Source organism: Salinisphaera aquimarina (assembly GCF_042643355.1).
GTDB lineage: Bacteria > Pseudomonadota > Gammaproteobacteria > Nevskiales > Salinisphaeraceae > Salinisphaera > Salinisphaera aquimarina.
The window spans coordinates 1-461,373 of the sequence record NZ_JBHRSS010000003.1 but is presented as its reverse complement, the minus strand read 5'-3'; the positions used below and the strand labels follow the sequence as shown (position 1 = coordinate 461,373).

Annotated in this window: 395 protein-coding genes, 2 tRNA genes, 3 pseudogenes, 2 CRISPR repeat arrays and 1 riboswitch (1 of these 403 only partly in view); of the genes and pseudogenes, 178 read left to right on the top strand and 222 right to left on the bottom strand. The window is 63.6% G+C overall.

Annotation, left to right across the window (positions count from 1 at the left end; translation table 11 throughout):
• The 3 genes from ACFOSU_RS05605 to ACFOSU_RS05595 all read left to right on the top strand — a co-directional run.
• Window positions 1-104 carry the 3' portion of a YifB family Mg chelatase-like AAA ATPase gene (locus tag ACFOSU_RS05605; protein WP_380687325.1) on the top strand. Its footprint begins 1,414 nt before the window's first position, so 104 of the gene's 1,518 nt are visible here — the last part of the coding sequence; the start codon falls outside the window, past its left edge; the stop codon is at window positions 102-104.
• 246 nt (window positions 105-350) lie between these two features.
• Window positions 351-1,088 carry a TorF family putative porin gene (locus ACFOSU_RS05600; RefSeq protein WP_380687323.1) on the top strand — a complete coding sequence of 246 codons (738 nt, stop codon included), beginning with the start codon at window positions 351-353 and terminating at the stop codon, window positions 1,086-1,088.
• A 303-nt stretch (window positions 1,089-1,391) separates the two neighbouring features.
• Window positions 1,392-3,401 carry a UvrD-helicase domain-containing protein gene (locus tag ACFOSU_RS05595; protein ID WP_380687321.1) on the top strand — a complete coding sequence of 670 codons (2,010 nt, stop codon included), beginning with the start codon at window positions 1,392-1,394 and terminating at the stop codon, window positions 3,399-3,401.
• A 77-nt stretch (window positions 3,402-3,478) separates the two neighbouring features.
• Here ACFOSU_RS05595 and ACFOSU_RS05590 read toward each other — a convergent pair whose 3' ends face one another.
• Window positions 3,479-3,967, bottom strand: a complete 489-nt coding sequence (locus ACFOSU_RS05590; RefSeq protein WP_380687319.1) for a c-type cytochrome — start codon at window positions 3,965-3,967, stop codon at window positions 3,479-3,481.
• 139 nt (window positions 3,968-4,106) lie between these two features.
• Between ACFOSU_RS05590 and ACFOSU_RS05585 the strand changes: the two genes are divergently transcribed.
• A tRNA-Arg gene (locus tag ACFOSU_RS05585) sits at window positions 4,107-4,183 on the top strand.
• Between the two features lie 531 nt (window positions 4,184-4,714).
• On the opposite strand, the gene ACFOSU_RS05580 is transcribed toward ACFOSU_RS05585, so the two are convergent.
• The 4 genes from ACFOSU_RS05580 to ACFOSU_RS05565 all read right to left on the bottom strand — a co-directional run bounded on the left by ACFOSU_RS05580 (window position 4,715) and on the right by ACFOSU_RS05565 (window position 7,318).
• Window positions 4,715-5,194, bottom strand: a complete 480-nt coding sequence (locus tag ACFOSU_RS05580; protein ID WP_380687317.1) for a VOC family protein — start codon at window positions 5,192-5,194, stop codon at window positions 4,715-4,717.
• Entirely contained in the window at window positions 5,191-5,358 is a 168-nt protein-coding gene (locus ACFOSU_RS05575) for a hypothetical protein (protein ID WP_380687315.1), read from the bottom strand. The genes ACFOSU_RS05580 and ACFOSU_RS05575 overlap by 4 nt, the downstream gene beginning before the upstream one ends.
• Before the next feature lie 53 nt (window positions 5,359-5,411).
• Window positions 5,412-5,855, bottom strand: coding sequence for an SRPBCC family protein (locus ACFOSU_RS05570; protein WP_380687313.1), 444 nt, complete (start codon window positions 5,853-5,855; stop codon window positions 5,412-5,414).
• Between the two features lie 311 nt (window positions 5,856-6,166).
• Complete coding sequence (locus ACFOSU_RS05565; RefSeq protein WP_380687311.1) at window positions 6,167-7,318, bottom strand: DJ-1/PfpI family protein; 1,152 nt, start codon at window positions 7,316-7,318, stop codon at window positions 6,167-6,169.
• Between the two features lie 65 nt (window positions 7,319-7,383).
• On the opposite strand from ACFOSU_RS05565, the gene ACFOSU_RS05560 reads away from it, so the two are divergent.
• A complete protein-coding gene (locus tag ACFOSU_RS05560) occupies window positions 7,384-8,457 on the top strand; it encodes a GlxA family transcriptional regulator (RefSeq protein ID WP_380687309.1) in 1,074 nt (357 codons plus the stop codon).
• A gap of 423 nt (window positions 8,458-8,880) precedes the next feature.
• Here ACFOSU_RS05560 and ACFOSU_RS05555 read toward each other — a convergent pair whose 3' ends face one another.
• Window positions 8,881-9,750, bottom strand: a complete 870-nt coding sequence (locus ACFOSU_RS05555) for a crotonase/enoyl-CoA hydratase family protein (protein WP_380687307.1) — start codon at window positions 9,748-9,750, stop codon at window positions 8,881-8,883.
• Between the two features lie 207 nt (window positions 9,751-9,957).
• Here ACFOSU_RS05555 and ACFOSU_RS05550 point away from each other — a divergent pair, with 207 nt between their 5' ends.
• From ACFOSU_RS05550 to ACFOSU_RS05520, 7 genes are all read left to right on the top strand, one after another.
• Entirely contained in the window at window positions 9,958-10,713 is a 756-nt protein-coding gene (locus ACFOSU_RS05550) for an enoyl-CoA hydratase/isomerase family protein (protein ID WP_380687305.1), read from the top strand.
• 98 nt (window positions 10,714-10,811) lie between these two features.
• On the top strand, window positions 10,812-11,708 hold the full coding sequence (locus tag ACFOSU_RS05545) for an acyl-CoA thioesterase (RefSeq protein ID WP_380687303.1): 897 nt from the start codon (window positions 10,812-10,814) through the stop codon (window positions 11,706-11,708).
• Between the two features lie 58 nt (window positions 11,709-11,766).
• On the top strand, window positions 11,767-12,900 hold the full coding sequence (locus ACFOSU_RS05540; protein WP_380689168.1) for a CaiB/BaiF CoA transferase family protein: 1,134 nt from the start codon (window positions 11,767-11,769) through the stop codon (window positions 12,898-12,900).
• Window positions 12,901-13,068: 168 nt separating this feature from the next.
• Entirely contained in the window at window positions 13,069-14,721 is a 1,653-nt protein-coding gene (locus ACFOSU_RS05535) for a long-chain-fatty-acid--CoA ligase (RefSeq protein ID WP_380687301.1), read from the top strand.
• A 66-nt stretch (window positions 14,722-14,787) separates the two neighbouring features.
• The gene (locus ACFOSU_RS05530; protein WP_380687299.1) at window positions 14,788-15,942 is read left to right on the top strand and encodes an acyl-CoA dehydrogenase family protein; all 1,155 of its coding nucleotides are present in this window, start codon (window positions 14,788-14,790) and stop codon (window positions 15,940-15,942) included.
• 61 nt (window positions 15,943-16,003) lie between these two features.
• Complete coding sequence (locus tag ACFOSU_RS05525) at window positions 16,004-17,599, top strand: fatty acyl-CoA synthetase (RefSeq protein WP_380687298.1); 1,596 nt, start codon at window positions 16,004-16,006, stop codon at window positions 17,597-17,599.
• 75 nt (window positions 17,600-17,674) lie between these two features.
• Window positions 17,675-19,228, top strand: coding sequence for a long-chain-fatty-acid--CoA ligase (locus tag ACFOSU_RS05520; protein WP_380687296.1), 1,554 nt, complete (start codon window positions 17,675-17,677; stop codon window positions 19,226-19,228).
• A 148-nt stretch (window positions 19,229-19,376) separates the two neighbouring features.
• Here the strand turns inward: ACFOSU_RS05520 and ACFOSU_RS05515 are convergent, their stop codons facing one another.
• The 10 genes from ACFOSU_RS05515 to ACFOSU_RS05470 all read right to left on the bottom strand — a co-directional run bounded on the left by ACFOSU_RS05515 (window position 19,377) and on the right by ACFOSU_RS05470 (window position 30,773).
• The gene (locus tag ACFOSU_RS05515; protein WP_380687294.1) at window positions 19,377-20,693 is read right to left on the bottom strand and encodes an MFS transporter; all 1,317 of its coding nucleotides are present in this window, start codon (window positions 20,691-20,693) and stop codon (window positions 19,377-19,379) included.
• Between the two features lie 121 nt (window positions 20,694-20,814).
• On the bottom strand, window positions 20,815-21,924 hold the full coding sequence (locus tag ACFOSU_RS05510) for a 5-methyltetrahydropteroyltriglutamate--homocysteine S-methyltransferase (protein ID WP_380687292.1): 1,110 nt from the start codon (window positions 21,922-21,924) through the stop codon (window positions 20,815-20,817).
• A 66-nt stretch (window positions 21,925-21,990) separates the two neighbouring features.
• Entirely contained in the window at window positions 21,991-23,178 is a 1,188-nt protein-coding gene (gene pobA / locus ACFOSU_RS05505; protein WP_380687290.1) for a 4-hydroxybenzoate 3-monooxygenase, read from the bottom strand.
• Between the two features lie 28 nt (window positions 23,179-23,206).
• On the bottom strand, window positions 23,207-23,848 hold the full coding sequence (pcaG, locus tag ACFOSU_RS05500; RefSeq protein ID WP_380687287.1) for a protocatechuate 3,4-dioxygenase subunit alpha: 642 nt from the start codon (window positions 23,846-23,848) through the stop codon (window positions 23,207-23,209).
• Between the two features lie 19 nt (window positions 23,849-23,867).
• Window positions 23,868-24,602, bottom strand: coding sequence for a protocatechuate 3,4-dioxygenase subunit beta (gene pcaH / locus ACFOSU_RS05495; protein ID WP_380687285.1), 735 nt, complete (start codon window positions 24,600-24,602; stop codon window positions 23,868-23,870).
• Window positions 24,603-24,760: 158 nt separating this feature from the next.
• Window positions 24,761-25,681: a LysR substrate-binding domain-containing protein gene (locus ACFOSU_RS05490; RefSeq protein ID WP_380687283.1), complete on the bottom strand. Its 921-nt coding sequence runs from the start codon at window positions 25,679-25,681 to the stop codon at window positions 24,761-24,763.
• Between the two features lie 21 nt (window positions 25,682-25,702).
• The gene (pcaDC, locus tag ACFOSU_RS05485; RefSeq protein WP_380687281.1) at window positions 25,703-26,869 is read right to left on the bottom strand and encodes a bifunctional 3-oxoadipate enol-lactonase/4-carboxymuconolactone decarboxylase PcaDC; all 1,167 of its coding nucleotides are present in this window, start codon (window positions 26,867-26,869) and stop codon (window positions 25,703-25,705) included.
• A 100-nt stretch (window positions 26,870-26,969) separates the two neighbouring features.
• Window positions 26,970-28,178 (bottom strand): 3-oxoadipyl-CoA thiolase, encoded by a 1,209-nt coding sequence (gene pcaF, locus ACFOSU_RS05480; protein ID WP_380687279.1) that lies wholly within the window; start codon window positions 28,176-28,178, stop codon window positions 26,970-26,972.
• A gap of 379 nt (window positions 28,179-28,557) precedes the next feature.
• Window positions 28,558-29,895 (bottom strand): lyase family protein, encoded by a 1,338-nt coding sequence (locus ACFOSU_RS05475; RefSeq protein WP_380687277.1) that lies wholly within the window; start codon window positions 29,893-29,895, stop codon window positions 28,558-28,560.
• Between the two features lie 80 nt (window positions 29,896-29,975).
• Entirely contained in the window at window positions 29,976-30,773 is a 798-nt protein-coding gene (locus ACFOSU_RS05470; RefSeq protein ID WP_380687275.1) for an IclR family transcriptional regulator domain-containing protein, read from the bottom strand.
• 341 nt (window positions 30,774-31,114) lie between these two features.
• Between ACFOSU_RS05470 and ACFOSU_RS05465 the strand changes: the two genes are divergently transcribed.
• From ACFOSU_RS05465 to ACFOSU_RS05435, 7 genes are all read left to right on the top strand, one after another.
• The gene (locus tag ACFOSU_RS05465; RefSeq protein WP_380687273.1) at window positions 31,115-32,566 is read left to right on the top strand and encodes an aldehyde dehydrogenase; all 1,452 of its coding nucleotides are present in this window, start codon (window positions 31,115-31,117) and stop codon (window positions 32,564-32,566) included.
• Window positions 32,567-32,643: 77 nt separating this feature from the next.
• On the top strand, window positions 32,644-33,555 hold the full coding sequence (locus tag ACFOSU_RS05460; protein ID WP_380687271.1) for a LysR family transcriptional regulator: 912 nt from the start codon (window positions 32,644-32,646) through the stop codon (window positions 33,553-33,555).
• A 144-nt stretch (window positions 33,556-33,699) separates the two neighbouring features.
• Window positions 33,700-34,098 carry a Rieske (2Fe-2S) protein gene (locus ACFOSU_RS05455; protein WP_380687269.1) on the top strand — a complete coding sequence of 133 codons (399 nt, stop codon included), beginning with the start codon at window positions 33,700-33,702 and terminating at the stop codon, window positions 34,096-34,098.
• A complete protein-coding gene (locus ACFOSU_RS05450) occupies window positions 34,091-34,411 on the top strand; it encodes a hypothetical protein (protein ID WP_380687267.1) in 321 nt (106 codons plus the stop codon). Before ACFOSU_RS05455 ends, ACFOSU_RS05450 begins: the two co-directional genes overlap by 8 nt.
• Before the next feature lie 26 nt (window positions 34,412-34,437).
• Window positions 34,438-35,697 (top strand): amidohydrolase family protein, encoded by a 1,260-nt coding sequence (locus ACFOSU_RS05445; protein ID WP_380687265.1) that lies wholly within the window; start codon window positions 34,438-34,440, stop codon window positions 35,695-35,697.
• Window positions 35,698-35,790: 93 nt separating this feature from the next.
• Complete coding sequence (locus tag ACFOSU_RS05440) at window positions 35,791-36,699, top strand: MBL fold metallo-hydrolase (RefSeq protein ID WP_380687263.1); 909 nt, start codon at window positions 35,791-35,793, stop codon at window positions 36,697-36,699.
• 204 nt (window positions 36,700-36,903) lie between these two features.
• The gene (locus ACFOSU_RS05435) at window positions 36,904-37,350 is read left to right on the top strand and encodes a MarR family winged helix-turn-helix transcriptional regulator (protein ID WP_380687261.1); all 447 of its coding nucleotides are present in this window, start codon (window positions 36,904-36,906) and stop codon (window positions 37,348-37,350) included.
• A 112-nt stretch (window positions 37,351-37,462) separates the two neighbouring features.
• On the opposite strand, the gene ACFOSU_RS05430 is transcribed toward ACFOSU_RS05435, so the two are convergent.
• Complete coding sequence (locus ACFOSU_RS05430) at window positions 37,463-39,307, bottom strand: feruloyl-CoA synthase (protein ID WP_380687260.1); 1,845 nt, start codon at window positions 39,305-39,307, stop codon at window positions 37,463-37,465.
• A 35-nt stretch (window positions 39,308-39,342) separates the two neighbouring features.
• A complete protein-coding gene (locus tag ACFOSU_RS05425) occupies window positions 39,343-40,179 on the bottom strand; it encodes a p-hydroxycinnamoyl CoA hydratase/lyase (RefSeq protein WP_380687258.1) in 837 nt (278 codons plus the stop codon).
• A 443-nt stretch (window positions 40,180-40,622) separates the two neighbouring features.
• On the opposite strand from ACFOSU_RS05425, the gene ACFOSU_RS05420 reads away from it, so the two are divergent.
• The 10 genes from ACFOSU_RS05420 to ACFOSU_RS05375 all read left to right on the top strand — a co-directional run bounded on the left by ACFOSU_RS05420 (window position 40,623) and on the right by ACFOSU_RS05375 (window position 51,201).
• The gene (locus ACFOSU_RS05420) at window positions 40,623-42,107 is read left to right on the top strand and encodes a SulP family inorganic anion transporter (protein WP_380687256.1); all 1,485 of its coding nucleotides are present in this window, start codon (window positions 40,623-40,625) and stop codon (window positions 42,105-42,107) included.
• A gap of 55 nt (window positions 42,108-42,162) precedes the next feature.
• Window positions 42,163-43,023, top strand: coding sequence for a universal stress protein (locus tag ACFOSU_RS05415; protein WP_380687254.1), 861 nt, complete (start codon window positions 42,163-42,165; stop codon window positions 43,021-43,023).
• A 111-nt stretch (window positions 43,024-43,134) separates the two neighbouring features.
• Window positions 43,135-43,662: a carboxymuconolactone decarboxylase family protein gene (locus ACFOSU_RS05410; protein WP_380687252.1), complete on the top strand. Its 528-nt coding sequence runs from the start codon at window positions 43,135-43,137 to the stop codon at window positions 43,660-43,662.
• Between the two features lie 540 nt (window positions 43,663-44,202).
• On the top strand, window positions 44,203-45,330 hold the full coding sequence (locus ACFOSU_RS05405; RefSeq protein WP_380687250.1) for a C4-dicarboxylate TRAP transporter substrate-binding protein: 1,128 nt from the start codon (window positions 44,203-44,205) through the stop codon (window positions 45,328-45,330).
• Between the two features lie 66 nt (window positions 45,331-45,396).
• A complete protein-coding gene (locus ACFOSU_RS05400; RefSeq protein ID WP_380687249.1) occupies window positions 45,397-46,590 on the top strand; it encodes a CaiB/BaiF CoA transferase family protein in 1,194 nt (397 codons plus the stop codon).
• 3 nt (window positions 46,591-46,593) lie between these two features.
• Window positions 46,594-47,619 carry an NADPH:quinone oxidoreductase family protein gene (locus tag ACFOSU_RS05395; RefSeq protein WP_380687247.1) on the top strand — a complete coding sequence of 342 codons (1,026 nt, stop codon included), beginning with the start codon at window positions 46,594-46,596 and terminating at the stop codon, window positions 47,617-47,619.
• On the top strand, window positions 47,619-48,152 hold the full coding sequence (locus ACFOSU_RS05390) for a TRAP transporter small permease (protein WP_380687245.1): 534 nt from the start codon (window positions 47,619-47,621) through the stop codon (window positions 48,150-48,152). The genes ACFOSU_RS05395 and ACFOSU_RS05390 overlap by 1 nt, the downstream gene beginning before the upstream one ends.
• On the top strand, window positions 48,149-49,456 hold the full coding sequence (locus ACFOSU_RS05385) for a TRAP transporter large permease (RefSeq protein ID WP_380687243.1): 1,308 nt from the start codon (window positions 48,149-48,151) through the stop codon (window positions 49,454-49,456). Before ACFOSU_RS05390 ends, ACFOSU_RS05385 begins: the two co-directional genes overlap by 4 nt.
• A gap of 30 nt (window positions 49,457-49,486) precedes the next feature.
• Window positions 49,487-50,839: an acyclic terpene utilization AtuA family protein gene (locus tag ACFOSU_RS05380; protein ID WP_380687241.1), complete on the top strand. Its 1,353-nt coding sequence runs from the start codon at window positions 49,487-49,489 to the stop codon at window positions 50,837-50,839.
• Window positions 50,836-51,201: an AtuA-related protein gene (locus ACFOSU_RS05375; protein ID WP_380687239.1), complete on the top strand. Its 366-nt coding sequence runs from the start codon at window positions 50,836-50,838 to the stop codon at window positions 51,199-51,201. The genes ACFOSU_RS05380 and ACFOSU_RS05375 overlap by 4 nt, the downstream gene beginning before the upstream one ends.
• An 87-nt stretch (window positions 51,202-51,288) precedes the next feature.
• On the opposite strand, the gene ACFOSU_RS05370 is transcribed toward ACFOSU_RS05375, so the two are convergent.
• Together ACFOSU_RS05370 and gfa (ACFOSU_RS05365) are read right to left on the bottom strand one after the other, a co-directional pair.
• Window positions 51,289-51,969, bottom strand: a complete 681-nt coding sequence (locus tag ACFOSU_RS05370; protein WP_380687237.1) for an OmpA family protein — start codon at window positions 51,967-51,969, stop codon at window positions 51,289-51,291.
• A 273-nt stretch (window positions 51,970-52,242) separates the two neighbouring features.
• Window positions 52,243-52,809, bottom strand: coding sequence for an S-(hydroxymethyl)glutathione synthase (gene gfa, locus ACFOSU_RS05365; protein ID WP_380687235.1), 567 nt, complete (start codon window positions 52,807-52,809; stop codon window positions 52,243-52,245).
• 183 nt (window positions 52,810-52,992) lie between these two features.
• On the opposite strand from gfa (ACFOSU_RS05365), the gene ACFOSU_RS05360 reads away from it, so the two are divergent.
• The 9 genes from ACFOSU_RS05360 (at window position 52,993) to ACFOSU_RS05320 (ending at window position 63,447) form a co-directional block, all read left to right on the top strand.
• Window positions 52,993-54,189 carry a M48 family metalloprotease gene (locus tag ACFOSU_RS05360; protein WP_380687233.1) on the top strand — a complete coding sequence of 399 codons (1,197 nt, stop codon included), beginning with the start codon at window positions 52,993-52,995 and terminating at the stop codon, window positions 54,187-54,189.
• 329 nt (window positions 54,190-54,518) lie between these two features.
• Window positions 54,519-55,838 (top strand): porin, encoded by a 1,320-nt coding sequence (locus ACFOSU_RS05355; protein ID WP_380687231.1) that lies wholly within the window; start codon window positions 54,519-54,521, stop codon window positions 55,836-55,838.
• Between the two features lie 150 nt (window positions 55,839-55,988).
• Window positions 55,989-56,984: an SHOCT domain-containing protein gene (locus tag ACFOSU_RS05350; protein WP_380687229.1), complete on the top strand. Its 996-nt coding sequence runs from the start codon at window positions 55,989-55,991 to the stop codon at window positions 56,982-56,984.
• A 282-nt stretch (window positions 56,985-57,266) separates the two neighbouring features.
• Window positions 57,267-59,039 (top strand): PQQ-dependent methanol/ethanol family dehydrogenase, encoded by a 1,773-nt coding sequence (locus tag ACFOSU_RS05345; RefSeq protein WP_380687227.1) that lies wholly within the window; start codon window positions 57,267-57,269, stop codon window positions 59,037-59,039.
• Between the two features lie 75 nt (window positions 59,040-59,114).
• Complete coding sequence (pedF, locus tag ACFOSU_RS05340) at window positions 59,115-59,594, top strand: cytochrome c-550 PedF (protein ID WP_380687225.1); 480 nt, start codon at window positions 59,115-59,117, stop codon at window positions 59,592-59,594.
• Between the two features lie 50 nt (window positions 59,595-59,644).
• On the top strand, window positions 59,645-61,120 hold the full coding sequence (gene pedF, locus ACFOSU_RS05335) for a cytochrome c-550 PedF (protein WP_380687223.1): 1,476 nt from the start codon (window positions 59,645-59,647) through the stop codon (window positions 61,118-61,120).
• 7 nt (window positions 61,121-61,127) lie between these two features.
• Complete coding sequence (locus ACFOSU_RS05330; protein WP_380687221.1) at window positions 61,128-61,697, top strand: hypothetical protein; 570 nt, start codon at window positions 61,128-61,130, stop codon at window positions 61,695-61,697.
• The gene (locus ACFOSU_RS05325; protein WP_380687219.1) at window positions 61,694-62,473 is read left to right on the top strand and encodes a quinoprotein dehydrogenase-associated SoxYZ-like carrier; all 780 of its coding nucleotides are present in this window, start codon (window positions 61,694-61,696) and stop codon (window positions 62,471-62,473) included. Before ACFOSU_RS05330 ends, ACFOSU_RS05325 begins: the two co-directional genes overlap by 4 nt.
• The gene (locus tag ACFOSU_RS05320) at window positions 62,470-63,447 is read left to right on the top strand and encodes a quinoprotein relay system zinc metallohydrolase 1 (protein ID WP_380687217.1); all 978 of its coding nucleotides are present in this window, start codon (window positions 62,470-62,472) and stop codon (window positions 63,445-63,447) included. Before ACFOSU_RS05325 ends, ACFOSU_RS05320 begins: the two co-directional genes overlap by 4 nt.
• 170 nt (window positions 63,448-63,617) lie before the next feature.
• On the opposite strand, the gene ACFOSU_RS05315 is transcribed toward ACFOSU_RS05320, so the two are convergent.
• The 6 genes from ACFOSU_RS05315 to ACFOSU_RS05290 form a co-directional block, all read right to left on the bottom strand.
• Complete coding sequence (locus ACFOSU_RS05315; RefSeq protein WP_380687215.1) at window positions 63,618-64,349, bottom strand: hypothetical protein; 732 nt, start codon at window positions 64,347-64,349, stop codon at window positions 63,618-63,620.
• A 2-nt stretch (window positions 64,350-64,351) separates the two neighbouring features.
• On the bottom strand, window positions 64,352-64,864 hold the full coding sequence (locus ACFOSU_RS05310; protein ID WP_380687213.1) for a hypothetical protein: 513 nt from the start codon (window positions 64,862-64,864) through the stop codon (window positions 64,352-64,354).
• Between the two features lie 28 nt (window positions 64,865-64,892).
• Window positions 64,893-65,489 carry a hypothetical protein gene (locus ACFOSU_RS05305; RefSeq protein WP_380687211.1) on the bottom strand — a complete coding sequence of 199 codons (597 nt, stop codon included), beginning with the start codon at window positions 65,487-65,489 and terminating at the stop codon, window positions 64,893-64,895.
• A 290-nt stretch (window positions 65,490-65,779) separates the two neighbouring features.
• Window positions 65,780-66,523: a MotA/TolQ/ExbB proton channel family protein gene (locus ACFOSU_RS05300; protein WP_380687209.1), complete on the bottom strand. Its 744-nt coding sequence runs from the start codon at window positions 66,521-66,523 to the stop codon at window positions 65,780-65,782.
• Window positions 66,524-66,620: 97 nt separating this feature from the next.
• Entirely contained in the window at window positions 66,621-67,913 is a 1,293-nt protein-coding gene (locus ACFOSU_RS05295; protein WP_380687207.1) for an FCSD flavin-binding domain-containing protein, read from the bottom strand.
• A complete protein-coding gene (locus ACFOSU_RS05290; protein ID WP_380689166.1) occupies window positions 67,894-68,151 on the bottom strand; it encodes a c-type cytochrome in 258 nt (85 codons plus the stop codon). The genes ACFOSU_RS05295 and ACFOSU_RS05290 overlap by 20 nt, the downstream gene beginning before the upstream one ends.
• Window positions 68,152-68,537: 386 nt before the next feature.
• Between ACFOSU_RS05290 and ACFOSU_RS05285 the strand changes: the two genes are divergently transcribed.
• Genes ACFOSU_RS05285 through ACFOSU_RS05255 form a run of 7 tightly spaced genes read left to right on the top strand, consistent with a single transcriptional unit; the run spans window position 68,538 to window position 75,006 of the window.
• Window positions 68,538-69,548: an ABC transporter substrate-binding protein gene (locus tag ACFOSU_RS05285; RefSeq protein WP_380687205.1), complete on the top strand. Its 1,011-nt coding sequence runs from the start codon at window positions 68,538-68,540 to the stop codon at window positions 69,546-69,548.
• Window positions 69,545-70,288, top strand: a complete 744-nt coding sequence (locus ACFOSU_RS05280; protein ID WP_380687203.1) for an ABC transporter permease — start codon at window positions 69,545-69,547, stop codon at window positions 70,286-70,288. The genes ACFOSU_RS05285 and ACFOSU_RS05280 overlap by 4 nt, the downstream gene beginning before the upstream one ends.
• Window positions 70,285-71,124: an ABC transporter ATP-binding protein gene (locus ACFOSU_RS05275; protein WP_380687201.1), complete on the top strand. Its 840-nt coding sequence runs from the start codon at window positions 70,285-70,287 to the stop codon at window positions 71,122-71,124. The genes ACFOSU_RS05280 and ACFOSU_RS05275 overlap by 4 nt, the downstream gene beginning before the upstream one ends.
• A complete protein-coding gene (locus ACFOSU_RS05270; RefSeq protein ID WP_380687199.1) occupies window positions 71,121-71,894 on the top strand; it encodes an ABC transporter ATP-binding protein in 774 nt (257 codons plus the stop codon). Before ACFOSU_RS05275 ends, ACFOSU_RS05270 begins: the two co-directional genes overlap by 4 nt.
• On the top strand, window positions 71,894-72,901 hold the full coding sequence (locus ACFOSU_RS05265; RefSeq protein WP_380687197.1) for a PQQ-dependent catabolism-associated beta-propeller protein: 1,008 nt from the start codon (window positions 71,894-71,896) through the stop codon (window positions 72,899-72,901). The genes ACFOSU_RS05270 and ACFOSU_RS05265 overlap by 1 nt, the downstream gene beginning before the upstream one ends.
• A 14-nt stretch (window positions 72,902-72,915) precedes the next feature.
• On the top strand, window positions 72,916-74,175 hold the full coding sequence (locus ACFOSU_RS05260; protein WP_380687195.1) for an amino acid ABC transporter substrate-binding protein: 1,260 nt from the start codon (window positions 72,916-72,918) through the stop codon (window positions 74,173-74,175).
• A 24-nt stretch (window positions 74,176-74,199) separates the two neighbouring features.
• Window positions 74,200-75,006 carry an ABC transporter permease gene (locus tag ACFOSU_RS05255; protein WP_380687193.1) on the top strand — a complete coding sequence of 269 codons (807 nt, stop codon included), beginning with the start codon at window positions 74,200-74,202 and terminating at the stop codon, window positions 75,004-75,006.
• 334 nt (window positions 75,007-75,340) lie between these two features.
• Here the strand turns inward: ACFOSU_RS05255 and ACFOSU_RS05250 are convergent, their stop codons facing one another.
• Window positions 75,341-75,820 carry a MarR family winged helix-turn-helix transcriptional regulator gene (locus ACFOSU_RS05250; protein WP_380687191.1) on the bottom strand — a complete coding sequence of 160 codons (480 nt, stop codon included), beginning with the start codon at window positions 75,818-75,820 and terminating at the stop codon, window positions 75,341-75,343.
• 180 nt (window positions 75,821-76,000) lie between these two features.
• Between ACFOSU_RS05250 and ACFOSU_RS05245 the strand changes: the two genes are divergently transcribed.
• From ACFOSU_RS05245 to ACFOSU_RS05225, 5 genes are all read left to right on the top strand, one after another.
• Window positions 76,001-76,741, top strand: a complete 741-nt coding sequence (locus ACFOSU_RS05245; RefSeq protein ID WP_380687188.1) for an SDR family NAD(P)-dependent oxidoreductase — start codon at window positions 76,001-76,003, stop codon at window positions 76,739-76,741.
• A 54-nt stretch (window positions 76,742-76,795) separates the two neighbouring features.
• Complete coding sequence (locus ACFOSU_RS05240) at window positions 76,796-77,932, top strand: alkene reductase (RefSeq protein WP_380687186.1); 1,137 nt, start codon at window positions 76,796-76,798, stop codon at window positions 77,930-77,932.
• A gap of 29 nt (window positions 77,933-77,961) precedes the next feature.
• The gene (locus ACFOSU_RS05235) at window positions 77,962-78,957 is read left to right on the top strand and encodes a GDSL-type esterase/lipase family protein (protein WP_380687184.1); all 996 of its coding nucleotides are present in this window, start codon (window positions 77,962-77,964) and stop codon (window positions 78,955-78,957) included.
• 256 nt (window positions 78,958-79,213) lie between these two features.
• Entirely contained in the window at window positions 79,214-79,699 is a 486-nt protein-coding gene (locus ACFOSU_RS05230) for a cupin domain-containing protein (RefSeq protein WP_380687182.1), read from the top strand.
• Window positions 79,700-79,849: 150 nt separating this feature from the next.
• Window positions 79,850-80,830 (top strand): amidohydrolase family protein, encoded by a 981-nt coding sequence (locus tag ACFOSU_RS05225; RefSeq protein WP_380687180.1) that lies wholly within the window; start codon window positions 79,850-79,852, stop codon window positions 80,828-80,830.
• Between the two features lie 148 nt (window positions 80,831-80,978).
• Here ACFOSU_RS05225 and ACFOSU_RS05220 read toward each other — a convergent pair whose 3' ends face one another.
• Window positions 80,979-81,512, bottom strand: coding sequence for a DUF1772 domain-containing protein (locus tag ACFOSU_RS05220; RefSeq protein ID WP_380687178.1), 534 nt, complete (start codon window positions 81,510-81,512; stop codon window positions 80,979-80,981).
• 8 nt (window positions 81,513-81,520) lie between these two features.
• Window positions 81,521-82,102 (bottom strand): MarR family winged helix-turn-helix transcriptional regulator, encoded by a 582-nt coding sequence (locus ACFOSU_RS05215; protein ID WP_380687176.1) that lies wholly within the window; start codon window positions 82,100-82,102, stop codon window positions 81,521-81,523.
• Between ACFOSU_RS05215 and ACFOSU_RS05210 the strand changes: the two genes are divergently transcribed.
• Entirely contained in the window at window positions 82,083-82,664 is a 582-nt protein-coding gene (locus tag ACFOSU_RS05210; RefSeq protein ID WP_380687174.1) for an NADPH-dependent FMN reductase, read from the top strand. The two genes, ACFOSU_RS05215 and ACFOSU_RS05210, sit on opposite strands and share 20 nt — an antisense overlap.
• 409 nt (window positions 82,665-83,073) lie before the next feature.
• Here ACFOSU_RS05210 and ACFOSU_RS05205 read toward each other — a convergent pair whose 3' ends face one another.
• The 8 genes from ACFOSU_RS05205 to ACFOSU_RS05170 all read right to left on the bottom strand — a co-directional run bounded on the left by ACFOSU_RS05205 (window position 83,074) and on the right by ACFOSU_RS05170 (window position 90,933).
• Entirely contained in the window at window positions 83,074-83,466 is a 393-nt protein-coding gene (locus ACFOSU_RS05205; RefSeq protein WP_380687172.1) for a hypothetical protein, read from the bottom strand.
• A 109-nt stretch (window positions 83,467-83,575) separates the two neighbouring features.
• Window positions 83,576-84,043 carry a PepSY domain-containing protein gene (locus ACFOSU_RS05200; RefSeq protein ID WP_380689164.1) on the bottom strand — a complete coding sequence of 156 codons (468 nt, stop codon included), beginning with the start codon at window positions 84,041-84,043 and terminating at the stop codon, window positions 83,576-83,578.
• On the bottom strand, window positions 83,989-84,153 hold the full coding sequence (locus ACFOSU_RS05195; RefSeq protein ID WP_380687170.1) for a hypothetical protein: 165 nt from the start codon (window positions 84,151-84,153) through the stop codon (window positions 83,989-83,991). Before ACFOSU_RS05195 ends, ACFOSU_RS05200 begins: the two co-directional genes overlap by 55 nt.
• Before the next feature lie 130 nt (window positions 84,154-84,283).
• A complete protein-coding gene (locus ACFOSU_RS05190) occupies window positions 84,284-86,638 on the bottom strand; it encodes a TonB-dependent receptor (protein ID WP_380687168.1) in 2,355 nt (784 codons plus the stop codon).
• Window positions 86,639-86,728: 90 nt separating this feature from the next.
• Window positions 86,729-88,036, bottom strand: coding sequence for an ATP-binding protein (locus tag ACFOSU_RS05185; RefSeq protein WP_380687166.1), 1,308 nt, complete (start codon window positions 88,034-88,036; stop codon window positions 86,729-86,731).
• A gap of 170 nt (window positions 88,037-88,206) precedes the next feature.
• Complete coding sequence (locus ACFOSU_RS05180; RefSeq protein ID WP_380687165.1) at window positions 88,207-88,839, bottom strand: response regulator; 633 nt, start codon at window positions 88,837-88,839, stop codon at window positions 88,207-88,209.
• Window positions 88,840-89,114: 275 nt separating this feature from the next.
• A complete protein-coding gene (locus ACFOSU_RS05175; protein WP_380687163.1) occupies window positions 89,115-90,626 on the bottom strand; it encodes an aldehyde dehydrogenase family protein in 1,512 nt (503 codons plus the stop codon).
• Window positions 90,627-90,738: 112 nt separating this feature from the next.
• Window positions 90,739-90,933 (bottom strand): hypothetical protein, encoded by a 195-nt coding sequence (locus ACFOSU_RS05170; protein WP_380687161.1) that lies wholly within the window; start codon window positions 90,931-90,933, stop codon window positions 90,739-90,741.
• A 65-nt stretch (window positions 90,934-90,998) separates the two neighbouring features.
• On the opposite strand from ACFOSU_RS05170, the gene ACFOSU_RS05165 reads away from it, so the two are divergent.
• The 4 genes from ACFOSU_RS05165 to pqqD all read left to right on the top strand — a co-directional run bounded on the left by ACFOSU_RS05165 (window position 90,999) and on the right by pqqD (window position 95,148).
• Window positions 90,999-92,969 (top strand): sigma-54-dependent Fis family transcriptional regulator, encoded by a 1,971-nt coding sequence (locus ACFOSU_RS05165; RefSeq protein ID WP_380687158.1) that lies wholly within the window; start codon window positions 90,999-91,001, stop codon window positions 92,967-92,969.
• Between the two features lie 231 nt (window positions 92,970-93,200).
• Window positions 93,201-94,112, top strand: a complete 912-nt coding sequence (pqqB, locus tag ACFOSU_RS05160) for a pyrroloquinoline quinone biosynthesis protein PqqB (protein WP_380687156.1) — start codon at window positions 93,201-93,203, stop codon at window positions 94,110-94,112.
• Window positions 94,109-94,870 (top strand): pyrroloquinoline-quinone synthase PqqC, encoded by a 762-nt coding sequence (gene pqqC, locus ACFOSU_RS05155; protein ID WP_380687154.1) that lies wholly within the window; start codon window positions 94,109-94,111, stop codon window positions 94,868-94,870. Before pqqB ends, pqqC begins: the two co-directional genes overlap by 4 nt.
• Window positions 94,867-95,148, top strand: coding sequence for a pyrroloquinoline quinone biosynthesis peptide chaperone PqqD (gene pqqD, locus ACFOSU_RS05150; RefSeq protein WP_380687152.1), 282 nt, complete (start codon window positions 94,867-94,869; stop codon window positions 95,146-95,148). The genes pqqC and pqqD overlap by 4 nt, the downstream gene beginning before the upstream one ends.
• An 865-nt stretch (window positions 95,149-96,013) precedes the next feature.
• On the opposite strand, the gene pqqE is transcribed toward pqqD, so the two are convergent.
• Window positions 96,014-97,168 (bottom strand): pyrroloquinoline quinone biosynthesis protein PqqE, encoded by a 1,155-nt coding sequence (gene pqqE / locus ACFOSU_RS05145; protein ID WP_380687150.1) that lies wholly within the window; start codon window positions 97,166-97,168, stop codon window positions 96,014-96,016.
• Window positions 97,169-97,245: 77 nt separating this feature from the next.
• A complete protein-coding gene (gene pqqA, locus ACFOSU_RS05140; RefSeq protein ID WP_380689162.1) occupies window positions 97,246-97,323 on the bottom strand; it encodes a pyrroloquinoline quinone precursor peptide PqqA in 78 nt (25 codons plus the stop codon).
• Window positions 97,324-97,614: 291 nt separating this feature from the next.
• On the opposite strand from pqqA, the gene ACFOSU_RS05135 reads away from it, so the two are divergent.
• The 8 genes from ACFOSU_RS05135 (at window position 97,615) to ACFOSU_RS05100 (ending at window position 109,528) form a co-directional block, all read left to right on the top strand.
• Window positions 97,615-99,051, top strand: coding sequence for a sensor histidine kinase (locus ACFOSU_RS05135; RefSeq protein ID WP_380687148.1), 1,437 nt, complete (start codon window positions 97,615-97,617; stop codon window positions 99,049-99,051).
• Window positions 99,051-100,433 carry a sigma-54-dependent transcriptional regulator gene (locus ACFOSU_RS05130; protein ID WP_380687146.1) on the top strand — a complete coding sequence of 461 codons (1,383 nt, stop codon included), beginning with the start codon at window positions 99,051-99,053 and terminating at the stop codon, window positions 100,431-100,433. Before ACFOSU_RS05135 ends, ACFOSU_RS05130 begins: the two co-directional genes overlap by 1 nt.
• A 376-nt stretch (window positions 100,434-100,809) precedes the next feature.
• Window positions 100,810-102,114, top strand: a complete 1,305-nt coding sequence (locus ACFOSU_RS05125) for an ABC transporter substrate-binding protein (RefSeq protein WP_380687144.1) — start codon at window positions 100,810-100,812, stop codon at window positions 102,112-102,114.
• A gap of 76 nt (window positions 102,115-102,190) precedes the next feature.
• Window positions 102,191-103,123, top strand: coding sequence for a carbohydrate ABC transporter permease (locus ACFOSU_RS05120; RefSeq protein ID WP_380687142.1), 933 nt, complete (start codon window positions 102,191-102,193; stop codon window positions 103,121-103,123).
• Complete coding sequence (locus tag ACFOSU_RS05115; protein WP_380687140.1) at window positions 103,120-103,944, top strand: carbohydrate ABC transporter permease; 825 nt, start codon at window positions 103,120-103,122, stop codon at window positions 103,942-103,944. Before ACFOSU_RS05120 ends, ACFOSU_RS05115 begins: the two co-directional genes overlap by 4 nt.
• Before the next feature lie 37 nt (window positions 103,945-103,981).
• Window positions 103,982-105,115, top strand: coding sequence for an ABC transporter ATP-binding protein (locus ACFOSU_RS05110; protein WP_380687138.1), 1,134 nt, complete (start codon window positions 103,982-103,984; stop codon window positions 105,113-105,115).
• 62 nt (window positions 105,116-105,177) lie between these two features.
• Window positions 105,178-106,656, top strand: a complete 1,479-nt coding sequence (locus ACFOSU_RS05105; protein ID WP_380687135.1) for a mannitol dehydrogenase family protein — start codon at window positions 105,178-105,180, stop codon at window positions 106,654-106,656.
• Window positions 106,657-107,353: 697 nt separating this feature from the next.
• On the top strand, window positions 107,354-109,528 hold the full coding sequence (locus ACFOSU_RS05100; protein ID WP_380687133.1) for a TonB-dependent siderophore receptor: 2,175 nt from the start codon (window positions 107,354-107,356) through the stop codon (window positions 109,526-109,528).
• Window positions 109,529-109,879: 351 nt separating this feature from the next.
• Here the strand turns inward: ACFOSU_RS05100 and ACFOSU_RS05095 are convergent, their stop codons facing one another.
• A complete protein-coding gene (locus ACFOSU_RS05095; protein WP_380687131.1) occupies window positions 109,880-110,926 on the bottom strand; it encodes a 3-oxoacyl-ACP synthase III family protein in 1,047 nt (348 codons plus the stop codon).
• A 333-nt stretch (window positions 110,927-111,259) separates the two neighbouring features.
• Window positions 111,260-111,676 (bottom strand): rhodanese-like domain-containing protein, encoded by a 417-nt coding sequence (locus ACFOSU_RS05090; RefSeq protein ID WP_380687129.1) that lies wholly within the window; start codon window positions 111,674-111,676, stop codon window positions 111,260-111,262.
• A 166-nt stretch (window positions 111,677-111,842) separates the two neighbouring features.
• On the opposite strand from ACFOSU_RS05090, the gene ACFOSU_RS05085 reads away from it, so the two are divergent.
• Complete coding sequence (locus tag ACFOSU_RS05085) at window positions 111,843-113,549, top strand: phosphoethanolamine transferase (protein WP_380687127.1); 1,707 nt, start codon at window positions 111,843-111,845, stop codon at window positions 113,547-113,549.
• A gap of 18 nt (window positions 113,550-113,567) precedes the next feature.
• Here the strand turns inward: ACFOSU_RS05085 and ACFOSU_RS05080 are convergent, their stop codons facing one another.
• Window positions 113,568-113,963, bottom strand: a complete 396-nt coding sequence (locus tag ACFOSU_RS05080; RefSeq protein WP_380687125.1) for a DoxX family protein — start codon at window positions 113,961-113,963, stop codon at window positions 113,568-113,570.
• A gap of 240 nt (window positions 113,964-114,203) precedes the next feature.
• Here ACFOSU_RS05080 and ACFOSU_RS05075 point away from each other — a divergent pair, with 240 nt between their 5' ends.
• Genes ACFOSU_RS05075 through fhuB form a run of 3 tightly spaced genes read left to right on the top strand, consistent with a single transcriptional unit; the run spans window position 114,204 to window position 117,888 of the window.
• Entirely contained in the window at window positions 114,204-114,971 is a 768-nt protein-coding gene (locus ACFOSU_RS05075; protein ID WP_380687123.1) for an ATP-binding cassette domain-containing protein, read from the top strand.
• A complete protein-coding gene (locus tag ACFOSU_RS05070) occupies window positions 114,968-115,930 on the top strand; it encodes an iron-siderophore ABC transporter substrate-binding protein (RefSeq protein WP_380687120.1) in 963 nt (320 codons plus the stop codon). Before ACFOSU_RS05075 ends, ACFOSU_RS05070 begins: the two co-directional genes overlap by 4 nt.
• Entirely contained in the window at window positions 115,927-117,888 is a 1,962-nt protein-coding gene (gene fhuB, locus ACFOSU_RS05065; RefSeq protein ID WP_380687118.1) for a Fe(3+)-hydroxamate ABC transporter permease FhuB, read from the top strand. The genes ACFOSU_RS05070 and fhuB overlap by 4 nt, the downstream gene beginning before the upstream one ends.
• 26 nt (window positions 117,889-117,914) lie before the next feature.
• Here fhuB and ACFOSU_RS05060 read toward each other — a convergent pair whose 3' ends face one another.
• Together ACFOSU_RS05060 and fhuF are read right to left on the bottom strand one after the other, a co-directional pair.
• Window positions 117,915-119,597 (bottom strand): multidrug ABC transporter permease/ATP-binding protein, encoded by a 1,683-nt coding sequence (locus ACFOSU_RS05060; RefSeq protein WP_380687116.1) that lies wholly within the window; start codon window positions 119,595-119,597, stop codon window positions 117,915-117,917.
• Between the two features lie 3 nt (window positions 119,598-119,600).
• Window positions 119,601-120,347, bottom strand: a complete 747-nt coding sequence (gene fhuF, locus ACFOSU_RS05055; RefSeq protein ID WP_380687114.1) for a siderophore-iron reductase FhuF — start codon at window positions 120,345-120,347, stop codon at window positions 119,601-119,603.
• Window positions 120,348-120,592: 245 nt separating this feature from the next.
• On the opposite strand from fhuF, the gene ACFOSU_RS05050 reads away from it, so the two are divergent.
• Window positions 120,593-122,146, top strand: coding sequence for a flavin-containing monooxygenase (locus ACFOSU_RS05050; RefSeq protein ID WP_380687111.1), 1,554 nt, complete (start codon window positions 120,593-120,595; stop codon window positions 122,144-122,146).
• 78 nt (window positions 122,147-122,224) lie between these two features.
• On the opposite strand, the gene ACFOSU_RS05045 is transcribed toward ACFOSU_RS05050, so the two are convergent.
• Window positions 122,225-124,264, bottom strand: coding sequence for a TonB-dependent receptor (locus ACFOSU_RS05045; RefSeq protein ID WP_380687109.1), 2,040 nt, complete (start codon window positions 124,262-124,264; stop codon window positions 122,225-122,227).
• An 84-nt stretch (window positions 124,265-124,348) separates the two neighbouring features.
• Window positions 124,349-124,675 (bottom strand): hypothetical protein, encoded by a 327-nt coding sequence (locus ACFOSU_RS05040; protein ID WP_380687107.1) that lies wholly within the window; start codon window positions 124,673-124,675, stop codon window positions 124,349-124,351.
• A gap of 352 nt (window positions 124,676-125,027) precedes the next feature.
• Between ACFOSU_RS05040 and ACFOSU_RS05035 the strand changes: the two genes are divergently transcribed.
• Window positions 125,028-125,909 (top strand): metal ABC transporter solute-binding protein, Zn/Mn family, encoded by an 882-nt coding sequence (locus ACFOSU_RS05035; protein ID WP_380687105.1) that lies wholly within the window; start codon window positions 125,028-125,030, stop codon window positions 125,907-125,909.
• Window positions 125,910-126,340: 431 nt separating this feature from the next.
• Here the strand turns inward: ACFOSU_RS05035 and ACFOSU_RS05030 are convergent, their stop codons facing one another.
• Window positions 126,341-127,615 (bottom strand): PQQ-dependent sugar dehydrogenase, encoded by a 1,275-nt coding sequence (locus tag ACFOSU_RS05030; RefSeq protein ID WP_380687103.1) that lies wholly within the window; start codon window positions 127,613-127,615, stop codon window positions 126,341-126,343.
• Between the two features lie 159 nt (window positions 127,616-127,774).
• Here ACFOSU_RS05030 and ACFOSU_RS05025 point away from each other — a divergent pair, with 159 nt between their 5' ends.
• On the top strand, window positions 127,775-128,215 hold the full coding sequence (locus ACFOSU_RS05025; RefSeq protein WP_380687101.1) for an Hsp20/alpha crystallin family protein: 441 nt from the start codon (window positions 127,775-127,777) through the stop codon (window positions 128,213-128,215).
• Between the two features lie 335 nt (window positions 128,216-128,550).
• On the opposite strand, the gene ACFOSU_RS05020 is transcribed toward ACFOSU_RS05025, so the two are convergent.
• Entirely contained in the window at window positions 128,551-131,076 is a 2,526-nt protein-coding gene (locus ACFOSU_RS05020) for an ABC transporter permease (RefSeq protein ID WP_380687099.1), read from the bottom strand.
• A complete protein-coding gene (locus tag ACFOSU_RS05015; protein WP_380687097.1) occupies window positions 131,066-131,746 on the bottom strand; it encodes an ABC transporter ATP-binding protein in 681 nt (226 codons plus the stop codon). The genes ACFOSU_RS05020 and ACFOSU_RS05015 overlap by 11 nt, the downstream gene beginning before the upstream one ends.
• Before the next feature lie 14 nt (window positions 131,747-131,760).
• Here ACFOSU_RS05015 and ACFOSU_RS05010 point away from each other — a divergent pair, with 14 nt between their 5' ends.
• Window positions 131,761-132,429: an arylesterase gene (locus ACFOSU_RS05010; protein ID WP_380687094.1), complete on the top strand. Its 669-nt coding sequence runs from the start codon at window positions 131,761-131,763 to the stop codon at window positions 132,427-132,429.
• Here ACFOSU_RS05010 and ACFOSU_RS05005 read toward each other — a convergent pair.
• Together ACFOSU_RS05005 and ACFOSU_RS05000 are read right to left on the bottom strand one after the other, a co-directional pair.
• Window positions 132,404-133,873, bottom strand: coding sequence for an amidase (locus tag ACFOSU_RS05005; RefSeq protein ID WP_380687092.1), 1,470 nt, complete (start codon window positions 133,871-133,873; stop codon window positions 132,404-132,406). The two genes, ACFOSU_RS05010 and ACFOSU_RS05005, sit on opposite strands and share 26 nt — an antisense overlap.
• Before the next feature lie 324 nt (window positions 133,874-134,197).
• Complete coding sequence (locus ACFOSU_RS05000) at window positions 134,198-135,265, bottom strand: alpha/beta fold hydrolase (RefSeq protein WP_380687090.1); 1,068 nt, start codon at window positions 135,263-135,265, stop codon at window positions 134,198-134,200.
• A gap of 198 nt (window positions 135,266-135,463) precedes the next feature.
• On the opposite strand from ACFOSU_RS05000, the gene ACFOSU_RS04995 reads away from it, so the two are divergent.
• The 3 genes from ACFOSU_RS04995 (at window position 135,464) to ACFOSU_RS04985 (ending at window position 138,902) form a co-directional block, all read left to right on the top strand.
• Complete coding sequence (locus ACFOSU_RS04995; protein ID WP_380687088.1) at window positions 135,464-136,531, top strand: NADH:flavin oxidoreductase/NADH oxidase; 1,068 nt, start codon at window positions 135,464-135,466, stop codon at window positions 136,529-136,531.
• Window positions 136,532-136,649: 118 nt separating this feature from the next.
• A complete protein-coding gene (locus ACFOSU_RS04990; RefSeq protein ID WP_380687086.1) occupies window positions 136,650-137,657 on the top strand; it encodes a bile acid:sodium symporter family protein in 1,008 nt (335 codons plus the stop codon).
• A 33-nt stretch (window positions 137,658-137,690) separates the two neighbouring features.
• Window positions 137,691-138,902 (top strand): MFS transporter, encoded by a 1,212-nt coding sequence (locus tag ACFOSU_RS04985; RefSeq protein ID WP_380687084.1) that lies wholly within the window; start codon window positions 137,691-137,693, stop codon window positions 138,900-138,902.
• Window positions 138,903-138,915: 13 nt separating this feature from the next.
• Here ACFOSU_RS04985 and ACFOSU_RS04980 read toward each other — a convergent pair whose 3' ends face one another.
• From ACFOSU_RS04980 to ACFOSU_RS04950, 7 genes are all read right to left on the bottom strand, one after another.
• Window positions 138,916-139,800: a metallophosphoesterase gene (locus tag ACFOSU_RS04980; protein WP_380687082.1), complete on the bottom strand. Its 885-nt coding sequence runs from the start codon at window positions 139,798-139,800 to the stop codon at window positions 138,916-138,918.
• A gap of 77 nt (window positions 139,801-139,877) precedes the next feature.
• On the bottom strand, window positions 139,878-141,650 hold the full coding sequence (locus tag ACFOSU_RS04975) for a toxin-antitoxin system YwqK family antitoxin (RefSeq protein ID WP_380687080.1): 1,773 nt from the start codon (window positions 141,648-141,650) through the stop codon (window positions 139,878-139,880).
• Complete coding sequence (locus ACFOSU_RS04970) at window positions 141,647-142,957, bottom strand: toxin-antitoxin system YwqK family antitoxin (RefSeq protein WP_380687079.1); 1,311 nt, start codon at window positions 142,955-142,957, stop codon at window positions 141,647-141,649. The genes ACFOSU_RS04975 and ACFOSU_RS04970 overlap by 4 nt, the downstream gene beginning before the upstream one ends.
• Window positions 142,954-145,341: a hypothetical protein gene (locus ACFOSU_RS04965; protein ID WP_380687077.1), complete on the bottom strand. Its 2,388-nt coding sequence runs from the start codon at window positions 145,339-145,341 to the stop codon at window positions 142,954-142,956. Before ACFOSU_RS04965 ends, ACFOSU_RS04970 begins: the two co-directional genes overlap by 4 nt.
• A gap of 92 nt (window positions 145,342-145,433) precedes the next feature.
• A complete protein-coding gene (locus tag ACFOSU_RS04960; protein WP_380687075.1) occupies window positions 145,434-147,065 on the bottom strand; it encodes a hypothetical protein in 1,632 nt (543 codons plus the stop codon).
• Between the two features lie 72 nt (window positions 147,066-147,137).
• Complete coding sequence (locus tag ACFOSU_RS04955; protein WP_380687073.1) at window positions 147,138-148,775, bottom strand: hypothetical protein; 1,638 nt, start codon at window positions 148,773-148,775, stop codon at window positions 147,138-147,140.
• Window positions 148,772-151,003, bottom strand: a complete 2,232-nt coding sequence (locus ACFOSU_RS04950; RefSeq protein ID WP_380687071.1) for a hypothetical protein — start codon at window positions 151,001-151,003, stop codon at window positions 148,772-148,774. Before ACFOSU_RS04950 ends, ACFOSU_RS04955 begins: the two co-directional genes overlap by 4 nt.
• A gap of 380 nt (window positions 151,004-151,383) precedes the next feature.
• Here ACFOSU_RS04950 and ACFOSU_RS04945 point away from each other — a divergent pair, with 380 nt between their 5' ends.
• From ACFOSU_RS04945 to ACFOSU_RS04925, 5 genes are all read left to right on the top strand, one after another.
• Complete coding sequence (locus tag ACFOSU_RS04945; protein WP_380687069.1) at window positions 151,384-151,971, top strand: GNAT family N-acetyltransferase; 588 nt, start codon at window positions 151,384-151,386, stop codon at window positions 151,969-151,971.
• 458 nt (window positions 151,972-152,429) lie between these two features.
• Entirely contained in the window at window positions 152,430-152,897 is a 468-nt protein-coding gene (locus ACFOSU_RS04940; protein ID WP_380687067.1) for a hypothetical protein, read from the top strand.
• Between the two features lie 140 nt (window positions 152,898-153,037).
• On the top strand, window positions 153,038-154,249 hold the full coding sequence (locus tag ACFOSU_RS04935; protein WP_380687065.1) for a TraB/GumN family protein: 1,212 nt from the start codon (window positions 153,038-153,040) through the stop codon (window positions 154,247-154,249).
• Window positions 154,250-154,775: 526 nt separating this feature from the next.
• On the top strand, window positions 154,776-155,543 hold the full coding sequence (locus tag ACFOSU_RS04930; protein ID WP_380687063.1) for a methyltransferase: 768 nt from the start codon (window positions 154,776-154,778) through the stop codon (window positions 155,541-155,543).
• Window positions 155,544-156,233: 690 nt separating this feature from the next.
• Window positions 156,234-157,574, top strand: coding sequence for an O-antigen ligase family protein (locus ACFOSU_RS04925; protein ID WP_380687061.1), 1,341 nt, complete (start codon window positions 156,234-156,236; stop codon window positions 157,572-157,574).
• Window positions 157,575-157,869: 295 nt separating this feature from the next.
• Here the strand turns inward: ACFOSU_RS04925 and ACFOSU_RS04920 are convergent, their stop codons facing one another.
• The 5 genes from ACFOSU_RS04920 to ACFOSU_RS04900 form a co-directional block, all read right to left on the bottom strand.
• Window positions 157,870-158,757: a GNAT family N-acetyltransferase gene (locus ACFOSU_RS04920; RefSeq protein WP_380687059.1), complete on the bottom strand. Its 888-nt coding sequence runs from the start codon at window positions 158,755-158,757 to the stop codon at window positions 157,870-157,872.
• Between the two features lie 276 nt (window positions 158,758-159,033).
• Complete coding sequence (locus ACFOSU_RS04915) at window positions 159,034-159,984, bottom strand: hypothetical protein (protein ID WP_380687057.1); 951 nt, start codon at window positions 159,982-159,984, stop codon at window positions 159,034-159,036.
• Between the two features lie 657 nt (window positions 159,985-160,641).
• A complete protein-coding gene (locus ACFOSU_RS04910) occupies window positions 160,642-161,979 on the bottom strand; it encodes an oligosaccharide flippase family protein (RefSeq protein WP_380687055.1) in 1,338 nt (445 codons plus the stop codon).
• 25 nt (window positions 161,980-162,004) lie between these two features.
• Window positions 162,005-163,024, bottom strand: coding sequence for a polysaccharide deacetylase family protein (locus ACFOSU_RS04905; protein ID WP_380687053.1), 1,020 nt, complete (start codon window positions 163,022-163,024; stop codon window positions 162,005-162,007).
• A gap of 1 nt (window position 163,025) precedes the next feature.
• Window positions 163,026-163,859, bottom strand: a complete 834-nt coding sequence (locus tag ACFOSU_RS04900; RefSeq protein ID WP_380687051.1) for a glycosyltransferase — start codon at window positions 163,857-163,859, stop codon at window positions 163,026-163,028.
• Window positions 163,860-164,147: 288 nt separating this feature from the next.
• Here ACFOSU_RS04900 and ACFOSU_RS04895 point away from each other — a divergent pair, with 288 nt between their 5' ends.
• The 3 genes from ACFOSU_RS04895 (at window position 164,148) to ACFOSU_RS04885 (ending at window position 169,845) form a co-directional block, all read left to right on the top strand.
• Window positions 164,148-164,363 (top strand): hypothetical protein, encoded by a 216-nt coding sequence (locus tag ACFOSU_RS04895; RefSeq protein WP_380687049.1) that lies wholly within the window; start codon window positions 164,148-164,150, stop codon window positions 164,361-164,363.
• Between the two features lie 825 nt (window positions 164,364-165,188).
• Complete coding sequence (locus ACFOSU_RS04890; RefSeq protein WP_380687047.1) at window positions 165,189-166,856, top strand: hypothetical protein; 1,668 nt, start codon at window positions 165,189-165,191, stop codon at window positions 166,854-166,856.
• A 703-nt stretch (window positions 166,857-167,559) separates the two neighbouring features.
• The gene (locus ACFOSU_RS04885) at window positions 167,560-169,845 is read left to right on the top strand and encodes a GumC family protein (RefSeq protein WP_380687045.1); all 2,286 of its coding nucleotides are present in this window, start codon (window positions 167,560-167,562) and stop codon (window positions 169,843-169,845) included.
• 162 nt (window positions 169,846-170,007) lie between these two features.
• Here ACFOSU_RS04885 and ACFOSU_RS04880 read toward each other — a convergent pair whose 3' ends face one another.
• Window positions 170,008-171,156 carry a glycosyltransferase gene (locus tag ACFOSU_RS04880; RefSeq protein WP_380687043.1) on the bottom strand — a complete coding sequence of 383 codons (1,149 nt, stop codon included), beginning with the start codon at window positions 171,154-171,156 and terminating at the stop codon, window positions 170,008-170,010.
• A 31-nt stretch (window positions 171,157-171,187) separates the two neighbouring features.
• Window positions 171,188-172,591 carry an undecaprenyl-phosphate glucose phosphotransferase gene (locus ACFOSU_RS04875; protein ID WP_380687041.1) on the bottom strand — a complete coding sequence of 468 codons (1,404 nt, stop codon included), beginning with the start codon at window positions 172,589-172,591 and terminating at the stop codon, window positions 171,188-171,190.
• A 979-nt stretch (window positions 172,592-173,570) separates the two neighbouring features.
• Between ACFOSU_RS04875 and ACFOSU_RS04870 the strand changes: the two genes are divergently transcribed.
• The 4 genes from ACFOSU_RS04870 to ACFOSU_RS04855 all read left to right on the top strand — a co-directional run bounded on the left by ACFOSU_RS04870 (window position 173,571) and on the right by ACFOSU_RS04855 (window position 177,908).
• Window positions 173,571-174,587: an alcohol dehydrogenase gene (locus tag ACFOSU_RS04870; protein ID WP_380687038.1), complete on the top strand. Its 1,017-nt coding sequence runs from the start codon at window positions 173,571-173,573 to the stop codon at window positions 174,585-174,587.
• 194 nt (window positions 174,588-174,781) lie between these two features.
• Window positions 174,782-176,743 (top strand): molecular chaperone HtpG, encoded by a 1,962-nt coding sequence (gene htpG, locus ACFOSU_RS04865; protein WP_380687036.1) that lies wholly within the window; start codon window positions 174,782-174,784, stop codon window positions 176,741-176,743.
• A gap of 81 nt (window positions 176,744-176,824) precedes the next feature.
• On the top strand, window positions 176,825-177,400 hold the full coding sequence (locus ACFOSU_RS04860; protein ID WP_380687034.1) for a hypothetical protein: 576 nt from the start codon (window positions 176,825-176,827) through the stop codon (window positions 177,398-177,400).
• 7 nt (window positions 177,401-177,407) lie between these two features.
• Entirely contained in the window at window positions 177,408-177,908 is a 501-nt protein-coding gene (locus tag ACFOSU_RS04855; protein WP_380687032.1) for a DUF2489 domain-containing protein, read from the top strand.
• A gap of 110 nt (window positions 177,909-178,018) precedes the next feature.
• On the opposite strand, the gene ggt is transcribed toward ACFOSU_RS04855, so the two are convergent.
• The 22 genes from ggt to rpe all read right to left on the bottom strand — a co-directional run bounded on the left by ggt (window position 178,019) and on the right by rpe (window position 203,184).
• On the bottom strand, window positions 178,019-179,764 hold the full coding sequence (gene ggt, locus ACFOSU_RS04850; RefSeq protein WP_380687030.1) for a gamma-glutamyltransferase: 1,746 nt from the start codon (window positions 179,762-179,764) through the stop codon (window positions 178,019-178,021).
• Window positions 179,765-179,870: 106 nt separating this feature from the next.
• Window positions 179,871-180,359, bottom strand: a complete 489-nt coding sequence (gene coaD, locus ACFOSU_RS04845; RefSeq protein ID WP_380687028.1) for a pantetheine-phosphate adenylyltransferase — start codon at window positions 180,357-180,359, stop codon at window positions 179,871-179,873.
• A 236-nt stretch (window positions 180,360-180,595) separates the two neighbouring features.
• Window positions 180,596-181,222, bottom strand: coding sequence for a 16S rRNA (guanine(966)-N(2))-methyltransferase RsmD (gene rsmD / locus ACFOSU_RS04840; RefSeq protein WP_380687026.1), 627 nt, complete (start codon window positions 181,220-181,222; stop codon window positions 180,596-180,598).
• A 57-nt stretch (window positions 181,223-181,279) separates the two neighbouring features.
• Window positions 181,280-182,734: a metalloprotease TldD gene (tldD, locus tag ACFOSU_RS04835; RefSeq protein WP_380687024.1), complete on the bottom strand. Its 1,455-nt coding sequence runs from the start codon at window positions 182,732-182,734 to the stop codon at window positions 181,280-181,282.
• 23 nt (window positions 182,735-182,757) lie between these two features.
• On the bottom strand, window positions 182,758-183,102 hold the full coding sequence (locus tag ACFOSU_RS04830; RefSeq protein ID WP_380687022.1) for a GNAT family N-acetyltransferase: 345 nt from the start codon (window positions 183,100-183,102) through the stop codon (window positions 182,758-182,760).
• A 227-nt stretch (window positions 183,103-183,329) separates the two neighbouring features.
• A complete protein-coding gene (locus tag ACFOSU_RS04825; RefSeq protein WP_380687020.1) occupies window positions 183,330-184,304 on the bottom strand; it encodes a quinone oxidoreductase family protein in 975 nt (324 codons plus the stop codon).
• A 33-nt stretch (window positions 184,305-184,337) separates the two neighbouring features.
• Window positions 184,338-185,189 (bottom strand): carbon-nitrogen hydrolase family protein, encoded by an 852-nt coding sequence (locus ACFOSU_RS04820; RefSeq protein ID WP_380687018.1) that lies wholly within the window; start codon window positions 185,187-185,189, stop codon window positions 184,338-184,340.
• 44 nt (window positions 185,190-185,233) lie between these two features.
• Window positions 185,234-189,046 (bottom strand): YhdP family protein, encoded by a 3,813-nt coding sequence (locus ACFOSU_RS04815; RefSeq protein ID WP_380687017.1) that lies wholly within the window; start codon window positions 189,044-189,046, stop codon window positions 185,234-185,236.
• 91 nt (window positions 189,047-189,137) lie between these two features.
• The gene (locus ACFOSU_RS04810) at window positions 189,138-190,637 is read right to left on the bottom strand and encodes an Rne/Rng family ribonuclease (protein WP_380687015.1); all 1,500 of its coding nucleotides are present in this window, start codon (window positions 190,635-190,637) and stop codon (window positions 189,138-189,140) included.
• Window positions 190,638-190,744: 107 nt separating this feature from the next.
• Complete coding sequence (gene rlmH, locus ACFOSU_RS04805; protein WP_380687013.1) at window positions 190,745-191,221, bottom strand: 23S rRNA (pseudouridine(1915)-N(3))-methyltransferase RlmH; 477 nt, start codon at window positions 191,219-191,221, stop codon at window positions 190,745-190,747.
• 27 nt (window positions 191,222-191,248) lie between these two features.
• Window positions 191,249-191,644, bottom strand: coding sequence for a ribosome silencing factor (rsfS, locus tag ACFOSU_RS04800; RefSeq protein ID WP_380687011.1), 396 nt, complete (start codon window positions 191,642-191,644; stop codon window positions 191,249-191,251).
• Window positions 191,641-192,315, bottom strand: a complete 675-nt coding sequence (nadD, locus tag ACFOSU_RS04795; RefSeq protein WP_380687009.1) for a nicotinate-nucleotide adenylyltransferase — start codon at window positions 192,313-192,315, stop codon at window positions 191,641-191,643. Before nadD ends, rsfS begins: the two co-directional genes overlap by 4 nt.
• A gap of 29 nt (window positions 192,316-192,344) precedes the next feature.
• Complete coding sequence (locus ACFOSU_RS04790; protein WP_380687007.1) at window positions 192,345-193,646, bottom strand: glutamate-5-semialdehyde dehydrogenase; 1,302 nt, start codon at window positions 193,644-193,646, stop codon at window positions 192,345-192,347.
• A gap of 11 nt (window positions 193,647-193,657) precedes the next feature.
• Window positions 193,658-194,698 (bottom strand): DNA polymerase III subunit delta, encoded by a 1,041-nt coding sequence (gene holA / locus ACFOSU_RS04785; RefSeq protein WP_380687005.1) that lies wholly within the window; start codon window positions 194,696-194,698, stop codon window positions 193,658-193,660.
• Between the two features lie 68 nt (window positions 194,699-194,766).
• Entirely contained in the window at window positions 194,767-195,537 is a 771-nt protein-coding gene (gene speD, locus ACFOSU_RS04780) for an adenosylmethionine decarboxylase (RefSeq protein ID WP_380689160.1), read from the bottom strand.
• 93 nt (window positions 195,538-195,630) lie between these two features.
• Window positions 195,631-196,041: an OsmC family protein gene (locus ACFOSU_RS04775; protein ID WP_380687003.1), complete on the bottom strand. Its 411-nt coding sequence runs from the start codon at window positions 196,039-196,041 to the stop codon at window positions 195,631-195,633.
• 176 nt (window positions 196,042-196,217) lie between these two features.
• Complete coding sequence (locus ACFOSU_RS04770; protein ID WP_380687002.1) at window positions 196,218-197,717, bottom strand: thrombospondin type 3 repeat-containing protein; 1,500 nt, start codon at window positions 197,715-197,717, stop codon at window positions 196,218-196,220.
• Between the two features lie 337 nt (window positions 197,718-198,054).
• On the bottom strand, window positions 198,055-198,858 hold the full coding sequence (gene trpC, locus ACFOSU_RS04765; protein ID WP_380687000.1) for an indole-3-glycerol phosphate synthase TrpC: 804 nt from the start codon (window positions 198,856-198,858) through the stop codon (window positions 198,055-198,057).
• Complete coding sequence (gene trpD, locus ACFOSU_RS04760) at window positions 198,855-199,910, bottom strand: anthranilate phosphoribosyltransferase (protein ID WP_380686998.1); 1,056 nt, start codon at window positions 199,908-199,910, stop codon at window positions 198,855-198,857. Before trpD ends, trpC begins: the two co-directional genes overlap by 4 nt.
• Window positions 199,907-200,512 carry an anthranilate synthase component II gene (locus ACFOSU_RS04755; RefSeq protein WP_380686995.1) on the bottom strand — a complete coding sequence of 202 codons (606 nt, stop codon included), beginning with the start codon at window positions 200,510-200,512 and terminating at the stop codon, window positions 199,907-199,909. The genes trpD and ACFOSU_RS04755 overlap by 4 nt, the downstream gene beginning before the upstream one ends.
• Window positions 200,509-202,047 carry an anthranilate synthase component I gene (gene trpE / locus ACFOSU_RS04750; RefSeq protein WP_380686993.1) on the bottom strand — a complete coding sequence of 513 codons (1,539 nt, stop codon included), beginning with the start codon at window positions 202,045-202,047 and terminating at the stop codon, window positions 200,509-200,511. The genes ACFOSU_RS04755 and trpE overlap by 4 nt, the downstream gene beginning before the upstream one ends.
• A 450-nt stretch (window positions 202,048-202,497) precedes the next feature.
• Window positions 202,498-203,184, bottom strand: a complete 687-nt coding sequence (rpe, locus tag ACFOSU_RS04745; protein ID WP_380686991.1) for a ribulose-phosphate 3-epimerase — start codon at window positions 203,182-203,184, stop codon at window positions 202,498-202,500.
• A 71-nt stretch (window positions 203,185-203,255) separates the two neighbouring features.
• Between rpe and ACFOSU_RS04740 the strand changes: the two genes are divergently transcribed.
• From ACFOSU_RS04740 to ACFOSU_RS04730, 3 genes are all read left to right on the top strand, one after another.
• Complete coding sequence (locus ACFOSU_RS04740) at window positions 203,256-203,711, top strand: CopD family protein (RefSeq protein ID WP_380686989.1); 456 nt, start codon at window positions 203,256-203,258, stop codon at window positions 203,709-203,711.
• Window positions 203,712-203,791: 80 nt separating this feature from the next.
• Complete coding sequence (locus tag ACFOSU_RS04735) at window positions 203,792-204,676, top strand: phosphoribosylaminoimidazolesuccinocarboxamide synthase (RefSeq protein ID WP_380686987.1); 885 nt, start codon at window positions 203,792-203,794, stop codon at window positions 204,674-204,676.
• A 711-nt stretch (window positions 204,677-205,387) separates the two neighbouring features.
• Complete coding sequence (locus tag ACFOSU_RS04730) at window positions 205,388-206,998, top strand: ShlB/FhaC/HecB family hemolysin secretion/activation protein (RefSeq protein WP_380686985.1); 1,611 nt, start codon at window positions 205,388-205,390, stop codon at window positions 206,996-206,998.
• Between the two features lie 322 nt (window positions 206,999-207,320).
• On the opposite strand, the gene ACFOSU_RS04725 is transcribed toward ACFOSU_RS04730, so the two are convergent.
• The 4 genes from ACFOSU_RS04725 to ACFOSU_RS04710 all read right to left on the bottom strand — a co-directional run bounded on the left by ACFOSU_RS04725 (window position 207,321) and on the right by ACFOSU_RS04710 (window position 211,566).
• Window positions 207,321-208,148 (bottom strand): hypothetical protein, encoded by an 828-nt coding sequence (locus ACFOSU_RS04725; RefSeq protein WP_380686983.1) that lies wholly within the window; start codon window positions 208,146-208,148, stop codon window positions 207,321-207,323.
• Between the two features lie 235 nt (window positions 208,149-208,383).
• Entirely contained in the window at window positions 208,384-209,055 is a 672-nt protein-coding gene (locus ACFOSU_RS04720) for a hypothetical protein (RefSeq protein WP_380686981.1), read from the bottom strand.
• A gap of 309 nt (window positions 209,056-209,364) precedes the next feature.
• The gene (locus tag ACFOSU_RS04715; RefSeq protein ID WP_380686979.1) at window positions 209,365-210,807 is read right to left on the bottom strand and encodes an aldehyde dehydrogenase family protein; all 1,443 of its coding nucleotides are present in this window, start codon (window positions 210,805-210,807) and stop codon (window positions 209,365-209,367) included.
• An 84-nt stretch (window positions 210,808-210,891) separates the two neighbouring features.
• The gene (locus ACFOSU_RS04710; RefSeq protein ID WP_380686976.1) at window positions 210,892-211,566 is read right to left on the bottom strand and encodes a TetR/AcrR family transcriptional regulator; all 675 of its coding nucleotides are present in this window, start codon (window positions 211,564-211,566) and stop codon (window positions 210,892-210,894) included.
• A gap of 173 nt (window positions 211,567-211,739) precedes the next feature.
• On the opposite strand from ACFOSU_RS04710, the gene ACFOSU_RS04705 reads away from it, so the two are divergent.
• From ACFOSU_RS04705 to ACFOSU_RS04690, 4 genes are all read left to right on the top strand, one after another.
• On the top strand, window positions 211,740-212,918 hold the full coding sequence (locus tag ACFOSU_RS04705) for an alkane 1-monooxygenase (protein ID WP_380686974.1): 1,179 nt from the start codon (window positions 211,740-211,742) through the stop codon (window positions 212,916-212,918).
• Window positions 212,919-213,052: 134 nt separating this feature from the next.
• On the top strand, window positions 213,053-213,220 hold the full coding sequence (locus ACFOSU_RS04700; RefSeq protein ID WP_380686972.1) for a rubredoxin: 168 nt from the start codon (window positions 213,053-213,055) through the stop codon (window positions 213,218-213,220).
• 335 nt (window positions 213,221-213,555) lie between these two features.
• Window positions 213,556-214,710 (top strand): NAD(P)/FAD-dependent oxidoreductase, encoded by a 1,155-nt coding sequence (locus ACFOSU_RS04695; RefSeq protein ID WP_380686971.1) that lies wholly within the window; start codon window positions 213,556-213,558, stop codon window positions 214,708-214,710.
• Between the two features lie 172 nt (window positions 214,711-214,882).
• Complete coding sequence (locus ACFOSU_RS04690; RefSeq protein WP_380686969.1) at window positions 214,883-215,236, top strand: TfoX/Sxy family protein; 354 nt, start codon at window positions 214,883-214,885, stop codon at window positions 215,234-215,236.
• 262 nt (window positions 215,237-215,498) lie between these two features.
• Here ACFOSU_RS04690 and ACFOSU_RS04685 read toward each other — a convergent pair.
• The 3 genes and pseudogenes from ACFOSU_RS04685 to sixA all read right to left on the bottom strand — a co-directional run bounded on the left by ACFOSU_RS04685 (window position 215,499) and on the right by sixA (window position 217,730).
• Window positions 215,499-215,952: pseudogene (locus ACFOSU_RS04685) on the bottom strand (GFA family protein).
• Window positions 215,953-216,056: 104 nt separating this feature from the next.
• A complete protein-coding gene (locus ACFOSU_RS04680) occupies window positions 216,057-217,202 on the bottom strand; it encodes an FAD/NAD(P)-binding protein (protein WP_380686967.1) in 1,146 nt (381 codons plus the stop codon).
• An 18-nt stretch (window positions 217,203-217,220) separates the two neighbouring features.
• Entirely contained in the window at window positions 217,221-217,730 is a 510-nt protein-coding gene (gene sixA / locus ACFOSU_RS04675; protein ID WP_380686965.1) for a phosphohistidine phosphatase SixA, read from the bottom strand.
• A 193-nt stretch (window positions 217,731-217,923) separates the two neighbouring features.
• On the opposite strand from sixA, the gene ACFOSU_RS04670 reads away from it, so the two are divergent.
• From ACFOSU_RS04670 to ACFOSU_RS04660, 3 genes are all read left to right on the top strand, one after another.
• A complete protein-coding gene (locus ACFOSU_RS04670; RefSeq protein ID WP_380686962.1) occupies window positions 217,924-218,199 on the top strand; it encodes a hypothetical protein in 276 nt (91 codons plus the stop codon).
• A 247-nt stretch (window positions 218,200-218,446) separates the two neighbouring features.
• The gene (locus ACFOSU_RS04665) at window positions 218,447-221,506 is read left to right on the top strand and encodes a ribonucleoside-diphosphate reductase subunit alpha (protein WP_380686960.1); all 3,060 of its coding nucleotides are present in this window, start codon (window positions 218,447-218,449) and stop codon (window positions 221,504-221,506) included.
• 190 nt (window positions 221,507-221,696) lie between these two features.
• Window positions 221,697-222,905: a ribonucleotide-diphosphate reductase subunit beta gene (locus ACFOSU_RS04660; RefSeq protein WP_380686958.1), complete on the top strand. Its 1,209-nt coding sequence runs from the start codon at window positions 221,697-221,699 to the stop codon at window positions 222,903-222,905.
• 209 nt (window positions 222,906-223,114) lie between these two features.
• Here ACFOSU_RS04660 and ACFOSU_RS04655 read toward each other — a convergent pair whose 3' ends face one another.
• A complete protein-coding gene (locus ACFOSU_RS04655) occupies window positions 223,115-224,473 on the bottom strand; it encodes an HNH endonuclease (RefSeq protein WP_380686956.1) in 1,359 nt (452 codons plus the stop codon).
• On the bottom strand, window positions 224,470-225,378 hold the full coding sequence (locus tag ACFOSU_RS04650; protein WP_380686953.1) for a DNA adenine methylase: 909 nt from the start codon (window positions 225,376-225,378) through the stop codon (window positions 224,470-224,472). Before ACFOSU_RS04650 ends, ACFOSU_RS04655 begins: the two co-directional genes overlap by 4 nt.
• Before the next feature lie 102 nt (window positions 225,379-225,480).
• On the opposite strand from ACFOSU_RS04650, the gene ACFOSU_RS04645 reads away from it, so the two are divergent.
• From ACFOSU_RS04645 to ACFOSU_RS04635, 3 genes are all read left to right on the top strand, one after another.
• Window positions 225,481-226,800, top strand: a complete 1,320-nt coding sequence (locus ACFOSU_RS04645; RefSeq protein WP_380686951.1) for a site-specific DNA-methyltransferase — start codon at window positions 225,481-225,483, stop codon at window positions 226,798-226,800.
• A 136-nt stretch (window positions 226,801-226,936) separates the two neighbouring features.
• On the top strand, window positions 226,937-227,785 hold the full coding sequence (locus ACFOSU_RS04640; protein ID WP_380686949.1) for an REP-associated tyrosine transposase: 849 nt from the start codon (window positions 226,937-226,939) through the stop codon (window positions 227,783-227,785).
• A 100-nt stretch (window positions 227,786-227,885) separates the two neighbouring features.
• Window positions 227,886-228,092 (top strand): hypothetical protein, encoded by a 207-nt coding sequence (locus tag ACFOSU_RS04635; RefSeq protein ID WP_380686947.1) that lies wholly within the window; start codon window positions 227,886-227,888, stop codon window positions 228,090-228,092.
• A gap of 410 nt (window positions 228,093-228,502) precedes the next feature.
• Here the strand turns inward: ACFOSU_RS04635 and ACFOSU_RS04630 are convergent, their stop codons facing one another.
• Window positions 228,503-230,188 (bottom strand): alpha-keto acid decarboxylase family protein, encoded by a 1,686-nt coding sequence (locus ACFOSU_RS04630; protein WP_380686945.1) that lies wholly within the window; start codon window positions 230,186-230,188, stop codon window positions 228,503-228,505.
• A gap of 44 nt (window positions 230,189-230,232) precedes the next feature.
• Here ACFOSU_RS04630 and ACFOSU_RS04625 point away from each other — a divergent pair, with 44 nt between their 5' ends.
• Complete coding sequence (locus ACFOSU_RS04625) at window positions 230,233-231,960, top strand: DUF2075 domain-containing protein (RefSeq protein ID WP_380686943.1); 1,728 nt, start codon at window positions 230,233-230,235, stop codon at window positions 231,958-231,960.
• A 214-nt stretch (window positions 231,961-232,174) separates the two neighbouring features.
• On the opposite strand, the gene ACFOSU_RS04620 is transcribed toward ACFOSU_RS04625, so the two are convergent.
• Entirely contained in the window at window positions 232,175-233,086 is a 912-nt protein-coding gene (locus ACFOSU_RS04620; RefSeq protein WP_380686941.1) for an SMP-30/gluconolactonase/LRE family protein, read from the bottom strand.
• A gap of 213 nt (window positions 233,087-233,299) precedes the next feature.
• On the bottom strand, window positions 233,300-233,758 hold the full coding sequence (locus ACFOSU_RS04615) for a DUF2380 domain-containing protein (protein ID WP_380686939.1): 459 nt from the start codon (window positions 233,756-233,758) through the stop codon (window positions 233,300-233,302).
• Between the two features lie 218 nt (window positions 233,759-233,976).
• On the opposite strand from ACFOSU_RS04615, the pseudogene ACFOSU_RS21030 reads away from it, so the two are divergent.
• Window positions 233,977-234,075: pseudogene (locus ACFOSU_RS21030) on the top strand (addiction module toxin RelE); the annotation flags it as partial.
• Window positions 234,076-234,340: 265 nt separating this feature from the next.
• On the opposite strand, the gene ACFOSU_RS04610 reads toward ACFOSU_RS21030, so the two are convergent.
• From ACFOSU_RS04610 to ACFOSU_RS04600, 3 genes are read right to left on the bottom strand one after another with little or no spacing between them, the layout of a single operon-like run.
• The gene (locus ACFOSU_RS04610) at window positions 234,341-235,618 is read right to left on the bottom strand and encodes a WD40/YVTN/BNR-like repeat-containing protein (RefSeq protein ID WP_380686937.1); all 1,278 of its coding nucleotides are present in this window, start codon (window positions 235,616-235,618) and stop codon (window positions 234,341-234,343) included.
• Between the two features lie 2 nt (window positions 235,619-235,620).
• Window positions 235,621-236,850 carry a hypothetical protein gene (locus tag ACFOSU_RS04605; protein ID WP_380686935.1) on the bottom strand — a complete coding sequence of 410 codons (1,230 nt, stop codon included), beginning with the start codon at window positions 236,848-236,850 and terminating at the stop codon, window positions 235,621-235,623.
• Window positions 236,837-238,438 (bottom strand): hypothetical protein, encoded by a 1,602-nt coding sequence (locus ACFOSU_RS04600; protein ID WP_380686933.1) that lies wholly within the window; start codon window positions 238,436-238,438, stop codon window positions 236,837-236,839. Before ACFOSU_RS04600 ends, ACFOSU_RS04605 begins: the two co-directional genes overlap by 14 nt.
• 472 nt (window positions 238,439-238,910) lie before the next feature.
• Here ACFOSU_RS04600 and ACFOSU_RS04595 point away from each other — a divergent pair, with 472 nt between their 5' ends.
• From ACFOSU_RS04595 to ACFOSU_RS04585, 3 genes are all read left to right on the top strand, one after another.
• A complete protein-coding gene (locus ACFOSU_RS04595) occupies window positions 238,911-239,735 on the top strand; it encodes a sulfurtransferase (RefSeq protein WP_380686931.1) in 825 nt (274 codons plus the stop codon).
• Window positions 239,736-240,217: 482 nt separating this feature from the next.
• Window positions 240,218-241,771 (top strand): MmgE/PrpD family protein, encoded by a 1,554-nt coding sequence (locus tag ACFOSU_RS04590; RefSeq protein ID WP_380686929.1) that lies wholly within the window; start codon window positions 240,218-240,220, stop codon window positions 241,769-241,771.
• A 218-nt stretch (window positions 241,772-241,989) separates the two neighbouring features.
• On the top strand, window positions 241,990-242,586 hold the full coding sequence (locus tag ACFOSU_RS04585) for a DUF2585 family protein (protein WP_380686927.1): 597 nt from the start codon (window positions 241,990-241,992) through the stop codon (window positions 242,584-242,586).
• An 839-nt stretch (window positions 242,587-243,425) separates the two neighbouring features.
• Here ACFOSU_RS04585 and ACFOSU_RS04580 read toward each other — a convergent pair.
• Both ACFOSU_RS04580 and ACFOSU_RS04575 read right to left on the bottom strand, forming a co-directional pair.
• On the bottom strand, window positions 243,426-244,319 hold the full coding sequence (locus tag ACFOSU_RS04580) for a DUF2914 domain-containing protein (protein WP_380686925.1): 894 nt from the start codon (window positions 244,317-244,319) through the stop codon (window positions 243,426-243,428).
• Between the two features lie 318 nt (window positions 244,320-244,637).
• Window positions 244,638-245,690: a GGDEF domain-containing protein gene (locus ACFOSU_RS04575; protein ID WP_380686923.1), complete on the bottom strand. Its 1,053-nt coding sequence runs from the start codon at window positions 245,688-245,690 to the stop codon at window positions 244,638-244,640.
• A gap of 628 nt (window positions 245,691-246,318) precedes the next feature.
• Here ACFOSU_RS04575 and ACFOSU_RS04570 point away from each other — a divergent pair.
• Window positions 246,319-247,530 carry a PQQ-dependent sugar dehydrogenase gene (locus ACFOSU_RS04570; protein WP_380686921.1) on the top strand — a complete coding sequence of 404 codons (1,212 nt, stop codon included), beginning with the start codon at window positions 246,319-246,321 and terminating at the stop codon, window positions 247,528-247,530.
• Here the strand turns inward: ACFOSU_RS04570 and ACFOSU_RS04565 are convergent.
• Window positions 247,482-247,880 (bottom strand): hypothetical protein, encoded by a 399-nt coding sequence (locus tag ACFOSU_RS04565; protein WP_380686919.1) that lies wholly within the window; start codon window positions 247,878-247,880, stop codon window positions 247,482-247,484. The two genes, ACFOSU_RS04570 and ACFOSU_RS04565, sit on opposite strands and share 49 nt — an antisense overlap.
• Window positions 247,881-248,231: 351 nt before the next feature.
• Here ACFOSU_RS04565 and ACFOSU_RS04560 point away from each other — a divergent pair, with 351 nt between their 5' ends.
• Window positions 248,232-250,118 (top strand): LTA synthase family protein, encoded by a 1,887-nt coding sequence (locus ACFOSU_RS04560; RefSeq protein WP_380686917.1) that lies wholly within the window; start codon window positions 248,232-248,234, stop codon window positions 250,116-250,118.
• Window positions 250,119-250,504: 386 nt separating this feature from the next.
• Here the strand turns inward: ACFOSU_RS04560 and ACFOSU_RS04555 are convergent, their stop codons facing one another.
• The 6 genes from ACFOSU_RS04555 to ACFOSU_RS04530 are packed head-to-tail and all read right to left on the bottom strand — an operon-like array spanning window position 250,505 to window position 257,837.
• Window positions 250,505-252,619, bottom strand: a complete 2,115-nt coding sequence (locus tag ACFOSU_RS04555; RefSeq protein ID WP_380686915.1) for an acetate--CoA ligase family protein — start codon at window positions 252,617-252,619, stop codon at window positions 250,505-250,507.
• On the bottom strand, window positions 252,616-252,996 hold the full coding sequence (locus tag ACFOSU_RS04550) for a Zn-ribbon domain-containing OB-fold protein (RefSeq protein ID WP_380686913.1): 381 nt from the start codon (window positions 252,994-252,996) through the stop codon (window positions 252,616-252,618). The genes ACFOSU_RS04555 and ACFOSU_RS04550 overlap by 4 nt, the downstream gene beginning before the upstream one ends.
• The gene (locus ACFOSU_RS04545; RefSeq protein ID WP_380686911.1) at window positions 252,993-254,144 is read right to left on the bottom strand and encodes a thiolase family protein; all 1,152 of its coding nucleotides are present in this window, start codon (window positions 254,142-254,144) and stop codon (window positions 252,993-252,995) included. The genes ACFOSU_RS04550 and ACFOSU_RS04545 overlap by 4 nt, the downstream gene beginning before the upstream one ends.
• On the bottom strand, window positions 254,141-256,006 hold the full coding sequence (locus ACFOSU_RS04540) for a TRAP transporter permease (protein ID WP_380686909.1): 1,866 nt from the start codon (window positions 256,004-256,006) through the stop codon (window positions 254,141-254,143). Before ACFOSU_RS04540 ends, ACFOSU_RS04545 begins: the two co-directional genes overlap by 4 nt.
• A gap of 45 nt (window positions 256,007-256,051) precedes the next feature.
• On the bottom strand, window positions 256,052-257,002 hold the full coding sequence (locus tag ACFOSU_RS04535) for a TAXI family TRAP transporter solute-binding subunit (RefSeq protein WP_380686907.1): 951 nt from the start codon (window positions 257,000-257,002) through the stop codon (window positions 256,052-256,054).
• A gap of 28 nt (window positions 257,003-257,030) precedes the next feature.
• A complete protein-coding gene (locus tag ACFOSU_RS04530; RefSeq protein WP_380686905.1) occupies window positions 257,031-257,837 on the bottom strand; it encodes an IclR family transcriptional regulator in 807 nt (268 codons plus the stop codon).
• A gap of 418 nt (window positions 257,838-258,255) precedes the next feature.
• Here ACFOSU_RS04530 and ACFOSU_RS04525 point away from each other — a divergent pair, with 418 nt between their 5' ends.
• A complete protein-coding gene (locus tag ACFOSU_RS04525; RefSeq protein ID WP_380686903.1) occupies window positions 258,256-258,471 on the top strand; it encodes a hypothetical protein in 216 nt (71 codons plus the stop codon).
• 336 nt (window positions 258,472-258,807) lie between these two features.
• A complete protein-coding gene (locus ACFOSU_RS04520; RefSeq protein ID WP_380686901.1) occupies window positions 258,808-259,500 on the top strand; it encodes a uracil-DNA glycosylase family protein in 693 nt (230 codons plus the stop codon).
• A 234-nt stretch (window positions 259,501-259,734) separates the two neighbouring features.
• Here the strand turns inward: ACFOSU_RS04520 and ACFOSU_RS04515 are convergent, their stop codons facing one another.
• The 3 genes from ACFOSU_RS04515 to ACFOSU_RS04505 are packed head-to-tail and all read right to left on the bottom strand — an operon-like array spanning window position 259,735 to window position 261,312.
• On the bottom strand, window positions 259,735-260,166 hold the full coding sequence (locus tag ACFOSU_RS04515) for a carboxymuconolactone decarboxylase family protein (RefSeq protein WP_380686899.1): 432 nt from the start codon (window positions 260,164-260,166) through the stop codon (window positions 259,735-259,737).
• Between the two features lie 40 nt (window positions 260,167-260,206).
• Window positions 260,207-260,866 (bottom strand): FMN-dependent NADH-azoreductase, encoded by a 660-nt coding sequence (locus ACFOSU_RS04510; RefSeq protein ID WP_380686897.1) that lies wholly within the window; start codon window positions 260,864-260,866, stop codon window positions 260,207-260,209.
• Window positions 260,863-261,312 (bottom strand): GNAT family N-acetyltransferase, encoded by a 450-nt coding sequence (locus tag ACFOSU_RS04505; protein ID WP_380686895.1) that lies wholly within the window; start codon window positions 261,310-261,312, stop codon window positions 260,863-260,865. The genes ACFOSU_RS04510 and ACFOSU_RS04505 overlap by 4 nt, the downstream gene beginning before the upstream one ends.
• 89 nt (window positions 261,313-261,401) lie before the next feature.
• Here ACFOSU_RS04505 and pdxR point away from each other — a divergent pair, with 89 nt between their 5' ends.
• Entirely contained in the window at window positions 261,402-262,817 is a 1,416-nt protein-coding gene (pdxR, locus tag ACFOSU_RS04500; protein WP_380686892.1) for a MocR-like pyridoxine biosynthesis transcription factor PdxR, read from the top strand.
• A 20-nt stretch (window positions 262,818-262,837) separates the two neighbouring features.
• On the opposite strand, the gene ACFOSU_RS04495 is transcribed toward pdxR, so the two are convergent.
• The 5 genes from ACFOSU_RS04495 to ACFOSU_RS04475 all read right to left on the bottom strand — a co-directional run bounded on the left by ACFOSU_RS04495 (window position 262,838) and on the right by ACFOSU_RS04475 (window position 267,608).
• Entirely contained in the window at window positions 262,838-263,146 is a 309-nt protein-coding gene (locus tag ACFOSU_RS04495; RefSeq protein ID WP_380686890.1) for an NIPSNAP family protein, read from the bottom strand.
• 231 nt (window positions 263,147-263,377) lie between these two features.
• Window positions 263,378-264,583 (bottom strand): acetylornithine deacetylase, encoded by a 1,206-nt coding sequence (gene argE, locus ACFOSU_RS04490; RefSeq protein WP_380686888.1) that lies wholly within the window; start codon window positions 264,581-264,583, stop codon window positions 263,378-263,380.
• Window positions 264,580-266,070, bottom strand: a complete 1,491-nt coding sequence (locus ACFOSU_RS04485; RefSeq protein WP_380686886.1) for a tripartite tricarboxylate transporter permease — start codon at window positions 266,068-266,070, stop codon at window positions 264,580-264,582. The genes argE and ACFOSU_RS04485 overlap by 4 nt, the downstream gene beginning before the upstream one ends.
• Window positions 266,071-266,085: 15 nt before the next feature.
• Window positions 266,086-266,562, bottom strand: a complete 477-nt coding sequence (locus ACFOSU_RS04480) for a tripartite tricarboxylate transporter TctB family protein (RefSeq protein ID WP_380686884.1) — start codon at window positions 266,560-266,562, stop codon at window positions 266,086-266,088.
• A gap of 74 nt (window positions 266,563-266,636) precedes the next feature.
• Complete coding sequence (locus ACFOSU_RS04475; RefSeq protein WP_380686882.1) at window positions 266,637-267,608, bottom strand: Bug family tripartite tricarboxylate transporter substrate binding protein; 972 nt, start codon at window positions 267,606-267,608, stop codon at window positions 266,637-266,639.
• Between the two features lie 919 nt (window positions 267,609-268,527).
• On the opposite strand from ACFOSU_RS04475, the gene ACFOSU_RS04470 reads away from it, so the two are divergent.
• The gene (locus tag ACFOSU_RS04470; RefSeq protein WP_380686880.1) at window positions 268,528-269,625 is read left to right on the top strand and encodes a GGDEF domain-containing protein; all 1,098 of its coding nucleotides are present in this window, start codon (window positions 268,528-268,530) and stop codon (window positions 269,623-269,625) included.
• A 175-nt stretch (window positions 269,626-269,800) separates the two neighbouring features.
• Here the strand turns inward: ACFOSU_RS04470 and ACFOSU_RS04465 are convergent, their stop codons facing one another.
• Window positions 269,801-270,073 carry a DUF4235 domain-containing protein gene (locus ACFOSU_RS04465; protein WP_380686878.1) on the bottom strand — a complete coding sequence of 91 codons (273 nt, stop codon included), beginning with the start codon at window positions 270,071-270,073 and terminating at the stop codon, window positions 269,801-269,803.
• A gap of 606 nt (window positions 270,074-270,679) precedes the next feature.
• Here ACFOSU_RS04465 and ACFOSU_RS04460 point away from each other — a divergent pair.
• A complete protein-coding gene (locus tag ACFOSU_RS04460; protein ID WP_380686876.1) occupies window positions 270,680-271,741 on the top strand; it encodes a 3-deoxy-7-phosphoheptulonate synthase in 1,062 nt (353 codons plus the stop codon).
• A gap of 180 nt (window positions 271,742-271,921) precedes the next feature.
• On the top strand, window positions 271,922-272,998 hold the full coding sequence (locus ACFOSU_RS04455; RefSeq protein ID WP_380686874.1) for a GGDEF domain-containing protein: 1,077 nt from the start codon (window positions 271,922-271,924) through the stop codon (window positions 272,996-272,998).
• 85 nt (window positions 272,999-273,083) lie between these two features.
• Here ACFOSU_RS04455 and ACFOSU_RS04450 read toward each other — a convergent pair whose 3' ends face one another.
• From ACFOSU_RS04450 to ACFOSU_RS04425, 6 genes are all read right to left on the bottom strand, one after another.
• Window positions 273,084-273,944, bottom strand: coding sequence for an MBL fold metallo-hydrolase (locus ACFOSU_RS04450; RefSeq protein ID WP_380686872.1), 861 nt, complete (start codon window positions 273,942-273,944; stop codon window positions 273,084-273,086).
• A gap of 181 nt (window positions 273,945-274,125) precedes the next feature.
• Window positions 274,126-274,617, bottom strand: coding sequence for a methylated-DNA--[protein]-cysteine S-methyltransferase (locus ACFOSU_RS04445; RefSeq protein WP_380689157.1), 492 nt, complete (start codon window positions 274,615-274,617; stop codon window positions 274,126-274,128).
• A 57-nt stretch (window positions 274,618-274,674) separates the two neighbouring features.
• Window positions 274,675-276,033, bottom strand: coding sequence for a sugar porter family MFS transporter (locus tag ACFOSU_RS04440; protein ID WP_380686870.1), 1,359 nt, complete (start codon window positions 276,031-276,033; stop codon window positions 274,675-274,677).
• Between the two features lie 120 nt (window positions 276,034-276,153).
• The gene (gene xylB, locus ACFOSU_RS04435; RefSeq protein ID WP_380686868.1) at window positions 276,154-277,680 is read right to left on the bottom strand and encodes a xylulokinase; all 1,527 of its coding nucleotides are present in this window, start codon (window positions 277,678-277,680) and stop codon (window positions 276,154-276,156) included.
• 282 nt (window positions 277,681-277,962) lie between these two features.
• Window positions 277,963-278,283: a glycine zipper domain-containing protein gene (locus ACFOSU_RS04430; RefSeq protein WP_380686866.1), complete on the bottom strand. Its 321-nt coding sequence runs from the start codon at window positions 278,281-278,283 to the stop codon at window positions 277,963-277,965.
• Between the two features lie 402 nt (window positions 278,284-278,685).
• Window positions 278,686-280,524: a sensor domain-containing phosphodiesterase gene (locus ACFOSU_RS04425; RefSeq protein WP_380686864.1), complete on the bottom strand. Its 1,839-nt coding sequence runs from the start codon at window positions 280,522-280,524 to the stop codon at window positions 278,686-278,688.
• A 258-nt stretch (window positions 280,525-280,782) separates the two neighbouring features.
• On the opposite strand from ACFOSU_RS04425, the gene ACFOSU_RS04420 reads away from it, so the two are divergent.
• Window positions 280,783-281,538, top strand: coding sequence for an SURF1 family protein (locus ACFOSU_RS04420; protein ID WP_380686862.1), 756 nt, complete (start codon window positions 280,783-280,785; stop codon window positions 281,536-281,538).
• A 40-nt stretch (window positions 281,539-281,578) separates the two neighbouring features.
• Here the strand turns inward: ACFOSU_RS04420 and ACFOSU_RS04415 are convergent, their stop codons facing one another.
• The 4 genes from ACFOSU_RS04415 to speB form a co-directional block, all read right to left on the bottom strand.
• Complete coding sequence (locus ACFOSU_RS04415) at window positions 281,579-282,184, bottom strand: PEP-CTERM sorting domain-containing protein (RefSeq protein ID WP_380686860.1); 606 nt, start codon at window positions 282,182-282,184, stop codon at window positions 281,579-281,581.
• A 110-nt stretch (window positions 282,185-282,294) separates the two neighbouring features.
• Window positions 282,295-283,923, bottom strand: coding sequence for a 5-guanidino-2-oxopentanoate decarboxylase (locus ACFOSU_RS04410; protein ID WP_380686858.1), 1,629 nt, complete (start codon window positions 283,921-283,923; stop codon window positions 282,295-282,297).
• Complete coding sequence (locus ACFOSU_RS04405) at window positions 283,916-285,307, bottom strand: sodium:solute symporter (RefSeq protein ID WP_380686856.1); 1,392 nt, start codon at window positions 285,305-285,307, stop codon at window positions 283,916-283,918. The genes ACFOSU_RS04410 and ACFOSU_RS04405 overlap by 8 nt, the downstream gene beginning before the upstream one ends.
• A gap of 186 nt (window positions 285,308-285,493) precedes the next feature.
• Window positions 285,494-286,450, bottom strand: coding sequence for an agmatinase (gene speB, locus ACFOSU_RS04400; RefSeq protein ID WP_380686854.1), 957 nt, complete (start codon window positions 286,448-286,450; stop codon window positions 285,494-285,496).
• A gap of 157 nt (window positions 286,451-286,607) precedes the next feature.
• Here speB and ACFOSU_RS04395 point away from each other — a divergent pair, with 157 nt between their 5' ends.
• Both ACFOSU_RS04395 and ACFOSU_RS04390 read left to right on the top strand, forming a co-directional pair.
• Entirely contained in the window at window positions 286,608-288,017 is a 1,410-nt protein-coding gene (locus tag ACFOSU_RS04395) for a sigma-54 interaction domain-containing protein (RefSeq protein ID WP_380686851.1), read from the top strand.
• A 116-nt stretch (window positions 288,018-288,133) separates the two neighbouring features.
• Window positions 288,134-288,616 carry a DUF6918 family protein gene (locus ACFOSU_RS04390; protein WP_380686849.1) on the top strand — a complete coding sequence of 161 codons (483 nt, stop codon included), beginning with the start codon at window positions 288,134-288,136 and terminating at the stop codon, window positions 288,614-288,616.
• On the opposite strand, the gene ACFOSU_RS04385 is transcribed toward ACFOSU_RS04390, so the two are convergent.
• Window positions 288,613-289,191 carry a DUF2452 domain-containing protein gene (locus ACFOSU_RS04385; protein ID WP_380686847.1) on the bottom strand — a complete coding sequence of 193 codons (579 nt, stop codon included), beginning with the start codon at window positions 289,189-289,191 and terminating at the stop codon, window positions 288,613-288,615. The genes ACFOSU_RS04390 and ACFOSU_RS04385 overlap by 4 nt on opposite strands.
• Window positions 289,192-289,361: 170 nt before the next feature.
• The gene (locus ACFOSU_RS04380) at window positions 289,362-290,120 is read right to left on the bottom strand and encodes a hypothetical protein (protein WP_380686845.1); all 759 of its coding nucleotides are present in this window, start codon (window positions 290,118-290,120) and stop codon (window positions 289,362-289,364) included.
• Window positions 290,121-290,356: 236 nt separating this feature from the next.
• On the opposite strand from ACFOSU_RS04380, the gene ACFOSU_RS04375 reads away from it, so the two are divergent.
• From ACFOSU_RS04375 to ACFOSU_RS04365, 3 genes are all read left to right on the top strand, one after another.
• Window positions 290,357-290,497: a hypothetical protein gene (locus ACFOSU_RS04375; protein ID WP_380686843.1), complete on the top strand. Its 141-nt coding sequence runs from the start codon at window positions 290,357-290,359 to the stop codon at window positions 290,495-290,497.
• Between the two features lie 341 nt (window positions 290,498-290,838).
• Window positions 290,839-291,558: an AzlC family ABC transporter permease gene (locus ACFOSU_RS04370; protein WP_380686841.1), complete on the top strand. Its 720-nt coding sequence runs from the start codon at window positions 290,839-290,841 to the stop codon at window positions 291,556-291,558.
• Window positions 291,555-291,878: an AzlD domain-containing protein gene (locus ACFOSU_RS04365; protein WP_380686839.1), complete on the top strand. Its 324-nt coding sequence runs from the start codon at window positions 291,555-291,557 to the stop codon at window positions 291,876-291,878. Before ACFOSU_RS04370 ends, ACFOSU_RS04365 begins: the two co-directional genes overlap by 4 nt.
• 119 nt (window positions 291,879-291,997) lie before the next feature.
• Here ACFOSU_RS04365 and ACFOSU_RS04360 read toward each other — a convergent pair whose 3' ends face one another.
• The 4 genes from ACFOSU_RS04360 to ACFOSU_RS04345 form a co-directional block, all read right to left on the bottom strand.
• Entirely contained in the window at window positions 291,998-292,312 is a 315-nt protein-coding gene (locus ACFOSU_RS04360; RefSeq protein WP_380686837.1) for a hypothetical protein, read from the bottom strand.
• Window positions 292,313-292,523: 211 nt separating this feature from the next.
• A complete protein-coding gene (locus ACFOSU_RS04355; protein ID WP_380686834.1) occupies window positions 292,524-292,751 on the bottom strand; it encodes a hypothetical protein in 228 nt (75 codons plus the stop codon).
• A gap of 61 nt (window positions 292,752-292,812) precedes the next feature.
• Window positions 292,813-293,616: a family 1 encapsulin nanocompartment shell protein gene (locus tag ACFOSU_RS04350; RefSeq protein ID WP_380686832.1), complete on the bottom strand. Its 804-nt coding sequence runs from the start codon at window positions 293,614-293,616 to the stop codon at window positions 292,813-292,815.
• Window positions 293,613-293,996 carry an encapsulin-associated ferritin-like protein gene (locus ACFOSU_RS04345; protein WP_380686830.1) on the bottom strand — a complete coding sequence of 128 codons (384 nt, stop codon included), beginning with the start codon at window positions 293,994-293,996 and terminating at the stop codon, window positions 293,613-293,615. Before ACFOSU_RS04345 ends, ACFOSU_RS04350 begins: the two co-directional genes overlap by 4 nt.
• Before the next feature lie 166 nt (window positions 293,997-294,162).
• Between ACFOSU_RS04345 and ACFOSU_RS04340 the strand changes: the two genes are divergently transcribed.
• The 3 genes from ACFOSU_RS04340 (at window position 294,163) to ACFOSU_RS04330 (ending at window position 297,224) form a co-directional block, all read left to right on the top strand.
• Window positions 294,163-294,645 carry a hotdog fold domain-containing protein gene (locus tag ACFOSU_RS04340; protein ID WP_380686828.1) on the top strand — a complete coding sequence of 161 codons (483 nt, stop codon included), beginning with the start codon at window positions 294,163-294,165 and terminating at the stop codon, window positions 294,643-294,645.
• A gap of 93 nt (window positions 294,646-294,738) precedes the next feature.
• On the top strand, window positions 294,739-295,428 hold the full coding sequence (locus ACFOSU_RS04335; protein WP_380686825.1) for a hypothetical protein: 690 nt from the start codon (window positions 294,739-294,741) through the stop codon (window positions 295,426-295,428).
• Between the two features lie 197 nt (window positions 295,429-295,625).
• Entirely contained in the window at window positions 295,626-297,224 is a 1,599-nt protein-coding gene (locus tag ACFOSU_RS04330; protein WP_380686823.1) for an isocitrate lyase, read from the top strand.
• A gap of 132 nt (window positions 297,225-297,356) precedes the next feature.
• Here ACFOSU_RS04330 and ACFOSU_RS04325 read toward each other — a convergent pair whose 3' ends face one another.
• Window positions 297,357-297,914, bottom strand: coding sequence for a hypothetical protein (locus ACFOSU_RS04325; protein ID WP_380686820.1), 558 nt, complete (start codon window positions 297,912-297,914; stop codon window positions 297,357-297,359).
• A 534-nt stretch (window positions 297,915-298,448) separates the two neighbouring features.
• Between ACFOSU_RS04325 and ACFOSU_RS04320 the strand changes: the two genes are divergently transcribed.
• On the top strand, window positions 298,449-301,055 hold the full coding sequence (locus ACFOSU_RS04320; RefSeq protein WP_380686819.1) for a sensor domain-containing protein: 2,607 nt from the start codon (window positions 298,449-298,451) through the stop codon (window positions 301,053-301,055).
• A 48-nt stretch (window positions 301,056-301,103) separates the two neighbouring features.
• The gene (locus ACFOSU_RS04315; protein ID WP_380686817.1) at window positions 301,104-301,835 is read left to right on the top strand and encodes a gamma-glutamylcyclotransferase; all 732 of its coding nucleotides are present in this window, start codon (window positions 301,104-301,106) and stop codon (window positions 301,833-301,835) included.
• Between the two features lie 14 nt (window positions 301,836-301,849).
• Here ACFOSU_RS04315 and ACFOSU_RS04310 read toward each other — a convergent pair whose 3' ends face one another.
• A complete protein-coding gene (locus ACFOSU_RS04310) occupies window positions 301,850-302,242 on the bottom strand; it encodes a DUF4186 family protein (RefSeq protein WP_380686815.1) in 393 nt (130 codons plus the stop codon).
• Window positions 302,243-302,371: 129 nt separating this feature from the next.
• Between ACFOSU_RS04310 and ACFOSU_RS04305 the strand changes: the two genes are divergently transcribed.
• Window positions 302,372-303,238, top strand: a complete 867-nt coding sequence (locus tag ACFOSU_RS04305; protein ID WP_380686813.1) for a glycine betaine ABC transporter substrate-binding protein — start codon at window positions 302,372-302,374, stop codon at window positions 303,236-303,238.
• A 100-nt stretch (window positions 303,239-303,338) separates the two neighbouring features.
• On the opposite strand, the gene ACFOSU_RS04300 is transcribed toward ACFOSU_RS04305, so the two are convergent.
• From ACFOSU_RS04300 to ACFOSU_RS04280, 5 genes are all read right to left on the bottom strand, one after another.
• Entirely contained in the window at window positions 303,339-304,235 is an 897-nt protein-coding gene (locus ACFOSU_RS04300; RefSeq protein WP_380686811.1) for a ketopantoate reductase family protein, read from the bottom strand.
• Window positions 304,232-304,372: a hypothetical protein gene (locus ACFOSU_RS04295; protein WP_380686809.1), complete on the bottom strand. Its 141-nt coding sequence runs from the start codon at window positions 304,370-304,372 to the stop codon at window positions 304,232-304,234. Before ACFOSU_RS04295 ends, ACFOSU_RS04300 begins: the two co-directional genes overlap by 4 nt.
• 23 nt (window positions 304,373-304,395) lie before the next feature.
• Window positions 304,396-304,818, bottom strand: coding sequence for an alternative ribosome rescue aminoacyl-tRNA hydrolase ArfB (gene arfB, locus ACFOSU_RS04290; RefSeq protein ID WP_380686807.1), 423 nt, complete (start codon window positions 304,816-304,818; stop codon window positions 304,396-304,398).
• 565 nt (window positions 304,819-305,383) lie between these two features.
• Window positions 305,384-305,566 (bottom strand): CsbD family protein, encoded by a 183-nt coding sequence (locus ACFOSU_RS04285; protein ID WP_380686805.1) that lies wholly within the window; start codon window positions 305,564-305,566, stop codon window positions 305,384-305,386.
• A gap of 216 nt (window positions 305,567-305,782) precedes the next feature.
• Window positions 305,783-307,252, bottom strand: coding sequence for a PAS domain S-box protein (locus ACFOSU_RS04280; protein ID WP_380686803.1), 1,470 nt, complete (start codon window positions 307,250-307,252; stop codon window positions 305,783-305,785).
• Window positions 307,253-307,449: 197 nt separating this feature from the next.
• On the opposite strand from ACFOSU_RS04280, the gene ACFOSU_RS04275 reads away from it, so the two are divergent.
• The 4 genes from ACFOSU_RS04275 to ACFOSU_RS04260 all read left to right on the top strand — a co-directional run bounded on the left by ACFOSU_RS04275 (window position 307,450) and on the right by ACFOSU_RS04260 (window position 310,498).
• A complete protein-coding gene (locus ACFOSU_RS04275) occupies window positions 307,450-308,034 on the top strand; it encodes a histidine phosphatase family protein (RefSeq protein WP_380686801.1) in 585 nt (194 codons plus the stop codon).
• Between the two features lie 67 nt (window positions 308,035-308,101).
• Window positions 308,102-308,884, top strand: a complete 783-nt coding sequence (locus ACFOSU_RS04270) for a class I SAM-dependent methyltransferase (protein ID WP_380686799.1) — start codon at window positions 308,102-308,104, stop codon at window positions 308,882-308,884.
• Between the two features lie 117 nt (window positions 308,885-309,001).
• Complete coding sequence (locus ACFOSU_RS04265) at window positions 309,002-309,835, top strand: alpha/beta fold hydrolase (RefSeq protein ID WP_380686797.1); 834 nt, start codon at window positions 309,002-309,004, stop codon at window positions 309,833-309,835.
• A gap of 33 nt (window positions 309,836-309,868) precedes the next feature.
• Window positions 309,869-310,498: a nitroreductase family protein gene (locus ACFOSU_RS04260; RefSeq protein WP_380686795.1), complete on the top strand. Its 630-nt coding sequence runs from the start codon at window positions 309,869-309,871 to the stop codon at window positions 310,496-310,498.
• Here ACFOSU_RS04260 and ACFOSU_RS04255 read toward each other — a convergent pair.
• From ACFOSU_RS04255 to pcaB, 6 genes are all read right to left on the bottom strand, one after another.
• Complete coding sequence (locus ACFOSU_RS04255; RefSeq protein ID WP_380686793.1) at window positions 310,495-311,412, bottom strand: mechanosensitive ion channel family protein; 918 nt, start codon at window positions 311,410-311,412, stop codon at window positions 310,495-310,497. The two genes, ACFOSU_RS04260 and ACFOSU_RS04255, sit on opposite strands and share 4 nt — an antisense overlap.
• Before the next feature lie 105 nt (window positions 311,413-311,517).
• Window positions 311,518-312,678 (bottom strand): mandelate racemase/muconate lactonizing enzyme family protein, encoded by a 1,161-nt coding sequence (locus tag ACFOSU_RS04250; RefSeq protein WP_380686791.1) that lies wholly within the window; start codon window positions 312,676-312,678, stop codon window positions 311,518-311,520.
• Between the two features lie 23 nt (window positions 312,679-312,701).
• Window positions 312,702-313,790, bottom strand: a complete 1,089-nt coding sequence (locus ACFOSU_RS04245; protein WP_380686789.1) for a TRAP transporter substrate-binding protein — start codon at window positions 313,788-313,790, stop codon at window positions 312,702-312,704.
• 4 nt (window positions 313,791-313,794) lie between these two features.
• Window positions 313,795-315,072 (bottom strand): TRAP transporter large permease, encoded by a 1,278-nt coding sequence (locus ACFOSU_RS04240; protein WP_380686787.1) that lies wholly within the window; start codon window positions 315,070-315,072, stop codon window positions 313,795-313,797.
• A gap of 45 nt (window positions 315,073-315,117) precedes the next feature.
• A complete protein-coding gene (locus ACFOSU_RS04235; protein WP_380686785.1) occupies window positions 315,118-315,591 on the bottom strand; it encodes a TRAP transporter small permease in 474 nt (157 codons plus the stop codon).
• A gap of 36 nt (window positions 315,592-315,627) precedes the next feature.
• Window positions 315,628-316,959 (bottom strand): 3-carboxy-cis,cis-muconate cycloisomerase, encoded by a 1,332-nt coding sequence (gene pcaB / locus ACFOSU_RS04230; protein WP_380686783.1) that lies wholly within the window; start codon window positions 316,957-316,959, stop codon window positions 315,628-315,630.
• A 180-nt stretch (window positions 316,960-317,139) separates the two neighbouring features.
• Here pcaB and ACFOSU_RS04225 point away from each other — a divergent pair, with 180 nt between their 5' ends.
• The 3 genes from ACFOSU_RS04225 to ACFOSU_RS04215 all read left to right on the top strand — a co-directional run bounded on the left by ACFOSU_RS04225 (window position 317,140) and on the right by ACFOSU_RS04215 (window position 320,760).
• Window positions 317,140-317,886, top strand: a complete 747-nt coding sequence (locus tag ACFOSU_RS04225; protein WP_380686781.1) for a GntR family transcriptional regulator — start codon at window positions 317,140-317,142, stop codon at window positions 317,884-317,886.
• 97 nt (window positions 317,887-317,983) lie between these two features.
• On the top strand, window positions 317,984-319,258 hold the full coding sequence (locus tag ACFOSU_RS04220) for a putative DNA modification/repair radical SAM protein (protein WP_380689155.1): 1,275 nt from the start codon (window positions 317,984-317,986) through the stop codon (window positions 319,256-319,258).
• The gene (locus ACFOSU_RS04215) at window positions 319,258-320,760 is read left to right on the top strand and encodes a UdgX family uracil-DNA binding protein (RefSeq protein ID WP_380686779.1); all 1,503 of its coding nucleotides are present in this window, start codon (window positions 319,258-319,260) and stop codon (window positions 320,758-320,760) included. The genes ACFOSU_RS04220 and ACFOSU_RS04215 overlap by 1 nt, the downstream gene beginning before the upstream one ends.
• Window positions 320,761-320,782: 22 nt before the next feature.
• Here the strand turns inward: ACFOSU_RS04215 and ACFOSU_RS04210 are convergent, their stop codons facing one another.
• Window positions 320,783-321,385, bottom strand: coding sequence for a LysE family translocator (locus tag ACFOSU_RS04210; protein WP_380686777.1), 603 nt, complete (start codon window positions 321,383-321,385; stop codon window positions 320,783-320,785).
• Window positions 321,386-321,501: 116 nt separating this feature from the next.
• On the opposite strand from ACFOSU_RS04210, the gene ACFOSU_RS04205 reads away from it, so the two are divergent.
• Window positions 321,502-322,896 carry an aminotransferase-like domain-containing protein gene (locus ACFOSU_RS04205; RefSeq protein ID WP_380686775.1) on the top strand — a complete coding sequence of 465 codons (1,395 nt, stop codon included), beginning with the start codon at window positions 321,502-321,504 and terminating at the stop codon, window positions 322,894-322,896.
• Between the two features lie 90 nt (window positions 322,897-322,986).
• Window positions 322,987-323,544 (top strand): DUF2058 domain-containing protein, encoded by a 558-nt coding sequence (locus ACFOSU_RS04200; RefSeq protein ID WP_380686773.1) that lies wholly within the window; start codon window positions 322,987-322,989, stop codon window positions 323,542-323,544.
• Between the two features lie 167 nt (window positions 323,545-323,711).
• Here ACFOSU_RS04200 and ACFOSU_RS04195 read toward each other — a convergent pair whose 3' ends face one another.
• Entirely contained in the window at window positions 323,712-323,963 is a 252-nt protein-coding gene (locus ACFOSU_RS04195; protein ID WP_380686771.1) for a hypothetical protein, read from the bottom strand.
• On the opposite strand from ACFOSU_RS04195, the gene ACFOSU_RS04190 reads away from it, so the two are divergent.
• Both ACFOSU_RS04190 and ACFOSU_RS04185 read left to right on the top strand, forming a co-directional pair.
• On the top strand, window positions 323,956-324,636 hold the full coding sequence (locus ACFOSU_RS04190) for a DsbA family oxidoreductase (RefSeq protein ID WP_380686769.1): 681 nt from the start codon (window positions 323,956-323,958) through the stop codon (window positions 324,634-324,636). The two genes, ACFOSU_RS04195 and ACFOSU_RS04190, sit on opposite strands and share 8 nt — an antisense overlap.
• Window positions 324,637-324,749: 113 nt before the next feature.
• On the top strand, window positions 324,750-325,397 hold the full coding sequence (locus ACFOSU_RS04185; protein ID WP_380686767.1) for a hypothetical protein: 648 nt from the start codon (window positions 324,750-324,752) through the stop codon (window positions 325,395-325,397).
• Between the two features lie 32 nt (window positions 325,398-325,429).
• Here ACFOSU_RS04185 and ACFOSU_RS04180 read toward each other — a convergent pair whose 3' ends face one another.
• Window positions 325,430-325,609 carry a hypothetical protein gene (locus ACFOSU_RS04180; RefSeq protein WP_380686765.1) on the bottom strand — a complete coding sequence of 60 codons (180 nt, stop codon included), beginning with the start codon at window positions 325,607-325,609 and terminating at the stop codon, window positions 325,430-325,432.
• 220 nt (window positions 325,610-325,829) lie between these two features.
• Between ACFOSU_RS04180 and ACFOSU_RS04175 the strand changes: the two genes are divergently transcribed.
• Complete coding sequence (locus ACFOSU_RS04175) at window positions 325,830-327,587, top strand: alkaline phosphatase family protein (protein WP_380686763.1); 1,758 nt, start codon at window positions 325,830-325,832, stop codon at window positions 327,585-327,587.
• A gap of 64 nt (window positions 327,588-327,651) precedes the next feature.
• Here ACFOSU_RS04175 and ACFOSU_RS04170 read toward each other — a convergent pair whose 3' ends face one another.
• The gene (locus ACFOSU_RS04170; protein ID WP_380686761.1) at window positions 327,652-328,917 is read right to left on the bottom strand and encodes a mechanosensitive ion channel family protein; all 1,266 of its coding nucleotides are present in this window, start codon (window positions 328,915-328,917) and stop codon (window positions 327,652-327,654) included.
• A 284-nt stretch (window positions 328,918-329,201) separates the two neighbouring features.
• On the opposite strand from ACFOSU_RS04170, the gene ACFOSU_RS04165 reads away from it, so the two are divergent.
• Entirely contained in the window at window positions 329,202-330,278 is a 1,077-nt protein-coding gene (locus ACFOSU_RS04165; RefSeq protein ID WP_380686759.1) for a right-handed parallel beta-helix repeat-containing protein, read from the top strand.
• A 259-nt stretch (window positions 330,279-330,537) separates the two neighbouring features.
• Here ACFOSU_RS04165 and ACFOSU_RS04160 read toward each other — a convergent pair whose 3' ends face one another.
• Window positions 330,538-331,326: an MOSC domain-containing protein gene (locus tag ACFOSU_RS04160; RefSeq protein ID WP_380686757.1), complete on the bottom strand. Its 789-nt coding sequence runs from the start codon at window positions 331,324-331,326 to the stop codon at window positions 330,538-330,540.
• 202 nt (window positions 331,327-331,528) lie between these two features.
• Entirely contained in the window at window positions 331,529-333,010 is a 1,482-nt protein-coding gene (locus ACFOSU_RS04155; RefSeq protein WP_380686755.1) for an argininosuccinate lyase, read from the bottom strand.
• Window positions 333,011-333,408: 398 nt separating this feature from the next.
• Here ACFOSU_RS04155 and ACFOSU_RS04150 point away from each other — a divergent pair, with 398 nt between their 5' ends.
• Window positions 333,409-333,663 carry a DUF4282 domain-containing protein gene (locus ACFOSU_RS04150; protein WP_380686752.1) on the top strand — a complete coding sequence of 85 codons (255 nt, stop codon included), beginning with the start codon at window positions 333,409-333,411 and terminating at the stop codon, window positions 333,661-333,663.
• 183 nt (window positions 333,664-333,846) lie between these two features.
• Here ACFOSU_RS04150 and ACFOSU_RS04145 read toward each other — a convergent pair whose 3' ends face one another.
• A complete protein-coding gene (locus ACFOSU_RS04145) occupies window positions 333,847-334,767 on the bottom strand; it encodes a LysR family transcriptional regulator (RefSeq protein WP_380686750.1) in 921 nt (306 codons plus the stop codon).
• Between the two features lie 101 nt (window positions 334,768-334,868).
• Between ACFOSU_RS04145 and ilvD the strand changes: the two genes are divergently transcribed.
• On the top strand, window positions 334,869-336,719 hold the full coding sequence (gene ilvD / locus ACFOSU_RS04140; protein ID WP_380686748.1) for a dihydroxy-acid dehydratase: 1,851 nt from the start codon (window positions 334,869-334,871) through the stop codon (window positions 336,717-336,719).
• A gap of 150 nt (window positions 336,720-336,869) precedes the next feature.
• Here ilvD and ACFOSU_RS04135 read toward each other — a convergent pair whose 3' ends face one another.
• A complete protein-coding gene (locus ACFOSU_RS04135; RefSeq protein WP_380686745.1) occupies window positions 336,870-337,028 on the bottom strand; it encodes a DUF1127 domain-containing protein in 159 nt (52 codons plus the stop codon).
• Between the two features lie 162 nt (window positions 337,029-337,190).
• Between ACFOSU_RS04135 and ACFOSU_RS04130 the strand changes: the two genes are divergently transcribed.
• Window positions 337,191-338,639: an aminotransferase-like domain-containing protein gene (locus ACFOSU_RS04130; protein ID WP_380686743.1), complete on the top strand. Its 1,449-nt coding sequence runs from the start codon at window positions 337,191-337,193 to the stop codon at window positions 338,637-338,639.
• 24 nt (window positions 338,640-338,663) lie between these two features.
• Here ACFOSU_RS04130 and ACFOSU_RS04125 read toward each other — a convergent pair whose 3' ends face one another.
• The 7 genes from ACFOSU_RS04125 to ACFOSU_RS04095 all read right to left on the bottom strand — a co-directional run bounded on the left by ACFOSU_RS04125 (window position 338,664) and on the right by ACFOSU_RS04095 (window position 345,713).
• Window positions 338,664-338,879, bottom strand: a complete 216-nt coding sequence (locus tag ACFOSU_RS04125; protein ID WP_380686741.1) for a TIGR02450 family Trp-rich protein — start codon at window positions 338,877-338,879, stop codon at window positions 338,664-338,666.
• A 93-nt stretch (window positions 338,880-338,972) separates the two neighbouring features.
• Window positions 338,973-340,472: a VWA domain-containing protein gene (locus ACFOSU_RS04120; protein WP_380686739.1), complete on the bottom strand. Its 1,500-nt coding sequence runs from the start codon at window positions 340,470-340,472 to the stop codon at window positions 338,973-338,975.
• A 13-nt stretch (window positions 340,473-340,485) separates the two neighbouring features.
• On the bottom strand, window positions 340,486-341,445 hold the full coding sequence (locus ACFOSU_RS04115; protein WP_380686737.1) for an AAA family ATPase: 960 nt from the start codon (window positions 341,443-341,445) through the stop codon (window positions 340,486-340,488).
• Between the two features lie 221 nt (window positions 341,446-341,666).
• Entirely contained in the window at window positions 341,667-342,050 is a 384-nt protein-coding gene (locus tag ACFOSU_RS04110; protein WP_380686735.1) for a YkvA family protein, read from the bottom strand.
• 39 nt (window positions 342,051-342,089) lie between these two features.
• Window positions 342,090-343,064, bottom strand: coding sequence for an NAD(P)H-dependent flavin oxidoreductase (locus ACFOSU_RS04105; protein ID WP_380686733.1), 975 nt, complete (start codon window positions 343,062-343,064; stop codon window positions 342,090-342,092).
• A 349-nt stretch (window positions 343,065-343,413) separates the two neighbouring features.
• Window positions 343,414-344,316 (bottom strand): carbon-nitrogen hydrolase family protein, encoded by a 903-nt coding sequence (locus ACFOSU_RS04100; RefSeq protein ID WP_380686731.1) that lies wholly within the window; start codon window positions 344,314-344,316, stop codon window positions 343,414-343,416.
• A gap of 56 nt (window positions 344,317-344,372) precedes the next feature.
• Window positions 344,373-345,713 carry an APC family permease gene (locus ACFOSU_RS04095; RefSeq protein WP_380686729.1) on the bottom strand — a complete coding sequence of 447 codons (1,341 nt, stop codon included), beginning with the start codon at window positions 345,711-345,713 and terminating at the stop codon, window positions 344,373-344,375.
• 289 nt (window positions 345,714-346,002) lie between these two features.
• Here ACFOSU_RS04095 and ACFOSU_RS04090 point away from each other — a divergent pair, with 289 nt between their 5' ends.
• The 5 genes from ACFOSU_RS04090 (at window position 346,003) to ACFOSU_RS04070 (ending at window position 350,443) form a co-directional block, all read left to right on the top strand.
• Window positions 346,003-346,821 (top strand): helix-turn-helix domain-containing protein, encoded by an 819-nt coding sequence (locus ACFOSU_RS04090; RefSeq protein WP_380686727.1) that lies wholly within the window; start codon window positions 346,003-346,005, stop codon window positions 346,819-346,821.
• Between the two features lie 208 nt (window positions 346,822-347,029).
• A complete protein-coding gene (locus ACFOSU_RS04085; RefSeq protein WP_380686725.1) occupies window positions 347,030-347,815 on the top strand; it encodes a transporter substrate-binding domain-containing protein in 786 nt (261 codons plus the stop codon).
• Between the two features lie 74 nt (window positions 347,816-347,889).
• A complete protein-coding gene (locus ACFOSU_RS04080; RefSeq protein ID WP_380686723.1) occupies window positions 347,890-348,561 on the top strand; it encodes an amino acid ABC transporter permease in 672 nt (223 codons plus the stop codon).
• Between the two features lie 9 nt (window positions 348,562-348,570).
• Window positions 348,571-349,350, top strand: coding sequence for an amino acid ABC transporter ATP-binding protein (locus tag ACFOSU_RS04075; protein WP_380686721.1), 780 nt, complete (start codon window positions 348,571-348,573; stop codon window positions 349,348-349,350).
• Between the two features lie 142 nt (window positions 349,351-349,492).
• On the top strand, window positions 349,493-350,443 hold the full coding sequence (locus ACFOSU_RS04070; RefSeq protein ID WP_380686719.1) for a D-2-hydroxyacid dehydrogenase family protein: 951 nt from the start codon (window positions 349,493-349,495) through the stop codon (window positions 350,441-350,443).
• Window positions 350,444-350,484: 41 nt separating this feature from the next.
• Here the strand turns inward: ACFOSU_RS04070 and ACFOSU_RS04065 are convergent, their stop codons facing one another.
• Window positions 350,485-350,928 (bottom strand): YtoQ family protein, encoded by a 444-nt coding sequence (locus ACFOSU_RS04065; RefSeq protein ID WP_380689153.1) that lies wholly within the window; start codon window positions 350,926-350,928, stop codon window positions 350,485-350,487.
• Between the two features lie 239 nt (window positions 350,929-351,167).
• On the opposite strand from ACFOSU_RS04065, the gene ACFOSU_RS04060 reads away from it, so the two are divergent.
• Complete coding sequence (locus ACFOSU_RS04060; protein WP_380686717.1) at window positions 351,168-351,572, top strand: NAD(P)-dependent oxidoreductase; 405 nt, start codon at window positions 351,168-351,170, stop codon at window positions 351,570-351,572.
• Here the strand turns inward: ACFOSU_RS04060 and ACFOSU_RS04055 are convergent.
• The 14 genes from ACFOSU_RS04055 to ACFOSU_RS03990 all read right to left on the bottom strand — a co-directional run bounded on the left by ACFOSU_RS04055 (window position 351,562) and on the right by ACFOSU_RS03990 (window position 369,778).
• Entirely contained in the window at window positions 351,562-352,569 is a 1,008-nt protein-coding gene (locus tag ACFOSU_RS04055) for a bile acid:sodium symporter family protein (protein WP_380686715.1), read from the bottom strand. The genes ACFOSU_RS04060 and ACFOSU_RS04055 overlap by 11 nt on opposite strands.
• Window positions 352,562-353,248, bottom strand: a complete 687-nt coding sequence (locus tag ACFOSU_RS04050) for a FadR/GntR family transcriptional regulator (RefSeq protein WP_380686713.1) — start codon at window positions 353,246-353,248, stop codon at window positions 352,562-352,564. Before ACFOSU_RS04050 ends, ACFOSU_RS04055 begins: the two co-directional genes overlap by 8 nt.
• A gap of 208 nt (window positions 353,249-353,456) precedes the next feature.
• Window positions 353,457-354,131: a hypothetical protein gene (locus ACFOSU_RS04045; protein ID WP_380686711.1), complete on the bottom strand. Its 675-nt coding sequence runs from the start codon at window positions 354,129-354,131 to the stop codon at window positions 353,457-353,459.
• A 2-nt stretch (window positions 354,132-354,133) separates the two neighbouring features.
• Window positions 354,134-355,183: an isopenicillin N synthase family dioxygenase gene (locus ACFOSU_RS04040; protein ID WP_380686709.1), complete on the bottom strand. Its 1,050-nt coding sequence runs from the start codon at window positions 355,181-355,183 to the stop codon at window positions 354,134-354,136.
• A gap of 907 nt (window positions 355,184-356,090) precedes the next feature.
• On the bottom strand, window positions 356,091-359,699 hold the full coding sequence (gene uca / locus ACFOSU_RS04035; RefSeq protein ID WP_380686707.1) for an urea carboxylase: 3,609 nt from the start codon (window positions 359,697-359,699) through the stop codon (window positions 356,091-356,093).
• A gap of 200 nt (window positions 359,700-359,899) precedes the next feature.
• Window positions 359,900-360,538, bottom strand: coding sequence for an urea amidolyase associated protein UAAP2 (locus tag ACFOSU_RS04030; RefSeq protein ID WP_380686705.1), 639 nt, complete (start codon window positions 360,536-360,538; stop codon window positions 359,900-359,902).
• Between the two features lie 171 nt (window positions 360,539-360,709).
• Window positions 360,710-361,438 carry an urea amidolyase associated protein UAAP1 gene (locus ACFOSU_RS04025; RefSeq protein ID WP_380686703.1) on the bottom strand — a complete coding sequence of 243 codons (729 nt, stop codon included), beginning with the start codon at window positions 361,436-361,438 and terminating at the stop codon, window positions 360,710-360,712.
• Complete coding sequence (locus ACFOSU_RS04020) at window positions 361,438-362,259, bottom strand: ABC transporter ATP-binding protein (protein WP_380686700.1); 822 nt, start codon at window positions 362,257-362,259, stop codon at window positions 361,438-361,440. The genes ACFOSU_RS04025 and ACFOSU_RS04020 overlap by 1 nt, the downstream gene beginning before the upstream one ends.
• The gene (locus ACFOSU_RS04015) at window positions 362,259-363,083 is read right to left on the bottom strand and encodes an ABC transporter permease (protein WP_380686698.1); all 825 of its coding nucleotides are present in this window, start codon (window positions 363,081-363,083) and stop codon (window positions 362,259-362,261) included. Before ACFOSU_RS04015 ends, ACFOSU_RS04020 begins: the two co-directional genes overlap by 1 nt.
• Window positions 363,084-363,150: 67 nt before the next feature.
• A complete protein-coding gene (locus ACFOSU_RS04010; protein ID WP_380686696.1) occupies window positions 363,151-364,203 on the bottom strand; it encodes a putative urea ABC transporter substrate-binding protein in 1,053 nt (350 codons plus the stop codon).
• Between the two features lie 62 nt (window positions 364,204-364,265).
• Window positions 364,266-364,391, bottom strand: a riboswitch (guanidine-I (ykkC/yxkD leader).
• 264 nt (window positions 364,392-364,655) lie between these two features.
• Window positions 364,656-365,489 carry an HAD family hydrolase gene (locus ACFOSU_RS04005; RefSeq protein ID WP_380686694.1) on the bottom strand — a complete coding sequence of 278 codons (834 nt, stop codon included), beginning with the start codon at window positions 365,487-365,489 and terminating at the stop codon, window positions 364,656-364,658.
• A 154-nt stretch (window positions 365,490-365,643) separates the two neighbouring features.
• On the bottom strand, window positions 365,644-366,345 hold the full coding sequence (gene gfa, locus ACFOSU_RS04000; protein ID WP_380686692.1) for an S-(hydroxymethyl)glutathione synthase: 702 nt from the start codon (window positions 366,343-366,345) through the stop codon (window positions 365,644-365,646).
• A 336-nt stretch (window positions 366,346-366,681) separates the two neighbouring features.
• Complete coding sequence (locus ACFOSU_RS03995) at window positions 366,682-368,802, bottom strand: carboxy terminal-processing peptidase (RefSeq protein ID WP_380686690.1); 2,121 nt, start codon at window positions 368,800-368,802, stop codon at window positions 366,682-366,684.
• Between the two features lie 247 nt (window positions 368,803-369,049).
• Window positions 369,050-369,778, bottom strand: coding sequence for a sulfite exporter TauE/SafE family protein (locus ACFOSU_RS03990; protein ID WP_380686688.1), 729 nt, complete (start codon window positions 369,776-369,778; stop codon window positions 369,050-369,052).
• Between the two features lie 231 nt (window positions 369,779-370,009).
• Between ACFOSU_RS03990 and yccS the strand changes: the two genes are divergently transcribed.
• A complete protein-coding gene (gene yccS / locus ACFOSU_RS03985; RefSeq protein WP_380689151.1) occupies window positions 370,010-372,139 on the top strand; it encodes a YccS family putative transporter in 2,130 nt (709 codons plus the stop codon).
• Window positions 372,140-372,148: 9 nt separating this feature from the next.
• Here the strand turns inward: yccS and ACFOSU_RS03980 are convergent, their stop codons facing one another.
• Complete coding sequence (locus ACFOSU_RS03980; RefSeq protein ID WP_380686686.1) at window positions 372,149-372,430, bottom strand: YrhK family protein; 282 nt, start codon at window positions 372,428-372,430, stop codon at window positions 372,149-372,151.
• 159 nt (window positions 372,431-372,589) lie between these two features.
• On the opposite strand from ACFOSU_RS03980, the gene ACFOSU_RS03975 reads away from it, so the two are divergent.
• Window positions 372,590-373,987 carry a GGDEF domain-containing protein gene (locus tag ACFOSU_RS03975; RefSeq protein WP_380686684.1) on the top strand — a complete coding sequence of 466 codons (1,398 nt, stop codon included), beginning with the start codon at window positions 372,590-372,592 and terminating at the stop codon, window positions 373,985-373,987.
• Window positions 373,988-374,036: 49 nt separating this feature from the next.
• Here the strand turns inward: ACFOSU_RS03975 and ACFOSU_RS03970 are convergent.
• Window positions 374,037-374,112: transfer RNA gene (locus ACFOSU_RS03970), tRNA-Glu, on the bottom strand.
• A 268-nt stretch (window positions 374,113-374,380) separates the two neighbouring features.
• Between ACFOSU_RS03970 and ACFOSU_RS03965 the strand changes: the two genes are divergently transcribed.
• Genes ACFOSU_RS03965 through ACFOSU_RS03955 form a run of 3 tightly spaced genes read left to right on the top strand, consistent with a single transcriptional unit; the run spans window position 374,381 to window position 380,035 of the window.
• The gene (locus tag ACFOSU_RS03965; RefSeq protein ID WP_380686682.1) at window positions 374,381-375,826 is read left to right on the top strand and encodes a TolC family protein; all 1,446 of its coding nucleotides are present in this window, start codon (window positions 374,381-374,383) and stop codon (window positions 375,824-375,826) included.
• Window positions 375,823-376,872: an efflux RND transporter periplasmic adaptor subunit gene (locus ACFOSU_RS03960; protein WP_380686680.1), complete on the top strand. Its 1,050-nt coding sequence runs from the start codon at window positions 375,823-375,825 to the stop codon at window positions 376,870-376,872. Before ACFOSU_RS03965 ends, ACFOSU_RS03960 begins: the two co-directional genes overlap by 4 nt.
• Window positions 376,873-376,930: 58 nt before the next feature.
• Entirely contained in the window at window positions 376,931-380,035 is a 3,105-nt protein-coding gene (locus ACFOSU_RS03955) for an efflux RND transporter permease subunit (RefSeq protein WP_380686678.1), read from the top strand.
• A gap of 3 nt (window positions 380,036-380,038) precedes the next feature.
• Here ACFOSU_RS03955 and ACFOSU_RS03950 read toward each other — a convergent pair whose 3' ends face one another.
• The 9 genes from ACFOSU_RS03950 to ACFOSU_RS03910 all read right to left on the bottom strand — a co-directional run bounded on the left by ACFOSU_RS03950 (window position 380,039) and on the right by ACFOSU_RS03910 (window position 390,088).
• Entirely contained in the window at window positions 380,039-381,232 is a 1,194-nt protein-coding gene (locus ACFOSU_RS03950; RefSeq protein ID WP_380686676.1) for a HupE/UreJ family protein, read from the bottom strand.
• Window positions 381,229-382,524, bottom strand: a complete 1,296-nt coding sequence (locus ACFOSU_RS03945) for a tetratricopeptide repeat protein (protein WP_380686674.1) — start codon at window positions 382,522-382,524, stop codon at window positions 381,229-381,231. The genes ACFOSU_RS03950 and ACFOSU_RS03945 overlap by 4 nt, the downstream gene beginning before the upstream one ends.
• A gap of 78 nt (window positions 382,525-382,602) precedes the next feature.
• A complete protein-coding gene (locus ACFOSU_RS03940; protein WP_380686672.1) occupies window positions 382,603-382,899 on the bottom strand; it encodes a hypothetical protein in 297 nt (98 codons plus the stop codon).
• A gap of 11 nt (window positions 382,900-382,910) precedes the next feature.
• The gene (locus ACFOSU_RS03935) at window positions 382,911-384,539 is read right to left on the bottom strand and encodes a DUF4331 domain-containing protein (protein WP_380686670.1); all 1,629 of its coding nucleotides are present in this window, start codon (window positions 384,537-384,539) and stop codon (window positions 382,911-382,913) included.
• Window positions 384,540-384,779: 240 nt separating this feature from the next.
• The gene (gene selD / locus ACFOSU_RS03930) at window positions 384,780-387,068 is read right to left on the bottom strand and encodes a selenide, water dikinase SelD (RefSeq protein ID WP_380686668.1); all 2,289 of its coding nucleotides are present in this window, start codon (window positions 387,066-387,068) and stop codon (window positions 384,780-384,782) included.
• A gap of 337 nt (window positions 387,069-387,405) precedes the next feature.
• Window positions 387,406-387,618, bottom strand: coding sequence for a hypothetical protein (locus ACFOSU_RS03925; RefSeq protein ID WP_380686665.1), 213 nt, complete (start codon window positions 387,616-387,618; stop codon window positions 387,406-387,408).
• Window positions 387,619-387,630: 12 nt separating this feature from the next.
• Window positions 387,631-388,239, bottom strand: coding sequence for a rhomboid family intramembrane serine protease (locus ACFOSU_RS03920; RefSeq protein WP_380686663.1), 609 nt, complete (start codon window positions 388,237-388,239; stop codon window positions 387,631-387,633).
• Between the two features lie 61 nt (window positions 388,240-388,300).
• Entirely contained in the window at window positions 388,301-389,629 is a 1,329-nt protein-coding gene (locus ACFOSU_RS03915; protein ID WP_380686661.1) for an MFS transporter, read from the bottom strand.
• A 99-nt stretch (window positions 389,630-389,728) separates the two neighbouring features.
• Window positions 389,729-390,088, bottom strand: coding sequence for a DUF427 domain-containing protein (locus ACFOSU_RS03910; RefSeq protein WP_380686659.1), 360 nt, complete (start codon window positions 390,086-390,088; stop codon window positions 389,729-389,731).
• A 445-nt stretch (window positions 390,089-390,533) separates the two neighbouring features.
• Between ACFOSU_RS03910 and ACFOSU_RS03905 the strand changes: the two genes are divergently transcribed.
• From ACFOSU_RS03905 to ACFOSU_RS03895, 3 genes are all read left to right on the top strand, one after another.
• Entirely contained in the window at window positions 390,534-392,165 is a 1,632-nt protein-coding gene (locus ACFOSU_RS03905) for a dihydroxyacetone kinase subunit DhaK (RefSeq protein WP_380686657.1), read from the top strand.
• Between the two features lie 395 nt (window positions 392,166-392,560).
• Window positions 392,561-394,006, top strand: coding sequence for an aldehyde dehydrogenase (gene aldA, locus ACFOSU_RS03900; RefSeq protein WP_380686655.1), 1,446 nt, complete (start codon window positions 392,561-392,563; stop codon window positions 394,004-394,006).
• Between the two features lie 23 nt (window positions 394,007-394,029).
• Window positions 394,030-396,183 (top strand): PQQ-dependent dehydrogenase, methanol/ethanol family, encoded by a 2,154-nt coding sequence (locus tag ACFOSU_RS03895; RefSeq protein ID WP_380686653.1) that lies wholly within the window; start codon window positions 394,030-394,032, stop codon window positions 396,181-396,183.
• A 70-nt stretch (window positions 396,184-396,253) separates the two neighbouring features.
• Here ACFOSU_RS03895 and ACFOSU_RS03890 read toward each other — a convergent pair whose 3' ends face one another.
• From ACFOSU_RS03890 to ACFOSU_RS03875, 4 genes are all read right to left on the bottom strand, one after another.
• Window positions 396,254-398,173, bottom strand: coding sequence for a sigma-54-dependent Fis family transcriptional regulator (locus ACFOSU_RS03890; RefSeq protein ID WP_380686651.1), 1,920 nt, complete (start codon window positions 398,171-398,173; stop codon window positions 396,254-396,256).
• 89 nt (window positions 398,174-398,262) lie between these two features.
• Window positions 398,263-398,853 carry a 2-hydroxychromene-2-carboxylate isomerase gene (locus tag ACFOSU_RS03885; protein WP_380686649.1) on the bottom strand — a complete coding sequence of 197 codons (591 nt, stop codon included), beginning with the start codon at window positions 398,851-398,853 and terminating at the stop codon, window positions 398,263-398,265.
• A 35-nt stretch (window positions 398,854-398,888) separates the two neighbouring features.
• Complete coding sequence (locus ACFOSU_RS03880; RefSeq protein ID WP_380686647.1) at window positions 398,889-399,617, bottom strand: SDR family oxidoreductase; 729 nt, start codon at window positions 399,615-399,617, stop codon at window positions 398,889-398,891.
• 119 nt (window positions 399,618-399,736) lie between these two features.
• Complete coding sequence (locus ACFOSU_RS03875; RefSeq protein ID WP_380686645.1) at window positions 399,737-400,264, bottom strand: DUF6314 family protein; 528 nt, start codon at window positions 400,262-400,264, stop codon at window positions 399,737-399,739.
• Between ACFOSU_RS03875 and ACFOSU_RS03870 the strand changes: the two genes are divergently transcribed.
• Complete coding sequence (locus tag ACFOSU_RS03870) at window positions 400,263-401,120, top strand: EamA family transporter (RefSeq protein ID WP_380686643.1); 858 nt, start codon at window positions 400,263-400,265, stop codon at window positions 401,118-401,120. The two genes, ACFOSU_RS03875 and ACFOSU_RS03870, sit on opposite strands and share 2 nt — an antisense overlap.
• Window positions 401,121-401,250: 130 nt before the next feature.
• On the opposite strand, the gene ACFOSU_RS03865 is transcribed toward ACFOSU_RS03870, so the two are convergent.
• Both ACFOSU_RS03865 and ACFOSU_RS03860 read right to left on the bottom strand, forming a co-directional pair.
• Window positions 401,251-401,694: a MarR family winged helix-turn-helix transcriptional regulator gene (locus ACFOSU_RS03865; RefSeq protein ID WP_380686641.1), complete on the bottom strand. Its 444-nt coding sequence runs from the start codon at window positions 401,692-401,694 to the stop codon at window positions 401,251-401,253.
• 247 nt (window positions 401,695-401,941) lie between these two features.
• Window positions 401,942-403,105, bottom strand: a complete 1,164-nt coding sequence (locus tag ACFOSU_RS03860) for a hypothetical protein (protein ID WP_380686639.1) — start codon at window positions 403,103-403,105, stop codon at window positions 401,942-401,944.
• Window positions 403,106-403,407: 302 nt separating this feature from the next.
• On the opposite strand from ACFOSU_RS03860, the gene ACFOSU_RS03855 reads away from it, so the two are divergent.
• From ACFOSU_RS03855 to ACFOSU_RS03835, 5 genes are all read left to right on the top strand, one after another.
• A complete protein-coding gene (locus ACFOSU_RS03855) occupies window positions 403,408-404,412 on the top strand; it encodes a zinc-dependent alcohol dehydrogenase family protein (protein WP_380686637.1) in 1,005 nt (334 codons plus the stop codon).
• Between the two features lie 10 nt (window positions 404,413-404,422).
• Entirely contained in the window at window positions 404,423-404,980 is a 558-nt protein-coding gene (locus ACFOSU_RS03850) for an asparaginase domain-containing protein (RefSeq protein WP_380686635.1), read from the top strand.
• Window positions 404,981-405,152: 172 nt separating this feature from the next.
• Entirely contained in the window at window positions 405,153-406,580 is a 1,428-nt protein-coding gene (locus tag ACFOSU_RS03845; protein ID WP_380686634.1) for an MATE family efflux transporter, read from the top strand.
• Window positions 406,581-406,584: 4 nt separating this feature from the next.
• Entirely contained in the window at window positions 406,585-407,016 is a 432-nt protein-coding gene (locus tag ACFOSU_RS03840; protein WP_380686632.1) for a DoxX family protein, read from the top strand.
• A gap of 363 nt (window positions 407,017-407,379) precedes the next feature.
• Complete coding sequence (locus ACFOSU_RS03835; RefSeq protein WP_380686630.1) at window positions 407,380-407,886, top strand: DUF488 family protein, N3 subclade; 507 nt, start codon at window positions 407,380-407,382, stop codon at window positions 407,884-407,886.
• A 24-nt stretch (window positions 407,887-407,910) separates the two neighbouring features.
• On the opposite strand, the gene ACFOSU_RS03830 is transcribed toward ACFOSU_RS03835, so the two are convergent.
• The 6 genes from ACFOSU_RS03830 to ACFOSU_RS03805 form a co-directional block, all read right to left on the bottom strand.
• Entirely contained in the window at window positions 407,911-409,212 is a 1,302-nt protein-coding gene (locus tag ACFOSU_RS03830; RefSeq protein ID WP_380686628.1) for a lipase family protein, read from the bottom strand.
• Window positions 409,213-409,288: 76 nt separating this feature from the next.
• Entirely contained in the window at window positions 409,289-410,008 is a 720-nt protein-coding gene (locus ACFOSU_RS03825; protein ID WP_380686626.1) for a GntR family transcriptional regulator, read from the bottom strand.
• Between the two features lie 7 nt (window positions 410,009-410,015).
• The gene (gene uca / locus ACFOSU_RS03820) at window positions 410,016-413,660 is read right to left on the bottom strand and encodes an urea carboxylase (protein WP_380686624.1); all 3,645 of its coding nucleotides are present in this window, start codon (window positions 413,658-413,660) and stop codon (window positions 410,016-410,018) included.
• Window positions 413,653-415,467 carry an allophanate hydrolase gene (gene atzF, locus ACFOSU_RS03815; protein ID WP_380686622.1) on the bottom strand — a complete coding sequence of 605 codons (1,815 nt, stop codon included), beginning with the start codon at window positions 415,465-415,467 and terminating at the stop codon, window positions 413,653-413,655. The genes uca (ACFOSU_RS03820) and atzF overlap by 8 nt, the downstream gene beginning before the upstream one ends.
• 252 nt (window positions 415,468-415,719) lie before the next feature.
• Window positions 415,720-416,133: a flavodoxin family protein gene (locus tag ACFOSU_RS03810; protein ID WP_380686619.1), complete on the bottom strand. Its 414-nt coding sequence runs from the start codon at window positions 416,131-416,133 to the stop codon at window positions 415,720-415,722.
• A 102-nt stretch (window positions 416,134-416,235) separates the two neighbouring features.
• Window positions 416,236-416,421 carry a CsbD family protein gene (locus ACFOSU_RS03805; protein WP_380686617.1) on the bottom strand — a complete coding sequence of 62 codons (186 nt, stop codon included), beginning with the start codon at window positions 416,419-416,421 and terminating at the stop codon, window positions 416,236-416,238.
• A 539-nt stretch (window positions 416,422-416,960) separates the two neighbouring features.
• On the opposite strand from ACFOSU_RS03805, the gene ACFOSU_RS03800 reads away from it, so the two are divergent.
• The 10 genes from ACFOSU_RS03800 to ACFOSU_RS03755 all read left to right on the top strand — a co-directional run bounded on the left by ACFOSU_RS03800 (window position 416,961) and on the right by ACFOSU_RS03755 (window position 428,550).
• Window positions 416,961-417,878: a LysR family transcriptional regulator gene (locus ACFOSU_RS03800; RefSeq protein WP_380686614.1), complete on the top strand. Its 918-nt coding sequence runs from the start codon at window positions 416,961-416,963 to the stop codon at window positions 417,876-417,878.
• A 137-nt stretch (window positions 417,879-418,015) separates the two neighbouring features.
• The gene (locus ACFOSU_RS03795; RefSeq protein ID WP_380686612.1) at window positions 418,016-418,795 is read left to right on the top strand and encodes an SDR family NAD(P)-dependent oxidoreductase; all 780 of its coding nucleotides are present in this window, start codon (window positions 418,016-418,018) and stop codon (window positions 418,793-418,795) included.
• A 63-nt stretch (window positions 418,796-418,858) separates the two neighbouring features.
• Window positions 418,859-420,055, top strand: coding sequence for an acyl-CoA dehydrogenase family protein (locus ACFOSU_RS03790; RefSeq protein WP_380686610.1), 1,197 nt, complete (start codon window positions 418,859-418,861; stop codon window positions 420,053-420,055).
• Between the two features lie 280 nt (window positions 420,056-420,335).
• Window positions 420,336-421,190, top strand: a complete 855-nt coding sequence (locus tag ACFOSU_RS03785; RefSeq protein ID WP_380686608.1) for a branched-chain amino acid ABC transporter permease — start codon at window positions 420,336-420,338, stop codon at window positions 421,188-421,190.
• Window positions 421,191-421,316: 126 nt separating this feature from the next.
• Complete coding sequence (locus tag ACFOSU_RS03780; protein WP_380686606.1) at window positions 421,317-422,261, top strand: branched-chain amino acid ABC transporter permease; 945 nt, start codon at window positions 421,317-421,319, stop codon at window positions 422,259-422,261.
• Between the two features lie 60 nt (window positions 422,262-422,321).
• Window positions 422,322-423,092 (top strand): ABC transporter ATP-binding protein, encoded by a 771-nt coding sequence (locus ACFOSU_RS03775; RefSeq protein WP_380686603.1) that lies wholly within the window; start codon window positions 422,322-422,324, stop codon window positions 423,090-423,092.
• Entirely contained in the window at window positions 423,079-423,783 is a 705-nt protein-coding gene (locus ACFOSU_RS03770; protein WP_380686601.1) for an ABC transporter ATP-binding protein, read from the top strand. The genes ACFOSU_RS03775 and ACFOSU_RS03770 overlap by 14 nt, the downstream gene beginning before the upstream one ends.
• Before the next feature lie 36 nt (window positions 423,784-423,819).
• Window positions 423,820-425,409, top strand: a complete 1,590-nt coding sequence (locus ACFOSU_RS03765) for an AMP-binding protein (protein WP_380686599.1) — start codon at window positions 423,820-423,822, stop codon at window positions 425,407-425,409.
• Between the two features lie 102 nt (window positions 425,410-425,511).
• Window positions 425,512-426,828, top strand: a complete 1,317-nt coding sequence (locus ACFOSU_RS03760) for an ABC transporter substrate-binding protein (RefSeq protein WP_380686597.1) — start codon at window positions 425,512-425,514, stop codon at window positions 426,826-426,828.
• 108 nt (window positions 426,829-426,936) lie between these two features.
• On the top strand, window positions 426,937-428,550 hold the full coding sequence (locus tag ACFOSU_RS03755; RefSeq protein ID WP_380686595.1) for a long-chain-fatty-acid--CoA ligase: 1,614 nt from the start codon (window positions 426,937-426,939) through the stop codon (window positions 428,548-428,550).
• 21 nt (window positions 428,551-428,571) lie between these two features.
• Here the strand turns inward: ACFOSU_RS03755 and ACFOSU_RS03750 are convergent, their stop codons facing one another.
• The 12 genes from ACFOSU_RS03750 to ACFOSU_RS03695 all read right to left on the bottom strand — a co-directional run bounded on the left by ACFOSU_RS03750 (window position 428,572) and on the right by ACFOSU_RS03695 (window position 445,130).
• Entirely contained in the window at window positions 428,572-429,267 is a 696-nt protein-coding gene (locus ACFOSU_RS03750; protein ID WP_380686593.1) for a TetR/AcrR family transcriptional regulator, read from the bottom strand.
• 240 nt (window positions 429,268-429,507) lie between these two features.
• Window positions 429,508-429,874: a CRISPR direct-repeat array (repeat unit 33 nt; unit sequence GTTTCGATCCACGCGACCCCTACGGGTCGCGAC).
• A 98-nt stretch (window positions 429,875-429,972) separates the two neighbouring features.
• Window positions 429,973-432,289: direct repeats of the CRISPR family, unit length 33 nt; unit sequence GTTTCGATCCACGCGACCCCTACGGGTCGCGAC.
• 197 nt (window positions 432,290-432,486) lie between these two features.
• Window positions 432,487-432,777 (bottom strand): CRISPR-associated endonuclease Cas2, encoded by a 291-nt coding sequence (gene cas2, locus ACFOSU_RS03745; RefSeq protein ID WP_380686591.1) that lies wholly within the window; start codon window positions 432,775-432,777, stop codon window positions 432,487-432,489.
• 10 nt (window positions 432,778-432,787) lie between these two features.
• Window positions 432,788-433,828: a type I-C CRISPR-associated endonuclease Cas1c gene (cas1c, locus tag ACFOSU_RS03740; RefSeq protein WP_380686587.1), complete on the bottom strand. Its 1,041-nt coding sequence runs from the start codon at window positions 433,826-433,828 to the stop codon at window positions 432,788-432,790.
• 3 nt (window positions 433,829-433,831) lie between these two features.
• Window positions 433,832-434,461 (bottom strand): CRISPR-associated protein Cas4, encoded by a 630-nt coding sequence (cas4, locus tag ACFOSU_RS03735; RefSeq protein ID WP_380686585.1) that lies wholly within the window; start codon window positions 434,459-434,461, stop codon window positions 433,832-433,834.
• A gap of 9 nt (window positions 434,462-434,470) precedes the next feature.
• Window positions 434,471-435,352, bottom strand: a complete 882-nt coding sequence (gene cas7c / locus ACFOSU_RS03730) for a type I-C CRISPR-associated protein Cas7/Csd2 (RefSeq protein WP_380686583.1) — start codon at window positions 435,350-435,352, stop codon at window positions 434,471-434,473.
• Between the two features lie 22 nt (window positions 435,353-435,374).
• Window positions 435,375-437,177 carry a type I-C CRISPR-associated protein Cas8c/Csd1 gene (gene cas8c, locus ACFOSU_RS03725; protein WP_380686581.1) on the bottom strand — a complete coding sequence of 601 codons (1,803 nt, stop codon included), beginning with the start codon at window positions 437,175-437,177 and terminating at the stop codon, window positions 435,375-435,377.
• Window positions 437,174-437,842, bottom strand: a complete 669-nt coding sequence (gene cas5c / locus ACFOSU_RS03720; protein WP_380686579.1) for a type I-C CRISPR-associated protein Cas5c — start codon at window positions 437,840-437,842, stop codon at window positions 437,174-437,176. The genes cas8c and cas5c overlap by 4 nt, the downstream gene beginning before the upstream one ends.
• A 115-nt stretch (window positions 437,843-437,957) precedes the next feature.
• On the bottom strand, window positions 437,958-440,189 hold the full coding sequence (locus ACFOSU_RS03715) for a CRISPR-associated endonuclease Cas3'' (protein ID WP_380686577.1): 2,232 nt from the start codon (window positions 440,187-440,189) through the stop codon (window positions 437,958-437,960).
• A 1,518-nt stretch (window positions 440,190-441,707) separates the two neighbouring features.
• Window positions 441,708-442,301, bottom strand: a complete 594-nt coding sequence (locus ACFOSU_RS03710; protein ID WP_380686575.1) for a class I SAM-dependent methyltransferase — start codon at window positions 442,299-442,301, stop codon at window positions 441,708-441,710.
• Window positions 442,298-442,966 carry a PIG-L deacetylase family protein gene (locus ACFOSU_RS03705; RefSeq protein WP_380686573.1) on the bottom strand — a complete coding sequence of 223 codons (669 nt, stop codon included), beginning with the start codon at window positions 442,964-442,966 and terminating at the stop codon, window positions 442,298-442,300. The genes ACFOSU_RS03710 and ACFOSU_RS03705 overlap by 4 nt, the downstream gene beginning before the upstream one ends.
• Entirely contained in the window at window positions 442,963-443,988 is a 1,026-nt protein-coding gene (locus tag ACFOSU_RS03700) for an acyl-CoA dehydrogenase (protein WP_380686571.1), read from the bottom strand. The genes ACFOSU_RS03705 and ACFOSU_RS03700 overlap by 4 nt, the downstream gene beginning before the upstream one ends.
• A complete protein-coding gene (locus ACFOSU_RS03695; protein WP_380686569.1) occupies window positions 443,985-445,130 on the bottom strand; it encodes a glycosyltransferase in 1,146 nt (381 codons plus the stop codon). The genes ACFOSU_RS03700 and ACFOSU_RS03695 overlap by 4 nt, the downstream gene beginning before the upstream one ends.
• 342 nt (window positions 445,131-445,472) lie before the next feature.
• On the opposite strand from ACFOSU_RS03695, the gene ACFOSU_RS03690 reads away from it, so the two are divergent.
• Window positions 445,473-447,587: an HAD-IIB family hydrolase gene (locus ACFOSU_RS03690; protein ID WP_380686567.1), complete on the top strand. Its 2,115-nt coding sequence runs from the start codon at window positions 445,473-445,475 to the stop codon at window positions 447,585-447,587.
• A 91-nt stretch (window positions 447,588-447,678) separates the two neighbouring features.
• Here the strand turns inward: ACFOSU_RS03690 and ACFOSU_RS03685 are convergent, their stop codons facing one another.
• Window positions 447,679-448,881, bottom strand: a complete 1,203-nt coding sequence (locus ACFOSU_RS03685) for an acetyl-CoA C-acyltransferase (RefSeq protein WP_380686565.1) — start codon at window positions 448,879-448,881, stop codon at window positions 447,679-447,681.
• A gap of 346 nt (window positions 448,882-449,227) precedes the next feature.
• Here ACFOSU_RS03685 and ACFOSU_RS03680 point away from each other — a divergent pair, with 346 nt between their 5' ends.
• Window positions 449,228-450,190, top strand: coding sequence for an NAD(P)H-dependent flavin oxidoreductase (locus tag ACFOSU_RS03680; protein WP_380686562.1), 963 nt, complete (start codon window positions 449,228-449,230; stop codon window positions 450,188-450,190).
• Window positions 450,191-450,310: 120 nt separating this feature from the next.
• Here the strand turns inward: ACFOSU_RS03680 and ACFOSU_RS03675 are convergent, their stop codons facing one another.
• The 6 genes from ACFOSU_RS03675 to ACFOSU_RS03650 all read right to left on the bottom strand — a co-directional run bounded on the left by ACFOSU_RS03675 (window position 450,311) and on the right by ACFOSU_RS03650 (window position 454,832).
• Window positions 450,311-451,096, bottom strand: coding sequence for an enoyl-CoA hydratase-related protein (locus ACFOSU_RS03675; protein ID WP_380686560.1), 786 nt, complete (start codon window positions 451,094-451,096; stop codon window positions 450,311-450,313).
• Window positions 451,097-451,158: 62 nt separating this feature from the next.
• Window positions 451,159-451,617, bottom strand: coding sequence for a MaoC family dehydratase (locus ACFOSU_RS03670; protein ID WP_380686558.1), 459 nt, complete (start codon window positions 451,615-451,617; stop codon window positions 451,159-451,161).
• Between the two features lie 81 nt (window positions 451,618-451,698).
• Window positions 451,699-452,019 carry a 2Fe-2S iron-sulfur cluster-binding protein gene (locus ACFOSU_RS03665; protein ID WP_380686556.1) on the bottom strand — a complete coding sequence of 107 codons (321 nt, stop codon included), beginning with the start codon at window positions 452,017-452,019 and terminating at the stop codon, window positions 451,699-451,701.
• Between the two features lie 44 nt (window positions 452,020-452,063).
• Window positions 452,064-453,281 carry an NAD(P)/FAD-dependent oxidoreductase gene (locus ACFOSU_RS03660; protein ID WP_380686554.1) on the bottom strand — a complete coding sequence of 406 codons (1,218 nt, stop codon included), beginning with the start codon at window positions 453,279-453,281 and terminating at the stop codon, window positions 452,064-452,066.
• A gap of 66 nt (window positions 453,282-453,347) precedes the next feature.
• Window positions 453,348-453,749: a carboxymuconolactone decarboxylase family protein gene (locus tag ACFOSU_RS03655; protein ID WP_380686552.1), complete on the bottom strand. Its 402-nt coding sequence runs from the start codon at window positions 453,747-453,749 to the stop codon at window positions 453,348-453,350.
• Window positions 453,750-453,815: 66 nt separating this feature from the next.
• Window positions 453,816-454,832, bottom strand: coding sequence for an NAD(P)-dependent oxidoreductase (locus ACFOSU_RS03650; RefSeq protein WP_380686550.1), 1,017 nt, complete (start codon window positions 454,830-454,832; stop codon window positions 453,816-453,818).
• 126 nt (window positions 454,833-454,958) lie between these two features.
• On the opposite strand from ACFOSU_RS03650, the gene ACFOSU_RS03645 reads away from it, so the two are divergent.
• The 6 genes from ACFOSU_RS03645 to ACFOSU_RS03620 all read left to right on the top strand — a co-directional run bounded on the left by ACFOSU_RS03645 (window position 454,959) and on the right by ACFOSU_RS03620 (window position 460,916).
• Window positions 454,959-456,059, top strand: coding sequence for an amidohydrolase family protein (locus ACFOSU_RS03645; RefSeq protein ID WP_380686548.1), 1,101 nt, complete (start codon window positions 454,959-454,961; stop codon window positions 456,057-456,059).
• Between the two features lies 1 nt (window position 456,060).
• Window positions 456,061-456,423: a Rieske (2Fe-2S) protein gene (locus tag ACFOSU_RS03640; RefSeq protein ID WP_380686546.1), complete on the top strand. Its 363-nt coding sequence runs from the start codon at window positions 456,061-456,063 to the stop codon at window positions 456,421-456,423.
• Window positions 456,424-456,479: 56 nt separating this feature from the next.
• Window positions 456,480-457,934: an aldehyde dehydrogenase family protein gene (locus tag ACFOSU_RS03635; RefSeq protein ID WP_380686544.1), complete on the top strand. Its 1,455-nt coding sequence runs from the start codon at window positions 456,480-456,482 to the stop codon at window positions 457,932-457,934.
• Window positions 457,935-458,031: 97 nt separating this feature from the next.
• Window positions 458,032-459,009 carry a TRAP transporter substrate-binding protein DctP gene (gene dctP / locus ACFOSU_RS03630; RefSeq protein ID WP_380686542.1) on the top strand — a complete coding sequence of 326 codons (978 nt, stop codon included), beginning with the start codon at window positions 458,032-458,034 and terminating at the stop codon, window positions 459,007-459,009.
• A gap of 71 nt (window positions 459,010-459,080) precedes the next feature.
• Window positions 459,081-459,605 carry a TRAP transporter small permease subunit gene (locus ACFOSU_RS03625; RefSeq protein ID WP_380686540.1) on the top strand — a complete coding sequence of 175 codons (525 nt, stop codon included), beginning with the start codon at window positions 459,081-459,083 and terminating at the stop codon, window positions 459,603-459,605.
• Window positions 459,606-459,608: 3 nt separating this feature from the next.
• Window positions 459,609-460,916 carry a TRAP transporter large permease gene (locus ACFOSU_RS03620; RefSeq protein ID WP_380686538.1) on the top strand — a complete coding sequence of 436 codons (1,308 nt, stop codon included), beginning with the start codon at window positions 459,609-459,611 and terminating at the stop codon, window positions 460,914-460,916.
• A gap of 331 nt (window positions 460,917-461,247) precedes the next feature.
• Here ACFOSU_RS03620 and ACFOSU_RS03615 read toward each other — a convergent pair.
• A pseudogene (locus ACFOSU_RS03615) lies at window positions 461,248-461,373 on the bottom strand (electron transfer flavoprotein subunit alpha/FixB family protein); the annotation flags it as partial.

Below are 461,373 nucleotides of genomic sequence, written 5' to 3'. Positions count from 1 at the left end.
GCGTGGCCCGCACGATTGCCGATCTGGCCGGTGCGCCACGTATCGGCCAGGCCCACGTTGCCGAAGCCATCGGCTTCAGGCAGCTGGATCGCGCAACACCATAGATTCATAGCGATCATCGCGATTTCCTGATGCGTGCGGCCGCGCCCGCGCGTCGTTCTCCATCTGTCTCTTTTGCTGGATATCAACCTCGCGCCCTGCGCCGAAATCGCGCGCACAGCACGTCGCCGATGCCTGTCCGCACTGGTTTGGCACGTCTTCTGCATAGATCTGCGCAGCCCCGGCCAACGGCCTCAATCGGTTTCGGGTTTCTCGTATCGAGATTTTTTGTAAAGGGAGCAAAGCCACAGATGAAAAAACAACTACTGATCGCGTCGGCCGCCATGGTCGTCAGCATGGGTAGCGTCAGCGCATTGGCCGCCGATGCCAGTGCGAACATCGCCTTCACCACCGACTACCGCTATCGCGGCGTATCGCAGACCGACCGGGATTTCGCGATCCAAGGCGGGTTCGATTACGCGCTGGACAGCGGCTTCTATGTCGGTACCTGGGCGTCCAATGTCGATAACTTCAATCCGAGCCCGGTCACCGGCGACAACGGCGCGCAGGCCGAAATCGACTTTTACGCGGGCTACGGCTTCGCCCTGACCGATCACTGGGCGCTCGACTTCAACGTGCTCTACTACTACTACCCGGGTGCGAGCACGGCCGGCGACAACAACGAGATCGATTTCTGGGAATACACGCCGGGCATCACCTACAGTGACGACAACATGACCGCGTCGCTGTCGGTGTCCTACAGCGACGATTTCTACAATGAGTCGGGCGACGCCTTCTACTACAACACCAGCTTCGAGTTTCCGCTCAACGATTATCTGACGCTGGGCGCGCACGCCGGCTACCAGATGGTCGACAAGGAAGATCTGTACTTTGAGGACTACGCCGACTGGTCGATCTCCCTGGGCACATCCTTCGTGGGCCTGGACTGGTCGGTCGCCTATGTCGACACCGATCTGGACAGCACCGCGTGCGGTGGCACCGATATCTGCGACTCAACTTTCGTGGGTACGCTCAGCAAGTCGTTCTAGACGTTTTCGAACGGATCCGGAACATGCAGGAGCCGGCTCATCGCGAGCCGGCTTTTTCGTGTCTGGAATCAGGGCCTGTTGCTATTTCATATGCCGCCGTCCCATCTTTATTTACTGGAGGTTGTGGCCCAAAATCGCGCCGTCCGGCGTTGCAGAGCTTGACCGCAGAATGACTGCGGCCGGCGCTCCGCGCCTTGTCTGACGTGATTTGGGGTCGCAACGCGGGGCCGTATGAAACGGCAACAGGTCCTAGACACGCCTGCCCGCCGCGCGGATCGGTGCAGCTGCTAGACTTTGCCGCCCATGGCGCAACCCAAACTCAATCCGCAGCAGGAATCGGCGGTCCGTTATCTGGACGGCCCGCTGCTCGTGCTTGCCGGCGCGGGCTCCGGCAAGACCGGTGTGATCACGCGCAAGATCGCCTACCTGATCCAGCGCGGCTATACCGGTGACCGCATCGCCGCGGTGACCTTCACCAACAAGGCCGCGCGCGAGATGAAGCAGCGTGCCTCCAAGCTGGTGTCCCGGGAGGACGCGCGCGGGCTGACGGTGAGCACATTCCACAGTCTCGGCCTGCAGATGATTCGCGCGGAGCACCAAACGCTGGGCTATAAATCGCGCTTTTCCATCTTCGACGCCGAGGATGGCGACAAGCTGCTGGCCGATCTGATCGGGCGCGACGTCGAGCAGCGCAAGATAGCGCGTTTCACCATCAGCGGCTGGAAATCCGCGCTCATCGACCCGGCCCAGGCACTGGCGAGTGCCGAGGGCGCCGATCAGCCGATCGCGCGGGCCTATGGCGAATACCAGCGGCGGCTCAAAGCCTATAACGCGGTGGACTTCGACGATCTGCTGAGCCTGCCGGTGCAACTGCTGCGCGACGATCCGGCCGCCCGCGAGCGCTGGCAGAATCGTTTTCGATATCTGCTCGTCGACGAGTATCAGGATACCAACGTGGCCCAGTATGAGCTGCTGCGCCTGCTTGCCGGCGGCCGCGCGGCCTTTACCGTGGTGGGCGACGACGACCAATCGATCTATGCCTGGCGCGGCGCGCGGCCGGGCAACATCGCCGATCTGTCGCGCGATTTCCCGCATCTGAAAGTCATCAAGCTGGAGCAGAACTATCGCTCCGTCGGCAACGTGCTCTCGGCGGCCAACCGGCTGATTCAGTCCAATCAGCGCGCCTATGAGAAGACGCTCTGGAGCGCCATGGGGCAGGGCGATCGTATTCGCATACTGGCCTGTGCCGACGAGGCCGGCGAGGCCGAACGCGTGGTCAGCGAGATTTCGGCGCATCGGCTGCGCACCGGCAACAAGCTCGGCGGCTACGCGGTGCTCTACCGTGGCAACTTTCAGTCACGCGCGTTCGAAAAAGCCATGCGTGAGCGCAACATGGCCTACCGCGTTTCCGGCGGACGGTCGTTCTTCGAGCGCAGCGAAATCCGCGATCTGGCGGCCTATCTGCGCTTGCTGACCAACACCGACGACGACGCGGCGTTCCTGCGCGTGGTCAATCTGCCGCGCCGGGAGCTCGGTCCGGCCACGCTGGAGACACTCGCCCACTATGCCGGTCAGCGTCATCGCAGCCTGTTCGATGCCGCTCGCGGTATCGGTTTGACCGGTGGCATCAACGACCGCGCCGGACGGCGCCTGGAAGAGTTCGTCGACTGGGCCGAGAATCTGGCTGCCCTGGGCGAGTCCACGCCGGTGCGCAAACTCGTCACCCAGCTGATCACCGATATCGGTTATCGCGACTGGCTGCGCGATACCGCCGCCAACCAGCGCGCCGGGCGAAAACGGCTGGAGAACGTCGATGAATTTCTGGGCTGGCTCGGTCATGTGGAGGAAAACGAGGACGGCACGCCGCGCAGCCTGGACGACGTGGTGCGCCGATTGAGCCTCATGGACTTCGCATCCCAGTCGGAAAAGGACATCGAAAACCAGGTCCATCTGCTGACCCTGCATGCGGCCAAGGGGCTGGAGTTCGACCACGTGTTTCTGGTCGGCATGGAGGAAGGCCTGCTGCCGCACCACGCCTGCCTCGACGACGAAAAGATCGAGGAGGAAAGACGCCTGCTCTATGTCGGCATTACGCGCGCTCGCAAGACCCTGGCGCTGAGCTACGCGCGCCAGCGTCGGCGCGGTGGCGAGAATTCGGACACCACGCCGAGCCGTTTTCTCGAAGAATTGCCGCGCGACGAGATCGACTGGCCACAGGCCGGCGGCAAGCGCGACATCAAGGCGGAGGCCGAACACGGCCGCGGCCAACTCGCCGCGCTCAAGGCCATGCTGGGCAGCGAGCCTACGCCCTGATTCGCGGCACGAACGCCGGACAATAAAAAGCCGCTTCGGAGAGCGGCTTTTTATTGTCTACGGGTCGGCGGTGCCGATCAGGTGGCGCCGGCCTCGCCGAGAATATAGTCGACGGCCTTGTGCATCTCGTCTTCGCTCAAATCCGGGTTGCCGCCCTTGGCAGGCATGCCCTTGTAGCCGTTGATCGCGCGTTTGTAGAGGCTGTCCTTGCCCTGATCCGACAGTCGTTTTTTCCATTCCGCGGTATCGGTAACCTTGGGCGCGCCGGCCACGCCGGCGGTATGACAGGCGGTACAGACGTTGCTGAATACCTGTTCGCCCGACATCGGCTTGGCATCGCCGCCGCCGGCCGCGACCATCTTGGTGGCGTTGGGATCGGTATTCACCGCGTAGACCGGCTGGGTGCGTTCCTTGATCTGCGCCATTTCCTCGGGACGCATCTCATCGCTGGATGCTATCGAGGTGATGATGTTTGCGCCGATGATCGCGATAATCGTGATGGCGAACAGCACGCCCAGAACGATGGTGAATGCGCGAAAAAACGTCTGGTCGTGATTAGCGGTCATAGCAAGGCTTTCGTCTGCGTGAACGTAAATGGACGCGGTGAAGGGCGAAGTATAACGGAAAATTTCTTCGACACGGATACGCCAGAGCTCATTGCGTAGACGCAGGCGTGACGTATGCGTATCCTTTCACGCGACGCGAGCGCCCGTAGCTCAGTTGGATAGAGCGCTGGCCTCCGAAGCCAGAGGTCGCAGGTTCGACTCCTGCCGGGCGCACCACATTTAAAAGCCCGCCGCAGTGCGGGTTTTTTAATGTGGCTTATCTGACAAGTTGTCTAACCTGCGACAGACAGACAAGCGGGTTCGACGAGCCCGCGCAGCGGGTGAGAACAGTGCCGTTTCGGCACTGGCCCGAAGGGTGAGCGGCGCGAGCCGCGAATATGCCTGCCGGGCACATCGATTCGACTTCAATGCGCGTACGCCGCCGGTTGCGCGCTGGCGGCGGTGCGACCTTGCGCGGACTGGGCCGGAGGCATCCCCCATCGGGCCATGCGCCTCTACGCTAGAGATTCGTGGCGGCCTATGACGCTCATCTCGCGCCGCGCTCCACGTGGTGGCATCCAGGTCGAGCGATGGGTAAATCGGGGACGAGCCCCGCCGTTATTCGCGGTGCCGAATGAACTGCGGGGTGGGACGATATCGCTCAGCCGAAGGTCGTCGCGCGTCCCTGGTAGAAACACCTCGCCCCGGATCCAGCCGCCGTGCTTTCGCGACGCTTGTTAAGCCTCTCCGATTTTGAGGGTGCTTCGGTCATTGCGCTGCGGCTGCCTCGATCGTGGCAATGTCGATCTTGTTCATGGTCATCATCGCCTCGAAGGCGCGTCGGGCCTTGTCCTTATCGGGCCCCGTAGTCAGCTCGAGCAGAATCGCCGGTGTGATTTGCCACGAATGACCCCATCGATCCTTGCACCAGCCGCAGGCGCTTTCCCGGCCGTCGTTGCCGACAATCGCATCCCAGTAGCGATCGGTCTCTTTCTGGTCGTCAGTGACCACCATGAAAGAGACGGCTTCGTTCGGCGTGAAGATCGGACCGCCATTCAGGCCGACGAACTTGCGGCCGAGCACGGTGAACTCGACGGTCAGTTCGTCGCCTTCTTCGCCACCGGGATAGTCCGCCGCGGCCGCGTTTACCCGGTCGACGTGGCTATCGGGAAAAGTCGTGGCGTAGAACTCGGCTGCCTTCTTCGCTTCGCCGTGGTCGAACCACAGGCAGGTCACCAACTCACTCATGTGCATTCTCCTGTACGTCGATCGTCGCGGGTCTCGCTGACGGCTGGATCGAAATGCGGCACCGTCCATCCGCCATGTGCGTAGTCGGCCTCTTCGTCCGGCCCGCCCGAAGCTTGGATCACGCCGTCGATCGAGATTTGCTCGATGATCCCGAGCTGTCGCATTGCGGGTTTCCTCCGTTCGCCGATGATCGCCCGCATTATCCGCGGCGACGACGTTATTGATTGTTCCCGGGCTCAACAAGTTTCGCCAGCTTCTGCAGGCATTCCTGCCAGCCGAGATAACAGGCTTCAGGGGGAAACATGTCCGGCACGCCTTCCTGCACGACGGTCAATTCCGTCCCGACGGAAACGGCTTTGAATGCCACTGTCACTTTCATTTCGCCGGGCAAGTCGGGATCGTCGAACCTGTCCGTGTAGACGAGGCGTTCGCCGGGAACGAACTCGACGTACTCGCCGCCGAATGAATTGCTGTCGCCGGTCGTGAAATTCCGGAACGACATCCTGTGTTTGCCGCCCACTTCGGGTTCCAGCTCATGGACGGTGCAAACAAAGCCGAAGGGTGGGAGCCAGCTGGCGATGGCGTCCGGTTCGACGAAGGCGCGAAAGACTTTCTCTGGCTTCGCTGCGAGCACGCGATGGAGGCGAATGGTGTTGGGCATGACACTATCCTCTCAGGCTGTGTTGATGGTTGGTCGGGCATGGAAGTGAAAAACGGTTCGACGCATCGACGCGGATGATCGACGCTGTCGGCGACAATCCTGGCTCTACTTGGGGCTTTGGCGAAGAGGAAGGCGCGCTGCATGACGACCCGGGCGTGGCGTGCGAGCGATTCGGGAGCCTGATCAACGTCCTGAAAATCGCTGTGAATGTCAGTCATCGCGACCTCCTGCGGTCGTGGTTGCCGGCCGTGGCATGCAACACGCGTCGACTACCTCGTGAAAGGCCGGGCAGGCGTTGGCGTGTCGCGCCGTTAACGCATGTCGCCCGAAGTCGGATATTCGAGTTGCATTGCGACGACATGCGCGGTCGGCGCCCCGTATCTCTCGGCGATGGTAGCCAGGGTATCGTCCAGTACCCGGGCAGGGGGCCGGTTTGCGATGGTCGAAACGAGAGGCCCCCCCGACCAGGTATCGGACTGGCGATCCGGGAGGATGCGAATGCCGCTGCGGGTTTTCGTAGGCCCGTTGGCAAACGTCACGACCCGCGAGCGATAGGTTCGTGACCAGGCATCAGCCGCGAGCGCAAGTGAGACTTCGTCAATGCCCGGCTGGAGCGCGATACCGAACGCCTCGTGGTTCCAGAAGGTCAACCGGTTGCGCAGCACGCTCGTCGCGAAAGCGCGGGTGAGCTTGAATGCGTCGCTTGCATGGCGTGCGTCCCATTCTCGAAGCCCGAGTTCCTGGGCGACCGCCTCGGCCTTCTCACGACCCGCGATCGCCTCGATCAAAGTCAGCATCATCGGCATCGACGCCGAGATGCCCGTGGTCGTGGTCGTGGCCACGCTTCCATCGATCACCATCCGGCGGTCGGCGACATACTCTGTCGTCGGGCTGATTTCGAGCAGTTCGTCTACGTAATACCAGTGTGTGGTGGCGCGCCTGTGATCGAGTAATCCGGCCTTGCCGATCACCTTGGCGCCTGCGCACACGCTGATAACGGTGGCGCCTTTCGCCGCTTGGCTCTGCAGCCACGCGATGGCGGCCGGATCGTCGTCGCGACCCATCGCCGGAACGATGACATAGTCGGCGCCTTCCGGATGAGCCGCATCGAACTCGGCGACCGTGCTATCGGGCTCGGCCGTGAGTGCCGGATAGAGTCGGACCGGGCCGGGCCCGGTTGCGAGTGCGACGACGTCGCCCACACCCGCGCGCCGAAGGACCCCGTAGGTCATCAGATAATCGGTCGTCTCGGTCGCATCGTTGATGCCGATGACCGCGATCAGCGGGCGCTCACGCTTGGGCGGCCGAAGGGCGGCGAGCGCGGCAGCAGTCTCCTCCCTGGCGATGGCCGGTGCGGCCGTAGCGGCAGGGGGCGACGGCAAAGACAGGAGCCAGCCACCGAAGCAGACAACAGACAGCGCGACGACGCCCGATCCGATCCAAACCGCAGTGCGTAAATTCATATCGACCGCTCGCTGAAAAGAAATGCTTCACGCGACACTCCAGCTGAGAGTAAGCGGCATCAGCGATGGCGCAAATGACAAAATCATCATATTTTCTGCCAATGCATCATGTCGTATTCGTCGTCTATCCGGGATTCGAGCTTCTCGACACGTCGGGGCCAGCATCGGTGTTCAACAGCGCCAACCGCGCCCTGGCGCAATTCGGGCGGCCGGCGTATTACAAGGTTGGGCTCGTATCGGCCGACGGCGGCACCATCGAAAGCAGCAGCGGCGTTGCTGTCGATACCGGATGCATCTGCGATTTTCGGCCAGGCGATGTCAGCACCATCCTGATCGCCGGCGCGGAACGAGAGCATCTCCTGCCGGCGGTGGCGGACCGGATTCTTCGAGCGGCGCTGCCTGGACTGGCGGCTAAGGCAGAGCGTTTCGGCTCGGTCTGCAGCGGTGGGTTCGTACTGGCAGCGCTCGGGCTGCTCGACGGCCATCGCGTGGCGACGCACTGGGATTCCTGCAAGCCGCTGGCCGAGACCTTTCCGGCCGTCACGGTCGATCCGGATTCTCTCTACGTGGTGGACGGGCGACTGTGGACGTCGGCCGGCGTCACCACCGGGATTGACATGGCGCTAGCGATGATTGCACGCGATCTTGATGCGGCGATCGCCGGTGAGGTCGCAAAACGGCTGATCCTCTACGTCCGGCGGCCTGGCTACCAGTCCCAGTTCAGCCCGGTCCTCAAAGCCCAGGTCAAGGCCGGCAGCCCCTTCGCCGATCTGATCGGCTGGATACAAGCCAACCTCGACGCGCCGTTGGACGTACCTTCGCTGGCCGCACATGCCGGCCAGACCGAGCGCACGTTTCATCGCAAATTCGTGGCGGCAACCGGCGTGACGCCGGCCCGGTTCGTCGAAACAGCGCGCCTGGACGCGGCTCGCATGCTGCTCTCGCGCGGGCTATCGCTGAAAGAGATCGCCTCGAAGGTCGGCCTGTATCCTGCCGCGCGGTTCTCCGAGGCTTTCGAGCGGCGGTTCGGTATAACGCCGCGGCTGTTCCGCGAGATGCACGGCGCCCTCCAAACGGTGCCCGGTCGGCCGGACGCCGACGCTGAACAGGGCGGTAGTTCTGCGCTTTCCATCATTTAATCGACTGCCGCCCGACAGACCTCGGTCCGTTCCTTGATCACCGATCGTTTCGGCGGTGTCGCACCGGGATGCAGACGCTGCAACTCCGCCATGAATGCCGCCCACGTTGCCGGCCATCGTCTTCCAGAAGCTGGGCCCGGTTCGATAATTGCGGTTGCTGACAGAAAGCGTCGGCCCCACGCGCCCATCCAGGCAGAAGCGGCACCCACTGAATCGCCGGTGCTGTCAGGTCATGGATGGTCTTCTTACGCGTCGGATTCGGCTTGGCCGACAACTAACCGCCGCAATGCGGGTTCTTTAGTCTGGTGCCTGCCAAGCGTCTAACCCGTGCAACTGCTTGCCGAGCATCTGTCGGGCGATAGCCGAAACGCCGAAGGCCGTGTCGTTGCGCCGATCTGGCCCGAGCCGTATGCCGGCGGTTCATTATTCAGATGACTGGAACGGCGGCTCGCCCTGCCATTCGAAGAAATCGGGCATATCGGCCGACACCCGGTCCGGAAACTCGGCGGGGCGTTTTTCCAAAAACGACGACACGCCCTCGCGCGCATCCCCCGACTGCCCGCGCGCCCTGATCGCCTGACTATCTATTCGGTGGGCTTCCATGGGGTGCTGTGCCGTGTGCATGCGCCAGAGCATCTGCCGCGTCATGGCCACGGAGACCGGCGCGGTCTGGTCGGCGAATTCGCGAGCCAGGGCGACAGCCGCCGGATAGAGTTCGTCGGGCGCGTGCACCGAGCGCACCAGACCGCGCTCCAGCGCTTCGGCGGCGGTGAAGATGCGGCCCGAATAACACCACTCCAGTGCCGTGGACAGTCCGACCGCGCGGGTCAGAAACCACGACGACGCGGCCTCCGGCACGATGCCGCGGCGCGAGAACACGAAGCCGAACTTCGCGTTGTCGGAGGCCATGCGTATATCCATGGGCAGCTGCATGGTTACGCCCACGCCCACGGCGGCGCCGTTCACCGCCGCGATTATCGGCTTGAGGCTGCGAAAGAGTCGCATGGACAGCTGGCCGCCGCCGTCGCGGTGGGCGTCCACGCCCGCGCGCTGATCATAGTCGAAGGTCTTGCCGCCGGCCGACAGATCCGCGCCCGCGCAGAAGGCCTTGCCGTTGCCGGTGACGATCACCGCGCGCACGGCGTCGTCGGCGTCGGTGATATCGAAGGCGGCGATCAATTCGTCCTTCATGATGGGATTGAAGGCGTTCATCCGTCCCGGTCGGTCGAGGCGGATCGTGGCCACGCCGTCATCGACGGTGAGCGCGATTGTGGTGAATTCGTGATCGGGCATTTCATCTCCTGTGCATGCGCGCCGCGGCACGCGTCTTGTCCGCGGACATCTTTTGCCACAATGATGTCGGTTGCAACGCACGGCCCCTCGGTATCGCGTTCTTGTGTCCGGACGACGCATCGCGACCTTGTCGGCGCGCGACCGATCGACGCGTATTTCAATAATCGATAAAGAGCGAGGCAACAACACATGCAGGACGAAACGCTTGTGACATACGAGGTCCGCGATTCGGTCGCGACCCTCCGGCTGAATCGGCCCGATGCGCTCAATGCCATCAATAGCGCGCTACGCGAATCGTTGCTGGGGGCACTGCAGCGGGCCGAGCGCGATCCGGCGGTCAAGGTGGTACTGCTGGGCGCCACCGGCCGCGGTTTTTGTGCCGGCGCCGATCTGATGGAAGAGCAGGGCGCGGATTTCAGCGTCGAGGAAGAATTGTTGCAGGGCTATCGTCCGATATTCGAGTGCATCGGCCGGATGCCCCAGCCCGTCATCGGCGTGGCGCCGGGCGTGGCGGCCGGCATCGGCGCGGCTCTTCTGATGGCCTGTGATCTGGTGATCATGGCCGACCAGGCGCGCCTGTACATGGCCTTCAGCCATGTCGGCCTGGTGCCCGACGGCGGCGCCACCTGGCTGCTGTACCGCCACCTCGGCTACCAGCGCGCGTTCGCGCTGATCGTGGAAGGGGGCAGCCTCGGTGCCGAGGAGTGCAGGGCGGCCGGAATCGCCAACAAGATAGTGGCCGCCGAGGCACTCGATGAAGCGGCCAACGCCTGGGCACAGGAACTGGCCACGCGTTCGCCGGTGGCCAGCGCCGAGGCGAAGCGGCTGCTGCGCACGGCGGCCACGCACAGCTACGCCGAGATATTCGAACAGGAGGCCGCGGCCCAGCATCGCTGTATCAACAGCGAGCAATCGCGAGCCGCCGTTGCCGCGTTCAAGGACCGGGCGCGCGCCAGACAATGAACGACGACAGGGCGCGTACATCCGTGGGCGTCGGATCATGCCGCCTTGCAACAATGGCCGCTTTGGCTTTTGATGCGTTTATTTGAGGGGAACTTCGGTTGAAGACACAGCCTTGGCAACTGGACGTGAATGCCTATGATTTTCGGCATACGCTGAGTCCGCAGTACGGTCATCTGGATACCCTGCGGCACGTGAACAACGTGGCCGTGCACGGTTTCCATACCGAAGCACGCATGCGTCACCTGTTGACGCTGCTCGGTCGCGAGGCGTTGTTCGCCGACGACGTGCTGCTGCGCCCGCGTCGTACCGTCACCAACTTCCTCCACGAGACGCATTATCCGGAGGACGTGATCTGCGGGGTACGGCTGGTCGCTGTCGGCAACGACCATTACCGGCTGGCCATCGGGCTGTTCCAGGACGGCCAGTGCGTGAGCGTACAGGAGTGTCTGATGGGGGCCTGGCACGGCGATCAGTGGGTGGATTTGCCCGCGCCGGTGCACGCGGCGTTCGCCGCGCAGCTGGCCGACGACGCGGCGCTGGTGGCCCTGCCGGCGCTGGATGATGGGTCGGTAGAGGTGCATCGTTATCCGAGCCGGGTCGCGGTGACCGCGCGCTATGCGGATATGGATCCGGACGCGCGTATCGGCGAACTCGCGCTCGCCCGTTTCGTGGAACAGTCGCGCACCGGATCGCTCAACATGATGCGCAAACCCGGCATGGGCCTGCTCGTCGCCCGCGTGGATATTCGCTACGACCGCTGGGTGCGCGGCCTCGGGTCGGTCGAACTCGTCAGCGCGCTCGCCGGCATTGGCAACAGCTCGTTTGCGCTGCGCTGTGGCGTGCAGGTCGACGATCGACTGGTTGCCGTGGGCGAGAGCGTGATGGTGCTCATCGATGGCGCGAGCCGCCGGCCGACCCCCTTGACCGCTCCGCTGCGACAGGCGATGACGCCGCTCATGGTCGCGCCGAGTCAGGCGAGCGCCGACGCCGGCTAGGCTGAATGTCTGCCTGCTCAATCTGGATACCCCCACTGCAATGCATAGAGAACAGGCCATGACCGGACCGCTCAAGGGAATGAAAGTGATCGAGATGGCGGGCATCGGGCCGGGCCCGTTCTGCGCCATGATGTTCGCCGATATGGGCGCCGAGGTGATCCGTATCGACCGCCCCGGACAATCAGACCCCGCTCGGGATCGTTTCGACGTGCTGGCGCGTGGACGCCGCCGGGTTGCGCTGGACATGAAAAAGCCGGGCGCAGCCGACGCGGTACTGGCCCTGGTAGAGCGTGCGGACGTACTGATCGAGGGATTTCGACCCGGTGTGATGGAAAAGCTGGGTCTGGGCCCGGACGTCTGTCTGGCCAGGCGGCCGTCGCTCGTCTATGGCCGCATGACCGGCTGGGGCCAGTTCGGCCCGCTGGCGAAAGCCGCCGGTCACGATATCAACTACATCGCCCTGAGCGGTGCCCTGCACGCCGTGGGCCGCGCGGACGGGCCGCCGCCGCCGCCGCTCAACTACGTCGGCGACTTCGGCGGCGGCGCGATGATGCTGGCCTTCGGGATTCTCGCGGCGGTCTTCGAAAGCCGCAACTCCGGCGAGGGCCAGGTCGTGGACGCGGCGATGACCGACGGCGCGGCGTTGCTCTCGGCGATGATGTACGGCATGAAGGCCGCCGGCCGATGGTCGAACGAGCGCAGCGCGAACATGCTCGACGGCGGCGCGCATTTCTACGACAGTTACGCCTGCGCCGACGGCAAGTATGTGGCGATCGGCGCGATCGAGCCGCAGTTCTATGCGCAATTGCTGCGGCTATGCGAGATCGACGATCCTGCCTTCGCGGCCCAGAACGATCCCGGGCAATGGCCGGATCTCAAGCGCCGGCTCGCCGCGGTGCTCGTAACCCGTACCCGCGATCAATGGTGCGAACTGCTGGAAGGCAGCGATGCCTGCTTTGCACCGGTGCTGGACTGGGACGAGGCTCCGGCGCATCCGCACAACAGTGCCCGCGAAGCGTTCGTAAACGTCGATGGCGTGTTGCAACCGGCGCCCGCACCGCGTTTTTCGCGCACCCCGGCGGCTACGCCGGCATCGCCATCGGCGGCCGACCGCGATGCCGATGCGGTGCTTGCGGACTGGGGACTGGATGCCGAGACCCGAGCGCGATTACGGGCCGACGGCGTGCTTTGACGTCCCGAGAGCCAACCCCGGAAAACCTTGCCGGCCGAGGTGCTGATAGTCGTTGACGACGACATATCGGGCGCGACGATCGGGACTTCGCCAAAGTGACGATTGTCGTGCGTCGCCGGTCGGGATACCGTCGACGGTACAAGAAAAAGGTTGAAACCGGAGGAGCCGATGCTGGGTCTGATGCAGGACCGGCCGCTGTTGATCTCATCGCTGATCGAGCATGCCGCGACGTTTCACGGCGATACCGAAATCGTGACCCGCAGCGTGGAGGGCCCGATCCGTCGCAGCACGTATCGCGCACTGCGTGATCGGTCCCGGCAGGCGGCCAACATGCTGGCGCACCTCGGTGTCGAATTCGGCGATCGGGTGGCGACGCTGGCCTGGAATACCGATCGTCATCTCGAGCTCTATTACGGGGTGTCCGGCAGCGGGGCGGTGTTGCATACCGTTAACCCGCGCCTGTTCGCCGAGCAGGTCGAATACATCATCAAGCACGCCGAGGACAAGGTGCTGATGTTCGACATTGGTTTCGCACCGCTGGTCGAGCAGCTGGCGCCGTCGCTGACCGCTGTGACCCATTTTGTGGCGATGACCGATCGCGACCACATGCCGGCGATCGAGGTGCCGAATCTGCTCTGCTACGAAGAGCTCATGGCCGCCGAAGGCACGGATTTCGAGTGGCCGGACTTCGACGAGCGCACCGCGTCGAGCCTGTGCTACACCTCGGGCACCACCGGCCATCCCAAGGGCGTGCTCTACAGCCATCGTTCCACAGTGCTGCATTCGCTGATCGCGATGGCGCCGGACAGCTTCGCGGTGAGCGCACGATCGGTGCTGCTGCTGGTGGTGCCGATGTTTCATGCCAATGCCTGGGGCATGCCGTATGCGGCCGCGATCGCCGGTGCCAAGATCGTGTTGCCGGGCGAACATCTCGACGGCGCGCATCTCTATCCGTTGATGCGCGACGAAAAAGTCACCTTCTCCCAGGCCGTGCCGACCGTCTGGCTGATGTTCTTCCAGTATCTGGATGCGCACCCCGACGTCGATGCGAGCGCCCTGTGTCTGGACACCATCGGGATCGGCGGCAGCGCGCCGCCGCGCGCCATGATCCGGCGCATGGAAGACGAACTGGGGGTCGAAGTCGTGCAGGGTTGGGGCATGACCGAGACCAGCCCGCTGGGCGTATCCAATCGCTGGCTGCCCAAGCACGACGACCTCGATCGCGAGCAACGCGAAGCGCTCAAGGTCAAGCAGGGGCGCGGTGTCTGGGGCGTCGATCTCAAGCTCGTCGATGACGGCGGTCGGGTCGTGCCCTGGGACGGCGTTCACGCCGGCCATCTGTTCGTGCGCGGGCCGTGGATCGCCAGCGGTTATTTCCGCGGCGACCAGGCGGTGCTGGACGAGCAGGGCTATTTCCCGACCGGCGATATCGCCAACATCGACGCTGACGGCTATCTGCAACTGGTCGACCGCGCCAAGGATGTGATCAAGTCCGGCGGCGAATGGATTTCCTCGCTCGAACTGGAGGACGCGGCGTTCTCGCATCCGGAGGTCGCCGAGGCGGCGGTGATCGGCATCGCCCATCCGAAATGGCAGGAGCGTCCGTTCATGGTGGTGACCCGGCGTCCCGGCAGCACCCTCGGCCGCGACGCGCTGATGACGCATCTGGCCGACCGGGTGGTGAAATGGTGGCTACCCGACGAGATCGTGTTCGTCGAGGAACTGCCGCATACCGCGACCGGCAAGCTCCTGAAGACAAAGCTGCGCGAACAGTATCGCGACTACGCGCCGGTCGATGTCTCCCGGGGCGCCGATGGCTGACACGAGGCCAGCGCCGGACAGCGCACCGCCGGCCATGCGTCGGCACCACAGATCAAGGAAGTGAGGATGGTTCAGAACGCCCCCTATCAATGCCCTTGGGCGACCGAAGAAATCGAGATGTTCCGCGCCATGGTCTGCCGCTTTCTCGATACCGAAATGCAGCCCGGCGATGAACAGGCCCGCAAGCAGGGCCACGTCGGCAGGGCGCTATGGCGGCGCGCCGGTGAACTGAGTCTGCTGTGTTCGGACATCCCCGAGCAGTACGGCGGCGCCGGCGGCGATTTTCGCCACGAAGCCGTGTGCTTCGAGGAGATGGCCAGACGCGGGCTGACCGGTTTCAACTCCGGCGTGCACAGCATCGTCGCCCACTACATTCTCAACCACGGCACCGACGCTCAGAAGGACATATATCTGCCGCGCATGGCCCGAGGAGAAATGGTTGGCGCTATCGCCATGACCGAGCCTGGCGCCGGCTCCGATCTGCAGGGTGTGCGTACGACGGCCAGGCTCAACGGTGAACACTACCGCGTGAACGGTGCCAAGACCTTCATCTCGAACGGTTATCTGGCGGGTCTGGTGCTGGTGGTGTGCAAGACCGATCCAGCCGCCGGCGCGAAAGGTACCTCCATCCTGATCGCCGAAACCGAGAATCTCGAGGGCTACCGGGTCGGGCGCCTGCTCGACAAGATCGGCATGAAGGCCCAGGACACCGCGGAGCTGTTCTTCGACGACGTCACCCTGCATCGCGATCAGCTGCTCGGCGGCGAGGAAGGCCAGGGCTTCTATCAGCTGATGGGGGATTTGCCCTACGAGCGGCTGATCGTGTCGGTGAACGCGGTCGGCGCGATGGAAGGCGCGTTCGCCGCCACGCTCGACTACGTGAAGGAGCGCAACGCCTTCGGCCGGCCGGTATTCGAATTTCAGAACACGCGCTTCAAGCTGGCCGAGATCGCCACCCAGGTGCGGGTCGCGCGCACCTATCTGGATCGCTGTATCCAGGATCTGGTGGCCGGCGAACTCGATACCGTGGCCGCGTCCATGGCCAAGATGTGGACTACCGACCTGCAGGGCAAGATCATCGATGAGTGCCTGCAGCTGTTCGGCGGCTACGGCTATATGAACGAATACATGATCGGGCGCATGTACGTGGACGCACGCGTACAGCGTATCTATGGCGGCACCAACGAGATCATGAAAGAGGTGGTGGCCCGGTCGTTGTAAGGGTGTCGCCAGACCGGTGGCCACGGGCACGAATAAAACAAATAGTAAAAGGAGAAGCGGCATGGGGTTCGATCCGACACAGGCCGTGCGCGGCGCGATCGGCAATACGCTCGGCGATGCCCTGCATCGCAGCGTCTGCCGCCAGCCACAGGCGCCGGCGCTGTATTTTCAGGGCCGCGACTGGTCCTATGCGCAGCTCGACGTTGGGGCCAATCGCGTGGCACGGGGTCTGCTCGATGCCGGTCTGGTGCAGGGTGACCGCGTGGCCGCCTATGGCAAGAACTCCGATGCCTATGTGCTGCTATGGCTCGGCTGTGTACGCGCCGGCCTGATCCATGTGCCGGTCAACTATGCGCTGGTGCGCGACGAACTGGCCTATATATGCAATCAGTCGGGCGCGGCGGCGCTGTTCTGTGACGACGACCTGATGGCCAACGTCGAGGCGCTGGGCGACACGGTCGACCTGCGTCTGCGCGGTTCGCTGCGGGCCGAAAAGGCCCACGCCCGGACCGAGGCGCTGGATATCCTGTCGCTGGCTCTATCGACGGCGGGCGGCACAGGCAACGACACGCCGCCGCCGGTCGATATCGGCGACGACGACCCGGTACAGATTCTGTATACCTCCGGCACCACCTCGGCGCCCAAGGGCGCGGTGCATACCTATCGTTCGCTGTTCGCCGAGTACATCGGCTGTCTGCTGCATCTGGACGTGGCCGAACACGATCGCTGCCTCGCGGCGCTGCCGCTGTATCACTCGGCACAGATGCACTGTTTTCTCATGCCGGGCCTGCTACGCGGCGCGTTCAACTATCTGATCGAAAGCCCGCAGGCGGATCGCGTGCTCGAGATCATCGAGACCGAGGGCATCACCTCGTTCTTTGCGCCACCGACGGTCTGGATCGGGCTGCTGCGACACGACGACTTCGATCGCCGTGATCTGGCCAGTCTGCGCAAGCTTTACTACGGCGCCTCGATCATGCCCGAGCCGATCGTCGCCGAACTGGCGCGGCGGCTACCCGAGGGCCGGCTGTTCAATTGCTACGGTCAGAGCGAGATCGCGCCGCTGGCGACGGTACTCGCGCCCGAGGAACACGTTGCCGATCGCCTGAGTTCCTGCGGCCGGCCGATCACCACGGTCCAGACTCGTATCGTCCGGCCCGGCACGCTCGAGGATTGCGCGCCCGGCGAGCACGGCGAGATCGTGCATCGCTCGCCGCAGCTGATGGTCGCGTACTGGGACAAACCCGAGCAGACCGCGGAAGCCTTCGAGGGCGGTTGGTTTCATTCCGGCGATCTGGCCTATCGCGACGACGAGGGCTTCATCTATATCGTCGATCGCATCAAGGATGTGGTGAACACCGGCGGGGTGATGGTGGCGTCGCGTGAGGTCGAAGAAGCGTTGTATACGCATCCGGCCATCGCCGAGATCGCGGTGATCGGCGTGCCGCACGCAAAATGGGTCGAGGCGATCGCCGCGGTGGTGGTGCTCAAGCCGGGCAGCACCGCCAGCGCCGAGGAGTTGATTGCCCATGCGCGCGAGCGGCTGGCCGCCTTCAAGCTTCCCAAGGCGGTGCATTTCGTCGACGAGCTGCCCAAGAACACCGCGGGCAAGCTGCTCAAGCGGGAACTGCGCACGCGTTTCAGTGATGAGAAATAGTCTTTTTGGACGATCCGCGGCGGCCGCGCGTCGAGCCACGATACGGGTCCCGATTTCCACCGCGAGGTGCCGCCGATGTATCTGACCCAGCCGTTGCACAAGGGCCAACGTGAGCGCCCCGACGCCGAAGCCGTGGTCTTTGCCGACCGCCGCCATTCGTTTGCCGAACTGACCGACCGCGTGGCCCGCCTGGCCGGCGTGCTGCACGAACTGGGCATGGGCACCGGTGACCGGGTCGGCATCCTGGCGTTGAATTCGGACCGCTATATCGAGTTCATCTTCGCCGCGCTCTGGGGCGGCGGCGTGTTCAATACGGTCAATATCCGCTGGAGCGCGCGCGAGGCGGTGTATTCGCTCGACGACTGCGGCACCCGCATCCTGTTCGTCGACGATGCCTTCCTGTCGATGATGGAACCGATCCGCGAGCAGTCTGACGCCGTGCAGACGATCGTCTATATCGGCGAGAACGACTGCCCGGAAGGTGCGCTGGATTATCGCGAACTGATGGCCGCGGCCACGCCGATCGAGGACGCGCTGCGCCGCGATGACGACCTCGCCGCCATTCTCTATACCGGCGGCACGACCGGCGCGCCCAAGGGCGTGATGCTCAGCCATGCCAATCTCTATAGCTGCTCGCTCGGTGCGATCCTCCCGGACTGTCGTCGCGATCGCGTCGTGGCACTGCATTCCGCACCCTTCTTTCACGTCGCCGGTATCGGCCTGATCCTGCAGGTCGCGCTGCGCCAGGGCGCCCAGATCGTGCTGCCGGGCTTCGATCCGCTGGCGGTGCTGGAAGGCATCGCCGGCGAACAGGTCGGCGAGACGTTTCTGGTGCCGACCATGCTGCGGGCGGTGCTCAATCATCCGCGCTTCGCCGAGTTCGACCTGTCCTCGCTGCATACGCTGCTCTACGGTGCCTCGCCGATCGACAACAGCCTGCTGCGGCTGGCGATCGACAAGCTGCCGAAGGCCGAATTCCTGCAGCTCTACGGTATGACCGAGTTGTCGCCCGTGGTCGCCTTCCTGCCGACCTGGTGCCATACCGATCCGGCCTATGCCGACAAGCTCTCGGCCGCGGGCATTCCCTCGCATATGGCCGAAATACGGGTGGTCGATCCGTTGGACGAGGAGGTCGATCACGGCGAGGTGGGCGAGATCACGGTACGCGGGCCAATGGTCATGCAGGGCTACTGGAACAAGCCCGAGCAGACCGCCGAGGCGCTGCGCGGCGGCTGGATGCATACCGGTGACGCCGGCTATCTGGACGCCGACGGCTATGTGTTTCTGGTCGACCGGCTCAAGGACATGGTCGTCACCGGCGGCGAGAACGTCTACTCGGTGGAAGTCGAGGACGCGCTGTTGCGCATGCCGGCGATCGCCCAGTGCGCGGTTATCGGCGTGCCCGACGAGACCTGGGGCGAGCGCGTGCATGCGGTGGTTGTGCTCAAGGAGGGCGAAAGCGCCGACGAGCAGGCGATCGTGGCCCACTGCAAGGAGTGGATCGCCAACTACAAATGCCCGCGCAGCTTCGAGTTCGTCGACGAGCTGCCGCTGTCCGGCGCCGGCAAGATCCTCAAGTACAAGCTCAAGGAGGCCTACTGGGCAGAGCACGGACGGCGGATCGGCTGAATGCGATGTCGCGGCCGTCGTATCATGCGAGCAAACTCGCACCGCAGGGTCTCGATGCGTCCTGCAGATTGCGAATCCTCGCCGTATGGGTCGATACGGCTTAGCCCGGCGCCTTGCCAGACCCGCCGCTGACCACGCTCGGCAAGTATTAGCCCGTAGGGCTCGGTTCAGCTTTACGAATTCTCAGAAACATCAATGCCGCGGCCGCCAGCAGCGAGCCGCAGGCCATGAACAGGGCCACGCCCTGCAGGCCGACGCCACTTTCGAACAGCAGGCCGGCGATGATCGGCGACAACGCCGCGCCGCTGCGGCCCACGCCGATGGCAAAACCGGTGCCGGAGGCGCGCACCCGGGTCGGAAACGCCTCGGCGAACAGGGCATACAGGCCGACCACGCCGGCATTGGTGAAAAAGCCGGCCGTGGCCGCGATCAGCGACAGCGTCATCAGGGTGGACTGGCCGCTGCCGAAGACCGTGACCATGACGAAGGCGGCGAGCATCACGGCTATGGTCACGGCTCGCACCGGGTAACGGCGCGCGACCAGGCCCAGAGTGATGCCGCCGAGCGCGCCGCCGACGTTGGCCCAGACCAGCACGCCGGCCGCCGAGGAGGCGGCGAAGCCCATGTCGACCACGATCTTGGGAATCCACTTGAGGATGAAATAGAAGGTCGCGATATGGGCGAAATAAGCGAAGGTCACCAGCAGCGTGGTGGCGATCAGGGCTGGCGTGAACAGGTCGCTGGTCGCGCCCTTGAACTGTTCCGTGCTCGGCTCCGGCAGCGCGTCGGCGGATCGATGCCCCATGCGAGCGAGCGTGTGGTTGATCCGTCGCAGTGCATCACGCGGCTGCTGCTGACACAGGAAGGCCACGGTTTCCGGCACCCGCAGCCAGACCAGCGGAATGAAGGCCGCGGACGCGCAGCCGCCGAAGATGAACACCGCCCTCCAGTCGTGGTTTCGCAGCAGCCAGGCCGCTACCGAGCCGCCCAGCACAGCGCCGACCGGATAGCCGATCGCGCTCAGCGCCACGCTCAGGCTGCGGTTCTTTTCATTGCTGTGTTCGGCCGCGGCGGCGGTGATCGCCGCGAGCATGCCCCCGATGCCCAGGCCGGTGATCACCCGCCAGATCGCCAGCGTGGCGATCGAATTGGCCTGGCTGGACAGCAGCATGCCGATCGACATGGCCACGAGACAGCCGAGGATCATCGGCCGGCGTCCGATCTTGTCGGCGACCCCGCCCAGCACGATAGAGCCGATGCCCATGCCGATCAGCTCGGCGGCGAGCACGAAGCCGAGCGCCGCACGATCGATGCCGAACTCGGTGGCGATGCCCGGCGCGGCGAAGCTGATCGCCAGCACGTCGAAGCCGTCGAGGCCGTTGAGGCCGACGGTGATGGCAATAGCCACCATCTGAAATACGCTCAGGCGCGAGCGTTCGATGATGTCGACCGGGTTCGTGGCCATCGGTTGTCTCCTGCTGCACAAGCGCGGATGCGCTTATCGTTATTTATGTGTCGACCGGTCGTATCGGCGACCGGGCGTATCTCGCCTGTAGGCGGCGATTGTTTTTCGATAAACGGGCGATCTACCGCCAGACGTCCCTGGAAATACTCACCACCTGTTCCAGCTTCGCCCATTGATCGTCCTCGGTCAGTGCGTTGCCTTCCACGGTGCTGGAAAAGCCGCACTGCGGGCTCAGGCAGAGCTGATCGAGCGGGACATATTGCGCGGCCTCGTCGATGCGCTGGGTTATCGTGTCGCGCGATTCCAGCGTCGCCTGCTTGGACGACATCAGGCCCAGAACCACGGTTTTGCTGTCGGGCACGAAACGCAGCGGCGCGAAATCGCCCGAGCGTTCGTCGTCGTATTCGAGGAAGTAGGCGTCGACGGCGAGTTCGTTGAACAACACGTTGGCGACCGGTTCGTAGCCGCCTTCGGCGAACCAGGTGCTGCGGTAGTTGCCACGGCACAGATGGATGCCGACGGTGAGATCGTCGGGCCGGCCGGCGAGGGCGGCGTTGATCAACTCGGCGTATTGATGCGGCAGCGCGTCGGGGTCTTCACCGCGGTCTTTCGCGGCGGCACGCATCTTGGGGTCGCAAAGATAGGCGAGGTTGGTGTCGTCGAGCTGGATATAGCGACAGCCGGCGGCGTGCAGGGCGCTGATCTCGTCCCGATAGCACTGCGCGAGATCTTCGAAGAACACATCCAGATCGGGATAGGCGTCGATATCGATGGCCTTGCGGCCGCCGCGAAAGTGCACCATCGTCGGCGACGGGATCGACACCTTGGGCAGCACGTCGCTGTGCGCGGCCAGAAAACGGAAATCCTCGACCTGGATATCGCCGCTGTGGCGCAGCGGCCCGGTCACGCTCAGCTGCGGCGGGGTGAAGCCGTCATCCGCGCGCTTGGCGCTGGGATTGGCGGCGATGCCGCCGGTCACGCTGACGCCGTCGAGCCGGCGCAGGAAATCCAGATGAAAATAGGCGCGACGGAACTCGCCGTCGGTGGCGCATTGCAGGCCGACGTCCTGCTGCTTGCCGATCGCGGCGGCGATGGCCTCGTCTTCGGCGGCGCGCAGCTGCGCGGCGTCGATGTCACCGGCGGCGTGTCGACGGCGCGCCTCGAGCAGGGTGGCCGGGCGCAGCAGGCTGCCGACGTGTTCGCAGCGAAAAGGGGGATTCAGGCGGTGCATGGCCACTCCTTCGGGGATTCGTTGTTAATCGCGAATTGCCGATGACATCAGCTAGCGCTTTTCTACTCAAGTCTCGAGTGTTTCGAATGGCAGCCCGACGTAGTTCTCCGCGATCGTGGTCAGGCCCGCGGTCGAACGCGTGTAGTAGTCGAGTTCGGCGCGCTGGATACGGGCGTTGAAGTCGTCGTCCTCGGAGAACTTGTGCAGGGTGCTGGTCATCCACCAGGAAAAACGCTCGGTCTTCCACACGCGCTTGAGACAGGTCTGCGAATAGCGCTCGATCAGATCGGTACGGTTCTCGTGGTAGATCTTGTCGAACAGCCGGTAGGCGGTGTGCACGTCGCTGATCGCGAGATTCAGCCCCTTGGCGCCGGTTGGCGGCACGATATGCGCGGCATCGCCCAGCAGCAGCATGCGGCCATGCTGCATGGGCTCGGCCACGAAACTGCGCAGCGGGGCGACCGACTTGTCGATCGAGTCGCCGGTCACCAGGGCGTCGGCCGCGTCCGTGGGCAGCCGGCGCTTGAGCTCGGCCCAGAACGCGTCGTCGCTCCAGTTGTCCGGTGATTCCGTATCCGGCACCTGGATGTAGTACCGGCTGCGCGTGGGCGAGCGCATGCTGCACATGGCAAAGCCGCGTTCGTGGTTGGCGTAGATCAGTTCCTCGGCCACCGGCGGGGTGTCGGCCATCACCCCCAGCCAGCCGATCGGGTACTCGCGCTCGAAGGTGCGGACGCGCTCGGCCGGGATACAGCCGCGCGATACACCGTGAAAGCCGTCGCAGCCGGCGACGTAGTCGCAGTCCAGGCGGTGCTCTTCGCCCTCGAAGGTGAAGGTGACATAGGGCGCGTCGCTTTCCAGCGCATGCGGCTGGGCGTCGGTGGCCTCATAATAGGTCGTGGCACCGATGGCCTCGCGCGCGTTCATCAGATCGCGGGTGACTTCGGTCTGGCCGTAGACGGTGACGTGCTTGCCGCCGGTCAGACCTTTCAGGTCGATGCGCACACGGCGACCGTCGAAGGCGATATCGAAACCGTCGTGCGGCAGGCCGTGGGCATCCATGTTCTCCGATACCCCGGCTTCGCGCAGCAGATCGACCGTGCCCTGTTCGAGCACGCCGGCACGGATGCGGCCGAGCACGTATTCACCCGAGCGGCGCTCGAGAATGACGTTGTCGATGCCGCTCCTGGCCAGCAGCTGGCCCAGCAGCAGGCCCGACGGGCCGGCGCCGATGATGGCGACCTGGGTTTTCATGACCTCTCCTTTTGCAGCGCGATGTCTGTCAGAAATCGAAGAACACGGTTTCCTGATTGCCGCCCTGTAGCCGGACCACGAATTCGTAGATCGGCTCGCCGGCGTCGTTATCCTGTGTGCGCCGGGCGATCAGCGTGTCGCGGCGCCAGCCGGGCACCCGGGCCAAGAACGGGCACTTCGCGTTGGCTTCGGTCTCGTCGTCGAAATACAGCCGCGTATGCAGATGGATATTGATGCCGCGGGCGAACAGCATGAGATTGACGTGCGGGGCCATGGCGGTGCCGTCGGGGTGGGGCACGCGGCCGGGCTTGATGGTGGTGAACGACCAGCGCCCGTCGTCGGCGGCGCCGGGGGCGGCGCGGCCGAAGCCGTTGAATGCGTTGTCGGCGCGGAATGCGCGCGGGTATACGCCGTCGGCGTCGGCCTGCCAGAGCTCGACCAGAATGTCGTCGACCGGCCGCTCGTCGCCGTCGAGGACCACGCCGCGGATCTCGATGCGTTGACCGGCGGCGTCTGCCCCCGCCAGCCGGTTGCCGATCTCGTAGTCGCGCGGCGGCAGGCCGGCCACGTCGAGCGCCAGACCGATATGTACATAGGGTCCGGCGGTCTGGGACGGCGTCTCGGGTAGAAAGACGCTGTCGGGATCGAGCGGTTGCTTGAAGGTATTCATGGGGTGCGTCTCCCGCGGATTACAGATTCTCGAACCATGTCTGCAGCGCGCCGCGGGTGACGATGTCGAAGCGGTACGTGAGACAGTCGAACGAGCGCGAGCGCGGCATGTCCAGGCGCGAGACCAGGGTTTCGACCGCGTCCGCATCGCGGATCGTGTTCACGATCGGACAACGTGGTATCAGGGGATCGCCCTCGAAATACAGCTGGCTGATCAGTCGGGTGGAAATCGATGGCCCCATGACCGAGACATGGATATGCGCCGGCCGCCAGGAGTTGGGGTCGTTGGGCCAGGGGTAGGGGCCGGGTCGGATGGTGCGGAAACGATAGAAGCCGTCCGCGTCCGTGATCGTGCGGCCGACACCGCCGAAGTTCGGATCCAGCGGCGCGAGATAGCTGTCCTTGCTGTGGCGATAGCGCCCCCCGGCGTTGGCCTGCCACATCTCCACCAGCGTGTCCGGCATCGGCTTGCCGAACTGATCGATCACCCGACCGTAGACGATGATGCGCTCACCGATCGGTAGACCGTCGCGGGCGGTGCCCTCGCGATAGTTGAGGGTGAGATCGTTGTCGTGCGCGCCCAGTTCTAGGTCGCCGAAGGTGGGGCCGGTCAGCTCGGAGGGCGTCGGCGTCTGGATGGCTACCAGTGCCTGGCGCGGTGAGCGCGCGACGCTGGTCTTGTAGCCGGGCGCGTACGCCGGCGGATGCCAGTTGCGGTCGCGCATGACGAAAGCGGTCGGGTGTCTGGACGCCATGAATGCATCTCCTGCGGTCGCCGGCTCAAGCGCCGGCCGACGGATTGCGCGCGGTCGGGCCGTGCGTCTTGTTCGTCTTATCCCTCGAAGATGCCTTGTGCGCGCCGTAGGCGCCAAGTGAAATTACTGCCTCCTGGTATAACCTTTTGGTTATGCGTTCAGGTCGACTCCGGGTGCGCCCCCGGATACTCGGCCGCCGCGCGGCGCAGACAATCGCAGAAGCAGGCCACGGCCGGCGCGATCGGCTGCGTGCTGTTGATGGCAAACCCCACCGAGCCGCCGCGTGCTTCGACCGGTGTCGGCAGCAGGGTCATGGTGCCGGCTTCAAGGGCCTCGCGCGCGGTGTCGGCGGGCGTGGCCCAGACTGCATCCGAGTTCAGTACATAGGCGCGGCTGAGCGGCAGCGACAACGTCTCGATCGCGTGCGACGGCGTCATCGACTGCTCGACCCAGAAGCGTTCGAGGCGTTCGCGCAACGTCGTGCCACGCGGCGGGATGACCCAGGGGTAATGCGTCAGCGCGGTCGCGTCGGTACCCGCCGCCGGATGAGCGTGCCGAACCACCAGGATCATGGGCTCGTAGTAGAGATGCTCGAAATGCAGATCCCGGATTTCGTGGGCTTCGCTCATGCGCCCCACGACCAGATCCAGCTCGCCCAGCCGCAGCCGGGCGAGCAGGCCGGCGCTGGTGCCGGTATCGACTTCGGCGCGCAGTTCCGGATAGCGCGCGTGCACTGCCATCAGCGCCTGCGGCAGCAATCCGCCTTCCACGTTCGACAGCGCGCCCATGCGCACCACCGATTCCGGCGTATCCCGGCGTACCGCCTCGATGCCTTCGGCGATGGAGCGCAGGGCCGGCGCGGTATAGCGCAACAGCGTGCGCCCGGCCGGGGTGAGGCGCACTCCACGCGGCAGCCGCTCGAACAGGGTCACGCCCAGACTGCTCTCCAGCTCGCGGATGGTCTTGGACATCCCCGGCTGCGTGATCGACAGTGCCTCGGCCGCCGCTGCCAGCCGCCCGCAGCGCGCGACTTCGGCGAAGGCCGCGAGATGACGCAGTTTGATGGGCGAATGGATCACCTTAAGGGGTTCGCCATGGGGCTACGCGACTTCGCCCCAGCCGTTGTCCTTGGCCAGCTTGAAGGCATGATTGGCCGCCGGCACGCCCGCGTAAATGGCGACATGCGTGAGCGCCTGACGCAGCTGGGCTTCGGTGACGCCAATGCGCCGCGCCGCGTTCAGATGCAGCACCAGCTCGCCGTCGCGGCCGAGCGCGGCGAGTATCGACACGGTGATCAGGCTGCGCTGAACATGGCTGAGATCGGGGTTGCCCCAGACTTCGCCCCAGGCCATACGGGTGATCATGCTCTGGAAGGGTGCGTCGAGCGTGCTGGCATTGGTTGATGCGCGCTCGACGTGCTCGGCGCCGAGCACCGATTTTCGAACCGTCAAGCCGTCTTCGTAGGCCACCGGCGGCTCGGCGCCGGCGGGTGCGAGCCATGCGGCCAGATGTTCGGCCAGTGCGTTGGCGGCCTCGACCGCCGGCACGTGGCCGACGTCGTCGAGCACCGTGACCGTGCCGGCCGGCAATTCACGGGCCAGGGCTTCCAGCGCGGCGGGCGGCGTGGCCGCGTCGGCGGCACCTGCCAGCAGCTGTACCGGGTGCTGGAAATGACCCAGGCGGCCGGTGAAGTCGGTCTCACCCAGCAGTTCGCACAGGCGCGCGTAGCTGTCGTCGTCGCCGCGCCCGAGCTGGATCTGCCAGCCGATCACGGCTTCCGGATGGGCTTGCTTGAATAGCGGCCCGAACCAGCGTTCGACCAGCTCCGGCGCCATCGCGGCCAGACCTTCGCTGCGCACGCGCGCGGCGCGCTGCTGCCAGGCCTCGGCGTTGCCGATGACGGCGCCGGTGTTGGTCAGCACCACCCGCTCGAGTCGCTCCGGTGCTTTTACCATCAGCGCCTGGCCGACGGTGCCGCCGATCGAGGTGCCCACGAAATGGGCGGTGTCGATTGCCAGCGCGTCGAGCAGGGCCAGGGCCTCAGCCGCGAGATCGTCGGCGCTCAAGGCACCGCCGGCGGGCGCGCTCGCGCCGTGGCCCGGCAGATCCCAGCTGATCAGGCGCAGCCGCGGCGACAGCGCGGCCACGACGTCGTCCCACACCGCCTGGCTCATGCCCAGCGGATGCGCCAGCAGCACGGCCGGGGCCGTGGCCGGGCCGGTATCGCGGTAGGCGACGCTGCGGTCGCCGAGTTTCAGAAAAGGCATGTTGTCTCCGTGGTTACCGGGATCGAACTGTAGGTTTTGGAACAGAACATCCCGGCTGCGGCGTGCCGCGTCAAACGCTGTGGACGCGGCTCGTGGTGAATCAGACCCGTTCGAGCACGGTGGCGATGCCCTGGCCGACGCCGATGCACATGGTCGCGAGACCGTACTGCGCGTTCGTGCGCTGCATCTCGTAGAGCGCTGCACTCACGATGCGCACGCCGGACATGCCCAGCGGATGGCCGATGGCAATGGCGCCGCCGTTGGGGTTGACCCGCGGGTCGTCGTCGGCGATGCCCAGTTCGCGCATGCAGGCCAGCGACTGACTGGCGAACGCCTCGTTGAGTTCGATCACGCCCATCTGGTCGATGCTCAGATGCAGGCGATCCAGCAGCTTGCGCGAGGCGTGCAGCGGGCCCATGCCCATGATGCGCGGCTCGACCCCGGCGGTGGCCATGCCGTGGATACGGGCCATGGGCGTGAGATCGAAGTCCTTGATCGCTTTTTCGCCGGCCACGATCAGCGCGCCGGCGCCGTCGTTGACGCCGGAGGCGTTACCCGCGGTCACGCTGCCGTTGTCGCGGAACGGGGTCGGCAGCCTGGCCAGTTGTTCCAGGGTGGATTCGGCCCGCGGATGCTCGTCGGTATCGAACACCAGCGGATCCTGCTTGCGGCGTGGAATCTCGATCGGGGTGATTTCCTCGGCCAGCCGCCCGGCGACGCGCGCGGCCTCGGCTTTCTGCTGCGAACGATAGGCGAAGGCGTCCTGGTCCTGTCGCGACACCTTGAACTGCTCGGCGACGTTCTCGCCGGTGTTGGGCATGGAATCCACGCCGTACTGTTTCTTCAGCAGCGGATTGATGAAGCGCCAGCCGATGGTCGTGTCTTCCATCACCTGACCGCGCGAGAACGCGGACGTGGCCTTGGACAGCACATAGGGCGCGCGCGACATGGACTCGACGCCGCCGGCCAGCATCAGTTCGGCCTCGCCGGCGCGGATCGCACGGGCGGCGGTGCCCACGGCGTCCATGCTGGAGCCGCACAGGCGATTGATGGTCGCCCCCGGCACGGACTGCGGCAGGCCGGCCAGCAGCAGCGACATGCGTGCCACGTTGCGGTTGTCCTCGCCGGCCTGATTGGCGCAGCCGACGAGCACGTCCTCGATGGCCGCCGGATCCATATTCGGGGCTTTCGCCAGCACCGCCTTGAAGATATGCGCGAGCATGTCGTCGGGACGCACACTCGCCAGGGTGCCGCCGAAACGGCCGACCGCGGTACGCGCCGGATGGCAGAGATAGACGTTTTCACTCATGGTTCAGGCCTCGCTGTGGTGTTTTTCGGTGCACGCCTGTAACGCGCGCAGTGCATTCAGTGGGTTGCCGTCCGGCACATCAGGGGTGGCTGTAACCACGTCGTCGTCTATGGCAGCTCCGGGCGAAGATCAGCTCCGACGTCATCCGGATCAGCGTCAAATCGCGATTCTTCGGGCGAATGATCTGGCGCTGGCGACAAACGGCGCACAGGCGTGAAGCCATCGATGACCGCCATCGGATCGCTGGTCCCGAGATGTCTTCTCGCATGACGGATTTAAGTTTGCAGGGCGAATAAACTAAGCTGGCGGATACCGAGCGTCAATCAAGCCAGTGATTGTTGGCACCGCGCTGTCGCAGGGTGAAGTGGGCCGAATACCGCTAGCTCTGTTCCAACGCCGCATGAATCCGCGCGATCTGGGCGGCGCTCGTGCCCACGTAGGCGCCCGGATCGACGGCGGCACGCAGGTGAGCACCGTCGATCGCCTCGGCGATTTCCGGTATATCCAGCAAGGCATCGGCGAAATCGAGCCCGTCGCGGCGTGCTCTGTCGCTGGCCCGGGCGGCCAGAGCCTGGGCGTGTTCTCGATCCATGACCTCGGCGAGTAGTGCTACCGCGGGAGCGGCCAGATTCGCGCCCCCGGTGCGCGCCAGATTCGTCCGCATCGCTTGCGGATCGACCTGCAGATCAGTGATCAACGGCACCAGTGTTTCCAGCGCGCCTTCGAGCAACAGCACGGCGTCGACCGTGGGCGCCCATTCGGCGTGCCACTCGCCAAAGGCGCGCTCGTGTACCTGCGCGGCGGTGGTATGCACCAGCCCGACCGCGGCATGAATCTGGCGGGCGGCGGCCCGGATACGCGTGCTGCCGACCGGGTTCTGCTTGTGCGGCATTGACGACGAACCGCCGGCGCCGGTGGCGGCCGGCTCGCTGGCCTCGCCGACCTCGGTCTGGGCCATGAAGGCGATGTCGGTGGCGATCTTTTCTGCCGCCACGGCCACTGCGCCGACTGCGTCCAGCAATGCCAGGATCGGCTGTCGGTCGGTGTGCCAGGGCAGCAGCGGGCAGGCGAGATCGAGTTCGTCAGCCAGTGCGGCCATCAAGGTCATGCCGTCGTCGGCGAGGCCGTGATGGGTGCCCACGGGCCCGCCGAACTGGACGTACAACCCGCGTGCCACGACATCGGCCAGGCGCGTCTCGGCCTGCATCAGCCCGGCCAGCCACTGCGCTACCTTGGCGCCGAAGGTGATCGGCAAGGCCTGTTGGGTGAGCGTGCGTCCGATCATCGGCGTGCGTGCGTGCGCATCCATCAAGGTCGTGCCGCCATCGATGGCGTCGCCCAGTTGTTGCAGGCAATGCGCAAGCCGTGGCTTGAGCACCAGCATGAGCGCGGTATCCACCACGTCCTGACTGGTGGCGCCCTTGTGCAGGGCCTGCTTGAGCGGCTGGGGCAGCAGCGCTTTGGCCTGTTTGACGAAGACGATGGCGACGTTGCCACCATCCGCGGTGCCGGCGGCCAGATCGGAGATATCGAAGGCATCGGCCTGGATGTGGCTGGCGATTGCGTCGGCGCTGCCCGCCGGCAGATGGCCGGCCTCCTCTTCGACCCGGGCCAGGGCCAGTTCAAAGCGGCACATGGCCGCCACGATCGCGCCGGCGTCGCAGGCCGCGACGCCGGCAGTACTCATGAAAGGCTGGCGAAGGAACAGGTCGTACATGGGAACACTCCCGGCAAGGGCTGGCGTTGTCTTGATGTGGAGGGTCGATACGCGGTGCTGGGCGGTCACGGCCGCGTGCGTCAGTCGACCTGGGACTCGATCTGGCGGCTGGCTTCCAGCAGCAGCGGCAGAAACTCGTTTTCGAGCACCGCCCGCTCCACCCGGGCCGCGTTGGTGCTGACATTGAGCGCGCCCAGCAGCCGGCCGTTGCGGCTGCGTACCGGTACTGCAAGCGAGCGCAGTCCCGATTCCAGTTCCTGGTCGACGATGCAATAACCCTGTTCGCGGGTCGCGTCGAGCAGGGCGCGCAGGCGGATCGGATCGGTCACCGTATTCTGGGTATGCGCGACCAGCGGCGTGTCGTCGAGCAGGTCATCCAGCGCGGCCTCGTCCATCGAAGCGAGCAGCATGCGTCCCATCGATGTGGCCACCGCCGGCAGGCGCGAGCCGATCGACAAGGCGATCGTCATCAGCCGGTGCGGCGCGGCCGAGCGGGCGACGTAGATGACATCCGCGCCATCGAGTACGCCCATCGACGAGGACTCGCCGGTGACTTCGGTGACGTGCTCCAGATGCTGCCGGATCACCGACTGATAACCATTGGCGGACAGATAGGCGTAGCCCAGCTGCAACGTCTTCGGCGCCAGCTCGAAATGACGATTGTGACGGCGAAGATACCCCAGCCCGTGCAGGGTAAGCAGAAAACGCCGCGCCTTGGCACGATTCATTCCGGTACGCGCGGCGACCTCGCTGAGCGTCATGCTCGAGTGGTCGGCGTCGAAGGCGCGGATGACTTCAAGACCGCTGGCCAATGCGGTGACGAAATCGCGATGGTCGGGGGCCAGGGCCGGGGCGCTGTCGTCGGGGCGGTTGCTCATGGTGTTCGCATCCGGTGGACGGACTGGTCAGTCGCTTGAGTGTAGCAACGCCTGCGCGCCGTCCATCGCCGCCGACCGGGGCGCGTTCGACGGTGATGACATGCATGAAAGCGATGTACCGTCGGGCAGGACGGCCACGCACGGGTACGGGGCATTGACGTTCGATGCAGTGTGTTGAATACGGCCATTGTACGTCTTGCGCGCCAATGGCCGCTGTGCGAACTTCTGCCGGGTTCATCTCGGGCACGCGCCGCCAAAGAGGCATGTGCGATAAAACAACAGGTCACGCCGCGGGCATTGAGGATCCGCGGGACGCCCTCAGGCACTTCGAGGAGACAGGCATGCATGAAATCAATCTGCTGATCGGCGGGAAATCGCAGCCCGCAAGCGATAACGCAACGTTCAAGCGCCGCAATCCGGCGTCGGGCGAGGTCGTTACCCGGGCGGCCGCGGCGAGCGTGGCGGACGCACAGGCGGCGGTCGAGGCCGCGGATGCCGCGTTCGAGGCATGGTCGCGCGTCGGCCCGCACGCGCGCCGGGCGCAATTGCTCGCCGCTGCCGACGAGCTGGAGGCACGCGCCGAACAGTTCACCGCCCACATGGTGGCCGAGACCGGTGCCACCCCCGGCTGGGCCGGCTTCAACGTGCATGTCGCCGCCGGCATGTTGCGCGAGGCGGCGTCGCTCACGACCCAGGTCACCGGGCAGGTGATCCCGACCGAGGTGCCCGACAACCTCGCCATGTCGGTACGCGTGCCCTGCGGCGTTGTGCTCGGCATCGCGCCCTGGAACGCGCCGGTGATCCTGGGCACGCGTGCGCTCGCCACCGCGCTGGCCTGCGGCAACACGGTGGTGCTCAAGGCCTCCGAGCAATGCCCGGCCGTGCATCACCTGATCGTCGAAGCGCTGACCGCGGCTGGCCTGGCGGATGGCGTGGTCAACGTGGTCACCAACGCGCCGGACGATGCACCGGCGGTGGTCAAGGCGCTGATCGAGCATCCGGCGGTACGGCGGGTGAATTTCACCGGCTCCACCTCGGTCGGGCGGATCATTGCCGAGACCGCGGCACGCCAGCTCAAGCCCGCGCTGCTGGAACTCGGCGGCAAGGCGCCGTTCGTGGTGCTCGACGACGCCGACCTGGATGCGGCCGTCGCCGCGGCGGCCTTCGGCGCCTTCTTTCATCAAGGCCAGATCTGCATGTCCACCGAGCGGCTGGTGGTCATGGACAGCGTGGCGGATGCGTTCGTGGAAAAACTCGCGCACAAGGCCTCCAGCCTCAAGGCAGGCGATCCGCAGCACGACGACACCCCGCTGGGTACGCTCATCGGCGAGCCGGCCCGCGTGCATCTCAACGCGCTGATTGCCGACGCCAGGGACAAGGGCGCGACCATTGCCTCGGGCGGGCCCGCCGACACCGTCATCATGCAGCCCACGGTCGTCGACGGGGTAACCCCCGAGATGCGGCTCTATCACGAGGAGTCGTTCGGCCCGGTCGTCGCGGTGATGCGTGTGCCTACCGAGGATGAGGCGGTGCGCGTGGCCAACGATACCGAATATGGCCTTTCGGGTGCGGTGTTTTCCGGCGATGGATCGCGCGGCCTGCGGGTGGCCAAGCGGATTCGTTCCGGCATCTGTCATGTCAACGGTCCGACCGTCCACGACGAGGCCCAGATGCCGTTCGGCGGAGTCAAGGCCAGCGGTTACGGGCGCTTCGGTGGCCAGGCCGGCATCGCCGAATTCACCGACCTGCGCTGGATGACGCTACAGACCGGCGAACGCCATTACCCGATCTAGGACGTTCGGTGCCGGCCTGTCGTTGTGATGCGGAGTGATGCCGGCGGCCGGCTCCGGTTCCTTCGCGGGAGTCTTGCATGGACGTGAAACTGCGCCCGCTGCGCTACTTCAAGGCCGTCGTCGAACACGGCACGATCGCGGCCGCGGCCCAGGCGCTGCACGTGGCCCAGCCGCCGTTGAGCAAGCAGATTCGCCAGCTCGAGGCCGAGTGGGGCGTGGAACTTTTCGAACGCATCAATCATCGGCTGCATCTGCGCGAGGAGGGGCGTTATCTCTATGTCCATGCCTGCGAGCTGCTGCAGCTGGCCGACGATATCGACGCCAGGATGCAGGCGCTGGCCGCTGGCACCAGCGGCCCGATACGCGTGGGCACCACTGCCGGCGGCATCGAGCCGGTGGCGCGTGCGATTGCGCGACTCAATGCCGATCACGCCGACCTGCGCTTCGTCTGCTGGCAGGGCGAGCCACACACCCTGCAGGCGATGGTGGATTCGCGCACGCTCGATGTCGCGGTGGTGCCGCGCCCGATCGAAACGCCGGGACTGCAGGCCCAGGCGCTGGCGCCGCTGCACTATGTCGCGCTCGCGCCGCGTGACAGCGGGCTGGACGGGCGTGTCGATCTGGCCACGCTCGCTCAACGGCCGCTGATCCTGCTTCATCGCAACAGCCGCTTCGGCTCTTTCGAGCGCCTGCTGGATGCGTTCTATGTGCAGGGCCTGACGCCGGAGGTGGTGGCCGAATGTTCGGACGTGCCGATTCTGCATGCGCTGGTGCGCGAGGGCCTGGGCGTGGCCCTGATCGCCGAGAACGCGGCTGAGAACACCGCGCTCGCCGATCCGCAGCTACAGCGTCATCCGATCACCGACCTCGCGCCCATCGACGCCGAGCTGGTGCTTATCCGAAAAGCCGACGTCGAGCCCGGCGCGGCCGTGCGCCGATTCTGCGAACAGCTGCTGAAAACGGCCGCTCAGGGGACGACCTGCGACTAAAGTCGACCTGAGCGATTGGGTCAGGCGCCTGTCCGAAAAAGTTCTTTACCGGCCTGGTCGGTGGGGTCATGGTGCGTAGATAAACAGGAACGGGTGCGCGTCGTGGTTCGAGCGCCGAACGTTCGCCATCGAGGAGCAGTATCCATGAGTGAAAGTGCAACGTCCGCGCCGGACAAGCAGGCCTGGCGGGTCGGCGCGAGTGCCGATATCCCCGAGCACGGCCGGCTGGTGGTCGACGCGGGTGACAAGACCGTGGGCGTGTTTCGCGTCGACGGGCGGCTCGTGGCCTACGAGAATCGCTGTGCCCATATGGGCGGGCCGATCTGTCAGGGGCTGATCGTGCCCGCGGTGCGCGAAAAGCTCAACGAAGCGGGCCAGCTCGGCGGCTCGGAGTTCGACGAATCCGACATGCATATCGCCTGTCCGTGGCACGGCTACGAATACAGCCTCAAGACCGGCCGCCACGCCGGCAAGAAAAGCATCGGCCTGCGGCCGGTGCCGGTCGAGGAGACCGCCGACGGCGACGTGTATATCCATGTCTGACGGCGCCGATCGTCAAAGCCGGGCGATCGCGGCCGATGTCGAACCGTTGATCGATCGCCTGGTGGCCGCCACCGAGGGCGTGGGTCTGGACGGCGCCGCCCATGATCTCAGCCCGGCGCGCGTCGAAGCGTTGATGAACGTGGCCGTGCATCTGTATGCCGCCACCGTGACCGAGCAGGGCGAGGCGTTCATGCCCTGCGGCGACGGCGTATCCACCACCGAAGCGGTGAGCGCGATCAGCGCGCTGATGCAGTCGCAGGATCTCAACACCTTCGATCTGGCGCTCTGGCAATCAAAACTGCGCCGCAGCTGAAGACTGCGGCCGAGAGGAGAACACCCATGGCTGATGCCCCGAACAGGAACGACCACGCGGAAAACGCACGCCAGGCGAAGCCGCTGGACGTGCAGGAAATCACCACCCGTACCGACACGCGCGATATCCTCGCCAACGCCCGTGCCGACGTGAAGCGCTACCACCTCGACGACTACTACATCGCCGATATCGATGCCCATCACGTCGAACTCGACAACTGGGACGAGATTCTCGAATACATCGAGGACCCGGTGCTGCGCTACAACGGCAAGGCGATGTCGAAGAACTGGCCCAACGCCGGCAACGTGGCGTTATCCAATCATCCGCCGGGCCTGACCCAGCAGGACGTGGCCGGGCGTATTCCGCATCAGGCGGAGCTCGCCGAGGACGTGCCCGACGACGGCGCGCCGCGCGATATCACTCTCGTGCGCCGGGTCATGGATTCGCTCGGGCTCGACGTGCAGATCGTGTTCCCCCAGCCGATGCTGGAGATCGGGCTGCATCCGTCCAAGACGATCCAGACCCAGCTGATCAAGGCCTACAACCGGTGGTTCGTCGAGCGCGTGCTGCACTTCGAGCCGCGTATCAAGACCATGCTCGCGCTGCCGTTCTCCGACGCCGATGCCTGCATGGACACGATTCGCCGCTATGCCGATCATCCCCAGGTGGTCGGCTTTCTGGTCACCAGCCAGCGCGACGAAGCGGTGTTCGAGCCGCAGTACGTGCAGGTGTACAAGGAACTGGAGCGGCTGGGCCTGCCGCTCGGTTTCCACGCCGGGCCCGACTACAACGTGGCCCAGGCAATGAACCGGTTCATCTCGGTGCACGCGCTGTCCTTCGTCACCTGCAACATGATCCATCTGACCAACTGGGTCATGAACGCAATGCCCGAGCGCTTCCCGAATCTCGACGTGATCTGGATCGAATCGGGGCTGGCCTGGATGCCGTTCATGATGCAGCGCCTGGATCATGAATACCTCATGCGCCAGTCCGATGCACCGCAGCTGACCAAGCTGCCCAGCGAATACATGCGCGAGATGTACTACACCTCGCAGCCGCTGGAAGCCACCGACATGAAGCTGCTCGAGTCGACGTTCACCGCGCTCAACGCCGAAACCCAGCTGCTGTATTCCTCGGACTGGCCGCACTGGGATTTCGACACCCCCGCGCGCATCGCGAACCTGCCGTTTCTGAGCGAAACCGCCAAGCGTAATATCCTCGGTGAGAACGCCAAGCGGCTGTTCAGCAAGCTCCGGGAGGAACAGCCGCAGGCTGCGACCGGCTAGGTCGTGCTAACCGGCGGATGCGGGCGTCCCGGATTGGATATACGGCCGACGACACGGGCGGCGGCGCGGATTCTTATTCTTGAGAGGGTATAGATGAAAGTGATCAATCTGTTCCGCGCAGCGCTGTGCCTGCTCGTGCTCGCCGGCGCCATGCCGGCCTGGGCCCAGACCCAGGTCGTGATGCTGGGCACCGGCACCCCGGTGCCGGACGCCGACCGCGCCGGCCAGAGTTTCGCTGTGGTGCACGACGGCGAGGCCTATGTCTTCGATCTCGGCGGCGGTGCGGTACAGAACGCGATCAAGGCCGACCAGGACATGGGTATCGCAGCGCTCGATCCCACCAGGATCCGCTACCTGTTCTTCACCCATCTGCACAGCGACCATATTCTCGATTATCCCGAATTTCTGGCGACCTACTGGTGGCGACGCAAGGCACGCGCGCATGTCTACGGCCCGCCGGGTACCCAGCAGATGAGCGACGGCGTGTACGAGATGCTGGCGCCCGATCTCAAGGCGCGTTTCAGCGGCAATCAGCCGATCAAGGACAAGCAGGGCTACAAGGCGCAGGTGACGGAAATCTCGTCGGGCGGCACCGTTCTCGACAAGCCGGGCATTCGTATCGATGCGTTCCCGGTCAAGCACGGCTCGTTGGCGCACGCCTTCGGCTACAAGATTGTCACTCCCGACAAAACCATCGTGATCTCGGGCGATACCACCTACGACCCGGACGTGGCGCAACAGGCCGAGGGCGCGGACATCCTGATCCACGAGGCGATCAGCGAGCAGGGATTGTCGAAACTGCCGCCGTTCTGGCAGGACTATCACCACGCCGCGCATACCACCAGCAGTGACGTCGCCCGCATCGCCAATGCGGCAAAGCCGAAACTGCTGGTGCTGGTGCACAACCTGTTCTACGGCGCCGACGAGCGCTCGACGCTGGACGAGGTGAGGGCCGATTACCACGGCCGGGTGGTACTGGCGGACGACCTGGACGTTTATTGAAGCGTGATGGACGCCGCTGAGGCGTCGGCGTTGAATCCGGTGGCTCCGACCGAGCGTGTTTCGCGGCAGGTGTAAGATGCCTACGCGAGATTCACGGGCTCCACGGCAACTGGCTGGTTACTGTCGACTCGGCGGCTTGCGTCGCAGGCACGGCGTCGCATGCGAGCCCACGATCGGTTCATGACAAGGGCGGCGTGTAGAGCGATGGCAAAAACCGGTGACGCATCCCTGAGTCAGGCCTCGCTCAAGCCTCTTGTCGGTTACCAGCTACGACGTGCCGATATCGCGATGCGACAGGCCTTTTCTCGGCACATCGGCGAACCGTTCGGGCTGCGGCCGGTGGAGTTCGCCATCCTGACGCTGCTGGCCGACAACGAGCGGGTCACCCACAAGCAACTCAGCGAAGCCCTGGACGTGGCGCCGTCGAACATGGTCGCCGTGGTCGCAAAGCTCAAGAAAAGCGGTCTGCTGGCTCGCGCCCGAAACCCGGATGACGGCCGTTCGATCGTACTGGCGCTGACCCGCGAAGGGCGCGATCTGGAAACACGCGCGCGCTCGGCGGTCACGGCCATGGAAGACCAGCTTCTGGGTGCCTGGGATGCGGGCGACCGCGAGCACCTGCTCGCTATGCTGGATCGATTCCGCGGCTGACCGACTCGCACGTCTTCGGTCAGCTGCCACGGCCCGGCGTCATGTGGCGTGCTTAATGAAGCCGTGCGAAATCCGTGGCCCTTTACGTGGATTCGTCCGGGCAGGCCTGTCCTCAGCCATCGATCGTTATGCAATGCGGCGCCTTGCCGGCATAGAGACGCTCGATCAGGGCCGCGCGTGTCGTGCGCATGCGGCGCTGGTTGATCGACCCCTTGTCGGTGATCTCGCCGGCATCGAAGTCGGGCGGTTCGGCGAGTACGCAGGCGCGGGCGATACGGCTGGCGCTGCCGGTCGCGACCGTGTTCACGTCGACGAGGATATCGGCAAACATCGGGGTCAGCCGATCGCCGGCGAGCAGCTCGGCGAGTGTCGCTGTCCGATCGGCGCCGAGGCGTTCCCGACATTCGCCGATATCCGGAATGACCAGTGCGCCGATGTCGCCGCGATCGACGCCGGTGATGACCACGTCCTGCACCCAGGGTTTGCCGCGTTCGAGGATACGGCTGCGCAAGGCCGCACTATTCACGAAGCTGCCCGATGAGAGCTTGAAGTTCTCGGCGATGCGGCCGTCGAACATGAAGCCTGCGGCCAGATTCGACGGGTCGATGAAATCGATGGCGTCGCCGCTGCAATAGAAGCCGTCGTCGTCGAAGACCGCAGCGGTCTTGTCGGAGTCGCGCCAGTAGCCGGGCATGACGTGGGGCCCGCTGAACCGCGCCTCGTAACCCTCGCCGGTCGGCACCAGCTTGAGGATGCAGCCGGGGCAGGGCAGGCCGACCGCGCCGGAACGGATGCCGGGGACGGTGGTGAACATGGACGACGGCGCGGTTTCGGTCGCGCCCAGCCCGGCCATGACGCGGATCCGTTCGCCGCATGCGGTTTCGGCGAGCGCGTCGAGCCGGTCCCACGTTGTTTGTGACAGGCCGGCGGCGGCGAAGAACTGGAGCTTGAGCCGCTTGTAGAAGCTGTGCCGCAACGCTGGGTCCTGTTCCAGCGCGTGGCTGAGTTCTTCCCAGCCGCGCGGCACGTTCAGGTACAGCGTCGGCGAGATATCCTTGAGATTGCGCACTGTCTCTGCGAACAACTCGGGGGTGGGTCGGCCGGCGTCGATATACAGACTGCCGCCGTTGTAGAGCGCGATGCCGACGTTATGACTGCCGCCGAAGGTATGATTCCACGGCAGCCAGTCGACCAGTACCGGCGGTTCCTCGGCAAGAAACGGAAACGTCTGCACCAGCATCTGCTGGTTCGCGCAGAGCATGCGCTGGGTCGTGGTGACCGCTTTGGGCAGGCTAGTGGACCCGGACGTGAACAGAAACTTCGCGATCGTGTCCGGCCCGGTGGCCGCATGCACGGCATCGATGTCGGCGCTGGCCGGCGTGCTCTGCAACTGCTCGAACGCTGTCGCTTCCCGGTTCGCGAGTGCTCCGCTGATGCCGACGATTTCGACGTCTGCAGGTACGGTGGCCTCGATGGCGGCGGCGAACGCATCCAGATCATCGGCGAACACGAGCCCGGGGGTGAGCAACGCCATCGCATGCCGGACCTTGCCGCAATCCCGCGAGCGCAGCGACGCTGCCGGTGACAGCGGGCAATGGGGAATGCCGGCCCACATCGCGCCGAAGGCGAGCGCGAGATGGGCAATGCTGTTGCCCGACAGAATCACGATCGGCCGCTCGGCCGACAGACCGCGCGCATGCAACGCCTGGGCGATGGATCGCACGCGCGCGAGCATGTCCGTATAGGAGACTTCAATCCACTGGCCATCGCGGCCACGCTCGGCGATCAGCGTCCTTTCGGGATGCTCGGCCGCGCCGTCAATCAGCCGGTCGAGCAACCGCTGCGGGTAGGCGTCCAGTTCATGCTGCGGCGTGATCAGCGCCTCGCCCGTGTCGCGCCAGGCGATCTCGCAGGGCGACTGGCCGAGTGCGACGGGGCGGTAGCGAATAGCGCGCATCGAAATCTCCTCGCTGTCGGCTGTGGTCGTCCGGCTTAGTCGCCCCGCTTGTAGGTCTGCAGCCCCGGCTTGATCGATTTGTCGTCCAGGAACTGCTTCAGGCCCTGCGCGCGGCCGTCTTCCGGGTCGCGATGGAAGGCCTGATCGATCTTGGCATACAGATAATCCTCGCTCTGTTCCCAGGTCAGCTCGCGGCAGCGCTTGAAGCCGTGCTTGGCCACGCGCAGCGTGACCGGGTTCTTCTCGAGCAGGGTCTTCGCCAGGGTCCGCACGCGGTCCTCGAGTTCGGCCAGCGGCACGCTGGCATTGACCAGCCCCATCTCGGCGGCGCGCGGGCCGTCGAAGGTCTCGCCGGTCATGATGTAGTACAGCGCTTCACGATGACCGATGGTGTCGGCCAGCGACTTGCTCACCAGGTTGCCGGGTGGAATGCCCCAGTTGATTTCCGACAGCCCGAACACCGCTTCATCCGCGCAAAGCGCCAGGTCGCAGGCCACCAGCGGCGAGAACGCGCCGCCGAAACACCAGCCGTTGACCATGGCGATGGTGGGCTTGGTGTAGAAGCGCAGCAGGCGCCACTGCCACTGCGAGCAGTCGCGGCGAATGCGCTCCTCGACGATCTCCGGCTGGGCATCGATTTCGCGGAAATATTCCTTGAGATCCATGCCCGCGGTCCACGCGGAGCCCGCACCGCGCAGCACCAGAACCTGCGCCTCGGGATCCAGCTCGAGCGTTTCCAGAACGTCGATCATCTCCTTGTTGAGCGTCGGATTCATGGCGTTGCGCTTGTCGGGCCGGTTGAGCGTCACCCAGGCGATGCCGTCCTCCAGCGTGACGATGACGGTTTCCCAGGTCTTGTTGTATTCACTCATCGGTGTCGCTCCATTTGGGTTAGGAGAGGATCGTTCCACACAAACAAGTTATAATCAATAACTAAAATCGTAATCGTTTCCAACCTGGGGTCGATAGCGTCCGCGGCCGTGATCGATCGAAGCCCGATGTCGGAAACGGGACCGAACGCTGGCGCAAGGCTTGTGCGTTTCGGGGCTCGGCGGAGGCGCGTATGCGACGCGATTATTGCGATGGCTGACGCATCGGCTGAATCGATCTGTTAGCATTCGCGGCCTTCTGCGCCGCGCTGCGGCTTGCCGAGCGCCATTTCGAATCGAACACACGCGATGCCCGGGGCCTTTGAGCCATTGCGGCAACGTCCGTCGATCCTTTCCCTTGCGCGGGCGTCACCGCCTGCCGTGTGCGCGCCGGCGTATCGCAGTCGTGGCGCGCTCTCCCTGCTTACCGACAGACCCAACGACGCATGCTTCAACAGATACGACAGACCTGGTTCTCCAATATAAGAGCCGATGTGCTCGCCGGCACGGTGGTCGCCCTGGCCCTGATTCCGGAGGCCATCGCGTTCTCGATCATCGCCGGGGTGGATCCGAAAGTCGGTCTTTATGCCTCGTTTTCCATCTGCGTGATCACCGCCTTTGCCGGTGGCCGCCCGGCCATGATCTCGGCGGCCACCGGCGCGATGGCGCTGCTTCTGACCACGCTGGTCGCCGAGCACGGGCTGCAATACCTGTTCGCCGCTACCCTGCTCACCGGTGTGCTGCAGATCCTGGCCGGCTATCTGCGCCTGGGTTCACTGATGCGCTTCGTGTCGCGTTCGGTGGTCACCGGTTTCGTCAACGCGCTGGCGATTCTGATCTTCATGGCCCAACTGCCCGAACTCACCGATGTCACCTGGCCGGTCTATGCCATGACCGCGGGCGGGCTGGCGATCATCTATCTGTTCCCCTATGTGCCGGTGATCGGCCGCATGCTGCCGTCGCCGCTGATCTGTATCGTGGTGATGACGGGCATTTACATGGCCACCGGCATGAGCATCCATACGGTCGGCGACATGGGTGCACTGCCCGATTCGCTGCCGGTGTTCCTGTGGCCGGACGTGCCGTTGAACCTGGAGACGCTGTGGATCGTGCTGCCCTACGCCATCATGCTGACCCTGGTCGGGCTGATGGAATCGATGATGACGGCGACGATCGTCGATGATCTGACCGACACGCCCAGCGACAAGAACCGCGAGTGCAAGGGCCAGGGCCTGGCCAACATCGGCACCGGCCTGCTCGGCGGCATGGCCGGTTGCGGCATGATCGGCCAGACCGTGATCAACGTGAAGTCCGGTGGGCGTACCCGCCTGTCGACCCTGTGCGCCGGCGTGGTGCTGTTGATCATGGTGGTGTTCGCCTCCGACTGGGTTGCCCGTATTCCCATGGCCGCGCTGGTGGCGGTGATGATCATGGTCTCGATCGGCACCTTCAACTGGGAATCGTTGCGCGACATGCGCAAGCACCCGCTGAGCACGAATATCGTCATGCTGGCCACGGTGGTCGTGGTGGTGGCGACTCACAATCTGGCCATCGGCGTGCTCGTGGGCGTGCTGTTGTCGGCACTGTTCTTCGCCAACAAGGTCGGACGTCTGCTGGTGATCGACAGCACGCTGGACGCCGACGGTTGTCGCGAATATGAGGTCGTCGGGCAGGTGTTCTTCACTTCGGCCGATCAGTTCGTGGCCGGCTTCGATTTCAAGGAAGCGATCGACGCCGTGCGCATCGATCTGCGCCGCGCGCATTTCTGGGATATCACCGCGGTGGGCGCCCTCGACAAGGTGGTGATCAAGTTCCGCCGCGAAGGCGCACACGTCGAGGTCATCGGTCTCAACGAAGCCAGTGCGACACTGGTCGATCAGATTGCCGTGCACGACAAGCCCGATGCAGAAAAACTGATCGGCGGACACTGAGCATTATTCGCCCCGGGTACAACAACAGCCATCGGGACCGCGAGAAGGAGAGACCATGACCGAGCGCCATATCACCGCCTGTATCGACGGGTCGCATTTTTCCACCTCCGTGTGCGACGCCGCGGCCTGGGCCAGCCGCACGCTGCAGGCGCCGCTGACCTTCGTGCACGCGATCGATCGCAACGCACGGCCCGCGGCGGCCACCGACACGACCGGCCAGATCGGTCTGGGCGCGCGCGAGCATCTGCTGGCCGAGTTGGCCGAACTCGACGAGAAACGCGCCCGCGTCGCCCGCGAGGAAGGCCGCCTGATGCTGGACGCCGCGTGCGAACGTGCCCGTGCCGACGGCGTGGATGCGCCGGAAAGTCGCCAGCGCAACGGCGAACTGGTCGAGACACTGACCGACATGCAGGACAGCATTCGCCTGCTGGTGCTCGGCAAGCGCGGCGAGAGCGGCGAGACCGCCCACGGTCATCTCGGCTCGAACCTCGAGCGCGTGATTCGCTCACTGGCCTGCCCGATTCTCATCACGCCGCAGAATTTCACCGCTCCCGAGCGGATCCTGATCTCGTTCGACGGCAGCGCCACCGGCCAGCGCATGATCGAGCGGGTGGTGGCGAGCACGCTGTTTGCCGGCGTCGAATGCCATCTGGTGTATGTCGGCGACCCGAGCGAGCAGCGGCGCAAGGACCTCGATCGCGCCGCCGAACAGTTGCAGGGCAGCTGCGCCTCGGTGCACAGCGAGATTCTCGGCGGCGAGGTCGAGGCTACTCTGCGCGACTACAAGCAGCGCAACGCGATCGATATGCTGGTCATGGGCGCCTACGGCCATTCGCGTATCCGTCAGCTGCTGGTCGGCAGCACGACCACCGACATGATCCGGCATGCCAAGCTGCCGCTGCTGATCATTCGCTAGTAGTACGGCAGCGACGGCCTCTGCGTCGGGGCTCGGCATCCGGAGGCCGGCAGCGGATAGAATGCCTGCGACGCGCGGCATGGTGCTGCGCCCTGTCGCGAGTGATCCGCCATGAAATCGAAACTGCCGTTGCCGCAGGAAGCCGACCTCACCCCTGAGCAGAAAGACGTGCTGGCGCAGGTATTGCGCAGCCGCAAGAGTGCGGACGGGCCGTTCCTGGCCTGGCTGCATAGCCCGGTGCTCGCCGACAGAGCGCAGCGCCTGGGCGAATTCTGCCGCTACCAGTCTTCGTTATCGGCGGCTGAATCGGAGCTGCTGATCCTGTGTGTGGCGGCCCATCACGACTGCGCCGCGGAACAGTATTTTCACGAGCCGATCGCGCGCGCCGCCGGGCTTGACGCGGCGGCGGTCGACGCGGTTCGCGAGCGTCGCGATCCGGGTTTCGCCGATGGAAGGCTGCTCACGCTATATCGGATGGCGGCCCAACTGCTGGCGCACAACCGCCTCGACGACGCGGTGCGCGATCAGGCCCGGCAGACGCTCGGCGAGACCGCGTTCGTCGAAGCCGTCGGCATCATGGGCTATTACGCCCTGGTGGCGTACACGCTCAACGCGTTCGAGATGTATCCGGACGTGTGAGCCATCGCGAGCGTCCTCGCAGCGCGCGGATACATCTGCGCCTCTTTAGCCAGGGGCTTTTTCTGTTAAGAAAACGAGCCCGGCGAAGCGATCTGCCGGCGCAACAGTCGCCGAAGCAGCGTCCGACCGGCTTTGCCGCCGCAAGCCAATAGTCGTATGGCATCGCGTGGCGTCGCCCGCGTACTCCTGTCCCGCCAGAACCCCAGTCGCTGCCCGTACCGTCGCCGGCTGATCAGCGACGCGCGCGTCTTGCGCCGATGGCATGCCAGCCTGATGGCGCGGAATCACCGTGCGCATGCCGTATTGGGCAGCGTATCGGGCTTTAGGATCACGCCCAAGGTTTCGTCAGACGGGTCGCACAAGCGCCGATGCCTGATGCATTCGATCGAATGGCGGCGTGTCGCCACGGCGTTGGATATCGTACGGCTGTTATTGTTGTATACAGAATACCGTTGACCGGTTTTGAGCGACGTGCTTAGATCGGTGCCCACACGAGGCGCTTACAACACGTCAGAAAAAACATAACCGGAGGGAGATTCGATGAGCTTGAAATTCCGAGTGAAGGGACCGTTGCGGGCCCTGTCTTTCGCACTGGTGGCGGCAGGGGTGACTCTGAGCACGGGCGTCGAGGCGCGCCAGCTGACCTACGCGACCTATCTGCCGCCGACGCACCCGACCAGCCAGGACGGCATCGTCAAGTTCATCGATATCGTGGAAAAAAAGACCGACGGCAAGGTCGAGTTTGCCTTCTACCCGTCCGAGGCCGCCGCCTCCGCCAAAACCATGCTGTCGGCGATCAACGATCAGCTCATCGATGCCGGTTTCATCGTGTCGGTGTATTTCCCGACCTCGCTGCCGGTGAATACGGTGCTTTCGGATCTGTCGTTCTTCAACAGCGATAACGCGGTCACCGCCGCCGCGGTCACCGATACCATCCTCAACGACTGCCCGCAGTGCATGGATGAGTACAAGAGCTATAACGTCCATTTTCTGGCGACTTATTCGACCCCGCCGTATCAGGCGATGTGCAAGCAGCCGATGACCGACGGCTTCGACCCCAAGGGTCTGCGCATGCGCGCCCCGGGCGCGGAGGTTGGCCGCTGGGTGACCCAGATCGGCGGCGTGCCGATCAATATCCCCAACAATGAATCCTACGAGGCGATGGAGCGCGGCCAGGTCGACTGCGTGATCGGCGCGGTCAGCTGGCTCAAGTCGCTGTCGCTGGGCGAAGTGGCCCATAGCGTGGCGACGTTGCCGATGGGCGGCTTCCAGGGCGGCTCGCTGTTCAACATCTCGCAGGATGTCTGGGAAGGTCTGGATGCCAAGACCCAGGCGATCATGCAGGACGCCGCCTTGCAGGCGCTCGCGTCGACGGTGTATTCCTACACCGCCGAGGAGAAGGAAGCCCGGGTCACCGCGAACAAGAACGGCATGAATTTCGTCGACGCGTCACCGGCGCTGGTCGAGCAGCGCGATGCGTTCATGAAGTCGCAGATCGCACAGGCGGCCAAGACGGCGAGTTCGCGCGGAGTCGACAACGCCGAGGCCATCGTGCAGGCGTTCCAGAAGAATCTGGCCAAGTGGAAACCGCTCATCGAGGGCAAGAACCTCAGTGAGCAGCAGTACTACGAGCTGCTCAAGACCCACCTGCTGGCCGACGCCAGCTAGCGGCTCCAGGGTCCGGCGATACGTGGCTGTCGCCGGGCCCGGTCTTTTCGTTCGGGATGAATTTCAATGACCGATAACGCATTGCAGCCGTATCGCGGCGTTCGCGTGCTCGATCTGGCCCAGGGTCTGGCCGGGCCCTATGCTGCCGGCATGCTCGCGGCCATGGGCGCCGACGTGATCAAGGTCGAGCCGCCCGAGGGCGACTGGGGCCGGCTGATGGGCGAAGCCCGTAACGGCAGCAGTTCGATGAGCCTGCCGGCGAACTGGGGCAAGCGTGCGATCTGTGTGGACGCGCGCAGCGACGAGGGCAAGGCGGTACTGCATCGGCTCGCCGAGGAGGCCGATGTCATTGTGGAAAGTTTCCGTCCCGGCGTGCTGGCCAAGCTCGGCCTCGGCTATGAACGCCTCGCCGCCGAGCGCCCCGGGATTATCGTGGTCTCGATTTCCGGTTACGGCCAGAACGGTCCGCATGCAAGACGACCCGGTTCGGATTCGATCATCCAGGCGGTGAGCGGCATGGCGTCGATGAACCGCGACGCCAGCGGCACGCCGCGGCGCGTGGGCATGCTCGCAGTGGATATGGTCACCGGCCTGTACGCGGGCTTCGCCATGGCCGGCGCGCTCTTTGAACAGCGCGCGAGCGGGCAGGGTCGGCATCTGCAGATATCCCTGATTCAGGCCGCGACCGCATTCCAGATGACCGCGCTGCTGCAGAATCTGATGCGTGACGGCCAGGCCGGAACCCCCACCACGGCGCCGTCGGGTTTCTTTGCCACCCGCAGCGGCATGATGTCGGTCACCTGTCTGCGCAATGCCATGTTCGCCAAGCTCTGCGACGTGGTCGGGCATCCCGAGTGGGCCGACGACCCGCGCTTTGCCACCAACAACGCGCGTATCGAGAATATCGATGCCCTGCATGCGGCAATGGCCGTCGAGTTCCGTGAGCGCGATCGCGACGACTGGGTCGAGCAGTTCAATGCGGTCGGCGTGCTGTGCGGGCCGGTCAACGAATACGCCGATCTGGTGGCCGACGAACAGGTTCGCGACATGGGCGTGTTCACCGAAGTCGATACGCCCGCGCTGGGCGTTCTGCCCCTCGCGGGCCTGCCGGGTATCGGCATGACGCCCGACCAGCAGCGTCCCGATCCGCCGCTGGGCGGCCACACCCGCGAGGTGCTGGCCGAAGCCGGTTACAACGAATCCGAAATCGACGCGCTGCTGGCCGCGCGCGTTTGCCTGCACGACCCCCGGGAGAACTGATCGATGCGTGCCGTTGTTTGTGAAGCGCTGGGTTCCTATCGCGATCTGGTGATCGGCGAACGGCCCATGCCCACGCCCGGGCCGGGCCAGGTGCGGATTCGCGCAGCCTACGCCAGCGTGTCGTTCGCGATCACGTTGATGGTCGGCGGCAGCTATCAGCGCAAGTCCACGCCGCCGTTCGTGCCCGGCAGCGAAGTGGCGGGCGTGATCGATGCCGTCGCCGACGATGTCGATGAGTTCGCGGTGGGTGAGCGGGTCGTCGCCATCGTGCGCGAAGGCGGTTATGCCGATCACGTGATCGCCGACACGGCCACGATCTACAAGGTGCCCGCCGCGCTGGCGCTCGATGATGCCGTCAACGTGCCGTTGTCCTACGGCACTGCCTATGCGGGTGTGATCACGCGTGCGGCCCTGCAGGTCGGCGAGACCCTGCTGGTGCACGGCGCGGCCGGTGCGATCGGCATGGCCGCGGTCCAGATCGGGGCCATGACCGGTGCGACCGTCATCGCCACCGCCAGCACCGATGCCAAATGCGATGCCGCCCGCGAAGCCGGTGCGGCTCACACGGTCAACTATGCCCAGGGCGGCTTTCGCGACGAAGTGAAACGCCTGACCGGCGGTCGCGGCGTCGATGTCGTGTTCGACCCGGTCGGCGGCGATGTACTCAATGAATCGCTGCGCGCCGCCGCGGTGGAGGCCCGGATCGTGGTCGCGGGTTTTGCCAGCGGCACGATTCCGCAGGTGCCGGCCAATATTCTTCTGGTCAAGAACATCAGTCTGCTGGGGCTGAACTTCAGCGAATATTTCGGCTGGGGCGTGCACGATCGCAGCGTCGAATTCGCGCCGCGTCTCAAGCAGAGCATGGCGACATTGTTCGAGGCCGTGGCGGCCGGCCAATTGCGGCCGACGATCGGCCATCGCCGCCCGCTCGAAGAGATCGTCGCCGCGCTCGATCATCTGGTGGCACGCCGGGCGATCGGCAAGGTGGTGCTGGCCATCGACGAGACCCTCGATGAGGTGCGGGCCTGATGTCTGCGCTATTGTCATTGCTGGCCCGCCTGGCGGGATTGATTGCCAGCATCGCGATCGTGCTGATGATGCTGCACGTCACCACGGAAGTGGTGCTGCGGGTCGGGTTTCGTGCGCCTGCCTCCGGCACGATCGAGATCGTGAGTTATTTCTATATGGTGGCCGCGGTGTTTCTGGGTATTTTCGTGGCCGCCTGGCAGAACGCGCATATCCGCGTCGATGTGATCGCGAATCTGTTTTCGCGGCCGTTGCAGCGGGTCACCGACCTGCTGGCTGAACTGATCACCGTGGTTTTCTTCGCCTTCTTTGCCTGGGGACTGGCGCGCACGGCCCTGCAGAAGACCCATCAGCACGAAGCGGTGGATGCGGTATTCGCCCATCTCACGGTCTGGCCGACGCGCTGGGTCGCGGTGGTCGGTCTGGTGCTCGCGCTGTGCGCGGCATCCTGGCGTCTGGCGCGCATGCTGGCCGGCGCCGATACCCGCGATGCGGTTTCGGACTTCGTCGTCGATGACGATGAGGCGGTTAAATGAGTCCGGTCACGATCGGGCTGTCCTGCGTCGGCCTGCTGCTGTTTTTGATTGCAATCCGTGTGCCCATCGGCGTGGCGCTGGGTGCGAGCGCGTCGGTCGGTATCTTTTTGCTGCGCGGGCTCACGGCGACGCTGTCGTCGCTGGGCGCGGCGACCTTCGATTTCGTCGCCCACTGGTCGCTGACCGCGATACCCATGTTCATTCTCATGGGCGCGATCGCGTTTCATTCCGGACTGACCGCGCAGCTGTTCCGGGCCGCCCGAGCGTGGTTGTCGTTCCTGCCGGGCGGGCTGGCGATCGCCACCAACCTGGCCAGCGCCGGCTTTGCAGCGGCCTCGGGTTCCAGCGTGGCGATGGCCGGGGCGATGTCGCGACTGGCGGTGCCGGAAATGCTGCGCGCGGGCTACGACAAGGGCCTGGCGACTGGCGTGGTCGCGGCCTCCGGCACCCTTGGCGCGCTGATTCCGCCGTCGATCCCGTTCATCCTATACGCCGTATTCATGGAAGCCTCGGTGAGCCGGCTGCTGCTGGCCGGGCTGTTGCCGGGGCTGCTGACGATGGTCGCCTATACCGGCCTGATCATCATCCGCGTCAAGCTCAATCCGGGCCTCGCACCGCGCACGAATGAACGCACCCCGCGCCGCGAAAAGTGGCTGTTGCTGTTGCGTGCCTGGCCGCTGCCGTTGATCGTGGCGGGCGTGGTCGGCGGGCTGTATTCCGGCACCATCACGGCGACCGAGGCCGGTGCGTTCGGCGCCTGCGTGGCGGTGCTGGCCTCGATTCTGGATCGCTCGTTTTCCTGGTCGATGATGCGGGTCGCGGTGGTGGAGACCGTGCGCACGACCGCGGCGATCTTCCTGATCGCGATCGGGGCGGTGCTGTTCAGCCGTTTCCTGACCCTGAGCCAGATTCCCATGCAGATCGGCATGCTGGTCAACGAATACTCGGTCAACATGCTGGTGTTCTTCCTGCTGACCTCGGCGTTCTATCTGGTGCTGGGCATGTTCCTGGACCCGATCGGGTTGATGCTGGTGACGCTGCCGATCCTGGCGCCGGTCATGCACAGCCTGGGCGTGGACGAAATCTGGTTCGGTGTGATCGTGGTCAAGTTTATCGAGATCGGGCTGCTAACGCCGCCGATCGGGCTCAATCTGTTCGTGACCTCGGCGGCGGTGGGCGATGCGGTACCGTTCGATACGGTGGTACGCGGTACGCTCTGGTTTCTGTGCGCCGAGGCCGTGGTCATGGTGCTACTGTTCAGCTTTCCGTCTATCTCGCTGTTCATCCCGAATCTGATGGGATAGACCGTATTCGTATTTCAGGATGTATCGACGATGTTGAGAATAGGAACCGGCTCCGGCTGGTGGGGTGATCGCATCTCGCCGGCGGCGCTGATCGCCGAGAAGGGCGATCTGGATTATCTGTGTTTCGAGACCATGGCCGAGGCCACCGTGTCCACGGCCCAGGTACGTGCGCGCCGCGACGCCGATTTCGGCGGCTACGACACCTATCTCGAGGATCGTTTCAACGCGGTGCTGCCGCACTGTATCCGGCGCGGCACCAAGATCATCTCCAATCAGGGCTGGGTCAACCCGCTGGCCGCGGCGCGGGCGATACGCAAACTGCTCGATGCCCACGGGGCCGGGCACTGGAAGGTGGCCGCGGTGACCGGTTCGATCATCGCCGATCGGATCGCCGAGTTGGCCGGCCCGGTGATGGAAACCGGAGGCACGTTTGCTTCCATCGACGGCGAGATCGTCTCGGCCGAGGCTTATCTGGGCGCGGAGCCTATTGTCCAGGCACTGGCCGCGGGCGCGGATATCGTGGTGACCGGCCGGGTGGCCGATCCGGCTCTGTTTCTGGCGCCGATGATCCACGAATTCGGCTGGTCGCTGGACGATGCCGACAAACTCGGTCAGGGCTCGGGCATTGGCCACCTGATGGAATGCGGCGCCCAGATCACCGGCGGTTATTTCGTCGACCCCGGCTACAAGGACGTCCCCGAGCCCTGGAATCTCGGGTTCCCGATCGCCCAGATCGAGCCCGATGGCGCCGCGGTGATCAGCAAGGTGGCCGGCACCGGCGGGGTGATCAATCGTCGTACCGTGCTCGAGCAGATGTTCTACGAGGTGCACGATCCGGCGCGCTATATCACCCCCGATGTGGTGGTGGATTTCACCGGCGCGCAGATCGAATCGCTGGGCCTGAATCGCATGCGCGTGTCCGGCATCACCGGCACGCCGCGCACCGATACGCTCAAGGTCTCGATCGGCGCCCAGGAAGGCTTCATCGGCGAGGACATGTTCTTCTACGCCGGGCCGGGTGCGGTCAACAAGGCGCGTTTGGCCGAGAAGATTCTGCGTGAACGCTTCAAGATCGTCGATCTGCAGGCGGAGGACGTGCGCTTCGATATTGTCGGCGTGAACGCGGTACACGGCACGATGTCGCCGGCGCCGGCGGTGGATCCCTACGAGGTCGCGGTGCGTGTGGCGGCGCGTTGTCGCAGCCGCGCCGAGGCCGCCAAGGTCGGCCGCGAAGTGGACGGGATGGCGGTGTCCGGGCTCGGCTCGACCGGCAAGCGCGTACCGCACCAGGATCGGGTGCGCGAGGTGATCGGTATCTGGTCCACGCTGGTCGATCGTCAGGCGGTCGTCCCCAAAGTCGAATTCGTGGAGACATCGGCATGAGTGCGGACAATCCAAAGCGCGTGACCGTGCGCGAACTGGCGCATTCGCGCTCGGGCGACAAGGGCAATACCTCCAATATCGCGGTCATCGTCTACCATCGCGCGGCCTATGCGTTGCTTGCCGAGCAGTTGACCGCCGACCGCGTACGCGCGCATTTCGAGGGCGTGATCGAGGGCGAGGTCGTCCGCTATGACGTGCCCGGCCTGGGGGTGTTCAACTTCGTCTGCGAAGGCGCGCTGGGCGGCGGCGTATCGCGCAGCCTGCGGCTGGACAACTACGGCAAGACGCTGGCGTCGGGCGTACTGCCGATCGAGATCGAGCTGCCCGAGGATTTCGACACCGGTTTGCTGCGCGGGCGTTAGCCCGATCCCGGGGTGACAGCGCAAAAAAAACCGGGCGTCGGCCTGCAAGCCGACGCCCGGTGTATTCGCGTCAAACGGATTCTGCTATCAGCCGCCGGTGACGTTGAGCTCCACGCGCCGGTTCTGCGCCCGCCCGGCAGCGGTCTCGTTGCTGGCCACCGGGTTCGATTCGCCGTGACCTTCGGTCGCGGTGATACGGCTGGAGGCAATGCCGTTGTTCATCAGATACGAACGCACGGAGTCGACCCGGCTTTGTGACAGCTGCTGGTTGTAGGCATCGCTGCCGACGCTGTCGGTATAGCCGTCGATCCGGAACGTGAGGTCGGGGCTGGCCTGCAGCGCGTTGATCACGTTGTCGAGCCGATCCTCGGCCTGCGAGGTCAGGACCGACTTGTCGAACTCGAAGGTGACGCCCTTGAGCACGATCGGCGCCTGCTCCTCGATCGGACAGCCGGTGGCATCGACCTCGGTGCCACGCGGCGTGCCCGGGCATTGGTCGCGGTCGTCCGGCACGCCGTCGCCGTCGCTGTCGAGTACGGCGACGGCGATCTGGTCGCCGCATTCCTCACGATAATCGCTGGGCGTCTTGTCGGTATCGGTGACATGCCAGCAATGGCCCTTGCCGTCGGTATAGACCTGGTTGTCCGGATTGACGACGTAGTAGCCGGAATCCTTGCCCTTGGTCGGCGGTGTGGCGGTACAGCCCGCGGCCAGCAGTGCCGCCCCGGCGACTGCCGCGATTCCCCAAATCCCTGTGAACTGACCCATCTCGCGTCTCCTTTTCTAGTTGTCTTTGTCTTTTTCCTGCAGATCATCCGACGTGGCGATGTAGCCGGCCTTCGTCATCACGATCCGCGGTGCGACCCCTTAGCCGTGGAATTGAATTAGCACGATTGTCGATCCACGGCAATGATTTTGAAGCCGCAGGCGGGCCGGGCAATCATCCCGAGATCTCCGGCGCGCGCCTCAGTCGCGCGGCCGGCGCAAAAAAATGCCCCCGTCAGGCGGGGGCATTTTCCAGTCGCCGCAAAGCGTCTGGCGTCAGAGCACGCCTTTCTGCTTCGCCGTATGCGTGGCGATCACGTCCATCAACGTGGGCGACAGGCAGTCGTAGGGCTCGAGGCCGGTATCGTGCAGATGCCGGCGCACTTCGCCCATCTTGTCCGGGTCGGCGCCCGCTTCGATGATCGAGGATACGAAGGCGGCGAACTGCGGCGGCTCCCAGCCACTTTCGTCCGAGAGTTCGGTATGCACGAAGTCCAGACCGAAGAACGGATGGTCCTTGTTCTCGATGCGCCCGTACATGTGCACGCCGCACTCACTGCAGGCATGGCGCTGGATGGCGGCCGAGGAATCGACCACTTTCAGCTTGTCTTCGTTCTTGGTGACCTTGACGCTGTCGCTGGGCACGACCGCGATCTGTGCGAACAACGCGCCGTCCGGCTTCCAGCATTTGGTGCAGCCGCAGACGTGGTTATGCGCGCACTGTGACGATACGCTGACCTCGACCGGATCGCTGCTGCACTTGCAGCGCAGGGTGCCGCCGGAAAAATTGTCGGCCGCCGGCGTCATGCCCTTGTCCACGGAGGGATGTATCGTTGTACTCATGGGTACTCCTCATCTATCGAATAATGTGATTGTTGATTCGTTGCTGCTCGTCCGGGCGAGGGCCCGGTCTGCAATCAACATTACTCTGCTTCGGCAGCAGGTCAAATCCCTCCGGCGTTATAATATTTCGTTATCCCGTTGCGTTCGGCGGTCGTCCCCACGCCCCCGTCGGGGTAATACGGGATGACCGGCCTGTCCGCTGGCTGGCTGTGGGCGGCAAGCCTCTGGCTGGGGTTGGGGCTGGTGTTGCAGGCATGGATCTGCGCGCGCCAGTGGCAGCACCTGGCCGGGCTGTCGCGGGCCTCCGACACGGCGGCCCAACCGGAGTCGATCGGCTACGGTCAGCGGCGTGCGCTGTTTCAGTGGCTGGTGTATCTGGAGCAGTGCCTGCGCGTCGCGTTCTGGTTGGGCGCGGGGGCCCTGGCTGCATCGTTTCAGCCCTTCTCGACGTCCGGTCTGGCCGGCGCGCTTCTGTTTGTCGTGGTATTCGCGCTGATCGATCAGCTGCTGCGCCTGCTGCTGCCCTGGGCGCGCTGGCGCTGGGTGGATCGTGCCTACGGCATGTCGCGCATGAGCGGTCGTGAACTGGGTGCCGATTTTCTGCGACGCATCGGGCTACAGCTGGTGATCGCGGCGATGGCCGCAGTCTGGATTGTCTGGCCGCTCGCGCTGCTGGATGCGCCCGGAGGCTGGTGGTGGAGCACCGTGGCCCTGCTTACCGGGGCGGCGGCGTTGTTCTGGGGGCGGCCGCATCTGATCGAGCCGCTGTTCAACCGGTTCACCGCGTTGCCGAACGGTGAACTGCGCGACCGTCTGCAGGCGATGATGCAGCGCTGTGGTGCCCAGCTCGAGCAGGTGTGGGTGGTGGACAGCTCGCGCCGGTCGAAGCTGGCCAACGCCTATTTTGCCGGGCTGGGGCGGCGCAAGCGCGTGGTGTTGTTCGATACGCTGATCGCGCAGCTGTCGCCGGCCGAGCTCGAGGCCGTGATGGCCCACGAACTGGGCCATTATCGTTGTGGCCATCTGCGCCGCTACTACCTGCTTCAGGGCACGCTGCTCGCGGGTAGCTTCCTGTTGTTCGGATTGCTGCAGCCGATGATCGCCCCCGGGCTGAGTTCAATTGTGTGGGCAGTCGCGGCCTATGTGCTGCTGCCGGCGCTCGCCTGGCCGTTACAACCCTGGTTCGCCGGCCTGCGGCGGCGCTATGAGTATGAGGCGGATGCCTATGCCGCGCGCCACGCCGAGCGCGATGCGTTGGTCAGTGCGCTCGAGCGACTTCTCAAGAACAACCTGGGCGCGCCGACCATGGCGACCGCTTATATGTTGTTTTTCGCGACCCATCCGCCCGCCGACAAGCGTCTGTTGCAATTGAAATTGTGAACGATTTTGTTGCGTTGCAGTGAGTTTATGCTGCACCTGCGCAATGTGTCATAAACGACACGAATGATCGATACATTCGAGACAAATCTGGCTCCGTTCAGTAACGCCTGACGCGGCCTGCACCTCCGTTCTCTCACAAAACTGCCCGTTTGACGGCCCCGAGTCGTTATTGGCACGTGCTTTGCTATATCCCTGTTAACCGGCGAATTAGGGACGTGCCGGAAACACGCGGTTAGGGCAATCGACTGGCTGGGGAGCCTGCAAATCCTGGGAGGCCTCCGCCGGCGCCGTAGCCGGTTAAAAACGATTAGAAAAATGGGGAGATGACAATGCGATTGAGGAAATTTGCCCTGTCGGCGGCGGGTTCGCTGGCACTGCTCGGCATGGTGCCGGCTGCGCAGGCTATCGACATGCAGGCCGGTGACTGGACCTTCACCGCCACCGGCGAAGTCAACGCCAATTACGTCTATACCGCCTGCGACAATCAGGCGACACCGACCAGCTTCGGCGGCGCGATCGCCGGTAACGTCGTCGGTGCCTGTAACGTCGCCGGCCCCATTGGCGATAACGATATCTCGAGTGTGCGTACCGGTCTGCTGCCGGCCCAGCTGGTATTCACCGCCGCCACCCATCAGAACGGCTGGGATATTTCCGGTACCTTCGGCCTGTATCCCGGCATTGTGACCAACGACAACCTGTCACCCAACGTCGGACCCGGCAACAACGTGGGCCTGGGCACAACCGGTCTCGATGTCCGTCAGGTGTTTTTGAAGTTCGGCAACTCCGAGTTCGGCACGATCAAGGCCGGTCGTGATTTCGGTCTGTTCGGCTTCGACGCCATCATCAACGACATGACCATCCCGGCCGTCGGTGTCAGTTCCGTCGCTCCGGCATCGCCCGGCAACACCACGCTCGGCTCGATCGGCTTCGGCTACATCTATACCGACACGCTGAGCCAGATCAACTACACCACGCCCGACATGAGCGGTTTCACCGCGACCGTCGGTATTATTCAGACGGTCGATTCGCTCACCGCCGGCAGCAGCATCGGCGTAGGTGAAAGCTCCCCGGGTTTCCATGGCCAGCTCAAGTACGCCTGGGAAGGCGGCTTCGTCTCCTTGAACGCCGTAACCTTGGAGGTTGACGGTATTCAGGATAACGAAGGCACGCCGGACGACGCCGACGACGATTCCTTCACCAAGGAACGCGTCTACGGTGTGGACCTCAACTGGAAGCAGGACTTCGGCCCGATCGGCATTCTGCTGTCCGGCTACTACACCGATGGCCTGGGCTCCGTGGCCTATCTGTTCGACAGCTTCGACGGCCGTGGCAACACGCGTAATTCCTACGGCGGTCTCGCGCAGCTGACCTACACCGCGGGCAAGAACAAGTTCGGCGTCAACTACGGCGAGTCCCGTCTGGACGACACCGGCTACGATTCGGATACGTTCCCCGGCAGTGCGGCCTGTGCCGGCTCCGGTGGCAACTGCCTGTTCGAAGTCAACCGCAAGGTCACGGCAGGCTATTACTACAGCCTGACGCCGAACCTCACGCTCACGACCGAGTACTCGCATGCGATCTCCGAGGACCATGCCAACAACAACATCGACTCCGACAACGTGAACGTCGGCGCCTTCTTCACTTTCTAGTCGCATCATCCCCTGCGACGGCCGGGCAGCGCTGCTGTCCGGCTTTTTTTATGGATCGGACTGGCGACTTCAGCCGGGCCGACATAGGCTAGAGACTTGGCTATAGCCTTGAAAATCAATAACGACGCGCGAGCGCGACGAGGAGTAACAATGCAGAGAAAACATGTGTTGGCCGGCATGGCGATTGCCGCCCTGACGGCCGGTTGCAGCGCGCTGCCACATGCGTCCGGCAGCAGTGACGCGCCGCCCGCCTACGTCAATATCACCCGCAGCACCGACCTGAGAGTGCAACTCATCCCGCAGGGTGATGCTGCGACCGTTCGCAACGAACACCCGGCGGCATTCGAGCCGGAGCAGTTGCAGGCCTTGCTGTCGTCGCTGCGGGTCACGGATGAAGACGGCAACGCCGTCACGCTGGCGTCGCCGTCGCGTCTGGAGAAACTCGGGGCCGAAATGTCCAAGGCCTTCGTTCAGGCCGGGCCGCGTCAGGACGTGGCGTTCTCGGTGTTTCGGCGATCCGGCGGTTCCATCTTCACCGCAACGCGCAGGGTCACCTCCGGGCGAGCCTTCTATCGCGACAACACGGTCAATATCATCTTCGGTGAGTTCGACAAGGAATTCAGTGAATTCCGTGACCTGAGCATTTCGCCGCTGAAGAACGGTAGCCGCGAAGGGTCGGCAGGCGTGGATACGTCGACGCTGGTCGCCAGCGGCAGCTGGCATCGCCATGGTAACCGCAGCGACTGGATCGAACTGCCCGCGACCTCGGATGCGATCGAGTCGGCGGCGGCCGCCGCGCCGACCGCCATAGAATCCAGCTCCAGCGGCGCGGCCCGGCCGTTGCGTTACGGACCGGCCGCATCCGCGGCGGCCAGTAGCGCGACTGCGCCGATGCCGGCACAGACGACGCCGTCCGTGCCCGTGCCGGTCGAATCGCCGGCGCCGGCGGCTGCCTCGTCGGCGTCGGCCAGCGGTGCGAGCGCTGCCGCGGTGGGCGCGGGTGCCATGGCCGAGCCGGCGGCGAATCGTGACTGGGGGCGAATCGAAGAGCGCCTGACCCAGCTCAAGCGTCTGCGGGACAAGAACCTGATCACCACAGAGGACTATCAGAACAAGAAGGACGCGCTGCTGCAGCAGTTGCCATGACCATTCAATGGCCTTGATGGAACACTCTGTAATGCGATTGGGACATTTTCCCTGAATTAGCCCGGCCGCGGCGACCAACGGCAGTCGTCGCGGCCGGTGGCAGCAGTGGCGCTACTGTTGTGGCTTTGGTAAGTCAAATAAAATCAGCAATTTATGCCTATAAAAAATATTGTCGCCAGTTACACGGTACGCGTCCGGATCGCTGGCACTGTTCTTGCGATGACCCGCCCTAGCCCACAGAAGAGGCTGGGGGCAGAGGCCTATCAAGAACTGGAGGAGACAATGAAAACCAATTCCGTACGCGGTTGGCGACGGGGGCTGCTGAGCGTGGGTGTGCTGGCACTTGCCAGCGCCGGCGCAGCATCGGCTGCCGGGGTCGACTGGGATCAGATCAACTCTGATCAACAAAGCACTGACAACGTCCTGACCGTGGGCATGGGAACGCAAATGCAGCGCTTCTCGCCGCTCAAGCAACTCAATACCGACAACGTCAAGAATCTGTATCCGGCGTGGTCGTTCTCGTTCGGCGGTGAAAAACAGCGCGGTCAGGAATCGCAGCCGCTGGTCTATGACGGCAAGATGTTCGTCACCGGCTCGTATTCGCGGGCCTACGCCATCGATGTAAAGACCGGCGAAGAGATCTGGCAGTACGATCAGCGTCTGCCGGAAGGTATCGTGCCGTGCTGCGACGTCGTCAACCGTGGCGGCGCGCTCTACGACAACCTGTTCATTTTCGGCACGCTCGACGCCAAGCTGGTCGCGCTCGATCAGGACACGGGTGACGTCGTCTGGAGCGAGACCATTGCCGACTACAAGGAGGGCTATTCCTACACGGCCGCACCGTTGATCGTGAACAACATGGTCGTGACCGGCGTATCCGGCGGCGAGTTCGGCGTACTCGGCCGGGTCGAGGCGCGCGACGCCAAGACCGGCAAGATGATCTGGAGCCGCCCGACCGTCGAAGGCAACATGGGCTACATCTGGAAAGATGGCAAGAAGTCGGATAACGGCATCAGCGGCACCCGCAACGCGACCTGGCCCGGCGACATGTACAAGCATGGCGGCGCGGCGACCTGGCTCGGCGGGACCTACGATCGCGATACCGATCTGATCTACTTCGGTGCCGGCAACCCGTCGCCGTGGAACTCGCATCTGCGGCCCGGCGACAATCTGTATTCGTCGTCGATCGTGGCGATCAAGCCGGACACCGGCAAGATCTCCTGGCATTACCAGAAGACCCCGCACGACGCCTGGGATTACGACGGCACCAATATGTGTGTCCCGTTCGACGCGCAGGGCAAGAAGTACTGTGCGTCGGCCGATCGCAACGGCTTCTTCTACGTGCTCGACCGCACCAATGGCAAGCTCAAGAGTGCCGACAAGTTCGTAAGCAAGGTCAACTGGGCCGACAAGATCGACACCAAGACCGGCAAGCCGGTCGAAACCGGCAACCGTCCGGGCGATCCGTCCAAGAGCGATGGCAAGAAGGGCGAGTCCGTGTTCGTGGCCCCGTCGTTCCTCGGCGCCAAGAACTGGATGCCGATGTCCTACAACCCGGGCACCGGCCTGTTCTATATCCCCACCAACGAATGGGGCATGGATATCTGGAACGAGCCGATCACCTACAAGGCCGGTGCGGCCTACCTGGGTGCGGGCTTCAACATCCAGCCGCTCTATGAAGACTACATCGGCGCCATCCGGGCGATGGATCCGATGACCGGCAAGATCGTCTGGGAAGCCAAGAACAACGCGCCGCTGTGGAGTGGCACGATGACGACCGCCGGCAACCTGGTGTTCTACGGCACGCCGGAAGGCTATCTGAAGGCGCTCGACGCCAAGACCGGCAAGGAGCTCTGGAAATTCCAGACCGGCTCCGGCGTGGTCGGCCAGCCGATCACCTGGGAGCAGGACGGCGTGCAATACGTCGCCGTGACCTCGGGCTGGGGTGGCGCGGTGCCGCTGTGGGGTGGGGAAGTCGCCAAGCGCGTCAAGTTCCTCAACCAGGGTGGCAGTGTCTGGGTGTTCCGTATTCCGGAAGGCCTGGCCAGCAAGTAGGCGTCTTCGGACGCATGGCGACGGGCCGGCCTTGGGCCGGCCCGTTTTGCCTCCAACTCTTACAAGACGAGATCCATGATCCAAACCAAACATCTGCGATGCCTGTCGGTTGTGATGGCAGGCGTTCTGGCGGTGGCAACGACCGCCGCCCTTGCACACGGCAATGTCGTGCCCCAGCCCGTGGAAACCGAGGGACTCAAACCGCTTCCCGAGGGCCAGTGGCTCACCGAAAACCCCTATCGCGGCAACAAGACAGCGATCGAGATCGGCGATTCGGGATTCAATGAGAACTGCGCCCGCTGCCACGGTCTGCAGGCCATATCGGGCGGTATCGCGCCGGATCTGCGCGAACTCGGCCCGGAATACGACGAGTATTTCATCGGCCATGTGCGCAACGGCGTTCACCGCAACGGCATGACTTACATGCCGGCGTTCGAAGGGGTGCTCAGTCAGGAAGCGATGTGGGCAATTCGTTCCTATATCGACAAGCGCTACTACGAATACAACGACAAGAATCTCGACGACCTCTACAAGCAGGCCGACGAGCAGAGCTGATTACCCGGACATCATGTCGGCGAGGGTGCCGAGACGAGAGGAGATTGAACATGACTTTATTTCGCAATACGGCAGCTACGCTGATGGCCGCCGGTTTTCTTATCTTGTCGGCGCCGGTTCTGGCCCAGCACGGCGGCGGGGGCGGTGACGTCGACAACAGCGGGCTGCCGGATATTCCCGAGGGCAAGTGGCTCAGCGAAAACCCCTATCGCGGTTCCAAGCAAGCCATGGAGATCGGCAAGAACGCCTACGACGGCAACTGCGCGCGCTGCCACGGCATCGACATGATCTCCGGCGGTATCGCCCCCGATCTGCGTGAGCTGGGCCCCGAATACGACGAGTATTTCCTCGGCCATATCCGCAACGGCGTGCAGCGCAACGGCATGACCTACATGCCGGCGTTCGAGGACGTGCTCGACCAGAAGACGATGTGGGCCATCCGCTCGTACATCGACAAGCGCCACTACGAGTACAACGACAAGAATCTCGACGACCTGTACAAGCAGTGGGACGAAAAGCAGGCCGCGGGCGGCGATCAGCCGGCGGGCGACACCGACAGCACCTCGGACGATACCGCTGCCGACAGCGCGTCCAGTGCCGCGCCGGAACAGAGCGCGACCGAGTCCGCCGCGGCGAGCGATAAAAAAAAAGACAACGCTTCGGCTGACACAGCGGTAGAAGACAGCGCGTCGGCCACCGTGGCCGACGCCGAGGATGCGGACCGATTGCAGCTGATCAAGTCGGTCGGCAGCATCGAGATCGCGATGTATCGCGCGTTTCCGCCGTGGTCCTATCAGGCCGAAGACGGCTCGTTCACCGGTATCGACGTCGAGATCGGCAGGGCGCTGGCCAAGCAACTCGGCGTGTCGCTCAAGGCGCGGCCGTTCACGCCCGACGAAGGCATGGGTGACGACATCCGCAACCAGGTATGGAAAGGCCATTACCTGGGTGGCAAGCCGGCGGACGCGATGATTCACGTCGGCATGGCGCCGGCCTTCCAGAAGGACAACGATCAGGCCACGTTCGTCGCCCCCTACTACGACGAGACCATGGGCTTTGCCTACAACGCCGAGCTGCTGGGCGGCGATGTCGACAATCCGCTCGCCCTGGCCGGCAAGAAGATCGGCGTGCAGCTCGATTCCCTGGGCGACTATTTCCTGTCGTCGGCCTATCAGGGCCAGCTGCGTGATGGCGTCGAGCATTTCAACTCGGTGCCGGAAGCGATGAAGGCGATGAACGCGGGCGAGGTCGTGGCCGTGATGGCGCCGATCGGCGAGCTCAAGGGCGCGGCGAAGATGCTGGGCGAGTCGCGCATGAAGATGCGTACCACCAAGCTGACCGGCCTCTATCAGACCAGCTGGGACGTGGGCGTGGCGGTCAAGGAGGGCAACCCGGAGCTGGCGGCGGCGATCAAGGACGCGATGCACACTCTGCGCGAGAGCGGGGAGCTCAAGAAGATCTTCGAGCAGTTCGGTGTGCCTTATCGCAAGCCGATGCAGGAAGACAAGATGACCGCCGGTTTGTAGCCGGATCATGCGCCGGCTGGTGGTACGGGTCTGTCTGCTGCTGTGCGCAGCCGGCGCCGCACACGCAGCGCCCGGCGGCACGGAGCGCAGCATGGAGGTGGTACTGGAGCCGGCGAGCGGCGACGTCGTGGTGGTCGCGGACCTGACCATCGGCACTGACGGCAGCTATCGGCTGCGGTATCGGGACGCGCCGTTCGCGCCGCATTTTCTGTCCATGCGACCGTTCCAGTGTCTGCCGGCGCCGCCGCGGCTGCAGTGTCATCTGCCGTATCCTTATGAGAACGGTCGCCGGATCACGGACGTGGATCTGGGTGATCTCGAGTATGACCTGCTGTTTCTGGTCAAACAGGCGGACGAATTCGGCGTGGATTTCTGGAACGGGCGTTACTATCGTCTGGCCTGGGAAGACGACGCGATTGTCGGTGTGGCCATGGCGACGGACATGAATATCCTCGCCTCCAGCCCGCCCGAGGGCGAGACCCGTCCCATCCGCAACAACGATCTGACCGCCATCGAGCCGTCGGACACGCCTTATCCGACGCTTCGGATACGGCACGCGAGAGGAGAACAGCAATGAAACGGTTGATGGTGGTTTGCCTGACGCTTGCCGTACTCGCGCCGACGGCCGGCACGGCCGCGGTGCCCGACGATCCGTTGCAGTCGTCGCAATGGATATATATGGCGCGCAAGTTCTTTCGCGATGCGCCGGTCGTGTTCGATGATCGCGTGAAGGTCCAGGCGCCGGACTATGCGGAGAATTCGCTCGACACGCCGGTACAGGTGAGTGCGCCGGGGCTCGACGACGTTGAGCAGGTGCTCGTGTTTGCGGATCTGAGCCCGATCACGCGCGTGCTCGATTATTATCCGGTGAAGGCCGAGCCTTCGATCGGCTTTGCCTTCAAGATTCAGCAGGCCACGCCGATTCGTGCCGCCATGCGTACATCCGACGGCACCTGGCATGTCGGCGGCAAATGGATCGACGCCCAGGGCGGCGGCTGTACCGCGCCCAGCGTGGCCAGCGCCAGCCCCATCTGGGAAACCCGGCTGGGCGAGACCACCGCACGGCTGTGGTCGCCGGACCGCGAAGACAAGCACGCGAGTGAACGCCTCAAGGTTCGTGTTATTCATCCCATGGATACGGGGCTGGCCGCCGGCATTCCGGCGTTCTATATCTCGGAGATGACCATCGCCGACGCCGACGGTCAGACACTGGCTCGGATCACGCCCTATGAGCCGGTATCGGAGAACCCGGTGTTCACGCTGGATCTGGACGCCGACGGCCCGGTCACGCTGAGTGGCCACGACAACAACGGCAACCGTTTCAATTCCCGGGTGGACGGGCCCGAGTCATGAGCATGAGGACAAGTTTCGGCGCCGTGGCGGCTCTGGTCGTGATCACCGCGGTGGCCCTGATCGGTGGTACGTCGACGGCCCGTGCGGCCGGTTACTACGACCTGAATCCGGAGCAGGTCGCCGACGACACCTATGTGTTCTACGGCGCCATGGAGAACTTCAGTTTCGACAACCACGGTGCCATTTCCAATACCTCGTTCATCGTCACGGCCGATGGAGTGGTCGTCATCGATACCGGGCCGTCGCGGTTATATGGTCAAGCCATGCGCGCGGCCATCGCCAAGGTGACCGACAAGCCGGTGGTGCAGGTCTACATCACCCATGCCCACCCCGATCATTTTCTCGGCAACAACGCCTTCGAGGACGTGCCCATCGGCGCCTTGCCGGGCACCATCGACATGGCCCGACAAATCGGCGCGGATCTGGCGAGCAATCTCTACAATCTGGTGGGCGCGGCGATGCGCGGCACCAGCGCGGTGGTGCCGACCGAGGCCGTGGAAGACGGGCAGGTGGTGAATTTCGGCAAACACGAACTGCAGTTGATCGGCACGTCCGGGCATACCGACGCCGACCTGATGGTGCTCGACAAGACCACCGGCGTGCTGTTCGCGGGTGATATCGCGTTTCATGACCGTGCCCCGACCACGCCGAACGCCGATCTCGATGTCTGGCAGGCGGCCCTTGCCGCGACCGAGAAACGCGACTTCAAACTGATCGTGCCCGGGCACGGACCGGCAAGCGCGGATGCGGCGCCGCTGCTTCAGACGTCCGCGTACCTGCACTGGCTGCGCTCGCATTTCCAGGACGCCGCCCGACAGGGCGAAAGCCAGGCCGAGGTGCTGTTCGAGCCGTTGCCGCCGCGCTGGGCCAGGCTCGCGGTGGAGCCGGGCGAATACCGCCGTTCGGTGTCGCATCTGTATCCGGCGATCGAACGCGCGACGCTGAACAAGGTCGGCGCGCCGGTCGCGCGCTAGACGCCATTCGGCCGGAGATCGCGCCCCGGCGCGGTATTCGTATCTGTCGTCCGATGGTCGCGTATGACAGGCAACCTGCACGGCGCCCGGCATAACGCCCGGCCGACAGGTTCGGCGAAGACGCGAGGTGCAGCAGGCCCTTCGCGGTTGGCCGGGTGTGCGGGGTGCCGCTATGACGGGCCGTGCAGCAGCTCCATTTTCAGGCGACCGCCGGTGATCACGCGCGCTGAGTTGGTCACCTTTTCGTCGCGTTCCAGGCGCACGAGCCCGACGCCGGGGCAATACCATTCTTTCTGCACGATCGGCACGTCCGAGGGCAGAAAACCCACGCCCGCACCGAGGTGGAACGACGTCTCGCCGATCACCGCCGCGCAGCCGGTGAAGTGGCCGGCAGGCACGTCGACGTCGACGTTTTCGGATTCGACGCGGTAATCGAGCGTGATTGTATTGCCCGGCGCGTGTTCGGTGATGAAGGTCTTGGCCCGGCCGAGCATGTAGGTATGCGCGGGCTCGATCCATGTCGCGCCAGCCTTGACGGGCAGCGGCAGGATCTTGATCGGCGGTTGATCGATGATCGGATGATGATGGATCACCGATTTCATGGCGACCCGGTAGTAACCGTCGTCGCGCTCGGCCACGTAGTAGCGCGCTCCGCCGTCATTCCTGCGAATGGTCACCTTCGGCTCGCCTGCGAAATCGTCGCGGCTGACGTTCTGCATTGTTCGCGTGCTGGTCTCCAGCTCCTTGCCGAGCGGTTTGACCTGGATGCGATAGGTCCACTCGAGGCCGGGGGTCAAAGGAAAGAGCGCGTCGGGATCGGCGCTGCCGTCACAAGCCGACAGACCGAGCGCGATGGGGCCGGTCAGCACGAGTGCCACAGCGACGTTGCGGATGCCGGCCATGCTCATTTCTCCGGCAGACTGGGTTCGGGCACGTTGTGCAGATCGATCTCCTGATGATCCTGCGCAAAATTGCTCGGATTGTTGATGCGTTGATTGCCGGTGGATACAGTGGTGTCGCCCATCTGCAACTGGCCGTTGCGCATGGCGTCCCGGGCCCGCTGCACGCGGGTATGCAGATCGCGGGAATAGGGCAGCAGGAATGCGCGCGGCATGTCGACCGGCTCGTCGTCGACGACGGGCGTCACCCACAGATAGATATGCCCGGGCGAGCCGTCGGCTTCATCCGGTTCGACGACCGACGACGCGTTGAGCAGAAAATGCGGCGGCAGATTCAGGCGTGTCGGCCAGCCGCGCAGATCCTGCAGCGACTGCCAGGTGACGAAATACAGTGCACTCACGAGCACGATACAGGCCAGGCGTATCCATACCGGCCAGCCACTGCGGATATTGAGTGCCAGTACGAGCACGCCAAGCGCGACGTACGCGCCGCCGAGCAGCCAGAGTGTCTGTGTCATCGGAAATCCTCGTCCTGTGTTCCTGTGCTCATTCGGTGATCTTGGTCTGTAATGTGTTGACGTCCGAAACCGAGCCGTCGCGGTTCACGGTGAAACGCACCGCGGTCTTTTCCTGATTAACATAGTCGAGCGTCGTGCTGCCCTTGTAGACGATCTGCAGGCGTGGGTTGACCCGCGTGACCACCACGTCCGCATCCACCGGCTGGCCGGTCTGCGAGGCGTAATACTGCAGATTGACCGTGTATTCGCCCGGCGCGCGCCCGCGGATGGTCACGATCTCCTGATTGAGCGGGTTGGTGATGCGGTTGCCGTCGACAATCATCTCGTCGTTGAGCAGGCCACGGTCGTCGCGGTCCAGATTCATCAGGCCGGCTTCCGGATGCAGATACCAGACGCGGTCACCGGTCGGCCCGCGCACCCACAGATCGATATCGTCGGGCCGGCCCGGCTCCCAGGTGGCGGTGATGATGTATTCCGCTTTCGCCGGAATATCTCCCTGCTTGGTCGGCGGGTTCAGAAAGAACACCGCGATCAGGAACATGAAAGTGAAGCCCAGCAGCGCATTGAACAACAGGTCCGTGAACGGATCGGTGTCGCTGTGCCGGCGCTTGCGTCGGAAAGCCATCACGAAACCTCTGATCTAGTCATGCGCGGTCGCGCCGGAGTCCTATGCGCGCGGCTGGCAAGAAACGAGGAGAGAAATGTGCTGATAGCACATGAACGACGAGTGACGCCGTCCAGACGGGCGCATAGGCCCGGCTTTTCTCGCGTTGCGAGAAAAGTTTGGCCCAAGCCGCCCGCCTGCGGCGTTGCCCGGCTCGACCGTGGAGCCTGCCACGGCGCTTCGCCAGGCGCCTTGCAGGCAGACGGCTTGGGCCTCAAACGCGATCCGTGCATGACTAGATCAGAGGTTCCCTAGCCCAGGCGCTGACGCTGGGCGAAGATGACGATACGCGATTGCAGCCGGTCCGCGGCGCGGTCGAGCAGCAGATAGTGCAGGCTCAGCACCATGCTGGTCGCCAGCCCCACCAGCGTCGTGTAGAGGGCCACACGCATGCCCTGACTCATGCCCACCAGCAACTGTTGAATCGCGGCGACATCGAAGGACTGGGTGCTGTCGACCGTGGCGAGCATCACGATGAAGCCGATCACCGTGCCCAGCAGGCCGAGCTTGATCAGCAGGCCACAGATGAACCATCCGAGTTCATGCGCGCCGGCCAGCTGCTCGCCCAGCACGTCCACGAGTGTGTCCGGCGGCTCGGCGCCGCGATGGGCATGGAAATGCATCAGCGACGACAGATACGCGCCGGCGGCGCTGTCCGGCTGGCCGGTGCTGCCGAGCGCGATATGGGCCTCGTCGTGCAGATCCAGGCGTTCCCCGCGATCCACACCGGCCACGATCGCATCGAACAGTGACGCCTCGCGCGACAGCCAGGCGCTGCGCACGCCGCAATAACACCAGGTGACCACGAAGATCAGCGCGATCAGCAGGCTCACCCGGGTACTGTCGCCTTCGATGAGTGTCGTCACCACGTTGTATTGCTGGGCCACCCACAGCGCGAACACGAGCACGCCGGTGATGATCAGCCACTGCTGCAGCACGTGATAGGACGCCGCGTTCGGGCGGCCCGTCTTGAAGCGCGTCAGGGATAACGCCATATCGTCCTCCGCACCGGTTCCTGCGCAGGGCGGGAGCCGTTGTTCTTTTTTATGCCGTCGCTTGTGCGCGGCATGGATTTGTTATTCGAGTGTGCCCTCAGCCGAAGCTGTCATGCACGATGTTCCGATACCACGAACGCGCGTATTCGGATTCGGCCTCGCGCGTGGTTTCATCCGCCGCCAGCGCCGAGATGCCGCCGGCATTCTGGACGGCCGCAATACTGTCACCGTTCAAGGCATACACCTCGGTCACGCTGATGCCGTAATCGGGCGCGACCAGGCTGTAGCAGGCGTTGATCATCTTGGTCTCGGCCGCCGTTCGGCCGGTCAGCTCGCGGGCGATTGCGAACGCGCAGATCTTGGCCTGCATGTTCGCCGCGTAGCCGGATTTGGGCATCGGCTCGGCGTGGGTCGCGTCGCCGATCACGTGCACGCCGGCATGGCCCGGTACGGAGAAATCGTGGGCCGCCACCGGAACCCAGCCGGCGCCGTCGGTCAGGCCCGCGTCGAGCGCGAGCCGGCCGGCGCGCTGTGGCGGAATCACGTTGAGCGCGTCCGCGGTGAACTCGTCGCCGCCGGCGGTGGTCACGGTCTTCGAGGCCACGTCGACCGCCACCGCGGCCGCGCCCTCGCGGCGGCCGTGCCAGCGCACGTGATCCGGATAGCGCGTATCCCAGCCGATGCGGAACAACGGCTCCTTGGAGAAATGGTCCTTGGCATCGAGCAGGGTGACCGTCGCCTTCGGCTTGTGCTGCTTGAGAAACCAGGCAATCAGGCTGGCGCGCTCATAGGGGCCGGGCGGGCAGCGGTAGGGATTGTCCGGCACCGTGATCACGACGCGCCCGTCGCTGGGCATGCCGTGCAACTGTTCGCGCAGCAGGGTGAGCTGCTCGGCCCCGCCGGGCCAGGCATGGGGCACGCGGGTCACCGCGTCGGGGCCGTAGCCGTCGATGGCGTGCCAGTCGAAATCAATACCGGGGGCGACCACCAGCCGGTCGCCGCCGATGCGCCGGCCGTCCGCCAGGTGCACGCTGCGGGCCGCGGGATCGACGCCATCGATCTCGGCGTGGATCATGTGCACGCCGGCCGCGATGAGCCCGTCGTGGGTCTGGGTGATCCTTGACAGCGGATTGACGCCGGAAACCACCGTGTTGCAGAACGGACCGGTGACGAATGTTGGCTGTCGGTCGACGAGCGTGACGTCGATCCCGGGCGCGAAACGACGCAGGGCGAGCGCACAGCTGGCACCGGCGAAACCGCCACCCGCGATCACCACTTTCGCCTTCGACGCAGCGGTGGCGAACGGCGGCAGTCCGGCCGCGGCAAGCACGCTCGCGCCGGCGAGCCCGCGCAGCACGCTGCGGCGCCGGTTATTTGTCGCCGGCTTCATCGGAGGTCGCTGTGGGTTGGGCCGCGAAATAGCGGGCGAGCATGTCGATTTCTCTGCTGTCGTAGCCGGGCGCGATACGATTCATGATCGTGCCATCACCGGTCTTGAACGCCTGCATGCGTTCAGAAAACCGCGCCGCTTTCATGCCGGCCAGCGAGGGTACCGCGCCCTGGCTTTGGCCGCCGGTGCCGTGGCAGGCGGTACACGCCGAGGCCAGCTCGGCACCGTTCTCGTGCACGTTGCTCAAGGCGACACACGGCAGAGCGATCAACAGCCAGCAAATATGTTGCGTACGAGGTTTCATGAATCGTCAAACTACCCCGCACGGGCGCGCCCGGCAAGCATCTGGATGCGGAATATGCGCAGCGCGGACGATGTCTTGCAAATGTTGCGCTGCAACGTTTTCAGGGTTGTGGTGGATCGCTTCGCAACGACTTGCGCGCAGTCATAGTTAGCGTGCAATTTAGTCGTATACACTGGCTGAAATCGTCCGGCAAAACATGACGAGCGCTGCTCGTCGCCACGTCCGGTTCGCGATCCATAAAAAGCCGCACGGCCACAGTGTCGGCACATAATGCGACCGCGCGAGCGCGACCCTGTCGACACGCGCGGACAGGAGAGAGAATGAAACGATCCGGCAGGTTCGAACGCCGGCTGCTGCTCGCCTGCGCGGTATTGATCGCGTTGTTGCTGGCCGGCTGTTCCGGGGCCGACGAGGGCGCGAATACCACCCTGCGCGTGGGCGTGCTCAAGTTCGGCACCGTCAGCTGGGAGATGGACACCATCGAGCGGCATGAGCTGGCCGAGAAGAACGGTATCAAGCTCGAGATCGTGCCGCTGGCCTCCGAGAATGCGCTTGCGGTCGCCCTGCAGGGCCACCGCGTGGATCTGATCGTCTCGGACTGGCTGTGGGCCGCGCACCAGCGTGCCCAGGATCGCGACTATCAGTTCGTGCCGTATTCAAAGGCCGTGGGCGCGGTGATGGTCAATCCCGGGTCGGGGGTGACCTCGCTCAAGGATCTCGATCACAAGAAGCTCGGCATCGCTGGCGGGCCGGTCGACAAGACCTGGTTGCTGCTGCGTGCCTATGCGCACAAGACCGAGAACGAGGATCTGGAAAAAGCGCTCGATCCCACCTTCGCCGCGCCGCCGATGATCAACCGCCTGCTGCTCGACGGCGAACTGCCGGCGGCGATCAATTTCTGGCATTACAACGCGCGCCTGTCGGCGCTCGGCATGAAGCCGCTGCTCACCGTCAAGCAGATGCTGTCGGGGCTGGGTATCGACACGGTTCCGCCGCTGCTGGGCTGGGTGTTCTCCGAGGAATGGGCCGCGGATCATCGCGAGGATCTGCAGGCATTCTTCAAGGCCAGCATGCAGGCCAAGCAGATTCTGGCCGACTCCGACGACGCCTGGGAACCGTTGCGCGAAATGATCAAACCGGAAAGCGACGCCGTGTTCGCCTCCATTCGTGACGGCTATCGCGCCGGCATCATCCATCACTATGGCGCGGCCGAAATCGCGGCGGCCGGACAGCTGTTCAATATTCTCGCGCAGGAAAGCGACGGCCAACTCACCGGCGGCGCCAAGCAGCTGTCGCCGGATGTCTTCTGGGATGGCTTCCGCTTGCCATGAAGCGTCGCTGGCTTATACGGGCCGCGTCGCTGTTGGCGCTGGCCCTGATCTGGCAGGTCGTGGCCTGGATCGCGCAAAGCGATGTGCTGCCCACGCCCTGGGCGGTGCTGTTGAGCCTGATCACGCATACGCTGTCGGGCGATCTGCCGTACCACTTGTCGATCACGCTCGCGCGTGTGGCCGTGGCGTTCCTGCTGGCCATGGCGATCGGCACGGCGATCGGCATCGTCATGGGGCGCTATCGCCAGCTCGATCTGGTTCTCGATGGCGCGCTGGTGCTTGGACTTAATATCCCGGCGCTGGTGACCATCATTCTCTGCTATCTGTGGTTCGGTCTGAACGACGTCGCCGCGGTGGCCGCGGTCGCGCTCAACAAGATTCCGACCGTGATCGTGATGGTGCGCGAAGGCGCGCGCGCGGTGGACCCGCGCCTGCTGCAGGTGGCCCAGGCCTATCGCGTGCCGCGCATCGTGACGCTGCGGCGTGTGTTTCTGCCGCAGCTGTATCCCTATCTCATGGCCGCCGCGCGCAGCGGCCTGGCGTTGATCTGGAAAATCGTACTGGTGGTCGAACTGCTCGGGCGCAGTAACGGCGTGGGCTTTCAACTGCACGTGTTCTACCAGTTCTTCGATATCACCAGCATCCTGGCCTACACGCTGGCGTTCGCGGGCGTGGTTCTGCTGATCGAGGCGGTGCTCATGCGGCCGCTCGAAAACCGGCTCACACGGTGGCGCGGATGAGCACGGACAACCCACGGCAGGGCCTGCATATCGCGCTGCGGGAGAAAGCCTTCGACGGCACGCCGGTAATCGGTTCGGTCGATATTCACGCCGACTCGGGCGATTTCGTGGCCCTGGTCGGGCCCTCCGGCGCCGGCAAGAGCACGCTGCTGAGTCTGGTGGCGGGTCTGGACAGCGACTATCTCGGCGAGATCACCTGGGATGGCGCGCCGCTGTCCGCGCCCGGCCACTCGCCGGCGCGCCTGGGCATGATGTTTCAGGAGCCGCGTCTGATGCCCTGGCTGTCGGCGCTGGACAACGTGCGCCTGGTCGAGGCCCAGCGCGAGGCCGACGAACCGGGGTTCGTCTCGCGTGCGGCCACGCTGCTCGAGGAGGTCGGCCTCGGCCACGCGCTGCATGTCTGGCCCAACCAGTTGTCGGGCGGCATGCAACGACGAGTGGCGCTGGCGCGCGCGTTCACGGTCGAGCCGCGGCTGCTGCTCATGGACGAGCCGTTCGTGTCGCTGGACATGCCCACCGGCAATCGCCTGCGGCGCGCGCTGCTTGCCCTGTGCGAACGCCACCGGCCGTTGGTACTGTTCGTCACCCACGACCTGCGCGAAGCGCTGGCGCTCGCCGACCGGATTCTGTTCATGGGCGACTCGCCGGCACGCGTGCTGCTCGACTACCGTGTCGATATCGAGCGCGGCCGCGATCTGGAAAGCGCCGAGGTGGCCCATGCCCAGCAAACGCTGCTGGCCCGTCATCCGGAACTGCTGTCCGGCATAATCGACGGGTCGTCGAAACGCACCGATCCGTACGACGACCCCAGGAATAACGACGAGGAAACCCCATGAGCGAGTCGCAACACGTGCCATCGGCCGTGGCGCTGTCGGTCAATGCCGTAAGCAAGTCATACGGCGCGCTCAAGGCGCTGGATACGCTGTCGCTGACCGTGCCGCGCGGCGAGTTCGTGGCGCTGCTGGGTCCTAACGGCGCGGGCAAGAGCACGTTGTTCCAACTGCTGACCGGGTTGTTCGTGCCGGATTCCGGCGAGATCGAGGTCGCCGGCCACGACATGCGTCACGATGCGCGCGCCGCGCTCGCCAAGCTCGGGGTGGTGTTCCAGCAGCCCACGCTCGATCTGGACCTGTCGGTGGTCGCCAACCTGCGTTTTCATGCCCGCCTGCACGGCATGGGCGGCGTCGCGAAAAAACGCATCGCCGAAGAACTCGATCGTATCGGCCAGGCCGAGCGGGCCAAGGACCCGGCCCGGGCGCTGTCGGGCGGTAATCGCCGCAAGATCGAACTCGCGCGTGCGCTGCTGCACGAGCCGGCGCTGCTGCTCATGGACGAGCCGACCGTGGGTCTGGATCCCGGTTCGCGCGAACTGTTGGTCGACTACGTGCATCAGCTGTGTCGCGAGCGCGGCATGGGCGTGCTCTGGGCCACCCATCTGGTCGACGAGGCCGAGCGCGCCCACCGCGTGATCGTGCTGCACAAGGGCCAGCGCATCGCCGTCGACACGCCGCGTGCCCTGTGCGAACAAACCGATACGGCGACGCTCGGCGAGGCCTTTCTGGTCCTGACCGGCGAGACGCCCCCCGAGAAAGAGGAGACCGTCTGATGCGATTGATCCCCAACAAGATTCTCAGCGGTGCCGCGCTGGCTGCGGTCGTCATGGTGGCGAGTCCGTCGATCTGGGCGGCCGGCACCGGCAACCTGTTCGTGTCCAGCGAGGACGACGATATCGTCACCGTCTTCGACGGCAAGACGCTGGAGCCGATCAAGAAGATCAAGACCGAAGAGCGCCCGCGCTGGCTGGCGTTCTCGCCCGACCACACGAAGGTCTATGTCGCCTGCGGCGACGGCGACGCGATCGACGTCATCGACGTCAAGCAGATGAAGGTCGTCGATCGGATTCCGGATATCGACGATCCGGAGATCTTCGCCATCGGCCCCAACGACAAGCGTCTGTATATCTCCAACGAGGACGATGCGCAGTTCACGATCTACGATCTCGCCTCCAAGAATGTGGTGTCCAAGGTCGACGTCGGCCAGGAACCCGAGGGCGTGCTCGTGGCCCCCGATGGCAAGACCGCCTACGTGACGTCCGAGGTGGCGAACATCGTTCACAAGATCAATCTCGACAGCAACGAGATCGAAGCCAATATCGTGGTCGGCAACCGGCCGCGGCGCTTCGCGCTGACCGGCGACGGCAAGCATCTGTGGGTGACCAACGAACTGTCGGGCTCGGTGAGCATCATCGACACCCAGACCAACAAGGTCGCGGATACGATCAAGTTCGAGCCCAAGGGCTTTCGTGCCGAGGACGTGACCCCGGTCGGCATCACCCTGTCCGAGGACGGCTCGCGCGCGTTCGTCACCTTGGGTCGCGCCAACCATGTCGCCTTCGTCAACGCCGACACGCATGAAGTCGAGGACTACGTGCTGGTGGGCGCGCGCGCCTGGGGCGTGGCGCTGTCCAACGACGGCACCCAGCTGTATGTGACGAACGGCCTGTCGGACGATATGTCGATCGTGGATATCGCCAACAAGAAACAGCTGCGATCGATTCCGGCCGGCCGGCGACCGCATAGCGTCGTCGTCGATACGCCTGCCGGTTCGTCATGAGTGGCCGGCGCCCCGTGAACACCTGGCTGCGCGTCGTCTGTGTGGCGTTGCTGTGCGCGGCGCTGCCGGTGCAGGCGCAGTCTACCGATGACGCGGGCACGAACGAGGCGCCGTCGTCGGCGGCCTCGCCGGCCACGGATGGCGGCCTCAAGGCCTTCACCTTCGGCTATATCGGCTGGAACGACGACCCGCGTTATTCCGAGGCCCGGGTGGAACAGCAGTTCCAGGGCGAGCCCTGGGGCCGCCCGCTGGCCGGCGCACAGGTCGCGCTCGACGAATCCAAGTTTCCCGGCATGGCCGCCGGGGTGAAATTCGCGCTCGACGAAAAGCTGGTCTCGAATACGGACGAAGTCTTGGCCGCCATCCGCAAGATGCAGTCGGCGGGCACGCATTTCGTATTGCTGGATCTGCCGGCCGGCACGATCGCCCGCGTCGCCTCGGAGTTCGATGCCGGCGACATGACCTTCTTCAACGTCTCCGCTCAGGACGACCGTCTGCGCGGGCAATACTGCAACGCCGACCTGCTGCACACCATTCCCAGCGACGCCATGCGCAACGACGCGCTGGCCCAATATCTGGTTTCGCGTCAGTGGAACAAGATACTGTTGCTGCGTGGCCCGCTGCGGGAGGACGCAGTGCTGGCCTCGTCTTTCGAACGCTCGGCCAAGCGCTTCGGTCTGGATATTGTCGCCACGCGCGACTTCATCCTCGGCAACAACCCGCGTGAGCGCGAGAAGAACAATCCCAAGCTGATTACCTCCGGGCTGGATTACGACGCCGTCTACATCGCGGACAGCGAGGGCGAATTCTCGCGTGCGGCGAACTACGCCGTGCAGCATCCGCGCCCGGTCGTGGGCAGCGCGGGGCTGGTGCCGCAGGCCTGGCACTGGGCATGGAACAAGCATGGCGCGCGCCAGCTCAATCACCGCCTGGAGCGCAAGGCCGACCACAAGATGACGGCCTACGACTGGGCCGCCTGGGTCGCGGTCAAGGCGATCGTGGCCGGCGTGCAGCGAACCGAGTCCACCGACTACAAGGCGCTGCGCGACTACATCCTCAGCGACGACATCGACCTCGACGGCTTCAAGGGCTTTCGCATGGCGTTCCGGCATTTCAACGGCCAACTCGGCCAGCCGATCCTGCTGGGCAGCGGCAACTGGGTGGTCGACGTGGCCCCGCTGGAAGGCTTTCTCGACCCCAAGAACTATCTGAACACGCTGGGTTTCGACGCACGCGAAAGCGCCTGCAAAGCCCAATTTGGAGAGGCGCCATGAAACCGGCCCGCAACGAGATAACGCATGCCACGCGCTAGTCATGTCTTCGAAGCGCTCCTCGCCGTCTCCTCGCGCGAGACGGTCAAGTTCCTGCACCAACGCGGGCGCCTGGCCTCCGCGGTAGTGCGCCCGAGCCTGTGGCTACTCATCTTCGCCGCCGGCTTCAAGAACGTATTCGGTATTTCCGTGCTGCCGCCCTACGACAGCTATATCGAATACCAGGTCTATGTCGTGCCCGGTCTGCTCGGCATGGTGCTGCTGTTCAACGGCATGCAATCGTCGCTGGCGATGGTCTACGACCGCGAGATGGGGCTGATGCGCCTGCTGCTCACCGCGCCCCTGCCGCGCTCCGTGCTGCTGGCCTGCAAGCTCGCCGCGGGCACTTTCCTGTCGGTGCTTCAGGCCTATGCTTTTCTCGTGGTCTGCGCCCTGTTCGGCGTCGATCTGCCCTGGTGGCCGGGCCTGCTCACCGTTCTGCCGGCGCTGATTCTCACCGGCCTCATGCTGGGCGCGCTCGGTCTCCTGCTGTCGGTGTATATCAAGCAGCTGGAAAACTTCGCCGGCACCATGAACTTCGTCATCTTCCCGATGTTCTTCCTGTCGCCGGCGCTGTACCCGCTCTGGCGGCTCAAGGAGTCCGGCGCCCAGGTCATCTACCAGCTGTCGCGCTTCAATCCGTTCACCCACGGCGTCGAACTGGTGCGCTTTGCGATGTACGGGCAGATCAACTGGATCTCGCTCGCCGTGGTCACCGGCGCGCTCGTGGTGTTCTTCGCCATCGCGGTCTGGGGTTATGACCCGCAGCGAGGGCTGGTGCGGCGGAAGGGGTAAACGTCTTGGAAGAACCGCGCTGGTCTATGGCCGTTTTCGGCCATTTAGCGGTTCTTACGCCCAAGTATTCGAATAATTATCCGCGCAAAGCGATCAATATGTGCTCAGCGCGTAAATTTAGACAGGCGCGACGTAATGAGAACGCGCGTCCGGTTTTATAGGGACGACTCCCACCGGTCACCTAGCTTTGGAAACCCACGCAGCCGAGAAGCAGGGTTGAATGCGCTTTCGGATTCAGCTGTTTCGGGATCGACACGAAACGCGAGACCTGATGCTGTTTACCTTGCGCGTTTCCGTGGCTGAGCACATGCCGTATTCCACGAGCAAGCGGTGATCACATCTTGCCTGGCTCACGCGCAGCCTCGCCTTGGGTCAGGCGGATTGCCGTGTTCTTCAACTCGTCGGCAAGCTGCTCCATGAAGCGGAGAACGACTTCGAACTCCTCCTCAGTGTATTCGTCCAGCAGTTTTTCGACCCGGCTTGCATGCGCCGCATAGATTGCCTCGACCTTCGCAATGGCCCCCGGATTCGGCCGCAGAATCCAACGGCGGCGGTCGTTCGGATCCTGTTCGCGCCCCAGTAGCTTGCGCGACACAAGCTTGTCGACGATCACGCTCAACGAGGCGCGGGTCAGCCCCGTTTCACGCGCCAGATCCGTCGCCGTCAGCGGGCCCTCGTGCTGCACCAGCCGGAAGCATTCGAGCTCCGTGGCCGTGAGATCGAGACGGCGCGCGGCCGCATCCTGAAACAGCACGGTTCGTGCGCCGAACCGTTGCGCCCGCACGACGTATCGTCCGAAGCGGTCCTTTGACATCTCGGCTCCAGTTATTAGTCTGTCTAACAGTTAGTTTAGTGAACTTATTCTGACAAGGCGACAGCAACCCGGTCCGTCGCTCGCCGCGACACTACACCGAAAAGCGAATCGGCAGGCAATTTTCCATACGGGACGCCGTCTTGCGGAAAACGCAGCCCATGACAAGCCGGAGATTAGACCATGAGCCTTGAACAAAAGACCGCACTCGTCACCGGCGCGGCAACCGGCATCGGTGCCGCCATTGCGAAAGACCTCGCCGAGAACGGCGCCCGCGTGTTCGGCGCCGATATCGCCTGGAACGCTAACGGCGGGAATACGCCCGGCATCGAACAGATCCACTGCGATGTCACCGACCCGTCCAGCGTTCAGCGCTGTGTCGCCGATATCGAGGCACGCCACGGCGGGGTCGACATTCTCATCAACAACGCGGCACTGGCCTCTGGACTTACGCCCAAGCCATTCGAAGAAATCACCGCCGAGGAATGGGCGCGTGTCATGACGACCAATACCCTGGCGCCGTTCCTGTGCAGTCAGGCCGTGGCCCCGCATATGCGCAAACAGCAATGGGGCCGGATCATCAACCTGACTTCGGCCGTCGTCTTCCAGGCCGTGCCATACAACCTGCACTACTTCTCGAGCAAGGGCGCGATTGCCGTGATGACGCGCTCACTCGCCCGGGAACTCGGCGGTGACGGGATCACGGTGAACGGCATCGCGCCCGGCATGACGGTGACCGAAGGCATTAAAAATAACAGCGGTTATCCGCACGAGATGCTCTCCCACATCGTCGATACACGATGTATCCAGCGCGAAGAGCGGGCCGAGGATCTCTCCGGCACCTGCGTTTTCCTGGCAAGCGAAGCGGCGGGGTTCATGACCGGCCAGATCGTGACCGTGGACGGCGGGATGGCGTTTCACTGAGCCGTTCCATGACCTCAACGCCACCCGCCTTCTCATCACGAGGACCCGTCAGCCATGCCACACGACAATCTCTTCATGCCGCACAACATGGGCGATCTGGTTGTTCCGAACCGGGTGTTTCTCGCCCCGCTCACCCGCAATCGCGCCCACGACGACGGTACCCCCTGGGCGCACGCGGCGATCTATTACGCCCAGCGCGCCTCGGCGGGCCTGATCATTTCCGAGGCCGTCGACATCTCGCCGCTCGCCAAGGGCTATATCAAGACACCCGGCATCTATAACGACAGCCATGTGGCGGGCTGGCAACCGATCACGGCCGCCGTTCACGCCAGCGGCGGGCGTATCTACTGTCAGCTCGGGCACGTCGGGCGAATCCGTCATACCTCGATCGAACCGGCCGGCGAGCCGCCGGTGGCGCCGAGCGCCATTCGTGCAGATGCCCGGACATTCACCCATGAGGGTTTCGAAGCCGTCTCCACCCCCAGAGCGCTCGGGGTCGACGAGATCGACGAAATCGTCGAGGACTACGCGCACGCCACGCGCTGCGCCGTGCGAGCCGGTTTCGACGGCGTGGAAATCCATTCCGCCAACGGCTATCTGCTCAATCAGTTCCTGCACCAGGGATCCAACACGCGCGCCGACGACTACGGCGGCGCAATCGAGAACCGCTGCCGGCTCACGCTGCGCGTGGTGGATCGCGTCATTCAGGAAATCGGCGCCGGCCGGGTGAGCATTCGCCTGTCGCCGAACGCCGAGGTACACGATGTCGACGAGCCCGACACGCAGCAGCTTTATGGCTATCTGGTCGACGAACTCGACAAACGCGGCCTGGCGTATCTGCATTTCATCGAGAGCTTCGACGGGATCGACAGCGATCCGGACAAGGCGGCGACGATCGAGGCGATCCGCAAGCATTGGCATGGCTTCTATGTCGCCAACGGCGACTATTCAGCCGAAACGGCAGCGAAGGCCATCGCCGACGGCTGGTGTCACGCCGTGGCGATCGGCCGCCTGTTCATCGCCAATCCGGATCTGCCGAGCCGCTGGTATCACCATGTCGCGCTCAACGAACCGAACGACGACACCTTTTACGGCGGCACCCACGAAGGCTATACGGATTATCCGTTCGCTACGCTCGGCCGTGACGACAACCACGATCGTGTGCAGCAAAGTTCGGACGAGAACCCGTAAGGACAATCATCATGAGTAAAGACGAATCCATGCACTGGGTCGGCACCTGGGCGACGACGCCGGATCCGATGGAGGGCGTAGCGCTCGCCGGTCAGACGCTTCGTATGATTACCCGCATCAGCATCGGCGGTGACTGTCTGCGCGTGCGCATCTCCAATGCCTATGGCGATCGTGATCTCGTTATCGGCGCCGCCCGTCTCGGGCTCCGGGACGCGGGCGCAAGCGTGGCGCCGGACTCGAACCGTGCCCTGACATTCAACGGGTCTGCGTCCACCACGATTCCCGCCGGCGCGCTGGCGGTGAGCGATCCGGTCACATTGGACGCACCGCCGCTCAGCGACCTGGCCGTGAGTGTCTATCTCCCGGGCGATCTGCCCGAGCGTTTTCGGTTGACTGGACACTCGAATGCACACCAGAGCAACTATATCTCGCGGCCTGGCGACTTCACCGCCGAGCCCGCGCTGCCCGTTCAGCAGGACACCGAAGCGTTCCTGTTCGTCAGCGGGGTCGACGTACTGGCGCCGCGAGAAGTCGGCGGCATCGTGGCGTTCGGCGACTCGCTGACTGAGGGCAATCTCTCGGAGCTCGACGCGAACCACCGTTGGCCCGATCAGCTGGCGCGGCGGTTCGCGGCGCGACAGGGCGCTCGCCAGCTGGGCGTGGTGAACCAGGGTATCGGCGGCAACCGGCTGCTGCACGATCGACGCGGCGACAACGGTCTGCGTCGCTTCGACCGCGATGTGCTGGCGCAGCCGGGCGTGACGCACGTCATCGTGCTGATCGGCATCAACGACCTGCGCAACAGTCACGCCGATCCAGCAGAAGAGGTCACCGCCAGCGAGATGATTGCTGGTCTGCACCAGTTGGTCGAGCGCGCGCACTCGTCCGGGCTCAAGATCTTCGGCGGCACGCTTATCCCGTGGGAGCACGAAACCTTCAGAGGCGGGTTTTACACCCCGAGCGCGAAGCAACGCGGCAGGCGATCAACACCTGGATTCGCGACAGCGGCGCCTTCGACGCGGTGATTGATTTCGAAGCCGCGTTGCGCGATCCGACGCATCCCGCCCGGATGCGGCCCGAGTGGGATTGCGGCGATCACCTCCACCCAAGCGACCCCGGTTATCTTCACATGGGCGACTGCATAGACCTCGCGCTGTTCGACTGAACCGGTTTCCAACGCAACAGGCAACGAACGCGCGACTTAATGAGGACAAGCACAGCCGGCAGGTCATCCATGAAGCGGCCACTAGCGGCGCTGCGGCTCCGACCGACGAGGTAACAATGAAAAACGATGCACATGCCACGACCGAGCTGATCGACATGGCGGGCGCACGATTCGAATTGATTGTCCGCATGGGACAGGCGGATGCCGATACCGCGCTGTTTCGAACGGCCATGGCCGCTGGTGGGAGCGTTCCTCTGCACAGCCACGCGGATCCCGAATGCCTGTATGTATTGCACGGGCAGATCGAGGCATTCGTGTTCGACGCCACGCCCGGCTGGCGAACGATCGAAACGGGCCGGAACGTGCTTCTGACGGACGGTGTCCGGCATGCGCTACGCAATACCGCGAACCAGTCCGCCGATTTGATTCTGGTCACGAACAACCGCCTCGGCCGGTTCTTCCGTGAGGCGGGCCAATTGGTACAGCCGGGCGACGAATGCCGGCCGCCTTCGCCCGCCGATCTCGAAAAGATTCAGCGGGTTTCGCAAGCTTACGGCTACTGGCAGGCCTCGCCCGACGAGAGCGTCGCGATAACGGGATAGACGGTCTTTTTACGGCACGTCGATTGTCGTTGTCGACAATATCCATTCACCGGGCAAAACAACGCGAACTTCAAACCTCGAGGAGCGCAAAGCAAGGAGGCCGTTCATATTTATATCAGGCCTTATCCGGCTTTGCCCAAGGAGAACGATATGACCCTCATCGCGATCGAAGAGCACTGGAATACGCCTGAAATCGCCGCCGCACTCAAGGCGCTCCCCGCAACGCACCGCGATGAAAGCGTGGCTTTCAATGAGATGGGCGACAATCTGCGGCGATTGGAAGCGACGGGGAGCGATCGGATTGCAGCGATGGATAGCCAGGGCATCGACATGCAGATTATGTCCCTGGTGCCCCCGGCGACGCAGGCGCTTGCCGGATCGGAGGCGCTATCGCTCAGTCGACTCGCCAACGATGCGGCTGCCGATGCCGTGCGCAGACACCCATCGCGTTTTCGGGCCATGTCCACGCTGCCGATGAGCGCGCCGGCGGCGGTGGTCGAGGAACTCGAACGCGCCGCCGGGCTCGGGTTCGTGGGCGCGATGGTCTACGGTCGGACCGGGGATGTCCCACTCGACGCCCCGTGCTATGAAGAACTCTTCGAGGCCGCAGCCGCGCTGGGGCAACCGGTATTCATTCATCCCCAGATCGCGCCGCCCGTTGTTCGACAGGCCGTGTATAGCGGTTTCGACCCGATGACCGAACTCGGGCTCGCAACTTTTGGCTGGGGCTGGCATCTGGAAGCCGCCCTGGCAGCGCTTCGTCTTATCGTTCGAGGCACATTCGACAGGTATCCCGAACTGCAGATCGTTCTGGGTCACTGGGGTGAATTGCTGCTCTTCTGGCAAGACCGGGTAGACAGTCTGTCTCGCATCGCGAGCCTGGAACGAAAGGTGTCGGACTATATCCGCTCAAATATCCACATAACGAACTCCGGAATGTTGAATTCCACGTTGCTTCGCCACGCGCTGGAAGCAACGACCATCGATCGCCTGCTGTTCTCCACCGACTACCCATTTCATCAACCGACGCGGGCGGCGGTCGACGGTTTTCTGGCCGAACTTCCCGACGATGAGGCTCGAGAGAAATTCACCCATCGAAATGCTCGAAATCTGTTCATTGAAAGCGCCTAGCGCAACGATTCCGGCAGGCACAGGCGCAAACTGGCACTGGGTCTGTCCCCGTATTCGCGTTCCCGTCGCCTGGCACTGAATCGCTGGCGAAACCGAGGTGACGTAGCGCTCCAAAAGTCACGCAGTGATCGGTTGGGCTGTTTTGCAGTCAAGAGCCTGGAAGCGAAAGCACAAAAACAAGAAACGACAACAGACCTGCGACGCTACGGACTGCATGAAGGCGCCACCATTTGACCAATAGCTGTTTCGCTTCGTCGGACCTCGCGTCCAGCGATGGATTTTTCAATCGGTCGTTGACGGGCTTCATGACGACGAGCGTGAACGGTATTGCCGAAGCTAAGCACAACGCACCCACCAACCAGCCCAGACCGCTTCCTGCCCACCATGACCCTAATCCGGCCAGAGAACCGATCATGGCCAGAGACGCCTGAAGCGGCGCCGCTCTTGCGTACATCGGGGCGAAAAATGCGACCGCCTGTGATGTACCCAGACGAACGGCCGCAGGATGCTGGACGATATTTATATAAGCAGCCGCTCCGGCAAATAATCCAGCAGCGATCACGGCTATCGTCTCCAAGACCATCGAAAACTCCTCATTGCGGCCCAACGGCCTGGCTTTTCCACTGTTCTGACGGCCCGAGGCGAAGATGGATATGCCGTGCACGCTGCAGACATAGTCCACGCATCGAATCAATCGCTGTCGTCGGCATCGGCGTCGTGACGTCCGAGATGTTTGACCATGGATTCACTCCAGGCGCGAATAGCACAAGCCTGCTCTGTTGAAAGCGTATCGAGGAAAAAACGCCGGACATTGTCTGCGTGCATGGTGATGGCGCTTTTCGCCAGGCTGCGCCCTTCCGGCGTCAGTTCAATGCCGGTGCGTCGTCCGCTCGCGCCGCCGACCCGTGCCACGAGTTCGCGCTTTTCCATCCGCGTCAGTTGGTGGGCAACCCGGCTTTTTTCCCAGCACAGTGACTGGGCGAGGTCCATGACCCGCGCGCCGCTATCGGGACTCCGCAAAAGCGTGACCAGCACGCTGAATTCGGCCTTCGAGATGCCGAACTCACGCTGCAATTGGCGATCGATTTCCCGAGTGAGAAGGCGCTGGGCGTGCATCCACGTATCCCACAGCGCCCACTGCTCGGGCTCCAGCGAACCAGATTCTGTCATGAAAGGATCATAACGACTAACAGTTGACGCATCAACTTCAGCAGCATAAAGTTGATGCATCAACTCATAAACTGGAGCGATGATGGCACTGCGTATCGGCATCATTCTCGGCAGCACCCGGCCCGGCCGCAGGGGTGATCAGATCGCCGCCTGGGTGATGAATGTCCTACACCAGCGCGGCGACGCGGATTACGAACTGGTCGATCTCGCAGACCATGACCTCGGTAATCTGGACGAACCGGGCAATCCCAACCATCAGCAGTATAAGCACGCCCACACCCGCGAATGGAGTCAGCTGATAGAGAGCTTCGACGGTTATGTGTTCGTCGTGCCGGAGTACAATCACTCGTTTCCCGGCGCGCTCAAGAACGCACTGGACTATGTCTATCGGGAATGGAACGACAAAGCGGCGGGCATCGTCAGCTACGGCGGGTGGGCCGCCGGCGTCCGGGCCGCCGAAGCTCTCCGGCTGGTGCTCGCCGAACTCCAGGTAGCCACGGTCCGCGCGCAGCCTGCAGTTCAAATGATCCCGTCTTTTGCCTCGGGTGTATTCGTTCCTGCCGACGGACTCGCAGCGACGCTTGGCGACATGCTGGATCAGTTGATTATCTGGTCTGTTTGTATGCAAACCGCACGAAAGATGAAGTCGAATTTGGCTTCCTAGTGGTGTTAACGGCCCAGCGCCGACCACATTGGGGAGGAGTGGGGGCAGATGTCCTCCTGGATTTGAAGCCCAGTCATGGGCATGTTGGCGTGCGCTCTACCCCGTGCCGCAGGGAAGTTGGGTTAACGTCATCGACTTGCTCGGAGCCCGCTTTGGGTCGTCACCTGCCGAAGCATTTGAGGTCTATCACACGTCGTACTTGGGCAAGCGGCTCTCGGTATCATTTACCACAGCGTGTCGCAGTGGACTTGAATGCCAAACCCTGAACCCGATGCTGAAGCTGTTAGGTGCCGCTGGCGGTCGAACAGGGTGGGTTATGCGGGCGAGCGACCGCTCGCCAGACTCACCTGATAGCCGCCTTCGTTGATCCGTGCGAGGTAGCCCTTCACCACTGCGGCCTTGCCTTCTTTTACCAGTTCTTCGGCGGTCCGCCCGCCAAAGGAGGGCAGCGGCTGTTCCAGTCAAAGGCCTGATTTCTCGAGCCGGCCGCAGGCTGGGCCTGGTTGATGATTTCGATCATGTCGCGCAGGCGGGTCTGAACACTTGCGGCGCGTTCGACGTCGCGGCGCCGTAGTGAATCAACGCTGACGCCGAGCACGTCGGCCAGTTGGATCTTGTCGACGTGCAGGTGCTGAGCGATTACCTGCGACTCGATGGCGCCGTTGCCGATCAACCGGAAGAACTCGTTGTCAGGCGTCTGTGTCGCGCTCATCGCATGCCACGCTAGATGACGTGTCTTGCGGCAATTTAGCATGGCTAAAGCGCGCCATCGGTGGCGAAAGATTGATGGCTGGCGCTCCATATCGCCAGCCATCGCATGGTTTTGCCCATGAGGCCGACACCGTCAGGCCGCTGGTAGCGAGGGTAGAGTCTGTTTCCTTCGCACCGCGGCTTGATCACTTGGACGGCGTTTAGGTCTGCGCCTCGTCGCCGGAGGCGGCGACTTCCTCGCTGGGCTCTTCGCCGATCTGCCATTCCTCGACGGACATCTCGATGATATCGCCGGTCACCGCGTCCACTTCGACCTTGAATTCGTTGTTCTGGCCGGGCTGGGCGAGATCGATTTCATAGGTGGGCGAGCCGTCTGCTTCGATCTCGTATTCGATTTCGACGATCTCGCCGCCGAAGCGATCGGTCGCGGTCTTGCGTGCTTCGTCCTCGCTGATCTTGGCGGTGCTGGCGAAAGTCGGGTCCTGCGGGGAGTCGACTTCGGTCTCGAGTTCGTAGATATCGCCGGTGCGCGCGTTGCACATCAGCTCCCATTCGGTGCCGGCTTCGTCGCGCAGTTCGATTTCGTAGGTCGGCACGCCCTTGGGGCTCACGCTCAGATATTCGACCTTGACGAAATCACCCTGGTGAACGTTATGTGCGGCTTCCAGGCACTCGTCGGCGGAATCAGGTCGTCCGCGTCGGCCATGGCGGGGAGCGTCGCACCCAGAGCCAGGGCCAGTGGCATGGCGATCAGGGCGGTCAGTAATGCTCTACGCATGGCTGCTCCGTTGTGGTGATCGCGGATCATGTGCTTGAAAAAACAAGCGATCCGACGACGTCCCTAAAGGGGAGGAGGGATCGTCGACAGACCGCTTGCGGAGGAGACTCCTGAATGGATTGTCTATGCGCTAGAGTTCGATTCTTACCCCGCCCCAGATACCGAACGGCGCGCCCGGGCCGATGAAGCGGCGGGCGTCTTCGTAGCGATCGCCTTCGAGGACTTCGTCGGATTCGCCGTACAGGCCGAAGCTTTCGTAGTCTGAATCGAGCAGGTTGTTGACGCGCACGAAGGTGGTGATGCGGTCGGTCCAGGCATAGGAGGCGTTGGCGTTGACGATGGCGTAGCCGCCGACTTTTTCGCTGTCGGTGTTGGACTCGTCGCCGCGATAGATCTGGTCGCCGTTGCCGACCACGTCCATGCCTAGCTTGAGCTTGTCGGTGGCCAACCAGTCGACGCCGACGTTGAACAGATGCTCCGGGATCAGCGGGATGCGATCGCCCGATTCCACCTGCTGGGTACGCGCGGCGGGCAGGTCTTCGTCGTCCGGATCGCGGACCGGATGGTTGGGCGAGTTGCTGCGGAACGCGTCGCGGAATTCGGCGTTCAGATAGGTGTAGTTCGCCGACACCAGCCAGCGCTCGGCCAGCTGCCAGTCCAGACCCAGTTCGAGGCCCTGGCGGCGGGTCTTGCCGACGTTGTCGAAATAGCCTTCGAAGCGCGATTCGGCGGCGATGAAAAGGATGTCGTCCTGGTTGTCGGAGCGAAACGCGGACGCACGCCAGTGCAGGGTGTCGGTGCCGCCGCGCAGGCCGATTTCATAGGTGGTGGTGACCACCTGCTTGAGGGGCGGATCATCCACGAAGCCGTTGGGCAGACGACAGGGTGCGTCGGGATTGGCGCAGGTCAGCTCGACCGGCGAGGGTGCACGCGAGGACTGCGAGATGCTGCCGAAGGTGGTCAGTCGATCGTTGATCGCGTAGGTCAGGCCGCCGGACAGATTGAGCCGCTTGAACTCGTGATCGCCACTCAGGCTGAGGTCGTCCTCGTCGTCGTCATTCGCGCCGGCAAATTCGACGTCGGGCGAGGTGTCGTGCAGCGAGATGGCGGTGCGGTTGTAGCGCCCGGCGAACGTGCCTTCGAGCTTGTCGGTGATCGGCACGCGCTGCTGGAAGAACAGGCTGGCGGTGCTGTTGTGTGCGCTCACGCCGGTGAGGGAATCGCCCGAGATGATGCCGCTGCCGATGGTGCCGCGATCGTCCGTGAGGCTGGCGAGTTCGGTCTGTGAAAAGAACTGGCTGCTGGCGTAATCGAGGCTGGTGCCCACGATCAGACTGCCGCCGAGCACGCCGTCCTGACGACCCTGGACGTTGAGGCCGAAGCCGTTTTCCTTGGTCTGCGATGTGTTCTGGGTGCCGCCGAGCACGTTCGAGCCGGCGGCGACCGCGTTGCCGGCGTCATCGTAGATGATCTCTTCCTCGCCGCCGCCTTCTTCCTCTTCGCAGAGCAGGCCGGCGTTGCCGGCGCCTTCACAGGCGCCAAATTCGGAGCCATCGCCATTGAAGGTGCTGATCTCGTTGCGGCGATAGTAGGTGCCCCAGGCCAGGGTGAAGTCGTCGGTGAGGTCCTGGGTGCCGCGCAGGTTGAACATCACCATGTCCGGCTTGGTTTCGTCCGGATAGGTGAATACCGAATCACGCCCTTCGGCGTCGGCGAGTTCCTGCGGGATGGCGCCGTTGCCGCGCAGGGTGTTGTCCGCCGCGGTGATCGAGAAATCCAGCGTGCCGTTGTCGGTGATGGTCGAAAACTGGGTGAACAGCTGGGTCACATCGGAGTCGGAGAAGTCGCGCCAGCCATCCTCGGACAGGCCCTGGGCGGCAAAATACCAGCCGTTGGTGCCGTCGTTGCCACCGGCCTGGAAATATCCGCCGAAGCGTCCGAAGCTGCCGCCGAACAGTTCCAGTTCTCGGCCCTGATAGGTGAAGCCGGTCTTGGTCTTGACCGACACCGCGCCGCCCAGCGTGTTCTGGCCGAACAGCGGATTGGAGCCGGGAATCAGATCGATGGAGTCGATCGCCACCTGCGGGATCAGATCCCAGTTGACGGTATCGCCGAACGGCTCGTTGATACGCACGCCGTCCTGATAGATGGACAGGCCCTGCGGCAGGCCGAGCAGCGGCGAGGCGGTATAACCGCGATAGCTCAGATCGGGCTGGAACGGATTGTTGGTGGCGTCGTTGACGTGGACGCTGCCCAGTTCGTCACGCAGGAACTGGTTGATGTTGAGCGTCTCCGAGTCGGCGATATCCTGGGAGCCCGCGTGCTGGACATTGGCCGGATAACGGTCCGCGTCGATATCGCTGCCGGAAAACGGTGTGGCGCCGATGACCTCGATGCTGCCCAGTTCCGACGACTGCGCGATCGCGGTCGTGCTACACAGCGTGCCTGCGGCCAGGCACAGGCCGACCCTTATCCTGTTGTGCATTGCTCCCCCTTTTTTATTCATGCGCGTGACACGCTTGTATTGGAGTATTCCCAATGCCCGGTGCCCGGAGCAATGGGAAAAACTCCCGATTTACGAGGCCTCGGCGGTCAGGGGGATCGAGGCGTCTATTCGGGTGCCTTTTCGGGCGCCGCTGCTGATGCGCAACCGGCCGCCGAGCAGTTCGATACGTTCGTGCATGCCCGACAAACCCAGGCCGGGCGCGCGCTGCAGGGTGTCGAAACCGTGGCCGTCGTCGACCACGCAGACATCCAGCCGATCGTCGCCGATGGCCAGCTCCACCCGTATCCGCTGCGCGTGCGCGTGGCGCAGCGCGTTGGTGAGCGCTTCCTGAATTAGCCGGAAGACATGGATCGCGACCGCCGGGGCGATGTCGTCGTCGCCGTCGCAGTCGAATACGAAGACGATATCGGGCCGGCTGCGCTGCCACCCGGCGACGTGCTCCTCCAGCGCGGCCGCCAGGCCCAGTTCATCGAGACCCGGCGGGCGCAGGCGACGCATCATCAGATGCGCCTGATCGTAGATACGCGCGGCGACATCGGCGATCGCCCGTGCCGACTCGGGCACTCCGGCGGGCAGCGTGTCGCCGCGCGCCAGAATGCCGGCGGCGTCGGCGCGAATGGCGGTGAGGCTCTGGCCGAGTTCGTCGTGCAGTTCACGCGCCAGATTGCGGCGTTCGTCTTCCTGAATCTGCAGCGAGTGATCGCGCAAGCGGTGGTTTTCGTCGCGGGTGGTGGCCAGGGTCTCGGCCATGTGATTGAAATGGGCCGCGATGCCGTCGAACTCGGGCAACGAGAAGCGGGGCAGGCGGATTGCGTAATCGCCGTGCTCGATGCGTTGCAGCGCGGCGTCGATACGGCGTACCGGCACCATGGCGCGCCCCATCAGCAGGTAGACGATCGCCAGAATGGCGGCATAGAAGACCAGCAGCAGGCCGATCAGGCCGCGGGTGTCGTGCCAGGTCTCGTCGATCTCGTCTTCGGGGTCGGCCAGAATCCGGATCTGCAGATCGGGTGCGACCCGGATCCGGCGCTCGGGCAGCGTATCCGGACGGGTGATGGCCGTGAACCATGCGGGCGCCGTGGGTACGGGTTTCGACGGGCAGGAAGGCTCCTCGCTGTGGCCTTGGATGAGCGAGACACACAGATGACGCAGGTGGCCGATCTCGTCCAGTCGATGGGCCGCGCTGACGCCGTCCTCGCCGGCAGTAAGGCTGGCCTCGATGATGTCCGAGGCCAGCGTGACGCTCGAGTGCATTTCGTCGGCGATGGCGCCATGGGCGTTGGCCACCACGATCGCGGTGGCGGCCAGCAGAATCACGGCCAGCATGGCCGTGACCGAGATCATCAGCCGTTGCCGAAGGCGTAGTCGGGTGTTCATGCGATACGCCATGCCAATCGGGTATCGGGCTGCCTGTGTCGGCCGTCTATCCGAGCCGGGGCGGCCGTGATGCAAGCCGACAGGATTCGGCTGCCGCGATGGGCCATGGCGACGCCGCCGAGGGCGTCGTGGGTCGCTGCCGATACGGGCCTATGCGCGGATCCGGGCACTCAGAGGCTGACCACGCCGGTGCGAATCGCCAGCCGGGTGAGATCGGCGGTGCCGCTGGCGCCGAGCTTGTTGCGCAGACGCGTGGTGTGGTTGGCCACGGTCTTGGGGCTGAGGAACAGTTCGTCGGCGATCCTGTTCACGTTGGCACCGGAGGCCAGCAGACGGAAGATCTCGAATTCGCGCGACGAAAGACTGGCGAGCGGGTTGGTCGCCGTGGTCTGGCCGTAGTCGCCGAGCTGCTCGTCGACATAATGCTGGCCGCTGGCCACCGCGCGTACGGCGTCCACAAGCACGTCGGAAACCGCGCGCTTGCTGATATAGCCGGTCGCACCGGCGGCGAGGGCGCGACGCACGAAAATCGCTTCCTCGTGTACCGAGAACACCAGTATCCGCACGCCGGGGTAGCGGCTCAGAATGCGTTTGGTCGCCTCGATACCGCTCATACCGGGCAGCGAGAGGTCCATGACGATGACGTCGAAATCGGTCTGGCGGCAGGCCGCATAGGCGCGTTCGCCACTGTCGGCCTCGCCGGCGACCTCAATATCGTCGGCCAGCTTGAGCAGGCGGCCATAACCCGCGCGTACGACGCTGTGGTCGTCGACGAGCAGGACCTTTATAGGCCGTGATTCCACGTTCAATCCTCTTTTCGCACGCGCCCGCTGCAACGGGCGCGATGACGTCATCCTGGCGATCGGGCGCGGGTTGTCCGCAGACATCTGCTCCGGTCGATGATGATCGCCGGTTTTTTTGCCACGATAGCGCAGGCCGTGTCAGGCAGTCAGCTTTCAGTAGATATCGACGATATGTACGGTCGTTGCGCGTCGGCGCGTGGGCGAAAAAAAGCCGGCTGTCGTCGAACGCGACAGCCGGCTTGTCTGCTAGCGGATGTTGCCGTTAGCGGGTTCGCTTACAAAGCGACCGTCACGGCCTTGCATTCCGTGTAGTTGTTGAGCACCTGCTCACCCATCTCACGGCCCCAGCCGGACTGCTTGTAACCGCCGAACGGCAGCGCCGCGTCGAAGATGTTGTAGCAGTTGACCCAGACCGTACCGGCACGGATCTGCGAGGCCAGTTTATGGGCCTTGCCGATGTCCTGGGTCCAGATGCCGGAGGCCAGACCGAACACCGTGTCGTTGGCGCGCTTGATCAGGTCCTCGTCCAGATCCGAGAACTTGGAGGCGGTCACGACCGGCCCGAAGATTTCTTCCTGGAACACCTCCATGTCGTCCTTGACGTCGACCAGCACGGTCGGCTTGACGAAATAACCCTCGCGATCCATGCGCCCACCGTCGGCTGCATCGCGTGCGCCCTGGCTCTTGCCCGAATCCAGGAAGCCGGTCACCCGGTCGAACTGGGTGCGCGATACCAGCGGACCCATCTGCGTTTCCGGGTCCAGTCCGGGGCCCATCTTCATGTTGCGGGCGAAATCGGCCACGCCTTCGACCACTTCGTCGTAGATCGACTCATGCACGAACAGGCGCGAGCCGGCCGCACAGCACTGGCCGTGGTTGAAGAAGATGGCGTTGGCCGCCCCCGGGATGGTCTTTTCCAGATCGGCGTCGGCGAGCACGATGTTCGGCGACTTGCCGCCCAGTTCCAGCGACACCTTCTTGAGGTTGCCCTTGGCGGCATCGACGATCAGACGGCCCACTTCGGTGGAACCGGTGAAGGCGATCTTGTCGACCTGCGGATGCGCCGCGATCGGGGCACCGGCCTCTTCGCCGAAGCCGGTGATGATGTTGACCACGCCGTCCGGCACGCCGGCTTCCTGCATGATCTCGGCGAGCTTGAGGCCCGACAGTGGGGTTTCCTCGGCCAGCTTCATGACCACGGTATTGCCACAGGCCAGGGCCGGGGCGAGCTTCCAGGCCGCCATCAGCAGCGGGAAGTTCCAGGGAATGATCTGGCCACAGACACCGACCGGCTCGCGACGGGTATAGGCATGCCATTCCGCGCCCGGCGCATAAGGCACGGTAATGCCGATCTGCGTGCCGTTGAGCTTGGTCGCCCAGCCGGCCATGTACTGGAACATCTCCGAGGCCAGCGGCACGTCCGCGGCTCGGGCGATGGAGATCGGCTTGCCGTTATCCAGGGATTCGAGCTGCGCCAGCTCTTCCTGGTAATCCATGATCAGGTCGCCGATCTTCCAGATGATGCGGCCGCGCTCGGCCGGCGACATCTTGGTCCACGGACCGTTGTCGAAAGCCTGGCGCGCGGCCTTGACGGCCTTGTCCACGTCCGCCTTGTCCGCGGCCTGAGCATGGGAAATGATCTGGTCGGTCGACGGGTTGTAGACCTCGAAGGTCTTGCCCGATTCGCTGGTCACCCACTGGCCGCCGATCAGCATTTTGCGCGGGGTGTCGATGAATTGCTGAACACTGGGTTCCAGTGCCACTTCAGATGCAGCTACTGCACACATACTCTTGCTCCTCCGATACTTATTTGCTCGGCATCGCCATGGGCGGCGACACATATATATGGCGTGCGCGACAGCGTTGGCCGGCAGCGCCTTGGACGGGTCAACGCAAGGATCAGGCCACGCGTCGAGGCACCTGTTCTAAGCCCGCCCGGAAACGCTTTTTCGGGCGACGGCTTTGTTCGATCAGCGTCTCACTGTCACGAATCTGGTGCAATCGTGTCGCAGGCTGCGCCGCCCCGGGCAGATACAGTTGTGCGTAGACCCCAAAGCTGATAAAAGCAATGGAAAAGGACAGTTGCGGGGTCACTCGCCCGAGTCCACAAGAATAAAAGTCAGAAGTGCGTATTTGATGCGGCTTCATGGAGGAGAGACATGGCGACGGTAATTGCGCCGCAGCGAACTGCGGGCTATATGCGTGCCCGGGGGAACACGGCCGACGTGATCGCCGGATCCTGGGATCGTTGTATTCGTGACTACGGCCTCGATCCGGCCCAGATCGATCTGGATGTCGTCTCACCCAGCACCCTGAGCGCACATCGTGACGAACTGGGCGAAGTCGTGAGCATTGCCCGTGCCGAGATGGAGAATCTGGCCGCCCAGATTTCCGGTTCCGGCTATGCGCTGCTGCTGACCGACGCCGAAGGCGTGATTCTTTATAACCGTGTCGAACAGAGCCTGCGCACCAGTTTTCGCGCGGCCGGGCTATGGGACGGCGCCGACTGGAGCGAAGGCAGCCAGGGCACCAACGGGATCGGCACCTGCATTTTCGAACAGCAACCGTTGACCGTGCATTGCACCGATCACTTCGCGTCGCGCAACACCACCCTGAGTTGTTCCGCGTCGCCGATTCGCAACTCCGACGGCGCCTTGCTCGCGGTGCTCGATGCGTCTTCCGTGCAGTGTGAAGGTTCGCGCGCCGGCCAGATGCATACCATGGCCCTGGTCAGCATGTCGGCACGGCTGATCGAGAAATGCGTGTTTCTCAATGCCAACGCCCAGCACATGATTCTGCGCTTTCACAGCCGTCCGGAATTCGTGAGTCTGATCCACGACGGCATGGTCGCCGTGGACGAAGGCGGCACGATTGTCGCCGCCGACGACAGCGCTGCCTGCCAGCTGGGCTTCGATGCGCGTACGCCGCTGATCGGCCGCGCGGTGGCGGAAGTGTTCGATATCGACGCCGACATCCTCGCCGAGCGTGCCAGCGACAACGCCCAGACCGTCTGGCCGATGCACGAGCAACAGCGCGGCCGTCGCTACTTCGCCACCGTGCGCACGCCGGCCGAACGCGGCCGTTCGGCCCGTGTGACCGTCGCCCCCAGCAGCGATTCCGCGCTACGGGTGAGCGCGGCACGCCAGCATCAGGCGCGCGGCTTTGCCGATCTGGCCGGCAGCGACACGACCATGGCCTACAACGTGCGCTGTGCGCGCCGGGTCGCCGATCGCCAGGTCCAGATCATGCTGCGCGGCGAGACCGGGACCGGCAAGGAGCTGTTTGCCCGCGCCATTCATGCGGCCAGCCGCCGCTCGGCGTCGCCGTTCGTGGCGGTCAACTGTGCGGCGATACCGGAATCGCTGATCGAATCCGAATTGTTCGGCTACAAGCCGGGTGCGTTCACCGGCGCGCGTCGCGACGGCATGCGCGGCAAGATTCTGCAGTCCTCGGGCGGCACCCTGTTTCTCGATGAAATTGGCGATATGCCGGTAGAGTTGCAGACGCGCCTGCTGCGTGTGCTCGAAGAGCGCGAAGTCGTACCGCTGGGTAGCGAGACGCCGCTGAGCGTGGACCTCAACGTGATATCGGCGACCCACGCCGATCTGACCCAGCGGGTGGACAGCGGCAGCTTCCGCGAGGATCTCTACTATCGCCTCAACGGCATCACCCTCACGCTGCCGGCCGTGCGCGAACGCACCGACCGGCAATCGTTGTTGCGCTCGGTGGTGGCGCTGGAGCACGACGGCGATATCGCGGTCCGGATCGCCGAGGATGCGCTCGAGGCGCTGGTGCGCTACAACTGGCCCGGCAATATCCGTCAGATGCGCAACGTGTTGCGTACGGCCCTCGCGTTGTGCGACGACCTGACCATCGGCATGGCCGATCTGCCGGCTGAAATCACGCGTGCCGGCAAGTGCAGCGCCGACAGCGTCGATGGCCACTGCAATACGTCGTCGCCGACCGTCAGCACAAGCCCACTCGACTGTGCCGAACGGGCCGCGCTGCTGGCCGCGCTCGACGAGAATCGCTGGAATATCAGCCATACCGCGTCGCAGCTGGGCATGAGCCGTAACACGCTCTATCGCAAGATGAAGAAACACGAGATTCCGCCCTCGCGACAGCGTTGAATCCGGGCTGGAACCCGAGGGGGCTCGAGCCAGGTCGTCGCCAGCGCGTGTTTTCTACCGGTGAAGAACCGCAGCCGCGGACCTTAGGCGAGCATCGCTTCGCGGTGTCGTCGTCACCCGACGGTTGCCGAAAAGCCGACGCGCCGCGTCTGGCTACAACGTCGCGCAGTCGTATGGCACGACTCCTGCCTTGAACCGTCTTGATCGGAGTCGAAAACAAGGACGGCACGCATGCATGTAAGGGTTCTGGGTTCTGCCGCCGGCGGCGGTTTTCCGCAGTGGAATACCAACGTCGGCCTCAACCGGCAACTGCACGAGGGCACGACCCGCGCGACGGCGCGCACCCAGTCCTCGATCGCGGTCAGCGCCGACGGCGAGCGCTGGTTGTTGGTGAATGCGTCGCCCGATGTGCGCCAGCAGATCCTGGATTTCCCAGCACTGCGGCCGGCACCGGACACCCGCGGCACCGGCATCGGCGCGATCCTGCTCATGGACAGCCAGATCGACCACACCGCCGGGCTTATGATCCTGCGCGAGGGCGATACCCTGCCGATCTGGTCGACGCGCCCGGTCTACGAGGATCTGACCACCGGCCTGCCTTTGTTCAAGGTGCTCGAGCACTTCTGCGGCGTGGACTGGCACGAGATCGATACCGCGGCCTCCGGTTTCGCCATCGACGGCGTGCCCGGGCTGTCGTTTCGCGCGGTCGAGCTGTCGTCGGCGGCGCCGCCGTATTCGCCGCACCGGGGTGATCCGCATCCCGGCGACAACATCGGCCTGATCGTCACCGACGACGCCACCGGCGGTCAGCTGTTCTATGCGCCGGGCCTGGGCGCGCCGGACGACGAGATTGCGGCCATTGCCCGTGCGGCCGACTGCGTGCTGGTCGACGGCACCTTCTTCACCGAAACCGAGATGATCGACCAGGGCGTGGGCACCAAGGCGGCCGCGACCATGGGGCATCTGCCGCAGTCGGGCGACAACGGCATGCTGACCTGGCTGGCGCAGTTTCCGGGTACTCGCCGGGTGCTGATCCATATCAACAACACCAACCCGATCCTCGATCCCGATTCGCCCGAGCGGGCGACGGTCGAGGAAGCGGGCGTGGAAGTGTCCTACGACGGTCTTGAGATCAAGCTATGAGCAGGCAACCGCAAACCACCGACACGCCCTGGTCGCGCGACGAGTTCGAGCGCCGGCTGCGCGCGCTCGGGGCGCGTTATCACATTCACCATCCCTATCACCGGATGATGCACGAGGGCCGCTGCACGCCGGAGCAGATTCGCGGCTGGGTGATCAACCGCTACTATTATCAGGTCAGCATCCCGATCAAGGATGCGAACGTGCTGGCCAACTGCCCCGATCCCGACGCACGCCGGCTGTGGGTGCAACGCATCCTCGATCACGACGGCGCCGAAGGCGAGACCGGGGGCATCGAAGCCTGGCTGGCGCTGGCCGAGGCCTGCGGGCTGGATCGGACGCGCGTGGCCTCGCTCGACGACGTGCTGCCGGGCGTACGCTTCGCCGTCGATGCCTATGTGAACTTCGCCCGCCGTTCGACCTGGCAGGAGGCGGCCTGTTCGTCGCTCACCGAACTGTTCGCGCCCGAGATTCATCAGCAGCGTCTGACCGGCTGGCCCGATCACTACCCGTGGATCGACGATTCCGGGCTGAGTTATTTCCGCAAGCGCCTGTCCGAAGCACGCCGCGACGTCGAACACGGCCTGCGCGTGACGCTGGATACCTTCACCACGCGGGCGCAGCAGGACCACGCGATGTCGATCCTGCAGTTCAAGCTGAACGTGCTCTGGAGCATGCTCGATGCCATGTGGATGGCCTATGTCGCCGACATGCCGCCGTATCACAGCTGCGAGCCGATCGATGCCGTGGTGGCGCCATGATCGATTCGGACATCGAACCGACCGATATGCCGCGTATCGCCCAGGGGCATCGCATGCAGTTCGAGCCGGCACAGGATTGCCATGTCCTGCTGTATCCGGAGGGCATGGTCACGCTCAATCCAAGTGCCGCCGAAATACTGTCACGCTGCGACGGCAAGCGCAGCGTCGCCACGATCTGTTCGGACCTGTCCGCAGAGTTCGGCGGGGCGGATCTGGAGGATGACGTGCATCAGTTTCTGTCGCTTGCGATTGCGCAGAAATGGGTGGTGTTGGCGTAGGAGCGATAGAAAGCCGGCCTCAGCCTGATGCTGTTCGCTTGAGCAGCGCATAGCCGCCGAAGCATCTTGGGAATCCGGTTTCGATTGCATGGGGCGGATTATTGTTTTTTCGCAGAAGCACTTGTGACGGGGCGGCAAGGAAAACTCGGTAGGCGGTTCAGTATCGCTGGGTCCAATCGTACTGAGGTTTCGCGCTGATGCGCGACTTCCCTTCTTTGGCTTGTCCAAAAGAAGGGAAGCGAAGAAAACGACACCCGGGCACGGCGCCGGCTACGCCGGTGCACTCCGATGCTCGCGGCGAAGGGATGCGGCAAAAACTCGCGTCGCTTTGGCGACACTCAAACACCTTGCCGCACCGGCGCAATGCGCCGGACACCCTTCGCCGCTGCGCGTCTCCGCCGCCATGCAACGGGGAGCCAATACAGGCGCCACTCTCACACTCCGTTACAGTCTGTATCCAACCCCTTGGCGCTGCGCTGAGCAGCACAGCCGGGAAGGGAAAAAAGCAGCCGGATGCTTGGGCGTAGCGAGTTTCCGGCTGCTCACTTCCTGGCGAGCAGCGCAAGGCATCGATGCGCAGCATCGGCGCAGTGCAGGGGGCCTTCGAACAACAAGGCACGCATGTGGGCAAGCAAATATTAGTGACTCGCGCATCAGCGCGAAACCCCAAGCCGAATCGCAGCAAAAGTGCTACCGGCTACCCAGCAACCGGTTTATCGCGACTAGCTACGGCCGGCATTTGCTGAGTTTGATACATGGTCAGACAACGCATTATCCCGTCAGTCGGAAGGCTGCATTGCTTAAGTGAACAGTATTTGGCCATGATCGCGCTTGCGCGGGCCCGGGACGAAAGGCTCCGAGCCGGCTACTGCTCCGACGTCGCCCGGTGCAGGCGCTTGGAGTTCTTGGGATTGCGAAACAGGATGGGCTGAGCCGCCGGCGCGTCGGCAGGCGTCGCGTTGGCGCGCTCGACCGCGCCCGTGACCAGCCCGTGTTCCGGTGATTTCGCGCAGACCGGATCGGCCGCGTACATGTCGCCGGTGAGCATATAGGCCTGACAGCGGCAGCCGCCGAAGTCCTTGGTCTTCTCCGAACAGCTGCGACAGGGCTCCTGCATCCAGTCGAAGCCGCGAAAATGATTGAACGCGGGCGATTCGCTCCAGATCCAGTCGATATCGTGTTCGCGCACGTCCGGGAAATCCAGGCCCGGCAGCTGACGTGCGGCGTGGCAGGGCAGGGCGATGCCGTCCGGCGCGATGGTCAGGAAGATATCGCCCCAGCCGCTCATGCAAGCCTTGGGTCGATCGTCGTAGTAATCGGGAACGATGAAATACAGCTTCATCGGCCCGCCGCGCTCGCGATAGGCATGGGTCACGCGTTCGGCATGGGCCAGCTGTTCGCGGGTGGGGAGCAGCATTTCGCGGTTGTGAAAGGCCCAGCCGTAATACTGGGTATTGGCCAGTTCCACGTAGTCCGCGTCCAGTGCCTCGGCCATGGCGATGATTTCTTCGATATCGTCGATGTTCTTCCGGTGCAGGACGATATTGAGCACCATCGGATAGCCGTGGGCCTTGATCGCGCGGGCCATGTCCTTCTTCTTCTCGAAGCTGTCGGTGCCGCCGAGGAAATTGTTCATCTCGGCGTTGCTGGCCTGGAAGCTGATCTGGATATGATCCAGTCCGGCCTCCCTCAGCCGCATGACGCGTTCTTCGTCCATGCCGATGCCGGAAGTGATCAGGTTGGAATAGAAGCCCAGACGCCGGCCTTCGGCGACGATCTGTTCCAGGTCCTGACGTACCAGCGGCTCCCCTCCGGACAGGCCGAGCTGGGCGGCGCCCATTTCACGTGCCTGGCGCAGCACCTTGAACCAGTCCTCGGTCGTGATCTCGCGGCCGATCTGCGACATCTCGGTGGGGTTGCTGCAATAGGGGCACTGCAGCGGGCAGGCATAGGTCAACTCGGCCAGCAACCAGAGCGGCCGCGCCGGGGTTTCGCCATCGTGTCGTTGGGGCAGCTGCATCGCGCGCCTACCGATTGTGCTTGTGTCGAATCAAAGAAGGGGGCGCGTGGCCCCCTTCGTTACATCAATACCGCGGTTTAGCGGTTGTTGACGTACATCGTGATTTCGAAACCCAGACGCAGGTCATGGGCTTTCGGGCTTGTCCACTGTTTCATTGCCGATCTCCTAAGTTTGTAATTGGATGTGGCGTTACATCTGTTGCATTGACCGTGCCAGAAGATGGGCGCGAGGCGATATCCGGCAAGCGTCTGAATATCAGTGTTTATTTATCACTTCGGTGGCTATTGCAGCGCGTGTTCGCGAGACCTGGCCAGGCGCTGGCCACTATTGGCCGGACAATTGGCCGCTTATTGGCCAATAGTGGCCAGTTCGGTTGCATTTATCGCCGCCGCTGGATAAACGAGCAGTCGCAAGACATGCGAGGTCTTTGCAAACTAGACTGCAGCATGTCCCGTCGCCGCACCGAATCGCTCAAGAGTCTGATCCGTCGTTATCAGATCGCGCTGCTGCTCATTCTCACCGCGGCAGCGGGCATGGGCGGTCTGTGGTCGATCTTCTGGCAGTCGGGATATCAGAGTTCCCTGCGTCTGAACGGGCTGCTGGTAGAGGCGCAGGCAGTGCGCGGTGATCTCTATCGCCAGATAAAGGCCCTCGACGAGGTCCGCGACAGCGCCTCCCACGACGACTACTGGCAGCGCCTGTATCGGATCGACGATCATTTCTATCGCATGCACGGCTATGCGGATACCGCCGCGGAACAGGCGACCATCGCGCGCATGGAGGCGGCTTACGGACTGCTGCTGGCGGCGATGAACCGGGTGGTCACCAACCCGACGAGCGCCGCCGCGACCGTCAGCGCCATTGACCAGTGGAGCAGCGGTGATTTCGAGCAGGCCTACAGCCAGCTGACCACCCAGGTGGCCGCGCAACGCGATGAACTGGCCGATCGGCTACGGCTGTGGAATCGCATGGCGCCGTGGCTGGCCTGGCTGCCATTGGTGCTCGGCGTGGCCGTGGTGCTGTGGCTCAACCGGCGTTTCGTGCGCGATTTCCTGCGTCCGCTCGAGCGGCTGGTGGCCGATACCGGCGAACTCGGCCGCGGCCAGCCCGCCTTTCGGCTGCAAACCCGCGGGGTGAGCGAGGTGCAGCATCTAGCCCACACCCTCAACGACATGGCCGCGGAACTCGAGGACCATCGCCGTGCCCTGGTCGAACGTGAACGCCAGGCCGCGCTTGGCGCGCTGGTGCCGGTGATCGCCCATAACATCCGCAACCCGCTGGCGGGCATCCGGGCCAACGCGCAGATGCTCGATCGCGAGGCGAGCGCGGCCGAAATAGAGGAGACTGGCGCCGATATCATTGACGCCGCCGATCGACTCGAACGCTGGCTCGACGCGTTGTTGTCGTATCTGCACCCGCTGCGCCTCACCCGGGAGTCGCGTTCGCTGGATGCCATCGTCGACGGCGCGACGGCCGCGCTCGGCGGGCGCCTGGGCGCCTGCGAGGTGAGCGTCGATCGGGAACGCTCGGACGCGGCCGTAGATGCCGACGCTTCGCTGCTCGAACAGGCCCTGCACGGGTTGCTGTCGAATGCGCTCGAAGCCTCGCCACGCGGTGCGCGTATCCGGGTGGCCACCGGCGTCGCCGACGGTCAGGCCGAGTTGATCATCGACGATCAGGGCCCCGGCATGGCACAGCTGCCGGACCCGCAGACCAGCACTCCGGTGCCGACCACGAAACGGCGCGGCACCGGGCTCGGCATTCCCTTTGCCTACAAGGTGATCCATGCCCACGATGGGCAGCTCGACTACAGCGCCGGCGACGGCGGCGGCACCCGCACCCGCGTGCGGCTGCCGCAGTCCGAGCCCTCCGGACAGATCTGATGGCCAATCCGCATATTCTGTTGCTCGAAGACGAAGGTGCGCTGGCCCGCGCCATCGACCGGCGCCTGCGCCGCGACGGCTATACGGTCGCCGTGTGTGAAACCCTGGCCAGCGCCCGACTCGCCGCCCAGCGCCGGCGCCCGGATCTGGCCGTGCTCGATCTGCGGCTGCCGGATGGCTATGGGCTGGAGTTTCTCGAGTGGCTGCGAGACGAGGTCGCCGAGTTGCCGGCGATCGTGATGACCGCGTTCGGCGAGCTCGATGACGCGGTCGCCGCCATCCGGCTGGGCGCGGTGGATTTTCTCAAGAAACCGCTGGATCTGGATGCGCTGTGTCGGGTCGTCAGTGACGCATTGCGCCGGGAAACGCCGGCCACGCGAAGCGAGCGCACGGCAACCGCCGATGACGCGCCAGCGAGCGCGGCCACCGTGATCGGCGACAGCCCGGCCATGACGAGCCTGCGCGCGCAGCTGGCACGCATTGCCGCCCTGGGCAGCGGCAGCGCGCCGCCCAATGTACTGATCACCGGTGAGACCGGCACCGGCAAGGACCTGCTCGCGCGCGCGTTGCATGCGGCCTCGCCGCGCGCGGCGGCCGACTTCGTGCAGGTCGATTGTGCGGCGCTGCCGCGGGATCTGGTCGAGGCGGAACTGTTCGGCCACGAGAAGGGCGCGTTCACCAACGCGCATCGGGCGCGCCGCGGCCTGCTCGCGGCGGCCGGCAAGGGATCGGCGTTTCTCAACGAGATCGGCGAGCTGCCGCTGGGCCTGCAGGCCAAGCTGCTCACCGCGCTCGAATCGCGCACGGTGCGCGAGATTGGCAGCGACCGTGAGCGCGCCATCGATGCCTGGTTCATTGCCGCGACCAATCGCGATCTCGCCGCGATGATGGCAGCGGGCGATTTTCGTCAGGATCTCTATTATCGGCTCAATGTGCTCACGTTGACCCTGCCGCCGTTGCGCGAGCGGGGCGAGGACGTGCTCGCACTGTCGCGCGCCTTCATCGACGAGACCGCGACCCGCTACGACCGCGCCGTGCCCCGGCTCACCGACGCCGCCTGTGCCGCGCTCATGGCGCATCGCTGGCCCGGCAACGTGCGTGAACTGCGGCATGTGCTGGAACGCGCGGTGCTCGTGCATGCCGATGACGTGCTCGACGCCGAACACCTGCGTCTTGCCCCGCCGACCGACAAACGTCACGTCGAGCCGTCGGCGTCTTCGGCGCCGGACGCGTCCGCGACGCTGGCCGACAACGAACGCGAACTGATCCAGCGCACGCTGGCCGACACCGGCGACAACATTTCCGAGGCCGCGCGCCGGCTGGGCCTCAGCCGTGGTTCGCTGCGCTACCGACTCGACAAATACGGCTTGTCGTCGGACTGAGGCTTCCGGAAGCGTGATCGCGCGGCCTGATCGGCGCGGACCGTGGACACGCGGACCTTCGATAGCACCATGCTTTCTGTCTGCCGGCTAACCGCCGCGGCCCGGTGCGCGCGGTCGCCGCGCTCGAATACCGCCTCGCAGTCTCCTGATCCTGTTCGATATCGCTCGTGTGCCGTGTCCACGGTGCGCCGCACCGGGCCGGTTTCGATCGCCGGGCGCGTATTCGATCAAAGGCGCATTGCACAGCTGTTGAATTTATTTTCATAATGAGAAAAATATTGCAAAAGGCATGTGCCGATCGCCATCCGGTGCCCGACCGTTCACCGCGCGAGGTGGCGATCGTCTGAAGTGCCGACACAAGAGGAGTGCAGCTCTCATGAGAATCAAGCTATTGCTGGCCGGTCTGCTGATCAGTTCCAGCGCCTTCGCCCAGACGACCCAGATCACCATCGCTACCGTGAACAATCCGGACATGGTGACCATGCAGAAACTCAGCCCGGCGTTCGAGCAGTCGCATCCGGACATCAAGCTCAACTGGGTGACGCTGCCCGAGAACGAGCTGCGCCAGAAGGTCACCACCGACATCGCCAGCAACGCGGGCCAGTACGACGCAGTGATGCTGAGCAACTATGAAACGCCGATCTGGGCCAAGAACGACTGGCTGGTGCCGTTCGACAATCTGCCGGCCGACTACGACGCCGACGATCTGCTCGACACCGTCAAGCAGGGCCTGTCGAGCGACGGCACGCTCTACGCGCTGCCGTTCTACGCCGAGTCGTCGATCACCTACTACCGCAAGGATCTGTTCGAGGAGGCCGGCCTCGAGATGCCCGACCGCCCGACCTGGTCGCAGATCGAGGACTTTGCCAGCAAGCTCAACAAGCCGTCCGACAACAGTTACGGCATCTGCCTGCGCGGGTTGCCCGGCTGGGGCGAGAACATGGCGCTGTTCTCCACCATGGTCAACGCCTACGGAGGCCGCTGGTTCGACATGCAATGGAATCCGGAGCTGACCTCCAGCGCCTGGAAGGAAGCCGCCAACCAGTACAAGACGCTGCTCGGCCAGTACGGCCCGCCCGGCGTGACCTCCAACGGTTTCACCGAATCCGAGACCCTGTTCGCCAACGGCCAGTGCGCCATGTGGGTGGATTCCACCGTGGCCGCGGGTTATCTGTCGGACCCCGGCACATCCAAGGTGGCCGAGCATGTCGGCTTTGCCCAGGCGCCGTACGCCAAGACCAAGCACGGTGCCAACTGGCTCTATAGCTGGGCGCTGGCGGTGCCCAAATCCTCGCACAAGCAGGAGGCCGCCAAGACATTCGTGGAATGGGCCACGTCGAAGGACTACGTGAATCTGGTGGGCGACAAGCGCGGCTGGGTGTCGGTGCCGCCCGGCACGCGGCATTCAACCTACGACAACCCGAAATACAAGAAAGTCGCGTCGTTCTCGGATCTGGTCGAGCAGGCGATCTCCAGCGCCGATCCCAAAAATCCGTCGGCCAAGGAGGTGCCCTATACCGGCGTGCAGTTCGTCGACATTCCGCCGTTCCAGGCCATCGGCACCCGCGTCGGTCAGATCATGGCGGGCATTCTCGCCGGCCAGACCGACGTGGATCAGGGGTTGTCGCAGGCGCAGCGTTTCACCGCGCGCGTGATGAAGCAGTCCGGCTACCCCAAGTAGTCAGTGACGGCCCGCGGGGTCGCGGTTCAAGCCGCGGCGCCGTGGGGATCCGGCCAACCGAGCGGGAACCGCAATCGTGACAAGCACAACAACCGTCAACGGGCACGCGGACACGGCCGTCGCCGCCCAGCGCAAGCCGAGCAAGACGTCGACGCGCTGGCTGCTGGCGCCGGCGGTTATCTTCCTGCTGGTATGGATGATCGTGCCGCTGGCGATGACGCTGTACTACTCGTTCCAGAACTACAATCTGATGATGCCGATGATGAGCGGCTTCGCCGGACTCGGCAATTATCAGATCCTGTTCGTCGATCCGATCTTCTGGAATGCCCTGGTCACCACGCTGATGCTGGTGCTGGTGTGTCTGATCATCACCGTGGTGCTGGGGCTGGCGTTCGCGCTGCTGTTCAACCGCCACTTCGCCGGCAAGGGTCTGTGCCGCACGCTGGCGGTGGCCCCGTTCTTCGTCATGCCGGTGGTCACCGGTCTGATCTGGAAGAACATGCTCTTCCATCCGGTCTACGGGCTGTTCGCCTGGGCGTTCCGGCTGGTGGGGGGCACGCCCATCGACTGGCTGGCGCATTTTCCGATGACCTCGATCATCATCATGATCAGCTGGGAATGGACGCCGTTCGCCATGCTGGTGTTGCTCACCGGTCTGCAGTCACTGCCCGAGGAACAGCTCGAAGCGGTACGTCTGGACGGCGCCAGCAAGTGGCACGAGTTCCGGCATATCGTGATCCCGCATCTGGGCCAGGTGCTCTATGTCGTGGTCATGCTGGAAAGCATCTTCTTTCTGACCTCGTTCGCCGAAATCTATACCACCACCGGCGGCGGGCCGGGCACGGCGACCACCAATCTGCCGTATTACATCTATCAGGGCGCGTTCTTCCAGTACGACATCGGGGTATCGTCGGCGGCCGCGATCGGGGCGGTGGTGCTGGCCAATATATTCGCCATCTTCCTGATCCGGTTCGTGGCCGGCAATCTCAACGCGGGGGCCGAGCGATGAAGACGACCGGTGTGTCCAGTGTATTGCTCAACGCGCTCGCCTATGCGGTTGCCTTTCTCATGTTCTTCCCGCTGCTGTGGCTGCTGCTGACCGCGTTCAAGACCGAAGCCACGGCGTTCTCGACCGTGCCGAGCTTTTTCTTTACGCCGACGCTGGAGAGTTTTCGTACCGCGCTGGCCCAGGGCGGCGGCTACTGGCACTACGCCTGGAATTCGCTGATCACCTCGGTGGTGTCGACCGTCATCGGCCTGCTGCTGACCGTGCCCGCGGCGTTCGCGATGGCCTTCTATCCGAGCAAGCGAACCGATTTCACGCTGGTGTGGATGGTCTCGACCAAGTTCATTCCCGCGGTCGGCGTGCTGATTCCGATATTTCTGGTCTACAAGAACCTGCACATGCTCGACAGCGTATGGGGGCTGATCGCGCTCTACACCGCCATGAACCTGCCGATCATGATCTGGATGGTCTATTCCTACTTCAAGGATATTCCCAAGGATCTGGTCGAGGCGGCCGACATCGACGGTGCTTCCACCTGGCAGACCATGACCCGCGTGATCCTGCCGCTGGCGATGCCGGGGCTGGCCTCGACCGCGCTGCTGGCGTTGATTCTGGCCTGGAACGAGTCGTTCTGGAGCATCACCATGACCAACCACTCGGCGGCCACGCTGGCCGTGTTCATCGCCTCGTTCAAGAGTGCCGAGGGCATGTTCTGGGCCAAGATGTCGGCGGCGTCGGTGCTGGCGATCGCCCCGATCATCGTGCTCGGCTGGTTCGCTCAGCGCCAGATGGTGCGCGGCCTGACGTTCGGCGCGGTCAAGTAGACGCCGGCGTCGCGCCCGGCTCAACGAGGAATTCGAGATGGCAGTTGTAGAGTTGAAAGGCGTCAGCAAGCAGTTCGGCAGCGATGGCGCCAAGGCGGTCGACAACTTCAACCTGGTCACCAGGGACGGCGAGTTCGTGGTGCTGGTGGGCCCGTCGGGCTGTGGCAAGACCACCACCATGCGCATGATCGCGGGCCTGGAACAGAACAGCGAAGGCGAGATCCGTATCGCCGGCAAGGACGTCTCCGGCATGGCGCCCAAGGATCGCGATATCGCCATGGTGTTCCAGAGCTATGCCCTGTACCCGCACATGACCGTGTACGGCAACATGGCCTTCAGTCTCAAGCTGAAGAAATATACCAAGGCCGAGATCGACAAGCAGGTCACCGAGGCCGCGCGGGTGCTCGATATCGAGCATCTGCTGGATCGCAAGCCGCGCGCGCTGTCCGGCGGTCAGCGTCAGCGCGTGGCGCTCGGCCGCGCGATCGTACGCCAGCCGCAGGTGTTTCTGATGGACGAGCCGCTGTCCAATCTGGATGCCAAGCTGCGCGTGGACATGCGCGCCGAGATCGTCAAGCTGCACCGCAAGCTGGGCGTGACCACCTTCTACGTCACCCACGACCAGACCGAGGCCATGACCATGGGCCAGCGCATCGCCGTGCTGCGCGACGGCCTGATCCAGCAGGTGGATACGCCCAACAATCTTTACGACCACCCGGCCAACATGTTCGTGGCCGGTTTCATCGGCACGCCGTCGATGAACTTCCTCAAGGCGTCGGTGGATGCCGGCGAAGACAGAATGGTCGGCGAGGGCTTTTCGCTGGCGCCGACGCCGGCCCACCGCTCGGCGCTGGACAAGGCGGGCGGCGAGGTGTGGGTCGGGGTGCGGCCGGAACATCTGCATCTGCAGGCCGAAACGCCGGCCGCCGATGACAACGTCGTACGCGGTCGGGTCGAAGTGGTCGAGCCGCTGGGCGCGGTCACCCTGATCCAGGTCCGTGTCGGCCAGGTCAAGCTGACCGCCCAGATCGAACCCCATCAACGGATCGCCATGGGCGACGACGTGGCCTTGCGCTGTGCGTCGGAACAACTCTATCTGTTCGATACCGTGAGCGAGGCCGCGCTGTTGCCGGGCGCACCGGATCACGAACCCGCCGCCGCCAGCGGCTGACGTGCGCGCCCGCAGGGCGCGGCCACGGTAATACCATTCAATCATTGTCAGGAGATGCCGAAATGCAGCCTCTGAACGACGCGACCCTGCCCGCGCTGGACAGCGCGGTCGCCCGCCCGTCTTACGACCGCAGCCGGATCAGCGCCGGCATCGTGCATTTCGGCGTGGGCGGTTTTCACCGCGCCCACCAGGCGATGTATGTCGACCGCCTCATGAACGCCGGCCAGGCGCTGGACTGGGGAATCTGCGGTGTCGGCGTGATGGCGGCCGACCGGCGCATGGCCGATGTCATGGCAGCGCAGGACGGTCTGTACACGCTGGTGGTCAAGCACGCCGACGGACATTACGACGCCCGCGTGATCGGCTCGATCGTGGATTATCTGTTCGCACCGAACGACCCCGAGGCGGTGATCGAGAAAATGGCGGCCGAGACCACGTGTATCGTGTCGTTGACGATCACCGAAGGCGGCTACAATTTCCATCATGTGACCGGCGAGTTCGATTTCGACACTGCCGATGTTGCCCACGATCTGGGCGAGGGCGCGACCCCGAAGACCTCCTTCGGGCTGATCACCGAAGCCCTGCGCCGACGCCGCGACCGCGGCCTGGGCCCGTTCACGCTCATGTCCTGCGACAACATCCAGGGCAACGGCGACGTGGCCAGGGCAATGTTCACCGCGTTCGCGGCCCGCAAGGATGCCGAACTCGGTGCCTGGATAGCCGAACAGGTCTGTTTCCCCAACTCCATGGTCGATCGCATCACGCCGGTGACCACCGACGACGATATCGCCGAGGTACGCCGGCGCTTCGATATCGACGACGCCTGGCCGGTGGTCTGCGAGCCGTTCGTGCAATGGGTGCTCGAGGATCGATTCAATGCCGGCAGGCCGGCGTTCGAGCAGGTCGGGGTGCAGATCGTCGACGACGTCGAGCCCTACGAGCTGATGAAGCTGCGCCTGCTCAACGCCAGTCATCAGGCGCTGACTTATTTCGGTTATCTGGCCGGCTATCGCTATGCCCACGAGGTCTGCCAGGACCGTCTGTTCGCCGATTTCCTGCTCGCCTACATGGACGAGGAGGGCACGCCCACCCTCGAGCCGGTGCCGGGCGTGGATCTGGCCGAATACAAGCACACCCTGATCGCGCGCTTCTCCAACCCGGAAATTCGCGACACCCTCGCGCGCCTGTGCGCGGAAAGCTCGGACCGGATTCCCAAATGGCTGTTGCCGGTGATCCGCGAACAGCTGGCCCGCGGCGGCGAGATCAAGCGTTCGGCGGCCGTGGTGGCCAGCTGGGCCCGGTATGCCGAAGGCGTCGACGAAGCCGGCGAGCCGATCCGGATCGTCGATCGTCTGGCTGACGAGTTGAAGACGATTGCTGCCCATAATCGCGACAACCCGACCGCGTTCATCGAAAATCGCGACCTGTTCGGGGATCTGGTCGACGACGCGCGCTTCGTGGCGGCCTATGTCGATACGCTCGCGTGTCTTCACGAACAGGGTGCAAGAGCTGCTCTCGAAGCGCTGGGTCAGCGGCCTTAGGCCCGCGTCATCTGAGCTGGCCTGTTGGCGGCGGCACTCGGTTGCATGGGCTCGCTTGCTGTCAACGCCTATCCGCAAGGAAACCCTCGCCAAGTGGGGGTGCCGTGGCGCCGATCGTATTCGCGCGGATCGGCCGGCCCGACACATGGGAAGACGCCGGTGTCAGGCGGCCAGTCGCGAATACGCGTAGACGCCGAGCTGGACGAATGCATGGCCGAACTATTCAGCGCGTTTCGCTGACGACCGACAGGCAGAAGACACGGGCTCGCGTCGATGGCCGTCCCGTTATTGCCCCGGCGGTGATGACAATCCAGCGCCGTCGCGGCACTTGAGCCGGCAACAAGCCTTCCGTATCAGCCGTCGGCATATCCGGAATATGCCGGCCGTCGTTTTCGACCATTGGCGTCGTCATCATCAACTCTTACAAGACGTTGCGTCACGCTGCTCCATCTCCGTAGGGAAGGGTTCTCGGAGGGTCGCGGCGAGAACGCTTTGCCGTAAGCGCGGATGTCGGGGCGTCGAAGCATGGCGCCTGAACGCAGCAGAATCATCTACGCGCTGCAAATACGAATGATTCCTATAGACAACTGTATTTGGGCTGTTCACACTAAGAGCTTCTGAGCGGGGCATGGTCATCGTTCGGGGGTGGGGTGGGCTCCGCACAGAGCCTGCCTCGGGGTGTTAGCAGGGAGGGGTCATGAAGCAATCAGGCAAGCGATGCGCGTTTACAGGCGTCGATCATGGATATGTGTTTCGCGTCTTGCTGTGCGCGGCCGCAAGCACGTTCGTATTTCCCGTTGGCGTAGCGCTTGCCGACGCTACGGTGCCGGGATCGACGGCGGTCGCTTACGACGAGAGTACGGCGGGCGCCGACCGGGCTGCGAACGAAGAGTCCGCGGAGGCCGAATCGCTGACCTCGTTGGCACCGCTGGTGGTGGCCGGAACGGCGTTGAAGGTCGAGGTGCCGGTCGTGGATACGCCGCGTTCTGTCTCGGTTGTCGATCAGGAAGAATTGCAGGGGCGCAATGTCCAGAGTCTGGACGAGACATTGCGTTATCGGGCCGGCGTGCTTTCGGGCCAGTACGGTGCCGACAACAACACCGACTGGTTCAAGGTTCGCGGCTTTGACCAGACGACCTATCAGGACGGCCTGCGAATCTATCAGGAAGGCTTCTACGGCTGGCAGATCGAGCCCTACGGCCTGTCGCGCGTCGAGGTGTTCAAGGGGCCCTCGTCCATCCTGTACGGCGAGGCGCCGCCCGGTGGCCTGATCAACGCAGTCAGCAAGCGCCCGACCGACGAGCCGCAGGGCCGCGTTGATTTCGGTTTCGGTACGCGCAACTTCCATCAGGTCGGTTTCGATACGTCGGGTCCGGTCAACGACTCCGACAAGGTCCAGTACCGACTGGTCGGAACGTACAAGGAACGCGACGGCGAACTGGCCTATACCGATAACACGCGCTACTACATTGCTCCGAGCCTGAATATCGATTTCTCGTCGGATACCTCGCTGACGCTGCTCAGCAGTTTCCAGCACGATGACGGTGTGCCGACCAATCCCTTCAAGCTGGCTTATGGCACCGTCGACGACACGCCGTTCGGCAAGGTGGATCCGCGCACCAATTACAGCGAGCCCGCCTACGATCGCAATCGCGTCAAGCAGACCGAACTCGGGTATCAGTTCGAGCATGCGTTCAACGACACCTGGACGTTCAAGCAGAACGTGCGCTACAGCCATCAGGAGCTGTTTCTGCGCAGCAGTTACATACTTGCCCGCTCGGGCGCACGGAAAGGCACGCGCGGGCTGGTCTATCGCGATGGCGACATCGATGCATGGGCGCTCGACAACCAGGTGATTGGAAACTGGGAATGGGGTCACGTCGCGAACACGCTGCTGGCCGGCGTCGACTACCAGCACATCAAGCTGCGTGCCCAGGAGGCGGATCTGTTCTCGTTCGGCGAGCCGATCGATCTGTTCGATCCGCAATACGGCAACTTCGATCCGGTGGGTGGCGGTGATCTGAACGATCGACGCATCAACGGCGAACAGACCGGCCTGTATCTCCAGGATCAACTCACGCTCTACGATCGTCTGATCCTGCTGGGCGGCATGCGCTACGACATGGCCGATCAGGACAATATCAATAGAACGACCGATGTCACCCAGAGCTACGACGTCGACCACTACTCGTTCACCGGCGGCATCCTGTATCACGCGGGCTATGGCCTCTCGCCGTATTTCAGCTACACCGAATCCTTCCAGCCGCTGGGGCGGACCACGACGGCGGCCAGTCAGTACAAACCGCGCGAGGGTACGCAGTACGAAGTCGGCCTGAAGTTCGCGCCCGACGGCTGGGACGGCTACGCCTCGCTGGCGGCTTACGATCTCGAGGAGACCAATACGCTCATCACGTCGGCGGGTGGTTTCCAGGTACAGGCTGGCGAACGTCAATCCAAGGGGATCGAGTTCGAAACCGTCGGTTATGTGACGGATGAGCTGCAGGTCATCGGTGCCTACAACTATACCCACGCCCGGGTCGATCTCTCGGAAAGTCAGCGCGGCGTGCGCGCCCCGCTCATACCTCGGCATCAGGCATCGCTGCGGGCCGAGTACACCTTCGCCGAAGGTCCACTCAGGGATTTCGGCGTCGGCGGCGGTGCGCGTTATGTCGGCGAGAGCGTTGACGGCGACATTACCGTGCCAGACCACACGGTGTTCGACGCACTGGCCCGCTACGATCTGACCGATCAGTGGCGAATCCAGGTCAATGCGACCAATATCCTCGACAAGGAATACGTGTCGAGCTGTGACTACTGGTGTTATTACGGTGAATCACGCAGCGTGATCGGAAACCTGAGCTATCGCTGGTGAGCGCGCCACGGCCGGGGCCTGCTTGCGTGGGAATATCCGGAACTCACTGATCACCGGCACGACGCCGGCCAGCCGGTCGGCGTCCTTGGCAAAGCGGTCGAATCAGGTGCCGGAACTCGCCGGTCGCGGTCGGGCCGGGTTGCGACAACGCGGCCGATTGCCTGTTTGATCGGCAACGGCCGCCGGTCGATCAGCGGCTGATCGTGTCGTGACTCGCGCTCTCGGCTTTATCCCTGGCGCGATCGGACGCGGTGATCCGACAGCGGAGCCGGCAAACGCAGTGTCAGACCCGCGGCATCCACCGATGCGCGGGTCCATGTCGGTTTTGTGAGGATAAGATCGACTTGCCGATTAATCCTGCGTGGTGAGCACGAAATTCGCGGGCAGGCGCACCAGCGTCGCGCCCCAGGACAGCCCCACGCCGAAGCCGACCAGCAGCAACAGGCCGCCCGGCTTGATCTGACCGCTGATCAGCGCGCGCTTCATGGCGATCGGCACGCTGCAGGACACGGTGTTGCCGATGTCTTCCATGCACACCACGAAGCGTTCGCGCGGCAGATCGAGTTTCTTGCGGATGCCTTCGAGCACGGTGGCGCTGGCCTGGTGCGGAATCACCGCGTCGATCTCGTCGAGGGTCACGCCAGCCTTTTCGCACAGCTGGGCGACCGCGCGCGGCACTTCACGCAGGGTGAACTCGATCACCCCGCGTCCGTTCATGTAGATGTTGTGGTCCGAGCGGGTATTGCCGTGGCGGTCGGTGTATTCCTCCGACTGCGTATGGGCCGCGCGATTGCGCATGCCGCTGTTGGGCACGATCAGATCCTGCGCGCCACTGCCGTCGGTGCCGTAGATGAACGGGCCGATCGCGTTGGCGGCGTCGGCCGGGCCATCGCTCATCAGCGTGGCGGCGGCGGCGTCGCCGAACAGGGCGCGCACGCTCTTGTCGCCCGGATTCACGAACTTGCTGTAGGTGTCGGCCGTGATCAGAAGCAGTTTTTTTGCCTGGCCGGTTTCGATCAGCGCCTTGGCTACGCCCAAAGCATAGATATAGCCCGAACAGCCCAGGTTGATGTCCAGCGCACCGACATGGGTGGGCAGGCCGAGGCGTTCCTGCACCAGACAGGCGGTCGTAGGAGCCAGATAGTCGGGCGTCTGGGTACAGAAGATCAGGTAGTCGATATCGGCGACGTGGGTGCCGGTGCGCTCGAGCAGCTGCTGCGCGGCAATGACGCCGAAATCCGATGCGCATTCGTCATCGCCGGCGACATGGCGCGCACGAATACCGGTCTTCTCGGCGATCTTTTCCAGCGGCCAGTTCGGAAAGCGCGCCGCGATCTCGTCGATCGATTCGGTGCGCGCGGGGAGCATGTATTCGATGGCATCAATGACGGCAGGCATCAGCTACGTGTCCCACGATACGGTTCTATAAGGCGGTACAAGACTTCTCTCCCGATTGGTGCGTCGCACCGGCAACGGACAATATCGACATCCCGGCGGGTCGCGTCAATATCGACGCGGCGGCTCATGCTGCACCTCGTTACACATAACCTCATTTGTGGGTCGTGGTATGCGGCCCAGCCTCGAAGGATACAGGACTACAGGCGCGGCGGCCGCCCCGCCTGTGTTTCCCGGAGGCGCCAGCGCGGCTATCCCGTGATCGACAGAGCATCGGTGTACGTGCATGCAGGATTCGCGACCGCCTGCGTGCTGTCGCGTTGAAAACCGGGCGTGCTAGGTCTCGGGTTCGTCGGCCGGTCGCTCGATCGGGTAGCCGGCCTGTGCCCAGTCGCCGTAGCCGACTGCCAGTGCTTTGACGTTGAGATACCCGTGCGCGTTGAGTACGGCCGCGGCGCGCGCGGCCCGCGCACCGGCGGCGCAATACGTTACCACCGGTGTATCGGGGGAGACCGACAGCCGCGCGTCGGCTTCTATATCACCCACGGGACGGTGCACGGCCCCGGCGATGTGCCCCTGCGCCCATTCATGCGGCTCGCGCACGTCGATGAAGCGGGCGCCATCCCGATAGGCGTCCAGGCCCTGGGTCAGATCGATACGGTCGGGGGTGGGGGCTTGGCTGGCCGGTGACTCGACCGGCGTCTCGTCGCTGGCAACGACGAGCTTTTGACGAATACGGGAAAAGATCGACATGCGGTATCCATGGGAATCGGCGGTGCGCTCAGCTTACGGCCCGCGCCGCGCGAGCGCGAATCCATGGCATGGCGCGCGCGCCGGTGTCTAACGACTGTATAACGGCCTGCTGTCGATAATCGTTGGTTATTCTGGACTGAAACCTCGGGGACGGGGCAGCACACCTATGACAGATCGCGATCAGCGGGCAGGCATGCGGGAACGCACGCGTCGGACATCCAGGCGCTCATGGCGTCCGACGCTGGGCGTGCCGACGTTCACCCTGCTGGTGGCTGCATTCATCGTGGCGTTCGACAACGTGGAGTTCTGGCACCACCTGAGCGAGGCCGCGCACGTCACCCAACTGTCGAATCTGAGCTTCGGTGTGGCGGTCGCGGTCTTTCTGGTCGCGGCGCTCTCGGCGCTGATGTCGTTGTTTGCCTGGCGATACTTGTACAAGCCCTTCGTGGTCGTGCTGTTGCTGGTCGCGTCGCTGGTGGGTTATTTCATGGTCACCTACGGCATCGTGGTGGATGACACCATGCTCGCCAACACGATGGAGACCGATCAGGCCGAAGCGGCCGGTCTGTTCAGCACGGCGCTGGTATGGCATCTGCTGCTTACCGGTGTGCTGCCGGTGATCGCCGTGGGCTGGGTACGGCTGGTCCATCGTCCGTTCTGGCGGGCGCTGCTGGTCCGATCCGTCTTCGTGGTGGCCATGCTGGCGGTGGCGGTTGCCGCCATCGGCGTTCACTACAAGGACTTTTCCCTGGTGCTGCGTCAGAACCGCGATCTGCGCATGTTCATCAATCCCACCTATGCGATCTATTCGGCCAGCCAGTTCCTGACCCAGTCGGCCGAAGCCAAGAATATTCCGTTGCAGACGATCGGCGAAGACGCGAGCCGCACGGCGACGCCCGCATCGCGTGGCAAGCGCAAGGTCATGATCGTGGTCGTGGGCGAAACCACGCGCGCGGCCAACTGGGGCCTCGACGGCTACGAGCGCGACACCACGCCGGAACTGGCCCAGCGGGACGTGCTCAATTTCAGCGATGCCCATTCCTGCGGCACGTCGACATCGGTGTCGGTGCCGTGCATGTTCTCTGCGGTGGGTCGTGACGACTATGACGAATACGACGCACGCCACTCGGAAAATCTGCTCGATGTCGCCCGGCGCGCCGGCATCGACGTGCGCTGGGAGGACAATCAGGCCGGCGGCTGCAAGGGCGTGTGCGAGCGCGTACCGACCGAGAACATGCGCAGCCATCGCATCGACGGTGTCTGTGACGCGGACCGTTGCCTGGACGGCGTGTTCTTGCAGGGCCTGGCCGAGCGCATCGATAAAACCCAGGGCGACGTGCTGCTGGTCATGCATACGATGGGCAGCCACGGCCCGGCCTATTATCGGCGCTATCCGAAGCAGTTCGCGGTCTACACGCCCGAATGCCGTAGCAATCGGCCACAGGACTGCAGCCGCGAGCAACTGGTCAACAGCTACGACAATACCGTGCGCTACGTCGACCACATCGTGGCGTCATTGATCGACGTGCTCAAGAGCGCCGACGACAGCGCGGATACGGCGTTGATCTATCTGTCCGACCACGGTGAATCACTGGGCGAGAAGGGGCTCTATCTCCATGGTTTCCCCTATATGGTCGCCCCGGAAGGCCAGACACATATCCCGATGATCGCGTGGCTGTCGCCGGGCTTCATCGACGACAGCCGGCTCGACGACGCCTGTCTGAAGAAAACCGGCGACGAACGCGTCAGTCAGGACAATCTGTTTGCCACGGTGCTCGGCTTGATGGACGTCAAGACGTCTGTCTATGATCCGGATACGGATATCTTCGCCGGCTGTCGCCGCGCCGCGAGCGCGCAAAAACCCGCCGGCTGACACCGGCGGTGCGAGGCATCAGTCGGCCCGTAGCGCGTAGTTGCCGCTGCCCATCAAGGCAATGGCGGCGGCGGTGAACAGGAAAAACGCTTGCAGTTCGACGGCCCAGCCGCCCTGCGGCGTGAGCGACAGCAACTGGCCGGTATGGGCCAGCCACAGTGCGACCAGCATGTTGATGACCACCACGCCCGCGGCGAAACGACTGTATAGCCCGGCGATGAGCAGCGCGGGGGCGACGATCTCGCCGATGAACACGGCGTAGCCGAGTTCCGGCGGCAAGCCGTGGCCGACCAGCATGGCCTGAACACCGTCGATACCGCCGGTGATCTTGGCGAAGCCGTGGGCGAGCAGGAGCAGGGCAAGCACAAGACGCAGGACGAGCTTGCCGAGGTCGTCGGCTTGATATCGATTCATGGCAGGCGATCAAGTGAAGGTCGGGATGATCCAATTCTAAACGGCGGTGCAGCGGGCGGCGAGTATTTGTGGTGGCGTCGATGCCGATATCGCGTCGCGGTCCGTGCCGGGCCGGCTTCGAAGGTGGCTGCGCGGCACGTGTTCTTTTTGATACGCATTCGTATTTAGCTTATTCTCTGGGCCATTATCCAAGTCAGCGCGCGATGCACGACGATTCCCGGCCGCATTGCGGAGTAGCCCATGTTCGAACTGAATGCCGCCCGCTTCGAGGTCAACGGCCGTTGCCTGCTCGAGGCCACCGACCTGTGTTTCCGGCAGGGGCTGGTTTATGGGCTCATCGGGCACAACGGTTCGGGCAAGTCCACCTTGCTCAAGCTCATGGCGCGCCAGCAATGCGCCAGCTGCGGTGAGGTCTGTCTCAACGGACGCGCGGTCGACAACTGGGGCCACCGGGAATTCGCGCGCGAAGTCGCCTATCTGCCCCAGAATCTGCCCAGTGCCACCAGCCTGACGGTGCGCGAACTGGTGGCTTTCGGCCGTTATCCCTGGCATGGCCTGCTGGGTCGGCTCGGCGCAGAGGACAAGACCCAGATCGAACGCGCTCTGGCGCTCACTCATACGGAGAGCATGGCCGAGCGCATGGTCGACACGCTCTCCGGTGGCGAGCGCCAGCGCGTCTGGCTGGCCATGCTGCTGGCCCAGGGCAGTCGCTTCCTTCTGCTCGACGAGCCGTTATCGGCGCTGGATATCGCGCACCAGGTCGACACGCTTGCGCTTATTCGCGAGCTGGCGAGCTCGCTGGGTCTGGGCGTGATCATCGTGCTGCACGACGTCAACATGGTGTCGCGTTATTGCGATCATCTGGTGGCGTTGCGCGGCGGCCGTCTGCTCGCCCAGGGCGCGCCGAGCGAAATGATGAAGGGCGCCACGCTCGAGGCCATCTACGGTATTCCCATGAGCGTGATGGCGCATCCGGCCGACAACCACCCGATCGCTGTCGTTCAGTGAGATCACGCCGTGGCGCACGGCGGGCCGCGCGGCCCGGCGGGTCCCGGCTCGGCTGTCATCTGCTGCGCGCCTGCTCGTGGGTTCTGGCGATGGCCTTCGTGACCGCGAACCCGCAGGTCTTTGCTGAGTCACCGGTGACGCCGCGCGTGGCCACGGTCGACTGGGCCCAGGCGGAAACGCTGACGGCGCTGGGCGTGCCGCCGGTGGGCATCGGCCAACTGGATGCCTATCGGTCGTGGGTGGACGACGGCGATCTGCCGGATATGACCCGCAATATCGGTCTGCGCGTGCAGCCGAACATGGAACTGCTCGCGCAGATGAAGCTGGATCTGGTCACGCTTTCGCCCATGTTCGAGGCCAACAAGGCCCGGCTGTCGAAGATCGCCCCGGTTCGGGAGATATCGATCTATTATCGGGACGGCCCGCTGTGGCCCAATCTGGAAGCCGGCACCCGTGAATTGGGCGCGGCGGTCGGTCGCGCCGACGCCGCCGAGCGGTTGATTGCGCGCAGCAACGCGCATCTGGCCGAACTGGCCGGCCGTGTGCCCGCCGATACGCCGCCGCTGCTGCTGGTGCAGTTCCTGGACGCGCGCCACCTGCGTGTCTTCGGTGGGCGTGGCCTGTATCAGTCGGTGCTGGACAAGCTCGGGCTGAAAAACGCCTGGACCGGGACGACGTCGTTCTGGGGCTATGCCCAGGTCTCGCTGGAACGCCTGGGCGAGCTGTCGACGCCGGGTGAGGCGCCGCAGATCGTGATCATCAACCCGATGCCGGTGGGCGTGGCCGGATCGCTCGAACACAATGTGCTGTGGGCTCGTATCCCGGCGGTGAAGACACACCCGGTACTCACGCTGCCGCCGGCCTGGAGCTTTGGCGGGCTGCCGTCGGCGATCCGGTTTGCCGATAATCTCCTGGAGGTGCTCGCCCACGGCGATGCCAGCGCGGGTGCTGGTTCATGACGCCGGCGCGGCTGTGTGGCGGTTTTTCGATCGTATTGCTGGTGCTCGCGACGGCGGGGCTGCAGCAGGTCGCGCCCGGCGGCTGGGCGGCCGCGCTTCTCACCCTCGACGGCGATAGTTTCCGCCAGATCGCGGTGCTCTACAGCTGGCTGCCGCGTCTGGTCATCGCCCTGCTCAGCGGCGCCGGCCTGGCCCTGGCCGGCGTGTTGCTACAGCAGACGCTGCGCAATCCACTGGCCTCGCCGACCACGCTCGGGATCGCCACCGGCGGCCAGCTGGGGCTGCTGCTGGCGACGCTGTTCGCACCCGCGCTGCTGCTGGTGGGGCGCGGCACGATCGCATTTCTCGGCGGCGCGGTGGCCATGGGCCTGGTGTTCGCGCTGTCCTGGCGGCGGGCGCTGGCGCCCGCCGTGGTGGTGCTGGCCGGCCTCGTGGTCAATCTCTATCTGGGCGCGCTGACCGTGGTCTTCATTCTGTTCAATCAGGAGCAGCTCAAGGGGTTGATGATCTGGGGCGCGGGGTCGCTGGCGCAGAACAACTGGGCCGGGGTGATCGGCTTGGCGCCCAGACTCGTGATCGGCATGGTCGCGGCGGCCGCGCTCGCGCGTACGCTGTCGGTGCTCGAGCTCGACGACGTCAATGCCCGCAGCCTCGGCGTATCGCTCAAATATCTGCGCGCGGCGGCGATCGGGCTGGGCGTGTTCCTGACCGCCATCGTGGTCTCCGGCGTCGGCGTGATCAGTTTCGTGGGCCTGGCCGCGCCGGCGGTGGTGCGTCTGGCCGGTGCCCGGACTCTCGCCGCGCGTCTGCTCTGGGCGCCGCTGTTCGGGGCGTTGCTGCTGGCGATCACCGATCTGGGTATTCAGCTGCTGGTACAGGATTCGGCGACGCTGATCCCCACCGGCGCGGCCACCGCGATTCTGGGCGCACCACTGCTGATCTGGCTGCTGCCGCGGGTCACCCTCACGCGCTCGGCGCCGTCGGCCAGCAGTATCGGCCTGGTGGCGCGCCATGCCGCTCCCGGCCGGCTGATCGGCCTGCTGCTAGGGCTCACCGCAGCCATGGTCGTCGTGGCCCTGTTCGTGGGCCGCGGCGCGGACGGCTGGACCTGGCCGCTGCTCGATGCCTGGCAAGCCACCGGCGCCTGGCGGGTGCCGCGGGTGCTGGCTTCCGGTGCGGCCGGGGTCATGCTCGCGCTCGCCGGCACCATCATCCAGCGGGTGTCGGGTAATCCGATGGGCAGCCCGGAATTTCTCGGCATCAGCTCGGGCACGGGGCTGGGGCTGATCGCCCTGGCACTACTCTGGCCGGCCGCCGGTACCCTGGCACTGCTGGGCGCGGGTACGCTCGGTGCGCTGGCCGCGCTCGCGGTGCTCATCGTCGTCAACATGCGCAACGATTTCGAACCCGAGCGCGTGCTGCTTACCGGCATCGCGATGATGTTTCTATTCGACGCCGTCCAGCGCATCGTGCTCGCCGGCGGCGATCCGCGCACCCAGAAACTGCTGGCCTGGATTTCCGGCTCGACCTACTACGTGAGCATGAACATGGCGATCGGCGTCGCGGTGCTGGCGCTGGTTCTTGCCGCGCTCACCCGGCCGCTTGCCGCCTGGCTCGATGTGCTGCCGCTGGGCATGCCCACCGCGCGCGCGCTCGGCCTGGACGTGATGCGCAGCCGGTTGTTGCTGTTGCTGCTGGTGTCTTTTCTCACTGCCGGCGCCACGCTGGTGGTCGGGCCGCTGAGTTTCGTCGGCCTGATCGCCCCGCATATGGCTCGCCTGCTGGGGCTGTCGCGGGCGCGTGACCACATGGCCGGATCGATGGCGCTCGGCGCGCTGCTGATGATCGGCGCCGACTGGGCCGGGCGCCAGCTGTTGTTCCCCAGCGAGATTCCGGCCGGACTGGCGGCGTCGCTGCTCGGCGGCGCTTATTTCATGTGGCGACTGCGACGCATCTGAACAAGGCGAGCCGGATGGCCGCGCCGCTAGCGGCTGATTTGCGCGACCGCGTCGTGACTGGCGGCATCACGATTCGCGCCGGTGAGCTCGACCAAGCGGCCGTGACGCATCTCCAGCAGCCGGTCGGCGTGCTCGAAGTAGTGGTCGTCGTGGCTGATCGCGAACACGGTATGTCCACGCTCGGCGAATAGCGGCAACAGCTCGCGATAGAACACGCGCCGAAAGACCGGGTCCTGGTCGGCGGCCCATTCGTCGAGCAGCAGGCTGTCGCGCGATTCGGCCAGGGCCAGCATCAACGCCAGGCGCTTGCGCTGGCCCTGCGAGAGCTGGGTATCGAGGATGCGCTCGCCGTCGAGCGCGAGCTTGTCGGTCAGGCCCAGGCGTGCGCGCCAATCGTCGATGAAGGCCGGGCTGGCTGGCTGGCCGTCGCTGTCGATCAACTGGTCGAACAGATGAAAATCGGTGAACACGGCGGCGAACAGCGCGCGGAGGGACGCACGCCTCGAGGCATCGATAACCACGCCATCGACGAGGATCTCACCGGATTTGGGCGCATAGAGGCCGGTGAGCAGGCGCGCCAGCGTGGTCTTGCCGCTGCCGTTGCCACCGATCAGGAACACCAGCTCGCCGCGGCGCAGGGTCAGATTGATCGGCCCGATGGCGAAACCGCCGGGGTGGGCGCTGCCATCGGAACCGGCGTCGAGTCCGTCATAGGCGAAGCACACATCGCGCAGTTCGATCGTCTGCCAGTCGGCGCCGATCGGCTCGGGCGTGTCGAAGCCGGCGGTATGCGCGGCCAGTTCCAGAGAGCGCAGCTTGTCGAAGGCGACCTGGGCGGCGATCAGTGTCGGCAGCGCGCCGACCGCGCCGATCAGCGGCGTACGCAGGAACAGGATCGTGAGCGCATAGGTGGCAGCCACCGTGGGCGTGGCCCAGCCCAGGCCGTTGGCCAGGAAGAACACCACGCCGATCGCGCCGAGCATCATGATGTTGGCCCAGTTGTTGGCCGACAGATGGAAGGTGTCCGCCCGGATGATGTGGCGCTGATAGCTACGGGCGTTGTGGGTATAGGTCTCGTCGAACAGGCGCCGGGCGCGCGCGCGGTTGAGCGCGAGCTCCTTGCGCCCGCGAATGACGTTCTCGTAGTCGCGATACAGCGCGTCTTCGGCCTCGCGTACGAGCTTGATGTGGTGATACACACGCCGTACCAGCCAGGAGCCGAAGGCCATGGTGGCGGCGATCCAGGCGGCCGTGACGATCAGGATCGAGGGCGACAACCAGCCCAGGTAGAACACGCAGGCCAGGGTCAGGATCGTGCCCTGGACGAGTTCGGGCAGGCGCACGAAGGCGATGGTCACGTTGCGCACATCCGCCGACAGGCTGGCCAGCAGCCGCGCGTCGCCCAGGTGTTCGATGCGCTCGATATCGGTATCGAGAATGCGTTTGACCAGCCGCGAGCGCAGGTCGAAGACAAAGCGGTGGCCGAGCGTGGTCAGCCCGAGCTGGGAGGCCAGCGACACGGCCAGCAGCAGACAGATCAGACCGAAGAACAGCGGAAGGGCGGCCAGCGCGTCGGGTCCGGTTTCGATCAGGCGCGCGTTGATGAAGGCGATCACGCCAATGCCCAGGCCCGCACTGGCCAGGCTGCCGACAAGCACGGCGATGAACGCGGCGCGGTAGTCGCGCATGATTAGGCGGAGCAGTTCCATCAACTATCCGGTGGCGCGATCGGGCGTGGCCGTGTGCATGGCGCGCGGGCAGTTTGCACACAGCCCCCATTGTGCGTCGAGATCGCGCATGCAGCACAGGCGGCGGCAGTGATCGACGACGTCGTCGTTACCGTCCAGCGTTCCCGGAGAGCAGTCCTTGTAGACACGGTAGAAGGGGTTGAAGCCGCCGTCCTGGCGCTGCCGGCGAGTCAGCAAGGCCCGGGCGCTCGCCAGCCGTGACGCCGGTATGCGTTGTTGTGTCTCCAGCTCGTCCAATGCCCAGGCAAAGTAGACGCCCGCGTTGCTCCAGAATACGCGCGCGGACAGTCGGCAATACAACGACAGCGCTGCGACGATCGGTGTGAGCGCATGGTCGATCAGGTGGCTGAAATCGCTCCCGCTGCTCGATGCCTGTCCTTGAGCGCCAGATGCCAGCAGAAAACACGCCGGCGTGCCGTCCTCGTGGCAGGTCATGCGCAAGTTATCCAGCCGCAGGTCGAGGGCGCGGTCCGTGGCCATCTGAACGACAAGCGTCGTAATCCCCAATCGGCTGAAGAAATACTTCGACCACTGTGACGCCGTGGCGCGCGGCTCGCTGCAGCCATGGTGCCGACCAAACCGTGCAAGCAAGGGGGTGAGATGGATGGGATCGGCCAGGCGCGCGCCGTCCAGCGCGTCGCGCCTGTCGTCGCTCGTCTGGAACACTTCGGCAAAGCCGGCGAGATTGTCGTGGAAATGACCAGCGAACATGGCGACACGCGCAACGAAGGCCGGCGCGGGCCGCAAGGTCCACCACCGGCTGGATAGGAATCATTATCAATACGGTAACCCGCCTGTACCGCAGTGGCCAGCCGTGCGCCGGCACGAGTGGCGAGCAGGTCGACAGATATCAAAGACAAAATCTGACATCGTGCCTTGTCAGAATGTATGAAAATTGATATTTTCCCGTTGCCGGAATGTTGCCGGTGTATTCATTCGATGCGACGGAGTTCGCCATGGCCGTGTCCGACATGCTCACCCGACTCAATCCGCTGAAGACGGATATCCGGGTCGATACCGACATGCATATCGCCATCGTCGGCGCCGGTTTCTCCGGCCTGGGTATGGCGATCCGCCTGAAAGAGGCCGGCATCGAGAATTTCACCCTCATCGAGCGCGGCAGCGACGTCGGCGGCACCTGGCGCGACAATCACTACCCGGGCGCGGCCTGTGACGTGGCCTCGCATCTGTACTCGTTCTCCTTCGAGCAGAACCCGGACTGGTCGCGCGCGTTCGGTCAGCAGCCGGAGATCTTCGACTACATCAAGCGCTGTGCGGCGAAGTACGATCTCTATCGACATATTCGTTTCAATACCACCATCGTGTCGGCCGTTTTCGATGAAGACAGCGGCATCTGGACGTCGACAACCGCCGACGGCGAGACGCTGACCGCGAATGTCGTCGTGTCCGCGGTGGGCGCCCTGGCCGATCCGGCTTATCCGAAGATCGACGGGCTGGACAGCTTCACCGGCAAGCTCATGCACACCGCCCGCTGGGACGACGACTACGATCTCGCCGGCAAACGCGTGGCCGTGATCGGTTCCGGTGCCAGCGCGATACAGGTGGTGCCGGAAGTGGCCAAGGCGGCCGCGCAGCTGACCGTGTTTCAGCGCACGCCGAGCTGGATCATGCCCAAGCCCGACCGGCCGATTTCGGCAAAAGAACAGGCCGAGTACCGTGAATCACCCGCAAAGCTGACCAAGCGCCGGCTGCGTATCTACTGGGTCAGTGAATTCTTCGCCCCGTTCGTCATCTCGGATCTCGGCTTTTTCAAGAAACAGGCCGAAGGCATGGCGCTCAAGCATATGAAGAAACAGGTCAAGGACCCGGCGATGCGCGCGAAAGTGACGCCCGACTACCGGATCGGCTGCAAGCGCGTGCTCATCTCCAACGACTGGTATCCGGCACTGCAGCAGGACAACGTCGAGCTGATCGCCGACGGGCCGCTGCGGATCACCGAAAACTCGATCATCACGCCCGACGGGCGCGAAATCGAAGTCGACGCGATTGTCTGCGCCACCGGTTTCAAGGTGCCCAGCAAGGCGGCGCCGTTCCCGGTCACCGGCCGCGGTGGACTGGAACTCAACGCCGCCTGGGGCGAGGGCGCCGAGGCCTACAAGGGCGTGACCGTATCGGGCTTTCCCAATCTGTTTTTCCTGATGGGGCCGAACACCGGCCCGAGTCATACCTCGGTGCTCGAGTTCACCGAACAGCAGATGGAGTACACCCTGCATGCGATAGCCCATATCGCGCGTCGCAAGCTCAAGTTCATCGACGTCAAGAAGAAGGTGCAGGACAAGTTCAACCGCGGCATCCAGTGGCGCATGAAACACACCTCGTGGACCTCGGGCTGCAACAGCTGGTATCTCACCGACAGCGGCAAGAACACCACCCTCTATCCGGGCTTCAACTGGGAATACCGGCTGCGGCTGATGCGCTACAAGCCCTCCGAATATGACGAGGTCAAGCAGGAGGCGCCGGCGGTCAGCGCGTCCCGGAAAGCGGCGTAGCCGAGCGGCTGTGGGGCTCGACAGGCCGACGAGCGCGCCCCGGTTCTCTCCCGGGGCGCGCGTCGGACGACAGCGTTATCAGAACTTCACGTTGATTCCGGCGGTGAGGCTGCGGCCGGGTTGCGGCACACGCAGGAACGAGGTGCTGCGTACGATTTCCTCGTCCAGCAGGTTGTCGCCGCGCAGGTAGACCAGCGCCTCGCTGGCGTCGAACCCGGACAGCCGATAGCCGACGAACGCAGTCAGATCGGTGAAGCCGGAAGTCTCATCCTCCAGCGGCCCTTCATGGTTCTGGCGTGTCGAGCGTATCGCCTCCACGGTGCCGAGCCAGGTCTCGCTGTCGTAGTCGAGCCCCGCGCCATAGCGACCCGGCGTGATGCGCGGCAGGTTGCTGTGGTCGTCCAGTTCGGCGCGCACGTAGTCGCCGAGCAGGCGCGCCGTGACCCGATGCGCGCCCTGAATCAGGTCGTAGCCGACTTCGCCTTCGCCGCCGTAGAAGGTGGCGTCACCGGCGGCAAAGTCCACGAGCTGAAACTCGCCGTTGGGGTCGAACGTGCCGTCTTCATCGACGCGATCGGCGCCGCCGTCGGCGCCGCCCGCACCCGAGCCGTCCGCATTCAGCCCCGCATCGACCGATTGCTGGAAGATATAGCGGTCGTATTTCGTATAGAACAGGCTCGTGTCGAAGCGCAGCCGGCCCTTGATACGCCGCAAACCCAGATCGAAACTGTTGGCGGTCTCCTCGTCGAAGCGGTTGTCGCCGCGCTCGTAGGTGAGCGTGGCCTCGTGCGGGCCGAAGCTGTAGAGCTCTTCGGTGGCTGGCGCGCGCTCGTAGCGACCGGCGGTGGCGGTGACCAGGTAATGCTCGCCGATCTCGCGTTTGGCGCCGAGCGATACGCTGATCGGGGTATGGTCGACGTCGCGCCGGTCCTCGCTGGTGTCCTGGTTCTGGAACTCGACTCGGAGCCCGCTCTGGATCGTCCATTGTTCGCCGATCGGCCGCTGTTCGACGATGAACGCGGCCAGCGACTGGGTCTCGGTGGCCGGTACGAACGACTCCTCGCTGCCGAAGGCCCGGAAGTCCCGGTCGAAGCCCTGCAGACCGAAGACGCCGGTGAAGCCGGCCAACGGATTGTGCTCGGCGGCGATCCGCAGTTCCGTTTCGGTGTTGTCGAAGAAGGCCTGCGGATCATTCGGCGGACCTTCGGTGTGCAGGTAGTCGGTATAGGCGCCGGAGAACTCCACGCGACTCAGACCGGGCGCGGGATCGTAGACCTCGCCCTTGAGGTCGTAGCGATCCTGGGTCAGGCGGATCTGCGAGTCCTCGCCGGGGATGCCGTATTCGCGTCCGAAATGACTGGCCGCACCGCCGACATAACCCCAATCACCGGAATAGGAGCTGCCGACGCTGTAGGTGTCGGTATCGGTAGCGCTGTTGTCGATATGGCGGTTGTCGTTGGCCTGATAGTCGTCGGTAAGGCGCTTCATGCCCTGCACGTTCAGCGCGAAATCGCCGATCCCGCCGGTCACGTCCAGTCGCTGCAGACGCTCACCGAGGGTACTGTCGCCGCGGACCAGATCGGCTTCGCCGGTGATGCCGTCGGGCGCGCTTTTCGGGATCCGATCGGTGACGACATTGACCACGCCGCCGATTGCGCCCGAGCCGTAGAGCAGGGTGGACGGGCCCTTGAGCACCTCGACCTGACGCGCCGAGTACGGGTCTATGCTGACCGCGTGATCCTGACTGAGCGTGGAGACGTCCGCCGAAGACAGGCCATTTTCCTGTACCCGCACGCGCGCACCCGACAGGCCGCGGATGACCGGGCGGCCCACGCCCTGGCCGAAATCGGCCGAACTGATGCCGGGGGTATCGGCGAGCGTATTGCCCAGGGTCTGGCCGCGCTTGCGGATGAGTTCCGGGCCGGTGACCACGGTCGCGGGCTCGATCGCCTGTTCCGGGCTCTGGTCGTCGAAGGCGAGCGCTTCGACCGAGATGGGCGCGAGTGGGTCGGCCGTACCGGCCGGCGGGTCGTCCAGGCTGTTCTGAGCAATGACCGGCTGGCCGAAGCCGATCAGGCAGGCGCTGCCTGCGGACACGAAGAATCGTGAGTAACGCATGGGGATGTTCTCGTCTGGGGCGCCGCGACGCGTCGCGTGGTGCGATCGCTACGGCGAGGCAATAGGTAACTGTCGGCTTGCAGGTCAGACGCGAGAAACGGGCGGGGCGCGGCCGTGGTAGACGCGCAGCGGCCGCGACCACCAGACCGTGGTGATGACGGCAGCAGGAGCGGTGATGCCCGGTTGTGTGAGCAGCCGTATCGAGATGCCAGACGGCGGCGCATTGCCCGGGTGGCCGTGGGCACAGGTCAGGCAGGCAGGATCGGCATGGGCGAGGTGGATCGGATGATCGAAGGCGTGCGCAACCCACAGGCCCTGCATGCACAGCCATATGACGAGCAACAACGCGCTGCGCGGTAGGTGATGCCCGGCGCGTCGGCGGGCGAACGCAGCAGCGGTGCAAGTCAACATATGGCTATGACTCCCCAGACGTCATGTAGCGACCGATTTGCCACCCGGCGCCGCTGCAGCTACGCCTTCATGGTTGAAGGCCAGAATCAGTGATGGCGTCGTGCTGACTGCTCGCGCCCGGTGTTGAGCGCACCGCGATGGCTGTTTGGCGCTCGATTTCGGCCCTGAATCGCGTCGCCCTCAACCCCCGAACGACGGTGAACACGCGGCCAGCGCAGCATCGGGGGCGCCTGGCGGCGTCGAACGACGCGTTCTGCAGCATGAACGATTTCCCTTGTTTAAATTATGTAATAACATTACATAAGAAATCAAATCGAACGAGCGTGCTGCCGTGAATCCTGGGAAACGTTGGATGTTCCTGACGCGAATCGTGTGCGGGCTACTGTTGATTGTCGGCACCGGCGCACAGGCTGAAAACGCGACGCCCGTAAATATCGTGACGGCGCAGGGAAGTTACGCCGCGATGGCCCGAACGATCGGCGCCGGCCACGTAAAGGTGGTCACACTGGCGCGGCGGGCGGGCGCCGACGTGCGCGTTCTCGAAGCCGATTCCCGAGCAAGTCGCGCAATCGCCGAAGCGGATATTGTCGTCGTCAACGGATTGGGGCTGGACGCCGCACTCGCTTTGGCAGTGCAGAAGAATCCCGGCGCGCGGCCACGCACGGTACTCGACGCCAGTGTGCTGGGCCGGCACATCATCCTGCCCGACGACAACAGCTATCTGTTCTACTCGCCGCGCATCATGCTGCTGATGGCGAGTCGGCTGAGCGACACGCTCGCCGAACGCGACCCGGCGCATGGCGCAGCCTATCGCCAGGGATTGGAGCGATTTCGTTCGCAGTTACAGCCCGTCTACGCGCAGGTCCTGGCCCTGATCTCGGACTATCCCGATATCGCGGTTTTGACTGCGACCCCGCTCTACGCCTACATGCTGGACCTGCTGGGCTATCGTGATGATCATGCCATCACGCGTGATCGCCACTACGCCAGTCCGCTGCGCATCAACAAGGCCGCCGACGATATGCGGCGCCACCGTATCCGTCTGTTTCTATACGAGCGCGACGCCCGGGATGGTTGGACGCGTCAGCAGATTCGGATATCGCGCAAAGCGCAGATACCGGTGGCCGCGATCGACGATATGCTCGCCGTGGGTGAAAGCTATGCCGATTGGCAGGCAAGGCAGCTCCGTGCAATCAAGACGGCGCTGGACGAGCATACGACGGTCGGCGCGTAATCGCGCTCAAAATCATCATGCTGTTTACTGGCGCATTGCATAGTCGCCACGGTGTTTTGAGAACGCGGTTTTCGTGTGTTTGGATTTCGCACTGCTGTGAGACTGACTTTCGCTTGCCTGGCCGAACGAAAGTCAGTAACGGAAAAGACACCCGGCACGGCCCCGGCTATGCCACTGGCTTCCGATGCTCGCGGAGAAGGGATGCGGCCCCTTGAAAATCCGACTAGGTCGGCCCGCTCTGGTGGTCTTCAAACTGCGCTGGACGCCTTTAGCCACTTTGCGTTTGCGTCACCGTGCAAGGTAACCCGAATACAGACACTCCGCCGAATGGATCAAAGTCGGTTGAACTAAAGTGCTGGTATCGCAGCGCGCGGATGCTCGCTTCCCGGGTTATGCCTTCGGCCAATCCGACATATCGTTGGCGCGGTCGATCAACCGTCGCTGTCGTGGATCACGCGAAAGATCGTGCCGCCGGCATCGTCGCTGATATACAGCGCGCCGTCCGGGCCTTCCGCCAGACCGGCCGGGCGATGCTCTGCGCTGCCGGGTGACTTGATCTCGGCCTTGCCGGTAAAGCCCTCGGCACCGGCGAAGTCTTCATAGTTGCCCGTGGGCTTGCCGTCTTTGAACGGCTGGAAGATCACCCTATAGCCGGCCTGGGGGCTGGGCGCGCGGTTCCAGGAGCCGTGGAACGCGATGAACGCGCCGTTGTTGTATTTGTCGCCGAATGCATCGCCTTCATGGAACAGAATCGCCATCGGCGCCCAGTGCGCGGGATAGGCGGCAATCGGTTTTTCGAACTGGTCACAGCGGCCGATCTTGCTGCCGTCGCCGCCGTATTCGGGCCCGAGTACTTTCTCCTTCTTGTTCGGGTCGTAGTAGCAGAACGGCCAGCCGAAATTGTCGCCCTTGTCGATGGCGAACAGTTCCTCGGCGGGCAGGTGCGCGCTCTGCTTCTGGGTGAACCGGTCCGACCAGTTCGAATACAGCTGATCGCGGCCGTGCTGGGCACCGTAGAGCTGGCCATCGTGATAGGTCAGCGCAAACATGTTGCGGATGCCGGTGGCGAAGCGCTTGTCGGCGCTGAACGTCTGCCCGGTCTCGGTGGCCGAGAACTGCCAGATACCGGCGTGTTCCTCGAGCAGAGGGCAGGGATCCTGACCTTTGGAACCGGGGCTGCGGTCGCTTTCCTGGCAGGCGTTCGAGGGCGCGCCGTTGTTGACATAGAGCATGCCGTCGTTGCCGACCGCCAGGCCGCGAGCCGAATGCGTGGTTTGCCGGGGCAGGTCGCTGACCAGATGTTCCGGCTTGCCCTCGGGCACCAGCGAATCGCCGAGCTTGTAGCGATAGATATCGGTGACGGTGGCCGCATACAGCCAGCCGTCGTGAATCGCCAGGCCGGTACCACCGCCCTCGCCAAAGCTCTTGCGGGTATCGGCGATGCCGTCACCGTCGCTGTCCCTGAGCGCCATCAGGCCGTGGCCGTCCACCGCATTGGCCAGATTCACATACACCGCGCCGTTGTCGGCGACCGCCAGGTGCCGGGGTTGACCGGCGTCGGTGGCGAACTCGGTGGCACAGAAGCCGGCAGGCAGATCGAGCCCGGCCGTGGCGCAGGATCCCGCCGCGGACACCGCTGGTGCGAAAAACGCGCCGGCGGCCAGCAAGACGGCGCTGGATGAAAGAGTGGGAACAGAGAAGCGCATAGGTTGTGCACGGTTAAATAGTTACGTCCGGTTATATCAGCTGTTCCGGATGTCAGCAAAAATTTCGAGACAAACAATTGAGCGACTATTGAAACGTATGTGGGCGGCCTCATTTAATTGGGCATAGCAGATCGGTCCATTTTCTTGAGGAGTTTTCAAATGGCTATTCAGTTCTATCAACCGACCCGTCCTTTCGACGCTTTCAACGATGCCTTCAACCGTACATTCCGGGGCGCCTCCGGTGAGCCGCGTGCCGCCGACGCCGCTGCTTTTCGCCCGGCGGTCGATATTCGTGAAACCGAGGCCGCCTATCTGATCGAGGTCGAGGTGGCCGGTGTCGATCCCAACAGTATCGATGTAACCCTCGACAAGGGTGTTCTCAAGCTCAACGGCGAGCGGGTGCAGGCCAGCGACGAGGACGCCGGCGAGATTCGCCGTAGCGAGCGCAGTTACGGCACGTTCGAGCGCCGTTTCTCGCTGCCCGATACCGCCGACGTCGATACCATCGAGGCGCGTGCCGCACACGGCATTCTGTATCTGACCATTGCCAAGAAGGCTCAGAGCCAGCCGCGCCGGATTACGGTGCAACAGGCCGACTGAACCGCGTCGGCGCTTGCCTTGGCCGAACCGCCAGTGGTCGGCCCGTGCCCAGTGCGCGGGTCGCCGCTGGCTTTTTTGTGTCCGGCGATCTGTACGTCCTGATCTGTAATCTGATCCTGTTGCTCGCCGTGTGGGTGCGCAGGTGAACGCGGAGGGGCGTGGATCGAAAATACAGACAGGACTATTCGCGGATTACGCAGAGAGACGCCGATTCAATACAGGCAGCCACGCGGGTTCGTCGCATTGGCGTTTATCTTCTAAGCACGCGTAGCGCTTGGAACTCAGCGCTCTCGAATGTGGTTGCCGGCCTCGCCTGCGGACAAAGGATTCGCCGATCAATCGCTGGCCCGCAGGCTCGCCCATGCCGGCTGGCGCAGGATATCGCGCAGCGAGAGCATGCCCGAAAGGGTGATCACCAGCGTTGCGGTCACGATCGCGATGAGCCACAGATGCGGCCGCCACGCGTAATCGAGATCGAGCACCTGGGTAGCCAGAATCACGGCCGCGATCTGGGCGACCAGGGCGGCGAGAATCGATGCGCACAGCCCGATCAGCAGGCATTCCACGAACGTTGCCTGTCGGAGCCAGCGTGAGCGCGCGCCGAGCGCGCGCAGCAGGACAGCTTCGCGTCGGCGTTCGCCGCGGCTGCTCTGCATGGCCGCCAGCAGCACCACGAGCCCGGCGGCGAGGGTGAAGCCGAACACCAGTTCCACCGCCAGACTCACGCGATCGATGAGGGTGGTCAGTTGCTCGAGAATCGCCGCAATATCGATGACGCTGATATTGGAGAATTCGCGGACCAGACCGGCGAGCACCGCGTGGGCATCGTCCGGCAGATAGAAGCTGGTGATATAGGTCGCCGGGAAATCCGCCAGCGTGGCCGGCGCGAACAGCACATAGAAGTTCGCCTGCAGGCTCGACCAGTCGATCGAGCGGATGCTCGCCACGCTCGAGGTGATCGATTCACCGGCGATATCGAAGGTCAGCGTATCGCCGATCGATGCGTCCAGACGCTTGGCCACCGATTCGTCTATCGACAGCTTCTTCGCGCCGCGATCGGCCGGCTTGAACCACTGCCCGGCGGTGATCCGGTTGTCGGGCTTGAGCGTGTCGATCCATGACAGGTTCAGCTCGCGCCTGGCCAGCTCGCCGGCCGAATCCTTGCTGTCGTCGTCTTCGTCGATGGCCTGGCCGTTGACCGCGGTCAGCCGGCCGCGCACCAGCGGATAGAAGGCGGCGTCGATGCCGTGTTCGTGCAGATAAGCGGCGACCCGCGGCTGCTGTTCCGGGGTGATGTTGATCAGAAAACGGTTGGGCGCGTCGGCGGCGATATCGGCTTGCCAGCCGGACAGCAGGTCACCGCGCACGATGACGAGCATGAACAGCATGATCAGGCCGATGCCGAAGGCCACGACCTGCAGCACGCTGGCGCCTCGTCGCCGCGACAGCGCGGCCAGCCCGAGCCGCAGTCCGGGACTCACCCGATCGCCGACGCGGCGGCGCATTATCTCGATCAGGCGCAGAAGCCCGAGCGCGGCGACGCCCAGAACCAGCGTGCCTGCGGCGGCCGCGCCGACCACCCAGAGCGTGAGCACGAGGTCGCGCGTAGCGATCGCAGCCAACACGACGGTGCTCAGGATCGCCGCGGCGTAGATCAGCCCGGGCCGGCGGTTGTCGTCGGCCAGTGCACGCGCGAGCACCCGCGTCGGCGGTGCACGGCGTGCCGTCGACAGGGCAGGCCAGGCAAAGCCGCCCAGCAACAGGGCGCCGGTGACGGGGGCGGCCCACAGCGAAGACAGCGACGCGGCGGGCAGTTCGATCTCGAACGCACGCGCGATCAGTACCGCAATACCGATCTGCGCCACGCTGCCGATGGCCACGCCCAGTCCGATGCCGATCACGCCGACGATGGCCAACTGCCAGGCCAGAATACGGGCGATGAGACCGCGCGCGGCGCCCAGCGTCTTGAGCAGGGCGATCTCGTCCAGGCGCGCCGCGGCGTGCTGGCGCGCGGTCAGCGCGATGGCCACCCCGGCGAGCACCACCGCCACGAGCGCGGCCAGATCCAGAAACACGTCGGCGCGCTCCAGCGCACGCGACAAGGCGCGGTTGGATTCGGTCGGCGTGCGCAGCTGTTCGCCCGCGGTCAGCTTGGGTGTGAGGGTGTCGCGCAGGGTATCGATCACCGCCGGCGGACCGGCCAGCAGTTCGGCATAGCGCGCGCGGCTGCCGGGGCCGAACAGGCCGGTGGCGGCCACATCGGCGGCGGCCATCATCACGCGCGGGGCGATACTGGCGAAGCCCGGCCCGCGATCCGGCTCCAGCACCAGCGCGGCGGCGATACGCAATCTCGCATCGCCCAGTTCGAGGGTATCGCCCACGCTCAGTTTCTGTTCGTCGAGCACGCGCTGTTCGACCCAGACGCTGCCGCGTGCCGGTGCCCGGGTGACCGTGACATCCGGCGTGCCGGGCCGCCCGCGCCGCAATGTCACTTCACCGCGCAACGGATAGCCGGGGCCGACCGCCTTCACCGACACCAGCGTGATCTTGTCGTCGCCAGCAATCACGCTGGGAAATATCGTGGTAGCGGCACGGCGCGCGCCGGTCGCGTCGATGCGGGCCGCGCGTGCGTCCGACAACGGTGCGCGCAGATCCAGTTTGAGATCGGCGGCCAGGGTCGCCGCGCCCTGACGGGTCATGCCCGACCGTACGCGATCGGTCATCTGGTTGACGGCGGCCACCGCGGCCACCGCCACGATCAACGCGACCAGCAGAATCCACCAGGCGCCGTCGCCGCGCGCGCGGGCGCCATGCCGCCAGGCCAGGCGTAGCGCCGAGGGTTGGCCGGCGTTATTCGACATCGAGGCGACCGTCGCTCAGGCGTGCGATGCGGCTGCAGCGCGCGGCCAGTTTTTCGTCATGTGTGACCAGCACCAGCGTGGTGCCCTGTTCGGTGTTCAGCGCGAACAGCTGGTCGATGATCGCTGCTCCGGTGGTGCCGTCGAGATTGCCCGTGGGCTCGTCGGCGAACAGGATCTGCGGCCGGCAGGCAAAGGCGCGTGCCAGGGCGACGCGCTGCTGTTCGCCGCCCGAGAGCTGGCGCGGCGTATGCGACAGGCGATGCCCGAGACCGACCTGCCGGAGCAGAGCGTCGGCGCGATCGCGCGCTTCGGCGAGGGTGACGCCGGCCAGCTCGAGCGGCAGGATGACGTTGTCGAGCGCGGACAGCCCGGCCAGCAGCTGAAAGGACTGGAATACGAACCCTACGCGGGCGGCGCGCCAGGCCGCCCGTTCGTCCTCGTCAAGCGTGCCCAGGTTGCGGCCCAGCAGTTCCACGTGGCCGCGCGTGGGCAGATCCAGCCCGGCGAGCAGCGCCAGCAGCGTCGATTTGCCGGAGCCGGACGTACCCACGATCGACAGGCTGTCGCCGGCATTCAGTTGCAGTTCGACCGAATCGAGGATACTCAGTCGGTCGTCGCCGCTGGCTACGGTCTTGGCCAGATCGACGGTCTTTAATGCAGGAGATGACATTGACGGAATTTTCCATGGGTCGGCCGAGTCGCCGGCAATGGCGCGGAGCGCGCCGATGGGTCGGTGCGATGGCCGTGGTGTTCGCGACCATGCTGGTATCGATACCGGCATACGCTGCCGGCGGGATTCTGGTTTTCGGCGACAGTCTCAGCGCCGGCTACGGGCTGGCTCGCCATGACGGCTGGGTGGCGCTGCTCGAGGAGCGGCTCGTGGCCAAGGATGCGGACATCGACGTGGTCAACGCCAGTGTATCCGGTGAAACCACGGCTGGCGGCCGGTCCCGTCTGGCCGCGGCGCTCGCGGACCATCAACCGGCGATCGTCGTGCTCGAATTGGGCGGCAACGACGGCTTGCGGGCGCTGCCGGTGGCCGACATGAAAGACAATCTCACCGCCATGATCGAGGCCAGCCGCAACGCGCAGGCGAAAGTGCTGCTGCTGGGCATGCGTATTCCCGCCAACTACGGCAAGACCTACAGCGATCGCTTCCACGGCGCGTTCAACGATATTGCGAAGCAGAGCGATGTCGCCTACGTGCCGTTCTTTCTGGAGTCGATCGCCACCGATCGCCGCAATTTCCAGGCCGATGGCATCCATCCCAATGCCGCCGCCCAGCCCGAAATGCTGGACGCGGTATGGCCGACATTGTCGACTCTGATTAGCCAAATTCCGGCGGTACCCTGAAGCCTTCGGTCGCCGCGGCCAGATGCTGGGCGAAGGCGATAGTGGTGAGATCCTGGCCGTAGTCGGCCACGATCTGCAGGCCCACCGGCAGATTGTCGTCGGTGAGTCCGACCGGGGCGCTGGTCGCCGGCAGGCCGGCCACCGTGGCCGGGGCGATCCAGCGGAACAGATGGGTATAGCCATGCGACGTGCCATCGATGTCGATCGTGCGTGACAGCACGTTGCCTTTGTGGTCGTGGGGGATCGCCGGTACGCACACTCCCGGCAGCAGTACGACGTCGTACTTTTCGAACAGCGCATGCCACTGGGCGCGCAGTTTGTGGCGGGCCTCGCTGGAGCGCGCCCAGTCGCGGTGACTGGCAGTGGCGCGCTCGGTGAAACCGCCGAGCGTGCCGACCTCGTTCTTGCCGATCAGCCCCATGAATGCGGCGCCGCGTCGGGCCTTGTTGTAGAGCTTGTCCGGGATCGACGAGCCGACCAGGCCGTTGAGCAGGCGGTCGTAGACGTCGTAACTCTGTTCGAAACCGCCCGGCAGATCGTCGAGCTTGTCGACCTGGGCTCCGGCCTGGCGCGTGGCTTCGATGGTGTCTTCGAGACGTTTACGGGTGCCGTCGGCGATCGGGCAGAAAGCGTGATCGAAGCAGTAGCCGATACGAAAATCGCCGAATGTCGTGGGTTTCGGCGCTGGTAGCCGGGCATGCCAGAGCGCGCCGTCGATACTGTCGGCGCCGGCGAGGATGTCCAGTGCCAGCGCCAAATCGCCGGCGTTGCGAGCCAGGGGGCCGGCGACGCAGAGATCCGGTTCCGAAAGCGTGCCGGGCGGGCCAGGAATATGGCCGCGCATCGGAATCAGGCCGTAGGACGACTTGTGGCCGTAGACGCCGCACCAGCTCGCCGGGGTGCGGATCGAGCCGGCCAGATCGGAGCCCAGCTCCAGCGGCGTGAAGCCGGAAGCGAGACCGGCGGCCGCACCACCGGAGGAGCCGCCCGAAGTGCGCTTGTCGTTCCACGGGTTGTTGGTGGTGCCGTAGACCTCGTTGTAGCTCTGTACGTCCTGCGCCAGGCGCGGCGTGTTGGTCTTGCCGAAGATCACCGCGCCGGCTGCACGCAGGCGCGCGACCGCGACCGAGTCGCTGGTGCTGACGTAGTCCTTCATCCGCGGTTCGCCGACCACGGTGGACAGGCCGGCGGCCTCGAAGGTGTCCTTCACCGTCATCGGCACGCCGTGCAGCGGGCCCCAGTTCTCACCGCGTGCGATCGCCGCATCGGCGGCGTCGGCGCGTGCACGGGCCGTCTCGATATCCATCGACACCACCGCGTTGACCGGTGTGCCCAGACGCTCGATGCGCTCGAGATAGTGGTCCAGGGCGGCGCGGCTGCTGATCTCGCCGGCGGCAATCGCGGTGGCGAGTTCGCGGGCGGACAGACGATGGATTTCGGTCATGCGGCGGGTCTCTTTTCGTTGTGATCGGTCGTTTTTTGCACGCGTTTCGGATATGAAGGAGTGGTCCGCTGAACGCGAATAGCGTTAACAAGAGGAAGGCAGTTTATCCGCAGATGACGCAGATGACGCAGATGGGAAGAAGGGCGACCGGCCGGGTGATGCCGTGCCGAGGCTTTGCCTATCTGCGTTCATTTGCAGACGATTTCAGGCCTTCTCGCATCCGGCAATTTCTCTTGCGCATTTGTTGGTTCTAGTTTGCAGGCCAACGCGCACTTCTTTGTTCATCTGTCTTCAAATCTGCGTCCTCTGCGGACAAATCTGTCCTCATTCCTGCCCGGCTGGTTTGAGTGCCTTGAACAACGCGGTCTTGAAGCGTTCGGGCGCCTCGATCGGCGGCAGATGGCCGATGCCGTCGAAGGTGACGAGTTCGGCGTCGGGCATGCGTGCCACCGCGTCGCGGGCAAGCGCGGGATAGTCGCCGAGCTTGGCGCGGACGTCGTCGCTGACCAGGTCCTTGCCGAGCGCGGTCTTGTCGCGGGTGCCGACCATGAGGGTTGTCGGCACGTCGATCTGCTCGAACTCGTAGAACACCGGCTGGGTATAGACCATGTCGTAGGTCGCGGCCTGGGCCCACGCGACCGTGGCCTTGTCGGGGCCGGCGTACATGCCGGCGAGCATCTTCGCCCAGCGTGCGTAGTCGTCGTTCCAGTCGCCGTCGTAATAGCTCTTCAGCTGGTAGGCCTTGATTGCGGCATAGTCTTTCTTCATCTCGCGCGCGTACCAGGCATTGATGCCGCGATAGGGCACGCCCTTGGCCTTCCAGTCTTCCAGGCCGATGGGGTCGACCAGCACCAGCTGATCGATATGCTGCGGATACATCAGTGCATAGCGCATGGCGAGCATGCCGCCCATGGAGTGGCCGATGATGGTCGCGCGCTCGATATCCAGCGCCTCCAGCAACTCCTGGGTATTGGCGGCCAGGTGATGGAAGGTATAGCTGTAGGCGGCCGGCTTGTCCGACTTGCAGAAACCCACCTGGTCCGGAACGATCACGCGATAACCGTTATCGGACAGTGCCTTGGCGGTGTCCTGCCAGTAGGCGCCGCAGAAGTTCTTGCCGTGCAGCAGCACCGCCACCGGCGGGTCCACGATGTCGTCATCGGGAGCGACGTCCATATAGGCCATCGACACCGGGCCGTGCGGCGTGTCCATCAGGAAGCGCGATACCGGCCAGGGGTAGTCGTAATTTTCCAGGTTGGCGCCCAAGGCTGGCTCATCCGCCGCGCCGGCCTCGGTCTGCGTCGACGTGGCGGCGACGACAGCACAGGGGGCGAGCAATATGAGCAGCAATGCCGCGATCAATGTCGGAGGCAGGGTCGAGCGTTGGGTCATGGCCGGTTCGGATTCGGGTGTCGACAGGCAGGATACCCAGTTGTGTGACGTGGCCGCGAATTGCCACGGCCACCGCCGGCTCGTCGGCTCATGTTGAAAAGCGTTCAAAGCGTACCGATGTAGTTTGCACGCAATCGAAACACAGGCGGCCTATCATTCAGTCGTCTGTTTTGCCCCCGTGACAATCTGGAGACCTCTGTGAGCGATCTTTTCAAGCCCTGGACCATCGGCGATGTCACCTTTCGCAATCGCATCTTCGTATCCCCGATGTGCCAGTACTCCAGTGAGGACGGCCATCCCACCGACTGGCATTTCGTGCATCTGGGCAGCCGCGCGGTCGGCGGCGCCGGCATGGTGATGATCGAAGCCACGGCGGTCACGCCGGATGGGCGTATCACCCCGGACGACTCGGGCATCTGGAGCGATGACCATATCGCCGGCTTCAAGCGCATCAACGATTTCGTGCGCGCGCAGGGCGCGGTTGCCGGCATGCAGATCGCCCACGCCGGGCGCAAGGCGTCCACCGACGCGCCCTGGCGCGGCGGCCAGCCGCTGGGCAGCGACGCACGCGGCTGGGCGCCGTGGGCGCCGAGCGCGCTCGCCTTCAAGGAGGGCCATTCCGTGCCCAAGGCCATGAGCGCGCAGGATATCGACGAGACCGTGGCGGCTTTTGCCAAGGCCGCCGAGCGCGCCCTCGAAGCCGGCGTGCAACTGGTCGAAATCCACATGGCGCACGGCTATCTGCTGCATGAGTTTCTGTCGCCGCTGTCGAACAAGCGCGACGACGACTACGGCGGCTGTCTGGAAAACCGCGCGCGTTTCCCGCTCGCGGTGGTACGCGCGGTGCGCAAGGTCTGGCCCAAGAATCTACCCCTGTTCGTGCGTATTTCCGGCAGCGACTGGGAAGACGGCGGCTGGGATCTGGAGCAGTCGGTGCGCCTGTGCCACTGGCTCAAGGACGAAGGCGTCGACGTGATCGACTGTTCCGGCGGCGGCAACACGCCCACCGCCCGGATCCCGGTCGGCCCCGGCTACCAGACCGACTTCGCGGCTACGATCAAGCGCGAGGTGGGCATCGCCACCGGTGCGGTCGGCATGATCACCGAGCCGGTGCAGGCCGAACATATCGTGCATTCGGGGCAGGCGGACTGCGTGCTGCTGGCCCGCGAATTGTTGCGCGATCCGTACTTCCCGCTGCGCGCGGCGGCAGAATTGCACGGCGACCAGGGCGACTGGCCGCCTCAATACGAGCGTGCCGCGCGCTGATTATCAAAACATTCTGAAAAAGCGTTGGCAGTGACCGGCTCCGCAGTGTTAAAGGCCTGCGGCGCTTTTTTCATGCTGCAGCGCGGCAGGCGACTGGCCGGGCAGTTATAATTGCAGCATGAAGCGACCTGCCTTCCTCCCCGACAACTTCATCCTGGCGCTGATTGGCGCGATCGTTCTGGCCACGCTGCTGCCGATTTCGGGCATGGCGGCCGATGTCTACGACCATTTCACGACTTTTGCTATCGCGCTGCTGTTCTTTCTGCACGGTGCCAAGCTCTCGCGTGAAGCGGTGTACGCCGGGGCGACCAACTGGCGCCTGCATCTGTGCGTGTTGATCGCCACGTTCGTACTGTTTCCGCTGATCGGTCTGGCGTCGCGGCCGCTGTTGTCGCACTGGCTGACGCCGGAGCTGTTCGCGGGTCTGTTGTTTCTGTGCGTGCTGCCCTCGACCGTACAGTCGTCGATCGCCTTCACCTCGGTGGCTCGTGGCAACGTGCCGGCGGCGGTCTGCAGTGCCAGCCTGTCCAATCTGCTCGGCGTGTTCATGACGCCGCTGCTGGCGGGCCTGCTGATCACGACCCAGGGCAGTGCCGGCGTATCGCTGGACGCGGTCACCAGTATCTTTCTGGAAATACTGCTGCCGTTCGTGGCCGGTCAGATTGCGCGCCGATGGATCGGCACCTGGGTCGGCAATCACCCGAAGCTGGTCAAGTTCGTGGACCAGAGTTCGATCGTGCTGGTGGTCTACGGCGCCTTCAGTGCGTCGGTCATCGAAGGGCTCTGGCAGCAGCTGCCATTGACCTCGCTGGCGGTGCTGGTCGGCGTGGCGGTCGCGCTGCTGGCTCTGATGCTGTTGCTCACGTTCGCGGTCGGGCGCCGGTTCTTCGCCCGCGAGGATGAAATCGTGCTGTTGTTCTGTGGCTCCAAGAAGAGTCTGGCCAGCGGTATTCCGATCGCCAAGGTGCTGTTTGCCGGCGGCGCGCTGGGCAGCGTGGTACTGCCGCTGATGATCTTCCACCAGCTTCAGCTTCTGGCCTGCGCGCTGATCGCGCGGCGCTACGCGGTGGCCGCGGATCGAGCCGATGTGGTCACCCAGCCGGCGGGCGCGAACCCGCGCGCCTGATCGATCATTCCGGTCAATCTGGATAATCAGAGCATGGCCCGGCGCAGCTGGGGCATAGCCGCCATTGCATTCCTGGGCGGGGTCGGCGGCGGCGCGGTGTTTCCGATTCTGCCGGTCATCGGGGTCGACCTGGGCATCTCCGGCTTCATGATCGGGCTGATTCTGTCGGCCAACCGCATCACGCGGCTGGGCTTCAATCCGATCACCGGCAGCCTGCTGGACCGCTTCGGGGCGCGCTGGCCGGTGGCGATCGGTCTGGTGATCGAATCGCTGGGTACGCTCGCGTTCTCGGTGGCGCTGACCGCCGAGCACCCGGCGGCCTGGTTTCTGGCCGGGCGCATTATCTGGGGTGTCGGCTCGTCGCTGCTGCTGGTGGGCGCGCTGGCCGCGGTGATGGCAATCGCGCCGGCCAGATCCCGCGCCAGCATGACCGCCGGGGTGCGCACGGCCGTGAGCCTGGGGCTGCCCGCGGGCCTGGTTATCGGTGGGCTGGTCGCCGATCAGATCTCCAACAATGCGGCGTTTCTGGCGGCCACCGGCCTGAGTGTCGCGGCGGCGATCGCGGCGGTGTTTCTGCTGCCGGATCGCGCTGGTTCGGCCGAGCCTCCCCCGACGCGTTCGGGATTGCGCGCGTCGCGGACCCAGGCCTGGCGCGAGCTGCTGGCCATGCCCACGCTGCGGATCATCTTTGCCGCCAACGCGCTGCTGTTCTTCGCCGTGTCCGGGGTGTTGCTGGCCACCGTGGCGGTGCTGGTCGATACGCGTCAGCTGTATGTGTTCGGCATGAACGCGCAGGGCAGCGCCGGCCTGCTGATGGCGGTGCTCATGGGCGCGCGCGCGAGTGCTGCGCTCGCAAGCGGGCGCTATCTGGATCGCAGCAACAGCCGTACGAGCTTGTTGCTGCCCGCGATGGCGCTGGTGGCGATCGGCTTCATCGGCCTCGGCCAGGCGCTTACGGTGCCCGGCGCCGCGCTTGCCCTGCTGGTGATCGGCGCGGGCTCCGGCGGTCTGACCATTCCCATGATCACGCTGCTCGGCGATATCGCGCCGCGTCACCTGCACGGGCGCGCGCTGTCGATCTATCAGTGGTCGAGCGACTTCGGCGGGGCGCTGGGACCGGCAGCGGGGCTCGAACTGGGGCGCTATGTCGGCTATGGCTGGAGCTACGCGGTCGTGGGGCTGGCGGTGCTCGGCATGACGGTGCCGCTGCGCTGGCTCGGACGCGACGAACGTCGCACCGGCTGATCGTCGTCCGTGCTCAGTCGAGCGCGGCGATCGCCTCACGCGACACGATCTGACCGTCGTTGTCGACGAACAGCGTCTCGGCGCGCACGCCGTCGGCCGTGACGTCGAGCGCAATATGGTGGCGTTTCGCGCCGTCGGCCTCGATACGCGGCACGCGCGCGCAGTTGAGATAGAGCGTATCGGCGTCGTTGTGCGAAGTCTCGCGCCATTCGCCGCTGTGCTTGCTGCGGTGGTGCATATGCCCGGCGAGCACGGCGCGCACGCGATGGCCCGTGACGCGCGCGTGCGCAATGGCGGCACGCAGATCGGGATCGCCGAAGTCGCCGTGTTCGGGAGCGAAATCGCAGCCAAAAGGCGAGGCCGGCGTATCGCCGAGGCCCGCCGGGCCATTGTGGGCGAGAAAGATCAGGTCGCGCGGCGAGCGATCCACCAGTTCGCACAGTTGCCGCGTACTGGCTTCGAAATCTCCGATACCGAACGTCTTTTCCAGATACGAGCGATAGTAGAACCGGTCCGGGCCCATGGCATGCGGTCGCGCCACGATCAGGCCCAGGTCGTCGTCCAGCGGCGCGGTGCTATAGCCTCCCAGGCACACTGGCGTCATGGCGCGTTGCATGGCCCGTACGCGCCGGGTCATACCGATCGCGCCCAGCCGGCGCACGAGCGGCCGGTTCTTGATCTCGGCGAGTAACTGGGGAATGGTCACACCGTCGTGGTTGCCGGGGATGGCCCAGGCCGGCGTGGTCAGATGCGCGAGCCGGCGCGCGACCGGCGTCGCGGACGTGATGCGCGCGAAATCGCCCACGAACAGAAGCATGTCGTAGTCGGCGTCGTTGAAGAACGCGGTATCGCGCTCGTCCCAGAAGCCGTGTATGTCGCCGATGACGCCGAATCGCATCCGGCGTTTTTACGGGCCGCGTGCGTCAGCGTCAAGGCGCGCGTTGCAAGACACCATGGCAGGATCGGCTGCCGGGCTTAGTCGACTTCGGTTTCGAGCTTGTGCCGGCAAGACTCGACCGCAGTCTGGCTCGAGTCGCCATCGGAGGCGTCGAACTCGACGCGCTTGCCGTCGTGAAAGAACGGGCAGTCGCTGAGCTTTCCGTTGTCCTCGAATACGGCCCAGAGGCCGGTACGTTGACCGTTGTGGTCGTATTCGCCTTCCTCCGCCGGATAGCCCCATTTGTTGATCGCCCGCCACGTGCCTACGCGCTCGCCGTTGTCGTAGGTGCCCTGCCAGCGTTTGACATAGCCGGTGCTTTCGACCCACGCGCCCTGTTTGGCGCCGTCGACATAGCGGCCCTTATCGAGCACCTCGCCGTCGTCGGCGTAGAGGATGTGTTCGCCGTCCTTGGTGCCGTGATCGTAATGGGTCGACTCGATCAGCTGATCATCCCGAATCACGCGGAACACGCCGTCGCGCCGCCCGTCGACATAGGTGCCGATGCTTTGCTGACCGTTGTAGGCGAACTCGATGAACGGACCCTGGCGTTTGCCGTGTACCCAGGTCAACGCGCGCAGTGGTTTGCCGTTTAGCGTTTCGTATTCGCCGCCGTGACGCCGGCCCTGGTCGTCGTACTGGATCGTCGTGGTTCGGTGGTTTTCGTCGGCTTCGTAAAACCGGCCCACACGGTGATGGTTGCGCAGCTCGCGGCGATAGACGAGCTTGCCCTCGCCGTCGAAGCGGACCTCGATCTCCCGCGCCTGGCCGGGAAAGCCCGTGATGTATGCGTAGACATAGCCGTGATCGTCGAAGTATTCGCGCACCTCGCGCGGCGGGTCGGCGTCGCGCAGATGACGTACCCGGATCTTCGGCCGGCCGTTGTCGTATTCGGTCCTGGCCAGGAGGTTGTTGTCGCTATCGAACACGGTCTTCACGGTCACCCGGCTGTCAACGTCGTAGCGGTTGACGATCTGTTCGCCCACGCGCTTGCCGTTGCGGTAATGGGCGATTTCGCGTAGCTGGCCGGCCGCCTGGTCGTGCCAGTAGCGCTCGGGGCCGTCTTTCTTGCCGTCGACATAACGGATTTCGCTGATCGTGGCGCCGGCTTCGTATTGGCGGAACCAGCCCTGCGGTTCCCCGTGGCGATAATGTCCGCGGCTGGACAGCGCCGGCTGCATGCCGATGGTGTATTGCTCGGTGAGGCCGTCGAGCACATCGTCGCGGTATTCCTCGATGCGCCGCAGCTGGCCCTGGACATACTCGGCGTGGACGCCGTCGCGCTGGCCGTGGGTGTAATGGGTGAGGGTCGACAGTTCGCCGTCGTGGTATCGACGCGCTTCGCCATGACGCTTGCCGTCGCGATACAGGGTTTCGCTTTCAAGCCGGCCTTGTTCGTCGAAGGTCGTGACCAGACCCTGCTGACGGGCCTGGGCATCGGTGGTGCCGACTTCGGCCAGCCGATGTTCGCCGGTCATGCGATAAAGCTGATAACCGCCGATCCAGGTGACGTCCGTATCGCCGGGCTCGGGGCGGGCGACATAGCCGCTCATGCGCAGTGCATCGTCTTCGATCCGGCGCAGTTCGGCCGGCCAGCCGATGCCGTCGCGTTCGTCGGCCACGCGTAGGCGATAGCTGGCGAGCGCGGCGTTGTCGACCGGATACAGCCCGTCGTCAAACCAGAACAGGGTCTCGGCCTGGGCCGTGAGCGCGTAGCCCAGCAGGACGGTAGCCAGTAGCAGCGTCCGGGCGAGAGCGGTCAGCCGGAGGGCGTGTCCTGGCCGGGTCGCACCCGGGGCGACGCCGATCATGCCGGGCGCGTCCGATCGCGGCGCGCGCGTGCGGCCTGTTCGTCTTCCATCGCCCGGGCGGCGGCCTCGTCGGCCGGCTTGCCGTGGTTCATCTGCCAGCGGTTGATCGTGCCGTCGCGTCGGTGGTCGGCCTGTTCGCCGTGCAGCCGGCCTTCGTCGTCGTAGCGACGCCATTCATAGCCGCCCTCGTAGGTCTCATCGATCTGCAGGCCGGTCTTCTTGCCGGCCACGACTTCCTCGCGATATATGATCCCGCCGTCGCCGGCAAAGCGCGTGACGATCCGGTGCGGCGTGTCGGCGAAGATGATCCGGCGGGTCACGAGATGGCCGGTGTTGGAAAAGTTCTCGGTGACGCGCTGCTCGCGGCCCTGCTTGTCGGTGTCGATTCGCTCTTCGACCTTGCGCGGGCTGCCCTTGATCGGCCAGAACTGGGTTCGGCGCAGCCGGCGCTTGTCATCACCCAGCACGCGTTCTTCGTCGAGACGCCCGCCGCTATACTCTTGCAGTAGGCCGTATAGCTTGCCGTTGCGATAGTGGTATACCGCGTCGAGATGGCCAGCCGCCTGGTCTTCCCACCGCCGCTCGACGCCGTTCTTCTTATCGTCGACGTACTGGGTTTCCTTCATCAGGGCGCCGTCGAGCGACCAGATACGTTCCCAGCCGTTGAGCTTGCCGGCGCGATAGTGGGCGCGCCGTGTGAGCACCTGCGGCGAGCGGCCGTAGCCGTATTCTTCGACCATGCCGTCGATCTTGTCGTCGTGAAGTTCGGTGATCTTGCGAATACGCCCGTCGTAGTAGGTGGTCTGGATGCCTTCGCGCTGGCCGTTGACCAGCGGGGTGAGATGGCGCAGTTCGCCGCGCACATAAATGCGCCCCATGCCCTGCATCACGCCGTCGACATACGGGGTTTCGTAGGCGAGATCGCCGTCCCGGGTGAAGCCCACGGCCAGGCCGTTGCGCTCGCCGGCCATGTTGCGGGTACCCACTTCCTCCAGCCTGTGTTCGCCGGCGAATCGGTAGAGCTGGTAGGCGCCCACCCATTTCTGATCGGCATCGCGCAGATCCGGCGTCGAGCTGTAGCCGCGAAAATGCAGTTGGTCGTAGCGGATGCGGCGGATCTCGACCGGCCAGCCGGGACCGTCGCGCTCATCGGCCACAATGGCCTTGCGGGTGGCGTGTGCCTTGGCCACGGCTTCGAATTCGTCGTCGAGCCAATAGGTTTGATCCGCGAGCGCGCCGGCGGCCTGTAGTATCAGCCCGGCAGCGAGCGCGGTCTGGAACGCGCAGCGATAAATCGAGCGATTCATTGCACGCCCTGCAGATGGGTGTGCCACTGTTTTTCGATCGGGTCGCCGGTGAACGTCACCGACTTCACCCGGGCGATTTGGCCCCAAAATCGAATACGCCCGGCATCGTCCAGATAATCGGCCACGGTGTGGCTGGCGCCTTCGACGCGCCAATCGTCGAGCCGTATGTCCGGTGCCATGTCCTTGAGCATGGGCCGTACGAGCTTGCCGCGAGCATCGAGAAAACGATGGCTGTCGAAAAAGCGCTTGGCCTTCTGGCCCCGATCGATCTGGCCGTCGATCTCGCCATCGACCTGGCCATCGATCACGGCATCGACATCGACCAGCCAGGGTTTGTCGCTTTTGGCGTTGACCTCGCGCGTCTGCCAGGCCGGCTGGCCGGGGCAGCGCAGGGTGGTGGTGACATCGATCCCGTAGAAATAGATGCGCACGCCGTCGTCGGTCATCAGCTGCCAAGGCGCGGTGTCGGGATGTTCGCCGGTGCGACGGCTGCCGATGCCAAAACCGGACGCCCGCTCGTCGTCGGGCCGCCAGACCAGGGCATGGCCGGACTCGGACGGGGCGTCGGCGCTCAGTGCACAGGCCGAGCCCACGCCGATGGGCAAACGCATGTTCAGCTGATTTTCGCCGGCGCCTTCGGGGGCGACATCGTCCAGGCTCACCGAGGGGGCGTCGGGGAGCTCGTCGATATACAGCTCGCGTGTCTCCGGCGGCGGCAGTTCGCGGTTGGAGTAACGCTGCTGCCGGCTGGTGAACACGACATCGTGGCGGCTCGGCTGGGGCATGTTCTTATATGACTTCAGCCCGAAGGCGTGGCCGCTGCCTTCGACTTGAATCTGCTGCACCCAGGCATCCGGCGTGTCGACGCGCGCGAGCAGGGTGCGATCCGCGGGCGTCAAGCCGTCGTGGGCCTTCTGGCTGATGCGCGCCGACAGCTCGGGCGCAAAGACCGCGCTGCTGTCGAAGATATAGAACGCCTGCTCGGTGCCCGACAGGATCAGCTGCCAGCCGTCGTCGGTGGGAATCGCGCGGGCTTGCGCGGCGCCGTCGTGCAGTTCGGTGGGCGTATCGGCCAGGGGCAGTTCGACGTGGTCGGGCTCGGCGGGTGCGGCGTAGTCGAGTTGGGCTTCGACTTCGGTGATGCGATCCAGCCCGGCATCCTGCCAGCCCATCGGCAGCAGGCGCACGGTGGTGTTCATGGTGCCCTGGGCATAGTCCGGGCCGATCGATTGCAGCACCAGCGGGATATCCAGCGTCTTGCCGTCGGCGTCGCGCAGCGTGAGGCTTTTCAGCGTCGACATGCCCAGGTTCTCGTCGATGCCGATGTCATGCGCGAGCGTGAGCACCAGCGCGTTGTCGGCCTCGTCGATCGAGAAACTCGCGTCGGCGCTGGCATACGGCGTCTTGGCCGGGTTGAACCCGCGCCCTCGGTCGGCTTCACTCGGTCGGTGTGCGAGGGGCAGCTCGAGCTCGTTCGATCGTTGGCTCATCTGTGCCGTGGCGCGTAGTTGGTCCAGACCGTTCGCCAGCGAACCGAGCGCGGGATCGTCGACTGCGTGCATGGTCATGATGGTGTGCATGTGGCCCGTCCGGCCGTCGGTCTTGACGTCCTGATCGCTGATCAGAGTCAGCGCGTCGATCCAGCCGCCGTCGCGATCCACGCGCATGCGCCCGTGCACCGCGGTGACGCGCATACGGGCGTTGTTGTCCGAACCGCCGATCGCGGTATACGCGCTGTCGGCATCTGCAGCGCGCTCGAGTGTGACGGTCACGCTGTCGTCGCTGACCGTATCGACGGTCAGGGTGAGCGCGGGCATGCCCTGAAACGAGTCGACCGTGATCTGTGCGCCCTCACGGGCCGTCAGTTCCCGGGTGAGCGAAGGCGCGGCCATCTGCTGTTTGAACTGGTCGGTCTGTGTGTTGCCCAGGCGTTCGGTGAACTCGTTCCAGGCGTTTTGGTTGATGGCATTCAGGCGCGTGTCGCCGCTCTTGCGATCCATGATCAGATCGAAGCCGTCGCTCATGAGATCGACGACCGGCGTGCCGCGCAGCTTGTCCCGGTTGGCGCTGGAGAACATCGAAAAGCCATCGCCGTCTTCGACATCGATGAAGCGCGGCTGGACGTGCATTTTGAGCGTCGGCCCGGCCGCGTCGACGCGATAGCGCATCACGCTCTGCATTACCAGCGATTGGCTGTTGGAGGCGTTCGCCGCGTCGTCGCCTTCGCGGACATGTGCGACCACGCCCACGCGATAGTCGCGCTGATCGCCCTTGGCGGGGTCGAAGCGCACGCCCGTGGGCATCAACACCAGCACCGCCGCGATGCCGGCGGCGACAAGCGCCAACACCGCGACCAGGGCCACAACCAATTTTTTACTCGACACGTGCCACTCCAAATATCAAAAACCAAAGCGTTGTCGTTTCAAGCGATGCCGCGCGCGCTCTATCGGCGCGTGGCATCGGTGGGCCGCAGCGGCTAGCGCTCCGGCGCGTCTCGGGTGAAGGTCAATGCGTGCGTGCTCGGCTCGGCCGGGCTATAGAACATCAGATCGAATGCGTCGATATCGCCGGTGAGTTCGAACTGCAGGCCCCAGATATCAGGGTCGTCGACCCGCTCGAGCAATATCCGATCCGCGAAATTGATGCCGTCGCGGGCGCGGTTGGTCGTCGTGGCCGAGCGGCCCTTGAAGACCGTGTTGAGGCCGTAGGTGTAATAGGTGTTGTAGCCACCGGTCAGGGACACGAGCCAGCCGTCGTCCGTGGGTACGGCCTCGGCATGCGCGACCCCGTTATCGAGCCGAGTCGGCGTATCGCGCAGCGGCAGGCTCACGTAACGCGGGGCGTTGATCGGCTGATAGGTGACGCTCGCCTCGACCTCGGCGATATCGCCCGGATCGGGCGCCTGCCAGCCCAGGGGCAGCAGACGGATGCGAGTGGCGTCGTCCTGTTCGTGGTCGGGCGCGATCGAGTCGAGTACGAACCCCTGATCCAGGGTCTTGCCGTCGGCGTCGCGCAGCGTCAGCGCGTCCAGCGCCAGCTGGTCGAGCGACACGTTTTCGTCGTCGCGATGGGTGATGTTGAGCACCAGCGCGCCGTCCTCGTCGATATGGAAACCGGTCTCGGCATGGGCAAGCGGTTGTGTCGGAGGCTCGATGACCGGCCTGTCCAATGTGTCTTCGGCGGTCTCGGGCAGGTACATGTCGTAATCCGGCATGGCGGCCGACATGGCATTGGTCCTGAATTCCCGGAGACCGTCGCCCATGGTGCCAGTGGCCGGATCGTCGACGGCTTCCATGGTGACCACGCTATGCAGCCGCGTCGTGCCGCCTGTGCGTTCGATCTGGCGATCGCTGATCAGCGTCATCGCCTGGATCCAGCCGCTGTCGCGATCGATACGCAGGCGCCCGTCGACATGGGTGACGCGCGTGCTCGTGCTGTCGCGCGTATCGCTCATGGGTTGGGGCGGCCGGGGCACGTCGTCGGTGCGCGTGAGCGTCGCGATCAGGCTGTCGCTGTCGACCTCGGTCACGGTCAGTCGCAGGGTGGGCATGCCCTGAAAACCATCGATGGCCAGCTGTGCGCCCTGGCGTGCCGGTATCGTCTGTGCCAGCGCCGGCGCGACCAATTGTTGCTCGAGCTGGCTGACTGGCACGCCGCTCTTGTCAGCGACGGCCTGCCAGGCCTCGCGATTGCTGTTGCCCGGCCGCGTGCTTTTGCCGTCCCGATCCATGGCCAGATCGAAACCGTCGCGCATCAGACGTGGGATTGACGTGTCTTCCAGGTCGTCGCCCCGGGCGCTCGAGAACAGTGGGCCCGACTCGTTTTCGGCCTGCATGAAGCGGGGTTCGATATGCGTTGTCGACATCAGCCCGCCGGCGCTGACGCGATAGCGCATCACGCTTTGCAGCGCCAGCCACTCGCCGCGCGAGTTCGACCCATCGCCGCCGTCCTCGGGCTGCACCCGCACGCCGACGCGATAATCGCGTGGCTCGCCTTGCGTGGGATTGAATACCACCTGCGCGGGTGCGGCGAACGCCACTGTGGCCGCGCTTTGGGCGGCCAAAAGGATCAGCGCGATCAGGGCCAGGATCGGTTTTTTATTGGACATGGAACATTCCCGAAAAAATCAGAGATAGTCAGTGAGCGGCGTGGCATTTCCACGCGTTGGCCCGCGATGCACTCAGGGCGATTCACGGCGTTTGAATTCGACGCTGTATTCGCGCGGCTCGCCCGGCGCAAGGCGCTCCAGCGGAAACGCCGCCGGCGCGTGGTCGGCCTGCACGCGCAGGGTCTCGACGCCGGCGCTGGGGCTGTCGACCTGGGCCAGAAGCTCGGCTTCTGCGGCGCTGACCCAACTGTCGTGGGGCGCGACCCCGGCCATCGCGTGCACGCCCGGCGCGGCCTGGGCCCACGTCGTGCGATACCGATAGCCGTCGCGGTTTTCGAAGCGCAGCCACCAGACGTTGTCCGCCTCGGCGTCGGGCTCGACGCTGACCCGCGCCGGGCCATTGTCGAGTGCATGGCGCCGGTCGTCGAGCGCGATCGTGACGATCTCGGACTGCGGCTTGCGATAGGTCAGCGTCGCCTCGGCGCGGGCCACCGAGTCGAAGATCGCCGGGTCGCCGTCGAGCGGTGTGTAGAGGAACAGGCGCCCGTCGCCGCCGAAGGTCAGATAATCCCAGGCCGGTAATATTTCAGCCAGCTGGATCGGCAGCCCGACGGGCCGGTCGTCGCGGTCGTAGAGCGTGAGATCGTTCAGTGCCACGGACCACATCGGCAGGTGCGTGTCTTCTTCGCAAAAGCGCACGCCCAGATGGAGTTGTCCCAGCGCGACACGCAGCGCGGTTTCACGCCTATCGAGCGCCGGATCGTCTGCCGCGGGATCGGAGTGCCCGGTGTCCGCGGGGCTTTGTCGCACCTCGACGTCGCGGGGTTGTTCGTCGGTGATACCCCAGAACGGGTCCGACGTCGTATGCATGTCGCCCGTGGTCAATTCGCGTCGGCGCACCGCGCGGGTGACGCGGTCTATCGCCACGACGTGCCCGTCGTACTCGGCCTGGTCGCGGCGCACGAGGGTCATGGATTCGATCCAGCCGTCCCGGCGATTCACGCGCAGGCGCCCGAGCAGGCGGGGCGCGTCCGCGTCGTTTGGTTCGCCGTCGACGGCGCGGGTCTGATCGGTGGATGCCAGGCGAATCGTCAGGGCGTCGTCGTCCACCTGCTCGACGGTAGCCCTGATCGCCGTCAGCCCGCGATAGTCGGCCAGGCGATGCTCGGCACCCACGCGCGCGTCCAGTTGCGTCGCCAGTTCCCGCGGCAGGGCGGGCACGACGAGTTGACCGAGGATCGGGTTGCCGGCGGGCGCATCCACGATCTGGGCTACTGCCGTGAGTGCGGCGCTGGATATCGGCGCCAGCGCCGGATCGCCGTCGCTATCGAACGGCATATCGAAACCCTGGCTTTTGAGGCGATCGAGGTCGTTGCTGGGATACGCGGTGGCCAGCCGGGGCGTATAGGTGTATCCGTCCTGGTCGCGGGCGGAGAGTGTAAGCGGCGTGATATGCAGCTGGCGGGCGTCGCCGAAATCCTCGGCGCGGTAGCGCATCAGGCCATAGGTCTGGGCCCAGCGCTGGGTCGGTCCGGCGTCGTCGCCGGGCTCGCGAACAGCGATGCGTTGGCCGACCTGATAGATCGACGTCGTGCCGGCGGTCGGCGAAAAGACCAAGCCTTGCGCACGTTGTGTCGTCAGCGTCCAGGCCGCGATGCCGGCCACGGCCACCACGCACAGGCCGCCGGCCAGCACGATCGATTGCTTCATTGTGTTGATTCCTTGTCCGCGTCGGCCCTGCGTTTGGCGGCGTTCGGCCAACGCCGTTTTATCGCGGGCGGCTCGAAGGCGAGCATCACCACGTGCGCGACATCGCCCCAGATGCGAATCTGGCCGCTGTCGTCTACGTAATCGCGTATGCCGTGCTGTTGCGACTCTCCGGCCCAGTCGCCGGGGGTGTCGTCGGCTTCGGCGGTCTGCAGCATGGGCCGCAGCGGGCGGTCGTCGGCGTCCAGAAACTGGACGTGCGCGAAGTAGTCGGCGGCCGCGCCGGTGGACTGGGGCCAGCGGCCGGTCAACGTATACAGATCGAGATGCCAGGGCGTGTTGGCGGTCACGGGCACGCTGCGCCAGTTCGGCGTGCCGGGGCAGTTCAGTACCGTTTCCAGCGGCAGGTCGTGCACGTCGGCATGCGCGCCGTCGGCGAGTGTGAGCTGCCAGTGCTGCATGCCGGCCTGGGGCGCGTTGTCCGGCGGCGGTGTCTTGCGCCAGAGCCGGACAGGCATATCAGGACGATCGACCCAGGCGCTGAGGCCGCACTGCGAATCCAGTCCGACCGGCAGGTCCATCTGCAGGCCGCCGCGGCCGTCCGGTTCGGGCGCAAGCGTGTCCAGCGACAGATTACGGTCGCTGTGCAGCGGCTCATCCAGATGCCGGGCTTGTCCCGGCGCGACGCGGCGTATCATCGTCGGGTCGACGAAACGCAGCGTTTCGGTCTGTTCCACGGTGCCGTTGTCGGCCGCGAACAACGAGAGCTGGAGCGCGGGCCGGTCGGCGTCGATGCGCAGCGTCTGGGTCCAGGCACGCGGGTTATCGGTACGCGCGAGCATGATCTGATCGGCCGGCGTCTGCCAGCTGTCTGAATCCTGTACCCAGCCCTGGCCGTCGACACCATCCAGGGTGGTGGCATCGAGCCAGTAGAGCTGCTGACCGCCGCTGGATAGCGTGACCCGCCAGGCGTTGTCGGTGTCGGCGATCGGTTCGGCCACCGCGCGCGCATCCCCGTGGGTAAGCTCGCGGCGTTGATCGTCGAGGGTGAGCGTGACCGGCGTGCCGGGGCTGCGGCGGCGATAGCCGAACTCGGCACGTACCTCCGCGACCTCACGCAGGTCGATGTCTTGCCAGCCCAGCGGCACGACATCGAACAGCCAGCCGTTGTCGTCGTCGGTGATGTACTGGGCGTCGTTGAAAGCCAGCGGAATGTCCAGAGCCTGGCCGTCGGCATCGAACGCGGTGGCGTTTTTCAACCCCAGGCTGCCATAGGGCAGCCGGGCCGCATTGCCGTGTTCCAGGCGCAGGGCGAGATGACGACGGCTGACCCACAGCGTCTGGGGTTCGTCGCCCGGTTCAAGGCGTTGCGGCGGTTCATGCATCGGCGGCGGCGTGAACACCCCGCTGTACTGGCCGAGCGCAAGATCGCCGCCCCAGATCAATGTATTCGGCAATCGGCTAAAGCCGTTCAGCGGTGTCGACACGTCCCCGGCGAGTGGGTTGTCGGTCTGGTGTGCATAGGTGATCGAGCGTATCGTCGCGGCCTTGTCGCCCACGGCCATACGCAAATGCACGACCAGCGTCATGTCCGTGATCCAGCCGTGTTCGCGGTCCACGATCATGCGGGCCGCCACTTTTACATCCGAGACTTCGACATCTTTGGTTGGCGGGGCCATGCGCTGGATCAGCGGCGAATCGGGCGGCAGTTCATCGAAGTCGCCGGACACGCTCAGCCAGGCACGCTTGTCGTTCAGGCGATCGACCGTGAAGGTCAGCCCGTCGAGACCCTGGAAATCGTCGAGTGTGACCCGCGCGCCTTCGCGGGCCGGAATGCCTACGGGCACGGCCGGACCTGGCACCGCCTGCGGGAACGAGTTGTCGCCGAGTTTCCGGAATTGCTCCGCCAGGTCTTTCATCGCGGTTTGATTGACGGGCTGCACGTCGACGGCGCCGTTGTCGGCCAGCATCATGTCGAAGCCGTCACGCATCAGCTCGGCGACATCGGCGGCGCGCGGCGCGAGATCGACGCTGGATAGGCCGGGGAAGTCGTCGACCGAGATGTTCAGCAGATCGATTCCGGCATGCAGGCGCAGCGGGTCGCCGGTATCCGTGACCCGATAGGTGGCGATGCCGTGGCTGGCGACGGTATGGTCGAGATGACGGCCGTCGACGGCGACCACGACGTGGTTGCCGACGCGATAGCGATGTTGCTCGCCGCTCGACGGCATAAACTCGAGCGTCGGTTCGCTGGGACGGGTCGTCCATAACGCGGTCGCGGCTATCGCAACAACACAGACAATTACGGCGCCGATCCAGATGCTGCGATTCATGAGACGAGAAAACAGTTCAAACCAAATCCGAAGGCGGCGCCGGGTCGCCCCGATGGTCGTCTTGGAGATTATTCGCAGATACGCTAAAAGGGCTACGCTCGCCGTATCAGCATGGGTTGCTCATGCGGGCAAGACAGCGCTACGCCGCGTACATCATTGCGTGAATGAGACGGCCGCTGCGTAAAGCTTTGATCTAATATCGGAAATACTAACAAAAAACGCATAAGAAGTTGTATGGGAATGTTAATAATCAACAACAAAATCATCTTGGAAGCGATATGAGCGCATGGATCGAACCAACCGTATTGACCGGTCGTCATGTTTCGCTCGAGCCGCTCGTGGCCGAGCACGCGTCGGCACTGGCGGCCGCCGCCACCGACGGCGAACTCTGGCGACTCTGGTATACCTCCGTGCCGGCGCCGGATGGCGTGGATGCCTATATACAGGGCGCACTCGACGAGCAGGCAGCGGGTGGCCTGGCGTTCGCGGTACGCGACCGGGCCAGCGATACGGTGGTGGGGTCGACGCGCTTCTGCCACGTCGACGAAGTCAATCATCGACTCGAAATCGGCTTTACTTGGTACGCCGCGCGCTGCCAGCGTTCGGCGATCAACACCGAGTGCAAGCGCTTGCTGCTCGGGCATGCGTTCGAGCAGCTCGGGGCCATCGCGGTGGAGTTTCGTACCCACTGGCACAACCGGGCCTCGCGCGCCGCGATTGCGCGCCTGGGCGCCAAGCAGGACGGCGTGCTGCGCAACCACACTAAAAGCGTCGACGGCGTATACCGCGATACGGTGGTGTTCTCGATCATCGACCTGGAATGGCCGGCGGTGCGACAGAATCTGGATTTCCAGTTGGCTCGATAGCGGGCAAAAAAAACGCGGCCCGCAGGCCGCGCAAGTCCACCGAGTCAGGGAGCGGGCGACGATGACGGGAGGTTCGCCGGTACGGCCGATGTCCGCGGCCGTGATATCGCCCGTTGTCGTCGCTGAACGTTTGACGGCGACGAGTGCCGATCAATATAAGCGAATGAGAATCATTTTCAAATAAAAGGATACGATAAAGCCTGGCTGGGCGTTGGCCGGAGGCGCTCAGTTCCGGTGAGCCGGTAACGCTGGCGCCTGCTGGGACGCGTTTTCGGGGGCGTCGCAGCAATTTTTTCGATGCCGATATCTGGCGATGCGATAACGCTTGAAATCAAATGCGTAAATGCGTGCCGTACACGGCGCCAGCGAAGCCATGGCGGAAAGCGAATCCCCTGACGATGCCGTCGCGGGCGGAATAAACCCGATACCATCGCTGCTTATCAACCGGGAGTTCCCAGATGACTGCATATCCGATCGATACCCACGCCCCGAGCGCGCGCCGAGCGGGCGGTGCCATCGCGCTGGCCGCGTTGATGCTGGCGTTGGCCGGCTGCGGTAACAGCGACGACAGCGGCCAGGCGAACAAGACCGACAGTGAACCGAGCGCGGCAGCGGCGGGCCAGACCGAAAACGGCATGGCCACCGGCGCGACCATCCGCAAGCGCATCGCCGGCAATACGGTCGCTGGAACCATGGCGCCCGACAGCGCTTACACGGAGTTTTACGCCGCCGACGGCACCATCCGGGGCGCCAGCTACGAGGCAAAATGGACGATCGAGGGGGATCGCATGTGCTTCGACTATGACGAAGCCCCGGAGGCCGACTGCTATGCGGTCAAGATCGACGGCAACAGCGTCGAGTGGCATCTCGACGGCGAGACACAGGGCAAGGGGACCATCGTCGAAGGCAATCCGAACAACTTCTGAACTGGCTCTTGCCGGGCCGTTGCCGAGTGCCGTGGTGGCATGTCGCAGGGGCCCGTGTGTGCCACGCGCATGGCAAACCCGGGCGACTGTGGGACAATTCCGCGCGCTTGCCACGACACCTCTATTTTTGAAGGCTTCTCATGTCTGAACCCGATCGTCTCGATAACGAGCCCTCGGCCGGCCCACGCCGTGAAGTCATTCGCGGCGAGCAGCGCTATCTGCTGTTGGGTACGGCGCATGTCTCGCGCGCGAGCGCCGAGGAGGTACGCACCGAGATCGAGTCGGGCGCCTATGACGCGGTCGCCATCGAACTGTGCGATGCCCGCCACGCCGCGCTCACCAACGCCGGCGAACTCGAGCAGATGGATCTGTTCCAGGTGCTGCGTCAGGGCAAGGCGGGCATGGTTGCCGCCAATCTGGCGCTCGGGGCTTATCAGCAGCGCCTGGCGGAGCAGTTCGGTATCGAACCGGGCGCCGAGATGCGCGCGGCGATAAACGCCTGCGCAGCGGCGGATCTGCCGATTCAGCTGATCGACCGCAATATCGGCATCACGCTGAAGCGGGTCTATCGTCGTATTCCCTGGTGGCAGCGCATCAGCACGATGGGAGCGCTGTTCGCGAGTTTGCTCTCGCGCGAGAAGATCGAGGAAGAGGATATCGAGAAACTCAAGCAGGGCGACATGCTCGAGTCCACCTTCAACGAATTCGCGCAGGAATCCGCGGCCATGCACGAGGCGCTCATTGATGAGCGCGACCGCTACATGGCCGCAAAGCTGCTGATGCAGGCACCCGGTCGCAACACGCTTGCCGTTGTCGGCGCCGGCCATCTCAAGGGTCTGACCCGCTATCTCGAGGATGGCATGGACGACCCGCGTGGCGTGGTCGAATCCCTCGATCATGTGCCGCCCGGCTCACGCTGGATCAAATGGCTGCCCTGGGCGATCGTGGTACTGATCTTTGCCGGTTTTGCGCTGGGGTTTTCGCGCAGTACCGGTCTGGGCCAGCAACTGGTGCTGGAATGGATCGTGATCAACGGCGCACTGTCGGCGATCGGTGCCGCCATCGCCCTGGCGCATCCTCTGACGATCGTCACCGCGTTCGTCGCCGCCCCCATCACCTCGCTCAATCCCACGATCGGTGCGGGCATGGTCACCGCCGCCGCCGAACTATGGTTGCGCAAGCCGCGCGTGGGCGACTTCTCGACGCTCAAGTCGGATGTAACCAAGGTCAGTGGTTGGTGGAAGAACCGCGTGTCGCGCACGCTGCTGGTGTTCGTGCTCTCGACCATCGGCTCCGCTGCCGGCACCTATATCGCCGGTTTTCGGATCTTCGGGCAGCTGTTCGGCGGCTGAACGCCCAGGCACACGCCGCTCGGCTGTATAGCGTTTTGCGTGATCCGGAGCAGATGACGCTCAAGGTAGTCAGGCGCGTCCTGTTGTGCTTTAACGTCAGCCGGAGTGGGATTGGGTATCCGGAAGCACCGCGCATCAACGCAGCGCGTACCGCGTAGCGGGAGAATTGCCGGCTTGACGTCGACGTCGCGCACGACCAGCGGTGTATTCATAACAATCACGCGACCATGGCCGTCAGAGTGACGAGTCCCGCGCCTTCCATGCCGAGCACGGGCGCGACGAGCGGCATTGGCGCCAGCGTGATGAAGCAGGCGGCTGGCGTTTACATGCAGGCCGTGGCCAGGAGCGCCCGGTGACGCTGAGAGGTCGGCTTGCCCACGCTGACCAGAGCAAAACGCAAATTTAAGTCAGCTAGGAATTTCCTATCTATCCGGGCTTGACACGCTCCCTGCTCAGCGCCATCTTTTGTGATTATGGGTCGCTGAAGCTATCACTGGTCAGAAGTCTAAAGATACGGGGATCCGCTGTGCAAAATACAAACGACGAAATAACGCAGCTTGATTCACTTTTAATAAGAGCGCCGACATTAAAAAAAATCAAAGACAGCAAAGATGACGTAGATGGATGGAAGTACTATAAGACGATCGTGGCTGAATTGAGTACGAAGCACAGTTTGCTTGAGGTGGGCGCCGGGCGCTCCCCACTGTTTTCCAGTGCGGAGTTGAATGATTACGAAATTGACTATTTCGCCAACGATATTTCCGAAAGTGAACTCGAGCGTGCGGGGTCGGAGTTCAGGAAGGAATGTTTCGATGTATGTGGCGAAATACCGGAAAACAACCTTAATAAATACGACGTGATTTGTGCGAATATGGTGCAGGAACACGTTCCGGATGGTGGGCGGTTTTATCGTAATCTGTTGAGGATGCTGAAGCCCTCCGGCATCTCGATTTCTTTTCATCCCGTCTTGTTCGCGCCCCCGTTTGTGGTGAACAAGATATGGCCAGAACGCTTGAGTGCAATTATTCTTTCGAGCGTTGTGGATGCGAATCGACAAGACGAGGGTGTGCCAAAATTTCCTGCTATATACAGTCATTGCTATGCAATGAAGTTCCAGGAAAAAAGGCTGAAAGAAATCGGCGCGTCAGACGCGCGGGTATTTCCAATGTATGGTCACAACTATTACAGGAATATACCGTTCGCTAGAAGCATGAGTCGAAAAATCACAAAAATTTTGAATTCTTATAATATGGCGGCTTTTGCGACGTACTCTTACACTATAGTTGTAAAATAACTTTTCTTGATTTCTGTATGAGAATTGACGTAAGAGGCTTGATCAGCCGGCCTCCGTCGGCGCTTGCTCTATGAATCCGATCTAGTTCTAAGAACTAATATTTCTCCGTCCTTGGGTTCCGGTTCGCGACATTTTTGATTATCGATCATGCCTGGACGATCCGCATTAACGGGTGAGAACCCGACCAAATTATGGAAACGACGGTGTACTGAATCCTGGCTCTTGCTACAACTGTAAGCAGCAAAGCACGAGGAAGCGTTGAAAGCAGCGCATGGAAGGCTGAAAGGGTACATTGAGCCGAGGCCAAGGGCAGTGTCGAGCCCGAAAACGAGATCCCACCCGACATGAGTTTGCCGTGTGAGTAGTGAGAGGGGTAGAGATCAGGCACGTGATAGCCGCCAGCAACTGATTTCGATGCGCGATGTTCTCACAATGGGAGCGGTCAACAACGCATATACTGTCAGCTGAGCCAGCTATGGCGCGATTCAGGCGTACCGTGAAAAGCGTGACGTCTGGACGTTACCGTCTCGAAATCGATTTCGGGCAATTTAATTTATAAGCGGGAAAAACCGTTGACGTTTTCAGGTCGGGCCACGGGAAATCCGTAATGCGGACTTCAATATTGTCCATACTTCAACTTTATTCTGATTGAAAACTGCCTGCTACCAAATACAGTGAAAAGGCAAGTCAGTGATCCAACCGTACGATTCACAGACTAAGCGTATAGCCAGCGGTTCTTTGGGCTTAACCCTGGTCTGGCTCTTGCTTGCGATTAGTTCTGTCGTGCAGATTCAGCCCGCCCCTTATGACGGTATGGCGATTGCACTCGGGTTGTGCTTTTTCGCCATGGGGTTGCGCGTTCCCAAACGCATCGTGGCCCCGGCACTGTTGCTCGGGCTCTTTTTGTTGGCCAATGTCATTTCGGCGTTACGCATTCCCGATCCGAACCTCGACTTTGCCAATCCCGGACAGTCCATTCTGTCTTTGCCTACCAAGTTTTTTCTTGTCTTCACCTGGTTGTTCTTCGTATGCATAGTCTACGAGGATTCGCTGCGGGCGTTTGACGCCATCTGGAAAGGTTACATTGTGGCCACAGTCATCGCCGTGACCTTCGGCGTACTGTTGCACTACGGATTTATTCACGTGTCTGGAAAATGGGCCGAAAATGCCGGAGATCCCAGTCTTCTAGTCACCAGGGTCCGGGGCACATTCGAGGATCCCAACGTCTATGGACCCTTCGTAGCCGTGGCCGCCGTCTATATGGTTTCCACTCTGGAGACCACAACCAGAGCCTGGGCGTTGGCCAAGTTTGCTTTGCTAGGCTTTTTTGCCTGGGGGCTCATGCTTTCGTATTCGAGGGGAGCCTGGGCCAATTTCATTGTCTCTCTCGGCATTTTTATTGGTCTTCGTATAATAACGGCCCGCACTGAAACCCATCAGCTGAGGGTCATAATACTCAGCGTGGTTTTGATATTGGGCGCTACGGGCGGATTCGCCGCGCTGGTATTCAGTGGCAAAGTAGATCCACTGTTCTATCAGAGGCTGAGCGTGCAACGATACGACGTGCAGGCGGGTGGCCGTTTCGATACGCAACGCAAGGCGATAGAACATATTCCGGGCGATCCGATCGGGGCTGGCCCTGGCAAGGCCCCAGATGTACTCGGCCGCGAACCACATAATTTATATCTTTCAGTGCCGGTGGAGAGCGGGTGGCTCGGTGGCATCGCTTTATACGGTTTTATCCTTCTCACACTCTGGCGAAGTTTTCGATTCTGTCTCTTGCCGACACCAATTCAACGCGCCTACACGGTAGTTTTTGCTTGTGCTGTTGGCACCGCTTTGGAGAGCATGATCGTGGACACTACGCATTGGCGCCATATGTATTTGTTGTGGGCGATGCTTTGGGGGGCTATGTTGGCTTGGGAGTCGGCACATGATGGATTGACCGAGTTGCTGTCAGCCCGAGCCGCTCGACCACATCGGGCACCGACTGGCCTAGTTCCAGGGCCTGCAAAATCGCTTCGTCCTTGAATTCCGGGGCCTATATCTATCTGCTTATTACACTGCCTCCCGTGCTCAAATCATGGCTCAGAAGTGTCCAGGGGGGACGCCGCGGCTATAGCACAGTGTTGCAGTGCTCGAATCGGCAGCCTTTTAGAAAACCTCATAACTCGACATCAATTTTTTGAGCTTAGGCCATCGTCTCCGGTGTGCGAGTATTTCTTGGATTGCCGATCGGAAAACGCTTGCCGCGGATCACAACAACGGTTGCAGCGTTCTCGCATCTACATTGTGGCCGGCAGGCTACGGCGCGAGGTTCGGCCAGCTATCCCCACAAGTGACCTGAACGAATCCGGGTTCTGAGGGAGGGCGGTAGCGAGTGGTACATTTTCTTCAGCCGAGGCCTCAGTTTGCGCATATATATGTCGCGATATAATTTTCCGCGTGCCGACCGAGCGACGATGTAGTGTCGAATAACAGCGGCGTCTTCGGTCCAGACTTTCTTGAAAGCGGTATCCGGGGTCAGCATGCTGTAAGTGGCGATGCCTCGCTTGAAGCAATCGCGCATCCCGTATTCCATGCGCAAACGGCCCGGGCCGAAATGTTCCAGGCGGTAGTCGAAACTGCCCAGATATTCATAGTGGCAGCCGTTGTGGCGAAAGCCGATGCCCACCGACACCGGCTTGCTGTCGAGATATACGCTGGAAATAGACAGGCAGGCATTGGCAGAGGGCCGTGTGTAATGGCGGCAGACCTGCTTCAGGAATGTGCGCGCTTCGTTCGTAAGCATCGTCTTGCCCGACAAACCACGAGCCTCCAGCCACCGGGATTTGAAATCCAGGCTGATATCGATCGCTGTCTCGGCCGACATTTGCTGATCGTCACCGTATCCGAGCAGTTCGCCTTCCTTGCCCAGATACTTGGCGCTACGGCGCTGGTTCTGTCGCATCTTCTTGCTTCGGCTTGCAAGATAAGCGTCGAAGTTCGGATAGGTCTGCATGTTAATGAACGGCGCGAGATCCGCGTTGATCGGCGTGCCGCCGACACTGTCCAGCAGCGAAGCAATGTTGGCCTGTTCGTGAACGGCTCTCAGCTCGATCGCGTCAACCGCGGCGTGAGCGAGCAGGAATTCCCATGCCGGGAGCAACGCCTGACGGTTCTCCGGCGAATCGACGGTCACGGCGTCGTCGAAGCAGGACATCAATCCGCCCATGGGCACGAGTATCCGTAGCCCGTGGTGCCGGTTCACGACCCACGGCCAGATAAGGACAATACTGTCGTTGCGGGTTCCCACCAGAACCTTGAGTTCGTGGCGGCCCAGCGGCGCAAGCGTTTGCCACCAGGCGCTGACCCAGTGCCTGTCCTGGAAGAACTGATAGGGCGTGGTCGACTGCGTGCACAGACGCTCCCATTCGGGCGCCAGGCTCTCCAGTTGCTGTTGACTGGTGACGAAGTGGAATTGCATCGCATGTCCGCGGACAGCGAGGGCTCAGTTGATATCCCGATAGCCCAGATCGGCGTTCGGATCAACCCGGAATGTCGGTGTGAGCTTGAAACTGATGGGTGCTTTTCGGCGCACTTTCTTCATCGCACTCTGATAGACACCCAGCGCCTGTTTCGTTCGGCCTGCCAGCGAATCCGGCGGATTGATTCTGGGTTGCATGCCCATCTTGCGCAGTAGCCGGTTGCCTCGGTAAAGATTCACCTTGCGCCTGGCTTGCGGCGTGATGTGTTCTGTCGATAGCGACACATTCAGGCCCTGAGTGTTAATCACCCGATGCGGACTGTGCTGCGGCCAGGTGACCGCTTGCCCCGGCTTGAGCAGAAAACACTGTGCGGCGGCCTCGAAATCGGCCTTGTATTTCAATTGTTCTTCGACTTCACCGCTGCAGATCATTTCGATCTGTTCGGGTGGCGCGAAATGGGGATCATCGTAGGGATAGACGAATACTTTCTTTTCGCCGCGAATATGCCAGAGTACGTTCGGAATAGAGTCTGCGTGATAATACACGGACGCACGGGGGGAGGAGATAAGCAGCGTGGCACGCTGCCATTTCGGCGGCTCGCATTTGAGATTGTCGGCAAGCTGTCGGTAGAGATCGAGCAGCAGGATCTGGTAGGTCGGTGCGTTTTCAGCCAGCCTTTTGATATTGACCCAGAGCTGCCCCCTGCCGACTGCTGCCATGATTTCACGGCCGCTCAGTCCGGCCGTGGTGCCCACGCGCCAACTGCTGATCGGCTCATCGGGACCAGCGCCAGCGGTCATCGTGGTGACGTGAATATCGGCTGCCGGGTAATCATCCAGCAAACGCGCCAAGGCGTCGTCGTCGAATAGTCCCGTGCCGGAAAGAGCGTGGCGAAAGTGCAGCGCCTGCTGTGATGTCAGCGGGTGGGGCCCCACGGCGGCGGGGTTAACGCACTCAACTTCCAAGTTTGGCATCTGATCTCTCCCCGTTTTCCCGGACTGGTATATCAACAGTAGTCAGAATTTCTCGTGCAAACAATAGGGAGATTACCGATCAAAGTTGCCTCGCCATACCTTCATCGAACGCCGCGTCGCAAGAGCTTGGCCGTCTCGGATTAGGCAGCAGGCCTTTATTGTTCGAAAGAAGCAATGTGGATCAAGGGGGGAGTTAGTCTTGGTTATGTCTCGCCGGCATGGAGATTCTTTTTTCCCTCGGCTGAGTCGTTTCGGTAGACCGCGACCACCGACAGACCTCTGCCCAAGGCTGCTCGCCCGATTCTTATGTCGGGGCATTGCCAGATGGAGGCAAAAATGCGCGCGACCGTGGCGTTTATTGCACCGGGGTGCCTGACATCCTTGGATATGCAGCGCGACCACGGCGTACTGCTGAAACCGTGATGGCGATTGAGCGGTTTATCGAGGCAGCGGCCGTTTGGCGCTACGGCGGGTGACCATGACGAGGCGCTTGCGCTACGACGGTGCACGCAGGCATGGAAGACGATGTGTCACGCCTACCTGACAGCGTGGCCTGTTTTTCTTTCGACCAAGCTTGTTAAGGCGTCGTCACTTCGCGCCCCGTCCCGTCTCGTGTATCGGCGCCTATGGATCAGGTGCTTGCAGCGTTCGATTTCGTTATTGATCGAAATTTCCCGCGCGGGGGCTCAGCAGCCAAGGCCGGAAGCCAATATGACGGCCGGCCAGGGCCGATACCCAGGCAAGCTCTATGATCATGCTGGCCGTCGTTGCCAGTGCCGCGCCTGTCGCGCCGTAGAGCGGAATCAGGACACTGTTCGCGGTGAAGTTGATCAGGGCGACCACGCCGAGAACCTTGGCCAGCTTGTTCTGCTGACCGGTCATGGTCATGATGCTGTCCACTGGGCCGGCCAAGGCTCGCGCGCCCACGCCCATGCACAGAATGATCATCGGATAGTAGGCCACCGCGAATTCGGGGCCGAACATGCTTAACAATGGCGTGCCGATGATCATCAGCACGAGCAGGCCGGCGATGGTGGGCAGCGCGACTGCCAGGCGTACCCGGTTCGCAAATCGAAGCAGTTCGTCCAGCTGATTCTGGCTGTAAAGGTGGGCTATTCTGGGCGCGGAGAAAGCAGAGACGGCGAAGAAGATGAACAGGGTAATACCGGCGATGCGTGCCGCGATGTTGTAGATGCCCGTGGCCGCAGGGCTTTCCAATATGCCTAGCATCACGATGTCGGTATTGGCGAGCAGTTGCTCGAACGACACGACGAGCACCATCGGCAGGGCAATGAGCAACCACTGTCGCGTGTCGCTGCTGCCGGTCACTCTATGGATTTCGGCGTTCAACGAGCGGCGATAGCGCCAGTATTGGTAGAACCAGGTCAAAAGACAGGCACAGCTCATCGCTCCGATGACCGAGCTGCCGCGAATCGGATAGCCGCTGGCCGCGATCCCCAGAACCAGTACTAGAAACAGCGTTGGGCGCAGCGCAAAGCAGGGAAAGCTCACCTGGTAGATCCAGTTGAAGCCGCGGGCTACGCTTTCCTGGAAAATCACCAGTGCCAATATAGGTATGCTGGCCACCGCGACACTGAGCGCTAGCGTATAAGGCTGGGTCAACTCACCCGTCAATCGGATGAAGACCAATCCGAGAACGGCGACTGTGACCGAGGCTGTCAACGTGGCCATATAGCCGAGCCTGATGACGCCCTTGGCACGATCCCACTGGCTATTGCCTGCGAAACTAGCCAGCAGACGCACCAGCGCTGTGTCAAAACCAAGCGGCATAAGAAAGGCGGTCAGACTTAGCCAGGTCCAGGCGAAAACAAAGATGCCCAGTTGTTCGGCCCCCATGGCACGAGCCAGGTAGAGCTGGATGAAATATGCCAGTGCTGCGCCGTAAACACGGGTGGCGAGAGCGAAAGACGCACCTTTGGCCACATTGCTGCCGATATAGCGCGCTTTAACAAATTGATAACCGGCAACGATCACCTTGTCGCCCGTCGATTGGTGGCTGTCACTGCTTACGCCATCGCGCCAGAAGCGTAGTCAGTCCGGATAGTTTGCATTGCAATGAGTTCTCCGTATCCGCCGGAAACAAGGGGATACGTGGAAGCGCCATCAGTCTGTTTTCATTTCTCGACAGGCAGCCATGTCGTGTTGTGACGCCGGTTATGAAGCCTTGCTTGTAGGCGAGGTCAAAAGAATGTTCGGTAACAGCGGCAGAATTGCCGTAGGGGTACGCCAGATGGCGAGGCGTGGTTCCCGTCAGCGCGGTGAGATAGGTGATGCTTTCATCGGACTCACGATAGAACTCATCCATGGAAAGGCTCGCGAATGCACAATGACTCGCCCCATGCACCCCCACGCACGCATAGTCGCTGCGATTGAATTCCTGCAATTCCGACTCTGTAAGAAACAGACTGTCGGCATATTCCCTGGATGCCGAACCGTAGCGCGAGCGGACCTCCTCGAGGAACTCGGCGCGCTCGGATTTGGAGGCGAGGGTAAGCCACTCTGCAATCCGATCGAATGTTGCATGCTTATCTAGCAAGGTGGTGCATTCGAACGTTGTGTCGCGCCCTTGCACACTCAATCGTATCGTCTCGTGCCCAGAGATCAGGTGTTCGAGCAAATGCCACCAGGCGACGTGTTTGCGCTGGACGAAACCCGAGGTCACATAGGTCGTCATGGGTACGCGGTTACGTTGGCAGACCGGAAGCGCCGCATGAAGGTTGTCCGCGTATCCATCATCGAACGTGAGTGCGAAGAACGGATGATCGCTGCCGTCACCGCGCAACCTGTCCGCCGCGGTCTCCATTGTCACCGCTTCAAATCCCATGTCCTGAGCGCAGGTTATGGCCCTCTCCAGAAGCTCTGGGGTGATGCGCCATTTGCTGTTGGGGTTGAATTCGCGAACTCGGGGCTGACCGATGCTGTGGCACATCAGCACCGCACCCAAAGGTGGGCAGGTCCGGTGATAGACAGCTGGAGCGCCGACCGCTTTCAGTAAATTGTATGAGATATCGCGCAACATGCTAGCTCCGATTACGGGCGAGCGGCTTCGCCTTGAGCATGCAGACCAGCCGATAGGGCGTGAGCCACAAACCCAGGGTCTGGAGAATACCCAGATAGCTGTGTGCAAATAGAGGATCGAAGTATTTCAACTGCAATTTCAACCGACTCATCAGCGAAATGCGTCGGTTGGACATCGAGACGCTGCCCGGATTGTAGGCCGCAGTTACCAGGGTCTCCGGCAGGTTCCGAATTTCCCGATTGTCTTTCAGGAGCCTGAAGAAGAGATCGTAATCTTCGGCGTGGGGATATTTCCCGCTGTACAAGCCGCTTTGTCGGAAAGCTTCAGTACGGAACATGCAGCTCGAATGCACAATCGCCGCCGAGTAATGCATCTTTTTTTTGATCTGCGCCTTGGTTTCGGGAGCCACAAAAGTGTACTGCATGCCGTGATTGGGGGTGTCGAATCTGACCGAAGATCCGACCAGCACGACATCGGGGTTTTCCCGTAGATAGGCCAACTGAAGGCTGAGCCGATCCACGTGATCGATATCGCTGCAGTCGTTGCGCGCCACGAATTCGAAGGACTGGGCCAGAATTGTCCGAAGCCCCGTATTCAGTGCCGCGGAGATGCCCCGATTGGGATCCTGACGGATCACTCGAATCGGCATCCGCCCCATTCTTGCGGGTAGTTCGATCGGCGGCTCGCTGCCATCGTCGACGACGAAGATCACGCATTCCACCGGTTGCGCAGAGATTGAGCGCAAGGTTTCCATGAGTCCTTCGCGCGGATTCCAGGCCGGTATCAAAGCCGCGAGACAGGGCTGCCGTACTGTATTGGTGTCGTTACCACTCATTATGATTATTCTATTAATCGCCGCGTCGTGGCTGGCTGCGGCGTTGAGTTAATTCTCGTGCCGCCTATTTACTCCCGTTCCCCGAGTGATCCCAACAGCACCAACTATCCGGTTTTCATCACAACGTTCCTGCTTTCCAGAAGTAAAGCCTAAGGTGCGGGGAAGTTCAAGCCTGCGTGGGCGGGGATAACCCTTTGCGATAGCGCGCTGAGACGGGTGAGAACCCAGTTCGGCTGTTAGCGTATTTAAGTCCCCAGGCCTAACGCTTGGAAGTGCAGATAAAAAGCCATGCCCGCTTTCAATCAGCACGGCACGCGCCTTGCCAGTAGTCCATCGGGATCGGTGCTGACTTATTTCCCGCTTGCACTCGGTTCCATCGCGAACCCAGGCAGCCCTTATGATGTCTTGGTAACCATGCTAGGTTTCGACAGTCTGTCGATGGAATTGCCCGTCTATTCCGGGCTTCCGGCTCCATCATTGTTGCCGGGGCATTTTTCTGGCTAATTTCAGTTCAGCCTGAGCCCGTCCCGTGACGCGTAATCAATCGCATAGGTGATGTCATCGGTAGACAGGGTGCGAACGCGCGGTTCGGTCGACCATCTTGTACATCCGATTGTCGCGCTTCGAGCGACATGACGTGCGTCCTGTGGACGAGGGGGCTGCGTCTGCAACGGCTATTGCCCGAACCACAGGCGCCACCGGATATCGATTCATCAGGTGCTGACTTGGGTAGCAATACTCGATACGGCGGCGTCTGATCCTCTCGATACGGCGTGGTCATGGCTGCGCGCATCCTTGGCCACGCATCGTATTTTTGCGTGCTCATTCTTATAGGGAAATCGCTAGGTTACCTATGGCGATCAAGGGGCGCTTGCGTGTACGCAAATCTCGAGTTCTTGTTACTGCCCCGCCGCTGATCCACAGCCGTCCGAGATGACAGACGGGCGCCTGTGCCCGGCTTGAATGTCGGGAACCATCTTCAAACAGGTACCTACAGAGATCGGCAAAAGTAGGTGTGGGCGAACGCTTGCGAGCAGGCGGCTACGATAGGTGGTTGTTTGGAAGGTCGGTCTTCAGGAGCCAATATACCGTGGCCCGACGCCAACTGCGCTGGTTCCTCGAAACCTGTTTTCGGGTGATCGACGCGCTACCCGAGAAGCGATAACGTCGGTCGGAGCGCCCAGACGATTGCGCATGTACCGCTGCTATACCCGCGTTTTCGGACATCTGGCCGGAACGCCACCGACACGAATGAAGTTCAGATCCGCTCGGGCGAGCCGCTGCTGCATCCCTGCCGGGCGCGCCCGTTACTCTAGAGGAGGAGCTGCCATGCTCGCCATCGACAATGAGATATCGGACCAAGGCAACCTATCGAGTCACCACTCAATGCGAATTTCGCAATGCAGGTGGATGGTCTTGTCGTTTTTGCTGCTGTGCTGGGCCGAGGGTGCGACCGCAGCCGAGGCCAGCATCCAGATCAAGGACGACAACCCGTATCATGTGCACGCGCCTGGAGAACCTTTCTCCGTCCAGGTGAGTGTGACCAATGCCAGTGGCGGCGGCGTTCGCTATTACTGGCGGAACGCACAGGGCGAACGTTTGAGCGATCCCGCGCCGGTCAACGCCGGGTCGACGCAGACCATCACGTCGCCGGCCCGGGAGGTGGGCTATTACGGGCTGGTCTTCGAGACAAGCACGCTTGGACTTTCGCTGCCCGGCCGCCGCGTTGGTGAGGCCCGCGAATATGGGTTCGTTGTTCTGCCGCGGCTCTCGACATCACAGCGCCGTCTGAATCCGGCATCGTCGTTTGGCATCGTGCACGCCGATCCAAATGATCCCTACTTAGGCGGATGGGTCAAGACAACGACGTGGTTAAGCGGCCGATCCAGTCGCAACCGGAATGCTGCCGATGCCGCCGGCTGGCGCGGACATATGGATTATGTAAGAGAACGTGGTCTCGTGGAACTGCCGCTCATCGCGGATGACCCATGGGTTTCCGATGACTCGAAGCCCGTTCCCGGGGCACAGCTTTCTCTGATAAAAAATCTTAGCAAGCAATATTTTAAATCGGACCCCGAGGTGCTTTTCTGGGAGGTGGGCATCGAGGAAAATATTACGTCCGAGTACCCAAAGGCGTACTACTGGTCCAACCTCGAAGCCAAGATCAAAGCGGTTCGCGAAGCGGCCAACGAGGCCAATTCCGGTATAAAACTGATCTACCAGGTCGCCGGGATCGATACCGAATCAGTCGACAGGTTTTTAAGCAGCGAAGCGGCGAAGGTTTACGACATTCTGTCGCTACACCCCTATGCGTGGCCCGACTTTCCGAGCCCGGAGACTTGGCTTGAAGACTATGTGAATACGATTCGCCAGCACATGGCGGAGAACGGCGTTGCGAACATGCCGATCTGGTTCACCGAGGTGGGAGCGCCCCATCAAGGCAACTACCCGGGCGGCTTCTTCGGTTATCCAAGCGATGGCAATCAGGTCGGGGGGTTGAGCCGACTTGGTGAAGCTGTGTACATGAGCAAGATTTATGCGCTGGCGTTGCCTATCGGGATCAACAAGATCTTCTGGTACAACTATCAGGACTGGGGTGATCGGCGTGAATATGCCGAAGATCACTTCGGTATACGCGATTATTGGGGCTTCCCCAAGCCGGCCTATGCAGCCTTTTACAACCTGCGAATGTGGCTTGATAACAAGTCGCCCGGCGAGACCAGGCAATTGCCCGGGAATGTCTGGGTGTCGGAATTCAAAGGCGCGCAGGAAGACGTGCTGGTCGTGTGGGTCTACACCGAGAATCGTAACAAGGTGCGTTCCGAGGTCGCCTGGTCGGCGCTGCGCCCGGGTTTGTCCAAGGCTGGAATCACGCAGATCGCGAATGTGGTCGGCACACCGGTATCCGCCGAGTCGGAGGGGCTGTTCGTCACCGATGAACCGGTATTCGTCGTCGTCAGCCACGCTGGCCAGCAGACGATAGCGTTTCCTGAATAGGCCGTTGTCCGCTGCGTCGGTGGCTGTGATGACATGCTTGCAGCCGTGGTCGCCGCCCTACGGTAGGCGACAAGTGCCTGCGCTGATTCGGCAAGGCAGAGGCGCCCGCCGGTAATGGATGCGTGGAACTGGGACACGCTGCTCGAACTTCAATCGTCCTGTATAGAGGTCGCGGAGGATCCCGTGTGAGCGATGCCCGTGTTTTTCATTAGCGACGCAGGCACCGCCACTCGATCACCGACCCGGGACCAGCAGATCCTTCGGGTCGAGCCGGAGCTGTCGCAGTGTCTCAACATATGCACGCACAGCATTGTGATGAACTTTTCTGTTGGGCGAAACTAAACGGGCGCCGGTGACTCGGGCGCGTTGAAAGGTTGCATGTAGCGCTGGCAGGTTCGCCAAGGGAGCATCAATCGTCGATGCAGATGTGGTGATAACTCCGTGCGTTAAAAATGAAATCAAAGCGCCTGGCACAATTCCCATCTGGACGGTCGCCGATGGTCCATATCGGTAGCTCGGGGAGTTCTACTCAAAGGACCAGGTGTTTTCATTATATAGGGCTACAAATAGCGCTCGCATCGGATTAATATCGAAATTAGACGAGCATGCGAGTCGGAATGACAACAGCACGCCGCCGATAGAGATGGCGGGTTTTATCTCGACGCCATCGACTTGACGGAACTTTGGTTTCGGGGGGATCCCAATGGGCATGGCGCACTCGTTAGTCGAACAGGAGAACGATAATCGCAAGCGGCTGGCTCTGCCGGCCGAACTTGAATATATCGCCACGGCTTCACGCATGCAGGATACGGTCGGGCTCTGGGATATATTCAACACGCTCTGGCGGCGGAAAGGGCTAATCCTCGCCGTGGTAGCGTCGATAATGATTGCAGTGTCGATTGTACTCTTGCAGATCAGCCCGACGTTCCGTGCACAATCGCTTCTGATCATTGGAAGCCGCTCCCCTGACGTGGCTTCGCTGGTGAATGTAGCGGTCGGGCTGCCTGCCGATCCCGAAAGTATCGAGAGCGAAATGGTTATCCTGCGCTCTCCCAGTCTGGCTAAAAAGGTAATTGACCGGCTGGGGCTGCAGGACGATCCCGAGTTCAACCCTGCGCTGCGCGCGCCGAGCTGGTTGGCTGCGAAGGTGACGCGATACAAGCGCGCCATTGCGGTGTGGTCGAGTAATGTATTCGAGCTTGGCGGCCCCGCCGTCGATGAGCAATCCGTTGTCGACGCAGTGTCGGCGCCGGAGTCCGGTAGCCAGCGCTCCGGCGCTGAGCTCGCCGACGTCATTGAGGCCTTTCTCGAAAAGCTGGAGGTTTCCGTACAGGGTAACTCTCGTGTCCTCTCTGTCGCGTTTTCTTCGCATAGCGCAGAGACGGCTGCGCAAGTACCCAATACGCTGGCAAAAATTTATCTTCAAGGGCAACGCGATGCCAAGCAAGAAATGGCCAGACTGGATACCGAACTGCTTAACAAACGCGTGGACTCGCTACGCACGAAGGTGGAGGCCGAGGATCAGGCCGTAGAGTCATATCGTCAGAAATCGGGGCTACTCCAAAGCGATCAGGGTAGCACCCTGATAACACAACAACTCACGGATACCAGCACGCAAGTGACCCAGGCAAAAATCGAGCGGGCGCAGGCGGAGGCGCGGCTCGAACAAATCCAGAAGCTTGCGCAGACGCCGGCGGGTATCGAGGCCTCGAGCGAAGTCATGAACTCGGCGCTCATCCCGTATCTGAGGGAGCAAGAGGTGCAGTTGCTGCATCGAAAGGGAGAAATGTCGGCGCAATACGCACCCCGACACCCTGCCATGGTGAATATTCAGCGCGATATCGGTGCACTCAGGTCGCGCATAAAGAACGAGGAAAAACGTATCGTCGACGGCTACCGCAACGATGTTGCCGCGGCCAGGGTGCGCGAGAGGACAATCCAGAACCGCTTTGATCAACTCAAGGCTGAGGTGGGCCAGGCCAACGAGAAAGAGATCAAGCTACGTTCACTTGAGCGCGAGGCGGAAGCGGATCGCAGCCTGCTCGCGACTTTGTTGTCACGCCTGAAGGAAACACGCCAGCAGCAGGGTATGGACGTTCAGCAGGCGGATGCCCGCATCGTGTCGCTGGCCGACGTGCCCAGCAGCGCCTCGTTTCCCAAGACGGGCGCGATGCTCGCACTTGCGCTGGTCGGCTCGTCTCTGCTGGGCATGCTGATCGTGTTGATCTCCGAGCAGCGTGATCGTGGCTTTCGCAGCAGCAGGCAAGTCGAGGAGACGATGCGGATGCCTGTACTCGGTTCGGTACCGAAGCTGGGCGTCTTCAGCAAGGTTCGCAATCGCTCCATCGCGTACAGGCTGCTCGATCAGTCCAATGTCGCGGTCAGGGAGGCGATGCGTAGTATTTACGAAAGTCTGCTCCTATCCAATCGCGACGGAGCACCAAAGAGCATTCTGATCACGTCGTCGGTCGCGAATGAGGGAAAGACGGCGATCGCGGTCAGTCTGGCGCGCATGGAGGCCTTCACGGGGGCCAATGTATTGGTCGTCGATACCGATCTGCGCAGCCCGGATATCCATCGTGCCTTCAATGCGACCGAGTCGCCGGGCCTGGTCGAGTTGGTGACCGGTGAGGCCGAGCTCGACGAGACATTGCGCAAAGACCCCGAGTCCGGTGCCTGGTACGTGACCGCAGGTCGGCGGACCGCTGATCCCCTGACAATACTGACCTCGGAACGGTTCGGCGACCTGCTGGGCGTGCTCAGCGGGCGCTTCGATCTGGTGATCTTCGATTCGCCGCCCAGCAACATGTTCCTGGATGCGCGCATCCTTTCCGCCAAGGTGGAAAAAACGCTTTTCGTGGTGCGCTGGGGCGAGACCCCTCAAGAACTGGTGCTCGAGGTGTTCAAGCGCCATGCTCAGTCCGGCGCACAGCTGAGCGGCGTGGTGCTGTCGATGACCGACGGCAAGAGACGCTCGCAATATGGTTAGTAGTAGAACAGGCACTTTGCTTCGAGGCGTGGCTCGGCGGAGTCGTGTAGCGATTCGGCTTGACGATTGCGCCCCGCGCTTAGAGCGCGCATGTCGTGCGGACCACTGGGGGGTGCCGGCTGAGCGTCCCGTCAGTCATCGATTGCGCGGCGCCATCGCAAGCTAGCGCCGCGCGCGACCCGTTGCCAATTCCCCATAGACGGCGAGAGTAGTCCGCGTCATGGTCTCCACCGTGAATGCGGCGGCCAGCTGGCGCGACGCGTCGCCCATACGGCGACACAGATCGGGTTGCTCCAACAACGTGGCGAGCGCGGCGGTCAGCTCGTCAGCTGCATCGTGGGACACGATCAGCCCGTTCTGTCCTTCTGCAACGAGCGCTCGTGTCCCGCCCACGGGTGTTGCCACGATGGGCAGGCCGGCCGCTGTCGCCTCGATCAGTACGTAGGGAAATGCCTCGTACAGGCTGGGCATGGCGAACACGTCGAAGGCCGGCATGTGCTTGAAGCCATTGCCGCGCGGCAACCAGACGATCGCCTGCAGGATGCCCAGGCGATCGGCGAGCGAACGCATCTGCGGGGCCAGGGGCCCGTCACCCAACAGCACCAGACGTGCAATCGGATAACGTTGGTGGAGCGCGGCGAACGCCTCGATGATTCGCTCGGGTGCCTTTTGCGCCACGAGGCGACCGACGAATCCTATGCAGAATTCGTCCTGTGCCAGACCCAGGCGGGCCCGCAGCTGTGCCCGTGTCTCGGTCTGCCGTGGCAGCGAGAGCCCGTTGGCGACCACGAATAGCTTGCGCCTCGGCAGCCCCAGCTCGAGTGCATGCCTGTACTCCTCCTCGGACACGTGGATGATGCCGTGCGCAAGAGGGCACAGGGCGTATTCCAAGGTGGCGTAGAGGCGGCGTGCCAGCGGGCTGAGCAAGGGGTCGAGGGTACGAAGGGCGTGCGGGGTATACAGCCGCAGACCGCCGCAGCCGAGCGCGGCCAGGCGCGCGAGCGCGCCGCCCTTGGAACTGTGTCCATGGATAACGTCGAAGGGGCCCGCCCGGCGCAGGTATTGGCGAAGACGCCAGGTGGCCGGGATATCGCTCGGGTGGGGCGCGCGCCGCATATCGACGCAAAGACGCGAGACGGATTCGAGCGCGCACAGTTGCTCGTAGAACCAGGGTTCCATGCGCCGTGGCGAGAAGGCGACATGGACGTCATGTCCCAACCGGCTGCATTCACGCGCGAGATCCAGCACATGCCGGCCCGAGCCGCCGCCGCTGGTTTCAAGCACCAGCAGAATTCGACTGCCATCTTTCATCCCCTGTCGACCTCTCCGGCTTCAGTCAGCGTCAATAGGCATTGTCGTTTTTCACAACCGCCACGATCGTCCAGAGAATGATGTACAGATCCAGCATCGGCGACCAGTTCTCGATGTAGTACAAGTCATGCTCCACGCGTTTTTCGATCTTTTCCGCGGTGTCGGTCTCGCCACGCCAGCCGTTGACCTGTGCCCAGCCGGTGATGCCCGGTTTGACCTTGTGGCGAACGGCATACTCGCTGACCAGATCCTGATAGAGCATATCGGCGGCCTTGGCCTGCAGCGCATGCGGCCTGGGACCGACCAGCGACATCTCGCCCTTGAGTACATTGAACAGCTGCGGCAGTTCGTCGAGACTCGTACGACGCAGAAAAACGCCCAGGCGCGTCAGACGCGGGTCGCCGCGGGAGACCAGCCGGGCCGCATTGTCGTCCTGCTGATCCACGCGCATGCTGCGAAACTTGTACACCTTGATCAGACGCTGGTTGAAACCGTAGCGCTGTTGCTGAAAGAACACAGGGCCCGGGCTGTCGAGCTTGATCAGAATCGCGATCAGCGCAATCAAGGGCGTGGCGATCAACAAGATCGACAACGTCACGACGCGGTCCATGAGGCCCTTGATCATCGCGCCCCACCCGGCAATGGGTATGTCGAGTACGTTGAGTGCGATGACGCCACCGTAATGGCTTGAGCCCTGATTGAGAAAATTGTATGCCACCGCGTCCGGGCAAAGCCGGACGCGCACGGGCAGCATGCTCAAGGTATGGACGATATCCACCACCCGGGCATCGGCCGACCAGGGCAGGGCCACCAGTACATCGTCGACCCGGTTCACCTGCGCATAGAGGATCAGTTCATTGAGACTGCCCAGCACGGCATATTGGCCAACACGCGGCGGAATCCGACTCCGACGATCATCGAAAACCCCGACGATCTGCATCCAGGGGTCCTTGCGGCTGTCCAGGTGCTTGATCAGCCGTTCTCCGTGCGCCTCGCCGCCGACGATGGCGACATTCTGGGTCATCCAGCCTTTGCGTACGCACGACTCGAAAGCGAGATAAGCCGCGGCCCTGGCCAGATAGATCGACAGGGTAAGACTGGCCAGCCAGGTGCCCCACCAGAAGCGGGAGAAATGCTCCGATATTTTGAAGGCGAAGGCCAGCCCAACCAGAACCAGTGACAGAAGCATGCAAATCAGCATGATTCGGTAGAGCTGGTTGATCGGGCGGTAAATAGCGCTGACGGTGTACAGCCCCTGTTCATAAAACACGATCAACGTGAGCAGGGTATTGATGACCAGTGCGGCGAGATAGAAGCTGTAGTTGTCAGAACTCCAGCCCGGATAGATCAGGTATGAGATATACCCTGAGAAAAACACGGCAGCAGCGTCGCCGAGCGCCACGATATTGCCGATGACGCAGTGCGAAAAAATCATGCTGCCGGGCGGGATCATGCCTAGCGCGACGCTTGATGCGTGAGAACGCGATCGATTTAAATCCCTTATTTTCATGCCCGTCCCCTCGTCCAGATGCTAATGCCGGCCGCTCTTTGTTCGCCAACGACATAAAAAACGAGTTCTGTTCAAATGGTTTCTTTCTCCTGCGGTATTTTCGTTGGGCCAAATTAGTCCGTGCCTTAACTAACAGGGCTGATGCGACTTGTCGTTAGCAGACTGCGTCCAAGTCCGAGATCAACGTGTATCCCTGAACCCGCAGTCGTCGGATTCGATCATGTGGCTGAGGTGAAAGTGAAAGGCAAGACTTTTCAAAACCATGACTTCTTTCTCGAATTCTCAGTTTGCCCGGCCCGTGCCGTTCGCCTCGGACAAGAAGAAGGCACCAGAGCCGAGCACCGAGGCGCTCCCTGTTGCAATCGGGACTCTACCCTTGATCTAACCGATATACCTGTTCAATCAGGCTGTCAATTCAATGGTTAGGGGGTATCTCCTAGTCGCCAGGCGTTCGCTCGCAACCGCCCGACGAAGCGCATGAGCTGGGCCACAAGCTGCTCGACGGCGGCTAGGGGCAAGCGGTAATCGCTGCGGTTTTCGATACCGGCGTGAAGCGCGGCAAAGCTGGCGTGAGTTTCAACCTGGTGTTTAATACTGCTCAAGGCTTGAGAGAGTGTTTCGCTGCGGGAACACTGCTGGATTGATATTCACGCTGACTTCGGGCGGGTAGCCGTTTATTGCGGTTGCTACTCAAATTTAGGGGCTGGCCAAGAACTCCTCGCCGCGCCACTCTTGGCAAGTCGCTGATGAGCACGGCGCAGAGTCGGGCATTCAACGGCTTTGGCATCGATTCGGCCACGTTACAAGTCTGTTCAGGCCGAATTTCGGGACGAACATGCGCGGGCGCATGAGGATTGGAGAATGCTAGTCTCGGGAACATGAATCACAACGACAGAGGATCGTCATGTCCCAGATGAAAGTCGCGCAGATCAGTGCGGCGGGCCGCGATTTCGAGCTCGTCGACCGGCATATTCCCGACCCCGGTCCCGATCAGGTTCGCGTGAAAATCGAAGCCTGTGGTATCTGTCATTCCGACGCCTTCGTCAAGGAGGGCGGGTTCCCCGGCCTGGAGTACCCGCGCGTGCCCGGACATGAGGTCGCCGGCACCATCGACGCGCTCGGCGACAACGTCGATTTCTGGCAGAACGGGCAGCGCGTTGGCGTCGGCTGGCACGGTGGCCACTGCTTTTCCTGCGCATCCTGCCGTCGCGGCGATTTCGTCACCTGCGAGAACCAGCAGGTCTGCGGCATCAGCTACGACGGCGGCTATGCCGAATACATGCTGGCGCCGGCCGAAGCCCTGGTCGCCATTCCCGACGAGATGTCCTCGGTGGCCGCGGCCCCGCTGCTCTGCGCCGGCGTGACCACCTACAACGGGCTGCGCAACAGCCCGGCCGTGCCCGGCGATGTCGTCGCCGTGCTCGGCGTCGGCGGACTGGGCCATCTGGGCGTTCAATACGCCCATGCCATGGGCTTTCATACCGTGGCGCTGTCGCGCGGAACCGACAAGAAAGAACTGGCCATGCAACTCGGTGCGGATACTTATATCGACACCGCAGCCGAAAATCCCGCCGAGGCATTACAGAAGCTGGGCGGCGCAAAGGTCATTCTCGCCACTGCGCCCAATCCGAAACTCATGAGTTCCGTGATCGACGGGCTCGCCGTCAACGGTCAGCTGCTGGTGGTGGGCGCCTCGCCCGAACCGATCGAGGTCTCGCCTTTCCAGCTGCTCATGGCCCGCCGCAGCGTGGCCGGCCATCCCAGCGGTACCCCGCACGACTCGGAGGACACGCTCGGCTTCTCGGCGCTACGGGATATCGAGACCCAGATCGAGACCTACCCGCTGGCCGAGGTGAATGCGGCGTACGCACGCATGATCAGCAACGAAGCGCGCTTTCGTGTGGTGCTGACGATGACCTGATCTTCGCGCGCCCCGTCGCGGCAGATCAACAAGCCCGCCTTCACGGCGGGCTTTTTCGTGTGTCGCGAACGTCTCGCGCCGTGGCTATCAGCGGAGGGCGGAACTTGAAAAGCGTCACGCCGAGCCGCATTTCGTCGGTCAGGGGTGGCGAGGGCGCCACGGTCATCCAATCACAACTCAGCCAGAAGAACGCCATGAGCGAAAACCAAGCTAATCAGACAGAACAGGGGCAGGCCGAAAGCAACGCGGGCCAGAACACGGAAACCCGCGGCTTCCAGGCCGAGGTCAAGCAGCTGCTGCAGCTGATGATCCACTCCATGTATTCCAACAAGGAAGTGTTCGCGCGCGAGCTGATCTCGAATGCATCCGACGCGCTGGACACGCTGCGCTTCGAGGGCGTCAAGAACGACGCGCTGTTCGAAGGCGATCCGGAACTGTCGATCTGGATCGATTTCGACACCGACGCGCGTACCGTCACCATTGGCGACAACGGCATCGGCATGACCCGCGAACAGGTCATCGACCGTATCGGCACCATCGCCAAGTCGGGCACGCGCACCTTCCTGGATTCGCTGTCCGGCGACGAGAAGAAGGACGCCCATCTGATCGGCCAGTTCGGCGTGGGCTTCTATTCGGCCTTCATCGTGGCCGACAAGGTGACCGTCGACACGCGCCGCGGCGGTGAGTCCACGGGCACGCGCTGGATCTCGGACGGCGGCGGTGAATACACCCTTGAAGATATCGACAAGCCCGGCCACGGCACCACCGTCACGCTGCATCTGCGTGAGGACGAGGATGAATTCCTCGACGGCTATCGTCTGCGTCATCTCGTGCGTACCTATTCGGACCATATCGCCTTCCCGATCAAGATGCGGGAAGAGCTCTCCGAAGAGGACGAGAAGGAAGGCAAGGAAGCCGCCTGGGCGCAGGTCAACCGCGGTGCGCCGCTATGGACCCAGGCCAAGGCGGAGATTTCCGATGACGACTACGCCGAGTTCTACAAGCATTCCTGCCACGACTACGAAGATCCGCTGACCTGGACCCACAACAAGGTCGAGGGCTCGCAGGAATACACGTCGCTGCTGTATATCCCCAAGCGCGCGCCGTTCGATCTGTTCGATCCCAATGGCAAGCAGCACGGCGTGAAGCTCTATGTGCAGCGCGTGTTCATCATGGACGACGCCGACAAGCTCATGCCGCGCTATCTGCGCTTCGTGAAGGGCGTGATCGATTCCAACGATCTGCCGCTGAACGTCTCGCGCGAGATTCTGCAAAGCAACCGCGTGCTCGACAAGATCCGCGCCGGCTCGGTGAAGAAGGTGCTGGGCCTGATCGAATCGATGGCCAGGGACGACGACGAGCCCGAGAAGTTCAAGACCTTCTGGAAGGAATTCGGTCAGGTCTTCAAGGAAGGCGTGGTCGAAGACGCCGAGAACAAGGACAAGATCGCCAAGCTGCTGCGCTTCAAGACCACGACCGACGAATCGGCCGATCCGGGCGTGGGCCTGGACGACTACATCGCTCGCATGCAGCCCGGTCAGGAAAAGATCTACTACATCACCGCCGACACGCTGGCCGAGGCCAAGCACAGCCCGCATCTCGAGATCTTCAAGAAGAAGGACATCGAAGTGCTGCTGTTGACCGACCGCGTCGATGAGTGGGTGATGGCGCACCTGACCGAATACGAAGGCAAGGAATTGTCGTCGGTGGCCAAGGGCGCGCTCGATCTGGGCGAAGCCGAGACCGAAGAAGAGAAGAAGGAGCAGGAAAAGCTGGCCGAGGAATCCAAGGGTCTCGTCGAGCGCATCAAGACCGCGCTGGGCGAGCGGGTCAACGAGGTCCGCGTGACCCATCGTCTGACCGATTCGCCGGCCTGTCTCGTGGCCGACGAGCACGGCATGTCCGCGCATCTGGAGCGCATCCTCAAGGAGGCGGGACAGGCCATGCCGAACTCGGCTCCGCATCTGGAGATCAATGTCACCCATCCGCTGGTCGAACGCCTGGCTGAAGAGCAGGGCGACGATGAGTTCGAGGCTTTTTCGCAGTTGCTCTTCGAGCAGGCGATCCTGGCCGAGGGCGGCGAACTGGATGACCCGGCGACGTTCGTGCGTCGCATGAATCAGATGCTGCTGTCGGTATCGCGCGGCGCGGCCTGACGGGTCACGCCGACCGCTGCTGCAGGGCAGCAGCGGTCGGCGCATGTTAGCGTTTAGTAATCGAAAAAAGGAGAACGACGCATGAATCTGGATCGACTCAAGAAGACCGCGCCATGGGCGTTGGCGCTCATGATTGCGATGGCCACCCAGTCGGCTTTCGCGCAGACCGTGGATATTGGCGGTACCAATCTGGAACTCGGCGCCTCGCGTGCCGACACGCTGGCGGTCGCCAATGCGCAGTTCGACGTGGCGCCGACCTCGGTGCGCAACCAGTACACGATCTACCCCAAGCGCGAGCCAGGCATGGCCAACGACGGCCGCTATCCGAAGGCCATCGGTACGCTCACGATCCAGAACGATCGGCTCGTTCGCGTCACCCGCAATCTGGGTTCGTTTCGCAGCACCGATGGTGAAGCGGCGATGGAAAACCTGATCGCGGCGTTCGCCAATGCCCCCAATGCCGGCGATACGCCAGCGGTGCATACCGACTCGGGGCTGGCCGGCGGCGCCAGTACCTCACGGGTGTACTTCAGCTATCCGGACCGCGCGATCCAGATCGTGATCTATCGCCCGGCCGACAGCCGTGACATGGCGACCGTCGATATCACCGAGCAGTATGCCCTGCGTGGCAGCGCTGACCCGATGACGGCGCGCTAGCATCGCCTTGGGCCTGACACTGCTCCTCGTTGCCGCTGGCGCGGTCCTGGTTGCGCTGGCGGCCTATGCCGCCTGGTTGTGGTGGCGTGTCGCCAGCCAGAAACGCGAGCGCGACACCCACAACGCCGGGGTGCTGGCAGAGACCGAGGCCGATCTGGCTACCAGTCTCGCCATTATCGCCGACAGTCTGCTCACCCGCGAACTCAATCTGTCCGAAGGCGCGATTCGCCTGAAGGTATTGCTGGACCACTGGTATTCGCCGGCCAGCGGGCAGAGCGACTATCCCGCCATCTACCGCCTGTTCCTGTTGACCTCGACCATGCCGCGCGGCGAACAGCGTGATACCTATCCGACGCGCGAAATCCGGCGGCTGGATCGAGAGCGCGAGATGCTGGAAGTCTCGGCGCGCGACGATATCCTGCGCGAAGCCGCCGCACTTCAGGAACGCTTTGGCGTGCCTGATGGTCGCGCCGGGCTGGCACAGGTTCGGCCGGCCGGATCTGCCTAGAACCCAGTCCAGTCCAGTCAGGCCAGGCCAGAGCCAAGGCGACAACGCAAGCAGTCGATAGTCGCTGAACACCCGCTTTTCAGATGGCGCGGGTGTGGCTTGTTCGATGCTTAATACCTGACGCCCGAGCCTGACGGCACGGCGGTCTCGCAATGCTTGTCGTCCAGACCGACTTCGGCACAGCCGATGCCGCGCGGATCGGACGCCGCGTCCATCGTGCCGTCGGTCCGATCCCAGATCACCGCATGCAGATCGCCGTAGTGACGGCCGACGTTCTTGAGCTCGTGGCCGAGTTTCTGCAGCCCGGCCATGGTGGCGTCGGACAAGGCGCCCGGCTCGTATTCGACCACGTCCGGCAGGTACTGGTGGTGATAGCGCTGGTGCGAGACCACGCTCTCGGCATCGCCGCCGTGGGTGAAGTCGAGCACCCCCAGCAGCACCATCGAGATGATGCGAGAACCGCCCGGCGTGCCGAGCGCGATCTCGCGATCGTCGCCGACCACGAACGTCGGCGTCATGCTCGACAATGGGCGCTTGCCGGGGGCGATGGCATTGGCCTCGGTGCCGACCAGGCCGTAGCCGTTGGGGGTCAATGGCTTGGCGGCGAAATCGTCCATCTCGTCGTTGAGAAATACACCGGTACCGGCCGCCACCATGCCCGAGCCGAACGGGAAATTGACCGACAGGGTTGCCGCTACGCGATTGCCGTTGCCGTCGATGATCGAGAAGTGGGTGGTGTCGGTGCCCGCGCTGGTATACGAGGCTGTGACCGGCGCCAGCTCGTCGCTATGGGTGGCACGGTCCATACGCATGCCGGCACGCAGGCCGGCCGCGTAGTCCTTGTCCGCGAGTCGAGCCAGCGGCATGTCGACATAGTCCGGGTCGCCCAGATACTGGGCCCGGTCGCGATACGCCCGGCGCATGGCCTCGATCGTAACGTGCTTGCGTTGGATATCGTCGAGTTCGGCCCAGTCGAAGCCTTCGAGGATATTGAGCGCTTCGACCAGCACGATACCGCCCGAGGAGGGCGGGGCCGCCGATACGATGCGGTAATCGCCTTCGGGCGTGTGATAGCTGCCGGTGATCGGCTTGCGCTCGACCGCGCGATAGTCGGTGAGATCCTGGCGCGTCCAGATGCCACCGGCCGCGCGCACGCTGTCGACCAGATGCCGGGCGACGTCGCCTGCGTAGAAGCCGGCGCGGCCGTCGCGGGCGATCGCCTCGAGGGTCGCCGCCAGGTCGGGCTGCTTGAGCAGCGTGCCCTCGGCGAGCGGTTCGCCGTCGGCGTCCAGGATCAACGCCGCGCTGGCCGGAAAGCGGGCGAGCACGTCCTTGCGATAAGCGGCGAGCTTGCGCATATGCGCGTTGACGGCAAATCCCTTGCGCGCGAGACGGATCGCCGGCGCCAGATCGGTGGCCAGATCGAGCGCGCCGTAGGTTTTGGCGATATGCACCAGGGCGGCGGGCTCGCCGGGAATGCCCGCGGCCAGGGCGCCGTCGCGCGACGCGTTTTCGATGAAGTCGCCGTTGTCATCCAGATACATGTCGCGGGTGGCCGCACCCGGCGCCTTCTCGCGGCCGTCGACCATCACGTCGCGGTCGTTGGCGGCGTCGTGCAGAAGCCAGAAGCCGCCGCCGCCCAGGCCTGAACTCTGGGGCTCGACCACCGCGAGCGCGGCGGACACGGCGACCGCCGCATCGAAGGCGTTGCCGCCCTGAGCCAGTACCGCCATGCCGGCCGCGGTGGCGGCCGGATGCGCGCTCGCCACCGCCGGCTTGGACGGCGTCGCCGCGACCGACAGCGGGCTCGTGGTCAGGAGGATGGTCAGCAACAGGCAGGTGAAGCGAACGCGCATGACAGTCTGGAGATGAAGATCAATGATGCGGGAACGATACCGGTTTGCCTGGCTGCGCTCTACAGCTTTCGTACCGCAAACCCCCGTGCACGCTAACTGTTTGCCATCAGCCGCCGGTTTTTTCGTGCAGCTTGTCGGCGACCAGGCTCGGCACCAGGCCGCTGATGCGCCCGTCCAGGAATGCGATTTCGCGCACCAGGGTCGAGGAGATATGCGCATATTCCGGGGAGGGGGCAAGGAAGATGGTATCGACCTGCGGAGCCAGATGCCGGTTCATGACCGCCATCTGTTTTTCGTATTCGTAGTCGCCGACCCCGCGCACGCCGCGCACCAGCACGCGCACGTCGTGCTTGCGGGCGAAGTCCACGATCAAGCCGGTGACGGGCATCACGATAACGTTGTCGACGTCGGCCAGCACCAGCTTGGCCAGTTCGACGCGTTCCTCGTGATCGAAGATCGATTTCTTGCTGGCATTGCTTGCGACCGCCACGATCAGTTCGTTGAACATCCCGGCGGCACGGCGGATCACATCGGCATGGCCATTGGTGATCGGATCGAACGTGCCGGTATAGGCCGCCCGGATATCTTTGCTCATATCAACCTCTGATCAGTTCGTAAACGGATTGTGTAGGGGCCCCGGCGCATGGACTCGCCTCGGCGCGCCGACCCATAGGCTCGCGCCTCTGGCCGAGCGCTGCGCACGGCCGCACTCGCATGTGCACCGCCGTCAGGCGATCTGTCGTGGTTCGCGCCGAAATATCGGCCCCCTTTTCTATCGGCAGCCGCGGCTGAATCAGGCGACTGCTGCGAGCCGGCGAGGCGGCTCATTGTTCATGACGGGCCATCTTCGCCATCCACGGCGGCGCGTGCAAGGCAATAGCCCACGCCGGCGGCACGCTTGCTGCGCAGTATCGTGAAGCGGTCGGCCAGAAGCGACTCGATCAGTGCCTGCTCGGCAAGCGGATATTCCAGGTAGATACGCGTTTCCGGCGTCACGATCGATTGGATGGCAGCCAGCGCCCGGGCGTGCAGACTGGCGGCGAACGGCGGGTCGATGAATATGATGTCCGGCGTGCCGGCCGCGCCTTGCGCCTGCGTTCGCGGCGTGGTCAGGGCATCGGATTCCCGCACCGCGGCGCGATCGGCGGCACCAAGCGTGGTCAGGGCGTCACGAATACCCTGTGCGGCCGCGCGATCGGTTTCTATGAACTCGACCCAGGCGGCGCCGCGCGACAGCGCTTCCAGTCCCAGGGCGCCGGTGCCGGCGAACAGATCCAGACAGCGGGCGCCGGGCAGGCGCGGTGCGAGCCAGTTGAAGAGGGTCTCGCGTACGCGATCGGCGGTCGGGCGCAGGCCGGGCGCTTCGGTGATGGTGAGCCGACGCCCGCGCCATTCGCCGCCGATGATGCGCACGCTGGAGGCCGGGCCGCGCCCGGCGGGTTTCCTTCGTGACGGCATCGCCCTCAGCGCCGGATGCGCGCGTTACGCACGGGTGTGGTGTGCAGACACGCCCGTTCAGCCCTGCTGGGTGCCGCCGACCGTGATCGCATCGACCTTGAGCGTGGGCTGGCCCACACCGACCGGCACGCTCTGGCCGTTCTTGCCGCAGACGCCGATGCCGCTGTCCAGCGCCCAGTCGTTGCCGACCATGGAGATGCGCTCGAGCACGTCGGGGCCGTTGCCGATGAGCGTGGCGCCCTTGATCGGCGCGCCCACCTTGCCGTTTTCGATGCGGTAGGCCTCGTCCGCGGAGAACACGAAGTTGCCGGAGGTGATATCCACCGAGCCGCCGGAGAAGTTCACCGCATAAATGCCGTTGTCGACCGAGCCGATGATGTCGGCCGGGGCGGCGTCACCCGGGCGCATGTAGGTGTTGGTCATGCGCGGCATGACGGTGTGCGCATAGGATTCACGGCGGGCGTTGCCGGTGGCGGCCATGCCCATCAGGCGCGCGTTCTGCTTGTCCTGCATATAGCCGACCAGGCGCCCGTTCTCGATCAGCGTGTTGCAGGCCGCGGGGGTGCCTTCGTCGTCGATGGCCAATGAGCCGCGCAACCCGTCCAGGGTGCCGTCGTCGACGATCGTGCACAGATCGGAGGCGACTTTCTCGCCGATGCGTCCGGCGTAGTTGGACGAACCGCGGCGATTGAAATCGCCTTCCAGGCCGTGGCCGACGGCCTCGTGCAGCAGCACGCCCGGCCAGCCGTTGCCCAACACTACCGGCAGGCTGCCGGCCGGCGCGGCTTCCGCATGCAGGCGCACCAGCGCACGGCGCACGGCTTCTTTGGCATAGCCGGCCACGCGATCGCCGTCGGCAGAGAAATAATCGTAACCCATGCGCGCGCCGCCGCCGGCCGAGGCCGACTCGCGCACGCCGTTTTCTTCCACCTGCACGGATACGTTCACGCGCACCAGCGGGCGTACGTCGCCGGCCAGGGTGCCGTCGCTGGCGGCCACCAGCATGGTGTCGGAAGAGCCGGCCAGCGACACTGTCACCCGCACGACGCGGGGATCGGCGTCGCGCGCGATCTTGTCGGCGTGATGCAGCAGCGCCACCTTGGCGTCGGCGCCGAGGGTGGCGGCCGGGTCGATCGGCGCATAGCGGCTGAGCGCGCCGCCCTGGCCACGGGTCAGCGCGTTGGCGGTTGCGCTTTGACCGCTGCGGGCAATGGCCGCCGCCGCCCGGGATGCCTGCGTGAGCGCCGGAAAGGCGAGTTCATCGGCATAGGCAAAGCCGGTCTGCTCGCCGGCCAGGGCACGTACGCCCACGCCCTGGGACGTGCTTGCGCCGGCGCTGCGGACCACGCCGTCCTCCAGCATCCAGGATTCGTTCTTGAGAATCTGGAAATACAGATCGGCGTAGTCCACGCCGGGGACCATCAGCGCGCCGAGGGTGGCCTCGAGCTGGTGGGCGTCGATGCCGGCTGTGCCCAGCAGGGTGTCGCTTGCGATATCGATTGCGTTGTTCATGCCGTCAGGTTAACACCGCGGGCTCATGCGCGGAGCGGCTTCTGCATATAGATACGGCGATATCCCTGTTCGTGGCGGCGCGCGATTTCGATGTAGCCGAGGCGCCGGTACAGCGCTAGGTTCTCGGTCATCTTCTCGTTCGTATAGAGCAGAATACGGTCGTGTCCGTGGACGCGCGCCTGATTTTCGGCGAAGTCGATCAGGGCCCGGCCGATGCCATGTCCCTGCCAGTCCGGCGCGACCGCGAGGTTATTGAGCATGAAGCCGGCATCGCGCGCCGAGAGTACGACCATACCCAGGATAGCCGCATCGCGTACGGCCACATACACGTCACTATCGGCAATGGCCTGCCGGTAGTCGACGAGCATGGGCGCCGGAGCGCGGCCCAGCCGCTCGACGTAGTGTCGATAGGCAGACTGAACGATATCGGTGATGGCTGGGGCATCGGCCGCGACCGCGTTCCGGATCGCGATGTCGGGTGAATGCGTTATGGCGGGCTCCTGATATCCTGTTCCGACGGTTGCTGAACCGGAGAGCGATCGGGCAGCCGCTGGCTGCCCTGATCCGGCCCGCGGCTGTGCCGACGCGCTATGACTCAGAGCGTCAGGATGGTCGAGCCGGTGGTTTCCCGGTTGGCCAGGGCCTGATGTGCCTTCCCGGCGTCTTCAAGGGCGAAGCGTTGGCCGATGTTGATCTTTACGTCGCCCGCCTCGAGGACGCCAAAGAAGTCGTCGCACATCATCTCGAAGCGCTCGCGGGTATCGGCGTAGCCGCCGAGGCTGGGACGGGTGACGAACAGCGAGCCCCCCTTGTTGAGCTCGACCAGGTTCACGCCTTCGACCGGCCCCGAGGCATTGCCGAAGGACACCATCAACCCGCGCTTTGACAGACAGGACAGCGAATCGGTCCAGGTATCCTTGCCGACCGAGTCATAGACCACCGGTACCATGGCGCCGTCGGTGAGCTCGCGTACCCGCTCGGGCACCGACTCGCGCGTATAGTCTATGGTCATCCAGGCACCGTTGTTCTTGGCGATATCGGATTTTTCGCCCGACGATACGGTGCCGATCACATGCGCGCCCAGGGCATGCGCCCACTGGCAGGCGATCGAGCCCACGCCGCCGGCCGCGGCATGAAACAGAATCGTGTCGTCTTCGCCGACGCTGTAGGTCTGGCGCAGCAGATACTGCACGGTCAGGCCCTTGAGCATGCCGGCTGCCGCGGTCTCGAAATCGATGGAACGTGGCAGGGTGATGACCTTGTCCGCCGGGATCACGATGAAGTCCGAGTAGGCGCCCAGCGGGCCCTGCGCATAGGCCACGTGATCGCCCTCGGCGAAATCGTCCACGCCTTCGCCGACCGCCTCGATCACGCCCGCGCCTTCGGTACCCAGCAGGCTGGGCAGGGGCGCCGGATACAGGCCGCTGCGGACATAGATATCGATGAAGTTCAGGCCGATGGCGCGGTTGGCGATGCGCACTTCACCCTTGCCGGGGCGGGGCGGCTTGATTTCGGCGACTTCGAGGACGTCGGGGCCACCGGTCTGCTTGAACTGGATCTGTCGTGCCATGAGGCGTTCCTTGCTCTGGATCTTGGAAAGAAATCAGCCGAGTCGGCGATGCGACAGGCAGGGGAAACCGCTGCGCAGCTCGGCGAGCCGGTTGCGGTCGATATCGGCCACGACGACCTCGTTGGCCGTGGTCTTGGCCTCAGCCTGGACCTGGCCCCAGGCGTCGACGATAAGGCTGTGGCCGTAGGTCTGACGGCCGCTGGCATGGCTGCCCGTCTGATTGGGCGCCACCAGCGTTGCCAGGTTCTCGATCGCGCGGGCGCGGGCGAGCACGTGCCAGTGAGCGTGGCCGGTGGTCTGTGTGAACGCCGAGGGGGCGACGATGATCTCGGCGCCCGCCGCCGACAGGGCGCGGTAGAGTTCCGGGAAACGCAGGTCGTAGCAGACGCTCAGCCCGAGCTTGCCGAACGGTGTGTCGAGCACGACCGGCGTGGTCTCGCCGGCGACGAAGGTGGCCGATTCCCGGTAGGCCTCGCGCGAATCCGGCAGGCCGACGTCGAACAGATGAATCTTGTCGTAGCGGCCCACGCGCTCGCCCTGGTCGTTGTAGACCAGGCAGGCGGCATAGACCCGATCGGGCTCGGGGCTGGCGATGGGTATCGTGCCGGCCACGATCCACAGCCCGTTGTCACGGGCGGCACGGCTGAGAAAATCCTGAATCGGCGTATCGCCGTCGTCACCGTGGGCTGCGTCCGGCTCGGCGACGCCGAGCTTGTCGGTTTCGTGGGCGCCCATCAGGGCGAAGTTTTCCGGCAGGACCGCGAGCCGGGCGCCGCGCTTGGCCGCGTCGGCGAGCAGATCGCCGGCGCGTGCGAGATTGGGCGCGACTTCGCCGCGGGAGCTCATCTGGATAGCGGCAATACGGGGCGTGTCGGTTTCGAGCATGCTCTTTCTCGTGGCGGGCGCGGGACAATACCAGCGCTTCGACGTCATTCCTCGGTGCTGGGTTCCGCAATCGTCGGATCGTCCCAGCTGCCTTTAAGGGTATACGCGATGCTGGAGAATTTCTGTATTGGCTTTTTGAACAATTCCTGGAACGCGAACACCGCGGCGCCTACCAGCGGCCCGCCCAGCACGCCGCTGGCGATGGCGACACTGCTGCCGACCTTGGGGGAGATGGTGACGCGTTCGTCGTAATCGCGCGCCGCGAGGCCGATACGGCCGCTCATGCGGATTTTCGAGGACGGCGTGTTGATGCGCACATTGTCGCTGTGGGCGTCACCGTCGCGGATATCGAAGTTGGCCCGCACGCTGTCGAAGGCGAGGCCTTCGTCGACGACATCACGAAAATCCATGCGCAGGCGTCGCGGCAATACATACAGATTCACCAGTCCGAGCACCCGGGCCGCGCCCGGTTCCACCGACACCAGGGTGCCGTCGTCTAGCGCGAGCCCGACCTCGCCGTTGAGCTTGCGCAGGTCGAGGCCGTCCGGATTGGGCGCGATACGCAGGCGCGCATCCACGCGTGCAGCCTTGGCCTGCACCGTGGGGGCATAGCCGAGCGTGCGCAGCAATCCGGCCAGGCCACGCCCGTCGAGTCGGGTCTGGGCACTGGCCTGAGTGGTGCCGTCGTCCCGGGTCCAGTGGCCGTTGGCCCAGCCGACCAGGGCGCCGTCGACCAGCTGAAAACGATCCAGCTGCCAGCCGTTGAACAGTGCATGGGCCTGCACGCTGGCGTGGCCGAAATCGGTGTCGTCGACGTACAGCCGCGCCACATCCACATCCAGGCGCGGCAGGTCGCGCGGTGACACGTCCTTCCAGATCACCGGCGATTTGTCGATCACCTGCGGTGTTTTCGGCGGCGGGCGGGTCTTGAGCGCCAGGCGCGCGAGGCTGCCGGCGATGTTCACGGCGCCGCCTTCGGGCTGGGTCCACGTGACCTGCCCCTGGGTATTGGGGCCTTCGAAATCGATACGCCAGCCCGGGCGCGCGCTCATCGGCTGGGCGCGCAGCTGCGCGTCCTGGAAAAACCGGTTGTCGAGATCGAGTTCGGCGACGGTCAGATCGCCGCCGTGAAACACGAGCGCATCGCCGCCGCCGGCCTGTGCCTTTTCCGCGGCCGCCAGCTGTTCACGTACGACATGAAACCAGCCGATGCCGTCGAGCGTCGCGGTATGTCCGCCAATCCAGATGCCGTCGGCGTCCGGTGCCTGCAGGTTCGGGTCGTTGAAGCGGGCCTGCAGGCGCGTGGGTTTCCCGTCGCGCAGGCGCACGCCCACATTCAGGCGCTGGTCGTAGTCGATATCGACGCGGCTGGCGTCGCCGGCGATATCGACCTTCAGGGGCGTGGCGCTGGCCGCGGTCTTGCTCAGCGGTGCGGGCAGGTCCAGGCCCATGCCGACGAGGTCGCTGTCGAGCGCGATATCCGATACCTGGCCATCGCGTGCGATCTCGAACGCCACGTGCGTGGCGGCGCTGCCGTGGCCGTACATCAGCCAGGACGGCGGCAGGTAATGCGCGACGAGTTCTTTATCGCGGGGCAGGGCGAGCGTGGCGTCGGTGACGATGCGCTGGCGATTGTCCGGCCGTGGCATCAGATCGGTGGTGATGGCGACGCCCAGCAGATTGCCGTGCAGGTCGCGCGCACTCAGCCCCTTGTCGTCGAAATCGACGTTGCCGGTGATATCGGTGATCGGTCCGGGCAGCACCTTCTGGCGCAGGGTGTTGCCGCGGGCACTGACCGTGCCCTTGAAGTCGAGATCGCCCAGCCCTGGCTTGAGCGGGATACGCAGGTCGAGTGCGAGATCCGCCGGGCCGGTGATCGAGATGGCCGCGACCAGCTTGGCGAATTTCTCGCGCAGCGGTGATTTCGACAGGAACGCGAGCATCTTGTCGGCCGGCTGGCGTGTGGCGGTGCCGTCGATCTGCAGGACCGGTTCGCGCACGTTCGGCACATGGCCGCGCGATTTGCCCAGCGCTACGCCGAGCATGCGTGCCGACGCCACATCCACGCGCAGATCGTCGCCGTCGAGGGTCAGCGTGCCGCGGGCGTTCTCCAGCGGCGGCCAGTCGGGCTTGTAGGCGACGTTCACACCGTTGCCGCGCAGGTTCAAAAGAAAACGTTCCCCGGCTCGGGGTTGATCAAAGGGAAAACGGTCCAGCGGGCCCGAGAGTTCGAGTTGAGCCGATTCCAGATGCCCGCTCTTGATGGCCTTGGGCAGCCAGTCGCGCAGGCGTTCGTTGGGCAGGTCGGCCGCCTGCGGGATATGGGCCAGCAAGCGCGCCGCCTCGGGCGCGGCCGCCTTTGCGGTGATATCCACCACCGGTGCGCCTTCGGCCGGTAGATGCACCTTTCCATCGACATCGACGCTAGCGGTGCCGCTCTTGAGCGTCAGCTGGTGGGCGTCGATATCCCAGCCGCCGTCGGTAGAACGCCAGGCGAGCACGCCGTCGAGATCGTCGATCGGCAGTTCTCCGCGCAGATAGCGATCGACGGCCAGGGTGCCGCCGGCGTGGCTGAACGTGAGGCGGTGATCGCTGCCGTGCTGGTCATAGCGGCCGGCCAGCGGGCCAAGGCTGACGCGCGGGTCGTCGATGCTGAAATCGGTGAAGTCGAAGCCGAGTTGCATCGGTCGGTCGACGCCAGCGGCGAACGCCACGTGATCGATGGCGGCGTTGACATCGGTACTGGCCAGGCGCGGATAGAACAGGCGTGCCAGCCGCAGCACGACGGTCATCGGTGGATGCCGGGCATCGATGCGCACCGTCGGCGTGTCGGTGTCCACCGCGCCGGTGAGGGAAAAATCCGCCAGCTTCGGAATATCGCCGTTCAGGCGCGATACCACGAAGCTCAGATCGTTGCCGTCGGCGCGGGCGCTGTCCGCGCCGAGGCCGGCGGCGTCGATCGTGGTGGCGAGCGCCGGCAGCATGGGTTTGTCATGCGCGCTGTCGTCGATCGCAGCGAGGTCGATTTCGGCGCGGCCGCTCTGCAGACGGCTGTTGGCGATGGTCGCGGTGACGTTCGTGGACAGCGCGCCGCCGCTCAGGCGTGCCGCCAGCGCGGGGTCGAGTCGGTCGCTGGCTTTGGCGAATGCGAGTGTATCGGCCGCGTCGACATCGATATTGATATGAGCGTTGTCGACACGCGGCAACGTGCCACGCAAATCGCCGCTGCCCTCGATATGCTGCAACCAGTCGGGGCCGTCGGCGCTGGCCTGCCAGCTCAGTTGACCCGCCTCGTCCTGCCATTGAATCGATACCGGATCGAGCGTGGCCTGACCGCCGGGCAGCAGCGACGACTGCAGCTGTATCCGGGCGTCGTCGATTTGCGCGCTGCGCAGCATCTGGCGCACGCCGCGAATCGTGTCCCAACCCAGCGGTGGGTCGCCCGCGCGGGACCAGTGCACGAGCTTGGGCCGATTGTCGTCGCCCAGGCGCAGGACCAGACGCGGCGCGGTGACCTGAATACCGTCGGGTTTGCGTTCGCCGTGGAGCAGATCGCTGAACGCGAAATGCAGGCCGAGACGATCCATCGTCACCGCCGGCTTGTCGGCGCCGTGACGCTGCAGCGATACATTGCTCAGTTCGAGCACCGGCCCGCGCCACTGCCAGCTCAGTTCGATTGCCTCGATGCCCACGTCCGCGCCCAGGCGTTCACCGATGCGGTCGGCGAGGGCCTGTCGATAGCCCGGCATCAGATGATCGATCAGGCGCACGCCGCCCACCAGCAGGCCGGCGAGAATCACCACGCTGGCCAGCGCGATCACCAGAACACGCTTGATCAATAAGGGCTTAACGGGCATTGCGAGGCGTTGCTGCGGATCGGACAGACCAAGGCACCCGCCGGTGCGCCGTCAGGGCCCGGCTCAGACACGGCGGAGCGTGCCGCACAGCCTACATTACCACCAGGTCGAACTGTTCCGGGGTATAGAGGGATTCAGCCTGCAGACGCACGCTCAGACCGGTTTCGGTGCACACGGCGGCGAACGCGCCCGACTGCTCGTCGAGCAGCAGACCGATGATGTCGGGCGCGGCGAGAATCAGCAGTTCGCGTACTTCGCGGGTACGTGCCAAACGGCTCATCTCGCGGAACATGGAGAAACAGACCGTGTCTCCGGTCTTGATGAAACCGCGCCCACCGCAGGCCTCGCAGTCGGTGCACATCAGGTGCTGCAGGGAGTCGCGGGTGCGTTTGCGCGTGACCTCGACCAGCCCCAGCGGCGAGATTTCCCCAACCGTGGTCTTGGCCGGATCGGCATCGAGCGCATGGGTGAGTGCGGTGATCACCTGGCTCTTGTGCGCCGCGTCGACCATGTCGATGAAGTCGATGACGATGATGCCGCCGAGATTGCGCAGACGCAGCTGCCGGGCGACGGTGCTCGCGGCCTCGATGTTGGTGCGCAGCACGGTCTGTTCGAGGCTGCGGGTGCCGACGTAGCCGCCCGTGTTGACGTCCACGGTGACCATCGCCTCGGTCTGTTCGATGACCAGCAGGCCGCCCGACTTGAGCGGTACTTTCGGTTGCAGGGCGCGTTCGATCGCCTCCTCGATGCCGTACTGCGAGAACAACGGCACGTCCTTGGTGTAATGCAGCGCGCGATCGGTGAATTCTGGTGCGAAACGACGCGTGAAGACCTGCATCTCGCGCCAGGCGGCTTCGTCGTCGATGGTCACCGCGGCCACGTCGGGGGTGAGCAGATCACGCAGCATTCGAATGGGCAGCGGCAGGTCGCCGTACAGCAGCGTGCGTGGCGCCACGGTGCGGCCCTGTTCCTGAATGTCCTGCCAGACCGTGGCCAGAAAACGCATGTCCGCGGCCAGCGCATGGTGCGGTGCGCCGTCGCCCACGGTGCGCACGATGAAACCGCCGGTCAGGCCCAGTTCCTCGCGAATACTGGACACGGCAGCGGACAGGCGGTTGCGCTCGTCGTCGTTCTCGATACGCGCGGATACGCCGATACGCGGCGTGTAAGGCATATAGACCAGAAAACGCGACGGGATCGCCAGATCGGTCGTCAGGCGCGCGCCCTTGGTGCCCATCGGCTCCTTCGAGACCTGCACCAGCACGCGGTCGCCCTGGTTGAGGCGGTTCTGGATACGCGGGGCGACGTCCTCGGTTTCCGCAGCGCGGCGCACCATGTCCGAGATCTGCAGAAAGGCGGCGCGTTCCAGGCCGATCTCGATGAACGCAGCTTGCATGCCGGCGAGCACGCGCTGTACTTCCCCCAGATAGATATTGCCGACCACGCTACCGGTGGCATCGCGCTGGACGTGGATCTCTTGCAGCACGCCGTTTTCCAACTGGGCGGCCCGGGTCTCGCCGGTCGAGACATTGACCAGAATCTCGACGCGCGGTTCGTCGGCGCCGGGCACGTTGATCGCCGAGACGCTCATGGGCGCCGGCTCGAGTCGGCGGACGACAGCTGTATGTTCAAGACCATAGGGCGATTGTCCGTAGGCGCGCGCGTACCTGCAAGCGCGCGCTGCCGCGGCGGCTGCGATCAGCCGCGGTGGTAGGGGTGCCCGGTCAGGATACTGTGTGCGCGATAGAGTTGCTCGGCAAGCACCACGCGGACCAGCGGATGCGGCAGCGTGAGTGCGGACAGCGACCAGCGCTGCGAGGCACGGGCAAGGCTGTTCGCGCCCAGACCGTCCGGGCCGCCCACCAGCAATGCGCGATCCCTGCCGTCGGCGAGCCATTCGCGCATCGATTCGGCCAGCTGTTCGGTGGACCACGACTTGCCATCGACGGTCAGCGCGATGGCGTGCATGTCGGCGCCAATGGCGGCGCACATGCGCTTGTCCTCGTCGGCCACCGCACGCGCGATGTCGTTGTTCTTGTTAGCGCTACGCGCGCCGGGGGCGATCTCGACGAGTTCCAGCCGGCATTCGCGCGGCAGCCGGCGCGCGTAGTCGCCGAATGCGGTCGTCACCCAGGCCGGCATACGACGGCCGACCGCGAGCAGACGAATGACCATGAGCAGGCGCGGGTCGCGCTAGCCGCGCTAGTGCGTGGCCTGGCTGTCGCCGTCGCCGGCGGCGTCCATGTCCCAGAGTTTTTCCAGCTGGAAATAGGCGCGCGTGACCGGCTGCATGATATGCACCATCACGCCGTTGAGGTCGATGAGCACCCATTCCGACTGGCTCATGCCCTCCACGCGTGGCTTGATACCGGCCTTCTTTGCATGCTCGATCACGGTTTCGCCGAGTCGTTTGACATGGCGGGCGGAGCGGCCGCTGCAGATCACCATGTGATCGGCAATGGTGGTCAGGGCGTGGACGTCGAGAATCTGGACGGATTCGCCCTTGAGTTCCTCGACCGCCTCGATGGCCAGCGTCAGCAGGGCGTTGTCCGCCGTGTCGATGGGGCGGGCGGTTTCGGTCTTTTCGTTGACTGTCATGTGTTCGCGGCCGTGGCCGGGTGGGACTCGCAAGTCATGTAGACGCCTGCATCCATGATGTCGTCGAGAACTGCCGTGGGCAAGAGGTAGCGTGGGCTCTCGCCGTTGGCCAGCAGTTCGCGAATGCGGCTGGCGGAGATCGCCAGCGGTGGCGGGGTATAGGTATAGATCAGCCCACAGAGGCTGTCGTGAAGCGCGCGCATATTGCCCACCGCGCGCGCGTCCAGGGTCGCCTGGGCGTCGGGATGCAGCTGGGTTTCGATATCGGGACGATCGATCAGCACGATATGGGCGCTGTCGAAAATCCGTTCCCATTCATGCCACTTGGGCAGATGGGCAAACACGTCCCGACCCATGATCAGGCACAGCGGCGTGTCCGGCATCTCCTTGCGCATGGACGCGAGGGTGTCGACGGTATAGGACGGGCCGTCGCGCAGCAGTTCGCGGTCGTCGAGTCGCAGACGCGGCTCGATACTGACCGCCACCCGGATCCATTTGGCGCGCTGGCCCGGCGAGGCCGTCGGCGCACCGCGATGCGGTGGGCGCGCACAGGGCACCAGGCGCACATGCGCCATCTCGAGTGCCGTGGCCATTTCCATGGCCAGACGCAGATGCCCGTTGTGGACCGGGTCGAACGTGCCGCCCAGGACACCGACCGGTGCGTTGTTCATGTAGTCCCCTCGTTGATACAGCGCATCAGCTAACGCACGTGACCGTCGCCGAAGACGACATACTTGAGCGAGGTCAGCCCTTCGAGGCCGACCGGGCCGCGTGCGTGCAGCTTGTCGGTCGAGATACCGATTTCGGCGCCCAGACCGTATTCGAAGCCGTCGGCGAAACGCGTCGAGGCATTGACCATCACCGAAGCGGAATCCACCGCCCGAATGAAGGCCCGTGCACGGGTGACGTTCTCGGTGACGATGGCATCGGTGTGGTGCGAACCCCAGGTCTCGATATGTTCGATCGCCTGGGCCATGTTATCGACGATCTTCACCGCCAGGATCGGGGCCAGATATTCCTCCGCCCAATCGGCGTCGCTGGCCGGCTTGATGCTGGGGCCGAGCAGTTTGCGGGTGCGCTCGCAGCCGCGCAGTTCCACGCCGGCCTGATGCAGATCCTGGGACAGGGGCTGCAGAATCTTCTCCGCCACGGATTTCGCGACCAGCAGTGTTTCCATCGTATTGCAGGTGCCGTAACGCTGGGTCTTGGCATTGACCGCAATCGCGATCGCCTTGTCGACGTCGGCGTGGTCGTCGATATAGACATGACATACACCGTCCAGATGCTTGATCACCGGCATCTGGGCGTGTTCGGCCACGAATTCGATCAGGCCCTTGCCGCCACGAGGCACGATCACGTCAATGTATTCGGGCATGTGCAGCATCGCGGCCACCGCGGCGCGGTCGGTGGTCTCGACCACCTGCACCGCATCGGCCGGCAGATCGGCGTCGGTGAGCCCGCGCGTGATGCAGGCCGCGATGGCCTGATTCGAATGCGCCGCTTCCGAGCCGCCGCGCAGAATCGCGGCATTGCCCGATTTAAGGCACAACGCGGCGGCGTCCGCGGTCACGTTCGGGCGCGATTCGTAGATGATGCCGATCACGCCCAGCGGCACGCGCATGCGTCCGACCTGGATGCCGGAGGGGCGAAAGTTCAGATCGGTGATACCGCCGATCGGGTCCGCGAGTGCGGCCACCTGGCGCAGCCCCTCGGCCATCTGTTCGATCCGCTGGTCGTTGAGTTCCAGACGTTCGAGCAGGGCCCGGTCGAGTTTGTCGCGGCCGTCACGCAGATCGCGCGCATTGGCGGCCAGGATGCTGTCCTTGTTGGCGACCAGCGCCTCGGCGATGGCGAACAGCGCGGCATTCTTGTCGCCCGGCTCGGCGGCAGCCATCAGTCGCGCGGCCTTGCGGGCGCGTTTGCCGAGGGTCTGTATCTGGGCCTGGATCTGGCGAGTGCTGCGTGACTCGCTGCCGGCCTGGTCGCTGAGGTTGGCGCTCATGGATGTCGTGTTTAGCTGCGATTAATGGAAATAGAGGGCTTATGCATGGGTTTTCCCGCCAGCCCGAGGGTTAATCTTATCAGTTCGTCCCAGGGCTGGCCGGCGGCCGCGCCCTTGTTGCTCTGGTCCAGCTGTGCTGAATCAAGCAACAAGCGCGCCAAGCGTTCCGGATCGGCGTTTCTGGCCGCCTCCGCGATCTGGCGTTTTCGCTGTGGTGGCATGAATACCCCGGCCAGCATCGCGTCCAGACGATTGCCGCGCGACGCCAGCGTGGCCTGATACAGCAGCCGGATTTCGCGCACCAGCGCCCAGGTGATCGGCACTGCATCCACGCCCTCGGCGCGCAGACGAGCCAGGCTCTTGAGCGCGCCGGCGGCGTCGCCGGCCAGGGCCTTGGCCGGCAGATCGAAGATATCGAAGCGGGCGTGATCGCTGGCGGCCGCCGCCACCTCGCTCGCCCCGATCGGGGTGTTGGCGTGCAGCAGCGCCAGGCGATCAATCTCCTGGGCCGCCGCCAGCAGATTGCCTTCGGTGTGCTCGGCGAGCAGCGCGACGGCATCGCCGTCCATCTGCAAGCCGTGTGCGGCCGCGCGTTTTTCGATCCACTGGCTCATGCGCGAGCCCGGCAGTGGCCACGCGTACATGACCACCCCGGCCTTGGCGACGGCCTTGTACCAGGCGGCCTTGCGTGCGCTGGCGGCCAGCGGCGTGGCCAGAATCAGCAACAGCGTGCTGTCGGGCGCGTTCTTGGCATAGTCGACAATCGCCGCGCTGCCGGGCTTGCCCGGACCCTTGTCGGTCAGATGCAGTTCCAGAATGCGTTTTTCCGAAAACAGCGACAGGCTGGCGCCGGCGTTGGCCAGCTGGGCCCAGTCGAAGCCGGATTCGGCGTGCAGAACCTCCCGCTCGTCGAAGCCCTGGCTGCGCGCCGCGGCGCGTAATGCGTCGGCGGCCTCGAGCACCTGCAGCGGTTCGTCGCCGGCCAGCAGATAGCAGCGCGCCAGTGGCTGGCTGTCGAGCTGCCGTTGCAACTGATCGGGGCGAACTTCCATGGCGACTCTCGGTGCTCAGCGGCCGGTCGGCGGCGCGGTGTCAGCGCCGCCGTTCACGGCGCGGCGATTCATTCGCTCGGGAAATTGCGGCCATAGAAGATCTCGGTGACTTCCCCTTCGATCCGCTCGGTCAGCTCGTCGGCTTCGTCCTCGGACAGATCGGCGGCGCGCTCGGCGAACAGATAATCATCGAGGGAGAGTTCGGTCAGGCGCATCTTGGTATGGAAGATGCGCTCGCCGAGAACGTTGACGTCGACCATCTGGTAGCGATTGCAGATGTCTTCGGGAATATAGTCCTGGATCGAGTTGATTTCGTGGTCGATGAAATGCTTGATACCGTCGACGTCGCGGGTGAAACCGCGCACGCGATAGTCCATCGATACCACGTCCGACTCGAAGCTGCGGATCAGGTGGTCCAGCGCCTTGAGCGGCGAGATCAAGCCACAGGTGGACACGTCGATGTCCGCGCGAAAGGTGGAGATGCCGTTGTCCGGATGAAACTCCGGATAGGTGTGTACGGTGATATGGCTCTTGTCGAGATGACCGACGATGGCATCCGGCGCGGGGCCGTCGTAGGCGGCTTCCTCGGCGATCAGAATGGTCACGCTCGCGCCCTCGGGCTCGTAGTCCTGGCGCGCCACGTTGAGAATATGCGCGCCGATGATGTCCGAGACCTCGGTGAGGATCTGGGTCAGCCGGTCGGCGTTGAACACCTCGTCGAGATAGGCGACATAGGCTTTTTTCTGAGCCTGCGTGCGCGCGTAGCAGATGTCGTAGATATTGAACGACAGCGACTTGGTGAGATTGTTGAAGCCGTGCAGGCGCAGTTTATCCATGATTTCTTTGCGTAGGCCGCCGTTCGAAAAGGCGCAGTATCCGCGCCGCAGCGTTCACGTCAAGCAACAGCACGGCTGCGCTTGCCGGCATGAACGCTATTCGATCGTGTAGTCGTGGGTAATGTTCACGCTCTGCTGGAGCATGATCGACGCCGAGCAGTATTTTTCGGCCGATAACTGCACGGCGCGGGCGACATGTTTTTCGTTCAGATCGTGGCCGGAGACGAAGAACTGCAGATGGATATCGGTGAAGACCTTGGGATCGGTCGAGGCGCGCGTGCCGTCGACCTCGATCCGGCAGTTCGTTACCTCCTGCCGCGATTTCTTCAGGATATGCATCACGTCCATCGCGCTGCAGCCACCCACCCCCAGCAGAATCATCTCCATCGGCCGAAATCCCGCGTTCTCGCCGCCGATATCGGGCGGGCCGTCGATGGTCACGGCATGGCCGCTGTCGGCGGTACCGGAAAACTGCAGCTGGCCCTGCCAGTCGATGGTTGCTTTCATATGTTCTGGCCTGAATATGGCTTGACCTGACGCATGCGCGTGGTCGAGCGCTGGACTCATTGCTGGGATATGGGGTGAGCCGGCGATAAAAAAAGAGGCGCGGTTACCCGCGCCTCTCCGGCTCGTCATTCAGATAGACGATGGCCCGCGTGCCCGGGCCATCGTCTGTTACGTCGTTACGGCGACGCTGTTTTCTGAACGCATGCGCCGTAGACATCCACCGAGGACAGCAGCCCCAGCACGTTGCGGAATTCCAGCCGCGCGGCGTCGAATTCCTCGCCGGTGTTGAAGCTGACCAGCAGGCGTCTGTCGTTGTCGCCGAGCAGGCCGGCCAGATCCAGGTCGAGCAAAGCGTTATCGGATGACTGATCCACCACGCCGCCATCGTTGAGCAACACGACGGTCAGGTTGCGCACGAGATCGACCGAGAGCAGGTTGTCGGGTTTCGCGATGATGAAACCCGCCCGGCGATTGCCGCTATAGCTCTGGGACGTGTCGGTCACCGTGACCGTCTCGCTGCCGAGCGCGCCGACCGGTACGTTGAGCGTGCCCGCGTTGTCGAGATTGGCATCGATGATGTTGTCGGTGTTCTGCGCACTGCAGAGCACACACAGACCGGTGGACGTCGACTCGACCACGGCATTCGGGTCGATGATCGGGGCGAATGTGTCTTCCGGATCGGTGCCGCAGGCAACCTCGTTGGTGGTGTCACACGCGTCGCCAATGCCGTCGCCGTCCTGATCCGCCTGGTCGGCGTTCGGGGTGAGCGGGCAGTTGTCGTCGCAGTTCTCGGTGGCGCCGGCGGTGCAATTGTTGTCGCCCGGGTCGCCGTCGGTCGGATCGTTGTCGTCGGGAATACCGTCGTCGTCGTCGTCGTCGTCACACAGGTTGCCCATGCCGTCGCCGTCGGTATCGGTCTGATCGGCGTTCGGCACCATCGGACAATTGTCCATCATGTTGGGAACACCGTCCCCGTCCTGGTCGTCGCCGTCGTCATCGTCGTCGCAGACATTGCCTACGCCGTCGCCGTCGGCATCGGCCTGGTTCGGATTCGCCGTCATCGGGCAGTTATCCGTGCCGTCCGGGATGCCGTCGCCGTCCATGTCGTCTTCGCAGGCATCGCCGACGCCGTCGCCGTCGGTGTCGAGCTGGTCGGCGTTGGGGGTCAGCGGGCAGTTGTCGTTGTTGTTGTCTTCGCCGTCGTCGTCGGCGTCGTCGTCGCAGGCATTGCCCACGCCGTCGCCATCGGTATCGGCCTGATCGGGATTGGCGATCATCGGACAGTTGTCCATGCCGTCGGGCGTGCCGTCGCCGTCGGTATCCGTATCGCCATCGTCGCAGGCATCGCCCACGCCGTCGCCATCGGTGTCGGCCTGATTGGGATTGGCGACCATCGGACAGTTGTCCTGATCGTTGCTCGTGTCGTCACCGTCGAGATCGTTGTCACAGGCGTCGCCTATGCCATCGCCGTCGGTATCCGTCTGATCGACGTTCGCGACCAGCGGACAGTTGTCGCTGTCGTCGGGAACGCTATCGTTGTCCTCATCCTGCATTGTCGGCGCGTCGCCGCCGCCGTCCTGATCTCTGGACAGGTCTACGCTTCCGTTGTCGCTACATCCGGCCAGCATCAAAAGCATGCCGAGCAGGCAGATCGCAAATAACTGCGATGCTTTCATGGCGTCTCTCCCTTGCGTTTGCAAACACGCACGGCCCCCGTGGCTCGTGTCTTCGCAAGATCAGATCACCAGCTGACAAAAATTGTCACATTGGATCGTTAGTGATTTTATTGTCTGTCAAATATATATCACCTGTACTGTTGCGTATGCAATGGTTGTATTTGCGCTAAAAACAATAATAAATTACTGATAATAATTATAAAAATTATTACGTCAGGATTTTTAATTTGAATTCAAAGCGTCGGTATACCGTCGACTACGAGACGTCATGATGACAAATATGACGTTTTTCGTCATATTTTTGTCGGCTTGGCATCCGTTCAGCGCGTCCTGTTGCTCAACGCTTGACAATCAGAGAAGCCAGTGCCTGGCCCGGATCGGGTGTTCGCATGAACGATTCTCCGATCAGAAAGGCGCCGAACCCGGCGTTGGCGAGTCGGGCAATATCGATGGGGGTGTGGATACCACTCTCGCTGACCAACAGCCGCTCCGGGTCGATTCCGTGCCGCAGTTCGATACTGGTATCGAGCGTGGTCTCGAAGGTTTTCAGGTCGCGGTTGTTGATACCGAGAATGGTCTGTCCGGGCAGGGTCAGCGTACGTTCCAGTTCTTCGGCGTCGTGGACCTCCGCGAGCACGTCCATGCCCAGTGCGAAGGCACGCTCGGCCAGTTCCATCATGAGGTCGGTCGACAGGGCCGCTGCGATCAGCAGAATGCAGTCGGCGCCCAGCGCGCGCGATTGTTCTATCTGGATCGGGTCGATGATGAAATCCTTGCGCAGAACGGGCAGGGGGCAAGCCTCACGCGCGCGGGCGAGGAAATCGTTGTCGCCCTGGAAGAAATCGCGATCGGTGAGTACCGACAGACAGGCCGCGCCGCCGGCGGCATAGCGTTCGGCCAGCCAGGCGACATCGAAATCCTCGCGGATCAGCCCCTTGCTGGGCGAGGCTTTCTTGATTTCGGCGATGACTGCATGCGGCGTTTTAGCCCGCAGAGCCGCCGCAAAGCCGCGTGGGGCATCGGCGGCGGCCACGGCATCCGCCAGTTGCGCGCTCGACGTGGCTGCGCTGAATAGGTCTATCTCTTCGCGCTTGCGAGCGAGGATGCGATCCAGAATCGTATCGGTCGTCTGTACGCTCATGGCGGCGTTGCCCCGGCCAGGCCGGTCATCTGCTGTGTGAGTTCGGCCACCGCGGCCATACGCTGTCCGGCTTCGCCGCTGGCAATGGCGGCGCGGGCGCGCTCGACGCCCGTGGCCAGGTCCGGCGTGGTGCCGCCGACATAGAGTGCGGCACCGGCGTTGAAAGCGACCATGTCCGCGGCCAGCCCGGGTTTGCCGGAGAGCACCTCTTGCACGATGGCCAGACTCTCGGCGGCGTCGCGCACGCGCAGACCGTCCAGCGAGCCGCGTTCCAGACCGACGTCTTCCGGCGCGATCTTGTAGGTCGTGACCTGGCCGTCCTTGAGTTCGGCGACCCGGCTGGGCGCGTTGATCGACAACTCGTCGAGGCCGTCCTCGCCGTGCACGACCATCACATGCCGGCTGCCCAGCTTGTGCAGGACCTCGGCCAGCGGTTCGCACAGATGGCCGTTGAACACGCCCATGACCTGGTTGCGCGCACCGGCCGGATTGGTGAGCGGGCCGATGATATTGAACAGGGTGCGAATACCGAGTTCGCGGCGTACGCCGACCGCATATTTCATCGCCCCGTGATGCGCCGGCGCGAACATGAAGCCCACGCCCAGACGACGGATGCATTCGGCGACCTGCTCGGGGTTGGTATCCAGGCCGATGCCGGCGGCTTCCAGCAGGTCGGCGCTGCCGGATTTGCTCGAGACCGAGCGGTTGCCGTGCTTGGCGACATGGCCGCCGGCAGCGGCCACCACGAAGGCGCTGGCGGTGGACACGTTGAACAGACCGGAGGCGTCGCCGCCGGTGCCGCAGGTATCGACCAGCTTGTCGGTCAGCGTGGCATCGACCGGCACGTCGGTGGCCAGTTCGCGCATCACCGCCGCGGCGGCGGCGATCTCGTCGACGCTTTCACCTTTCATTCTAAGGGCGATCAGGAAACCGCCGATCTGGGCCTCGGTCGCGCCGCCGGTCATGATCGAGCGCATCGCATCGGCCATGCGCTCGGGGTCGAGATCGCGCCCGGCGACCAGATCGTTCATCAGGGCTGCATCGATACTCATGCCGGATCCACCGTATGTTCGCCACAGCGCTTGAGAAACGTGCGCAGCATTTCGTGGCCGTGCTGGGACAGTATCGATTCCGGGTGGAACTGCACGCCCTCGGCGCCGGTCGGTTTGTGGATCAGGCCCATGATCTCGTCCATCTCGCCGTCCTCGGTCTCGGTCCAGGCGGTGATCTCGAAGTCGTCCGGCAGGCCGTCGCGGGCCACGATCAACGAGTGATAGCGGGTTGCGGTCAACGGGTTTTCCAGATTCTCGAACACCCCTAGGCCGGTGTGCCGTATGACCGATGTCTTGCCGTGCATGACCTGGCGCGCGCGAATCACCTGACCGCCGAAAGCCTGACCGAGCGCCTGATGACCCAGGCATACGCCCAGAATCGGCAGCCGCTGGGCGAGGGTCTCGATCAGCTCCACCGAGACACCGGCCTCGTTCGGCGTGCAGGGCCCGGGCGAGACCACTACGCCGGCGGGCTTGAGCGCCTCGATCTCCGCGACCGTGATCTCGTCGTTGCGGACCACGTGCACATCGGCTTCCAGTTCGCCCAGATACTGGACGAGGTTGTAAGTAAATGAGTCGTAGTTATCCAGCATCAGTATCATGATGCGTCTCCGTTGTTCCTGGCCGTCCGTGTGGACAGACCACGCTCGGCGATGGCCGCGGCCTTCATCACCGCGCGGGCCTTGTTCATGGTCTCTTCCCATTCGGTGGTGGGATGCGAGTCGGCGACGATGCCGCCGCCGGCCTGTACATGGATCTCGCCGTCCTTGAGCACAGCGGTACGAATCGCGATCGCCAGATCCATGCTGCCATTACCGGCCAGATAGCCCACCGCGCCGCCGTAGACGCCGCGCTTGACCGTCTCGATCTCGTCGATGATTTCCATCGCCCGGATCTTGGGCGCGCCACTCAAGGTGCCGGCCGGGAACGCGGCGCGCAGCGCGTCCATCGGCGTCAGGCCGGCCTTGAGCCGGCCGGTGACGTTGGACACGATATGCATGACGTGGGAATAACGCTCGATGCCCATGCGCTCGGTCAGCTTCACGCTGCCGGGCTGGCTGACCCGGCCGACGTCGTTGCGGCCCAGATCGATGAGCATCAGATGCTCGGCGAGTTCCTTCGGGTCGGCGAGCAGATCCGCGGCCAGCGCCTCGTCCTCCTCGGCCGTGGCTCCGCGCTTGCGGGTGCCGGCGATCGGCCGGACGGTGACTTCGCTGTCCATGGCACGCACCAGAATCTCGGGCGAGGCACCGACCACGTGATGGCCGCCGAAATTGAAGTAGTACATATAGGGCGACGGATTGAGACTGCGCAGCGCCCGGTACAGCGACATCGGTTCGGCATTGAACGGCGCGGACAGGCGCTGGCTGGGCACCACCTGCATCACGTCGCCGGCCTGGGTGTAGTCGCGAATACGCCGGACCGCGTCCTCGTAGCCGGCCTGGGTCATGCCGGAGACGAACCGGGCGTCGTCGAATTGTGCGTCGATGGCCGGATCATCGGTGCCGGTGCGGGTCGCACTCGCCGGCAGCGGCTTGTCGAGATCGTCGAGCAGGGCGTCCAGGCGCGCGGCCACACGTTCGCGCTCGGCGTCGTCACCCTCGGCGTAGTGGGCCACGCAATAGAGCTTGGCCGAGACGTTGTCGAAGATGACCAGCGTCTCGGCGACCAGCAACAGGATATCCGGCAGATCGAGCGGGTCGTCCTTGCCGGCGCCCGCGGCCAGCCGCGGCTCGATATAGCGGATGGTGTCGTAGCCGAAATAACCCACCAGGCCGCCGGTCAGTCGTGGCAGCTCCGGCAGACGCGGCAGCGGGCGCGCCTCGTTGAAGGCCTGAATCCAGGCCAGCGGGTCGGCGCACTCGATCTGTTCGAGGATCTCGTCGCCGCGCTCGTGGACGAGCGTATGGCCGCGAACACGGATGCGCTCCTCGCAGGGCAGGCCGATGATGGAATAGCGGCCCCAGCGTTCGCCGCCCTGCACGGACTCGAGCAGGAAGGAATAAGGCGCGTCGGCCAGCTTGAGATAGGTCGACAGCGGCGTGTCGAGATCGGCCAACGCCTCGACCACGAGAGGCAGACGCTGAGCGTGGAGATGATGTGCCGGACTATGGCCCGGTGAAGACGAATTGTTCATGAAAGCACTCGATCGAAACAGTCACGGAAAAAGCGGGTGCGCGCGTTGGTTTATAGCAAACAGCTGAAAACGCGCGACCAGAGTAGGGGTTCTAGCCCCGCCAGTCGCCTTCCTGCCATCGCCAGGCCGCGTCGAAGGCGCGGTTGGCGGTGTTTTTCGATCGATTCGATGCCATGTCTGTCGTCGTTCGCTACTCGCGCGGGTTCGCGCCAGGTTCCCGCAATGCTGACTTATCCTGCCTGGCTTGCCAAGTCGGGTCGGCTTTTATGGCAGGTTCCTCGAGCAGCTATCCGCAGATTACGCAGATAAAAAAGCGGAAAAGGGAATCGATGGCAACGATCCGCTGTTCGTCTCGGTCCACGCCATATCAAAACAACCCATTGCTTTTCTTCAATCTGCGCAATCTGCGGATCAATGCGTTTGCTGTATTTGTTTTGCTCAGCCCCTGCGTCAGCTCAGCTCGCCGCGCATGTCCGCGATGACCTTCGCGTAATCCGGCTGGCCGAAGATGGCGGAGCCTGCCACGAACGTATCGGCGCCGGCTTCGGCGACACGCTTGATGTTGTCGGTCTTGATGCCGCCGTCGACTTGCAGGCGGATATCGCGCCCGCTGGCATCGATGATGTCGCGCGCCTCGGCGATCTTGCCGAGCGATTCCTCGATGAAGCTCTGGCCACCGAAGCCGGGGTTCACCGACATGATCAACACGATGTCGATCTTGTCGAGCACGTATTTGAGATATTCCAGCGGCGTGGCCGGGTTGAAAACCAGTCCCGTCTTGCAGCCGGCGTCGATGGCCAGTTGCAGGCTGCGGTCGATATGCTCGCTGGCTTCCGGGTGGAAGGTGATCGACGCCGCGCCTGCGTCGGCAAACGCCGTGATTAGTGCATCCACCGGCTTGACCATCATGTGCACGTCGATGGGCACGTCGGGATGGCTCTTTTTCAGGCGCTTGGCCAGCGATGCGCACACCGGCGGGCCGAAGGTGAGATTCGGTACGTAATGGTTGTCCATCACGTCGAAATGGATCCAGTCGGCGCCGGCGTCGATGACCGCTTCGCACTCGTCGCCCAGGGCGGACAGATCGGAGGCGAGCACAGAGGGCGCAATCAGCGGCGCATGGGATGAACGAGGCATGACAAAACCGTGGATCGGAGTTCGCGGCTAGTTTACGCTCTGCGGATTGTTCCTGTCAGCGAAGCGTTGAGATGCCGATTCTGCTTGCCCTGCATGCCCTGGCCGCCGTGATCTGGGTCGGTGGATTGTTCTTTCTGGTGGGCATCCTGCGCCCGGCCGCCTCCAGCGTGCCGCTCGCCGAGCGCCTGCCGCTGCTGTCCAATGCCATGGGCCGATTCTTCCTCTGGGTCTGGATCGCGATCATCACGCTGCTGGTTACCGGCAACACCATGATCTTCGTGAGCGGCGGCATGGCGGCGGCGCCCTTGTACGTACACATCATGCAGGGGCTGGGCTGGGTGATGTTCCTGCTGTTCGGGCATATGTTCTTTTCGCCGTGGCGACGGGTGCGCGTGGGGCTCGCCGCGGGCGCGCTGGCCGACGCCTCGCGAGCAATGAACAAGCTGCGCTTTTTCGCGACCGTGAATCTCGTGATCGGACTGGTGGTGATCGTGGTCGCGGTGTCCGGGCCGTACGGTCTGTTCTAGCCAGTGATGGACGTGCGCGGCGGCCCCGCGCGGCTGGTAAAGTAACGCTTCCTGCCCGAATACAACGCGACACCGTCAAGATGCCCGATACCCTGTTCGAATCCGATCTTCACAGTCTCGATCTGGTGATGCGCGGCAAGGTCCGCGATGTCTATGCGGTGGGCGACGACCACCTGCTGATCGTGGCCACCGACCGACTGTCGGCGTTCGACGTCATCCTGCCCGACCCGATCCCGGGCAAGGGCGTGGTGCTGACCGCGGTGTCGAACTTCTGGTTCGATCATTTCACCAACGATATCGCCAATCATCGGGCCGGTATCCCGCTCAAGGATATCCTCACCGCCGACGAGATCAGGCAGGTGGAAGCGCGCGCGATGCTGGTCCGGCGTCTGGATGCCCTGCCGGTCGAGGCGGTCGCTCGAGGCTATATCATCGGCTCCGGCTGGAAGGACTATCAGGCCACCGGCCGGGTGTCCGGTATCGAACTGCCGGCCGGGCTGGAACAGGCCCAGCAGTTGCCCAACCCGATCTTCACCCCGTCGACCAAGGCCGAGGCCGGCGAACACGACGAAGCGATCGATTTCGACCGCGTGATCGAACTGGTGGGCGAAAAGCGTGCGCTCAAGATCCGCCACGCCACCCTGTCGATCTATAAGCGCGCGGCGGCCTATGCACGCAAACGCGGCATCATCATCGCCGACACCAAGTTCGAATTCGGTGTGGATCCCGCGGGCGAAATCGTGCTCATCGACGAAGCGCTCACGCCGGATTCCTCGCGCTTCTGGCCGGCCGACGAGTATGCGATCGGCATGAGTCCGCCCAGCTTCGACAAGCAGTACGTGCGCGATTATCTGGAAACGCTGGACTGGGACAAGACCGCGCCGGCCCCGCGTCTGCCGCAGCAGATCATCGACAACACCGCGGCCAAGTACCGGGAAGCCTGCGAGCGCTTGATGGCAGGTTAGGGCGCGCAGGCGGTCAGCCCAACCCAGGGCATGCGGTCGCGAGTCCTGCGGCCGGGCGCCGCGAGAGCCGTCGCCCTCCTCCACGTCGAGTCATTGAATTAGACCTGTGCCGGCACGGTGCTGGGTTTGCGCGCGTCGGAAAAAATAAGCGTATTCGAGCCCATGGCCACGCGTCGGCTACCGCAGGCAAGAACCGAATTGAGCGACGACCCGGTGCCAGCGCTGCATCCAAACATGACCAGCGTGACACTCGGCTGCACCGCGGCGGGTGATGCATGGCGGCACGTTCTGGGTGCCGTGAAGGCTACGAAGCACGTTCGCCAATGTGTGGCCCCACCTGGCGCCGAAGCCGGACAAGTGGGCCTGCGTCGCGGCGAGACCGCGTACCCCGATCGTCACGATGGCCAAGATCCCGGTGGGCGGTCGTTCTGGTGTGCCCGCTGTAGTCCGACGTCGTCTTTGCGAGTGTCCCATGGTCTGGAGATGAGTCCCGCGGTTTCTGCTGATCCGGCTACAACGGCGTTGTCGCCATGTCTGCTCAGAAGAGCGCGCGTCGGCGCGGCCTTTCCTTGCATCAGGCGCGTCGGCAGGGCGTTGGCCGAGAGAGTGTTCTCACGGGCCGGTTTCGCTGTTCGTCACATGGAAAGTGTCATAATATTGACGCTCGGCCTGCATCACCGCCGGCCACAATAAAAAGACGAGGGGTCTTTCATGCCATTCGATTTGCCACCGCCGGTGCCGCCGATGCAGGCCGAAGTGGCGCCGCTGCGGCAGCGTGACATGCGTGCGCGCCGGGCTGGGCGCATCATCGCCTACGATATCGGGCCGTACCGTATCGAGATTGCCGGTAACAGCTATCTGCAGCGTGAGCGGGTGCTGAGCATCATCGCTCAGGCGAGCACGCCATCTCAGGCCATTCGGTTGCTGACTGCACTGTATACCGCGGACGGCCATCCGCTCGTCAATCTGGATTACGCCGCTGACGGCAATACCATTCTCGTGCAGGTCAATGAGGGCTATCTGGCCGCGATCGAGGCGCCGCCGCGGCTATTGCCCTTCTTTGATCGACTGGTGGGCGAGCGCGACATCGAGCGCAGCGATCTGGAGCCGGCACGCCTGCTCGCACAGATCAAGGCCGGCCGCGCCGGCTACGATGTGAATGCCGCCTATCGCGTGGATCCGAATGACCCGACGCGGTATACGCTGGTGCTCGACGGCGCCAGGAAGCTCGATTATCAGCCGCTCACCTGGACCACGACGTTCGGCAATCCGGGCAATCGTTTCCTGGGCCGTTATTTCGGCTTCACCAATCTAAAGGGGCGGCTGCCCAACGGCGATACCGTCGCCCTGGGCTATGGCGCCGCTTTCACGGGGCTGGGCAACCCGCGCAACGGCACCGACTACGACAACTACAGCGTCGCCTATACCACGGTGAATCGCTTCGGCCTGTACGGGCTCAGCGCGACCTATACCGAATACGGCATCAAGGATCGCTTCGACGATCGCCTGTTCGTGGGCGAGCGTGAGCGGGCGCGCATCGTCGATGTCGGCGCCAGCGGCAATCAGTTCATCTACGCCGATCGCAGCACGCGACTGATTCTGGAAGAGCAGTTGCAGTACGTGAAATCCGATCTCGAGTTCACCGACGGCGATGGCCTGGTGACCAACGGTCGGCTGCCCTTGAACGGGCTGTCCCTGCAGGACGAGGAGTACGGGGCGGCTCGCGTCGGGCTGACCGCGTCGCATACGCGATACGTGTTTGGCCGCGAGATCAATATCAGCGGTGGCGGCGGTTACAAGCACGGCTTTGGCGATATCGACAACGTGATTGCGTCCGATCGCAGCGCCGATTTCGCCCGTTACGACGGCAAGTTTACCGTCCGCTACCATCTGCCGTCCGAATGGGTGCTGTCACTGCACGGCAAGGGCCAGTTGTCGGGCGGCGACACGCTGCCCCAGCAGCAGCAATGGGTGCTCGGTGGCAGCGACAACCTCAGCGCCTATTTGCCGGGCGTGCTCGTCGGTGACTCGGGTGCCTACGGCCGCGTCCAGTTGCAGACGCCGCGCTGGTTCCTGTTCTCGCGCCCGCTGCGCCTGGCGGCCTTCGTGGAAGCGGGCAGCGCGCGCTACGAGAACAGTGTCCAGCCGGATGTATCGGCCAGCGACTACGGCCTCAAGCTGGAGGCGAGTCCTCTGCCCCATCTGGAAGTCAGCGCCTACGTCGCCAACGGTCTGAGCAGCAGCAATCTCGATGTCTACGACGACGATTTCAAGCGCCGCAACGAAGCCGATTTCTTTTTTACCGTGAAGACCGAGTTCTAGGGCGTCTGCGGGCCAGAGCTGCCGGCTTCGTTCATGTCGTGTGGCAGCCGGCCCGCGCGTCCGAGCAGGGAAGAGCTTTGCCTCCATGCTCACCCGCGACCCGGCGATTCCGTGCGTGTCGATACGGCCATGGGTTGATCGGCTAGAGGGCGACAGTCCTGCGACGGCCTGTTCCGTCGCGGCTGTTCTCGCCCGCGAACCGCCCATAAAAAAAGGCGCCCTAAGGCGCCTTTAAGAGTGCATCAGCCGTATGTCGTTATTGTTCTTCGGGCCGGCCGCCGCCGGGGGGGGGGCGGAGCGGCCGGCATCTCGGGGTCGCTCGCTAGAACTCCATGCTGGCAACGGTGTTGTTGCTGGCGGACGCGTCGCCTGCCGCCAAGGCGCCAAGGTCGAGATCACCCAGGCCCGGAACGCTCGGTAGCGAATCCAGCCCCGGCAGAGCGCCGAGCTCCGGAAGACTGCCGCCGCCCAGCAGCGAGCCGACCAGCGGCACGCCGTCCAGGCCTGGCAGTGCATCGGAGCCCGGCAGGCCATCGAGGCCCGGCAGCGAGTCCAGGCCGGGCAGGCCATCACCGTTCAGCAGCGAACCGAGCAGCGGGACGCTGTCGAGTGCCGGCAATGCGTCGGCGCCGGGCAGCCCTTCAAGGCCTGGCAGGCTGTCGAGACCGCCGACCGGGCCGCCAAGTCCGGGCAGTGAATCGGCGCCGGCTAGCGCGCCGTCGAGTTGGTTGCCGCCCATCTCGATCGCCGAGACCAGAGTCGCAGCGCCGTTGAGCAAGGTAGCGCCGAGCAACTGGTTGCCGTTCTGAAGTCCGCCGGTCAGTGCTTGTGCGCCGATCTCCACGCTGTTGGCAAGCACATCGCTGCCGCCGCGAATGCCGGACACCGTCTGGCCGAGAACGCCGTCCACCGTGTCGGTGAGCAGGGCGCCGCCGCCGAGCACGCCGGAGGGGCGACCGTCGGCGATATCGGAACCGCTGCCTTCGCCGGAGGAGCCCACCAGCGCCCCGGTAGTGTCGGACAGCACCTGGTTAAGCAGATCAGAGCCCGAGCCCAGGCCCGCGGTAAGCGATGCGAGCGGGCCATCCTGTGCACTGGCGGTGCCGGCGGCCAGCGTCAGAGCCGCGATTGCGAGCACTTTCGTCTTCATTGTTCGTCTCCCGAAATGGTTTGGTTGTCATCTCGGCCCGCTGGGCATTCCATGCTGTTGCCCCTCAAGCCAACCCCTGTGCCGGTCGATACCGGAATGGCTAGTTAGCACGATGGTTTTGAGACTGTCAATATTTTGTCGTTCGTCAATTAAATGACGTGCTGATAAATAGCGCACACGCATCGGCCGCCCGAGTCGGTACGACGCAGAAGAATTGAAGGGTGTAGGGCGCGGTTTAGGGCTTGTCGCCTGCTGCCGTTGACGCGCCGTTCTCGGCCTGCCGGGTCAGCGCCGCATCCAGAATACCGATCACTTCGTTGCGATTGATGCGCGTGTCGTTCAGGGCCAGATAATAGGCGTAGCCCAGCGCCCGGGTATCTTTCTTGCCGGCGCGTTTTTTCAGATCGGCGCCGTGGTCGATCATGAAGTTGAGCATCTTCGGGTCGTTGCGCTGGATCGCGAAGAACAGGCCGCTGAGTGGCTCGTGATCCGAACGTGGATCGGTGGCGTCGATATCCAGGCCGTGTTGCAGATAGAAATCCGCGCAGCCGTAAGGATCCGCCAACTGGGCCTCGCGCTCGAAGATATGCACCAGACCGCCTTGCGCCTTCAGTCGTGACGCATCGGCCTCGCGGGCCTCGACGTCGGCGAAATCCCGCGCGCAGAAATCCTTGGGCGGCGGTGGTGGCGCCGGTTCGGCTTCGGCCTGGGCGTTTGGCTCGGGCGGGACCGTCTCGCCGGCGTTGGCCGGGGGTGTGTTCTGCTCGCCTTCGTTTGTCTCCGGGGCAGGGGATGCCGGTTCGGTCGTCGGGCTGGGCCCGGGCGTTGGTGACCGGGTCTCGAACCAGTACGCGCTGGCCGCGATAGCCGCCAGCACGACGACTGCAATGATGATGCCTTTCTTCATGGTCGCGCTTCCGCCGCTTCGTTTCGAGGTGCTATTGCTGTGTGTCGGACTTGGCGCCGAGTGTGTTCTTGCGGATATGACAACCGGGATGCCGGCAGCGTTCGTTGCGGCGCTGCGTCGAGTCGATCACGTCCTGGCCCGACGGCGGGCGTCAGCTTACCGCAGCCATGGCGTTGCGCGTTCGCTGCGAGTTTGGCCGCAAAACGAGCCGCGTCGACTTGCGACAACGTCCATCGACGGTGTCGGCACATCGCAACTCGGGTCGTCTGCGCAATGGCGGATCAGCGCCTGTATTGGAACGCCCGGATATCAATTCAGCCAGCGAACCGCAAAGCGGATGAACCATTTCGTGAAGCCCTTGTAGGGCGGCAGAAACAGGAACGCCAGCGAGAAACGTTCGCGCACGATGGCACGCTCATGCGAGAACGCCTTGAAGCCGTAATGCCCGTGCGAGTTGCCGATGCCGGAGTTGTTGACACCCCCGAACGGCAGGTTGGCGTGCAGGAACTGCACCATCGAGTGATTCACGCAGGAGCCGCCGGCCGAGGTGTTGGCGAGCACCTGCTTGATGAACTCGTTGTCGCGCGCGAACACATACAGCGCCAGCGGCTTGGGCTTGGCGTTGATGGCGGCGATCACGTGATTGACGTCGGTGAAGGGGAGAATCGGCATCACCGGGCCGAAGATCTCCTCGTCGAGGATGCGCGATTCGGCGTCGACGTCGGTGAGTACCGTGGGCGCCAGATAGTTGTCGTCGCTGTTCGCGCCGCCGCCGATCGGCATGTGGGCGCCGCGCTCGGTGGCGTCGTCGATCAGCCCCTGCACGCGGGCATGATGCTTGTTGTTGACGATGCGACAGTAGTCGCCGTTGGCCGCCATCTTGTCGCGCTTGCCGTAGAGTTTTTCCAGGGCCTTGCGGGTGGCCTCCACGAAGGCGTCGGCGATGTCGGCGTGGACATACATATAGTCCGGCGCGATACAGGTCTGGCCGTTGTTGGCGAACTTGCCCCAGACCAGATTCTGCGCGGCGGTCTTGAGGTCGGCGCTCTTGTCGATGATGGTCGGCGATTTGCCGCCCAGTTCCAGCGTCACCGAGGTCAGATGTTCGGCGGCGGCCTTCATCACGATCTTGCCGACCGCCGGCGAGCCGGTGAAGAAGATATGGTCGAAGGCCAGCGAGAGCAGATGCTGTGAGGTCTCGACCGCGCCCTGCACGACCGCCACCTCGTCTTCCTCGAACACGTCGGCGAGCAGGTCGGCCATGAAGGCAGAGCAGTGCGGGGTCATTTCCGACGGCTTGAGAATGACGGTGTTGCCGGCCGCGATCGCCGAGATCAGCGGGCCCAGGCTCAGGTTGAGCGGATAGTTCCAGGGCGAGATGATCAGGCACACGCCGCGCGGCTCGTGGCGCACTTCGGCCGAGGTGCCGAACATGAGCAGGGTGGGGCGCTTGCGATCCGGTTTCATCCAGTTCTTCAGATGCCGGATGGCGTGATTCGCCTCCATGACGATCGGCAGGATCTCGGTGATATCGACTTCCGGCGCCGGTTTGGAGAAATCCGCGTGGCAGGCGGCGTAGATATCCCGGGTGCGCTCGTGAACGAGGTCCCGCAGGCGCTTGAGCTTGGCGATGCGTTCGTCGGCGCTGGACGTGCGAAGCACCAGCGCGCGCTTGCGCTGGGCATCGAAGAGGCGCTGGGTTTCCTGGCTGTCGGCCTCGGCCGTCACGATATCTTTCAGGGCACTGCTCATGGAATCTTCCTCCGTGGCCCGCGGCTTGCGGGACGCGCATCGTTGTTGTTGATTCTTCAGTAACCGGCGCGGTCGCTCAAGCGCTTATTTCGTGGCCGTGCGCCGTTGCTCGGGCGCCGCATCGAGCAGGCGTGCCGCCCGCGTCGCCAGTTCGGGCGCGCGCGCATGGGCCTGGAAGAAGATATGTGCGAGTACGCCCACCAGGCGGCGGTGATCGCGGGCACTGCGGTTGCCTAGCGGTAGCACCACGGCTTCCATGAGCGCGATGAAGGCACGCGCGATATCGCGCATCGAGCCTTCCACGTTCAACGCCTGAGCGGCGCGTGCCTCCTCGAGTATTCCCTGGACCAGCTGTTCGGCCATCGCTTCGAACCCATCCTGCACCGCACGGGCTTCTTCCACGGCAGCCGTGCTCGGCTTGAGCCAGTAGCCGGCGATGCCGTCGACCAGGCGCGGGTCGTCCACCAGCGCTTCGAGGCCGCCGAACAGGGCGAATATCTGTTCGATCGGATCCTGCTCGCGCGCGGCCGGCGCAAAGACGTGCTGTTCGAAAACACCGATGACTTCGCGCATGCAGTCGGCGTAGAGCGCTTCCTTGCTGGCGTAGTGCCAGTAGAGCGCGGCCTTGGTGAGGCTGGCGCCGCGCGCCACCGTGATCATCGATACGCCGTCGTAGCCGAATCGCCCGAACAGCTTGAACGCGGTTTCGCGAACGCGCTCGCGCGTATCACCGGAGGGGGGATCAGCGTATGGAGCCATGAGCACAACGTGATGCGATCGATAATTTCTGAACGTTAGCACAGTCGATTGACTAATCAGTCGGTCAATTGATAGATTCTGACAGTGTCCAATGTAATAGAAATATCGTCGCAATGCCGAACGCGATTTCGGCGCGGCGCGACAAACCCATAACGAACCGGAGGAGACCCGGCATGAGCAGCGTTGACATGACCCTGGCCGAGGCCCGCGCCCACGACCGCAAGCGCTGGCTGTGGCCGATGGGCTTCGGCATCATCATCATCGTGGCCGCGATCGCGCTCACCGGCTGGGCCACCGGCATCACCTGGTTGATCTTTTCCGGGCCGATCGTGGTCTATGCGGTCGTTCCGCTACTCGATTATTTCATCGGCAAGGACAGCAGCAACCCGCCCGAGCGGGTCATGGAGATCCTCGAGCACGACCCGTTCTATCGCTATTCCACCTATATATATGTGGCGGTGCAGATGGGGCTGTTCATCGGGGCCTGCGCGATCGTCGGCACCCAGGATCTGACCATCGCACAGTGGCTGGGCTTCGTGACCACGATCGGCATGCTCTCGGGCATCTCCATCAACACCGCGCACGAACTGGGGCACAAGCGCACCTGGCTGGAAGGCTGGCTCGCCAAGATCGCGCTGGCGCCGGTGGCCTATGGCCATTTCTATGTCGAACACAACCGCGGCCATCATGCCAGGGTCGCCACCCCGGAAGATCCGGCCAGCGCGCGCATGGGCGAATCGTTCTGGGCGTTTCTGCCGCGTACCGTGTCCGGCAGCCTGCGTTCGGCCTGGGAAATCGAGAAACGCACCCTCGCGCGGAAAGGACATTCGACCTGGAGCGTGCACAACGAGGTGCTGCAGGCCTGGGGCATGACCGCGATCCTCTGGGGCGTACTCATGGCTGTGTTCGGCATTGCGCTGCTGCCGTTTCTGATCATTCAGGCGGTGCTGGGCGCTTCGCTGCTGGAGGCGGTCAACTACGCCGAGCACTACGGACTGCTGCGCAAGAAAGACGCGGATGGCCGCTACGAGCGCTGCAAGCCCGAGCATTCCTGGAATAACGATCACATCGTAACCAACATCATGCTGTTTCATCTGCAGCGTCATTCGGATCATCACGCTCATCCGACGCGTCGCTATCAGTCGTTGCGGCATTTCGACGAGGCGCCGGAGCTGCCGACCGGCTATGCCGGCATGATCGTGCTCGCCTATTTCCCGCCGCTCTGGTATCGGGTCATGGACAAGCGCGTGCTGGCGCACTACAACGGCGACCTGCGCCAGGCCAGTCTGCAACCCGCGGCGCGCGCCCGTCTGCTGGCCGCCTATCCGCCGCCGGTGTCGGCCGCGGACTGAAGTCGTCGCCGTGCCGGCGCGGTTTTGATAGCCTTGGCCCCCATCGCACAGGCGCTGTACTCGCAGCGCCTGTTTTTTGACCGCCGGTTACCATGGCACTGCTGATTGGCGACACACGAGTGCAAGGGATAGCAATGAAGAAATGGCAATGCATCGTCTGCGGATTCGAATACGACGAGGCCGCCGGCATGCCGGACGAAGGCATCGAGCCGGGCACCAAGTGGGAAGACATTCCCGACGACTGGACCTGTCCCGACTGCGGCGCGCCCAAGGATGATTTCGAAATGATGGAAGTCGGATAGGGCGTGTTGCCGTTTGGCACGGCCCCGCGTTGCACCCCAAAATCGGGCCAGACAAGGCGCGGGGTGCCGACCCTAGTCATTCTAGGGTCAAACCGCGCAACGCCGTATGGCGCGATTTTGGGCCGCAACCCTTCGGGACAGCGTCCATTTTCCTGCAATACGGCGTTGCAGCACGCTCATGTAGCGCGGCTACACGACGCGCACTGCGCCTTGTCTTGCACCAAAATGGCCGCTGGCGCGGCGTCGGGCCAAGCGGCAACACGCCCTAGTCTCTCCGGACTGATATCACGGGCCGCTCTTGCGGCCCGTTTTTGATTGCATACAGGACGAAACGCATGGATCCGATCCTCATCATCGGCACCGGCCTGGCCGGCTACGGCACCGCCCGCGAACTGCGCAAGCACGACAAGGACACGCCGATCGTGTTCGTCACCCGCGACGACGGCGCCAGTTACTACAAGCCGGATCTGTCCGAGGCGCATGCCAAGGGCCAGACCCCCGAGGATCTGATCAAGAAGAGCGCCGAAGAGATGGCCGCCGAGCTGGATGCGCAGATTCTCACCCATCGCCAGGTCGAGTCGATCGATCCCGCGGCGCGCGAAGTCCGGCTCAATGGCGATACCCTCAAGTACTCGAAGCTCGTGCTCGCCTTCGGCGCCGACCCGATCGTGCTCCAGCTCGGCGGCGACGCCACCCAGGCCGTGCACAAGATCAACAACCTGGCCGACTACCGCACGTTTCGCCGCAATCTCGGCGAGGCGAAACACATCGCGGTACTCGGCGCCGGGCTGATCGGCTGTGAATTCGCCAACGACCTGCTCGAGGCCGGCTACAAGGTCTCGGTGGCCGACCCGGCCGGCTGGCCGTTGTCGCAACTGCTGCCCGAAGCCTGCGGCAAGGCGGTCAAGCGCGAGCTCGCCCACGCCGGCGTCGACTGGTATCTGGACCACGCGGCGGTGGCCGTGCACGAGTCCGGCAAGCAGCTCGAGGTCGTGCTCGACAACGACGACACCATCCGCGCCGATATCGTGCTTTCCGCGGTCGGCCTGCGGGCCGGCGTCGAGATCGCGGACAAGGCCGGGCTGACCGTCGATCGCGGCATCGTCGTGGACCGCAGCCTGCGCACCAGCGACCCGCATATCTACGCGCTCGGCGACTGCGCCGAGGTCGACGGCCACTGGCGGCCCTATGTCGGCCCGCTCATGCAGTGCGCGCGCACGCTCGGCAAGACCCTGGCCGGCGGCGCAGGCGACACCCCCGGTCAGGTCAAGTATCCGACCCTGCCGATCATCGTGAAGACCCATGTCTGCCCGGTCATCGTCTATCCCCCCGTATCGACGCACGGCGAATGGCGGATCGAAGGCAAGTCCCCGAATCTGGAAGCCGCCTTCGTCGACGCCGACGGCCAGATGCTCGGCTTCGCGCTCATCGGCGAGGCCACCAACAAGCGCCGCGATTATCTCAAGGACGCGCCGCCGCTGATGGAATGATAGGCCCACATTTGACGCGGGACTCGCTTGCTCTTCACTCAAGCCGCAGCGCTGCTAGAGCCTTCGTTCCTGAGCGGCACGACTCGCCCGGCGGCTCCTGAAAAATGCGACGCGATCACGCTAGTCGCCATGGTCGCCGTCACGGTCCGAACATCGCGGGATATCCGGGCTCATGACGTTTGACCCCGGCCTCGCCGAGCGACTGCGCGAGGCGTTTGCCGCGGCCGACGTCCAGGACATCAGCGAAAGAGCGATGTTCGGTGGCCTGGTTTTCATGGTCGGCGGACACATGGCCTGCGGTATCGTCGCCGATGACCTGATGGTTCGAGTCGGCCCCGATCAATATGCCGAGGCCCTCGCACGGCCCCACGCGCGAGCGATGGATTTCACCGGCCGGCCGTTGCGTGGTTTCGTGTTCGTGGCGCCGCCCGGCTTCGAGGCCGATACGGATCTGATGCACTGGCTCGAAACGAGTCTGTGTTTCGTTGCGTCGCTGCCGCCTAGAGCAGGCAAAGCCGATTCTTGATCGTGTATGACACGCTGCCCAATCGGCTGGGCAGAGGCACGTAAGCTGATGGTCCCACCGCATGGCTCACGCCAAGACGCAATGGACAGATGGCCGTGTATTACAGACGTGGTCTTGCCATTGCTGGCGTGTCTTCGCGGCTTTGCGTGAAACGGTTTTGCTTGCGTGTGTCTAACGCTTGGGTCGACGTCGAAACGGCGAGCTGAGCTTTCTACATAATCAAGGGCCGATTAGCCGGTTGCGCCAGGCCCGAGCGGGTCGTCTAACCGGCCGCGTATTCGGCAATCAGATCGGCATACGCCTCCATCGGCGGAAAGCCGGGGTAGCGGTGTCGTGCCGGCGTGCGTACCCAGGGCAGGGCCTCGCGCGTGAATGTCTCGATGAACGGTTCGAACCAGCTGGCGTCGTCGAGCATGGTGGCGCGCACGTTGACGAAGCCGGCCTGTGCCGGCAAGCGGGTAAACAGCCAGCTCTTGCAGCGATCGCAGTGTTCGTGGGGGATTTCGGGATTGCCGAGCCCGCCCACGACAGTCGTGCCCGATATTACCGACGAAGCCGTCGACCGGAATCGCCATGCTCGTGGAAAATGCGCTGGCCGTCATGCGCTGACAGCCGTGGCAGTGACACGCCATGGTCAGCAGTGGCGGGCGTGAAATTCGAAAACGCACGGCGCCGCAGCGGCAACCGCCGTCCCAGGGTAGCTCCGGATGCGTCATTGCTCGTCTCCTCCAGGTCGATCGAATGACGCGGGCACCGCGCGCCCAACGTCAGAACCGGGTAGCGCCTCGGTCGTGAATGCTCCTGTATGCGGCGTGGCCTGTCACGCCCGTTGTGCGTATCGGGCCGATGCGACGGCGGCAAACGAAGCCAGACGCTGGCCGGCCAGGCGCGCGCCCTTTATATTGCCGGCCATCGGACCGAGCCGGAGGCTGGCCGGGCGGCCGATGACGTGCAGGCCGGGCGCGGCTTCCAGCTGTTCGTTGATCAGCAGATGGCCGGCGTCGTCGGCGCCCAGCTCGAGTCCGTGCATGGTTCGGCCGAGCAGGCTGTCGCGGTGCGGGGCGGCGTCGAAACCGGTGGCCAGTACCAGCCGGTCGGCTTCGACGCGGCGGCCGTCGCTGAACACCAGCCCGGCATCATCGAGGGAGACGATTTCACCGCGCCGCCAGGCGATCTGGCCGGCGGCCAGCGCGCTGGCCAGAACGGTGGTAATACGGGCAAAGATATCCGGCGGCAGCGTGCCCGGCATGCGGGCCTGTGCGAGCAGGGCGCTGCGCGCTTTGCGCGATGCGCGTGCGAACGGCTCCAGGCACAGGCGGCCGGCATAGCAGGGATCGCTGTCGAAATCGGCGGGCCGGGGCGCGTTGCGGGTCACCCAGCACACCTGCCGGCCGGCGTCGTGACAACGCAGCGCCAACTGGGCGCCGGTGATGCCGCCGCCGATCACGGCGACGCGTTCGCCCGATGCGGTCAGCGAGAACGCGGGGTCGTAGACGTGTTCGGCGTCGGCGCCCCAGGCCGGGCGATAGGGCCGGTTCGGCCCGGCCGCGAACACCACGCGCGCGGCGCGATGGCTGGCGCCGGCGCGGGTATGCACGCGCCAGCCGCGCGGGGCCTGTTCCACAGCGCTTGCATGGGCGTGGATAGTGGGCACATCGGCCAGGGCCTCATCGGCATGGGCTTCGAACAGGGCCCGCGAGGGGCGCCGGTAATAGCCCAGCCGGTGGGCGTCGTCGAAGCCATGCGCGGCGGCGAAACGGCGCAGGTCGTCAGTGCGCTGGCCCAGATGGTGAGCGCCGGATGAGCGCAGATAAGTCATGCCACAGGCATCGGCACGGCGCTGCCAGGCGGCCAGCGGCGCACGCGTATCGAGCACGGCCACATCGGCGCCGGGCGCGGCCGCGGCGATGGCACGCGCGGCAAAACGCCCCTGCGGGCCGCCGCCGATGATCAGCCAGTCGAGCATGTGATGGCGGCGGCTTCGCTAGCCGAGCGCGCGCAGCTGGGCCGCGGTGAGCAGCCAGCGCAGGGTGCCGGTGCCGCCTTCGGGCGGGCCGGGGAACTCGAGCATCGCCGCGCCGGCTTTTTTGAACGCCATCAGGCGGTCACGCCGGCGGGTCAGGCTCCAGGACACCCAGGTCGCCAGATCCGGCTCGTGGCCGACGAGGATCAGCCGGCGGTCGCCGAAATGGCTGTGCAGGAAGGCGTCCAGTGCTTCCATGTCCACCGGCGGTGCCAGCACCTCGGCTTCCTCCAGGGTGGGGTCGTCCAGATAGCTGGCCAGAATATCGGCGGTCTGGCGTGCCCGCAGCAACGGGCTGACCACGATATCGTCGACTCGGGCGCCGTCGAGCGTGGCGCGCAGGCCGCTGGCGGCGGCGCGGGTACGGCGCTGGCCGTGTGGAGTGAGCGGGCGTTCGGCGTCCGACAGGCCGAGCTTATGGGCACCGTCGCCGTCGAGCGCGATGCCGTGGCGAATCACGATAATGTCCATTCAGGCACCTCGGTTGTGTTCATGCACGGATTCTGGGTCGGGCAGGTGTGGGCGTGGTCTTGTGATGGGATAGGCCGCACCGGATTGTTCGTGGCGGGAGAGCGGGCGGCGTGTGGCTGGTGGGACGGATACGGTCGGCTTCTCTGCTGTTCTGTCGTGGCGCGATCCTGCGCAGGCGCTCTGCGGATGCGCTGTGCGCGAAGACTTTATTGTCGCTTGGATTGCGGCTGCGGGCCAGATGCGCGGACGGTGTCTTGCTATGGAATACGGCGCAAGTGACAAAAAAAATAATCGTTGTTCCGGCGTTCCGGTGCTGCCGCTGCAAGCGATTGTTTTGATTGCTGTTGCAAAAAGAGAGCCGAGTTTTTCGTCGGTTTGCGCGCGCTCATGGCCGGTATGCACGCGCGGCGCGCTGCGCGTCATTGTCCACCGCGGCGGCGAATGGGTGATCAATCCGCGCAGGCCTTGAGCCATGCGGTATCGCCGCTTTTTGCCCCGGGTTTATCCACAGCGTTGTGCACCGCTTGTACACCGCCAAACACAACATATAGTCTCTACAGGGTTGTTAACTGGCCCTTGACCACAGCATCTAGTGGGGTAGAGTTTGTGAATAACAACGTTGCAGTCAGCCTGTGCAGCGTCGTTGAAGATTTTGGGGGTTCGACAATCCACGGCGCGTTCTCGTTTCCAAACGGGCCGTACAGCGCGGAGTGAACATGGAACAGACACAGGTTTCCGAGCGCGCGCAATCGCGCGAGCAGCAGTCCGGCGAGCCGGCGGCCGGCAACGTCTACGGCGCGAGCATCGAAGCGACCGCGCCGGGCGGTCACAAGGTCATCCGTCGCAACGGCAAGGTCACGCCGTTCGACGCATCCAAGATCGAGTTGGCCGTCACCAAGGCCTTTATCGACGTGGAGGGTCAGCAGGGCGCGGCCTCCAGCCGTATCCGCGAAACGGTCAAGAACATCACCGAGCAGGTCGTGCAGGGCGTGACCCGCAGCCTGCCGGGTGGTGGCGCGGTGCATATCGAGGATATCCAGGACTACGTCGAGCTCGCGCTCATGCGCAGCGGCGAGCACAAGGTCGCGCGCTCCTACGTGCTCTACCGCGAGGAACGCGCCCAGGAGCGTGCCGCCAAGCAGGCCGCCCAAAAAACAGCCGGCGGCGGCGCCGAGGCGGCCGTATCCAGCGATATCAATGTCGCCTTCAAGGACGGCACCACCCGCGCGCTCGATCGCGACCGTCTGGGCCGGGTCATCGACGAAGCCTGTGCCGGAGTGACCGGTGTCTCCGCCGAGCAGGTCCTAAAGGACACGCTCAAGAACGCCTTCGACGGTATTGCCGAGGACGAACTGTCCACGGCACTGGTGCTCTCCGCGCGCCAGCGTCTCGAGGCCGAGCCCAACTACGGCACGGTCGCCGCGCGCCTGCTGATGGACAAGATTCGTCACGAAGGCCTGAGCTTCCTCGCCGAAGGCGCAGTGGAATATGCCACCCACGCCGAGATGCGCGAACGCTATCCCGCCTACTTCAAGGACTTCATCGCCACCGGCGTGCAGCACGAGCTGCTGGACCCCGAGTTGCTCGAGTACGACCTCGACAAGCTGGGTAACGCGCTGATCGCCGATCGCGACCTGCAATTCACCTACCTGGGCCTGCAGACCCTTTACGACCGCTACTTCATCCATCACGAGTCCAAGCGCTTCGAACTGCCGCAGGCGTTCTACATGCGCGTGGCGATGGGCCTGGCGATCAACGAGATCGAGCGCGAGGAACGCGCCATCGAGTTCTACAAGCTGCTGTCGAGCTTCGACTTCATGAGCAGCACGCCCACGCTGTTCAACTCCGGCACCCTGCGTCCGCAGCTGTCGAGCTGCTATCTCACCAGCGTCTCGGATGACCTGCACGGCATCTACGGCGCGGTGCGCGACAACGCCATGCTGTCCAAATTCGCCGGCGGCCTCGGCAACGACTGGACGCCGGTGCGTGCCATGGGCGCCCATATCAAGGGCACCAACGGCAAGTCGCAGGGCGTCGTGCCGTTCCTGAAAGTGGTCAACGACACCGCTGTGGCCGTGAACCAGGGCGGCAAGCGCAAGGGGGCGGTCTGTGCCTATCTCGAGACCTGGCACAAGGACATCGAGGAATTCCTCGACCTGCGCAAGAACACGGGCGACGACCGTCGTCGCTGCCACGACATGAACACCGCGAACTGGATCCCGGATCTGTTCGTCAAACGCGTGCTCAACGACGAGCCGTGGACGCTGTTCTCGCCCAACGACGTGCCGGACCTGCACGATCTCACCGGCAAGGCCTTCGAAGAAGCCTATGCCGGTTATGAGGCCAAGGCGGCGCGCGGCGAGATCAAGAACTACAAGACGCTGTCGGCCGTGAATCTGTGGCGCAAGATGCTCAGCCTGCTGTTTGAAACGGGCCACCCCTGGTTCACTTTCAAGGACCCGTGCAACCTGCGCAGCCCGCAGCAGCACAAGGGTGTGGTGCACTCGTCCAACCTGTGCACCGAGATCACGCTCAACACCTCGCCGGGCAAGGAAATCGCGGTCTGCAACCTGGGTTCGGTGAACCTGCCGCAGCATATCGTCTTGAATAAAGAGGGTAGGGGCGAGCTGGACGTGGCCAAGCTGGAAGGCACGATCAACACCGCCATGCGCATGCTCGACAACGTCATCGAGTACAACTACTACAGCGTCAAGACCGCGCGTGACTCCAACCTGCGTCACCGCCCGGTCGGCCTGGGCCTGATGGGCTTCCAGGACGCGCTGTACAAGTTGAAGCTGCCCTACGAATCCGACCAGGCAGTGGAATTCGCCGATCGCTCCATGGAGCAGATCAGCTATTTCGCCATCAAGGCCTCGACCAACCTGTCGGAAGAGCGCGGTGCCTACAGTTCCTTCAAGGGCAGCCTGTGGGATCAGGGCATCCTGCCGATCGACTCCATCCAGATCCTGCGCGACAACCGTGGCGCCGAATACCTCGATCAGGACGAGACGCAGACCCTGGACTGGGAAGCCCTGCGCACCCGCATCGGCCAGGTCGGCATGCGTAACTCCAACTGCATGGCCATCGCGCCGACCGCGACCATCGCCAACATCACCGGCGTGTCGCAGTCGATCGAGCCGACGTATCAGAACCTGTACGTCAAATCGAACCTGTCGGGCGAGTTCACCGTCATCAACCCCTACCTGGTCGAAGACCTCAAGGCACTGGACCTGTGGGACGAGGTCATGGCCAACGACCTCAAGTACTACGACGGCTCCGTGCAGGCCGTCGACCGGATTCCGGACGACCTCAAGGTGCTCTACAAATGCGCCTTCGAGATCGATGCCCGCTGGTTGATCGAATCCGGTTCGCGTCGCCAGAAGTGGCTGGATCAGGCCCAGAGCCTGAACCTGTACATGGCCGAACCGTCGGGTCGCAAGCTGGACGAGCTCTACAAGTTCGCCTGGACCAAGGGCCTGAAGACGACCTATTACCTGCGTTCCATGAGTGCCACGCATACCGAGAAGTCCACCATCACCGATCACCGTCTGAACGCGGTCGGCAATGGCGGCGCCGGTAGTGGCCAAGGGAATGGCAATAGCGCAGGTGCCGGTGGTTCGGTCGGCGGCGCCAGCCGTGCGGCCCAATCCGCGGCGCCCGCAGCCAGCGCGAACGGTAACGGTGCGGCCCCCAAGGCCACGCCCGCGCCGCAGGCCCAGCCCACCGCGCCCATGGCCTGTGCCATCGACGATCCGGATTGTGAGGCCTGTCAGTAAGGCGAAGACCAAGAAGGAAGGCAGTGATCCGCAGATGAACGCAGAGACACGCAGATGAAATACAGAGCAACAAGCCGTTCTTGTATCTGCGTCAATCTGCGTTCATCTGCGGACAGTTCTTCTTCTCGCTATAGCGCCGACACACAACAGAACATCGCTTTTTAACGAAGCACAGCAAAAGAGAACAATCATGCTCGACTTCGAAGACACCCCGCGCCAGGACGACAGCCCCGGCACGCCCAAGCCGACCACGGCCAACCCGAATCCGGCCGGTGAAGGCGTCTCGCCCGATCCGTACGCGCTCGACAAGCAGGCCGAGAAGACCAATCAGTCCGGCCCGGAAGAAGCCGTGACCGGTCTGGAACAGGTCGAACTCGGCGGCGACCGCGTCTCGGTGGACGACAAGCGCATCATCAACTGCCGCGCCGACGTCAACCAACTGGTGCCGTTCAAGTACACCTGGGCCTGGGAAAAGTACCTGAACGCCTGCGCCAACCACTGGATGCCGCAGGAAGTGAACATGTCCGCCGACATCGCCATGTGGCAGGACCCGGACGCGTTAACCGACGACGAGCGTCAGATCCTCAAGCGCGGCTTCGGCTTCTTCGCCTCCAGTGAATCGCTGGTCGCCAACAACATCGTGCTCGGCGTCTACAAGCACCTCACCAACCCCGAATGCCGCCAGTACCTGCTGCGTCAGGCTTTCGAGGAAGCCGTGCACGGGCATACCTTCCAGTACATCGTGGAGTCCCTCAACCTCGACGAGGGCGAGATCTTCAACATGTACCGTGAGCTGCCCAGCGTGCACAACAAGGCCGCCTGGGCCATGCAGTACACCCAGAGCCTAAACGACCCCGACTTCAAGACCGGCACCTTTGAGAACGATCAGATCTTCCTGCGTGACCTGATCGCCTTCTACGTCATCTTCGAAGGCATCTGGTTCTATGCGGGTTTCGTGCAGTACCTGTCATTCGGGCGCCGCAACAAGATGACCGGCACCGCCGAGCAGATGCAATACATCATGCGCGACGAGTCCATGCACCTGAACTTCGGCATCGACGTCATCAACCAGATCAAGATCGAGAACCCCAACCTCTGGACCGAAGATTTCCAGAGCGAGGTTCGCGCGATGATCGACGAGGCCATGCACCTGGAAATCGAATACGCCCACGACACCATGCCCCGCGGCGTGCTCGGCCTGAACGCCGCCATGTTCGACGAGTACATGAAGTTCATCGCCAACCGCCGCTGCTCGCAGATCGGCCTGGCCGAGCTGTACCCGGGCGCCGAAAACCCGTTCCCGTGGATGAGCGAGATGATGGATCTGAAGAAGGAGAAGAACTTCTTTGAGACTCGGGTGATTGAGTATCAGTCGGGTGGGGCGCTTAGCTGGGATTGATACGGGGCCGTAATAGCCAGCGCGGCTGAGTATGCGCCCCCGGCCGTTCTAAATAACATCGACGACTCGCGTCCTTGCCCGACTAACGGAAGGCGTACCAATGCAAATTTTCCGTTGAGGATTTCTCACGAAATTTCGGAAATACAATATCATGTTTACTGGAGCAGTAGTTCAGGCACAAAATGGTGGGCCGAGAAACGAGCAATCGCCTATTTTTCCGAACGGACAAACTCGCGACGCCGATAGAGATATTCTGCTTTAGGTATTTCTCGTGTCGGCGCGGTAATTTTGCATCCGTCGTACAGCTTAAGTTGTTGCTGCAATACCAAGTCGTCTTCGATTTTGCTCCAGTCAATACGAATAGTTAAATCGTCTTCGATCAATAGGTATCCGTTTTCAAAAGCGCGATCTACGAGTACTGATAGGCAAATGCCGTTGGAGGGGTCTAGCCGTATAGTTTGATCCTTGCTCCAGGGCACAATGTGCGATGCGACGAGAAAAACTTCAGTCTCTATACCAGTGATTGCGCATCGAAATGCATAGTTTTTTTTCACCGCTTCTGCAAATGCCCTTTGTGCGCTGCCCCTAGTTTTGATTGTTGTTTTGGAATCGGGTACTTCGTAATTCTTTTGCTCTATTTGACCACGGAATTCCGCGACCTCGCTAGGTGAAACATCATAAGTTTCTGCGGCCGCGTCGCTCGAATTGGTAACTGGGTAGCGCGCTCGTAGTAGGCTATCTAGAAAGGTAAAAGATTTCGCGCTTTTATCACCGAGAGATGGCGGTACCGACCAAGCGTCGTGATTCTTTGCAGGATCGAAAAATAGCCCGTAACCAGGACGCCTGAGATAATAAGCAAGTTCACGACCCGTGTCGTCATCGAGCGCGTCTATAAAAGAAACGGGAGTTTTGGATGCAAGTAGCCTATAAAGTGTGTCCTCGATTACCGCGTTGGGTGCGATACCTCCGCTGTGAAAAACCGACCAGGCAAGGGCTGAATTTCTAGATGTGGTTTTGGCCAGAGTTTGAATCAACTGCGGTATGAGCTTGAGATCGGCCCATGCGTAGTGCTGAGCCGGATCTCCAAGATAACAGCGCAAATGAAGTGTTTGGGATTCATTCCTAAGCTTGATTGCCAATAGGTAGGGCTGGCCGGCACCACGGCTCGATAGTAATGCTAATTCATTTTCAGCAGCCTCAAACTCGCGATGGGATGGATCCCCGGGGATTGTTGCTGCGCCAGAGTCTTGCGGCGTAAGCGACATTTTCCAAACATCGGGTGCGCCAAGACGTGTTTCCCACTTAAGGTGCGGCCGGTCAGCCGACCTCAAGACGAGGTTTCCTGGTGCCTTCCCAGTTACCCATCGGTAGATGATTCGCTCAGAACCGGAGCTTTTTAGTTCTGGAAATAATTTCTTTACGGTGTCGAGGAAATCTTTTTTTCTCGAAAGTTGGATATAGTCTTTCGTATAACTAGTTACTTTTCCATCCAGCCGCCCGTAAGTAGCTCTGTGCGCTGAGGACCCGTAATAAATTACAAGCACCCATTCAACCGGTTGAGCGCTCATCTTGGTTTTCCGATAATGATTGCCTCAGGGGATTTACGTGCTTCCACCTCACGTTTACTCTGTGCTGCAAGAGCGCGGTGAGTTGTGAACCGTACAATGTCTGTTCCTGGAAATAAGTCGCGAACAACCTCCGTGTCGCGGTTGGACATCACCCACTGTACGCCCCGGCGAGATAGTTCATCGCAAATGCGTGATAGATCTACAAGGTCAGCAATTTCGAATGTTTTAGCCGTATATTTGTTAAATTTTGCGGTTGGCTCTTTTTCTGTGCCTGAGCTTGTAAAAATCGGAAGATATGGCGGATCGAAATACACAAAATCTCCACGAGTAGCGTTCTGTAGTGTTTCTCGAAAATCAGCTGTAGAAAATTCTGCGCCAGCGAGAGCAATCTTAATGGACTTAAAGGTGGCGTCACTGAAGCCTTTGAAGCTGCGATCGCCCCAAGGCGCGTTCATCGCTCCGGTTCTGGAGTTCTCGCGCCACAGATGGTTCCAAGACACTCCATTCAGATATAAGAAACGTGCAGCCTTTTCTATCAGAGAATGTGGTGCCATCGCACGGACGTCATAATAGAAGTTTTTCGAGTCGTTTTTCAGGTACCACTCCAATAGTTGGCTAAGATCGGCTTGATGGTCTCTCATCGCAATCCACGCTGCGATCAGGTGTTCATTTAGGTCTGCCAAATATGAACGCCCGGCGACTCTGTGAGCACAAGAAAGGAAAACGGCGCCACCGCCAAGGAAAGGTTCATAGTAGTTATTAATCGAGTTTGGCACGTGGGGAAGAATGCGGGGGAGCAATCGCGTCTTGCCTCCAGCCCATCTGATGAAAGGTTTTATTGGAGCGGAATCGGCGCCACCGAATGGTAATTCCTTCTGACCTTTTCCTAGGGCACGCTGAATCATGAGTAGGCCTTACGCTTATTGGATCCGCGGATGGTATTCTAATTTGAGGGGTAGTAAAAATACCCCGCTGCACACTGGTAGGTCAGAATTTCGGGGAATTATATGTCTGACGTCGAGCTTGTTTGGCCGAATAAAGATATGGCGCTGCGTGCGTCAGGAAACAGCAGTTATGAGTGGGTAGAGCCCACTTGCAACCGACTAAAAGTCCCCCTAAAGCTGGAAAGACTTACGTCGCATCACGGTAATGAACGACCGAATATAGTGGCGGTAGGGGACGGGCTGGACATTTTGGAAGCACTTTCTGGAGATGCCCTCATCTTCGAAAGCGGAATTCGTCTCGTCTATATTGACCCGCCTTTTAACACGCAGGTGAATTTTCGGCAGTATCGCGACACCATGAAGCGCCCAATGTGGTTGAGTATGATGCGTGATCGGCTGATGGCGCTTCGACCGCTACTTGCTGAGGACGCAAGCATTTGGGTTCACTTAGATGATGCTGAAGTGCATCGCGCTCGTTCTGTCATGGACGAAGTCTTTGGCGAGGGCGCATTCGTTGCGTCTGTGGTGTGGCAGAAAAAAAATACTCGCGATTCACGTGCTGCATTTTCTGAGAACCACGACACGATTGTCGTTTACGCGCCCAGCGGTCCGAAGAAATGGAAGACATCTAGAAATTTGCTCGTTAAAGACGGTGCTGACTTAGTCAACCGAGATAACGATCCTAGAGGTCCGTGGACAGACGCGCCGTTCACTGCTCCCGGCTATCGTAGTGCTCAGCAATATGACATCGTTACGCCCGCCGGAAATGTTCAGCGTCCGCCGCGGGGGCGTTCTTGGTATGCGACGGAAGCGACGTATCAGAGTTTAGTCGCCGACGAGCGGATCTGGTTTCCGAAGGGTGGCGCGGGATCACCTCGTCTTAAGCTTTTTGCGCATCAACTCCGCGGTCTTGTTCCGTTTACGGTTTGGGGAACTTCTGACACCGGCACGAACGATGATGCCAAGCGACACCTTATGGCGCTATTCCCGGACAAAGAAGTGTTCGACACTCCTAAGCCCGAGTCGCTGCTTGAGCGCATTATCCATATAGCGACGAATCCTGGGGAATTGGTTGTGGATATCTTTGCCGGTAGCGGTACGACGGCGGCAGTTGCTCACAAGATGCGACGTCGATGGTTGGTCGCTGAGCGAAACGCCGATACAGTTTTTAAGTATTTGTTGCCACGACTTCAAAATGTTGTTGATGGCAAAGATCCTGGCGGTGTCACCGGAGCAACTTCTTGGGTAGGTGGCGGAGGCTTCGAGGTGGTAAACGTATCTCCTAGGTTGGGTAAGCTAACTGGCCCTTACCGACCCGATGCTATCGAGCGAAATCTTGCGATGTCATTGACGAAATGTGGAAAGCTCGCGAATGCTTCCTGATTAGCAAGCGGTACGCGAGGAATGGGGTCATGTCTAAACGCCCGACGGTAATCTGGCGAAAGGGCAAATGGGGTCAGGTCTTGCATGTGCATAGACCCGGTTAAACTTAACCTCAAACCGCAACAGTAAGACAGCCATGGCCCGCCCTTTACGCCTCGAATTCGCCGGCGCGCTCTACCACGTCACCGCGCGCGGCGATCGTCAGGAAGCAATCTACGAAGACGATGAAGATCGCCAGGCATTTCTCGATGTGCTCGCGGATGTCGCCGATCGCTTCAACTGGCTGGTTCACGCCTATTGCGAGATGACCAATCACTATCACCTGCTGATCGAGACGCCGGACGGCAATTTGTCGAAAGGCATGCGGCAGTTGAACGGGGTGTATACGCAGTACAGCAACCGCCGGCATGGCCGGGTCGGGCATCTGTTCCAGGGGCGTTACAAAGCGATCATCGTGCAGAAGGAATCGTATCTGCTGGAGGTGGCGCGCTATATCGTGCTCAATCCGGTACGGGCGCAGATGGTGCGCAGTGCCGGCGATTGGCCGTGGAGCAGTTATCGCGCAACCGCCGGGCGTGCGGGTGTGCCGCGTTTTCTGACCACTGATTGGATTCTGTCGGCGTTCGGCGCACGCCTTAAAGAATCGCAGCTCGCGTATCGGCGGTTCGTGAGCGAGGGGCGCGGTCAGCCGGCGCCGTGGGTCGCGTTAGCCAATCAAGTACTGCTGGGCGATGACGCGTTCGTTGATCGGATGCGTTCCAAGCTCGACCAATCCAACCGGTCGCTTGCCGAAGTGCCGCGCGCCCAGCGTGCCGGTCGGGCCAAGCCGTTGGCCGACTATGCTGCGCATAGCAATACCCGCGATGAAGCGATCGCCGCGGCTTATGCGTCCGGCGGTTACAGCATGGCCGAGATCGGCGCGTATTTCGGCGTGCATTATTCGACGGTCAGTCGCGTCGTGCGGGCGGCAGAACGCCTGCCGTAGAAGCCCGAGCTTCGAGACCGGCGCTCCGGTCTGAACTCCAGTTTTCTCGCCGTTCGCCGATAGGCCGGTGTGGTTCCATGTCTTGAATAGAAGGAGAATTATGGACGCAGGAAGTGTTAGCTCGACCGTCGCTACCGCGATGGCTTTACAGCAGCACAACCAAAGCCAGGATGCCCAGGCGAGTCTGTTAAAAGACACGCTCGAAAATCAGGCTGCACAGATGAATCAGCTGATGTCATCTGTGCAGTCGCCGCTGGCTTTGGCGACCGTCGGGCCCGTTGGTACGCAGATCAATACGTCTGCGTGACGGGAAGAATGCCCCGATTGTTCGGGGTACAACGGTCGCAGTGCATTTGTACTGGGGCCGTTTTTCCTTCACCCCGGCGGGCGCTGGGTCTCACAGCCCGGCCGAGCGGACCAACCTACGAGAGCGGGCCGCATTCGATCTGCGGGGGCAGTGATAGACGCAAATGCGCTCAGGTCTTGCATTGCCCCATTCGCCGTATCGAGGTAAGCCTCGGTAGGTAGTTCACAGACGACCTTCGGGCTGGCTCCGGTATTGCTTGTTGAGAACAATACCGGGCCTCTGGGTCGTCGACGTCTGCTTGCGCGCCTGCAGGCTGGGGGATTGTTAGGTCTCTTGGTGAGTAACCGACGAGTAGGCTCGCAGAAAGGCAAAGCGCACGATCTGCGCCGATGCTTCGGTCGCCTGGCCTGTCACGGGTTGCGCGGGCCCGTGGGGCCGTAGTCGAAATCGGCGATTGCCGGCCCGAAGGTCTTCAAGCCCGCCGGGGCGTCCTTCGGGTCGAGCTTGAGGATGAGAAAAGCGCCTTGATCGGAGGATTCGATACGGGTGAGGGCGTCTTCGAGTTCGCCGTGCGTGGATGCGTGATACGACACCATCTTCGCGTCCGACTGGAATACCTGCGGCAGGCGTGCGTAGTCCCAGGCGGCAATGTCGTTGTAGGCGCGTTCCATGCCGAGTATGTAGCGTTCGATGGTGTAGCCGGCGTTGTCGATCAATACGATGATCGGCCGCTGGTCGTAGCGCAGAATGGACGACAGCTCTTGCGCGGTGAGCTGGAACGAGCCGTCGCCTATAAATAGCAGGTGCCGGCGCTCGGGCGCGGCGAGCAGGCTGCCGAACAGGGCGGGGAGCGTGTAGCCGATCGCGCCCCAGATGTTGGATGCCACGTACGCCGTGTCCGCGGGCAATCGCTGGGCGGACAGGCCGATATTCGACGTGCCGGCTTCGGCGATCACGACATCGCCGGAGCGCACGAACCGGGCCATTCGCGGCCATAGCCGTGCGTGGGTGAGCACGTCGCTCGGCTCGCCCGCATCTTGCTCGGCCGGGGCGCGCTCTGCCGCATCGGCAACAGTGTTGGCGACGTTGCGCTGCGGGATGGCGTCCACAAGGCGTTCGAGCAGTTCGGCGCCGACCACGCCCTCGTAGTAGTCCGGCCCGACCGTCACCCGGTGGTTGCGCACGTCCACGACCGACTCGAACGGCAGCTGTGCGGTGAAGTTGCCCGAGTTGCTTTCGATGAACCGCGGCGAGGTAATTAGGAGAAAGTCCGCGGACTCGATGCGCTCGCGTACATCGGCGGACGACGCCGCACCCGCATACGTACCCAGAAACAAGGGATCGTTTTCGTCGAGCAGCGCCTTGGCGGTGGGCAGCTGCGCATAGGGAATGTGGCCGCGATGGGCGAGTGCGCGCAGGCCGTCGATCAAGCCGTAGCGGTCGGCGTCCATATCGGTGAGGATCGCGGGCCGGGTTGCGGATGCGAGTTTGTCCTGCACATGGGCAAGCGCGGCCTCGAGGCGTTCGGCGTCGCTGGGCGGCATGCGTATGTCGAACGGTGTATCCGGCGCCTCGATGCGCAGATGCGACACATCGGAGGGCACCTGAACATGAACCGGACGCTGCTTGCGCAGGCACAGGTGCAGGGCGCGGTCGATCTCCTCGACTGCGTTGGTGGAGTCGATATGCACGGCGGTGGCAGTGAACGGCGCCATGCTCAACAGCATGTTGTCGAAGTCGCCGTCGGCCAGCGAGTGGTGGAGCCGGAAACGGTTCTGGGTCGCAAACAGCGGTGGGGCGCCGCCGATCGAAAAGACCGGCAGGTGTTCGGAGTTCGCACCCGCGATACCGCATAAGGCGCTGAGCTCGCCCACGCCGTATGTGGTCAGCAACGCGCCGATCCCGCGTCGCCGGGCATAGCCATCCGCCGCATAGGCGGCATTGAGTTCATTGCACGCCCCGACAAACCGGATCCCTTCCATGTCTTCGATTTGTTCCAGCAGGTTCAGGTTGAAGTCGCCCGGCACGCCGATCACGTCGCTCACCCCAGCCTGACGCAGCCGTGTGAAAAGAAACTCTCCAACCGTGGTCTGCATCTCGCGCTCCTGTGTTGTTGTCGGTTAACGCCCCGTTCGGGGCCGTGGGGCGCACCATTGTAGAACCCGGGGATATCAACCAGGCTTGGGACTACGGACTTGACCTCAAGAACTTCCATGCCGGCAGCTACGCGGCAGATATTTTTCCGGTTCTCATCGCAACCAAAGCGCTCAAGAGCGATCGCGAATGGCAGCCGAGACATTCTGACGGGGTGCGACCGCCGGCGTGCAGCGGCGTTGATGGCTTGGCGGGTTTGATCGATAGAGCGCTTGTTAGCCGAGGCGTCGGTTCACTCGATGCACGCAGTTGGGCGATATCCGCTTATCAGCCGACGCCGACCATCATCGAAGCCGCGCAAGCGTTGTATGGCCAGCATTCCGTTGAGGCGATTGCCCGTAACGATGCCGGCGCGAAAAACCTTTCGGTGACCTCCAATCTAGTCGATCAAATAATCTTGGAGTCGCAGGCAAAACGAACGAAATCGATCGTGTTTATTACCGGTGTGCCAGGTGCCGGCAAAACTCTTGTGGGACTGGACGTAGCCACACGGCGTCGAGACGTTGATGCGCCCACGCACGCGGTATTCCTTTCTGGCAACGGCCCGCTCGTCATGGTGTTGCAAGAAGCCCTCACCCGCGATGAGTTAGCCCGCTCTAAAGCGCAGGGCAAGCCGGTTCGCAAGGGGGCTGTAAAACAGAAAGTGAAGCCGTTTATCCAAAACGTGCATCACTTTCGCGATGAGGGCGTGCGCGATCGAGACAGGCCGCCACATGACCATGTTGTGATCTTCGATGAGGCACAGCGAGCTTGGAACCAAGATCGAACGTCCAATTTCATGTCGCGCCGGAAAGGGATCGCGAACTTCGATCAATCTGAGCCCGAGTTCTTGATCAGCTATATGGATCGCCACAACGATTGGGCGGTAATAGTGTGCCTCGTGGGCGGTGGCCAGGAGATTAATACAGGCGAAGATGGAATCGCGGGCTGGCTAGAATCTCTACATGATCGCTTTCCGCGCTGGCAGGTCTATATATCGCCTGAGCTCACCGACAACGAGTACGCTGCTGGCGGCGCGCTTCGAAAGCTCGGCTCGCAGCGCGAGCTTCTTACGGAAAAAAGCCTACATTTGGCTGTTTCGATGCGATCGTTTCGCGCTGAAAATCTTTCGGCGTTCGTAAAGGCGCTACTCGACTCTGAGCTAGACGCGGCGCACCAAATCGCCGCTACGCTCGTGCAACGGTATCCGATTGTTGTCACGCGTGATCTCGATGCGGCGAAGCGCTGGGTTCGCGAAAAGGCGCGTGGCAACGAACGCTTTGGTCTCGTTGCGTCGTCTCAGGCCCACCGCATGAAGCCACACGCGGTCGATATCCGCGTGAAAATTGACCCGGTCCATTGGTTTCTAAATGGAGCCCGTGATACGCGTTCGAGCTACTACTTAGAAGATGTTGCGACCGAGTTTCATGTCCAAGGCTTGGAGCTGGATTGGATCTGCGTTACCTGGGACGCCGACCTGCGCCGTGCGGACAGTGCATGGAGCTGCCACCGGTTCCGCGGCTCGAAATGGACGAAAATGCATAAGCCTGAACGGCAGAGATATTTGCTAAATGCCTATCGCGTGCTACTCACGCGCGCCCGACAAGGCATGGTGATTTTCGTACCCGAGGGCGACGAAGCCGACCCGACGCGCGCCCCGGCGTTCTATGACGAGACCTACCGCTATCTGCGTTCGATGGGCATTCGGTCATTAGATGCGGACGAGGCAATCTGATCGAAAGCAGTGCCAGGCGGCAAACGAGGGCGGTGGTAGATGAGCACAAGGAATCACGCCGTCGCCCCGGCGTAGATCAATCGCCCGGGCGGAGTTTTTCGCGCGAATCCGGCGACAGTCTATTTAACTGACCAACACAGCTTCTGCTGGTTGGGCTTTGGGTGCCAGAGGGACTATGGGGTCCAGTTCAGCTTTGACGTGCTAGTCGTCTCGTCTACGGCAATCCGTCGCTGGGCACATCGACGCGAACCATTTTCACGGCGGCTTCGCGCGTGCTCTTGCGTTCTTCTTCGTTGAAAGAAGGCGCGGTGCACATGAACAGCGTGCGGCCGTCGTCACCGCCGAGCATGCAGGCGAACACGCCCATATCGCCGGTCGATATCTCATCCAGGATTTCGCCGCCCTCGGCCAGCCGCAGCACGCGGTTGTGGCCGGCGTCGGCGGCCCAGACCGCGCCTTCGGCGTCCAGACAGATGCCGTCGGGCAGAAAAGCTGCGCCACCGACGAATTCCATCACGTCGCTCGTTTCGGGATCCGGGCCAAGCTTAGCCCAGGCGCGTTTACCGGACAGGTTGCCGTGGGCGCCGATATCGTAGGCGGTGATTTGCTGTCCGAAAGTTTCCGCAACAATCAGCTGGTTACCGTCCGGCGCGACGACCATGCCGTTGGGGAATCTCAGTCCGTTGGCAACCTCGGTCGCCTGGCCGTTCGGATCTACGCGGATGAGGTTAGTCGCCGTCATCGGCTTGCCAGCCATTAGGTCGAAACCGAAGTTGCCGACCCAGGCCCGGCCTTGGCTGTCCACCACCATGTCATTGAGATGCCAGGGTGCAAGCGCGGAAAGATCGGCGTATTCGCTGAGGGCGCCGTCGGCCGTGCGGCGTATCAGGCGGCGATCGCGCATGGATACAAGTAGCGCGTCGCCGTCGGGAAGGAAGCCGATACCGGAGGGCTGCTCGGGGATGTCCGCGACGGTTTCGACCTGCTCCGGATTATCCGGATCGACCGCCAGCACGCGGTAGGTATAGAAGTCGACGAACCAGAGCCGGCCGTTGTGCCAGCGGGGCACTTCGGTAAAGGACAAACCATCGACCAGCGTTTCGATCTTACGTAGAGAATTCGTCATGAAAGCTCCGGAATCGGCACTTGAAGGAGGCGATGACGTCGACGTTATCGGCTATTGCCCTGTGCAGGCAAAGGCGCAGGCGGGGCGGGTCTACTGCTGGATTGCAACAGCACCTAAATGCCAAAAGGCAGAACGCAAGCCCTGACGCTCGAAGCTGCACGAGGGCTAATCTCGATCCGACGCATGGCAGCGTATCGAGGCGCCGGGCGAGAACTAGTCGGTCAATACGCGCGTGGGCTGCGTGTGCGGCTCGATCGTGACGCGCGCTAGGGTGCCCGCGACGAATTCACCTGCACGGCGAAACGCGCGTTCGTCGTCACCGCGAAATGAAAATGAACGCTCCAATAAAATCTTTTCGTTGGAAAGGTCCACCATGTAGACGTGGCCCCATTGGACCAGTGTGCTCATCTTGTGAATGCCGCCGAAGACCAGTAGTCGGGCGTCGCTTTGCCGAGCGCGTTCGATAAGCGCTGCCGACTCCATGTTGCCCGCGGTACAGGTGTCGTTATCGCAAGGCAGGGACTGCGTTGCATAGCCGGCGTCGTCTTCGAGACCTTGGCGCAGCGTGGCGACGAAGGTGTGCATCATTTCGGCATGCGCCGCACGCTGGTCACGCACTTCGCCGGAGGTATCGTCGTAGTCGAAGTCGGCGACCATGGCCTTGACCGGCATGGCTTCGTTCGCGGTGGCGATACTCGTGCCCAGACATAGCAGGGCGCATAGCCCGAGAGCGACGCGGTAGCGGATTGGATGCTGGTGCCGAGTGTCGTACACGCTAGACCAAGGGTGTTGGAGCGCTTGCTCGAGTATATGCATCTTTTATCAATGCTGGCCACAGTCGGTGCTTGTCGGCGGGCCCTGCGTTCTTGTTTCGCCTGACCTGAGTGGTGATAGCCAGACCGTTACGACCCGAATTCGCCGGCGCGATGTATCACGTCACTTCCCGCAGCGATGGAAGCGGGCGAACCTACGAAGACGACGAGGGTCGCGTTATTTCACAGACGGGCTCACGATCGAGTAGATCCTCGATGCGTTTGTCGAGCGTTCGTCCGAGGCTCAATTCGAATATCGCCCTTTCGTTAGAGAAGGTCGCAGCCAGCTTTGGCCTGGGAAAACTGGCGTATCAAGAGTTTCTGGGAGATGACGCCGTCATCGACGATATGCGTGATCGTATCGAGCAATTGAATCGGTCGCTCGCCGAGGTGCCGAGGCCGCGCGGCGAGCTGTGTATCGCATGCCCGGCACAAACGCGCTCTACGGTCGAATCCAGTAGTAGGGGTAATAGTCGCTGCGGTCTGTATACCCGAAGTGCAGGATGCCGGCGCCAGAGGGGTCGAACAGCATGCGGTCGTGAATGCGGATGTCGTTCATCGGCCGCCAGTGCTGGCCGCCGTCGCGGCTGAGCGAGCGGTGTTCGCCGTCGTTACGGCCGATGTCGAGCAAAAGCCAGTGACTGTTGGCGACCAGCGAGCGCATGGGCTCGCTGCCGCTGGCGCGCACCGGCTGCAACGCGCCGGCGCGCATCCGATACAGGGTGTAGCGTTCGGGCAGGTTGGATCGGTAGATGCCGAAGAGCTGCCCGTCGGGCCCGTTTTCGATATCGGTGAACGCGCCGTCGTATTTTTCCGCCGAGACGATGTCGCCGCTGGCCGCATCAACCTGGTACATCACCGCGTTCGGGGCGCGCTGGTAGCGACCGCCGGCGACCGCATAGAGGCTGCCGGTGTCGTCCATGAACCAGTCGAAGAAGTCGGAGTTCGTATCGTCGTACAACGACTCGCTCAGCAGTCCGGGCCGGTAGGCCATCAGGCGTTCGTCGTCGACCAGTACGCGCCAATGGCGGCCGCCGTCGGCCGACAGATACAGGCGTTTGTAGCCGTCGACCCAGACGCGTTCGCCGTCGATGCCGACGATCGTCGGTACATAGGCTTTTTCCAGGGCGTGCTGGGCGGCCAGACGCCAGTGATGGCCGAAATCGTCGGATACGAAGACCGTCTTGTCGGCTACGTCGGGCAGTTCGGCGAGCAGGTAGCAACGCCCTTCGGCGCCGCAGCGCATGGCTTGGATTTCGCCCTGCAGGCGCGCGACCATGGCCACCTGCTGGCCGTCGCTACGCAGCAGATAGGCCAGGCCCAGCGGATGGCTTTGCCGTATCAGGCGGTCGACGCGTTGCTGGGTGTCGTTCTTGTCTGTTTTTGGCGTGGTCGCCAGGCAATTGAGTACCGGCTGGTCCGGGCCGGTGGCGACCTGGCCTTCGGCGTGGCAACGTTCTCGGCACGGGCCGTCGGCCGCGCAGGCTTCCGCCTCGGTATCGCGACCGCGTGATTTGACGGCCAGCAGGGCATCGGCGCCGGCGGCGGTGGCTTCGAGCGAATCCCAGTCCATGGGCTCGGCGAGAGCCGTATCCAGCGTGAGTGTCTTGCCCTCCTGCCAGCCGTGGGTATAGCCGGCCATGAGATACCAGTACACGCCGAAGATGGCGTAGCACAGCACCGCCCCGAGCAGCCACGGCCGTATCCATACGGGCAGCATGCTCAGAAAAACTCGTTGATCGTGGGGCTGCGGCCGGCACGCAGGCGCCACGCGAACGCGATGCCCAGGATCTTCTCGATGGGCCGCTCTTCGCGGTGACGCAGATACACGCGGTGCGCGATTTCGCCGATCAAACCCAGGCCGCAGAGGATTAGCGTGACGATCAACAGCATGCCGGCGTTCAGGGTCACCAGGTCGAGCCAGTCCCAGTAGTCGGGCCCGACGCCGCGGTCGTACCAGTCGTAGATCTCGAAGCTGATGCCGAGGATCGGCAGCAACACCATGAAGAACCCGGCAAGGCCGAGAATGAATCGCCGCGCCATGGGCGTAGTACCGGTGCCCTTGTAGGTCACGTGGGCGAGGCCGTCGCTGGCGTTGAGAAGGCCCCGGACTTCGCCGTCCGCGACCAGCGACAACAGCGACACGTGATCGCCGGCGGCCAGGAACAACGGCGCGCGGCGGATCAGGGCCGGGTCGATGAAGCGCCGCAGTTCCCAGGCGCCAGTGCGCAACGAAAATATCTCGCCGGCGCAGGCCAGGCGGTATTCGTGAACGCTGTAGCTGGTGCGACCGCTGCCGTAGGTACGGAACACTACATCCACGCTGCTCAGCGTGTCCTGGAGGACGCCGAGCTTGCCGTGCAGGCCGTCGGCAAGCTGCAGTGTGTCCGGCGTACGCAATGTCGGTGGTTCGTGCAGCGCAGCGAGTTCGCCGGCCCGAAATGCCTGGAGCCCGCGAGCAACGCGGCGCCGGCCCGGGTGCGCCAGGACGACCAGCCGATATACGGCCCAGAGCAGCGAGAACCCTGCGATCGAGAACAGGACGATCTGCAACAGCACCACGAAGATATTGACGCCCGCGGGCAGCGCCAGGGCTGCGACCACGGGCAGGGGCGACAGGACCAGCGTCAGCGGCGCCAGCCAGGGGCGGCGATCCGGCTCGGGCGCCCAAATGTCGCCGTTATCGCGCCCCAGCCAGTGCAGCCAGGCGCTGCCATCGCGCAGGCGATGGGCACCGATGACCACCTGTTCGTTGCGCCGCAGGCCGCGGCCCAGCAGGGCGCTGTCGAAGCGATCGCGGTCGAAGAAGAACACACCGCCGTCGGTACACAACCGGCCGATCGACATGCCGTTGTCGATCGACATCTGTTTGAGTTCGCGGCAGGCGACACGCACGAAGAATACTGCGCCGGTGCGCTCGGGAATCGACTGGGCGGGCTTACTGGGCGACATCCGAGCCGTGCCTCCTGTTTGATGTGCCGGTCGCGGCGGTATTGCCGCGGGCTTGCGATTCGGGGTGCCGATCGGGCCCGGCATTTTCCACCGTGCCGTCCGCGAAGCGCTGTATTTCGAACTCGGCGGTATCGATGCCGCGGCGTTGGAAATCCTGTTTCACGGCATCGACGGCGGCCCGGAAGGCGTCATCGGTCATGCCTTGATAGTGCGAGGCGGTAACCACCAGGCTCGGCCGCGGCGTCATCTTCAGCCAGCGGGTGATGATCGGCATCGGCAGCTGGCCATTGAATTCATCGAGCTTGTCGGGAATATCGTCCACTTGGCGATAGCGGATACGCCAGTGCACCTGCGGCAACTTGCCTGTGCGCTCGGTGTTCGAGGCCTCGGGCGGGGGCAACAGGAAAAACGACAGCGTGCGTTCGCCGTCCACCGGCCGTAGCGAGATCTGTGAATACGACGACAACGTGGCCGTGTCGTCGTGCTGCAGGCCCATGCGATAGCCTTCGGCCTCGCCACCGACCAGGAAGTCGATGATGCTGCCGGCCGTGTTCATCGTATCCAGCATGTCGATGCCGATATGGCGCGCGTTGACGTTGGGCGCGAGGATCGGCTTGAACTGGCGATCCACGCCGGCGGGCCCCCACATATAGACCGGCCCTTGCTCGGCCACGGCCGTCTGCAAGAGGCTGGTGCTGCGTTCGAGTGCCTTGGGCGCGTCCTCCTTCATGCTTTCGAACGGGTTCGGCGCGATCATCGATTTGATCGGACCGGAGTCACAGGCACGAATACCGTAAGTCAACGGCAGCAAGACCATGGCCAGCGCTGCCCATTTGCTGTGCTTGACCATCTGCTCGCGGAAACGGCGATCGGCATTGCGGTTGGCGCGGCTCATGGTCGATGCCGCGGACGCCCGGCGCTCGCGACGCGTGCCGGGCTCGTCCGCCGGCGCACGTCTGTTACGACGGACATGATGTGTCGTCTTCGGGGATGGCTCGGCCTGGCTCGGCGACGCCTCGGCGGCCGAATGCGATGGCCCCGCTGGTCGGTCGGGCGTGGGCTCGGCCATGGTCTCGCTGAACAGCGCGGCCTGTCCGGGCAGCGTGGGTACCTGGGCCGCTTGTTTTTCACCCTGCAGCCCGGCGCGCGCGGCTTCGATGAAGGCGACGTAATCCAGCAGATCCTGCCGATAGTGGCGACCGTCCAGATGAAAACGCAGGCGTCGGCGATCGGCCAGACGCAGTGTTAGCGAGGGCGCCGCGACTTCCCAGTAGAACAGGCGCGCATCGCGCCCGATCGAATGCGTTCGTACATCGGCGAAAGCGATGCGCCCGAACAGCTGGGACTCGAACCCGGCGTCGTCGAAGCGTATGACGTCCTCGCGGCCGCGGGCAGCCCAGGCGCGATAGCCGTAAGTGCCCCAGGTGAGCAACCATGCCGCAACCGCTGCCGCCGTAATACCCAGCGCAGCGGGCTCGGGCACCATGCTGTGCACGATCGGCAGCCCGATCCCCAGCAGGACAAGGCCACCGACGAACGCCAGCACGGCCGCGCCGCGCAGATCCGCGCGATCATGGTGATATCTCAAAAACCCCCTCGATGTCATCCCATAGTGTTCTCTTGTTCATCTCTGCCCGGACTGGCGTTGGATCAACGCAGCCGTTGCCGGATCGCGGCCAAACGATTCCGAGGCCGGGTCGAACGCCTTGGAAGACGATGGTCGCGGTACGATCTGCGAGCCAGGGGAGCCGGCTTGCCGAGCCCGTATCGGATCGAGCAGGCCCGGCGAAGCTTACGAAGGAGCCGCTTATGAAACAACCCGGCGCGCAAGGCGATCCGGCATGATTCCTTTGTAAACTCAGTAGCCTGGCCGCGCGAATCGCCTGTCAACCCGCGGCGCGGGCGGGGTTGGCGGATCTTTGGTCGCCGATCTCATACCCATCGAAGACGTGTCGCATGACAGGCAAGAATGCGCGGTTGCGCGCGCGCCAGGGTCGGCATAAATTCGGTGGCTTGTAACCCCATGCCTGTTTGCGGATTCATTGTCCTGGGAGATTGCCGTGCAGAATGTATTGATCGATCCCGGCACGCTGGCGCAGTGGCTGACCGAGGGGCATGATCCGGTGGTGCTCGATGCGCGCGCACGCCTACAGGACGCCGAGGCCGGCCGCGCGCTCTGGCGCGAGGGCCATGTGCCCGGCGCGCGCCATGCCGATATGGATCACGAACTCGCCGCGCCGCCGTCGCCGCAGGGCGGGCGCCACCCGTTGCCGGACCACACCACGTTCGCAGAGCAGTTGCGGCGCTGGGGCATCACGCCCGACCGGCCGGTGGTGGTCTACGACGATCAGGGCGGTGCCATCGCCGCGGCGCGGGCATGGTGGATGCTTGTCTGGGCCGGCCATCCCGCGGCATACGTGCTCGATGGCGGCTGGCCGGCCTGGCGTGCCGGCGATCACCCGGTGTCGACGGATACGACCGAGCCCGAGCCGAGCGACTGGACGCCGACGTTCGACGACGACCTGATCGCCACCGCCGACGATGTCGCTCGCGGCGACGCCGTGCTGCTCGATGCGCGTGCCGGCGAGCGTTTTCGCGGCGAGTACGAACCGCTCGACCCGGCCGCGGGCCATATCCCCGGGGCGCACAACGTGCCGGCGTCGTCGTTGCTGGATACGCACTCCCGCTTCGTGTCGCCGCACGAGCTGGTGCAAGCGCTGCCGGCGGGTGATGCGACGATCAGCTACTGCGGTTCCGGCGTGAGCGCCTGCCAGCTGATACTGGCCTGCGCGGTGCTCGGGCGGCCCTTGCCGCGTTTGTATCCCGGATCGTGGAGCGACTGGAGCAACGACCCGGCTCGGCCCGTGGCAACCGGCCCGGCGTAGCCGCGCACCGTACCGGGCGAGGCCGTGCGCCGCCTATGCTGCGCAGAGCAATACCCGTGATGAGGCCATCATGCTTGCCTATGCGGCCGGCGGGTACAGCATGGCTGAGAGCGGCGCGTATTTCGGCGTGAACCATTTGACCGTCAGTCGCGCCGTGCGGGGCGCCGACCGCGTTTCGTAGACGATCGCGCGGTCAATCGAGCGCGCCCAGAGAAGGGCGATTTTCTTTTTACGGCGCGATATGCAGGAACAGATTGTCGCTGCTTTTCGCGCTTCGGGCCGCCGTTCTCGCCGGTGATCCGGCGGCGCCTGAGCAGGGTCGTGATTGCGCGCTAAAAACAAGAAAACCGGCGGCTCTCGGGTTTTTCATTTTCAGGAAAAAGAAGGCCGAAACCGGCGAGCGCCCCAAATCGTTTAAAATCCGGCCTCACGAAATAGCCGCCTCTGGCGGGTAGCCCGTTCAATCAGAAGGAATGTGTTGTATGACCGCTACGATCCACACCGTTCAGGTCGAAAAAACCAGTGGCGACCTTGCCCGTGATCAGCAGTTGGCATGGAAGCTGGCTGAACTGGCTACCCGCGCGAAAGACGCCCCGCAAGACGCCGAGGCCGTGGCGATGGCCAAGAATCGAATCATCGACAACGCCGCGATTGCGCTGGGTGCCGCGAACGAGTCGGCGGTGAAGGTGGCGCGCGCTGACGCAGTAGGCTCCAAGGGCACGGGCAAGGCGACCATCTGGGGGCTCAAGGATAAATTTGCGCCCGTGCCGGCCGCGTTCGCCAACGCGGTGGGCGTACGGTTTCTGGACAACGACGACTGCTATCTGGCGGCGGAATATTCGCACCCGGACGACAACATCTCGCCGATCATTGCAGTCGGCCAGCATCTGGGCGTGTCCGGTGCCGATATCCTGCGCGGTATTGTCGTCGCCTACGAGGTGCACGTCGCGCTCGTGGGCACGGGCGACGGCACCGGCATTTGCCTGCACAAGCACAAAGTCGACCACATGACCCATATCGCCGCGGGCACGGCGGCGGGCATCTCGTCCATGCTGGGGCTGACCACCGAGCAGACCTACCACGCGATCAACTTCGCCGTGCACAACGCGATTTCCTCTCGCCAGTCGCGCAAGGGTGATATCGGTGCGCAGAAGGAATTCGTGCCCGGCTTCTCGGCCGAGATCTCCATCAAGGCCGTGCATCACGCCATGCACGGACTCAAGGGGCCGAACCCGGTGTACGAAGGCGTGGACAGCATCATCCGTCGCTTCCTCAACGGCCGCGACGATGAAAACGCGGTCTACAAGGTCGAACTGGCGGAGCCGGGCGTCGACGGCCTGCGCAACATCATGAAGACCTATCCGAAGCAGCATGCCTTCGAATATCAGGGCCAGGCGATCATCGATCTGGCGCTGCAGCTGCGTGAGCAGCTGCCGAAGAAAGGCGATGGGGTCGACCTGGACCAGATCGAAAAGATCGTGCTGGAAACCAGCCATCACACCCATCACGTGATTGGCACCGACGCGCAGGACCCGCAGAAGATCGATCCGGATTCGCCACGCGGCACGCTGGACCACAGCATCATGTTCGCCATCGCCCGCTGCATCCAGACCGGCGAGTTCCACAAGGATCGCGCCTACCAGATGACCCCGGCCGAGAAGGACGAGCTGCGCGCCATGATGGCGCGTATCGAAACGCAGTTCGATCAGCGCTGGGAAGACCTCTACCACGACCAGGACCCGAACGTGCAGGCCTACGGCGGCCGCATGATCGTGACCCTGGCGGATGGCAGCGAAGTGGCGGACGAGAAGACCCGCGCCAATGCACACCCCGGCGGCGACACGCCTTGGCAGCGCCCGGACTACGAAGCCAAGCTGGCTGATTACACCAAGGATCTGGTGAGTGACGGCGAGCGTGCTCGTTTCATCGCGGCCGTGGACGGTATGGACTCGATCTCCGGTGACGAGCTGGCAACGATCAACCTGATCGTGGACGCCGGCACCCTGGAGACGCCGGAAACACGCGGTATCTACTAGGGCTTGCCTGGAGTCGCGGCCTCGTCGCGAGGCACTGTGGCCCCGGCGCCTGTGTGCGTCGGGGTCGTGCGTGCCTCCGCAGTGATGGGATCAAGCGGCGGTGGTATTGCGTTGTGCGTTCATGATTCGGCTATGCTGAATTTTTGCTGCCACTTGCCAGGCCCAGGCCCATACCCGATGCGTCTTTTGTCGATACACCGCCTGGTGCCGGTTGACTCGTGAATTTTCTGCGCCTGAATGCTCGCGATTGGCGCCCGTTGTCCCCGCAGACTTTCGTACTTGTTGCGGCCGCGATTCTGTTCATCCAAGCACTCACGCTCATGGCCATGGGGCATCCGCTCATATGTGAATGCGGCCACATTGATCTCTGGCATGGCTCGGCGTCTGGTCCGCAGACCTCTCAACACCTCACGGACTGGTACAGCGTCACGCATGTCGCGCATGGGCTGTTGTTCTATCTGCTGATCTGGCTGGTGGCCCCGGGCGCGCCGTTTACCGTTGTTTTGCTGACGGCGCTCGGTCTCGAGGCGAACTGGGAGATGATCGAGAACACGCCTTTCATCATGGATCGCTATCGACAGACCGCGTTGGCGGCCGGCTATTTTGGCGACAGCGTGGTCAATTCAATTGGCGACACGCTCGCGATGGCGGTGGGGTTTGTCTGGGCACGTAAGGTACCGGCCTATGGATCGGTGCTTTTGTTCCTTGGTTCCGAGTGCGTGCTCGCGATCGTGATTCGGGACAATCTGATGTTGAACATCATCCAGCTCATTCATCCAGTCAAAGCCATCGCTGTTTGGCAGGCGGGCGGATAAACCGGTATGCGGAGGGCAAAGCCTGTGCTCCTGCGGGTGTTGGCTCAGGCGCAGCAGCGACTCGGCTGGACAACCACTATCACCTCTCGATCGAAACGCCGGATGGGAATCTTGCTAAGGGTATGGGCCGGGTGCATATCCCGTTCTGCAGCCTCCGCCAAGGGCCGGCCGGGTGTCTTTTTTCAGAGGCGCTTCAAGGCGATTTCGGTCCCGGAAGAATCGTATCTCCTGAAGGTGGCGCGCTACTCTGTACGATCCCGACGACCGGGGCACGGATCCCCACGAGGTCGCCTCCCTGGTGACAGGGCAGCCGGGTCGAAGCTATTTGCCGGTCTCGGCCCGTCCGCTGGAGCGTGGAGAACGACTGCTGGCGATGGGCTATTCGGGCGATCTAAAGGACGGATATTTTCTTCAGATCGACTATGGCTGCGAGGTTACATCGGTGGGCGAGGCCGGGCATTTCGGCAACAGCTGCGTGATTTAACAAGGGTAATAGCGGTGGCTCATTACCGCAAAGGGGAAATCGCGACGGTCGGTGTGAACTCGTCGGCCTATTTCAGACGTGACCGCTCTGTCGACGATGCGTTTGCCGTCTCGACATGACGTGCGGCTGCGGTATTCGCTGGGGTGATGGCCGACCCGGCTCTCGATGGGCGTATTCGCTCGAATCCGTTCGAGTGAAGACCACGATATGAATCGGGTTCTGTGCCGCTGCCGAAGGTGGCCGCAGCTCCGATCAGGGCTGCGCAGTCGTATTGGCGTTTTCGGCGGCATCTGCGACTGACCTGCACTACGGTAGCGGGCCGAGTGGTGCGCGCAGCCTGTGACCGCACATCGGATCAGGGCGTTTGATAAGTGAACTGCGCTGCGCTGAGCGTCTTGCCTTCGCTGTCGGTCATGATCACTTTCCAGGGTCCGCTCATGCTGGGAATGAGTCGTTTGCTGGAGTAGGCGCGCCACGAATTGCTTCTGACGCGGAACACGACTTTGGCAACAAGGCGACCTTCGTGCCACCAGCTGTGGGTCAGGGTTTCGCCGGCCAGACCCTGGAGTTCGGTGAAATAGTAGAGACGCCGCAGCCGTTCGCCCCGGCTATGGAAGATTCCCTCGATCTGATCGACCGGCTCCTTGTTCCGGACGCCGCTGGCGAGTTGCGCTCGGACTACGTGAGCTGAAACGGCCGGGGTTGACGGTGCCTCGGGCGTTCCAGGAGTTTCAGGCGTTTCGGCTGTCTCGGATGTCTCGGATGTCTCGGATGTCTCGGATGTCTCGGATGCGCGCGGTTCCGGCTGCGTCGATTCGACCGGCGACGTCGCCGTCTTTGAAGGGTCTTCGACGCGGCGCGAGGGCGCGGCGCTCGCCCGGGTGGCGGGTTCGGCGATCGTTTGCTGTGGCCGCGGGGTCGGAGGCGGGACACTGGCCTGTGGCGATGTATTCGGATCGGGCGGAGGGGGCTCGGGCAGTGTGCGGGCTGTCGACGGCCGTGCCTGCGGCTCGTCATCACGGCTCATCGCGTTTGCCGGCAAGGTCGGCATGACGTCTTCGCGGTCCGGCGCGATGGTCTTGGGGGCGGGGGCCTGCGATCGATGCTTGAGAAACCGCTCGGGGATCGACTGGCCGAGGGTGAACCAGGCGACGACACAGATGCCCACCCAGAAGAGCAGGCCGAGCGCCGGCCCGGAGTAGACCCGAAGGAACTCGAAACGGCTTTTGGGCAGTGTGCGTCTGCGCATTGGGACACCAGCGAAAGCGATCCGACAGCGGAGCCGCGTTATCGACGAACAAACAGGCTGTAGCCGACGACCGTTTCATAGGTATAAAGCAGCCGTCACCGCATTGCCAATGGCGTTTGCAACGATATGTCGCCGCCTGTCTAATCGCGGCGTGCAGATGTCTGTTTTGACTGGAGCCGCAAGGGTTAGGGTCGGTGGCCAGGTCCCGGTGCCGTGAATTTGCCGGCGTATTCTGGATGTGACCCTGCGCGGCAGTCTGCTTGTGCCGAGTATCCGGTCGGTCGGGGTTGTCGCGAGCGGCGAGGCGACCGTGCGTGATCAGTCGTGGTTGTTCGCGAGCTTCACACAGTTGCGGCCGGCCGCCTTGGCGGCATAAAGCGCCTCGTCGACGCGTTGCAGTATGGCGCCGGTCTCGCGCGACGCGTCCCGTGAGCTGGTGGCAATGCCGATGGACGCGGTTATATTGAATGCACGCCCCTCGTCGTCCAGAAACTGCAGCCCGGCGATCCGGGCACGCAGTCGGTTGCCTGCGATCGAGGCGGCATCGGCATGGGTCATCGGCATGATCAGCAGGAATTCCTCACCGCCGAAGCGGCCGAAGGTGTCCACACTTCGGATCATGCCCGCGACGGCCTGGGCACAGGCGGTGAGCACCTGATCGCCCATCGGGTGGCCGTGGCTATCGTTGATCTGCTTGAAATCGTCGAGGTCGAACAGGCACACGCTGAACTGGGCATCGCCCCTTGCGGAGCGGGCGACCTCGCTCTGCAGGACTTCCATCAGGCGGCGTCGGTTGTATATGCCGGTCAGCTCGTCGCGTACCGCCATATCGGAGATCTTCTCCATCGCCGCATTGAGTTGCTGATTCTTGCGGCGCAGGGAACCACGCAAGCCGCTGATGAAGCCGCCGATAAAACCGATCTGGACCAGCAACAGTGCCAAGGTGATCAGAACGATCCACTCGTCCGGGTTTGCGTAGTGGTCGAGATTGCGTGCACCCACGAGCAGGAACACGGCGAAGTAGGTGACGAAGTAGGCCAGCGCGGCCGCCAGAAAGCGTCGTATCGACAGATCCAGAATGCCGTAGAGCAGCGGCACGATCACGGTCAGCAGCACGCCGGCGCGAACCGGCAACGAATCGATATGGCAGAGCAGGTAGAGCGCCGGCAACAGCGGGCTGAGCACCTGCACGAAAGTCAGGTTGGGTTCCTTGGCGCGCAAATTCAGGCCGCTGCGAAAGACACAGAAGAAGATGACCACGAGCGCGGACAGTCCGACGATGTATGTGATCGCTGCCGACCAGGCGACCCCGTTCAGAGCGGCGGCAACCGCTGCGACCGTCGCCTGCAACGCAAACGATGCCGTTGCCATGCCCCACCGCTGCAGGCGGACCTTTTGATGTTGCTGGACGCGTGCGTTCTTCGGATTCGACGCCATGATGTCAGGCCCGTTACACCGCCGTGCTGCGATGTCCTGCAGCGCTCGCGGTCGGATTCTTCTTCTGTTGTATGGTTGCTATCGGCGCCCCGAGGAGAAAAGTTGAGTTTTCTACATTCGCCGATCATGAGCGACGGATCGCGATCGACGTAATGTTCGTTGTTCTCAACAACCTTTCACCTTTGGGCCACCGGGCGTGTGGGCGCGGTGCCGTCGAGCCGCAGGTTCATTGGCATGAGGCTCCGGGTCAAATGCTGCAACCCGGACGGGCCGGTCGTGGCAGGAGGAAATAGTATCTAATTCAGCGGTTTGACTGGCCGGCAGATGGTGGCATCAGGTCACCTCGAACGAACTGGAAATAAGTGCCTGGCGTTGCGTCTACGCCGTTCTGCAATCGCACCGCGCGCCATATCTGGTGTCTTCGCCAGCCTTCGGACATAGTGCTATGGCAGGACAGGACGTAGCCGGCGGATGGCGCTACGCGCTGACCGTGGGGCCGAATAATTCAAGAGTCGCTTGGCACGATAGCGCCCGTGAAGGGCGCAACCGGGGGGCACCGATCATGACTGTTTCACGCTGTTTTTGTGTGTTGGCGCTCCTCGTCTCGATAAGCGCCTGCGGTGGTGGCGGTAGCGACGGTGGTTCGGCCGCTGACGACGGCCCGTCGGCCTATTCGGTCGAGCGGGTGTTCGCCAATCTGGCATTCAGCCAGATCACCGATTTACAGAGCGATGCGGCCGTCGCGGAACGTCTTTACGTGGTGCAGAAGAACGGCGTCATCCGCCGTTTCGATCCCGGCGACCCGACTGATGGCAGTGCGGTTTTTCTGGATATCTCCAATACAGCCGATTTCAATACCGGCGGCGAGGGCGGCTTGCTGGGGCTGGCGTTCGACCCGGGGTTCGCGACCAACGGCCAATTTTATGTGCACTACACACGCGCCAACCCGCGGCGCGTGACCATCTCGCGCTTCACGTTCACCGGTGCGCTGCCGGTCGATCCGGCCACCGAGCAGGTGGTGCTGAGTGTCGACCACCCGGCGCGCGACAATCATTACGGGGGTGCGTTGGCGTTCGGCCCGGCGGATGGGCTGCTTTACCTGACCATGGGCGACGGTGGCGGTGCGTTCGACCCCGACAACAACGCCCAGGATAGGACCCAGCGGCTGGGCAAGATCCTGCGGATCGACGTCTCCACGACCGGGCTGGGTAACACGCCCAATTACAGTATTCCGTCGGATAATCCGTTCGCCGCGAACAGCAACGGGTTTGCCGAAGAAATATTCGCCTACGGTTTTCGCAATCCGTTCCGTCTGAGCATGGACCAGCCGGACCTCAACACACAGACCGTGTGGGTGGCCGATGTGGGCCAGAACGCGCGCGAGGAAGTGGATATCGTGGAACGCGGCGGCAACTACGGCTGGGATTGCTGGGAAGGCACCCGCGTGGTGAGTTCGAACGAGGGCGCGAGTTCGGCATGTGCCGGGTCGAGTGATGCCGCATTCATCGCGCCGGTGACCGAGTATGGTCGTTCGGTGGGCCGCTCGATCACCGGCGGCTATGTCTACCGGGGCAGCCGGCTGCCTGGCCTGGTCGGGCGCTATATCCACGGTGATTTCGTCAGCGGTCGTGTATTCGCTTACGATCCCCGGAGCGATACGGCCGAGCGCCTGGCCAGCACCGATCTGCAGATCTCGACGTTCGGGCGCGACACCACGGGCGCGCTCTACATCGCCGACTTCGGCGGCGGCCTATACCGGCTGAACGTGAATTGAAGCCGCCGGCGGGCCCGGCATCGACGGCTGACCGTCCATGACTTCGTGCCACGTTTTATCCGGGCGATCAGCCAGCCGAAGATGAGGGCGAACACGCCGCCGATAATTATCAGCAGACTGTCCCGGAAGACCTTCCAGACATCCTCAAGGTGGTCGAGCAGACCGCCTTCGGTATTCGTGTCGACGGTGACCACGAACGTGGAGGCGGCCTTGGGCCCGCCGGCGCCAGCACAGCCTTCGGAGCCGTAGCGATACACGTTGGCACTGACGTTAAGGCGGCCGCCGGATTGGGCTAACGTGGCCGGCACTTCGGAACCGGTGGGATCGATCCGGATGCGGCGTAACGCCACGGGGCTTATATGGAAAGCGGGCGCGGCCCGGACAGCACGCCGTGAGCGGCTCTGTCGTAGATTGCGCCGGTCGCAATCTTGGCTTGAGCGGGGCAGACAAGGAAAAAAACGCATCGCAGCGCAAAAAGAAAACCCTGGCGATCGGATCGCGGTGCAGGGAGCGGATTTCGACAATGGCAAAACCGCGCTAGCGGCGGATTTGGCCTGAGCTGGCAAGCTCGCCTTTGCCATTCCCTGGCACCGCCGAAATTCGCGTCATCCGGCGTGATTTTGCGCTTCACTAACATGCTAATGTTGCATTTTTATGACGCGCGAAAAAGACGCGCCGTGAGCGCAATGCAGCCTGGCCCCGTGCCTTTGTCTTCTCGGCTTCTATCGGCGGTTGTGCTGGTCGCGCTGATCATTGCCTTCGTGGCGGCCACTGCCTTGATGGACAGCGAGGGCGTCCTGGCGTTCGCGCGATGGACGCAACACCCGTGGCGCGTGGTCTTCAATGCCGTCCCCGGGCTGCTGTGCGTATTGTTCCTGCTGGCGATGACGCGACGAGCGCTGTTGTCCTTCGTGCTGGTGCTGCTGGTCGAGGCGTTGCTGTACGGCATCAACGCGCTGAAAGTGGCGAACCTGGGCACGCCGTTGTTGCCGGCCGATTTCTACATGCTCGGCCAACTGTCGCACGGCATCGCAGAATTGCTCGGCGGTTACCTGCCACGCAGCATCTGGCCTTACCTGTCGATTGCCGGCGTCTTCGTGTTTCTCGGGTGTCTGGCCCGTTACGAACCGCCGCTGCTGCGGCGCCGAACCGGCGGGCGTCGTGTTTTTGTGGCGGGTGTGAGCAGTGCGTTGTTGGTCGCTCTGCTGGTCGGTACATGGCCGTGGCCGCAGGCCTATGAGTTCCAGCGTGTGCGCATGCAGCCATGGGCGCCCGCGTCCACCGCCGGCGATATGGGGCTGGTCAATACGCTGGTGCTGTTTCATCTGTACTTCGGTGTGCACAATCAGAAGCCGGATGCCGATGTGGCGCGACGCCTTGTCGCACAAGAAGAGCCGGCGCTAACGCAGTACATGCAGGCGTCGAGCGGCGCCGATACGCGGCCGGATATCGTGGTGATACAGAGCGAGTCGTTCTTCGACCCGGTCATCATGAACGGCTACGAAAACGCCGGCTTCAACCCCAATCTGCACCGGCTGGCGCGGCAGGGCACCTCGGGTTACATGCAGGTACCCACATTTGGCGGCGGCACCATTCGTACCGAATTCGAAGTGCTCACCGGCATGCCGCTGCGTTATCTGGACGGCGTGCAGTTCCCGTACCTGCAGATCAATCAGCCTGTGATCCCGAGTCTGGTTCGCACCCTGGGCGATGCCGGCTATCGGACCACCGCGGTACACGGCGCCGACCCGGCGGTGTGGGACCGCGCCCGTGCATTTCGCAGCATCGGCTTCGAGCGGTTCCTGTCGATTGCCGATTTCCCTGCCGACGCGCCCACCGATGGGCGTTACATGGCCGACAGCGCCATGACCGACGAAATTCTCGAGCAGCTCGATGACCAGGGGCCGCCCCAGTTCCTGTTTGCGATCAGCATCGAGGCCCACGGTTCCTATGACGTGAGCCCGGGCGCCGATCCGGAGGTGCGCGACGCCATTCCGGTGCCAGCGAGCGTGACCGATCCGGCCGCGCGCCTGAAACTGCGCAACTTCATCTATCACATGCGCCACGCGGACGCCGAGCTGGGCCGGTTGGTGGCAGCACTGCAAAAGCGCAGCCGGCCGACGCTCGTGGTGTTCTACGGCGACCATCTGCCCGGACTGCTCGACGCCTATCGGCAGACCGGCTTCGTGAATGGTCGCGATCACCAGGCCCAGAAGGTGCCCTGGTTGATGGTCGACACCCACAGCGTCAAAAAGCCGCGGCGCCAGGATACGTCCGCATGGCTGTTGCCGGGCATTATTCTTGACCGTGTCGGTATTCGCGACGCAGAGTATTTCGCCCTGACCCGACTCGTCGGGCCGTCGCTGATGGCGTCACTCGACGCCACCGCCACGCCCCGGAACGCCGAATCGGATGAGCGCCGTGACCTGCTCGACCGGGGCATGGCCAATCTGACCAAGCTGCGGCTGCGTGGCGATTCGGACACGCTCGCGGTGACAGTCGGCGAACATGACGCGGCCGATCGAGGCCTGGCCGGTCATAACCGAACGCGCCTGCGCGGAATGATTCGCTACGGCGTGGCGCCATAGCGCGCCGGTGGCTGGTGGTTTCCGGTAGTCCGGGGTCGGCGCTTCCAGACCCTGACTCGGCAGCGGCTGCGTGCGTTAGAATCACCCGGCTCAACCATAGACGAGCCACGCGGCGATGCCGATCGACGAACAACAACGCCAAGCCTTTCGCGAACTCGCCGGTGAAACCGATGGTATCGATCACGATGTCTACGAAGGCTTCGCCAAGGATCCGCTCTAGCCGATCATCGGGCTCGGCCGTCCTGGTGCCTGCGTGATTGTGGCGAGAAACATTTTATTTCTGACAGCCGCATGAAGTTATTGATCTCGTGCTAGCCGTAGTTTCGCCAACCGAATCGACGTGACCGGATCGGGGCGAAACCATCCACTGGGTTAATGTCGTCAGTTCACTTTGTCGTAATCGTAGGCCGCTTGGCATCTTGGGTTTCATTCGTCGACGCCACTTCGATAAGGGCGTCGACGGCCCAAGCACCGGTTGCATCAACGATTAGTGGATTGATGTCGACTGATTGTATGTCAGTTACCGAGGACGCCAGTAGTTCAGCGACAGCTTGGGCTACCTTTGTAACAGCAGCGCTATCGAGTGCTTGCTGGCCCCGAACGCCCTCGAACAACGGAGCGATCCGAAGTGAGCGAAGGGCGTCCCGAACTGAACCCTCGTCGATAGGCGGCAACAGCACGGCGTTGTCCGGCATCGCCTCGACGAGGATGCCGCCGTCCCCGATCACGACGACAGCGCCGAAGGTTGGGTCGATATGCCCGCCAATCATCAGCTCTCGTTCGCCTTTGATCTGTTCGCAGGCGAGTATCCCGTCGAATCGATGACCGAGCTGTTCGATTCCCGTGACGAGTTCCGCGAACGCTACATTCAGCGTGTCTGCATCGGCAATGCCGAGTTTGACCAAGCCATGATCCGATTTATGCGGTATGTGACGCGAGCAAGCCTTGAGCACGATGCTGCCCGAGCTTGCCGCCAGAAAATCGATAGCTTCTTCTGCGTTGTGGCATAGCTTGTGACGTGCCACGGGCACGCCGGTTTGCTCGATATAATCGAGCGCTGCGCTCTCGTCCAGCGTAGCCGAGCAGCCTACGGATGTCGGACGAAGGGTTATCGGGAGCGTGCGCCGGGCGCGTTGTATCAGCCGCTGGTGGTCGACAAACTGCGCCAAGGCGTCGATGGCTTGGTCTTCGGTTTCGAAGACGGGCACGCCCTGTGCAGAGAACGCCTCTCTGACCTTGCTCTGTGGTGCCGCCAGTGCCACGGGCTTGCCGCGGTCGCGAATGAACGCGCTTGTGTCGGATGCAAACCGGGGGAAATCGTACCCTTTGCCACTCACCGGGATACCGATGAGAAACAGGTCTACGTTGGGATCCTTGCCGGCGGTGGGGAGCACTTTGCTGAAAAGTGTGCTGTCGGTGAGCAGGGCAGCAGTGATATCCACGGGATTGCGCGGTGACGCAAAACTTGGCAGCGTCGCTTGGAGTTCGGCTTCAATGGCCTTCGGAAATGTCGCCAGTGGCAGACCTGCATGTTCTGCTGCATCGGCGGCCAGTACGCAGGTCGCTCCGCTGTTCGAGATGACGGCGAGATTTCGTCCCTCTGGGTGCCAGCCCTGCAAATAGAGTTCTGTGGCCCGCACCAACTCTTGCGTACCGCGTGCTCTCCAGATGCCGTTCCTCGCAAAAAACGCATCCACGACACGATCAGAGTTGGCAATGGCGCCGGTATGTGAGGAGGCGGCGCGTCGCCCGTCTTCTGAGCGTCCCGATTTGAGCGCAATGATGGGGACATCGCGCTCACGCGCGACCTGAGCCGCGCGGGCGAGCGCCTCGGGGTCCGCCAGTGTCTCCAGATACAGAAGTAATAGCCGTACCTCAGGGTCCTGAACGACCTCGGCGGCCAGTTCGCCTACGCTGACGTCGCAGTCGTTGCCGGTCGCATGGACATGGCGCACGCCAATGCCTCGCGCGCGCAGCAGTCCATAGGGTACGACGCTCATCGCGCCGCTTTGACTGATACATGCTACAGGCCCGTCTGCCGGCGGCGACTCGATGAACATGGTGGAAAAATTCAGGACCGCGCCGTTGCCGAAGTTGGCAAGTCCTTGGCTGTTGGGCCCGACGAGTCGCATGTTGGCTTGATGCGCCACGGTACGCATGTAGGCCTCGGTCCTTTTCCCGTCTTCGCCTAACTCGCCAAAACCACTAGCCATGATGATCGCTGCAGCCACGCCGGCGGCAGCGCACGCTTCGACCGCGGCGATTGCGGACTCGCCAGCCACCGCGATGATGACGGTCTCCGGAACGGCGGGTAGAGCGTCGAGGGACGGGAAGCAGACCAACCCCTGAACCGTTTGGCGTGACGGATTAATCGGATAGATCTCGCCCTGGAATCCGAACTCCTGAAGATAGCGCAGGGGGCGACCGCCGATCTTGTCCGAATTCTCCGATGCTCCGATGATTGCGACACTGGCCGGATTGAGAAGACTGGCAATGGTCATTCGTTTTCCTTTTTCTTGCGCACGAAATGGATTAAGTCCGACGAGTCGGCGGTGGACGGCGCTACCGTTATCGTGTCGCCAGTACAGATATCCGCTGCGACACGCCCCATGACGCGAAATCCGTCATCGAGATCCACGAGTGCGATCGCGTAGGGCAGCGCGTCACGAAGTTCAGGGGTGGGCGCACGATGCAGTACTGTGACTGCGGCGACACGTCCCTCGCCCGCGCTGGTACGGAATTCAGGCGTTGACAGGCCGCAAGCATGACAAAACGGCCTGGCGAAATATTGGTCCGTGCCGCACCCGCCGCAATGCTGGTAGGCGATGCGTCCGCTTTTCGCCTTATCGCGGACGTAGTCCTGGATTTCGCGTGTCATGGACGAGCCTCCGAGGAAAGGATCAGACTCACGTGCGCCGACAGAATGCCGCCATCGCCATGCACGAAGCCGGTACGTGGCGCGGGATTCAGTTGTCGAATGTCCGCGCGGCCGGCTATCTGGCGCGCCACCTCGATAATGTGTGCCATGCCGCCCGCCACGCCGGAGTGGCCGTAGGACAGCAGCCCGCCGTGGGTGTTCAAGGGGAGCCGGCCGTCAGCGGCGTATCTGCCGGCGCGGATGTCGTCAGCCGAGCGACCGCGCTCTGAGAAGCCGAGCTCTTCGAGCAGCATCATGGCCGTGATCGTGAAACTGTCGTAGATCCCGAGTACATCAATGGCGCTGCGGTCCAGGCCGGCTTGTGAAAACGCGCGGGATGCGGCGTCGGAGGCGCCGGTGCGATCGATATCGCGCAGGCCGCTGATATGCTGATGACGGTGTGCTTGCCCCGCGCCGACGATCGCTGCAGCATTGGCGGTAGGGGCGGCGGATACCAATAGCGCCGCGGCCCCGTCGGATATCGGGCAGCAATCTAGCTTCTTGAGCGGCGTGGCTATAGGCCGTGACGCCATGACTTCGGCGACGTCGATCGGCTCGTTCAAATGTGCGCCGGTCGTTGGTACCGCATGCCGGCGCATCAGCACGGCCATTTCTGCCAGCTCCGGTTCGGAGATGCCGTACCTCGATGCATAAAGCGAGGCAAGCAGTGCGTAATAGGCGGGAATGGTGGCGCCGTAAGGCACTTCGTAATTGGCTTGGCCGACCTGGGACAGTGTACGTATTGCGCTGTCGCGGCCGCCCGTATTTGTGAGGCGGTTTTCTCCGGCGACTACGAGCACGTTTCGACACTGTCCAGAGGCGACGAGCAGGCGTGCGAGCATCGCCATGCCGCAGCCGGTGGCGCCGCCCATCTGCACCGCGTGGGCGTAATGGGGCTCAAGCCCGAAATGCTCGGCGAAGACGGTGGCCAGCATCAGATGCGGCATCGCCGTTGAGTATCCGGTGACGAGCCCGTCGATTTCCGTGCGTTCGCACCCCGCGTCCGCCAGTGCTTCGGTGGCCGCATCGGACATGAGATCCAGCGTGTCGAAGCCCTCGCGACGACCGAATGCCGTCAACCCTGTGCCGGTTATCCATGCCGGAGTCATATATCGTCTCCTGAACGATGCGCGATGGGATGTCGCTGCCAGGTGCAAGCCAGCACCGAGCCGATAAGCGCCAATCCACTGGCGTCGCTCCACCAGCCCGGATTGATCAGCAGAAGAGCGCCAAGCGCCAGAATCACGCGCGGCAGCCAGCCCAGCGACACGGTCAGGTAACCAATGATCGCGGCTGAAAGCGACGCGACGCCGGCGGCTGCGGTCGTGACCGAAAGCACGATCTGCAACGGCTTGCCATCCATGAGCAGTACCGGATCAAGCACAAACATGTAGGGCACGATGAAGGCAGGTATGCAGATCGAGAATGCTGTCCAGCCAGTGCGTCCCGGATTGCTATCGGCCACGGCAGCGGCAGCATAGGCCGCTACGGCGACCGGCGGCGTCACATTGCCGAGAATGGCAAAATAGAAAGCGAACAGGTGGGCTGCAATCGGCGCGACGCCGAGCGCCACGAGGGCGGGAATCGTCACGCCGGCCTGTACAAGATAGGCCGCGACGGTGGGCAGGCCCATGCCGAGAATCAGCGATGAGATCATGGTCAGGAGCAAGGCGCCCAGCAGCGAATGCCCCGCTATGTCGAGTATCGCGCCGTTGATGGTGATGCCCAGGCCGGTAAGGCTCAGAATGCCCACGATGATGCCCGCGGCCGCGCAGGCGATGGCGACCGGCCCGATCGCCCGCGCCGCCTGCAGGACACCCTCGGTCAGCCAGCCAGGCAACCGTCTCAGATTGCCGTGCATGGATGCGTAGACGAGTGCGATGCCGAGTACGCAGGCAATGCCGTTTAATCCGGCGCGCATTGGCGAGTAGGCGAATACCGAGTACGCGATGACCACCAGCGGTAGCAGGAAGAGCCCGCCGTCACGCATGGTCTGGCTAGCGCTTGTCTTGTATGTGCCGGCCGCGATCCCAGTACGGAGGGCCTCGAAATGAACTGTGCAGAAGATGCCGAGGTACATGAGGAGTGCCGGGATAATCGCGGATACCGCGACTTCGGCATAAGGCCTGCCTACGAACTCGGCGATGACGAAGGCTGTCGCGCCCATCACTGGCGGCATGAGCTGTCCACCAGAGGATGCCGCCGCTTCCACGCCGGCAGCGAAATCCGCGCGATAGCCGTTGCGCTTCATCAAAGGAATGGTGACTGCGCCGGTCGTGACGACGTTGGCCACCGCAGAACCTGAAATGGTGCCCATGGCCGCAGACCCCACGACCGATGCCTTGGCGGGGCCGCCACGCATTCGACCAGTGAGAGCCATGGCGAGATCGATCAGGAATTTGCCGCCGCCACAGCGATCGAGCACCGCGCCAAACAGCACGAACAGATAGATGTAGGTCGCGGATACGCCCAGCGGGATGCCGAAGACGCCTTCCTTGGTGTACCAGATGTGATCGAGTGTCCAGCTCACGCCAAAATAGCGGTGGCCCAGTAAGCCCGGAAGTAAATGCCCGAACGCCGCATACGCCATGAATACGGCGATGATGAGCCCGAATATCCCGCCGAGCGACCGTATTGCGACAATGAACAGGCCGATAAGGCCTACGATCGCCATCGCGATTGAGAGTGTCGACAGCGGCGTGACATACGCCATGCGATTAGCGAAGTAGTCACTGAAATACAGGTTGTATACGACCGCTGCGGCCAGAGCGACGGTAGCCGCAAGCGTGATGCCCCGTCTAACTCGCGATCCCTGGCTTTGATCGAGCGTTGTCATCGCCAGCACGACGGTGATCAGCAGCAGATGCGCGTTTCTCTGCGTAAAGCTTTGATATACGCCCAGAAAACCTGTGCCGATATGAAAAGCGGCGAGCGCGAAAGCCGAAATGAGCACTAATACGCGAAATCCCATGGCTAACTCCCCGCCGCTTCTTGGCTGCAACCGAACGTCGTCGGATTAGTTATTAGTGGCCGTCGCAGTATTTTTTTCGAAGTAAGCCTTCGCGCCGGGATGGAGCGCCACGCCGATGCCTTGGGCGGCAGTCTCTGGGGTGAATTCGTTTAGCGCGGCGTTGACGTTGCGTAGCGCCTGGGCGTTATCCACGATTGCTTGCGTGATTTTCTCGACCAGGTCGGCGTCTAGGGATTTATTGGCGATCAGCACGTTGTTCATGCCTGCCGCGAGGACAGATTTGTCCTGCCCCCGGTAGGTGCCGGCTGGAATCTCCACGGCGGTATAGCCGGAGTCCTGTTTCTCGAGAGCGTCGAGCTTGTCCGGATCGAGCGGAATCAAATGCACGCCCGATCCCAGTGCCACTTCCGCGATCGCTCCGGACGGTATAGAAATGATGCCGGTGAACACGTCCAGATGGCCATCCTTGATCTGCATGGCCGCATCCGCATAAGACAGCCGCTCGACCCGCGCCATATCGTCGTACGACAGGCCGTATAGGTCGAGCACGCGCTGTGTCATGACATCCGTGGCGCCGCCGACAACGCCGGGGTTGATGACCTTGCCCTTGAAGTCCGCGACGCTTTCAATGCCGCTATTGGCTCGTACGGCCATCTGATATGGCGACGAGTAGAAACGAACAACGCCGGCGATGTTTTCTTGCGGCTGTGTGAAATGCTTGCCCTTGCCTTGAATCGCTTGGCTGTTGGACGTCGACAGCGACAGTGCGAGGTCGTACTGGCCCATATTGGTGCCGAGAATATTCGACACTGTCACGCCGTTGACGACGGTCACTCGCGTACCGGGTACTTCGCGCTCGATGATATTAGCCAACGCCGCGCCGAGCGGGTACCACGTGCCCCCTGACGGACCCGAGGCCAGAGTCAGGCTTTGTGCGTGTGCCGAAATCGAGGCGACACACAGGACGGCAACCAAACACCATCGAATCTTCTTCACGCCTTACTCCTCCCGTCGTTTTCAACGACTAGTTTTGTTTATCAAGTTCAGGCTCAACCATGCTGCCCAGGTCGTATCCTGGAAGCGCCTCATCGTCGGCAAGGCATTGCGTCATGGTCGCGGATTCTTCCAGAAGGATTCGTCGCGCCTTGAGACAACGCATGCCGGCCAAACGATCGCCCACGGCGGCGACGCTCAACGCCGCTACGACCATGCCGTGCGCGTTCCGGACAGGAACGCCCATGCCGGTCATGCCGGGTATCACGAAATTCGGCAAGTTGACGAAATTTTCTCGGCGTGCGAGTTCGGCATGCGCGCGAATCCGCTCCACGTCGATGCCGGGGTAATCCTCGAGCCTCCGGGCGATTGTCTTTAGCGCGGCTTCTCGCTCGACATCCTGCAGCCAAGCGAGCAGGGACAAGCTGCCTGCGCCGACACCTAACGGACGCCGGCTGCCTATATGCAGCGACAGGGCTTGGATCGGATACGTACCGACATGGCGCTCTATGCAGACGGAGTCGAAGCCGTGCCGCACCGATAGGAAACTGGTATCGCCCATTTCGTCGCTTATGCGTGCCAGCGACGCGCGTGCCGCCTGTTTCAGTTTCGCTTCGTCGTGGGGCGAACCGAGCGTGGCGAAGAAGCCGTCTGCCAGTCTAAAACGACGATCGCTACGGCGCTGAATAACACCAAGAGCCACGAGGCTGGTCATCAGCCGTGAAGCTGACGCCTTGTGCAGATCAAGGCGCTTAGACACATCCGTAACGCGAGTCCCCGCATTGCCAGCTTCCGATAAGAGCTTCAGAACTAGAACGGTGCGCTCGACGCTTTGCATTCAATTTAAAGTTTGACTCGGTGAACGCAACTAATAAATCAGCGTATCGACGCAATATCAAGGTCGATTTGATCTTATTAGCCTAAAGTTGTATAAAAAGTTGCGCTGGTCGAGACACAATAAGTTTCGATTGATCGACCAGTAAACGATCTCGCTAATGGCGGTAGGGTCAGAGCTGGGCGACTAGCGCCACTGGTAGCTCAGGCCAGATACACTCTTCGAGTTCAAACTCCGACATCGACAGTTTGGTCTGACATGGTCATGTCGATTCGGTGAAGCCGTAGCCCGGATGCATGAATTTGCGCATGTTCGCGCCTACGATTGCTAATGCTTAGCCGTGAATGTGGGTATTTCCAAAATGACTTGTTCATGGTCGGAGCGAGGCGTGTCTTGCGCAGGCGCCGCGTTTAGTCAAGTCATGAATTGGCCCAGCAGCTATGGCGAAAGCGTCATGACACGCGCGGCGTTGGGCGAGTTGTGCTGCGAGTTCGGCGGCCGCAATTTCATTCGGGCAATGTGCAAGGAGGATCGCAGTGTGCTCTGGGCGGCTCGGCATGCCGCGGCGTATGCGCTCAATCGGCTGCGCCTCAGCAAGGAATTTCATGCCACCGAAAATCAGGCGGAGTCGCGGTAGACTGCGTCGACGATCGAGAGCTTGCGCATGCGCTCGAGCACATTCTTGGTGGCCCGCCGTTCAACCCATAGACGACTTGGGCAACACCTCCAGGGAGCGCACCACCGTAGAGTTGGTATAGGCCATGAATATGATATTGGATTGGGCGAGGGCCCAGAACGGCTCGATGTTTTCGCGCTTGCGCACGCTATCAAGCGGCCCAGGCCGGCCCGATCAGGGCCGGTGCGGCCTTGTCCGATGTATTCGATGGGAAGCCAGCGTATGGTGAGTTGCCGCGCGTAACACGCGTGTCCAAATCCATCGAAGCTCGGGGCATCCCCAGTGCAAGGAGCGCGCATGCCACTCGATATGTCGCAACGCGACGCGTTTCGTGAACTCGCCGGCGAGGTCGACGGAATCGATGTCGATGTCTATCGGCGGTTCGACAAGGATCCGCTCGAACCGATCATCGGGCTCGGCAGTCCAGAGGCCCGTATCGGTTTTTTCGGCCGTGATCCCGGCCGCGATGAAGTCAAGCACGGCGAGCCGTTCATCGGCGCCGGCGGGCAACTGGTGCGCAAGGCGATCTACCGCTATCTGCACGGCGTCGACATGCCGGATTTCGAGACGTCGCGGGTTCTGGGGCAGTCGTTCTTCTGGATCAACACGGTGCCCTACAAGCCCTTGGGCAACAAGGCCTGGTCGATGAAGGTCAAGCGGCGGTTTCATCCACTGATGAACACGCTGCTGATCGAGCAATGGCAGGGACGTTCGCTGATCACACTGGGTCGCGAGGCGTTTCTATGGTTCGGTATCGACCAGCCCAGGGCCGAGCGCGAACGCATCGAGGCGTTCTGGAAGCGCCAGGATCGTTTCGAGAGCTGCATCGACGTGAGGCTCGCTACTCCGGACGGTGTCGCACGGGATTTCCGGATTTATCCGCTACCGCATCCGTCGCCGCTGAATGCGACCTGGTACAAGCGTTTTCCCGGTCTGCTGGCAGAGCGGCTGGCACAGCTCGATGTGCGTCCCGACAACCTGATGCTGTAAGCACACCGGGTCGGTGCAATTGTTTTGCATGCCTCCGGCTGATGTCGACGACGACTGCACGTTGTTCTGGATACGTTCCCAAAGCGGAACGGCAGGACATCCGTGCCGGCGGTTACCCCAGAGGATCGCAACCCGGGTCAGGCCTGAAACAGACTGATACCGGTGAAGATCATCAGCGCTGCGGTGACACATTTGGATACCGAGCGTGCCATCCCGCGTTCCACGCGCGGCTCGTCACAAGCGCATGCCGACGGCCAGCCGGTTGAGCGCATTCATGAGCGCCACCGCGACGGTCAGATCGGAGATTTCGGCATCGCTGAAATATGTCTTCAACGGCTCGTATACCGCGTCGGGTGCCGCGGTATCGGCGACATGGGTCAGGGAGTCCGCCCACGCGAGCGCCGCACGTTCGCGGTCGCTGAAGTGCTCGCTGACCCGCCAGCCGGCGACGCTGTCGATCTTGGCATTTTCGGTGTCGCGCGTACGCAGCTGCTCGGCATGCATCCGGGTGCAATAGGCGCAGCCGTTGATCTGGGACACGCGCAGATTGATCAGTTCGATCGTGGCCAGGTCGAGGGGGCCCGTCTCCAGTGCTTTCTTGGTTTTGAGAAGCCCGTGATGTGCCTCGGTGGAGAGTTTCGAATAGGGCAGGCGTAATGCGGTCATCTTCATACTCCAGTGGTGTAAATATCGAATCGAATGAATGTCAGCTATGGAGATCGATCGCGTCCGGGCGCATCGGTGTCCGGCATTTACCGCCGGCGGCGAGAAGCCCGGCTGCTTTCAGTCGATCGCGCGCGGCGTCGACTGCGGCGGACACGGCTGCCTCGCCGAACGTCAGGCCTTGCAGATAGTGGAACGCGACATCGTGAATGCCGATGGTGGCCAGGACGTGTTCAACATAAGGCGACAGAAAATCCAGCTGGAAAGCACGCTCGCCGTGATGAAAACCGCCGGAACTGACCAGGATGGTGGTCGCCCGGTCGGCCAGCAGTCCCACCTTGCCGTCCTCGGTCGCGGCAAAGCTGCGGTGGATGCGCACCACGTAATCGATCCACAGCTTGAACGCGGCCGGTACCGTGAAGTTGTGCATGGGCAGGCTGATGAGCAGCCGGTCGCTGTGCTCGAGTTCGGCGATGAGTGATTCGGACATCGCGAAGCGGGCGTCGTCTGCCGCCGTGTCGCCGGTGAGCGCCGTGGCGTAGTCGCCGCTGAGTGGCGGCAGGGGCGCGGCCGTCAGATCGCGCTCGATGACCGTGGCGGCATCGCCGCACCGCCGTGGTTGGTCGAGTATCTCGCGCGCCAGCCGATAGCCATGCGCGGCCTCACCGTGCGGGCTGCAATGAATGAACAGTGTGCGTCTCATGTCGTAGCCTCTTCTGCCAGTTGCTCGTAGAAACCAATGCCCCGCGTGAGTAGTCCCTGACGGAAATAGAAGCGCTGCGCCAGCGCCATGCCGAGGCCGGTATCCAGGACCAGCTGTCGGCATCCGGCTTCTCGGGCCCGGTGGCGGGCGGCGTCGAGCAGATGCGCGCCCAGACCGCCGCGCCGCTGGTCGGCCCGCACGACCAGATCGTCGACGAAAAGAAACTGTCCGTTCATCAGGTTTTCCTGGATTCGATAGCCGATCAGACCGATCACCGCATCATCGCGTCGGGCGGCCACCAGTCGATAGCCGTCACCTGTCTGGCGCAGTACCTGTGCTGCGAATGCCGGCGCATCCGACAGATGGGGACGCAGTTCGCGCATGACCCCGAAGCAGTTCAGGCAATCCTGCTCGGTGGTCACGTCGGTCAAATGGGGTGTCGTCATGGGCGCCTCCTGGGTTGAGAGACGCACAATAGGTTGGACATGGCCTGTTCAACAGAGCCAAGATTGAGCGGTTCGACTGGGACATCGTCATGCCTCATCCCGACCTGCACACGGACCGGCGCTTGAAAACGCCGCTCTACCGACAGCTCTATCAGCGCGTCCGGGACGCCATCGCCGCCGGGCGTCTGCAGCCGGGCGATCGCGTGCCGTCGGTGCGCAGTCTCGCCAGCGAGCTGAATCTGTCCCGTGGCACGGTGGAGCTCGCCTATCAGGTGCTGGTCAGTGAAGGTTATCTGCTGGCGCGCGGTGCGGCGGGCACGGTGGTGTCGCCGCAGCTGCTCCGCCAGCAAATCACTCTGGCCGTCGAGCGCCGGTCGAGCGCGCCCCGGCCGGTGTCGGAATCCGCGCGCGCGGCACCGCCGCCATTGCAACTGGGTCTGCCGGCGCTGGATGCCGTACCGACCCGTCTGTGGCGACGTCTGACGATGCGGCGCCTGCGGGGGCTCAATGCCGCGGCGCTCGACTACCCCGATGCGCAGGGCAGTCCCGCCCTGCGCAATGCATTGGCGGCCTACCTCGGCGTGTCGCGCGGCATCGCCTGTCATGCCGACCAGATCATCATCACGGCCGGCTACCGCGATGCCCTTGGCCTCATCTGTCGTACGCTGCTGCGCCCGGGTGACCGTGGCTGGTTCGAGGAACCGGGCTATTTTCTGGCCCGTGACATGTTGCGGGCGGCCGGTCTCTCATTGGCGCCAGTTGCGGTCGATGCCGACGGCCTGGACGTGGCTGCCGGTCGGCGACAGGCCGAGGAGGCGCGTTTTGCCGTTGTCACGCCCTCGCATCAGAGCCCGAGCGGCGTGTCGCTCGCACTGCCGCGCCGCCTGGCGTTGCTGGAATGGGCCAACGACAACGACGCCTGGATCATCGAAGACGACTACGACAGCGAGTACCGGTATCAAGGTCGCCCGATTCCGGCTCTGAAGAGCCTCGATCACGGCGGTCGTGTGCTCTATACCGGCACCTTCAGCAAGGTGCTCTTCCCCGGCCTGCGGCTCGCCTATCTGGTCGTGCCGTCGTCAAAAACGACGCGTTTCCGCGACGTGCTGCGGCGCTTCGGTCAGGGCTGTCCGGCGTTGCCGCAGGCCGTGACCGCCGATTTCATCAACGAAGGCCATTTCGCCCGTCATCTCAAACGCATGCGGGATATGTATGCACAGCGCCGGACGTATCTGCGGGACGCGCTCGAGGCGAAACTCGGCGATCGTCTGCGCGTGGATCTACAGGCAGGCGGCATGCATCTGCTCACCCGATTCGTGAATAATGAAGACGACGTCGAACAGGCCAGGCGCGCGCAGCGCCGAGGGCTGGGCGTCAGCGCATTGTCGACGTGGTTCATCGGCCGGCCCGACCAGTCCGGCTTGCTGCTGGGCTTCACCAATATCGCCTCGGCAGAAGAGGCGGAGCGCCTGGTGAGCGAGCTCAAGTCCGCGCTGGGCGCTTGATCGTTTCGCTCGGGGCGGGGCTAGCGCGGGAGGAGGGGCCGCATGAAACTTCGGTCGTATCGCAGCACGCAGCCGCTTTCGTCGCGAATGCGATCGGCGGCGATGAATTCGGGATCGGTTCCAAATCCTTCGCGATATGCTTCGTAACACGCCAGGCTGGGGAAGCTGAACAGCGCGAGCGCTCGATCGCTGGCACCTTCGGCCGGCAGAAAATAGCCGTGATGGGTGCCACCGTTCTTCCCGACCAGCTCGATCCAGCGCTCGGCGAAACGTTCGAAGGCATCGATCCTTGATGGATCAATAACGTAGTCAACGACGCAGGTGATCATGATTGTCACCGGGGTTTCGGGCAAATTGACACGACGTATCCTATGCCGCCAGTCGTTGATTGTGCACCCGTGACGGGCCATTTTCCGTCAATTGGCCGAAGTGGCTATGTCTTGCCACCGTAACAAGCAAGCGTGCCGACGCCATCGTGCTTTGAGGACGTCGGCCGGGCTACGGGTGCGCTTGAATAACTGTCTCCAGACCAGGCATCAGGGCAGGGCAGCAAGCCTTGCTCAGTGGTTACGTTGAGCCGTGACCATTTCACCGAGCGCATCGAGGAAGTGGAGGCAGCGGTCGAGCTGATCGATATCCACGAATTCGTCGGGCTTGTGGGCCTGGCGGATCGAGCCGGGGCCGATGATCACGGCCGGGATGCCGCCCACGATTTCGAATACGCCACCCTCGGAGCCGTAGGACACCTTGCCGCCGCTTTCGGGCAGGATCGGACGCAGTTTTGCGAAAGCTTCGCACGCACTCGCGTCGCCCATGGCGGGATAGGCGAAGATCCGTTGCCATTCGATGCCCGTGTCTTCGCTTTTCGTCTTCATCTCGGGCACAAGGGTGGCGTCGACCTCGTCGATCAGGGCTTTCAGGTCGGGCTCTGCCGCGTCGCCATCGATGCTGCGCAACTCGAAGGTGAAGCTGCAGTGATCGGGCGTCACGTTGGTGGCGACGCCGCCCTCGATCATGGTTACCAGCGTTGTCGCATGGGCAACGGTGAAGTCGTCGTCGAAGGGGCCTTCGGCCTCGTACCGGCGGCCGCGCGCCTGGATATGATCGATGGCGCGGGCGGCGTATTCCACGGCGTTGACATGCGCGGGCGCGAACGACGAATGGCCACTGGTGCCGGTCACGATCGCGCGCATGGCGATCTTGCCCTTCTGACCGGTGACGAGCTGCATCTCGCTCGGCTCGCCGATGATCGCGAATTCCGGCGGCACATCGAGTGCGGCCAGGTGGCGGGCGATGGCGGGCGCGCCCAGGCAGCCGACTTCTTCGTCGTAGGAGAAGCAAAGATACAGCGGCTGCTTGAGATTCATCTCCGCAAATGCCGGGGCGGCGGCCATGAGGCAGGCGGAAAAACCCTTCATGTCGCAGCTGCCGCGACCGTAGAGACGGCCGTCGCGTTCGTCCATGGCGAACGGTGGCGTGGTCCAGCTGGTCTCGCGCGCGGGCACCACGTCGGTATGGCCGGACAGTACGATGCCGGGGGCATCGGTGGGGCCGAAGCGGGCGACGAGATTGGCCTTTTCGCCGGTGTCGTCCGGCAGGATGGTGATCTCGGCGCCCAGGCCTTCGAAGTAACCGGCCATGTGGTCGATCAGGGCGCGGTTGGAATTGGCGCTTGTCGTGTCAAAGCCGATCAGGTCGCCCAGATGCGTCTTGGCATCGGCAAGGCGCTTGTGGGTCGTTTGCGTGTCTGCCGCTGCGGTTGTCATGCGTTGAGTGCTCTCTTGGATTTGGATTTGGCGAGTTCCCGGCGCAGCGTGACGCTGACCACGAACAGAATCAGGGCCGCGAAAATCCAGCAGATCGGCGACGAAAAGAAGATGGTCGCGTCGCCGTGTGAAATCGCCAGCGCGCGCCGCAGATTCTCTTCGATCATCGGCCCGAGGATGAACGCGATCAGGAACGGGGCCGCGGGAATGGACAGCAGCATCATCAGGAAGCCGACGACGCCCATGACCAGCAGCACCGTGACATCGAACATGCTGTTGGAGATCGAATAGATGCCGAAGATGCACAGCAACAATACCGCCGGCGTGAGCAGGGTTGCCGGCACCCGCGCGATGTAGGTGAACATGCGCATGGTCATCTTGCCGGCGCCGAACAGCAGCACCGATGACAGCAACATGCCGATGAACAGCATGTAGACCTCATTGAGGTTGTTCTGGAACAGCAGCGGACCGGGGGTCAGCCCCTGGATCATGAACGCGCCGAGCATGACGCCGGTGATCACATCGCCCGGCACGCCGAGGGCGAGCAGCGGGATCATGGTGGCGCCACAGCAGCCGTTGTTGGCCGACTCCGAGGCGGCGATCCCCTCGATCTCGCCCTTGCCGAAGTTGTCGGAGTTCTTCGATCCGCGCTGCGCTTCCCCGTAGGAGAAGAACGCGGCCGCGGACGGGCCGATACCCGGCACGGCGCCCAGAACCACGCCGATGCCGCTGCCGCGGATGATGGACTTCAGGCAGCTGCGAAACTCGGCGCCGCTGACCCGGTCATCGCCGATGCCCATGGTCTTCTCGACCTCGGCCTTGCGAAAGACGATCAGCTTGATCAGCTCGGGCAGGGCGAACAGACCGATCAGCACCGGCGCGACCGAAAGGCCGCCCTGCATGTCGTCGGTCAGCGCGAAGCGGAACGAGCCGTACATGTCCTCGCCCACGGTTGCCAGCAGCAGACCCAGGCAGGCCGACACCAGCCCCAGCAACAGTGAATTGCCCGATACGCCAGCCACGGTGGTCAGCGCGAAGATCATCAGCATGCAGTATTCCGGCGGGCCGACGCGCATGGCGAGCAGTGCCAGCGGGGCCGCCAGAAAGATCAGCGAGATGTTGGAGATGAAATCGCCGATACACGACGAATAGAGCGCCATGTTCAGCGCCTTGCCGCCCTTGCCCTGCTGGGCCAGCGGATAGCCGTCCAGCGCGGTACAGGCGGCCGAGGCGGTGCCCGGCGTCTTGATCAGGATCGCCGACACGGAGCCGCCATAGGTCGAGCCCTTGTAGAGCGCGACCAGCAGCAGAATGCTGGGCACCGGATCCATATAGAAGGTGAAGGGCAGTGCCAGTGTCACGGCCATCGTGCCGGTCATGCCGGGGATGGCGCCGATGATGACGCCGCCCCAGATGCCGGCGGCCATGATCAGAAAATTCTGGAGTGTCGCGACTGCCTGGAGCGCGACAAGAAGATCGCTCAGCATGTCAGATGGGGTCCTTTACAGGCCGAATGATTTCAACAGCGACCCGTGCGGGAACTGGGTGCCGAGCGCGTGAGAAAAGAAGAACAGCAGCGCGGCCGGCAGGAGGACGGCCACGACCACCCGCCAGAGGTGATACCCCCGTTCTCCGGTCAGGAGAATGCAGGCGCCGGTCAGCAGGATGGTGGCGACCAGAAACCCCAGCGCGTGCGCAAATGCCACGAAGGCCGCGAGCGCGGCTATGATCAGCGCGAAACGGCCGAGCAGCACCGGCATCGGTGCCGCCTCTTGCCAGATCGGCTCGTCGTCGGAGGCGGCCATCGCAATCCCGCGACGCGAGAACGTCTGGGCTATGGCGATGAGGCCCAGGATCAGTCCGATGATGGAAACGGTCCTGGGCCACATGTCCGGCGGCGGTGCGAAACCGGGTATGAACGCGGGGCGCGGAACGTACGCCGGGATCAGCACGAACAGCGTGATCCCGAACAGCGCCACGATAAGAATGCCTCGAAAGAGGACCAGTCGCATGGTTCAGCCTCGCCGTCGCTTGATCTCGAGTCGCGGGGGTATCAGCGCGAAAGATAGCCGAATTTCTTGGCCAGACCGTGGAACAGGTCGTACTGGTCCTTGGCGTAGGTCGGCATGTCCGTCTCGCCGATGGTCGAGATCGACCCGCGGCGCTCTGCCAGCGTCAGCCACTTGTCGTCCTTCGCGACCTTGGCCAGCGTCTCGCGCCATTTCTTGACGACGTTGTCAGGCAGACCCTTGGGCCCGTACAGCGCGCTCCAGCCGGTGATCTTGCCGGCCTGCTCGTAGCCCAGCTCGGCCGCGGTGGGCACTTCGGGCAGGTTTTCCATACGCTTGGGTGCGAACACCATCAGCGGCTTCATGTCGCCGCTCTTGATATGCGGCATCAGCGAGCCGGCAGCGATGGCCAGGAAATCCACATGGCCGCCCAGCAGGGCCGTCGCCAGCGCGCCGCCGCCCTTGTAGGGCACCAGGGTCGCGGCGGTGAGCGGGTCGAGCCCGGCGTCGGACAGCAACGCCTGCACGGTGAAACCGTCGATCGCGGTTGCACCGGACGCGGCGTAGGTCATGCCGCCCTTGTCGTTCTTGATGGCCGTGAGCAGATCCTTGACGTTGTCGTATTCCGAATCGCCCTTGACGGCCAGGATCATTGGTGTGGCTTCCAGCGCGCTAATGAATGTGTAGTCGTCCCAGGCGACCGTGGCCTGCGGATTGACGGCGGGGGTCAGCGCCATGCCGACGCGTGCCAGCAGCAGGGTCTGGCCGTCAGGATCGGCCTTGGTCACGAAACGTGCGCCGTTCATGCCGCCAGCGCCCGGCTTGTTGATGACGGTGATGGGCTCGCCAAGATAGCTCTTGGCGGTTTGCGATAACGCCCGACCGGCAAGGTCGGACGCGCCGCCCGGGCCGTAGGGGACGACGAGCGTGACCGGACCGCTTGGATAATCCTGAGCGGAGGCGGTACCCATCACGAACACTGCCGCAACCGCGAGACTTATCAAGATTGATTTCATGAATTCCCCATATCTGAAATTGAATGTTGTCACTGACATATAAATTTTATTCGATTATCTTGTTTTAAAGAGTTCCACAGCGTGGCCCTGAAATCAAGTCGGGCGTGGCATATGCTGATCATATTGAGAAAATTATTAATTCCTGATAATGAAATTTAAGTGCCATCCGGTAATCGATATTGGCTCGTGCTTGCTATTTAATAGTGCGCCAACTAGTTGATTGGGCGTTTTATCTATTCATTCTGGATAAATGATAGCGAACGAAAGCTCGATCTGAGCGATATCGGTTCGTGCGCGACCGTTTAGATGGCGCCTGACGACAGCCATGAACGGCAACCGGTCGATTCGATGGGTTATCTGCGAACTCGCTGGCCGTTGGGCGATTATCACTGTGCGGCTCGGTTGGATAATCGTCGGTTGGATCCGCTCGCACGGGCGCCAGGCCCGATGAAGCTGCGGTCGTATCGCAGCACGGCGCCGCTTTCGTCTCGGGTGCGACCGGCGGCGACGAAATCGGGATCTGATCCAGACCTCTCGCGACGGGGCCAAGCCGGGGCGTACCGACGGTATCGGTGACTTCGTGCAGCGGGCATCCGGGAACACCGTCCGCGTCAGACGTCGGTAATGATACAAAAACCGATGGATGGGGCCTTCAGCTATTTCCCGAGGCGCCGAAATGTAGTCTACTGCTGTTGTACGCTGGCGGACTTGCAGGCGCCGGCATTGCTGGCTGGTGGCGTGCAGCCCGATTGGCCGAAACGCGGCGCGGTCGTGTTTTTCAATCTTGAGCGGTATGCCTCCGCTCACAGGCGTGCCTTGCGCGCATCCGAAACGGCGTCAAGCCGTCGGGCAGACAGGGGGACCCATGTTGCTTGAGAAAGGATCTCGTCGCAGGAGCGCGCACTCCGCCTTCTGGGTGATGACGCGGCGGGTAACCCTGCTCGCTGCCTGTGTGGACGCAGCGTTCCTGTGTTTTTTCCTGTTGGTCGATTCGCCGCTGCTGGCGTGGCTCAACGTGGTGAGCATCGCCATGTATGCCGTGGCCTACAGGCTGCTGTCTCGGCGCAGGAATCGTCCCGCGGTGATCCTCATCTGGATCGAGGTGCTGGGCCATGCCCTGATCGGCACCTTGCTGACGGGCTGGGACGCTGGCTTCAATTATTACCTGCTGATGTTCATCCCGGCGATCATGGTCAGCGGCGGCTGGCGTACCGTGACGCCGCCGCTGGTTCTGCTTTTTGTCTCCTATGTCGGTCTGCACGAGATGTCGCGGGTCTACGGTGCACTCGCCCCACTCAGTGGTGCGGCGCTTTCGGTGCTGTATGTCTTCAACGTGTCGATCTTCTTCGCCATGGCCAGCTACACGGCGCGGTTCTATTACGCCATGGTTCTCAAGACCGAAGGCAAGCTGCGCAACCTGGCCATCAAGGACACGCTGACCGGCCTGTCCAATCGACGCCACCTGATGGATCTCGCCCAGCAGGAGATCGAGCGTCTGGCCAGCGGTGACGGGGAACTCGCTCTGGTGATCGCCGACATCGACGATTTCAAGCAGATCAACGACGGCTGGGGCCACGATGCCGGCGATCAGGTATTGATCCACGGGGGCGCCGTCTTTCAGAACTGTTGCCGGGCCCACGATACAGTGGCGCGCTGGGGCGGCGAGGAGTTTCTCTTTCTGCTGCCGGACAGCGATGCCGCGGCCGCGGTCGAGTTCGCCGAGCGTGTGCGCAGCGCAATCGGCGCCATGCGTATCGAGCACGCCGGGCAGCAGATCACATGCTCGATATCTCTGGGCGTGGCCACGCTCGGTCCCAGCGAAAGCCTCGAAGACGCCATTGGCCGTGCCGATCGCGCGCTCTACCAGAGCAAGACAGAAGGCCGTGACCGGGTGACGGTCGCCGTGCCGGTCGCGCACGATGTCCCCGTCGATGGCGAAGACGATGTGCTGGTCGCCGGCCCTGGCGTCGATTTGTCGGTTGTCGACCGGCGTGGCAACGACCGGCGGCGTGCATGACAGCAATCCACATGCAAAACGTGTCGGCTATCGCAAATCGAACGGCCTGACGGTAGAAAGCGCGCTCTGTTCGCCACCCGAGTATTCGCCCAGGGCGGCAGCCCGGTTCTCCTGCGTTGACGGGGCAGGCAGCGTGACCACGCCGGATCGGCCCGAAGGGATCGGTTCTGGTGTGCTAGCGCGTCGGCGGATTGCGCCCGAGGGTCTGACGCCATGCTCCAGTGGCAACGCCACGACCGATCACGCGGGCGAAGGCCACGCAGAAGCCGCTCACGGCTGCCCAGGCCATGAGATTGCGCCAGTTCGCGTCGCGATCGTCGGCGTTGATCGGCGGTTCCTCGTGCCGGGTTCTGCGCCAGGCCTCGGATGCGCCGCGCCGCGCGAGCATGCCGGCGCCGATGGCTGTGCCGGCACATAACACCAGCCAGAGCGTGCGTTCTCGATCCATTGCGTTATCCCGTCGGTCTGTGCCGAGCGTCTATCAGAAGTGATGAAGGCGGTGTGATCGTACCGCACCGTCGGGTCGATGTCGGATATCCCCGCGGGCGTTGCTGCGGGCGTGCGCCGACCCAGGCGATGACTCGAAGGGGCCACGACCGAAACGGGCCTGTGTTGAGCCAACGCAAAAACGGGAGTAGGCTCTGGCAAGTCGTCAATGACGGACAACTCATGTCAGCACTGCACACACGAATCAGAACGAACACCGCGACGGCGCCGAGCGTGCCCACGCAACTCCGTGCTGCCACGTATTTTTATGGGTATTGGTTTAGCCGCTTAGGCGTCTGACCGTATCCGGTCGGGCGCCCCATCCGGGACGCCTGCCGACGAGTTTCAAGAACCCCCGGTTGGCCTCCCAACCGGGGGTTCTTTCGTTTTCGGCTTCGCAACTCGCAAAGCAACAGTCACTGAACAAGGAGATCGATCATGGATCGCTGTTACCGCTGGGATTTCTACGCCGCCTACGGCCGATTTAGCGAGGGCCATGCCCCCGCCGACGATGTACGCCAATCCATCTTGTGCGCCCCGAGCGGGCTCGAACATTCAAGGAACTGTGATGAACGCCAGTCTTGCCGCTGTCCGTAACGACCTCGAAACCTGCACCGAAATACAGACCCGCCACGCGCGGCCGCTGCCCAGTCCGGCGACATTGATCGAGTCCCTGCCGATAGCGCCGGGGCTAGGAGAGCAGATACGCCGGCATCGTGCCCAAGTGCGGGCCATCCTCAACGGCGACGACGATCGCCTGCTGGTGATCACCGGCCCCTGCTCCCTGCACGACCCACAGGCTGCGCTCGACTACGGCCGCCGGCTGGCGGCACTGGCCGACCAGGTCGGCGACCGTCTGCTGCTGGTGATGCGCGCTTATGTCGAAAAGCCGCGCACCACGGTGGGCTGGAAAGGCCTGCTTCACGATCCGCATCTGGATGGCAGCGACGATCTGGCCGAGGGCCTGCGTGTATCCCGTCGCGTGCTCATCGATCTGGCCGAATTGGGTCTGCCGCTGGCCACCGAGCTGCTCAGCCCGCTGGCCGCGAACTACCTCGAGGACACGCTCAGCTGGGCCGCCGTGGGCGCGCGCACGACGGAATCGCAGACCCATCGGGAAATGATCAGCGGCCTGGGAATGCCGGTCGGCTTCAAGAACGGCACCGACGGGGAACTGGCCACAGCCCGCGACGCCATGCAGGCCGCGGCGCATCCGCATACCCATCTGGGCGTGGATGCGAACGGCCAGGCCGCGTTGATTCGCACCGCCGGCAACCCCGATACCCATCTGGTGCTCAGAGGCGGGCGAACCGGCCCCAACTTCGACGACGAGCATATGCGCTCGGCACGGTGGGTGCTCGAAAGCGCCGGCTTGAACCCGCGCCTGATCGTGGACTGCAGTCATGCCAATAGCGGCAAGGATCCGGCCCGCCAGCGCGGCGTACTCAATGATCTGATCGCCCAGCGCCGCGACGGTGAAAACGCGATCGCCGGGGTCATGCTGGAAAGCAACATCAACGCCGGCAATCAGTCATTGCAGGCGGAGTTGCAATATGGCGTGTCGGTCACCGACGCCTGCATGGGCTGGGCGGATACACGGCAGGCGCTTCAGGATCTGGCGAATGGCTGACGGCTAGCGCGTCGGCTTGCCGGAACCTGCCGTGGCCCTGCCCGTTGTCGGCGGGAGGGTGCCGCGGCGGCCTTGTCCATTGGTCGCAGCGGTAACCCGGGTTTCAGGGTGTTCGCCTATAATCCATGACTCATGAGGCCTGTACGGTCGCGCGTTGGCGATGCGTACCTGGCGCGGGATTTGCCTGACAGGGCTGACAAGAACAAGAAATCGAGCCTGCCTATGGCCATGCCGTCCGGTTCCAGAGCCGCCGAACCGATCCCCGCCCACGTCCACCGCCGCCCGGTGCTGCAGGTTCTGCTGTGGTTTACGGCCGCCTTCGGGACGATATTTGCGATCCTGAACTACCGTAACGGCAACTACGGCATCATGGCCGCGGAGATCGTGATGGGCGTGTTCGCCCTGTCGTTGTTGCGCATTGTTCGCCGCACCGTCCATCTGCAGCGCTGGATTCTGGTATATCTCGTCCCGTTCTTCAGCGTGATGATGTACGCGCTGACGACATCGCTCGCCGCGCCCACCATATTCGCCTGGGTGTTGCTGATTCCGATCCTGTCGCACCTGTTGCTGGGGCGCTGGGTCGGCGGTGCCATGGCCGCGTTCTACATGCTCGTCGCCGGGGCCATCTTCTTCTGGAAATTCGGGCTCGACCCGGGCTTCGGCAACGCCCGATCGGTGGCGAACGTCGCGCTGGCCTCGGTCTGCATCTTCGGTTTTTCCTATGTCTACGAAGTCAGCCGGGAAAACGCGGAGAATCAGTTACGCCGCATGGCGCTGACCGATCCGCTCACCGGCCTGCCCAATCGTGCGCGCCTGGGCGAGGTGTTCGACAGCGAAAAGGCGCGTCATCTGCGCAGCGGTACGCCGCTGTGCCTGCTGATGATCGACCTCGACCACTTCAAGCAGGTCAACGACCGTTACGGCCACGACGCGGGTGATGCGGTGCTGTGTTTCGTGGCCGATACGCTGCGCGAGCGTCTGCGCCCCAGCGATCTGGCCTGTCGTCTTGGCGGCGAGGAGTTCGGTATCTTTCTGGCCGAGACCGAATCGCGGCAGGCGCGCGCCGTGGCCGAGGATCTGCGCGGAGCCATCGCCGCCGAGCCGTGTCGGCGGGCCGATCAAGCGATCGACTTGAGCATGAGTATCGGCATTGCCCAGCTCGGGCCCGACGGCGATGATCTGGAGACGTTGTTCAATGCCGCCGACCAGCGGCTGTATCAGGCCAAGATCGGCGGCCGCAATCAGGTCGTGGGTTGATCGGCGTCTGACCGGGAAGCGAGTGTGCCGGTTCGCAAGTACGTTACGGCCTATAAACGCGCGGTCGCTGGGGACGAACGCCGCCCTATGACGCGGACGCCTCGCAGCCGGCCAGCGACCACTGCTCGTCGTCGCGCAGTGCCTTGCCTTCGGCTTCGAGCTTGAGCAGGTGGGCGAGCACGTTGCGCTCGGCGGCTTTCTTCAGCCAGGGATCGGTCTTGTGATAGAGCGATTCGGCAAGGGTCTGGATCGAGAATGATCCGGCTTCGAGCCGGCTCAGGATCGACGCCTCGCGGGCCTGGCGATAGGACAGCAGCGAGCCGACGAGTTCACGCGGATTGCTCAGGACCGGGCCGTGGCCGGGCAGATAGAGTGCGTCCTGATCGCGTGCTAGCAGGCGCTCGAGCGAGCGGTAGTAGGCCTGCATATCGCCGTCGGGCGGATTGACGATCGACGACGACCAGCTCATTACGTGGTCACCGGAAAACAGCACCGTGCCGGTACCGGGCACGTTGTAGGCGAAACACAGATGATCGGAGGCGTGGCCCGGGGTGTGGACGGCCTGGAATCCGGCGACGGTATCGCCGTCGGCCAGCGGCTGGTCGCAGGCAAAGTCGTCGCTCGCGGCGGGCGCAAATCCCAGACAGGGCGCGCCGGTTCGTGTTCTGAGTTCGGCGACCGCGCCGTAGTGGTCGCTGTGGGCATGGGTGAGCAGAATCCGGTCGAGGGGTCGGCCGTCGAGAGCGGCGATGATATCGTCGACATGGGCCGTCTGGTCCGGGCCCGGATCGAGCACGGTAACGCCGTGCGTCTCATCGTCGATCATCCAGCTATTGGTGCCGTGATAGGTCATCACGCTCGGATTGGTGGCCACGATACGCGCGATGCCGGGCAACGCCGGATGCGCGATGCCACGCTCGGGCTCGGATTCGGTAAGAAAAGACATCCATCGAGTCTGCCCGCTTCGATGTATGCCTGCAAACCACTGCCATCGCAACGAAAAACAGTTTGGTCGACCGTATACTGACGGTCTGGCCGGATAGTCGCCCGTAGCTTGCCGTCGTGCTTGTGTTCTTCGGTGGCTACCCGCGCCACGCCTGGCATCGTGCCTGCGGCCGAACGCGCGTCTATTCGAAGCGGTGTCCCGCTTCGAAGGCGAGCAGGTAGCGCTTGGTTTCTATCCCGCCGGCGAAGCCGGTGAGCTGGCCGTTGGCGCCGATCACCCGATGGCAGGGTGTGATGATCGAGATGGGGTTACGGCCGTTGGCTGCGCCGACGGCGCGCACGGCCGCCGGTTTTCCGATCTGTCGTGCGATCCCGGCGTAGGTCATCGTCTCGCCGTAGGGAATGCCCAGCAGCGCTTGCCAGACGCGTTGCTGGAACGCCGTGCCGTGGAACGCCAGCGCGAGGTCGAACAGGCGCCGCTCGCCGGCGAAGTATTCGTCGAGCTGGCGTTCGGTGTTGCACAGCACCGGGTGCGTCGGTTCTTCCGACAACGCACCAAGGCGCACCCGCGCCGGGTCGTCGTTAGCCCACAGGACGGCGACAAGCGCTTTATCGTCGGCGACGAGCTTGAGGCGGCCCACCGGCGAGTCGATCCACTTACAGGCACGGTTCACGGGATCGTCGTCCGGCCGCGGCAACAGCAGTGTGGCGCCGGCGGGCACTGGCCGTGCTCAGCCGCCGGCGGGGTCGGGTCGCTCCCGGTCCTGGGGCACCAGCCGGCGCTGCAGCTCCTCGAGCGACACGCCCTTGGTCTCGGGCATGAGGAAGGCGACAAACACGACCTGCAGCACCATCATGAAGCCGAAGAAGGCGAACACGGGGCCGCCGTGGAAGGTGGTGAGTACCCAGGGCGTAAGCAGGGTGATAAGCGCGGCGAAGAACCAGTGCGTGAAGCTGCCCACCGACTGGCCGCGGGCGCGTTCGCGGTTCGGGAATATCTCGGAGATGAACACCCAGATCACCGTGCCCTGGCTCAGGCCGTGGGCAGCGACGAACAGACACAGCTGCAACGGCACCAGCGGGCCGCCGAGGTTGTCGGTGAAGAACGCGCGCGAGATCACGCCCAGCGAGATCAGATAGCCGACCGAGCCGATATACATGAGCGTGCGCCGGCCCAGGCGATCGATCAGGGCCATGCCGATCATGGTGAACACGACCATGATCAGGCCGATGCCGGCGGTGGAGAGCAGAGCGGCGCTGCTGCCCAGTTGCGCGGCTTCCAGAATACGCGGTGCGTAATAGAGGATGAAGTTGATGCCGGTGAACTGGTTGAAGAACGCCATCAGGAAGGCGAGCACGATGAGCAGACGATAGCGGCGTGAGAAGAAACGCGAATGCGCCTGCTGGTCCTGGGTGTCGGCGGTGCGTATTTCCGCGATCTGGGCGTCGACCTTAGCGCCGGGGTCGGCTTTTTGCAGCACCTCGGCCGCGCTCTTGTCGTCGTCGCGCTGAAGGATAAGCCAGCGCGGGCTGCGCGGCACCTGCAGGATGAGCACCGTATAGATGAACGCGGGTACCGCCTCGACGCCCACCATCCAGCGCCAGGCATCGTCGCCGAGCAGGCTGCCCAGAATCGCGTTGGACACGAACGCCATGAAGATGCCGAACACCACGTTGAACTGGTACAGCGCGACCAGCTGGCCGCGGCGATGAGCCGGTGCGATTTCCGAGATATAGGTCGGCGCGACCACCGACGACATGCCCACGCCGAAGCCCCCGATCAGGCGAAAGATCGAGAACCAGAATGGATCGGTGGCGAGGGCCGAGCCCACCGCGGATACGAAATACAGCACGCCGATGAGCAGCAGGGTGGTGCGTCGGCCCAGCCGGTCGGTCGGCCAGTTGCCGAAGATGGCGCCGACGACGGTGCCCCAGAGGGCCATCGACATGATGAACAGCCCGTGGGCGAGATCGCTCAGTCCCCACAGTTCCTGAATCGGTTTGTCAGCGCCTGATATGACGGCGGTATCGAAGCCGAACAGAAAGCCGGCCATACCGACGAAGATGGACCACTTGAGGATGGGCGTCATGCGCTACTCCGGCTCGCGTGCTGCGTCAGCTTGAACTGATCGTGTTATGTGAAGTTATCTGCTGTCGCATCATGGCAACAAATGAATGCGCCGGCCAACGGCGGTGCATACGGGTCGGACTCAGGCATCGGCGATCTGCGGATAATGGGCATCCAGGCGCTCGTGATAATGCGCGTAGACGTCACGATAGCTGTCGACGTCGGCCGGCTGCGGGGTGCAGTGCGTCGCCTCGTCCAGGGCCACCGCGGTGTCGCATAGCTCGGCCAGCGTGGTGCTGTCGCCGGCCTGGCGGTCGTGGCAGAACCGTGCCTGCAGGGCCGCGCCCAGCGCGGCGGCTTCGTCGAAGGTGGGGCAGATCAGTTCGGCATCCATGACGTCGGCCACGATCTGGCGCCAGATCGCGCTGCGCGCTCCGCCGCCGACCAGGCGCAGCTCGGTCGGGGCGATGCCCAGGGCGTTGAGCCGATCCATACCGTACCGCAGACCGAAGGTCGCCCCCTCGAGGGCGGCGCGACACAGATTCGCACGGCTGAAATTGTGGCTGTGCAAGCCCAGGAAACTGCCGGTGGCATCGGGCAGTGCAGGCACCCGTTCGCCGTTGAAGAAAGGCAGCAGGGTGATTCCGCCCGCGCCCAGCGGCGCGTCGGTGACGGCCTCGGTGAACTGGGCCAGATTCATGCCCAGCACCTCGCGTAGCTGGGTAGTGGCCGAGGTCACGTTCATCGTGCAGATCAGTGGTAGCCAGCCGTCGTGGCTGGCGCAGAAATTGGCAACCAACCCGTCGGCGGACACCGCCGGCGTGTCGCTGTGCGCGAAGATCGTGCCCGAGGTGCCCAGGCTCATGGTGACCACGCCGGCCTGGATATTGCCGGTGCCGATCGCGCCCATCATGTTGTCGCCGCCGCCGGCGGATACGATCACGTCATCGGCCAGGCCCAGACGCTCGGCCACCGCGGCGCGCACGGTGCCGGCAGGCTCGTCGTGGCCGATGAGTTCGGGCAACACCCGCTCCGGGTCCAGTTCCGGCGCCACCTGCGCGAACGCGTCGTGATGCCAGCGTCGGGCACGGGTATCGAAATAGCCGGTGCCCGACGCATCGCCGCTTTCCGCGACCCGGCGGCCGGTCAGATAAAAGTTGAGATAGTCGTGCGGGAGCATGACCGTGGCGATGCGGTCGTAGGCGTCGCGCTGATGGGCCCGAAGCCAGGCAATCTTGGAGGCGGTAAAGCCCGGCTGGGGCGCGACGCCCAACGCGTCGAGGCAGCCGGTTTCGCCGCCCAGTGCGGCCACCAGCGCGGCGTTCTCGGGCGCGGTCTCGGTATCGCACCACAGCTTGGCGGGGTAGACCGGCCGGCCCTGCGCGTCGAGCGCGACCAGGCCATGCTGCTGGCCGGAGATGCCGATGCCGCGAACCGCGCGCGGGGAGATATTGGCGTCCTTGATCGCCGCATTGAAGGCGGTTTCGAAGGCGTCGATCCACCACTGCGGTCGTTGCTCGCGGCGGCCGTTGTCGCCGCTGATCATGTCGTGCGCGCAACTGCCGTGGCCGCGCACGCTGAGTGTATCCGGATCGAGAATGACGACTTTGCTGCTTTGTGTGCCGCAGTCCACGCCAACGAACATGCGCATCCATGCTGTCTGGGCCAAGGCTGCAAGCGTTGCACGCGTGTCGTATGCCTGCAATCGTTGCCGTCATGGGCTGCCACGATCGGGGTGGGGCGTCATCCGCCTGATGCGTGCGCAGCCGCGCCTATGCTCGCGTTGTCGGCTTGATGGGGCGGCGCTGAATACGCGCTCAGAGCGACCGCCTGTTCATGATTCCAGACGAGCGATCACCGAATACGCGCGTTCGTGATCGCGCGGCCGCGGTGGTCGATCGGTCATGAAAACGCCGCCCAGGCGGGCGGCGTGGCGCGACTCGGCGACCGGCTATCGACCATAGCGATAACCGCTGTAGCGGTTGTTGTAGCCGCGGTCGTCATAGCCGCGCCGGTCGTCGTAGCGGTTGTCGTAGCCTTCATCGTCATTGCGCTTGGTGATCAGCGTGCCGCCGGCCGCGCCGACTGCACTGCCGATGAGTGCGCCGGTGGAACCGCCGATTTCATTGCCGACCGCAGCACCCAGCGCGCCGCCGATGCCACCGCCAAGCGCGGAGGAGAACGTGTTGCTGTCGAATGCCAGCGCCGGCGTGCTCGCGAAGGCGGTGAGCAGGGTGCCGATGGCCAGACTGTTGCGAAGTGACTTGTGCATGATGGTGCTCCTGAACGCGTTTTCGCGTTTTGTATTGTTCGTTCAGTATTAATTTAACGATAGTGGTGCTGAACCAATAATGAACGCGCATGCGTCGGGAAACATGCCGTGCGTCGGGAGCCGTCGCCTGGTATTGCAAGTGCCATTGGAGGGGTGTTTCCCTGCGCACCGCCAAAAATCAACGCTAATCGACAATGTCTGACGATCGGCGAGTGACGTGATCCGGCCACCCCGACCCGACCGCGCGGTCGCGCAGTACGAATCGATGTGTCGGAGCAGGTGTGAACGTGCACCCCGCGAACTCGTCCCCCGGGTGGTGCAAGGCGTGGCCGCCCGTGCTCGATACGTTGGATGCCAAGCGGCGCCCGGCGGATATCCGGCGCGCTTGATGGCCTGTCGGTATCAGTGCCGTCTTTGCGTTTGATGTGGCTCGGCCGGTTCCGGCGACAGCGTTGTATTGTCTTGCGCCCAGTCGAACAGCGCCGTCGGGCGTAACGGCTTGCTGAACAGATAGCCCTGCGCCTGTTCGCTGTTCCAGGCGCCCAGTAGTGCGAGCGTCTTCCGGGTCTCCACGCCTTCTGCGACCACCTGATAGCCCAGATCATGGGCAAGATTGATGATCGCGCGCGTGAGCGTCTGGGTGCGTGGATCGTCGTCCAGTTCCTGGACGAAACGCCGGTCGATCTTGATCTTGCCGACGTTGAGTTTCTGCAGGTACGACAGATTGCAGTAGCCGGTGCCGAAGTCGTCGATCGCAGTGGAGACGCCGAGTTCGTGCAGTTGCTGCAATGTCGGAATGACGGCGTCGAGATTGCGGATCAACAGGCTCTCGGTGAATTCCAGTTCGAGGCTGGCGCCGCTCAACTGATGTTTGTGCAAACGTTCTTGCACGCGTCTGACAATGTCGGGGTCGGTCAGATCGTGGGCCGAGAGATTGACCGCGATCTGCAGCGTCAACCCGGCTGCCCGCCATTGCACGCACTGCGCCAGCGCGGTGTCCAGCACCCAATCGGTGAGTGGTCGCATGAGCGCGGTCTTCTCGGCGGCTTCGATCAGCTCGACCGGCGACACCGTGCCCAGCGAGTCGTGCTGCCAGCGCAGCAGGGCCTCGACGCCGGTGCAGGCGCCGCTGGCCAGATCGATCTTGGGCTGATATTCCAGATGCAACTGGTCCGGTGCGGCAAGCGCGGCCGGCAGATCGATGAGCAACTGAAGCTTGCGCTGGCGGCGCGCATCGCGGTCCGGAGTGTGGAACGCCCAGGCGCGATTGCTCTCCCAGGCATCGTCGGCCGCGACCGCCGCCTGACGCAGATGTTCTTCGGCGCCGCCGGCGGCTTTTTTCAGTGGCGCCACGCCCATCGTGGCGCTCGGGGCGATCAGGATGCCGACCGTGGAGTGAAACGGTTCGCGCAGCGTGGCGATCAGTCGATCCAGTTTTCGCTCGACCTCGGGCCCGGTCTGTTCGTTCATGAAGAAACCGAAGCGGAACATGCCGATGCGGTACAGGTCGCGATCGGAGCCGATGGCCGCCGACAGTCGGCTGATGCATTCGACAATGAATCGCTCGGTCAGCTGATAGCCCATCACCTGGGTCAGGTCGTGCATCTGCCGGGGCATGGCGACGTCGACGACGCCGACGTAACCGGCAACGGCGCGCGGGTTAGATGCCAGTTTGTGCAGTTCCGCGTTCAGCGTTTCATGCATGCGTTGAAGCGTGTAGGTACCGGTCGCCGCGTCCAGGTACCCGGCCGATGCCCGCATCTTGATCCATGAGGACAGCACCTCGGACAGTTCCCGAAGCGTCTGCCGGTCGTCGTCGTCGAAATCGTAGCGCGGTTTGGTGTCGACGACACAGAGATTGCCCAGCACATAGTCGTCCGCGTTTTTCAGCGGCGCCCCGGCGTAGAAACGCACATGTGGTTCACCGGTCACCAGCGGGTTGTCGACGAACCGTGCATCCAGTGCGGTATCCGGCACCACCATCATCTCGTCTTCGTTGATGGCGTGACCGCAAAAGGATATGTCACGCGGGATGCTTTCCACCGCCGAACCCACCTGCGACTTGAACCACTGCTGGTCTTCGTCGACCAGGCTGATCGAGGACATGGGGGTGTGCATCAACCGGGCGGCCATCTGACAGACCCGGTCGAAAACGGCATCTTTGGGCGTATGAAGCAGATTGCTGCGGCGTAGTGCCTCGAGTCGTTCTGTCTCGTTGTCTGGAATTCGGGGCGTTTGCATCAGCAGCACATTCGATGAAGGATTTGCAGCGGTCTCATCGTCGTCGGCTGCGTTTCATATGCTTTTACAGGCACACTCAAGCCTCGCAGCCGCTCCGATCAGATGGGCGTTATCGGCCGGAACAGCAGAATCTGGATATGCCCTGCACCACGCCGGTGCGGCGCGACATCCGGTCGAGCCAGGAGCGGTGCGCCGCCGCAGTCTCGGTTGGCATCTAGAATAGCGCCTCTTCGTATTGCGACGCATGAGCGGCATGTCATGAATATTGGCCGATATCGATTTGCGCCCCCGTGGTGGGGCGGCCTTCTGTTTATGCTCGCCGCGGCGATTCTGTGCGCGCTGGGTGTGTGGCAGATTCAGCGCGCGCACATGAAAGAGGGGCTGGTTGCCGTGGCGAAAACCGCGCGCGAGGCCGGTCCGACCGACATGCATCCGGGTACTGTCGCCTCGGCCGGCAACGCCCGCGCGCCGGGGCTGACCTACGGGCGCCATTACTTCGTCGAAGGTCGTTTCGACGGCGCCCACCAGATTCTGCTCAACGATCAGGTCAACGGCCAGGATATTGGCTATCGCGTCTGGACACCGGTGGTTCTCAAAAGCGGCGAGCGGGTGATGGTCGATCGCGGCTGGATAGCCAAGGATTCATCGCCGAACGCGGTAAAACCCGACCCGACGGCGCCGACCGGGCCGGTACGGGTGCTCGGCTTCTGGCGCAGCTTTCCGCAGCCGGGCCTGAGCTTCGGCAGCGACGGCCGCTGCAAGGAGGGCCCGTGGCCGCGAGCACTCAACTATCCGGATGCCGCGACCGTGCGCTGCCAATACGCGGCGCCGGTGGTCAACGGCCTGCTGCTGCTCGACGAGAAGGATCCGAACGGCTTCGTGCGCGACTGGGACGAAGACCTCGTCGGCCTGTCGCCGTTCGGCCACTACGCCTATGCCTCGCAGTGGTTTCTGATGGCGGTCGTGGCCGGCATCATCTTCCTGGTCGTGAACACCCGCCGGCGCGATACCTGAATCGATGCGCGGCGTGATGTCCGCAGCGCGTTACCGCGATTCAGCAGCGACGATTCCGCCGGGTGACGCCGAAGCCCAGCAACAGCAAGCCGAAGGCCATCACCGCCATCGCGCTCGGCTCGGGCACCGAGGTCGCCGGCGCACCGGCCACAATACTGCGGCCGGCCACGGTCTCGTAGCCGAAACTGCTCAGGAACGTGCCGGAGATCCGCGCGTAGCCGTAGCGGGTGCCGTCCGGGAAAGCGAAGGCCAGACCCAGATATCTATTGACTCCGGAGTTGGCGATGGTCGTCGGCGTGTCGAAGCTTTTGTAATCGCCCAACAGCGTGCCGTTGCCGATCGTGGGTGCGCGACTGGGATCGCTGAAATACGAGGTCGGGGTGCCACCGAATATTGCGGGTGAGGATGCAATCAAGGCCACGCCTCCGGTGGCTACATCGACCGGGTCGTCAAACAGGCCGGTGGCACCGTTGTCGCTGAAGGTATAGGTGGCGTCGCCATCGAACAGGCTCAGGGTGTAGGAGCCGCCGCTGAAGTCGACGTTGGGCGCGCCGGCGATCACCGCCGACTGGGCCGATGTGGCCACGAGGCTCAGGGCGAGAACTACGTAAACGGCAAACAGGATCCGCGATTTTATTGTTTTCATGACAGATTGCTGATGACGGTTGGTTGTGACACAAGTCACGCAATCCGCATGCCATGCGCACAATATATTGTTGCGCAAGTATTAATTTGGAGCGGCCGCTTATCCGGCAATCAATGTGTAAATAATTTAGACAGTTGCGCGGTCTTGGGCCAGGCACCCGCGTCGACTTCGATCAGTTGCAGGCCGGGGCCGTCGCGCAGTGCCTGTTGCAGCGCCGTGGCATCTGCTACGCGGGTGCCGGGTATACCGAAGCCGGCGGCCAGCGTCTGAAAGTCTGGGGCGGCGATATCCACGCCGCAGCGGGAGACCTCGGCGTCGTCCATGGACCGACGGATCTCTTCATAGCCCTGGTTGTGCCAGACGATGACGGTGATCGGTAGGTCCTCATCAACGGCGGTGGCCAGTTCGGCGATCGTGAACATCAGCCCGCCGTCGCCCACGAGTGTGATTACGTGTTGATCTGGACGGGCGCGTTTGGCACCGATTGCGGCCGGCAGCGCATAGCCGAGGGTGCCGTAGCCGGTCGACGAGTTGAACCAGTGGCGCGGCTGCGCGCAGTGGACCAGCACGTTGCCGGCATATACCGGCGCGGTGGAGTCGCCGACCAGAACGGCATTTGGAGCAGCGCGCTCGATAGCGTCGAAAAAAGAGACGAACGGCGCCAGATCGGCGCGTTCAGTCAGATTCATCTCGGCGTACAGGGCGGCGACGCGAGCAGCGCCACCGCGCGGGCGATCCGCGATCTTCGGGGTCAGCGCGCGGGCGGCACTGGCGGCATCGCTGACCAGCCCGATGGCGACCGGGTAGGCGCCGGCGAGCTGGGCGGGATCGAGATCGATGTGAATGAGTGTGCCCGCGAGCACGAAGCCGCCGTCGAAGACGACGTCGTAGTCGGTTTCGCCCAGCTCGGTGCCAATGGCGAGAATGACGTCGGCCTCATGCGCGTGGCGGCGCACCGCGGGCCAGCTGGCGTTGGCACCGAGATCGAGCGGATGACCGCGGCCAAGCACGCCGCGCGCGTTGATGGTGGTCAGCGTGGGCGTGTCCAGGCGCTCGGCGAGTGCGCGGATCGCGTCCGGCTCTGCAATGGCGCCGCCACCGAGCAGCAGCAGCGGCCGTTCGGCGGCGTTGAGCGCATCGGCCGCGGCCTGAATGCCAGCAGGGTCCGGGGCCGCCCGATAAAGCCGGCTCGGCGGCCGGTCGGCGACGGTCACCGGCGCGTCGAACAGATCGCGCGGGATCTCGATATAGGCCGGGCCGGGCCGCTCGGCGGCGAATACCGCGAAGGCGCGATCCAGCACTTCGAACAGATTGTCGGCGGCGAGCAGACGATGGCTGAATGCCGCGACGCCGGCCAGGGTCGCCTGCTGGTCGGGCAGCTCGTGCAGCCGGCCCTGGCGCAGCCCGAGTTCGGCGGTCTTCTGGACGCTGCCGATCACCAGCATCGGCACGCTGTCGGCGCGGGCCTGGGCCATGGCCGTAGCGATATTGGTCATGCCCGGGCCGGTGATGATGAAGCAGGCCGCCGGCTTGCCGACGGCGCGTGCATAGCCGTCGGCCATGAAACCCGAGCCCTGTTCATGGCGCGGGGTGACATGCCGCAGCCCGCTGTTCTCCAGGCCACCATACAGCGCGATCGTGTGTACGCCGGGAATGCCGAACACGGTGTCGATGCCGCGTGCCTCGAGCCCCGCGATCAGCGCCTTGGCGAGGGTGGGACGGTCGTGCGCTTCAGGCATTGCCGGCCACCGGCGTAGGGCTGCTGTGCTGCGGCCGCAGGAAACTGCCCGCCACGAATGCCACCAGGCTGACCAGCAGACCGGCATAGATCGGCGAGTTGGCCAGCAGCCCGTCCTTGGCGATGAAGATGAACACCGTGATCGTGCCGGTGACCATGGCCGTGATCGCGCCGGCGTTGGAGCCGCGTTTCCAGAACATGGCGCCGATGATCGGCACCAGCATGCCGCCGACCAGGATGTCGTAGGCCACGGTGAGTGCGCCGATGACGTCGTCGACCACGAGGGCGAGCAGCACGGTCACCACGCCGATCAGGCAGGTCGACAACCGATGGATGGCCAGGCGTTCGATCGGCTCGCCGCCGGTGATGCCCGGAATCAGGTCGCGGGTGAGCAGGGTGGAGGCAGCCAGCATGCCCGCGCTGGAGGTCGACATCATCGCGGCGACCGCGGCGGCCACGATCAAGCCGAGCACGCCGTGGGGCAGGGCCAGCTGGGCAACCGCGGCGAAGGCGTTGTTGGGATCGTCCAGATTCGGTAGCAGCACGCTGGCGGCAACGCCCACCAGGGCGGCCAGCACGCCGTAGAGGATGCAGTAGAGCCCGGCGGCGACGCCCGCGAAACGGGCCACGTTCACCGAGCGCGCGGTGAACACCCGCTGCCAGATGTCCTGGCCGATGAGGATGCCGAGAAAATAGATCACGAAATAGGTGATGATCGTGCTCCAGCCGATGCCGGTGAGCGAGAAATGACCCGGATCGGCCTTGGCGACCATGGCCGACCAGCCGCCGGCGTAGCTGACCGTCAGCGGCAGCATCAATCCGACCATGCCGATGGTCATGATGATGAACTGGATGATGTCGGTCAGCGTCAGCGACCACATGCCGCCGAGGGTGGAATAGATCACCACGATCAGGCCGCCGATCAGCACGCCGCCCCATGCGGGCACACCGAACAGCACGGTCACCAGCGTGCCGATGGCGATCGTCGAGGTCACGGCCAGCATCAGGTCGTAGATGAACATCACCGCCGAGCTGACCGTCTTGGCGGCCGGCGAATAGCGATCGGCCAGCAGGTGGGTGACGGTATACAGCTTGAGCCGCGCCAGCGGCTTGGCCAGCACCAGGCTCAGCACGATCAGACCGAGACCGAGCGCGACACACAGCCACATGCCCGACAGCCCGTAAACATAGCCGAGCTTGACGGTGCCCACGGTCGAGGCGCCGCCGAGCACCACGGCCGACAGCGTACCGATATACAGGCCCGGCCCGAGGCGTCGCCCGGCGACCAGATAATCGTCCTGGCTGGCCGCGCGGCGCATGCCCCACCAGCCCAATGCCAGCATGGCCAGCGCATAAACGCCGATGACGACTAGATCAATCCACATGATGTCTTCCCCCCGGACCGGCGCAATGGCCGCCCGCTGCTTGGATCAAATGTATAGCGTGCTTGCGGTATGAAACCGCGAGCACGGACCAAGGGGAGAGCGAGCGCCGCTCCCCTTTGGAAACCCCATTGCTCAATTGCCCGCAGCAAACTGCGGGGTATTCGTGAATCATCGACTCGGTCCGGATCAGCGATAGGTGACCCCGGGCAGCACGCACAGCATCTCGTAGGCGAGATTGGCGGCCACGACCGTGGTCTGGCTGTTGGCATCGAAGGGCGGCGAGACCTCGACCAGGTCCGCGCCGACGAGTTCCAGCCCGCGCAGGCCGCGGATGATCTCCAGTACCTGCGGAATGGTCAGGCCGCCGATTTCGACGGTGCCGGTGCCGGGTGCGTAGGCCGGGTCCAGGCTGTCGATATCGAAGGTCAGATAGACCGGGCCGCCGCCGACCTTGGCGCGGATCTCTTCCATCAGCGGGGTCAGCGATTTGTGCCAGCATTCCTCGGCCGGCACCACGCGGAATCCACGCTCGCGGCCCCAGTCGAATTCATCCGGCGAATAACCGGTGCCGCGCAGGCCGATCTGGGCCACGCGCTGGGTATCCAGCAGGCCTTCCTCGACCGCGCGCCGGAACGGGGTGCCGTGGGCGATCGCCTCGCCGAACATGTGCTCGTTGATATCCGCATGGGCATCGACGTGCACCAGCCCGACCGGGCCGTGTTTTTTGGCCATCGCCCGCAGGATCGGCAGGGTCAGGGTGTGATCGCCGCCGAGCGTGATCGGAGTGACGTCGTGGGTGAGCACTTCGTCGTAGTAGCGCGCGATGATATCGACGCTTTTCTTCAGGTCGAAGGTGTTGATCGGTACGTCGCCGATATCGGCGACCTGCAGGCTTTCGAAAGGCGCCGCACCGGTGGCCATGTTGAACGGGCGCAGCATGCGCGATTCGTCGCGGATGGCGCGCGGGCCAAAACGGGTGCCCGGCCGGTTCGAGGTGCCGATATCCATGGGGATGCCGATGAAGGCGACGTCCAGCCCGGCCGCGCTGTCCTGGGTCGGCAGGCGCATCATCGTGGCCGGGCCGCCGAAGCGCGGCATTTCGTTGCCACCCATGGGTTGATTCAGTTGGCGCGTGTCGTTCATCGAGGCTCCCGGCGTTCGTGGCTGTTCGTCATACGCCGGACTTCGCAGAAAGCGTGCCATCGGGGCGGGGCCCGATTCTTCAACGGTTGCGTCGATATTCAATTCATTCATGAATCGATTGGCTGCATTATTCGATTCATTCCTGCATTATTGATTCATGAGTGAATTGGTCGACGTCCAGGAACAGAGTGGAGAATCGCTGCGCGCCTTGGTCGCAGCCGATACCGCGCTGCTCGACAAGCTTTTCGAGACCAGCCGCGAGCATCTGCTGATCGCCGACGGCGATGGCCGTATCCTGCGGGCGACGGCCAGCTGCGGCGCGGTCTATGGCCTGAGCGCGCAGGCGCTGTGCGCGACCACGGTCGCCGATCTGCAGGCCCGGGGAGTGCTGTCGCCGTCGGTCACGCTCAAGGTGCTGGCCAGCCGGGCTCCGGCACGTGTAATGCAGATCACGCCTACCGGCCGCCAGGTCATGGCAGAGGCCTATCCGGTATTCGTGGGCGGCAAACTGGTGCGGGTGATCAGCCGTTCCCGAGATACCACCGACCTGCGGCATCTGCGCGAGGAATATGCGCTGCTGACCCGGCATCTGGCCGATCGCAGCGACGCCACGTCCGACGAGGCCGGCGACGATCCCGCGCTGGCGGCTCACAGCCCGGCGATGCGCTCGGTGATGACGCTGCTGCGCGAGGTCGCGGGCACGGATGCCACGGTGATGCTGCTGGGCGAGTCGGGCGTGGGCAAGACCGCGCTCGCCCGCCAGGTGCATCGCTGGAGCGTGCGCCACGCCGCGCCGTTCGTGGATATCAACTGCGGGGCGATCCCCGAATCGCTGTTCGAGTCCGAGATGTTCGGGTCCATGCCGGGTGCGTTCAGCGGCGCGCCGCCGCGTGGCCGCGCAGGCCTGATGGAGCAGGCCCAGGGCGGCACCTTGCTGCTCGACGAGGTCGCCGAACTGCCGCTGACGGTGCAGACCAAGCTGCTCAAGGTGCTCCAGGACGGCCGCGTGACGCGGCTCGGCGGGCGTGAATCGCGCCAGCTCGATTTCCGCCTGATCGTGGCCACCAATCGGGATCTGGCCACCCGCGTGGAAACCGGCGATTTCCGGCTCGACCTGTATTACCGGCTCAACGTGGTGCCGGTCGAGGTGCCGCCGCTGCGCGAGCGCCGCGAAGAGATCGCTGCGATCGTCGAACAGAAAATGCGGCAGCTCAACGCCCGTCACGGCGAGACGCGCGTGCTCGATGACGGCCTGTGGGGGCATCTCATGCGCCACGACTGGCCCGGCAATATCCGCGAACTGGAGAATTTCGTCGAACGCAGCTGGTTTGTCCCCGCCGACCCGATAGCGAAGGGGCCTGGCGTGTCGTTGTCCGAGCCCGCGCCTGACCACAATCCGGTCCGTCTGGCCGATGCGCTGGCCGCGACCGAGCGCGCCTGTCTGGCGCGTGCGCTCGCCGGTGCCACCAGCACCTATGAGATCGCCGACCGGGTGGGTGTCAGTCAGGCCAGCGTAGTGCGCAAGCTGAAAAAACACGGTCTGACCGCCCCCGGTCGTTCTCGATGAGCCCGATCTATGGCTATTCGCGGGCTCGTTCATATTCGGGTCAATCGGGCTGTGGTCGAATAGCGCCCATCTTCATTCACCACCATCGACGCATTCGCTGCAAAGGCTGGTCATTCATGGTTGAATCCACTACTGCTCACAAACAGGGTCCGTCGGCTCACGATGCCCGTGGGCCGCTGGCACAACGTCTGCTCGCGCCGGAGACCTTTCCCGCGCTCACTGCCGATGCCTGTGCGCTGGTCGAAAAAGAGATCAAGAAACGTGGCATGACCATGCGCACCGCCTACGGTGTCGCCCTCAAGGTCAAGCCGGATCTGGTCACCCGTACCGTGACCGAGCTCATGCCCGGCTTCGTTGCCGAGCTCGAGCCCTGCTATGCCGTTTTTCAGAACAGCGGATCCATTGATCTGCGGGCCCATTTCATTGCCAACGCCGAAACCGTCGCCGATGCCATGCTGAGCGTGGCTGATCGTCGCGCGCAGCGGATTCACAGCCGCGCGATCAGTTCCGGCTACAAGCGGGTGCGCGGCCGCGCACGACGCGAGATCATCGACACGATGCCGCAGATCGCCGACGTGCTGGCCCGCCACGCGAACTAGCTGCCGGTCTCTTCCGCAGCGTGGGTTAGCAGCCCGCGGGCCTGATCGTAGCTCAGGCCGCCGATGCCCGCATACGCCATCGAGCGGCCGAGTGAACAGGCCACCGCGAATGCCGCGGCGCGCCGGTAGAACGACAGGCGGCGCTCGTAGCGTGGCAGCACGTCGTCCAGTGTTTCGGCAGCGGCCAGCCTTGACTCCAGTTGTGCTCGGCGCTGGCCAAGATAAGCGATGAAGCGGTCGTCGGCGGCCACGGCTGCATCCAGGGCCATGGTCCAGGTCAGATCCCGTTGCAGCGTGCAGGTGCCGATGAATCGTCCGGCCACGGCTTCGCCGAGCATGCCGGGCGGGGTCAGGCCGAGCCAGAAATGCGTCTCTTTCCGATACAGGAAATAACGTTTGCCGACCACGGGCTTGAAGCGGAATTCGCTGTCGAGCACGAACAACGAGGTGAACAGTTCGGTGGTCACCTGGTCGATCTGCTTGGGCGGGACCTGGGCCAGCCCGGCGCGCTGGGTCTCCAGTGTGGCAAGCACCGGCGAGGTGCCCTTGCCCTGCGGATTCGGATTCTTGTTCATGCGTGGCGCGATATGAAGATCGTGATCAGATAGACCCTGCGCGCCTGCGTGGATGGATGGTCGCTATCGCCGCGTTCGTTTCCGGGCCGGAATAAAATACGGCGACTCGATCATGCACGACGGTGTCCGGGAAGAGGCTGTCGGTGACGAGAACCGGCAGGTGGGGTTGCTCAGCGGCTGCGCAGGCGCAACGCGGTCGGTAGGTGACTGGTCGGGCAGTATTGGTATAACGCGGTGTCGCCCTGTGCGTCGTCCAGGGCAAAGCGCTTATCGTCGACCACGGTCACCCGCGCCGTGGCCGATGCCGGCGGCGCTGTCGCACCGGCCGTGGTCGTGCACTGGCTGCCCAGAGAGAAGATGACGCCGGTGTGATCGAGCAGCGGCGTTGCACACCGCGGTGCCGCCGGCGTGGTCAGTATCTGGCCATCGAAATACACCAGATCGGCGGGCGTTGGCTCCCAGCAATCCTGAGAGACCGGCGCATAGGCGCCTGTGGTCAGCGGCAGCGCATCGGCGGTGTCCGGCGTTCGGCAATAGCCCTCGGGCCCGGGTACCACGATCAGGCAAAGACGGCGCCCGGCCAGCGCGGCAACGCCGGTTTCGGCGCCGTTGCCGGGGCGCAGCGCCAGTGCCTCGCCCGCACGGGTGAAATAAAGCCGTCCGTCGCTGGCCAGGGCCGCCATGTTGGTCTCGTGGCCGGCGGCGTCGCCCAGCGTGAGCTCGAAATAGCCGGACCGGGCCGTCGGCATGATCTGAATGAAGCGCCCGCTCGGCGCGTGCCAGCGGCCAATCCAGTCGGCCGGGCGATCGCCCGGCGCGTCGAGCGGCTGTGGGGCGGACGTCGCCCCGGATGTGCCGGCAGGCGTGACACAGCCGGCAAGGCTGAGCGCGAGCAGCGTGAAGAGGACGGCAATCAGGGCCTTGGTCATTTAGGGACGGCGCTGTACAGGTCGAAATTACCGTCCGATGATAACCAAGTGGGGGCCGCCGAGCGGGCTTTTCACGCGCGGCATCGGCGGCAACCTCGTGTCGACGATGCCGCGGGATCGATATCGACGCAGCCGCAATCGGCGCGCGAGCGATGGTGTGCCCGCGACGCCGGATTTCAGACTAGACTAGGTCATTGTTCGGCCCGCTTCCGCCCGCGACCACGCAGGATACAAATATGGCGAAAACGAATTATCAGTTCGAGCGACGGCAACGAGAGCTCAAGAAGAGCCAGCAGCAGGAAGAAAAGCGTCAGAAAAAGCGTGAACGCAAGGAAGCCACCGACCGCACGCAGGAGCCGCCGGAGAGCACGTCATGAGCAAGGGAATGGACCGCAAGAAGAGCGAGAAGAAGAAGCCAGCCAAGACGCTTTTGGAAAAGAGAGCGGCCAAGGCCGCCAAGGAAAAAGCGAAATAAGGTTGCCGGCGGCGCGCGGCCTGATTCCGGCCGGCGTCGACCGAGCCGCCATCGAAAACGCTGGCCTGGTCTAGCCTGGCCCGGCGCCGGCACTGGTCGTGCTTCGTTTCAGCCGATTCGCTCGGGTCGTGGCCGGGCCGAAACTGCCCAGTCCGAAAGAATGGTTCGTTTGCCAGCCTGCGCGGTAACCCCGCGGGCGGCAGACGCGTCGCGGGCCGATCGGCTTGCCCCCGGAGAATATGAGTGAGTCAGACGCCGTTGCGCCGCCTGTACCCCGATTTCGCGGCCGGTACCAAGGCCGTATTGCCGTTGCTGATCAGCGTGCTCCCGTTCGCGGCGATCGTGGGCGTGGTGGCCGTGCGACTGGGGCTGTCGCCGTTCATGGCCAGTGTCTTCTCGGTTTTCGTGTTTGCCGGCTCGTCGCAAATCGCCGCGATGCAGCTCATGCACGACGGCGCGCCCTTGCTCGTGATTCTGGTGACGGTATTTTTCATCAATCTCCGATTCACCATGTACAGCGCCTCCATCGCCCCGCATTTTCGCGGCGCGCGGCGGCGCACCCGGGCGTTGATCGGCTATCTTCTGACTGACCAGTCCTACATCGTCGGTCTGTACGGCTTCGCCGAGCGAGATCGACGTGATCAGCGGGTGGCCTTCGTGCTCGGTGCAGCGCTGCCGTTCTGGTGCGGATGGCAGATCACCCTGGCGGCGGGCGCGTTGCTGGGCGCGCGCCTGCCGGCCGACTGGGGGCTGGATTTCGCGGTGCCGCTGACCTTTCTCGCGCTGCTGCTGCCGGCGATCGTCGACCGGGCGACCTTGGCCGCAGCCCTGATCGCCGGCATCGTGGCGGTATTCGGCCATGACCTGCCGTGGAACATGGGGCTCATCGTCGGCGCGATCGCAGGGATCATGGCGGGCGTGGGCGTAGCAACGGTCCGTGACAGGCGCGGGCAGGACACATGAGCGGGGCCATGTCCTGGGTGACGATCAGCCTCGCCGGGCTGGTGACGTTCCTGTTGCGCTGGTCGTTCCTGGCCCTGGTCGATTCCCTGGAACTGCCGGCCACGATCCGCCATGCGCTGCGCTTCGTGCCGGTGGCTGTCTTCTCGGCGATCGTATGGCCGGCGATTCTGATTCAGCAGGACGCCATTGTCTGGCCGACCGAGAATCTGCGTCTGTGGGCGGCCGCGGCCGCCGCGCTTGTGGCCTGGCGCACGCGCAGCGTGCTCTACACCATCGTCACCGGTATGGCCGCGTTCTGGTTGTTGTCGGTCATCTGGTAAGTCGGACCGGCGTGCGATCAGACGCCCGGGCACGGAAAAGCCGCTACCGTCAAGGCAGCGGCTCGGGGGCGTGAGAGCCGGTGCGTTTAGGCACCGATCAATAATTGATCAACGAGCTGTCAGTCGTGGTGACCATGATGACGACCACGATCGTGATCGTCGTGATCGCGATGACGATCGTAGTCGTGGTCGTCGTGGCCACGGCCATCGCCGTCGTTGGTGATATAGGTGCCACCTGCGGCGCCGGCCGCGCCGCCAAGCACTGCGCCGGTCTTGCCGCCGACCTCGTTGCCGATAGCGGCGCCGGCTGCGCCGCCAAGCCCGCCACCGATGGCGGAATCCACGGTGTCGTCGTCGAGCGCGAGTGCCGGTGTGCTGGCCAGTGCGCTGAGTACGACCGCGAGGGCGAGTGTCTTGTGTGCTGTTTTTTTCATGAGGTCTCCCGGCTAAGCGGTTCGAGCGTAGCGTTCAAATGTTTCAGTCACAATTTAACGATAAACGCTGAATCCTTCATGAATGGCCCGATTGGGTAGCAGCGTGTACTGCGGGGCGGATCGTCTGCTTCACGAACCGTTCAGGCCAACGGTCCTAGCGTCGTCGCCGTCATTCCAGGATTCATCTTCCGAGGTTCCCATGAAACGTCTGTTACTGGCCCTGCCGCTGATGCTGGTCGTTGTCGGCTGCGCCCATCCGCGCTATCACGATGATGACCACGAACGTGGCGATCATCGCTCCGATCACGGCGATGCGCAGTATGATCGCCGCCACCACGATCGCGATTATGACCGGGACGATCGTGGCCATCACGATGTCCACGACAAGCGTCGTCACCACGGTCGAGGCAACGACAACGACCAAGGCGATGACGACCATTGAGACGTGACATCGTCAATAGCCGCGGATAACCCCTGTCGTTATCCGCGGCCGTGTGCGTTCACCCGTGGCGCAGTGGCACCGCGGCTTCCGGGCCGAAGACCAGTGATGTGAAGCTTTCCTGGATGTACAACTGCACGCTCGAATCCGAGTGGCTGCTGTAGCCGATGGAGAAATCCTGGCCGACGTGCAGTTCGAAGTCGCCGCCGCGCAGGCTCACGATCACCGCACCGTCGACTGCCGGCGCCCATACGATCGGCCCCTTGAGCAGCCGCCGGACATGCTCCATCACCGGATAACCCTGTTCGGTGGTGCGGGTGAGTTCGGTATAGCAGCGTGGCCCGAGCGCGATGGCATACGGGCCGTCCACGCCGACACTGCGCAGGGTGTTGGTGGCTTCGGCGACCAGGCCCGGGTACTGGCTGTAGTCCTCGCCGATGGTCAGATGCTCGTGCTCGGTGGTCTGCATGACGCCGGTGATGCCGGCCGCCGCATAGCCGTTGAACACGGCGCCGTCCTCCATCATCGCGGCCTTGCGCGCGGCCTCGGTCACGCTGTCCAGATCGATGTCGGAAGCACCTCGAGCCGCCGCTTCGAGCTCGTCTCGATCGATCTCGAAAGGGATACGGGCTTCGATCAACGGCTGTACCACACGCTGGCGCAGGCGGGCGCCGGAGACCGGCGCGTCCTCGAGCGCCCTGACTCGGCCCAGATTGACGGCCGCCTGATCCCAGCCGTGCGGGCCGCTGAAATCGAACAGCTTGCGCCCGGCGAGCATGCGCTTGAGGGTCTGCCGGGCTTCGTCGTCGATTTCGTCCCAGGCGGCCGGCGTGATCGGTGCGAGTTCTCGGTGTAGATGATTCATGCGTGCGACTCCTTGAGGCTGCCAATGCCCAGCGAGCCGTCGGTGCCGCCGGCGGGGGCGTTGTCGTCGTCATCCATGGCCTTCTCTTCGGCCTTGAGGATACTGCCCTCGCCAAACAGATAGATGCGCATCTGTTCGTCGAGCGCGGGATCGCGCCGGCGCAGCCATTCCAGCGTCATCATGGCGTGTTCCTTCTCCTCGTCGCGGTTGTGCGTGAGCAGCGCCTTGAGGGCGGGGTCCTGGGTGGCATCGATGCGCTGGCTGTACCAGTCGACGGCTTCCAGTTCTTCCATGAGCGAGACGAGACCGCGGTGGGCTTCCAGCGTCTCGGGCGAAAGCAGTTCGATGGGCTCGTGAAACGAGCCACTCGATTCGGCCATGTCGTTCTCCGATTACGATTCAGGCTCACATGATTGAGGCGTGAGGCGCGGTGCCGTCAAGTGCCGCGGCGAATCGGTCGGGCGTATGGAAGGCCATCGACAAGCCAGCGACAGCGGCCGGTGATAACGTAGAGGACTATTCAACCCCGCCCGATAGAAGTCGCGCATGAGCAATACCAGTCGCGTACTGACGATGTGGAACACGCTGTCGACCAAACCGGGCGGCCGCTGGGCGTTCTCGCGGGCGGTCTGTCTCAAGGCGCCTTATTTCGGCAGCATCCGCCCGCATCTCGATGCGCTGGCGCCGGAGCATGCGCGTGTGTCGATCCGCAAGCGTCGGGCGGTACAGAACCATATCGGCACGGTGCACGCGATCGCCATGTGCAATATGGCCGAGTTCGCCGGCGGCCTGATGACCGAGGTCACGCTGCCGACCACCCATCGCTGGATCCCGAAGGGCATGACGGTGGAGTATCTGAAGAAAGCGGCGACGGATCTCAGCGCCGTCGCGAGCCCCGACGGTGCGCTGGATCTGGCCACGGCCAGCGACTACCGGGTCAGGGTGGAGGTCTACGACAAGCACGAGACGGTCGTCTTCCGGGCACTGATCACCATGTGGGTGACGCCAAAAGACCGCGCCGCCGCGTGAACGGCTGCCATCGTGAGTACGCATGAACGGAGGCCGAGTTGGTGGCGTGCGGTCATAACCGGGGTTATTGCCCTTGGGCTGTGCGGATGCGCGTTGCTGCGTATCGAGCCGCCGGCCACCACGTTCGTCGCGCCCGGGCAGCAGGCCCTGGATTTCACCGCCGGTTTCGACGGCACGCCGAGCGTTCGCGCGGTCGCCTATCGCGATCCGTCCGAATATGAGCAGTATCTGCGCGTCGACGGCGCGGCCCGTGCCGAAGCGATCTACAGCCTGGCCAACGGCCGCCAGACCGCCCTCGAGTTCTCGCCCTACGCGCTGCGTTCGCTGACTCGAGGCTGGCGCTTCAACGCGGTGCGCGGGAACGCCGAAGTGATCGAAAACTGGGGTGAGACGCGGTTGTTCAGGGACGATGGCCGGACGCTGCGTTATGCCCTGTACGAGCACCGGGGAGACGCCGGCCGGCGCGGCTGCCTGGCGTTTTCGCGGGCCTGGGACTCGGTGGTGGATGACCCGCGGCATCGTCCCGCTCGAACACTGTTCGGCTACTACTGCAGCGCGCCCGGAGAAGGGCTGACCGGTGCGCAGGCGTGGGCGGTCCTGCGCGGGCTGGTCATCCGCATGGGGGATGTCCCGAGGGTTTACTACGGCGGTTCGCGTGAGCGCGACCCGGCGGCGCTGGCGTATGCACGCGGGCGGGCGCAGGACGAGACAGGTCATCCGGATTTTCCACTGCGCCAGAGCCGTTATTACAACGTGGGCGACGGTGACGATAGCTTCAACTGAATCGACGTGGGGGCTGTGCAGGGATGGATTGCCGCCGACCACTATTCATGCGCTGAATGTCGACTATCACTCGTATCGGCTTTTCGTATCCGCGAGTGCTGCCTAGAATGCGCCCATCCGGTCGAAGGCGGATGGCGTACGCGCCATGCCACGACGAACGCCGCGCCGGGCCTTAATTCATAGCGAGAGGTTTGACGATGTCACAGTATTCGAAGGATGTGGACGCGATTGCGTCGCTGCGCGAGAAACAGGGCAGTGCCTGGGAAGCGATCAATCCCGATCACGCCGCGCGTCTGCGCGCCCAGAACCGTTTTCACACGGGTCTGGATATCGCCAAGTTCACCGCCAAGATCATGCGCGAAGACATGGCCGCCTACGACAAGGATTCGTCGCAGTACACCCAGTCGCTGGGTTGCTGGCACGGCTTCATCGGTCAGCAGAAGGCGATCTCGATCAAGAAGCACTTTGGCACGATGAAGAAGAGCTATCTGTATCTGTCCGGCTGGATGGTTGCGGCACTGCGCTCCGAGTTCGGCCCGCTGCCGGATCAGTCCATGCACGAGAAGACCACCGTGCCGATGCTCATCGAGGAGCTGTATACCTTCCTTAAGCAGGCCGACGCGTGGGAACTGAACCACTATTTCCGTGATCTGGAAGCGGCCAAGGAAACCGGCGACGAAGTCGCGGCCAAGAAGGCCCAGGACCAGATCGACAACTTCGAGACCCACGTCATTCCGATCATCGCCGACATCGACGCCGGTTTCGGCAACGAAGAGGCCACCTATCTGCTGGCCAAGAAGATGATCGAGGCCGGCGCCTGCGCCATCCAGATCGAGAATCAGGTCTCGGACGTCAAGCAGTGCGGCCATCAGGACGGCAAGGTCACCGTGCCCCACGCCTCCTTCCTGGCCAAGATCAACGCCGTGCGCTATGCGTTCCTGGAACTGGGCGTGGACGACGGCATCATCGTCGCCCGCACCGACAGCCTGGGCGCGGGCCTGACCCAGCAGATCGCGGTCTCCAACGAGCCGGGCGATCTGGGCGACCGGTACAACAGCTTCCTCGACGGCAAGGAAATCAAGGACGCCGCAGAGATCACCCCGAACGACGTGGTGATCAAGCAGGGCGACAAGCTGGTGGCGGTCAAGCGCCTGCAGTCGGGCCTGTTCGAGTTCAAGAAGGGCACGGGTGTCGATCGCGTGGTGCTGGATTGCATCACCAGCCTGCAGAACGGCGCCGATCTGCTGTGGATCGAGACCGAAAAGCCGCACGTCAAGCAGATCGCCTCCATGGTCGATCAGATCCGCGAAGTCGTGCCGGACGCCAAGCTGGTCTACAACAACAGCCCGTCGTTCAACTGGACGCTCAACTTCCGTCAGCAGGTCTTCGATGCCTGGAAGGAAGAAGGCAAGGACGTGTCGTCCTACGAGCGCGACCAGCTCATGGACATCAAGTACGACGACACCGAGCTGGGCCAGTTGGCCGACGAGTGGACCCGCGATTTCCAGAAGGAAGGCGCGGCCAAGGCCGGTATCTTCCATCACCTGATCACGCTCCCGACCTATCACACGGCGGCCCTGTCCACCGATCAGCTCTCCAAGGGCTACTTCGGCGAAGAAGGCATGCTGGCCTACGTGAAGGGCGTGCAGCGCAAGGAGATCCGCGAGGGCATCGCCACCGTCAAGCACCAGGACATGGCCGGGTCCAACATCGGCGATGACCACAAGGAATTCTTCTCGCGTGAAGGCGCGCTGAAGGCCGGTGGCAAGGACAACACCATGAACCAGTTCGGCTAGAGTCGGGGATATGGTGTAACGGTCACTCCGGTGACCGTCCACGAAAAAGGCGGGGCCTCGGGGTCCCGCCTTTTTTGTTGGTGTCGCGCCGGGGCGCCGGTTAGCGCGACATCGTGCCGGCCGGTTCTACCGCTACCGGGCCGTATCGGTGGTCGCCGCGCTCTCTGCCGGTCGTTTTTTGATCAGCGTCCGGAAGAAGATGGCGCCCAGCACGATGCCGGCGGCCGCGCCGATGCCACCGCTGGCGATCAGCCCGAAAAATGAACCGACAAGACACAGGATCGCGGCCGCCATGATTGCGAGCGGCGCGCGGCTGGGTGCCCAGCGGCCGATGTAATAGGCGCGCAGGGCGGTCCCGCTCAAGCCGGCCAGAAAGGCCAGGCCGAAGATACCGGTGGCACCGAGCGGCGTTTCGCTCGACCAGCGCAAGGTCGCGAGAATGGCGAATGCGACCAGTGTGTAGCCGATACACAGGATGAAGAAATCGAGCTCGCTGCGGTACTGATGGGTCTCGTCGGCATCACGCGACGCCGTTGCGCCGTTGCCTGCAGTCGTCGATCGAGCCCGCTGCGAATGCGCCAACGCGTTGGCCAGGACGCTGTGTTCCTCATCGGTAAACGTGGTGCTGTGCGATGCGTCCATGGCGTCCAGCTTGTGTCGTATGGCCTCGAGGTCCCGGTCCAGTTTCATCTCGATTCTCCTTTGGTTTTCGTAAGTATCTTCGCCAAATCGATGGCCCATTCTGGCACGACGGGCGCCAGTATCGCCGACAGGCGCGGCCGGCCACGCCAAGAACATTACCCGCGAGCAGGTTCCTTTTACTATTTTCAGTGGCTTAATAGAACGAGCCGCGTGTCGATAACAAGGGCATGAGCGGGATTGTCCGATGTCTTGCGGTCCGGCGATTCGACCACGACCGGTAAAGTGATGCGCGCGGTTCGGGTCGGAGATTGCCCCGTGCAATGAGCGTGGCTAAGATTGATTTTCGGGCCCGTCCGATGGGCTGGGCGGCGAACGTTGCCTGCTCGGGTCATTGCTATGCGTCGTGGCGAGTCGGGTTCGAGGACGGGCGACGCGGATAAATTCTGCCCGGTGCAGTGCAGGCGCGCCTGTGCCGGCCGGCGCCAGGCCTGATCGCGTCATAGCGACCGAGGGGAACCCATCGTTACCAGAGCAACAAGCAATGTCGTCGGCGCAGACTAGACCGTTGTCGAGGGCAGCCACATGAGCCTTCCCGGAGGGCAGCCGCCGGGTCGTAGAGCCGACGCGCTGTTCGAACTGGTATCCGATTTCTATTGGGAGCAGGATGCTGACGGTCGGTTCATCCGCCTCGAAGGCGCGATGGTGGATACGACGCCGATCGCGTCATGGCTGGGCAAGCGCCCGGCCGAGGTGGGTTTTGCCACCGAAACCGGGCAGGGCTGGCCGCGTTGCGCGCCGGGAGCCACGCCCCAGGGCTGGCGCTTCCGGGATCAAATCGTGGTCTATACGCTGGAAGACGGCACGCGTTGCCACCTGAGCCTGTGCGGTCAGGCGCTGTACGACGCGGCCGGTGCCCTGTCGGGCTACCGGGGGTTCGGCAAGGACGTCACCTTCGAAAAGGAACAGCAACGGGAACTGGTGCAGTTTCGTGCGGCGATGGACGCCTGCCCGGCCATGGTTTTCATCGTCGATCGTGCCTCGATGCGGTTCGTGTACGTCAACGAAACCGCATGTCGCCAGACCGGTCTGGAACAGGCGGCGCTGCTGCGCGAATGGCCCCACGAACTACTGTTTACGGACCGGGAGACGCTGGAGCGCGACTACGACGAGGTCATCCGTCGCTCCGGTCAGCTGATGCAGACCAGTAGTCGCGCCCGCGACGGTGGCCGTACGGTCGTCGAGGTGCATCGGCGCGCGCTCCATCAGGGCGGACGCTGGCTGATCGTGAGCGTGGTGCACGATATCAGCGCCCGGCAGCGTGCCGAGCAGAGCCGTGCCCGTCTGGAGCGCATGTACGCCACCCTGAGTGCCACCAACGAAGCCATCCTGAGGGCGACCACGCCCAACGAGCTGTATCAGAAAGTATGCGACGCCGCGGTCGACGGCGGCGGCTTCGCCCTGGCCACCCTGGTGCTGGCGGATGCGGCCGAGGGCGTACTGTCTGTGGCCGCCTCATCCGGGATGAGCGTCGAGACCGTCAATGCGTTCGTGTTATCGGCCGAGCCGCAGTCGACCGGCGACGAAGGACTGGTCGCCGAGTGCATTCGGCGCGGCGAGCCGTGCCTGAGCAACGACTATCTTGCCGATTCGCGTACACGCCGCTGGCACGCGCTGGCGCGGCGCGGAGGGATATGTTCGGCGGCCGCGGTACCCCTGATCGAGCAGGGGCGTGCCGTAGGCGCCCTGTTGCTGGCGGCACGGCGGCGCCGCACGTTCGATCAGACCAGTGTCGGCCTGCTACAGCGCATGGCCGAGAATATCGTCTTCGCGCAGGCGCATTTCGAGCACGAGGCCGAGCGCGAGCGCAGCGAACGCTATATCGAGTACATGGCGACGCATGACGAACTGACCGGCTTGCCCAACCGATCCCTGTTCAATCAGCTGCTCGAGCTGGCAATCGCTGACGCCGATCAGGTCCAGCGGCGTTTTGCGGTGATGTTTCTCGACCTCGATCGCTTCAAGGTGATCAACGATTCGCTGGGCCATGATGCCGGTGATGCGCTGCTCAAGATCGTCGCCAGGCGTCTGCGCGCCAGCGTGCGGGCGACCGATGTGGTTGCCCGGATCGGCGGCGACGAGTTTCTGGTGATGATCGAGCAGACCGAGGATCACGCTACCGCGGGCGCAGTCGCCGACAATATTCTGGCGACCATCGTCGACCCGGTGACGATCAAGGGGCACGACTATCGCGTGACCGCCAGTCTCGGCATCGCGCTGTATCCCGACGACGGCCGCGAGGCGAAGCATCTGCTCAAGAACGCCGACATGGCGATGTATCAGGCCAAGGAAAAAGGCAAGAATACGTTCGAGCATTATTCGCCTGCGATCCGCGCGCGCACGCTCGAACGCATCACCCTGGAAAGCCGATTGCGGCGGGCGGTCGAGCGCGACGAGTTCGCGCTCGTCTACCAGGCCCGCATCAGTCTCGCGAGCAGCCGGATCACGGGCGTGGAAGCGCTGCTGCGCTGGAACAGCCCGGAACTCGGTGCTCTGTTGCCCGATCAGTTTCTGCCGGTTGCCGAGGAAACCGGGCTGATCATCCGTATCGGCAGCTGGGTGCTGGAGACAGCCTGCGTACAGAGTCTGGCCTGGCAGGCATCCGGCCTGCGGCCGGTGCCGGTGGCGGTCAACATATCGCCGGTGCAGTTCGCCGACGCTCAGCTCGTGAGCCGGGTCGAGGATGTGCTTGCCCGCACCGGTCTGGCGCCGAATCTGCTCGAACTGGACATCAGCGAGAGCGCGGTGATGCGCGATGTGGGACGTTCGTTCGACGTGCTGCGTGCGATCAAGCGGCTGGGCGTACAGGTGGCCATCGATAATTTCGGGGCCGGCTACTCGTCGCTCACCCGTCTGCGCGAGCTGCCGATCGACAGTCTCAAGATCGATCGCTCGCTGATCCGCGACGTTTCCAGCAATGCGGGCGACCAGATCATGGCGCGCGCGATCATCGATCTGGCCCGCAACCTGAGCCTCAATGTGGTCGCGGAAGGGGTCGAGACCGCCGAACAGCAACGCTACCTGCGCTCGGAGGCATGCGACGATGTGCAGGGTTACTACTTCAGCCGCCCTGACGCGCCCGACGCGTTCGCCGCACTGCTGGGCAGCGATCGCTCAAATCAGCCGGGCTGAAACAGGCCGCGCTGGCCGGCAGGGGGTTCTCGCGCGATACTCGATGCAATGAATGATTCCCCACCCGAGCGCGGCCGGCTGGCCGGCGGCATCACCCGCGACGTTCTCGAACGCGACGGCATACGCGACACCATGCGTTCGCGACATCCGGAAGTGCCGTTGACCGCGCAGGAAGATGTCCGTGCGTCGGTGCGCGACACGCTGCGATCACGCCCGGCCGCGGTGGATACCAGCGACGGCGTGTGGGTATTCGGCTATGGATCGCTGCTGTGGAATCCTTGCGTGAACGTGGTCGAACGGCGGATGGCGCGGCTCTACGGCTTTCATCGCGACTTTCAGCTCAAGCTGACCTATGCACGCGGCTCGCCCGATGCGCCCGGGCTCATGCTCGGACTGGTACCCGGCGGATCGTGTCGGGGCATGGCGTTGCGTGTGCGCGCGTCCGATCTCGAACACGAACTGCTGATGGTGTGGCGGCGCGAGATGCTCACCGGCGTATACCGGCCGCGCTGGGTGGAACTGCACGCCGACGGGCGTCGTCTGCCGGCGGTGACCTTCGTGGTCGACCCGCGTCATCGGTGCTACTGCGGGCGTCTCGATGACACCGAGATCGTGCACCTGATCGCCACCGGCCACGGCTTTCTCGGTACCAGCGCCGAGTATCTCGACAACACCGTCTTGCATCTGGATGAGCAGGGCATACATGACGGTCGCCTGCGGGAACTGCGGCGCCGGGTCGCCGAACGACAGACCGGAAGCGGTCCGACGCCAGCGCCTTGAGCGCCGGGCCGGGGTCAGTCGCTGAACAGATCCCGCTGCGCGGGTCGGTGCTGAGCGCGCAACCAGCGCTCGATGACCGCGAGCACATGGCGCTGCTCGGCCTGCGCCAGCGCGCGCCCCGCCGGGATGTGATGCCAGCGCGCGAGGCAGCGCCGGCAACAGGTGGCAGTGGCGTGCTGGGCCACGAACACCGGATGATTGCGCATCGGTGTCTGGCGCCCGTCATTGAACGGCTCGGCCGGCGCCAGCCGCTCGGCGATGAAGGCCTGGGCCTGGCCCATGGTCTTGGCCAGGCCGCGCGCATCGAAATAATCGCGCTCGCGCGTGCCCAGCGCGAAACGTCGGCGAAATCGCGAACGCGCCAGTGCCGCGAACAGCTCATCCGGATCGCGCACGACCTCGGTCATCCCCGGCGTTGCCGAGGGCAGCGATCTGCTGCAACGCGATAGCGGCGCCCGGCGTACTGCTTGCGAGCGGCCCGGCGATTACCAATACTCGGTCGGGTCAATGCGCCTTACTCATCGGAAAATTCTTTCATGAAGAAAACCAGTCTACTGCTTCTCTCCATCGCGCTGGTGTCGGCCCTGCTGCCGGTCGGCGTGGCCCTTGCCAGGGATGAACCGATCACGATCTATGTCGACGAATACGCCGAAGGTCAGGTGATGAGCCACGTCGCCAAGGACGTGATCGAGTCCGAATACGATATCCCGGTCGAGCTCAAGACGGTATCCGTCGGCCCGGCATTTCTGGGAGTGGCGCACGACGAGCGTTCGCTGTTTCTGGTCGCCTGGCTGCCACGCACCCATGCCGATTACATGAAGCGGGTCGGCGATCAGGTCGACAATCTGGGGCAGATGTTCGACGGCGCGAAAATCGGCTGGGCCGTGCCCGCCTACGTGCCCGAGGATCAGCTGGCGAGCATCGCCGACCTGAAAAAGCCCGAGATCGCCGACAAGCTCGGCCAGCGCATCCAGGGCATCAGCGCCGGTGCCGGCGAGATGCAGGTGTCCAAGGAAGCGCTCGAGACCTACGGCCTGGACGACTATCGCCTGATCACCGCCAGCAGCGCGGCGATGACCGGCGCGCTCGGTGGCGCGATCAAGCAGAACAAGTGGATCGTGGTGACCGCCTGGAGCCCCCACTGGATGTGGAGCCGCTTCGACCTGCGTTATCTCAAGGACCCGGAAGGCGTGCTCGGCGGCAAGGAGCACGTCGACGCCATCGCCAGCAAGGGGCTGAAGACCAGTGCGCCCGAGGTGCACGATATGGTCCAGCGGATGCACTACTCGCTGGAACAGATCAACGCCATGCTCGTGGATGCGGAGAATACCTCCTACGACGCCGCGGCGAAGAAATTCATCGACGGCCACCCGGACGTTATCGCTGCATGGACAGGCAAGTAACCGGATGCTTACCGCCTACCCATGACCACAGATGAATTGATGGGCGTGTAACGCGAGGCTTTCGCGGTCAGTGGGCGCGAAAGCCTTGCCAAATCAGGCACTAGTAAACCGCTTGCGGGTCCGCCCTGCGTTTCAATTCGGCGACAACCCGCGCGTTGGCCGGCATGGCCAGGCCGAGGTGGCGCGCCTGATCCAGCAGCCAGCCGTTGATGGCGTCTATCTCGGTGGCCGCGCCGCGCTGCACGTCGGCACGCATCGACGAGGTATTGCCGGCGGTGGCGCGGGCGATGGCCTCGACGTTGGCCAGTGAATCGCCCGGCCATAGCGGGTCGAGCCGCTGCAGCAGCGCGTCGGCTTCGGCCACGATCGCGGTCATGCGCTCGCGCAGATCACGTACCTCGAGCAGGCGGCCGTTGGCGACGTCGTGAATCGCGGTCAACGGGTTGATCGCGGCGTTGGCGACCAGTTTCTGCCATTGGCGATCTCGGATGGCGTCGCTCCAGGCGAGGCCCGGCCAGTGGGCGGCCAGGCCGGCGTACCAGCCCGGAGGCGTGTCCGGCCCGCCCATCCAGGTCTGATTTTCGGCGACCACGTCATGAACCGGGTCGCTGCCTTTGACCGCACTGGTCGTGACCGCTTCGATGCAGGTACTTCGGTTCGGCAGCAGGCCGTCGAGGCTGCCCATGCCGTTCTGCAGGCGGAGTACGGTCGCGTCGGCCGCCAGCGGCAGATGTTCGATTGCGCTAGCGGTATACGGTGTCTTGCAGACCACCGCCAGATATCGGATCGGCTGCGCGATCGAGGCAGCCGGCCGGCAGGGCAGCTGCAGTTGTCGGGGGGGGCGGCCGTCGGCGAAGGTCAGCGTCTTGTCGCGCCTGTTCAACCGCTCGTGCAGTACGGTCACGCCATGGCCGGCATCGATCAGATGGCTGGCGGCAAGGGTGCCGATATTGCCGGCGCCCGCGAGTATCCAGTGCGGCAGGGACAAAGCGGTCATGAACGGATGGCGGCGCTGGCGGGTGCCTGGCACGCGTTGCACACGGTGATGTTCTTCACGCTCGCGCGTCCGATGCCGGAACCGGCGTCGGTGGCCACGGCGATCCGGCTTTCATGGAAAGCGCGTAGTCGAGCCATGCGGTTCTCTGCTGTCCTGGCGCTCAGCCGTCATCGCGGCTGACATTGCCGCGCAGCGCCTTGGTACGGCCGTGGCGGGTCTTCTTGTCCATGCGTTTGCGCTTGGCCGACCGCGACGGCCGCGTAGGCTTGCGCGCCTTGCGCTGGCGGGTGGCGCTGCGGATCAGCGCTTGCAGCCGTGCGAGCGCATCCTCGCGGTTCTTGTCCTGGGAGCGAAACCGCTGCGCCTTGATCACGATCACGCCGTCGGCGTTGATACGCTGGTCCGAGCGCGCGAGCAGCTGTTCCTTGTAGATCGTGGGCAGGGTCGAGGCGCGGATATCAAAGCGCAGATGGATGGCCGAGGCCACCTTGTTGACGTTCTGGCCGCCGGCGCCCTGGGCGCGGATCGCCTGCAGCTCGATCTCGTGTTCGGCGAGTGAGACCGTGTTGGATATCGGCAGCATTGAAACGCTCGACTGTGGCCCGCGGGCCGGATCTTCGCTAGCTCAGTCTAGGGCCTGTTGCCGTTTCATACGAGCCCGCGCCAACGACCATTTGTCTGCAAGACAAGGCGCCGCGAGTGCGGTGTAGTCAGCCTACACAAGCGAGTGGTAGCGCTGGATTGCGGACAAATGGCCGTTGTCCCGAAGGGTTGGGCCTAAAATTGCGCCATGCGGCGTTGCTCACCTTGATCGTGGCCTACCACGACCGGCGGCTCGCGCCTTGCCTGGCGCAATTTCAGGCGCCAACGCGGCGCCCGTATGAAACGGCAACAGGCCCTAGCGTGCCAGACAGCAGAAAACCGGGCGTCGGCTGACGCCGCCGTCGGTGTCGGGCGGCTTGCGTTGGCCACCACACCCGGCCGCAGAGGTCGGCGCCCTGAAAAATCCGGCCGGGATGAAGGGCTCATACCGGACACGAGCGGCGGTCACCACCACGCAATCGCCGGCAAGCGAGGGGCGGAAGGGCCGCTTTCGGATACAAAAAAGGCGCGTCGGTGACCCGACGCGCCCACTGACTAGGCGCGGGTCACTTGGCGACGTCGCGCGCGGTGTCCTTGACCTTGCCGACCTTGTCGCGGGTCTTGCCCTTGTTCTTCTCGACACGGCCCTCGGCTTCGGTTTCGTGGTTGCCGGTCACCTTGCCGACCTGCTCCTTGATCGAACCCTTGACCTCTTCGGCCTTGCCCTTGATGCGTTCCTTGTCAACCATGGTCGTACTCCTTCAAAAGACGATGACGGTGTCCGGGCCGCCGGCGGCTGGGGCCCACTCGCATCGCAGGGGGTACGATGGTCGGGCCTGGCGCCGTCCGGGGCGCCGGGCGAACCCTGTGGTTCACGATTCGAACTCTAGGCGTGGTGCGGGGCCGGCAACAGACTGAAATGCACTACGCCGCGTAGTACATTTGGACCGGCGTGGCCGGTCGGCTCAGGCTGTAGCGTCGCCCGGAAAACCGCGCTCGCGGGCCCAGATGATCACGGCGCCACGCTTGTGAACATCAAGCTTGGAATAGATGGTGGCGACGTGGTTGCGCACCGTGTGCAGCGATAGCGACAGCGTATGGGCGATCTGCTTGTCGGCCTGGCCGCGACAGATCAGCGCCAGCACTTCCTGCTCGCGTGCGGTCAGGTCCGATAGCGCGGGGCCGTCCTCGGGCACGGTGTTCTTGGAAGCGCGGATATTGGCCAGTTTCTCGATCACAGTGTGGCTGAACCAGGACGTATCGCGCATGACCGCCTCGATCGCGCCCAGCAGTTCGGCCTCGGAACGCTTGCGTTCACTGATGTCCTGAAGCACCACGAGCACGCAGTCCTGGCCGTGAATGGTGACGCTGTCGGCCGACAGCAGGCAGTCGATCGGGCTGCTGTCCTGGGTCAGCGCCTGCAGTTCCAGGCCGCGAACCCTGCCGTGCTCGCCCAGCTGGGACGACAGATCGAGCTCGCCGAGCAGCGACAGCGCCTGGGCCGATTCACCGATCACCTGGTCGGCGGTATACCCGAACACGCTGCCGAAAGAGTCGTTGATGTCCTGGATCTCGAAGCGGTCCCGGTCGAGCACGAGGGTGGGCACCGGCGACAGCCGGAACGCGGTGGCGAAACGCTCCTCGCTCTGGCGCAGGGCCGCCTCGGCCACGCGGCGCGGCTCCAGATCCATGAAGGTGAACAGCATGCAGGCGTCGTCGCCGATCTCGATCGGCTGCCCGGCGACCACGACCAGTTTGGTCGTGCCGTCGGGCAGCGACAGCGTGGCCTCCATCTGCGGAATGGTACGGCCCTCGGTGAGCCGCTCGATGGCCAGATCGCGCTCGCTCGAGGCGGCGAACACGTCGATGGCATAGACCGACTGATCGAGCACGTCGTCGCGACGATAGCCGGTCATGTCGATGAAGCCCTGGTTGACCCGCAGATAACGCAGGTTCGACAGCCGACAGATCAGCGCCGGCGCCGGATTGGCGTTGAAGGTGCGTTCGAAGCGCTCCTCGGCAGTGAACCGCTCGGTGGCGTCGTCGATCATCAGGGCCAGGCAGTCGGTCTGCCCATCGGCGTCGGTGAGGATGCGCCCGCGCAGCTGGTGGGTGCGCTCGATGTCGGGCGCACCGCGCGGTTGCACGCGTACCACGACGTCCTCGAAGATCTCGCCGGCCAGCAGCCGATCGATCGGGTACTGATTGGGCTTGAGCGCATGGTTGTTGCGATAGGTCAGCGTGAAGCGCCGGCGATAGCCGGCCGCGGTGCCGCCCAGCGCGGCCATGTCCGTTATGTCGTGCATGGCCAGCGCAGACTCGTTGGCCCACAGGATGCGCCGATCGGGATCGATCAGGATGATCCCTTCAGACAGCCCGGCCACGATCTGCTGGAGCTGACGACGGTCGGTGCGGCGGGGCGTCGGTGTATTCACGGCGGGCCGGAGTGGCGCGGGCAACGCACCCGCGGGCCCAGTTTCGGTGCAAACGCCGCGTTTGACCAGACGGCCGGCGCGGTGGCCGCCCGTTTCTGTTCGGGAATCGCGACCGGGGCGGGACAGACGAAAACGCGGATTACAGGCCGCCTGCAATCGCTGTAATGTCAGGGTTCACGAGCGAAGGGTGATAACCGATGTCGCGATGTTCCGCCGGGTGTTGGTTTGCGCTGCTGGTCTCGGCATCGGTCTGGATGCCGTTCGGCGGGGCGTGGGCCGCGGATGATAACGCCGCGCTTTGGCGCGGATTGGCCAATGGCGACTATGTCGCGCTGATGCGCCACGCCAGCGCGCCCGGCTATGGCGATCCGGAAGATTTCACCCTGGGTGACTGCGCGACCCAACGCAATCTTTCCGCGGCCGGTCGCGCCCAGGCCAGGGCCATCGGCGCGCGCTTCCGGGCCCATGGCATCGATGCCGCGGTGGTGCGCTCAAGTCAGTGGTGTCGCTGTCTGGATACGGCGCGTCTGCTCGATCTGGGCGCGGTCATCGCCACGCCCGCGCTCAATTCGTTCTTCTCGAACCGGGCACAGGGTGCGGCGCAGACGGAAACCGTCCGCGCGCTGCTCGCCGAGGCGGGCACCAGACAGCCGACGGTGCTGGTGACGCACCAGGTCAATATCACCGCGCTCAGCGACGTGTTTCCGGCCTCGGGAGAAATCGTGGTGCTGCAGCCGTCGGCTACGGCGCTGGATGTGGTCGGCAGGATCGCGCCGCCCTAGACAGAGGCTGGCGCGCAGGTTTCAGGGCGGCGCACACTGGCGCTGTCCTCGTTCACAGGAGTTGTCCATGCGTCCAATCGTTTTCGTTCTGTCCCTGGCTTTGTTATGGCCGGCAAGCGTGCTGGCTGCCACGAACGCATCGCCCGACGAGGGCAACGCGAACGACGCGATCAGCGCGGCGCTGGCCGATCCGGCCCGTAGCGACGACGCGGACGACGATGCCCGCCGCAAGCCCGGCGCGGTCCTGCGTTTCGCCGGTCTGGAACCCGGCCAGAAAGTGCTCGAACTGATTCCCGGCGGCGGATACTGGACGCGTATCTTCAGCGCCGTGGTGGACAAGCAGGGCCATGTCTACGAACTGATTCCGGACGAGGTCGCCAGCGCCCACCAGAGCATGGTGCCGGCGATCCTGGAGATCATCGAGGACCGCCACTACCGCAACGTCAGCCTGTTGCGCCAGCCGGCCGCCGAACTGAGCACGCCGGAACCGGTCGATCTGGTGTTCACCGCGCAGAATTATCACGACTACATGAACATGCTGCCAGTGGACCCGAAAGCCGATGCGGTCAGTCTCGATACGCAGGCCTTTGCGGCGCTCAAGCCCGGCGGCGTGTTTCTGATCACCGATCATGTGGCGGCGCCGGGCGCCGGCGTGAGCCAGACCGATACCCTGCATCGCATCGAGCCGGCCGTCGTCAAGGCCCAGGCCGAGGCCGCCGGTTTCGTTTTCGAGGGCGCCAGCGATGCGTTGCGCAACCCCGACGACAGCCACGACAAGAAGGTGTTCGATCCGTCGATCCGTGGCCACACCGATCAGTTCATCTACAAGTTCCGCAAGCCGATGCAGTAGACGCAAGCGATCGGCTTGTGTGGCGCCGGCGTCCGGCTGAGCGCATCAAGCGATCCTTGTGTTGACCGCCGGGCGTCGCCACCTTTTTACTTTGGCTTACGAAAAACGAGATGAACCATGGCCTTTGTTCAGGTTGCCACCGAAAACAACGCCCCCGTCGAACTCTATTACGAGGACTACGGTTCCGGCACTCCGGTTGTTCTGATTCATGGCTGGCCGTTGTCCGGCCGTTCCTGGGAACAGCAGATCCCGGCGCTGATCGACGCCGGCCACCGCGTGATCACCTACGACCGCCGTGGTTTCGGGAGATCGTCGCAGCCGTGGAACGGCTATGACTACGACACCCTGGCTGCCGATCTCAACACGCTCATGGAACATCTCGACCTGCGCGACGCCACGCTTGTCGGCTTTTCCATGGGCGGCGGCGAAGTCGCCCGCTATATCGGTCGTTATGGCACCGATCGCCTGGCCCGGGCTGTGTTGGCGGCCGCCGTGCCGCCGTACCTCTACGTGAGCGACGACAACCCGGACGGCGGCCTCGACGACGCCACCATCGAACAGTTCGAGAACGGCGTGAAGAGCGATCGGCTCGCGTTTTTCGAGGATTTCGCGACCAACTTCTTCTCCACCGAGGAAGGCGGTCTTCTGGTCAGCGAGGCCAGCCGCCAGTATCACCGCGATATCGCCTGGTTCGCCTCGCCCAAGGGCACGCTCGATTGCATCGCCGCCTTCGGCAGGACCGACTTCCGGGACGATCTCAAGAAATTCGATATCCCGACGCTGGTGATTCACGGCGACGCCGACGGCATCGTGCCCTTCGAGGTGAGCGGCAAGCGCTCGGTCGATGCAATCGCCGATTGCTCGTTGACCGTCATCGAGGGCGGCCCGCACGGTATCAACGCCACCCACGCCGACGAGTTCAACACGGCGCTGGTGGATTTTCTGCGCTAGCCGTCGCTGCGATCTGCGTAGGGAAGAGCACAGGTGACGAAAGACGACCAGAGCCAGCCCGCGCACCGAGGGGCGCTGGCCGATCTGGTGGAACGACGGCGCAGCGTGCGCGACTACACGCCCGCGGATGTGCCGGCAGCGGCCTTGCAGCGGTTGTTGCGCAATGCCCAGGGTGACTCGCAGAGCGATGCCGGCGGCTGGCGCAACGCGCCCTCGGCGCATGCGCTGTATCCGCTGGAGTTGTTCGTCATCGCACGGCGCGTGACCGACGTCGAAGCCGGACTCTATGCGATCGAACGCGAACACGGCCGACTTGCCAAACGACTGGGAACCATTGAGCCCGGCGCGCTGCTGGCCACCTCGCTGGCCGACGACGAATGGCTCGAGTCCGCGGCGGTCGTGATTGTCGTGGCGGCCGATCAACAAACAGCGCGCGCACACTTCGCCGATCAGCAGCCCGACGGTCGGCGCGGCGACCGCTATGTGGATATCGAAGCAGGCGCCGTCCTGCAGACCCTGCACCTGAGCGCCGAGGCCGAGGGCCTGGGCGGCGTCATCGTCATGGGTTTCGATGAATCGGCGCTGGCGCGGCAGCTGATGTTGCCTGCCGAGCGTGCGCCGGTGGCCCTGTTCTGTCTTGGCGTGCCCGCGGGCGAAGTCTAGGGCTGATCCGGTTCGCTCGTCGCCGAACCGGCCAGCGATAGCGGTTCCTTGAAAGTGAGGGTGCGGTAGGGGAAGGGGATCTCGATGCCCGCGGCATCAAGCGCGGTCTTGATCGCCACCACCACCTCGTGGCGCGAGCGGCGTGTACCCAGCGGCGTGGAATCACACCACCAGGTCACCTCGATATCCATACTGCTGTCGCCGAACCCCTGGGCGAAAATCTGGACCGGCTGACCGTCGACCACGGTTTCGCAGTTGGCCACGACCGGTTCGATCACGGCGATCGCCGCCGCCAGGTCTTCGTCATAGGCCACGCCGGTCATGATGGTGATGCGTCGTATCGGCCGGTCGGTGAGAACCTGGGTGGGGTTCTGGAACAGTACCGTGTTGGGCACCAGCAGCAGTTCGCCGCTGGTCTTGCGAATCGTGGTCATGCGGATGTTGATCTGCTCGACGCGGCCGAGGATGTCGCCGCACTCGATGAAATCGCCGCTCTCGAACGGGTATTTCCACAGCATGAGCATGCCGGCGAAGAAGTTCTCGAAGGTATCGCGGAACGCAAACCCCACAGCGACCGACAGCAGGCCGAGCCCGCCGAGCGCCTTGGCCGGCGACAGGCCGGGGAACACCACGACCGCAGCCAGCATCAGCCCCACGGTCCAGATCGCCAGCGACAGCAGCCGGTCGACCAGTCGATGCAGTGATGCGCGGGCACGCGGACCCACGAGCGTGCGGGTCAGATAACCGCTCAACCAGGCCACGCCCCAGGTCAAAAGCAGGATGAACAGACCCAGGCCGATAAAAGGCAGGTGAGCGATGAATTCGCCCCATACCACCCACAGCGAGTCCGAGATGGTGCCAACGATCTCGTTGACGGTATCGGGCGCGGCGGCAGCCTCGGCTTCGGTCGGCATGAGTAATCCTGCGGCGGGCCGCCTGAAATCACGAGATAGCGATTCTCGTCATTGTTAAGCCGTAAAGCGCGCGTTGGCAACTGGCGCCAGGTGGGGCGCGGCGCGTCAGAGCAGGTCGCGGAGAAACTGCCAAAGCTGCGACTTGAGCTCCAGGCCTATGCCGGGTATCTCGGGCAGACGCACAACGCCTTTTTCGACACGAATACCGTCGGCGAAGCCGCCCAGTGGCTGGAACACGCCGGGATAGGATTCGTTGCCGCCCAGGCCGAGACCGGCGGCCAGGTTGAGCGACATCTGATGACCGCCGTGCGGGTGAACCGCGCGCGGCGACCAGCCGTGCGCGTGCATCAATTTCAGCGTCTTCAGGTAGTCCGGCAAGCCGTAGGACAGGCCGCAGTCGAACTGCAGCACGTCACGGTCCGGGCGCATGCCGGCGTAACGCAGCAGGTTGCGTGCGTCGGCCGAGGAGAACAGATTCTCGCCGGTGGCCAGCGGTAGCGGCAACGTCTCGGCAAGTACGGCCTGCAGGCGAAAATCCAGAGGATCGCCGGCTTCCTCGTACCAGCGAAGATCGTACTGAGACAGCGCTCGGCCGTACTCGAGCGCGGTCGCTAGGTCGAAGCGGCCGTTGGCGTCCACGGCCAGCGCGTTGGGCGACCCCAGCACGTCGATGGCGGCTTCCACGCGTTTCATGTCGGTGGCCAGCGGTGCGGCTCCGATCTTGATCTTGGCCGCGGTGTAGCCGAGGTCGATGTAGCCGCGTATTTCGTCGGCCAGGCTGCTCACGTTGTCGTCGCCGCGGTAATAGCCTCCGGCCGCGTAGACGGCCACGGTCTCGTCGGCGTGACCGTCGCGATAGCGGTTGGCCAGCAACTGCCACAGGGGAAGTTGTTCGGCCTTGGCGCGCAGGTCCCAGAGCGCCATGTCGAGGGTGCCGAGTGCGACCGCGCGCTCACCGTGGCCGCCCGGTTTCTCGTTGGCCATGGCGATATCCCAGCAGCGAAACGGATCGATCAGTCCCGTTTCGTCGCGTAGCGCGTCGGGCGATGCGGCACGCAGACGCGGCAGAAAACGCTCGCGCAGCAATCCGCCCACCGACCAGCGGCCGATCGAGCCGAAGCCATAGCCGACGACAGGTTTGCCATCGCGAACCAGGTCGCTTTCGATGGCTATCACGCTGGTGGTCAAGCCGGCGAAGTCGACCACGGCGTTCGCGCCCGGCGAACTGATCGGCAGGTCCTTCTCTACGATACGTTTTATTTTCATGGCAGGCTTGTTTTTGAATCAGTTCAGTTATTGCTAGGCGGCGTGGCCGGTGCGGCAGCGCGAATTTCGGCGCCCAGGCCATGAGTCGCGGGCCAGATCGCTTCCAGCTCGTCGATGTGATCGGCAACCTGGTCGCTGAAAGCCTGGTGCTGAGCGGAGGTGATATGCACGACGGTCATGCCGTTGTCCTCGAGACGCTTGGCGTAATCGGCGTCCATCGACCGATCGAGTTCGTTGTTGAAGCGGCCGGCATCGGCGACCGCCTGCTCTATGATCTCGCGATACGCGGGCGGCAGTTTTTCGTAGACGCGCCGGTTCATGGCCACGAACTGGGTGCCGTAGGTGTGATCGATGACGTCCATATACGGACAGACCTCGTAGAGACTGAGGTTGTAGATGTAGTCGGCCGGCAGGTCGACGGCGTTGACGACGTTGTTCTGGAGCGCGAGATACAACTCGTTGAGCGGTATCGAACTCGGCTTGGCGCCGAGCAGCCTGAAGGTCTGGGTCGCCCCCTTGGAACCGGTACGGATGAGCACGTTGGCCATGTCCTCGGGGCTGCGGATCGGCTTCTTCGAACAGAGCTGGCGTGGCAGCCGGTCCCAGGTTTGGCTGAGCAGCTTGATGTTGCGGTTTTCCAGGATGCTGGCGGCCAGGCGCTGGCCGATCGACCCGTCCAGCACCTTGTGGATATGGGCCTGGCTATCGAACAGAAACGGTACCTGCAGCAGGTTGTAGACCGGCTCGACGTAACCCAGGATGCCCAGGCCCTCCATCGCCATGTCCAGCCCGCCGAGGGCGGTCTGCTCGACCATGTCGCGGTTGCTGCCGAGCTGATTGGCCGGATAGATCTGGACAGTGATCTGGCCGTTGCTGCGCTCGCTTACAAACTGGGCGAACTTCTCGACCGCGCGCCCGCTGGGCGACTTGGACGGCGCATTGGTGCCGAAATGAAGAGTCAGGTCGTCGAGGTCGGCCAGCGGTGTCGCGGTCGCGCCATCGTCGGCTGCCAGCGCCACGGCCGGGGCGACCAGAAGCACGGAGATGATGAGCCAGCGCAGACGATGGACGCGGCGCACTGATGCAGGAGTTCGGAAAGCGGGTATGGTCATGACATCAACCCCCGTAGACGAGATGAGGCAAGGCCAGCACCAGCGACGGCACAAAAATGCCCAGCCCGATGATGGCCAGCAGAAGCAGCAGATACGGCAGTGCGCGCAGGAATACCCGCTGTGGCGGAGCCTCAGCGATCGAGGCGGCCAGATAGAGGTTGATGCCCACCGGCGGTGTCAGCGTGCCTATGCACAATGCGATGGTCACAAGCACATAGAAATGGATCGGGTCGATGCCGGAGGCATCCACCAGAGGCGCGAGCAGCGGCACCATCAGTAGCAGCCCGGCCGTGGTCGACAGAATTGCGCCGATGACCAGGGCGATCAGGATGATCACGATGAACAGCAGATTGGGGGAGCTGATGAATATATCCAGGCTCTGCGTGAGCACATGTGCGATCTGCTCGCGGGTTAGCGCATAGGTATAGACCTTGGCGCTGGCCAGAATGAACATGATCGCGCCGCTCAGGGCGGCGGTGTACCACAGCTCCGAGACGACCTGGCGCAGGTCGATCTCGCGATAGACGAACTGGCCGATGATGAATACATAGAGCACCGCGATCACCGCTGCCTCCGTGACAGTGACGATGCCCGTGATCAGTCCGCCGACGATGATCACCGGTGCCATCAACGCCCAGAAGGCGTCGATGAAGGCGTGATAGAGCTCTGACCAGTTGGATTTCTCGCCACGCGGGAAACCGGCGCGGTCGGCAATGAAATAGGTGAAGACCATGGCCATTACGATGAAAAGCAACCCAGGCAGCGCGCCGCCGAGAAACATCTGCCCGACCGAGACCTGGGCCAGCGACGCACAGATGATCATCGGAATGCTGGGCGGGATGATCGGGCCGGCGACCGACGCCGCGGCGGTGATCGCACCGGCGTCCTCGGCGGAATAGCCGTGTTTCTTCATCGCCGGAATCAGCACCCCGCCCAAGCCGGCGGTATCGGCTACCGCCTCGCCGGAGATGCCGGCGAATATCATGCTCGACAGGATATTGACCTGCGCCAGTCCGCCCTTGGCACGGCCAAGCAGTGCATTGCAGAAGCGGATGATGCGGCGTGTAATGCCGCCGTTGTTCATCAATTGACCGGCAAGGATGAACAACGGGATCGCCACCAGTACAAACGACGGCGCACCGGTCATCATCTGCTGGACGATGAGCATGCCCGGTACGTCCTGCATGAAGAAATAGAAGATGCTCGATACCAGCAGGGCGATCGCGATCGGAAAGCCGAGCGCGATCAGCGCCACCAGCATCAGCAGCACGATAAGAATCATGAAGGTCTCCTCGGTCTTGTTATTTTTAAGTCGGCCAGCTTGGGTTTACGGCTGCGTGGCAGGGGCGTCGCGTCCGGCCAGCAGATCGACCAGGTGACGGAGCTCGAACAGCAGGTAGCAGAAGAAGCCCACCGGGATGGCGCCGTAGAAGAACGCATAGGAAATCTGCAGCTGTTCGCTGTAGAGCGACTGATTGAACAATGCCAGGCGCACACCGCTGTAGACGACGTAGATGCTGGTAATCACGACCACGACGCTGATGGCGATCGACAGACGACGTGCGTAGTGCGCCGGCAACAGGCTATCCACCAGATCCATGGCCATGTGTCGGCGTTCTGCCGCTGCCACGGCAATGCCCACGAAACTGAGCCATACCATCAGTAGATGCGATATTTCGGCGGTGGAGAACAGCGGCGAGCCCAGCGCATAGCGCATGAATACGTTGGCGCCCAGCAGACTGATCAGCGCCACGATCAGCAGCGCGCAGAACTGCTTGAGTCCAAGAAGGAAAAGTGTCATCTCGAATTCCCCTGTGTATGGGCCGCGGCGCGGTATTCAGCGCGGACAGTTGATTACGCGATCGACCATCGACGGCGCCTGGCCGAGATAGTTGGCCGGATCGGTCAGTTCGGCGATACGCTGGCTATCCAGATGCGTCGTCACGCGGGCCTCGGCTGCCAACGCGTCGGCCAGCGGCAGCTGTTGTTCGCTGGCGCGGCGACAGGCGCTGTAGACGATGTCGTGTGCGGCCTGGCGACCTGTGTGATCGGCCAGCGCCATCATCACCGCCTCGGCCACGATCAGGCCGTGGGTCATATCAAGGTTTGCGGCCATGCGCTGGGTGTCTACCTCGAGGCCGGCGAGAGCAAAATTGGCCTGGGCCAGTGCGCCAGAGGTCAGAACGAAGCTTTCGGGAATGGCGATCCATTCCGCCTGCCACGGGCCGGTGGCACGCTCGAAATCCTGAATTGACGCGTCGAGCATCAGCGCGCCGTGCTGGCGCACGCTTTTGGCGGCAGAGCAGATGATCTCGCAGGAGATCGGATTGCGCTTCTGCGGCATGGTGCTGCTGGCGCCGCGGCCGGGCACGAACGGTTCGAATACTTCGCCGAATTCGGTGGCCATCATCAGCATCACGTCCTGGGCGATCTTGCCCAGCGACGCAGTGACCAGACCGAGCCAGTGTACTGCTTCGGCCAACGCGTCGCGCGCGGTGTGCCAGCTGATGGACGGCTCGCCCAGACCGAGTTCGGCCGCGAGTCCTGCCTGGACATCAAGTCCCCGATCACCGAGCGAGGCCAGCGTGCCGGAAGCGCCGGAAAACGCCACCACTTCGAGGCGCGGGCGCAGCTGCTCGACCCGCTCGATATGGCGATCGAACATGGACAGCCACACCGCGGCCTTGTAGCCGAAGGTAATCGGCAGCGCATGTTGAAGATGGGTGCGCCCGGCCATGGGCGTGTCGCGGTGGGTACGTGCCATATCCGTCAGCGTCGTCCGCAGCGTCTCGATCTCGGCGACGACCAGATCCAGCGCGTCGCGCATCTGCAGGATCAACGCGGTGTCCATGATGTCCTGCGTGGTTGCGCCCCAGTGCAGATAGCCACCGTTTTCGCCGCAGTGCTCGGCGAGTTGCTCTACCAGCGGCAGAATCGGATAGCCGACGTTCTCGGTGTCGTGTTTTAACCGCGCCAGATCCAGCAGGTCGTAGCGCGCAGTGTCGGCGATCGCCTGCGCGGCCTCGCCGGGGATCACGCCCAGTTGTGCCTGCGCGCGGGCCAGAGCGGTCTCGACACGGATATAGCATTCGATCTGATTGCGATCGGCGAAAATCGCCCGCATCTGCGGCGTACTAAAGCTGTCTTGAAAGAGATATGAGTCGCGCACCGGGCCACCAAATGTACAAACTAATAAAAATGTACGTACATTAATAATGGAGAGCGATAATGGTGTCAACACGCGTGCGCAATCCGCGGATGGGAAGCGGGCCGTGCATGTCACCGTTGCGCGTTTGGACACAAACCGGGATCGTGACCGTCATGAACATTGTTATCCCCTGGATCGCGCATGGCCGAAGCTAGGTATCAACGGGTCGCACGCGCCCTGATCGGCGCGATACGTGACGGCCGCTATCCCGTCGGGTCGCTGCTGCCTGCGGAAGTGGCACTTGCCCAGCACCATGGCGTCAGTCGGCAGACCGTGCGCAAGGCGATCGAGCAATTGCACCAGCAGCACCTGGTTACACGGCGTGCGGGTATCGGCACGCGGGTACAGGCGCCCGCTCAGTCGTCCGGTTATCGGCAGCAGCTGTCGTCGATAGACGATCTGGTGCAGTTCGGTGAGACGCATCTGCGGCGGGTCGAACGCATTGACAGCCAGGTCATCGATATCGCCACGGCCGAAGAGCTCGATTGTCTGCCCGGGTCGCGTTGGCTGTGTATCGCGACCCAGCGGTTGGACATGAGCGAACAGCCGCCGCAGCCGGTGTGCTGGACCGACAATTTCATTGATCCGGCGCATTCGGATATTGGCGAGCAGGTTCGTCGCGAGCCCGATACGCTGATCTGCGTGTTGATTGAACGCAGCTACGGCCGCCGAACGCTCACGGTCAATCAGAACGCCAGTGCCACGGAAATGCCCGTCGATGCGGCCGCGATATTGGGCGTACCCGCGGGTTCACCGTGCTTGCGCGTGATCCGACACTATCTCGATGAGCTCGATGATGTGTTCATGATCACGCGTACCTACCACGCGAGCGAGCGCTACAAACTGCGTTCGACGCTGCGTCATACGGTGAACGAGCCTCTCTCATGACGTGTTCCCGTGTCTGAAAAGGGCGGCACGCGGCGGTATGTCATCGGTTTTTTCACCGATTGAATCCGAAACCGACACCGCTGTATATATATGCAGCATGGAGCTGCTCAAGAAACTCGAGATACTGGCGGACGCCGCCAAATACGATGCGTCGTGTTCGTCCAGCGGGACCAGCCGGCGCTCGTCTGTGGGCGGGCGTGGCGTTGGCTCGTCGGAAGGGTCGGGCATCTGTCATGCCTATGCGCCGGACGGGCGCTGTATCTCGCTGCTCAAGATTCTGCTGACCAATTTCTGTATCTACGAATGCGCCTACTGCATCAATCGCAATTCCTCGAATGTGCAGCGGGCGCGTTTCAATACGAAGGAAGTGGTCGATCTCACCCTGGATTTCTACAAGCGCAACTATATCGAAGGGCTGTTTCTGAGCTCGGGTGTGATCCAGTCGCCGGATTACACCATGGGCCAGCTGGTCGAAGTGGCGCGTTCACTACGGCTCGACCACGACTTTCGTGGTTATATTCATCTCAAGACCATTCCCGATGCCGATGGGCAGCTGCTCGCCGATGCCGGGCGCTTCGCCGATCGGTTGAGCATCAACGTCGAGCTGCCGACGCAGATCGCGCTCGCCGATCTGGCGCCGGAGAAGGACCACCGCACCATCAAGCTGTCGATGGCCCGTATCCGCGCGCGCCAGGACGAATACGCCGAACAGCGTCGCGAGGCCCGGCGCATCACCAACGCCGCGCCGCGCAAGATCGCGCCGCCGCGTTTTGCCCCCGCCGGCCAGTCCACGCAGATGATTGTCGGCGCGGAACCCTCCACCGACGCGCAGATCCTGTCGACCACGGCCAATCTGTATTCGGCGTACAAGCTCAAGCGCGTCTATTTTTCGGCGTTCTCGCCGATTGCCGATGCCAGCGCGAGGCTACCGGCGCAGCGGACCTCGCTGGTGCGCGAGCATCGGCTGTATCAGTCCGACTGGTTGATTCGTTTCTATGGCTATCGGCACGACGAGATCACCGCCGGCTCCGATACGGCCGCCGCCGCCGGCATGCTCGATCTGGATCTGGACCCGAAGCTGGCCTGGGCGTTGCGCAATCGCGGTTATTTCCCGGTCGATCTCAACCGGGCCGCGCGCGAGCAACTGCTGCGGGTGCCGGGCCTGGGGGTGAAAAGCGTGAACAAGCTGCTCAAGATTCGTCGCTGGCAGAGTATTCGGCTGGAGGACCTCGTGGCGCTGAGGGCCGGGGTTAAAAAAGCGATGCCGTTCGTGATCTGTGCCAATCATCATCCCGGACTCGGCGATATCGACAGTGATCGGCTACGGGCTCGTTTTGCGCCCCCGGCCCGGCAGCAGGCGTTTGCGTTCTGATGGAGCAGCCGTCCCTGTTCGATGAGGTCACCACCGGTGATGCGCGAGCGGTGGCGTCGTTCGTCGCCGATTTTCGCGGTTGGCAGGCGGCGGCCCGTGCCCAGCTGTTGGCAGAAACGCCGCCCGAGGCCGTGTGGTGGCAGCCTGTGTCGGCAGGCGAGGCGAAGGCCTTCCCAGTCACGCCAGCGGATACGGGGCCACGCGTGCCGAAAGCGTTCGTCGGGTTGGCGCGCGCGGCGAGCTGTCATTGCAGCCCGGATCGCTGGGCGCTGATGTATCAGCTGCTCTGGCGGCTGACGCACGGCGAGCGCCATCTGTTGCAGCTCGGCGGCGACCCGCAGGTCGCGCGTATCACCGCCTATGCCAAGGCGGTCCGCCGCGACGTGCACAAGATGAAGGCGTTCGTGCGCTTCCGGGCGGTCGCCGAGACCGATGCGCCGGACGGAGAGCCGCGTTATGTCGCCTGGTTCGAGCCCGAACATTTCATCGTGGCTTATGCCAGCGGCTTCTTCCGGCGCCGTTTTGCCAATATGCGCTGGTCGATTCTGACCCCGTATGGTTGCGCCCACTACGACGGCCCGGACATGAACAACGGCGCGGTGTGGTTTTCGCCGGGCACCGACAAGAGTGCCGCGCCCGACGACGACGTGCTCGAGGATGCCTGGCGGACCTATTACCGCAGCATCTTCAATCCAGCGCGGGTGAAGATCCGTGCGATGCAGTCCGAAATGCCGGTCAAATACTGGAAGAACATGCCGGAGGCGCAGTTGATCCCACAGCTGCTGCGCGACGCCGATCGGCGCGTGGCTGCCATGGAGGACGAGGTCGGGACAACGGATGCGCTGCAATGTGGCCCGCGCCCGGCCACTCCCGACGCGCACCACGCCGAGGCCGTGGCACGAAGTGCGGCGGACTCGCTCGAACGGCTGGCCTTGCAGGCCCGCACTTGCAGGCGCTGTCCGCTCTGGGAGCCCGCGACGCAGACTGTTTTCGGTGAAGGCCCGCGCGATGCACGGGTGATGATCGTGGGCGAGCAGCCGGGTGACGCCGAGGATCTGGCCGGGCGACCGTTTGTCGGCCCGGCCGGTCGCTTGCTCGACCGTTCATTGGCCCAGGCGGGTATCGACTGCGACGCGCTGTATCTGACCAACGCGGTCAAGCATTTCAAGTTCGCCCCGCGTGGCAAACAGCGCCTGCATGTGCGGCCGGCCGATCCCGAAGTGTTTGCCTGCAAGTCGTGGCTGGACAACGAAATCGATCTGCTCGATCCGGCGCTGATCGTGGCAATGGGCGCCACGGCAGCGCAGGCGCTGCTGGGCAGGCCGGTACGCATTACCCATGAGCGCGGCACGATCGTGCAATCAGCGCACGGCGGGGGCCGCCGGCGGATACTGCTCACGGTGCACCCCTCGTATCTGCTGCGCCTGCCGGACGCCGACGTGGCCGCACGTGCATCGGCGCAGTTCACCCGTGATCTGGCCCAGGCCTGCGACTGGCTATGAACGCGGCGGCTGTGCGTCGGAATCAGTAGAGGATGAAGCCCACGCAGGCCGCGGTCATCGCGCCCATCACGCCGTTGAAGATGCGCCACGAGCGGGCGGTGGTCAGGCGTCTGGAAATGGCGATACCGAAGCCGGCCCAGAACGAGATACAGGGAAAGGCGATCAGTTCCATGAGCACGGCCAGCGCAAACGCGTTGAGCCAGAGCGGCCCGTGTTGCGGCAGAAAACTCGCCATCAGCGTCAGTCCCATGACCCAGGCCTTGGGGTTGGCGAACTGGAACAGTGCCGCCTGCCACAGGGTGAGCGGCCTCGAATCGCCGTCGTGGGCGACCGCGGGCGGCGGCGCGGAGGCGATCTTCCAGGCCAGAAACAGCAGATAGAGCGCGCCGACCACGCGCAGCACCTGCTGCACGATCGGAAAGCGCTCGAATACGAGGCCCAGGCCCAGTGCTATGGCCATGAACAGCACCAGGCAGCCGAGCATGATGCCGATGATATGCGGCAGGGTGCGCCGGTAACCATAAAGTGCGCCCGAGGCGGTGAGCATGACGTTGTTGGGCCCCGGCGTCGCGCTCATCGAGATCGCAAACAGCATCACGGAGAACAACCAGCTTGCGGACATCATCGGCGTATTCCCAAAATCCTGAATGTATGGGTACAATTGTAAAATAATCTAGATTCGATAGAGACAATTCGAGGCTCTACTATGCGGTTCAAGCTGTCAAAGAATTTATTGTCACCATGACAATGTGGGTGCCCACGCTATCCGGCTCGGGTTCGCGCTATCGCCAGCTGGCGGACGCGATCGAGGCCGCCGTCGGCAGCGGTGAGCTGGCCGCCGGCGAGAAGCTCACGCCCCAGCGGCGGCTGGCCTACGCGCTCGGCGTGACCACGGGAACCATTACCCGTGCCTACAGCGAAGCCGAACGGCGCGGTCTCGTCGAGGCGCGGGTCGGCAGCGGCACATTCGTGCGCGCCAGTGGCGGGTCGGCGGCGTTCACTCATGTACAGCAGGCGTCGGAGACGCCCGGTCTGGTGGACCTGAGTCTGTCGCTGCCGCCGCCGTATCCGGGCCGCACGGCGGGGCTCAAGCGCGCGATCGCGGCCGTGCATGATGACGAGCGCATGCTCGCGCATGCGGTAGCCTATCAGCCCGAGGATGGTCTGGCCGCGCATCGTGAATGTCTCGCGGCATGGCTGGCCAAGCTCGGCCTGCCGATGCCGGCATCGGAACTCGTGGTCAATCAGGGCGGCATGCACGGCATCTATCTCACGCTGTCCGCCTTGTGCGGGCCGAATGCGCGGCTGGCCGCCGAAACCCTGAGTTATCCGGGCCTGATCAGCGCTGCACAGCAGCTGGCGTTGCGGACGGTTTCGGTGCCGTTCGACGCGCACGGCGTCGACATCGAGGCGCTGGCGCGCCGTTACGATCGTCAGCCGTTTCGGGCGTTGTATCTGATGCCCGATCATCACAATCCGACCACCACACGGCTCAGCGAAGAGCGGCGTGTCGCCCTCGTAGCGCTGGCCCGGGCACGCGACTTCTGGCTGATCGAGGACGGCGTCATGCATCTGCCGGCGCCACAGCGGGGCACGCCGCTGTATCAGCTGGCGCCGGAACGCACGGTCTATCTGTTTTCAGTGTCCAAGATACTGGCCGGCGGGCTGCGCACCGGGGTGATGCGCGTACCCGAATCGCTGGGCGCGCGCGTGCGTGCCGCGATCCGGGCCCAGAGCTGGATGCCGCCGCCGTTGATGGCGAGCCTGGTCTGCGAATGGATCGCCAACGGTGACGCCGATCGGCTGCTGGCCTGGCAGGATGCCGAGCTGGGGCGGCGCCAGGCGCTGGCCGCCGAACGGCTGCACGACGTCGATTTCGTCGCGCGGCCCGGAGGCTTCTTCATATGGCTGCCGTTGCCCAGCGGATTGCGCGCGGCGCCGATCGTGGATCAGCTTGAGCAACTGGGCGTGCGCGTGACTGCGGCCGAGGCCTTCTGCGTGGGCAGCGAGCCGGCGCCGCAGGCCGTGCGCGTATGCCTGAGCGCGGCCCGCGACCTTGCCGCGCTGACGCAGGCCCTCGACCATATTCGCGCGGTGCTGTTACGGCCGGATCCGGCGCCCTGGCGTACGCTTTGAACATCGCTGCCCTTGTATCGGTAATTCCTGCCAAACTGGCACCCTGAAATCGGGCTCAGGCCCATACAATCCAAATACGCTCTAATTTCGATGTCCAAATCACTCCAGGAACAACTGCTGGCCAGCGGCGTTGCCAAGCCCAAGCAGGCGAAAAAAGCCAAACGCGAAAAGGTCAAGCGCGACCAGGCCGCACGCCGTGAGGGTAAGACGCCGGCGGAAAAACAGGCACTGGCCGACGAGGTGGCTCGGGCCGAGGCCGCCAAGCGCGAGCGTGACCGGCAGCTCAACGCGTCACAGAAAGCCAGGCGCGAGGCCCACGAGCGCGACCAGTCAGTGGGCCAGATCATCGAACGCAATCGCGTGAAGGCCGGCGCCAAGGGTGAAGATGGTGTGGCCTACAGCTATACGATCGGCGCCAAGATCCGGCGTATCGAAGTCAGCGACGCTCAGCGCCGCGATCTGGCCGACGGGCGTCTGGCCGTGGTTCGGCATCGCGAAGTGGCATCGCTGGTGCCCCGCGCGGTGGCCGAGCGTCTGCAGACGATGATTCCCGACCAGATCTGGCTGATGAGTAAAGCGACCGACGAGGCCGTGGATCCGGATGACCCCTATGCCGCCTATCAGGTACCCGACGATCTGATGTGGTGATCGCGGCCTGGCCGTGTCGCCCGAGCTTGTGGTCGATGCCGGTCGGTGCGTAAGCCGGTACTTCCAGATACGCCGATACTCGCGCGCATAGGTCGAATGAACGTACGAGACTGCACGGTGGCGACACGGCCAACGTGAGCCTTTTGTGTGACCCGATAAAGGCTGCTCTACGCGATGGCGCAGGCGCTGATCGGTATCGATCCGGTTTTCAAGGCAAAGGTCGAGTCCGACGCGTTCCAGTAGGTGAAAATATCACGGCCAGCTTTTCTGCCGTCGATCTCTAAGACGCGGTCGTAAAACGGCTCAACGCCCATTATTCCAAGCTCGACAGCTAGGCCCAGGCCCCGGTCCTGATGCGGCTTGGCGAGGTCGCTGTTGAAACAGTGGGTCGCGGCCGCCACTGTTGATGCAATGCCCAATCAATCGACCGCCATGACCCATACGCTCAAGATCGATCTCGTCTCCGATGTCGTGTGCCCCTGGTGTGCGATCGGCTACAAGCGCCTGCAGCAGGCCATCGAACTGCTCGACGGTGAAATCGACGTCGAGATCGAATGGCATGCGTTTCTGCTCAATCCGGACGTGCCGCCCGAAGGCACGCCGATTCTTGAGCATCTGATGCACAAATACGGCAAGAGCGAAGCCGAGATTCGTGCCAATCAGCAGATGATCGTGGAGACGGCGCAGGAACTGGGGCTGGATTTCAGCCATGCCACCGATCGGCGGTCCTGGAACACCTTCAACGTGCATCGCGTGCTGGCCTGGGCCAAGGAACACGGCAAGTACACCGGCTTCAAGCTGGCGCTGTTCGATGCCTACTTCGGGCAGGCCAAGAACCCGACCGATCCGGCCCTGCTCAAGCAGATCGCCGGCTCGCTCGATCTCGACCGCGAACAGGTCGACGTCATTCTCGGCTCCGATCGCTACGCGGAAGAAGTGGAGCGGGAGCTTGCCTACTACCGCAGTGCCGGCGTGTCGTCGGTGCCGTCCTTCGTGGTCGAAAACCAGTATCTGCTGGCCGGCGCGCAGGATCCGCAAACGTTGGCGAACGCATTCCGTGAGATTGCCTCGAACACGGCGGTGGCTGGATAGCGATCCGATATTCGCGCGTCGCCCGGCATGACCGGCGGCGCGCGCCCATGCGCTGATCAAAACCCGTATGCTCTGAGCACGATTTCACGGCGCGCCCGCGCGGGTGAGAAGGCATGGCGAAAGACGACGGCAAGCGCGAACGCTTCGGGCTGTTCGGTCAGGTCACCAATCTGACCGTCAATCTGTCGAAAGCAGCGGTGACCAATCTCGCCACGCGTGCCGGCGGGCTGACGCTTCGTATCGGTACCACCTTCATCCTCAGCCAGGCGCAGCTACGGTTGTTTTCGCCGGAGCAGCGGGCATGGATGCAGCGCGCGGGCGCCGCGATTCAGGATGCCCGGGCCGCCGCCGGCATGTCGGTCGACGACCTGGCCGCGGCGCTGGACATGGAAGACAAGACCGTGCTCAAGGCGATGGAGCAGGGCTCGGCGACCGTGTCGTTCGAGCTGATTCTGCGGCTGACGTCGCTGCTCGCGCGCAATGACCCGATTCCGTTTCTGATCAGTCTGGTGCGTGGTTTCAACCCGCGCCTGTGGGCCTTGCTCGAGGACTGGGGCATTGGCCGATTGCCGACGATGATCGAACGCGACCGCAAATGGATGAATATCTACCGGGGCAACGATGCGGCGCGCCAGCTTTCGGAAGCCGATTTCGATCACGCCATGGCGTTCTGTCGCAGCGCGCTCGAGATGGCGGTCCAGTTCAAGACGAACAGCGAGCCGCAACCCGGCGAAACGGACCAGGACGCCCCACCGGGCTGACGCGCCGAGTCGGCCGCTATAGTGACGCGCTGCTACCAGAAGATCGACAGCGGAATGATCCAGATGCTCGACCGCGCCGAATTCATGTCGGCGGCGCGGGTGCCGTAGAGCTCCGCGCTCTTGCGCGTCATCATGTCGACGTCCGTTCGCGCACGCCGGCACCCCGGCACGGCCGTGATCGCCGTCGTGGCGGCGATGGCTTCAATGGTCATGGCGTGCGCCCCGCGAATCGGCTTGTGTGCAGCGGTGCATCGCGCCCGGTCTCGCTTTTACCCGTGTTTTTCACTTATTGAATCCAGCGGAGCGCAAATCGGCGCTTCGCCGGCGGTTCAGGTTGGTGCTGTTAAGATTCTGCAAACAAATCAATAAACGACACGTTCCGTACCTGACCACGACCGGGCGATGTTGTTATCGAACTGGGGTTGAACGTTGATGTCGAATACGAGAACGCGGGCCAAGTCCGCGCGGCGGGTCTGTCTACGTCTGTTGTCGCTGTCCATCATGGCCGCCGGGTTGTCTGGCTGTGCCTGGCAGGCGGCGAATTTCTGGGTTGCGGGCCAGCAGGTCGAACTGCGCGAGACCGATCCGGATGAACGGCCGGCACCGCTGGACAACCCCAAGTTGCTCATTCTCGCGATTGACGGTATCGATCGGCACCTGCTCTACGACATGCTCGAGGCGGGGGAACTGCCCGAAATGGCGCGGCTGCTTGGCGATCAGGGCGAAGACGATTTCGCCCACGCCTATTTCCGCGACTCGCTGGTCAGTGTGCTGCCGTCGTCGACGGCGGTGTCCTGGGCCACGATGGTGACCGGCGTAAACCCCGCCGAGAGCGGTGTGGCAGGCAACGAGTATTTCGTACGCAACACCGGTCAATACGCGGCGCCGGTACCGGTGACCATCCACGATGCGACCCCGGTGTTCAAGACCTATACCGATGGCTATGCCAACGCTCTGCTAAAGGCGCCGACGATCTACGAGCGCATGCGCGAGACCGACCCGGGCGTGCGTGTCTGGGTCGGCATGCATCAGTACTACGCCGGCGCGGATCGGCTGATCCTCACCGATCGCACCGCCATGCTGGAGGCGTTCCAGAGTCTGTTCGCCGAGCACGTGGCCGGCCAGCTCACAGGCAAGGAGTCGCTGTCGCTGTTTCGCGAACTCGACGAGGAAGTCATCGAGAACATGGAAGAAGTGCTCGAGGACGAGCCGCCAGCCGACGTGATCACCATCTACATGCCGGGGCTCGACCACTACGCCCATATTCATGACGCCGACCCCGACACATCGCGCCGCGACTATCTCGAGAAAGGGCTCGAACCCTTGATGGAAGAACTGCGAGAAACCCTCGACGATGTGGGCGCGCTCGACGACCGCTATGTAGTACTCACCTCCGACCACGGCCATACCGGCGTCGAGCACGACGACGCGCATTCGCTGAGCACGGACGGCAAGGGCGAGCCGGCGCAGGTGCTCGAAGGGGCCGGCTTCACCCTGCGGCCGTTCGAACTGGACGTCGACGACGACGTGTTCTTCGACTCGGTGCTCGCTTATCAGGGCGCCATGGCTTACGTCTACATCGCCGATCGCACGACCTGCGCGACCCACGACACACCCTGCGACTGGACCCGGCCGGCGCGTAGCGAAGATATCAACAGCGCCGCCGAGGCGTTCTACCGCAATAATATCGACGGTCTGCTCGTGCCCGAGATGCGCGGCACGCTGGACATGATCCTGGTGCGTACCGGCGAGTCGGACGCAGCCGAAGGCGATGTCTTCGAAGTCTATGTCGGCGACGGCAAGACGCAGCCGCTGGCGGCTTATCTGCAGGCGCATCCGCACCCGACCTATGTCGATATGCCACAGCGCATGCGCGATCTCACCGTGGGACCGTACGGGGATCGAGCCGGCGACATCATTCTCGTCGCCCACAACGGCGATCGCGAAAGCCCGGAGCAGCGCTATTATTTCGCGCCGCTCTATCATTCCTGGCACGGTAGCCCGTCGCATCGCGACTCGGATATTCCGCTGATCGTGGCCAACCGATCGAGGAACCGCGCCGAGATAAAGCGAATCGTCGACGGCGTGTTTGCCGGCCGCAACGACCAGCGCCTGATCGCCGACGTGATCCTGCGGCTGCGCGCGGGCGAGCCGGGCGATGCGCCGCGCGAGAGCGCCAGCACGGACTGACCCGGCAGGCGTGCCAACCTTTTGATGCGCCGCGCCCGGTCGAATTCCAGACGGGCTGCAGCGCTCAGGCGGGTTCTTCGCCCCCGTCTGTGCTATCGGTATTGGCGGCAATCCGCAGCGGCTGCTCCGGTACGCTGCGATGCCAGACATCCATCTGCGGAAACGCGATGGTGATGTCGTTATCACGGAACGCGGCGTCGATGGCGAAATTGAGGTCCGAGATCACGATATAGCGTCGGGTTACATCGCGCACGAAACAGCGCAGCTCGAAATCCAGCGTCGAGTCGCCGAAGTTGCGAAACAACGCCATCGGTCGCGGCACGCCGGCCACGCCGTCGCTGATCACCTCGTTGTGATTTTTTGCAATCTCGATCAGCAGTTCCTGGGCTCGCCGCACGTCGCTGCCGTAGGCGATGCCGACCGTACAGATAATGCGGCCGTAGCGATCGCGCAGGTTCCAGTTCTTGAGGTGATTGGTGATCAGCTCCGAGTTGGGCACGATCACGGTGATGCGCTCCAGGGTTTCGATCTCGGTGCCGCGAATACGCACGCGCCGCACGAAGCCTTCGGTTTCGCCTACGGTCACATAGTTGCCGCGCCGGATCGGCTGCTCGAACAGCAGGATCAGGCCCGAGACGAAATTGTTGACGATGTTCTGCAGGCCAAAACCGATGCCTACCGACAACGCGCCGGCAATCAGTGCCAGCTTGGACAGATCCAGCCCCGCATAGCTGAGCACGGCAAGGGTCACGATCACGAACAGCACATAGCTCGTGATCGTGGCGATCGTCTCGCGGGTATGGCTCTCGAGCGGCGTGCGTGCCAGCCACTGGTTTTCCAGACGCGCGGTGACCCAGCGGATCAGCCCGGCGGCGATCACCAGAATCATCGCCCCGAGCAAGACCTGCGCGGGCACAATCTGCAGCTGGCCGATCTTGAATCCGGTCCATGCAAAATGCTGGAGCAGATCGAAGCTGGTCTTGGACAGCCCCCAGATGTGGAGCAGCAGCATCGGCAGCGACAGCCAGATCAGCAGATGCACGAGCGCAGCGAACAGATCGGCTTCCCGGAAGCGCTCCTCGGCCTCGACGTGCAGCATGCGCCGAAGGCGCCGTTGCCAGGCATAGCGACCCTCGTTGAGGCCGTCCGCAAAGCGGTCGATGGCGCGGCTGGCCAACCAGGCAGCAAGCACGGCCAGCAAGGTAGCGGCGACCTCGCGAATCGGCAGTCCCTCGATCTCGCCCGGTCGGAGCCAGTCGAAAATCGTCAGCCCGCCGGCGAGCAGCGTGGCGGCGATCAGTAATATGGTGATGAAGGTATAGCGGCCCACGCCTGTATCGACTCCCCTGATCCGTGGTGATCCTGACTTGCGCTATTACTAGCACGATTATCGTATGCGAGGCGCGTGCCGCTCACTGCCCGGGCCATAAAGCCGTAACGCCGATTGTCGCGACGGCTTCATCAATTCACCGACCGTTCGCCGGGCGCGCGCCGGAGCCGGTAGGCGTTTGCCCCCAACCCTGTGCCTGCGGCATATTCGATGCCACCTTGATTGCGCATCTTCACGTCCTCACCCAAGGTGTGGTCCGAGTCCGGCTTGCCGCGGAGGCCGACATGAGCCGCATCCTGAAACGAATGCATCTTGCCGCCGTGGTCTGCGCCCTGGCGCTATGCACACCCTGTGTATTCGCCAAGCCGACGGTGCAGGTGAACTCGATCCCGGCGTTGCGAGATGCCATCGAAGCCGCGCCGGCCACGGGCGCGATCATCGTGCTGGCGCCGGGCGACTATCATCAGGTCCGGCAGATCGTCATCCGGGATCGTGATCACCTGACCATCACCGGCGCTACCACCGACTTCCACGACACCGTCATCAGCGGCCCGGGCATCAACGACCATCGCGTGCGCAGCAATATCGTCGTCGATCATTCCAAGGACGTCACCCTTCGGAATATGACGCTCGAGAACAGCGCCTACCACGGCGTCCAGATCGATTACGACTCGGACCATTTCACTGCCAACAACCTGAAGACATGGGATAACGGCGAATCGGGTTTCAAGGTCACCAGCCCATCCCATGCCCACGGTGACGACTCGTATTCGGACTACGGCACGATCGAGAACTGCCTGATCGGCTTCACCAGTACAGGCCAGCGCGGCGTCGTCGAGGGCATCGACATCGTCGGCGCCGTGGCATGGGATATCCGCAACAACCGGCTGGAGCACATCCGCAAGGCGAACGGTCGGGCGGCCTATGCCATATTCGCCAAGGGCAATTCGCAGGATGTCGTCATCGAGAACAACGTCGTGCGTAACAGCTCCGTGGGTCTTTCCTTCGGCGGTGGTGGCACCGGCGCCAAGTTTTTTCGCAATGGGGATACCCGGTACGAAACGCGCCGTGGCGTCATTCGGAACAACCTGGTCTATGGAACGGACGACGTCGGCATTTATCTGAACAAGGCTCGCGACTTCGAGGTCTACGGCAACATCGTGATCGACACCGGCAAGGATACGGGCTCGATTACCGCGCGTTATCCGGAAAGTCGTGGGCATATTCGCGACAATCGGGTGAGTGCTCGCATCCTGTTGCGCGATGGTGCGCATGCGCAGGTGTACCGCAATATCTTTGTGCCAGGGGGCTTGCCGGTGTCGGGTCATGGATGGCGTGGCTTTGATACGTCCTCGCGGTGATCGAGGCCAAAGGGCGCGTTGAAAGCCATGCGGTCGCCTTGTGCCGTTCTGGCCGCGACGCACCAGAGCCTGTCCCGTGGTTCCAATTGAAGCTCGAATCAACCGCTCACGAGGCAAACGGCAAGCCCCGATCCTGGACGCCCATGCGCCCCAACCGAGCCGATGCCGGCACGGGGCGGGGTTTCGTCAGATCAGGGTTTGCCGCTGATGGTGGATGGCTCAAAACCACTTCGCACTCCTTCTTGATCGGCCGTTGCGCTTATTCGAGTACTTCGACCGTGTCGCCAAGCGTGAGCGAACCCGAGTTTTCGGCGATGAGGTTCTGGCCGAACAGTATGTCCTTGCCGCGCTTGCGATAGCGGGTGAGCGTTCGCAGCGGTTCACCATCGTCGCGGCGCTCGCCGCGTTCGGGGTCGACCGTGATCATGACGCAGCGGGCGCAGGGTTTGGCCACGCGAAAGATGACGTCGCCGATGCGAATACGCCGCCACTCGTCCTCGGCGAAGGCGCCGGGCCCGTCGACCACAACGTTGGGCCGGAACTGTGCCATGACGTGCGAGCCGTCGGTGCGGGCATTGACGTCGGCCAGCGAGGCCGTGTTCGTCAGCAGCAGGGGGTAACCGTCGGCAAAGCTGACGCGGGTGCCGATGCTCTCGCGATAGCGGGCCGAGCGTTCTCCGAGCCAGAGCAGGTGCACCGGCTCGCCGACGATCCGGCTGAACCAGGCGTCGAGCGCGAAGGTGGTGGTCAGTGCTGGAAAGTCGTCGGCCCAGACGCCGGTCTCGAACGGCTGTTCGCCGAACGCCTGCCGTGCCTGGGTGATCGCCGGCTGATCGTCGCAGACCAGATACAGATACTCGCCGTCGAAGCGCGCCGTGACACGTTGCAATGCCGGGTGCCTGCGCGCGGTGACGAAGCTGCCGTCCGGGGTGACGACCATGAAGCGCCGATCCCGCAACAGCCCTTCATCGGTGACGATAGCCGTTGCCAGCGCTTCGCCTGCGGTGGACTTGATCGGGTAGCGATAGATGGCGGACAGCGTCGGCAAGGTTTTGTTCTCCGATATATCGGTTGCGCGTCATACGGGACGGCGGCCGCCTGCCGTGTGCGGTTGTCGATCGACGCGGCCTGCGGTGCAGGTCAAGCCTGTGCGGGCCGGCCGTGTTCGTGCGCCGGGATGCCGGCGATTCGGCTGATCGATTGTTCCGGATCCGTTCAAATCTGTCGTCGGCGCGACGACGGCTTGCGGATCAGTGGTCGTCGGACGTGTCCAGGAGCGTGCCGAAGTCCTTGTCGAGCTGGTCCAGCGATGCGTCGATGTGGTCGCGCTTTTTCGCGATCCATTCGTTCTGTTCTTTCAGATCGGTGCGGGCTTCGGCGAGCACGCGTTTCATTTCCGCGGGCTGCGGGCCGCCGCGGGTGGCGCGGTTGTTCACGATCGCCTTGGGATCGAGCGCGGCGCGGAACTCGGATTCCGTTATCGGCAGCTCGTGCGGCTGCTCGGGGTCTTCGGCGGTGACGACTTCGCTGTAGATCTGCTGGGCCTGGTCATAGGGGAAATCCAGCGGCTTGATGTCGTGCGCGCGAGCATAGCTGACCACACCGGAGGCGAAATGATGGCCGACCCGGAACGGCAGCTGGTGTTCGCGCATGAGGATATCGGCCAGTTCCTGCGATGCGGTCCAGTCGCTGTTGAGTTCGTCCAGGGCGCGCTGGGGATCCACGCGTAGCGCTTTGAGGATCTTGTCCCACTTGTCGAGCACCTTGATGCCGGCATCGACGATGGCGGAGTTGGTCTCGACGTCCTTCGGGTCGCTCATGCCGGGCGTGATGTTGTGCATCTGCAGGATCGGGCCCAGGGCGAGCGTGACCGCGGTCGAGGCGTCGCTGCGGGTGGAGTTGAGCAGGCCGGGATTGCGCTTCTGTGGCATCGAACTGGAGACATAGGTGTTGTCGCCGCCCTCCTGGAGGAGCATCCACGGCTGCGGGTCGGCGTACTGGGTGAGCAGGTCCTCGATGAAGTTGCCGGCGTGCAGCGCGATACGCGTGATGACCGCGCCGACTTCCAGCGGTTCGTCCATCGACGAAATCTGCGAGGCGTCGTAGGCGTTGTCGACAAGTGCCGCGAAGCCGAGATAGTCGGCCATGCGCTGACGATTGAGCGGCCAGCTCGTGCCGTTGAGTACGGTGGTGCCCATCGGCGAGCGGTCGATCCGGGCGTAGGCTTCGCGGATACGCTGGGCGTCACGTTCCAGGCCGGCGGCATGGCCGAGTAGCTGGTGGCCGTAGCTGTTGGGCTGGGCCGCCACGCCGTTGGTGTAGTTCGGCACGATGGTGTCTTTATGCTTGTCGGCCAAGTCGACAAGCGTTTTCGATGTGGCGTTGAGGTGCGTGGCCAGCTCGAGCAACTCGTCGCGCAGGATCGCGGCCCGGAAGGTGGCGTGCATGTCCTGGCTGGAGCGGCCGGCATGCAGCAGCGTAACGTCGATGCCGCCGGCGTCGATCAGCAGCGGCTCGAATTCGATGACCTTCTTGGGCCGCTCGCCGCCCGGCTGATTGCCGGCCTCGATGACTTCTTCCAGCGCCTGTGCGATCGCCGGCGTCTTCTGCTTGTCGAGCAGACCCTGTTCCGAATTGATGACGGCGCTCGCCTTGTTTATCTCGCCGAGCCAGAAGAACTCGTCGCGCATGGTTTCATCGGACGCTGCCGCGGCCAGGCTTGCCTGACTCATGACGAGCAGACTCACGGCAGACGCACGCAGCCCGCGGCGGACGTGGCGCACGAAGGCTGTGCGGGGCCGGGAAACCGTACGAGGCGAAGATGTGATCAGTGTCATGCGAGCCTCACTCGAGGGTGATCGAAACGATCGAAGTCCGGGCGGTCATCCGCCGTGGTCGGTCTGATCCTGCGGCAACCACCAGCAGTTGTATTGTCTACCCGGTGCCGAGCTTCATTTACGGCGACGTGAGCAAGCCTGTGATCAGTCGGCAAATATTACAACAGGATGCCTGGCAAGAAATACACTTTTAACAAGCATAAAAGAAACAATTGTTTGTTGGGGCTGGCACGCGATATGCCTGTTTTGAAGTGCTCAAAGGAGAATCATTGATTCAAAAGCACGGGGGAAGCATGAAAGACATTCTCTATTTCGATTCGATGCTCACGCCGAAACTGATTACGTTTATTTACTGGCTCTTCCTGCTCATGGCGCTGGTCAGCGGCCTGGGGCAGATGTCCGGTGGTTACGCGGGACCCAGCACCACCAGCGTCGTGATGGGGCTGGTGACCATCGTCGGCGGCGCCGTAGCGGCACGCGTCTCTTGTGAACTGATCATTGTCATATTCAAGATTCACGAGAATCTCAAGCCAACGAGCGGAAAGTAGCTACGCGCCTGTGGGCGCCCGTGTCGGGCGTCGAGCCGGCTCGACACACAGCGCGAATGCGGTCGATCTTTGATTGACTGCTCACGCCGCGATCGTCGATCTACGCCCAAGCCAGTAGTGCCTTCTGGAGATATTGGTGATCGGTCGGTAGATCCTGAATTCTGCTTGCATCGTATAGTCGGATCATTGAGGAAAGACGCCGTTCTCCGCCGCGCCGATCACGTCGAGAAGATTGGCTAGCATCGGGCTCCGATCGTCACGCCGCCAGACGATGCCGGTTTCCAGCAGTGGCGCGCGGCTGTGCAGGGCCACGTAGCGCGTGCCCGTTCTCGCCAGGTTGCGTAACGATTCGGGCACCAGCGCAATACCCATCCCCGCGGAGACCAGGCTGATGATCGTCTGCATCTGAATCGCATGCTGCGCAATGTGGGCCTGGCCGCCGCAGGCGACGTAATAGTCCGTGACCAGTTCGTAGAACGCCGGCGCGACATGGCGTGGAAATACGATCAGGGGAGATTCGATCACCGCTTCTGGCGTCAGCTGTCCGTCGGCCAGCTTCAGGCGGCCGCTGTCGAGCCAGCTCTCCGGAACTGCCGCGATCAGCGGTTCTGTCATGACTTGGCGATAGGCCAGTTCGTCGGGCAGTGCCGTGTGCGCCGGCGGAATGACGATACCGGCGTGGCTTTCCTTGCGTCGCAACGCGGCGATCTGCACGTCGCTGGTTGCCTCGGTCAAGGCCAGATCTACCGTCGGATACAACGCTCGAAAGCGATGAACGAGCGCGGGCAGGAGGCTGTAATCGGCCGTGCTCACGAACGATAGACTCAGCCGGCCGGTTTCACCCCGGCGAATGCGGCCGGCGATGTCGGGCAGGGCATTCACTGCATCCAGCGCCGCCCGCACAGGCTCGAGCCATTGCTCGGCAAACGGCGTCAGCGCCACGCTGCGCTTGGTGCGTAAAAACAGGGCGCTGCCCAGTTCCCGTTCCAGCGCGATGATCGATTGGCTCAGCGGCGGCTGGGTCATGTGGAGGCGCTCGGCCGCCTTGCCGAAATGCAGCGTCTCGGCTACAGCCACGAAATGCCTCAGACGTCGCACGTTCATAAATAATATCTCAAACGACCTAATCAGACGCTAGTAATATATTTCAAAAACAAATTGAAGGGCAATACGATATCCGAGTGCGCTAACCCGGAGGACAAATCATGCCCGTCTATCGATCCAGAACCAGTACCCACGGCCGCAACATGGCCGGCGCTCGCGCCCTGTGGCGGGCGACGGGCATGCAGGATGGCGACTTCGGCAAACCCATCATCGCCATCGCCAACAGTTTTACGCAGTTCGTCCCCGGTCATGTGCACCTGAAGGACCTGGGCCAGCTGGTCGCCGGCGAAGTCGCGGCGGCGGGCGGCGTGGCCAAGGAGTTCAACACCATAGCGGTCGACGACGGTATCGCCATGGGTCATGGCGGCATGTTGTATTCGCTGCCGTCGCGCGAGCTGATCGCCGACAGCGTGGAATACATGGTCAACGCGCACTGCGCCGACGCACTGGTGTGTATCTCGAACTGCGACAAGATCACCCCCGGCATGCTGATGGCCGCGATGCGGCTGAATATCCCGACCGTGTTCATTTCCGGCGGGCCGATGGAGGCCGGCAAGGCAGTGGTCAAGGGCAGCAGCCGCGCGTTCGACCTGGTCGATGCGATGGTGGTCGCCGCCGATGACAGCTACAGCGATGCCGAAGTGGCGATCGTGGAACGCTCTGCCTGCCCGACCTGTGGCTCCTGTTCCGGCATGTTCACCGCCAACTCCATGAACTGTCTCACCGAAGCGCTGGGCCTGGCGCTGCCCGGCAACGGTTCGGTGCTGGCGACGCACAGCGATCGCGAAGGGCTGTTCCGGCAGGCCGGGCAGGTGATCGTCGATCTGGCCCGCCGCTGGTACGAGCGGGACGACGCCACGGCGCTGCCACGCGGCATCGCCAGCCGTGCGGCGTTCGAGAACGCCATGAGCCTCGACATCGCCATGGGTGGTTCGACCAACACGGTGCTGCATCTGCTCGCCGCCGCGCATGAGGGCGAGGTCGATTTCTCCATCGCCGAGATCGATGCGCTGTCGCGCCGCGTGCCGTGTCTGTGCAAGGTCGCACCCGCCAAGAGCGATGTGCATATGGAAGACGTCCACCGCGCCGGCGGCATCATGGCCATCCTGGGTGAGCTGGATCGGGCGGGCCTGATCGATACCTCGTTGCCCACGATTCATGCGCCCACGCTTGCCGACGCCCTGGCGCGCTGGGACATCATGCGCAGCGAGGACATCATGGCAGGCGAGCTGTACCGCGCCGGCCCAGGCGGCATTCCCACCCAGACCGCATTCAGCCAGTCGGCGCGCTGGGAAGCGCTGGACACCGACCGGGAGCACGGCGTCATTCGCTCGGCGGCGCATCCGTTCAGCCGGGATGGCGGCCTGGCGGTACTGTTCGGCAATCTGGCGCCCGAGGGCTGTATCGTGAAGACCGCGGGCGTGGACGAGTCGATCCTCGTGTTCAACGGCAGCGCCCGCGTGTACGAAAGCCAGGAAGCGGCCGTGGCCGGCATCCTGTGCAACGAAGTCATCCCCGGCGAGGTCGTCATCGTGCGCTACGAAGGCCCCAAGGGCGGGCCCGGCATGCAGGAGATGCTCTACCCGACGAGCTATCTCAAATCCAAGGGGCTGGGCAAGACCTGCGCCCTGATCACGGACGGTCGCTTCTCCGGTGGCAGTTCCGGCCTTTCCATCGGCCATGTCTCGCCCGAGGCGGCCGAAGGCGGCCTCATCGGCCTGATCGAAACCGGTGACCCGATCGTGATCGATATTCCGGAGCGCCTTATTCAGCTGGATCTGGACGACGACACGCTGGCCTCACGCCGCGCCGCGATGGAGGCCAAGGGCCGCGAGGCCTGGCAGCCGCGGAACCGACTGCGCAAGGTCTCGCCGGCGCTTCGGGCCTATGCGGCGCTGGCAACCAACGCGTCGCGCGGCGCCGTGCGTGATGTCGATCAACTCACGCGGTAAGCGCCGAGCGGCACGCGGTTGATCGCCAATGCATTCCGGTAAAGCAAATCAGGCGGCGCGACAATCGCTGGCCGGGCAGCTTGCCGTTTCTTTTTCCGCGTCGGGTACCCGCGAGCAACGGTAGTAGACCCAGCGCCAGCATTTATCCGGTCACGCCTGCCAGAACGGTTTGCGACTCTCGCGCCGGGCATCGCTTTTCGAGACGCCAATATCGTCGAGCAGCCGGTCCTCGAGCACCCGCAGCTGCCGGCGAGTGTGCCGTCGTGATCGATAGTAGCGAAGCGTTTCGACAAGACGAGTGAGGCCCATGACCGTTCTCCTGTGGGGATGTCCACAGGCTAGGGCGCATGCCGTTATCGATACAGATTCAGGTTTGTCGAATCTATAAGATACAGTTTGATCTTCGAGCAAGCTGTATCGGTCGGGTTTTCATGATCTGTACCGATCACACCGCGGAGTCGGGTCACTGTAATGAAACTCTATGAGCAGGCCGCGAGAACGCTGAGGCAACGCATCGATCACGGTGTCTATCGCGTCGGCGATCGGCTGCCGTCGATACGGGCGCTGTGTCGCGAACTCGAGATCAGCGTCTCCACGGCACAGGAGGCCTATCGCCGTCTGGAAGAGGCGGCGCTGGTCGAGGCGCGGCCGAAATCCGGGTACTACGTGATCCCGCGCGAAGTGCCGACCGTGCTACCGTCGGTGACGCGGCCGGCACAACGGCCACTGGATGTCTCGCAGTGGGACCACGTACTGGCACTGGTGGACATGGCGCCCGACGAAGACGTGCTGATGCTGGGGCGGGGCGTGCCGGACCTCGAGGCGGCCACGCTCAAGCCGTTGTCGCGTCTGCTCGCGACTCTGCATCGCCGCGGCGGCGCGCATGACCTGAGCTACGATCGCCTGAGCGGCAGCCGCGAACTGCGCGAGCGCATCGTGCGGCTGGCGACAGGATCGGGCTGTCTGCTGCACCCGGACGACGTGTTGATTACCACCGGCTGTCAGGAAGCCTTGTCGATCGCGATACGCACCCTGGCCGCGCCCGGCGACGTGGTCGCCGTCGACTCGCCGAGTTTCTACGGCACCATGCAGATCCTCAAGGCCAACGGCTTGAAGGCACTTGAGATACCGACCGATCCGGAACTCGGGATCAGCCTCGAAGCCCTGGAACTGGCGCTCGAACAATGGCCGATTCGGGCCATCCAGGTCACCCCGACCTGCAACAATCCGCTCGGCTATACCATGCCCGAGTCGCGCAAGCGGGCTTTGGTGGCGCTGGCTCAGCGCTTCGACGTGGCGATCATCGAAGACGATATCTACGGCGATCTTTCCTTTGCCACGCCGCGCCCGAAAACGCTCAAGGCGTTCGATGACGATGGCCGGGTGCTGCTGTGCAGCGGGTTCTCCAAGACCCTGGGGCCGGGTCTGCGGGTTGGTTGGATCGCGCCGGGCCGCTACCGCGATCAGGTGACGCATATGAAGTATGTCTCGACCGGCGCGTCCGCGACCCTGCCGCAGCTGGCGGTGGCCGAGTTCATTGCCAAGGGCCACTACGAACGCCATCTGCGTGAAATGATTCGTCAGTACCAGCGCCATCGCGATGTGCTGCTGCGCCTGGTCAAGCGTCATTTTTCCGCCGACACCGGGATCAGCTACCCGCAGGGCGGCTTCCTGATGTGGCTGGAACTGCCGGCCGGCGTGGACTGCTTGCGGCTCAACGAGCGACTGGCCGCATCACGCGTACGTATCGCGCCCGGCTCGCTGTTCTCCGCGTCCGGCAAGTATCGTCACTGTCTGCGGTTGAACTACGCGTTGCCGCTCACAGCGACCGTGGCCGAAGCGATACGTCGGGTCGGTGAGGTCGCGACCGACATGGTCGCGGAGGCGATTGAGCATCCCCTCGCCGATTCGCAGCGTTAGCTGCTGCGCGTGTGGAGAACCCGTTCACTGCCAGCCGATCAGCCACGTCTTGTCGTTCTTCAGTTCGCGCCAGGGCAAGGTGAACGCCCGCCGGGTCAGCACTGCTTCTAGAATCACCTCGACCACCTTTTCCTGATCGTCGCGCAGCAGCTGGGTCACCAGGAAATGTTTCTCCTTGTGCTCGGGCCGCGTCGCGGTCCATTTGCTGTGGTGAAGTTTGTTCGGGTTGATCGTGTTCATGCGCTGTCCTTTCCTGCTGCCCTGTTCGGTTGCGATATGCGATTGCTCTGGCTCTGGCTGCAGAGGCGACAACGACAACCGCCAGTACCGTACTTAGGTCACGGCTCGCAATAGATCCGACACCACTCGCTCGAGTTGCTCTAGCGAGCCGCACTCGTTCACCTGATGGCAGTGCGCGCGGTAGCGGCACATTTCGGAATCGCCGCTGTCCCAGCTCACGCGCTGTTCCGGGTTGAGCCAGATCACGCGCTGGCTGCGTTGGTAGATCTTGCGCAGCAGATCGGTGCGCGGGTCGCCCTCGTTGTTGCGTGCATCACCAAGGATGAGCACGGTCGAACGCCGGTCCACGTCATCCAGTGCCAGCGCTTCGAAGTCGGCGAGGGCGCGGCCGTAATCGGTGGAGCCCTGGCCGTGCGCTGCCAGCGTGCGTTTGATGGCTTCGTCGAGGTCGTATCGCTTGAACAGATCGGTGACTTCGCCGAGCTGCGAGCTGAACGCGAAGGCGCGAACCTTGGGCAGCACTTCCTCGAGGCTGTAGAGGAACATGAGCATGAAACGCGCATAGCTGGCAACCGACCCGGACACATCGCAGACCGCAAACACGCGTGGCTTATCAATGCGTTTCGACTTCCAGGCCAGCTCGACCATATTGCCGTCGTAGCGCATGTTCTTGCGCATCATGCGGGGCAGATCCAGCGTGCCGCGCTTGGTGATGCGTCGCTTGCGAGAGTGGGCGGCGACGAGTTGGCGGGCCATCCGCGCGATCACGCGCCGCATGAGCGGGTCGTTGTAGCGCGCCACGTTGGTCACGCGCGCCTTGCGCACCATGTCCGCGCGCAGTCGTTCGCCGTGGGCATCGGCATGCAGCAGGAACTGGCGCTCGACATGATCCCGCACCTGCTCACGCAGGCGATCGCTGCGCGTACGCAATTCGGTGGCCAGGCGTTGATCGGGCGGGGCGGTTGAGGCGTCGAGCGTGATGATCTCGTCGATCAGTTCGGAGCGGCCCATCTGTTCGAGGATACGGCGTGTATACAGTCCCTTCTGGGTGAAGAACCTGATGTCTTCGAGCTTGTTCTCGCCCGCCGCATGTGAGATCGCCATGGCCAGCGCGGTGCGGTCGTCGGCCATGAGCAGTCGGCCGAGCGACGATGATGGGGCGCTCATATCTTCGACGCGCACGCGCGCTTCACTTAGGTCGGTTGCTCCGCCGTGACCGGCGTCGGGGTCGCCGTCCGACCCGACGTCGCCGTTTCCACCGCCGCCACCCTGGCCCTCGCCGTGGCCGATTGCCTGGTTGTCGGGCGGCTCTGGTTCTGACTCGGGCCGGTTGGGGTCGATTGCGTCGTCGGCCGAATGCCCGTCGTCGCTTTTAAGATCGTCGAAGTAGAAGAACTGATCGAAGCAGGCGTCGAAGGCCCCGGTCTCGTTCTGGCTTTTGGCCAGCACCGCTCCCAGCGCGTCCTTGAGCCGTTGCCGATCCTGCCAGCCGATCATCTCGGCGACACGAAACGCATCCAGTGTTTCCGCCGTGGACACGCGCACATCGGCCATGCGCAGGGCACGCACGAAACTCGCCAGGGTGCGTTCCATCAGGGCGGCTGACTCAGCGGGCGCCGACCGCGCGGCGTGTGAGCGCGGGCAGCTGCGGCTCGACGCGATCGATATCGTCCTGGAACTTGAGCAGCACGTTGAGCGTCTCGCGCACCCACTCGGCGTCGAGCGCGTCGATATGCAGCAGCAACAGGGTGCGGGCCCAGTCGATGGTCTCGCTGATCGCTGGTGTCTTGCGCAGATCCAACTCGCGCAGGGCCTGGACGAAGGCGACCAGCTGGCGGCGTAGCTCGACCGCTATCTCCGGCACCCGGGTCTGGATGATCTGCTGTTCCAGTTTGGCGTCCGGAAACGGAATGTACAGATGCAGGCAGCGGCGCTTGAGCGCGTCCGAGACTTCGCGGGTGTTGTTCGAGGTGAGAAACACGATCGGCGGCTGGCCGGCCGCGGCGATGGTGCCGATCTCGGGAATCGTGACCTGGTAATCGGACAGCATCTCCAGCAGCAGGGATTCGAACTCCTGGTCGGACTTGTCGATTTCGTCGATGAGCAGCACGCTGCCGTCGGCCTCGCGCAGCGCCTTCAACAGCGGCCGGGGTTCCAGAAACGCTTCCGAGAAGAAAATATCGTCGTGCTGGTGCAGGCGCTGCACGGATTCCTTCAGACCGCGCGCGCCGCCCAGCGCATCGTCGAGTTTTTCCTTGAGCACCTGTATATACAGTAGCTGTTTGCCGTATTTCCATTCGTACAGGGCCTTGGCTTCGTCGAGGCCTTCGTAACACTGCAGCCGTATCAACGGCAGGCCGAGCATGCGTGCCGTGGTCTTGGCCAGCTCGGTCTTGCCCACGCCGGGCGGGCCTTCGACGAGGACCGGTTTGCGCAGATGAAAGGCGAGATAGACCACGGTCGCGATCCGGCTGGTGCCGATATAGCGGTGGCGCTGCAGCGCCTCCTGTACATGGTCCACCGAGGACAGAATCTCGGTACGGTTGGGAACAAGGGGCTCGGTCACGGGGGCTCCGGTCGAAAACGATATGGTCGCTGGAAAACGCCGTCATCGGCGTACAGGCAAGGCGGTCCGATCAACGTAGACACCTCGTTCACAGACATATACTAGGGCGTGTTATGCCGCGATGCCGCCTTGGCCGTCATTTGCGGGGTGCAACCAATCCGGCCGCGACCCTGGACGGCAACGCTCGCGCTGCGAAGCCAATGTTCCTATCCAGCGATTTGTTAGCTGCGAACTGCATTGAACACCCAACTTGCAAACATCCAAACCAGAAAGCCCCAGATCAGAACAAAAACAGCGGCAGCGGTGTAGCTGATGGGTTGGCGTGCGGCTCGTTCGGCCTGCAATTGTGCGGATTTCATAACCGCTGGTGGCGTCAAGCGCACAACCAAAGCCAGACCAAGAGGCACCAGCAACAGATCGTCGAGGTAGCCGATGACTGGAATAAAGTCCGGAATCAGGTCAATAGGACTGAGCGCATAGGCTGCGACCAGAGCTGCCAGAAGACGAACAACAACAGGCGTACGCGGATCACGAGCTGCAAAAAAAACCGTCAGCGTGTGCTTCTTGATCTGATGAGCCTGCGTTTTCAATGTGGCCAGTGCCATAGCAGTTATCAAACTAATCAGCGTGAATGCGAACAGCGTCTAGTTCAGCACGCCTGCGAGACGCCCGCGGATCAGTTCGTCGGCCTCGCGCATGATGCGGTCGACCAGTTCCTTCACGCTGGGGATGTCGTAGACCAGACCGGCCACCATGCCGCAGGACCAGGCGCCGGCGTCCATGTCGCCGTCGAGCATCACGCGCGGGTAGACGCCGGCGACCTCCGCCGCGATATCCTCGAACTTGATCCCGGCACCGATGGCGCGTTCTTTTTCCAGCAGCCGCTCCACGGCCACATTGGTGAGTACGCGTTCGGTGTTGCGCAGCGGGCGCATGACCAGACGCGTGTCGTTCTCGCTGGCGGCCAGGATTGCCTGCTTCACGTTCTCGTGCACCGGCGCCTCTTTAGTGGCGATGAAGCGAGTGCCCATGTTCATGCCTTCGGCACCCATTGCCAGGGCTGCCACCAGCGAGCGGGCGTCGGCCATGCCGCCGGAGGCCACGAACGGAATCTCGAGTTCGTCGGCGGCGCGCGGCAACAGGATCATGTTCGGAATATCGTCCTCGCCGGGATGGCCGCCACATTCGAAGCCGTCGATCGACAGCGCGTCGACGCCAATGCTCTGGCCCTTCAAGGCATGGCGCACGGTCGTGCACTTGTGGATCACCTTGATGCCGTTGTCCTGGAGCTTCGGCAGCCACTGGGCGGGGTTGTTGCCGGCGGTTTCCACGATCTTGATGCCGCCGTCGATAATTGCATCCACGAACCCCGGATAATCGGGCGGCTCCACTGCGGGCAGGAAGGTCAGATTGACGCCGAACGGCTTGTCGGTCATCTCGCGGCAGCGGGCGATTTCCCGGGCGAGATTCTCCGGCGTCTTCTGGGTGAGTCCGGTGATGATGCCCAGGCCACCGGCGTTGGACACGGCAGCCGCGAGTTCGGCGAAGCCGACATAGTGCATGCCGCCCTGGATGATGGGATGTTCGATGCCGAACAATTCGGTGATACGCGTTTTCATGCCTGTCCTCTCATAACGTTGTCCGCGACATGCCGTGGTCGAATCGACGCCAGGGGCGTCGATTGAGCGCGGACGTGCCGGCGCGAATGCAAGCGCCTGACTTTGCCGCTTAACGCATCCGAACGCCAGTGTGCCGGTCGGATAATAGCGGGCCGGACAAGCAAGAAAGGGTTTAGCGTGTGTGCTCGTCGACTGCTACGTCGCTCCGACAGCGAGGACTTTCGTCACAGCCATATTTCCGCGCCGGTGTTCTGATTCCAGTCGCGAACCGGACAGGCGAATCTCCCACCGGTGGGCAATTGGATCATGGGGCGCGGGTCTCAGGCGTTCTTGCACACCGTCGATCGACTCAGCCCTCGCCGCGCCATTTGCGCGGATCCAGGCGACCGTCGTACATCGGCAGTTCCAGCACCGGATCGTCGGCGCGGTACTGCGACCACATGCGGTTCAGGCCGGCCGTGCCGAAGCGGCGCACGCGTGCCACCTCGTCGAGGTTGAGTACATCGGTGAGAATGCCGGCGGACGCGCCGACCATACGCGCACGGACATGGCCTTCCGGATCCACGATTGCGCTTTCGCCGACGCCGGCCGGTTCGCTGGCATTGGTGCTGACAACGAACACCTGATTGAAGATGGCGTTGGCGCGGATCAGCACCTGTTCCTGGGCGCGGTCGCAGGTGGAGGTGGCGACCTGGTTGACGATCACATCGGCACCCAGCCAGGCGAGCTGCCGGCAGACTTCGGGGAACCAGATGTCGTAACAGATCGCGAGGCCCACGCGCCCCACGTCGGGGATATCGAACACCACGAATTGCGTGCCGGGCCGGTAGGGCTCGAACGGCCGCCAGGGAAAGCACTTGCGGTAGGTGGCGATCAATTCGCCGGCCGGCGAAAACACCGGCGCCGTGTTGTAGAGATGGCCGTCGTCGCCGCGCTCGCAGACCGTGCCCGGCAGCAGCCAGACGCCCTGGTTTCGGGCGATCCGTGCCAGATGCTGCATGCGCGGGCCGTCGATCGGCTCGGCCGCGGCCTCGAGCTGCTCGGCGCGCTGTTCCGGTGTCCCGTGGACCCCGCACAGATGCATTTCCGGGTACACGACCATGCGCGGGTGATCCTGCCTGTCGCGTTCGAAATGGGGCCCGAAATCGCTGAGATACTCGGCGATCTCCTGTTCGAACGCCTTGAGCCCGATATCGCTGTCGGGCTTTTTCGCGGGGGCCTGGACCGACAGAATCGGCAGGAATCTCGGCATGGTGTTCTCTCTTGTCTTGACCGTGAGCGTGCTCGCGCCGGGCCGGTATTACTGGATTATGAGTCCTCGTCGAACGCGACTTCCGGCGGCGGGCGGCTGAACATCCGGGTCAGATAAGCCAGCTGGATCAGGCCGATGGTCAGCCAGATCAGGCCCAGCACCACCGCGTGGATATCCAGCTTGGTCAACAGCCACAGATTGACCAGCGCACCGATCAGCGGCACGACTACGCCCTTGATCAGGCCGTAGTTCTGCTGCATCCGGGCGTCCTTGCTATACATGAAGATCACCGCGACGTTGACCATGGTAAACGCGATGAAGGCGCCGAAGTTGATGAAGGAGGCAGCCGAGAGCACATCCAGGAACAGGGCGATCACGCCGATGGCGCCGGTCAGCACGATGTTGAATATCGGCGTATGAAAGCGCGGATTCAGCGAGCCGAACAGCGTGTGCGGCAGCACCGAATCCCGGCCCATGGCATACAGCAGGCGCGACGCGCTGGCCTGGGCGGCGATGCCGGACGTGAACTGGGCCAGCACCATGCCGGCGAGGAAGAGCGCACCGAACAGGTCGGCGCCGATGGTCTTGGCGATGCCGAAGGCCGCCGAGTCGGGGTTGTCGAAGGTCCCGCCCGGATGCACCAGCTGGGTGGTATAGCCGACCACGACATAGATCGTGCCGCCGATCAGCGCGGTCAGCATGATCGCCTTGGGAATATTTCGCTTCGGGTCGATAGTCTCCTCGGTCAGCGTGGTGACCGCGTCGAAGCCGAGGAAGGAATAGGCGGCGATGGCCGCACCCGCGGCGATAGTGGAGAAATCCGACTGGGCGTTGAAGAACGGGCCCAGGCTGAACAGCGCGTCGGTGCCGCCAGTGGCGAATACGTGGCGGATCGACAGCAGTACGAAGAAGAAGATCACCAGCACCTGGAACGTCATCAGCAGCGAATTGACCTTGGCGGCCAGTTTGATGCCGACCACGTTGAGCACGGTGGTGATGCCGATGAAGCCGAGCAGAAAGATCCAGCTCGGTACTTCCGGGAACCGGGCATTCAGGTAGGCCGCGCCGATCAGCCAGATGACCATGGGCAGGAAGAAGTAATCCAGCAGAATGCCCCAGCCGACCATGAAGCCGACGCGCGAATCGATGGTCTTGCGCACGTACGTATAGGCCGAGCCGGAAACCGGAAATGCCCGCGCCATGATGCCGTAGCTGTAGGCCGTGAACAGCATGGCGACCGTGGTGATCAGATAGGCAGTCGGGACCGAGCCGCGGGTGGTGCTGGCTACCACGCCGAAGGTGCCAAGCACGATCAGCGGCGTCATGTAGGCGAGGCCGAACAGCACCACGGCCTTGAGAGATAACGTTCTCTCCAGTTTTATCTCGTTCTGCGACATGCCCTTCCTCCCAAATGAATGACGCGTTGCGCGGATCGTGATCTGCTTTGGTCAACGCTTTCGGAGGCAGTCCCTCCGAATCCGTACCTGCGGGAATCACCCCGGTCGTGACTGTTGGCCACGCTGTGTCAGCAACGCGATCTCACGTCCTGGGCGGGTCGAATCCGAGGTCGCAAATCGATTGCGACAGGTCTCCTGGCCCCGTTTAAAACCCTAACGTCGACCCTCGGGGCCGTATATAACCCCAGGGTGGTATGGGTTTTGCGCTAAGGTTCGAGAGGTGCAACCCATGACTGGCAAGGAAATCGACCCGTTGTTTGCGGACGCCGTCCGGGCGCTGGGCACGGCCCGGTTCGCCGAAGCATTGTCGGCTCTGGTGCGCCAGCTCGCGGCTTTCGACAACCTCATCGTCATTGCCTATTCCGGCGAGCAGCGGCCCGAGGTGCTGCACCGCGAATACACCGATCCGGTGGTCTATCTGCCGATGGACAGCCAGTACCTGGGCGGGGACTATCTGCTGGACCCGTTCTACCAGCAACACCGCCAGGGCGAGGTGCGCGGCATCCGGCGGCTGGCCGACGTGGCGCCGGACCGGTTCAAGCGCACCAACTATTTCAGGAACTACTACAAGCAGACCACACTGCTGGACGAGATCGCCGTGTTCGCGCCCGTCAATGCCACGGTCACCATCACCGCCTGCTTCGGCAAGGACCGCTCCAGCGGCTCGCCGTTCAGCCAGCGGGAACTCAAGGCCCTGCAACGTCAGCAAGGCACGCTGAGCGCGCTGGTCGAAACCCATTGGCGTGCCTATCGCCCGGCGCAGACGCCGCAGATCCAGACCGTGCCCCTGAGCGACCGCCTCCGGGACACGCTGGAAAAAGAACGCGGCGTGCATCTGAGTCCGCGCCAGGCCGAAGTCGCTCTGTATATCCTGCGCGGCCACTCGACGCTGTCCATCGGGTTGTACCTGGATATCAGCCCGCAGACGGTGAAAGTGTTCCGGCGGCAGCTGTATGCCAAATGCGGTATCTCGTCGCAGGCGCAGCTGTTCGCGATGATGATGCCGCTGTTCTCCCGTCTTACCGACAAGAGCGCGGCAGGAAGCTAGCTCGTATCGGCTTCGGCTCTGGCTGGACAGGCCATGACAGCAAGCTGAGGCGCGTTGATCTGGCAGGAAATTTGCTCGGATTGTCGAGACATGGCGCCGCGCGTTTCCGGCGTGTGCAACTTGACGCTTGCTACCCGTAGCGGCCATGTTCGGGTACACCACATGCGCCGGCGCCGCTTACTCGAGTGCCGACAGACGAGGGAAGACAATGCGACTGAAACGATTTCGTGGACTGATCCTGGCGGCCGCCATGGCCACCGTTGTCGGCCTGGCCGGCACGGCCAGCGCCGCCGACGGCGGCAAGGCCAAGCTGCAGGCGGTGACCGACCCCAGCTTCGTGCCCTTCGAGATGATGGATCAGAAGTCCGGCAAGATGGTCGGCTTCGACATGTCCATTCTGGAAGAGGTGGCCAAGCGCGCGGGCTTCGACTACAACCTGCGCACGATGGACTTCAACGGCATCATCCCGGCGCTGCAGACCGGCAGCGCGGACCTGGCGCTGGCCGGCATCACGATTACCGACAAGCGCGAGGAGATCGTCGACTTCTCCGATCCATACTACGATTCGGGCCTGCGCATCCTGCGCAAGAACGGCGACGACTCGATCAAGACCATCGACGACCTCAAGGGCAAGAAGGTCGGCGTCAAGATCGGCTCGACCAGCTACGACTTTCTCAAGAAGAAATTCGGCAACAGCGTGAACGTGACACCGTATCCGGGCAGCGCCGACATGTATCTGGCGCTGATGAACAACAGCCTCGACGCGGTCTTCTATGACGCACCCAACGTGGCTTATTTCGCGCGCACCCGCGGCCAGGGCCGGGTCGAGACGGCGGGCCCGCTCTACGAGGGTCAGCAATACGGCATCGCCCTCAAGAACGGTAGCCAGTGGGTGGACGCGGTCAACAAGGCGCTCGCGTCGATGAAGGACGACGGCACCTACGCCAAGATCTACAAGAAATGGTTCGGCGAAATGCCACCCGCCGACAAGTGAGAATCGGGCATTTGCGACTGATCACGGCAACGATGGCTATAACGCCGGCGCTGTCGAGTCCGGGACCGCTCTAGGTGGATCTGACGTTTCAGTTCAACTGGCACGCGGCGATCGAGTCGCTGCCGTATCTGCTCAAGGGTATTCCGTGGACGCTGCTGATCTCGTTCGGCGGCCTGGCGATCGGCTTCGCGGTCGGCATCGCCTTCGGCCTGCTGAGCATCAATCCACTGCGTATCCTGCGCTGGCCGGCCAAGATCTATATCGAGGTCTTTCGCGGTACGCCGGTGCTGGTGCAAGTGCTGTTCATCTTCTACGGGTTGCCGCAGATCCTCGGCGGGCCGATCAATCCCATCGTGGCCGGTATTGCCGCCATCGCGCTGAATTCGGGGGCCTATATCTCCGAGATCGTACGCGGGGCGGTGGTGTCCATCGACAAGGGTCAGCGCGAGGCGGGGCTGTCGCTCGGGCTGTCGAGCAGTCAGACATTCTGGTCGGTCATCTGGCCGCAGTCGCTGCGCCGGATGATTCCGCCGCTGGGCAACCAGGCCATCGTGAGCATCAAGGACACCTCTCTGTTCTCGGTGATCGGCGTGGGCGAGCTCGTCCGCCAGGGCCAGGTCTATATCGCGACCACGTTCTCCGCGCTCGAGGTTTATCTGATGGTGGCGATGTTGTATCTGGCGATCACCCTGAGCCTGTCGTTTGCCCTGCGCATTTTCGAGCGCAGCGGTCTGGTCGGGCAATAGGAGCGCCGCATGGCCGCATACGACGAGTCACGCGCGGAAGATGATGGGCCGATCGTCCGCCTGACCGGGCTGAACAAACATTTCGGCTCGTTGCATGTGCTGCAGGATATCGATCTCTCGGTGTATGCCGGCGAGGTCGTGGTGGTCATCGGCGCCAGCGGCTCCGGCAAGTCCACCCTGATCCGCTGCATCAATGGCCTGGAGGAATTCCAGCAGGGGCGCATCGAGGTGGACGGCAACGAACTGCTGCCCAACGGCGCCAGCCGCGCCGCGCTGCACCACATCCGCCGCGAGGTCGGCATGGTGTTCCAGCAGTTCAACCTGTTCCCGCATCGCCGGGTGCGCGAGAACGTCACCCTGGCGCCGCGCAAGGTGCGCGGCTGGTCGCAGGACAAGGCGCGCGAGACCGCCGACACGCTGCTCGAACGGGTCGGCATTGCCGATCAGGCCGACAAGTACCCGGGCCAGCTCTCCGGCGGCCAGCAGCAGCGCGTGGCGATCGCGCGGGCGCTGGCCATGCAGCCGCGCCTGATGCTGTTCGACGAGCCCACCTCCGCGCTCGACCCCGAGATGATCGGCGAAGTCCTCGACGTCATGCGCAAGCTGGCCCGCGAGGGCATGACCATGGTGGTCGTCACCCACGAGATGGGTTTCGCGCGCGAAGTCGCCGACCGGGCGATCTATATCCACGAGGGTCGCATCGTGGAGCAGGGCCGTCCGGAGGCCGTATTCGACAATCCCCAGCAGGAGCGCACCCAAGCGTTCCTGTCGCGGGTGCTCAAGCACTAGCGAAACATGCAGGCTGGCTGATGTGCCACTCGCGCGTTGCGCGCAGGGTGCGCAACATGGTTCGCTCTGCTGGCCGCCGCGCCGTGCCGGCGTTGGTCATGGTCCCCGATACCGTGACGGCCCGAACTTGAAGGAGCCTCGAATGCGAATCGCACTACTCGATGACTATCAGGACGTGGCGCGCGAGCTGGCGCCCTGGGAACGTCTGCCGGCGGATGCGCAGATGGAAGTCTTCCACGATCATGTGGCCGATGAGGACGCGCTCGTCGAACGCCTTTTGCCTTTCGACGTGCTTGGCGTCATGCGCGAACGCACGCCCCTGCCGCGATCGTTGATCGAGCGGCTGCCCAATCTGCGTCTGATCGTGACCACCGGCAAGAGCAATGCGGCCATCGACGTCGCCGCCGCACGCGAGCAGGGCATCTGTGTTTGCGGCACCGAGTCATTGGGCTATGCCACCGCCGAGCACACAATGGGTCTGATGCTGGCGCTGGCGCGCAATCTGGTCACCGAGGCCAATTCGGTCGCCGCCGGCGGCTGGCAGGTCGGGCTCGGGCGCGACCTGCGCGGGGCCACGCTCGGGCTGGCCGGACTCGGTCGACTCGGCGCCGAGGTGGCCCAGCTCGGGCACGCCTTTGGCATGCGCGTGATCGCCTGGAGCGAGAACCTGAGCGCGGATCAGGCCGCCGCCCAGCAGGTCGAAGCGGTGTCCAAACAGACGCTGTTGCGGCAGGCCGATTATCTGTCCATTCATCTGCGCCTGTCGAAGCGCACCAGGGGGCTGTTCGGCGCGCCGGAGTTCGCACTCATGCAGCCGCAGGCCTGTCTGATCAATACCTCGCGCGCACCGATTATAGATACCGACGCGCTGCTCCAGGCGCTGGACGCCGGCCGTCCGGCTGCGGCCGCGCTGGACGTGTTTGAGACCGAACCGCTGCCTGCCGACAGCCCGCTGCGTGATCATCCGAAATTGCTGCTCACACCGCATATCGGCTATGTCACCCGGCCGACCTACGAGGTCTTCTACGAAGGCACGCTGGAGGCGATCCTGGCCTTTGCTGCCGGCGCGCCGATTCACGAACTCAAGGCCTGAGCTTGCCCACGGGCAGTTCGTGTCGATAGGCGGTTGCCGATTTACGTCTTGGTCGTCACGTATTGGAGCACTTCCACCACCTGTTCCGGCGTCTGCGCCCAGGCCATGGCGGCGGCGTCCACTTCCTTGAGCGGATGGACGATGTCCTCGTTGTGGAGAGTGATGTACGGCCGACCCATTGCGGCACAGTAGCCGGCGTCGAACGCCGCATTCCACTGCTTGTACTGGTCGCCGAAGCGGATCACCGCGATATCGCAGTTTTCGATCAGGCTCTTGGTGCGGATGGCGTTGACCTTGGAGGACTGGTGATCGCGCCAGAAGCCGTTTTCCGGCTTGCCGAGCATGTCGCCCGCGGCGTCGCTGGCCGGGTGATCGGTGACCGGCGAGACGAAGGCCACCGGCAGTCCGTTCTCCTCTGCACCCTGCTTGATCTGATCACGCCAGTCGGTGTGGATCTCGCCGGAGAGATAGATGGTCCAGGTCATGGCGTGGCTGTCGTTGTTCATGCGGTTCCTGTAATGCGAGTCGAAAGCAGTCCGCAACAATACGTCATCCGGTCGTGGCGTTCGCCCTCGGGTATGCCGATGCGATAGCGGGTCGGGATGATTGCCACGCTTTGACTGCACTGCCGGCAAAGCGACCCGGCCGGGCGCGGCGTGAAACTGGCGCGTTCCCGCTCCGACGAAGGCAAACCCGGTTCGACAGTCGCCGGAACGCGTCAGTCGTGAACGATCTTGAGCGTCGGCTTGCGCAGATACGCAGCCAGCTGCTCGCTCTCGTGTGGCGTCAGGGTCGAGGATTGCGCCGCCTGGGAAATCCCCGCGCGCTGACGTCGCGCCGGTACTCGCTGGCGGCCTCGATCATCGACATGCGCGTCATCGCCTGGAGCGCGAAACTGAGCGCCGGCCAGGGCGCGACCCAGCAGCAGGTCGAGGCGGTGCCCAAACAGACGCTTTTGCGACAGGTCGATTACCTGTCCATCCCTCTGCGCCTGTCGGTGCGCACCACGGGCCTGTTCGGTGCCCGGGAGTTCGCCCTCATGCAGCCCAGGCCGTCCCGGTGCGGCCGCGCTGGACGTGTTCGAGACCGAGCCGCTGCCTGCGGCGTGAAATACGGGATCAGGCGCTAGGTGATTTCAGCGCGGCCGCATCGTCGTCTGTCCGGGCGGTGAGGGTTCGTTCATAGCGCCGCGCGACCATGGCGCCGACGATGATCTGGATCTGGTTGTAGACCATGATCGGCAGGATGATCATGCCGAGCGCGGGATTGCCGGCGAACAGCACGTTCGCCATCGGCAGGCCCGACGCCAGGCTCTTCTTCGAGCCGCAGAAAACCACGGCTGCTTCGTCGCCCAGCGAGAATCCCAGCCGGCGTGATACGAACATCGAAAAAGCGATCATGATCGCCAGTATCAGCGCGCACAATCCTACCGCGAAGCCGATCGCGCTCGCCGGCAGCTGGCGCCAGAAACCGCTGGCCACGAACTGCGAGAACGCGGTGTAGACGATCAGCAGGATCACGATCTGGTCGTAGCGCCCGGTCCAGTGCTTGTGGCGGTCGATGAGATTCGCCAGCCACGGCCGCAGCAGCTGCCCGGCCGCGAACGGCACCAGCAACTGCAGGATGATCTCCTGCAGCGCATGACCCACGGCCAGGGTCTGGCCGCCGCTGCTTTGGGCCAGCAGCATGAACACGAACGGGGTGGCCATCATGCCGAACACGTTGGACGCCGCCGCGCTGCAGATGGCGGCCGGAACGTTGCCGCCGGCCATCGCGGTGAACGCGATCGATGAGCTGACCGCGGACGGCAAGGCGCCGAGATAGAGAAAACCGAGCGCGAGCGCTGGCGGCATCCATGCCGGTGCCAGCGCCGATATCGGCAGCACGACCAGCGGGAAACAGACGAAAGTGATGCACAGGATCAGCAGATGCAGACGCCAGTGCGTCGCCCCTTCGCGTACCGAGGCCCGCGACAGCGCCGCGCCGTGCAGGAAGAACAGCAGGGCGATGGCGATTTCGCCCAGCCACGCGAGTACGTCTGCAAACCCGCCACGGGCCGGGGCAAAGGCCGCCACCACGATGGCGCCCAGCAGTATCACCGTGAATGGGTCGATCCGATTACGCATGCGGCTGATCTGCCGTGAGTGCATCGAGGGCGGGGGTGAGCAGTGCGCGGGCGGCGTCTGCAGCACCGGGTTGATCGCCTGTCCGGATCGCGTTGAGCAGTCGCTCGTGATCGGCCTGGGAGGGCTCGGGCAGGTCGATATCGGTTTCCGTGCGTTCGATCGTATTGCGGATCGCACCGGCGAAATGACGATAGAGCTCCATGAGCGCGCTGTTGTGGGCGGCCGCGACCACCGCCTGATGAAAACGCGCGTCGTGCGCGATGCGCGCCTCCAGGGCGTCACCCGCATCGGCACGTGCCTGCAACGCACGGCGCATGTCGGCGATATCGGTTTCATTGCGACGCCCGGCCGCCAGCCGTGCCGCTTCCACTTCGAGCGTCAGCCGTACCTCGATACGGTCACGCAGACCGGCCCGATCGATGCGGCGCAATGTCTGCGCGGGGTCGAGTTGCGCGCGCACATAGGTGCCGTCGCCCTGGCGCGTATCCAGCATGCCGGCATGCACCAGAACCCGCACGGCCTCGCGCACCGTGTTGCGGCCCACGCCCATGCGCTCGGCCAGAATGCTTTCCACAGGAATACGGTCTCCGACCGGCCACTCGCCCGACGCGATGATCCGGCGCAGGTGATCGATGACCGACTCGACGAGCGAGCCTCGCGGTATACGAGCCAGTGTCATTACGCTATTTGAATTAGCCTATGAACCAATCATCCTATGAATTAAGAAACGATGTCAACGGCCGCGTTTCTTGCGCGGGGCATTGCATTAATCGCGTGATGAATAGAGATGCTGGCGTGACAGTCGAGGCCTGGCTGTCCTCTCCAACAAATGACTGGATGGCCTTGGCGGAGTCCGCTACTACGCAGACGCCAAGTCACGATGCGTTTCATGAGTCGGCGTCTGGAACTAGACGGTCTTCCATCCACGGCCACGTCGAGAGCCGTATCAACCATTGCTCTCCGCGGCGCTCCGCATAGCTGAGGGTCAGCGCCGCCCGTTGCGTGAGTTGCTCGCTGGTCAACGCAGTCGGCATCGTGAGCAGATCGTGATCTTTTACCAATCCGTCACGTGGTGTGATGAACATCGCGTGATCGCCGAACACGAGCCGGACGGGTAGGCCGGTATCGTCGAGTCGCACCACTGGCTGCGTATCGATACGCGGGCTCACGCGTCTCCAGACCTCTCGATAACGTCGGCGTGGATGGCATTCCTCGAGCGTGTCGTAGTCGATGAACCGCATTTCGCCGATGTCCTTTTCGAGCCCGGGCGATAGATCGACCAGTCGGTGCCAGGTACAGAAGCGTCCCTCGACGCGTGTAATACCGGCAAAGGCGGTTTGGCGGGCGAGCCAGATCAGCTGATTGCGACCGCAATCCGCGAGCGACGAGACGCCGGTGAAATCGGGGCGCACTGTGGACACCCGCAGGTCCGCATGCCAGTCGCCGGCCTGCAGCCAGAGCACGCGCGTGTCGCGATCCTCGAACGTCGGCTCGCCATCGGCGGGTTCGGCGTAGAGCGTGCGCTGCCACAGCCCGTAATAGATCGGCGGGACGTGGCCCATATTCAGGCGTCGTCCTTGTGCCGGGCGTGCTGGCCGAGCGTGCCGGCGCCGCGTGCGCCTTCCGGCAGCTGGATCTCACCGTTGGCGAGCCGCTTCTTCAGATAGTTGAAGGTCTGGATGGTCTGAGCCCAGAGATGATCGCCGGCGGCCAGTGGGCCGTATTTTGGCTTTTCGTGTTCAGCCAGTAACGCCGGAAGCGGGGCGACTTTCGTGTGGTAGTCGGCGGCGAAGAACAGAGGGAAACTGTAGCGCTCCTCTTTCACCTTGCGTACGCGATGCGAGGTGGCGACGAACGCGCCGTTGGTCCAGATCTCGAGCATGTCGCCGATGTTCACGACCAGCGCGTCCTCGCGGTAGGGCACGTCGACCCATTCTCCGGCGCCGTTCATCACTTCCAGCCCAGGCGCGGTCGGGCGCAGCAGGGTGAAGCATTCGTAGTCGGTGTGGGCGCCGATGCCCTGGGCGTCCGTGACATTGGGGTCGAACGGATAGTGGATAAGACGCAGCTGGCTTGGCGGTTGGGTGGCTTGGGAGAGCAGGGCGTCAGGGTCGAGCCCGAGCGCGGTTTCGAAGCCGCGCATGAGCGCCTGGCCGACGCCGAAAACGGCCTGGTAATAGGCATAGACGTCGTCGGCGAAACCGTCGAGATCGGGCCAGACGTTGGCGCCCATCATGGGCGTGCCGGCGACGACTTCGGGATGATTGCCAGGCAGCTCGTAGGACAGATCGAATGCTTCCTTGGCATCGGCCTTGGTCGGATCCGGCGCTTCCTCGCCGGCCGGCACATAGCCGCGGTGGTTGTTCGACTTGCCGATGTAGTAGTCCATCTTGCGTCGCAGCGGCAGGTCGAAGAAGCGTTTGGTCTGGTCGAACAGGGCCTGTTGCGTGGTTTCCGATATGCCGTGGTTCACCACGTAGAAGAAGCCGACGTCGCGGGCGGCTCTGCCGAGTTCTTGGGCCGTGGTCTGTTGTGCTGCGGTGTCGCTGCCGAACAGCGGGGCGATATCGATGGCGGGGATGGATTCGAAAGCGGTGGGTTGGCGGGTGGTCATTTCAAACCTCTCAATTCGTGCTTTGATTCGTCGCTTGTTGGGGCCACTCGTATGGGGGCCAGTCGTAGCTCGATCTTTATTCAAATAGGTGTGTCGGCCTGTGAAATTGCCTCTACTCTCGGCTTGCGCTTTGATTTGGGGTTTCGCACTGCTGTGCGAGCGACTTTTATTTGCTTGCCCAAAATAAAAGTAGCCAAAACAAAAGGCACCCTGTCTGGCGCCGATGCTTCGCATCGGTGCCCTGCGCGGCTCCGGCCGCAAGCAGGCCAGCCGGAAACTCGCTGCGCTCAAACATCCGGCTGTCTTGTTCCGCTTGCGGCCTCCACTGCTCGGCGCTACGCCCAAGGGGACCCAATACAGACAAGCTCGCTGGCGCTCGCTCAAGGTCGTGTTCTTTTATGTCGGATTAGGCATTTGCCTAATCCGACAAGAACGGAGTCGCGCGCTGAATTTCGGCTCGGTAGGCGAGTGGGCTCCAGTTGTTGGCTGAGCGTCTGTATTCGGACCCGTTGCACGGCGACGGAGACGCGCAGCGGCGAAGGGTGTCCGGCGCACTGCGCCGGTGCGGCCAGCCTGTTTGAGGATCGCCAAAGCGATCCGACCTAGTCAGATTCTCAAGGGGCCGCATCCCTTCGCCGCGAGCATCGGAGTGCACCGGCGTAGCCGGCGCTGTGCCGGGTGTCTTTTCTCTTGGGTACTTCATCTTTGGACAAGCAAAGAGAAGTGCCTCGCACGGCAGTGCGAAACAAAAGACACGGCAAACTCGTGAGCGCCGAAAGGCTCGTGGCATAGAACCGCCGGCTCCAAAACCACTGGCCCCGACGCGCGCATCCCAATGCCTTTCTTCAATCTGCGTAGATCTGCGTTCATCTGCGGAAAATGCCTGAAGAACGAAGCCCGCCCAGGGTCAAACATCACCGATATCAAGAATCACCACCGGCTGCCCCGCAGCCACGGCGCCGCCTTCGGCGATCGGCAGACGCGCGACGCGGCCGGCCTGGCGGGCGACGATCTCGACTTCCATTTTCATGGACTCGACGAGGGCGACGACCTGACCGTCCTCGACCGCATCGCCCTCCGCGACCTGCAGCTTCCAGAGGCTGCCGGAGACCGGGCTGGCGATACCTGTTTCGTCCGCGCCCAGTTCCGCGGTCTCGCTGGTCTCGGGGGTGTGATCCTCGAAGGTGAACTGGCCGTTCGCCCGCCAGCGCGCCATCTCTTCCTGGAAGGCAGCCTCGCGCTGTTCCCGAAAAGCATCTATGGATGCCTGTTCGCCAGCCAGTGACGCGTCGTGCTCTGCCAGCGAGAAGCGCACGGTCTCGGTCTCGAGATCGAATCGCCCGTGGATAAACTCGCGCCGGATATCGGTCAGCTCGTCGTGGCTGACCTCGTAGAAACGCAGCTGGTCGAAGAAGCGCAGCAGCCACGGATTGTCGAAGTAGCGCGTCTTGCGATAGCGGTTCCACATCTGCAGCGTACGGCCGACGAACTGGTAGCCGCCGGGGCCTTCCATGCCGTACACGCATAGATAGGCGCCGCCGATGCCGACCGAGTTCTCGGCGGTCCAGGTACGCGCCGGGTTGTACTTGGTGGTGACCAGGCGCTGGCGTGGGTCGAGCGGCGTGGCCACCGGTGCGCCCAGATAGACGTCGCCCAGGCCCATCACCAGGTAACGGGCGTTGAAGACGATGTCGCGAATCTCGTCCTGGGTGTCCAGGCCGTTGATACGCTTGATGAAATCCAGATTGCTCGGACACCAGGGCGCATCCGGGCGCACGCTGCGCTGGTATTTGTCGATGGCTTCCTGGCAGGCCGGATCGTCCCAGGACAGCGGCAGGTGCACGACTCGCGATTCGACGGTCAGATCCTCGACGTCGCGCAGCTCGCGTTCGGGCGTTTCGAGATGGGTGAGCAGATCGGCCAGTGCGAGCGTGTTCGGGTCGTAGTGGATCTGCAGCGAACGGATGCCGGGTGTGAGTTCGGCCATGCCCTGGAGCGGATTCTTCTGCAGCCACAGCATCCAGGCATGGGCACGGAAACGCAGGGCGATCTCCAGCTGCATCTCGCCGAATTCGATCAACAGGAAGTCGTCACCGGCACGTCGATAGACGAGCCGTTCGCCGGCGGTCTCGGCGTCCAGCTGACGCAGAATCGGGCTGTTCCGGTCTTCGGCGAAGGCCGGTTTCGGTGTTTCCGCAAGCGTCTTCAGCAGGGTTTGCTGGCGCGCTTCGAGCGCGCGCGCGGTCTTCAGCGAGACCGGCAGGAAATGCACTGTATCGCCGGCGGCCAGCTGGCCCAGCTTCCAGCGCTCGGCCCGTACGGTGGTCGCCGGGCAGACGAAGCCGCCGAGCGAGGGGCCGTCGGGGCCGAGGATGACCGGCATGTCGCCGGTGAAATCGATGGTGCCGAAGGCGTAGGCGTTGTCGTGGATGTTGGACGGATGCAGGCCGGCTTCGCCGCCGTCCTCGCGCGCCCATTCGGGCCGGGGGCCGATCAGGCGTACGCCGGTGCGGTTGGAGTTGAAGTGCACTTCCCAGTCATGGTCGAAGATAGTGTCGATATCGTCTTCGGTGAAGAAGTCGGGCGCGCCGTGCGGGCCGTAGAGCACGGCGACCTGCCAGTGACGGCCGTTGTCGTTCGGGGTGCCGTATTCGGGCTGTAGCTCAGCCGCGAGCGTGCGCCGCTCGATCGCATCGAGCGGCGCCAGCGGCAGCACGTCGCCGCTACGCAGCGCGCGCCCGCCGTGGCCGCCGAACTGGCCGAGGGTGAAGGTCGAACGCGAACCCAGATAGGCCGGGCAGTCGATACCGCCGCGAATCAACAGATAACAGCGTGCGCCGCCGTCGATCCTGCCGAGCTTGAGTTCGGCGCCGGCGGCCACGTCCAGCACCTGCCAGCCGCTGGCGGTTTCGCCGTCGAGCGTGGCCGCGATCGGCGCACCGGCGATCACGATCTGGGTGGCGCGATTGAAACGCAGCGTCGGCCCGGTAAGGGTGATCTCCAGGCCGGCCGCATCGCTGGCGTTGTCGAGCAGCCGGTTGCCCAGACGAAACGACCAGTCGTCGAACGGCCCGGACGGCGGCACGCCGACATCCCAATGGCCCTGACGGCCGGGCACGTCCTGGATCGTGGTCAGGGTGCCGGCATCGAGCACTTCGATGGTCGGCGGCGACCATTCCAGATCCGCCAGCCAGCGGGTATGGATATCCGCGGTCGCGAAACGGTCGTCGGCCAGCACATGGGCCAGCCAGGTTCGGTTGGTCTCGATGCCGTAGACGGCGCTGTCCTCCAGCGTCGCGGCCAGGCGTGCGCGCGCCGTGTCGCGATCGGTGGCATGCACGATCACCTTGGCGAGCATCGGGTCGAACAGCGGCGTGATTTCCAGGCCCGCTTCGATTGAGTGATCGATACGCAGGTCGTCGCCGGTCGGAAACTCGACCTGCGTGAGTAGCCCGGCACTGGGGCGGAAATCCTGATGCGGGTCCTCCGCATAAAGCCGCGCCTGGATGGCGTGACAGCGCGGTGCAAGACCGGCCGTGAGCGCGTCGAGATCGCCCAGTTCGCCCGCGCCCAGACGTACCATCCAGTCGACGATATCCACGCCGTAGACTTCTTCGGTCACGCCGTGCTCGACCTGCAGGCGTGTGTTCATTTCGAGGAAGAAGAAGTCCTCGCGCGCAGCGTCGTAGATGAATTCCACCGTGCCGGCGCTGCGATAGTTCACCGCTTCGCCCAGGCGTACCGCGGTGTCGAGCAGAGCGTTACGTACCTGTTCGGGCAATGCCGGGGCCGGGCATTCCTCCAGCACCTTCTGATTGCGGCGCTGGGTGGAGCAGTCGCGCTCGCCGATGGCCGCGACCTTGCCGTGGCCGTCGCCGAATATCTGGACTTCCAGATGCCGAGCCCTGGCGATATAGGCTTCAAGAAACACGCCCGCATCGCCGAAGTTGCGTTCGCCCAGCCCGCGTACGGAGTCGAACGCGCGTGTCAGTTCCGCTTCGGTCTCGCAGACCTGCATGCCGATACCGCCGCCGCCGGCAGTGGACTTGAGCATCACTGGATAACCGATCCGCCCGGCCTCGGACTTGGCCTGTTCGACGTCGTCGAGCAGTCCGGAGCCCGGTACCAGCGGTACGCCGGCATTCTCGGCCAGCTTGCGGGCCTCGTGCTTGAGGCCGAACGCGTGAACCTGAGCCGCCGTAGGCCCGAGAAAGATGACCCCGGCCTTTTCACAGGCCGCGATGAAGGCCTCGTTCTCGGAGAGAAACCCGTAGCCGGGATGGATGGCGCCGGCGCCGGCTTCTGCCGCGACGGCGAGCAGGCGGTCGCTATCGAGATAGGTATCGCTCGCGCCGCCGCTGCCCAGCGAGTAGGCCTCGTCGGCTTCCTGCACGAACAGGGCGTCGCGGTCGGCCTCGGCATAGACGGCGACCGAGGCGATGCCGAGCGCTTGCAGGCTGCGCTGAATACGCCGGGCGATGGCGCCGCGGTTGGCGATCAGGACTTTCTTGAACATGGACCGGGTCCGTGTCGATGCGGGTCGTCCCGCCGGTTCGTAGAGCGCAGCGAGGTCGTCCTCGTGCTCAGTCGTTGTTCTTTATCTATCCGCAGATGAACGCAGATTCACGCAGATCAAAGAAAAGTCGAGATCGCGCTCTTGCGCTTTATCTGCGCTCATCTGCGCCTATCTGCGGATCGTTTCTTCGTCTTTTCGACTCAATCCCAGATCAGCACTCCCAGCGGCGTCGGGTTGAAGCCGCTGCAGGGGTTGTTGAGCTGGGGGCAGTTGGAGATCAGCACGACGACATCCATCTCGGCGACCATCTCCACGTATTTGCCGGGCCCGGAAATGCCGTCGTCGAAATACAGCTCGCCGTTGGCGGTGACCGGCACGTTCATGAAGAAGTTGATGTTGTGGGCGATGTCGCGCTTTGTGATGCCGTATTCGGGATGGTTCGCGATGGCGAGCATCCAGTTGTCGCGGCAGGAATGCATATACCGCTTCTCGAGGTCGTAGCGCACCGTGTTGGATTCGCTCGCGCACGCGCCGCCGAGGGTGTCGTGGCGGCCGCAGGTGTCGGCGCTGATGGTGAGCATCACGTTGTTCAGATTCGAGCGCAGCTCGGTGCCGGTGGTCAGATAGACCTTGCCCTGTTCGCGCACGGTATCGACCGCGCTATAGCGCTCGGACGGATCGGCGGCGTTGAAGAACAGGGTGTCGGCGGCCTCGTTGCCCTCAACGTCGACGATGCGAATCGTCTGGCCGGCGGCGACCGGACCGATGTAGTGGTCGCCGGCATCGATCAAGTGCCGGGCGACGGCGTTTTCTTCGCGCTGTTGGCTTGCGATGGTCATGGGTGCTCCTTGTCTGGCTAGACGTTCACGGCTTAAGCCGTGCGACGTTTCATTTCGTCCGCAGATGCGCGCAGATCGACGCAGATGTAAAAGCCGCGCTTGCCCAATCGGCTTTGGTTTTATCTGCGTTCATCTGCGTCGATCTGCGGATTGCTTGTTTTGCTCTGACGCTTACGCGGCGCCGAGGTGGTACAGCCGGTTGTTTTCGAAACCGCGGGCGTTCTCTTCGCAGTGCTGCCAGCAGACGTCGTTCTCGTCCGGCGCCGGCGCGGTGCCGAGCGCGATATCCACGCCGCGCTTGGGATACTCACTGGCCGGGTCGAGCGGGTGCGGGCAGGTATGCAGGGCGATCAGCGTGTCCATCTCGAAACGCAGCGTTACCGCATCGCCGGCATTGCAGTGGCCGGGCACGAACGACAGATTGCCGTCGTCGTCGGCCGCGACCTTGGAGAACAGGTTCAGGTTGGCGGCGAGATCGCGCTTGCCGAGCCCGTACTTGGCCAGTTCGATCAGAAAGCTGTCGTGCCCGGTCTGGGTGCGGTCGTTGAGCGCGGCCTGGAAAGTCACCGGCCGCCAGCCCTTGGCGATCATGTGGTGCGCGTGGAGATTGCCGCCGACGCTGTCGTGCCAGCCCAGATCGTCTTCAATAATCGAGGCGAAGATGCGCCCCATATCCGAGTACAGGCAGTGGCCGCGGGTGAGCTTGAAAGTGTGCTGGCACTTGAGCGTGTCCGGCAGGTTGAGCCGCTCCAGCAGGTTTTCCGGGTTGTATAGGAGCAGGCCGACGTTGGTGTCAGGCTCGCTCGCGGTCAGCGTCATCGTGGTGCCGCGGCGCAGGCGCAGCGACCAGTGCTGGCCGCCCGGCAGATGGGTCGTGTAGTCGGGGTTGGCTTGTGCCATCACGAAATGGCCTCCTTGGTCAGTGTCTTGTCGGCGCGACCGTCGTCGTCGGTGACGCTTGGTTTCTTGTCCGCGTCGGTCGGCGGGGCGTTGGGCTCGCGCTCCCGGTTGACGTCTAGGTCATAGGTGACCGTCGCGCCGTAGGCATGCGGGGCCTGCGGGTCGTCGCGCCATTTGTCGAATACCCAGACACGGGTGCCCAGGGCGAAGGCTTCCTCGATGTCGTGGGTGATCATGAAGATGGTCAGATCCAGCTCGCGCCAGAGCTTGAGCACCAGTTCGTGCATGTCCTTGCGGATGCCGGGATCGAGCGCGCCGAACGGCTCGTCGAGCAGCAGGATGCGCGGTTTCATCATCAGCGCCTGGGCGATCGCCAGGCGTTGCTGCATGCCGCCAGAGAGTTCGTGCGGGTACTTGTCGAGCGCATTCTCCAAACCGACTTCGGTGAGCCGCTCGATAGCGGCGTCACGTGCGCGCTTGCGGCGGCCGAAGAACAGCTTGCCCAACAATGGCGAACTCGATAGTTCCTGGGCGATGATGACGTTGCCGAGCACGGTCAGGTGCGGGAACACCGAATATTTCTGGAACACCACGCCGCGATCCGGCCCCGGCTCGCCGGGGATGGCCTTGTCGTCGAGCATGAGCTTGCCGCGGGTCACGCTCTCGGTACCCAGCATCATCTTCAGGAAGGTGGTCTTGCCGCAGCCCGAGGCCCCGACAATCGTAATGAACTCGCCCTTATCGACGCTGAAATTGAGCCGTTCCAGCACAACGTCATCGCCGTAGTGTTTTTCCAGGCCTTTGGCTTCCACGAGGCTCATCAGGATTTATCCTCGTCGACGTGGTACCAGGGAAAAGCCAACCGCGAGATCCACACCAGCGCCTGGTCGATGATGAAGGCGAGCAGGGTGATCCAGGCGACATAGGGCAGGATCACGTCCATGGACAGATAGCGGCGCACCAGAAAGATGCGATAGCCGAGCCCGTCCTGGGCGGCGATCGCTTCGGCGGCGATGAGAAACAGCCAGGCACTGCCGAGCGCCAGCCGGGTGGCCGAGAGCAGTCGCGGCGTGAGTTGGGGCAGCAGTACGCGCAGCAGCACCTGCCAGGAATTCGCACCCAGGGTCTGGGCCTTGATGCGCTGCTCCTCGGGCAGGCGCAGCGCCTCACCGGTAAGGTCGCGGATCAGAAACGGGGTGATGCCGATCACGATCAGCACCACCTTGGACAGCTCGCCGGTGCCGAAGACGATGAACAGGATCGGTAATATCGCCAGCGGTGGAATGAGTGAAACAACCGTGATCAGCGGCGAGAACGGCGCCCGGAACAACGGCAGGCCGCCGCTGAACAGGCCGAAGATCAGTGCCGCGAACGCGCTGATGCCGACGCCGATGGCGAGCCGGCGCAGACTTGCCTTCGTATCCGCCCACAGCGGAATGCTGCCGGTGCGCACATTGGCCTCGGTGGCCAGCCCGGTGATGGTATCGGTCATCTTGGCCGGCGAGGGCAGCAGGCGATCGTTCGGGTTCTCGGCCAGGCGCGCGCTGGAGGCGCTCATGTAGACGAACGCGATCACCAGAAACGGCAGCAGGGCGAGTGCCACCCGTGCCGGTCGTGCCGGCTTGAGATTGATCAGGCGCTTCATGGGACGATCCTCGAGATTACGACCGGAAAGGACGGCGACACGCTGGCCGCCGTCCGGGCGGTAGGCCTTATTGAGACTTGGCGTAGTTCTCGGTGTAGCTGGGATCGAAATGCATCATCACGTTCGAGGTGTTGCCGTAGACGCCTTTCGGGGTCTCGATGCCGACGAAATCCGGGCCGGGCGCCGAGGGGCCGAGCAGGCCATGCTTGTAGCTGAACTCGGCGATGCGCTGCATGGTGGCCAGCAGATCGTCGCTGTTCATCAGGTCGGCGGCTTCCTGCGGGTCGGTGTACAGATGGGTGGCGTCGAGCTGCTTCTTGTAGCCGGCAATGTCGGTACCCGCCGCTTCGGCCATGGCGGCCAGCGCGTTTTCGTCGCCGTCGGCGATAAGCTGCATGACTTCGTACCAGGCGCCGACCAGTGCCTTTCCAAAGTCAGGGTTGGCTTTCAGCGTGTCGGTATTGACCACCAGCATGTCGAGGATTTCACGCGGAATCTCGTGCGAGGTATAGACCAGATTGCTGTTGGGCATGGCATCGATGGCCTGCAGCTGCGGGTTCCAGGTGACCACCGCGTCGACGTCGTCGTTGGCATAGATGCCGACGATATCGGCATCCGAGGTGTTGACCGTGTCGATGTCACGCTCGCTCATACCGACCGATTCCAGCGCCCGGGCCAGGAAGTAGTGCGACACGCTGAACTGGACCAGATTGACCTTGCGGCCCTTGATGTCCTTGAGCGATTTGGCGTTCTTGAGAATGATGCCGTCGTTGCCGTCCGAGTAGTCGTTGACGATCAGCGCAGTGGAATCGACCCCCGAGGCGGCCGGGATGGTGAGCGTGTCCATATTGGTGATGGCGCAGGCATCCATATTGCCTGAGGTGTACTGATTCACCGACTCGATATAGTCGTTGATCTGGACCAGATCGATGGAGATGTCGTACTTGTCGGCCCACTTCTTGAGAATGCCGGAGCTGTCGGCATAGGCCCACGGCATCCAGCCGGCATAGATCGACCAGCAGACCTTGAAATTGTCCTTGGCCTGAGCCGCGCCCAGCGGGGCGAGGGCCATGAGGCACACGGCGAACAAGGTGAGTACTTTGAAACGAAGGCGGGACATGTCGGACTCCAATCTCGGCGAATGAAACACGGGGGTACCGGACGCAGCCGTACTGCTTCCTGACCTCCCGGGCTTTTGTCCCGCCGTGTAACCTGCACCGGATCGACTGATCCGGACTCCAGGTCGACGGCTCTCGGACCAGCCATCGCGGTTGTCATACCGCGACCGGAACCCTAGCCGTCCATTGGATAACTGATTGTGTGACAGCCGATGCTGCCGATACCCGATTGACGTTCGTTGATCTGTTCAATGCATGAACTCTGCCACTTCGCGCAAACCATTTGATAACAGTGCGTTGCAGGCGAGAAGGCATTGGTCCGCGCTGACAGGTTCGCGGTTCCAGCGGTAATGCACCGAAATAAGGCGCAGCCGTGGCAAGAAGCACTACGACATATCAGTGTTGGGCGTATTGACCACTGGCGACGGCGTGATCCGATGGCCTGCCGGGCAGGCTAATGCTCGCGGGCGCGCTCGACGCGTTTGTCCTGCGCGAGCAGATGGCGGGCCAGCTCGACCAGCTCGGTAATGCTGGCGATCACCGCGTCCGGCACGTCCGGATGACGCACGGTGCCGGGAAATATCTTGTCCAGCCACTCGGCGTCCCAGCCTGCACCGTTATAGAACAACGCGGTCACGCCCGCCCGGCGCGCGGTAATCACGTCGGTGGTGGAGTCGCCGACGTACCAGCAGTGCTCGTCGGCGTCGCGGCCCAGATCGCCCAACGCCTTGGCAATGAGATCCGGATATGGCTTGCGGTGGGCGACGTCGTTGCCGCAGGACATGACATCGAACAGATCCACCCAGCCATGGCCGTCGACGATCGCCAGTTCGTGGCTCATGAATTCGCGATTACGATTGGAGATCACGCCCAGCGTTATGCCCAGGTCGCGCAGATGCTCGAGATTCGCGCGAATATCGGGTTCCAGCGGGGTTACTTCGCCGACGTACTTGCGATAGGAATCGTCGAATGCCGCATGCGCGCGCTGCTTGGCATGGCTGTCTGCGCCAAACAGAACCTCGAAGATATCCGTGCGCGAGATCTTGCGGGCAGCGACAACCTTGGGATGCAGCCGGCGATTTTCGCGCACGTACTTGAGCAGCTTGGCGTCCTCGATCGTCTTCGAATCCTCGGGCTGCATGAGCGTGTCGAGCAGACCGAGTTCCTCCAGCCGGGGCAGGACGTCGTCGACGGCGTGGTACATCGCGTCATGGGTGTCGACGAGCGTGGCATGCCAGTCGATGAGGATGACGTCGGGCGGTGCATGGGGCAGCTGCAGGATACTCATCGGTCAACGCCTGTCTGGCCACTCGGCACTTGGCGATTCTGTACCTGACGCGTCGGTACACCGCCGGGATGGCATAGCACGACCGTGTGCGCGATTGCTGACGTCAATGCAACTCCCGCCGGCTCGTGCACGGCCGGCGGGTATGCAATGGGCTTCAGGCGGGCAGTGCGCCCGTAGCCTTGGCCTTGTGCGTCGAGATCGCGTCCATGAGCGGGGGGGCGAGCACGTCGTAGGGCGTCAGGCCCAGCTCTTTCAGACGGCCGCGTACGGCATCCATGTTCTCCGGTTTTTCGCCGGTTTCGATGATCGACGACACGAACGCGGCGAACTGGGGCTCGCTCCAGCCGGTGTCGGACGACAGCTCGGTGTGCACGAAATCGAGCCCGTGGAAGGGATGGCTCGTGTCTTCGATGCGGCCATACATGTGAGTGCCGCATTCCTTGCAGGCGTGGCGCTGGATCGCGGCGCTGCTGTCCACGATATGAAGCTTGTCTTCATTCTCCTCGACCGTGACCGCATCGCGCGATACCACGGCGACCAGCGAGAAGCGCGCGCCTTCGGGTTTCCAGCATTTGCTGCAGCCGCAGGCATGATTGTGGGCCGTTTGTGCGCCCACCCGGACCTTCACAGGCTTGTTGCTGCACTTGCAGGTGAGCACGCCGCCGGAGAAATTATCGCTGCCGGGGGTGATCCCGCCATCGATCGCCGGATGGATGGCCGGCTTGCCGTCCGCGGTCTTGCCCGCGCCGCCGCCTTTGGGTGCGGTCCTGGCCTGCGGCGCCGAGGGGGCGTTCTGTGCCGGAGCCGGTTTGTCGTTGCTCTTGCCGGTTAGTGCATCAATGATCTTCTTCAACATGTGGCGTCTCCTGATCCGATACTCGCATCGTTTTGTTTTTTCACTCGACGCTGGCCATTGCTGGCACGGCCGAGTGTGCCGACCCGAATACAGGACGTGCGAGAACATCGCCTGCTTCCGATCAGCCTAACGCCACTATCACTGTGTGGGGCCGCTAAGTCCAATAGGTATTGGCCGACGCAGGCATAACAAGACGTTATGCATGACACGTAAATGATTCACGCGGCTGTTTGCGGCGTGTCCAGCTGGGGCGCGGAGGGGTGGCCGTGCGGGGACGCGACAGGCGGGGCGTCCCGGCGCGGCGCGGCGTAATGCCACGCCGTGCCGGGAATCGGCTCAGGCCGCGTTGGGCTGGGCATTCTCGTCGGCGAGAAAAGCCTGTACCAGGTCCAGAAGAATCTGGGCGCTCTCGGTCTGATAGGCGTCGATCTCGTCCGGCTTGCCGCTCTGGTGAGCGCTCAGTTCCTCCTCGGCCGGGCTGTCGTCTTCCTCGCTTTCCTCGAACGCCTTGTAGTTCTCGAACGGCTCTTCGCCGGTCGCCTTGCGATGCGCATTGGCGAGCGTGAGGCTCTTCTGCTTGAGTTCATCCTGCTCGGCACGCCGTGTTGCGAGATTCAGCGATACCTGGGTCTGCTGACTCTGCTCGCGCGCCAGGTTGATGCGCTTGATGCGGTACTGGTAGTCCGGATCGTTCGCCACCCGCTCGACGTGCTCTTTCTTGAGCTGGGTCAGCAGCTGCACGATTTCGTCCGAGTACGGATATGCGGTGGGTTTTATCGTGTCCCAGGGCAGGGCGTTGGGCAGCGCGGATTCGCCGATCTTTTCGGGATCGATGACCGGCGGGAAATTGATATCCGGGGTGACGCCGCGATCCTGCGTGCTCTTGCCGCTGACCCGGTAGAACTTGGCCTGGGTCAGCTTGATCTGGCCCTCGGATAGTGGCAGCAGCGTCTGCACTGTGCCCTTGCCGAAGGTCTGGCTGCCGAGCACGATGGCGCGGCCGTAATCCTGCAGTGCGCCGGCCACGATTTCGGAGGCCGATGCGCTCAGGCGGTTGGTCATGACCGCGAGCGGGCCGTCGTAGACCGGGCCGTCGTTGCGATCACCCAGCACCTGTACCTTGCCTTCGGCATCGCGGATCTGGACCGCGGGCACCGAGTTCATGAACAGGCCGGTGAGCTTCATCGCCTCGCCGAGCGCGCCCCCGCCGTTGTTGCGCAGATCGAGAATCACGCCGGCGAGATGCTCGTTCTTCTTGAGCTCCTGCAACAGCTTCTTCACGTCGTCCGCGGTGCCGTTGTAGAACGACGGCAGCGTGATCAGGCCCACGTCGACCTTCTGGCCGTCGCGCTCGAGTTCGATGACCTGCTTGCGTGCGGCCTGATCCTTGAGTTCGATCTTGTCGCGTACCAGCGTGATGGTCTTGGACTGGCTGTTGTCGGCCGGTGAGATCTGCAGCCGTACAGTGCTGCCTTTCTTGCCGCGAATCAGCTGCACGGTCTCGTCCAGACGCATGCCCACCACGTCGGTGAACTCGCCCTTGTTGCCCTGGCCGACCGCGGTGATGCGATCGGTGGGCTTGAGCTTGCCGCTCTTGGCCGCCGGCCCGCCCGGAATCAGGCGCACCAGTTCGGCGTAACCGTTCTTGTTGCGCAGCTCCGCGCCGATGCCCTGCAGCTGCAGGTTCATGTCGATGCTGAAATCTTCCGAGCGCCGGGGCGAGAAGTAATCGGTGTGCGGATCGTAGCTATGGGTATAGGCGTCCATATAGGCCGAGAACGCGTCGACGGGCTCGGCCTGGCGCAGTTGCTTGAGTTCGTTGGAGTAACGCTGCTTGAGGCGCTTGGTGACTTCGGCGTCATCCAGATCATCGAGCTTGAGATTGATGATCTGATTCTCGAGCTGCTTGGTCCACAGCGCTTCCCGTTCGGCGGCGTTGGCCGGCCACGGGGCGTCCTCGCGGTCGACGTCGAAGGTCTCGTCGTCGTCGATATCGATCTTGTCGATACCGGCCTCGATCTTGTCGAGCGCCCACTGGTCTATCTGGATACGGCGCTTCTGGTAGGTGTTGTAGATGTCGAAGGCCGCAACCGTCTGACCGTCCTTGAGTTCGTCATCCAGCTGATGCGCGTATTGCTTGCGCAGATGATCGATATCCGAGGCCAGAAAAACACCGCGCGTACCGTCGAGCTCGTCGAGATAGGCATCGAAGAACTTCTCCGAGAACGCGTCGTCGAGCGTCACCTTGTTGTAGTGATTTTCCTGCAGTTGACGCACGATCTCGCGATCGATGTCGTCCTGATTATCGTTGGGAACCAGCGCGGTGTAACCCTCGGCGGTGCCGGCACCGGCATCGGGCACGGGTTCCGGGCTGGTATCCGACGCGCAGCCTGTCTGCGCAAATAGAGCCAGAATCAGCAACAGGGACAAAGCAAGCTTGCGCATCGAATCACTCATGGTTTGAGCCGCGTCGGCCGGCCCGACACAGCGCGACGATGATGCCGCGAAAGGGCTGTCCGAATAAAGTGGTGGCGTACCGCGGTGGCACACTCGCTTTACGATACACGATTTATCGCGTTCGATCGGCCCGTACATTAACGGATACGCGGGAAAAGGACGTTTTCGTGTGTGGCAGACAGTCGAGGTTCGCCAGCGTTCCCTCGTGCGCCGTCGCGCGCCGATGCGGTGCCGCCCGCGGCGCGTGTCAGCCCATCACCAGCCGCACCGCGGGAACCAGCAGGATCAGCGCCAACGCCCGGGCGAATGTCTTCTGATTCACGCGATAATGCAGGCGATGGCCGATCAGTGTGCCCAGCACGATGCCGGGCACGGTCAGCAGCGCCGTCCACGCCAGGCTCGGACTGAGCAGGCCCAGATAGGCATACACGCTGACCTGCGCCACGGTGCCCACGAGAAACGCCTGGGTGAGCACCACGCGTGCCAGTTTCTTGGGATAGCGCAGGCTGACGTAGATCAGCAGCGGAATCGGCGAGACCCCGACCGCGCCCACGATCACGCCGGCGCCAAGGCTGCACAGGCCGAGCGAGAGCGAATCCCCGCGTGATGCGGCCGGGGCCTCGGCCGGCGCGGGCGTGCGAATCAGCATGAGCGCGACGTAGACGAGGATCACCACACCCAGGGCGCGGCGCAGCAGATCCACCGGCAGAATCGCCAGCAGCTGCGCGCCGATGATGATGCCCAGCGCGATGCCCACCGCGGCGACCGGCCCGCGTCGCCATTCCATCTCGTGACGCGTGAGCCAGGCCAGCATGATGTTGGGCACGAGCACCAGCATGGCCACGACCGGAATCACCTCGTGAAACGGAAACAGCATGACCAGCAAGGTCGCGGTGAGCGTGCCCGAGCCGAAGCCGGTCAGCCCCTGGGCGCAGGAGCCGGCCAGCGCCGCCAGATTGAAAAGCAGTACCTGCAAGATGAAAGTCCCTTGTTCGCGGGCCGATGCCGGCGCGGGCCAGATGCCGCGCAAAGCGCGACAGGGTAACCGTTCGCGATGACGGCTGGGTGATGCAGCATTCGATCGGCGGCCGTACATGCGGCCAGTGGACGGTCAATCGGTCTCGAGCCCACCCGGCCAAGCTAGAATAGCGGCAAGTCGTTTTCGTGTTGGAATTGCGCCGTGCGCCTGTTTCGTCTGCCCCAGTTCATGGCCCTGGACCGTTTTGCGGACAGCCTGCGCGTGCTGATCGCGCTTGCGGGCGTGATTCTCTATACCGGGGTGCGCGACAATCCGCACGAGATGATTCCGCTGGTGCTCGGCGTGATCGCCAGCGCCATTGCCGAAACCGACGACAGCTGGCGCAAGCGCGCCCGTGCGCTCGTCGTCACGCTGATGTGCTTCTCGATTGCCGCCTGTGCGGTCGAACTGCTGTTCGGTCGGCCGTGGCTGTTCGGGACCGTGCTCGCCGCGGGCAGCTTCGTACTGGTCATGCTCGGCGCGGTCAGCAACCGCTACGCGACGATCACCAATGCCACGCTGCTGCTGGCCGTGTACACGATGATCGGGGTGGATCAGCACGCCATGCCCGGCGCGCCGTTCTGGCGCGAGCCGGCGCTGCTGGTTGCCGGCGCGGCATGGTACGGGCTGCTGGCATTGGTCTGGAACGCTATTTTCGTGCACCGCCCGGTGCGGCAGTCGCTGGCGCGTCTGTACGCCGCGCTCGGCGACTATCTGGGCTGCAAGTCACGGCTGTTCGAGCCGGCCGGTGATCTCGACGTCAACGCCCGGCGTACCGACCTGGCGCACGCCAACGCGCGGGTTGTGGCCGCGCTCAACGACACACGGCTGGCGCTGATCGATCGCCTCGACGGGCGCCGTTCGCGCTCGGCGATGGACGAGAATCTGCGCCTGTATCTGGCCGCCCAGGACATACACGAGCGTGCCAGCTCTGCGCATTATCCCTACAAGGCATTGACCCAGGCGTTCTTCCATAGCGATCTGATGTTTCGCGCCGAACGCCTGATTCGCGTGCTCGGCCAGGCCTGTCATTCGCGGGCGGACGCGTTGCGCTACGGCGACGCCTTCGATGGTCGCCGGGTAGCCGCGGCCCTGGATGAATTCGATGCCGCCATCGCCTACAGGCAGGCCGAGCCTGTCGTCGCCGGCACCGACCTGATGTACGTCGTCGAGGAACTGGGCGACAACCTGCGCGGTCTGGCCGCGCAGGTGACGGCCGACGCCACGTCTGCCGCGGCGACGCCGGAGCGCGTGCTCCAGAATCCGGCGCCGGCGACCCTGGCCGAGGCGTTGCGCCGTATTCGTGTCCAGCTCACGCCGACCTCGGCACGTTTTCGCCACGGTCTGCGTCTCGCGCTGGCGATGCTGGCGAGCTATGTCGTGCTCTGTCTGGTGCATCCCGAACAGGGCTACTGGATCCTGCTCACGACGATGCTCGTCTGCCAGCCGAATTTCGGGGCCACACGCCTGCGCCTGATCCAGCGGGTGGGCGGCACCGCGCTCGGGCTGGTCATCGGCTGGGCGCTGCTGCGCCTGTTTCCGGCGCCCGAGATACAACTGCTGCTGACGATCGCGGCCGGCGCGCTGTTCTTTGCCACCCGGTCCCGGCGTTATCTGGTCGCCGCGGCGGCCATCAGCGTGCTGGTGCTGGTGTCGTTCAATCAGGTCGGCAACGGCTTCGACCTGATCCTGCCGCGTCTTCTGGATACCGTGCTCGGCGGGCTGATCGCCGCTGCGGTCATGCTGCTGGTGTTTCCCGACTGGCGCGAACGCGAGCTGCATCAGCTGCTGGCCGAGGCGCTCGCCGCCTACAGTCGCTATTTGCGGGCCATTTTCGCTCAGTACCGCGGTCAATACAGCGAAGGAAAGCGCGACGACCTGTCCTATCGTATCGCCCGCCGCGATGCCCACAACGCCGACGCGGCGGTGAGCACCCATGTATCCACCGCGCTCAAGGATCCGCACGGCGATCGTTCGGACAATCGCGAGGCATTGTCGGTGCTCGCGAGCGCGCAGACGTTGATCGGGCATCTATCCACGCTTGGCGCGCATCGCGGCGTGCTCGACGAGGATCTTGGCAACAGCCTGCTGGCCCAGGCGGTGGCTTATGTCGCCGATAGTCTCGAAGAGTCCGCGCGCGCGCTGATCCGCTCCGAGCCGATACCGGTGGACAGCGACCGCGAAGACGATCTGCGCAACGCGCTGGCGGTGATGCCGGCGCCCGGCCACAGCAATCAGCGGCTGGTGGCCGGACAGCTGCGACATCTGCTCGATGAACTGCCGCGCCTGCGCCGGGTGGGGCAGGCGCTGGTTCGGTGAGCCCGTCAGTTAGCGGTAGTCATGCGGCAGGTCGTCGCCCGGCAGGGGCAGGTTCGCGAGATGAAATTCACGCGCGACCTTGATCGTCGGCCGCAGCATGAAATTTACCGACCCCAGCGTGAAGCACCAGGTCGCCGGAATCATCAGGCTGTCATAGAAGAACATGATCGAGCCGACGAGAAAGAACAGGGCTGCGCAGAAGTCGTTGAGCGTGTAGATCTTCTCGTAGCGACCGTAGACTTTACGATGTTGGGGGGTGGCGTCTTTCTCGGTTTCGAAGGGTTTGGCCATCGGGTGTGCTCCTGTGTTCGATGTGGCCAGCGTACCCAGTCGCCGCGTACCAGGGCGACCGGGCGCGCCGCGCGGCTACGCCGACTCAGGATTCGGCGCCGTGGCTGATGTGTTCCGCGCCTGAATTCGTCTGACAAGTCAGAAACTTGGCAGCAGGCGATGTCTCGCGCAGACTATCCGCGCATGATCGACACCACCACCACCCGCCTGTCCTCGAACCAGCCGGACATGAGAGTGGTCAGACGAGTGGCCCGGGCACAGACCATCGCATTGTTGATCGTGGCCGCGACCGGTATCGGGATCGTGACAGCCTGGCTCGTGCCGGCTTTCGCAGCGCTGCTGCCGGCCAGTTGGTCTGTGATGAAGGCCAATACCGCGCTTGCCCTGGTGCTGGGCTGTGCCAGTCTCTATTTGTCGCGGGAGAGACGCACGCCCGGACAGTTGCAGGTGAGCCGAGTGCTGGCGGGCGTCGCTTTCATCATTTCGCTGGCCGCTCTTGTGGAACACCTGTCTGGCTGGCGCACGGGCATCAGCACGTTGCTGATACCGGATTCCGCGGCCGAAAATCCCGGCCTGATGTCCCTGCAGACCGCGGCCTATCTCAGTCTTCTGGGTATCTGTGCCGGTTTCATTCGTGTGCACAAGAGTGCGGCCATGCATGTCGTCGACCTGCTGGCCATGGGGCTGGTGCTGTTTTCGCTGGTGGTCCTGGCCGGCTACTGTTTCGGCGCAGTCCAGCTGTTTGGGCAGTCCGAGGCGACACGCACGTCGGCGCACACGCTGGTGTGCATGGTGCTGCTGGCTTTCGTGGTGATCAGCCGCCGTGCGGAATACGGTTTCTTCTCGGTATTCATCGGCGTCGGCATCGGCAGTTACATCGCCCGCCTGGTGCTGCCGCTCGTGTTCGTGCTGCCGTTTCTGCTGGTATTCGGTGGTGCCTATACGACGCTGATGGGTTGGCTGTCGTCATCCTATGCATCGGCGCTGACCGCGGTCATCACGTCGTTCATGTTGCTGGCGCTGCTGATCGCGATGGCCTGGCGCATCAACGAGCTCGAGCGTGATCTGCGCGGTATGTCGCTTACCGATCCGCTGACCGACATCTCCAACCGACGTGGTTTCTATCTGCTCGGCGCCCAGGCCATGCGCGAGGCCCGCAACAGCGAGCGTCCGCTCACCGTGCTGTTCATCGATCTGGACGGCCTCAAGAAAGTCAACGATACCCTCGGCCATGACGCGGGGTCGGCGTTGCTCGTGGATATGGCCGACCTGCTGCGAAATACATTCCGTCAGGTGGATATCGTGGCGCGCGTTGGCGGCGACGAATACGCGGTGGCCATGCGTGGCGACAAGACGGCGGCCGCTACCGCCATGGAACGTTTGGATGCGGCCACGGACAGCCTGAACGAATCCGGGATGAGGCCTTATCCGCTCAGTTACAGCGTGGGCGCGGCGACCAGCGACGGCAAGGAAACATTCGATGCACTGGTACAGCGTGCGGACGAACTCATGTACGCACAAAAACGTACACGGAAAAACGCTCGCCTGAACGGGTAATACGCGCTGGCGGCACGGCACGAGCCGGGAATGGCTGGGCGGCGAAATATGGTGCTCCCTACGAGACTCGAACTCGTGTTTTCGCCGTGAGAGGGCGACGTCCTGGACCGCTAGACGAAGGGAGCATGCTTGGCGCGGGCGCATAGTATAGCGGCACGGGTGCCGGCCTCAAGTCTTTTCGTGTGTCGGTGCTTGATACGGGGTCGATACGGTCGCTAGTGGGACGTTCTCGTGGCGTGTGTTGCTGGTGTCGTGAGGGCGACGATCCATACACAGCGCTCGTGAACCCCTGCGGCATCCGGTGACGGCTATACTCGGGCCATGATCGGGAAAGATTCCCTTTTTTCAGGGAAGACCTCGGGGGGATTGCGGCCTGCGCCGGCCGCATGCTCGATGGGCTTGCGCTGCGCGCTGGGGCTGATGCTGGCTCTGGGTGTCTCCGCGTGCGCGCACCAGCAGTATCAGCCGGCGCCGCTGGACCCGGCGGCCACCGCGAAGCAGTTCGATCAGCGTCGTCTCGACGCCGCGGAACTGCTTGTTTTCATGAAGATGTTGGGCGCGCAGCCGGATCACTGGCCGTTGCCGCGCTGGACGCTGGACGATCTGTTTCTGGCCGCGCTGTATTACCAGCCTGATCTGGATGTGGATCGCGGCGAATGGCGTGCTCGCCTGGCCGCCGAGCGCCAGGCCGGTCAGCGCACACCGCTGCGGATCAATCCCCAGGTCGAACATCACAGTGAGGCCGACAACGAATCGGCGTGGACGGTGGGTACGCTTATCGAGTTCGTCATCCCCGGCCCGGGCAAGCGTGCGGCGCGCGAGGACGCCGCGGCGGCACGGGCCGAGGGCGCGCGGCTGCGCCTGGGGGAGGGCGCCTGGGCCGTGCGCGAGCGCCTGGAAAAAGCGGCGCTTACGCTCGCCAACCAGCAGCGGCTGGCGCAGCTCGCGGATATCGAACGTGAGCAGACGGCGCGGGCGTTGGACATCCTCCAGCGCCGCCTCGACCAGGGCGTGACCGACGCTGCCGCGGTCACCTCGATGCGTCTGCGGCTGCAGCGCGCGCGTCTGGCCGCGGGTCAGGCGCGCCATCAGGCCGGTACGGCCGAGGTCGATCTGGCGACCGCGATCGGGGTGCCGGTCGAGGCGATCGCCGCAGTGGCACAGCGACTCGTCGCCCCCGACTCGGCGCTGCCGGGCGTGCCGGCGCCGGCGATCCGCGAGACCGCGCTCACCCATCGCTATGATATCCGGCGGGCCCTGGCGGACTACGGCGCCGCCGATGCGGCGCTGCGCGGGGCGATAGCCGATCAGTATCCCGATATCACCCTGTCGCCCGGTTTTCTGTTCGATCAGGCGGATCGGGTCTGGGTGCTGGAAGCCTCCTGGCTGTTGTTGCTGCCGCGCCACAACGCCGCGCCGATTGCGGCGGCCAGGGCTGAACGAGACGCCGCGGCCGCCCGTTTTCGCCGCGTTCAGGCCCGGGCGATCGCCGACGTCGATCGGGCACGGGCCGACTATGTGGGCGCGCGCGACGTGCTGCGGGTGGCCGAGCGCGTGCTCGCCGCCCAGCAGCGCCAGGCCGCGGATACGCGCCAGCGCGTCGAGGTCGGCTATAGCGATCGTTTGAGCCTGGTGACCGCGCGCATCGAGACTATTGCCGCGCGGCGTGCGCGCGCGCAGGCGCAGTTCGATGCGCGGCGTGCGCTTACGGCGATGGAGAGCGCGATCGAGGCCCGCTTGCCCGTAGGGACACGGCAGCTGGACCCTGTGCGCCGTTTCGTCGCCCTGGGCGCCGACGAGCCGGATCGATCGACAACCGAAGAACAGGGGCAGCCATGACGCTGTGGCGACATCTCCCGGGCCGTGTTCGGCGGCGTCGGTTCTGGCTGTGCCTGCTGCTCGCGTTGGCGATCAATCTGCCGGCGGTCGCCGCCGATGACGACGGTGATGACGCAGCGCCGGCCGCCGACGTGCCCATGCTGCAGGTGGTGATTCCCGCTGCAGTACAGTCCGCCGCGGGTATTGCCACACAGCCGCTGGCGCAAGAGCAGCGGCGCGTGGAGCGCCGTGCCCTGGCCACGGTACTGTCGCTGCAGCCACTGTTGGCGCGCCGCGCCGACCTGCTCGCGGCACGCGCGGATGTCAGCGCGGCCCGCGCCCGTTTTTCCGCCAGCGACGATGCCTATCAACGCCTGCGACGACTGACCGGCGGCCGCGCCAACGTCTCGGCGCGGGAACTGGCCGGGGTACGTGCCACGCAGCGGGTGGACGGTGCACAGCTGCAGGCGGCCGAGGCGCATCTGGACAACCTGCGCGTGGGCCTGCGCCATGTCTGGGGGCCGGTGGTGGCGCAGTGGCTTGCCGCCGAGCAGGCGCCGCCGCCGTGGCAGGCGATTCTGGACGGTGAGCAGGTGCTGGCGACGCTGCGCATGCCGGCGGATATGCACCTGGCGTCAGCGCCGGCGCGCGTACTGGTTGCCGCTGACGAGCGACGCACGCAGGCCCGCCAGGCGAACGTACTCTCGGCCGCGCCGGAGCAGGGAACGAGCACGCCCGGCGAGACCTGGCTGTTGCGGCTGCCGGCGCAGGGTCTTCATGCCGGCATGCGTCTGTCGGCCTGGGTCGCACAGGACGACGAAGCACACGCCGGCGTGTTGATCCCGGCGTCGGCCGTGGTCTGGCAGGACGGCCGACCCTGGGCATATGTGCAGATCGAAGACGACCGTTTCGCGCGTCGCCCGTTGCCGCCGCTGTCGGTCGATAACGGCGACGCCCGCTTCGTGAGCGAGGGCTTTGCTGCCGGCGACGCCGTGGTCACGGCCGGGGCGCAGATGCTGCTGGGCGAGGAACTGCGCGCCCAGATCCCGGAAGAGGACGACGACTGATGGGGTCGGTGCCGGGCACGCGCCTCGGGACAGGCCTCGAACTCGGCAACGCGCGCTGATGCTCTCCCTGATCGTACGTTTCGCGATCCGGCTGCGCGGCGTGGTGCTGGCGCTCGCGGTGCTGATGCTCGGCTACGGCGCCTGGCAGCTGACCCATGCCGGGCTCGATATCTTCCCCGAGTTCTCGCCGCAGCAGGTCATCATCCAGACCGAGGCCCCCGGCCTGACCGCGGAACAGGTCGAGGTGCAGGTCAGCCAGCCGATCGAGAATGCCCTGTCCGGCTTGATGGGGGTCGAGCTGACCCGGTCGCAGTCGATCCAGGGACTGTCGGTGGCGACCCTCATCTTTGCCGCCGATACCGATACCTTCCGCAACCGCCAGATCGTGGCCGAACGTCTGACCACGCTCGGCGACGCCTTGCCGCCCGGCGTGCAGGCGCCGGTGATGGTGCCGTTGTCGTCGTCCTCGGCGACGGTGATGACGATCGGGGTGACGTCGAAGACCCGCTCACTCATGGACTTGCGCGATCTGGTCGATGGCACTTTGGTGCCGCGGCTGCTGAGCGTGCCCGGGGTCGCCGACGTCAACGTTTTCGGCGGCGATATCCGCCAGCTGCAGATCCAGATCGACCCGGCGCGACTGCGCCGATTCGGGGTGTCGGTGGCCCAACTGCGCGCTGCGGCGATGGCCGCGACCGGCGTGCGCGGCGCCGGGGTGCTGGCCAACGCGAACCAGCAGATCGCGCTGACCGTGGCCGGTGTGCCCGGTACCGCCCAAACGCTGGCCGGCGTCGTGCTGGACCCGGAATCGGGCCTGACGCTGGGGGACGTGGCCGACGTGAAAGAGGCCGCCGCGCCCGCCATCGGCGCGGCCCAGATCGGCGGCGAACCCGGCGTCGTGCTGATGGTGATCGGTCAATACCAGGCCAATACGCTGAGCGTATCCAACGCCGTGGAGGACGCGCTCGAGGAACTGGGCACCATCTTCGCCCAGCGCGGTATCGTGCTCCACGATCACCTGTTCCGGCCGGCCGATTACATCGAGGCCTCGTTTACCAACATCGTCGGTCATCTGCTGATCGGAGCACTGTTCGTGATCGCCGTGCTGTTCGGCTTTCTCTATAACTGGCGCGCGGCGGCGATCTCGGCGATCGCGATCCCGTTGTCGCTGCTGGGGGCGACCATCCTGCTGCTGGCGCTGGGCGTGAATCTCAACGTAATGGTGCTGGGCGGGCTGGCGATCGCACTCGGCGAGGTGGTGGACGACGCCATCATCGATACCGAAAACATCTTCCGACGCCTGCGTGAAAATGCCGCGCAGGCCAACCCGCGCTCGATCGGCCAGGTCATTTTCACGGCATCCATGGAAGTACGTGGGTCGGTGGTGTATGCCACCTTCATCGTGATTCTGGCGTTCGTACCGCTGCTCACCCTCGGTGGCGTGGCCGGTCGCCTGTTCGCGCCGCTCGGGCTGGCCTATATCCTCGCCATCCTGATCTCGCTGGCGGTCGCGCTCACGGTCACCCCGGCGCTGTCCTATCTGTTGCTGGCACGCGGGCGCCTGCGTGACGGCGATCCACCGCTGATCGGCTGGCTCAAGCCGCGGTACGGCCGCGTGCTGGGGGCCGTGGAGAAACGCCCGCGCGCGGCGATCGCGGCGGCGCTGCTGGTCAGCGCGATCGGCGTGGCGGTGTTGCCGTTTTTCGGCGGCGCGTTCCTGCCGGAGCTGCGCGAGGGCCACTACATCGTGCACACCACCAGCCTGCCGGGCACGTCGCTGGACGAGACCATCCGCATGGGCAAGCGGCTCACGGCCAAGTGGCTGGCGATCGACGGCATTCGCTCGGTGTCGCAGTGGGCCGGCCGGGCGGAGCGCGGGGCCGATACCTACGGCACCCATTACAGCGAATACGAGCTGGATTTCACCCGCGGCCTGTCGGGTGCCGAGCAGCAACGGGTGATCGACGACCTGGAGGCCGTGCTCGCCGGTTTCCCGGGCATCACCTACGAGGCCAATACGTTTCTCACCGAACGCGTGGACGAGACCATATCGGGCTATACCTCGCCGGTGGTGGTCAATATCTTCGGCCATGATCTGGCGGAACTGGATCGCCTCGCCGGCTCGGTGGCGGGCGTGATTCGCGGTATTCCGGGGGCGACCGCGGTGCAGCTGCGTTCGCCGCCGGGCACACCGCTGCTCACCGTGCGCCTGCATCCGACGGCGCTGGCGGCGGCCGGTATTCGTCCGCTCGACGCGGTCGACACCATCCAGAGCGCCTACCGGGGCGACGTGGTCGGGCGTTATTACCAGGGCAACCGGGTGCGCGACGTCACCCTGATCCTGGACCCGGCGCTGCGCCGCGACCCCGCCCAGGTCGGCGATCTGCCGCTGGCCAGCGGTGACGGCACGCTGGTGATGCTGTCCAGCGTCGCCGATATCCGGCAGACGCCGGGCCGCTACAACGTGCTGCACGAGGGTGGCCAGCGCGTACAGACCGTCACCGCCAACGTCGATGGTCGCGATCTGGCATCGTTCTATGCCGAGCTGCAGGCCAAGGTGCTCGAAAACGTCGAATTCAGCGCCGATACCTATCCCGAGTTCACCGGCGCCGCGCTGGCCCAGGCGCAATCCCGACGTGAGCTGATTCTGCATTCGCTGCTCGCCGGCGGCGGTATTCTGATCCTGTTGTTCGTGGCGCTCCGGCGCCCGCGTAATGTCTTTCTGGTGCTGCTCAATCTGCCGTTCTCGCTGGTCGGTGGGGTGCTGGCCGCACTCGCCACCGGCGGCTGGCTGTCGATCGGTTCGCTGGTCGGCTTCGTCACCCTGTTCGGGATCACGGTGCGCAATTCGATCATGCTCACCTCGCACTACCAGCATCTGGTGGAAGCGGAGGGCCAGCCGTGGAACGCCGCAACCGCGCGGCGTGGTGCGGCCGAGCGTCTCACCGCGATTCTCGTCACGGCAACGGTGACCGCGCTCGCCATGCTGCCGATCGCGATCGGCAGCGACAATCCGGGCCGCGAGATCATGGGGCCGATGGCCGCCATCATCATCGGTGGCCTGCTGTCATCCACCGTGCTTAACCTCCTCGTGCTGCCGGCGTTGCTGCTGCGCTATGGCCATTTCGAAGCGCCCGACACGGCGATAGAACCGGAGTCGTGATACCTATCCGGGCAGCAGCACGCTGAACACGGGAATCGTCACGTCGAAGGCGCGCTGGATGAACCAGCCGAAGGCGATCAGGGCGATTACCGCCGAGCCGATACGCAGCACGCCGATCCGGTAGAAGGCGGTACGCCGCAGCAGGAACGCGATCGGCATGAGTAGCAGCACGACGGTCTCCTGGCCGATCTCCACGCCCACGTTGAAGCCGCCCAGTGAGGCCGCCATCGCGCCGGGCGGCAGCTGCAGGCCGGCCAGCGCGCCGGCAAAACCCAGCCCGTGAATGAAGCCGAAGCCGAAGGCGACCAGCCAGATGCGTCGGTTGACGATCGGATAGAGATTGTTGAGCGCGGCCAGCACGATCGACAGCGCGATGCCGGATTCGACCAGCCAGCTGGGCAGCGCGACATAACCGAGTACGGCGAGCGTGAGCGTCACCGAATGCGATACCGTGAACGCCGATACGATCTTTACGATCTCTATGAACGCCGGCCACAGCCGCTCGACCGGCGCCCAGGCGCGCCGTCCTGCGCTGCGTATCAGCACCGAGGGCAGCAGCAGCGAAAAAATGAACAGCATGTGGTCGATGCCCTGCCAGATATGCCACATGCCGTCGTACACAAAGCTGACGAACTGACGCCAGCGGTCGGGCGTGCGCGCGTTCAACTCGGTGCTGGCATTATCCGGGCCGAGCACCGCGCCGGCGGTGTCGGCACCGGCCCGGAGCGTGACGATGCCGCGATGATAGGGGTCGACATCGGCAAACAATCGGTACTCGACCCTGATCTGGCTGGGCACGTCCTGGTCGCAGATCGCGCTGAACAGCAGCACGTTGTAGGCGCCGTCGGTGTGGGTATCGATCTTCTGCCCCTGAGGCTGCAGGTCGCAGCTCAGGCCGTCGCCGGTCACGCGCAGGCGGGCCAACGCATAGCGCTCGATCGTCTGGCGATGGGCCTGGACTTCGCCCCAGGTGATGTCGCCGTCGTGGTTGCTGTCGATGCCCAGTGCGAAGTTCAGATCGCGAAGGGCGATATCCCACTGGCCATTCAGGGAATGCGGATTGTCGTTATCCGTACTCAGGGTGAGATAGGCATCGCTTTCCTTGTGGGCATTGGCGACGCCAGCGCTCAGTAGCAATACGGCCCAGGCGATCAGGCACAGGATGCGCCCGCCGACCCGCCCGCCTCTAGCGTTCATGACGAGGCTTCGGCGTCAGCGCCTGTATTGTCAGGGGCATCGGAATCCGCGATCCGGGCTCGCACTTCGGCGGCGAGCGCGTCGAGATGCGGATCGCTCATATGGCTGCGATCGAGAAAATCGATGATCGGTTGTGCAGCCGGCGGCTTGTCGGCGGCGAGTGCGCTGGCCAGGAAGATGCGGACATCCTGCGGAGCACGCTGGGTTTTCCAGTTATCCCGGGCCAGCGCCAGCGCGCGGTCCGGGTCGTGCTGCAGTTCGAGCGCGAAGCGCGCCTGCTCGCGCTCGTAGACATGGCTGCCGCGTTCGGCCATGGCGGTGAAACGATCGGCCATCGCCTGGATATCGGCGGCCACGTCAGCGCGCCCGAGCGCGGCCTTGGCCAGCACCGCGCGCAGCAGGGCGGTGTCCGAGGCGGTATGGTTTTTCACCAGCGCCAGCGCGTCGGCCGGGCGGTTCGCATCGAGCAGAAAGTCGCCGTAGTTGTCGAGCAGGAAGTTGTCGCCGGGGGTGAGCTGCAGGGCATGGCGGTAGTGACGCTCGGCCGCGGCGTTGTCGCCGCTGCGTGCGGCGGCATCGGCGAGCAGACCCTGTACATAGGCTTGAACATCGACGGGCACGTTGCGGGTCTGGTCGGCGATCAGTGCCAGCAGGCGATAGGCCTGTGCGGCGCGGCCGGTCAGCGACAACAGGGCGCCGTTGCAGACGATGGACAGATACTGGCCGCCGGTATTGGTGGTGTGCACGCAGTCGGTACGCGCGTCTTCGAAGCGCCCCTGAACCATGTCGACCGTGGCCAGCGTCAGCCAGCCCTGGGCGTTGCCCGGCGCGCGCTTGAGGGTGGCCTTGAGTTCGGCGCGTGCGGCATCGAAGTCGTGGCGGCTCTGGAGAATGGTCGCGTGCACGATCATCACGTCGACCGGCACGGGGTTGTCGTCCAGCCAGGGTTCGAGCGGTACCAGGGCGCGGCCCAGAAAACGGGCATCGCCGGTACTGCGACCGTAGTCGACATAGGCCCGGGACAGCCGTATCGCGAGTTCGCGATCATCGGGATTGCGTTTGTGCTCTGCGCCGAGTTTTTCAAAGCGCCGCACGCGGGGATCGGTGGTGGCAGGCACCTGTTCGAGTACGGTGTCGTCGTGGTCGGGCACGTAAGGCACGCCATGAGGGACCGCCCCTGCGCTCGCACTGACGAGCCAGAGGCTGATGAGTGCAATGCCGGCGCGTGTGTACACGCCCGGGCGCATAGTTGGCTCGAAGTCCGTGCGCGGGTGGATCGATGGTGACGACACAAATCGGTCCTTCAAAAAAGCCGGCCCACTCGTCTTCAATCGAAAACGAGCGGGCCGGTGACTGGCAACTCTCGGAGGTTAGTTCTGACTGCCGAGGCAGTTTGCCGTGTAGATGCTCTGCGTCGGATCGGCGTTGGCATCATCGGCCGGGAACTGCTGCCCGTCGATGCGCATCGCGTCCCCGTCGGCGACGGCGTTGCAATTGTTGACCACGAACGTCTGCAGGTTGCCGGCATTGCCGTCCCCACCGCCGCCGTTGCCGTTGTCGCCATTTCCATTGCCGCCGTTGATCAGCGTTCCGGCGTCGTTGTTGTCAGAACAACCGGCGATTGCCAGGATGCCGGCGACACATAGCGTTAATACGAATGCTTTCATCGCGGGCCTCCTCAGCCGTCGTTGGCGTCATCGGTCGACGCATCATCAGCTGCCGTGTTCGGCGAACCCGGAATCGGCGTCTGCAGATACGGGAAGCTGCTGTCGTACTCGGCCCGGTTGGGCAGGGCGCCATCGGTGACCACGTTGCCTTCGTTCACTATCGTCGGCGTGCCCGAGCTCACATCGCAGGTCTGCAGGCTGTTCGGGTTGTCGGCGGTAATCGCACCTTCGGCCGCGTTCAGCTCGATGTCGACGATATCGTCGAAGGGACGACGACCGTTCGGGAAACCCGAGGTGTCGCAGGCGAGCAGGCCGAGGCTGTTCTGATCGGCCAACGCCACCGGCGCGACGGCTGTGTTCAGACGCAGCATCTCTCCGGGCGTCGGAGTGCCCGTACCTACCTGATTAGAGAATACGACATTGCCGTCGCCATCCTGCAGCAACAGACCGGTCAGGAACGCGGAGACGAGGTCGCTACGCGGATTCGCCGGCGTCTGTACGGCTGGGAACAATGCCGTGACCAGTACCGGCAGTGAAGGATTGGTCACGAACTGCAGGAACTGCGGATCGTCGACCGGCTCGCTGGTGTTGAAGCGATCCTTCTGGTCGAGACCGATGACCACTTCGTTGACCAGCGGCGAACCCAGACGCGAAACTTGCGACAACGGGCCGCCACGGACCTGCGAGCCGGTGTTTGAGTCCGTGTTCGGGGTCTGCGGATTCGGGTTCAGCACGCCCGCCTGCGGCAGGCTGGCAGTGGTCCAGCCGCCGATCGAGGGACTGTCGGTGCCGGTGATCAGACAACTCGTGGGCACCTGTAGCGCCAGGCTGGTGATGTTCTTGTCGGCCAGGATATTGCGGCCGGCGTTGCGGGCGTAGCCCGGCGCGACCGGCGCATCGGCGCTGTTCTGGTTGACCAGATCGAACAATTCGCCGAGATTGACGACGAAGCCTTCCTTGCGCTGGCCGGCGAACAGCTTGCCTTGGGTGTCACAGCCCGGGATATTGACCGAATACATGTACTGGTCGGCGTAACTTTCGTAGTCCGGGAACGACTTGTTGCCGATGTTGGCCATCGGTTTGATGAAGGTGCTGCCGCCATCGCTGCTGGTGAGTGCACTGGCACTGCCGGTGCGACGGTCGCCGCGGATCAGGTTGACCGTGTAATTCTGGATCACGCTCAGATTGGCGTTGTCATCGCCGGCTTCGGTCGGCCCGATATTGACCAGCGGTACCGTGGTGGTTACGTCGTTGCCTTCGGCATCCTGACCGGCCGGTACAGCGGGTACATTGAACACGTTATTGAACTTGAACTGGAAGGTCAGGTCCTCGACCGCGTCGCCGTCGTTGTCGATATGAATTTCATAGACCGCGTTTGGATCCAGCTCGAAATAGTTCGGGCCGCCGTAGCTGGCCTGCAGCGGATCGTAGTTGGCGATCAGCGTGACCGAATCGGTGGCGGCATCGTCACCATAGCTGCGGAACATGTAGAAATCGGTGCCGTCGACCTTGGGCGCCGAGGTGATGAAAGGCGCTTCGCGGTGGCTGGAGGCCTGGGCGGTAACGCCCATGCCCAGACAGACTACGGCTGTGGCGGCGCTGGCCGCGACCAGCGGCCATCCCTGTTTAATCTTTCGCACGTTTTATACCCCTCCGGAACGAGAGTGTTCCGGTCCCTGGTGGTTGTTGACGGCATCGATCGGCGCTCTCTCGATCCGAGCTGCGCCGCTTGCCGCGTTCGCCCGCACTATTGGTGTGCGTGTGTCACCACCATGCGCCGGCCATATGCCGAAATACAGCTAAATCGCTGCGCGAACGAGGCCAGACTGTCGTATTGGGATATTTTTCCCAACATAACTTGTTCATATTGAAGCCAAAACCTAACGCCCGGGTAGCGCCTGTTTTTCGGCGGGTTTTATAGCTGTAACCCGGACATGAGTCGCGGTTTGCGCGGAATCCGCCGCTGGCGGGCATTCGGCACGGTCGGCGAGATGCCCGATTATCGCCGCCTGCAGGTAGCCCGCCTGTCGCAGCGCGTCCACACATCGTTCGGCCTGGTGGGCCGGCAGTGCGCCAAGCAGGCCACCGGCGATCTGTGGATCGAACAACAGCGGCCATGCCTTATGCGTCTCGGCGTCGGGATCCTCATCCGCCTGTCGGCGCATGGCCCGGTTCTGATCGTACGGCGAGCTACACATGCCGTCGGCCGCCAGCAGCGCCGCGCCGTCGAGCAGCGGCAGGGCATCGAGATACACCACCCCATCGACCGGGCTCGATCTGAGTAGATTCTCCAGGTGGCCGATCAGCCCGAAGCCGCTGATATCGGTACAGGCTCTTGCCTCATGCTCGTGCAGACAGGCGGCGGCCGCCGCGTTCGATTCGCGCATCCGGGCGATGGCCGCCGCAATCCACTCGCCGCGCGCCAGATGACGCCTGTCGGCGGCGAACAGCACACCGGTGCCGAGCGGTTGGGTCAGGATCAGTGCCATGCCGGCTGCGAGCGGGGCGCGTTCGCTGTCCGTCAAGGGGGGGAGCACGCCATTGACGGCGAAGCCGATTCCCAGCCCGGCGGCTTCCGACGAATGTCCGCCGAGCAGCGTTGCGCCAGCTTCGGCGAGTACCGCGCTGGCGCCGGCAAGCATCTGGAACAGCTGTTCTTCCATGAGAGCGTCCACGGCCAGCGGTACGCTTGCATGCACGAGCGCGGAATGCGGCGCGGCGCCCACTGCATACAGATTGTTGAGCGCATGCTGGGCCGCGATTTCGCCCAGCCGGTAGGGATCGCCGATGAAATCGGGCAGGTAGTCGAACGACTGCGCCAGTCGCTGGCCGGCGGGCGATGTGAACAACGCCGCGTCGGCGCGATGCTCGATCGCTGCGTCGATTGATATGCCGCACGACCGGGCAAGCCGATCGAGTACGCGATCGAGCACCGTCTGACCGACCTTGGCACCGCGGCGCATGGGCGGCGGTTCGGACTGCTCCGGTAGGCCCCGGGTACCCCGGTCGACCCAGTCGCGATCCGGCGCCGTCGGCGGCAGATCGCTGTAGCGGGCCATGAAGCGCCGATCGATCCATTCCTTGATCCGCCAGGGCGTCTTGCCGGCGAGCGTGATGCCGTCCCGTGAAGCCACCGCCTGTCGGTCACCGGTGCCGATGAGCGCGAGCGCCTTTTTCTGGGCCTTGAACCGTCGCAGCGTGTGGCCCCGCGCCTGCCGACGCAGGTTGTCGGCGAGTATCGGTCCTTCGCGGACCGCGAATACGCCGGACTTCGGCCTGGGTTCGGGCAGGGCGGCGACATCGCCGGCGGCGAACACGTTCGGGTGCGATATCGACTGCAACGTGTCGCCCACGCACAGGAAGCCGCGTTCGTCGAGCGTCAATCCGCTACCGGCCAGCCACTCGGGCGCGCTCGCGCTGGTCGCCCAGAATACCGTATCGGTAGCGTGCCGGGTGCCGTCCGCGAGCGTGAGTTCGTCGTGGTCCACGCCGACCACGGCCTGGCCTGTATGCACATCGATCGCACGTTCGGCCAGAATCCGGCGAAAACGGTGCTGCACTGCCTTGTTATGGGCGGCGAGTACCGTCTCGCTACGGGTCAACAGACTCAGCCGCGGGGCGTGGGCCGTGCCCCGCAGTCGATGCGCGAGTGCGAGCACGAGTTCGACCCCGCCGGCACCGGCGCCGACTACCGCCACCCGGGGAGCGATACCGGCATCGGCCCATCGCCGCTCGAAAGCGGCCAGCCGTGCGGTCAGCGTCGATACCGGTTTCACCGGGATCACGTGCTCTGCAGCACCCGGCACCGAATCCCAGGCCGGAGTCGAGCCGGTATTGAGTGACAGCAGGTCATAGCGCAGCGCGGGCCGGTCGCCGATCTCGACATGTTGGCGTTCGACGTCGAGCCCGGTGACGGTAGCCGGCACGATCTGGGCGCCGGCGAAACGCGCCAGCCGCCGCAGATCGATATGCATCTCGTCGGCTTTGTAGTGGCCGGCAATCAGACCCGGCAGCATGCCCGAATAAGGCGTATGCATGTCCGGACAGACCAGCGTCACGCGCAGCCCGGGCACGGGCGTCATCCCCAGGCGCCTGAGCACTTCGACATGGGCATGGCCGCCGCCGGCCAGCACCAGGTCGCGCAGATATGGAGACTCGTTTTTATTCACGCGTGGGTCGTCGGTCTCGTTGCCAGGAACATGGAGGTTCATTCAAGGGGAGTGTCGCACGCGCGTCAGCGCCTGCCAGTGCCCGCGACACAGCCGATCGTGGAGATGAATTCCGCGGCGGCCTCGTGCCGGCTTAGAGCGCGCAGGCTGAGATCCCTGTTCTGCTTGCCAGGAAGGGCGTCGCCGGAATTCGCTTGGGTCAGACATCCGGCGACTTCATCCCTTCCTGGCTGCGCTGCTCGGCGTAGCGCCAAGGGGGTGCAATCCAGTCAAACACCGACACGGGCTCGGCGTCTTGATCCTTTGCGCGGCGGGTCGATGGGTGATCTTGCCCCGATCAATGCAAGGCGGCGAAGCCCTCGGTCGACAGTCGGTAGAGGATCAGCAGGGCATAGATGACGACCAATCCCACGCAGACGATGGTGATCGTATGCGGGCCTTTCTCTTCGGGGATCACGTCGCCGCGCATGATGCGCAGGCGCTTGATCAGCAGCCGGACGGCCAGCCAGCCGAGGAAGGCGAATATCAGGAGGCCGAAGAAGAACTTCACCGGGCGCCCGCGCTAACCGCCGAAGCCCGGCTGCATCAGCCGTTCGAGAAAGATCGGGCCAATGCGTGGTTCCATGCACAGCGTGAACAGCAGGCCGAAGCCGGCGCCCCACAGATGCGCGCTGTGATTGATGTGATCGTGGCCCAGGCGCGTGGCATAGAAACCGTAGGCCGTGAACAGAATGGCGTACAGAATCGCCGGAATCGGAAAGAAGAAGACATAGATCGTCGACCACGGCGCGATCAGGATATAAGCGAACAGCACGGCCGAGACCGCGCCCGATGCGCCCAGGCTGCGATAGCGTGAATCGTTCTTGTGGCGCAGATAGCTGGGCAGGATGGCGACCACGATCGCCGCGAGGTAGAACAGCGCAAAACCCGCGACCCCGATATAGCGTTCGAAGAACCCCTCGATCGCCCGTCCGAAGAAGAACAGCGTCACCATGTTGAACAGCAGATGCTGGCCGTCGGCGTGTACGAAGCCGTGCGTGACCAGCCGCCAGTACTCGCCGCGGTTGACCGCCGGCGGCCAGAACAGCAGCCGGTCGAGCAGGCCGCGATTCTGAAAACAGGGGAACGAGATCGCGCAGGTGAGCGCGATCAGCGCAATCGTGATGAACATGCTGCTGCCGCCGAAAAACCTCAGGCGCCCGAGTATACGGATCGAGCGCGGTCGGGGTGGATCACGGCCGGCGCACCGCCGACTGGGCGCGCCCGGCCGCGCCCAGCACCATGCGCCCGATACGCAGCCCGGCCTGGCCGGGGGTCTCCTTCGCGCGCGAGAATTCCGTATTGCGCGGATCGATTTCGTACAGGCCGTAGCCGCCGTGCGGCGACGTCGTGTAGTAATCCACGCGCTCGTCTTCCGGCACGTCCGCGCGCCGCTGCAGCCGATACAGCAGATAGATCGCGAGCAGCAACAGGAAGCCGGTGTTGGTGAAGAACAGGCCGTTGGGGCCGAACTCGTCCATCACGCTGGCCGCGACGATGGGCCCGATACAGCTGCCGATACCGTAGGACAGCAGCAGCGTGGTGCTGGCGGCGGTGATCCGGTGCGTGGGCATCTGATCGTTGGTGATCGCCACCGATACCGGATACAGCGCCGCCGACAGGCCCATGTACAGGCCCACGACCGCGATCAGCAGGCGCGGATGTTCGCTGCCCATGAGCGGGATGGCGATGCTGGCAGCGGCCGCCACCGCGAGTACGGCCATCAGCACGCGTCGGCGGTTGAATCGATCGCACAGGCGGCCCACCGGCCAGGCCAGCACCATGGCGCCGACGATCGCGCTGGCCATGAACAGCGACACGCGGTTGGTCGGCAGGCCGATACGGTCGGCGTAGACCGGCGCCATCGCATAGAAGGCGCTGATCAACAGGCCGGCGATCAGCGAGCCGCTCACCCCGACCGGGGAGATCCGATACAGCGCAATCAGCGACAGCCGCTCCGCGCCCTCGATCGGCGGCGCATGCATGCGTGTGAGCGACAGCGGAATCACCGCCAGCCCCACCAGAATCGCGGCCAGCGTGAACGGGAACACCGCATCGGTCTCGCCGATGTTGATCAACAGCTGGCCGGAGGCGGTGGAGAGGAAGAACACCACCTGGTACACCGCAAACAGACGCGCCCGGTTGTCGTTGCTCGCGCGGCTGGAGAACCAGCTTTCCATGACGATCATCAACCCGGCCATCGCGAAACCGCCCAACGCCCGCAGTGCTGCCCAAAGCGGCGCGTTCACGGCCAGTGGATAGATCTGGATGGACACTGCCAGCACGGTTGCGAACACGGCGAAGGCGCGGATATGGCCGACGCGTTCGACCACGCGCTCGGCGAACAGCGTGCCGGCCACGAAACCCACCGAGTAGCAGACCATGATCCAGCCGATCACGGTGGTGGTCAGCCCTTCGTGGCTCAGGCGCAGGCCCAGCAGCGTCATGAGGAAGGCATTGCCGGAAATCAGCAGGATTATGCTGGCGATCAGGGCAACTAGGGAAGCGGCCAAGCGGGACATGGCGAAACTCGAAAACAGTAGTCAGACGACGCGTCGCCGCTTGGGCGACATCTTGAGAGCAGGGCAGCGCGCCCGCCGAGCAGGGGCGCGAAAGCCGATTCAGTATTCTTCGATATGCAGTGTCAGCTGCGGATGATCGAAGGACAGATAGCCTGCGATCGCCGCCATCGCGTCGATGGGCTGCTCGTAGCTCCACGCCGCGTCGTCGAGTGTTGTCGCCGCGTGTTGCAGATTGAAGTAGGTGGCGTCGCCCTTGAAGGGGCAATGGGTGCGCTTGTCGGAGACGCGCAGCGTACCCGGCGCGATGTCCGCGCGTGGCAGGTACAGACGTACGGGGTAGCCGGTCTCGTGGAGCTCGATCGCGGCGCATGTGTCGGCAACCAGTTGCTCGCCGGTCGTCGCCCGCACGCGTCCGTGGAAGGCATTCAGGCGAATACGATCGTCAGGGCCTGCCGGCATGGCTTGTCTCCGAAAACTGATGGGCCACGCACGTCGCCGTTCGCCAACCAACGAAACCAGCGCTTGCGAACACGTGATCTGGTTGCGCGCACCGTGTTTTCAAGACAACGGCGGCTGTTTTTGCTTAATTCTGTTCACTTAAGCGATGTGGCCCGGAGATTGGCGGGAAGACGTGTTGCCCGATCATGCCTCGTATTCAGAGTGCTCCGGCTGTGGCTCATTTGTGGCGAACCGAATTATCCGGAGGCGTCGGCGTTTATGTGGCGCTTGATTCAACAGCATTGGCATTTCTGCCGGCTTTTTCGCGTGCGCCGGATCAGTTCCGGTGCCGCGGCTCAGCGCTGCAGGCCATGGGCAGGCCACTGGTAGCATCGGTATCCAAAGCAACCGTTTTTCATGGCGCAGCCGCGGACCCGAGGCGGTGCCCCGCAGTCAGGAGTAGTGCATGGATTATTTCTACAACGAACCGGCCACCGTCGTCGACGACGTGATCGACGGTATGGGCCGTCTCGCGCCGATCACGCGCAGCCAGAATACGCACGGCGTGCGGGTGGTGGTCGACCGGGACTGGAAGAGGGATCGCGTGGCGGTGCTGTCGGGCGGCGGTGCCGGTCACGAGCCGTCGCATGCCGGTTTCGTCGGTCGCGGCATGCTGGCGGGCGCGATTGCCGGCGATCTGTTCACCTCGCCCAGCGTGGAGGCCGTGCTCGCCGCGATCCGTGCGACCTGCGGTGATGCCGGTTGCCTGCTGGTAATCAAGAACTACACCGGCGACCGGCTCAATTTCGGCCTCGCCGCCGAGCGCGCCGCGAATGAGGGTTACACGGTGCGCTGCGTTATCGTTGCCGACGACATCGCGCTCGCCGATGCGCCGCAGCCGCGCGGTCTGGCCGGGACCGTGCTGGTGCACAAGATCGCGGGCCACCTGGCCGCCGAAGGCGCCGATCTGGACACCGTGGCCGACGCCGCGCAGCGGGTGTGCGACCAGCTGTGTTCGCTGGGCATCGCGTTATCAAGCTGCACGCTGCCCGGCCACGACATCGATCGGCGCTCGCCCGAACTGGGCCTGGGCATTCACAACGAGCCGGGCGTACGCGAGGTGGCGCCGGTCGATGCCGCCGATGCCATGCGCATGGTGCTGGAGCCGCTGGTCGCGGCGGCGGATACACGCAGCGGCGCGGATACGCAGTGGGTCGTCATGCTCAACAATCTTGGCGGCTGTGCGACCCAGGAAATGGGCGTGCTGTTCGAGCAGATGCTGCGCCAGTTGCCGGCGGCGCGGGTGGCGCGCGCGGTCGTGCCGGCGCCGCTGATGACGTCGCTGGACATGCACGGTTTCTCGGTAACGATTCTGCCCGCGCACGACGATTTCGTGCAGGCGCTGGAAGCACCGGTCGCGGCGCTGAGCTGGCCGGGGCTGCGCACGCCGACAGCGGTGTGTACCTTCGAACCCAGTCTGAGCGTGGCCTCGACTGCCCCGCGAGGGAAACGAGACGAGCGCTGCGAACAGCGGCTGCGAGCCGTGATTGACACGCTATGTGTCGCGCGCGAGGACCTGGACGCGCTCGACGCCAAATCGGGTGACGGCGATACCGGCACCACTTTCGCCGCCGGGGCGCGGGCGATCGGCGCTGCCCTGGATGCGGGCGAACTCGCCACTGGCGATAACCCCCGGCTGGCCAACGAGATCGGCGATCTGCTGGCCCGTGACATGGGGGGCTCCAGCGGCGTGTTGTTGTCGATCTTCTGTACTGCAGCCGGTGCCGCGCTCAACGAAGACGCCGACTGGGCCAGCGCGCTGGGCCGCGGCGTCGAGCGCATGCAGCACTACGGCGGCGCGGCGCGCGGCGATCGCACATTGCTCGACGCGCTGCTGCCGGCGATCGACGCGCTCGCCGAAGGCGCCGATCTGACCGAAGCTGCCAGACGTGCACGTGCCGGTGCCGACGCCACCCGGCAAATGACCCACGCCAACGCCGGTCGTGCGGCCTATGTGCGCGAAAGCGCGCTGCGCGACGTGACCGACCCCGGTGCGGAGGCGGTTGCCCGCGTATGGGAGACGTTGGCTGCAGGCTGAGCCGGTTGTGACGTGAAACACCTGTTGCATTGAGCGCAACAGGTGACTCGGTTCGAGCGTCGCATTGCGACGCTCGGCACTTTCCGTCCTATTGCTCGCCGATCGCTCGAAGTCGGACTGGCGTTCGGTAGAAACCTTTTCAAATCAGAACGTCGCGCTTGCGCGCGCCCGCCCGTGTCTTGGTCTGGCACGGCGCTTGCCACCCTAGCCATGGATAAACGCGGCCGCATTGCGACGGCCGCCACGAATAAACCAGACGTTCGAGGAGATTCTGCAACGGCTCGACGTGCGCTCGCCGGCCCGGTGTGCGGCAACGGCCGTGGCACGCGCCGGCTCCGGCACGGCCTGCGCAGCGTCTGCTCCAACGCGGTCCATTGGCACAAGGAGCGCACAACGTGAGCGAATCCACAGACATCGAGCAGAACTTCATCGACGGCCGTTTCGTGGCCGGCGGGGGTGACGCGATCAGCGTCGAAAACCCGGCCACCCAGGCCACCCTCGGCCAGATCCCCGACAGCGACGCCGGTGTGGTCAACGACGCGGTGGCCGCCGCGCGCCGTGCTCAGCCGGCCTGGGAAAAAAGACCGGCGATCGAGCGGGCCGGCTATCTGCGCCAGATCAGCGCGAAGCTGCGAGAGCGCGTGGCCGAGTTCGCCGACATCATCGTGCGCGAGCAGGGCAAGGTGCGTGCGCTGGCCGAAGTCGAGGTGAACTTCACCGCCGACTATATCGACTATATGGCCGAGTGGGCGCGCCGTATCGAGGGTGAGGTCATCGAAAGCGACCGCGCCGGCGAGACGATCTTCCTGCTGCGCAAACCGGTCGGCGTGGTCGCCGGCATTCTGCCGTGGAACTTCCCGTTCTTTCTGATCGCTCGCAAGATGGCGCCGGCGCTGGTCACCGGCAACACGGTGGTGATCAAACCCAGCGAGGAAACGCCGCTCAACGCCTATGCGTTCGCGAAGCTCGTCGCCGAGACCGATCTGCCGGCGGGCGTGTTCAATCTGGTGGGCGGGCGCGGTGCGAGCACCGGCGATGCGCTGTGTTCGCATCCCGACGTGGGCCTGATCACGTTCACGGGCAGCGTGGCCACCGGTTCGCGGATCATGGCCACGGCGGCGAAAAACCTCACCCGCGTGAACCTGGAACTGGGCGGTAAGGCGCCCGCGATCGTGCTGGCCGACGCCGATCTGGATCTGGCCGCCAAGGCGATCTGTGATTCGCGCACGATCAATACCGGCCAGGTCTGCAACTGCGCGGAGCGGATCTATGTCGAGAAAAGCGTGGCCGAGCCGCTGGCCGAAAAGATCGCCGCCCATCTGAAGGCCACGCGCTACGGCGATCCCTCGGCGGAAAGCGATCTCGATATGGGCCCGCTCATCAACAAGGCAGGGCTGGACAAGGTCGCGGCCATGGTCGAGCAGGCGCAGGCCGACGGCGCGACGGTGGTCACCGGCGCCAGCGTGGCCGATCTCGGCCAGGGCTATCACTATCTGCCGACCCTGCTGACGGACTGTCGCGCGGACATGGCGATCATGCGCGACGAGATCTTCGGCCCGGTGCTGCCCATGCAGACCGTGGATTCACTGGACGAGGCCGTGGCACTTGCCAACGACTCCGACTACGGCCTGACGTCGTCGATCTACACCACGAATATCAATGCCGCGATGCAGGCCGTGCACGCACTGCAGTACGGCGAGACCTATATCAACCGCGAGAATTTCGAGGCCATGCAGGGCTTTCACGCCGGCCGGCGCAAGTCGGGTATCGGCGGCGCCGACGGCAAGCACGGCCTTTACGAGTTCATGGAGACGCACGTCGTCTACATGCAGCACGGCTAACTGGATCGAGGAGAACGATTCCGATGAAAACAAATAAATCCACCGAAATTCTTGCATGGCGGCGCCGCGCCGTCGTCGCGCTCGCGCTGGCCGCCTTGTGGCAACCGGCGGTGTTCGCCGAAACCGGCAGCGGCGCGCGCGGCCCGGCTGACGTCGACGGCCAGCGCATCATCGATGCCGATGATGAACCCGGCAACTGGATGAGCACCGGGCGTACCTACGACGAGCAGCGTTACAGCCCGCTCGACGACATCGATACCGATAACGTCGATGAACTGGGTCTGGCCTGGCAATACAAGCTGGACGTCGACCGTGGCGTGGAAGCCACGCCGATCGTGGTCGACGGTGTCATGTACACCACCGGTGCCTACAGCATCGTCTATGCGTTCGACGCCGCCTCGGGCGAGCTGCTCTGGAAGCACGACCCGAAGGTCGACCGCACCAAGGCCGCGAGCTTCTGTTGTGGCGTGATCAACCGCGGCGTGGCGGTCTGGAAGGGCAAGGTCTTTCTCGGCACGCTGGACGGACGCATGGTCGCCATCGATGCGGCCAGCGGCAAGGAAGTCTGGTCGGTCGATACCATCATCGATCACGACCGTGGCTATGGCATCACCGGCGCGCCGCGCATCGTCAAGAACAAGGTGATCATCGGCAACAGCGGCGCCGAGTTCGGCGTGCGCGGCTATATCACCGCCTACGACACCGAAACCGGCGATCAGGCCTGGCGTTTCTTCACCGTGCCGGGCGACCCCGCGAAACCGCAGGAGAACGAAGCGCTCGAGATGGCGGTCAAGACCTGGCACGGCGATGCCTGGGTCGAGCAGGGCGGTGGCGGCACCGCCTGGGACTCGATGGCCTACGATCCGGAGCTGAATCTGCTCTATGTCGGCGTCGGCAACGGTTCGATGTGGAACTACAAGGCACGCTCCGACGCGAAGGGCGACAACCTGTTTCTGTCGTCCATCGTCGCCATCAATCCCGACAACGGCGAGTACGTCTGGCATTACCAGACCACGCCGGGCGACGCCTGGGACTACACCGCCACGCAGCACATGATTCTGGCCGACCTGGAGATCGACGGCGAACAGCGCCAGGTGATCATGCAGGCGCCGAAAAACGGTTTTTTCTACGTACTCGATCGCAAGACCGGCAAGGTGATCTCCGCCGAGAAGTACGCGCCGGTCAACTGGGCCAAGAAGGTCGATCTGGAAACCGGCCGGCCGGTGTTCACCGATCACGCCAAGTACTGGGAACAGGATGGCCCGGTGGTGGTTCAGCCCGGTTTCTGGGGTGGCCACGACTGGCAGCCGATGTCCTACAACCCGAACACCGGTCTGGTGTATATCCCGAAGCACTATTTCGAAGTCACCTACGAGGACGTGCGTGATCCGGAATGGACGCCGCAAAAGGGTTTCTACCAGCTCGGCACCAGCGCCGCGGCCATGTCCGACGACGCCGAAGAGATGCAGTCCTGGGCCGATCGCTGGACCGGCGGGCTGCTGGCCTGGGATCCGGTCAAGCAGGAAAAAGTCTGGGAAGTGCCGCACAAAACCATCTTCAACGGCGGCACGCTTTCGACCGCGGGTAATCTCGTGTTTGAAGGCACAGCCGACGGTCGCGTGGTCGCCTATCGCGCCACCGACGGTGAAAAACTCTGGGAATCGCCGGCCAACAGCGGCGTGATGGCCGCGCCCGTGACCTACACCGCCGGCGGCGAGCAATACGTCACCTTCATGGTCGGCTGGGGCGGCGCGTTCTCGACGTTTGCCGGTGGCCAGTCCAAGAATGCCGGCGTGCGGCCCTATGCCGAGGTGCTCACCTTCAAGATCGGTGGCGACGAGAAACTCGCCGAGCCGAACTTCCAGCCGCTGGCCAAGCCGGAACCGCCGAAACAGACGGCGAGCACTGCCGACATCGAGGACGGCAAGGCGCTGATGAACGGCCACTGCAGTCAGTGCCACGGCATGAACGCGGCCAGCGGTGGCGTGACGCCCGACCTGCGCCGCCTGTCGGCCGAGACCCACAAGCAGTTCGCGGCCATCGTCATGGGCGCCCGCCTGAACAACGGCATGCCGTCCTACGCAGGCGTGCTCGACCCGGAAGAGATCGACAAGATCCACGCCTACATCATCAAGCGGGGCAACGATCTGCTTGATGAGGAATATAGCGGCAACTGATTTCCTGCCCTCCGCATGGAAATTTGGGCCGCGTCATCCGACGCGGCCCTTTTTTATGCGGCTTTACTTTTTAATGGCGGTACTTGGGGTCGACGATATCCAGCCGCGCCATGCGCCGGTAGACCGTCGAACGGGCCACGGCCAGATCGCGCGCGACATGCGCGATGTTCCAGTGCCGTTCACGCAGCTGTGCCAGCAGGCGTTCGCGCGGCGTCCGTGTTTCGGTTTCGGTCCCGAATACCGGTGCGCTTGCCGGCAGTGACGGCGCCGGTCTCGACAGAGGGTCGGGTAGGTCGGCGATCGCAATCCCGTCGTCGTCGGCCAGCGCCAGGGCGAACCGCAGCACGTTGCGCAGCTCGCGCACATTGCCGGGCCAGTCGTGGGCGAGCAGACGATCGCGCACGCCGGGCTTGAGATGAGCCAGGCACCCCAGCGCGTCGGCTTCGCGGATCAGCAGGCGTTCGATCAGCCAGTCCACGTCGCGGCGATCACGAAGGGCGGGCAGCGATAGCGTGCCGCCGGCCAGGCGGTAGTAGAGATCCTCGCGGAATGTGCCCGCACTCACGAGTGTCGACAGGTCGCGATGAGTGGCTGTGATCACGCGCAGGTTGAGTGCGATCGGCGTATCGCTGCCCAGCGGCAGGACCTCGCGCTCGGCGAGTACGCGCAGCAGGCGGGTCTGCAGATCGGCCGGCATGTCGCCGATCTCGTCGAGAAAGAGCGTGCCGCCATCGGCCTGCTGAAGCAGGCCCTTCATGCCGTGCCGGCGCGCGCCGGTGAAGCTGCCGGGGGCATAGCCGAACAGTTCGCTTTCGATCAGCGACTCGGGCAGGGCCGCGCAGTTGATGGCGACGAACGCCGCGCTGGATCTTGGGCTCGCGGCGTGCAGCGCGCGGGCGAGTACTTCCTTGCCGCTGCCGGTCTCGCCCTGGATGAGCAGGTCGATCGGCTTGACCGCCAGCCGGCGGGCCTGGGCGATCAGGCGCTGCATGGCGGGGTCGTCGCCGGCCATCGCGTCGAGTGCAGCGGTGGGCGGAGTGCCACCCGGAACCGGTACGCTCGACGTCGCGCGCCGCGGTTGCGACATCGCGGCATGAAACGCATCGTCGCCCCAGGTGCTTAACCGCGCGTCGCCGCGGCCCCGCTTCAGTGCATGCAGGCGCGCGTTACCATCACGAAAGAACGCGCCGATGCCGTGGCCCACCGGGCCGGTACCGGTCGGCGGCCGCAGCGCGTGGCGCGCGCCGGTATTCGCGCCGACAATCATGCCGTCGTCGTCGAGCGCCAGGATCAGGTCGGCGTGGCTGTCGACGAACGGCGCCGAGCGGCCGAGCCGCAACAGCCAGCGGTCACGAAAATGATGGCTGAAATAACTGTCCTCTATCAGCCGCGCATATAGCGAGGTCAGATGCCAGGCCAGGTGCTGGCCTTCGCGGGCGCCCGGCATGGACAGCGCCGAGATATCGAGCACCGCCGCGACGCGCCCGAATGGATCGTGCAGCGGTGCGGCCGTGCAACTCAGATCGAGATTGCCGGCATAGAAATGATCCTCCCGGTGACAGGTCAGGGCCCGTTGCTCGGCGATACAGGTGCCGATCCCGTTGGTGCCGACCACGGTCTCGCCCCAGACGGTGCCTGGACGCAGACCGGCCGCCTGCAGGGCTGGATCGGCGTTGTCGCCGCCCAGGCATTCGAGCGTCACGCCGTCGCTGTCGGCCAGCATGGTGATATAGCCCAGCCCCGCGATATGCGGGTAGAGCTCGTTCATGCCGGCACGCGCCACGTCGAGATAGGCACCCACGCGCTCGCGACGTTCATGCAGGCGCGCCGATGTCACGTCGGAGATGCCCGGGTTGTGCTCCGGCTTCAGCCCGTATTCGCGGGCGCAGCGCAGCCACGATTGGCGGATCAGGCGCTCGCCATGCTTGTGGGCGGCAATCTGGCCCGAATCGATCACCCGGCGAACGGTCTCGCTGTGCGGCTGTGTCATCACGATGCGCCGGCGGCCGGCTTTGCTGAGGGTTCGGTCGCCTACTATTGCCGCCGTCGCTGGCCGCTGCAACCCGGAGTTGGCCGGACTCAGACGTGCGTGAGTGCGCGCTCGACGAAATCCAGCCGGTCCTGGCCGAAGAACAGTTCGTCGTCGACGATGAAGCTGGGTGCGCCGAACACACCGCGCGCTACGGCCTCGTCGGTGGCGGCGATCAGTGCCTGCTTGGTTTCGGGTGCACTCACGGCGGCCATGAACTCGCTCGCCTCGAAGCCGACGTCGGCGAGCGTGTGTTCGAGTACCGCCGGGTCGCCCAGATCGCGGTTGTCGACCCAGAGTGCGCGAAACACCGCGTCCACATAAGTCGGGAAACGAATGTCGTCGAGCAGGGCGACGGCCCCGCGCATGAGAGTGAGCGTATTGATCGGAAAGGCGTCGTTGAACTGATATTCGATGCCGTAGCGTTCGACGAAGCGGGCCATGTCCCGGCGCAGATATGCGCCTTTTGCCGGCACTTCGCCTGGTGCGTGATTGCCGGTGGCCTTGAACACGCCGCCCAGCAGCATGGGCCGCCAGACCAGGTCGGTGATGCAGCGCTCACACAGGGCGGGGAGCTGGGTATAGGCCAGATAGGCGTTGGGGCTGCCGAAGTCGAAAAAGAATTCGAGTTTTCTGGTCATGGTCTTACCTCTGACCGGTTAACGATATCGTCGATCTAGAAAGATTCGAGCCAGGGGCGCAGGTCCATTTCCTGGGTCCAGGTGTCGCGTGGCTGGCCGTGCAGTTGCCAATAGGCCTCGGCGATATGATCGGGGTTGAGAATGCCGTCGTCGACTTTCTTCGCGTAGCGGTCGGGGAAGTTGTCGCGGATGAACGCGGTGTCGATAGCGCCGTCGATGACCGTGTGCGCCACGTGGATGCCCTCGGGGCCGAGCTCGCGGGCCATGCTCTGCGCCAGCGAACGCAGCGCGAACTTGGCCCCGGAGAACGCCGAGAAGCCGGCGCCGCCGCGCATGGAGGCGGTCGCGCCGGTAAAAATGATCGTGCCCCGGCCGCGCGGGCGCATGACGCGTGCGGCTTCGCGGCCGGTGAGAAAACCGGCGAAGGCGGACATCTCCCAGACCTTGCGATAGACCCGGGCGGTGGTGTCGTTGATGCCGAAACGCACATTGCCGCCGATATTGAAGATCGCGACCTCCAGCGGTCCGATATCGGCCTCGATGGTGTCGATCATGGCCACGACCTGGGCTTCGTCACGGGCATCACAGCCAAATGCGCGTGCGCTGCCGCCCTCGGCCTCGATCTGCTGCACCAGCGGCTGAAGCTTGTCGGCGGTGCGCCGCGCGACGCAGGCGACGAAACCTTCGCGGGCAAAGCGCCGAGCGATCGCGCCGCCGGTGGCGTCGCCGGCGCCGACCACGAGTACGGCCTTGGAGCTACCCATGTCTGGAGTCCTTGTTCATTGCCTGCATCGACATCGAATCGGCTGATCTCTGCCTGTATTGCATGTCCGTATTCGTAGTCGACCGTTCAGGCTCTCGATAAAGCGTGCATATACAAGTATCAGCGGTGAGCAGGGGCGTCAACGTCTTTGTGAACCGGGTCGGCGACGCGATAGTGGTAGATGAGTGTTTCGTCCTTGGCCGGCCCGGAGATCGACCATTGCAGCGTGAATCCGGCCTGCGTGAGCGTCAGCTTCGCCTGATACAGGTCGGCGTTGCAGACGTGCGGGTCGGCGCTTGTGAGACAGTCGTTGCCGGTGGCGATCAGGTCGAACAGCCAAACGGGGCGATCACGACCGAAGCGTTCGTGGCTGAGCGACAACACATCGGCACGGCGCTCCCACCGAAAGCTGTTGTGGAAGTTCAGCGGCCGGTCGCTGTCAGCTGGGGTGAAAAGGCCCGTTTCGCTGAAACGCAGCGTATCGTGACCGTGTTCGCAGAGCACCTCGGCGTGCCCGGTGCCGGCCCAGCCGGTGCGCGACCGGGGGCCGGGCGTGGTCGTGAACGCCAGTGAGGCGATCCGCGGCAGGCATTGCCAAGCCTTTACAATGACGGAATTCTCCGCGGTTTTCGTCCCGGTATCGCTCATGATCTGTCTGGTTGCTGTCACGTTGCTGTGGGCGTTTTCCTACAGCCTGATCGGTGTTTATCTGTCGGGTACGGTCGACAGCTATTTCGCCGTACTCACCCGGATCACGCTGGCGAGCCTGCTGTTTCTGCCGGTGCTGCGCTGGCGTGGCTTGGCGCCACGCTGGATTGCGGCGCTGATGGCGGTAGGTGCGGTCGAACTCGGCCTGATGTACACGTTCTTCTATCAGTCCTTCCTGTGGCTGAGCGTACCCGAAGTGCTGCTGTTCACGATATTCACACCGATCTACGTCACCCTCATCGAGGACCTGCTGCAGGCGCGCTTCAACCCGATATATTTGCTGACCGCCCTGGGCGCGGTGGCCGGTGCTGCGGTCATCCGCTACGACGGCGTCGGGCACGGGATCTGGACCGGGTTTGCGATCGTGCAAGGGGCCAATCTGTGTTTCGCCGCAGGCCAGGTGGCCTATCGGCATGTGGCGCCGCATCTGCCGGACGACGTGCCCTCGTGGCGGGTGTTCGGGTGGTTCTTTCTGGGCGCGTGGCCGCTGGCCGCGGCGTTGTTTCTGTGGCGCGGGGACTGGCAGGCGCTGCCGTCGACCACCCAGCAATGGGGCGTGCTGCTCTGGCTGGGCCTGGCGGCGTCGGGCGCCGGCTATTTTCTATGGAACCGGGGCGCCACCCAGGTCGATGCGGGCGCGTTGGCGATCATGAACAATGCATTGATTCCGGCCGGCCTGCTGGTGAACCTGCTGATCTGGAACCGCGACGCCGACGTGGTGCGGCTGGCGCTGGGCGCGGTGATCATCGTCACCGTGCTCGTGATCAACGAACGCTGGGCGCGGCAATCCCGGTAGCGTTATTGCGCCGGTGATCACATGGCCGAACCGATTCGGTGTAATGATATTGACCGCTTCGGCTCACCCGCGACCTGTGCACGAAATCGCAATGTTCCGTGTATGCCGTCACCGACCCGGTTACAGGACGTCAGCTGACCGTCTCGGCGTCCAGGGTCTGGGTGAAACGGTCCAGCAGGGCGTGTAGCTGGAGCATTTCGCTGGCGTTCATCTGGGCTGCGAGTGAACGCTGCGCATGTTGCCAGTGTCGGCGCGCGCGTCGCAGTCGGCTGCGTCCGAGGTCGGTGATTTCGATATGCCGACTGCGTGCATCGTGCCCGGCCACCATGCGGACCCAGTCGCGCTGACGCAGCGTGTGAAGCGTGCGCGTGATGGTCGAGTTGTCCAGATGCAGACGATGGGCAAGATCGCTCGGCCGTACGGGTTCGAGTGCGACGATATGGCTGAGCAACGCGAACTGGCTGCTTTTCATGCCGCTTTCGGCCAGATGGCTGTCGTAATGACGATTGATGATCCGGTTGAGGCATTGCAGCTTCAGGTGCGTACAGTCGGTTTTCGGTGCCTGCGTGCTCATGTGTTCCTGCGCGGTTCGACGGGCCGCGCGCCCTTTTGCGGGGCGCCCCGAGGGGACGCTCTCCATGTTCGATGCGTATTTATGTAATCGGCGGCGGTGACCGGTATCTGAAGCAGCCGTGCTCTTTCGAGCCCCTGTACAGACAGGCTCGCAGTATTGTCGCGTCCGGTCGTATCGCGCGGTTACAGCACGCCGGCTGGATTCAAACGCGGCTTCGCAACGGTCGAGTTGCCGGGTATCGTTGCGCTTATCGCGCCGGGTCGGGCCTTTCTCTCGCGTCTACAGCGGGCAGCGGCACGGCGACGGGTCGGTCGCTTGCGTAGGCACCTTGTTCCAGCGGCTGCGCAGTTGCGCCCCGGGCCGAGATGACCTGCATGGCGGCAAGCCAGATCAGCGGCACCACCTCGATGAAGATTCGTTGTTCCTGCACGCGTCCGGCCAGCAGCGCAAAGAAGATCAGCGGCAGGCCAAAGCCGATCAGGGCCATCGCCAGACGACGGTCGAGGCTGCGGTGCCAGAGCAACACCGGCAGGTACAGGCCTGCCGCGAAACGGGCCACGAAGGTGAGCAGATAGAGCGGGTTCGACAACAGCACAAGATTGGCGATGAAGTGATTCTCGTACTGGGTACCGACCAGCTGCGCATTGGGATTGACGTTGTCCGCGAACAGCCAGTTGAGCGGCCACTGGATAGCCACGAACAGGGCCGCCTGCACAATCAACAGCAACGCCAGCCGGTGCCAGGGCATGCGCGTGGCGAACAGCAACAGGAAGAAGCCGAGCATGAAGACCGTGGTTTCGCGATTGAACGTGCCGATCATGAACAACAGGAAATACAGCGCCATATAACGCCGCGCCGGCGCCCTGGCGTAGCGAGCCAGGGTCAGCGTCATGGCGAAGACGAACAGGGCGGCCGGTAGGTCGTAGACATAGTAGAACAGCGCACGAGGCTGCCAGGTGCCGACGTCGAAGCGCTCGTTGTCGGCGACGAACGCGCTGACCAGTTGCAGATCGGGCGCGATCAGATGCATGAACATCGGGATGACGACAGTAAAGGCGAGCACCCTGCGCATGAGGTCATAGCGGCCGATCTCGAACAGCACCAGAGCACGATAGGCCAGCACGATGAGTACCACCCAGCCGCCGATCTCCAGCAGCCCGAACAGCAGTTTCTCGCCCAGCGGAAGGTAGACCTGCAGCCCGGCCACGATCGCCGGCAGCAGTACCCGATGCTGGAACGGCTCGACCGCGTTGAAAGTCACCAGCCTGTGAAAGGTGGTGAGCTTGAAGGGGGCTGTCGTGGTCAGATGCAGGCAGGTGAGGAACACCGCCACCATGACGGCGGCCAGCAGCCAGATCAGGCGTTCGAGACGGCTCGTCCCGGGAGAAGGCGATAGCGGCGCAGTCGGCATGGGTGCAGCACTCTTGGCTGTTGCGAGTCCGATCGCCGGTGGTGACGGCCCGCCAGGGTTATTGATTGTATTGTTCTGCCGGGCCGCAAGCGGACAGGCCGACACGTCGTCCCCTCGACGTATAAACCGAAAGATAACAGGAGCGTGGCGGAATTACAGTAGCCCGTTAGGCGCATGTACAAGCAGGTCGATACCATTCTCGAAACTGCTATTGTCTGGGTCGGATCAAAGCGCGACGGGTGTGTGCCGTGGGTATCTGCCTCGGCGCCTCGTACCGCGCGCATCGAACACAAGGATCAGTGATGAAGGCTGCAATACTCCAGGCGCCCGGTGGACTGGACCGGATTCAGGTCGCCGAGCGCGACGTGGTGGACCCGGGCGAGGGCGAGATTCAGGTACGGGTTCGGGCGAGTTCGCTCAACTATCACGACTACGCCGTGGCCAACGGCACGATACCAACCGAAGACGGTCGCGTGCTGATGTCGGACGGTGCCGGCGACGTGGTGGCGGTCGGTGCCTCGGTCGAGGCATTCGCCGTGGGCGATCGGGTCATGTCGACCTTCTTTCCCAACTGGGAGGACGGCCCGATCAGTCTGGCCAAACGCGACGGCACCCCGGGAGATCGCGGCGAAGGCATGGCCGCGGAATATGTGACCGCGCCGGTGTCCTCGTTCACCCATGCGCCGCGCGGCTATTCGTTTGCGCAGGCGGCGACGCTTCCCTGTGCGGCGTTGACCGCGTGGCGCGCGCTGATGGTGGAGGCACGGATCAAGCCGGGCGATACGGTCCTGGTGCTCGGTACCGGCGGCGTGTCGCTGTTCGCGCTGCAGTTCGCCAAGGCCGCGGGCGCGCGCGTGATCGCGACCTCCAGTTCCGCGGCCAAGCTCGAACGCCTGCGGGAACTGGGTGCGGACGAGGTGATCAACTACGCCGAACAGCCGAAGTGGGGCAAGGTCGCCAAGCAGCTCACCGGCGGGCGCGGCGTGGACGCGGTGGTCGAGATCGGCGGCCCCGCCACGCTCGGCCAGTCGATCGCGGCCTGCCGCATGGGCGGACATATCAGCCTGATCGGCGTGCTCACCGGCGTGAAGGGCGAGGTGCCGACCGCGCAGTTCTTCTATTCCAATCTCACCATGAAAGGCATCACGGTCGGCAGCCGCTCGGAGCAGCACGACATGGTGCGCGCGCTCGAAGCCAACGGCATCGAGCCGGTCATCGATACGACCTTCGGCCTCGACGAGCTCGCCCAGGCATTTCGCCATCAGGAAGCGCAGAAACATTTCGGCAAGATCTGTCTCGAGTTCTGAGCTTATTTTCATGACAGGTACATCCGAGCCCGCAGCGATCTCGCCATTCACGATCCGGGTGCTGGCCACCGGCGGCACGATCGAAAAGACCTATGACGCGGCGCGCGGCGCGCTCACGCTCGACGTCCCGGTACTCGACCATCTGCTGGCCGAACTTCGCCAGCCCGATGTCGATCTGCGGCTCGAGCGTGTCATGGCGATGGATTCGCTCGACATGGACGCCGATGATCGCGGCCGTATCGTGGCCGCGGTTGCCACAACAATGGCCGCGGCGGACTGCCATGCGGTGCTGATCACCCATGGCACCGACACCCTGGCCGATACGGCCGCGGCACTCATCGAAGGTCTGGAGCAGTTATCGATCCCAGTCGTGCTCACCGGCGCGATGGTGCCCTACCGCGTGGCCGACAGCGATGCGCTGCAGAACATGGCCCAGGCGCTGATGGCCTGCCGATTGCTTGCGCCGGGCGTATACACAGCCTTTCATTCGCGCGTCATCCCGGGCGATCGCATCGTCAAGGACTACGAGCACTTGACGATGATCGAGGCGCAACCGCGCAGCGGCTGAGCACCTCGTGGTCGGCACGCGCCCGCAAATGATCTGGCAGACCGACGTGTATTGTTGCGCCCGATACGCGGCGCACGAGATCGCATCGTTACGCTCGGCGGAGCCGCTTCATGGGGCCCGGCCCTGAACGACACGCGTCGATCAGCAGCTGTATGAGAAACAAGGAGACGATGTGGCGCGTGCAATTCCCAGTCTGACCAGCGGATCGATCCCCCGGGCGCTGCTGCGTCTGGCGGTGCCGATCGTGTTCGCCAATCTGCTGCAGACCGCCTACCAGCTGATCGACACCTTCTGGGTGGGCCGCCTCGGCGCGAGCGCGGTGGCGGCGGTGTCGCTGAGTTTTCCGGTGATCTTCTTCCTGATCTCGCTGGGCCTCGGATTGGCGGTCGCCGGTACGATCCTGGTGTCGCAGTACCAGGGCGCTGGCAATACCGCCGCGGTCAACGAAGTATCCGCCCAGGCGCTGGTCGGGGTCGTGCTCATCTCGCTGGTGCTGGCGGTCGTCGGCTTCATCGGCGCGCCGTATATCGTGGCGTTTCTGGGCGCGGCCGACGACGTGCTGCCGTTGGCATCGCGCTATCTGCAGGTCTCCTTCGTGGGCCTGCCGTTCCTGTTCGCCTACGTCATCTTCCAGTCGCTGATGCGTGGGGTGGGTGACGCGCGCACGCCGCTGCTGATCGTGACCGGCACGGTGGTGCTCAATTTCTTTCTCGATCCGTTGTTCATCCTCGGCTATGGACCGATGCCCGCCCTGGGCGTGAGCGGCGCAGCACTGGCGACGGTGATTACCCAGGGCCTGGCCGCGGTCGTCGGCCTGACGATGCTGTTTTCGGGCCGTTACGGGATCAGCCTGCGCCTGCACAATCTGCGCCCGGATCCAGCGCTGCTGTGGCGTCTGCTCAAGCTCGGCCTGCCGGCCGCCGTCGAGCAGTCCACCCGTGCCCTCGGGCTCATGCTGATGACGATTCTGGTGGCCGGATTCGGCACGGTCACGCTCGCGGCCTACGGCATCGGCACGCGCATGCTCAGCTTCGTCATCATCCCGGCGCTGGGTCTGTCGCAGGCGACCTCGGCGCTGATCGGCCAGAACATCGGCGCCGGCAAGATCGACCGGGCCGAGCACACGGCGTGGCTCAGTGCTGCCTTCGCGCTCGTGAGCCTGTCGATATTCGGCGTGGTCGGTTTCGTGTTCGCGCGCGAGATCGTCACCGCGTTCGTGCCGGATGCGCCGCAGGTCATCGAGAAGGGCGCGCTGTTCGTACGCATCACGGCTTTTTCCTACGGTCTGATCGGCGCCCAGCAGGTCATCACCGGGGCGTTTCGCGGTTCCGGCAACACCCTCGTGGCGATGGCGATCGCGCTGGTCTCGCTATGGATGCTGCAGTTTCCGCTGGCGTGGTTGCTGTCGAACAACACCAGCCTGGGCGAAGTCGGGATATGGATCGCCTATCCGGTCCAGAACGTGATCACCGCGGCCATTGCGTGTATCTGGTTCGCCCGTGGTACCTGGAAGCAGCGCGACGTCATGGGCACGCCGACGCCGGAAAACGCCGTGTCGGCTTATCGTCCGGGTGCAATTACCAACACCACTTTGCGTTGAGCCGATGACGCGCGTATCCCGAACGCCGGCATATCCGCTGGCGACCCACTCCTGGCTTCAGTTCGGGCTGCTGCTGGGCATCAGCGGTTTCTTTCTGATGGGCGGCATCGGTCATTTCGCGCTGGCGCGGTTTTTCGTGGCGATCGTGCCCGCCTATATACCCGAGCCGCGACTGATGGTGGCCATCAGCGGTACCTGCGAACTGCTGGGCGCCGTCGGTCTGCTATGGCCGCGCAGCCGCCGCGTCGCGGGGATCGGTCTGCTGTTGCTGATCGTGGCGGTGTTCCCGGCGAATCTGAACATGGCGCTGCACGCAGCGCAGTTTCCGGCGTTCGCGCCCTGGATGCTGTACCTGCGTCTGCCTTTGCAACTGGTGTTGCTGGCTTGGGTCGTGTCTGCCGTCGGTCTTCGTCGTCATGGCAAGGGAATACCCTAGCGGCAAAGAGGAGGCCGGCGCATGGGCAAGATCCCGCTACACTCTCAAGTGTCTGTTTCGTATCATTGTGTTCGGTGCGACGAGCGCATATAAAAGTGAGGCCGGACACTCCCGTACTGCGACTAAAGCATGTGCGGCAACGCGCCGCGCACCTCAGGATTGCGCGGCTTTATTGAGTACAATAGATGTACATGCACGTAAGGCTGCAGTTTCCGGCACACCGGCCGATCTAATAGCTGTATCTGAATGGAAATTCGGACACTGGCAAACGATGGATCGCCGTGTCGACACCGGAGATGGGATGTGTGGGTTGCGTCGCTATCCGAAGGTCTTTATGCCGCGGGGTCGAGGGATGCATCGTTCGTGAAGATAGAAATCGAAAAGCCCGATGCAGCAAGAACTATTTCGAATGGCGCCGAGTCTTCGATCGCGATGCGTGCATGGGTGGATCGCAATCCACCACCCAATCATATTGGACATACCATCGACCCGCTTTACTGTGATCTCGCCCCTTCGGGCCTGCTGCAACGCATCCAGGGCAACGACTTCGAGTCGGCCGACGCATTCGTGGCTGCCTACGAGGCCGAACTCGATGCCATACCCCTGGCTCGTTTCGGCAGCCTCATAGAGCGCGCCCGCCGTGACGAACTCGTGCTCGTGAGCGCGAATCCGCTGGCGGCGCGTACCTTGCGACGCTATTTATGTGACATGGCGGCAATGACCGCGGCCGATGAAGATCGCATGGAAGCGGCGGCCAGCCGTTGTGCTGCGGTCGTCGATGCCACCTATCGCGCGACGCGTCTGCGCGGCGCCAGTCATTCAAAGGGCGTATGTGCCTCGCGCGCTGCCTTGAGACGTATGCCGGCCTGAAACAAGGTACTGGGCGGCGGTTACTCAACGTGGCGGATTTGCCGTGCGCTGCAGGGCAGAGCAATCGCTGGGTGGCGGTATACCGGCAAACCGGTCGGCCAGATAAGCCACTGCCGTCGATGCGTGGGTCAGCGCGGCGCTGATGTGCTCGCCGAAGGCGTAGTCGAATCGCACCGGTATGCCCTTGTCGCAGTAGGTGCGCGCGAGCGCCCTGGCGTCCTTGCGCGGCGTGAGCTGGTCGAAGAAGGCGTGGTAATACAGCAGTGGCGCGTCGAAGCCGCGCTGGCCGAGCCGATTCTCGCGGGTGACGCGCTGTACCGCGGGCACGCTCAACAGATCGTCGACCGTCGTGTACTCGTGCATGCTGTCGAAGGTGTAACCGGACAGCAGCGGGTCCTTGACCCAGGCCAGTTCCTGACCGACACAGCTTTGGTCGAGATCGGCGAACATCCGCCGACCCTTGTCGTTGAGCAGGGCATCGGTGTCGATCGTGTCGTAGGCCCGTGACAGCCCGATCACCGCCGCGAAATACAGACCCGCGAACAGCCCGCCGTCGATATGCTCCGCGGTACTCGCGAGATCGGCCGGCGGACCGCCCGCCGCGACCCCGGCGATATGAATTCGGGGTGCATAGCTCGCGGCCTGTTCCGCGGCCCAGAGACTGGCGAACGCGCCGCCGGAATAACCCCAGAGGGCCACCGGCGTGTCGGCGCCGACAAGTCTGTCGGGCAGAAATGTCTGCGCGGCGCGGATGCCGTCGAGCACGCCGCGGCCTGAATTGATGCCGGCAATGAATTGCGCTTCCGGGCCTTCGTAGTCCGGAAGCACCACGACCCAGCCGCGGCGCAGCGCCTTGTTGACCAGCAGCTGTTCCACCATCGACCCACTGAGGATTTCGTAGGACGGCGCGCAACGCCGTGTGAGTGCATCGTAGGCGGTCTGATAGGACAACAGCCGGGGCTGGGGATCGTCCGGCACCAGAATCGTGGCGACATCGGCCTGCGGCTTGCCGAATGTATCGCTGGTGCGATAGAGCAGCTGCCAGGCTTGGGCATCGACGTCGAAGAAATAATAGGATTCGGCCGCGATGGGGCGGTAGCGCATCACGGTGCCCGGCGGCGTGGCGGCCAGTTCCGCGGCCGACGGCTGGGCATGAAACGGGTCGTCGCCGGGTGCGCTGAACGGTTTGCGCGGCGTGGGAAACCGGGCCGGCGGTGGCTGCTCGGTCGCTGGCGGTACCGCAAGGGTGTGCACCGGCGTCGCCGCGCAGCCGGCGAGAACACACAGGCTCAACAGCAATAGACAACGAATGCGGGCTGGGCGCACGCGGGAAACTCGCGGGAATCGGATAGCGCTGATTGTACGCCGGCCAGCGGACCGGCTTTCCGGTACGGGTGTCGCGTCAAGCCTGTGCGCTTTGTCGTGCCTCATAGAGCATGTGCAGCGTGATCTTGCGTACTTCGTTGCGGCTGCTGCGGATGTGTGACCTGAGCAGCATCTGGGCCTGCGCGGCGCGCTTTTGCAGCAGTGCGCGCAGGATCTCGGCGTGCTCGTCGTAGGTTGCCTGCACGCGTCTGGATTGGGTGAAATCCAGTCGGCGGATGATGCGGATACGTTCCGTGACGTCATCGTGCATCGCGACCATTACGGTGTTGCCGGCGGCGCGGACCAGTGCCGCGTGGAAGCGCTCGTCCAGACCCCATACGGTCTCGCTCTCGCTCAGCCGCTCGGCGACCGGCACCAGCCAGGCCGGTTTCAATGCCTCGAGTTCGGGCGGCACACCGGCCAGCTCGCAGATACGCTGCACGCAGGCGCATTCGAGCACCGTGCGTACGTCGTACAACTCCTCGAAATAATCAAAATCGAAGGGCCGAACCTGCCAGCCGCTGCGGGAGAGCACTTCCACATAGCCGTCGCGCTGGAGTCTGAACAGGGCCTCGCGCACCGGCGTGCGGCTGGCATTCACGCGCGCGGCAATCTCGTTTTCGGACAGGCGATCGCCCGGAATCAGGCGGAAATCGAAGATCTCCTGCTTGAGCTGACGATAGATCCGGTCGCCCAGATTACCGCGGCTCTTGCCGCCATGCGCCGGCGCTGTCGGTACGTGGATTGCTGCGCTCATCGCCGGCTCAGGCGGGCGCGATGACGAGCAGCGGATCGCCAGCCGACACCACGGTGCCCTCGGCGCAGCGCAGCGCGCGCACGATGCCGGCTACCGGCGCATCCAGGGCGAACTCCATCTTCATGGCCTCTACAATCAGCAGGGGATCGCCCTGGGCGACCCGGCCGCCGTCTTCGACGTGCAGTTTCCAGACATTGCCGCTGACCTCCGAGGCGACGATCTCGCCGTCGATGTCGTCGGCCATCGCCAGCGGCGTGTCTGCCGCCGTGTCTTGCGGTGCGCTGTCGGCCTCGGCGTGCCAGTGTTCCACTTCCCGGGCAAAGGCCGCATCCTGGCGTGTCTTGAAGGCCGCGATATCGTCGGCGTTGTCTTCGAGAAACTGTCGGTAGTCGGCAAAATCGAAGATCTCTTCGCTGATTTCGGCGTGCAGGCGGCCGGCCCGGAACTCGGCGCGCATCTCGGCCAGCTTTGCCTGATCGACCGGGTAGTAGCGCACCTGATCGAAAAAGCGCAGCAGCCAGGGCTCGCCGGGCTCGAACTGGCGGTTATGACCGAACTTGTTCCAGATCGGCAGGGTGCGCCCGACCAGTTGGTAGCCGCCCGGCGAATCCATGCCGTAGATGCACATATATACGCCGCCGATGCCGACGGTGCCTTCGGCGGTGTAGGTGCGCGCGGGATTGTACTTGGAGGTCACCAGTCGATGCCGCGGGTCCACCGGTACCGCGCAGGGCGCGCCCAGATACACGTCGCCCAGGCCCATGACCATATAGCTGGCCGCATAGATCACGTCGCGCACCTGTTCGCGTGATTGCAGGCCGTTGATGCGCTGAATGAAATCCACGTTATTGGGCAGCCACGGCGCGGTGTCGCGCACCGATTGGCGATAGCGGGATACCGCATCCAGGGTGGCATCATCCTCGAACGCCATCGGCAGATGCAGCACGCGTGTGGGCAGCTTGAGATCATCGACCTCGGGCAGGTTCGCTTCGACCTCGAGCAGCGCCGCGACCAGATCCCTTTGATGAATCCGTCGGCTGTCGTAGTTCACCTGCAGCGAGCGCACTCCGGGCGACAGCTCGACCACGCCCGCGACCGGCGTTTTCTCGATCGCCTGCATCAATAGGTAAACCCGCAGCCTAAAGCGCAGGTCGAGCACGATGGGTCCGTATTCGATCAGGATGTAGCGGTCGCCGGCCTGGCGGTAGGTGACCGCGGGGCGACTGCCCTCGGCCGCGCATTCGGCCAGCACACAGGGCGACGATGTTTCGATCTGGGCCGGCGCTGGCAGCAGGTCACGTTCGGCGGGCACGGTGAACTCAGCACAGGCGGCATCGAGCGCGTTGTCACGGGCCACGGCCTCGTCGAAACCGATGGCGACAAAATGAATGGTGTCGCCCGGCGACACCTGGCCGACCTTCCACAGTTCGGCCGCGGCAATCGTGACCGGGCAGACGAAACCGCCCAGGCTCGGCCCGTCGCGGGTCAGGATCACCGGCATGTCGCCAGTGAAGTTGATCGCGCCCACGGCATATTCGGTGTCGTGGATATTGGACGGATGCAGCCCGGCCTCGCCGCCGTTCTCGCGTGCAAAGGTCGGCTTGGGCCCGTTCAGTCGCACGCCGAGTCGGTTCGAGTTGTAGTGGACTTCCCAGTCGGTGGCGAAGAACTGTTCGACCGATGCCTGGGTGAAGAAATCCGGGGCGCCGTGCGGGCCCATGAGCACGCCGATCTCCCAGTGATCGGCATAGTGTGGAATCAGCGCCGCGGGTGCGGCCTGCGGCGTGTATCCGGGTGCCGGGGTCGGGTTGTTGGGTCGTCGTGCATCGGTGACGGCGAGCATGTCGCCGGCGCGCAGCGGGCGACCGGCGTGGCCGCCGAACTGGGCCAGGGCGAAGGTCGACTTGCTGCCCAGATAATCGGGCACGTCGATACCACCGCGCACCGCCAGATAGCTGCGACAGCCCTGATCGGCCTTGCCCACGGTCAGCGTCTGGCCGGCGGCGATCGTCACCGGCGTCCAGAAATCCACCGGTGTGTCGTCCACGGTCGCGTTCGTGTGCGCGCCGGTCAGGGCGATCAGGGCATCGACATGAAAGACGATCGTCGGCCCCAGGATCGTGCATTCGATGCCCGCCGCGGCCGGGTGATTGCCCACGATGCGATTGCCCAGCCGGAAAGCGTAGTCGTCCATCGGGCCGGACGGCGGCACGCCGACATGCCAGTAGCCGGTGCGGCCCGGATAATCCTGGATCGTCGTGTAGGTGCCGGGTTTGACGATTTCCATAAACGGCGGCCGATACGCGAAGTCGGCCAGGAATGAGGTGGCGACATCGCCGGCCTGGAACCGGGCGTCGGCCACGATCTGGCGCAGATAGTCGAGATTGGTCGCGATGCCGGACAGGCGCGTGGCGTCCAGCGCGGTTGCGAGTCGGGCCAGCGCGGCGTCGCGATCAGGGCCGTGGACGATGAGCTTGGCGATCATCGGGTCGAAGTGCGACGACACCTCGGCGCCGTCGGCGACCCAGGTATCGACGCGGACATTGTCGGGGAATACCACTTCGGTCAGCGTGCCGGGCGACGGCTGGAAATCCTTCGCCGGCTGTTCGGCATAAATGCGCACCTCGAAAGAGGCGCCCTGGGGCTCGGCCCGGAAATCGGCCAGTGCCGGCGGCCGGCCCGCGGCGGTGTCGATCATCCATTCGACCAGGTCGACGCCGGTGACGGCTTCGGTGATGGCATGTTCGACCTGCAGGCGGGTGTTGACCTCCAGGAAATAGAATTCGTCGCGATCGCCGTCGTAGATGAACTCGACCGTGCCCGCCGAGCGATAATTCACCGATTCGCCCAGCCGCCGGGCCGCCGCCATCATGGCGTCGCGGGTCGTCGCCGGCAGATGCGGCGCGGGCGTCTCCTCGATGACTTTCTGATTGCGCCGCTGCAGGGAACAGTCGCGTTCGCCCAGTGCCGCGACCCGGCCCTGACCGTCACCGAAGATCTGTATTTCGACGTGGCGGGCGTTCTCGATGAAGCGTTCGAGAAACACGCCCGCATCGCTGAAGTAGTTCTGGCCCAGGCGCTTGACCTGATCGAAGGCCGCGCGCAGCTCGGCTTCGTCTTCGCAGCGCGACAGGCCGATGCCGCCACCGCCGGCGGTGGATTTGAGCATCACCGGATAACCGAGCCGGTTGCCGGCCTCGACGGCGGTATCCACGTCTTCGATCAGGCCGGTACCGGGTGCCAGCGGCACCCCGGCGGCTTCGGCCAGTTCGCGCGCCGTGTGCTTGAGGCCGAACTGTTCCAGCTGGGTCGGCGTCGGGCCGACGAAGGCGATGCCGGCGTTTTCGCAGCGACGCGCAAAGTCGGCGTTCTCGGACAGAAAACCGTAGCCGGGGATAATGGCCTGCGCACCGCTGTCGCTGGCCGCCGCTAGAATCGCGTCGACCTGCAGATAGCTGTCGGCCGCCGAGTCGCCGCCGAGCGCAATCGCCTGGTCGGCGGCATCGACATGGGCACTGCCGCGATCGCTGTCCGAATACACGGCCACGCTTTTCACCCCCATGGCCTTGAGCGTGCGCGCGATACGCACGGCGATCTCGCCGCGGTTGGCGATCAGGACCGTATCGATGATCTGTGATGATGCATCAGGCATTGCTGGATTTCCCCTCGTCGGTCATGAAGGCGCGCCAGCCGCCGAAGGCGGTGATGTCGCGTGCGGTGTCTGCGGCCCAGCCCTCGCAGATGAAACTCTTGACCTCGCGCCCGTCGGCGAGCGTGAGGGTGCCGATGCCCAGCGGCGCCGGGATCAACGCCACGAACGAGCCGAATGCGGCAACCGGCACATCCCAGAGCTCGACTTCGATGGCCGCGCCGTCACCCGCGCGAATCAGGCCGGGCTTGGGCGGCGTGGTGCCGGCCAGCGCCAGCAGGCGGTAGTTGTCGGCGGTGTGGGTCTGCTCCACGAACACCGCATCGCGTTCGGTGAGCTGAGTGTTGAGCGGCATGCCGCGCAGATGCGCCCCCACGACCGCCAGCCGCACGCAATCCGCGGCGGGCGCGCTCGTGTCGGCCAACACGGGTGCGGGCGCGGTGCGCTCGCTCGTTCCCAGCGGCCAGGGCTTCGCTGCCTGCCAGCGCCGACCCAGTGCGTTCAGGCGGGCGTCTTGCCAGGCCGGGGCGATCAGAGTGATACCAGCCGGCAGGCCGTCGGCGCGAAAGCCACCCGGCAGCGCCAGCGCGCAGCAGTCGAGCAGATTCACGAAGTTGGTATAGATGCCGAGATTGCTGTTGAGCTTGACCGGCTCGGCCTGCACATCGGCAATGCGATAGATGCTGGGCGAGGTCGGCACCAGCAGAGCATCGACGCCGTCGAGCACGGTGCGGGCGCTGCGGCTCAGTTCGGCCAGCCGGTACTGAGCACGAAACGCATCCACCGCGGACAGGTCGCGGCCGCCCTGCACGATCTCGGCCACGATCGGGTCCACGGCATCCGGATGCGCGTCGATGAACGCGCCCACCGCGGCATAGCGCTCGGCCACCCACGGCCCCTGGTAGAGCAGGGCCGCGACCTCGTGCAACGGGGTGAAATCCAGCGGCACGATCTCGGCGCCCAGCGCCTGCCAGCGCGCCACGGCGTCCTCGAAGCTCGCTTTCGCCTGGTCGTCGCCGCAGAACATCGGCTGCTGGGGCACGCCGATCCGGATCGAGGCCCTGGCCCCCGGTACGGCAGTTGGGACAGGTGCAGTGCGTGAATAGGCATCGTCCGCGTCGAACGCGACGAGGGCCTGCTGAACCGTCTCCGCGTCGTCGACGGTGAGCGCGAAGATCGAGACACAGTCGAGGGTGCGGCAGGCCGGAACCACGCCGCGGGTACTGATGGCACCGCAGGTGGATTTCACCCCGACGATGTTGTTGAAGCCCGCCGGCACGCGACCGGAACCGGCCGTGTCCGTGCCCAGCGAGAACGCCATCAGCCCGCGTGCCACCACCGACGCCGAGCCGGAACTGGAACCGCCGCTGATGTAATCCGCGTTGAAGGCGTTGGGCACCGCGCCGTAGGGCGAGCGTGTGCCGACCAGCCCGGTCGCGAACTGATCGAGATTGGTCTTGCCCATCAGCACCGCGCCGGCGGCTTGCAGCCGGGTCACGGCTTCGGCGCTGTGTTCCGGCGTGTAGGCATAGTCGGGACAGCCGGCGGTGGTGGGCAGGCCGGCCACATCGATATTGTCCTTGACCGCGAACGGCACGCCGTAGAGCGGCAGGCGGCGGGTGTCGCCGGCCACTGCGTCCAGCCGTGTGGCCAGCGCGTCGAGTTGGGTTTGCAGTTCGTCGGCGGTGAGCCGGTAGATCCAGGCCGGATCGTCGTCCAGGGAGTGGCGTAGCTTGTCGAGGGCGGTGGTCGGGTCGGCGTCGCCGCGTCTGTATCGGGTGGCCCAATCCTGAATCGTGGAGAAGTGCATCGCGTTGCATACGGGAATGTATACAAGCCTGAATGCAACCCCTGTGCCAGCTGTTTCCGACCCGCTGGCGAGAATCGGAATGTATATAAATCAGAATCTTGCGATTTTATCGCCGACGACTACGCGCTCGTTGCACAAGAAAAAGGCGCTTGTGGCACTCCCCTGGGGCGCCACCGGCGCGATCGATGGGCGCGCCGCCGGCCGTCAGTAGATGCCGGCGTCCAGTCCGGCGGCCATCGTCAGCCCCAGTTCCTAGCAGTCGCGTTCGAAGGCCTCCTCGAAGGCGCCGCGGCAGATCAGCGGCTCGCATATCGGTTTCCAGCGCAGCCCGCCGGTGATGCTCTGGACCGCCCGGCGTGTGCCGGTGCCGTCGTGTCCGGCCCGTATGTAGAGTGCGAAAGGCAGCGCGTCGGTCTTTTCCAGACAGGGATAGTAGACGCGATCGAAGAAGTCCTTGAGCGCGCCGCTCATATAACCCAGGTTTTCGGTGGTGCCGAGAATGATGCCGTCCGCCGCGAGGACGTCGTCGGCCGTCGCTTCAAGCGGTTCGATCCAGGTGACCGACACATTGTCGATATCGGGATGCCGCGCGCCGCGCAACACCGCATTCGCGAGCTTGCGCGTGTTGTCGGACGGGGCGTGGGCGACGATGAGCAGGGCAGGCATGGGCCTAGTCTAACTGCCGCTCGCTTGCCGGTGTGCACGGATTCGCCGGCAAAAAAAGACGCGGCCGGGGTGGCCGCGTCTTTCAGCAATGGAATCGGCGGTTCAATCCTTGAACGTATCGCGGATCTTGTCCTTGCCCTTGCCTACCGTGTCGCGTGCCTTGCCTTCGTTCTTTTCGGCCTTGCCGCGCGCTTCGGTTTCTTCATCACCGGTCAGCTTGCCGACCTGTTCTTTCACAGTGCCCTTGATCTTGTCCACCGTGCCTTTGACGCGTTCCTTATCTACCATGGTTCGATCTCCGATCGATGGCCCCTGGGCGGGGCGAAGGGGTGCAAAACGCACCTGCTGGTCATCGAGATTACTCTGATTGCAGGGCAGCGCAAGCGCCAGATGATGCAGCGTCGACAGCGCCCCGCAGTGGCCACGTCTGGCCGGGTTGCACGCGATCAGTATCGCTTGATCCGGCCCCGTTACGCAGCGTGATGACGCCCCATCAGACTGGTGAACGCCGGCCGGTATCCGGCCTTGGTCATTGGTCGCCTGGACATTATATATTCTTTGTTTTTCAATAATTTAATCCGGATCGCCGATAATCAGGACGGGGGTTGGCTGGTCGGCATTGGCGCGCTGTGGCGCGTTCCAGGGCGGAGAACCGATTGCCGACCGTCAGCATGCTCAGCTCGACCGAAATCGAACTGAAATGCACGGAGCAATCCTCGCACATGGACACGGGCACGAATGACGCCGTGCGCTGCGGCATGCCGCGTATCCGCTGCGGCGCATCCACTATAAGATAAGCGCATGAAAACCGCGCTTGTATTTTTTAAATGAATATTCGTGATATCGATCTGAATCTGTTGGTGTTTCTCGACGCGCTGCTGCGTGAGCGCAGCGTCACCAAGGCCGCGCAGGCGATGGATATCAGCCAGCCGGCGATGAGTAACGCCCTGCGGCGGCTGCGGACCCTGCTGGGGGATCCGGTGCTGGTGCGTACCGCCGGTGGCATGCAGCCGACCGCGCGGGCCGAACAATTGCATCGGCCGGTTCGTAACGCTCTATCCCAGATGGAAGCGGCCATCGCGCCTAATCGGGCGTTCGAGCCGGAGACCGCGCACCGGCTGTTTACCATCCTGATCACCGACTATGCGGCCTCGGTGCTGATGCCGCGGGTGGTCGGCGTGCTGGAACAGGAAGCCCCCAACATTGCGTTGAATATTCTGTCGGCGGGGAGCGACGCGATCGATCAGATCGAACGCGGCGAGGCCGATTTTCTGGTCAACCGCTTCGGCAAGCTGCCGGCCAATTTTCACCAGCAGCGGCTGTGGAGCGATCGCCTGGCCTGTCTGATTCGCAAGGATCATCCGGCGCTGGTCGCAGCCGGCGGCGAACTCACGCTGGAGACGTTTCTGGCCCAGAAGCATGTCCTGATCACCCAGACCGGCGTTGGCCTGAGCCGTATCGACGAAGAACTCGCCGATCGCGGGCTGGCGCGCGAAATCAGCGTGCTCACCCGTCATTACCAGTTGCCACGGGAACTGGTCGCCAACAGCAACATGATCGTCGCGCTGCCGGCGCGCATCGCCCGTTATCAGGCGCGGCATCTGGGGTTGGCGGTGCTCGATCCGCCGGTGGAACTGGCCGAGTTTCATATCGGCATCGCCTGGGGCGCGCTCGACCACCACGATCTGGCGCATCGCTGGCTGCGCGAACGGATCATTGCGATCGCGCGCGAGACGCTCAGCTGAGAGCGATTCCCAGCCGCCCCGCGCGCTGAATAGGACGCAGGTATGCGACTCTGACGACAGCACAACAGAGTCGCCGCTGGCTCCACGCATTGTATATTTCGAGCGTTCGCTCTATTTTTGGAGAAACAGGAGATCACATGACCCAGAACGCCCCCAATCGTTTCGACATGACCGGACGCGTTGCCCTGATCACCGGTGGCGGTGGCGGGCTTGGCAGCGGCTTTGCGCATGCACTCGCCGAGGCCGGTGCGCGCGTGGTGCTCTGCGGGCGCCGGCAGGAACCGCTGGAGGCCGTCGCCGCGTCGATTCGCGAGCGCGGCGGCGACGCCCAGCCGGTGACCATGGACGTCACCGACGCCGATTCCGTGCGCGCCGGCTTCGATGCGGCCGAAGCCCATTTCGGCACCGTCGACGTCACCGTATGCAACGCCGGCGTGGCCGTGCCCAGCCCGGCGCTGGACATGGAAGAAAGCGCGTGGATGAAGACCATCGACGTCAATCTCAACGGCTGCTGGCGCGTCGCGACCGAGTCCGCGCGGCGGCTCACGAGGGCCGACAAGCCGGGCAGCATCATCAATATCACGTCGATCCTCGGTCAGCGCGTGGCCGGTTTCGTCGCCCCCTATGCCACGTCCAAGGCCGGGCTCGAACAGCTCACCCGCAGCCTGGCGCTGGAGTGGGCCAAGCACGGCATTCGTGTCAACGCCATCGCGCCGGGCTATATCGCCACTGATATCAACCGCGAATTCTTCGAAACCGACGCCGGCGAGAAGATGATCAAGCGCATTCCCCAGCGTCGTCTGGGCGAGATCGACGATCTGTCCGGCGCGCTGTTATTGCTGGCCTCGGATGCGTCGCGCTACATGACCGGCAGCACGATCACCGTCGACGGCGGGCATCTGCAGTCGTCGCTATAGATTTCTTCTTTCGAATACGCGGCGTGGATCACGTCGCCCCACCTCATACAGAGAACCCCGCCGATGGATTTCAAACTCACCCCCGAAGTACAGGACTATGTGCAGCGCATCCGTGCGTTCGTCGATCTGGAACTGATTCCGCTGGAAGCGGACGCGGCCAGCTACGACGAACATGAGAACATCGCCCCCGACCTGCTCAAGCGGATGCAGACCAGGGCGCGCGAGGCAGGGCTGTGGTCGTTCCAGATGCCCGAGGCCCGCGGTGGCCGCGGTTTCTCGATTGTCGGCATGGCGGCCTGCTACGAGGAGATGAATCGCTCGATCTTCGGCCCGGTCGTGTTCAACTCGGCAGCCCCCGACGACGGCAACATGATGGTGCTGGAGAAAGTCGGCACCGAAGCGCAGAAGGACTGGTTCCTGCAGCCGATCGTCGACGGCGACGTGCGTTCGTCGTTCGCCATGACCGAGCCGCCGCCCGGCTGCGGTTCCGACCCGACCATGATGCAGACCACCGCCACCAAAGAGGGCGACGACTGGGTCATCCACGGCCACAAGCACTACATCACCGGCGCGGGCGTGGCCAAGCACTTCATCCTGATCGCGCGCACCTCCGATGATGCGCGCAAGGGTTTGACCGCCTTCCTCTTCCACGCCGACGATCCGGGCTGGGAATTGATCCGGCGTATCCCGATCATGGGCCCGGAGGAGCACGGCGGTCACTGTGAACTGCGTTTCGATGGCCTGCGTATTCCCGACCGCAACCGCCTGATGGAGATCGGCGATGGCCTCAAGGTCACCCAGATCCGTCTGGGCACCGCGCGCCTGACCCATTGCATGCGCTGGCTGGGGCTGGCCCGTCGTTCGCTCGAGATCGCGGCCGACTATGTCGCCAACCGCGAATCCTTCGGCGTGCGCCTGGCCGACCGCGAGGGCGTGCAGAACATGCTCGGCGAAGCCGCGATGGCGATCCAGACAGGCCGGCTGCTGACCATGCATGCGGCCTGGCAGCTCGACCAGGGCAGCTTCGCGCGCAAGGAAGTGTCGATGGCGAAGGTCAACGTCTCCGAGACGCTGCACAAGGCCGTGGACACGGCCATCCAGCTCAACGGCGCACGCGGCTACTCCAAGGACACTGTGCTGGAGTGGATCTATCGCTACGCGCGCCAGGCGCGGCTGGTCGACGGCGCCTCGGAAGTACACAAGATGGTGTTCTCGCGCACGTTGCTGGCCGAAGGCACGGATTTCTGGTCCTGGGGCTGACGCTTCATCGGTGCCCGGCCGCGATCGTATTGTTCGAGCGATCGTGGCCGGTCCGGTACGGCGTGACTGCGCTCTGGACGATGGATGAACGAACACCGCCAAAAGGATGATAGGAAAAACAAAAGCCAGGCCGGAAGATGGCTTGGAGCAAGAACAAGAAAGGAATGCCGGGACGCCCGCGGGTGGAATGCGCGCAGCGACAGGTCAGGCATGTTGCAGGCGCTGACCCAGCGCGGCCCGGCGTCTTCTACCCGAGGCAGGGGATGATATGCAGATTATCGTGAGCGGCCTCATTTTCGGTTGTGTCTATGGGTTGGCGGCGTTGGGGCTGGTCCTGATTCATCGCACCACCGGCGTGGTGAATTTCGCCCACGGCGAGATGGCCATGGTGTCGAGCTTCGTCGCATTCAGCCTGATCAGCGGATACGGTCTGCCGTATTTCGTGGCCTTCGGGCTCGCACTCCTGTTCGCCGCGGTATTCGGCGTCCTCGTCTATCTGCTGCTCATCAAGTTCGTGAGCGAGGCGCCGCATCTGAATCAACTGGTGCTGACACTGGGGCTGTTCCTGGTGTTTCACGGCGCCGCGGGTCTGATCTGGGGGCATACGCCCAGCAGCTTTCCGGAGGCGGTGAGCGGCCCGGCCCAGGATATTGGCGGCGTGTACGTCAGCCCCAACGAAATGTTCATCGTGGCGGTCACCTTCGCGCTCACGGGCGCGCTATTCATGCTATTTCGCTTCACTCGCGTGGGGTTTGCCATGCGCGCGTCGTCGCAGGATCTGACCGCGGCGCGGCTGATGGGCATCAACGTCAACCGCGTGTTCCTGGTCACCTGGGGCGCGGGCACGATGCTGGGCGCGGTGGCGGGTCTGCTGACCGCGCCGTTCACTTTTCTCAGCGTCACGATGATGTTCAACGTGCTGATTCTCGCCTTCGCCGCGGCGGTGCTGGGCGGCTTCATCAGCATGCCGGGCGCCTTGATCGGCGGTCTGGTCATCGGCGTGTTCGACAACCTGGTCAAGTTCTACTGGGCGCCGCAGATGTCGCTGGTCTGCACCTTCGTTCTGATCATCGTCGTGCTCTACGTGCGCCCGCAGGGGCTGTTCGGCGGGCGCCGCGCGGTGAAGAAGGTCTAGCCCTGCCATGGTTGAGCCGCGAGGAGCGAATTTGTCTGAATCACGGGAGAGACGGATGAAGCCGACGCCGCTATGTGCGCCAGCGCCGGTATTTATTCACGCCAGCGCAGGGCGGGTGACAACGCCATGAAGCGCCTGCTCGCGAGCCCGTGGCTGTACGCGGCGGCGGTTGTTGCGCTGATGATCGCGCTGCCGTTCATCGTCGGCCAGTCCGGCTATTACCTCACCGTATTCGTGATGGCCAGCCTCTATGTGATCTCGGCGATTTCGCTGAATCTGCTCACCGGCTATGGCGGCCAGGTCTCGGTCGGGCACGCCGGTTTTCTGGTCGTGGGGGCGTATACGGCGGCGGTGCTGAGTACCAAGCTCGGCCTGCCGTTCGTGATCGCCCTACCGGCGTCGGGCGTGATGACGGCGCTGATCAGTCTGGTTATCGGTCTGCCGGCGGTACGTCTGCGCGGGCATTTCCTGGCCGTGGCCACACTGGGCTTTGGCCTGTCGGTGCCGCAGATCGCGCTCAACTGGGGCTCGGTCACCGGCGGCTATTCCGGGATGGCGGTATCGCGGCCCGATCTGCTGTCCAGTGATCTCGTGTTCTATTACGTGGTGATCCTGTTCACGGTCGTGATCACCTGGATGCTCTACAACATTGCCCGCAGTCGGATGGGGCGAGCGTTTCTGGCGGTGCGCGACAGCGAATCCGCGGCCGCCGCCACCGGGATCAACGTGTCGTTCTACAAGACGATCATGTTCGTGGTGAGCGCGTTCTTCACCGGTATCGCCGGCGGTCTGTATGCCTACTGGACCGGCTTCGTCAGCCCCAACGATTTCGGCATATCCACCTCGCTGCTGCTGCTGGCGATGATCGTCGTGGGCGGGCTGGCATCGATCACCGGCGCCATTATCGGCGCCGTGGTGCTGACGTTCATACCGCACTTCACCGAATCCTATGTCGGGGTCACCGACCTGATCATCGGGGCGGCCGTGGTACTGGTCATTCTGTTTCGCCCGGCCGGCATCGTGTCGCTGGGCGAACTGGTGCGGGGCCGGGGAGGGCGCTCCGATGAATAACGCTTTGCTCTACATGCGTGCCCTATTCGTATTGCTCCCTGCCGACCAGCGGAGGCGCGCATGCTGACGTTCAAGGACATGACAGTGCGCTTTGCCGGGCTGACCGCGGTCAACAAGCTCTGTCTCGAGGTGCCGCAAGGCAGTATCTATTCGATCATCGGCCCCAACGGTGCCGGCAAGACCACCGTGTTCAACTGTGTGAGCCGCTTCTACCAGCCGACCGAGGGCGCGATCGAGTTCGAGGGCGTCGATCTGCTCAAATACAAGCCCCACCAGATCGTCGAACAGGGCGTGGCGCGCAGCTTCCAGAACGTCGAGCTGTTCGCGAAGATGACCGTGCTCGACAATCTGTTGACCGGCCTGCATCCGCTGCTCAAGCGCAACGTCTTCAAGATCGCGCTGAACTGGCCGTCGGTGCTGCGAACCGAGCGCGAGGCGCGCGGCAAGGCGGCCGAGATCATGCGGATTCTGGAGATCTCCGAGCTGGCCCACGAGACAGTCGAGAATCTGCCCTACGGCTATCAGAAGATGGTGGACATCGGCCGCGCCATGATGGCCGAACCACGCCTGATTCTGCTCGACGAGCCGGTGGCGGGCATGAACGCCTCGGAGACCGAGCATCTGGGGCAACTGATCACGCGCCTGAAGACACAGATGGGCATGACCGTGCTGCTCATCGAACACGACATGTCGCTGGTGATGAAGATTTCCGACCATATCGCGGTGATGAACTTTGGCGAGAAGATCGCCGAAGGCGCGCCCGCCGAGGTACAGCGCAATCCGGTGGTCGTCGAAGCCTATCTGGGCGAGGTCGCCGATGCTGAAACTTGAGGGCATTCACGCCCACTATGGCCATATTCACGCCCTGCGCGGGGTGTCCCTGCAGGTGCCCGACGGCCAGATCGTCTCCCTGCTGGGCAGCAACGGCGCCGGCAAGTCGACCACGCTCAAGATCATTTCCTGCCTGATGCGGCCCAAGGCCGGTAGCTTCGAGATCGACGGCGAATCGATGCTGTCCAAGTCCTCCAGCGACCTGGTGGCACGCGGCATCATCCACTGCCCGGAAGGCCGGCGGCTGTTCGGCGAGTTCACGGTGGAGGAGAACCTGCGTATCGGCGCCTACAAGCGCAAGGGCGGCTCGGAGGTCGAGGCGGATATCGAAAAAGTGTGCGGCTATTTCCCGCGCCTGAAAGAGCGCATGCGCCAGCGCGCGGACACCCTCAGCGGCGGCGAGCAGCAGATGGTGGCCATCGGCCGTTCGCTGATGGGCCGGCCCAAGCTGCTGCTGCTGGACGAACCGTCGCTGGGTATCGCGCCCAAGCTGGTGACCGAGATCTTCGAGATCCTGTCCCAGATCAACGCCGCCGGCACCTCGATTCTGCTGGTCGAGCAGAACGCATACATGGCGATGAAGGTGTCGCATTATTCCTATGTACTGGAAAACGGCGCGGTCGGGCTGGAAGGCGATTCACGCGAGATGAGAGACAACGATCATGTTCGCAAGCTGTATCTGGGCGGCTGACCGGCGCGCCCGCGTCACGCGTGTCGGTGTGGCCGCATGAGCGGGCACGCCAACGACGACACGGCGCCGAGCCTGCTCACGCTCAAGCCGCTGTATACCAATGCGTTGCGCAAATACCGCGAGCGCGTGGCGGTTGTCCATGACGGTGACACGCTCACTTACGGCCAGTTACTGCAGGCCAGCTGCCGCGTCGCCCACGCCCTGATCGACGCCGGCGTGACTGCCAACGTGCGGGTGGGCCTGTTGATGTCCAACTGTCTGGCCTATGCGGTGGCCGATCAGGCAATCATCCAGAGCGGCGGCGCCAAGGTGCCGCTCAACGACATGCTGGGCGAGAAGGAAATCCGCTATATCGTCGCGGATTCCAACGCCCGCGTGCTCATCGTCGGGCCCGCTTTTTTCGATATCGTCGCGCGCAACCGAGGCGAGTGGCCCGAGTTGCAGACCATTGTAGGCGTTGCCCCGCGCGACGAATGCCCGGTGGGTTTCGTCTGTTGGGATGACTTCGCCGAGGGTGCGGCGGACACGCCGCCCGATGTGTTGCCGGCGCCGGACGATCTCGCCCTGATCGCCTATACCGGCGGCACCACCGGCCGGCCCAAGGGCGTGATGCACACCCAGCAGGGGACCGTACTCAATCTGTGGTCCCACGTCATCGAAATGGAACTGCTTGATGACGAACGGCTGTTGCTGAGTTCACCACTGCCGCACAGCGCCGGTTTCCTGCTGCTGGCCGGTCTGCTCAAGGGCGCGACCCATTTCGTCGAACGCGGCTTCGACCCGGCAACGGTGGTGCGCCGTATCGAGAACGACCGTGTGACTCTGACGTTCATGGTGCCGACCATGATCTATCGGCTGATCGACTGGATCGGCTCGCAGACGCCGGATCTGTCGTCGCTGCGGACGATTATCTATGGGGCCGCGCCGATCACGGTGCCGCGTCTGCGCCAGGGGCTCGATCTGTTCGGCCCGGTCTTCATGCAACTCTACGGCCAGTCCGAGGCGGTCAATTTCATTACCCGTCTGCGTCGGCAGGACCATCGCCCCGACGGCGATACCGCGCATCGCCTGGCCAGCTGTGGTCAGCCGGTCGCGATGAGCGAAGTGCGTATCGTCGATGCCCAGGGCGATGCGTTGCCGGCCGGCGAGATCGGCGAACTGACTGCGCGCACGCCGTACACGATGCGCGGCTATCACGGCCTGCCCGAGAAGACCGCCGAAACGCTGGTTCACGACTGGCTGCACACCGGCGATATCGCCTATCAGGACGACGACGGCTATGTGTACCTGCTCGATCGCAAGAACGACATGATCATCTCCGGCGGCATGAACGTATATACCAAGGAGGTCGAGGACGCGATCCAGTCCTGCCCGGGCGTAAGCCAGGTGGCGGTGGTCGGATTGCCGCATGCCGACTGGGGCGAGGCGGTGAGCGCGTTCATTGTCGCGGCCGATGGCGCACAGCTAACGGAAACACAGGTGCTGGATCATTGTCGCGGCGAGCTGTCGCGCTACAAACAACCCAAGAACGTGCAGTTCGTCGACGCATTGCCGGTGACCGCCTATGGCAAGCTCGACAAGAAAGCGCTGCGACTACAGGCCGCGCCCGGCGAGAACGCCCCATAGTCGAGCCTCGAATAACAGAATGACCGCGATCCGGCCGGTCGGTCGGCGTGATGTGTGAGAAAACGAAAGGAGGGGAGTATGTTCATTCCGAAGAAGAGACTGTTGAGCGCCCTATGTATGGGCGCGCTGCTCGGCGCCCTGTTAAGCGCCTGCGGCAGTGACGGCGGCGATGCGGACCAGAGTGCCTCGGCCAAGCAAGGCGACGATCTGGCCCAGGGCGTGACTCAGGATCAGATTCTCATCGGCCATCTGGGCCCGCAGACCGGGCCGGTTGCGATCTACGACCAGGTCCGCGAAGGCATCGAGTCCTATTTCAACTACGTGAACGAGCAGGGCGGCGTCAAAGGCCACAAGCTCAAGCTGATCGCCTATGACGATCAGTATCAGCCGTCCAAGACCGTCAAGCTCGCGCGTCGCCTGGTCGAGGAAGACAAGGTCTTCGCTATCCTCGGCGATATCGGCACGCCCACCAACACCGCGATCAAGGATTATCTGGTCGATTCCGGTATCCCGGTGGTCATGCTCAGCTCCGGCTCGTCCCAGTTCGTGAACCCGCCGATCAAGAACTTCATGGGTTCGAGCATCATCAACTACGAGTTCGAGGCCAAGCTGCTGGCCGATTACGCGGTCAATACCCTGGGCGCGAAGAAGATCGCCATCGCCTATCAGAACGACGACTACGGCACGCCGCTGGGCGAGGCCGCCAAGGAGGCGCTCAAGGGCTTCGACGGCGTCGAAGTGGTGCAGGAGGTCAATTTCCAGGCTGGCGACGCCGATCTGAGCTCCCAGGCCCAGCGTCTCAAGCGCGCCAATCCGGACGCCATTCTGGATTTCGCGGTGCCGGCACCGGCGGCCAAGCTCAAGAAAGCGCTGTTCGATATCGGCTTCACCAAACCGCCGTTCATCGTGTCCTCGGTGGGCGCCAACGAGAAGAAACTGTTCGATCTGGCCGGCAAGGAGGTCTGGAACGGCACCTATTCCAGCGCCGTCTACCCGATGCCGGAAGAGTCCGACAGCGATGTCATGAAGGTATTCGTTAAGCAGTTCAGCGGCGATTTCCCGCAGTCGCCACTGGCCGGATCAGCACAGGTGGGCTGGGCCGCCGCGCAGGTACTGGTGGAAGCACTCAAGCGGACCGATAAACTCACCTGGGACGATTTCCTGGCCTCGTTCAACTCGTTCGACAACTGGGACGGGTCGATGTATTCCGGCGTGACCTTCTCCAAGGACAACCACTACGGTCTGACCTCGCTATTCATCACCCAGGCCAAGGACGGCAAGATCGTGCCGATCTCGGACCCGATCTCCTTTGATCCGGCGACCGGCGAGATCAACGCGCCCGAGCAGGGCGGTGACAAGATGGGCGACGACAAGGCGTCGGAAGACAAGGAAAAATCCGGCGACAGCGGCTCGAACTGAGCGTTCGCCGATGAACTCCGGCCCCGGTCGATCCGGGGCCGGAATCCGTCGGCCGGCATGGTCGTCGGCTGCGAGCTCGCGCGGCTCGCCATAACTCCAGGAGACAAAATGGCAGCGCAGGACTACAACCGGCTCGAACGCAATGCCGCCAATCATTCCGCACTCACGCCGCTGAGTTTTCTCAGGCGTTCGGCGGCGATCTACCCGGACAAGACCGCGGTCATCGACAGTGACATGACGCTAACCTATCGCGCGTTCGACGAACGCTGCCGACGACTGGCCAGCGCGCTGGCCGACCGCGGAGTCGGCACCGGCGATACGGTGGCGGTGATCTGCCGCAACACGCACGAGATGCTCGAGGCGCGCTACGCGATTCCGATGCTGGGTGCTGTGATGAACCCGATCAACACGCGGCTCGATGCGGCCACCATCGGCTTCATCCTCGAGCACGGCGATGCCAAGCTGCTGATCTGCGATCACGCCTTTGGCGTTGAGGCCGGCCCCGCGCTGGAACGCCTCGAAACTCCGCCCGATACGGTCGTGATCAACAGTCACGCAGGTGCGACCGGCGAACTTTACGGTGAGCCGTATGAGGATCTGATCGAAGACGGCGATGCCGCCTTCGAATGGGACAAGATCGCCGACGAATGGGACGCGCTCACGCTGCTCTATACGTCCGGCACCACGGGTGATCCCAAGGGCGTGGTCTATCACCACCGTGGTGGCTATCTCGCCGCGATGAGCAACGCCATGGCGTTCAACATGACCGCCGACTCGGTCTATCTGTGGACGCTGCCGATGTTTCACTGCGACGGCTGGGGCTATGTGTGGTCGGTGACCGCAGCGGGTGCGACCCACGTCTGTCTCGATCGTATCGATGCGGAACTCATCCACGAACGCATCGAAGCGCATGGTGTCACTCACATGTGCGGTGCGCCGATCGTGCTCAATACGCTGATCAGCGATTTCGATGCCCGCGGCATCACGCTCAGTTCAGCGGCGACCTATGCACTCGGCGGCGCGGCGCCGCCCGCCGCGGTGATCCGCAAGGCCAAGGAAATCGGCTTCGATATCACCCATCTCTACGGCCTCACCGAAACCTACGGCCCGTCCGCGCTCTGTGTCTGGCAGCCGGAATGGGCAGGTCTGGACGTCGACGCGCTCGCCTCACGGATGGCACGCCAGGGCGTGGCCAATTTCGCCATCGACGACTTTACGGTGCTCAGCGTGGAGGACGGCACGCCGGTACCGTTCGACGGCGAAACCATCGGCGAGATCTGTATCCGCGGCAACACGGTGATGAAGGGCTATCTCAAGAACCCGTCCAAGACCGACGAATCCTTCGCCGATGGCTGGTTCCATTCCGGCGATCTCGCCGTCACACATCCGGACGGCTATATCGAGATCAAGGACCGCGCCAAGGACATCATCATTTCCGGCGGCGAGAACATATCGAGCCTGGAGATCGAAGACGTGCTCTACGGTCACGAGGCCGTGGCGGAAGCCGCGGTCGTCGCCCGGCCCGACGAAAAATGGGGCGAGGTGCCCTGTGCGTTCATCACCCTGCGCAGCGGGCAGCACGTCGGCGAGGATGAGATCATCGCCTGGTGCCGAGACCGCATGGCCCACTTCAAGGCGCCGAAAAAAATCGTGTTCGGAGAACTGCCCAAAACGGCTACCGGCAAGATCCGCAAGAACGTGCTGCGCGAACAACTCGACTGAATAGCCGGCAGTACCGTCGCGTCAGGCGCGTTCGAACTGCAGATAGCGTTCCAGCAGCTCGCGCATGGTCTGGGCATAGGTCGTCACCGACGTGCCCTGATCGCGATACTTGCCGCGCTTGAGATACCAGTCCTGCAGCATCGCCTTGATCAACGAGGCCAGCAGCCGCGTATCCACGCGTATGAAAATGCCAGCGGCGACGCCTTCATCCAGGATATCGCGGTAGATGCTTTCGGTTTCCAGTTCCACGGCCACCGCATCGCGCTTTTGCGACTCCGGCAGGCGCTTAGCTTCCATATAGGAAAAATAGAACCACGGCCGCATCAGTTCACTCAGATACAGATGGCTTTTCACCGCCACGAACAGCTTCTCGCACGGGTCGGTCACGTCGCGGGTGAAATCCAGCAGGGTGCGCTTGGTGAGCATGAAGCCGTGGCTCTGGATCAGGCCGATCAGATCGTCCTTGTTGCGGATATACGCATACAGCCCGCCCATGCTCAGCCCTGAATCTGCACACAGATCACGCAGCGTCATCGCCTGAAAGCCTTTCGAGTTGGCCAGCCGCAGGGTGGAGTCGATGATGCGCACCAGATTCTTTACCGCGACGTGCTCTTTCTTGATCTGGATCATGTCGCGATTTTCGCGGTACAACGTCGTGCAGATATCCTGTTTCGACAGGTTTACGATCTGCTGAAATTGTTCAAAGTCGGAATTCATGGCACCAATAGGATAGGCGTGACGCAGGGCCTGCCTTGCAGCCGTTAGCATCATATCGCGGATCCCTCTTTCTTCAGAATCTACGACAAACTTAAGCGCGCTTTTTATCGAAGCGCGCTATGGCGGTTGGGTAGGTAGCGATTCACGATGCGTGATTGCTGATAGGCCAGAGGTTTTCCGATCCATTCGAGCGAGCGGGCCGCGACATAGGCCGTCGCCTTCGCGTCATTCGTGCTGCTTGTTTCGATCCACGCGACCCCTACGGGTCGCGACTTCACGTCGCGGTAGATCGCCACCAGCCAGGCGCGTTTCGATCCACGCGACCCCTACGGGTCGCGACGCTGGGGCAGCGAGTACCGCGCGCCGAGCGAAGAAGTTTCGATCCACGCGACCCCTACGGGTCGCGACCAAGCAGGCCGAGGATGGCTGGGTCCGGATGCAGTTTCGATCCACGCGACCCCTACGGGTCGCGACGCAGACGGCGGATCTGATCGATGGCCAATACCGGTTTCGATCCACGCGACCCCTACGGGTCGCGACCGGCTTTGAGCTTATCGTCGTCAGCGTGTGCGTTGTTTCGATCCACGCGACCCCTACGGGTCGCGACGAGAAAGTGTGACCGGCGTCGTACCGTCCGCCGGTTTCGATCCACGCGACCCCTAGGGTCGCGACCGCGCTGCCCCGTTCCCGGCAAGCTGTCTTTGTAGTTTCGATCCACGCGACCCCTACGGGTCGCGACCGCTGCAAACACAGCCAGTGCCGATGCCGTCTCGCGGTTTCGATCCACGCGACCCCTACGGGTCGCGACGGCACGAGCTTGTCGGATTGCCGGCATCGCAATCGTTTCGATCCACGCGACCCCTACGGGTCGCGACTGTTGGCGTGCTTAACTCGCTGCACGGCAGGGTCGGTTTCGATCCACGCGACCCCTACGGGTCGCGACACCGTCGTGTCATCAATGACGACATCGACGCTCAGGTTTCGATCCACGCGACCCCTACGGGTCGCGACCCTCGCTAGAGGCCGTATGGCGGCGCTACCACGAGGTTTCGATCCACGCGACCCCTACGGGTCGCGACATCCGGCTCGTCGCTCGGCAGGGGCGGGGCGTTGTTTCGATCCACGCGACCCCTACGGGTCGCGACCGCGTGGCGACATTTGCGACCCGAGCAGTGATCGTTTCGATCCACGCGACCCCTACGGGTCGCGACAACGGTGGCAGCACATCCACAGTTGGGCGCAATCGTTTCGATCCACGCGACCCCTACGGGTCGCGACAACAGGCCCCCACCACCGCCGGCACCGTCTTTGCCGTTTCGATCCACGCGACCCCTACGGGTCGCGACGAGGACGGTCTCGATGGTATCTCGATCATCAATGTTTCGATCCACGCGACCCCTACGGGTCGCGACGCGAGCTGCCGGTAGAACACGTGGCGCTCAAACAGTTTCGATCCACGCGACCCCTACGGGTCGCGACCACCCCGCTGGGTCGCAGCGTCACGATCATCGGCCAGTTTCGATCCACGCGACCCCTACGGGTCGCGACTCCGTCAATGGCCAGCTATCGAAAGCGCGGGCAGTTTCGATCCACGCGACCCCTACGGGTCGCGACGCCAGATTATCCGGCAGGCTCTTGGGCGTAACCCGTTTCGATCCACGCGACCCCTACGGGTCGCGACGATCTGGCGGAGACGCTCGCGCATGCCGCTGTTGTTTCGATCCACGCGACCCCTACGGGTCGCGACATGGCGTGTCGTTGGAGAATCTGGACCATGGCCAAGTTTCGATCCACGCGACCCCTACGGGTCGCGACCCTCGGAGATATAGCCGCCGGTACAGGTCGAGGTGTTTCGATCCACGCGACCCCTACGGGTCGCGACGCGTAGGCGCTTCATGGGCGCGATGCTCATGACCGTTTCGATCCACGCGACCCCTACGGGTCGCGACCCGGGTACAGATCGTTTCTGGCTGCGAGACTGCGTTTCGATCCACGCGACCCCTACGGGTCGCGACGCGCCATGCGTTCCAGGTTCTCGGGCAGGAATCCGTTTCGATCCACGCGACCCCTACGGGTCGCGACGGGCCATGCAGGCCCAGATCATCACCATGAGCAGCAGGTTTCGATCCACGCGACCCCTACGGGTCGCGACCAGTCGGTGGACTGGATCGAGATAGACGACGCCGTTTCGATCCACGCGACCCCTACGGGTCGCGACTCTACCGAAAGGAGATGTCGACCAACGGAGCATCGTTTCGATCCACGCGACCCCTACGGGTCGCGACGCTCTGCCAGCGTCAGCGGCTCACAGTAGAACTGGTTTCGATCCACGCGACCCCTACGGGTCGCGACCGCCAGCGTTTCGTGTATATATCCGGTCTTGTACGTTTCGATCCACGCGACCCCTACGGGTCGCGACCGACCAGTCGGGCGGAGGATGCGGAGTCAAGCGGTTTCGATCCACGCGACCCCTACGGGTCGCGACGTTGGAAGTTCTCAAACAACGTCTGCAAGACGCCGTTTCGATCCACGCGACCCCTACGGGTCGCGACACGCCGGGATGGAGGTTCACGTTATCGACAACTTGTTTCGATCCACGCGACCCCTACGGGTCGCGACCGTTGGCGGGTGGCGTCGTCGTGCCGTAGGAGCCGTTTCGATCCACGCGACCCCTACGGGTCGCGACGGGCGTGCGCCACAGAGTCGACAGACAAGCCCTGTTTCGATCCACGCGACCCCTACGGGTCGCGACATCCGCAGTTCCTGCGGGTCGAAGCACACGGCTGAGTTTCGATCCACGCGACCCCTACGGGTCGCGACCGGGTGGAAGGAATCTCGTCGCCAAGGTCGAACGAGTTTCGATCCACGCGACCCCTACGGGTCGCGACCGCTGCGGCCGCCATTGGACAGGCGCGAGTTGTCGTTTCGATCCACGCGACCCCTACGGGTCGCGACATGGGCGTTTCGATTACCTCAAAGGGCGGGTGATGTTTCGATCCACGCGACCCCTACGGGTCGCGACTGCGATCATCCAAACGATTGTTTTCAATAACGGAAAACCGCCGTATGGGCGAACGTCTTCGATTTTCCCAGACTTTGGGAGTTGCGATATGAAACGGATGGGCTAACACACTGTTTTATTGGATTGTTAAAGAGCCGCGAATACCCCCGGCATTCTAGGTACGCTTGGGGTTCGCAAAAGGCGGTGGACTAGCAGCGTCAGAGGATCAGCGGTGCGTTGAGGTCACGCACGGGTTTGGCGCCGATGTGTTCGACGCGGCGCTGCCATTTTCGCCCGAGAAAATAGAAACGCAGGCTGTCGGCATCCTCGTTGATAATATCGCAGAGCCGGTTTTTCAGTTTGACCCACTGATCGGGCTCGACTTCTATTTCGAACACCGAATATTGGACCCGTTGGCCATAATCCAGGCAGGCCTTGCCTACGCGTCGCAGTCGCCTCGGACCGTCTCCGCTGACCACGCTTACGTCGTAACTGACCAGTACCATCATGGCGAGCTGCCTATTGCCAAATAAATGGAGGGTATGCGTCGAGATCGCCCCGCAGGTGGCGTGCGAGTAGTTGCGCTTGAAGGCTTGGGACCAAGCCCAGTGGGGCTGTTTCTCCTAGAAAAGGATGCGTCAGTTCTTCGCGTTTACGCTCTTGATACGTCGTCAGTACAGTTTTGCGAGCATCGTCAGTAAGCAAAACCGCGCCGCTTTCGGCGACAGAGAAGTCCTTGGCCTTGATCTGATGGCGATTGATCAGAGTCAGCGCGAGCCGGTCGGCCAGGATCGGCCGGAATTCCTCGGCAAGGTCCAGCGCAAGACTCGGCCGCCCTGGCCGGTCGCGGTGCAGAAATCCCACAGCCGAATCCAGCCCGGTTTGTTCCAAAGCCGATCGGCAATCGTGTGTGAGCAGCGTATAGAGAAACGACAGTAGGGCGTTGACGCGATCGCGCGGCGGGCGGCGATTGCGCCCGCTGAACACAAACTCGTCTTCTTCGCTGTTGATCAGCGCAGAGAAACTACCGAAATAACTTTGCGCGGCTTCGCCTTCCAATCCACGCAGCACTTGCGCGTCGTAGGTTTCGAGCAGGCGTGCGCCGATGCGTTCCAGACGTTTGACGGTCGATTCGAGTGCGCGGCGGTCGGCGTCGTGCAGCCGATCCCCGCGGTCACGCAGCTGTCGGCGCGCGACCGCGCGTTGGTTATGTATCTTGCCAATTAGTAAATGCCGGATGATTGGTACGCAGCGCTTGGGATCGTCGGTCGTGCGGTACTGAGTGCGTCGCAGCAGCACGTTGCCGGATACTGGCCCTTCCACGCGTGCCTGAAACCGGCCGTTCGGGGTGAAATAGCTGATAGCGATCGCCTGTTCGCAGCAATAGGCCATCAGCGGCGGTGACACCAATACACGCCCGAAGCAGACTAGCGATTCGAGCATGTGCGCCGGAATACGGCCACGCTCTTCGCTCTCGATCATCATGACGATATTGGCGCCGTCTTTCTTCAGCCAGGCGCCTTCGCTGGTCACGTAGAGCGTATTGAGCAGACGTCGCACGATTCAGCGCCCGAGCTGGGCGGCAAGCCACTGGGAAACAGGCACATGCGATGACATGGCCTGTGGCTGACAGTGATCGATCAGCGAACACTGGTCGCATTTTTTAGCGGCGTAGACGGCTCGCGGTGTCTTACCGTGTCTGATCAGTGCGCGTGTCTCAGCAGCAATGTCTTCGGTGAGTTGTCGGAGCGCTTGATCAAAGGTGACTGATTTTCGGCGCTTCGTCTGGCCGTAGAACAGAGCGCCTTCCGGGATATCTACCGATAGCATCTCTTCAAGACAAAGCGCCTGAGCACAGAGCTGGACCTCATCCGCCCGATGGGCTTTCGGACGCCCGCGCTTGTATTCAATTGGGCGGACAATACGCGTTGTGTCGGTCTGCTCGAACTCCACGACATCTGCGTAACCTGTCAGCCCCAGACGGTCGCAGGCCAGCGGAAGCGCCATCGCGGTGTACACACCGCGGCGCTGTTCGTGGCCATACCGATCAGCGCGCTCGTGTAGTACACGCCCTTCAGCCGTATGCCGGTTTTCCTGCCAGATACGCTCGATATGTATGAGTGCGCACTGCCGGTCGCAATACAGATAGTGCTGTAACGCAGAAATCGGAACGATGATGTCTTCTTCTTCCAACGGGCCGGCTCAAAGCATCTCTTCGACCGTGACGCCGTCCTGTAGGCCGTCGCGGTTGAGCGTAACTTGATAATCGCTGTATCGACGAGCAGGGCTGTCGGCTTCCCCGTCTTGTCTTGCCACATGCACTCGATCAAACAGCGTATGCGCCGGTGCGTTACCCATCGCGTTGTCATGTTTGAACACGATAAGTCTACGAGCAGCTATTTCGCCGCGAGCGGCAGACCGGTCGTGTTCGAACATATTCATCAATGCCCGCCAGAACAATGCGAGATCGTCTTCGGAAAAGCCTGTGCGCTCGGCTAGTTTCGCGGAGATGAAGCCGTGGGCACGATATAAACCGTACGGGATGATGTGTTTGCGACCCATTGTCCGGTTATCGCCGCTCTGTTTTTCTGCTTCGGCTTCTGTGGTGACCGCCATACGAGTGATCGATACTTCCAGCGGCACGACTGGATCAATCGATTGTGCGAATGCGATCTGGATGGGGCCGCGTACCTGCCCGGCATTGATGCCGGTGGTCATCACTGCGCCAAAGGTGCGGACGTCGAAGAAGTTCTTGCACATCCATTGTGTCAAGGCACGCGCATCGGCTTCTTTCTTTGGCAGCTTGCTTTTCTCGGGCTCAATTTCGAGCGCTTCGTATGCTTTCCGGTGCTGGTTATTCAGCACGGCTTTTTCCTGCATGTAGATCGCATAGCCGCTGGATTCGTCTTTGTCGAGCGCCACAAAATTACGAATCTTGCGTTTTAGGCAGACGTCGGTCACCAGCCCTTGATTCGTTTCCGGATCAAGTCGAGGCAGGTTGCCCGCATCCGGGTCACCGTTTGGGTTGCCATTGGCAACATCGAAAAGAAGAACGAACTCGTAGCGATTGCTGATTGCGGTCATGGATCCCCCTCAATATTTTGAATTATTCGGCGTCGGCCGACGCCGGTTCTTCTGCTTTCTTGGCAAATCGGGCTTCGCGCTGGTGGTAGTAGCCGATGGCAAATCGGCCTTGATCCTCGATACGCAGGTGTTTCGGGAATGTCCCGCCGAGGCCATCGACGATATGGCCGATCTCGCCCTCGATGTGGCCAGCAAGCCCGGGCCGCTCGCCCTTGCGGATGTTCGATAGATGATGCTGCGCGTTCCGCACGAGAATGGGGAATACGCTGGCTGGCGTTGCTGAAGCCGAGCCGAAGTAGCGATCCTTGATGGATGCATTCACGCGGCCAAGTGCGGTGCGCTGGACATTTTCCAGCTCGGCAAACAGACGGCCCAGCAGATAGCCGGGGTGGGTCGAGTCACGGTCAAGGCTCATGGCAATCTCTGATGTGGGCGAGTGTGGGTTGGCGAGACGGGCTTCGCGTTGCAGAACCGCCTTGCACAACGCAATGCGCATGCGGCCGGTCGCCGATGGCGAACCAATATCGCCGTCGTTGCGAAAGCGCATGACGGTCTGAGTAAGCAGCGCGCGTGGATAGCGTTGACCGTTGAGAATCGAACGCATGGTCTCGCCGGCCAGCAAAGGCGAGACGTCGTCGCTCTTGGTCTTGCCATCGCGGCTGGGCGCGGTTGCGTTGACCAATCGCCACACGGCCGGTGCAATGCCCGCCCAGGCGGGCGGGTCGAGCGCCAGGTCGTGCCAGTGATCGGCATAACGTTGCATGAGCGTATCCAAGCGCTCGGTACACCAGAAGCGAATCGATAGCCGTGCCGCATTCGGGGCCAGCCCCAGCACATACATCCGCGTGTCTGGATCGATATCGGCCGAGAGGTCGGCTAGAGGGCGACCCTTGGCGATCTGTGCGAGCACATCGTGAATACGCTGATTTTCCTGTTCGTCGCTCGGTGGCTCGTTTGCTGCTGCGAAGAAATCCTCGGCGGCCTCGGCCGACTTTGCGTCGCGCGCATCGGCCCAGAACACGGTAGTGGTATCGCCGATACGAAGACGATGTCGATTATCAGCGTCGCGTCGTAACAGATGATTAAGTGCGGTGGCGTAGCCGAATACGGCCGGTTTCGACAAGCCTGCAGTGGCTTCCTTGGTCAATCCGTATGACAGATACGCATTGCTGTTGAATGAAATCAGTGCACCGCCTGATGTTTGTGCGCCGTCGACGCCTCGAATACGCGGGTGCCCGCTAGCAAGCGGCGCTTGCTCGCCGGTGACCAGACACTGGGCCAATGTTTCATGTTCGCTTTCGAGGGAGTCCTGCCAAGTCTTCTGCGCCGTGGGTGCGTCGTGGATATAAGCGCGCGCGCCGTCAATGCGGAATACCACGTTGCTATCCAATACGTCGTCGCTGTAACCGGGCAGGCCCGCAGCATGGTCTGGATGCCATTGGTCTAGGAAGGCAAGAAGTGCTATCAGCGACTCGTCGTCAGTCGCGCCAAAGAGTTCTTTTTGACGCGCTATGAATGCTTGGTGTTCGCTAGCCATTCGAGCGCTGGGCTTTGCGGAGCAGCCAATGACGTAAGAGGTCTTGTCCCACAGAGGATTGGCGTAGATACCGGACGTGCGTGAAATTTCCGGATTCGTCGGCACCCGCATCGCCGCCGGTCGCGCTTTGTTGCCGTCTTGGCGGCGTAGATCAGAAAACTCGATCGGGCGTCCTTGGCGATCGATGATCAGCGCAAAGCTGATGTTTTCGACGCTGTAGCCAAAGCTTGGCACTTCGCCGTGCTCGGCGAGCCGATCGTAAAGACGATTGAGTGCAGCAAGAATCATTGCCGCGCCTGCTCGAACGGCGGTACTGCAATGATGCCGTCCACCATATGCGCCCGGTAATAACGAGGGGTATTGCCGTTCGCAAAATCGATGTCGTGGAGCATGAAGCCGAGGTCGCGTTCGCCTTCGAGAGCGGCACAGGTCACAGGAATTGCGCTGTTCGTTTCGAGCAACTCAAACGCCGCGGGGAATTCTCGTACGCCCAGGCACGGCGCATGAAAGCACTGCCCGCGTCTGGCCCGGCGGTTAAACGTATCCAGGTGCTTGCCCACCGAGTCGTCCCTACCGGCTTTCGGCGTGAGATTGAAGTGCGCTTCGATCACATAGGCCACGTCCCGCAGCAGCGTGGTAGCTCTTTGCTGGCGGCCATCCTCTACTGTGTAGTTCAGTTCCGACAGATCTCCTTTATTGCGAGCGGAAGAGATATTCCGCGCAGGAATCTTGTCTCCCACTTCATTGCGGCGCAGTGATTCGAAACGAATGGGTTTGAGTACGTGAATACGATCGATCACCCAGGTGATCGCAGGCTTCCAATGAATAGCTTCGATGATGCCGCGTGCAGCCGATGGCGTAATCACGTCATAGGACACGCGTTCGACTTTCATCTCCGGGCGCGTAAAACACGCCCGATCGCCCCATACATGCAGCTTGACCCCAAAGCTCATGTGTAATCCCCCAATTACCCTGATTAAACGGATGCGCCCTTGCAGAATGCATCCCGTTTTGATATCTCCGCCTAGTTCTAGCTCAGTGTTTCGACCCGCGTCCACTAAACTTGAACTAGAAGATCAAACTCTCGGCGCGCATAAATGACGGGTTGTCCCAGTTTAGCCCGCTGTTTTCGTTGTATAAATCACGGTTGGCTAGAACCACAAACTCGTCTCCAAATTCTTCCGGCCGTATCGTTGTGAGTGCTCCGGCCTGCTCGAGTGCGCAAAAACCTTGGCGAGGCACTTGCACCGTGAAGAATTGCAGACGGCGTGCGATACCGCCGACTTTGTCGGCAAACGCCAAAGCTCTCAGCGCATCTTTTGCGGCTTGTTCTCTGGGAATGATGATCGCGCGCTGTGTATTCTCGATCAGTCGATAATCGGTCTCTATCTGTTCAAAAGGCAGGCTATCGATCTGCGCGTTACTCAACGACGATAGAATGGCGTGCTTGTCCAATCCCATTGCGCCTTGTTGCCAGTACAGCATCTCAAAGTAGCGCTGCATGATGTCGGGCGACAACGGATCGGCGCCGGGGTTGTTGCGCAATATTTCACCCATCACCTGAGCGAATGCCTTGAGTTCCGGTGGCGGTGCCCAGTCTTCGTTTGCTGTGCCAAACACCAGCACTTCGCTGTCCGAGCATGCGCGTTTTCCTTCGCGGTTACAGCGCCCTGCGGCCTGAGCGATGGAATCGAGCCCTGCCTCAGCCCTGAGAACACGCGGGAAATCAACGTCGACCCCGGCCTCGATCAGCGACGTGGCAATCACTCGGCAGGGCTTGCCGCTCTGAAGGCGTGTGCGGATATCATCAAGCACGGCACGCCGATGAATCGCGTACATCGCGGTTGTCAGGTGACGGGCGCCTGGCTGCTCAGCAATGGCGTCGAATAGGAAACGCGCGTGACGCCGGTTGTTGACGATGCACAACACCTGCTCGTTATGCGCGAGTTGATCGATGACTTCTGTGTCGGTCAAAGGCCCGACATGACGCACTTGCACGCGCTTGAATGACTCAAAAAGCGTGCCGGGTGAGGGCGCTAGTTCTCGGACATCATGAAGCGCTTCTGGCAGGGCGCCGCCGTGCGAATCGGACAATGCGGGTTGGGTCGCAGTGCAGTAAACCACGCTGGTTCGATAATTCAGACGCAGCTCGTCGAGTGCCGCTAGACTTGGACGTAGTAATCCAAGCGGCAGTGTCTGTGCCTCATCCAACACCACGACGCTATTCGCAATGTTATGCAGCTTGCGGCAGCGTGATGTCTTGGCGGCAAACAAGCTTTCGTAGAACTGTACTGCCGTGGTGACGATTACGGGCGCATCCCAATTCTCGCTATCGCGCCTGAGTTTGTCTATGGTCTTCGCGCCTGCTTCCTTGAGTGACTCCACGGTCTGGGAATCAAACGAGCCATGGTGCTCCAGCACAGCATCTGGCCCGTAAGCCCCGAGTGCTTTACGAAAAACCGCTGCGTTCTGTTCAACGATGCTGGTGAACGGGATCACGTAGATAACCCGATCGAGACCGTGGGTCGCGGCGTGGTCGAGGGCGAAAGCGAGGGACGTCAGGGTTTTGCCGCCGCCGGTTGGCACCGTGAGGCTAAAATGTCCCGGTGAAAGCGATGCCTGCTTTCGCGCATGTTCCAGAATCTGTCGCCGGCGTTTGTTCACCGGCCCGGTGCCAGTGAGCTGCGCTAAATAACGGTCTAGCTCATCGCGGAGTGCGTTCAGCGCCGGGCGCCCGCCGCGATTCAATGGATTTGAATCGACCCGAGCGTAGAACTGTTCGGTTTCGATGAAATCGGCATCGACCAGCGAGGAAAAAAGCATGCGGCAGAAGAACGCGTATTGAAAAAACGCGCGCTTGCGAATCATCTTTAGTGGTGGCGCGGCTAGTTCAGGCAATGTGATCTCCCGCGCCCATGATGGATCTAACGGCTCGATATCGGCCACCAGACGATCAGCCAGCGGGCGACGCGCCCCCGGCGTGCGGCCATTGGCCAAGCCTGCATGATGGCCGGCGATAGCATAGGCCAGGAGTGTCCCTAGGTTTTTGCCATAGTGCCGTTGCGCTTCGACCGCGCCGGCCGTAGCGTGATCGACAGCTTGTTTGCTGCCGGTCAGTCGTGCCTGGAAGGCATCGCTGTATTTGCCGAGATCGTGTAGCAAGCCGAGCACCTCAGCGAAAGAAGCGCAGTCAAACCGACTGGCTCGTTGAGCTGCCATCACTGCGACAGAGTGGGCGTGATCAGATAATGTCTGCCAATCACTTTGATCTTCGCGCTCAGTGGAATGCGCGTAGCGCATAACGTATCTCGTTGCTTGTTGCGATTGACCACGCTATACGACGCTGCTGCGATCTGCAGGCAATCGGTGAAAATTGCCGCTCGCTACAGTACGGATCCACAGTGCAATGGTCTGAGGCCGGAAAAGACTCAGGGCTCAGTTGTGTCGCATATCGGCGATTCAATCCGCCTTAGTTGGCGGAAGCCAAGGATGCGCGAGGCCGAGATCTCGACACTCCTAATATTCTCGATCCACTCGGTTGGGGCGAAGACATCGGCCGCGAAATGGCGCCTCAGTAAGACAAATGCTGATCCACGCGGCCCAATGGGCCGCGACGTGCCCGGTACCCGCAGGTTCGCAGGGACGCGGTTGTTTCGATCCACGCGACCCTGCGCATGACGCTCGTAACCGACCACCCGTTTCGATCCACGCGACCCTGCGGGCCGCGACCGCCTATAGGGCGTCTTTTTTATGGGTGACTTATGTTTCGATCCACGCGACCCTGCGGGCCGCGACATAGCGGATGGGCACGCGGCCGTCGTAGTCATCGTTTCGATCCACGCGACCCTGCGGGCCGCGACTCAGTGTTCTGAAGTTCATGAAGTTGAGGGCTTCTCACAGAAGTGTGGCGAAGCCTTGGTTTTTTAGTTGCTTTTACGCTGGTCAAATTTGGCGTGATAAGCAAGTCTTTGTAAAGTAGAATTTATTATCCTTGCGAACCATCCCATTTTTGTTGGAACGCTTCGGGATCGCAATCACGGTGGTGATCCATTCCCGAACCAGGTCGTCTAATGAGTCACTCGGACGTTTCGCCCCGTCCGATTCGCAGTGTTTGCCGACCGCGGGAGCACACGTGTAATCGTTATAATTAGCGCGTAAAACGACTGGAGATTTACGATGAACCGCGCGATCAATATTCGCCCAATGATGAGCTTGATGGCCGTTTAACGAGGCTGGCCCAAGTATCAAGGGCTTCTATATTCGACGGGCTATCGAGCGCTATATGGATGATGAGGAGAATATCAATTTCGCTGATCAGGCGGTGGGCCGAGTTCAATTCGGGCAAGAAGCGATTTATATTTGTGACGACGTAACGCGTAAGCTTGGTTTGCTAGATTGACTTTACCGATTACGCTCAAAAATTTGAGAATCCGAGCTTTCCAGACGTCACCTTATTGGCGAGCTGTCGATACGAGGCGATTATTATCGTGCCTGTGAAAATTGACCGGAGAGAGCAGCAGTCAGAGTCGTCGAGCGACCGTGTCACTCGCCTGCGGCAGGCCGCGTACGATATGGATACGCTGAGCCAGGTTTTGTCGCAAGTCGAAGGCAGTGCCGAGCATTGGATGCGAACTGACCGAGAGCGCGATAGAGAGTGAGCGGACTGCATGAACGAAAACCCATGTTGATCCTGACATGGGTTTCGCGGCGTGGTTGCTGCCAGCGTGGCACTAGAACGCACAGAATCGCTTTGCCGAGTAACACTGCGGCCGACTCTGTCGTCGTGATGACATCCTTGGCGCCCACGCTGAGCTTCGATCATCGCGGCGCGTTCCAGGCCTCGACCTGCCAGCGTCGGTTTTGCCAGCGGCGGCCTCGCACGATCCCGTAATCCATTGCGGCAACGAAGCGCGCATGGATGCCGGCCGCGCGCTGGGCACTGTCGTGAAATTCGATCTGGTGATGGGCCAGCACGAGTGTGCCGCTCGGCGTGAGAACCGCGGCGACGTCGCGGGCCAGACGATGCATGTTGCGCGGCGATAGGTAATAAAGCAGTTCCGCGATCACTACGGCATCGTAGCGGTCGCCCGGCAGCGCGGCCGGCAGGGCGATCTGCCAGGCGTAGGCATGGCGATGGCCGGCCAGGGCCTGACGCGTGAGAGCGGTGGCGCTGGCGCTGCCGTCGCAGGCATCCAGGCGCAGCGCACGCGCGGCCAGGCGTTGGCTGTTGGAGCCGTTGCCGCTGCCCAGTTCCAGCAGCCGGGCGACGGGCCTGTTGCCCAGTGCGCGTACGATGCGTTCGCGCTTGATCGCTTCGTCGCGCGCGGTGAAGGTTTGCCAGGGATCGCCGAGCGCACGGAACTTGGCTTCGAAGCCGGCGAGGTCGATCGCGCGCCGAGTCTTCATGTTCATGGCCGGTTGCCGAAGCGTTCGACCGGTCGCCCGAAGCGCACGAGCAGATCGCGTTCGAGCAGGAAGCCGTTCGGGTCGTCGTCGATACCGCCGGTCTGGGTGCGGTAGAGGCGCAGCGCGGCGCGTTTCATTGCCGCGCGGTTGCCTAGCGGCAGCCGGATCTGGCGACCGCGCGGGCGGGGCCGATGCGGCACCAGCCTTGGCCAGACCAGGTAGGGCAAGCGCTTGATCGAGGCCGGCCAGGCCCGCGCGACGGCACGTGCTACTGCCCGGTGGTCCGCATGGTTGTCGTTGAACGAGGGCGTGATGATCAGGTCCGGACGCGGTCGACGCGCGATGTCGCGGGCCAGTCTCGCTTCGGTGGCCGCACCGGCGAAACCGAGTTCGCCGTCGGCGTAGCCGAGAAAACGCAGATCCTGTCGACGCACGCCGGCACGTCGCAGCACACGCCGTGTTTCGGCATGGCGGGCGGCGGTGAGCCGGGCCCGGGGCCAGGCCCGGCTATTCGGATGCGAGGCGCCGCCGTCAGTGACCAGCGTGACGTCCACGATCGCACCGCGCCGGCGCAGGGTGGTGATGAGCCCGAAGGCGCCGATCGCCTCGTCGTCCGGATGCGGGGCGATGACGTGCGCGCGCTGCACGCCATTCAGATCGAGTGCGCTCAAAGCGTGGGCGTTATCTGTTGGGCCGCCGCCGCAGCACCGACTTTTACACGCTGGGCATCCGGCGCCGGCTGGCGCAGATAGACCATGAGATCCGCCATGTGCGCGCATAGCGGCTCGCTTTGGAAGAACGCGGACAGGCCGACCGATTGCTGGGCGAGCAAAAGTGCCTGTTCGCCGCCATCGAGCACCAGGCTGCGCGCGTTCGCAACATGGGCCGGATGGGTTTCGGGTGGGGTGTCGAACAGGGCCGCGGCGGTGCTGCGGCAGACCGCGGCCGCGCTGTCCGCCAGGCCGTAGAGCCGGCCCAGGCGTGCCGCCTGATGCGGATCGTCGGCGCGGTGGCGCGCGACGAGATGGGCCCGCACGCCGTCGAACAGGCCGGCGATGCCGCCGGCCTGAACAGCCACGAAACGCAGCGCGCCGGCACTCAGCCAGGGCTCGCGTTCGTAGTCGCCCGGTTGGCCGATGACGCTGTCTGCCGGGCTCAGCGGCGCGTTCTGCCAGCGTACGAGATGTGTTTGCGAGCGCTGCATGCCAAGCACGCGCCACCAACTGCGATCGATCGCCGGCGACGTGTGTTCCAGATCTACGACCAGCAGTTGTTTACGGTCGCTCTCGTTGATTTCGGCACTGACCAGCGCGTGGCTGATGACGCCGGCGCCCGAGGCATAGGCCTTGCCGCCGTCGAGGACGCCGTCGTGCAGGCGCAGCGGCTCGCCGGCCAGCGGCGCGTTCCAGACGCCGAACGTCGCGCCGGCGCGGGCCAGCGCGTGCAGTCGCGTGGCGATATTGCTGTCGCCGTAGCGCGCGACGATCTGCAGCGCATCCATATGGCCTTCGAACAGTCGTGCGAGCGGCAGGTCGGATCGGCCGGCCGCGTAGAGACGGCGCAGTAGCGCCAGGCTGTCGGCGAGGTTGGATGGATCGTCCAGGCGCAGGTCGTTCTGCAGCCGGTGAATGCCGCCGATGAGCGGGTCGGCAGGCAAGTCGTGCTCGTCGCGGCCATCGTGCGGCGCGGTCATCGGCTCGTGCAGCCGTAGTGCTGTTCCAACTGCGCGAGGCGGATCTCGGCCCGGTCCAGATCGATCTCGTCCTGCGTCGTGTTATCGGGTACCAGCGACATGGTGAAAGCCTCGGCGTTGTGACAGTCGGCCGCGATCTCGCGCAGCCGGTCCAGATCCAGCGCCAGGGTCGCGGCCAGCGCGCGGGCGACGGTGTCGTCGGCCAACTGGGTGAAGGCGCGGCGGGCATGGGCACACAGATCGTAGCGCGCGGCCGCGGCGCTCGGGTCCTCGACCGTGGGCAGGGTGGTCTCGACGTGCCGGGCGCGCAGCGTATCGGCGAGGCCGTGGCGGGCCCGACCGGCGAGACGCGAGGACGTGGCCACGCGCACCCGGCGGTCGTGGCGTACGCGATAGCCGGCGGCGCGGGCGGCGGTCACCAGACGCACGTCCTCGTGCGCGGCCACACGTTCGAAGCCGCCGAGTGCGGCGTAGACGCTGGCGCGAAACCCCAGGCTGGCACCGCCCTGCGAGGGATGCGAGGGCGCCGGGTCGTGGCCGACCGGGTCGATGGTGCGCTGCAGGCAGCGCAGGCGTTCCCAGTAGTGTTCCACGCGGCGATGCACATCCTGTGGCGGGGCATCCGGGCGCTCGATATAGCCGGCGACGATATCGACCTCGGCCAGCGCCGCGCGGCTCGTCTCGATCCAGTCCGGCGCGGGTACGGAATCGGCATCGGTGCTCAGCAGCAGCGTGTCCGCGGGCGCGCTCGGCGATGCGTTGAGTACGCGCCGGCCCAGCGCCATGGCCGCGCGTCGTGCCCGGCCGGCATCGGCACGGGGCGCGCGTGCGATGCGCCGTGTAACGATGCGGTAGGGCAGCATCGGCGCGCGCTCGCGAACGAACGCATCGCCGCCGTCCTCACAGCCGTCGAACAGCAGGCAGAGCACGAATGCCTGCGGCCCGGCAGTCTGTTTCGCCAGGCCCGCGAGCAGGGCGTCGAGGTGCTCGCGCTCGTCGCGTACCGGTACGCAGACGGCGATCTTGGGTGTCGCCAGTGACTGTGTGGCACACGCCGGCTCGCCGGCAATGTTGTCCCGGCTTCGAGCGCGCGCGCCGCTGCACTCGACGGTTTCAGAGATGGGATTCGGGGCGCTCGACATGTTTGCGAATGCTACGCCCGCGCGGCCCGGCCGGTAATGCGTAGTTATCCGGGCTGCGGGTTGGCCGCAATAGTACGGATGTCGCTCCGTGGCCGTTGCGGCTAGCGTAAGAGTTGCGGCGTGTGGTCGGGTCGATCGCGCGCCGTGGCGTATCCTGTGGCCTGCAGGTGCAGGGGGCAGACCGTTGGCGCGTTCGCGCGTCGGCGTTACGCAGGGGCCGAGTCTGGCGGTGTTCGCGAGCCGCCAGACACAGACGCGTCGATGAAACCCGGTCGCGGCCCGGTGGGCCGGATGGGGTCATGTAACGGTTTCGGTTCACGGCGGCACAGGAAGAAAGCACCCATGTTCATCATGCACATCGCCATCCAGGGCTGCCTGCGCGCGCACGATGTCGAGTACGGCATCACCGCCGATACCGGTGGGCATATACGTTACCTGCTCGAACTCGCCCAGGCCTCGGCCCGGGATCACGATGTCGAGCGTATCGATATCGTCACCCGCGCCTTCGACGCGGATTTCAGCGAGGGCGACTATCGCCAGGCCTGCGAATATCTCAACCCCAAGGTGCGCATCGTGCGCCTGCCGACCCCGGATCCGGGCTATCGCGCCAAGGAAGAACTCTGGGACCAGCTGCCGGCGTTCAGCGATGCGCTGGTCGATTATATCGACGGACTCGAACGCGCGCCGGACGTTCTGCATGCCCACTACGCCGATGCCGCCGAGGTGGCGGCCAGCGTCAAGGCGCGCCGCGGCCTGCCGTTCGTGTTCACGGCCCACTCGCTGGGGATGGCCAAGGCGCGTTATGGCAGGGCGACACCGGACAGCGAAGCGGACAGGGCCGATCTGCCTGCTGCGCTCGCTCGCCGGATCGGGTTCGAGAACACCGCCCTGGGCGAGGCCGGGCTGATCGTCGCCAGCTCACGCGACGAGGCCGAGCTCCAGTACGCCGACTATCCCGACTACCGGCCGGGTGCTATTCGCGTGATCCGTCCGGCCAGCGATCTGCAGGTGTTCGCGCAGGCGCAGTCCACGGCGCAGGTCCAGCAGATGCTGGCGCGTTTTCTGAGCGACCCGGACAAGCCCGCGCTGCTCGCGATCGCACGCCCGGTCACGCGCAAGAACCTGGCCAGCCTGATCCGCGCCTACGGCGAATCGCCGGCGCTGCAGGCACGCGCCAATCTCGTGATTCTGGCTGGCGGGCGCCAGTCGCTGGACACGCTCGAGCCGGAGATCGCCGACAACCTGCGCGAAATGCTGCAGCTTATCGATCACTACGATCTCTACGGCCGCGTGGCCTATCCCAAGCAGCACCGCATGGCTGATGTGCCTGCGGTCTATGCCTGGGCCCGGGAGCGCGGCGGGCTGTTTGCCAATGTCGCCTTCAACGAGCCTTTCGGGCTGACACTGCTGGAGGCCGCGGCTGCGGGGCTGCCGGTGATCGCCACCGACAGCGGCGGGCCCAACGACATCATCGAGCAGTGCCACAACGGGCTGCTGGTCAATCCGTGTTGTACCGATGCGATCGCGCACGCGGCGCTGACGCTGCTCGACGATCCGGCGCGCTGGGCGCAATGCCAGTCCAGCGGGCGGGCAGCGATCGGGCTGTTCGACTGGCAGCGTCATGTCGCCTATTACCACCGCCTGCTCGCGCGGCTGCTCGGCCGAGCACCGGCCGGGCGGCGCGACCACGCCGGCCGGCGCTGCGGTCTGGATACCGCGGGCGTGCTGCTGCTCTGCGATATCGACGGCACCCTGGTGGGCTGCCCGCGCGGCGTTGATGCCTTCAACAGCTGGCTGCCCGGGCAGACGCATATGGCCTTCGGGGTGGCCACCGGCCGCAGTTTCCATAGCGCGCTGCTGATTCTCGAGCAGGCCGGTATCGACTGGCCGGATGTGCTGATCAGCTCGGTCGGTGCGGAGATCCATTGCCTCGCCGCCGACGGGGTGACCTATGAGAGAGACCAGGCCTGGCAGCGGCATATCGACCACGACTGGTCGCGCGCCGCGATCGTCGATGCGCTGGCGGGCGTGCCCGAACTGGTGCCGCAGGCCGCGCTCGAACAGCGTGTACACAAGATCAGCTATCTGTGCGCGCCGGGTATCGATATCGCCGATCGCTTGCGTGGCCTGCTCGCCGATCGCGGTCTGGCGGCGACGGTGATCCACAGCCACGATCGCTGTGTGGACATCCTGCCGGCGCGGGCCTCGAAAGGGACCGCGGTGGCATGGCTGGCCAAGCGCGAAGACATCGCGATCGGGCAGGTCTACGTGGCCGGCGATTCGGGCAACGATCGCGACATGCTGGCGGCCTCGCCCTGCGCGATCGTGGTGGCCAACCATCGCGACGAGCTGGCCACCGGCCCGGGGCTCGAACACGCTTATTTCGCGCGGACCAGCCATGCCCGCGGCGTGATCGAAGGCGTCGCGCATTTCAGGGCGCAGAGCAACGTGTCGTAAGCGAGCGAAACCCTTCGGCCGTGGTGACAAGTACAAAAAAGGCGTGCCGGAAGCCGGCACGCCTTGAACAGTCCGCCGTGGCGGCCGGTGTCTAGAACACCTCGAACAGCCCGGCCGCACCGATACCGCCGCCGACACACATGGTCACGACCACGTACTTGGCGCCGCGGCGCTTGCCTTCGATGAGCGCGTGCCCGGTCATGCGGGCACCGGACATGCCGTAGGGATGGCCGATGGCGATCGAGCCGCCGTTGACGTTGTAAAGTTCCGGGTCAATACCGAGCTCGTCGCGGCAATACAGGCACTGGCTGGCGAAGGCTTCGTTGAGTTCCCACAGGCCGATATCCTCGATCTTGAGATTGAAGCGCTTGAGCAGCTTGGGAACGGCGAAGACCGGGCCGATGCCCATCTCGTCGGGGTCGCAGCCGGCCACGGCCATACCCAGATAGGCGCCCAGCGGTTGCAGGCCGCGCCGCCCGGCTTCCTTGGCTTCCATGAGCACGCTGGCGGAGGCGCCGTCGGACAGCTGCGAGGCGTTGCCGGCGGTGATGAACCGGCCTTCCTGGATCTCCTGGCCGTTCTTGAACACCGGCTTGAGTCCCTGCAGGCCTTCGAGCGTGGTGCTGGGGCGATTGCCTTCGTCCTTGTCGAGGGTGACTTCCTGCTCGCTGATCTCGCCGGTTTCCTTGTCCTGGACTTTCTTGATCGTGGTCAGCGGTACGATTTCGTCGTTGAAGCGACCGGCTTCCTGGGCCGCGGCGGTCCGCATCTGCGACTGATAGGCGTATTCGTCCTGGGCGTCACGCGAGATGTTGTAGCGGGCGGCCACGACCTCGGCGGTCTCCAGCATCGACATATAGATGTCCGGCTGGTTTTCGACCAGCCACGGATCGCGCGCGCGGAACGTGTTCTGATGTTCGTTCTGCACCAGCGAGACCGATTCCAGACCGCCACCGACGACGACATCCATGCGGTCGGTGATGATCTGCTTGGCGGCGGTGGCGATGCCCATCAGGCCCGATGCACACTGGCGGTCGAGGGTCATGCCGGGCACGGAAGTCGGCAGGCCGGCGCGCAGCGCGCACTGGCGGGCAACGTTCTGGCCGGTGGAGCCCTGCTGCAGGGCCGCACCCATGATCACGTCGTCGACGTGTTCGCCTTCGAGCCGGGCGCGCTTGACGGCCTCGGCAATGGCGTGGCCACCGAGCGCCTGGCCCTGGGTGTTGTTGAAGGCGCCGCGATAGGCTTTGCCGATGGGCGTGCGGGCGGTGGATACGATGACGGCTTGACGCATGGGAACTCCTCGAGAGTGCTTGAATTATTCGGTGTGCGGCCTGTGTCGCGATTGACCTCGCCGGTCACCGACACATTTTTTTTTGGAATGGGTTTTCAAAAAAATACGAAGGGCAGTATGTGAAGCCGCTCTACGCCCGTCAAGCTGACGATATCGGTGCTCGGACGCGTGGGTTTGGCGCGCGGAAAACGACAAACCTGGAGATTGCCCGGGGTGCGTGGCGGCGCGACGCAAGAATGCAAAACGCGATTCCAAAAAATAGCGGGATTTGCTAGTTTGGGCGGCTTGGTCGGTAGCCCGAGGGCTGCCGCCTTCCATTCCCTTATTAAAGAAAAAAGGAAATGCCATGTCGCTGGTCGAGGAGCTCACCGCGCAGATGCGCCTGCCCGTCATCGGGGCCCCATTGTTCATTCTGTCCAATCCGGATCTCGTGATTGCGCAGTGCATGAGCGGCGTCATCGGGTCGTTTCCGGCGCTGAATGCGCGCCCGGCGAGCGAACTGCCGGTCTGGCTCGAGCAGATCACGGACACGCTTGCGGCCGAACGCGAGGCCAATCCGCAGGCCAAGATCGCCCCGTTTGCGGTCAACCAGATCGTGCATGGTTCCAATGATCGTCTGGATCAGGATCTGAAGGTCTGTGCGGACTATCGAGTGCCGATCATGATCACCAGCCTGCGCCCGCCGCACCCGGCGATCGAGGTCGCGCGCGACTATGGCGGCAAGGTATTTCACGACGTCATCAGCGTGCGCCACGCCGAGAAGGCCATCGAGGCCGGCGTGGATGGCCTGATCGTGGTCTGTGCCGGGGCCGGCGGCCACGCCGGTACGCTCAGCCCGTTTGCCCTCGTTTCCGAGATTCGTCGTTTCTGGGATGGGCCGCTGATTCTCTCGGGCGCGATCACCCGCGGTGAGCACGTGCTGGCGGCACAGGCGATGGGCGCGGATTTCGCCTACATGGGCTCGCGCTTTATCGCCAGCAACGAAGCCAACGCCGCGCCGGCCTACAAGGAGATGGTGACGAGTTCCAGCGCCAAGGACGTGGTCTATACCAATCTGTTCACCGGCGTGCACGGCAACTATCTACGCGGCTCGATCGAAAACGTCGGCATGGACCCGGATGCGTTGCCCGAGTCGGGCAAGGACGCGATGACCTTCGGCACCGATCGCGAAGAAAAGAAGAAGGCCTGGAAGGATATCTGGGGCGCGGGTCAGGGTGTAGGCAACATCGATGACGTGCGTCCGACGCGCGATATCGTGAATCAGCTCGCAAGCGAGTACGACGCGGCCAAGGCACGTCTAGCCGGTTGAACCGGACGCGCGCGCCCGGCACGCCGTGTTTCAAGGCGGTTTGCCGGGCAGCTCTGAGCGGCGGCAGCGTTGTTATGCGCGCGGCCGAAGGCAACACGCTCTAGCGATTAGCGGCCCGGATCAAGCGCGTCGCTTGCTCAGGAACTTCTCCATGATCGCCTTGACCTCGTCGGAAAACAGTCGCTCGCCGAACAGTTCGGCTTCGCGATCCATCTGGCCATGCACATCGTCACTGCCCAGGCCGTGCCGAATGAGCTGTTTGGTATAGCGCACCGATGTAGGTGACTTGGCGCAGAGTTTTTCCGCCAGAGCGCCGGCGCGCTCGGCCAGTTCGGCATCGGGTACGCAGTAGGCGATCAGCCCCATGCGCAACGCTTCCTCGGCCGTTAAGACATCACCGGCGAGCAGCAGGCGTGCCGCATTCTGGCGCCCGATCAACGCCGGCAGGATCAGGCTGGAACCCGCTTCCGGCACCAGTGCCAGATCGACAAAGGCAGTGAAGAAGCGCGCACTTTCCGCGGCCACGACGAGGTCCGCATGCAGCAGCATCGTGGTGCCGATACCCGTGGCCTGGCCCTGCACCGCGATCACGATCGGCTTGTCCAGCGCCATCAGGGCCTTGATGAAGGTCAGCGCGGGTCCGGCGCTGCCGGCTTCGCGGGTTTCGGCGCTGGCGCCGGCGAAGTCGGCGATATCGTTGCCGGCACAGAACATGTCGCCTTCGGCGTCGATGAGCAGGGCGCGAATATCATCGTTCTCGCCGGCGTGCTCCGCGCTGCGAGTCAGGTCCTGATACATCGCCCCGGTCAGCGCATTACGCTTGTCGGCCCGATCCAGGGTCACGTGCAGCAGGGCGTTTTCCACCACGGCGCGGACGTGGCCGCTTTGCATTTCCAGTGTGCTCATCCGACTCTCCATGAAGTGCAGGGGTGCGCGATCCGCGGTGCGCGGCCGCCAAGCCGGATAGCTTACAGAATATAGAGCGTCAGACCCTGGGCCAGACAGGCCGGTTTGTCCTGGCCTTCGATCTCGATCGCGATCTCGTTGCAGATCATGTAACGGCCTTCGCCGCGTGGTTCCACCGACTTGAGCGTCACCCGCGCACGTACACGCGAGCCGACCAGAACGGGCGCAACGAAGCGGACCTTGTTGAGACCGTAGTTCACCCGTGTCGTCACGCCCTCGACCTTGAATATATCGTTGACCAGCGGCGGCAGCAGCGACAGGGTCAGAAAGCCGTGGGCGACCGGGCCACCAAACGGTGATTCCTTCTTCGCCCGCTCGATATCGACGTGGATCCACTGATGATCGTCGGTGGCATCGGCAAACAGGTTGACCCGCTCCTGGTCGATCGCCATCCAGTTGCTGGTGCCGATCTCTTCGCCGACCAGCGATTGCAACTCTTCTACGTTCTCCAAAATGCGCATCTTTTATCCTTTATTAATAGAAGGCGGAGTTTGCCGCAATATCGATTATAGAAGGACGGCATGAATGTTTCAGCGCCCGTACTAGACCTGTTCGCTGGGAATGCGAATCTGCAGCCCGTCGAATGACTCGTGAACCACGACTTGGCAGGTCAAACGCGAGTCGTCCCGTGTCTCGTACGCGAATTCGAGCATGTCGAGTTCCAGCTCGTCGGGCTCGCCAATGGTCGGCCACCAGGATTTATCGATATAGGCGTGGCAGGTCGCGCACGAACAGGCGCCGCCGCATTCGGCCACGATTCCGTTGACATCGTTCTGGACCGCGCCTTCCATGACGGTTTGCCCGACCGGCACATCGATTACCACGTGGGTGCCCCCCGGCTGGATATAAGTGATGCTGGGCATGGGTTGGAATCCTTGCTTGTCGTAGAGATGTGAGATGGGTGCAGCTAGCGGATTGCCAGCGTCTTGAGGTCGACGGCGGGGTCGTCCAATCGGGTCCTGTCGGGCTGAACGCCCTGCTTGAGCCACTGTTTGCCGAGCATGAACGCCTTGGGGTCATCGATCGCGTCGACGGCTAGGAATTCGGTATCGCGGTAATACCAGATCGATTCACCGGTGCGCGCGCCCGGTCTCCGGATCACATGGTCGAAGCCATGGTTGAGACCGGCAATCTGCAGTTTGGTCTGATATTGGTCGGACCAGAACCAGGGCACGGGCTGGTAGGGTCTGTCGTCTCCTAGAATATGCCCGGCCACATGTTCGGCCTGCTCTATTGCGTTCTGTACCGACTCCAGGCGAATCACGCGTTCGCCGTAGGGGAACCGGGTGCAATCGCCAGCGGCGAAGATCGCCGGATCGGAGGTCTGGCCGAATGCATCGACCACGATGCCGTCGTCTACGGTGAGGCCCGCCATTTCCGCGAGCGCGCTATTGGGTCGGATCCCAATACCTGCTACCAGGACGTCGGCCTCGATTTCATGGCCGTTATCCAGAGTGACGCCCGTGATGCGGTTCTTATTGGAGCGGATGCTGGCAAGGCCGGCGTTTTCGTGGATGACCACGCCGTGCGATTGATGGAGTGCACGAAAGTGGTCCGCGGTTTCCTGTGAGGCCACGCGCTGCAGAATACGCGGCGCCTTTTCGACAATCTCGACATTCAGGTTGCATTGCACAGCAACAGCAGCAATCTCGAGGCCAATATATCCCCCGCCGACGACAAGGAGTTTTCGACCCGCGCAGAAGTCGGACTGCAGGGCGGCCGCATGCGCAAGGGTTCGGAACGAATAGACGTTATCCAAGCCGCCGCCGAGCGAAGCGGGCAGTTCGTTGGGTGTTGCGCCCGTGGCAAGTATCAGCCGGTCATATTCGAGGGCCTGGGTATCGTCGAGGGTTACCCGACTGGTCTTAGCGTCGATCGCGGTCACGCGGCAGCCGAGCTGCAGCGCGATGGCTTTGTCTCGATACACGGCTTCAGGCTTTAGATGCAGCCGTGCGGCCTCGACGGCACCCGTCAGATATTTCTTCGACAGCGGTGGGCGCTGGTAGGGAAGGGTGTCTTCCTCGCCCACAAGGGTGAGTTCTCCTTCGTAGCCCAGTGCTCGAAGCTTGAACGCCGCTGAGGCGCCGGCCTGGCCGGCGCCGATTATCACTATGCGTTGGATCATGGTTCTCGATATCGAGCGGCCGCGCTGGCGATGTAGGGCAAGCGCCGGGTTCAACGGCCGGTGGTGCTATTGATGCACGTCGACCGTGGGTTCTATGCCCTCGGCGCCGGTGACTTCGAGCCAGGCTTCGAAGCCTTCCTGGAAGGCGACCACGCCGGCTTCAGGCAGACTTATTTCGATCGCCTCGAGAATTTCTTCCTTGGACAGACCGAGATCCAGCGCGACCTTTATATGTGCCTGGATATGCGCCTTGCGTGCGCGCATGACGGTAAGGCTGACGATGAAGATCAGCTCCTTGGTCTTGGCGTCGAGCGTGCGCTGCTTGAGATAGGCCGCGTTCACCAGGCCGTTGGCGGCCTGGAGCACCTCGTAATCCTGAGCCGCCATGACCTTGTGGTACTGGAGCACGTATCCGCGCTTGCGAGCCATTTCGTCGATGTAGGCCTGTTTTTCGTCCTGTGTCGCCATGGAAAATTCCCTGTCTGCGGTTTGAAAAAGCGTGACTGATAGCGCGGCTGATGGCCCGAGCGCCTGCTAGTCGTGGCGTGTTTCCAGATATTCGTAGATTGCGGTGTGATTGCGGCCGCCGAATCCGGCTTCGACAGCCTGTTGCCACAGGGAGCCGACGGTCGATCCGATCGGCGTATCGAACCCCAGTTCCTGTGCCGTTTCCAGCGCGATGCGGGCATCCTTGTCCATCAGGCTTATGGCGAAGCCGTCGTCGAAGCTGCGGTTGAGAATATAGCGCGGGAACTTCACCTCGGTGGATACGCTGCGGCCACTGCTGGCGTTGATCACTTCGATGAGTTTCTCGGGTTCCAGACCGGCCTTGGCGCCCAACTGAACGGCTTCGCACGCGCTGGCGAGCGTGGTCGCGGACAGCAGATTGTTGATCGCCTTGGCCAGATGACCGGAGCCGCTGGGTCCGACGTGAATGATCTGGCTGCCGAAAATTTTCAGCAGTGTTTCACAGCGCTCGAACACCGCGTCCTCGCCGCCAACAATCATGGTCAGCGTGCCCTCGGCGGCGCGCATCGTCCCGCCACTGACGGGTGCATCGAGCATATGAATGCCGTCGGTGGCCAGGCGCTGTGCGATGTCCCGCGTGGAGGCGGGCCGCGAACTCGACATGTCGATCACCACCTTGCCGACTGCCAGGCCGCTGGCTAGGCCGTCTTTACCGAGCACCACCTTTTCGACAATATCCGAGTTGGGCAGTGAGAGCAGGACCACGTCGACGGCCTGCGCTAGCCCTTGGGTCGAGGTCGCTACACGCGCACTGCTGTCACTGAACGCGGCCATCGCGTCGGCGTTCACGTCGAAGATAGTGACGTCGTGTTCGCTTGCGATGAGATGGCGACACAGCGAGGCGCCGATATTGCCCAGTCCGATCAATCCAACATTCATTTTATTGCCCGTTTGGTTGTTTGGCTCGTGATTTAGCGCTGCACAGTGCCGCCATTGGCGACCTTTACGCCGACCATTTGACTTATGTAGACGGTATACGGTGTTCGGTTGACAAACCGTAGCATGACGGTACGCTGGCTGCATAGCGGATATAAAATCGACCGAGTGGCCGTCCAATTGGGGCAGAGATTCGGTCCCCGGACTTCAAGTTGATACGCCTGTGGCCGCGTGAGCGGCCGGGCCGATGGTCCAAGCGAACAGGAGGACTTCATGAGTAAAGACGACGCGACTACTGGAATCATCGATTCCGACGTACACCCCTGGATCAACGGCGATATCGAGGGGCTGATGCCTTATTTGAGTCGCGGTTGGCAAAAGCGTTTTGAAGGTAAGCGCTCGACCCTGCCCGACCACCCGCTGCGTCCGCCGCTGGCCGGCGCGACATCGATCCGCCGGGATGCCCGTCCGCCCAGTGGCGGCGCAGGCGGTTCCGACCCGGTGTTCATGCAGCAGGACCACCTGGATCCGAACAACATCGACTACGCGATCATGTCTTCTATTCAGGCAGGCAAGCTCGTGGCGTTGCCGAACACCGGCGAAGCGGTGGTCCTGGCGCGTGCGTTCAACGATTATTTTCGTGATCAATGGCTGACGGTCGATCCGCGCTATCGGCTCGCCATGTGCGTGGCCCCGCACGATCCCCAGGCCGCAGCGGAAGAGATCCGGCGTATCGGTGGTGAAGAAGGCATCGTTGCCGTGTTCCTGCCGCTACTCAATATCCTGATGGGCAACCGTCACTATTACCCGATCTACGAGGCAGCCGAAGAACTCGGCCTGCCGATCCTGATCCACCCGACGGGTACGGAAGGCGGCTTCCAGTCCAGTCTGAGTTTCGCCGGTGGCTACCCGACGACTTATATCGAGCGGCACACGGTTTTTCCGGAAATAGCCATGGGCAGCATCGCCAGCATGCTTTTCGAAGGCGTGTTCGTGCGTTTTCCCAAGCTTAAGATACTTGCGGCCGAATTCGGCTACAGCTGGGTGCCCCATATGCTTTGGCGGGTGAATCAGAACTGGCGCGAGTTCCGTCGTGAGGTGCCCTGGCTGGAGAAGGAGCCGAGTGAGTACATTCTCGATCAGGTGCGCTTTACCAGTCAGCCCGCCGAGGAACCGGAAAAGGAAGAGTATCTGTTGCAGATACTAGAGATGGTGCACGCCGAACGCACGATCGTGTTCAGCACCGACTACCCACACTGGGATACGGATTCGCCCAAGCACACGTTCCGCCGTATTCCGGCCGACATGAAGCGCCGTATCTTCTACGACAACGCGGCCGAACTGTTCGGGCTCGGCGAAATGGCGGTGGCATGACATGGCAGCCACTGAACATCGTGTTGCCCATATTTCCGATATTCCCGATGACGAAGCGCTGATTACCGAGGTCAAGGGTCGTCCGATCGGTATTTTCAAGGTCGATGGTGAACTCTTCGCTGTCAGGAACCTGTGTCCGCACCGCGGTGCGCCACTGGCGCGCGGTACGGTCGGCGGCACGATGCTTCCCACCTGCAAGGCCGGTGAACTCAACTACGGCATGGAGAACCAGGTGCTCAAGTGTCCCTGGCACGGCTGGGAGTTCGACCTGAAAACCGGCCAATGTCTGTTCGGCGTGAGCGATCGACGTGTGGCGACTTACAACGTGCGGGTCGAAGACGACAACGTCTATGTCGAGGTCTAGCGAATACCTGCGCCGCCATGGCGGTGAGTGATTGCAAAGGAAAAGGATTGGACACGATGCAGCGTATGCAAATGTTTGTCGGCGGCGAGTGGGTCGATAGTTCGGATGGCGAGGTCATGACGAGCATCGACCCCGCAACACGTGAGCCACTGGTCGAGGTGCCGAGCGGTACCGCCGAGGATGTCGATCGGGCCGTCACCGCAGCCCGGCAGGCGTTCGAATCCACAGCCTGGACCGACATGCTGCCCGCCGAGCGCGGCCGCATGCTCAATCGTCTCGCGCTGAGCATTCGCGAGAACGCGGAAGAACTGTCGCGTCTGGAGACGCTGGACGCAGGCAAGCCGCTGGCCCAATCGCGGGCTGACGTGGAGGTCGCCGCGCGCTATTGCGAATACTATGCCGGGGTGGCTGACAAGCTGCTGGGCGAGACCATTCCCGTACGTCCGGATATGCTCGACTACACCCTGCGCGAGCCGCTCGGCGTGACTGCGCATATCGTACCCTGGAACTATCCACTGCAGATTGCCATGCGTGGGATCGCGCCGGCGCTGGCCACAGGCAATGCGGTCGTGCTCAAGCCGGCTGACGAGACGCCGGTGACCGCGCTGAAGGTGGCCGAACTGATCGAAAAGCTGGATCTTTCAGCCGGTCTGGTCAGTATTGTGACGGGTACGGGCGCTCGCGTCGGGGCTGCGCTGGCCGGGCATCCGGGTGTTGATCATGTGACCTTTACGGGCTCTGTGCCTACCGGCATTACAGTGATGCAGACCGCTGCTCGAAACGTGACGCCGGTCACGCTCGAACTCGGCGGCAAGTCGCCGAATATCGTGTTCGCCGACGCCGATCTCGAGGAAGCCGCCGACTGGGTAGTGCGTGCCATCATCCAGAATGCCGGGCAGACCTGCTCGGCCGGCTCGCGCCTGCTCGTCGAGCGCTGTATTCACGAGGAATTTGTAGCCCGGGTCGTCGAACGGATGGAGGGCCTGACGCTCGGCGCCGGGATCGACGATCCGGATGTGGGGCCGATCGTGTCCCAGAAGCAACTCGACACGATCATGGCTTATATGGAAATCGCCCGGAATGACGGTGTGACAGTGCGTACCGGTGGCAAGTCGCCGTCGTCTGCAGCGCTCAGCAAAGGCTTTTTCTTCGAGCCAACCGTGCTGGACGGACTGACCAGCGATCACCGTCTGGCGCGTGAAGAGATATTCGGCCCGGTACTGTCGGTGATCGAATTCGAAACCACGGCACAGGCGGTACAGATTGCCAACGATACCGAATATGGACTGATCACCGGCGTCTGGACTACGAACATCAACAAGGCGCTCTGGCTCGCCGATCGGATTCGCGTTGGTCAGGTTTATATCAACAACTATGGTGCTGGCGGCGGTGTGGAATTGCCGTTTGGCGGCCACGGCAAGAGTGGCTTCGGTCGGGAAAAAGGTCTCGAAGCGCTCCGAGGCTATACCCAACTAAAAAACGTGGCGGTGAAGATCAAACCGAACGCCTGAATTAGGACCTTCCAGCGGTTCGTTCGAAGCCGTGGGTCCCTGTGCGATTCTCTGGAGGAATCAGATGTTGAAACGTGTGTTGTTAGCGATTGCTGGCTTGCTTTTTATTGCGTGCGTGACGGTGCCGGTGGCATCCGCTGCGCCGGTCACTCTCAAGCTTGCGCATCAGTGGCCGCAGAATAAGGACGACTACGTCATCGCCGCGGGTTTGAAGTTCGCCGACGAGGTCGAAAAGCGCAGTAACGGCGATATCAAGATTCGATTCTTCCCGGCGCAGTCGCTGGTCAAGGCCAAGGATACTCATGTAGCCCTGCGAGCCGGTGCAGTGGATCTGGCGATCTACCCTTATATCTACGCCGCCGGCGCGATCCCGGAGATGAATCTCACGTTGTTGCCGGGCCTGTGGGAGAACCACGACGACGTTTATCAGTTCCGTAACAGTGCAGCCTGGAAGGATCTGGAGAAAAAAGCCGAAGACTACGGTTTCAAGACGCTGGCGTGGATACAGATCGGTGGCGGTTTCGCCTCCGGGTCCAAGGCAATCCTCACCCCCGACGATGTAGGCGGCATGAAGGTGCGGGCGGCCGGGAAATTCATGGAATACGCGCTGCAGCAGGCTGACGCGAGCACGGTATCGATGCCGTCGTCGGACGCCTATGGCGCTATGCAGCGCAGCCTGCTCGGTGGCGTTCTGACTTCGTCGAGTTCACTCGGCGCTTATCGCATGTACGAGGTCTCTGACTACTATGCGTCGCCTGAAGACTACGGAATTTACTACACGATCGAGCCGATCGCGATCAGCATGCGCACCTGGAACCAGCTGACACCCGACCAGCAGAAGATCCTGGTGGCGGCGGGGAAGAGCGTCGAGCCCATGGCGCTCGCGGGTGCCAAGAAAGAAGACGCACGCGTGGCCAAGCTGTTCGCTGACAACGGCGTAAAAGTCGAGAAGGTCAGCAAGGACGACTGGATGAAATGGCGAAAGCTGTTTCGCAAGACGGCGTTCCCGAAATTCGAACAGGATGTGCCGGGCGGCAAGGCGCTACTCGAAAAGGCTATCGAGTCGCATCAATAGCTTTATAGCCGACTTCGGATCCATTCAGGAACGGCCGGCGCATGCCGGCCGTTCAAATACGGGAGAGCAGCGTGCCTGATCATTCGGTACGGCGTGTTTTTGACCGCGCGATAACGGCTAGCGGTGTCCTCGTCGGGCTCGCCGCGTTGTTTATCGGTATTTCGGTGTCCTATGACGTGCTGATGCGCCAGATTCTGGGCTCGACCACGTCATGGGTGGTCGATGTGAATACCTATCTGGTGGCTTTCATCGCGTTCATCGGTGCCGGGTACGGCTTGCAGGAAGACGCGCATGTGCGTGTCGATCTGGTTACGCGGCGGCTGGGCGAACGTACCCGCTGGTGTCTGCGGCTACTGTCCGACGCCATAATCCTGCTGGTTACCGCTACGCTGCTTTGGCTGGGGGGTGCGTATTGCTGGGAGGCCTGGACGAGTTCGGAACAGTCTTCCGGCTTGTTCTCCGTGCCGTTATGGATTCCCTACGCGTCGCTGCCGGTCGGAATGCTTTTGCTGCTCATCGTTCAAATCACCAGGGTCGTCGATACGATTGTGGGTTACCCGCGCGATGTCTCGTATGTACATCCGGGCATGGGGTAGCCGATGCCTGTCGAAATCTGGATCGGAATCGCGATGTTCGGGACGTTGCTGGGGCTCATCCTCATCGGCGTACCCGTAGCTTTTTCACTGTTCACTGTTGCGCTGGGTTCGCTGCTGATCGTTGAAGGCGGGCTGTTTTCACTGAGTCTGGTAGCAGCCACGATAAACAGCAGCGTGATGGAGTTCACGCTGACGGCGGTGCCGCTGTTCATATTGATGGGCGCGGTCATCTCGGCGTCCGGCATGGGGTCGAGGCTCTACAACGCGCTCGCTGTGTTGATGCACGGCATACCGGGGGCGCTGCTGGTCGCGACGACACTTGCCTCCACGATCATGGCTGCGGTGTCCGGCTCGAGTGTGGCGACCGCTGGCGCCATCGGCAGTCTGTCGGTCAAGGAAATGCGGCGTCTGGGCTATCGAGACGACGATTCCTGTGGTGCGGTTGCGGCCGGCGGCACCCTCGGCATCCTGGTGCCACCCAGTATTCCCATGATCATCTACGGAATCATCGCCGAGCAATCAATCCGTCAGTTGTTCATAGCCGCCATCGTGCCCGGGCTGCTCATGGCCGGTGCGTTCATCGCCTATCAGACGTGGCTCGCTCGGCGACGCGGCGAACTGCCGATTCCAGATGGCGTCAGACAGGGCCCGATCACGCTGCGCAAACGTGCGCGCGCGCTGCTCGAGCTTATTCCCATGGCGCTGCTGATCTGGGTGATCCTCGGTTCCATTTACATGGGGGTGGCAACGCCCACGGAAGCCGCAGCGCTGGGGGCGATCACGAGTCTGGTGCTCTCGGGCATCGTCTATCGGGAGCTCAACGCCTCCGTGCTACTGCTGATATTCAAGGAGGCCGCTCGTAGTAGCGTCATGGTGCTGCTGATTGTTGTGGCCGCCATGCTGTTCGGCTACGTCGCAACCACCACGGCCGTGGCACCGGTCATCTCTACAACAGTCGCCAGCCTGGACGTGTCGCCCTGGTTGATTCTTGTCGCGATCATGGCGTTTCTGCTGTTTCTTGGCTGTTTCCTGGAGACGCTGTCGATCATCGTGATCACGACGCCTATTCTGGTGCCGATCATTCAGGGCTTTGGTTGGGATCTTGTCTGGTTCGGCGTGCTCATGATCATCAATATGGAAATGGCGCTGATCACGCCGCCGGTCGGCCTGAATCTGTTTATCGTGCAGGGCGTGGTACGCGATGTGTCGCTGGAGCGCATCATGCTGGGGGCCGCACCCTATGTCGGCATCATGGCGCTCGTGCTAGCGTTGGTCGCGATATTCCCCGAGCTGACGATGCTGTTGAACTGACACAGAGGGCGCCAGTCAATAACAGTCATGAATCGTCGAAGGAAAGGCCGAGGCCTGCGTTCGCTTGCTGCGCGGCTGGAATATGGCCGGCCGTAACTATTGTTAGCTATGCGCAGCATCAATATGCGCAATCGGGTGGCGCTGATCGAGTCTACGCATTGCAAGCGGCTGTGCCGTTGTATCGCATGCAGCTTGGGCTACCCGCCGCGACCGGCCGATGCGAGGCAAAGAACCGATCAGTTCTATATAGGGAAGTTCGAGGTAGGGGCAGTGCTCCGGCGGTGCATTTGGTTGGTTGCACCGCCGGAGCGACTGCCGGCCGCCGCTGAGATCAGCTGACCGCAGCTTCCAACTCCGGAATGATCTTGAACAGATCGCCGACCAGTCCGATATCGGCGACCTCGAAGATCGGGGCTTCTTCGTCCTTGTTGATCGCCACGATCGTGCCGGCATCCTT

Coding starts and splice junctions, on each gene's coding strand:
- ACFOSU_RS05600 (WP_380687323.1), top strand. CDS start 351: ATGAAAAAACAACTACTGATCGCGTCGGCCGCCATGGTCGTCAGCATG.
- ACFOSU_RS05595 (WP_380687321.1), top strand. CDS start 1,392: ATGGCGCAACCCAAACTCAATCCGCAGCAGGAATCGGCGGTCCGTTAT.
- ACFOSU_RS05590 (WP_380687319.1), bottom strand. CDS start 3,967: ATGACCGCTAATCACGACCAGACGTTTTTTCGCGCATTCACCATCGTT.
- ACFOSU_RS05580 (WP_380687317.1), bottom strand. CDS start 5,194: ATGAGTGAGTTGGTGACCTGCCTGTGGTTCGACCACGGCGAAGCGAAG.
- ACFOSU_RS05575 (WP_380687315.1), bottom strand. CDS start 5,358: ATGCGACAGCTCGGGATCATCGAGCAAATCTCGATCGACGGCGTGATC.
- ACFOSU_RS05570 (WP_380687313.1), bottom strand. CDS start 5,855: ATGCCCAACACCATTCGCCTCCATCGCGTGCTCGCAGCGAAGCCAGAG.
- ACFOSU_RS05565 (WP_380687311.1), bottom strand. CDS start 7,318: ATGAATTTACGCACTGCGGTTTGGATCGGATCGGGCGTCGTCGCGCTG.
- ACFOSU_RS05560 (WP_380687309.1), top strand. CDS start 7,384: ATGGCGCAAATGACAAAATCATCATATTTTCTGCCAATGCATCATGTC.
- ACFOSU_RS05555 (WP_380687307.1), bottom strand. CDS start 9,750: ATGCCCGATCACGAATTCACCACAATCGCGCTCACCGTCGATGACGGC.
- ACFOSU_RS05540 (WP_380689168.1), top strand. CDS start 11,767: ATGACCGGACCGCTCAAGGGAATGAAAGTGATCGAGATGGCGGGCATC.
- ACFOSU_RS05535 (WP_380687301.1), top strand. CDS start 13,069: ATGCTGGGTCTGATGCAGGACCGGCCGCTGTTGATCTCATCGCTGATC.
- ACFOSU_RS05530 (WP_380687299.1), top strand. CDS start 14,788: ATGGTTCAGAACGCCCCCTATCAATGCCCTTGGGCGACCGAAGAAATC.
- ACFOSU_RS05525 (WP_380687298.1), top strand. CDS start 16,004: ATGGGGTTCGATCCGACACAGGCCGTGCGCGGCGCGATCGGCAATACG.
- ACFOSU_RS05520 (WP_380687296.1), top strand. CDS start 17,675: ATGTATCTGACCCAGCCGTTGCACAAGGGCCAACGTGAGCGCCCCGAC.
- ACFOSU_RS05515 (WP_380687294.1), bottom strand. CDS start 20,693: ATGGCCACGAACCCGGTCGACATCATCGAACGCTCGCGCCTGAGCGTA.
- ACFOSU_RS05510 (WP_380687292.1), bottom strand. CDS start 21,924: ATGCACCGCCTGAATCCCCCTTTTCGCTGCGAACACGTCGGCAGCCTG.
- pobA (WP_380687290.1), bottom strand. CDS start 23,178: ATGAAAACCCAGGTCGCCATCATCGGCGCCGGCCCGTCGGGCCTGCTG.
- pcaG (WP_380687287.1), bottom strand. CDS start 23,848: ATGAATACCTTCAAGCAACCGCTCGATCCCGACAGCGTCTTTCTACCC.
- pcaH (WP_380687285.1), bottom strand. CDS start 24,602: ATGGCGTCCAGACACCCGACCGCTTTCGTCATGCGCGACCGCAACTGG.
- pcaDC (WP_380687281.1), bottom strand. CDS start 26,869: ATGCCTTTTCTGAAACTCGGCGACCGCAGCGTCGCCTACCGCGATACC.
- pcaF (WP_380687279.1), bottom strand. CDS start 28,178: ATGAGTGAAAACGTCTATCTCTGCCATCCGGCGCGTACCGCGGTCGGC.
- ACFOSU_RS05475 (WP_380687277.1), bottom strand. CDS start 29,895: ATGTACGACCTGTTCCTTCGCCAGCCTTTCATGAGTACTGCCGGCGTC.
- ACFOSU_RS05470 (WP_380687275.1), bottom strand. CDS start 30,773: ATGAGCAACCGCCCCGACGACAGCGCCCCGGCCCTGGCCCCCGACCAT.
- ACFOSU_RS05465 (WP_380687273.1), top strand. CDS start 31,115: ATGCATGAAATCAATCTGCTGATCGGCGGGAAATCGCAGCCCGCAAGC.
- ACFOSU_RS05460 (WP_380687271.1), top strand. CDS start 32,644: ATGGACGTGAAACTGCGCCCGCTGCGCTACTTCAAGGCCGTCGTCGAA.
- ACFOSU_RS05455 (WP_380687269.1), top strand. CDS start 33,700: ATGAGTGAAAGTGCAACGTCCGCGCCGGACAAGCAGGCCTGGCGGGTC.
- ACFOSU_RS05450 (WP_380687267.1), top strand. CDS start 34,091: ATGTCTGACGGCGCCGATCGTCAAAGCCGGGCGATCGCGGCCGATGTC.
- ACFOSU_RS05445 (WP_380687265.1), top strand. CDS start 34,438: ATGGCTGATGCCCCGAACAGGAACGACCACGCGGAAAACGCACGCCAG.
- ACFOSU_RS05440 (WP_380687263.1), top strand. CDS start 35,791: ATGAAAGTGATCAATCTGTTCCGCGCAGCGCTGTGCCTGCTCGTGCTC.
- ACFOSU_RS05435 (WP_380687261.1), top strand. CDS start 36,904: ATGGCAAAAACCGGTGACGCATCCCTGAGTCAGGCCTCGCTCAAGCCT.
- ACFOSU_RS05430 (WP_380687260.1), bottom strand. CDS start 39,307: ATGCGCGCTATTCGCTACCGCCCCGTCGCACTCGGCCAGTCGCCCTGC.
- ACFOSU_RS05425 (WP_380687258.1), bottom strand. CDS start 40,179: ATGAGTGAATACAACAAGACCTGGGAAACCGTCATCGTCACGCTGGAG.
- ACFOSU_RS05420 (WP_380687256.1), top strand. CDS start 40,623: ATGCTTCAACAGATACGACAGACCTGGTTCTCCAATATAAGAGCCGAT.
- ACFOSU_RS05415 (WP_380687254.1), top strand. CDS start 42,163: ATGACCGAGCGCCATATCACCGCCTGTATCGACGGGTCGCATTTTTCC.
- ACFOSU_RS05410 (WP_380687252.1), top strand. CDS start 43,135: ATGAAATCGAAACTGCCGTTGCCGCAGGAAGCCGACCTCACCCCTGAG.
- ACFOSU_RS05405 (WP_380687250.1), top strand. CDS start 44,203: ATGAGCTTGAAATTCCGAGTGAAGGGACCGTTGCGGGCCCTGTCTTTC.
- ACFOSU_RS05400 (WP_380687249.1), top strand. CDS start 45,397: ATGACCGATAACGCATTGCAGCCGTATCGCGGCGTTCGCGTGCTCGAT.
- ACFOSU_RS05395 (WP_380687247.1), top strand. CDS start 46,594: ATGCGTGCCGTTGTTTGTGAAGCGCTGGGTTCCTATCGCGATCTGGTG.
- ACFOSU_RS05390 (WP_380687245.1), top strand. CDS start 47,619: ATGTCTGCGCTATTGTCATTGCTGGCCCGCCTGGCGGGATTGATTGCC.
- ACFOSU_RS05385 (WP_380687243.1), top strand. CDS start 48,149: ATGAGTCCGGTCACGATCGGGCTGTCCTGCGTCGGCCTGCTGCTGTTT.
- ACFOSU_RS05380 (WP_380687241.1), top strand. CDS start 49,487: ATGTTGAGAATAGGAACCGGCTCCGGCTGGTGGGGTGATCGCATCTCG.
- ACFOSU_RS05375 (WP_380687239.1), top strand. CDS start 50,836: ATGAGTGCGGACAATCCAAAGCGCGTGACCGTGCGCGAACTGGCGCAT.
- ACFOSU_RS05370 (WP_380687237.1), bottom strand. CDS start 51,969: ATGGGTCAGTTCACAGGGATTTGGGGAATCGCGGCAGTCGCCGGGGCG.
- gfa (WP_380687235.1), bottom strand. CDS start 52,809: ATGAGTACAACGATACATCCCTCCGTGGACAAGGGCATGACGCCGGCG.
- ACFOSU_RS05360 (WP_380687233.1), top strand. CDS start 52,993: ATGACCGGCCTGTCCGCTGGCTGGCTGTGGGCGGCAAGCCTCTGGCTG.
- ACFOSU_RS05355 (WP_380687231.1), top strand. CDS start 54,519: ATGCGATTGAGGAAATTTGCCCTGTCGGCGGCGGGTTCGCTGGCACTG.
- ACFOSU_RS05350 (WP_380687229.1), top strand. CDS start 55,989: ATGCAGAGAAAACATGTGTTGGCCGGCATGGCGATTGCCGCCCTGACG.
- ACFOSU_RS05345 (WP_380687227.1), top strand. CDS start 57,267: ATGAAAACCAATTCCGTACGCGGTTGGCGACGGGGGCTGCTGAGCGTG.
- pedF (WP_380687225.1), top strand. CDS start 59,115: ATGATCCAAACCAAACATCTGCGATGCCTGTCGGTTGTGATGGCAGGC.
- pedF (WP_380687223.1), top strand. CDS start 59,645: ATGACTTTATTTCGCAATACGGCAGCTACGCTGATGGCCGCCGGTTTT.
- ACFOSU_RS05330 (WP_380687221.1), top strand. CDS start 61,128: ATGCGCCGGCTGGTGGTACGGGTCTGTCTGCTGCTGTGCGCAGCCGGC.
- ACFOSU_RS05325 (WP_380687219.1), top strand. CDS start 61,694: ATGAAACGGTTGATGGTGGTTTGCCTGACGCTTGCCGTACTCGCGCCG.
- ACFOSU_RS05320 (WP_380687217.1), top strand. CDS start 62,470: ATGAGCATGAGGACAAGTTTCGGCGCCGTGGCGGCTCTGGTCGTGATC.
- ACFOSU_RS05315 (WP_380687215.1), bottom strand. CDS start 64,349: ATGGCCGGCATCCGCAACGTCGCTGTGGCACTCGTGCTGACCGGCCCC.
- ACFOSU_RS05310 (WP_380687213.1), bottom strand. CDS start 64,864: ATGACACAGACACTCTGGCTGCTCGGCGGCGCGTACGTCGCGCTTGGC.
- ACFOSU_RS05305 (WP_380687211.1), bottom strand. CDS start 65,489: ATGGCTTTCCGACGCAAGCGCCGGCACAGCGACACCGATCCGTTCACG.
- ACFOSU_RS05300 (WP_380687209.1), bottom strand. CDS start 66,523: ATGGCGTTATCCCTGACGCGCTTCAAGACGGGCCGCCCGAACGCGGCG.
- ACFOSU_RS05295 (WP_380687207.1), bottom strand. CDS start 67,913: ATGAAGCCGGCGACAAATAACCGGCGCCGCAGCGTGCTGCGCGGGCTC.
- ACFOSU_RS05285 (WP_380687205.1), top strand. CDS start 68,538: ATGAAACGATCCGGCAGGTTCGAACGCCGGCTGCTGCTCGCCTGCGCG.
- ACFOSU_RS05280 (WP_380687203.1), top strand. CDS start 69,545: ATGAAGCGTCGCTGGCTTATACGGGCCGCGTCGCTGTTGGCGCTGGCC.
- ACFOSU_RS05275 (WP_380687201.1), top strand. CDS start 70,285: ATGAGCACGGACAACCCACGGCAGGGCCTGCATATCGCGCTGCGGGAG.
- ACFOSU_RS05270 (WP_380687199.1), top strand. CDS start 71,121: ATGAGCGAGTCGCAACACGTGCCATCGGCCGTGGCGCTGTCGGTCAAT.
- ACFOSU_RS05265 (WP_380687197.1), top strand. CDS start 71,894: ATGCGATTGATCCCCAACAAGATTCTCAGCGGTGCCGCGCTGGCTGCG.
- ACFOSU_RS05255 (WP_380687193.1), top strand. CDS start 74,200: ATGCCACGCGCTAGTCATGTCTTCGAAGCGCTCCTCGCCGTCTCCTCG.
- ACFOSU_RS05250 (WP_380687191.1), bottom strand. CDS start 75,820: ATGTCAAAGGACCGCTTCGGACGATACGTCGTGCGGGCGCAACGGTTC.
- ACFOSU_RS05245 (WP_380687188.1), top strand. CDS start 76,001: ATGAGCCTTGAACAAAAGACCGCACTCGTCACCGGCGCGGCAACCGGC.
- ACFOSU_RS05240 (WP_380687186.1), top strand. CDS start 76,796: ATGCCACACGACAATCTCTTCATGCCGCACAACATGGGCGATCTGGTT.
- ACFOSU_RS05235 (WP_380687184.1), top strand. CDS start 77,962: ATGCACTGGGTCGGCACCTGGGCGACGACGCCGGATCCGATGGAGGGC.
- ACFOSU_RS05230 (WP_380687182.1), top strand. CDS start 79,214: ATGAAAAACGATGCACATGCCACGACCGAGCTGATCGACATGGCGGGC.
- ACFOSU_RS05225 (WP_380687180.1), top strand. CDS start 79,850: ATGACCCTCATCGCGATCGAAGAGCACTGGAATACGCCTGAAATCGCC.
- ACFOSU_RS05210 (WP_380687174.1), top strand. CDS start 82,083: ATGGCACTGCGTATCGGCATCATTCTCGGCAGCACCCGGCCCGGCCGC.
- ACFOSU_RS05215 (WP_380687176.1), bottom strand. CDS start 82,102: ATGCCGATACGCAGTGCCATCATCGCTCCAGTTTATGAGTTGATGCAT.
- ACFOSU_RS05205 (WP_380687172.1), bottom strand. CDS start 83,466: ATGGAGCGCCAGCCATCAATCTTTCGCCACCGATGGCGCGCTTTAGCC.
- ACFOSU_RS05195 (WP_380687170.1), bottom strand. CDS start 84,153: ATGCGTAGAGCATTACTGACCGCCCTGATCGCCATGCCACTGGCCCTG.
- ACFOSU_RS05190 (WP_380687168.1), bottom strand. CDS start 86,638: ATGCACAACAGGATAAGGGTCGGCCTGTGCCTGGCCGCAGGCACGCTG.
- ACFOSU_RS05185 (WP_380687166.1), bottom strand. CDS start 88,036: ATGAACACCCGACTACGCCTTCGGCAACGGCTGATGATCTCGGTCACG.
- ACFOSU_RS05175 (WP_380687163.1), bottom strand. CDS start 90,626: ATGTGTGCAGTAGCTGCATCTGAAGTGGCACTGGAACCCAGTGTTCAG.
- ACFOSU_RS05165 (WP_380687158.1), top strand. CDS start 90,999: ATGGCGACGGTAATTGCGCCGCAGCGAACTGCGGGCTATATGCGTGCC.
- pqqB (WP_380687156.1), top strand. CDS start 93,201: ATGCATGTAAGGGTTCTGGGTTCTGCCGCCGGCGGCGGTTTTCCGCAG.
- pqqC (WP_380687154.1), top strand. CDS start 94,109: ATGAGCAGGCAACCGCAAACCACCGACACGCCCTGGTCGCGCGACGAG.
- pqqD (WP_380687152.1), top strand. CDS start 94,867: ATGATCGATTCGGACATCGAACCGACCGATATGCCGCGTATCGCCCAG.
- pqqE (WP_380687150.1), bottom strand. CDS start 97,168: ATGCAGCTGCCCCAACGACACGATGGCGAAACCCCGGCGCGGCCGCTC.
- pqqA (WP_380689162.1), bottom strand. CDS start 97,323: ATGAAACAGTGGACAAGCCCGAAAGCCCATGACCTGCGTCTGGGTTTC.
- ACFOSU_RS05135 (WP_380687148.1), top strand. CDS start 97,615: ATGTCCCGTCGCCGCACCGAATCGCTCAAGAGTCTGATCCGTCGTTAT.
- ACFOSU_RS05130 (WP_380687146.1), top strand. CDS start 99,051: ATGGCCAATCCGCATATTCTGTTGCTCGAAGACGAAGGTGCGCTGGCC.
- ACFOSU_RS05125 (WP_380687144.1), top strand. CDS start 100,810: ATGAGAATCAAGCTATTGCTGGCCGGTCTGCTGATCAGTTCCAGCGCC.
- ACFOSU_RS05115 (WP_380687140.1), top strand. CDS start 103,120: ATGAAGACGACCGGTGTGTCCAGTGTATTGCTCAACGCGCTCGCCTAT.
- ACFOSU_RS05110 (WP_380687138.1), top strand. CDS start 103,982: ATGGCAGTTGTAGAGTTGAAAGGCGTCAGCAAGCAGTTCGGCAGCGAT.
- ACFOSU_RS05105 (WP_380687135.1), top strand. CDS start 105,178: ATGCAGCCTCTGAACGACGCGACCCTGCCCGCGCTGGACAGCGCGGTC.
- ACFOSU_RS05100 (WP_380687133.1), top strand. CDS start 107,354: ATGAAGCAATCAGGCAAGCGATGCGCGTTTACAGGCGTCGATCATGGA.
- ACFOSU_RS05095 (WP_380687131.1), bottom strand. CDS start 110,926: ATGCCTGCCGTCATTGATGCCATCGAATACATGCTCCCCGCGCGCACC.
- ACFOSU_RS05090 (WP_380687129.1), bottom strand. CDS start 111,676: ATGTCGATCTTTTCCCGTATTCGTCAAAAGCTCGTCGTTGCCAGCGAC.
- ACFOSU_RS05085 (WP_380687127.1), top strand. CDS start 111,843: ATGACAGATCGCGATCAGCGGGCAGGCATGCGGGAACGCACGCGTCGG.
- ACFOSU_RS05080 (WP_380687125.1), bottom strand. CDS start 113,963: ATGAATCGATATCAAGCCGACGACCTCGGCAAGCTCGTCCTGCGTCTT.
- ACFOSU_RS05075 (WP_380687123.1), top strand. CDS start 114,204: ATGTTCGAACTGAATGCCGCCCGCTTCGAGGTCAACGGCCGTTGCCTG.
- fhuB (WP_380687118.1), top strand. CDS start 115,927: ATGACGCCGGCGCGGCTGTGTGGCGGTTTTTCGATCGTATTGCTGGTG.
- ACFOSU_RS05060 (WP_380687116.1), bottom strand. CDS start 119,597: ATGGAACTGCTCCGCCTAATCATGCGCGACTACCGCGCCGCGTTCATC.
- fhuF (WP_380687114.1), bottom strand. CDS start 120,347: ATGTTCGCTGGTCATTTCCACGACAATCTCGCCGGCTTTGCCGAAGTG.
- ACFOSU_RS05050 (WP_380687111.1), top strand. CDS start 120,593: ATGGCCGTGTCCGACATGCTCACCCGACTCAATCCGCTGAAGACGGAT.
- ACFOSU_RS05045 (WP_380687109.1), bottom strand. CDS start 124,264: ATGCGTTACTCACGATTCTTCGTGTCCGCAGGCAGCGCCTGCCTGATC.
- ACFOSU_RS05040 (WP_380687107.1), bottom strand. CDS start 124,675: ATGTTGACTTGCACCGCTGCTGCGTTCGCCCGCCGACGCGCCGGGCAT.
- ACFOSU_RS05035 (WP_380687105.1), top strand. CDS start 125,028: ATGTTCCTGACGCGAATCGTGTGCGGGCTACTGTTGATTGTCGGCACC.
- ACFOSU_RS05030 (WP_380687103.1), bottom strand. CDS start 127,615: ATGCGCTTCTCTGTTCCCACTCTTTCATCCAGCGCCGTCTTGCTGGCC.
- ACFOSU_RS05025 (WP_380687101.1), top strand. CDS start 127,775: ATGGCTATTCAGTTCTATCAACCGACCCGTCCTTTCGACGCTTTCAAC.
- ACFOSU_RS05020 (WP_380687099.1), bottom strand. CDS start 131,076: ATGTCGAATAACGCCGGCCAACCCTCGGCGCTACGCCTGGCCTGGCGG.
- ACFOSU_RS05015 (WP_380687097.1), bottom strand. CDS start 131,746: ATGTCATCTCCTGCATTAAAGACCGTCGATCTGGCCAAGACCGTAGCC.
- ACFOSU_RS05010 (WP_380687094.1), top strand. CDS start 131,761: ATGGGTCGGCCGAGTCGCCGGCAATGGCGCGGAGCGCGCCGATGGGTC.
- ACFOSU_RS05005 (WP_380687092.1), bottom strand. CDS start 133,873: ATGACCGAAATCCATCGTCTGTCCGCCCGCGAACTCGCCACCGCGATT.
- ACFOSU_RS05000 (WP_380687090.1), bottom strand. CDS start 135,265: ATGACCCAACGCTCGACCCTGCCTCCGACATTGATCGCGGCATTGCTG.
- ACFOSU_RS04990 (WP_380687086.1), top strand. CDS start 136,650: ATGAAGCGACCTGCCTTCCTCCCCGACAACTTCATCCTGGCGCTGATT.
- ACFOSU_RS04985 (WP_380687084.1), top strand. CDS start 137,691: ATGGCCCGGCGCAGCTGGGGCATAGCCGCCATTGCATTCCTGGGCGGG.
- ACFOSU_RS04980 (WP_380687082.1), bottom strand. CDS start 139,800: ATGCGATTCGGCGTCATCGGCGACATACACGGCTTCTGGGACGAGCGC.
- ACFOSU_RS04975 (WP_380687080.1), bottom strand. CDS start 141,650: ATGATCGGCGTCGCCCCGGGTGCGACCCGGCCAGGACACGCCCTCCGG.
- ACFOSU_RS04970 (WP_380687079.1), bottom strand. CDS start 142,957: ATGAATCGCTCGATTTATCGCTGCGCGTTCCAGACCGCGCTCGCTGCC.
- ACFOSU_RS04960 (WP_380687075.1), bottom strand. CDS start 147,065: ATGTCCAATAAAAAACCGATCCTGGCCCTGATCGCGCTGATCCTTTTG.
- ACFOSU_RS04955 (WP_380687073.1), bottom strand. CDS start 148,775: ATGAAGCAATCGATCGTGCTGGCCGGCGGCCTGTGCGTGGTGGCCGTG.
- ACFOSU_RS04950 (WP_380687071.1), bottom strand. CDS start 151,003: ATGCCGTCGAGCGGCGAGCAACATCGCTATCGCGTCGGCAACCACGTC.
- ACFOSU_RS04945 (WP_380687069.1), top strand. CDS start 151,384: ATGAGCGCATGGATCGAACCAACCGTATTGACCGGTCGTCATGTTTCG.
- ACFOSU_RS04940 (WP_380687067.1), top strand. CDS start 152,430: ATGACTGCATATCCGATCGATACCCACGCCCCGAGCGCGCGCCGAGCG.
- ACFOSU_RS04935 (WP_380687065.1), top strand. CDS start 153,038: ATGTCTGAACCCGATCGTCTCGATAACGAGCCCTCGGCCGGCCCACGC.
- ACFOSU_RS04920 (WP_380687059.1), bottom strand. CDS start 158,757: ATGGGCGGATTGATGTCCTGCTTCGACGACGCCGTGACCGTCGATTCG.
- ACFOSU_RS04915 (WP_380687057.1), bottom strand. CDS start 159,984: ATGCCAAACTTGGAAGTTGAGTGCGTTAACCCCGCCGCCGTGGGGCCC.
- ACFOSU_RS04905 (WP_380687053.1), bottom strand. CDS start 163,024: ATGTTGCGCGATATCTCATACAATTTACTGAAAGCGGTCGGCGCTCCA.
- ACFOSU_RS04900 (WP_380687051.1), bottom strand. CDS start 163,859: ATGAGTGGTAACGACACCAATACAGTACGGCAGCCCTGTCTCGCGGCT.
- ACFOSU_RS04895 (WP_380687049.1), top strand. CDS start 164,148: ATGCCCGCTTTCAATCAGCACGGCACGCGCCTTGCCAGTAGTCCATCG.
- ACFOSU_RS04890 (WP_380687047.1), top strand. CDS start 165,189: ATGCTCGCCATCGACAATGAGATATCGGACCAAGGCAACCTATCGAGT.
- ACFOSU_RS04885 (WP_380687045.1), top strand. CDS start 167,560: ATGGGCATGGCGCACTCGTTAGTCGAACAGGAGAACGATAATCGCAAG.
- ACFOSU_RS04880 (WP_380687043.1), bottom strand. CDS start 171,156: ATGAAAGATGGCAGTCGAATTCTGCTGGTGCTTGAAACCAGCGGCGGC.
- ACFOSU_RS04875 (WP_380687041.1), bottom strand. CDS start 172,591: ATGATTTTTTCGCACTGCGTCATCGGCAATATCGTGGCGCTCGGCGAC.
- ACFOSU_RS04870 (WP_380687038.1), top strand. CDS start 173,571: ATGTCCCAGATGAAAGTCGCGCAGATCAGTGCGGCGGGCCGCGATTTC.
- htpG (WP_380687036.1), top strand. CDS start 174,782: ATGAGCGAAAACCAAGCTAATCAGACAGAACAGGGGCAGGCCGAAAGC.
- ACFOSU_RS04860 (WP_380687034.1), top strand. CDS start 176,825: ATGAATCTGGATCGACTCAAGAAGACCGCGCCATGGGCGTTGGCGCTC.
- ggt (WP_380687030.1), bottom strand. CDS start 179,764: ATGCGCGTTCGCTTCACCTGCCTGTTGCTGACCATCCTCCTGACCACG.
- coaD (WP_380687028.1), bottom strand. CDS start 180,359: ATGAGCAAAGATATCCGGGCGGCCTATACCGGCACGTTCGATCCGATC.
- rsmD (WP_380687026.1), bottom strand. CDS start 181,222: ATGCCGTCACGAAGGAAACCCGCCGGGCGCGGCCCGGCCTCCAGCGTG.
- tldD (WP_380687024.1), bottom strand. CDS start 182,734: ATGAACAACGCAATCGATATCGCAAGCGACACCCTGCTGGGCACAGCC.
- ACFOSU_RS04830 (WP_380687022.1), bottom strand. CDS start 183,102: ATGCTCGTCGACTACCGGCAGGCCATTGCCGATAGTGACGTGTATGTG.
- ACFOSU_RS04825 (WP_380687020.1), bottom strand. CDS start 184,304: ATGGCACGACAGATCCAGTTCAAGCAGACCGGTGGCCCCGACGTCCTC.
- ACFOSU_RS04820 (WP_380687018.1), bottom strand. CDS start 185,189: ATGCTCGAAACCGACACGCCCCGTATTGCCGCTATCCAGATGAGCTCC.
- ACFOSU_RS04815 (WP_380687017.1), bottom strand. CDS start 189,046: ATGCCCGTTAAGCCCTTATTGATCAAGCGTGTTCTGGTGATCGCGCTG.
- ACFOSU_RS04810 (WP_380687015.1), bottom strand. CDS start 190,637: ATGAGCGTCTCGGCGATCAACGTGCCCGGCGCCGACGAACCGCGCGTC.
- rlmH (WP_380687013.1), bottom strand. CDS start 191,221: ATGGTCATTCGTCTGCTCGCGGTCGGCCGTCGTATGCCGGCCTGGGTG.
- rsfS (WP_380687011.1), bottom strand. CDS start 191,644: ATGACAGTCAACGAAAAGACCGAAACCGCCCGCCCCATCGACACGGCG.
- nadD (WP_380687009.1), bottom strand. CDS start 192,315: ATGAACAACGCACCGGTCGGTGTCCTGGGCGGCACGTTCGACCCGGTC.
- ACFOSU_RS04790 (WP_380687007.1), bottom strand. CDS start 193,646: ATGAGCGCCAACCTCAGCGACCAGGCCGGCAGCGAGTCACGCAGCACT.
- holA (WP_380687005.1), bottom strand. CDS start 194,698: ATGGAAGTTCGCCCCGATCAGTTGCAACGGCAGCTCGACAGCCAGCCA.
- ACFOSU_RS04775 (WP_380687003.1), bottom strand. CDS start 196,041: ATGAAAGCAACCATCGACTGGCAGGGCCAGCTGCAGTTTTCCGGTACC.
- ACFOSU_RS04770 (WP_380687002.1), bottom strand. CDS start 197,717: ATGAAAGCATCGCAGTTATTTGCGATCTGCCTGCTCGGCATGCTTTTG.
- trpC (WP_380687000.1), bottom strand. CDS start 198,858: ATGAGCGTACAGACGACCGATACGATTCTGGATCGCATCCTCGCTCGC.
- trpD (WP_380686998.1), bottom strand. CDS start 199,910: ATGAGTATCGATGCAGCCCTGATGAACGATCTGGTCGCCGGGCGCGAT.
- ACFOSU_RS04755 (WP_380686995.1), bottom strand. CDS start 200,512: ATGATACTGATGCTGGATAACTACGACTCATTTACTTACAACCTCGTC.
- trpE (WP_380686993.1), bottom strand. CDS start 202,047: ATGAACAATTCGTCTTCACCGGGCCATAGTCCGGCACATCATCTCCAC.
- rpe (WP_380686991.1), bottom strand. CDS start 203,184: ATGCCTCGTTCATCCCATGCGCCGCTGATTGCGCCCTCTGTGCTCGCC.
- ACFOSU_RS04740 (WP_380686989.1), top strand. CDS start 203,256: ATGCCGATTCTGCTTGCCCTGCATGCCCTGGCCGCCGTGATCTGGGTC.
- ACFOSU_RS04735 (WP_380686987.1), top strand. CDS start 203,792: ATGCCCGATACCCTGTTCGAATCCGATCTTCACAGTCTCGATCTGGTG.
- ACFOSU_RS04730 (WP_380686985.1), top strand. CDS start 205,388: ATGCCATTCGATTTGCCACCGCCGGTGCCGCCGATGCAGGCCGAAGTG.
- ACFOSU_RS04725 (WP_380686983.1), bottom strand. CDS start 208,148: ATGAAGACGAAAGTGCTCGCAATCGCGGCTCTGACGCTGGCCGCCGGC.
- ACFOSU_RS04720 (WP_380686981.1), bottom strand. CDS start 209,055: ATGAAGAAAGGCATCATCATTGCAGTCGTCGTGCTGGCGGCTATCGCG.
- ACFOSU_RS04715 (WP_380686979.1), bottom strand. CDS start 210,807: ATGAGCAGTGCCCTGAAAGATATCGTGACGGCCGAGGCCGACAGCCAG.
- ACFOSU_RS04710 (WP_380686976.1), bottom strand. CDS start 211,566: ATGGCTCCATACGCTGATCCCCCCTCCGGTGATACGCGCGAGCGCGTT.
- ACFOSU_RS04705 (WP_380686974.1), top strand. CDS start 211,740: ATGAGCAGCGTTGACATGACCCTGGCCGAGGCCCGCGCCCACGACCGC.
- ACFOSU_RS04700 (WP_380686972.1), top strand. CDS start 213,053: ATGAAGAAATGGCAATGCATCGTCTGCGGATTCGAATACGACGAGGCC.
- ACFOSU_RS04695 (WP_380686971.1), top strand. CDS start 213,556: ATGGATCCGATCCTCATCATCGGCACCGGCCTGGCCGGCTACGGCACC.
- ACFOSU_RS04690 (WP_380686969.1), top strand. CDS start 214,883: ATGACGTTTGACCCCGGCCTCGCCGAGCGACTGCGCGAGGCGTTTGCC.
- ACFOSU_RS04680 (WP_380686967.1), bottom strand. CDS start 217,202: ATGCTCGACTGGCTGATCATCGGCGGCGGCCCGCAGGGGCGTTTTGCC.
- sixA (WP_380686965.1), bottom strand. CDS start 217,730: ATGGACATTATCGTGATTCGCCACGGCATCGCGCTCGACGGCGACGGT.
- ACFOSU_RS04665 (WP_380686960.1), top strand. CDS start 218,447: ATGGAACAGACACAGGTTTCCGAGCGCGCGCAATCGCGCGAGCAGCAG.
- ACFOSU_RS04660 (WP_380686958.1), top strand. CDS start 221,697: ATGCTCGACTTCGAAGACACCCCGCGCCAGGACGACAGCCCCGGCACG.
- ACFOSU_RS04655 (WP_380686956.1), bottom strand. CDS start 224,473: ATGAGCGCTCAACCGGTTGAATGGGTGCTTGTAATTTATTACGGGTCC.
- ACFOSU_RS04650 (WP_380686953.1), bottom strand. CDS start 225,378: ATGATTCAGCGTGCCCTAGGAAAAGGTCAGAAGGAATTACCATTCGGT.
- ACFOSU_RS04645 (WP_380686951.1), top strand. CDS start 225,481: ATGTCTGACGTCGAGCTTGTTTGGCCGAATAAAGATATGGCGCTGCGT.
- ACFOSU_RS04640 (WP_380686949.1), top strand. CDS start 226,937: ATGGCCCGCCCTTTACGCCTCGAATTCGCCGGCGCGCTCTACCACGTC.
- ACFOSU_RS04635 (WP_380686947.1), top strand. CDS start 227,886: ATGGACGCAGGAAGTGTTAGCTCGACCGTCGCTACCGCGATGGCTTTA.
- ACFOSU_RS04630 (WP_380686945.1), bottom strand. CDS start 230,188: ATGCAGACCACGGTTGGAGAGTTTCTTTTCACACGGCTGCGTCAGGCT.
- ACFOSU_RS04620 (WP_380686941.1), bottom strand. CDS start 233,086: ATGACGAATTCTCTACGTAAGATCGAAACGCTGGTCGATGGTTTGTCC.
- ACFOSU_RS04615 (WP_380686939.1), bottom strand. CDS start 233,758: ATGCCGGTCAAGGCCATGGTCGCCGACTTCGACTACGACGATACCTCC.
- ACFOSU_RS04610 (WP_380686937.1), bottom strand. CDS start 235,618: ATGCTGCCCGTATGGATACGGCCGTGGCTGCTCGGGGCGGTGCTGTGC.
- ACFOSU_RS04605 (WP_380686935.1), bottom strand. CDS start 236,850: ATGTCGCCCAGTAAGCCCGCCCAGTCGATTCCCGAGCGCACCGGCGCA.
- ACFOSU_RS04590 (WP_380686929.1), top strand. CDS start 240,218: ATGACCGCTACGATCCACACCGTTCAGGTCGAAAAAACCAGTGGCGAC.
- ACFOSU_RS04580 (WP_380686925.1), bottom strand. CDS start 244,319: ATGCGCAGACGCACACTGCCCAAAAGCCGTTTCGAGTTCCTTCGGGTC.
- ACFOSU_RS04575 (WP_380686923.1), bottom strand. CDS start 245,690: ATGGCAACGGCATCGTTTGCGTTGCAGGCGACGGTCGCAGCGGTTGCC.
- ACFOSU_RS04570 (WP_380686921.1), top strand. CDS start 246,319: ATGACTGTTTCACGCTGTTTTTGTGTGTTGGCGCTCCTCGTCTCGATA.
- ACFOSU_RS04555 (WP_380686915.1), bottom strand. CDS start 252,619: ATGACCATTGCCAGTCTTCTCAATCCGGCCAGTGTCGCAATCATCGGA.
- ACFOSU_RS04550 (WP_380686913.1), bottom strand. CDS start 252,996: ATGACACGCGAAATCCAGGACTACGTCCGCGATAAGGCGAAAAGCGGA.
- ACFOSU_RS04545 (WP_380686911.1), bottom strand. CDS start 254,144: ATGACTCCGGCATGGATAACCGGCACAGGGTTGACGGCATTCGGTCGT.
- ACFOSU_RS04540 (WP_380686909.1), bottom strand. CDS start 256,006: ATGGGATTTCGCGTATTAGTGCTCATTTCGGCTTTCGCGCTCGCCGCT.
- ACFOSU_RS04530 (WP_380686905.1), bottom strand. CDS start 257,837: ATGCAAAGCGTCGAGCGCACCGTTCTAGTTCTGAAGCTCTTATCGGAA.
- ACFOSU_RS04525 (WP_380686903.1), top strand. CDS start 258,256: ATGAATTGGCCCAGCAGCTATGGCGAAAGCGTCATGACACGCGCGGCG.
- ACFOSU_RS04520 (WP_380686901.1), top strand. CDS start 258,808: ATGCCACTCGATATGTCGCAACGCGACGCGTTTCGTGAACTCGCCGGC.
- ACFOSU_RS04515 (WP_380686899.1), bottom strand. CDS start 260,166: ATGACCGCATTACGCCTGCCCTATTCGAAACTCTCCACCGAGGCACAT.
- ACFOSU_RS04510 (WP_380686897.1), bottom strand. CDS start 260,866: ATGAGACGCACACTGTTCATTCATTGCAGCCCGCACGGTGAGGCCGCG.
- ACFOSU_RS04505 (WP_380686895.1), bottom strand. CDS start 261,312: ATGACGACACCCCATTTGACCGACGTGACCACCGAGCAGGATTGCCTG.
- pdxR (WP_380686892.1), top strand. CDS start 261,402: ATGCCTCATCCCGACCTGCACACGGACCGGCGCTTGAAAACGCCGCTC.
- ACFOSU_RS04495 (WP_380686890.1), bottom strand. CDS start 263,146: ATGATCACCTGCGTCGTTGACTACGTTATTGATCCATCAAGGATCGAT.
- argE (WP_380686888.1), bottom strand. CDS start 264,583: ATGACAACCGCAGCGGCAGACACGCAAACGACCCACAAGCGCCTTGCC.
- ACFOSU_RS04485 (WP_380686886.1), bottom strand. CDS start 266,070: ATGCTGAGCGATCTTCTTGTCGCGCTCCAGGCAGTCGCGACACTCCAG.
- ACFOSU_RS04475 (WP_380686882.1), bottom strand. CDS start 267,608: ATGAAATCAATCTTGATAAGTCTCGCGGTTGCGGCAGTGTTCGTGATG.
- ACFOSU_RS04470 (WP_380686880.1), top strand. CDS start 268,528: ATGACGCGGCGGGTAACCCTGCTCGCTGCCTGTGTGGACGCAGCGTTC.
- ACFOSU_RS04465 (WP_380686878.1), bottom strand. CDS start 270,073: ATGGATCGAGAACGCACGCTCTGGCTGGTGTTATGTGCCGGCACAGCC.
- ACFOSU_RS04460 (WP_380686876.1), top strand. CDS start 270,680: ATGAACGCCAGTCTTGCCGCTGTCCGTAACGACCTCGAAACCTGCACC.
- ACFOSU_RS04450 (WP_380686872.1), bottom strand. CDS start 273,944: ATGTCTTTTCTTACCGAATCCGAGCCCGAGCGTGGCATCGCGCATCCG.
- ACFOSU_RS04440 (WP_380686870.1), bottom strand. CDS start 276,033: ATGACGCCCATCCTCAAGTGGTCCATCTTCGTCGGTATGGCCGGCTTT.
- ACFOSU_RS04430 (WP_380686866.1), bottom strand. CDS start 278,283: ATGCACAAGTCACTTCGCAACAGTCTGGCCATCGGCACCCTGCTCACC.
- ACFOSU_RS04425 (WP_380686864.1), bottom strand. CDS start 280,524: ATGCAAACGCCCCGAATTCCAGACAACGAGACAGAACGACTCGAGGCA.
- ACFOSU_RS04420 (WP_380686862.1), top strand. CDS start 280,783: ATGAATATTGGCCGATATCGATTTGCGCCCCCGTGGTGGGGCGGCCTT.
- ACFOSU_RS04415 (WP_380686860.1), bottom strand. CDS start 282,184: ATGAAAACAATAAAATCGCGGATCCTGTTTGCCGTTTACGTAGTTCTC.
- ACFOSU_RS04410 (WP_380686858.1), bottom strand. CDS start 283,923: ATGCCTGAAGCGCACGACCGTCCCACCCTCGCCAAGGCGCTGATCGCG.
- ACFOSU_RS04405 (WP_380686856.1), bottom strand. CDS start 285,307: ATGTGGATTGATCTAGTCGTCATCGGCGTTTATGCGCTGGCCATGCTG.
- speB (WP_380686854.1), bottom strand. CDS start 286,450: ATGAACGACACGCGCCAACTGAATCAACCCATGGGTGGCAACGAAATG.
- ACFOSU_RS04395 (WP_380686851.1), top strand. CDS start 286,608: ATGAGTGAATTGGTCGACGTCCAGGAACAGAGTGGAGAATCGCTGCGC.
- ACFOSU_RS04390 (WP_380686849.1), top strand. CDS start 288,134: ATGGTTGAATCCACTACTGCTCACAAACAGGGTCCGTCGGCTCACGAT.
- ACFOSU_RS04385 (WP_380686847.1), bottom strand. CDS start 289,191: ATGAACAAGAATCCGAATCCGCAGGGCAAGGGCACCTCGCCGGTGCTT.
- ACFOSU_RS04380 (WP_380686845.1), bottom strand. CDS start 290,120: ATGACCAAGGCCCTGATTGCCGTCCTCTTCACGCTGCTCGCGCTCAGC.
- ACFOSU_RS04375 (WP_380686843.1), top strand. CDS start 290,357: ATGGCGAAAACGAATTATCAGTTCGAGCGACGGCAACGAGAGCTCAAG.
- ACFOSU_RS04365 (WP_380686839.1), top strand. CDS start 291,555: ATGAGCGGGGCCATGTCCTGGGTGACGATCAGCCTCGCCGGGCTGGTG.
- ACFOSU_RS04360 (WP_380686837.1), bottom strand. CDS start 292,312: ATGAAAAAAACAGCACACAAGACACTCGCCCTCGCGGTCGTACTCAGC.
- ACFOSU_RS04355 (WP_380686834.1), bottom strand. CDS start 292,751: ATGGTCGTCATCGCCTTGGTCGTTGTCGTTGCCTCGACCGTGGTGACG.
- ACFOSU_RS04350 (WP_380686832.1), bottom strand. CDS start 293,616: ATGAATCATCTACACCGAGAACTCGCACCGATCACGCCGGCCGCCTGG.
- ACFOSU_RS04345 (WP_380686830.1), bottom strand. CDS start 293,996: ATGGCCGAATCGAGTGGCTCGTTTCACGAGCCCATCGAACTGCTTTCG.
- ACFOSU_RS04340 (WP_380686828.1), top strand. CDS start 294,163: ATGAGCAATACCAGTCGCGTACTGACGATGTGGAACACGCTGTCGACC.
- ACFOSU_RS04330 (WP_380686823.1), top strand. CDS start 295,626: ATGTCACAGTATTCGAAGGATGTGGACGCGATTGCGTCGCTGCGCGAG.
- ACFOSU_RS04325 (WP_380686820.1), bottom strand. CDS start 297,914: ATGAAACTGGACCGGGACCTCGAGGCCATACGACACAAGCTGGACGCC.
- ACFOSU_RS04320 (WP_380686819.1), top strand. CDS start 298,449: ATGAGCCTTCCCGGAGGGCAGCCGCCGGGTCGTAGAGCCGACGCGCTG.
- ACFOSU_RS04315 (WP_380686817.1), top strand. CDS start 301,104: ATGAATGATTCCCCACCCGAGCGCGGCCGGCTGGCCGGCGGCATCACC.
- ACFOSU_RS04310 (WP_380686815.1), bottom strand. CDS start 302,242: ATGACCGAGGTCGTGCGCGATCCGGATGAGCTGTTCGCGGCACTGGCG.
- ACFOSU_RS04305 (WP_380686813.1), top strand. CDS start 302,372: ATGAAGAAAACCAGTCTACTGCTTCTCTCCATCGCGCTGGTGTCGGCC.
- ACFOSU_RS04300 (WP_380686811.1), bottom strand. CDS start 304,235: ATGACCGCTTTGTCCCTGCCGCACTGGATACTCGCGGGCGCCGGCAAT.
- ACFOSU_RS04295 (WP_380686809.1), bottom strand. CDS start 304,372: ATGGCTCGACTACGCGCTTTCCATGAAAGCCGGATCGCCGTGGCCACC.
- arfB (WP_380686807.1), bottom strand. CDS start 304,818: ATGCTGCCGATATCCAACACGGTCTCACTCGCCGAACACGAGATCGAG.
- ACFOSU_RS04285 (WP_380686805.1), bottom strand. CDS start 305,566: ATGGTTGACAAGGAACGCATCAAGGGCAAGGCCGAAGAGGTCAAGGGT.
- ACFOSU_RS04275 (WP_380686801.1), top strand. CDS start 307,450: ATGTCGCGATGTTCCGCCGGGTGTTGGTTTGCGCTGCTGGTCTCGGCA.
- ACFOSU_RS04270 (WP_380686799.1), top strand. CDS start 308,102: ATGCGTCCAATCGTTTTCGTTCTGTCCCTGGCTTTGTTATGGCCGGCA.
- ACFOSU_RS04265 (WP_380686797.1), top strand. CDS start 309,002: ATGGCCTTTGTTCAGGTTGCCACCGAAAACAACGCCCCCGTCGAACTC.
- ACFOSU_RS04255 (WP_380686793.1), bottom strand. CDS start 311,412: ATGCCGACCGAAGCCGAGGCTGCCGCCGCGCCCGATACCGTCAACGAG.
- ACFOSU_RS04250 (WP_380686791.1), bottom strand. CDS start 312,678: ATGAAAATAAAACGTATCGTAGAGAAGGACCTGCCGATCAGTTCGCCG.
- ACFOSU_RS04245 (WP_380686789.1), bottom strand. CDS start 313,790: ATGACCATACCCGCTTTCCGAACTCCTGCATCAGTGCGCCGCGTCCAT.
- ACFOSU_RS04240 (WP_380686787.1), bottom strand. CDS start 315,072: ATGATTCTTATCGTGCTGCTGATGCTGGTGGCGCTGATCGCGCTCGGC.
- ACFOSU_RS04235 (WP_380686785.1), bottom strand. CDS start 315,591: ATGACACTTTTCCTTCTTGGACTCAAGCAGTTCTGCGCGCTGCTGATC.
- ACFOSU_RS04225 (WP_380686781.1), top strand. CDS start 317,140: ATGGCCGAAGCTAGGTATCAACGGGTCGCACGCGCCCTGATCGGCGCG.
- ACFOSU_RS04220 (WP_380689155.1), top strand. CDS start 317,984: ATGGAGCTGCTCAAGAAACTCGAGATACTGGCGGACGCCGCCAAATAC.
- ACFOSU_RS04215 (WP_380686779.1), top strand. CDS start 319,258: ATGGAGCAGCCGTCCCTGTTCGATGAGGTCACCACCGGTGATGCGCGA.
- ACFOSU_RS04210 (WP_380686777.1), bottom strand. CDS start 321,385: ATGATGTCCGCAAGCTGGTTGTTCTCCGTGATGCTGTTTGCGATCTCG.
- ACFOSU_RS04205 (WP_380686775.1), top strand. CDS start 321,502: ATGACAATGTGGGTGCCCACGCTATCCGGCTCGGGTTCGCGCTATCGC.
- ACFOSU_RS04200 (WP_380686773.1), top strand. CDS start 322,987: ATGTCCAAATCACTCCAGGAACAACTGCTGGCCAGCGGCGTTGCCAAG.
- ACFOSU_RS04190 (WP_380686769.1), top strand. CDS start 323,956: ATGCCCAATCAATCGACCGCCATGACCCATACGCTCAAGATCGATCTC.
- ACFOSU_RS04185 (WP_380686767.1), top strand. CDS start 324,750: ATGGCGAAAGACGACGGCAAGCGCGAACGCTTCGGGCTGTTCGGTCAG.
- ACFOSU_RS04180 (WP_380686765.1), bottom strand. CDS start 325,609: ATGACCATTGAAGCCATCGCCGCCACGACGGCGATCACGGCCGTGCCG.
- ACFOSU_RS04175 (WP_380686763.1), top strand. CDS start 325,830: ATGTCGAATACGAGAACGCGGGCCAAGTCCGCGCGGCGGGTCTGTCTA.
- ACFOSU_RS04165 (WP_380686759.1), top strand. CDS start 329,202: ATGAGCCGCATCCTGAAACGAATGCATCTTGCCGCCGTGGTCTGCGCC.
- ACFOSU_RS04155 (WP_380686755.1), bottom strand. CDS start 333,010: ATGAGTCAGGCAAGCCTGGCCGCGGCAGCGTCCGATGAAACCATGCGC.
- ACFOSU_RS04150 (WP_380686752.1), top strand. CDS start 333,409: ATGAAAGACATTCTCTATTTCGATTCGATGCTCACGCCGAAACTGATT.
- ACFOSU_RS04145 (WP_380686750.1), bottom strand. CDS start 334,767: ATGAACGTGCGACGTCTGAGGCATTTCGTGGCTGTAGCCGAGACGCTG.
- ilvD (WP_380686748.1), top strand. CDS start 334,869: ATGCCCGTCTATCGATCCAGAACCAGTACCCACGGCCGCAACATGGCC.
- ACFOSU_RS04135 (WP_380686745.1), bottom strand. CDS start 337,028: ATGGGCCTCACTCGTCTTGTCGAAACGCTTCGCTACTATCGATCACGA.
- ACFOSU_RS04130 (WP_380686743.1), top strand. CDS start 337,191: ATGAAACTCTATGAGCAGGCCGCGAGAACGCTGAGGCAACGCATCGAT.
- ACFOSU_RS04125 (WP_380686741.1), bottom strand. CDS start 338,879: ATGAACACGATCAACCCGAACAAACTTCACCACAGCAAATGGACCGCG.
- ACFOSU_RS04120 (WP_380686739.1), bottom strand. CDS start 340,472: ATGGAACGCACCCTGGCGAGTTTCGTGCGTGCCCTGCGCATGGCCGAT.
- ACFOSU_RS04110 (WP_380686735.1), bottom strand. CDS start 342,050: ATGGCACTGGCCACATTGAAAACGCAGGCTCATCAGATCAAGAAGCAC.
- ACFOSU_RS04105 (WP_380686733.1), bottom strand. CDS start 343,064: ATGAAAACGCGTATCACCGAATTGTTCGGCATCGAACATCCCATCATC.
- ACFOSU_RS04100 (WP_380686731.1), bottom strand. CDS start 344,316: ATGCCGAGATTCCTGCCGATTCTGTCGGTCCAGGCCCCCGCGAAAAAG.
- ACFOSU_RS04095 (WP_380686729.1), bottom strand. CDS start 345,713: ATGTCGCAGAACGAGATAAAACTGGAGAGAACGTTATCTCTCAAGGCC.
- ACFOSU_RS04090 (WP_380686727.1), top strand. CDS start 346,003: ATGACTGGCAAGGAAATCGACCCGTTGTTTGCGGACGCCGTCCGGGCG.
- ACFOSU_RS04085 (WP_380686725.1), top strand. CDS start 347,030: ATGCGACTGAAACGATTTCGTGGACTGATCCTGGCGGCCGCCATGGCC.
- ACFOSU_RS04075 (WP_380686721.1), top strand. CDS start 348,571: ATGGCCGCATACGACGAGTCACGCGCGGAAGATGATGGGCCGATCGTC.
- ACFOSU_RS04070 (WP_380686719.1), top strand. CDS start 349,493: ATGCGAATCGCACTACTCGATGACTATCAGGACGTGGCGCGCGAGCTG.
- ACFOSU_RS04065 (WP_380689153.1), bottom strand. CDS start 350,928: ATGACCTGGACCATCTATCTCTCCGGCGAGATCCACACCGACTGGCGT.
- ACFOSU_RS04055 (WP_380686715.1), bottom strand. CDS start 352,569: ATGCGTAATCGGATCGACCCATTCACGGTGATACTGCTGGGCGCCATC.
- ACFOSU_RS04050 (WP_380686713.1), bottom strand. CDS start 353,248: ATGACACTGGCTCGTATACCGCGAGGCTCGCTCGTCGAGTCGGTCATC.
- ACFOSU_RS04045 (WP_380686711.1), bottom strand. CDS start 354,131: ATGGGCCACGTCCCGCCGATCTATTACGGGCTGTGGCAGCGCACGCTC.
- ACFOSU_RS04040 (WP_380686709.1), bottom strand. CDS start 355,183: ATGACCACCCGCCAACCCACCGCTTTCGAATCCATCCCCGCCATCGAT.
- uca (WP_380686707.1), bottom strand. CDS start 359,699: ATGTTCAAGAAAGTCCTGATCGCCAACCGCGGCGCCATCGCCCGGCGT.
- ACFOSU_RS04030 (WP_380686705.1), bottom strand. CDS start 360,538: ATGACCATCGCAAGCCAACAGCGCGAAGAAAACGCCGTCGCCCGGCAC.
- ACFOSU_RS04025 (WP_380686703.1), bottom strand. CDS start 361,438: ATGGCACAAGCCAACCCCGACTACACGACCCATCTGCCGGGCGGCCAG.
- ACFOSU_RS04020 (WP_380686700.1), bottom strand. CDS start 362,259: ATGAGCCTCGTGGAAGCCAAAGGCCTGGAAAAACACTACGGCGATGAC.
- ACFOSU_RS04015 (WP_380686698.1), bottom strand. CDS start 363,083: ATGAAGCGCCTGATCAATCTCAAGCCGGCACGACCGGCACGGGTGGCA.
- ACFOSU_RS04010 (WP_380686696.1), bottom strand. CDS start 364,203: ATGTCCCGCCTTCGTTTCAAAGTACTCACCTTGTTCGCCGTGTGCCTC.
- ACFOSU_RS04005 (WP_380686694.1), bottom strand. CDS start 365,489: ATGAGTATCCTGCAGCTGCCCCATGCACCGCCCGACGTCATCCTCATC.
- gfa (WP_380686692.1), bottom strand. CDS start 366,345: ATGTTGAAGAAGATCATTGATGCACTAACCGGCAAGAGCAACGACAAA.
- ACFOSU_RS03995 (WP_380686690.1), bottom strand. CDS start 368,802: ATGAGTGATTCGATGCGCAAGCTTGCTTTGTCCCTGTTGCTGATTCTG.
- yccS (WP_380689151.1), top strand. CDS start 370,010: ATGGCCCTGGACCGTTTTGCGGACAGCCTGCGCGTGCTGATCGCGCTT.
- ACFOSU_RS03980 (WP_380686686.1), bottom strand. CDS start 372,430: ATGGCCAAACCCTTCGAAACCGAGAAAGACGCCACCCCCCAACATCGT.
- ACFOSU_RS03975 (WP_380686684.1), top strand. CDS start 372,590: ATGTCTCGCGCAGACTATCCGCGCATGATCGACACCACCACCACCCGC.
- ACFOSU_RS03965 (WP_380686682.1), top strand. CDS start 374,381: ATGGGCTTGCGCTGCGCGCTGGGGCTGATGCTGGCTCTGGGTGTCTCC.
- ACFOSU_RS03960 (WP_380686680.1), top strand. CDS start 375,823: ATGACGCTGTGGCGACATCTCCCGGGCCGTGTTCGGCGGCGTCGGTTC.
- ACFOSU_RS03955 (WP_380686678.1), top strand. CDS start 376,931: ATGCTCTCCCTGATCGTACGTTTCGCGATCCGGCTGCGCGGCGTGGTG.
- ACFOSU_RS03950 (WP_380686676.1), bottom strand. CDS start 381,232: ATGAACGCTAGAGGCGGGCGGGTCGGCGGGCGCATCCTGTGCCTGATC.
- ACFOSU_RS03940 (WP_380686672.1), bottom strand. CDS start 382,899: ATGAAAGCATTCGTATTAACGCTATGTGTCGCCGGCATCCTGGCAATC.
- ACFOSU_RS03920 (WP_380686663.1), bottom strand. CDS start 388,239: ATGTTCATCACGATTGCGCTGATCGCGCTCACCTGCGCGATCTCGTTC.
- ACFOSU_RS03915 (WP_380686661.1), bottom strand. CDS start 389,629: ATGTCCCGCTTGGCCGCTTCCCTAGTTGCCCTGATCGCCAGCATAATC.
- ACFOSU_RS03910 (WP_380686659.1), bottom strand. CDS start 390,088: ATGCCGGCAGGCCCTGACGATCGTATTCGCCTGAATGCCTTCCACGGA.
- ACFOSU_RS03905 (WP_380686657.1), top strand. CDS start 390,534: ATGGATTATTTCTACAACGAACCGGCCACCGTCGTCGACGACGTGATC.
- ACFOSU_RS03895 (WP_380686653.1), top strand. CDS start 394,030: ATGAAAACAAATAAATCCACCGAAATTCTTGCATGGCGGCGCCGCGCC.
- ACFOSU_RS03890 (WP_380686651.1), bottom strand. CDS start 398,173: ATGACACAGCCGCACAGCGAGACCGTTCGCCGGGTGATCGATTCGGGC.
- ACFOSU_RS03885 (WP_380686649.1), bottom strand. CDS start 398,853: ATGACCAGAAAACTCGAATTCTTTTTCGACTTCGGCAGCCCCAACGCC.
- ACFOSU_RS03880 (WP_380686647.1), bottom strand. CDS start 399,617: ATGGGTAGCTCCAAGGCCGTACTCGTGGTCGGCGCCGGCGACGCCACC.
- ACFOSU_RS03870 (WP_380686643.1), top strand. CDS start 400,263: ATGATCTGTCTGGTTGCTGTCACGTTGCTGTGGGCGTTTTCCTACAGC.
- ACFOSU_RS03875 (WP_380686645.1), bottom strand. CDS start 400,264: ATGAGCGATACCGGGACGAAAACCGCGGAGAATTCCGTCATTGTAAAG.
- ACFOSU_RS03865 (WP_380686641.1), bottom strand. CDS start 401,694: ATGAGCACGCAGGCACCGAAAACCGACTGTACGCACCTGAAGCTGCAA.
- ACFOSU_RS03860 (WP_380686639.1), bottom strand. CDS start 403,105: ATGCCGACTGCGCCGCTATCGCCTTCTCCCGGGACGAGCCGTCTCGAA.
- ACFOSU_RS03855 (WP_380686637.1), top strand. CDS start 403,408: ATGAAGGCTGCAATACTCCAGGCGCCCGGTGGACTGGACCGGATTCAG.
- ACFOSU_RS03850 (WP_380686635.1), top strand. CDS start 404,423: ATGACAGGTACATCCGAGCCCGCAGCGATCTCGCCATTCACGATCCGG.
- ACFOSU_RS03840 (WP_380686632.1), top strand. CDS start 406,585: ATGACGCGCGTATCCCGAACGCCGGCATATCCGCTGGCGACCCACTCC.
- ACFOSU_RS03825 (WP_380686626.1), bottom strand. CDS start 410,008: ATGAGCGCAGCAATCCACGTACCGACAGCGCCGGCGCATGGCGGCAAG.
- uca (WP_380686624.1), bottom strand. CDS start 413,660: ATGCCTGATGCATCATCACAGATCATCGATACGGTCCTGATCGCCAAC.
- atzF (WP_380686622.1), bottom strand. CDS start 415,467: ATGCACTTCTCCACGATTCAGGATTGGGCCACCCGATACAGACGCGGC.
- ACFOSU_RS03810 (WP_380686619.1), bottom strand. CDS start 416,133: ATGCCTGCCCTGCTCATCGTCGCCCACGCCCCGTCCGACAACACGCGC.
- ACFOSU_RS03805 (WP_380686617.1), bottom strand. CDS start 416,421: ATGGTAGATAAGGAACGCGTCAAAGGCACGGTGGACAAGATCAAGGGC.
- ACFOSU_RS03800 (WP_380686614.1), top strand. CDS start 416,961: ATGAATATTCGTGATATCGATCTGAATCTGTTGGTGTTTCTCGACGCG.
- ACFOSU_RS03795 (WP_380686612.1), top strand. CDS start 418,016: ATGACCCAGAACGCCCCCAATCGTTTCGACATGACCGGACGCGTTGCC.
- ACFOSU_RS03790 (WP_380686610.1), top strand. CDS start 418,859: ATGGATTTCAAACTCACCCCCGAAGTACAGGACTATGTGCAGCGCATC.
- ACFOSU_RS03780 (WP_380686606.1), top strand. CDS start 421,317: ATGAAGCGCCTGCTCGCGAGCCCGTGGCTGTACGCGGCGGCGGTTGTT.
- ACFOSU_RS03775 (WP_380686603.1), top strand. CDS start 422,322: ATGCTGACGTTCAAGGACATGACAGTGCGCTTTGCCGGGCTGACCGCG.
- ACFOSU_RS03770 (WP_380686601.1), top strand. CDS start 423,079: ATGCTGAAACTTGAGGGCATTCACGCCCACTATGGCCATATTCACGCC.
- ACFOSU_RS03765 (WP_380686599.1), top strand. CDS start 423,820: ATGAGCGGGCACGCCAACGACGACACGGCGCCGAGCCTGCTCACGCTC.
- ACFOSU_RS03755 (WP_380686595.1), top strand. CDS start 426,937: ATGGCAGCGCAGGACTACAACCGGCTCGAACGCAATGCCGCCAATCAT.
- ACFOSU_RS03750 (WP_380686593.1), bottom strand. CDS start 429,267: ATGAATTCCGACTTTGAACAATTTCAGCAGATCGTAAACCTGTCGAAA.
- cas2 (WP_380686591.1), bottom strand. CDS start 432,777: ATGATGGTACTGGTCAGTTACGACGTAAGCGTGGTCAGCGGAGACGGT.
- cas7c (WP_380686583.1), bottom strand. CDS start 435,352: ATGACCGCAATCAGCAATCGCTACGAGTTCGTTCTTCTTTTCGATGTT.
- cas8c (WP_380686581.1), bottom strand. CDS start 437,177: ATGATTCTTGCTGCACTCAATCGTCTTTACGATCGGCTCGCCGAGCAC.
- cas5c (WP_380686579.1), bottom strand. CDS start 437,842: ATGAGCTTTGGGGTCAAGCTGCATGTATGGGGCGATCGGGCGTGTTTT.
- ACFOSU_RS03715 (WP_380686577.1), bottom strand. CDS start 440,189: ATGCGCTACGCGCATTCCACTGAGCGCGAAGATCAAAGTGATTGGCAG.
- ACFOSU_RS03710 (WP_380686575.1), bottom strand. CDS start 442,301: ATGAACATGAAGACTCGGCGCGCGATCGACCTCGCCGGCTTCGAAGCC.
- ACFOSU_RS03700 (WP_380686571.1), bottom strand. CDS start 443,988: ATGACCGCGCCGCACGATGGCCGCGACGAGCACGACTTGCCTGCCGAC.
- ACFOSU_RS03695 (WP_380686569.1), bottom strand. CDS start 445,130: ATGTCGAGCGCCCCGAATCCCATCTCTGAAACCGTCGAGTGCAGCGGC.
- ACFOSU_RS03690 (WP_380686567.1), top strand. CDS start 445,473: ATGTTCATCATGCACATCGCCATCCAGGGCTGCCTGCGCGCGCACGAT.
- ACFOSU_RS03685 (WP_380686565.1), bottom strand. CDS start 448,881: ATGCGTCAAGCCGTCATCGTATCCACCGCCCGCACGCCCATCGGCAAA.
- ACFOSU_RS03680 (WP_380686562.1), top strand. CDS start 449,228: ATGTCGCTGGTCGAGGAGCTCACCGCGCAGATGCGCCTGCCCGTCATC.
- ACFOSU_RS03675 (WP_380686560.1), bottom strand. CDS start 451,096: ATGAGCACACTGGAAATGCAAAGCGGCCACGTCCGCGCCGTGGTGGAA.
- ACFOSU_RS03670 (WP_380686558.1), bottom strand. CDS start 451,617: ATGCGCATTTTGGAGAACGTAGAAGAGTTGCAATCGCTGGTCGGCGAA.
- ACFOSU_RS03665 (WP_380686556.1), bottom strand. CDS start 452,019: ATGCCCAGCATCACTTATATCCAGCCGGGGGGCACCCACGTGGTAATC.
- ACFOSU_RS03660 (WP_380686554.1), bottom strand. CDS start 453,281: ATGATCCAACGCATAGTGATAATCGGCGCCGGCCAGGCCGGCGCCTCA.
- ACFOSU_RS03655 (WP_380686552.1), bottom strand. CDS start 453,749: ATGGCGACACAGGACGAAAAACAGGCCTACATCGACGAAATGGCTCGC.
- ACFOSU_RS03650 (WP_380686550.1), bottom strand. CDS start 454,832: ATGCAGCCAGCGTACCGTCATGCTACGGTTTGTCAACCGAACACCGTA.
- ACFOSU_RS03645 (WP_380686548.1), top strand. CDS start 454,959: ATGAGTAAAGACGACGCGACTACTGGAATCATCGATTCCGACGTACAC.
- ACFOSU_RS03640 (WP_380686546.1), top strand. CDS start 456,061: ATGGCAGCCACTGAACATCGTGTTGCCCATATTTCCGATATTCCCGAT.
- ACFOSU_RS03635 (WP_380686544.1), top strand. CDS start 456,480: ATGCAGCGTATGCAAATGTTTGTCGGCGGCGAGTGGGTCGATAGTTCG.
- ACFOSU_RS03620 (WP_380686538.1), top strand. CDS start 459,609: ATGCCTGTCGAAATCTGGATCGGAATCGCGATGTTCGGGACGTTGCTG.